The sequence below is a fragment of the Allobosea sp. GW823-FHT02B03 genome (assembly GCF_058797755.1).
The window spans coordinates 559554-1007889 of the sequence record NZ_JBXAJY010000001.1; the positions used below are offsets into that span (position 1 = coordinate 559554).

General features: G+C 67.8%; 428 protein-coding genes, 1 tRNA gene and 2 riboswitches (2 of these 431 only partly in view). Of the genes, 238 read left to right on the plus strand and 191 right to left on the minus strand.

From position 1 onward, the window contains the following. From AC1REK_RS02565 to coxB, 12 genes are all read right to left on the minus strand, one after another. Positions 1 to 430, minus strand: the start of a protein-coding gene (locus AC1REK_RS02565; protein WP_414644987.1) for an EAL domain-containing protein. Its footprint begins 2477 nt before the window's first position; the window shows 430 of its 2907 coding nt (coding positions 1–430); it begins with the start codon at positions 428 to 430; the stop codon falls past the left edge of the window. A 100-nt stretch (positions 431 to 530) separates the two neighbouring features. After that, positions 531 to 1121 (minus strand): GNAT family N-acetyltransferase, encoded by a 591-nt coding sequence (locus tag AC1REK_RS02570; RefSeq protein ID WP_316018658.1) that lies wholly within the window; start codon positions 1119 to 1121, stop codon positions 531 to 533. A 5-nt stretch (positions 1122 to 1126) separates the two neighbouring features. Then, a complete protein-coding gene (locus AC1REK_RS02575) occupies positions 1127 to 2473 on the minus strand; it encodes a M16 family metallopeptidase (RefSeq protein WP_492267291.1) in 1347 nt (448 codons plus the stop codon). After that, positions 2470 to 3885, minus strand: a complete 1416-nt coding sequence (gene thrC / locus AC1REK_RS02580; protein WP_492267290.1) for a threonine synthase — start codon at positions 3883 to 3885, stop codon at positions 2470 to 2472. Before thrC ends, AC1REK_RS02575 begins: the two co-directional genes overlap by 4 nt. A 102-nt stretch (positions 3886 to 3987) precedes the next feature. Then, a complete protein-coding gene (locus AC1REK_RS02585) occupies positions 3988 to 4749 on the minus strand; it encodes an SURF1 family protein (protein ID WP_492267668.1) in 762 nt (253 codons plus the stop codon). Between the two features lie 2 nt (positions 4750 to 4751). After that, the gene (locus AC1REK_RS02590; protein WP_316018655.1) at positions 4752 to 5126 is read right to left on the minus strand and encodes a DUF983 domain-containing protein; all 375 of its coding nucleotides are present in this window, start codon (positions 5124 to 5126) and stop codon (positions 4752 to 4754) included. Between the two features lie 72 nt (positions 5127 to 5198). Then, positions 5199 to 6056, minus strand: a complete 858-nt coding sequence (locus AC1REK_RS02595; protein WP_316018654.1) for a cytochrome c oxidase subunit 3 — start codon at positions 6054 to 6056, stop codon at positions 5199 to 5201. A 45-nt stretch (positions 6057 to 6101) separates the two neighbouring features. Beyond that, complete coding sequence (locus AC1REK_RS02600) at positions 6102 to 6683, minus strand: cytochrome c oxidase assembly protein (protein WP_492267289.1); 582 nt, start codon at positions 6681 to 6683, stop codon at positions 6102 to 6104. Positions 6684 to 6687: 4 nt separating this feature from the next. Beyond that, positions 6688 to 6879 (minus strand): cytochrome c oxidase system small membrane protein, encoded by a 192-nt coding sequence (locus AC1REK_RS02605; RefSeq protein ID WP_316018652.1) that lies wholly within the window; start codon positions 6877 to 6879, stop codon positions 6688 to 6690. Next, entirely contained in the window at positions 6879 to 7832 is a 954-nt protein-coding gene (locus AC1REK_RS02610; RefSeq protein WP_316018651.1) for a heme o synthase, read from the minus strand. The genes AC1REK_RS02605 and AC1REK_RS02610 overlap by 1 nt, the downstream gene beginning before the upstream one ends. Positions 7833 to 7983: 151 nt before the next feature. Continuing rightward, complete coding sequence (gene ctaD / locus AC1REK_RS02615) at positions 7984 to 9618, minus strand: cytochrome c oxidase subunit I (RefSeq protein WP_316018650.1); 1635 nt, start codon at positions 9616 to 9618, stop codon at positions 7984 to 7986. A gap of 53 nt (positions 9619 to 9671) precedes the next feature. Further along, the gene (gene coxB / locus AC1REK_RS02620; protein WP_316018668.1) at positions 9672 to 10502 is read right to left on the minus strand and encodes a cytochrome c oxidase subunit II; all 831 of its coding nucleotides are present in this window, start codon (positions 10500 to 10502) and stop codon (positions 9672 to 9674) included. A 424-nt stretch (positions 10503 to 10926) separates the two neighbouring features. Here coxB and AC1REK_RS02625 point away from each other — a divergent pair, with 424 nt between their 5' ends. From AC1REK_RS02625 to AC1REK_RS02655, 7 genes are all read left to right on the plus strand, one after another. Next, positions 10927 to 11436, plus strand: a complete 510-nt coding sequence (locus AC1REK_RS02625; RefSeq protein ID WP_316018649.1) for an invasion associated locus B family protein — start codon at positions 10927 to 10929, stop codon at positions 11434 to 11436. Beyond that, positions 11433 to 12041, plus strand: coding sequence for a hypothetical protein (locus AC1REK_RS02630; protein ID WP_316018648.1), 609 nt, complete (start codon positions 11433 to 11435; stop codon positions 12039 to 12041). The genes AC1REK_RS02625 and AC1REK_RS02630 overlap by 4 nt, the downstream gene beginning before the upstream one ends. Before the next feature lie 196 nt (positions 12042 to 12237). Then, a riboswitch (glycine riboswitch) is annotated at positions 12238 to 12337 on the plus strand. A gap of 4 nt (positions 12338 to 12341) precedes the next feature. Further along, positions 12342 to 12436: riboswitch (glycine riboswitch) on the plus strand. 57 nt (positions 12437 to 12493) lie between these two features. After that, positions 12494 to 13657, plus strand: coding sequence for a glycine cleavage system aminomethyltransferase GcvT (gene gcvT, locus AC1REK_RS02635; RefSeq protein ID WP_492267288.1), 1164 nt, complete (start codon positions 12494 to 12496; stop codon positions 13655 to 13657). A 29-nt stretch (positions 13658 to 13686) separates the two neighbouring features. Further along, entirely contained in the window at positions 13687 to 14061 is a 375-nt protein-coding gene (gene gcvH / locus AC1REK_RS02640) for a glycine cleavage system protein GcvH (RefSeq protein ID WP_327523253.1), read from the plus strand. Between the two features lie 156 nt (positions 14062 to 14217). Next, positions 14218 to 15558: an aminomethyl-transferring glycine dehydrogenase subunit GcvPA gene (gcvPA, locus tag AC1REK_RS02645; protein ID WP_492267287.1), complete on the plus strand. Its 1341-nt coding sequence runs from the start codon at positions 14218 to 14220 to the stop codon at positions 15556 to 15558. Continuing rightward, positions 15558 to 17132: an aminomethyl-transferring glycine dehydrogenase subunit GcvPB gene (gene gcvPB / locus AC1REK_RS02650; protein WP_492267286.1), complete on the plus strand. Its 1575-nt coding sequence runs from the start codon at positions 15558 to 15560 to the stop codon at positions 17130 to 17132. The genes gcvPA and gcvPB overlap by 1 nt, the downstream gene beginning before the upstream one ends. Before the next feature lie 135 nt (positions 17133 to 17267). Beyond that, complete coding sequence (locus AC1REK_RS02655) at positions 17268 to 18548, plus strand: L,D-transpeptidase family protein (RefSeq protein ID WP_492267285.1); 1281 nt, start codon at positions 17268 to 17270, stop codon at positions 18546 to 18548. A gap of 381 nt (positions 18549 to 18929) precedes the next feature. Here AC1REK_RS02655 and AC1REK_RS02660 read toward each other — a convergent pair whose 3' ends face one another. The 8 genes from AC1REK_RS02660 to AC1REK_RS02695 all read right to left on the minus strand — a co-directional run bounded on the left by AC1REK_RS02660 (position 18930) and on the right by AC1REK_RS02695 (position 26459). Beyond that, positions 18930 to 19406, minus strand: coding sequence for a F0F1 ATP synthase subunit B family protein (locus tag AC1REK_RS02660; protein WP_316018642.1), 477 nt, complete (start codon positions 19404 to 19406; stop codon positions 18930 to 18932). A 10-nt stretch (positions 19407 to 19416) separates the two neighbouring features. After that, positions 19417 to 20058, minus strand: coding sequence for a F0F1 ATP synthase subunit B family protein (locus AC1REK_RS02665; protein WP_327523249.1), 642 nt, complete (start codon positions 20056 to 20058; stop codon positions 19417 to 19419). A gap of 49 nt (positions 20059 to 20107) precedes the next feature. Continuing rightward, on the minus strand, positions 20108 to 20335 hold the full coding sequence (locus AC1REK_RS02670; protein ID WP_066468155.1) for a F0F1 ATP synthase subunit C: 228 nt from the start codon (positions 20333 to 20335) through the stop codon (positions 20108 to 20110). A 63-nt stretch (positions 20336 to 20398) separates the two neighbouring features. Then, positions 20399 to 21160 carry a F0F1 ATP synthase subunit A gene (locus AC1REK_RS02675; protein ID WP_066468157.1) on the minus strand — a complete coding sequence of 254 codons (762 nt, stop codon included), beginning with the start codon at positions 21158 to 21160 and terminating at the stop codon, positions 20399 to 20401. 40 nt (positions 21161 to 21200) lie between these two features. Beyond that, positions 21201 to 21551 carry an AtpZ/AtpI family protein gene (locus AC1REK_RS02680; RefSeq protein ID WP_066468160.1) on the minus strand — a complete coding sequence of 117 codons (351 nt, stop codon included), beginning with the start codon at positions 21549 to 21551 and terminating at the stop codon, positions 21201 to 21203. A 221-nt stretch (positions 21552 to 21772) separates the two neighbouring features. After that, on the minus strand, positions 21773 to 25228 hold the full coding sequence (locus tag AC1REK_RS02685) for a chromosome segregation SMC family protein (protein ID WP_492267284.1): 3456 nt from the start codon (positions 25226 to 25228) through the stop codon (positions 21773 to 21775). A 27-nt stretch (positions 25229 to 25255) separates the two neighbouring features. Further along, a complete protein-coding gene (locus AC1REK_RS02690) occupies positions 25256 to 25873 on the minus strand; it encodes a DsbA family protein (protein ID WP_316018639.1) in 618 nt (205 codons plus the stop codon). A gap of 88 nt (positions 25874 to 25961) precedes the next feature. Continuing rightward, positions 25962 to 26459 carry a DUF721 domain-containing protein gene (locus tag AC1REK_RS02695; protein WP_316018638.1) on the minus strand — a complete coding sequence of 166 codons (498 nt, stop codon included), beginning with the start codon at positions 26457 to 26459 and terminating at the stop codon, positions 25962 to 25964. 93 nt (positions 26460 to 26552) lie between these two features. On the opposite strand from AC1REK_RS02695, the gene AC1REK_RS02700 reads away from it, so the two are divergent. Next, complete coding sequence (locus tag AC1REK_RS02700) at positions 26553 to 27350, plus strand: class I SAM-dependent methyltransferase (protein WP_492267283.1); 798 nt, start codon at positions 26553 to 26555, stop codon at positions 27348 to 27350. Positions 27351 to 27590: 240 nt separating this feature from the next. After that, positions 27591 to 28691 carry a linear amide C-N hydrolase gene (locus tag AC1REK_RS02705; protein WP_492267282.1) on the plus strand — a complete coding sequence of 367 codons (1101 nt, stop codon included), beginning with the start codon at positions 27591 to 27593 and terminating at the stop codon, positions 28689 to 28691. Positions 28692 to 28796: 105 nt separating this feature from the next. Here the strand turns inward: AC1REK_RS02705 and AC1REK_RS02710 are convergent, their stop codons facing one another. Together AC1REK_RS02710 and AC1REK_RS02715 are read right to left on the minus strand one after the other, a co-directional pair. Then, positions 28797 to 29645 (minus strand): SphA family protein, encoded by an 849-nt coding sequence (locus tag AC1REK_RS02710; protein ID WP_492267281.1) that lies wholly within the window; start codon positions 29643 to 29645, stop codon positions 28797 to 28799. A gap of 290 nt (positions 29646 to 29935) precedes the next feature. Next, positions 29936 to 30736, minus strand: coding sequence for a class I SAM-dependent methyltransferase (locus AC1REK_RS02715; protein WP_492267280.1), 801 nt, complete (start codon positions 30734 to 30736; stop codon positions 29936 to 29938). Between the two features lie 210 nt (positions 30737 to 30946). On the opposite strand from AC1REK_RS02715, the gene mutY reads away from it, so the two are divergent. Continuing rightward, the gene (gene mutY, locus AC1REK_RS02720; RefSeq protein ID WP_492267279.1) at positions 30947 to 32014 is read left to right on the plus strand and encodes an A/G-specific adenine glycosylase; all 1068 of its coding nucleotides are present in this window, start codon (positions 30947 to 30949) and stop codon (positions 32012 to 32014) included. Between the two features lie 116 nt (positions 32015 to 32130). Beyond that, positions 32131 to 32385, plus strand: coding sequence for a GDCCVxC domain-containing (seleno)protein (locus AC1REK_RS02725; protein ID WP_492267278.1), 255 nt, complete (start codon positions 32131 to 32133; stop codon positions 32383 to 32385). 16 nt (positions 32386 to 32401) lie between these two features. Here the strand turns inward: AC1REK_RS02725 and AC1REK_RS02730 are convergent, their stop codons facing one another. The 3 genes from AC1REK_RS02730 to AC1REK_RS02740 all read right to left on the minus strand — a co-directional run bounded on the left by AC1REK_RS02730 (position 32402) and on the right by AC1REK_RS02740 (position 35807). Then, entirely contained in the window at positions 32402 to 33604 is a 1203-nt protein-coding gene (locus AC1REK_RS02730; protein WP_390893350.1) for a site-specific DNA-methyltransferase, read from the minus strand. A gap of 313 nt (positions 33605 to 33917) precedes the next feature. Then, positions 33918 to 34535 carry a ribonuclease HII gene (gene rnhB / locus AC1REK_RS02735; protein WP_492267277.1) on the minus strand — a complete coding sequence of 206 codons (618 nt, stop codon included), beginning with the start codon at positions 34533 to 34535 and terminating at the stop codon, positions 33918 to 33920. A gap of 81 nt (positions 34536 to 34616) precedes the next feature. Then, positions 34617 to 35807 carry a PA0069 family radical SAM protein gene (locus AC1REK_RS02740; protein ID WP_492267276.1) on the minus strand — a complete coding sequence of 397 codons (1191 nt, stop codon included), beginning with the start codon at positions 35805 to 35807 and terminating at the stop codon, positions 34617 to 34619. Positions 35808 to 35922: 115 nt separating this feature from the next. Between AC1REK_RS02740 and AC1REK_RS02745 the strand changes: the two genes are divergently transcribed. Then, complete coding sequence (locus AC1REK_RS02745) at positions 35923 to 36408, plus strand: hypothetical protein (protein ID WP_492267275.1); 486 nt, start codon at positions 35923 to 35925, stop codon at positions 36406 to 36408. Positions 36409 to 36430: 22 nt separating this feature from the next. On the opposite strand, the gene ypfJ is transcribed toward AC1REK_RS02745, so the two are convergent. The 4 genes from ypfJ to AC1REK_RS02765 form a co-directional block, all read right to left on the minus strand. Beyond that, positions 36431 to 37321 (minus strand): KPN_02809 family neutral zinc metallopeptidase, encoded by an 891-nt coding sequence (gene ypfJ / locus AC1REK_RS02750; protein WP_316018627.1) that lies wholly within the window; start codon positions 37319 to 37321, stop codon positions 36431 to 36433. A 107-nt stretch (positions 37322 to 37428) separates the two neighbouring features. Further along, the gene (gene cydB, locus AC1REK_RS02755) at positions 37429 to 38433 is read right to left on the minus strand and encodes a cytochrome d ubiquinol oxidase subunit II (protein ID WP_492267274.1); all 1005 of its coding nucleotides are present in this window, start codon (positions 38431 to 38433) and stop codon (positions 37429 to 37431) included. A gap of 11 nt (positions 38434 to 38444) precedes the next feature. Next, positions 38445 to 39875 carry a cytochrome ubiquinol oxidase subunit I gene (locus AC1REK_RS02760; RefSeq protein ID WP_492267273.1) on the minus strand — a complete coding sequence of 477 codons (1431 nt, stop codon included), beginning with the start codon at positions 39873 to 39875 and terminating at the stop codon, positions 38445 to 38447. 142 nt (positions 39876 to 40017) lie between these two features. After that, entirely contained in the window at positions 40018 to 40818 is an 801-nt protein-coding gene (locus AC1REK_RS02765; RefSeq protein WP_492267272.1) for a uracil-DNA glycosylase, read from the minus strand. Positions 40819 to 41153: 335 nt separating this feature from the next. Here AC1REK_RS02765 and AC1REK_RS02770 point away from each other — a divergent pair, with 335 nt between their 5' ends. From AC1REK_RS02770 to AC1REK_RS02780, 3 genes are all read left to right on the plus strand, one after another. Continuing rightward, positions 41154 to 42833, plus strand: a complete 1680-nt coding sequence (locus tag AC1REK_RS02770; protein ID WP_492267271.1) for an electron transfer flavoprotein-ubiquinone oxidoreductase — start codon at positions 41154 to 41156, stop codon at positions 42831 to 42833. 486 nt (positions 42834 to 43319) lie between these two features. Next, the gene (locus AC1REK_RS02775; protein WP_492267270.1) at positions 43320 to 45101 is read left to right on the plus strand and encodes a tetratricopeptide repeat protein; all 1782 of its coding nucleotides are present in this window, start codon (positions 43320 to 43322) and stop codon (positions 45099 to 45101) included. Positions 45102 to 45104: 3 nt separating this feature from the next. Then, positions 45105 to 45989 carry a 4-(cytidine 5'-diphospho)-2-C-methyl-D-erythritol kinase gene (locus tag AC1REK_RS02780; RefSeq protein ID WP_492267269.1) on the plus strand — a complete coding sequence of 295 codons (885 nt, stop codon included), beginning with the start codon at positions 45105 to 45107 and terminating at the stop codon, positions 45987 to 45989. 31 nt (positions 45990 to 46020) lie between these two features. Here the strand turns inward: AC1REK_RS02780 and AC1REK_RS02785 are convergent, their stop codons facing one another. Continuing rightward, on the minus strand, positions 46021 to 46632 hold the full coding sequence (locus tag AC1REK_RS02785; protein ID WP_492267268.1) for an NUDIX domain-containing protein: 612 nt from the start codon (positions 46630 to 46632) through the stop codon (positions 46021 to 46023). Next, positions 46629 to 47645: a polyprenyl synthetase family protein gene (locus tag AC1REK_RS02790; protein WP_316018619.1), complete on the minus strand. Its 1017-nt coding sequence runs from the start codon at positions 47643 to 47645 to the stop codon at positions 46629 to 46631. Before AC1REK_RS02790 ends, AC1REK_RS02785 begins: the two co-directional genes overlap by 4 nt. Positions 47646 to 47708: 63 nt before the next feature. Here AC1REK_RS02790 and AC1REK_RS02795 point away from each other — a divergent pair, with 63 nt between their 5' ends. Together AC1REK_RS02795 and AC1REK_RS02800 are read left to right on the plus strand one after the other, a co-directional pair. Beyond that, positions 47709 to 48056 (plus strand): putative signal transducing protein, encoded by a 348-nt coding sequence (locus AC1REK_RS02795; protein WP_492267267.1) that lies wholly within the window; start codon positions 47709 to 47711, stop codon positions 48054 to 48056. 6 nt (positions 48057 to 48062) lie between these two features. Next, entirely contained in the window at positions 48063 to 48833 is a 771-nt protein-coding gene (locus AC1REK_RS02800; protein WP_492267266.1) for a tRNA1(Val) (adenine(37)-N6)-methyltransferase, read from the plus strand. Here AC1REK_RS02800 and AC1REK_RS02805 read toward each other — a convergent pair whose 3' ends face one another. Together AC1REK_RS02805 and AC1REK_RS02810 are read right to left on the minus strand one after the other, a co-directional pair. Next, the gene (locus AC1REK_RS02805; RefSeq protein ID WP_492267265.1) at positions 48834 to 49106 is read right to left on the minus strand and encodes a hypothetical protein; all 273 of its coding nucleotides are present in this window, start codon (positions 49104 to 49106) and stop codon (positions 48834 to 48836) included. It abuts the gene before it with no gap. Between the two features lie 125 nt (positions 49107 to 49231). Beyond that, positions 49232 to 49522 carry a hypothetical protein gene (locus AC1REK_RS02810; protein ID WP_316018616.1) on the minus strand — a complete coding sequence of 97 codons (291 nt, stop codon included), beginning with the start codon at positions 49520 to 49522 and terminating at the stop codon, positions 49232 to 49234. A gap of 234 nt (positions 49523 to 49756) precedes the next feature. Here AC1REK_RS02810 and AC1REK_RS02815 point away from each other — a divergent pair, with 234 nt between their 5' ends. From AC1REK_RS02815 to AC1REK_RS02850, 8 genes are all read left to right on the plus strand, one after another. Then, complete coding sequence (locus AC1REK_RS02815) at positions 49757 to 50665, plus strand: glycine--tRNA ligase subunit alpha (protein WP_492267667.1); 909 nt, start codon at positions 49757 to 49759, stop codon at positions 50663 to 50665. Beyond that, the gene (gene glyS / locus AC1REK_RS02820) at positions 50665 to 52878 is read left to right on the plus strand and encodes a glycine--tRNA ligase subunit beta (protein ID WP_492267264.1); all 2214 of its coding nucleotides are present in this window, start codon (positions 50665 to 50667) and stop codon (positions 52876 to 52878) included. The genes AC1REK_RS02815 and glyS overlap by 1 nt, the downstream gene beginning before the upstream one ends. A 369-nt stretch (positions 52879 to 53247) precedes the next feature. Then, positions 53248 to 53409 carry a Thivi_2564 family membrane protein gene (locus tag AC1REK_RS02825; RefSeq protein ID WP_184231595.1) on the plus strand — a complete coding sequence of 54 codons (162 nt, stop codon included), beginning with the start codon at positions 53248 to 53250 and terminating at the stop codon, positions 53407 to 53409. A gap of 139 nt (positions 53410 to 53548) precedes the next feature. Continuing rightward, complete coding sequence (locus AC1REK_RS02830) at positions 53549 to 54811, plus strand: GTP cyclohydrolase II (RefSeq protein ID WP_492267263.1); 1263 nt, start codon at positions 53549 to 53551, stop codon at positions 54809 to 54811. Positions 54812 to 54816: 5 nt separating this feature from the next. Beyond that, entirely contained in the window at positions 54817 to 56034 is a 1218-nt protein-coding gene (locus AC1REK_RS02835) for a URC4/urg3 family protein (RefSeq protein ID WP_492267262.1), read from the plus strand. Positions 56035 to 56135: 101 nt separating this feature from the next. Continuing rightward, positions 56136 to 56777 (plus strand): uracil phosphoribosyltransferase, encoded by a 642-nt coding sequence (gene upp / locus AC1REK_RS02840; protein ID WP_316018612.1) that lies wholly within the window; start codon positions 56136 to 56138, stop codon positions 56775 to 56777. 65 nt (positions 56778 to 56842) lie between these two features. After that, complete coding sequence (locus AC1REK_RS02845) at positions 56843 to 57271, plus strand: Xre family toxin-antitoxin system antitoxin (protein WP_066468768.1); 429 nt, start codon at positions 56843 to 56845, stop codon at positions 57269 to 57271. Continuing rightward, on the plus strand, positions 57271 to 57717 hold the full coding sequence (locus tag AC1REK_RS02850) for an RES family NAD+ phosphorylase (protein WP_492267261.1): 447 nt from the start codon (positions 57271 to 57273) through the stop codon (positions 57715 to 57717). The genes AC1REK_RS02845 and AC1REK_RS02850 overlap by 1 nt, the downstream gene beginning before the upstream one ends. 113 nt (positions 57718 to 57830) lie before the next feature. Here AC1REK_RS02850 and AC1REK_RS02855 read toward each other — a convergent pair whose 3' ends face one another. From AC1REK_RS02855 to AC1REK_RS02900, 10 genes are all read right to left on the minus strand, one after another. Next, complete coding sequence (locus tag AC1REK_RS02855; protein ID WP_066468228.1) at positions 57831 to 58250, minus strand: DUF1236 domain-containing protein; 420 nt, start codon at positions 58248 to 58250, stop codon at positions 57831 to 57833. A gap of 101 nt (positions 58251 to 58351) precedes the next feature. Beyond that, a complete protein-coding gene (locus AC1REK_RS02860; protein ID WP_492267260.1) occupies positions 58352 to 58900 on the minus strand; it encodes an ureidoglycolate lyase in 549 nt (182 codons plus the stop codon). A gap of 103 nt (positions 58901 to 59003) precedes the next feature. Further along, entirely contained in the window at positions 59004 to 59972 is a 969-nt protein-coding gene (locus tag AC1REK_RS02865; RefSeq protein ID WP_492267259.1) for a tripartite tricarboxylate transporter substrate-binding protein, read from the minus strand. 65 nt (positions 59973 to 60037) lie between these two features. Then, positions 60038 to 61540, minus strand: a complete 1503-nt coding sequence (locus AC1REK_RS02870; RefSeq protein ID WP_492267258.1) for a tripartite tricarboxylate transporter permease — start codon at positions 61538 to 61540, stop codon at positions 60038 to 60040. A gap of 4 nt (positions 61541 to 61544) precedes the next feature. Then, the gene (locus tag AC1REK_RS02875; RefSeq protein ID WP_492267257.1) at positions 61545 to 62063 is read right to left on the minus strand and encodes a tripartite tricarboxylate transporter TctB family protein; all 519 of its coding nucleotides are present in this window, start codon (positions 62061 to 62063) and stop codon (positions 61545 to 61547) included. Further along, positions 62063 to 63052 (minus strand): LysR family transcriptional regulator, encoded by a 990-nt coding sequence (locus AC1REK_RS02880; RefSeq protein WP_316018605.1) that lies wholly within the window; start codon positions 63050 to 63052, stop codon positions 62063 to 62065. Before AC1REK_RS02880 ends, AC1REK_RS02875 begins: the two co-directional genes overlap by 1 nt. Positions 63053 to 63286: 234 nt before the next feature. After that, the gene (locus AC1REK_RS02885; protein WP_492267256.1) at positions 63287 to 64228 is read right to left on the minus strand and encodes a DMT family transporter; all 942 of its coding nucleotides are present in this window, start codon (positions 64226 to 64228) and stop codon (positions 63287 to 63289) included. Between the two features lie 86 nt (positions 64229 to 64314). Beyond that, complete coding sequence (locus tag AC1REK_RS02890; RefSeq protein WP_492267255.1) at positions 64315 to 64977, minus strand: glutathione S-transferase family protein; 663 nt, start codon at positions 64975 to 64977, stop codon at positions 64315 to 64317. Between the two features lie 132 nt (positions 64978 to 65109). Then, positions 65110 to 65601, minus strand: coding sequence for a hypothetical protein (locus AC1REK_RS02895; RefSeq protein WP_492267254.1), 492 nt, complete (start codon positions 65599 to 65601; stop codon positions 65110 to 65112). Between the two features lie 112 nt (positions 65602 to 65713). Continuing rightward, complete coding sequence (locus AC1REK_RS02900; protein WP_492267253.1) at positions 65714 to 66871, minus strand: acyl-CoA dehydrogenase family protein; 1158 nt, start codon at positions 66869 to 66871, stop codon at positions 65714 to 65716. Positions 66872 to 67213: 342 nt separating this feature from the next. Here AC1REK_RS02900 and mgtE point away from each other — a divergent pair, with 342 nt between their 5' ends. Then, a complete protein-coding gene (gene mgtE, locus AC1REK_RS02905; RefSeq protein WP_492267252.1) occupies positions 67214 to 68596 on the plus strand; it encodes a magnesium transporter in 1383 nt (460 codons plus the stop codon). Between the two features lie 56 nt (positions 68597 to 68652). After that, the gene (locus tag AC1REK_RS02910) at positions 68653 to 69150 is read left to right on the plus strand and encodes a GNAT family N-acetyltransferase (RefSeq protein WP_492267251.1); all 498 of its coding nucleotides are present in this window, start codon (positions 68653 to 68655) and stop codon (positions 69148 to 69150) included. A gap of 2 nt (positions 69151 to 69152) precedes the next feature. Here the strand turns inward: AC1REK_RS02910 and AC1REK_RS02915 are convergent, their stop codons facing one another. Continuing rightward, complete coding sequence (locus AC1REK_RS02915; RefSeq protein WP_492267250.1) at positions 69153 to 72230, minus strand: PAS domain-containing sensor histidine kinase; 3078 nt, start codon at positions 72228 to 72230, stop codon at positions 69153 to 69155. 253 nt (positions 72231 to 72483) lie between these two features. On the opposite strand from AC1REK_RS02915, the gene AC1REK_RS02920 reads away from it, so the two are divergent. From AC1REK_RS02920 to AC1REK_RS02945, 6 genes are all read left to right on the plus strand, one after another. Then, positions 72484 to 72879, plus strand: a complete 396-nt coding sequence (locus AC1REK_RS02920) for a phasin (RefSeq protein ID WP_316018597.1) — start codon at positions 72484 to 72486, stop codon at positions 72877 to 72879. Between the two features lie 375 nt (positions 72880 to 73254). Beyond that, positions 73255 to 73998 carry a hypothetical protein gene (locus tag AC1REK_RS02925; protein ID WP_492267249.1) on the plus strand — a complete coding sequence of 248 codons (744 nt, stop codon included), beginning with the start codon at positions 73255 to 73257 and terminating at the stop codon, positions 73996 to 73998. A gap of 157 nt (positions 73999 to 74155) precedes the next feature. Then, positions 74156 to 74232 (plus strand) — tRNA-His (locus tag AC1REK_RS02930). A 135-nt stretch (positions 74233 to 74367) separates the two neighbouring features. Beyond that, positions 74368 to 74772 (plus strand): RidA family protein, encoded by a 405-nt coding sequence (locus AC1REK_RS02935; protein ID WP_316018595.1) that lies wholly within the window; start codon positions 74368 to 74370, stop codon positions 74770 to 74772. Between the two features lie 140 nt (positions 74773 to 74912). Continuing rightward, positions 74913 to 75341 (plus strand): Hsp20 family protein, encoded by a 429-nt coding sequence (locus AC1REK_RS02940; RefSeq protein WP_066468263.1) that lies wholly within the window; start codon positions 74913 to 74915, stop codon positions 75339 to 75341. A 96-nt stretch (positions 75342 to 75437) separates the two neighbouring features. After that, positions 75438 to 75692, plus strand: a complete 255-nt coding sequence (locus AC1REK_RS02945; RefSeq protein ID WP_066468264.1) for a BQ00720 family protein — start codon at positions 75438 to 75440, stop codon at positions 75690 to 75692. Between the two features lie 54 nt (positions 75693 to 75746). On the opposite strand, the gene AC1REK_RS02950 is transcribed toward AC1REK_RS02945, so the two are convergent. After that, complete coding sequence (locus AC1REK_RS02950; protein ID WP_492267666.1) at positions 75747 to 76526, minus strand: alpha/beta hydrolase; 780 nt, start codon at positions 76524 to 76526, stop codon at positions 75747 to 75749. Between the two features lie 126 nt (positions 76527 to 76652). On the opposite strand from AC1REK_RS02950, the gene AC1REK_RS02955 reads away from it, so the two are divergent. The 3 genes from AC1REK_RS02955 to AC1REK_RS02965 all read left to right on the plus strand — a co-directional run bounded on the left by AC1REK_RS02955 (position 76653) and on the right by AC1REK_RS02965 (position 79430). After that, positions 76653 to 77876, plus strand: coding sequence for a glycosyltransferase family 4 protein (locus tag AC1REK_RS02955; protein WP_327524196.1), 1224 nt, complete (start codon positions 76653 to 76655; stop codon positions 77874 to 77876). 165 nt (positions 77877 to 78041) lie between these two features. Continuing rightward, a complete protein-coding gene (gene infC, locus AC1REK_RS02960) occupies positions 78042 to 78584 on the plus strand; it encodes a translation initiation factor IF-3 (RefSeq protein WP_316018664.1) in 543 nt (180 codons plus the stop codon). Between the two features lie 51 nt (positions 78585 to 78635). Then, on the plus strand, positions 78636 to 79430 hold the full coding sequence (locus tag AC1REK_RS02965) for an aldolase (RefSeq protein ID WP_492267248.1): 795 nt from the start codon (positions 78636 to 78638) through the stop codon (positions 79428 to 79430). A 7-nt stretch (positions 79431 to 79437) separates the two neighbouring features. Here AC1REK_RS02965 and AC1REK_RS02970 read toward each other — a convergent pair whose 3' ends face one another. From AC1REK_RS02970 to AC1REK_RS02990, 5 genes are all read right to left on the minus strand, one after another. Next, entirely contained in the window at positions 79438 to 80067 is a 630-nt protein-coding gene (locus AC1REK_RS02970; protein ID WP_492267247.1) for an aspartate/glutamate racemase family protein, read from the minus strand. Between the two features lie 136 nt (positions 80068 to 80203). Further along, entirely contained in the window at positions 80204 to 81247 is a 1044-nt protein-coding gene (locus AC1REK_RS02975) for an amino acid ABC transporter substrate-binding protein (RefSeq protein WP_492267246.1), read from the minus strand. Positions 81248 to 81300: 53 nt separating this feature from the next. Then, entirely contained in the window at positions 81301 to 82638 is a 1338-nt protein-coding gene (locus tag AC1REK_RS02980) for an aspartate aminotransferase family protein (RefSeq protein WP_492267245.1), read from the minus strand. Continuing rightward, complete coding sequence (locus AC1REK_RS02985) at positions 82635 to 83528, minus strand: MurR/RpiR family transcriptional regulator (protein ID WP_492267244.1); 894 nt, start codon at positions 83526 to 83528, stop codon at positions 82635 to 82637. Before AC1REK_RS02985 ends, AC1REK_RS02980 begins: the two co-directional genes overlap by 4 nt. A 90-nt stretch (positions 83529 to 83618) precedes the next feature. Further along, the gene (locus tag AC1REK_RS02990) at positions 83619 to 84212 is read right to left on the minus strand and encodes a TetR/AcrR family transcriptional regulator (protein WP_492267243.1); all 594 of its coding nucleotides are present in this window, start codon (positions 84210 to 84212) and stop codon (positions 83619 to 83621) included. Between the two features lie 116 nt (positions 84213 to 84328). Between AC1REK_RS02990 and AC1REK_RS02995 the strand changes: the two genes are divergently transcribed. From AC1REK_RS02995 to rplT, 3 genes are all read left to right on the plus strand, one after another. Continuing rightward, complete coding sequence (locus AC1REK_RS02995) at positions 84329 to 85537, plus strand: MFS transporter (protein WP_492267242.1); 1209 nt, start codon at positions 84329 to 84331, stop codon at positions 85535 to 85537. A gap of 160 nt (positions 85538 to 85697) precedes the next feature. Then, positions 85698 to 85898, plus strand: coding sequence for a 50S ribosomal protein L35 (gene rpmI / locus AC1REK_RS03000; protein WP_066468280.1), 201 nt, complete (start codon positions 85698 to 85700; stop codon positions 85896 to 85898). 28 nt (positions 85899 to 85926) lie between these two features. Beyond that, a complete protein-coding gene (gene rplT, locus AC1REK_RS03005) occupies positions 85927 to 86301 on the plus strand; it encodes a 50S ribosomal protein L20 (protein WP_066468282.1) in 375 nt (124 codons plus the stop codon). A 208-nt stretch (positions 86302 to 86509) separates the two neighbouring features. Here rplT and AC1REK_RS03010 read toward each other — a convergent pair whose 3' ends face one another. Beyond that, positions 86510 to 87271 carry an LOG family protein gene (locus tag AC1REK_RS03010; protein WP_492267241.1) on the minus strand — a complete coding sequence of 254 codons (762 nt, stop codon included), beginning with the start codon at positions 87269 to 87271 and terminating at the stop codon, positions 86510 to 86512. A gap of 300 nt (positions 87272 to 87571) precedes the next feature. On the opposite strand from AC1REK_RS03010, the gene pheS reads away from it, so the two are divergent. From pheS to AC1REK_RS03050, 8 genes are all read left to right on the plus strand, one after another. Continuing rightward, positions 87572 to 88654: a phenylalanine--tRNA ligase subunit alpha gene (gene pheS, locus AC1REK_RS03015; protein WP_492267240.1), complete on the plus strand. Its 1083-nt coding sequence runs from the start codon at positions 87572 to 87574 to the stop codon at positions 88652 to 88654. Positions 88655 to 88683: 29 nt separating this feature from the next. Next, positions 88684 to 89871 carry a glycosyltransferase gene (locus tag AC1REK_RS03020; RefSeq protein WP_492267239.1) on the plus strand — a complete coding sequence of 396 codons (1188 nt, stop codon included), beginning with the start codon at positions 88684 to 88686 and terminating at the stop codon, positions 89869 to 89871. Between the two features lie 8 nt (positions 89872 to 89879). Continuing rightward, positions 89880 to 90290 carry an ASCH domain-containing protein gene (locus AC1REK_RS03025; RefSeq protein WP_327524186.1) on the plus strand — a complete coding sequence of 137 codons (411 nt, stop codon included), beginning with the start codon at positions 89880 to 89882 and terminating at the stop codon, positions 90288 to 90290. After that, a complete protein-coding gene (gene pheT, locus AC1REK_RS03030) occupies positions 90287 to 92710 on the plus strand; it encodes a phenylalanine--tRNA ligase subunit beta (RefSeq protein ID WP_492267238.1) in 2424 nt (807 codons plus the stop codon). Before AC1REK_RS03025 ends, pheT begins: the two co-directional genes overlap by 4 nt. A gap of 213 nt (positions 92711 to 92923) precedes the next feature. Further along, the gene (locus AC1REK_RS03035) at positions 92924 to 93826 is read left to right on the plus strand and encodes an alpha/beta fold hydrolase (RefSeq protein WP_492267237.1); all 903 of its coding nucleotides are present in this window, start codon (positions 92924 to 92926) and stop codon (positions 93824 to 93826) included. Continuing rightward, on the plus strand, positions 93823 to 94902 hold the full coding sequence (locus AC1REK_RS03040; RefSeq protein ID WP_066468290.1) for a tartrate dehydrogenase: 1080 nt from the start codon (positions 93823 to 93825) through the stop codon (positions 94900 to 94902). The genes AC1REK_RS03035 and AC1REK_RS03040 overlap by 4 nt, the downstream gene beginning before the upstream one ends. 72 nt (positions 94903 to 94974) lie before the next feature. Next, positions 94975 to 95679, plus strand: coding sequence for a TerC family protein (locus AC1REK_RS03045; RefSeq protein WP_327524183.1), 705 nt, complete (start codon positions 94975 to 94977; stop codon positions 95677 to 95679). An 18-nt stretch (positions 95680 to 95697) separates the two neighbouring features. Then, complete coding sequence (locus AC1REK_RS03050) at positions 95698 to 96441, plus strand: TerC family protein (protein ID WP_327524182.1); 744 nt, start codon at positions 95698 to 95700, stop codon at positions 96439 to 96441. 7 nt (positions 96442 to 96448) lie between these two features. Here AC1REK_RS03050 and AC1REK_RS03055 read toward each other — a convergent pair whose 3' ends face one another. Beyond that, positions 96449 to 97135 (minus strand): 4'-phosphopantetheinyl transferase family protein, encoded by a 687-nt coding sequence (locus tag AC1REK_RS03055; protein WP_492267236.1) that lies wholly within the window; start codon positions 97133 to 97135, stop codon positions 96449 to 96451. Positions 97136 to 97191: 56 nt separating this feature from the next. Here AC1REK_RS03055 and AC1REK_RS03060 point away from each other — a divergent pair, with 56 nt between their 5' ends. The 4 genes from AC1REK_RS03060 to AC1REK_RS03075 all read left to right on the plus strand — a co-directional run bounded on the left by AC1REK_RS03060 (position 97192) and on the right by AC1REK_RS03075 (position 100268). Then, positions 97192 to 97923 carry an AzlC family ABC transporter permease gene (locus AC1REK_RS03060; RefSeq protein ID WP_327524180.1) on the plus strand — a complete coding sequence of 244 codons (732 nt, stop codon included), beginning with the start codon at positions 97192 to 97194 and terminating at the stop codon, positions 97921 to 97923. Next, complete coding sequence (locus tag AC1REK_RS03065) at positions 97910 to 98227, plus strand: AzlD family protein (RefSeq protein ID WP_316018578.1); 318 nt, start codon at positions 97910 to 97912, stop codon at positions 98225 to 98227. The genes AC1REK_RS03060 and AC1REK_RS03065 overlap by 14 nt, the downstream gene beginning before the upstream one ends. 182 nt (positions 98228 to 98409) lie before the next feature. Then, complete coding sequence (locus AC1REK_RS03070; RefSeq protein WP_492267235.1) at positions 98410 to 99270, plus strand: branched-chain amino acid aminotransferase; 861 nt, start codon at positions 98410 to 98412, stop codon at positions 99268 to 99270. A gap of 14 nt (positions 99271 to 99284) precedes the next feature. Continuing rightward, entirely contained in the window at positions 99285 to 100268 is a 984-nt protein-coding gene (locus tag AC1REK_RS03075) for an NAD(P)H-dependent flavin oxidoreductase (protein WP_492267234.1), read from the plus strand. A 6-nt stretch (positions 100269 to 100274) separates the two neighbouring features. On the opposite strand, the gene murJ is transcribed toward AC1REK_RS03075, so the two are convergent. Both murJ and AC1REK_RS03085 read right to left on the minus strand, forming a co-directional pair. Continuing rightward, positions 100275 to 101801: a murein biosynthesis integral membrane protein MurJ gene (murJ, locus tag AC1REK_RS03080; RefSeq protein ID WP_492267233.1), complete on the minus strand. Its 1527-nt coding sequence runs from the start codon at positions 101799 to 101801 to the stop codon at positions 100275 to 100277. Positions 101802 to 101912: 111 nt separating this feature from the next. Next, positions 101913 to 102947 (minus strand): glycosyltransferase family 2 protein, encoded by a 1035-nt coding sequence (locus AC1REK_RS03085; protein ID WP_327524177.1) that lies wholly within the window; start codon positions 102945 to 102947, stop codon positions 101913 to 101915. 122 nt (positions 102948 to 103069) lie between these two features. Here AC1REK_RS03085 and AC1REK_RS03090 point away from each other — a divergent pair, with 122 nt between their 5' ends. Together AC1REK_RS03090 and AC1REK_RS03095 are read left to right on the plus strand one after the other, a co-directional pair. Then, positions 103070 to 103900: a ChbG/HpnK family deacetylase gene (locus tag AC1REK_RS03090; protein WP_492267232.1), complete on the plus strand. Its 831-nt coding sequence runs from the start codon at positions 103070 to 103072 to the stop codon at positions 103898 to 103900. A gap of 144 nt (positions 103901 to 104044) precedes the next feature. Then, positions 104045 to 105742 carry a methyl-accepting chemotaxis protein gene (locus AC1REK_RS03095; protein WP_492267231.1) on the plus strand — a complete coding sequence of 566 codons (1698 nt, stop codon included), beginning with the start codon at positions 104045 to 104047 and terminating at the stop codon, positions 105740 to 105742. 171 nt (positions 105743 to 105913) lie between these two features. On the opposite strand, the gene AC1REK_RS03100 is transcribed toward AC1REK_RS03095, so the two are convergent. Beyond that, positions 105914 to 106513 (minus strand): superoxide dismutase, encoded by a 600-nt coding sequence (locus AC1REK_RS03100; protein WP_327524174.1) that lies wholly within the window; start codon positions 106511 to 106513, stop codon positions 105914 to 105916. Positions 106514 to 106817: 304 nt separating this feature from the next. Between AC1REK_RS03100 and AC1REK_RS03105 the strand changes: the two genes are divergently transcribed. Then, entirely contained in the window at positions 106818 to 108272 is a 1455-nt protein-coding gene (locus AC1REK_RS03105) for a hypothetical protein (protein ID WP_492267230.1), read from the plus strand. A gap of 88 nt (positions 108273 to 108360) precedes the next feature. Here AC1REK_RS03105 and AC1REK_RS03110 read toward each other — a convergent pair whose 3' ends face one another. Next, positions 108361 to 110502 (minus strand): S9 family peptidase, encoded by a 2142-nt coding sequence (locus AC1REK_RS03110; protein ID WP_492267229.1) that lies wholly within the window; start codon positions 110500 to 110502, stop codon positions 108361 to 108363. A gap of 419 nt (positions 110503 to 110921) precedes the next feature. Between AC1REK_RS03110 and AC1REK_RS03115 the strand changes: the two genes are divergently transcribed. The 3 genes from AC1REK_RS03115 to AC1REK_RS03125 all read left to right on the plus strand — a co-directional run bounded on the left by AC1REK_RS03115 (position 110922) and on the right by AC1REK_RS03125 (position 112709). After that, on the plus strand, positions 110922 to 111338 hold the full coding sequence (locus AC1REK_RS03115) for a Ros/MucR family transcriptional regulator (protein ID WP_316018568.1): 417 nt from the start codon (positions 110922 to 110924) through the stop codon (positions 111336 to 111338). A 226-nt stretch (positions 111339 to 111564) separates the two neighbouring features. Further along, the gene (locus AC1REK_RS03120) at positions 111565 to 111924 is read left to right on the plus strand and encodes a helix-turn-helix domain-containing protein (RefSeq protein WP_316018567.1); all 360 of its coding nucleotides are present in this window, start codon (positions 111565 to 111567) and stop codon (positions 111922 to 111924) included. Continuing rightward, on the plus strand, positions 111921 to 112709 hold the full coding sequence (locus tag AC1REK_RS03125; RefSeq protein ID WP_492267228.1) for a DUF6456 domain-containing protein: 789 nt from the start codon (positions 111921 to 111923) through the stop codon (positions 112707 to 112709). The genes AC1REK_RS03120 and AC1REK_RS03125 overlap by 4 nt, the downstream gene beginning before the upstream one ends. A 7-nt stretch (positions 112710 to 112716) precedes the next feature. On the opposite strand, the gene AC1REK_RS03130 is transcribed toward AC1REK_RS03125, so the two are convergent. Both AC1REK_RS03130 and AC1REK_RS03135 read right to left on the minus strand, forming a co-directional pair. Then, the gene (locus AC1REK_RS03130) at positions 112717 to 113142 is read right to left on the minus strand and encodes a SufE family protein (RefSeq protein WP_492267227.1); all 426 of its coding nucleotides are present in this window, start codon (positions 113140 to 113142) and stop codon (positions 112717 to 112719) included. Between the two features lie 84 nt (positions 113143 to 113226). Beyond that, on the minus strand, positions 113227 to 113514 hold the full coding sequence (locus tag AC1REK_RS03135; protein WP_327524169.1) for a hypothetical protein: 288 nt from the start codon (positions 113512 to 113514) through the stop codon (positions 113227 to 113229). A gap of 345 nt (positions 113515 to 113859) precedes the next feature. Between AC1REK_RS03135 and AC1REK_RS03140 the strand changes: the two genes are divergently transcribed. From AC1REK_RS03140 to AC1REK_RS03150, 3 genes are read left to right on the plus strand one after another with little or no spacing between them, the layout of a single operon-like run. After that, the gene (locus AC1REK_RS03140; RefSeq protein WP_492267226.1) at positions 113860 to 115665 is read left to right on the plus strand and encodes a PAS domain-containing sensor histidine kinase; all 1806 of its coding nucleotides are present in this window, start codon (positions 113860 to 113862) and stop codon (positions 115663 to 115665) included. A gap of 15 nt (positions 115666 to 115680) precedes the next feature. Next, positions 115681 to 116265: a hypothetical protein gene (locus AC1REK_RS03145; RefSeq protein ID WP_492267225.1), complete on the plus strand. Its 585-nt coding sequence runs from the start codon at positions 115681 to 115683 to the stop codon at positions 116263 to 116265. A gap of 34 nt (positions 116266 to 116299) precedes the next feature. Next, positions 116300 to 116632: a DUF1491 family protein gene (locus AC1REK_RS03150; RefSeq protein WP_492267224.1), complete on the plus strand. Its 333-nt coding sequence runs from the start codon at positions 116300 to 116302 to the stop codon at positions 116630 to 116632. Here the strand turns inward: AC1REK_RS03150 and AC1REK_RS03155 are convergent. After that, on the minus strand, positions 116629 to 117753 hold the full coding sequence (locus AC1REK_RS03155) for a DUF2336 domain-containing protein (RefSeq protein ID WP_492267223.1): 1125 nt from the start codon (positions 117751 to 117753) through the stop codon (positions 116629 to 116631). The genes AC1REK_RS03150 and AC1REK_RS03155 overlap by 4 nt on opposite strands. 254 nt (positions 117754 to 118007) lie before the next feature. On the opposite strand from AC1REK_RS03155, the gene AC1REK_RS03160 reads away from it, so the two are divergent. Together AC1REK_RS03160 and AC1REK_RS03165 are read left to right on the plus strand one after the other, a co-directional pair. Then, on the plus strand, positions 118008 to 118211 hold the full coding sequence (locus tag AC1REK_RS03160) for a hypothetical protein (RefSeq protein WP_492267222.1): 204 nt from the start codon (positions 118008 to 118010) through the stop codon (positions 118209 to 118211). After that, a complete protein-coding gene (locus AC1REK_RS03165; protein WP_492267221.1) occupies positions 118208 to 118969 on the plus strand; it encodes a hypothetical protein in 762 nt (253 codons plus the stop codon). Before AC1REK_RS03160 ends, AC1REK_RS03165 begins: the two co-directional genes overlap by 4 nt. Positions 118970 to 119091: 122 nt before the next feature. Here the strand turns inward: AC1REK_RS03165 and AC1REK_RS03170 are convergent, their stop codons facing one another. The 7 genes from AC1REK_RS03170 to AC1REK_RS03200 all read right to left on the minus strand — a co-directional run bounded on the left by AC1REK_RS03170 (position 119092) and on the right by AC1REK_RS03200 (position 126683). After that, complete coding sequence (locus AC1REK_RS03170; protein WP_492267220.1) at positions 119092 to 119739, minus strand: DUF1254 domain-containing protein; 648 nt, start codon at positions 119737 to 119739, stop codon at positions 119092 to 119094. After that, positions 119736 to 120311: a DUF1214 domain-containing protein gene (locus tag AC1REK_RS03175; RefSeq protein WP_327524162.1), complete on the minus strand. Its 576-nt coding sequence runs from the start codon at positions 120309 to 120311 to the stop codon at positions 119736 to 119738. The genes AC1REK_RS03170 and AC1REK_RS03175 overlap by 4 nt, the downstream gene beginning before the upstream one ends. A 99-nt stretch (positions 120312 to 120410) precedes the next feature. Further along, positions 120411 to 122633 carry a transglycosylase domain-containing protein gene (locus AC1REK_RS03180; protein WP_492267219.1) on the minus strand — a complete coding sequence of 741 codons (2223 nt, stop codon included), beginning with the start codon at positions 122631 to 122633 and terminating at the stop codon, positions 120411 to 120413. 208 nt (positions 122634 to 122841) lie between these two features. Next, a complete protein-coding gene (locus tag AC1REK_RS03185; protein WP_492267218.1) occupies positions 122842 to 123624 on the minus strand; it encodes a class I SAM-dependent methyltransferase in 783 nt (260 codons plus the stop codon). 46 nt (positions 123625 to 123670) lie between these two features. Next, the gene (locus AC1REK_RS03190; protein WP_492267665.1) at positions 123671 to 124459 is read right to left on the minus strand and encodes an ABC transporter ATP-binding protein; all 789 of its coding nucleotides are present in this window, start codon (positions 124457 to 124459) and stop codon (positions 123671 to 123673) included. Next, a complete protein-coding gene (locus AC1REK_RS03195; protein ID WP_390893263.1) occupies positions 124456 to 125526 on the minus strand; it encodes a FecCD family ABC transporter permease in 1071 nt (356 codons plus the stop codon). The genes AC1REK_RS03190 and AC1REK_RS03195 overlap by 4 nt, the downstream gene beginning before the upstream one ends. Positions 125527 to 125540: 14 nt before the next feature. Continuing rightward, the gene (locus AC1REK_RS03200) at positions 125541 to 126683 is read right to left on the minus strand and encodes an ABC transporter substrate-binding protein (RefSeq protein WP_492267217.1); all 1143 of its coding nucleotides are present in this window, start codon (positions 126681 to 126683) and stop codon (positions 125541 to 125543) included. Positions 126684 to 126877: 194 nt separating this feature from the next. Here AC1REK_RS03200 and AC1REK_RS03205 point away from each other — a divergent pair, with 194 nt between their 5' ends. The 7 genes from AC1REK_RS03205 to AC1REK_RS03235 all read left to right on the plus strand — a co-directional run bounded on the left by AC1REK_RS03205 (position 126878) and on the right by AC1REK_RS03235 (position 133950). Next, on the plus strand, positions 126878 to 127381 hold the full coding sequence (locus AC1REK_RS03205; protein WP_492267216.1) for a YcgN family cysteine cluster protein: 504 nt from the start codon (positions 126878 to 126880) through the stop codon (positions 127379 to 127381). A 298-nt stretch (positions 127382 to 127679) separates the two neighbouring features. Further along, on the plus strand, positions 127680 to 130364 hold the full coding sequence (gene ppdK, locus AC1REK_RS03210; protein WP_492267215.1) for a pyruvate, phosphate dikinase: 2685 nt from the start codon (positions 127680 to 127682) through the stop codon (positions 130362 to 130364). 101 nt (positions 130365 to 130465) lie between these two features. Further along, positions 130466 to 131167, plus strand: coding sequence for an HAD family hydrolase (locus AC1REK_RS03215; RefSeq protein WP_492267214.1), 702 nt, complete (start codon positions 130466 to 130468; stop codon positions 131165 to 131167). Between the two features lie 264 nt (positions 131168 to 131431). Further along, on the plus strand, positions 131432 to 131641 hold the full coding sequence (locus AC1REK_RS03220) for a cold-shock protein (RefSeq protein ID WP_110488019.1): 210 nt from the start codon (positions 131432 to 131434) through the stop codon (positions 131639 to 131641). Positions 131642 to 131843: 202 nt separating this feature from the next. After that, the gene (locus AC1REK_RS03225; RefSeq protein ID WP_492267213.1) at positions 131844 to 133322 is read left to right on the plus strand and encodes a DEAD/DEAH box helicase; all 1479 of its coding nucleotides are present in this window, start codon (positions 131844 to 131846) and stop codon (positions 133320 to 133322) included. An 81-nt stretch (positions 133323 to 133403) separates the two neighbouring features. Then, on the plus strand, positions 133404 to 133673 hold the full coding sequence (infA, locus tag AC1REK_RS03230) for a translation initiation factor IF-1 (protein WP_057187732.1): 270 nt from the start codon (positions 133404 to 133406) through the stop codon (positions 133671 to 133673). A gap of 7 nt (positions 133674 to 133680) precedes the next feature. Beyond that, positions 133681 to 133950: a hypothetical protein gene (locus AC1REK_RS03235; protein WP_066468362.1), complete on the plus strand. Its 270-nt coding sequence runs from the start codon at positions 133681 to 133683 to the stop codon at positions 133948 to 133950. Between the two features lie 248 nt (positions 133951 to 134198). Here the strand turns inward: AC1REK_RS03235 and AC1REK_RS03240 are convergent, their stop codons facing one another. Next, entirely contained in the window at positions 134199 to 134792 is a 594-nt protein-coding gene (locus AC1REK_RS03240; RefSeq protein WP_492267212.1) for a hypothetical protein, read from the minus strand. 827 nt (positions 134793 to 135619) lie between these two features. Between AC1REK_RS03240 and AC1REK_RS03245 the strand changes: the two genes are divergently transcribed. Next, entirely contained in the window at positions 135620 to 136150 is a 531-nt protein-coding gene (locus tag AC1REK_RS03245; RefSeq protein WP_492267211.1) for a hypothetical protein, read from the plus strand. A 97-nt stretch (positions 136151 to 136247) separates the two neighbouring features. Here the strand turns inward: AC1REK_RS03245 and AC1REK_RS03250 are convergent, their stop codons facing one another. Next, a complete protein-coding gene (locus tag AC1REK_RS03250; protein ID WP_492267210.1) occupies positions 136248 to 137546 on the minus strand; it encodes a cell wall hydrolase in 1299 nt (432 codons plus the stop codon). Positions 137547 to 137858: 312 nt separating this feature from the next. Between AC1REK_RS03250 and AC1REK_RS03255 the strand changes: the two genes are divergently transcribed. Further along, entirely contained in the window at positions 137859 to 139094 is a 1236-nt protein-coding gene (locus tag AC1REK_RS03255) for an MFS transporter (protein ID WP_291638918.1), read from the plus strand. A gap of 211 nt (positions 139095 to 139305) precedes the next feature. Continuing rightward, positions 139306 to 140292, plus strand: coding sequence for an acrylyl-CoA reductase (NADPH) (gene acuI / locus AC1REK_RS03260; RefSeq protein ID WP_492267209.1), 987 nt, complete (start codon positions 139306 to 139308; stop codon positions 140290 to 140292). A gap of 45 nt (positions 140293 to 140337) precedes the next feature. On the opposite strand, the gene AC1REK_RS03265 is transcribed toward acuI, so the two are convergent. The 5 genes from AC1REK_RS03265 to AC1REK_RS03285 form a co-directional block, all read right to left on the minus strand. Next, a complete protein-coding gene (locus tag AC1REK_RS03265) occupies positions 140338 to 141312 on the minus strand; it encodes a Bug family tripartite tricarboxylate transporter substrate binding protein (RefSeq protein ID WP_492267208.1) in 975 nt (324 codons plus the stop codon). A 53-nt stretch (positions 141313 to 141365) separates the two neighbouring features. Next, positions 141366 to 142760 (minus strand): hypothetical protein, encoded by a 1395-nt coding sequence (locus AC1REK_RS03270; RefSeq protein WP_492267207.1) that lies wholly within the window; start codon positions 142758 to 142760, stop codon positions 141366 to 141368. Further along, on the minus strand, positions 142757 to 143476 hold the full coding sequence (locus tag AC1REK_RS03275) for a GntR family transcriptional regulator (RefSeq protein ID WP_492267206.1): 720 nt from the start codon (positions 143474 to 143476) through the stop codon (positions 142757 to 142759). The genes AC1REK_RS03270 and AC1REK_RS03275 overlap by 4 nt, the downstream gene beginning before the upstream one ends. Before the next feature lie 193 nt (positions 143477 to 143669). Further along, complete coding sequence (locus tag AC1REK_RS03280; RefSeq protein ID WP_316017308.1) at positions 143670 to 144572, minus strand: LysR family transcriptional regulator; 903 nt, start codon at positions 144570 to 144572, stop codon at positions 143670 to 143672. A gap of 103 nt (positions 144573 to 144675) precedes the next feature. Next, on the minus strand, positions 144676 to 145656 hold the full coding sequence (locus AC1REK_RS03285) for an L-threonylcarbamoyladenylate synthase (protein ID WP_492267205.1): 981 nt from the start codon (positions 145654 to 145656) through the stop codon (positions 144676 to 144678). 167 nt (positions 145657 to 145823) lie between these two features. Between AC1REK_RS03285 and AC1REK_RS03290 the strand changes: the two genes are divergently transcribed. Next, positions 145824 to 147599: an acyl-CoA dehydrogenase family protein gene (locus AC1REK_RS03290; protein ID WP_492267204.1), complete on the plus strand. Its 1776-nt coding sequence runs from the start codon at positions 145824 to 145826 to the stop codon at positions 147597 to 147599. A 17-nt stretch (positions 147600 to 147616) separates the two neighbouring features. Here the strand turns inward: AC1REK_RS03290 and AC1REK_RS03295 are convergent, their stop codons facing one another. Then, entirely contained in the window at positions 147617 to 148414 is a 798-nt protein-coding gene (locus tag AC1REK_RS03295; RefSeq protein WP_492267203.1) for a class I SAM-dependent methyltransferase, read from the minus strand. Between the two features lie 254 nt (positions 148415 to 148668). Here AC1REK_RS03295 and AC1REK_RS03300 point away from each other — a divergent pair, with 254 nt between their 5' ends. Together AC1REK_RS03300 and AC1REK_RS03305 are read left to right on the plus strand one after the other, a co-directional pair. Further along, the gene (locus AC1REK_RS03300) at positions 148669 to 149514 is read left to right on the plus strand and encodes an SDR family NAD(P)-dependent oxidoreductase (RefSeq protein WP_492267202.1); all 846 of its coding nucleotides are present in this window, start codon (positions 148669 to 148671) and stop codon (positions 149512 to 149514) included. Between the two features lie 17 nt (positions 149515 to 149531). Then, entirely contained in the window at positions 149532 to 150392 is an 861-nt protein-coding gene (locus tag AC1REK_RS03305) for an SDR family oxidoreductase (RefSeq protein WP_492267201.1), read from the plus strand. Positions 150393 to 150404: 12 nt separating this feature from the next. Here AC1REK_RS03305 and AC1REK_RS03310 read toward each other — a convergent pair whose 3' ends face one another. Further along, the gene (locus AC1REK_RS03310; protein ID WP_492267200.1) at positions 150405 to 152906 is read right to left on the minus strand and encodes a methyl-accepting chemotaxis protein; all 2502 of its coding nucleotides are present in this window, start codon (positions 152904 to 152906) and stop codon (positions 150405 to 150407) included. A 211-nt stretch (positions 152907 to 153117) separates the two neighbouring features. On the opposite strand from AC1REK_RS03310, the gene AC1REK_RS03315 reads away from it, so the two are divergent. After that, positions 153118 to 154107 carry a magnesium transporter CorA family protein gene (locus tag AC1REK_RS03315; protein ID WP_327522390.1) on the plus strand — a complete coding sequence of 330 codons (990 nt, stop codon included), beginning with the start codon at positions 153118 to 153120 and terminating at the stop codon, positions 154105 to 154107. A 72-nt stretch (positions 154108 to 154179) separates the two neighbouring features. After that, positions 154180 to 155958 carry an SLC13 family permease gene (locus AC1REK_RS03320; protein ID WP_492267199.1) on the plus strand — a complete coding sequence of 593 codons (1779 nt, stop codon included), beginning with the start codon at positions 154180 to 154182 and terminating at the stop codon, positions 155956 to 155958. A 215-nt stretch (positions 155959 to 156173) separates the two neighbouring features. Here AC1REK_RS03320 and AC1REK_RS03325 read toward each other — a convergent pair whose 3' ends face one another. After that, entirely contained in the window at positions 156174 to 157268 is a 1095-nt protein-coding gene (locus AC1REK_RS03325) for a TRAP transporter substrate-binding protein (protein WP_492267198.1), read from the minus strand. Positions 157269 to 157445: 177 nt separating this feature from the next. Here AC1REK_RS03325 and AC1REK_RS03330 point away from each other — a divergent pair, with 177 nt between their 5' ends. Both AC1REK_RS03330 and AC1REK_RS03335 read left to right on the plus strand, forming a co-directional pair. Next, a complete protein-coding gene (locus tag AC1REK_RS03330) occupies positions 157446 to 157568 on the plus strand; it encodes a hypothetical protein (protein ID WP_492267197.1) in 123 nt (40 codons plus the stop codon). Then, entirely contained in the window at positions 157565 to 158932 is a 1368-nt protein-coding gene (locus AC1REK_RS03335; RefSeq protein ID WP_492267196.1) for a dicarboxylate/amino acid:cation symporter, read from the plus strand. Before AC1REK_RS03330 ends, AC1REK_RS03335 begins: the two co-directional genes overlap by 4 nt. Before the next feature lie 28 nt (positions 158933 to 158960). Here the strand turns inward: AC1REK_RS03335 and AC1REK_RS03340 are convergent, their stop codons facing one another. Both AC1REK_RS03340 and AC1REK_RS03345 read right to left on the minus strand, forming a co-directional pair. Beyond that, a complete protein-coding gene (locus AC1REK_RS03340) occupies positions 158961 to 159533 on the minus strand; it encodes an ASCH domain-containing protein (protein ID WP_492267195.1) in 573 nt (190 codons plus the stop codon). Positions 159534 to 159538: 5 nt separating this feature from the next. After that, positions 159539 to 160582 carry a cysteine synthase A gene (locus AC1REK_RS03345; protein WP_492267194.1) on the minus strand — a complete coding sequence of 348 codons (1044 nt, stop codon included), beginning with the start codon at positions 160580 to 160582 and terminating at the stop codon, positions 159539 to 159541. Positions 160583 to 160768: 186 nt separating this feature from the next. On the opposite strand from AC1REK_RS03345, the gene AC1REK_RS03350 reads away from it, so the two are divergent. Beyond that, on the plus strand, positions 160769 to 162025 hold the full coding sequence (locus AC1REK_RS03350) for a class I SAM-dependent RNA methyltransferase (RefSeq protein ID WP_492267193.1): 1257 nt from the start codon (positions 160769 to 160771) through the stop codon (positions 162023 to 162025). Between the two features lie 19 nt (positions 162026 to 162044). After that, positions 162045 to 163451 (plus strand): FAD-binding oxidoreductase, encoded by a 1407-nt coding sequence (locus tag AC1REK_RS03355; RefSeq protein ID WP_492267192.1) that lies wholly within the window; start codon positions 162045 to 162047, stop codon positions 163449 to 163451. 181 nt (positions 163452 to 163632) lie between these two features. Here AC1REK_RS03355 and AC1REK_RS03360 read toward each other — a convergent pair whose 3' ends face one another. The 3 genes from AC1REK_RS03360 to AC1REK_RS03370 form a co-directional block, all read right to left on the minus strand. Then, on the minus strand, positions 163633 to 164778 hold the full coding sequence (locus tag AC1REK_RS03360; RefSeq protein ID WP_492267191.1) for an AGE family epimerase/isomerase: 1146 nt from the start codon (positions 164776 to 164778) through the stop codon (positions 163633 to 163635). Between the two features lie 380 nt (positions 164779 to 165158). After that, entirely contained in the window at positions 165159 to 166766 is a 1608-nt protein-coding gene (locus AC1REK_RS03365; protein ID WP_492267190.1) for a gamma-glutamyltransferase family protein, read from the minus strand. Positions 166767 to 166829: 63 nt separating this feature from the next. Continuing rightward, entirely contained in the window at positions 166830 to 167591 is a 762-nt protein-coding gene (locus AC1REK_RS03370; RefSeq protein WP_492267189.1) for an SOS response-associated peptidase, read from the minus strand. A 155-nt stretch (positions 167592 to 167746) separates the two neighbouring features. Here AC1REK_RS03370 and AC1REK_RS03375 point away from each other — a divergent pair, with 155 nt between their 5' ends. Next, positions 167747 to 168181 (plus strand): hypothetical protein, encoded by a 435-nt coding sequence (locus AC1REK_RS03375; RefSeq protein ID WP_492267188.1) that lies wholly within the window; start codon positions 167747 to 167749, stop codon positions 168179 to 168181. Positions 168182 to 168184: 3 nt separating this feature from the next. On the opposite strand, the gene AC1REK_RS03380 is transcribed toward AC1REK_RS03375, so the two are convergent. Next, the gene (locus tag AC1REK_RS03380; RefSeq protein ID WP_492267187.1) at positions 168185 to 168937 is read right to left on the minus strand and encodes a TlyA family RNA methyltransferase; all 753 of its coding nucleotides are present in this window, start codon (positions 168935 to 168937) and stop codon (positions 168185 to 168187) included. Positions 168938 to 169037: 100 nt separating this feature from the next. Beyond that, complete coding sequence (gene dxs / locus AC1REK_RS03385; protein ID WP_492267186.1) at positions 169038 to 170948, minus strand: 1-deoxy-D-xylulose-5-phosphate synthase; 1911 nt, start codon at positions 170946 to 170948, stop codon at positions 169038 to 169040. Positions 170949 to 171124: 176 nt separating this feature from the next. On the opposite strand from dxs, the gene AC1REK_RS03390 reads away from it, so the two are divergent. Beyond that, a complete protein-coding gene (locus AC1REK_RS03390; protein ID WP_492273779.1) occupies positions 171125 to 172357 on the plus strand; it encodes an MFS transporter in 1233 nt (410 codons plus the stop codon). 17 nt (positions 172358 to 172374) lie between these two features. Here AC1REK_RS03390 and AC1REK_RS03395 read toward each other — a convergent pair whose 3' ends face one another. Together AC1REK_RS03395 and AC1REK_RS03400 are read right to left on the minus strand one after the other, a co-directional pair. Then, entirely contained in the window at positions 172375 to 173286 is a 912-nt protein-coding gene (locus AC1REK_RS03395) for a DMT family transporter (RefSeq protein WP_492267184.1), read from the minus strand. Positions 173287 to 173334: 48 nt separating this feature from the next. Beyond that, complete coding sequence (locus AC1REK_RS03400) at positions 173335 to 174255, minus strand: pirin family protein (RefSeq protein WP_492267183.1); 921 nt, start codon at positions 174253 to 174255, stop codon at positions 173335 to 173337. A gap of 163 nt (positions 174256 to 174418) precedes the next feature. Here AC1REK_RS03400 and AC1REK_RS03405 point away from each other — a divergent pair, with 163 nt between their 5' ends. Together AC1REK_RS03405 and AC1REK_RS03410 are read left to right on the plus strand one after the other, a co-directional pair. Further along, positions 174419 to 175087: a GntR family transcriptional regulator gene (locus AC1REK_RS03405; RefSeq protein ID WP_492267182.1), complete on the plus strand. Its 669-nt coding sequence runs from the start codon at positions 174419 to 174421 to the stop codon at positions 175085 to 175087. 88 nt (positions 175088 to 175175) lie between these two features. Next, entirely contained in the window at positions 175176 to 175763 is a 588-nt protein-coding gene (locus AC1REK_RS03410; RefSeq protein WP_066468425.1) for a biotin transporter BioY, read from the plus strand. 22 nt (positions 175764 to 175785) lie between these two features. Here the strand turns inward: AC1REK_RS03410 and AC1REK_RS03415 are convergent, their stop codons facing one another. Further along, positions 175786 to 176343, minus strand: coding sequence for an NAD(P)H-dependent oxidoreductase (locus tag AC1REK_RS03415; RefSeq protein WP_492267181.1), 558 nt, complete (start codon positions 176341 to 176343; stop codon positions 175786 to 175788). A gap of 85 nt (positions 176344 to 176428) precedes the next feature. Here AC1REK_RS03415 and AC1REK_RS03420 point away from each other — a divergent pair, with 85 nt between their 5' ends. Next, complete coding sequence (locus AC1REK_RS03420) at positions 176429 to 177340, plus strand: LysR family transcriptional regulator (protein WP_492267180.1); 912 nt, start codon at positions 176429 to 176431, stop codon at positions 177338 to 177340. A 9-nt stretch (positions 177341 to 177349) separates the two neighbouring features. Here the strand turns inward: AC1REK_RS03420 and AC1REK_RS03425 are convergent, their stop codons facing one another. The 3 genes from AC1REK_RS03425 to AC1REK_RS03435 form a co-directional block, all read right to left on the minus strand. Next, entirely contained in the window at positions 177350 to 177607 is a 258-nt protein-coding gene (locus tag AC1REK_RS03425; protein WP_066468437.1) for an exodeoxyribonuclease VII small subunit, read from the minus strand. A gap of 64 nt (positions 177608 to 177671) precedes the next feature. Then, on the minus strand, positions 177672 to 178136 hold the full coding sequence (locus AC1REK_RS03430; protein WP_291638888.1) for an Lrp/AsnC family transcriptional regulator: 465 nt from the start codon (positions 178134 to 178136) through the stop codon (positions 177672 to 177674). 173 nt (positions 178137 to 178309) lie between these two features. After that, on the minus strand, positions 178310 to 178822 hold the full coding sequence (locus tag AC1REK_RS03435) for a tyrosine phosphatase family protein (RefSeq protein ID WP_492267179.1): 513 nt from the start codon (positions 178820 to 178822) through the stop codon (positions 178310 to 178312). Positions 178823 to 178944: 122 nt separating this feature from the next. Here AC1REK_RS03435 and AC1REK_RS03440 point away from each other — a divergent pair, with 122 nt between their 5' ends. Next, the gene (locus tag AC1REK_RS03440; protein ID WP_492267178.1) at positions 178945 to 179505 is read left to right on the plus strand and encodes a thioesterase family protein; all 561 of its coding nucleotides are present in this window, start codon (positions 178945 to 178947) and stop codon (positions 179503 to 179505) included. A gap of 12 nt (positions 179506 to 179517) precedes the next feature. On the opposite strand, the gene AC1REK_RS03445 is transcribed toward AC1REK_RS03440, so the two are convergent. Further along, a complete protein-coding gene (locus tag AC1REK_RS03445; RefSeq protein ID WP_492267177.1) occupies positions 179518 to 183090 on the minus strand; it encodes a PAS domain-containing hybrid sensor histidine kinase/response regulator in 3573 nt (1190 codons plus the stop codon). 335 nt (positions 183091 to 183425) lie between these two features. Between AC1REK_RS03445 and mscL the strand changes: the two genes are divergently transcribed. The 3 genes from mscL to AC1REK_RS03460 all read left to right on the plus strand — a co-directional run bounded on the left by mscL (position 183426) and on the right by AC1REK_RS03460 (position 186433). After that, a complete protein-coding gene (gene mscL, locus AC1REK_RS03450; protein WP_291645199.1) occupies positions 183426 to 183845 on the plus strand; it encodes a large conductance mechanosensitive channel protein MscL in 420 nt (139 codons plus the stop codon). A 206-nt stretch (positions 183846 to 184051) separates the two neighbouring features. After that, positions 184052 to 185242: a pyridoxal phosphate-dependent aminotransferase gene (locus AC1REK_RS03455; protein WP_492267176.1), complete on the plus strand. Its 1191-nt coding sequence runs from the start codon at positions 184052 to 184054 to the stop codon at positions 185240 to 185242. A 99-nt stretch (positions 185243 to 185341) separates the two neighbouring features. Continuing rightward, the gene (locus tag AC1REK_RS03460; RefSeq protein WP_492267175.1) at positions 185342 to 186433 is read left to right on the plus strand and encodes an AbrB family transcriptional regulator; all 1092 of its coding nucleotides are present in this window, start codon (positions 185342 to 185344) and stop codon (positions 186431 to 186433) included. A 171-nt stretch (positions 186434 to 186604) separates the two neighbouring features. On the opposite strand, the gene AC1REK_RS03465 is transcribed toward AC1REK_RS03460, so the two are convergent. From AC1REK_RS03465 to AC1REK_RS03475, 3 genes are all read right to left on the minus strand, one after another. Next, positions 186605 to 187531 carry an SMP-30/gluconolactonase/LRE family protein gene (locus tag AC1REK_RS03465; protein WP_492267174.1) on the minus strand — a complete coding sequence of 309 codons (927 nt, stop codon included), beginning with the start codon at positions 187529 to 187531 and terminating at the stop codon, positions 186605 to 186607. 64 nt (positions 187532 to 187595) lie between these two features. Continuing rightward, positions 187596 to 188462, minus strand: coding sequence for a hypothetical protein (locus AC1REK_RS03470; protein WP_492267173.1), 867 nt, complete (start codon positions 188460 to 188462; stop codon positions 187596 to 187598). A 309-nt stretch (positions 188463 to 188771) separates the two neighbouring features. After that, entirely contained in the window at positions 188772 to 189677 is a 906-nt protein-coding gene (locus AC1REK_RS03475) for a LysR family transcriptional regulator (protein WP_492267172.1), read from the minus strand. Positions 189678 to 189900: 223 nt separating this feature from the next. Here AC1REK_RS03475 and AC1REK_RS03480 point away from each other — a divergent pair, with 223 nt between their 5' ends. The 7 genes from AC1REK_RS03480 to AC1REK_RS03510 all read left to right on the plus strand — a co-directional run bounded on the left by AC1REK_RS03480 (position 189901) and on the right by AC1REK_RS03510 (position 198796). Beyond that, complete coding sequence (locus tag AC1REK_RS03480) at positions 189901 to 191337, plus strand: FAD-binding oxidoreductase (RefSeq protein ID WP_492267171.1); 1437 nt, start codon at positions 189901 to 189903, stop codon at positions 191335 to 191337. After that, positions 191334 to 192521 (plus strand): glycolate oxidase subunit GlcE, encoded by a 1188-nt coding sequence (gene glcE, locus AC1REK_RS03485; RefSeq protein WP_492267170.1) that lies wholly within the window; start codon positions 191334 to 191336, stop codon positions 192519 to 192521. Before AC1REK_RS03480 ends, glcE begins: the two co-directional genes overlap by 4 nt. Positions 192522 to 192530: 9 nt before the next feature. Then, complete coding sequence (gene glcF, locus AC1REK_RS03490; protein ID WP_492267169.1) at positions 192531 to 193901, plus strand: glycolate oxidase subunit GlcF; 1371 nt, start codon at positions 192531 to 192533, stop codon at positions 193899 to 193901. Positions 193902 to 194141: 240 nt separating this feature from the next. Beyond that, entirely contained in the window at positions 194142 to 195710 is a 1569-nt protein-coding gene (hisS, locus tag AC1REK_RS03495; RefSeq protein ID WP_492267168.1) for a histidine--tRNA ligase, read from the plus strand. Between the two features lie 215 nt (positions 195711 to 195925). After that, positions 195926 to 197038: an ATP phosphoribosyltransferase regulatory subunit gene (locus AC1REK_RS03500; RefSeq protein WP_492267167.1), complete on the plus strand. Its 1113-nt coding sequence runs from the start codon at positions 195926 to 195928 to the stop codon at positions 197036 to 197038. 17 nt (positions 197039 to 197055) lie between these two features. After that, positions 197056 to 198030, plus strand: a complete 975-nt coding sequence (gene hisG / locus AC1REK_RS03505; protein WP_316017346.1) for an ATP phosphoribosyltransferase — start codon at positions 197056 to 197058, stop codon at positions 198028 to 198030. Positions 198031 to 198322: 292 nt separating this feature from the next. Then, entirely contained in the window at positions 198323 to 198796 is a 474-nt protein-coding gene (locus tag AC1REK_RS03510) for an META domain-containing protein (protein ID WP_316017347.1), read from the plus strand. A gap of 164 nt (positions 198797 to 198960) precedes the next feature. Here the strand turns inward: AC1REK_RS03510 and AC1REK_RS03515 are convergent, their stop codons facing one another. The 4 genes from AC1REK_RS03515 to groES form a co-directional block, all read right to left on the minus strand. Continuing rightward, positions 198961 to 201060, minus strand: a complete 2100-nt coding sequence (locus tag AC1REK_RS03515) for an ABC transporter ATP-binding protein/permease (protein WP_492267166.1) — start codon at positions 201058 to 201060, stop codon at positions 198961 to 198963. 222 nt (positions 201061 to 201282) lie between these two features. Next, the gene (locus AC1REK_RS03520; protein WP_316017349.1) at positions 201283 to 201669 is read right to left on the minus strand and encodes a DoxX family protein; all 387 of its coding nucleotides are present in this window, start codon (positions 201667 to 201669) and stop codon (positions 201283 to 201285) included. A 264-nt stretch (positions 201670 to 201933) separates the two neighbouring features. After that, complete coding sequence (gene groL / locus AC1REK_RS03525) at positions 201934 to 203571, minus strand: chaperonin GroEL (RefSeq protein ID WP_327522424.1); 1638 nt, start codon at positions 203569 to 203571, stop codon at positions 201934 to 201936. A 42-nt stretch (positions 203572 to 203613) separates the two neighbouring features. Then, positions 203614 to 203901, minus strand: a complete 288-nt coding sequence (groES, locus tag AC1REK_RS03530) for a co-chaperone GroES (RefSeq protein WP_066468473.1) — start codon at positions 203899 to 203901, stop codon at positions 203614 to 203616. Between the two features lie 313 nt (positions 203902 to 204214). On the opposite strand from groES, the gene AC1REK_RS03535 reads away from it, so the two are divergent. The 3 genes from AC1REK_RS03535 (at position 204215) to AC1REK_RS03545 (ending at position 205718) form a co-directional block, all read left to right on the plus strand. Then, positions 204215 to 204670, plus strand: coding sequence for a MarR family winged helix-turn-helix transcriptional regulator (locus tag AC1REK_RS03535; protein ID WP_492267165.1), 456 nt, complete (start codon positions 204215 to 204217; stop codon positions 204668 to 204670). 105 nt (positions 204671 to 204775) lie between these two features. Beyond that, on the plus strand, positions 204776 to 205261 hold the full coding sequence (locus AC1REK_RS03540) for a PaaI family thioesterase (RefSeq protein WP_492267164.1): 486 nt from the start codon (positions 204776 to 204778) through the stop codon (positions 205259 to 205261). Between the two features lie 37 nt (positions 205262 to 205298). Then, positions 205299 to 205718 (plus strand): DUF1801 domain-containing protein, encoded by a 420-nt coding sequence (locus AC1REK_RS03545; protein ID WP_492267163.1) that lies wholly within the window; start codon positions 205299 to 205301, stop codon positions 205716 to 205718. 5 nt (positions 205719 to 205723) lie between these two features. Here AC1REK_RS03545 and AC1REK_RS03550 read toward each other — a convergent pair whose 3' ends face one another. Further along, a complete protein-coding gene (locus AC1REK_RS03550; protein ID WP_492267162.1) occupies positions 205724 to 206533 on the minus strand; it encodes a helix-turn-helix domain-containing protein in 810 nt (269 codons plus the stop codon). An 84-nt stretch (positions 206534 to 206617) separates the two neighbouring features. On the opposite strand from AC1REK_RS03550, the gene AC1REK_RS03555 reads away from it, so the two are divergent. The 3 genes from AC1REK_RS03555 to AC1REK_RS03565 all read left to right on the plus strand — a co-directional run bounded on the left by AC1REK_RS03555 (position 206618) and on the right by AC1REK_RS03565 (position 210115). Further along, positions 206618 to 207118 carry a hypothetical protein gene (locus tag AC1REK_RS03555; protein WP_492267161.1) on the plus strand — a complete coding sequence of 167 codons (501 nt, stop codon included), beginning with the start codon at positions 206618 to 206620 and terminating at the stop codon, positions 207116 to 207118. A 21-nt stretch (positions 207119 to 207139) separates the two neighbouring features. Continuing rightward, positions 207140 to 207508, plus strand: a complete 369-nt coding sequence (locus AC1REK_RS03560) for a VOC family protein (protein WP_492267160.1) — start codon at positions 207140 to 207142, stop codon at positions 207506 to 207508. A 408-nt stretch (positions 207509 to 207916) separates the two neighbouring features. Beyond that, positions 207917 to 210115 (plus strand): methyl-accepting chemotaxis protein, encoded by a 2199-nt coding sequence (locus tag AC1REK_RS03565; protein WP_492267159.1) that lies wholly within the window; start codon positions 207917 to 207919, stop codon positions 210113 to 210115. Between the two features lie 44 nt (positions 210116 to 210159). Here AC1REK_RS03565 and AC1REK_RS03570 read toward each other — a convergent pair whose 3' ends face one another. The 4 genes from AC1REK_RS03570 to AC1REK_RS03585 form a co-directional block, all read right to left on the minus strand. After that, positions 210160 to 210543 (minus strand): DUF930 domain-containing protein, encoded by a 384-nt coding sequence (locus AC1REK_RS03570; protein ID WP_492267158.1) that lies wholly within the window; start codon positions 210541 to 210543, stop codon positions 210160 to 210162. Between the two features lie 453 nt (positions 210544 to 210996). Further along, the gene (locus tag AC1REK_RS03575; protein ID WP_492267157.1) at positions 210997 to 211839 is read right to left on the minus strand and encodes a DMT family transporter; all 843 of its coding nucleotides are present in this window, start codon (positions 211837 to 211839) and stop codon (positions 210997 to 210999) included. Further along, on the minus strand, positions 211836 to 212333 hold the full coding sequence (locus AC1REK_RS03580; RefSeq protein WP_492267156.1) for a GNAT family N-acetyltransferase: 498 nt from the start codon (positions 212331 to 212333) through the stop codon (positions 211836 to 211838). Before AC1REK_RS03580 ends, AC1REK_RS03575 begins: the two co-directional genes overlap by 4 nt. 66 nt (positions 212334 to 212399) lie before the next feature. Next, positions 212400 to 213164, minus strand: a complete 765-nt coding sequence (locus AC1REK_RS03585; protein ID WP_492267155.1) for a sulfite exporter TauE/SafE family protein — start codon at positions 213162 to 213164, stop codon at positions 212400 to 212402. A gap of 194 nt (positions 213165 to 213358) precedes the next feature. Here AC1REK_RS03585 and AC1REK_RS03590 point away from each other — a divergent pair, with 194 nt between their 5' ends. The 4 genes from AC1REK_RS03590 to AC1REK_RS03605 all read left to right on the plus strand — a co-directional run bounded on the left by AC1REK_RS03590 (position 213359) and on the right by AC1REK_RS03605 (position 217445). Further along, complete coding sequence (locus AC1REK_RS03590) at positions 213359 to 214813, plus strand: lipopolysaccharide biosynthesis protein (RefSeq protein ID WP_492267154.1); 1455 nt, start codon at positions 213359 to 213361, stop codon at positions 214811 to 214813. Between the two features lie 165 nt (positions 214814 to 214978). Further along, a complete protein-coding gene (locus AC1REK_RS03595; RefSeq protein WP_327522437.1) occupies positions 214979 to 215791 on the plus strand; it encodes a L,D-transpeptidase in 813 nt (270 codons plus the stop codon). Positions 215792 to 215892: 101 nt separating this feature from the next. Beyond that, the gene (locus AC1REK_RS03600) at positions 215893 to 216522 is read left to right on the plus strand and encodes a LysE family translocator (protein ID WP_492267153.1); all 630 of its coding nucleotides are present in this window, start codon (positions 215893 to 215895) and stop codon (positions 216520 to 216522) included. Between the two features lie 110 nt (positions 216523 to 216632). After that, positions 216633 to 217445 carry an LssY C-terminal domain-containing protein gene (locus AC1REK_RS03605; RefSeq protein WP_492267664.1) on the plus strand — a complete coding sequence of 271 codons (813 nt, stop codon included), beginning with the start codon at positions 216633 to 216635 and terminating at the stop codon, positions 217443 to 217445. A gap of 144 nt (positions 217446 to 217589) precedes the next feature. On the opposite strand, the gene AC1REK_RS03610 is transcribed toward AC1REK_RS03605, so the two are convergent. Beyond that, a complete protein-coding gene (locus tag AC1REK_RS03610; protein WP_492267152.1) occupies positions 217590 to 218282 on the minus strand; it encodes a DUF4336 domain-containing protein in 693 nt (230 codons plus the stop codon). 55 nt (positions 218283 to 218337) lie between these two features. Between AC1REK_RS03610 and AC1REK_RS03615 the strand changes: the two genes are divergently transcribed. Beyond that, positions 218338 to 218910: a TetR/AcrR family transcriptional regulator gene (locus AC1REK_RS03615; protein WP_492267151.1), complete on the plus strand. Its 573-nt coding sequence runs from the start codon at positions 218338 to 218340 to the stop codon at positions 218908 to 218910. A 190-nt stretch (positions 218911 to 219100) separates the two neighbouring features. On the opposite strand, the gene AC1REK_RS03620 is transcribed toward AC1REK_RS03615, so the two are convergent. The 4 genes from AC1REK_RS03620 to AC1REK_RS03635 all read right to left on the minus strand — a co-directional run bounded on the left by AC1REK_RS03620 (position 219101) and on the right by AC1REK_RS03635 (position 222744). Then, positions 219101 to 219868, minus strand: a complete 768-nt coding sequence (locus AC1REK_RS03620) for a DUF2076 domain-containing protein (RefSeq protein ID WP_492267150.1) — start codon at positions 219866 to 219868, stop codon at positions 219101 to 219103. Positions 219869 to 219966: 98 nt separating this feature from the next. Further along, entirely contained in the window at positions 219967 to 221271 is a 1305-nt protein-coding gene (locus AC1REK_RS03625) for a UDP-glucose dehydrogenase family protein (RefSeq protein ID WP_492267149.1), read from the minus strand. Positions 221272 to 221366: 95 nt separating this feature from the next. Then, positions 221367 to 222020: a HutD/Ves family protein gene (locus AC1REK_RS03630; protein ID WP_327522444.1), complete on the minus strand. Its 654-nt coding sequence runs from the start codon at positions 222018 to 222020 to the stop codon at positions 221367 to 221369. Further along, positions 221989 to 222744 (minus strand): L,D-transpeptidase, encoded by a 756-nt coding sequence (locus tag AC1REK_RS03635; protein WP_327522445.1) that lies wholly within the window; start codon positions 222742 to 222744, stop codon positions 221989 to 221991. Before AC1REK_RS03635 ends, AC1REK_RS03630 begins: the two co-directional genes overlap by 32 nt. Before the next feature lie 423 nt (positions 222745 to 223167). On the opposite strand from AC1REK_RS03635, the gene AC1REK_RS03640 reads away from it, so the two are divergent. Further along, positions 223168 to 225261 carry a methyl-accepting chemotaxis protein gene (locus AC1REK_RS03640; RefSeq protein ID WP_492267148.1) on the plus strand — a complete coding sequence of 698 codons (2094 nt, stop codon included), beginning with the start codon at positions 223168 to 223170 and terminating at the stop codon, positions 225259 to 225261. Between the two features lie 175 nt (positions 225262 to 225436). Here the strand turns inward: AC1REK_RS03640 and AC1REK_RS03645 are convergent, their stop codons facing one another. After that, a complete protein-coding gene (locus tag AC1REK_RS03645; RefSeq protein ID WP_492267147.1) occupies positions 225437 to 226849 on the minus strand; it encodes an MATE family efflux transporter in 1413 nt (470 codons plus the stop codon). 185 nt (positions 226850 to 227034) lie between these two features. Here AC1REK_RS03645 and AC1REK_RS03650 point away from each other — a divergent pair, with 185 nt between their 5' ends. The 8 genes from AC1REK_RS03650 (at position 227035) to AC1REK_RS03685 (ending at position 236843) form a co-directional block, all read left to right on the plus strand. After that, on the plus strand, positions 227035 to 228264 hold the full coding sequence (locus tag AC1REK_RS03650; RefSeq protein ID WP_492267146.1) for a M20 family metallo-hydrolase: 1230 nt from the start codon (positions 227035 to 227037) through the stop codon (positions 228262 to 228264). A 170-nt stretch (positions 228265 to 228434) separates the two neighbouring features. Beyond that, the gene (locus tag AC1REK_RS03655) at positions 228435 to 229847 is read left to right on the plus strand and encodes an amidase (RefSeq protein WP_492267145.1); all 1413 of its coding nucleotides are present in this window, start codon (positions 228435 to 228437) and stop codon (positions 229845 to 229847) included. 217 nt (positions 229848 to 230064) lie between these two features. Continuing rightward, entirely contained in the window at positions 230065 to 231663 is a 1599-nt protein-coding gene (locus AC1REK_RS03660; protein WP_327522450.1) for an ABC transporter substrate-binding protein, read from the plus strand. A gap of 123 nt (positions 231664 to 231786) precedes the next feature. Continuing rightward, the gene (locus AC1REK_RS03665; protein ID WP_316017375.1) at positions 231787 to 232728 is read left to right on the plus strand and encodes an ABC transporter permease; all 942 of its coding nucleotides are present in this window, start codon (positions 231787 to 231789) and stop codon (positions 232726 to 232728) included. Next, positions 232725 to 233642 carry an ABC transporter permease gene (locus AC1REK_RS03670; RefSeq protein WP_492267144.1) on the plus strand — a complete coding sequence of 306 codons (918 nt, stop codon included), beginning with the start codon at positions 232725 to 232727 and terminating at the stop codon, positions 233640 to 233642. Before AC1REK_RS03665 ends, AC1REK_RS03670 begins: the two co-directional genes overlap by 4 nt. A 2-nt stretch (positions 233643 to 233644) precedes the next feature. Next, a complete protein-coding gene (locus AC1REK_RS03675) occupies positions 233645 to 234634 on the plus strand; it encodes an ABC transporter ATP-binding protein (RefSeq protein WP_316017377.1) in 990 nt (329 codons plus the stop codon). Continuing rightward, a complete protein-coding gene (locus AC1REK_RS03680; protein WP_492267143.1) occupies positions 234631 to 235665 on the plus strand; it encodes an ABC transporter ATP-binding protein in 1035 nt (344 codons plus the stop codon). The genes AC1REK_RS03675 and AC1REK_RS03680 overlap by 4 nt, the downstream gene beginning before the upstream one ends. 32 nt (positions 235666 to 235697) lie before the next feature. Next, a complete protein-coding gene (locus tag AC1REK_RS03685; RefSeq protein WP_492267142.1) occupies positions 235698 to 236843 on the plus strand; it encodes a diaminopropionate ammonia-lyase in 1146 nt (381 codons plus the stop codon). 34 nt (positions 236844 to 236877) lie between these two features. Here the strand turns inward: AC1REK_RS03685 and AC1REK_RS03690 are convergent, their stop codons facing one another. Beyond that, positions 236878 to 237177, minus strand: a complete 300-nt coding sequence (locus AC1REK_RS03690; RefSeq protein ID WP_492267141.1) for an antibiotic biosynthesis monooxygenase — start codon at positions 237175 to 237177, stop codon at positions 236878 to 236880. Positions 237178 to 237350: 173 nt separating this feature from the next. Here AC1REK_RS03690 and AC1REK_RS03695 point away from each other — a divergent pair, with 173 nt between their 5' ends. From AC1REK_RS03695 to AC1REK_RS03715, 5 genes are all read left to right on the plus strand, one after another. Beyond that, positions 237351 to 238283: an N-carbamoyl-D-amino-acid hydrolase gene (locus AC1REK_RS03695; protein WP_492267140.1), complete on the plus strand. Its 933-nt coding sequence runs from the start codon at positions 237351 to 237353 to the stop codon at positions 238281 to 238283. Positions 238284 to 238455: 172 nt separating this feature from the next. Beyond that, on the plus strand, positions 238456 to 239622 hold the full coding sequence (locus tag AC1REK_RS03700; RefSeq protein WP_492267139.1) for an amidohydrolase/deacetylase family metallohydrolase: 1167 nt from the start codon (positions 238456 to 238458) through the stop codon (positions 239620 to 239622). A gap of 93 nt (positions 239623 to 239715) precedes the next feature. Then, positions 239716 to 240222: a GNAT family N-acetyltransferase gene (locus tag AC1REK_RS03705; RefSeq protein WP_492267138.1), complete on the plus strand. Its 507-nt coding sequence runs from the start codon at positions 239716 to 239718 to the stop codon at positions 240220 to 240222. A gap of 46 nt (positions 240223 to 240268) precedes the next feature. After that, complete coding sequence (locus AC1REK_RS03710; RefSeq protein ID WP_327523357.1) at positions 240269 to 240727, plus strand: RidA family protein; 459 nt, start codon at positions 240269 to 240271, stop codon at positions 240725 to 240727. After that, a complete protein-coding gene (locus AC1REK_RS03715) occupies positions 240724 to 241803 on the plus strand; it encodes an alanine racemase (protein WP_316017385.1) in 1080 nt (359 codons plus the stop codon). The genes AC1REK_RS03710 and AC1REK_RS03715 overlap by 4 nt, the downstream gene beginning before the upstream one ends. 181 nt (positions 241804 to 241984) lie before the next feature. Here AC1REK_RS03715 and AC1REK_RS03720 read toward each other — a convergent pair whose 3' ends face one another. After that, positions 241985 to 242650: a GntR family transcriptional regulator gene (locus tag AC1REK_RS03720; RefSeq protein WP_492267137.1), complete on the minus strand. Its 666-nt coding sequence runs from the start codon at positions 242648 to 242650 to the stop codon at positions 241985 to 241987. A gap of 88 nt (positions 242651 to 242738) precedes the next feature. Between AC1REK_RS03720 and AC1REK_RS03725 the strand changes: the two genes are divergently transcribed. The 4 genes from AC1REK_RS03725 to AC1REK_RS03740 all read left to right on the plus strand — a co-directional run bounded on the left by AC1REK_RS03725 (position 242739) and on the right by AC1REK_RS03740 (position 246681). Further along, positions 242739 to 243365 (plus strand): TRAP transporter small permease, encoded by a 627-nt coding sequence (locus AC1REK_RS03725; RefSeq protein WP_492267136.1) that lies wholly within the window; start codon positions 242739 to 242741, stop codon positions 243363 to 243365. Then, positions 243365 to 244633, plus strand: a complete 1269-nt coding sequence (locus AC1REK_RS03730) for a TRAP transporter large permease (protein ID WP_492267135.1) — start codon at positions 243365 to 243367, stop codon at positions 244631 to 244633. Before AC1REK_RS03725 ends, AC1REK_RS03730 begins: the two co-directional genes overlap by 1 nt. A gap of 33 nt (positions 244634 to 244666) precedes the next feature. Further along, complete coding sequence (locus tag AC1REK_RS03735; RefSeq protein WP_492267134.1) at positions 244667 to 245656, plus strand: TRAP transporter substrate-binding protein; 990 nt, start codon at positions 244667 to 244669, stop codon at positions 245654 to 245656. Positions 245657 to 245724: 68 nt separating this feature from the next. Further along, the gene (locus tag AC1REK_RS03740) at positions 245725 to 246681 is read left to right on the plus strand and encodes a dihydrodipicolinate synthase family protein (protein ID WP_327524554.1); all 957 of its coding nucleotides are present in this window, start codon (positions 245725 to 245727) and stop codon (positions 246679 to 246681) included. Between the two features lie 168 nt (positions 246682 to 246849). Here the strand turns inward: AC1REK_RS03740 and AC1REK_RS03745 are convergent, their stop codons facing one another. From AC1REK_RS03745 to AC1REK_RS03775, 7 genes are all read right to left on the minus strand, one after another. Continuing rightward, on the minus strand, positions 246850 to 247575 hold the full coding sequence (locus AC1REK_RS03745) for a DUF1028 domain-containing protein (protein ID WP_492267133.1): 726 nt from the start codon (positions 247573 to 247575) through the stop codon (positions 246850 to 246852). 13 nt (positions 247576 to 247588) lie between these two features. Beyond that, complete coding sequence (locus AC1REK_RS03750; RefSeq protein WP_492267663.1) at positions 247589 to 249397, minus strand: gamma-glutamyltransferase family protein; 1809 nt, start codon at positions 249395 to 249397, stop codon at positions 247589 to 247591. 17 nt (positions 249398 to 249414) lie between these two features. Then, the gene (locus AC1REK_RS03755) at positions 249415 to 250302 is read right to left on the minus strand and encodes an ABC transporter permease (RefSeq protein WP_492267132.1); all 888 of its coding nucleotides are present in this window, start codon (positions 250300 to 250302) and stop codon (positions 249415 to 249417) included. Next, complete coding sequence (locus AC1REK_RS03760; RefSeq protein WP_492267131.1) at positions 250302 to 251246, minus strand: ABC transporter permease; 945 nt, start codon at positions 251244 to 251246, stop codon at positions 250302 to 250304. Before AC1REK_RS03760 ends, AC1REK_RS03755 begins: the two co-directional genes overlap by 1 nt. A 184-nt stretch (positions 251247 to 251430) precedes the next feature. Then, positions 251431 to 252936, minus strand: a complete 1506-nt coding sequence (locus AC1REK_RS03765; RefSeq protein ID WP_492267130.1) for an ABC transporter substrate-binding protein — start codon at positions 252934 to 252936, stop codon at positions 251431 to 251433. 25 nt (positions 252937 to 252961) lie between these two features. Then, complete coding sequence (locus AC1REK_RS03770; protein WP_327524558.1) at positions 252962 to 254059, minus strand: ABC transporter ATP-binding protein; 1098 nt, start codon at positions 254057 to 254059, stop codon at positions 252962 to 252964. Continuing rightward, entirely contained in the window at positions 254056 to 255102 is a 1047-nt protein-coding gene (locus AC1REK_RS03775; RefSeq protein WP_327524559.1) for an ABC transporter ATP-binding protein, read from the minus strand. The genes AC1REK_RS03770 and AC1REK_RS03775 overlap by 4 nt, the downstream gene beginning before the upstream one ends. A gap of 293 nt (positions 255103 to 255395) precedes the next feature. Between AC1REK_RS03775 and otnK the strand changes: the two genes are divergently transcribed. The 3 genes from otnK (at position 255396) to AC1REK_RS03790 (ending at position 259616) form a co-directional block, all read left to right on the plus strand. Continuing rightward, entirely contained in the window at positions 255396 to 256661 is a 1266-nt protein-coding gene (gene otnK / locus AC1REK_RS03780; protein WP_327524560.1) for a 3-oxo-tetronate kinase, read from the plus strand. A 70-nt stretch (positions 256662 to 256731) separates the two neighbouring features. Next, on the plus strand, positions 256732 to 258066 hold the full coding sequence (locus AC1REK_RS03785) for a malonyl-CoA decarboxylase (RefSeq protein ID WP_414645036.1): 1335 nt from the start codon (positions 256732 to 256734) through the stop codon (positions 258064 to 258066). A 38-nt stretch (positions 258067 to 258104) separates the two neighbouring features. Next, positions 258105 to 259616: a malonate--CoA ligase gene (locus tag AC1REK_RS03790; protein WP_327524562.1), complete on the plus strand. Its 1512-nt coding sequence runs from the start codon at positions 258105 to 258107 to the stop codon at positions 259614 to 259616. 142 nt (positions 259617 to 259758) lie between these two features. Here the strand turns inward: AC1REK_RS03790 and AC1REK_RS03795 are convergent, their stop codons facing one another. Together AC1REK_RS03795 and AC1REK_RS03800 are read right to left on the minus strand one after the other, a co-directional pair. Next, on the minus strand, positions 259759 to 260529 hold the full coding sequence (locus tag AC1REK_RS03795; protein WP_492267129.1) for an MBL fold metallo-hydrolase: 771 nt from the start codon (positions 260527 to 260529) through the stop codon (positions 259759 to 259761). Positions 260530 to 260677: 148 nt separating this feature from the next. Further along, positions 260678 to 261232, minus strand: coding sequence for an NADPH-dependent FMN reductase (locus AC1REK_RS03800; RefSeq protein WP_316017403.1), 555 nt, complete (start codon positions 261230 to 261232; stop codon positions 260678 to 260680). Between the two features lie 75 nt (positions 261233 to 261307). Between AC1REK_RS03800 and soxR the strand changes: the two genes are divergently transcribed. Continuing rightward, positions 261308 to 261769: a redox-sensitive transcriptional activator SoxR gene (gene soxR, locus AC1REK_RS03805; RefSeq protein WP_492267128.1), complete on the plus strand. Its 462-nt coding sequence runs from the start codon at positions 261308 to 261310 to the stop codon at positions 261767 to 261769. A gap of 191 nt (positions 261770 to 261960) precedes the next feature. Here the strand turns inward: soxR and AC1REK_RS03810 are convergent, their stop codons facing one another. Further along, on the minus strand, positions 261961 to 262758 hold the full coding sequence (locus AC1REK_RS03810; RefSeq protein WP_492267127.1) for a creatininase family protein: 798 nt from the start codon (positions 262756 to 262758) through the stop codon (positions 261961 to 261963). Between the two features lie 287 nt (positions 262759 to 263045). Between AC1REK_RS03810 and AC1REK_RS03815 the strand changes: the two genes are divergently transcribed. The 3 genes from AC1REK_RS03815 (at position 263046) to AC1REK_RS03825 (ending at position 265925) form a co-directional block, all read left to right on the plus strand. Next, entirely contained in the window at positions 263046 to 264074 is a 1029-nt protein-coding gene (locus AC1REK_RS03815) for an ABC transporter substrate-binding protein (protein ID WP_316017406.1), read from the plus strand. Positions 264075 to 264234: 160 nt separating this feature from the next. Continuing rightward, complete coding sequence (locus tag AC1REK_RS03820) at positions 264235 to 265050, plus strand: ABC transporter ATP-binding protein (RefSeq protein WP_492267126.1); 816 nt, start codon at positions 264235 to 264237, stop codon at positions 265048 to 265050. Further along, positions 265047 to 265925, plus strand: coding sequence for an ABC transporter permease (locus tag AC1REK_RS03825; protein WP_492267125.1), 879 nt, complete (start codon positions 265047 to 265049; stop codon positions 265923 to 265925). The genes AC1REK_RS03820 and AC1REK_RS03825 overlap by 4 nt, the downstream gene beginning before the upstream one ends. A 69-nt stretch (positions 265926 to 265994) precedes the next feature. On the opposite strand, the gene AC1REK_RS03830 is transcribed toward AC1REK_RS03825, so the two are convergent. Next, the gene (locus AC1REK_RS03830) at positions 265995 to 266897 is read right to left on the minus strand and encodes a hypothetical protein (RefSeq protein WP_492267124.1); all 903 of its coding nucleotides are present in this window, start codon (positions 266895 to 266897) and stop codon (positions 265995 to 265997) included. 102 nt (positions 266898 to 266999) lie between these two features. On the opposite strand from AC1REK_RS03830, the gene AC1REK_RS03835 reads away from it, so the two are divergent. Genes AC1REK_RS03835 through AC1REK_RS03860 form a run of 6 tightly spaced genes read left to right on the plus strand, consistent with a single transcriptional unit; the run spans position 267000 to position 272451 of the window. Continuing rightward, entirely contained in the window at positions 267000 to 268187 is a 1188-nt protein-coding gene (locus AC1REK_RS03835) for an MFS transporter (RefSeq protein ID WP_492267123.1), read from the plus strand. A 32-nt stretch (positions 268188 to 268219) separates the two neighbouring features. Further along, positions 268220 to 269365 (plus strand): ABC transporter permease, encoded by a 1146-nt coding sequence (locus AC1REK_RS03840; protein WP_492267122.1) that lies wholly within the window; start codon positions 268220 to 268222, stop codon positions 269363 to 269365. Between the two features lie 35 nt (positions 269366 to 269400). Further along, positions 269401 to 270213: an ABC transporter ATP-binding protein gene (locus AC1REK_RS03845; RefSeq protein ID WP_316017420.1), complete on the plus strand. Its 813-nt coding sequence runs from the start codon at positions 269401 to 269403 to the stop codon at positions 270211 to 270213. Positions 270214 to 270222: 9 nt separating this feature from the next. After that, positions 270223 to 271356 (plus strand): MlaD family protein, encoded by a 1134-nt coding sequence (locus tag AC1REK_RS03850; protein WP_316017412.1) that lies wholly within the window; start codon positions 270223 to 270225, stop codon positions 271354 to 271356. 4 nt (positions 271357 to 271360) lie between these two features. Continuing rightward, positions 271361 to 271969 (plus strand): ABC-type transport auxiliary lipoprotein family protein, encoded by a 609-nt coding sequence (locus AC1REK_RS03855; RefSeq protein ID WP_316017413.1) that lies wholly within the window; start codon positions 271361 to 271363, stop codon positions 271967 to 271969. A gap of 5 nt (positions 271970 to 271974) precedes the next feature. Then, positions 271975 to 272451: a hypothetical protein gene (locus AC1REK_RS03860; RefSeq protein WP_492267121.1), complete on the plus strand. Its 477-nt coding sequence runs from the start codon at positions 271975 to 271977 to the stop codon at positions 272449 to 272451. A 123-nt stretch (positions 272452 to 272574) separates the two neighbouring features. Here AC1REK_RS03860 and AC1REK_RS03865 read toward each other — a convergent pair whose 3' ends face one another. Continuing rightward, a complete protein-coding gene (locus tag AC1REK_RS03865) occupies positions 272575 to 274050 on the minus strand; it encodes a protein adenylyltransferase SelO (protein WP_492267120.1) in 1476 nt (491 codons plus the stop codon). 133 nt (positions 274051 to 274183) lie between these two features. Next, complete coding sequence (locus tag AC1REK_RS03870) at positions 274184 to 280744, minus strand: apolipoprotein A-IV repeat region-like domain-containing protein (RefSeq protein ID WP_492267119.1); 6561 nt, start codon at positions 280742 to 280744, stop codon at positions 274184 to 274186. A 268-nt stretch (positions 280745 to 281012) separates the two neighbouring features. Between AC1REK_RS03870 and AC1REK_RS03875 the strand changes: the two genes are divergently transcribed. Beyond that, positions 281013 to 281351: an Hpt domain-containing protein gene (locus AC1REK_RS03875; RefSeq protein ID WP_327524577.1), complete on the plus strand. Its 339-nt coding sequence runs from the start codon at positions 281013 to 281015 to the stop codon at positions 281349 to 281351. Positions 281352 to 281523: 172 nt separating this feature from the next. Next, positions 281524 to 281844, plus strand: coding sequence for a 2Fe-2S iron-sulfur cluster-binding protein (locus AC1REK_RS03880; RefSeq protein WP_492267118.1), 321 nt, complete (start codon positions 281524 to 281526; stop codon positions 281842 to 281844). Between the two features lie 6 nt (positions 281845 to 281850). Here the strand turns inward: AC1REK_RS03880 and AC1REK_RS03885 are convergent, their stop codons facing one another. Beyond that, the gene (locus tag AC1REK_RS03885) at positions 281851 to 283086 is read right to left on the minus strand and encodes an MFS transporter (protein ID WP_327524578.1); all 1236 of its coding nucleotides are present in this window, start codon (positions 283084 to 283086) and stop codon (positions 281851 to 281853) included. A gap of 206 nt (positions 283087 to 283292) precedes the next feature. Here AC1REK_RS03885 and AC1REK_RS03890 point away from each other — a divergent pair, with 206 nt between their 5' ends. Beyond that, complete coding sequence (locus tag AC1REK_RS03890) at positions 283293 to 283715, plus strand: universal stress protein (RefSeq protein WP_316021237.1); 423 nt, start codon at positions 283293 to 283295, stop codon at positions 283713 to 283715. A 24-nt stretch (positions 283716 to 283739) separates the two neighbouring features. On the opposite strand, the gene AC1REK_RS03895 is transcribed toward AC1REK_RS03890, so the two are convergent. The 3 genes from AC1REK_RS03895 to AC1REK_RS03905 all read right to left on the minus strand — a co-directional run bounded on the left by AC1REK_RS03895 (position 283740) and on the right by AC1REK_RS03905 (position 286138). Next, positions 283740 to 284342, minus strand: coding sequence for a hypothetical protein (locus AC1REK_RS03895; RefSeq protein WP_492267117.1), 603 nt, complete (start codon positions 284340 to 284342; stop codon positions 283740 to 283742). Between the two features lie 84 nt (positions 284343 to 284426). Further along, a complete protein-coding gene (locus AC1REK_RS03900) occupies positions 284427 to 285602 on the minus strand; it encodes a vWA domain-containing protein (RefSeq protein WP_492267116.1) in 1176 nt (391 codons plus the stop codon). A 140-nt stretch (positions 285603 to 285742) separates the two neighbouring features. After that, complete coding sequence (locus AC1REK_RS03905; RefSeq protein WP_327524581.1) at positions 285743 to 286138, minus strand: HU family DNA-binding protein; 396 nt, start codon at positions 286136 to 286138, stop codon at positions 285743 to 285745. Positions 286139 to 286304: 166 nt separating this feature from the next. Here AC1REK_RS03905 and AC1REK_RS03910 point away from each other — a divergent pair, with 166 nt between their 5' ends. Next, positions 286305 to 287549, plus strand: a complete 1245-nt coding sequence (locus AC1REK_RS03910) for a flavin-dependent oxidoreductase (protein ID WP_492267115.1) — start codon at positions 286305 to 286307, stop codon at positions 287547 to 287549. A 1-nt stretch (position 287550) separates the two neighbouring features. Here AC1REK_RS03910 and AC1REK_RS03915 read toward each other — a convergent pair whose 3' ends face one another. The 17 genes from AC1REK_RS03915 to xdhA all read right to left on the minus strand — a co-directional run bounded on the left by AC1REK_RS03915 (position 287551) and on the right by xdhA (position 306185). After that, entirely contained in the window at positions 287551 to 288531 is a 981-nt protein-coding gene (locus AC1REK_RS03915) for a glycerophosphodiester phosphodiesterase family protein (RefSeq protein ID WP_492267114.1), read from the minus strand. A gap of 54 nt (positions 288532 to 288585) precedes the next feature. Further along, a complete protein-coding gene (locus AC1REK_RS03920) occupies positions 288586 to 288960 on the minus strand; it encodes a PilZ domain-containing protein (RefSeq protein WP_492267113.1) in 375 nt (124 codons plus the stop codon). A 108-nt stretch (positions 288961 to 289068) separates the two neighbouring features. Further along, on the minus strand, positions 289069 to 289527 hold the full coding sequence (locus AC1REK_RS03925; RefSeq protein WP_492267112.1) for a cupin domain-containing protein: 459 nt from the start codon (positions 289525 to 289527) through the stop codon (positions 289069 to 289071). Beyond that, positions 289527 to 290393, minus strand: coding sequence for an ethanolamine ammonia-lyase subunit EutC (eutC, locus tag AC1REK_RS03930; protein WP_492267111.1), 867 nt, complete (start codon positions 290391 to 290393; stop codon positions 289527 to 289529). Before eutC ends, AC1REK_RS03925 begins: the two co-directional genes overlap by 1 nt. Next, on the minus strand, positions 290390 to 291778 hold the full coding sequence (locus AC1REK_RS03935) for an ethanolamine ammonia-lyase subunit EutB (protein ID WP_492267110.1): 1389 nt from the start codon (positions 291776 to 291778) through the stop codon (positions 290390 to 290392). The genes eutC and AC1REK_RS03935 overlap by 4 nt, the downstream gene beginning before the upstream one ends. A gap of 68 nt (positions 291779 to 291846) precedes the next feature. Next, positions 291847 to 292545: an ABC transporter ATP-binding protein gene (locus AC1REK_RS03940; RefSeq protein ID WP_492267109.1), complete on the minus strand. Its 699-nt coding sequence runs from the start codon at positions 292543 to 292545 to the stop codon at positions 291847 to 291849. 3 nt (positions 292546 to 292548) lie between these two features. After that, complete coding sequence (locus tag AC1REK_RS03945) at positions 292549 to 293298, minus strand: ABC transporter ATP-binding protein (protein ID WP_492267108.1); 750 nt, start codon at positions 293296 to 293298, stop codon at positions 292549 to 292551. Beyond that, positions 293295 to 294290, minus strand: a complete 996-nt coding sequence (locus tag AC1REK_RS03950) for a branched-chain amino acid ABC transporter permease (RefSeq protein ID WP_492267107.1) — start codon at positions 294288 to 294290, stop codon at positions 293295 to 293297. Before AC1REK_RS03950 ends, AC1REK_RS03945 begins: the two co-directional genes overlap by 4 nt. Further along, entirely contained in the window at positions 294287 to 295213 is a 927-nt protein-coding gene (locus tag AC1REK_RS03955; RefSeq protein WP_327524589.1) for a branched-chain amino acid ABC transporter permease, read from the minus strand. Before AC1REK_RS03955 ends, AC1REK_RS03950 begins: the two co-directional genes overlap by 4 nt. Before the next feature lie 196 nt (positions 295214 to 295409). Then, the gene (locus tag AC1REK_RS03960; protein ID WP_492267106.1) at positions 295410 to 296579 is read right to left on the minus strand and encodes an ABC transporter substrate-binding protein; all 1170 of its coding nucleotides are present in this window, start codon (positions 296577 to 296579) and stop codon (positions 295410 to 295412) included. Between the two features lie 276 nt (positions 296580 to 296855). Continuing rightward, entirely contained in the window at positions 296856 to 297932 is a 1077-nt protein-coding gene (locus AC1REK_RS03965) for a BMP family ABC transporter substrate-binding protein (RefSeq protein WP_452119119.1), read from the minus strand. A 32-nt stretch (positions 297933 to 297964) separates the two neighbouring features. Continuing rightward, a complete protein-coding gene (locus AC1REK_RS03970; RefSeq protein WP_327522378.1) occupies positions 297965 to 298888 on the minus strand; it encodes an ABC transporter permease in 924 nt (307 codons plus the stop codon). Beyond that, positions 298885 to 299967: an ABC transporter permease gene (locus tag AC1REK_RS03975; protein ID WP_492267105.1), complete on the minus strand. Its 1083-nt coding sequence runs from the start codon at positions 299965 to 299967 to the stop codon at positions 298885 to 298887. Before AC1REK_RS03975 ends, AC1REK_RS03970 begins: the two co-directional genes overlap by 4 nt. Continuing rightward, on the minus strand, positions 299954 to 301513 hold the full coding sequence (locus AC1REK_RS03980; protein ID WP_492267104.1) for an ABC transporter ATP-binding protein: 1560 nt from the start codon (positions 301511 to 301513) through the stop codon (positions 299954 to 299956). Before AC1REK_RS03980 ends, AC1REK_RS03975 begins: the two co-directional genes overlap by 14 nt. Beyond that, positions 301497 to 302363 (minus strand): xanthine dehydrogenase accessory protein XdhC, encoded by an 867-nt coding sequence (xdhC, locus tag AC1REK_RS03985; RefSeq protein WP_492267103.1) that lies wholly within the window; start codon positions 302361 to 302363, stop codon positions 301497 to 301499. The genes AC1REK_RS03980 and xdhC overlap by 17 nt, the downstream gene beginning before the upstream one ends. Beyond that, on the minus strand, positions 302360 to 304687 hold the full coding sequence (gene xdhB / locus AC1REK_RS03990; protein WP_492267662.1) for a xanthine dehydrogenase molybdopterin binding subunit: 2328 nt from the start codon (positions 304685 to 304687) through the stop codon (positions 302360 to 302362). The genes xdhC and xdhB overlap by 4 nt, the downstream gene beginning before the upstream one ends. Positions 304688 to 304709: 22 nt before the next feature. Beyond that, the gene (xdhA, locus tag AC1REK_RS03995; protein ID WP_492267102.1) at positions 304710 to 306185 is read right to left on the minus strand and encodes a xanthine dehydrogenase small subunit; all 1476 of its coding nucleotides are present in this window, start codon (positions 306183 to 306185) and stop codon (positions 304710 to 304712) included. A 116-nt stretch (positions 306186 to 306301) separates the two neighbouring features. On the opposite strand from xdhA, the gene guaD reads away from it, so the two are divergent. Further along, positions 306302 to 307615: a guanine deaminase gene (gene guaD, locus AC1REK_RS04000; RefSeq protein WP_492267101.1), complete on the plus strand. Its 1314-nt coding sequence runs from the start codon at positions 306302 to 306304 to the stop codon at positions 307613 to 307615. Positions 307616 to 307669: 54 nt separating this feature from the next. On the opposite strand, the gene AC1REK_RS04005 is transcribed toward guaD, so the two are convergent. From AC1REK_RS04005 to AC1REK_RS04055, 11 genes are all read right to left on the minus strand, one after another. Continuing rightward, complete coding sequence (locus AC1REK_RS04005) at positions 307670 to 308527, minus strand: D-amino-acid transaminase (RefSeq protein ID WP_492267100.1); 858 nt, start codon at positions 308525 to 308527, stop codon at positions 307670 to 307672. Between the two features lie 129 nt (positions 308528 to 308656). Beyond that, a complete protein-coding gene (locus AC1REK_RS04010; protein ID WP_492267099.1) occupies positions 308657 to 310252 on the minus strand; it encodes an ABC transporter ATP-binding protein in 1596 nt (531 codons plus the stop codon). Position 310253: 1 nt separating this feature from the next. Next, positions 310254 to 311375, minus strand: coding sequence for an ABC transporter permease subunit (locus AC1REK_RS04015; RefSeq protein WP_492267098.1), 1122 nt, complete (start codon positions 311373 to 311375; stop codon positions 310254 to 310256). A 4-nt stretch (positions 311376 to 311379) separates the two neighbouring features. After that, the gene (locus tag AC1REK_RS04020; protein ID WP_492267097.1) at positions 311380 to 312300 is read right to left on the minus strand and encodes an ABC transporter permease subunit; all 921 of its coding nucleotides are present in this window, start codon (positions 312298 to 312300) and stop codon (positions 311380 to 311382) included. Between the two features lie 287 nt (positions 312301 to 312587). Further along, a complete protein-coding gene (locus AC1REK_RS04025) occupies positions 312588 to 314207 on the minus strand; it encodes a peptide ABC transporter substrate-binding protein (RefSeq protein ID WP_492267096.1) in 1620 nt (539 codons plus the stop codon). Between the two features lie 205 nt (positions 314208 to 314412). Further along, entirely contained in the window at positions 314413 to 316704 is a 2292-nt protein-coding gene (locus tag AC1REK_RS04030; RefSeq protein ID WP_492267095.1) for an NADP-dependent malic enzyme, read from the minus strand. A 131-nt stretch (positions 316705 to 316835) separates the two neighbouring features. Beyond that, positions 316836 to 317852: an ABC transporter ATP-binding protein gene (locus tag AC1REK_RS04035; protein ID WP_316020537.1), complete on the minus strand. Its 1017-nt coding sequence runs from the start codon at positions 317850 to 317852 to the stop codon at positions 316836 to 316838. Then, positions 317849 to 318832 (minus strand): ABC transporter ATP-binding protein, encoded by a 984-nt coding sequence (locus AC1REK_RS04040; RefSeq protein ID WP_492267094.1) that lies wholly within the window; start codon positions 318830 to 318832, stop codon positions 317849 to 317851. Before AC1REK_RS04040 ends, AC1REK_RS04035 begins: the two co-directional genes overlap by 4 nt. 2 nt (positions 318833 to 318834) lie before the next feature. Then, positions 318835 to 319761 (minus strand): ABC transporter permease, encoded by a 927-nt coding sequence (locus AC1REK_RS04045; RefSeq protein ID WP_316020535.1) that lies wholly within the window; start codon positions 319759 to 319761, stop codon positions 318835 to 318837. Next, entirely contained in the window at positions 319758 to 320735 is a 978-nt protein-coding gene (locus AC1REK_RS04050) for an ABC transporter permease (RefSeq protein ID WP_066468646.1), read from the minus strand. The genes AC1REK_RS04045 and AC1REK_RS04050 overlap by 4 nt, the downstream gene beginning before the upstream one ends. A gap of 146 nt (positions 320736 to 320881) precedes the next feature. Beyond that, entirely contained in the window at positions 320882 to 322483 is a 1602-nt protein-coding gene (locus tag AC1REK_RS04055) for an ABC transporter substrate-binding protein (RefSeq protein ID WP_492267093.1), read from the minus strand. A gap of 210 nt (positions 322484 to 322693) precedes the next feature. On the opposite strand from AC1REK_RS04055, the gene AC1REK_RS04060 reads away from it, so the two are divergent. Next, a complete protein-coding gene (locus tag AC1REK_RS04060) occupies positions 322694 to 323635 on the plus strand; it encodes a LysR substrate-binding domain-containing protein (protein WP_327522364.1) in 942 nt (313 codons plus the stop codon). Positions 323636 to 323653: 18 nt separating this feature from the next. Here the strand turns inward: AC1REK_RS04060 and AC1REK_RS04065 are convergent, their stop codons facing one another. Beyond that, a complete protein-coding gene (locus AC1REK_RS04065; RefSeq protein ID WP_066468653.1) occupies positions 323654 to 323890 on the minus strand; it encodes an Lrp/AsnC ligand binding domain-containing protein in 237 nt (78 codons plus the stop codon). 59 nt (positions 323891 to 323949) lie between these two features. Then, positions 323950 to 324774, minus strand: coding sequence for an alpha/beta hydrolase (locus AC1REK_RS04070; protein ID WP_492267092.1), 825 nt, complete (start codon positions 324772 to 324774; stop codon positions 323950 to 323952). Positions 324775 to 324892: 118 nt separating this feature from the next. Here AC1REK_RS04070 and AC1REK_RS04075 point away from each other — a divergent pair, with 118 nt between their 5' ends. Genes AC1REK_RS04075 through AC1REK_RS04085 form a run of 3 tightly spaced genes read left to right on the plus strand, consistent with a single transcriptional unit; the run spans position 324893 to position 328250 of the window. After that, positions 324893 to 325897 (plus strand): asparaginase, encoded by a 1005-nt coding sequence (locus AC1REK_RS04075; RefSeq protein WP_492267091.1) that lies wholly within the window; start codon positions 324893 to 324895, stop codon positions 325895 to 325897. Between the two features lie 59 nt (positions 325898 to 325956). Then, positions 325957 to 327633, plus strand: coding sequence for a SulP family inorganic anion transporter (locus tag AC1REK_RS04080; protein WP_492267090.1), 1677 nt, complete (start codon positions 325957 to 325959; stop codon positions 327631 to 327633). Then, on the plus strand, positions 327633 to 328250 hold the full coding sequence (locus AC1REK_RS04085; RefSeq protein ID WP_492267089.1) for a ParB-like protein: 618 nt from the start codon (positions 327633 to 327635) through the stop codon (positions 328248 to 328250). The genes AC1REK_RS04080 and AC1REK_RS04085 overlap by 1 nt, the downstream gene beginning before the upstream one ends. 9 nt (positions 328251 to 328259) lie before the next feature. On the opposite strand, the gene AC1REK_RS04090 is transcribed toward AC1REK_RS04085, so the two are convergent. Both AC1REK_RS04090 and meaB read right to left on the minus strand, forming a co-directional pair. Further along, positions 328260 to 329639 (minus strand): TIGR03808 family TAT-translocated repetitive protein, encoded by a 1380-nt coding sequence (locus AC1REK_RS04090; protein WP_492267088.1) that lies wholly within the window; start codon positions 329637 to 329639, stop codon positions 328260 to 328262. A 111-nt stretch (positions 329640 to 329750) separates the two neighbouring features. Then, a complete protein-coding gene (meaB, locus tag AC1REK_RS04095; RefSeq protein ID WP_492267087.1) occupies positions 329751 to 330725 on the minus strand; it encodes a methylmalonyl Co-A mutase-associated GTPase MeaB in 975 nt (324 codons plus the stop codon). Positions 330726 to 330850: 125 nt separating this feature from the next. On the opposite strand from meaB, the gene AC1REK_RS04100 reads away from it, so the two are divergent. Both AC1REK_RS04100 and AC1REK_RS04105 read left to right on the plus strand, forming a co-directional pair. Next, a complete protein-coding gene (locus AC1REK_RS04100; protein ID WP_492267086.1) occupies positions 330851 to 332002 on the plus strand; it encodes an alpha/beta hydrolase in 1152 nt (383 codons plus the stop codon). A gap of 94 nt (positions 332003 to 332096) precedes the next feature. Then, positions 332097 to 333101 carry an alpha/beta hydrolase gene (locus tag AC1REK_RS04105; protein ID WP_327524855.1) on the plus strand — a complete coding sequence of 335 codons (1005 nt, stop codon included), beginning with the start codon at positions 332097 to 332099 and terminating at the stop codon, positions 333099 to 333101. Between the two features lie 3 nt (positions 333102 to 333104). Here the strand turns inward: AC1REK_RS04105 and AC1REK_RS04110 are convergent, their stop codons facing one another. Further along, positions 333105 to 333575, minus strand: coding sequence for an Lrp/AsnC family transcriptional regulator (locus AC1REK_RS04110; protein ID WP_316020524.1), 471 nt, complete (start codon positions 333573 to 333575; stop codon positions 333105 to 333107). Between the two features lie 132 nt (positions 333576 to 333707). Here AC1REK_RS04110 and AC1REK_RS04115 point away from each other — a divergent pair, with 132 nt between their 5' ends. Then, positions 333708 to 334991: a cystathionine gamma-synthase family protein gene (locus tag AC1REK_RS04115; RefSeq protein WP_316020523.1), complete on the plus strand. Its 1284-nt coding sequence runs from the start codon at positions 333708 to 333710 to the stop codon at positions 334989 to 334991. Between the two features lie 171 nt (positions 334992 to 335162). After that, complete coding sequence (locus AC1REK_RS04120; protein ID WP_327524854.1) at positions 335163 to 335999, plus strand: lytic transglycosylase domain-containing protein; 837 nt, start codon at positions 335163 to 335165, stop codon at positions 335997 to 335999. A gap of 169 nt (positions 336000 to 336168) precedes the next feature. Here the strand turns inward: AC1REK_RS04120 and AC1REK_RS04125 are convergent, their stop codons facing one another. After that, positions 336169 to 336900, minus strand: a complete 732-nt coding sequence (locus AC1REK_RS04125) for a DUF3750 domain-containing protein (protein WP_492267085.1) — start codon at positions 336898 to 336900, stop codon at positions 336169 to 336171. Between the two features lie 148 nt (positions 336901 to 337048). Here AC1REK_RS04125 and AC1REK_RS04130 point away from each other — a divergent pair, with 148 nt between their 5' ends. The 5 genes from AC1REK_RS04130 (at position 337049) to AC1REK_RS04150 (ending at position 341382) form a co-directional block, all read left to right on the plus strand. After that, positions 337049 to 338155: a polyamine ABC transporter substrate-binding protein gene (locus tag AC1REK_RS04130; protein WP_316020548.1), complete on the plus strand. Its 1107-nt coding sequence runs from the start codon at positions 337049 to 337051 to the stop codon at positions 338153 to 338155. Continuing rightward, entirely contained in the window at positions 338152 to 339330 is a 1179-nt protein-coding gene (locus AC1REK_RS04135; protein ID WP_492267084.1) for an ABC transporter ATP-binding protein, read from the plus strand. The genes AC1REK_RS04130 and AC1REK_RS04135 overlap by 4 nt, the downstream gene beginning before the upstream one ends. Next, positions 339327 to 340226 (plus strand): ABC transporter permease, encoded by a 900-nt coding sequence (locus AC1REK_RS04140; protein WP_327524851.1) that lies wholly within the window; start codon positions 339327 to 339329, stop codon positions 340224 to 340226. Before AC1REK_RS04135 ends, AC1REK_RS04140 begins: the two co-directional genes overlap by 4 nt. Further along, a complete protein-coding gene (locus AC1REK_RS04145; RefSeq protein ID WP_492267083.1) occupies positions 340223 to 341017 on the plus strand; it encodes an ABC transporter permease in 795 nt (264 codons plus the stop codon). Before AC1REK_RS04140 ends, AC1REK_RS04145 begins: the two co-directional genes overlap by 4 nt. A gap of 101 nt (positions 341018 to 341118) precedes the next feature. Then, positions 341119 to 341382, plus strand: coding sequence for a hypothetical protein (locus tag AC1REK_RS04150; RefSeq protein WP_492267082.1), 264 nt, complete (start codon positions 341119 to 341121; stop codon positions 341380 to 341382). 44 nt (positions 341383 to 341426) lie between these two features. On the opposite strand, the gene scpA is transcribed toward AC1REK_RS04150, so the two are convergent. The 4 genes from scpA to AC1REK_RS04170 all read right to left on the minus strand — a co-directional run bounded on the left by scpA (position 341427) and on the right by AC1REK_RS04170 (position 346897). Beyond that, positions 341427 to 343592: a methylmalonyl-CoA mutase gene (gene scpA, locus AC1REK_RS04155; RefSeq protein ID WP_492267081.1), complete on the minus strand. Its 2166-nt coding sequence runs from the start codon at positions 343590 to 343592 to the stop codon at positions 341427 to 341429. After that, positions 343592 to 344416 (minus strand): bifunctional hydroxymethylpyrimidine kinase/phosphomethylpyrimidine kinase, encoded by an 825-nt coding sequence (thiD, locus tag AC1REK_RS04160; RefSeq protein ID WP_492267080.1) that lies wholly within the window; start codon positions 344414 to 344416, stop codon positions 343592 to 343594. The genes scpA and thiD overlap by 1 nt, the downstream gene beginning before the upstream one ends. Further along, positions 344413 to 346338 (minus strand): methylmalonyl-CoA mutase family protein, encoded by a 1926-nt coding sequence (locus AC1REK_RS04165; protein ID WP_492267079.1) that lies wholly within the window; start codon positions 346336 to 346338, stop codon positions 344413 to 344415. Before AC1REK_RS04165 ends, thiD begins: the two co-directional genes overlap by 4 nt. A gap of 172 nt (positions 346339 to 346510) precedes the next feature. Further along, positions 346511 to 346897, minus strand: coding sequence for a DUF2267 domain-containing protein (locus tag AC1REK_RS04170; RefSeq protein ID WP_316021560.1), 387 nt, complete (start codon positions 346895 to 346897; stop codon positions 346511 to 346513). 149 nt (positions 346898 to 347046) lie between these two features. Between AC1REK_RS04170 and AC1REK_RS04175 the strand changes: the two genes are divergently transcribed. The 10 genes from AC1REK_RS04175 (at position 347047) to AC1REK_RS04220 (ending at position 355862) form a co-directional block, all read left to right on the plus strand. Then, positions 347047 to 348582: a helicase HerA-like domain-containing protein gene (locus tag AC1REK_RS04175; RefSeq protein ID WP_066470763.1), complete on the plus strand. Its 1536-nt coding sequence runs from the start codon at positions 347047 to 347049 to the stop codon at positions 348580 to 348582. A gap of 127 nt (positions 348583 to 348709) precedes the next feature. Continuing rightward, positions 348710 to 350092 (plus strand): M20/M25/M40 family metallo-hydrolase, encoded by a 1383-nt coding sequence (locus AC1REK_RS04180; protein WP_492267078.1) that lies wholly within the window; start codon positions 348710 to 348712, stop codon positions 350090 to 350092. Then, entirely contained in the window at positions 350089 to 350670 is a 582-nt protein-coding gene (locus tag AC1REK_RS04185; protein WP_291634843.1) for an LOG family protein, read from the plus strand. Before AC1REK_RS04180 ends, AC1REK_RS04185 begins: the two co-directional genes overlap by 4 nt. Before the next feature lie 162 nt (positions 350671 to 350832). Beyond that, positions 350833 to 351231: a hypothetical protein gene (locus AC1REK_RS04190; RefSeq protein ID WP_492267077.1), complete on the plus strand. Its 399-nt coding sequence runs from the start codon at positions 350833 to 350835 to the stop codon at positions 351229 to 351231. Further along, complete coding sequence (locus tag AC1REK_RS04195) at positions 351212 to 352477, plus strand: DNA-packaging protein (RefSeq protein WP_492267661.1); 1266 nt, start codon at positions 351212 to 351214, stop codon at positions 352475 to 352477. Before AC1REK_RS04190 ends, AC1REK_RS04195 begins: the two co-directional genes overlap by 20 nt. Before the next feature lie 32 nt (positions 352478 to 352509). Next, a complete protein-coding gene (locus AC1REK_RS04200; protein WP_492267076.1) occupies positions 352510 to 353682 on the plus strand; it encodes a phage portal protein in 1173 nt (390 codons plus the stop codon). Then, positions 353679 to 353879, plus strand: a complete 201-nt coding sequence (locus AC1REK_RS04205) for a hypothetical protein (RefSeq protein WP_066470745.1) — start codon at positions 353679 to 353681, stop codon at positions 353877 to 353879. Before AC1REK_RS04200 ends, AC1REK_RS04205 begins: the two co-directional genes overlap by 4 nt. After that, positions 353876 to 354052 (plus strand): hypothetical protein, encoded by a 177-nt coding sequence (locus AC1REK_RS04210; RefSeq protein ID WP_492267075.1) that lies wholly within the window; start codon positions 353876 to 353878, stop codon positions 354050 to 354052. The genes AC1REK_RS04205 and AC1REK_RS04210 overlap by 4 nt, the downstream gene beginning before the upstream one ends. Then, a complete protein-coding gene (locus tag AC1REK_RS04215; RefSeq protein WP_492267074.1) occupies positions 354049 to 354570 on the plus strand; it encodes an HK97 family phage prohead protease in 522 nt (173 codons plus the stop codon). Before AC1REK_RS04210 ends, AC1REK_RS04215 begins: the two co-directional genes overlap by 4 nt. 50 nt (positions 354571 to 354620) lie before the next feature. Beyond that, entirely contained in the window at positions 354621 to 355862 is a 1242-nt protein-coding gene (locus AC1REK_RS04220) for a phage major capsid protein (RefSeq protein WP_492267073.1), read from the plus strand. Between the two features lie 24 nt (positions 355863 to 355886). Here the strand turns inward: AC1REK_RS04220 and AC1REK_RS04225 are convergent, their stop codons facing one another. Both AC1REK_RS04225 and AC1REK_RS04230 read right to left on the minus strand, forming a co-directional pair. Next, positions 355887 to 356762 carry a S1 family peptidase gene (locus AC1REK_RS04225; protein WP_492267072.1) on the minus strand — a complete coding sequence of 292 codons (876 nt, stop codon included), beginning with the start codon at positions 356760 to 356762 and terminating at the stop codon, positions 355887 to 355889. A gap of 109 nt (positions 356763 to 356871) precedes the next feature. Further along, a complete protein-coding gene (locus tag AC1REK_RS04230) occupies positions 356872 to 357651 on the minus strand; it encodes a S1 family peptidase (RefSeq protein ID WP_492273780.1) in 780 nt (259 codons plus the stop codon). A gap of 72 nt (positions 357652 to 357723) precedes the next feature. Between AC1REK_RS04230 and AC1REK_RS04235 the strand changes: the two genes are divergently transcribed. The 22 genes from AC1REK_RS04235 (at position 357724) to AC1REK_RS04340 (ending at position 380046) form a co-directional block, all read left to right on the plus strand. Then, positions 357724 to 358308: a head-tail connector protein gene (locus AC1REK_RS04235; RefSeq protein WP_492267070.1), complete on the plus strand. Its 585-nt coding sequence runs from the start codon at positions 357724 to 357726 to the stop codon at positions 358306 to 358308. 11 nt (positions 358309 to 358319) lie between these two features. Beyond that, entirely contained in the window at positions 358320 to 358661 is a 342-nt protein-coding gene (locus tag AC1REK_RS04240; protein ID WP_492267069.1) for a phage head closure protein, read from the plus strand. Further along, the gene (locus AC1REK_RS04245) at positions 358658 to 359068 is read left to right on the plus strand and encodes a DUF3168 domain-containing protein (RefSeq protein ID WP_492267068.1); all 411 of its coding nucleotides are present in this window, start codon (positions 358658 to 358660) and stop codon (positions 359066 to 359068) included. The genes AC1REK_RS04240 and AC1REK_RS04245 overlap by 4 nt, the downstream gene beginning before the upstream one ends. A gap of 22 nt (positions 359069 to 359090) precedes the next feature. After that, the gene (locus tag AC1REK_RS04250; RefSeq protein ID WP_492267067.1) at positions 359091 to 359501 is read left to right on the plus strand and encodes a phage major tail protein, TP901-1 family; all 411 of its coding nucleotides are present in this window, start codon (positions 359091 to 359093) and stop codon (positions 359499 to 359501) included. An 11-nt stretch (positions 359502 to 359512) separates the two neighbouring features. Further along, entirely contained in the window at positions 359513 to 359866 is a 354-nt protein-coding gene (locus AC1REK_RS04255) for a gene transfer agent family protein (protein WP_492267066.1), read from the plus strand. Beyond that, positions 359863 to 360090, plus strand: coding sequence for a phage tail assembly chaperone (locus AC1REK_RS04260; RefSeq protein ID WP_492267660.1), 228 nt, complete (start codon positions 359863 to 359865; stop codon positions 360088 to 360090). Before AC1REK_RS04255 ends, AC1REK_RS04260 begins: the two co-directional genes overlap by 4 nt. A gap of 25 nt (positions 360091 to 360115) precedes the next feature. Then, positions 360116 to 360703, plus strand: a complete 588-nt coding sequence (locus AC1REK_RS04265) for a phage tail tape measure protein (RefSeq protein ID WP_316021149.1) — start codon at positions 360116 to 360118, stop codon at positions 360701 to 360703. A 55-nt stretch (positions 360704 to 360758) separates the two neighbouring features. Further along, positions 360759 to 361400 (plus strand): phage distal tail protein, Rcc01695 family, encoded by a 642-nt coding sequence (locus AC1REK_RS04270; RefSeq protein ID WP_492267065.1) that lies wholly within the window; start codon positions 360759 to 360761, stop codon positions 361398 to 361400. 9 nt (positions 361401 to 361409) lie between these two features. After that, the gene (locus tag AC1REK_RS04275; RefSeq protein WP_492267064.1) at positions 361410 to 362300 is read left to right on the plus strand and encodes a phage/gene transfer agent baseplate hub protein; all 891 of its coding nucleotides are present in this window, start codon (positions 361410 to 361412) and stop codon (positions 362298 to 362300) included. Then, complete coding sequence (locus AC1REK_RS04280; protein WP_492267063.1) at positions 362297 to 362755, plus strand: NlpC/P60 family protein; 459 nt, start codon at positions 362297 to 362299, stop codon at positions 362753 to 362755. The genes AC1REK_RS04275 and AC1REK_RS04280 overlap by 4 nt, the downstream gene beginning before the upstream one ends. Then, a complete protein-coding gene (locus AC1REK_RS04285; RefSeq protein ID WP_492267062.1) occupies positions 362755 to 366684 on the plus strand; it encodes a baseplate multidomain protein megatron in 3930 nt (1309 codons plus the stop codon). The genes AC1REK_RS04280 and AC1REK_RS04285 overlap by 1 nt, the downstream gene beginning before the upstream one ends. A gap of 83 nt (positions 366685 to 366767) precedes the next feature. Next, positions 366768 to 367094 (plus strand): PepSY domain-containing protein, encoded by a 327-nt coding sequence (locus tag AC1REK_RS04290; protein WP_316021153.1) that lies wholly within the window; start codon positions 366768 to 366770, stop codon positions 367092 to 367094. A gap of 43 nt (positions 367095 to 367137) precedes the next feature. Further along, the gene (locus AC1REK_RS04295) at positions 367138 to 367803 is read left to right on the plus strand and encodes a response regulator transcription factor (RefSeq protein WP_316021154.1); all 666 of its coding nucleotides are present in this window, start codon (positions 367138 to 367140) and stop codon (positions 367801 to 367803) included. Between the two features lie 8 nt (positions 367804 to 367811). Continuing rightward, positions 367812 to 369188, plus strand: coding sequence for a sensor histidine kinase (locus AC1REK_RS04300; protein WP_327520602.1), 1377 nt, complete (start codon positions 367812 to 367814; stop codon positions 369186 to 369188). 78 nt (positions 369189 to 369266) lie between these two features. Next, the gene (gene ccmI, locus AC1REK_RS04305) at positions 369267 to 370379 is read left to right on the plus strand and encodes a c-type cytochrome biogenesis protein CcmI (RefSeq protein ID WP_492267061.1); all 1113 of its coding nucleotides are present in this window, start codon (positions 369267 to 369269) and stop codon (positions 370377 to 370379) included. Positions 370380 to 370420: 41 nt separating this feature from the next. Then, positions 370421 to 370903 (plus strand): cytochrome c maturation protein CcmE, encoded by a 483-nt coding sequence (ccmE, locus tag AC1REK_RS04310; RefSeq protein ID WP_327520641.1) that lies wholly within the window; start codon positions 370421 to 370423, stop codon positions 370901 to 370903. Between the two features lie 9 nt (positions 370904 to 370912). Continuing rightward, complete coding sequence (locus AC1REK_RS04315; protein WP_316021157.1) at positions 370913 to 372895, plus strand: heme lyase CcmF/NrfE family subunit; 1983 nt, start codon at positions 370913 to 370915, stop codon at positions 372893 to 372895. A 5-nt stretch (positions 372896 to 372900) separates the two neighbouring features. Further along, positions 372901 to 373359, plus strand: a complete 459-nt coding sequence (locus tag AC1REK_RS04320) for a cytochrome c-type biogenesis protein (protein WP_492267060.1) — start codon at positions 372901 to 372903, stop codon at positions 373357 to 373359. A gap of 130 nt (positions 373360 to 373489) precedes the next feature. Beyond that, positions 373490 to 374713: a trypsin-like peptidase domain-containing protein gene (locus AC1REK_RS04325; RefSeq protein WP_492267059.1), complete on the plus strand. Its 1224-nt coding sequence runs from the start codon at positions 373490 to 373492 to the stop codon at positions 374711 to 374713. A 190-nt stretch (positions 374714 to 374903) separates the two neighbouring features. Further along, the gene (locus tag AC1REK_RS04330) at positions 374904 to 375587 is read left to right on the plus strand and encodes a response regulator transcription factor (RefSeq protein WP_066470705.1); all 684 of its coding nucleotides are present in this window, start codon (positions 374904 to 374906) and stop codon (positions 375585 to 375587) included. Next, positions 375571 to 377070, plus strand: coding sequence for a HAMP domain-containing sensor histidine kinase (locus AC1REK_RS04335; protein ID WP_492267058.1), 1500 nt, complete (start codon positions 375571 to 375573; stop codon positions 377068 to 377070). The genes AC1REK_RS04330 and AC1REK_RS04335 overlap by 17 nt, the downstream gene beginning before the upstream one ends. Positions 377071 to 377097: 27 nt before the next feature. Beyond that, positions 377098 to 380046: a bifunctional [glutamine synthetase] adenylyltransferase/[glutamine synthetase]-adenylyl-L-tyrosine phosphorylase gene (locus tag AC1REK_RS04340; RefSeq protein ID WP_492267057.1), complete on the plus strand. Its 2949-nt coding sequence runs from the start codon at positions 377098 to 377100 to the stop codon at positions 380044 to 380046. A 34-nt stretch (positions 380047 to 380080) separates the two neighbouring features. On the opposite strand, the gene AC1REK_RS04345 is transcribed toward AC1REK_RS04340, so the two are convergent. From AC1REK_RS04345 to AC1REK_RS04355, 3 genes are all read right to left on the minus strand, one after another. Then, complete coding sequence (locus AC1REK_RS04345; protein WP_492267056.1) at positions 380081 to 382318, minus strand: PAS domain-containing sensor histidine kinase; 2238 nt, start codon at positions 382316 to 382318, stop codon at positions 380081 to 380083. 294 nt (positions 382319 to 382612) lie between these two features. Next, positions 382613 to 385255 carry an aminopeptidase N gene (pepN, locus tag AC1REK_RS04350; protein WP_492267055.1) on the minus strand — a complete coding sequence of 881 codons (2643 nt, stop codon included), beginning with the start codon at positions 385253 to 385255 and terminating at the stop codon, positions 382613 to 382615. A 78-nt stretch (positions 385256 to 385333) separates the two neighbouring features. Next, positions 385334 to 386779 carry a cation diffusion facilitator family transporter gene (locus tag AC1REK_RS04355; protein WP_316019543.1) on the minus strand — a complete coding sequence of 482 codons (1446 nt, stop codon included), beginning with the start codon at positions 386777 to 386779 and terminating at the stop codon, positions 385334 to 385336. Between the two features lie 79 nt (positions 386780 to 386858). Between AC1REK_RS04355 and AC1REK_RS04360 the strand changes: the two genes are divergently transcribed. From AC1REK_RS04360 to AC1REK_RS04420, 13 genes are all read left to right on the plus strand, one after another. Beyond that, a complete protein-coding gene (locus AC1REK_RS04360; protein ID WP_316019542.1) occupies positions 386859 to 387308 on the plus strand; it encodes a VOC family protein in 450 nt (149 codons plus the stop codon). A gap of 66 nt (positions 387309 to 387374) precedes the next feature. Next, entirely contained in the window at positions 387375 to 387620 is a 246-nt protein-coding gene (locus AC1REK_RS04365) for a type II toxin-antitoxin system VapB family antitoxin (RefSeq protein ID WP_327520610.1), read from the plus strand. After that, positions 387620 to 388030, plus strand: coding sequence for a type II toxin-antitoxin system VapC family toxin (locus AC1REK_RS04370; RefSeq protein WP_492267054.1), 411 nt, complete (start codon positions 387620 to 387622; stop codon positions 388028 to 388030). Before AC1REK_RS04365 ends, AC1REK_RS04370 begins: the two co-directional genes overlap by 1 nt. Positions 388031 to 388054: 24 nt before the next feature. Then, positions 388055 to 389098 carry an aldose epimerase family protein gene (locus AC1REK_RS04375; protein WP_492267053.1) on the plus strand — a complete coding sequence of 348 codons (1044 nt, stop codon included), beginning with the start codon at positions 388055 to 388057 and terminating at the stop codon, positions 389096 to 389098. 5 nt (positions 389099 to 389103) lie between these two features. Then, a complete protein-coding gene (locus tag AC1REK_RS04380; RefSeq protein ID WP_492267052.1) occupies positions 389104 to 389997 on the plus strand; it encodes a PfkB family carbohydrate kinase in 894 nt (297 codons plus the stop codon). 114 nt (positions 389998 to 390111) lie between these two features. Then, complete coding sequence (locus tag AC1REK_RS04385) at positions 390112 to 390960, plus strand: urease accessory protein UreD (protein ID WP_492267051.1); 849 nt, start codon at positions 390112 to 390114, stop codon at positions 390958 to 390960. An 11-nt stretch (positions 390961 to 390971) separates the two neighbouring features. Beyond that, positions 390972 to 391298 carry a hypothetical protein gene (locus AC1REK_RS04390; RefSeq protein WP_327520614.1) on the plus strand — a complete coding sequence of 109 codons (327 nt, stop codon included), beginning with the start codon at positions 390972 to 390974 and terminating at the stop codon, positions 391296 to 391298. After that, complete coding sequence (locus AC1REK_RS04395; protein WP_327520615.1) at positions 391295 to 391915, plus strand: urease subunit gamma; 621 nt, start codon at positions 391295 to 391297, stop codon at positions 391913 to 391915. Before AC1REK_RS04390 ends, AC1REK_RS04395 begins: the two co-directional genes overlap by 4 nt. Positions 391916 to 391944: 29 nt before the next feature. Then, complete coding sequence (locus tag AC1REK_RS04400) at positions 391945 to 392805, plus strand: DUF1003 domain-containing protein (RefSeq protein ID WP_492267050.1); 861 nt, start codon at positions 391945 to 391947, stop codon at positions 392803 to 392805. A 41-nt stretch (positions 392806 to 392846) separates the two neighbouring features. Further along, positions 392847 to 394583: an urease subunit alpha gene (gene ureC, locus AC1REK_RS04405; protein WP_492267049.1), complete on the plus strand. Its 1737-nt coding sequence runs from the start codon at positions 392847 to 392849 to the stop codon at positions 394581 to 394583. 72 nt (positions 394584 to 394655) lie between these two features. Next, positions 394656 to 394913: a hypothetical protein gene (locus AC1REK_RS04410; RefSeq protein WP_492267048.1), complete on the plus strand. Its 258-nt coding sequence runs from the start codon at positions 394656 to 394658 to the stop codon at positions 394911 to 394913. An 83-nt stretch (positions 394914 to 394996) separates the two neighbouring features. Beyond that, positions 394997 to 396025: an ABC transporter substrate-binding protein gene (locus AC1REK_RS04415; RefSeq protein ID WP_492267047.1), complete on the plus strand. Its 1029-nt coding sequence runs from the start codon at positions 394997 to 394999 to the stop codon at positions 396023 to 396025. Between the two features lie 55 nt (positions 396026 to 396080). Continuing rightward, positions 396081 to 397058 (plus strand): GSU2403 family nucleotidyltransferase fold protein, encoded by a 978-nt coding sequence (locus tag AC1REK_RS04420; RefSeq protein ID WP_327520620.1) that lies wholly within the window; start codon positions 396081 to 396083, stop codon positions 397056 to 397058. 20 nt (positions 397059 to 397078) lie between these two features. Here AC1REK_RS04420 and AC1REK_RS04425 read toward each other — a convergent pair whose 3' ends face one another. After that, positions 397079 to 398122: an amino acid ABC transporter substrate-binding protein gene (locus AC1REK_RS04425; RefSeq protein ID WP_327520621.1), complete on the minus strand. Its 1044-nt coding sequence runs from the start codon at positions 398120 to 398122 to the stop codon at positions 397079 to 397081. A 337-nt stretch (positions 398123 to 398459) separates the two neighbouring features. Here AC1REK_RS04425 and AC1REK_RS04430 point away from each other — a divergent pair, with 337 nt between their 5' ends. From AC1REK_RS04430 to AC1REK_RS04445, 4 genes are read left to right on the plus strand one after another with little or no spacing between them, the layout of a single operon-like run. Next, entirely contained in the window at positions 398460 to 399254 is a 795-nt protein-coding gene (locus AC1REK_RS04430) for an urease accessory protein UreE (RefSeq protein WP_327520622.1), read from the plus strand. 3 nt (positions 399255 to 399257) lie between these two features. Continuing rightward, positions 399258 to 399935 carry an urease accessory protein UreF gene (locus AC1REK_RS04435; RefSeq protein ID WP_327520623.1) on the plus strand — a complete coding sequence of 226 codons (678 nt, stop codon included), beginning with the start codon at positions 399258 to 399260 and terminating at the stop codon, positions 399933 to 399935. Next, positions 399932 to 400564, plus strand: coding sequence for an urease accessory protein UreG (gene ureG / locus AC1REK_RS04440; protein WP_492267046.1), 633 nt, complete (start codon positions 399932 to 399934; stop codon positions 400562 to 400564). Before AC1REK_RS04435 ends, ureG begins: the two co-directional genes overlap by 4 nt. Positions 400565 to 400604: 40 nt before the next feature. After that, complete coding sequence (locus tag AC1REK_RS04445; RefSeq protein WP_492267045.1) at positions 400605 to 401171, plus strand: HupE/UreJ family protein; 567 nt, start codon at positions 400605 to 400607, stop codon at positions 401169 to 401171. 18 nt (positions 401172 to 401189) lie between these two features. On the opposite strand, the gene phnE is transcribed toward AC1REK_RS04445, so the two are convergent. Genes phnE through AC1REK_RS04460 form a run of 3 tightly spaced genes read right to left on the minus strand, consistent with a single transcriptional unit; the run spans position 401190 to position 403689 of the window. Then, positions 401190 to 401996: a phosphonate ABC transporter, permease protein PhnE gene (gene phnE, locus AC1REK_RS04450; protein WP_492267044.1), complete on the minus strand. Its 807-nt coding sequence runs from the start codon at positions 401994 to 401996 to the stop codon at positions 401190 to 401192. Beyond that, positions 401993 to 402820 (minus strand): phosphonate ABC transporter ATP-binding protein, encoded by an 828-nt coding sequence (locus tag AC1REK_RS04455; RefSeq protein WP_492267659.1) that lies wholly within the window; start codon positions 402818 to 402820, stop codon positions 401993 to 401995. The genes phnE and AC1REK_RS04455 overlap by 4 nt, the downstream gene beginning before the upstream one ends. After that, positions 402820 to 403689, minus strand: coding sequence for a PhnD/SsuA/transferrin family substrate-binding protein (locus AC1REK_RS04460; protein WP_492267043.1), 870 nt, complete (start codon positions 403687 to 403689; stop codon positions 402820 to 402822). Before AC1REK_RS04460 ends, AC1REK_RS04455 begins: the two co-directional genes overlap by 1 nt. Positions 403690 to 403867: 178 nt before the next feature. Between AC1REK_RS04460 and AC1REK_RS04465 the strand changes: the two genes are divergently transcribed. Both AC1REK_RS04465 and AC1REK_RS04470 read left to right on the plus strand, forming a co-directional pair. Further along, positions 403868 to 405010: an alpha-D-ribose 1-methylphosphonate 5-triphosphate diphosphatase gene (locus AC1REK_RS04465; protein ID WP_492267042.1), complete on the plus strand. Its 1143-nt coding sequence runs from the start codon at positions 403868 to 403870 to the stop codon at positions 405008 to 405010. Positions 405011 to 405447: 437 nt separating this feature from the next. Next, the gene (locus AC1REK_RS04470; protein WP_492267041.1) at positions 405448 to 406824 is read left to right on the plus strand and encodes a DUF1254 domain-containing protein; all 1377 of its coding nucleotides are present in this window, start codon (positions 405448 to 405450) and stop codon (positions 406822 to 406824) included. A 48-nt stretch (positions 406825 to 406872) separates the two neighbouring features. On the opposite strand, the gene uxuA is transcribed toward AC1REK_RS04470, so the two are convergent. Together uxuA and AC1REK_RS04480 are read right to left on the minus strand one after the other, a co-directional pair. Further along, on the minus strand, positions 406873 to 408069 hold the full coding sequence (gene uxuA / locus AC1REK_RS04475) for a mannonate dehydratase (protein ID WP_492267040.1): 1197 nt from the start codon (positions 408067 to 408069) through the stop codon (positions 406873 to 406875). 55 nt (positions 408070 to 408124) lie between these two features. After that, entirely contained in the window at positions 408125 to 408820 is a 696-nt protein-coding gene (locus AC1REK_RS04480; RefSeq protein ID WP_316019522.1) for a GntR family transcriptional regulator, read from the minus strand. A gap of 166 nt (positions 408821 to 408986) precedes the next feature. Between AC1REK_RS04480 and AC1REK_RS04485 the strand changes: the two genes are divergently transcribed. From AC1REK_RS04485 to AC1REK_RS04520, 8 genes are all read left to right on the plus strand, one after another. Beyond that, positions 408987 to 410177 (plus strand): extracellular solute-binding protein, encoded by a 1191-nt coding sequence (locus tag AC1REK_RS04485; protein ID WP_316019521.1) that lies wholly within the window; start codon positions 408987 to 408989, stop codon positions 410175 to 410177. 102 nt (positions 410178 to 410279) lie between these two features. Next, on the plus strand, positions 410280 to 411353 hold the full coding sequence (locus tag AC1REK_RS04490) for an ABC transporter ATP-binding protein (RefSeq protein WP_316019520.1): 1074 nt from the start codon (positions 410280 to 410282) through the stop codon (positions 411351 to 411353). Next, positions 411350 to 412240 (plus strand): ABC transporter permease, encoded by an 891-nt coding sequence (locus tag AC1REK_RS04495; protein WP_316019519.1) that lies wholly within the window; start codon positions 411350 to 411352, stop codon positions 412238 to 412240. Before AC1REK_RS04490 ends, AC1REK_RS04495 begins: the two co-directional genes overlap by 4 nt. Positions 412241 to 412244: 4 nt before the next feature. Beyond that, positions 412245 to 413075 (plus strand): ABC transporter permease, encoded by an 831-nt coding sequence (locus AC1REK_RS04500; protein WP_316019518.1) that lies wholly within the window; start codon positions 412245 to 412247, stop codon positions 413073 to 413075. Between the two features lie 202 nt (positions 413076 to 413277). Continuing rightward, on the plus strand, positions 413278 to 414300 hold the full coding sequence (locus AC1REK_RS04505) for a DNA topoisomerase IB (RefSeq protein ID WP_492267039.1): 1023 nt from the start codon (positions 413278 to 413280) through the stop codon (positions 414298 to 414300). A gap of 105 nt (positions 414301 to 414405) precedes the next feature. Then, positions 414406 to 415551, plus strand: a complete 1146-nt coding sequence (locus tag AC1REK_RS04510) for an amidohydrolase (RefSeq protein WP_492267038.1) — start codon at positions 414406 to 414408, stop codon at positions 415549 to 415551. A gap of 186 nt (positions 415552 to 415737) precedes the next feature. Beyond that, positions 415738 to 416496, plus strand: coding sequence for a precorrin-6A synthase (deacetylating) (gene cobF / locus AC1REK_RS04515; protein ID WP_492267037.1), 759 nt, complete (start codon positions 415738 to 415740; stop codon positions 416494 to 416496). Between the two features lie 122 nt (positions 416497 to 416618). Then, positions 416619 to 417545: a helix-turn-helix domain-containing protein gene (locus AC1REK_RS04520; protein ID WP_492267036.1), complete on the plus strand. Its 927-nt coding sequence runs from the start codon at positions 416619 to 416621 to the stop codon at positions 417543 to 417545. On the opposite strand, the gene AC1REK_RS04525 is transcribed toward AC1REK_RS04520, so the two are convergent. Next, positions 417531 to 418172 (minus strand): TIGR00725 family protein, encoded by a 642-nt coding sequence (locus AC1REK_RS04525; RefSeq protein ID WP_492267035.1) that lies wholly within the window; start codon positions 418170 to 418172, stop codon positions 417531 to 417533. The two genes, AC1REK_RS04520 and AC1REK_RS04525, sit on opposite strands and share 15 nt — an antisense overlap. An 11-nt stretch (positions 418173 to 418183) precedes the next feature. Further along, positions 418184 to 418894, minus strand: a complete 711-nt coding sequence (locus AC1REK_RS04530; protein ID WP_291634963.1) for an orotate phosphoribosyltransferase — start codon at positions 418892 to 418894, stop codon at positions 418184 to 418186. A 437-nt stretch (positions 418895 to 419331) separates the two neighbouring features. Here AC1REK_RS04530 and AC1REK_RS04535 point away from each other — a divergent pair, with 437 nt between their 5' ends. The 10 genes from AC1REK_RS04535 to AC1REK_RS04580 all read left to right on the plus strand — a co-directional run bounded on the left by AC1REK_RS04535 (position 419332) and on the right by AC1REK_RS04580 (position 429111). Then, a complete protein-coding gene (locus tag AC1REK_RS04535; RefSeq protein WP_492267034.1) occupies positions 419332 to 420579 on the plus strand; it encodes an MFS transporter in 1248 nt (415 codons plus the stop codon). A 20-nt stretch (positions 420580 to 420599) separates the two neighbouring features. After that, positions 420600 to 421478, plus strand: a complete 879-nt coding sequence (locus AC1REK_RS04540) for a dihydroorotate dehydrogenase electron transfer subunit (protein WP_316019511.1) — start codon at positions 420600 to 420602, stop codon at positions 421476 to 421478. After that, positions 421475 to 422461, plus strand: a complete 987-nt coding sequence (locus tag AC1REK_RS04545; RefSeq protein WP_327521670.1) for a dihydroorotate dehydrogenase — start codon at positions 421475 to 421477, stop codon at positions 422459 to 422461. The genes AC1REK_RS04540 and AC1REK_RS04545 overlap by 4 nt, the downstream gene beginning before the upstream one ends. Further along, positions 422458 to 423753, plus strand: coding sequence for a Zn-dependent hydrolase (locus tag AC1REK_RS04550; protein ID WP_492267033.1), 1296 nt, complete (start codon positions 422458 to 422460; stop codon positions 423751 to 423753). Before AC1REK_RS04545 ends, AC1REK_RS04550 begins: the two co-directional genes overlap by 4 nt. Then, positions 423750 to 424844 (plus strand): dihydroorotase, encoded by a 1095-nt coding sequence (pyrC, locus tag AC1REK_RS04555; protein ID WP_492267032.1) that lies wholly within the window; start codon positions 423750 to 423752, stop codon positions 424842 to 424844. The genes AC1REK_RS04550 and pyrC overlap by 4 nt, the downstream gene beginning before the upstream one ends. Next, on the plus strand, positions 424841 to 425521 hold the full coding sequence (locus AC1REK_RS04560; protein ID WP_492267031.1) for an orotate phosphoribosyltransferase: 681 nt from the start codon (positions 424841 to 424843) through the stop codon (positions 425519 to 425521). Before pyrC ends, AC1REK_RS04560 begins: the two co-directional genes overlap by 4 nt. Positions 425522 to 425538: 17 nt before the next feature. Next, complete coding sequence (locus AC1REK_RS04565; RefSeq protein ID WP_492267030.1) at positions 425539 to 427086, plus strand: aspartate ammonia-lyase; 1548 nt, start codon at positions 425539 to 425541, stop codon at positions 427084 to 427086. A gap of 47 nt (positions 427087 to 427133) precedes the next feature. Continuing rightward, positions 427134 to 427439, plus strand: a complete 306-nt coding sequence (locus AC1REK_RS04570) for a hypothetical protein (protein ID WP_327521666.1) — start codon at positions 427134 to 427136, stop codon at positions 427437 to 427439. 197 nt (positions 427440 to 427636) lie between these two features. Continuing rightward, a complete protein-coding gene (gene dusA, locus AC1REK_RS04575) occupies positions 427637 to 428638 on the plus strand; it encodes a tRNA dihydrouridine(20/20a) synthase DusA (protein ID WP_492267029.1) in 1002 nt (333 codons plus the stop codon). A 14-nt stretch (positions 428639 to 428652) separates the two neighbouring features. After that, positions 428653 to 429111 carry a PaaI family thioesterase gene (locus AC1REK_RS04580; protein WP_492267028.1) on the plus strand — a complete coding sequence of 153 codons (459 nt, stop codon included), beginning with the start codon at positions 428653 to 428655 and terminating at the stop codon, positions 429109 to 429111. Positions 429112 to 429198: 87 nt separating this feature from the next. Here AC1REK_RS04580 and AC1REK_RS04585 read toward each other — a convergent pair whose 3' ends face one another. Further along, complete coding sequence (locus AC1REK_RS04585) at positions 429199 to 430842, minus strand: arylsulfatase (RefSeq protein WP_492267027.1); 1644 nt, start codon at positions 430840 to 430842, stop codon at positions 429199 to 429201. Between the two features lie 325 nt (positions 430843 to 431167). Here AC1REK_RS04585 and AC1REK_RS04590 point away from each other — a divergent pair, with 325 nt between their 5' ends. Next, positions 431168 to 432001 (plus strand): sulfite exporter TauE/SafE family protein, encoded by an 834-nt coding sequence (locus tag AC1REK_RS04590; protein ID WP_492267026.1) that lies wholly within the window; start codon positions 431168 to 431170, stop codon positions 431999 to 432001. A gap of 77 nt (positions 432002 to 432078) precedes the next feature. Beyond that, positions 432079 to 432483: a GNAT family N-acetyltransferase gene (locus AC1REK_RS04595; RefSeq protein WP_492267658.1), complete on the plus strand. Its 405-nt coding sequence runs from the start codon at positions 432079 to 432081 to the stop codon at positions 432481 to 432483. On the opposite strand, the gene AC1REK_RS04600 is transcribed toward AC1REK_RS04595, so the two are convergent. Both AC1REK_RS04600 and AC1REK_RS04605 read right to left on the minus strand, forming a co-directional pair. Next, positions 432440 to 432640, minus strand: coding sequence for a DUF1289 domain-containing protein (locus AC1REK_RS04600; protein ID WP_492267025.1), 201 nt, complete (start codon positions 432638 to 432640; stop codon positions 432440 to 432442). The genes AC1REK_RS04595 and AC1REK_RS04600 overlap by 44 nt on opposite strands. Next, positions 432637 to 433482: an adenosylcobinamide-GDP ribazoletransferase gene (locus AC1REK_RS04605; protein ID WP_492267024.1), complete on the minus strand. Its 846-nt coding sequence runs from the start codon at positions 433480 to 433482 to the stop codon at positions 432637 to 432639. The genes AC1REK_RS04600 and AC1REK_RS04605 overlap by 4 nt, the downstream gene beginning before the upstream one ends. A gap of 114 nt (positions 433483 to 433596) precedes the next feature. Here AC1REK_RS04605 and cobT point away from each other — a divergent pair, with 114 nt between their 5' ends. Next, positions 433597 to 434619: a nicotinate-nucleotide--dimethylbenzimidazole phosphoribosyltransferase gene (gene cobT, locus AC1REK_RS04610; protein WP_492267023.1), complete on the plus strand. Its 1023-nt coding sequence runs from the start codon at positions 433597 to 433599 to the stop codon at positions 434617 to 434619. A gap of 47 nt (positions 434620 to 434666) precedes the next feature. Here the strand turns inward: cobT and AC1REK_RS04615 are convergent, their stop codons facing one another. Next, a complete protein-coding gene (locus AC1REK_RS04615) occupies positions 434667 to 435371 on the minus strand; it encodes a glutathione S-transferase family protein (protein ID WP_492267022.1) in 705 nt (234 codons plus the stop codon). A 212-nt stretch (positions 435372 to 435583) separates the two neighbouring features. Here AC1REK_RS04615 and AC1REK_RS04620 point away from each other — a divergent pair, with 212 nt between their 5' ends. Continuing rightward, positions 435584 to 435931, plus strand: a complete 348-nt coding sequence (locus tag AC1REK_RS04620) for a winged helix-turn-helix transcriptional regulator (RefSeq protein ID WP_492267021.1) — start codon at positions 435584 to 435586, stop codon at positions 435929 to 435931. 21 nt (positions 435932 to 435952) lie between these two features. Here AC1REK_RS04620 and AC1REK_RS04625 read toward each other — a convergent pair whose 3' ends face one another. Further along, positions 435953 to 437473, minus strand: coding sequence for a sensor histidine kinase (locus tag AC1REK_RS04625; protein WP_327522621.1), 1521 nt, complete (start codon positions 437471 to 437473; stop codon positions 435953 to 435955). Here AC1REK_RS04625 and AC1REK_RS04630 point away from each other — a divergent pair. Together AC1REK_RS04630 and AC1REK_RS04635 are read left to right on the plus strand one after the other, a co-directional pair. Continuing rightward, positions 437444 to 438109, plus strand: a complete 666-nt coding sequence (locus AC1REK_RS04630) for a thermonuclease family protein (protein ID WP_492267020.1) — start codon at positions 437444 to 437446, stop codon at positions 438107 to 438109. The genes AC1REK_RS04625 and AC1REK_RS04630 overlap by 30 nt on opposite strands. Positions 438110 to 438299: 190 nt before the next feature. Then, complete coding sequence (locus AC1REK_RS04635) at positions 438300 to 439223, plus strand: AEC family transporter (protein WP_492267019.1); 924 nt, start codon at positions 438300 to 438302, stop codon at positions 439221 to 439223. Positions 439224 to 439229: 6 nt separating this feature from the next. On the opposite strand, the gene AC1REK_RS04640 is transcribed toward AC1REK_RS04635, so the two are convergent. Next, complete coding sequence (locus AC1REK_RS04640; RefSeq protein ID WP_316019493.1) at positions 439230 to 439379, minus strand: hypothetical protein; 150 nt, start codon at positions 439377 to 439379, stop codon at positions 439230 to 439232. 190 nt (positions 439380 to 439569) lie between these two features. Here AC1REK_RS04640 and AC1REK_RS04645 point away from each other — a divergent pair, with 190 nt between their 5' ends. The 5 genes from AC1REK_RS04645 to AC1REK_RS04665 are packed head-to-tail and all read left to right on the plus strand — an operon-like array spanning position 439570 to position 442184. Next, positions 439570 to 440181 (plus strand): glutathione S-transferase family protein, encoded by a 612-nt coding sequence (locus tag AC1REK_RS04645; protein WP_492267657.1) that lies wholly within the window; start codon positions 439570 to 439572, stop codon positions 440179 to 440181. 3 nt (positions 440182 to 440184) lie between these two features. After that, positions 440185 to 440649, plus strand: a complete 465-nt coding sequence (locus tag AC1REK_RS04650; RefSeq protein ID WP_316019492.1) for a hypothetical protein — start codon at positions 440185 to 440187, stop codon at positions 440647 to 440649. A 5-nt stretch (positions 440650 to 440654) separates the two neighbouring features. Further along, positions 440655 to 441116, plus strand: coding sequence for a hypothetical protein (locus AC1REK_RS04655; RefSeq protein ID WP_492267018.1), 462 nt, complete (start codon positions 440655 to 440657; stop codon positions 441114 to 441116). 50 nt (positions 441117 to 441166) lie between these two features. Then, a complete protein-coding gene (locus tag AC1REK_RS04660) occupies positions 441167 to 441532 on the plus strand; it encodes a VOC family protein (protein ID WP_492267017.1) in 366 nt (121 codons plus the stop codon). Between the two features lie 10 nt (positions 441533 to 441542). Further along, positions 441543 to 442184 (plus strand): uracil-DNA glycosylase family protein, encoded by a 642-nt coding sequence (locus AC1REK_RS04665; RefSeq protein WP_492267016.1) that lies wholly within the window; start codon positions 441543 to 441545, stop codon positions 442182 to 442184. Positions 442185 to 442331: 147 nt separating this feature from the next. Here AC1REK_RS04665 and AC1REK_RS04670 read toward each other — a convergent pair whose 3' ends face one another. Next, a complete protein-coding gene (locus AC1REK_RS04670; RefSeq protein ID WP_492267015.1) occupies positions 442332 to 443198 on the minus strand; it encodes an NAD(P)-dependent oxidoreductase in 867 nt (288 codons plus the stop codon). Positions 443199 to 443376: 178 nt separating this feature from the next. Between AC1REK_RS04670 and map the strand changes: the two genes are divergently transcribed. Next, entirely contained in the window at positions 443377 to 444129 is a 753-nt protein-coding gene (gene map, locus AC1REK_RS04675) for a type I methionyl aminopeptidase (RefSeq protein WP_492267014.1), read from the plus strand. A gap of 10 nt (positions 444130 to 444139) precedes the next feature. Here the strand turns inward: map and AC1REK_RS04680 are convergent, their stop codons facing one another. The 6 genes from AC1REK_RS04680 to AC1REK_RS04705 form a co-directional block, all read right to left on the minus strand. Next, positions 444140 to 444856 carry an ABC transporter permease gene (locus AC1REK_RS04680; protein WP_492267013.1) on the minus strand — a complete coding sequence of 239 codons (717 nt, stop codon included), beginning with the start codon at positions 444854 to 444856 and terminating at the stop codon, positions 444140 to 444142. Beyond that, a complete protein-coding gene (locus AC1REK_RS04685; RefSeq protein ID WP_492267012.1) occupies positions 444853 to 445563 on the minus strand; it encodes an ABC transporter permease in 711 nt (236 codons plus the stop codon). The genes AC1REK_RS04680 and AC1REK_RS04685 overlap by 4 nt, the downstream gene beginning before the upstream one ends. Before the next feature lie 71 nt (positions 445564 to 445634). Next, a complete protein-coding gene (locus tag AC1REK_RS04690; protein WP_492267011.1) occupies positions 445635 to 446408 on the minus strand; it encodes a transporter substrate-binding domain-containing protein in 774 nt (257 codons plus the stop codon). A gap of 409 nt (positions 446409 to 446817) precedes the next feature. After that, the gene (locus AC1REK_RS04695; protein ID WP_492267010.1) at positions 446818 to 447369 is read right to left on the minus strand and encodes a hypothetical protein; all 552 of its coding nucleotides are present in this window, start codon (positions 447367 to 447369) and stop codon (positions 446818 to 446820) included. 195 nt (positions 447370 to 447564) lie between these two features. Then, a complete protein-coding gene (locus AC1REK_RS04700) occupies positions 447565 to 448239 on the minus strand; it encodes a hypothetical protein (RefSeq protein WP_492267009.1) in 675 nt (224 codons plus the stop codon). A gap of 23 nt (positions 448240 to 448262) precedes the next feature. Then, positions 448263 to 448336: the end of a hypothetical protein gene (locus AC1REK_RS04705; RefSeq protein ID WP_492267008.1), read on the minus strand. It continues 163 nt past the right edge of the window; 74 of the gene's 237 nt are visible here — the last part of the coding sequence; its start codon lies beyond the right edge, outside the window — the gene reads right to left on this strand; the stop codon is at positions 448263 to 448265.

Below are 448336 nucleotides of genomic sequence, written 5' to 3' on the forward strand. Positions count from 1 at the left end.
GCGAATCCTCGCGTTCCGGCCGCAGGCCCTGGCTCGCGGTGATCGCCTCGATCCGGCGGTCGCCGAGATCGGGCCAGATCACGCCGGAGCCGATCAGCCGGTGGAACGGCGCGACCAGCAGCCGGTCGATCTGCTCGTCGGAATCATTGGTGAGCGCGAAGACGATCCAGTCCGGCCTTGCGCCGGATTCGCGGGCACGAACCGCGATGCGCCGGACGATGCCGTCCGGGCCCGGCGCGGTCGAGATCTGGATGACGTCGCCGTCGGATTTGTTGCGCTCGACCACGTCGGTGAGGTCGAGCACGGGCACGTCGACCGGGACGCGCTGCGCCTCGACTGCCAGCGCCGGGCGCAGCGCCGTGAGCAGGATCAGCACCAGGAGGCCAGATATGGCGATGCCGAGCCGGAGGAAACGGTGCGTCGATGACAAGGTGGGCTCGGTCTTTCGGGCGGGTCTGAACGTTTAAAATTTATCTGGTCAGTCGTATCGGCCGGGCGTGGCGAGGGCAAGGCAGCCCACGGCGTCTTCCTCAAGCCTTGCGGAGGTCGGCTGCGAGCATCCCGTAGAGCAGATGGTCGGCCCAGACGCCGTTGATCCGCAGATAGCCGCGCGCCTCGCCTTCCCGCTGGAAGCCGACACGCTCGAGCAGCCGGCGGGATGGCGTGTTCTGCGGCAGGCAGGCTGCCTCGACACGGTGCAGAGCGAGCTCGGAAAAGGCGAAGCCGAGCGCCCCGCGCACGGCTTCCGTCATATGGCCCTTGCCGGCATGACGCTCGCCCATCCAGTAGCCGAGCGTGCAGGCCTGGGCGACGCCGCGTCTGACCAGGCCCAGCGTCAGCCCGCCGAGCAGCGCCTCGGTGCGGGCATCGAGCACGAACAGGCAATAGGCTTCGTCGGTCGCGATCTCGCGGGCGGCGCGCTTCACCCGCAGCCGGAACGAGTTCCGCGTCAGGTCGTCCTCGCTCCAGACCGGCTCCCAAGGCGTCAGGAAGTCGCGGCTTTCCAGCCGCAGCGCCGCCCAGGCGGAATAGTCATTGGCCAGCGGCGGGCGCAATACGAGGTTCTTGGTCCGGATCAGCGGCCGCGTCGGCGGGTCGGTCGCGAAGCGGAACAGGGCCATGGCGGTCAGGCCGGGCGGGCGAGGGCGGCGCGCAGGGCGTCAGCCGGCGCAAGATCGTCGAGCGGGCCGACGGCCGCCACCGTGGCGTGGCCCTTGAGCAGGCTGCGGCCGGCGGCGCGGACATCGGCGAGGCTCACCGCATCGAGCCGCCGCGCCAGCTCCTCGCGCGGGATGGCGCGGCCGAAGACCAGCACCTGCCGCGCCATCTGCTCGAGCTTGCCGCCGGGGCTTTCGAGCGAGGCCAGCAGGCCGACTTTCATCTGCGCCCGGGCCCGCGCCATCTCGACCTCGCTGACATCGCGCACCGCCTGCCTGAGGCAGTCGAAGGCGACGTCGACGAGCTCGCCGACATCCTCCGGCGCGGTGCCGGCGCTGATGCCGAAGACGCCGCAATCGGAGAAGGGCCAGTGGAAGGCGTCGATCGCATAGGCGAGGCCGCGGCGCTCGCGCACCTCCTGGAAGAGGCGCGAGGACAGGCCGCCGCCGAGCACGGCCGAGAAGATCTGGAGCGGGTAATGCGCCCCGTCCTTGAACGGCTTGCCGGGGAAGCCGAGCACGACATGGACCTGCTCTTCGTCGCCGTCGATGCGCGCCTCACCGCCACGGTACACGGCGAGGTCGCGGCCCGGCGGAGGCTCGGCCGGGCGCGCCGGCAGCTTGGCCAGCGCCTTCTCGGCGAGCGCCACCAGTTCGGCGTGGTCGACCGCGCCGGCCGCGGCGAGCACCATGTTGCCGGCATGGTAGTGCCGCGAGAGATAGGCGCGGATCGCCTCGGGCGTGAAGCTGTTCACCGTCTGCGCCGTGCCGAGGATCGGCCGGCCGAGCGGCTGGTCGGGGAAGGCCGCCTGGAGGAAACGATCGTAGACCAGATCGTCCGGCGTATCCTGGACGGCGCCGATCTCCTGCAGGATGACGCCCTTCTCGCGCGCCAGCTCCTCCTCGGTCAGCGCCGGCTCGGTCAGGATGTCGGCGAGGATGTCGACCGCCAGCGCCAGGTCCTGGCCGAGCACGCGGGCGGTGTAGCAGGTGTACTCGACGGACGTCGCGGCATTGAGATCGCCGCCGACGCTCTCGATCTCCTCGGCGATCTGGCGGGCCGAGCGCCGCGCCGTGCCCTTGAACGCCATATGCTCGAGCAGATGGGCGAGCCCGTGCTCGTGGGGCAGCTCGTCGCGCGCGCCGGCACCGATCCAGATGCCGAGCGAGACCGTCGCGGCATGGGCCATGTGCTCGGAGACGATGCGCAGCCCCGACGGCAGCGTGGTCAGGCTGACCGCCGGGTCATGCGCGAGGGCTTCTTCCTCGCGCTTGGCTGGCTTCGGCTTACCGGTCCGGGCGTTGAGCGTCTTCATGCCGCCGCGCTCCGCACCGCTCGTGCGCGCTCGGAGATGAAGCGTTCGAGCTTGCTTTGGTCGTTGGGCAGCAGGCTGGAATGTTCCTTGCGCTCCATCAGATCGGCGAGATGGGCCGGGAGCGCCGGCCGCACGCCGCTCGCTGCCTCGACAGCGTCAGGGAACTTGGCCGGGTGCGCCGTGCCGAGCGCGACGACCGGCGTCGCAGGATCGGCTTTCAGCGCTGCGCGGGCGGCGCGCACACCGATCGCGCTGTGCGGATCGAGCAGGTAGCCGGCATCGCGCCAGATCGCGCCGATCTCGGCGGCGGTCGCGGCCTCGTCGATCGCGACGGCGTCGAAATCGGCCCTGATCCGCGCGAGCGGACCGGCGGCGATCTCGAAGCGACCGGACTGCTGCAGCGACTGCATCAGCCGGCGCACGGCTTCGCTGTCGCGCTCATGTGCTTCGAACAGAAGCCGTTCGAAATTCGAGGAGATCTGGATGTCCATCGAGGGCGAGCTCGTGGCGCTGACGCCGCGCATCTCGTAGACCCCGGTCTCGAGCGTCCGGGCCAGGATGTCGTTGCTGTTGGTGCCGATCGCCAGCCGCCCGATCGGCAGGCCCATCTGCTTGGCGATCCAGCCGGCGAGCACGTCGCCGAAATTGCCGGTCGGAACAGCAAAGGAAACCGGCCGGTGCGGGCTGCCGAGCGCACTCGCGGCAGTGAAGTAATACACCACCTGCGCCGCGATCCTTGCCCAGTTGATCGAGTTGACGCCGGAGAGGCGCAGCTCGTCGCGGAAGCGGTGATGGTTGAAGAGCGCCTTCACCAGGTTCTGGCAGTCGTCGAAGGTGCCTTCGACCGCGATGGCGTGGACGTTGGCGGCATCGACCGTGGTCATCTGCCGGCGCTGAACGTCCGAGACGCGGCCCTGCGGGTAGAGGATGAAGATGTCGACCCGCTCCAGGCCCTTGAAGGCGTCGATCGCGGCGCCTCCGGTGTCGCCCGAGGTCGCGCCGACGATGGTGGCGCGCTCGCCGCGTTGGGCGAGGACATGGTCCATCAGGCGCCCGAGCAACTGCATCGCCACGTCCTTGAAGGCGAGCGTCGGGCCATGGAAGAGCTCGAGCGAGAACAGGTTGTCGCCGAGCTGGACCAGCGGGCAGACGGCCGGGTGCCGGAAGCTGGCATAGGCCTCGCCGATCATCGTCTTCAGCGCGCTGCTCTCGATGTCGCCATCGGCGAGGGCACCGACGACCTGCTCCGCGACGCTCGCATAGGGTTTGCCGGCGAAGCCCGCGATCTCCGCCGCCGAGAAGCGCGGCAGGGCTTTCGGCAGGTAGAGGCCGCCATCGCGGGCAAGCCCGGCGAGAAGAGCATCGGCAAAGGAGAGCGAGGGCGCATCGCCCCGGGTCGAGATATGCAGCACGACGGTTCCGTTTCGAGGTTGTGCCTGATCCTATAGGCCCGTTGGCGGGGGAGGGCAAAAGCAAAGGCCGACGGGTGGAGGCTCGGGGCCCGCGCCACACGCCTAGCCGGCTTGCCGCCGCCTGCGATTCTGCCATGCGAAGACGGCGAACACACCTACCAGTGTCAGTGCCAGCCCGAACCAGGTCACGGCATATTGCAGGTGATTGTCGGGAATGCGGGCGATCAGCTCCTTGACGTCGACCCCGGCCGGCGGGGTCATGCCGTCGCCGCTGCGCTCGGCCTCGAGATAGAACGGCGCGCCCGGCAGCCCCAGCGAGGCGGCGATCGCGGCGGGGTCCCGGGTGTAGAACTCGCGCTGTCCCGGCAGGTCCGTAGGGGTGAAGCTGTTGCGAGCCTCCGGCGCGCGCAGGAAGCCCACGACGGTCGCGGGGCCGCTGGTCGGGGTGATGCCGGCATAGCGGCCTTCCGGAACGAAGCCGCGATTGACCAGGATGGTGCCGCCGTCTTCCAGGCGAAACCCCTGGAAGACCCAGCGGCCGAAGCCGGAAAGTTGGCGCGTGCCCGGCGGACCGGCGGCGATGGTCGTGCGCACCCCGGCAATGCCGTTGTCGAGATAGGTGCCCCTGGCTTCGACGCGCTGCAGGTCGAGCCGGCTCGGGTCGAGTTTCGGCCACTCGGCGGCTGGCGGCATGGCGGAGGGCGGCGCACCGGCCTGCGCCTGCAGCCGCGCGATGAAGGCGTGCTTCTCGCCCATGCGCTGGAGCTGCCAGCTGCCGAGCAGGCAGAGCACGCCGACACCGATGACGGTGAGCAGCGTAGGCAGGAGCAGCTTCTGGCGCGACGGGGAGGCGGTGGTGGGCATGCTCACTTCTTCATCCTGCCTTCCTGCGCGCGGTTCACATATTGCAGCGCGACCGCGATGCCCTTCATCGGCCGCAGCAGGCCAAGACAGGTGACGAGCGCCAGAGGCAGCCAGAGCGCAAGATGCAGCCAGATCGGCGGTTCGTAGGCGATCTCGACATAGAGCGCGAGGCCAAGCACGAAGAAGCCTGCGATCAGCATGATGAACACCGCCGGCCCGTCGGCGGAATCGGCAAAGGCGAAATCCAGGCCGCAGGCGGAGCAGCGCGGCCTGAGCTTCAGATAGCCGTCGAAGAGCTTGCCTTCGCCGCAACGTGGGCAGCGGCCGGCGAGGCCGGTCGAAAACGGCGAGGGGCCGGCAGGGTGCGGCTCTGTCATGCGCTTCTCCTCAAACGGAAGGGGCGGCCTCGCGGCCGCCCCTCGGGATCTGCGACCGCGACCGGTCTCGTATCAGTGGGCGGCCGGCGTACCGGAACCCCAGACATAGATCGCGGCGAACAGGAACAGCCAGACCACGTCGACGAAATGCCAGTACCAGGCAGCGAACTCGAAGCCGAGGTGCTGGTTCGGCTTGAAGTGGCCGAGATAGACCCGGTACAGGCAGATCGCCAGGAAGATCGTGCCGATGATGACGTGGAAACCGTGGAAGCCGGTCGCCATGTAGAAGGTCGCGCCGTAGATGTTGCCGGCGAAGGCGAAGGAGGCGTGCGCGTACTCGTAGCCCTGGACGATGGTGAACATGCCACCGAGGATCAGGGTCAGCCAGAGCGCCTGCTTCAGCCCGGCGCGATCGTTCTGGATCAGCGCATAGTGCGCCCAGGTGACCGTGGTGCCCGAGGTCAGCAGGATCAGCGTGTTGAGCAGCGGCAGGTGCCAGGGATCGAAGGTCTCGATGCCCTTCGGCGGCCAGTGACCGCCGGTGAACTCGGCGCGCGCGTACTGGATATGCTCGCCGGTGAACAGGCTGGCGTCGAAGAAGGCCCAGAACCAGGCGACGAAGAACATCACCTCGGAGGCGATGAACATCAGCATGCCGTAGCGGTGATGGATCTGCACGACGCGGGTGTGGTGGCCCTCATGCTCGGCCTCGCGCACGACGTCCATCCACCAGGCCAGCATGGTGTAGAGCACGCCCAGCAGGCCAGCACCGAAGACCAACGGGCCGAGCTGCATGCCGGCGACCGGCATGTGCTTCATCCACATCACGGCGCCGATCGCCATGATCGTCGCGCTCATCGAGCCGACAAGCGGCCACGGGCTCGGATCGACGAGGTGGTAGTCGTGGTTCTTGGTATGGGCCTCGGCCATCGTGGTCTCCGCGTCCGATAGAAGTGCAGCGCGCTGGCTTGCTGCTTATAGGCTTGATTTGGCGGCGTCACCCTTGCTTTCCGCGACCGGTTGCCCGGACTTCGACGGGAAGTAGGTGTACGACAGGGTGATCGACTTCAGGCTCGCGAGCTCGCGGTTCGCCTCGATTTCGGGGTCGATATAGAACACGACCGGCGCCTCGATGCTTTCGCCCGGCTGCAGCGTGTTCTCCGTGAAGCAGAAGCACTGGATCTTGACGAAATGCGCCGCCGCCTGGGACGGCTGGACGTTGTAGGTCGCGATCCCGGTTGCGGGTCGGGACGAGGTGTTGGTGATCTTGTAGAACACCGTCTGCGTCTCGCCGACACGCGCGGTGATTTCGGTCTGCTCGGCGTCGAAGCGCCAGCCCAGGGCAGGGGAGACATTGGCGTCGAAGCGCACCGCGATCGTCCGGTCGATGACGCGGTTCGCGCCGGCGGTGCCGACCATCGGCGTGCCGCCGAAGCCGGTCGCCTTGCAGAACATGTCGTAGAGCGGCACGGCGGCGAAGGAGAGCCCGGTCATGCCCAGCACGACGCCGCTGCAGATCAGCACGATGCGGCGGTTCTTGGCGGAAGCGTCTGTCATCGCATCACAGAGGACGGTTGAGGATCGCCGGGCCGGTCTTGGCCAGGGTCACCACGAAGAAGAACAGGACGAGGCCCGCGAGCACGAGCGCGAGCGCGATCGAGCGACGATTGCGCCTTGCCATGTCCTCCGGCGAGAAGGGCGCCGGCGGCTCGGGCTTCGAAGGCGCGGGCTGGTGTTGTGGCTTCTCGCTCATCACAGCACCTTGGGCAGGGCCCACATCAGGCCGAGTCCGTTCTCTGCCAGCAGAACGGCGAAGAGCAGGAAGAGGTAGAGGATCGAGAAGCCGAAGAGCTGATAGGCCGCCTTGTAGGCCGCGTCCCCTTCGGTGACCTTGAGGACGCGCAGCGAGAGCGCGATCATCATCAGCCCGGTCACGACCGAGACGATGAGGTAGATCGCGCCGCCGAAGCCCATCAGCGCCGGCAGCACCGCGACTGGAGCGAGCGCGAAGGTATAGGCGACGATCTGGCGCCGGGTGGCGGCAGGGCCGGCGACGTTGGGCAGCATCGGGATGCCGGCGCGGGCGTAGTCACCGGACTTGACCAGCGCCAGTGCCCAGAAATGCGGCGGCGTCCACAGGAAGATGATGGCGAAGAGAACGATCGAGGTGATGCCGAAATCGCCGGTCACCACGGCCTCGCCGATCATCGGCGGGAAGGCGCCGGCCGCACCGCCGATGACGATGTTCTGCGGCGTCGCCCGCTTCAGCCACATCGAATAGATGACGGCGTAGAAGAAGATGGTGAAGGCAAGCATCGCCGCCGAGAGCAGGTTGGCGACGAGGCCGAGTACCAGCACCGAGCCGACCGAGAGCGTGAGCCCGAAGGCGAGAGCCTCCGAAGGCAGGATGCGCCCGGCCGGGATCGGCCGGTTGGCGGTGCGCGTCATCACGGCGTCGATATCGGCATCCCACCACATGTTGAGGCAGCCCGACGCGCCGGCGCCGACCGAGATCGCGAGCAGGGCGGCAAAGCCGATGATCGGGTTCACCGAGCCGGGCGCTGCGACCATGCCGCCGAGCGCCGTCACGATGACGAGGAACATCACGCGCGGCTTCAGCAGCGCGAAATAGTCACCGGCCTCCCCGGTGGAGGTCGGAGCGGCGCCATCACGGTGCGGGGCGATCTGATCGAACGCAGCAGACATCGGTACTTGGTCTTCGTCTCGTCTCTAGGGGGGCCACAGCGGGCCGTGAACTTCAGAACTCTGGGGGCTGGGCGCCGCCCGCCTCCGGAAAGCCCCTTCAAGGCTCTCGGGAGAAGGGCGGCGGCGGGACTGGCCCGCCGCCGCTTTGTTCTTAGTGGTCCGAGCCTGCGATCCGCGGCAGCGTCTCGAACTGGTGGAAGGGCGGCGGCGAGGACAGGGTCCACTCCAGCGTCGTCGCGCCTTCGCCCCACGGATTGTCGCCGGCCAGTTCCTTCCTGGTGAAGGCGACGATCACGCCGTAGATCCAGACCAGCAGGCCGGCCGCGAAGATGTAGGAGCCGATCGACGACCAGAAGTGCCAGCCCGCGAAGGCGTCGGGATAGTCGACATAGTGCCGCGGCATGCCGGCGAGGCCGAGGAAGTGCTGGGGGAAGAACAGCAGGTTCGCACCGATGAAGGCGATCCAGAAGTGCAGGCGGCCGATCCAGTCCGGGATCACGTAGCCGCTCATCTTCGGGAACCAGTAGTAGAAGCCGGCGAAGATGCCGAACACCGCGCCCAGCGACAGCACGTAGTGGAAGTGCGCCACCACGTAGTAGGTCGCATGCAGCGAGCGATCGAGACCGGCATTGGCCAGCACGACGCCGGTGACGCCGCCGACGGTGAACAGGAAGATGAAGCCGATCGCCCAGATCATCGGCGCGGTGAAGCGCAGCGAACCGCCCCACATCGTCGCGATCCAGGAGAAGATCTTCACACCGGTCGGAACCGCGATGACCATCGTCGCGAAGACGAAGTAGCGCTGCGTGTTGAGCGAAAGGCCGACCGTGTACATGTGGTGGGCCCAGACGATGAAACCGACGACGCCGATCGCAACCATCGCATAGGCCATGCCGAGATAGCCGAAGATCGGCTTCCTCGAGAAGGTCGAGATGATGTGGCTGACGATGCCGAAGGCCGGCAGGATCATGATGTACACTTCGGGGTGGCCGAAGAACCAGAACAGATGCTGGTAGAGCACCGGGTCGCCGCCGCCGGCCGGATCATAGAAGGTCGTGCCGAAATTGCGGTCGGTGAGCAGCATGGTGATGGCGCCGGCGAGAACCGGCAGCGACAGCAGCAGCAGGAAGGCGGTGACCAGCACGCCCCAGGCGAACAGCGGCATCTTGTGCATGGTCATGCCGGGCGCGCGCATGTTCAGGATCGTGGTGATGAAGTTGATCGCGCCGAGAATCGAGGCCGCGCCGGCGAGGTGGAGCGCCAGGATCGCGAAGTCGACCGCCGGGCCGGGATGGCCGGCCGAGGAGAAGGGCGGGTAGACCGTCCAGCCCGTGCCCGCGCCTTTCGCGCCCGGGGCGCCTTCGGTGAACAGCGAGATCAGCAGCAGCACGAGGCCCGAGACCGTGAGCCAGAACGAGATGTTGTTCATCCGCGGGAAGGCCATGTCCGGCGCGCCGATCATCAGCGGCACGAACCAGTTGCCGAAGCCGCCGATGACCGCGGGCATGACCATGAAGAAGATCATGATCAGACCGTGGCCGGTGACGAAGACGTTGTAGCTCTGGCCGTTGGCGAAGATCTGAAGCCCCGGCTCCTGCAGCTCGATACGCATCATGATCGACAGGAAGCCGCCGATCAGGCCCGCGATGATCGAGAAGATCAGGTAGAGCGTGCCGATGTCCTTGTGATTGGTCGAGAGCAGCCAGCGCCGCCATCCGGTCGGATGGGCGTGTGCGTGGGCGTCGTCGTGCCCGTAACCCTGGGCGTGGGGAGCCGAGGTGGCCATGAGGTTCGTCTCCTCCTGCGAAATCGGTTCGCGTGAGTTCAAGTCAATCGGGTTCAGCGGGTCGCGTCGGCGACCTTGCCGGCGGCATCGGCCGCATTGGCGAATTTCTGCTTCGATTCCGCGAGCCAGGCGGCGTAGCGCTCGGCGCTGACGACCCGGAAGGCGATCGGCATATAGGCGTGGTTCTGCCCGCAGATGAACGAGCACTGGCCGTAGAAGATACCTTCGCGATCGGCCCGGAACCAGGTTTCGTTGAGGCGGCCCGGAATGGCGTCGATCTTCACGCCGAAGGCCGGAACCGTGAACTTGTGGATGACGTCGGCGGCGGTGACCTGCACGCGCACGATCTTGCCGACCGGAACCACTGCCTCGTTGTCGACGGCGAGCAGGCGCGGAGCCTCGGATTCGGCGATCTTCTTGGACTGGATCGCCTCGGCGCGCTGCTTCTCGTCGAGCATCAGCGAATCGAAGCCGAAGGCGCCGCCATCCTGCGGGTACTCATAGGACCAGTACCACTGCTTGCCGGTCACCTTCACGGTGATGTCGGCCTTCGGAACCTCGAGCTGCAGCTTGAGCAGGCGGAAGGAGGGAATCGCGACCACGACCAGGATCAGCACCGGGATAATGGTCCAGGCGACCTCGAGCAGGGCGTGGTGGGTGGTCTTGGCCGGCACCGGATTGCGGCGCTCGTTGAAGCGGTAGGCCACATAGATCAGCAGCCCGAGCACGAAGATGCAGATGACGAAGATCAGGACGTTGATCCAGTCGTGGAACCAGTGGATGAACGTCGCAACCTCGGTCGCGGCGGGCTGGAGATTAATCTGCCAGGGCTGCGGCATGCCGTTCTGGGCCGATGCGGCGGCCGGGAAGAACGCAATCAGCATCGCGGCGACGGCCGCGGCGGCGTCCCTGAGGGTCGAGGTCACAAATCGCATCGGTCCGACATAGCTCCTGTGATGCCGTGCCGGCCCCCGGTTCCGCCTGGGTCGGCTTGCACGCGTCCAGGCAGCCCTTGCGGGCCGCCCCTTGTTCTTCGGCATTGCGATAAATCAAAGATCACGCTTGCGCCAGTGGGGCAATGATAGGCTGGCGCAAGGGCCGTGCGGCATAAGTACGCGAGGCGCAGGGACGCAGGCACGCCCGTCATCGCTCAGATCCAGCTTTCGCAAGTGAGTCTCGGCCGCCGAAGGAATGCTTCGTCTTGACAGGAAAGGGACCACATGGTCCCAACGCACGTCGCGATTGAAGAGATCTCCCGGCCGCCGTCGCCGCTTGCGCCCGGCGCCCCGATAGAGAGGAATGACAGGGATGCGCCAACTTCTTGGCCTCGCCGCCGCAGCCCTGGCGGCTGCTGGCTGGCTTTGCGCCACGGCGCTGCCGGCGCAGGCGCAGGGCGCGGTGCGCGCTACGCATGGCGATTGGCAATTGCGTTGTGAGGTGCCCCCGGGCGCCAAGACCGAGCAATGCGCGCTGGTTCAGAACGTCGCGGCCGAGGACAGGCCGAATTTGACGCTCCTGGTGATCGTGCTCAAGACCGCCGATCAGAAGAGTCGGCTGCTGCGTGTCGTTGCGCCGCTCGGCGTGCTGCTGCCCTCGGGCCTCGGCCTCAAGATCGACAACAACGATATCGGCCGCGCCGGCTTCGTGCGCTGCCTGACCACCGGCTGCGTCGCCGAGGTGGTGATCGACGACACGCTGCTCGGCCAGCTCAAGGGCGGCAAGAGCGCAACATTCATTGTCTTCCAGACTCCCGAGGAAGGCGTCGGTATCCCGGTTTCGCTGAATGGATTCGGCCCGGGCGTGGAGGCCCTGCCGTGATTGATATGCTTACCGGCCGTAAGACCTGGCTCATTATGCCCGTGCTCGCCGTCGCGCTCGCAGGCTGCGGTTCGTCGAACTCCACCGGCGAGCCGAGCGCGATGCAAAAGTTCGGCAATATCCTGGCCTTCCAGTCGACGACCCCGCCGCCGGTCGACCAGCTTCCGAAGGATGCCGAGGACGAGCTGATCTGCCCGGCCGTCATCATCGCCGACGGGGGCGCCGCGATCCGGGCCCAGACCGGTCCCGACAGCGCGAGCCTGCGCCATCAGATCTCGATCCAGAATGTCGCTCGCGAGTGCAAGGCGACCGGGCCCGGTGGCGGCTTCACCCTCAAGGTCGGCGTCGAAGGGCGCGTGCTGGCGGGCCCGGCCGGCGGCTCGGGCAGCCACACCGCCACCCTGACGACGCAGGTGATCCGCAACGGCCAGGTCCTCGCCCGGCGCGCCTCGCGTGTCGGCGCGACGCTCTCTTCCGGCCAGTCCGGAGCCGATTTCACGCATGTCGAGGACAATATCGTCGTTCCGCCGGGTTCCGGCGAGACGGAGATCGTCGTATCGCTCGGCGTGGGCGGAGCCGATCCGGCCCGCCGCCGTCGCCGTTAGGCCGCCACGTGTCCGGCTGGACGCGAAAAAGCGGGCCATCGCTGTGATCGGCTATCGGGCCGGGACGTGAATTGGACGTCTCGGCCCGATGCTTTTGTGGGCGCGCCATGTGCCAAAGGTGATCGTGGACAGGCTTGCCTCCGAGCCGTGCCTCGATTGACTTAAGACCGCTCTCAGCTATTGCTGCTTCAGCCGCATCATCCCCGCGGGAGAGACCGGGATCGGACTTGTTCGACCCCGGCGCCGAAGGCGCAACCGCCCCGGAAACGCTCAGGCAAACGGACCGCGTGGGAATTGGCGCTCTGGAAAGCGGCGGGCCGTAAAGGCTCGCCCACCGACGGGGGTAACCTGCAGGCCTAGGCTCGCAGGGAAATCTCTCAGGTCCCGAGACAGAGGGGGCGCGCTCCGGACGATTCCGTTCGGGGCTCGCGCTCGATTCTGGAAGGGACGCCATGGCTGCCGAAGCCCAAGAGGCCGACGGAAACTCCGCAAACGCCGAGCCGCTGCTCAGGACCCCGCTTCATGCCCGCCATGTCGCGCTGGGTGCCCGCATGGTGCCGTTCGCGGGCTACGACATGCCGGTACAGTATCCGAGCGGCATCCTGACCGAGCACGTCTGGACCCGCGAGAATGCCGGTCTGTTCGACGTTTCGCATATGGGCCAGGCCTTCCTGATCGGGCCCGATCACGAGACCACGGCGCGCGCGCTCGAAGCGCTGGTCCCCGCCGACATCGTCAACCTCCAGCCCGGCAAGCAGCGCTATACCCAGCTCTTGAACGAGGAGGGCGGCATCCTCGACGACCTGATGGTGACGCGCTCAGCCGATCCCGACGAGGATGGCGCGCTGCTGCTCGTCGTCAACGCCGCCTGCAAGCTGACCGACTATCCCCATATCGAGGCGCGCCTGCCGGCCAATGTGAAGCTGATCCGGGCCGAGCATCGTGGCCTGATCGCGCTCCAGGGGCCGAAGGCCGAGGCGGCGCTGGCGGCGCTCAACCCCGAAGTCGCGGAAATGAGCTTCATGTCGGCGCGCACCCTCAAGCTCGGTGGCGTCAAGGCGAACATCACCCGCTCCGGCTATACCGGCGAGGATGGCTACGAGATCTCCGCGGCGGCCGACCGTATCGGCGAGCTCTGGGATGCGCTCCTGCTCGACGCCAGCGTCAAGCCGGTCGGTCTCGGCGCCCGCGATTCGCTGCGTCTCGAGGCGGGGCTTTGCCTCTACGGCCATGACATCGACACGGAGACCTCGCCGGTCGAGGCCGGGCTGAACTGGTCGATCCAGAAGCGTCGGCGCGAGGAAGGCGGTTTTCCGGGCGCGGCCCGCATCCAGCGCGAATTCGCCGAAGGCACGGCGCGGGTCCGCGTCGGCCTGTTGCCGGAAGGGCGGGCTCCCGCACGCGAGGGCGCCGAGATCGCGCTCGCCGACGGCACCATCGTCGGCAAGGTCACTTCGGGCGGCTTCGGCCCGACCCTGAACGGCCCCTGCGCCATGGGCTATGTCGCCAGGGAACATGCCGCTCCCGGCACCAAGCTCGACCTGATCGTGCGCGGCAAGCCGCTGCCGGCGACCGTCGCCGCAATGCCTTTCGTTCCCAACCATTACAAGCGCTGAGCTTCACACCAATTCGCCGGAGGAAAACCATGGCCGAGACCCGCTACACCAAGGACCACGAATATATCCGCGTCGAGGGCGACACCGGCACGGTCGGCATCTCCGACTTCGCCCAGGGCCAGCTCGGCGACGTCGTCTTCGTCGAGCTGCCGGCGATCGGCAAGTCGCTGGCGAAGGGCGCCGAGGCGGCGGTCGTCGAGAGCGTCAAGGCGGCGTCCGAGGTCTATGCTCCGGTGTCCGGCGAGATCGTCGCCGTCAACAGCGAGCTCGAAGCCGCTCCCGGCACGGTCAATGAGGACCCCGCCGGCAAGGGCTGGTTCGTCAAGATCAAGCTCAAGGACCCAGCTGAGCTCGAAGGCCTGCTGAGCGAGGCCGAGTACCAGGACTACGTCAAGACGCTCTGACCCTCACCGGGTCGTCCCGGACAAGCCGCGCAGCGGCGCAGTTCCGGGACCCATGCCTGAACGGTTCCGGCATGGGTCCCGGGTCTCCCTCCGGTCGCCCGGGACGACCATGCAGTTTTTGAACGGTCCTCGACCGTATCGGAGAACGGAACCTCCATGCGCTATTTGCCCCTGACCGATACCGACCGCGAGGACATGCTGGCGCGCATCGGCGTGCCCGATGTCGATGCGCTCTTCTCCGATGTGCCGAAAGGCAAGCTGCTCAAGGAGCCGCTCGATCTGCCGCGTGCCAAGGGCGAGCTCGAGGTCGAGCGCATCCTCGGCAGGATGTCGGCCAGGAACACGGCTGCCGGCGCAGTGCCGTTCTTCGTCGGGGCAGGGGCCTACAAGCACCATGTCCCAGCGACGGTCGACCATCTGATCCAGCGCTCGGAGTTCCTGACCAGCTACACGCCTTATCAGCCCGAGATCGCCCAGGGCACGCTGCAATACCTGTTCGAGTTCCAGACCCAGGTCGCGGCGCTGACCGGCATGGAGGTCGCCAACGCCTCGATGTATGACGGCTCGACCGGTACGGCAGAGGCGGTGCTGATGGCGCATCGCGTCACCAAGCGGCGCAAGGCGGTCCTCTCCGGCGGCCTGCATCCGCACTACACCCAGGTCGTCGAGACCCTCTCCGAGATGGCCAATGACGAGGTCGTGGCGCTGAAGCCCGACGTTCGCGCCACCGAGGACATTCTCGCCGCGATCGACGACAGCGTCTCCTGCGTCGTCGTCCAGTCGCCGGACGTCTTCGGCAATCTGCGCGATCTCAAGCCGATCGCCGAGAAGGCGCATGCCCATGGCGCGCTTCTGATCGCGGTCTTCACTGAGGTCGTATCGCTCGGTGCGGTCGTCCCGCCCGGTGCCCAGGACGCGGACATCGTCGTCGGCGAGGGCCAGTCGATCGGCAACGCCCTGAATTTCGGCGGTCCCTATGTCGGCCTCTTCGCCGCCAAGTCGAAATATGTCCGCCAGATGCCGGGCCGGCTCTGCGGCGAGACCGTCGACGCCGATGGCCGCCGCGGCTTCGTGCTGACGCTCTCGACCCGTGAGCAGCACATCCGCCGCGACAAGGCGACCTCGAACATCTGCACCAATTCCGGCCTCTGCGTGCTGGCCTTCACGATCCACATGACGCTGCTCGGCCAGGCCGGGTTGACCCGGCTCGCCGAGGTCAACCACGCCAATGCCGTGAAGCTCGCCGATGCGCTTGCGGGGGTGAAGGGCGTCGACGTGCTCAACGAGAGCTTCTTCAACGAGTTCACGCTGAAGCTCGCCAAGCCCGCTGCCGAGGTGGTCGAGGCGCTCGCCGCCAAGGGCATCCTGGCCGGCGTGCCGGCCTCGCGCCTGCTGCCGGGCGCCGGGCTCGACGATCTCCTGATCGTCGCCAATACCGAAGTGAACACGGATGAGGACCGGGCGGCCTTCGTGGCGGCGCTCGCGGAGGTGCTGTGATGTTGAACCGTCAGGGACGCCCGACTGCCGCCGGCGAGGCCGAGAGCCGCAGCCACGAGACTTTCACCGGCAACAAGGCCCTTCAGCAGATCGAGCCGCTGATCTTCGAGATCGGCCATCACGAGTCGACCGGCGTCGACATCGACAAGCCGGCGCCGTTCAAGAGCCGGCTCGGCAAGCATGCCCGCCAGGGTGAGATCGGTCTGCCCGGCCTCTCCGAGCCCGAGGCCATGCGCCATTATGTGCGCCTCAGCCAGAAGAACTACGGCATCGATACCGGGCTCTTCCCGCTCGGTTCCTGCACGATGAAGCACAATGCCCGCCTCAACGAGAAGGTGGCGCGCCTGCCGGGCTTCTCCGACGTGCATCCGCTCCAGCCGGTCTCGACCGTGCCCGGCGCGCTCGAACTGATGCTGGAGCTCGCCCGCTATCTGATGACGCTGACCGGCATGCCGGCGGTGGCGCTTTCGCCCAAGGCCGGCGCCCATGGCGAGGCCTGCGGCATGATGGCGATCAAGGCCGCGATCGAGGCCAAGGGCGAGGGCGCGACCCGCAATGTCGTGCTCGTGCCCGAGTCGGCGCACGGCACCAACCCGGCGACGGCGGCGCTGATCGGCTTCTCGGTCAAGGCCGTCCCGGCCCGTCCGGACGGCACCGTCGCGGTCGAGGACGTCAAGGCGCTGCTCGGCCCGGACGTCGCCGCGATCATGCTGACCAATCCCAACACCTGCGGCATCTTCGAGCCTGAGATCGTCGAGATCGCGGCGGCGCTGCACGAGGCTGGCGCCTATTTCTACTGCGACGGCGCCAACTTCAATGCGATCGTCGGCAAGGCCCGTCCGGGCGATCTCGGCGTCGATGCCATGCACATCAACCTGCACAAGACCTTCTCGACCCCTCATGGCGGCGGCGGGCCGGGCGCCGGCCCGGTCGTGCTGTCGGAGCGGCTGGCGCCTTACGCGCCGGTGCCGTTTATCCATGTCGAGGGCGATAGCCCGCGCCTGGTCGAGCACAAGTCGGACGCGCCGGAGGGCAACGACCCGTTCGGCCGGATGACCGCCTTCCACGGCCAGATGGGCATGTATGTCCGCGCGCTCGCCTATATGCTCAGCCATGGCGCCGACGGCATGAAGCAGGCCTCGGAAGACGCCGTGCTGAACGCCAACTACATTCGCGCCAGCCTGTCCGACCTGATGTCGCTGCCCTTCCCGGACCACCCCTCGATGCACGAGGTGCTGTTCGACGACGAATGGCTGAAGGGCACCGGCGTCTCGACGCTCGACTTCGCCAAGGCGATGATCGACGAGGGCTACCATCCGATGACGGTGTATTTCCCGCTCGTCGTCCATGGCGCCATGCTGATCGAGCCGACCGAGTCGGAGTCGAAGGCGGCGCTCGATCTCTTCGTCGCCACGCTGCGAGATCTCGCCATCGCGACCAAGGGCAACGACAAGAGCCGCTTCACCGCTGCTCCGCATCACGCGCCGATCCGCCGTCTCGACGAGACCAGGGCCGCCCGCCAGCCGGTGCTGAAATGGGAAAAGCCCGCGCCGGTCAAGCAAGCCGCGGAGTAGAATTTTTCAGGGGCGGGGCCGAAGCGCTCCCGCCTCTGCCCTTTCGTAACCTGTTTGCGCCTGCCTTAAGGCTTCCTTGACCATGTGCGAGGAATGCTTGGTTCCGTGCGTATTCTCGCACGCTGGGATCGGCTCATGCAGTGCGTTCGCCTTCGCCATTCTTTCGCCGCCGCCGTCGCCTTCGCGGCGATGCTGACGGCTTCGCGGGCCGAGGAGCCGGGCTATGGTCCGAAGACCTATGACCGCACGCTCGAGGCGCTGATCACCCATGAGGACATCGCCAATCGCGGCGGCTGGCCGAAAGTGCCGGCTGGCGCGACCGCGCTGAAGCCGGATTCGCAAGGGCCCGACGTCGCGCTGCTGAAGCAGCGCCTGATGTTGAGCGGCGACCTGCCGCCCGCCTCGTTGCCGGGCGACATCTATGACGAGGCGGTGGTCGCGGCGGTGAAGCGCTTCCAGAAGCGCCATGGCCTCTCGGAACTCGGCACCGTCGGCCGCCTGACCCTGAAGGCGTTGAACGTGCCGGTCGAGGTCCGCCTCAACCAGCTCACCGCGACACTGGAACGCCTCAAGGGCAACGGCTTCAACTTCACCGAGCGTTATGTCGTGGTGAACATCCCCGGTGCGAGCGCCGAGGCGGTCGAGGGCGGCATCGTCCAGCGCCGTCACCTCGCCATCGTCGGCCGGCCGGACCGGCCTTCGCCGGTGCTCCAGACCAGCATCACTTCGGTCAACCTGAACCCGTACTGGACGGTGCCGATGTCGATCGTGAAGGCCGACATCATCCCGCATATGCGCAAGGACCCGAGTTTCATCGCCAAGTCGAACATGAAGCTGCTCGGCGCCGAGAACCGCGAGATCGACCCGGCCAGCGTCAACTGGGCCAGCCTGACCAACCCTTACTTCTATGTCCGGCAGGAGCCCGGCCCGACCAACTCCCTCGGCCAGATGAAGATCGACATGCCGAATGGCGAGGCGGTCTACATGCACGACACGCCGAAGAAGACGCTGTTCCGCAACGATGTCCGCTTCAACTCCTCGGGCTGCGCCCGCATCGAGGGCGTGCGTGATCTCGCGAGCTGGCTGCTGGAAGGCACGGAGTGGAACCTGCCGGCGATCGAGGCGGAGATCGCCAAGGGCGAGCGCAAGAACATCGTGCTGAAGAAGCCGGTTCCGGTCGCCTGGGTCTACATGACCGGCTGGCAGGATGCTGCCGGGCTGGTGCAGTTCCGCGACGACATCTACGGGCTCGATACCCCACAGGGCATCGTCACCTCGACGATCCAGCCGCGCAAGCCGAAGCCCAAGCCCGCGGCCGTACCTGCTGCAGCGGCAAGGCCAGTCGCCCCACGGCCGGCGGTGACGCCGATCCCGGCGCCGCGGCCGATCGTTCCGACCGCCGTAGCGATCCAGTAGAGGCGGGGCAGGGGGCGTCCGGCGCGTGCGCGAAGGCTTCCGGGTCCAACGGATCGCACGCCGATCCAGCCGCCTCGTCATTCCGGCTTGAGCGAAGCGGAATGCCGGAAGCCATCCGCAAGGCGCCGCTGCTTTAGGAGGGATTCCGGAGCTGCGCCGCCTGGCGGCTTGTCCGGAATGTCAGCTCGTTCGGAACCAGATTCCGTTCCCAGCGCAGCAGCAAAAGGCAAAGTCAGTGTCCCGCTGAAGCTACGGCGCTTCGTGTGCTTGCCCGGCGGATGACGAGCGCGCTTGGTCGAGAATGCAGCTGTCCCAAACGCAAACGCCGCGGTCCTTGGACCGCGGCGTTCTCATTCGTTTCAGTCGCTTGCGCGTGGCGGCTCAGTTGAGCTTGGCCTTGACGTCCTTGAGGCCGGCGGCGACGAGATCGGCGCCCGCCTTGCCTGCGACCTGGCCGCGCAGGATTACCTCGGCAGCCTGGGTGGCGGCCTCGGCGGCAGCGGCGCGGACTTCCGCGGTCGCCTGGCTTTCGGCCTGGGCGATCTTGTCCTCGGCCGACTTGGTCCGCCGGGTCACGAACTCCGCCAGCTTCGCCTCGGCGTCCTTGGCGAGGCGCTCGGCCTCCTCCTTGGCGTTGGCGACGATGGTCTCGGCCTCGGCCTCGGCGGCCTTGCGCTTGGCCTCGTACTCGGCGAGCAGCTGCTCCGCCTCGTGACGCAGGCGGCGCGCCTCGGCCAGTTCCTTGGCGACCAGCTCGCCGCGGGCGTCGAGCCCGGCGAGGATCTTCTTGTGACCGCCGACATAGACGACGATCGCGATGAAGATGAAGAACGCGATGCCTACCCAGAAAGTATCCATCAGTTTCTCCTCAACGCGCCAGAGCGGTGTCGACGGCCTTCGCCGCCTCGGCCGCGCTCGGCGCCTTGCCGGTCAGCTTCTCGACGATCGCGGCCGCCGTTTCGGCTCCGAGATCGCGGACGCTTTCCATCGCCTTCGCCTTGGCGGCGCCGATCGACGCTTCCGCCTGGGCGGCCTTCGCCGAGAGCTCGGCTTCGACCGCCTTGCGGCGCTCGTCCGACTGCTTGGCGCTGGTCTCTCGGGCGGTCTGGGCGATGCCCTGCGCGCGGGACTGGGCCTGCGCCAGAGCCTGCTCATAGGCCTTCGCGCTGGCTTCCGCCTTCGCCTGGGCGCCGGCCGCTTCATCGAGATCGCGCGACAGTGCCGCGGCGCGGTCGGCGAGAATCCCGCCGATACGCGGCAGCGCCACCCTGGACATCAGCCAGTAGAGCGCACCGAAGGAGACGGCGAGCCAGAACAGCTGGCTGGGATAGGTCTTGCTGTCGAAGGGCGGGAAGGCGCCCTTGGCAGCGCCGGTATCGCTCGCCGCGAGCGCGACCTCCGGCAGGGCGAAAGCCGCAGCGACCAGCGCCGTTGCAGCAATCGTCCGGAGGAGGTTCGTGGCAATGCCGATATGCATCACGACGCCTTTCAGGCTGATCGGATTAGACACGCTCCCGCCGGACGCGAAGGCCCTGCGGGAGCGAATGAAGTCGTCGTCCTCAGACCACGAACAGCAGGATCAGGGCCACGACGAACGCGAAGATGCCCAGACCTTCGGCGAGCGCGGCGCCGATGAAGGCGCGGCCGAACTGGCCGTCAGCGGCCGACGGGTTGCGCAGGGCGCCCGACAGGAACTGACCGAAGATGTTGCCGACGCCGATGGCCGCGAGGCCCATGCCGAGACAGGCGATACCGGCGGCGAGGTACTTGGCGGCAGTGAAATCCATGGTCTTTCTCCGAGTGAACTTAGGGCGGTAGGGGGTGTTTAACTCTCGCGATACCTGCTGGCCTCAGTGGCCGGGGTGCAGGGCATCGTTGAGATAGACGCAGGTCAGGATCGTGAAGACGTAGGCCTGCAGGAAAGCGACGAGGAACTCGAATGCGGTGAGCGCGATCGCCAGCAGCATGGGCAGCGGGGCGAGCACGATGCCGACGCCGATCGTGCCGGTCATCATCACCACGAAGCCGCCGAACACCTTGAGCGCGACGTGGCCGGCCAGCATGTTGCCGAACAGACGAAGCGACAGCGAGATCGGGCGGGAAACGAAGGACACGGCCTCGATCAGGACCATGAAGGGCAGCAGCCAGCCCGGCGCACCCTTGGGCACGAACAGGCCGAAGAAATGGCTGCCATGCTTGACGATGCCATAGACCAGCACCACGCCGATCACCAGGAAGGCGAAGGCGGCGGTGACGATGATGTGGCTGGTGACGGTGAACGAGCCGGGGATCATGCCGAGCAGGTTCGCGGTCAGCACGAACATGAACAGCGAGAAGACGAAGGGGAAGAAGCGCATCCCTTCCTTGCCCATCACGCCCGTCAGCGTCGAGGCGACGAACTCGTAGGACATCTCGGCGAGCGACTGCAGCCGGCCGGGCACGGTGGCGCGCTGGCGCGAGCCGAACAGCGTGATCAGCGCGATGACGGCGACCGTCAGCACCATGAACAGCGCGGAATTGGTGAAGGAAAGGTCGAGTCCGAAGAGCTTCAGGCCGACGATCGGCTTGATCTCGAATTGGTGGATCGGATCGATACCGCCGCCGGCCGCCATTCTCTCAACCCTCTCAATGCGGCACTTGGCCGCGAAAAACTCAATCCTTGGGAGCGTTCTGCGCCCGTCCGGAGGTCGGCCGCGCTCCCAGTCGATAGACTGACCGGAAACCGGCGATGGTGCCGATTACCAGGAAGGCAATCAGCAGGAACGGCGAGGTTCCCAGCCACCGGTCGCCCAGATAGCCGATCAGGCCACCTGCGATGACGCCGCCAATGAGATCCGTCGCCGCGCGAAAGCCGGAGGACATCGCGCCCGCAAGCACCTTGTCCCTGTTCTCCGCTTCGACCTTGGCCTCTTCGGCCTTGCCGGTCTGCCGCAAGGCGGCGGAGAGCGATTCCAGTCTCGTGCGCAACTCCGGATCACCAGGTGTCTTGTCCGGTTCGGACATGCCGGGCCTCTTCGTTTGACCGTGAATTCGGCACGGTCACGCCAAAAACCTTCGCACACCCTTCCCGGCCCGATCACCGAGCCGTCGTCAGCACGGCCTCCTTTATTGGCCCCCCATACGGCTGTCAAGGCGGGGCTTTGGCATTCAACTAATTGAAGTAATTATATATTTTGCCGGGGTGCGGCATTTTTGCTGCATTGTGGCGCGGATTCTGCCCGAATTCAGACGGCCTCGCGGATGCGCTCGGCGGTATCGAGGTCGACCGAGACCATCTGGCTGACCCCGCGCTCGGCCATTGTGACACCGAACAAGCGGTCCATCCGCGCCATGGTGATCGGGTTGTGGGTGATCAGGATGAAGCGCGTCGCGGTGTTGCGTGCCATCTCGTCGAGCAGGTCGCAGTAGCGCTCGACATTGGCGTCGTCGAGCGGCGCGTCGACCTCGTCGAGCACGCAGATCGGCGAGGGATTGGTCAGGAACACCGCGAAGATCAGCGCTGTCGCGGTCAGCGCCTGCTCGCCGCCGGAGAGCAGGGTCATGACCTGCGGCTTCTTGCCCGGCGGCCGGGCGATGATCTCGAGCCCGGCCTCGAGCGGGTCTTCCGAATCGACCAGCGAGAGCTCGGCCATGCCGCCGCCGAACAGCACGCCGAAGAGATGCTGGAAATGGCCGTTGACGACCTCGAATGCGGCAAGGAGCCGCTCCCTGCCTTCGCGGTTCAGCGCCCCGATCGCCTGGCGCAGGCGCCTGATCGCCTCGGTCAGGTCGTCGCGTTCGCTCGCCAGGCCCGAGCGCTTGCCCTGGACTTCCGAAAGCTCGTCCTCGGCTCGCAGATTGACGGCTCCGAGGCGCTCGCGCTCGGCCTTGAGGCCCGAAAGCCGGCGCTCGACGCCTTCCGCCTCGGGCAGGGGGCCTCCGGGCGCGATTCCCGCCAGAGCGCGCAAGCCGGGAATGTCGGTATCGAGCCCTTCGACGATCTGGCGGGAGATGTCGGCGAGGCGCTGCCTTGCCGCTTCCAGCCGGGCCTCGGCGCTGGCCCGGCCTTCGCGGGCGCCTGCAAGACCTTCGAGCGCTGCGCGGGCCTGCCTGTCCGCTTCGGCGAGCGCCGATTCGCCGGCTGCGAGCTTGTCGGCTTCGGCCTTGCGTGCCTGTTCCGCCGATTCGATCTCGGCGAGGAGGCGCCGGCGCTCGACCAGGAAGGTGTCTGGTGCATCGAGCAGGGTCTGACGCTCGGCCGTCGCCGCAGCGATTCGGCGCCGGGTCTCGGCGGCGGTCTGTTCGCTGGCGCCGGCCCGTTCGCGCCAGGCGCGGATATCCTGAGCGATCGTCTCGCGCCGGCGGGCGCGCAGCTCCGTCTCGCGTGCCCGGGTCTGCACCAATGCCCGGGCTTCCGATGCGGCGGTGCGGCGCTCGGCGAGCTCGGCCCGGGCCGTCAGCAGCGCATTCTCCAGCTCCACGGCCGGTGCCAGCGCGGCAAGGTCCTTCGCTGCAGCTTCGGCCTGGGCGCCGACATCACCGATGCTCTGGCCGAGCCGGCCTATGGCTTCGGTCAGGGCCGAGCGGCGCGAAGCCGTCTCGCTCGCCTTGCGCTCGGCCGCGGCGGCGCGCTCGCGCGTCTGGTCGAGCCGGCGCCGGGCTTCGCGCACCGATTCGAGCGCCTTCGCCTCCTCCTGGCCGGCGCTGCGGGCCTGCTCCGTCGCCGCGCCGAGCCCGGCGCGGGCTTGCTCGACGGCTTCGCGGGCGCGCTGCACCTCGATTTCGAGATCGCCGAGCCGGTTCTTCTCGCTGAGCCGGCGGGCTGCGGGCGAAGGCGCTTCGGCTGCGCTGGTCAGCCCGTCCCAGCGCCAGACATCGCCTTCGCGCGATACCAGACGCTGGCCGGGCAGCAGCAGAGCGCGCAGGCGGGCCCCGTCGTTCGCGGTGGCGAGGCCGATCTGGCGCAGTCGGCGCAGCAGGGCGGCGGGACCGCGCACATGGCGGCTCAGGCTTTCGACCCCCTCGGGCAAGGCAGGGTCGGAATCGCCGGCGCCGGTATCGTCCCAATGCGCAGGTGCAGCCGGGTCGGCCGAGGCATCGAGGTCGTCGCCCAGGGCGGCGGCGAGGGCTGCCTCGTAGCCCTTGGCCACGGTGATCACGTCGAGGATCGCCGGCCATCTGCCGCCGCTTGCCGGCGCAAGCAGCTTCTGGAGCGTTCGGGCTTCTGTATCGAGCCTTTGCGCCGCACGGTCCGCGTCAGCCAGCGGCGTCCGCAGCCGCGCTTCCTCGTCGCGCGCCGCTGCCAATGCGGCCCGTGCCGCGGCGGCGGCGCGATCGGCAGCCCGCATCGCCGCCTCGCCGGCCGTGACCTCGCGGCGCAGCCCGTCCAGGGTCGCTGCCGTACCATCCTGATCGAGCGCCGCCTGGTCGCGCAGCAGTCGGTCGCGTTCGACGGCATGACGGGCCTCGCGCTCCCGGGCTTCGCGGATCGTCCGCTCGAGGGCGCCGCGCCGCGCCGTCAGTTCCGACAGGCGCTGCTGGACCGCCGCATGCTCGGCTTCGGCCGCGTTGAGCCGCATCTCGGCGGCAGCCAGCCCGGACTCCGCCGATGGACCGGCCGCCGCCGCTGCCTCCGCCTCGCGACGCAGGGCCTCGTCCTCTTCCGTCAGCCGCGCCAGCGACTGCGTGGCGTCCTTGCCGAGATTCTCCTGGCGGCCGAGATCGGCCTGCAATTCGGTCAGGCGCTTGCCGAGTTCCTCGCTGCGCTGCTTGGCGCGCCGGTTCTCGGCTTCGAGCTCGTCGAGCCCCCGCTTCAGCCGGACGAGGGCGGCGGCGGCCGCGGCCTCGTTCTCGCGCAGCTGCGGCAGGGCATGGGCGGCGATTGCCTGAAGGCGCGAGGCTTCGGCCTGGACGCCGGTGCGCGCGGCGGCCTCGCGGACCGCCGCCTCCAATGCACGCCCGGCGAGCGCGTCCTGCTCGCGCGCCTCGTCATGGGCGATCAGTGCCAGCACCGCCTCGGCGCGCCGGATGTCGGCGGCGAGGCTGCGATAGCGCGAGGCCTGTCGCGCCTGCCGCTGCAGCGCGTCGACCTGGCCGTCGATCGCGGCGAGTACGTCCTCCAGACGGGTGAGATTGTCCTCGGCGCCGCGCAGGCGCAGCTCCGCCTCGTGGCGGCGGCTGTGCAGGCCGGCGATGCCGGCGGCGTCCTCCAGGATGCGCCGGCGCGATTGCGGCTTGGCAGCGATGATCTCGCTGATCTGGCCCTGACGCACCAGCGCCGGCGAGCGCGCGCCGGTGGCGGCGTCGGCGAAGAGCAGCTGGACGTCGCGGGCCCGGACCTCCTTGCCGTTGACGCGGTAGGTCGAGCCTTCCTCGCGCTCGATCCGGCGCGTCACCTCCAGCACCTCGGCGTCGTTGAAGGCGGCCGGCGCCTTGCGGTCGCTATTGTCGAGGGTGAGGGCGACTTCGGCCATGTTCCGCGCCGGCCGCTCGGATGAGCCGGCGAAGATCACGTCGTCCATGCCCGAGCCGCGCATGTTCTTGAACGAGCTTTCGCCCATCACCCAGCGCAGGGCTTCGACAAGATTGGACTTGCCGCAGCCATTGGGCCCGACAATGCCGGTCAGCCCCGGCTCGATCAGGAATTCCGTGGGCTCGACGAAGGTCTTGAAGCCGGCGAGCTTGAGGCGCGTCAGATGCATCGGCGCGCCTCAGGCTTTGCCGCGAGATCAGCTGCCGAGCAGCGGCTCGATGATCTTCTCGAATTCGGCGATGCTGAGTGCACCGGAACGCTTCTGCCCGTTGATGAAGAAGGTCGGGGTCGAGTCGACGCCGGCCTTGGCGCCGCCCTCCTTAACCTGATTGACGGCCTCGTAGATGTCTTGCCGCTTCAGGCAGGCCTCGAAGGATTCCTGTGTGAAACCGGCCTGCTTCACCATCGTCGACAGCGCATCCACCGGCTTCTCGGTGAAGGCCCAGTTGCGCTGCTGCGCGAACAGCAGATCGGTCATCGGGTAGTATTTGTCGTTGCCGTTGCAGCGCGCCAGCATGAAGCCGGCAGTGGCCAGCGGATCGAGCGGGAACTCGCGCAGCAGGAAGCGGACCTTGCCGGTGTCGATGTACTTGGCCTTCAGCGCCGGCCAGGTGTCGCGGTGGAAGGTGGCACAGTGGCCGCAGGTCAGCGAGGCGTATTCGATGATCGAGACCTTGGCGTCGGGCTTGCCGAGCCAGACATCGCCGAGAGGGCTTGCGACACCGATGTCCTGCGCCTGCGCAGCATGGCCGGCCAGGAGGGGAGAAAGTGCCAAGGCGGCGGTGCCGAGCATCACTTGGCGGCGGCTGGTCATGGGTAATTCCTTGATGGCAATGACAGGGTGCGGACCATAATGGCCACGAGGATTGTGGCAAGACCGGTTCACGCCGCGGTTGCTCCGCTCACGAAGCCGTGTCGTCGCGGGCGTCCCGCCGGCGCTGTGCGATTCCCTGCCCCAGCCGCGCCAGCGCCTCGCGCAGGCCGTCATCCTCGACCTGGGCAACCTGGGCCGCGATCCGGGCGAGGGTGGCCGCGTCCGGCGGCGCCGGAGGCTGGGGGCGGGGCGGCGGGGCGACCGGGCCCTGCTTGAGCACGAGCTTGCCGACGGCGCGCCAGCCGAGATGGGTGTTGACCCGCTCTAGCACGAGCGGCCCGAGTTGCTGCATCTCGAGCGCGAAGGCGCCCTCGACGCGGACCACCAGCGTCGCCGGATCGGCCGTCTCGCCGGGCGCGTTGCGCCGACGCGGCCAGTCGATCTTCAGCGGCCGCGTTCGCTCGGCCAGGCGCTCGCCGACGATCTCCGGCCAGAAGGTCACGACCGAGCGCCCGGCGAAGCCCTGCGCCGCCAGCGCCGGGGCGAGGCAGTCATCGATCAGTTCGGCGAGAGGTTTTGCGGCCATCACCCATTTTGCGCGAGCAGCCGGGGGCATGGCAAGCTGATCCGGCGAGCGGTTATCGAGCCGAGCAAACGTTCAAGCATGGAGCAGGCCGGAATGGCTGTGTCGGCGCAGGAGAATGCCAGCCAGTATGGCGACAGCCGCAAGCTGACGGCGCGGGCGCGCCTCCACACGCAGTACATGGTCGCCGAGCAAAGCTGGTTTCCCTGGGTCGCCGGACACCTGCCGCTCGCGAGAGGCCAGCGCGTGCTCGATGTCGGCTGCGGGCCCGGCTGGTTCTGGGCTGCGGCTGCCGAGCAACTGCCGGAAGGGCTGGATCTCACGCTTGTGGATTTCTCGCCGGGCATGGTCGCGGAAGCGCAGGAGCGGTGCCGGACCGGTGCTTTCGCCGTGCTCCGCGCCGAGCAGGCCGACGCCATGGCGCTGCCTTTCGCCGACGACAGCTTCGACACGGTCGTCGCGATGCACATGCTCTATCATCTGCCTGACCCCGCCTGCGGGATCGCCGAGATGCATCGCGTGCTGAAGCCCGGCGGCCATCTCGCGGTGACCACGAACGGCGTCGGCAACATGCGCGGCTTCTATGCCCTTGCGACGACGCTCGGCTCATCCCCTGTCGACCCTTCGGCCCTCGCCTTCGGATATGACGGCGCCGAGCAGCTGATGTCCGCGCGGTTCGGCAATGTAACGATGGCGCAGCACCCGGCGCGGCTGCGGATCACCGATCCTGAGGATGTGTTTCTGGCGCTGACCTCCTATCCACCGGGCGACACCGCCGGCCTAGCCGAGCTCGCCAGTCTTCGTCACGCGATCGCGGAGGCGTTTCGGCGGGGTGGCGGCGTGCTCGAGGTCGAGAAGCAGACCGGACTTTTCCTCAGCCGCAAACCGGCCTGAGTGGCCGTGGCGTCTCCGCATCCGGAAGTCGGTCCGCGAACCGGCCTTTTTGGGTGCACTGCCTGAGGCGGACAGGTGAGCGCCGAGGGAGAGGCCGAGGGCCGGCTCGCGTCATTAAACGGTGATTTACCGACCCATCGCTTTTCGCGGCGCCTTCAAACGTCCGTGTCCCACGATTCACGGTTGTTGCAGATGTTGCCGCTAGGAAAGGGCCGTGCATCAAACACGGAGAAACATCGTATGCGCCTATGGGTTCGAGGCCTCGCCAAGCGGGCTACCGCGGTGGTCCTGGCAGGCTGGGCGGCTGGCGTCATGCCGGCTCAAGCCTGCACCAATATCCTGCTGATGGCGGCCGACGGAACGCCGGTCTACGGTCGAACCCTGGAATACGCGCTCGAAACCCAGTCCGACGTCGTCGTCGTGCCGCGCAACCATGAATTCGTCGGCACCCGTCCGAACAATGCGCCCGGCGCCAAATGGACCTCGCGCTACGCTTTCGTCGGCGTCATGAGCTTCGGCCAGCCCTTCGTCTCGGACGGCATGAACGAGAAGGGGCTCGCGGGCGGCGCGCTCTACTTCCCCGATTTCGCCAGCTACACCCCGCCGGCCAAGGCGGACCCGAACACCGCGCTGGCCCCATGGGAGTTCCTGAGCTGGGTCCTGTCGAATTTTGCGACCGTGGCCGAGGTCAAGGCCGCGCTCGACAAGGCGGTGATCGTCGATCTGCCGGCGCCGATGGTGAACTTCACGCTGCCCTTCCACTTCCCGATCCATGACGCGACCGGTGCCTCGATCGTCATCGAGCCGATCGACGGGAAGCTGAAGGTCTATGACAACCCGATGGGTGTCCTGACCAATTCCCCGCCCTTCGACTGGCACCTCAACAACATCCGCAACTATGTGAAGATGTCGCCGGTCGCTGCCGATCCGCTGAAGATCGGCGGAAAGACCTTCGAGCCGTTCGGCCAGGGTTCGGGCCTGCTCGGCATCCCCGGCGATCCGACGCCGCCCTCGCGCTTCATCCGCGCCCTCGGCTATGCCGCCTCGGCCAAGCAGCTGCCCGATGGCCCGCAGACCGTGCGCCTAGTCGAGCACATCATGAACAATTTCGACATCCCGATCGGCTTCATCAACTCGGCTGCGAAGGGTGGCGAGCTCGAATACACGCAGTGGACCTCGGTCGCCGACCTGCGCGCCAGGAAGTACTACATCAAGGGCTACCGGGATCAGGTCCTGCGGATGGTCGACCTCAACAGCTTCGACCTCGATGCCAAGGGGCTGCGCGTCGCGCCGTTCAAGATCAACCTGACGCCGCCGCCGCTGGAATTCGCCAAGCCCTGACCTGGCGTATGGGTTCCGGGTTCGCGGCCTTGCTCGCGGGCCCGGGGTAAGGCTGAAGCTCCGAACGGCCGCACTGGCAAACCCAGTGCGGCCGTTCGTCATTCGCTATTGCGATACCGACAGGGGGAGTGAGACGGTGAGCAATCCCACCGTTCCGCGCGCCCGGTTCTCGACGCTGAATTCCTGCAGCACCTTGATGCGGGTCGAGATCGGCGTCTTGCCGACCTGGAAATTGTAGGCGACCGTCCCGCCCAGGGCGGTCGTGCGCCCCTTATAGGGGCCGAGCTGCGCGCCGGCGCCGCTGTCGCCCGTGACCTGCTGGTAGTGATAGCCGATGAGACCGATCGACAGCGCGCTGGTCAGCGCCTTCGAGGCCGCCCATTCGACATGGAACTCGGTTCCCGTCCGGTAGTCGGTCGCGCGGTTGACGCCGTTGAAGGTCACGCCCACCGCCGTGGAGAGATCGATGCCCGTCTCGGGGTCGAACCAGGTCAGGGCGCCGGAGAGATCGCCCGCCCAGCGATGGAAGGCGAGGTTGGCGAGCTGTCCGTCGCGATAATCGCCGACCGGGACATTGACCAGCGCGGTCGTGCTCCAATGGAACTTGCCCGAATGCCATCCCATCGTGGCGGACAGGACGGGATCGCCGACGATGGTCGCCTTGTCGCGCAGCGAGCGCCCGATGATGGCGTTGGTGCGCGGCGAATCGAGCTCGACGCCGGCCGAGACCGCGACGCGCCCGACGGGCAGGACGGCGCCCACCGCGAAATTGCCGCCGAAAACCTCCCAGGGCGTCACCCAGGTCCCGTTCAGGAAGTCGGCCCGCGCCTGGCTGCGCACGTTCGCGATCACCCGGCCGCCCGCCGGAAGCGACTTCCGGGCATCGAGCTTGGCGTCGTAGGAATAGGTGTCGCTCTCGAAATAGAAGCCGGGCGGGGGGAGGTACCCCGCCATCGGTCCGCGGCCGCCGAGCAGATAGAAGCCGGTGCCGTTCTCCGCCGCGGATGCTGCTTCGGGTACTAACGCACCACACGCTGCAACGCCGAACGCGGCAAGAGCCCGCGCCGCCCACAAGCCGGGCGCTCGCCGCCGGGCCCCCCTTAGCCGAATCATCGCCACAGCCCCTCAACGCGACGTCGCCATTCCATCGGCGAATCGTTGATGTGACGCTAGTGGCTGGCACTCGGCGAAACCAGCGTTCGCCGTGCGCCGCGCACGTGTTTCCGCAGGGTCGGGTGGCTGCCTTATGGAGCGATGCCGCGGCAGGCCCAAGCGGTGGCTGCGAAGGAGCGCGGACCGTCCGGTCGTCCTGCTTCATAGGCGGTCCTGAGGGCTTCTCTCAGCCTGCCCTGGCGGGGCGGGTCGAGCCCAGCGACATACTGGCCGATTGGCCCCTCGCCGGCCGAGATCGGCTCCCAGTAATCGGCGAAATTCTCGTAATCCATCCGGATCGTCAGCGAGCTTTCCGTGACGTCGCGCAGGCCCTGGGCAACGAAGCTTCGGCGCATCTCGCCCGGCCCGGTCATCGGCTGGAAGCAGTAGCGGCTGCGCGGCGCTTGCGCGCCTTCATCGATCGCGGCAGCCGTATCCCAGAGCATGCGCATGCCCGACATGCCGCCGAGATGGTCCCAGACGGCAGCGGCGACCACGCCGCCGGGGCGTACGACCCGGCGCATCTCGGCCACCGCCTTGTCGGCCTCGGGCACGAAATGCAGCACCAGCAGCGAAAGCGCCCGGTCGAAACGTCCATCCTCGAACGGAATCGCAGTGGCGTCGCCCTGCCGGATCGTGATGCGCGGATCGGTATTGCGGCGCTGCGCCTCCTCCACGAAGACCGGCGAGAAATCGAACGCGGCGATCTCGCCGATCGCGGCCGCCTTCGGCAACGCGAAGGTCAGGCTGCCCGTCCCGCAGCCGACATCGAGGATACGCTCGCCATCGGCAACCCCGGCGAAGCGGATGAAAGGCTCTGCAAGCAAGCGGCTCCAGCGGCCCATGAGGCGCTCATAGCCGGCGGCACTGCGGACGTTGAAGCTCGAAGGCATCGCTCTGCTCCCTGCTCGCCCGGAAGCCCCGCACCGGTTCCTCGCCGCGGCATGAAGCCGTCGGCGGACATTTTCACGCCCTTCGGAACCGGAGCGGGAGATTTTCGTAGTTCAGGCGCCAGCGCAATTCGTCGCCGATGGAAATTCAGGCTGAGCCCGATCGGCGCGGACGCCCTTGCGGCCCGGACGGCGCGCGTTAAACGGGAAGGCATGGACGCCACCGTTCGCCAGCCTCGCGCCGCCGATCTCCTCGCCTGGTATGACCGGCATCGCCGCGTGCTGCCCTGGCGCGCCTTGCCGGGCGAGCAGGCCGATCCTTACCGGGTCTGGGCATCGGAGATCATGCTGCAGCAGACCACGATCACGGCGGTGAAGCCTTATTTCGAGCGCTTCATGACGCGCTTCCCGACCGTAGATGCGCTCGCGCAGGCGCCGTCGGAAAGCGTGATGCAGGCCTGGGCCGGGCTCGGCTACTATTCGCGTGCCCGCAATCTCCATGCCTGCGCCAAGGTTGTCGCCGGCCAGCATGGCGGCCGCTTTCCGGACACTGAGGAAGGTCTGCGCGAACTGCCCGGCATCGGCGCCTATACGGCCGGGGCCGTGGCCGCGATCGCCTTCGGCCGGCCGGCGGCGGCGGTCGACGGCAATGTCGAGCGGGTGATGACGCGGCTCTTCGCGATCGAGGAGGAGATGCCCGGCGCCAAGCCGCTGGTCCGCGAGCGCGTGCTGGCGCTGATGCCGTCCCGCCCCGGGGATTTCGCCCAGGCGCTGATGGATCTCGGCGCGACGATCTGCACGCCGCGTTCCCCAGCCTGCGGGCTCTGTCCCTGGCGCGAGCCTTGCCGGGCGCGCATCGCCGGCACGCAGGAGACCTACCCGCGCAAGGCGGCGAAGAAGACCGGCAAGACCCGCTTTGGCGCCGCCTTCGTCGCGATGCGGGAGGATGGGGCCGTGCTGGTGCGCACCCGCCCCGCCAAGGGCCTGCTCGGCGGCATGGTCGAGGTGCCGGGAGGCGAATGGAAGGCCGATTATCTCTTGGAAGACGCGCTGCGCGATGCGCCGCTGGTAGCGCAATGGCACCGGCTGATCGCGCCGGTGCGGCACGTCTTCACGCATTTCCCGCTGGAGCTGACGATCTTCGTCGCCGAACTTCCATTGGACGCGCAGGCGCCCGAGGGCATGCGCTTCACCCCCTTCGCGAGGCTAAGGGAGGAAGCCTTTCCGAGCGTCTTCCTCAAGGCGCTCGAGGCGGGACTGGAAGGGTTGCGGCAGCATTGATGGCGTGGCCGCCGGTGGCCTGTCCCGTCACCACATGCTCTAATCCCGGTGCCGGCATTGCTGCCGCGGGACGAAGCGCGCCATCTGGCTGGCCGCGCGAATTGCCGGAGGCCGCAATGACCGAAGCCGATAAGCCGATCGCACGGCCTGAGCTTCACAGCGATATCACCTGTCCGGAATGCGGGCACCGCAAGCGGGAGGCGATGCCGGAAGACGCCTGCCAGTTCTTCTATGAATGCGAGGGGTGCGGCGTCGTGCTGCGGCCGAAGCCGGGCGATTGCTGCGTGTTCTGCTCTTACGGGTCTGTGCCCTGTCCGCCGATCCAGCTCGACGGCCGACCATCCGGCGCAGGTGGTTGCTGCGCCGGATGATGAAGAGGCTAGTCCGTCAGGCGGCGGCCATCTGCGCCCGGATCTCGCCACGCAGGGAGTCGAGCAGCACCGGCGCGCCGTCGCGCTCGACATGCCAGAAGGTCCAGCCATTGCAGGCCGGCAGGCCCTGGGCCAGTGCTCCAACCTTGTGGATCGAGCCGACCACGGGATCGAGCAGCAGCGTGCCGTCGGCGCGGATCAGCGCCTCATGGCGTCGCTTCACGTCGAAGACCCGCTCGCCCGCCTTGACCAGCCCGGCCTCGACAAGGCTCAGGAAGGCCACGCGCGGCTCGGTGCGCTTGGAAGGGGCGGTGGCGAAGGCTGCCGGCGGCAGCGGCTCGACAGCGTCGATGCGGGCACGCGCCGCCCTCGCATAGGACTGCTCGCGCTCGATGCCGATGAAGCGCCGGCCGAGCGCCTTGGCGACGGCGCCGGTCGTGCCGGTTCCGAAGAACGGGTCGAGCACGACATCGCCGGGATTGCTGGCGGAGAGCATCACGCGGGCCAGCAGCGCCTCGGGCTTCTGCGTCGGGTGGACCTTGACGCCGGCCTCGTCCTTCAGGCGCTCGTCACCGGTGCACAGCGGCAGGTACCAGTCCGAGCGCATCTGCAGGTCGTCATTGCCGCCCTTCAGCGCCTCGTAATGGAAGGTGTACTTCGAACTCTCGCCGCGCGCCGCCCAGATCAGCGTCTCATGCGCATTGGTGAAGCGCCGGCCGCGGAAATTCGGCATCGGGTTGGCCTTGCGCCAGACGATGTCGTTCAGCATCCAGAAGCCGAGATCCTGCAGGATCGAGCCGACGCGGAAGATGTTGTGATAGGAGCCGATCACCCAGAGCGCGCCATCGGGCTTGAGCACCCGGCGGCAGGCGGAGAGCCAGGCCCGCGTGAACGCGTCGTATTCGGCGAAGGACGCGAACTTGTCCCAGTCGTCGTCAACGGCATCGACGAGGCTGTCGTCGGGCCGGCGCAGATCGCCGCCAAGCTGGAGATTATAGGGCGGGTCGGCGAAGACCATGTCGACGCTGGCCGGAGGCAGCGCTTCGATCGCGGCGATGCAGTCGCCGACGATGACCTGATCGAGCGGCAGTGCCGGGAAAAGGCCCGTTTTGGAGGGAAGGCTCTTGGCCTTCATCCGGGCCCCCAGTGCGGGCCGTCCGGTACGCGAGACTTGAATCCGGACGGCGGCACTGGCGGTCCCGGTACGCGAGATACTCATGACGCCCAGACCGTTACGCAACTTCAACGGTCATGATCTTGGGCCGGTCAGGGTAAAGACCGGGTTTCCGGCCTGAAAAAAATGCGTCCCATTCTGGGGCTGCAGATTTTGCCTAGCCTGTTGAATATGTTGATGAATCAGTAACGGAGGTTAAGGAAGGGTAAGCGTTCTGGGCCGCTGCGGGAAACGCCCGCTTAGGCTTGACATGCGCGTCCCCGGTCGAGGGACGGGCGTCCCGCTACCGGCCTTCACGCGCGCTTCTGGCCCTCGCCGCGTTCTGCTCCGGCCAGGCCGAGCGTCGGCCTCGTGGACGTCAGGCCGGCCGCGTCCAGGTGCCCTTCACCGGCGCGAAGGAATAGCGATGGGCCGGGCAGGGACCATGCTCCTTGAGCGCGGCGCGATGCTGGGCGGTGCCGTAGCCGGCATGGCCGGCGAAACCATAGGCGGGGTAGTGCTGGCCGAGCCGTGCCATCATCCTGTCGCGCGTGACCTTGGCGATGATCGAGGCCGCGGCGATCGACGAGATCAGCGCGTCGCCGCCGATGATCGCCTCGCAGGGGCAGGCCAGGCTCGGCGGGTCGTTGCCGTCGACGAGGACGAGCCCCGGTGCCAACGGCAGGGCCGCTACCGCGCGGCGCATCGCCAGCAGCGTCGCCTGACGGATGTTCAGCCGGTCGATCTCCAGCGCCGAGGCGCTGCCGATCCCGATGCCGAGCCCCTGCCGGAGGATGATGTCAAACAGCGTGTCGCGCCGCTGGGCGCTGAGCAGCTTCGAATCGGCGAGCCCGCCGGGAACCGCCTGCGGATCGAGGATGACTGCGGCCGCGACGACCGGGCCGGCGAGCGGGCCGCGGCCGACCTCGTCGACGCCGGCGACCAGCTGGCAACCCTGCGCGATGGCGCGCGCCTCATGGCTGAAATCGGCGAACATGACGGCAGGCTATGCCAGATCGCGGCGCCGCGGTCTGCCTTGACCATGCCGGCTTCCACAGTGCAGCGCCGGTAAGGCTCGTCAGAACAGGCTGAGCTGCGCCTTCTCCTTCTCGGGCTTGATGAAGAGGTCGCTGCGCAGGCGCAGCCGCGCCGTGTTGAAGCCGAGCCGCTCGGCGGCCATCTCGAAGCGCCGGCCGATCATCCAGGCATAGGGCCCCGAGCCGACCTGGCGCTGGCCCCAGGCCGCATCATAGTCCTTGCCGCCGCGCGTCGAGCGGATCAGCGAGACGACATGGCGCATCTTGTCGGGGTGGTGGGTGACGAGCCAGTCCTGCACCAGATCCTTCACTTCGAGCGGCAGGCGCAGCAGCACATAGCCGGCCTCGCGCGCGCCGGCCGCCTTGGCAGCGTCGAGGATGCGCTCGATCTCGTGCTCGTTCACCGCCGGGATGATCGGAGCGACCAGCACGGTGACCGGGATGCCGGCCTCCGAGAGCTTGCGGATCGTCTCGATGCGCTTGGCGGGAGAGGCGGCACGGGGCTCCATGCCGCGCGACAGCTTGGCGTCGAGCGTCGTCACCGAGAGTGCGACCTTGACCAGGCCCTTCTCGGCCATCGGCGCGAGGATATCGATGTCGCGCTGCACCAGCGCCGATTTGGTGACGATCCCGACCGGATGGTTGAACTTCGCCAGCACCTCCAGGATGCCGCGCATGATCCGCAGCTTCTTCTCGATCGGCTGGTAGGCGTCGGTATTGGTGCCGATCGCGATGGTGCGCGGCTGGTAGCTGGCGGCGGAGAGCTCTTTTTCGAGCAGCAGCGCCGCATCGGGCTTTGCCGTCAGCTTGGTCTCGAAATCGAGGCCGGGCGAGAGCCCGAGATAGGCATGGCTCGGCCGGGCGAAGCAGTAGACGCAGCCATGCTCGCAGCCGCGATAGGGATTGATCGAGCGGTCGAACGAAATATCCGGGGAGTCATTGCGGGTAATGATCGTCCGCGGTTTCTCGATTGAGATCTCGGTCTTGAAGGGCGGCAATTCGCCGAGCGAGCCCCAGCCATCATCCTCGTCGAAGCGCTGCTCGGCCTCGAAGCGCCCGCCCGGATTGATCGTCGCGCCGCGCCCGCGTCGCCGCTCCGGGTCGATGCGGTGCCCGGCAAGGGCGAGCGGGTCTACCGGCGCGATTCGGGCGGAGATCGAGGCCGGCTCGGCGTCGCGGCGCTTCAGCGCCTGCGTCGTCGGCGGCCTTGCGGAAGGTCGGGCTTGGCGCATCGGGGGGCTCCTCGCCGGAATCGCCGGTTTCACGATGTATGAATGTGAACATAACGGGAACAGATTGCAAGTGACAGGATTGCGACATGTTGCGCTGCGGCATAGCATCGGGACCATGCTCACAGCCGTCATTCGTGCCAATGGCCGCACCGAAGCGCTGGCCGCGACCCTGTCGGTGCTGATTCCGGCGGTGGCCGGCGGCACGATCGGCCATGCGGTGGTGATCGGCGCCGGGGAAGACAGCGAAACCGAGCGGCTCGCCGATGTGACCGGGGCGAGCTATGTCGCAGCGCGAAACGGCGCGAGCTGGGCGCTCGGCATCGAGCGCGCGCGGGGCGACTGGGTGCTGCTGCTCGAGGCCGGGGATCTGCCGGAGCCGCATTGGGCCGAGAGCGTCGAGCGGCATCTGATGACGGCCGCGACCACGCCCGCGCTTATGCCGCTGCGCGGCATCGCGGCGCTACGCGAATGGGGCGCGGTTTCGCTGCGTTCGCGCGGCGTCAGGGCCGGGCTGATCGCGCCGAAGAAGCAGCTCCTCTCCGGCCGCCTGCCGGCCTCGCCGCGTCGTCTTTCCGTGCGCCGCGAGCGGGCGCAGGGATAGGGCCTGCCGGGGGGCGGGCTCGTCAGAGCCGGTCGGTCTGGAAGGTGTTGCAGGCCTGCATCGAGCCCGAATTGAAGCCGGCGTTGAACCAGCGCATGCGCTGTGCCGACGAGCCGTGGGTGAAGGAATCAGGCACCACGGCGCCGCGCCCAGCCTGCTGCTGCAGCTTGTCGTCGCCGATCGCGGCGGCGGTGCGCATCGCCTCCTCGACGTCGCCGGGCTCGATACGGTCCATCGCCTTGATGTTGTAGGCCCAGACGCCGGCGAAGCAGTCGGCCTGCAATTCGACCCGCACCGAGAGCTGGTTCGATTCGCGCTCGGAAAGCCGCTCGCGCATCTGGTTCACCTTGGGCAGGATGCCGAGCAGGTTCTGGATGTGATGGCCGACCTCGTGGCCGATCACATAGGCATAGGCGAAGTCGCCGCCGCCGCCGAGCTTGCGCTGCATTTCCTGGAAGAAGGAGGTGTCGAGATAGACCCGCTGGTCGTTCGGGCAATAGAACGGCCCCATCGCCGACTGCGCGGTGCCGCAGCCCGAGCGTGTCACGCCGTCGAAGACGACGAGGCGCGGCGGCTGGTATTTCCGGTTGGCCTGCTGCGGCAGCACCTTGGACCAGATGTCCTCGTTCTGAGCCAGCACCGCCGAGATGAAACGGCCCATCTCGTCCTTCGGCGGGCCGGCCGACTGGCGCTGCTCCTGCGTCGGCGCGCTGCGCCCGCCGATGCCACCGATCATCTCGGCGCCGCCGATCAGGATTCGCGGGTCGATGCCGAGCGCCCAGCCGACCAGGCCGAGCACGACCATGGTGCCGATGCCGATCCCGCCGCGGCCGCCGGGGAGCCCGGCGAACTCACCGCCGCCGCCACGCCTGTCCTCGAGGTTTTCGGACTGGCGGTAATCTTCCCAACGCATCGCGACGCCCTTGCTTCAGCGCTGCCAATTTCCGCGAGGCGGCGCGGGAACTCAAGCCTTCATTCCGCGCCGGCCGGGTTCCGTGCCGGCCGATCTTTCGCAGAGGCTCAGTGATAGCCGCTATCGGCCTTCACCTTGCCGCGGAAGGTCCAGTAGACGAAGGCGGTGTAGAACAGGATCATCGGCAGGAGGAAGCTGACCCCGATCAGCACGAAGATGTGCGAGCTCGGTGCCGCCGCCGTATCCCAGATCGTCAGGTTGGGCGGCACCAGATAGGGATAGTTCGAGATCGCCAGCCCGAGGAAGCAGAGCACGAAGATCGCGATGGTGAAGGCGAATGGCGTGAACTCGTGGTTCCCGTGCAGTCGCTTCCAGACCATGTAGCCGAAGAAGGCGGTCAGCACCGGGAAGGGCCAGAGCAGCATGAGGTTCGACGGCGTGAACCAGCGCTCCGCGATCCGCGGATGGGCATAGGGGGTCCAGAGCGAAACCAGCACGGCAAAGGCGAGCAGGCCGATAAGCAGCACCTTGGCCTGGCGGCGGGCGCGGTCGGCGACCGGACCTTCGGTCTTGAAGACCAGCCAGGTCGCGCCGAGCAGGGCATAGCCGACGACGACGCCAGCGCCGCACATCAGCGTGAAAGGCGTCAGCCAGTCGAACGGGCCGCCGGCGAACTGCCTGTCGACCACCTTGATGCCCTGGATCAGCCCGCCGAGGATGACACCCTGGGCAAAGGCGGCGCTGGTCGAGCCGAGCCAGAAGGCGAGGTCCCAGATCCGGTGCTTCGGCTTCGCCACCCAGCGGAACTCGAAGGCGACGCCGCGGAAGATCAGCGACAGCAGCATCAGCGTCACCGGCAGATAGAGCGCCGGCATGATCACCGCATAGGCCAGCGGGAAGGCGACCCAGAGCCCTGCGCCGCCGAGCACCAGCCAGGTCTCGTTGCCGTCCCAGAACGGCGCGACGGAGTTCATCATCTGGTCGCGCTCGCTTTCGTCCCCGGTCGTCGGGAACAGGATCGCGATGCCGAGGTCGAAACCGTCGAGCACGACATAGAGCATGACGGCGGTGCCGATCAGCCCGGCCCAGATCACGGGGAGATACCATTCCATCTGGATTCTCCTCAGAGCGCCGGCTGGATCTTGTCGTCGCCGGGCTTGCCGTCGCCGAACAATTGGGAGGCGGGCCCCTGCGCCGCCTTCAGCGTCCGCTTCGAGGGCTGCTCGGGCGGGTCTTCCGGGCTGATCTCGTCCGGCCCCTTGTCGATCAGGCGGTTGATCAGGAGGATGCCTGCGGTGAACACCACGCAATAGACGAAGACGAACAGGGCCAGCGAGATCGCGACCTCGGCCGTGGTTATCGGCGAGACCGCATCCTTGGAGCGCAGGATGCCGGTCGCCACCCAGGGCTGGCGCCCGACCTCGGTGACGAACCAGCCGGCGAGAATGGCGACGAAGCCGGCGGGCCAGGTGTACTGGGCGATCCAGAGCCAGCGTCGTGATTCGAAGATCCGGCCGCGCCACCAGAACCAGGCGCCGACCCAGCCGAACAGGATCATCAGCGTGCCGAGCCCGACCATCAGCCGGAAGCCGAAGAATGGAATCAATACCGGCGGACGGTCCTCGACGGCGAAATCCTTCAGGCTCGGAAACAGCGCGTCCATGCTGCCATGGGTGAGCAGGCTGGCCACGCCCGGGATCGAGATCTCGAAGCGGTTCATTTCCGCCTTCTCGTCGGGCCAGGCGAAGAGCACGAGCGCGCCGGGCTTGGACGAGTCCCAGTGCGCTTCGATCGCGGCGAGCTTGGCCGGCTGGTAGATCGCGGTCTGCTTGCCGTGGAAGTCGCCGATCAGGGCCTGCAGCGGCGCGGTCAGCGCGATCATCAGGATCGCCATGCGCACCATCGTCTTGGCCGATTCCGTGCGGTGGCCGGCGAGCAGATGGCGCGCGCCGGTCGCCAGCACGACGAAGGCGGTGGTGAGATAGGCCGCCGTCATCATGTGGGCGTAGCGCAGCGGGAAGGTCGGACTGAAGACGATCTTCATCCAGTCGACGGGATAGACGATGCCGTCGCGGACTTCGTGGCCGACCGGGTACTGCATCCAGCTATTGGCCGAGAGAATCCAGAAGCCGGACAGCGCCGTGCCACCGGCGACGATCACAGCCGAGAGGAAGTGCAGCCAGGGCGGCACCCGCTTCCAGCCGAAGAGCAGCACGCCGAGGAAGGAGGCTTCCAGGAAGAAGGCGCTCAGCACCTCGTAGCCGATCAGCGGGCCGAGCACATTGCCGGTGACGGCGGAGAAACGGCTCCAGTTCGTGCCGAACTGATAGGAGAGCACGATGCCGGAAACCACGCCCATGGCGAAGGAGACGGCGAAGATCTTGGTCCAGAACCGGGCGAGAAGATGGAATTTCTGGTCGCCGGTCTTCAGCCACAGGCCGAGCAGCGTCGCGATATAGGCCGAAAGCCCGATCGTGAAGGCCGGGAAGACGATGTGGAAGGAGATCGTGAAGGCAAATTGAATGCGGGATAGCAGAAAGGCGTCGATTTCCATCGCGTCGCTCCGGTATTCCGGCCAGCTGCATCATGGCCGTGAGACCCTGCGGGCCACAGGTTCTACTCTGTAGTCTGATTAATCAAGGCGAGGCGCGAGGGCAGGGCCCGACGATGACGCAGCGGCGTGATGCCGCTCCTGCTCAAAGCGTCTCTATCGCCGCCTTCAGCGTGCGCAGGTCGCGCCAGGCCAGGCGCTTGTCGAGCGGGCTGCGCAACAGATAGGCCGGATGCAGGATCGGCAGGGCGGGAATCCGGCGCTTGCCGCTGTCATATTCGAGCCAGCGCCCGCGTGCTGCCATGATACTCTTGACGTCGAGCAGCGCCATCGACGACGGGCGGCCGACGCAGACCAGGATGTCGGGGTCGACGAGCTCGATCTGGCGCTGGATGAAAGGCAGGCAGATCGCGACCTCCTGCGGCGTCGGCGTGCGGTTGCCCGGAGGGCGCCAGGGCAGGAGATTGGCGATGTAGACCTGCTCGGCCCGCGTCAGCCCGATCGCGCCCAGCATCCGGTCGAGCAACTGCCCGGAGCGACCGACGAAGGGCAGGCCGGCGCGGTCCTCGTCGGCGCCCGGCGCCTCGCCGACCAGCATCACCCGCGCGGCCGGATTGCCGTCGGCGAAGACCAGGTTCTTCGCGGTCGCCTTCAGCGCGCAGCCCTCGAAGCCCGCCATCGCGGCCTTGAGCTCGTCGAGCGTTCTCGCTTCGCGCGCCAGAGCGCGCGCCGAGACCGCCGCTTCGTCCGGCGGCGCAAATTCGCCGGAGGAGGCGTGGCGCATTGGCGCGGCCTGCCCGGCAACGGGAACGAGAGCGGGGCGCGCGGGAGCAGCCGGCCGTGGGGCAGCGAAATGGTCGTGCGGCGTTTCGTCGAGCGCCTCGGTGACGCCCATCTCGGCATACCAGGCGATGAGCTCGGCGGGATGTGGCTCGACTGACGACATGATCGGCTCAGCTAGCACGGAAAGCACTGGCGATGCGACCCGTTCGGGAGCGTCGGGCTGTGCTCGTTTCAGCGCGGCGGTTCGCTCCGGGTGTGCCCCGCCCGGCATCGCCATTCCCGAGAGGTCTCGCTTGCGGAGATGGAGCGAGTTCCCCGTTGGCGGCACGTCGCTGCGCCGGGCAGATACACGGCTTTTCGCAGTTGCAAATTGACGCCCGCGCCCGGATAGAAGGGTTCCAATCTCGACATCCGCCCGTCTTGCACGGGCGGGCATGATAGTTCACATATAAACTATATTGCGGATCGAGGCAGAGCGGGCCGTTGGCGGAGGGCAGGATGACACTCGAGGAAGCGCAGAGCACCCCGCGCGAGAGCATGGACTACGACGTCGTCATCGTCGGAGCCGGCCCCGCAGGACTCGCCGCCGCGATCCGCCTGAAGCAGCTCGATGAGAACATCTCGGTCGTCGTGGTCGAGAAAGGGTCCGAGGTCGGTGCCCATATCCTCTCCGGCGCGGTGATCGATCCGATCGGCCTCGACAAGCTCCTTCCCGACTGGCGCGAGGACGAGGCCCGCCCGCTCCACACCCAGGTCAGCGAGGACGTGTTCTACTTCCTCGGTCCGGCCGGCGGCGCCCGCCTGCCGAACTTCGCCATGCCGAAGTTGATGGACAATCACGGCAACTTCGTCGGCTCGCTCGGCCTCGTCGCGCGCTATCTGGCGACCCGGGCCGAGGCGCTCGGCGTCGAGATTTATCCTGGCTTCGCAGCCGCTGAGCTGCTGTTCAACGCGGACGGCTCGGTCGCCGGCATCGCCACCGGCGACATGGGCATCGCCAAGGACGGCAGCGTCTCGGACCGTTTCACCCGCGGCATGGAACTGCGCGGCCACTACACGCTGCTGGGCGAGGGCGCCCGCGGCTCGCTCTCCAAGATCGCGATCAAGCGCTTTGCTTTGGACGAAGGCCGCGAGCCGCAGAAATACGGCATCGGCCTCAAGGAGATCTGGCAGGTCAAGCCGGAGAAGTTCAAGAAGGGGCTGGTGCAGCATTCCTTCGGCTGGCCGCTCGACATGTCGACCGGTGGCGGCTCGTTCCTCTACCATTTCGACGACAATCTGGTTTCGGTCGGCTTCGTCGTCCATCTCAACTATACGAACCCGACGCTCTCGCCCTTCGACGAGTTCCAGCGCTTCAAGACCCATCCGATGATCCGCGACGTCTTCGAGGGCGCAAAGCGCCTCTCCTACGGCTCGCGCGCGATCACCGAGGGCGGCTGGCAGTCGGTGCCGAAGCTGACCTTCCCGGGCGGGGCGCTGATCGGCTGCGCCGCCGGCTTCGTTAACGTGCCGCGCATCAAGGGCAGCCACAACGCCATCCTCTCCGGCATGCTGGCGGCCGAAAATCTCGTTCCGGCCCTGGCGGCTGGCCGTGCCCATGACGTGGTCGACGGCATCGAGGACAGCTGGCGCTCCTCCGAGATCGGCCGCGATCTCAAGCTGGTGCGCAACGTCAAGCCGCTCTGGTCGAAGCTCGGCACGCTCGGAGGCGTCGCTCTCGGCGGCATCGACATGTGGCTGAACCAGCTCTTCGGCTGGTCGCCCTTCGGTACCATGAAGCACGGCAAGCCCGACCATGCCACGCTCAAGCCGATCGGGGACGTCACGCCGATCGTCTACCCGAAGCCGGACGGCAAGATCTCCTTCGACAAGCTCTCCTCGGTCTTCCTCTCGGCGACGAATCACGAGGAGGACCAGCCGGCCCATCTGAAGCTCACCGACCCGAACGTGCCGGTGCTGCAGAACCTGCCGCTCTATGGCGAGCCGGCGCGGCTTTATTGTCCGGCCGGTGTCTACGAGGTCGTCTATGCCGATCCCGACAAGAAGACCGAGCCGCGCTTCGTGATCAACGCGCAGAACTGCGTGCACTGCAAGACCTGCGACATCAAGGATCCCGCCCAGAACATCACCTGGACGGTGCCGGAGGGCGCCGGAGGTCCAAATTACTCCAACATGTGAGGCCGCTTTTCAGAGCGGATGACGTTTCCGTCCGGCGAAATCTTGTGGTGTCGCCGGAGACAAGAAGAGCCGCGCCGGCTGGACCGGCGCGGCCCTGAAGCAGCGGCAGGCCGGCGAATCAGCCTTTGCGGATGACCGGAGCAGGCTGTTCGGGGGCTGGCGTCGCGCAACCGCCAGCGAAGCTGGCGAGAGCGAGGACGGCCGCAAGCGCAAGCGAGACCTTCTTCATTGGAAATGTCCCAGACGAATCGCCGCGAAAGGCCGCGACAGTTTGGAGGCTACGCCCGATTTCTTCATGAAATCTATCGGGAACGCCGACAGTCTCTCGCGATCGGCGTTTCACGACAGCGTGACGCATCTTCTGCAATGCAGCGGCAGGCTTGTCGGGTCGCCCGGAAACAGCCATGTTGCGCGCTTAACCGATCAGGTCACGGTCCAGTCCACGGACAGGCTCCCGGCGGCGGGCGAGGGGCGGACCGAGGGAGAATGGCGAACGTGACGTTTCAGAGCGACGGCCGCGGCCGTGGCGCCGTGTTGGCGCTGGCTTTCCTGGCTTTCCTGCAGACTGGCGCATCGATTCCGGCGCGGGCGGAGGCACGCCCGGTCGAGAAATTCGAGCCGGCGGAGAGTCTCGAGGGCAATTATCTCGCGGCCGTGGTCGCAGGTTCGGGGCGCGATCTCGGCGCCGCCTCGGTCTATCTGCGCGAGGCGATCAAGGACGATCCGCAGAACAGCGAATTGCTGGAGCGCGGCTTCGTCGCCTTCCTTGCCGACGGCGCGATGGGCGACACGTTCCGCGCCGCAGAGAAGCTCGTGCAGCGCGATGCCTCGAACGGCCTGGCGCAGCTTGCGCTCGGTGTGCGGGCGCTGAAGCAGAAATCCTATGCGACTGCGCGCAACCATCTTCAGCGCGGCGGGCGCGGCCGGTCGGCCGACATCACTGCTACGCTGCTGGCGGCCTGGGCCTATTCCGGCTCCGGAGACACCAAGCGCGCGCTCGAAACTCTGGAGCGGCTGCGCGGCGAAGCGAGCTTCGATCGCTTCCGCGACTATCACGCCGGCCTGATTCTCGACATCGCCGGCCGAAAGACCGATTCGACCCGCCGGCTGAAGGCCGCCTACGACGCCGAGAAGACCAACCTGCGTCTGGTTGATCTCTGGGCTCGGCATCAGGCACGTGCCGGTGACCGCGATGCGGCGCTGGCGACGCTCAACGAATTCGAGCAGCGCGTCCGCCCCAACCATCCGGTGGTGCGCGACGCGCTCGCCAAGGTCTCCGCGAAGGAGCCGCTGCCCCGCATCGTCGGCAACGCGCAGCAGGGCGCCGCCGAAGTGCTCTATGGCCTCGCCAGCGCCGGGATTCTTCAGGGCGACGAGGCCACGGCCCTGCTTTATCTGAGGCTCGCCGTCTATCTCGACCCGGGTCACGATCTCGCCGTGCTGACGCTGGGCGACATTCTCGAGCGCGCCAAGCAGACTGAGGACGCGGTCGAGGTCTATCGCCGCATGCCCGAGACTTCGGCGTTGCGTCCGGTTGCCGACATCCAGGTCGGGCTCGGCCTCGAGGCGCTCGGCAAGACCGACGAAGCCGTCAAGCAGCTGGAAGCGCTCATCGTTGCCCGCCCGGACGATATCGAGGCGATCTCGGCGCTCGGCAACATCTATCGCTCGCGCAAGCGCTTCGAGGAAGCGGCCGACACCTACAACAAGGCGATCGCCAAGCTCACCTCGCCCGGGCGCTCGAACTGGGATCTCTTCTATTCGCGCGGCATCGCCTATGAGCGTACGAAGCGGTGGCCGGAGGCCGAGGCGGACCTGCGCAAGGCGCTGGAGCTGATGCCCGAGGCGCTCGGCCGCGAGCGGGCACTGGTCCTCAACTATCTCGGCTATTCTCTGGTCGACCGGAATCTGAAGCTCGACGAGGCGCTCGGCATGCTCAGGCGCGCCGTCGATCTCAGGCCCCGCGATGGCTACATCATCGATTCGCTGGGTTGGGCGCACTACCGGCTCGGCCGCTATGACGAGGCCGTAACCGAACTGGAGCGGGCGATGGAGCTGCGTCCGTCCGACCCGGTGATCAACGACCATCTCGGCGATGTCTACTGGCGCACCGGCCGCCAGCTAGAGGCGAAGTTCCAGTGGAACCATGCCCGCGATCTCAATCCCGAGCCGGAGGATCTGGTCAAGATCCTGCGCAAGATCGAGAAGGGGCTCGACGAGGCTCCGCCCTCGGCGAACGCCGCCGAGCCGAAGAAGGATGGCGGCTGAGCCTTGCAGGCTCGTCTCACCACCCGCGCCCCGGCCAAGATCAATCTCAGCCTGCGCATCCTCGGCCGGCGTGCCGACGGCTATCACGAGCTCGACAGCCTCGTCGCCTTCGCCGGTGTCGGCGATCAGTTGACGCTGCTGCCGGGCGCGGAGAGCGGGATCGCGATCTCCGGCCCCTTTGCCGAGGGGCTCTCGGTTGCAGCCGACAATCTGGTGCTGAAGGCGGAAGTTGCCTTGCGCGATCAGGTGCCGGGGCTGCGTTCCGGCGGATTCCTGCTCGTCAAGCGCCTGCCCGTCGCATCCGGGATCGGCGGCGGCTCGGCCGATGCCGCTGCCGCGCTGCGCCTGCTCGCGCGGCTGAACGGCCTGCCGTCTGACGCTCCCGCGCTCTATGCCGCCGCCGCGCGCATCGGCGCCGACGTCCCGGTCTGTCTCGCAGCGAAGACGCGCATCATGCAGGGCATCGGCGAGCGGCTCGGGTCGCCGATGCGCCTGCCGCGCCTCTTCGCGCTGCTGGTCAACCCGGGCGTCGCGGTCGAGACCGCCGCGGTCTTCCGCAATCTCGGCCTGCAGCCGGGGGAGGCGGCGATCCAGCCGGCTCCGGCGACGGACGCCTCCTGGCAGGGCCACGCCTCCGCTCCCTCTGTGATCGAAGCGCTTGCAGCCACGAGAAACGACCTCGAAGCGCCGGCCCGTGGCGCCGCGCCAGTCATAGCGGATGTCCTGGAGCTGCTCGCCGAGCTGCCGGGCTGCCGGCTGGCGCGCATGTCGGGCTCGGGCGCGACCTGCTTTGCCCTGTTCGACGATTGCCGGGCGAGTACGGTAGCGGCCAGGACGCTCGCGCGTCGGCAGCCGGGCTGGTGGATCAAGCCGACCGTGCTGGGCTGACGACCCGCCCGCCTGGACCGCAGGGGGCGCCTTAAGCGCCGCTTGCGCCGAAGCCGGGCAGGAGCCCCTTCAGCATCATCAGTCCCAGCGCGGCGATGGTGATCGCGTCCCGGATGGCGCCGCTCTCGATCATCGCGGTGACTTCGGCGGGAGAGAAGCGGCGCGTCACCAGGCCCTGCTCCTCATGATCGAGCTGGCGCGGCGCGGCGCTGAGCTGGCGGGCGAGGAAAACATGGCAGCCCTGGTTCGAGTAGCCATAGCATTCGAACAGGTAACCGGCCTCGATCATCTCGCCGGCCTCGACGCCCGCTTCCTCGCGCAGCTCGCCGCGGGCGACGGTGACCGGCTCGGCATCCGGCCTGCTCTCCCAGGAGCCTTGCGGCAGCTCCCAGAAGCGGCCTCCCACCGGGTAGCGATACTGCTCGACGAGATGCAGGTCGCCATTCTCCTCGACGGCGACGATCGCGACGAAATCCGTCTTCTCGACGACGCCGTAGATTCCCGTGGAGCCATCCTGCCGGAGGACCTCGTCCTCCCGCACCCGCATCCAGCGATTCTCATAGACGACCCGCGAGGACAGCGCGGTGATCTCCGCCGGCTGCTCCTGCGCCTTCTCGGAGGGCTTTCCGGCGGCCTCGTTCAATGGGCGCGCGCCACGCAGAAGTCGACGGCGTCGTTGAGCGCCTGCTTCATCGGCGATTGCGGGTAAAGGCCGAGCGCGTCCTTCGCCATCTTGGCGTAGTGCCGGGCACGTTCGACGGTGTCCTCGATCGCCTTGTGCTTGCGCATCAGCGCCTGCGCCTGGGCGAAGTCGCCCTCGTTGATCTGGCCTTCCTGCAGGGTGCGGCGCCAGAAGGCCCGCTCCTCTTCGTCGCCTCGGCGGAAGGAGAGCACCACCGGCAGCGTGATCTTGCCCTCGCGGAAATCGTCGCCGGTGTTCTTGCCGAGCGCGCCGGAGGAACCACCATAGTCGAGCGCGTCGTCGATCAGCTGGAAGGCGATGCCGAGATTGAGCCCATAGCTGCGGCAGGCGGCGGCGCCGGCCTTGGGCGAACCGGCGATCACCGGCCCGACCTCGCAGGCGGCGGCGAAGAGCTCGGCGGTCTTGCCGCGGATCACGGCGAGGTACTCGTCTTCTGTCGTCTCGGTGTTCTTGGCGGCGGCAAGCTGCATCACCTCGCCCTCGGCGATCACCGCCGCGGCGGTCGAGAGGATATCGAGCGCCCGCAGCGAGCCGACTTCGACCATCATCTTGAAGGCCTGGCCGAGCAGGAAGTCGCCGACCAGCACGCTCGCCTCGTTGCCCCAGAGCATGCGGGCGGCGAGCTTGCCGCGGCGCATGTCGCTCTCGTCGACGACATCGTCATGCAGCAGCGTGGCGGTGTGCATGAATTCGACGGAGGCGGCGAGCTTGACGTGCCCCTCGCCCTCGTAGCCGCACAGCGCCGCCGTCGCCAGCGTCAGCATCGGCCGCAGGCGCTTGCCGCCCGAGGAGATCAGATGGTTGGCGACCTCCGGGATCATCGTCACCTGCGAACCCGTCCGCGACAGGATCATCGCATTGACGCGCTCCATGTCGGGGCGGGTCAGACCGACCAGAGCCTCGATCCCGGCCTTGCCGGCTTCCTTGTCCTCGAAGGCTACGACGACGCCCACGCTCAAACTCCGACTTTACCGGCGCGGCTGGCGCGCCCTGTCTTTGCTGCACTGCCCTTTGCCATGACCGTCGCATGCGTGGCCAGCCCCGGCAATCTCTGTCGCGCCGCACAATCTGGTGTGACGATGTCGCAGCGCGGCGATTTTGGGCTTGCGCGGCTTATCCGCCACGGGCTCCATGGCGCCATGCACGAACTGGTCCGCTCCAATGATCTCGTCCTGCTCGGCGCCATCGAGGCGTTGCTCGCCTCGGCCAATCTCGATTGCGTGATAGCCGACCAGCATATCAGCGCGCTGGAAGGCATGATCGGCGCCTTCCCGCGCCGGCTGCTGGTGCGCGAGGCCGACCGGAAGCGCGCCCGGGCCTTGCTGGTCGAGGCCGGCTTCGGCGGCGAATTGCGGCCCGAGTGATCCGCCATGACCGATGAGATCCTGCCGGGCCTCGGCGCTATCGGCGAGGACCGCCTGCTCGACGGCCGGCTGCGCCTGCTGCAACCGCGAAAGGGGCACCGCGCCGGTTCGGATGCGATCCTGCTCGCCGCCGCCCTGCCGGCTCTGGCGGAAGGACCGCTGGCCGATTTCGGCGCCGGCGTCGGCACCGCCGGCCTGGCCGCCGCCCTGCGTCAGGAGGCGCTTTCGGTCGTGCTGGTCGAGCGCGATCCGGAACTCGCGGCTCTCGCCGCACGCAACGCTGCCCTCAACGGACTTGATCAGCGCGTCCGCGTCGTCGTCGCTGCGATCGGCGAGCGCGGCGACGGCGCCTTGCAGGCCGGCCTGCCGGACGCTTCGGCAGCCTGGGTCGCGATGAATCCGCCATTTTTCGAGGCCGGTGCGGCCAAGGCCTCGCCGGTGCCGAATCGCCGCGCCGCCCATGTCGCCGACACGCCGCTGGCCCTCTGGCTGAAGGCGGCAAGGCGGGCGTTGCGGCCGCGCGGTGGGGTGACGATCATTCATCGCGCCGAGGCGCTGCCCGAGATCCTGGCGGCGCTGGCGACGGGCTTCGGCGAGGTCTCGATCCGGCCGGTGCAGGCGCTGGCCGAACGACCGGCGATCCGCGTGATCGTCTCCGCCCGGCTCGGCAGCAAAAAGCCGGCAGCGTTGCTGCCGGCTGTGGTTCTCAATGGTCCCGATGGCCGCTTCACTGCTGAGAGCGAAGCTCTCCATCGTGGCGAGGCGGGTCTCGCCTGATCAGCGGCAGACGCGTCTCTCGCGCACCACCCAGCCCCAGCCATCCCAGTAGCGGACCGGGCGATAGAAGCAGCGCGGGCCGTAATAGGGGCGGCCATAGCCATAGCCCGGCGGGCGGCCGTAGCCGTAATACGGACGGTCATAGCCGCCGCCCCAGCGTGGGCCGTCATAATAGCCGTCGCCGAAGGGCTGGGCCGCGGCCGGGGTCGAGGCGATCGCGGCGACGCCGAGCGTGGCGGCGGCCGAAAAGCCGAGAAGCAGCTTGCGAAGCATGTGATGCTCCTCCTTCGCGATGTTCACGGCGTTGTTCCGGGGCTCCGGGCGTCACCGTTGCGGCGAATCTGCGTCGGAGCGGCTGAACGGCAGCGGAGCGCGCCGTTCAGCCTGTCTTCATCCGGTTAGCGGCAGACCCGCACCGGGCGGATCACCCAGCGGTAGCCGTTCCAGACCCGCCGATCGCTGTAGAAGCAGCGCGGCCGGTAGACCGGGCGGCCGTAATAGGGCGGCCGCGGCCCGTAATGGGGCCGGCCGTAATGCCAGACCTGCTGCACGAGGCCGCCGGCCTCGCTGCTGACGGCGGGCGCGCTGCCGGCGCCGATCGGCGCAGCATTGGCCGGGGCGGCAATCAGCGCAGTCGAAAGAAGTGCACCGGCGCCCAGCAGGGCGGCGGCGATACGAGATGACAGCATTGCAAAACTCCTGCTTGCTGGGCGCTGGTCCGGCTCAAGCGCTCGCCCCGAGCACCGCGGACCGCGATGGCACGCACCCTATGCCAGCGATGATGAACGAGGTCCTTCGATCGAGGTTCACCCGCGGTTCATGCGGGAATGCTTGACCGGAAGCGTCGCCAGCCCCTAAGCACACCGCCTGTTTCCTGAAAATTTCGAAGGCTTGAGCCCTTGGCTGCGTCGCCCTCCGCTTCGATGAATCCGACCCGCTCCTTCCAGGGACTGCTGCTGACCTTGCAGCGCTTCTGGGCCGAACGCGGCTGCGTCATCCTCCAGCCCTACGACATGGAAGTCGGGGCCGGCACCTTCCATCCAGCGACGACCTTGCGCGCGCTGGGGCCCAAGCCGTGGAACGCGGCCTATGTCCAGCCCTCTCGCCGGCCGAAGGACGGTCGCTATGGCGAGAACCCCAACCGGCTGCAGCACTATTACCAGTTCCAGGTGATCCTGAAGCCGTCGCCGCCGAACCTGCAGCAGCTCTATCTCGACTCCCTGCAGGCCATCGGCGTCGATCTCGCCCTGCACGATGTCCGCTTCGTCGAGGACGACTGGGAGAGCCCGACGCTGGGCGCCTGGGGGCTCGGCTGGGAATGCTGGTGCGACGGCATGGAAGTCAGCCAGTTCACCTATTTCCAGCAGGTGGCGGGTGTCGAATGCGCGCCGGTCGCCGGCGAGCTGACCTATGGGCTCGAGCGCCTGGCGATGTATGTCCAGGGCGTCGAGAACGTCTACGATCTCAACTTCAACGGTCTCGAGGGCGAGGATCGCGTCAGCTATGGCGACGTCTTCCTCCAGGCCGAGCAGGAGTTCTCGCGGCATAATTTCGAACATGCCAACACCGAGATGCTCTTCCGCCACTTCGCCGACGCCGAGGCCGAGTGCAAGGCGCTGCTGGCCGCCGGCGAGGCCGATGGCGGCGTCAGGCACCAGCTCGCCCTGCCGGCCTATGACCAGTGCATCAAGGCGAGCCATATCTTCAACCTGCTCGATGCGCGCGGCGTGATCTCGGTCACCGAGCGCCAGAGCTACATCCTGCGCGTGCGTGAGCTCGCCAAGGCCTGCGGTCAGGCCTGGCTGAAGACCGTCGGCGGCGGAGCGAACTGATGCCCGATCTTCTGCTCGAACTCTTCTCCGAGGAAATCCCGGCGCGCATGCAGCGCAAGGCGGCCGAGGACCTGAAGAAGCTGGTCACCGATGCGCTGGTCGAGCGCGGCCTCGTCTATGAGGGCGCCAAGGCCTTCGCCACGCCGCGCCGGCTGGCGCTCACCGTCGCAGGCCTGCCGGTGCGCGGCCGCGATGTCCGCGAGGAGCGCAAGGGGCCGCGCGTCGGCGCGCCCGAGGCCGCCGTCCAGGGCTTCCTCAAGGCTGCCGGCCTCGCCTCGCTCGACCAGGCGACCATCGTCAGCGATCCCAAGAAGGGCGATTCCTACATCGCCGTGATCGAGAAGCCCGGCCAGGAAACGATTGCGGCCATCGCCGAGATCGTGCCGGCGGTGATCCGCGCCTTCCCCTGGCCGAAGTCGATGCGCTGGGGCAAGGCCTCGGCCGCCGGCGCCAGCCTGCGCTGGGTGCGCCCGCTGCACTCGATCCTCTGCACCTTCGGCGCCGAGACCGAGGATCCGGAAGTCGTCGCCTTCGAGGTCGACGGCATCACCTCCGGCAACACCACCTATGGCCACCGCTTCCATGCGCCGGGCCCGATCACGGTCCGCCGCTTCGACGACTATGTCGCGAGCCTGGAGCGGGCCAAGGTCGTGCTCGACGCCGACCGCCGCAAGGAGATCATCGCGACCGATGCTCGGAACCTCGCCTTCGCGGCCGGGCTGGAACTGGTCGAGGATGAGGGGCTGCTGGAGGAGGTCGCGGGGCTGGTCGAATGGCCGGTCGTGCTGATGGGCTCCTTCGAGGAGCGCTTCCTCGACATTCCCGGCGAGGCGATCCGCGCCACTATCCGCGCCAACCAGAAATGCTTCGTGCTGCGCGATCCCGCGACGGGCGAACTGGCGAACCGCTTCATCCCGGTCTCCAATCTCGTCGCCAGCGATGGCGGCCTGGCGATCACCGCCGGCAATGGCCGCGTGGTCCGCGCCCGCCTCTCGGACGCCGCCTATTTCTGGGCGACCGATCGCGGCCCGCTGCCCGACCTCGACACGCTGAAGGCGAGCGCCGAGAAGCTCGGGCTCGACCTGTCGAAGCCGCTCGACCAGCGCATGGCCAAGCTCGACAAGCTCGGCGTCGTCTTCCACGCCAAGCTCGGCACGCAAGGCGAGCGCGTCCAGCGCATCGCGGCGCTGGCGAAAGAGCTTGCCCCGATCGTCGGTGCCGATCCGGCCAAGGCCGAGCGTGCGGCGAAGCTCGCCAAGGCCGACCTGCCGACCGAGATGGTCGGCGAGTTCCCGGAATTGCAGGGGTTGATGGGCCGCAAATATGCGGAACTGCAGGGCGAGGATGCGTCGGTCGCCGCTGCGATCGAGGAACATTACAAGCCGCTCGGCCCCTCCGACCGCGTCCCCTCCGATCCGGTCTCGGTCGCCGTCGCACTCGCCGACAAGCTCGATACCCTCGTCGGCTTCTGGGCCATCGACGAAAAGCCGACCGGCAGTAAGGACCCCTATGCGCTGCGCCGCGCGGCGTTAGGCGTCAGCCGGATTTGTGACGAGCACAATCTCAATGGGCTTCAGCTGGAGTTGCTACTGACGTCATTGTTTGATCGTTGGTGGCCTAACGTCGATGCGCCTGTTGCAGCATTTGACCTGATTGGCTTCATCGTCGAGCGCATCAAAGTAATGTTGCGCGACAGAGGTATCGCTCACGACATCGTGGATGCCGTTGCAGGTCAGGGCATTCGTCGTGAAGCGATGATGCCCGGAATGGCAAACGTCCGGGTAATCTCGATTATCGTGAGAACTGCGGAGGCCCTCGGTCGCTTCCTCGAAACCGAGGACGGCAAGAGTCTGCTCGCCGGCTACAAGCGCGCCGCCAACATCCTCAAGGCCGAGGAGAAGAAGGACGGCGAGGGCGCCTTCGCCGGTGCCGCCGATCTCCAGCTCATCGCTGCTGCCGGGCTGATCGAGGAGAAGGCGCTCGCCGTCGCGCTCGCCCAGGCGACGCCGAAGGCGGAAGCCGCCATCGCCGCCGAGGACTATGAGGGCGCCATGGCGGCCCTCGCCGAGCTGCGCCCGGCGGTCGATGCCTTCTTCGACAAGGTCACGGTCAACGATCCCGACCCGGCCCTGCGCGCCAACCGCCTCAAGCTGCTGAACCAGCTTCGCGAAGCGACCCGCGCGGTCGCGGATTTCGGGCGGATCGCGGGGTAAGGCACGGGATGCACGACGCAGAACCCTCTCCTGCATCGAAGTCGGGTAACCCGACTTCGACACTTTAAGTGCTGATCTCGGGCAGGCCCGAGATCAGTGAGAGGGCAGGGTGAGGTGTAGGCCCTGCGACCAGCTCCGCGAGGCCTGACCGCGCGGTCAGGTTCAAGCTAAGGTTTCCAGTCCGAACACCTCACCCCTACCCCTCTCCTTCCAGGAGAGGGGATCCCGCGCCCAACCCCTCGGCCAGCGACCCTTCCGGAACTTTTTCCCAGGGCTCCACGTTCTCTTGCCCGAGTGCTATGCTTGCGAATGCCTCGCAGTCAGGGCCTCGGGGGGCCGGCTTTCGGCCGCGATAAGAGGATTTGAGCCATGGGTCTTTTGATTTCGCTTTTCATCACGATTCTGGTCATCGGTCTGGTGCTCTATCTCGTGCGGATGCTGCCGCTCGACGGCAACATCAAGAACATCCTCCAGATCATCGTCATCATCATCGGCATCATCTCGCTGCTGCGCTATCTCGCCGTGTTCTGAGACGCGCGAAATCGTCACTTTTGCGACCGCCGGCTGCGATTGACGCTGGCCGCGCGCTGATCCAGACTTTCTTCGGTCCAGAGGGCCCCGGACGCAGCGCGTCGCGGGGCCCTCATCCGTTCGAAGAGCGAACCCCGCGATGACGTCGCAGAATCGCACCACCCATATCCGGCTGACCTCCCATCCCGAGCCCGGCAGCGCCGCAGCCCGTTTCCCGATCCATTGGGGCGCAGCGACGCCAGAGGAGCGCGGCCCGGTCATCGCCTCGACCACCAACCCGGCCGACCGCAACGTCATCGGCGCTCATGGCGGCTCCTACTCGGTCTATCGGGCGCTCGCGATCTCGGCCCGCGCCATGAATCCGGCGCAGCGGCCCGACCTGACCAACACGCACCCGACCACCGAGATCCTGCCGCAGCCGCAATGGTTCGAGCCCGGCAGGATCGTTTCGCTCGATCCGATCGGCCATCGCGTCGCCCAGGATTTCGGCAAGTGGATCGGCGAGGGCGTCGACATCCGCCCGACCATCGCCGTCACCAAGGCGAGGCTCAACCTGCCGGAGATTCTCGCCGCCATGGCCGGCCACCGGCTCGCCGCCGACGGCCATATCCTGCACGGCTCCGGCGATATCAGCGTCACCAAGATCGCGGTTGACCCGGTCTGGCACCTGCCGGGCATCGCCGAACGCTTCGGCACCAGCGAGAACGAATTGCGCCGAACCCTGTTCGAGCAGACCGGCGGCATGTATCCCGAGCTCGTGACGCGGCCCGACCTCAAGGTCTTCCTGCCGCCGATCGGCTCGATCACCGCCTATGTCATCGGCGAGGTCGGGGCCATCTCCGACCCCCGGCGCAAGCTCGCCTGCCGGGTCCATGACGAGTGCAACGGCTCCGACGTTTTCGGCTCCGACATCTGCACCTGCCGGCCCTATCTCGTGCACGGCATCGAGGAGGCGGTGAAGGAAGCGCAGGGCGGCGGTGTCGGTTTGATCGTCTACAACCGCAAGGAGGGCAGGGCGCTCGGCGAGGTCACCAAATTCCTCGTCTACAATGCCCGCAAGCGTCAGGAGGGCGGCGATTCCGCCGCGACCTATTTCGAGCGCACGGAGTGCGTCGCCGGCGTGCAGGACGCTCGCTTCCAGCAATTGATGCCGGACGTGCTGCACTGGCTCGGCGTCAGGAAGATCGACCGGCTGATGTCGATGTCGAACATGAAGTACGACGCCATGGTCGAGAGCGGCATCGAGATCGGCGAGCGCGTCGCGATCCCGCCGGAACTGATCCCGCCCGATGCCTCGGTCGAGATCGAGGCCAAGAAGGCCGCGGGCTATTATTCGCCGGACGGCGCGCCCGGCGACAATGCGCTGAAATCCACGGTCGGCCGCGACCTCGAGAAGTTCTGAGTGCCATGCCCGATCGCGATCCCGAAGCCGTCCGCCAGCTGCTGAAGCCGGCCGTCATCCGCGAGCGTGCGCAGGAGATGCTGCAGCTCGGCTTGGATGGACGGCTCTCGCATTTCACCGTGCATCCCGAGCGGCTCGAAGCCTGCGCGGACTATGTGCTGGCGACGATCCGCCGGAACTATCCGACGCTCGAGATTCCTTTCCATGCGCGCTGGCGGCATTTTTTCGTCGCCGGCACCGATCGTTGGCGCGCCCTCGACGAGGCCGCCGGATTCGCCGATGCCGGTGCGCGCGGCCGTGCCGCCTATGATCTCGCCATCGTCAGCGTCCTCCTCGATGCTGGCGCCGGTCCCGCCTGGCGCTATCGCGACGCGCTGACCGGAGAGTTCATCGCCCGTTCGGAAGGGCTGGCTCTGGCCTCGCTCGACATGTTCGCCGCCGGCCTGTTCTCCGGCGATCCCGCCGACCCGCTGCGCGTCGACAGCGCTGCGCTGAAGAGGCTCGATGCGGCGGCGCTCGCCGAGGGTTTTCAGGCCGGCCCCGACAATCCGCTGCTCAGTGTCGAGGGCCGCGCCGCCCTGCTCAACCGGCTCGGTGAGGAGCTGGAGAAGCACGGTCTCGACCGGCCGGGCGGCCTGTTCGACCGGCTTTTCGCCGCGGCTGAGGGCGGCACGCTCCGCGCCAGCTATATCCTGTCGCAGGTGCTCGAGGTGCTCGGAGGCATCTGGCCCTCGCGCCTGAGCTATGCCGGCATCCCGCTCGGCGACAGCTGGAAGCATCCGCTGATCGCGCAGGGCAGCATCACCGCCGGCATCGTGCCGTTCCACAAGCTCTCGCAATGGCTGAGCTATTCGCTGATCGAGCCGCTGCAATGGGCCGGTGTCGACGTCGTCGGCATCGACGAGCTCACCGGCCTGCCGGAATACCGCAATGGCGGTCTGCTGCTCGACCTCGGCGTGATCGCGCTGAAGCACGAGGATGATCGTGCCGGCGCCCATGAGGTCGGCTCCGAGCTCGTCGTCGAATGGCGGGCGCTGACCGTCGCCTTGCTCGACCGGATCGGAGAGCTGGTGCGCGAGCGCCTCGGCCTAACGCGCGAGCAATTGCCGCTGGCAAAGGTGCTCGAAGGCGGTACATGGGCAGCCGGCCGCCGCATCGCAGCCGAGAAGCGCGAGGGCGGCGGGCCGCCCTTGACCATCGTCAGCGACGGCACGGTATTCTGAGTTCAGGGCCAGCGACATCATCGGCCCTCATCCTTCGGGCGCAGGGCTTTCGGCTGGCGCCTCAGGGTGAGCGTCGAGACGACAAATGAGGGGCTACTAGAATGGCAACGCATTCCGACGGCGTCACCGTCGTCGACCACCCGCTGGTGCGGCACAAGCTGACGCTGATGCGCGAGAAGGACCGCTCGACCAAGAGCTTCCGGCAGCTCCTCAACGAGATCGGCATGCTGCTCTGCTACGAGGTGACCCGCGACCTGCCGACCGAGATGATCGAGATCGAGACGCCATTGCAGAAATCGATGCAGCCGGTGATCTCGGGCAAGAAGCTGGTCTTCGCGCCGATCCTGCGGGCCGGCGTCGGCTTCCTCGACGGCATGCTCGAGCTCGTGCCGGCCGCCCGCGTCGCCCATATCGGCCTCTACCGCGATCCCGAGACGCTGCAGGCGGTCGAGTACTACTTCAAGGCGCCCTCCGACATTGCCGACCGCATGATCGTGGTGATGGACCCGATGCTGGCGACGGCGAACTCCGCGGTCGCCGCCGTCGACCGGTTGAAGGAGCGCGGGGCGCATGACCTGCGCTTCGTCTGCCTTCTCGCGGCGCCCGAGGGCATCGCCCGCATGCGCGACGCCCACCCCGATGTCCGGATCTGGACGGCCGCGATCGACGAGCGTCTCAATGATCACGGCTACATCGTACCCGGCCTCGGCGATGCCGGCGACCGCATGTTCGGGACGCGCTGAGCGCCTGTCCTTGTCGTTCTGGCGATATGCCCTTATCTTGTAGGCATATTGCCAAGGAGGCGACGGTGACGACGATCCGTGCAGTGGACGTGGTTGGCGGCCCAGAGGTGATCGGCGCTCCGCTCGACAGCGCGCGCGCGATCATCGCTGCGGTCCGGCGCGGCTTCCCGGTGGCGGCGGTGGAACACGTCATCGCCAGCGGCCGCATGACGCTGGCCGAGATCGACGAGGTCGTGCTGCCGCGCAAGACGCTCAGCCATCGCCGCAAGATCGGCACCCTAACCAGCGAGCAGTCCGACCGGCTGGTCCGGGCTGCCCGCGTCATCGCAGAAGCGGAAGAGACCTTCGGCTCGCAGGAGAAAGCCGGCAGGTGGCTGCGCCGGCCGACCGAGGCGCTCGGCGGTGAGAAGCCGATCGCGCTGCTCGACACCAGCGAGGGCGCGGCCGAGGTGGAGACGCTGCTCGGGCGGATCGCGCACGGCATCGCTGCCTGATGCGGGTCTGGCGCGTCTGCCGCGCCGCGTTCGCCGATCTCAGCGGGGAGGGGGCAAGGCTTTATGGCGGGCGCTGGAACTCGCCGGGGCGGCCGGTCGTCTACACTGCCGAGAATCCCGCCCTCGCCATCCTGGAAGTCAGGGTCCATCTCGATCTCGAGCCGGACCTGATCCCCGACGACTACGTCCTGGTCGAGATCGACCTCGCCGAGGCCGCTTGTGAGGAGATCACGGTATTGCCGGAGAACCCGAGACAGCTCGGCGACGCCTGGCTGGCGGACGGGTATACGCCGGTGCTGAAAGTGCCCTCCTTCGCCGCGCCGCGTAGCGCCAACTTTCTGATCAACCCTGCGCGTGTCAGCGGGCGTTCCGTCGCGGTGATCGGGCAACAGAAATTCAGCTTCGACCGCCGCCTCTGGTTGCCGCTGTCCGGTACGATCCTCTAAGCGCGACGCTCCTGTCATGCGAAAGGCCCGGCCATTTCTGGGCGGGCCCCCGCTGCCGGCTTTCACTCAGGCCGCGATGGCGCGAGCGGAGCCGGAGCGTTGAAACTGCTCGCTTATTCGATGACCTGGACGATGCGGCGGGTCTGCGGATCGACCAGGACGGTGCGGTTGTTCACGACCGTGTAGCGATAATCGGTCACGCCGTATTCGCGCGGGACTTCGTAATAGCGGACGCCCTCGCGCGGCAGCGTCGCGCCGACCACGACCGGCTCCGCATAGGTGTAGGACGGAACGCGCTGCTCGACGACATAGGTCTGGAAGCGCGGAGTGTTGTCGCCGATGATCGCACCGACGACGGCACCGCCGACACCGCCGACCACAGCGCCGACCGGGCCGCCGACCACGGCGCCGCCGACCGCGCCGGCCGTCGCGCCGCCAACCGCGCCACCCTGGGCGCCCTGCGGATTCTGCTGGGCAAAGGCCGTGGCCGGAACAATGGCGAGGGCCGCTACGAGAGCAAGCTTCTTGAACATTTCCGTTCTCCTTCTGAGGGAAACCTCGGCAGCAAGAACGGCAAAACACCCGGCAAGTTCCGCCGGTCCGGGTCACGAGCTGTGAACGTTCGTGAACGGCTTCAGGGATTGTCCTTGTCGATCAGCGGCTTCGTGGCGATCACGATCTCCGTCCCGGCTGCGGCGAAATCGAAGACCTGAGTCCGTTGCGGCGGCCTGCCGGCATTGGCGAAGAGTTCGTCGACGGTCGCTTCCTCGGAGAGGAACAGGAAGTCGGCATGCGGCCCGGCTTCCGGGTACGCATCGATCGCGTGCCAAGTGCCGCGGCTGAACATCACGCCCTCGCCGTCGAGGCGGAAGGCGCGCAGAGCCTCCGGCTCAGGCGGTGTCTCGGAAGGCTCTGCGACCACGATGATGGCCGGCGGCCCGCCGAGCGGCAGGCGCGCCTCGGTGACGTGGAGATGGCGCTCGATCACCGCCACGACGAAGGGCCGGGCATGGTAGCGCACGAGCTGCAGGCGCGGCCTGGTCTCGGCGGCGAAGGGCTGGACCCAGATGTCGTAGCCATCTCGACCGGCATCGCGCGGGCCGGAGGGAGCGAGAACGCGGCCATAGGGCGCGAAGGCCTCCGGCGTCAGCGGCGCTAAGGGGATACGGATCGTCCGGTTCATGCTGCATCCTCTATGGAGATCGCGGGCCCTGTCGGAGCCCGAAAGCAAACGGCGGGCCTTGCGGCCCGCCGTGACGATGCTGCGATGCTTCAGCGCCCGGAGTTTACTTCGGCGCGGCCGAGAGCACTGGCGAGAGCTTGTCGGCGTCGCGCTTGATCAGCGCGGCGAAACCGGCCGGCTTGCGCTCCTCGGCGGTCGGGATGACCGTGCCGAGGTCGAGCAGGCGCTTCTTGACGTTCTCGTCGTTCAGGGCCTTGTCGAGCGCGTCGACCAGCTTGTCGACGACCTCCTTCGGGGTGCCCTTCGGCGCGGTCAGGCCGTTCCAGGCCTCGATCTGGTACTCGGGCAGCCCGGCTTCCTTGGTGGTCGGGATGTTGGGCAGGGCCGGCGAGCGCTCAGCCGAGGCAATGGCGTAGGCCTTGATCGTGCCGGCCTTGACCTGCTCGGAGACGGAGACGATCTGGTCGCACATGAAGTCGATCTGCCCCGAGACCAGGTCGTTCAGCGCCGGGCCGGTACCGCGATAGGCGACCGAGTTGAGCTTCGGCACGCCGAGCTGGCCCTTGAGCAGGGTGCAGGTCGTCCACGAGACCGAGCCCACGCCGGCATGCGCCTCGTTGAGCTTGTCGGGGTTCGCCTTCACGAAGGTGACGAACTCCTTCAGGTCCTTCGGCGCGAGATCCTTCTTGGCGACGATCAGGATCGGCGTGCCGCCGGCGAGGCCGATCGGCTGCATGCCGTTGATCGGGTCGTATTTCAGCCCGGGATAGGTCGAGGGCGCCGCCGAGAAGGTGCCGAGATGGCCCATCGCGATGGTGTAGCCGTCCGGCGCCGCAGTCAGCGCGCGGGTGATGCCGGTGGTGCCGCCGGCGCCGGCGACGTTCTCGACCACGACCTGCTGGCCGAGCGTCTTCGACATGCTCTCGCCGACGATGCGGGCGATGATGTCGGTCGGTCCGCCGGCCGCGAAGGGCACGATCATGGTGATCGGACGCTCCGGGTATTTCGTCTGGGCCTGGGCCGGGGCGGCGAGCGCCAAAGCCGCGACGACGCCGAGGGCGAGCTTCTTCATGCGTATTCCTCCCATTGAACGGTTGTCGTGAGCGTTGCGAGGTTCAGGGCTGCGAGGCAACCCCGTCATTCGGTGAAGACCTCGTCGCGCTTCTTCGCCATCGAAGGCAGCAGCGCGATGACCAGGATCGCGACCGCGACCACCAGCAGGCCGGCCGAGATCGGCCGCTCGATGAAGGTCATGAACGAGCCGCGCGAGATGATCAGTGCCTGGCGCAGCTTCTCCTCCATCAGCTTGCCGAGCACGAAGCCGAGCAGCATCGGAGCCGGCTCGAAGCCGAGCTTGATCAGGAGATAGCCGAACAGGCCGAACAGCGCGGTGAAGGCGACGTCGACCGGCTGGTTGTTCACCGAGTAGATGCCGATCGAGCAGAAGATCAGGATCGCCGGGAACATCAGGCGGTAGGGCACCTGCAGCAGCTTCACCCAGACGCCGACCAGCGGCAGGTTGATGATCAGCAGCATGAGGTTGCCGATCCACATCGAGGCGATCATGCCCCAGAACAGCTCCGGGTTCTTGGTCATGACCTGCGGGCCGGGGATGATGCCGTGGATCGTCATCGCGCCGACCATCAGCGCCATCACTGCATTCGGCGGAATGCCGAGGGTGAGCAGCGGGATGAAGGCGGTCTGCGCGCCGGCGTTGTTGGCCGATTCCGGCCCGGCGACGCCCTCGATCGCGCCCTTGCCGAAGCGCGACGGATCCTTGGCGATCTTCTTCTCGAGCGTGTAGCTGGCGAACGGGCCGAGCACCGCGCCATTGCCGGGCAGGATGCCCAGAACGCCGCCGATGAAGGTGCCGCGCAGGCAGGGCGCGGCCGATTGCTTGATGTCTTCCCAGCTCGGCAGCAGCCGGCCGATCTTGGCCTTCACGACGTCGCGCGCCTCGGGATTCTCGAGGTTGCGCAGCACTTCGGCGAAGCCGAACACGCCCATCGCCAGCACGGCGAAGTCGATGCCGTCGGCCAGCGGCGGGAAGCCGAAGGTCATGCGCTCCTGGCCGGTCTCGAGGTCGGTGCCGACGGTCGAGAGCAAGAGGCCGAGCATGATCATGCAGAAGGCCTTGAGGATCGAACCGCGCGCCAGCACGACCGCGAAGCACAGGCCCATCACCATCAGCGAGAAGTATTCGGCCGGGCCGAACAGCAGGGCGAGCTTGGTCAGCGGGGCGCCGAGCGCCGCGATGATCAGCGTCGCGAAGCAGCCGGCGACGAAGGAGCCGATCGCCGCGGTACCGAGCGCGACGCCGGCGCGGCCCTGCTTGGCCATCTGGTGGCCGTCGAGCGTGGTGACGACCGCAGTCGCCTCGCCGGGGATGTTGACCAGGATAGCGGTGGTCGAGCCACCGTATTGCGCGCCGTAATAGATGCCGGCGAGCATGATCAGCGCGCCGACCGGGTCGAGCCCGAAAGTGATCGGCAAGAGCATAGCGATGGTGGCGACCGGGCCGACGCCCGGCAGCACGCCGATCAGCGTGCCGACAAGGCAGCCGACAAAGGCGAGGGCGATGTTCTGCAGGCCGAGCGCGACGGAGAAGCCGAGCCCGAGATTGGCGATCATGTCATGCATCGTGTCAGATCCCGAAGAGCCAGGGCGCCAGCGGGATCGGCAGGCTCAGCGCGTATTTGAAGAGGAGGGCACAGGCGATGGTCATCGCGATCGCGAAGATCGCCAGCTCCTTGAGCTTGACGTCCTCCGCAGCAAGGCCGGAGACGAAAACGACGAGCGGCCCGGAGACCAGCATGCCGAGGGCTGGCACCTTCAGCGGGCCGATCTCGAAGCCACGGATCGTCAGGCCGAACAGGCAGGCGGCGCCGAGCACGAACAGGACGCCGCGCCAGGACCAGCCGGCCAGCTTCTCGCCCTTGTAGCGCAGCGAGTTCACGCTCAGCAGCAGGCCGAGGGCCGCGCAGATCACGGCGAAGGATTTCGGCAGCATGCCCGGACCGAGCTGCCGCAAGGTGCCGGCTGCCAGATCGCGCGACAGGAACAAGGCGAGCCCGGCGAGGCCGATCATGAACAGTCCCGCCGCGAAATCCTGGGTCGATCGGATACGCAGCCCCTGCGCCGACTCGATCTTGTTCAAACTCATCAGTAACCTCCGGCTTGGGTCGCGACGGCGCGCATCGCGGGCTTTCGGGCGTGTACCGGCACAGTGAAGGGCAGGGTGATACGCTCGTCGATCAGCGTGACGCTCTCTCGCAGGATGGCGAGAAAATCGTCGCGCGCGGAAAGCTTCTGCTGCGGCCGCCAGGCGACACCGACGAGCGCGCCGGGCGGCGGCGGGTCGAGCAGTGCGCCGCGCAGGCGGCGCATGGTGACGCCGGGAAAACTCAACCGCGAAACCCAGTCCGGGGCCAGCGACATGCCGAGCCCGGCCGCCACCGCCGACATCATCGCCGGCTTTTCGGTTGCTTCGATGATGACGTTGGGAACGGCGCCGACGCTCTCGAAATAGGCCATGACGAGGTCGTAGGCGAAGGGACGGATTCGTTTCGACGGCACCACGAAGGGCTCGCCGACGAGGTCCTGCATGGTGAGATCGTCGCGCGCGGCCAGGGGGTGTGCGTCGTTCAGTACGACGATCGGGCGCTCGACCCGCAACACCTCGAAGGCGCAGTCGGTCGGCTTGCGCGGCGGGCGCAGCAGCGCCAGGTCGAGCTTGCCGGCTTCCAGCATCTGGACGAGCGGCGCGGTCATCGCCTCGACGAACTTGATCTCGATGCCGGGATGGCGGGCGCGGAAGGTCACCAGCGCCTCGGGCACGAAGCTGGAGGAGGCTGCGTCGATCGCCCCGACCCGCAGCACACGGCTCGAGGCCAGAGAAGCCTCCCGGACGGACCGCGAGGCACGCTCCATCCTGACCAGGATGCCCTTGGCTTCCTCGAGCATGATCAGGCCGGCGCGCGTGAGTGCGACCTGACGGGTCGTGCGCGTCAGCAGGCTGACGCCGAGTCCATCCTCCAGCGCGCTGATCTGGCGCGAGAGAGCGGGTGGCGCGAGGCCGAGCCGCTCGGCCGCACGGCCGAAATGAAGCTCCTCCGCCACCGCGATGAAGCATCGCAGTTGCCGCAGATCCATGGTTGTCGCGTCTCCCCTCTGGCGTATCGCTTTTTGTGATATCGTCCAGTGATTTCTGTTATGCCCCTTTAGCGTCAACCGCTTAATTTGCGACCCTAGAGCAATTCATAATTTATTGGCAACAAAGCTCATTGCCACGGCGGCGGCATCCACAGGGGGAAAGCCGCTCCCATGGCCGGGCGATGCTGTAATCGGTTGAATTTTGGGGATTTTTCCGCGCTTGACAGAAGCCGGTCAAGCGGTCGGGGCGCCCGCTCGTCTGGTGTTCCACAAGGTTGCGACCCGGCCGTCGATCAGTGCGAGTCCGACGAAGATCGCGGCCATGCCGGCGAAATGGCGCGGCAGAAGCTCCTCTCCGAGCAGGCCGGAGCCGAGCAGGATGGCGCTGACCGGGATCAGGAAGGTGACCAGCATGACGTTGCTCGGCCCGGCGGTGCGCATGATCCGGAAGAAGATGATGTAGGCCAGGGCCGTCGAAATCAGCGCCAGGCCCACCGCCGCGAGGACGGCCTGCTGCGAGGGGACCGGCAGCGTCCAGGGCGGGTGCAGGAAAAACACGATCGGAACGATCATGATGGTCGAGGCGGACAACTGGCCGGTGGCGGCGACGAGCGGCGGCAGGCCGCGGAAGCGCCGGCCGAACAGGCCTGAGAACGCGTAGGAGACCGCAGCAAGAACGCAGGCGAGCTGCGCCGCGAGATTGGAGCCGAGGCCGCCGAGCGCATCGGGCCCCATCAATATGCCGACGCCGATGAGGCCGGCGAGGACGCCGCCGAGCTTCAACCCGGTCGCCTTCTCATTGCCGAAGCAATGCATCACCAGCACGGCGAAGATTGGCGTCGTGGCGTTCAGGATCGAGGCGAGGCCGCTTGCGATCTGCTGCTGGCCCCAAAGGAACAGGCTGAACGGGATCAGGTTGTTGAGGACGCCCATGCCGAAGAAGGCGAGCCAGAGACTGCGTCCCACCGCCATGGATTGCCCGGTGATCCGGACCACCAGCAGCAGCGACAGCGCGGCAAGGCCGACGCGGACCTGAACCACCGCGAAGGGCGGCCATTCCGCCACGGTGAGCTTGTTGAAGAAGAACGAGCCGCCCCACAGGACGGATAGGACGACGAGCAGGAGCCACTCGGTCGGGCCCATGCGCAGCGCGGGAGCGGAGGTCGGCTGTGTCATGGTGCAATCTGTGTTCGCAGGGCGGGTCAGCCTGCGTCAGTAGGCGGCCGGGCTTTGCCCGGCCACCCGATTTCCGCAAGGCAGGCTCAGGCGGCTTCCGCCTCGCGCGCCGCCCACATCGCCTTGAAGGCCGGACGGGCATGGCAGGCCTCGAGCCAGGCCTTGACGTTCGGGGCGGCGTCGAAGAGCTGCGCCGCCGGTTTGGCGTAGCGGATGATCTCGGCGACGTTGATGTCACTGACGGTGAAGCGCCCGCCCATCACATAGCCGCCGCCTTCCGCCAGGGCCTTGTCGAGCACTGCAAAGGGGGCGGGCAGGGCGGCGAGCGCGGCGGCGACGATGGCCGGGTCGCGCTTCTCCGGCGGATAGGCCGCGAGGTGATAGGTCAGGTTGAGCGCATGCGTCTCGCATTCGGTCGCGGCCCACAGCGCCCACATTGCCGCGAGCCCTTCCTCCTGCACGTCCTTGGGCGCGACCGGCCCGCCATGCTTGCGGGCGAGGTAGAGGTTGATCGCCAGCGATTCGTGCAGGACGAAGCCGTCATCATCGATCGACGGGATGTGTCCGTTGGGGTTGACCTTCAGGAATTCGGGGCTGCGGGTATGGAGCGGCGCGCCGGGCGCGTCTGGATCGGCGAGGCGGTAGGCCTGAATCACCGGAACCTGCTTGAAAGAGATGCCAAGCTCGTTGGCGAGCCAGACATTGCGCGTCGCGCGCGAGCGGTGACAGCCATAGATGGTCAGGGTCATGGGCGGAATTCCGGCGGGCGGGAGGAACTCCGGATCGCAGGTAACCGGAGCGAGCCCGTTCAGGTAGCGGATCGGATCAGGCGATTGTCAAGATCGCTGCGCGCGTGCCGGCGCGGCCCGGGACGCCCTTGCTCACATGGTTCTCAGTTCACAGCGCGGATGGCTGATCGAGATCGAGCGCGCGACCGCCCTTTCGCCGTTGGAGATCCGCCGGTAGCGATACTCCGTTTCGCCCGGCTGCAGTGGGTACTGGACCTCGATCGAGCAGCGAGGGCCATCGATGGTCAGGTAAATGACCCGCGTGAAGTTGGTATAGGCCGTATAGTTCGCCAGTCTCTTTTCGCTGATCACCTTCCAGAGCTGCCTGGTGCCCGGTCTTCCCAGTGTGCTGGATCGGTTGCCGGAAGATGCGGCGCGCCCGCTGGCCCGGCTTTCCGCGACGCTGACCTGACCAGTCGATTTGATCGCGGCGCTGATCTCGACCTTCGTGTGGCTGAAGCCGCGCGAGGGCGCGATCCGCTCGTGCTGCTCGATGAACTCCACCTTGGCCAGCAGCTCGGACGGGTAGGCGCGGGAGACGGGCCCGAGGGAAAGGCACAATCCGAAAACCAGTGCCCTCGACACGATCGCCCCCTGACGTTGCCCTGTGATCGCCGTTGCAGCCCGTAGCCTTCTGCCGCTCCGCTCCCGCCCGAATTGTGATGTCCACCGCCGGCATTGTCGACGCAGACCTCGTTCAGCCGAGCTGACGCAGGGTCTCGCGGGCGATGATCAGCCGCTGGATCTCCGAAGTGCCCTCGTAGATGCGGGTGATCCGGGCGTCGCGGGCATAGCGCTCGACCGGGAAGTCGCGGCAATAGCCGGCGCCGCCATGGATCTGGATCGCGGCATCAGTGCAGCGATGCGCCGCCTCCGAGGCGAAGAGCTTGGCCATCGAGGCTTCCCTGGCGAAGGGCTCGCCGCGGTCCTTCTTCGCGGCGGCGTCGAGGATCAGCAGGCGCGAGGCGTGGAGGTCGAGCTCGCGATCGGCGATCAGCCATTGCAGACCTTGGAATTCGGTCAGCGCCTGACCAAACTGCTTGCGCTCGCGGGCATAGGATTTGGCAGCGTCCATCGCCGCGCGGGCGATGCCGAGCGAAACCGAGGCGACGCCGATGCGCCCGCCGGCGAGCTCGCCCACCGCGACGCGGAAACCGTCATTCTCCTTGCCCATCAGGGCCTCGGCGGGAATGCGCGTGCCCTCAAAGCGGATCGTGTTGGTCGCCGAGCCGGTCTGGCCCATCTTCTTCTCGGCCTTGCCGACGCTGACGCCCGGTGTATCGGCGGGGACGAGGAAGACCGAGATGCCCTTGCCCTTCGGCGCGTCCGGGTTGGTCACGCCCCAGACCACGAAGAGGCCGGCATACTCTCCGGATGTGATGAAGATCTTCTCGCCGTCGAGGACATAGGCGTCGCCGTCGCGGCGAGCGCGCAGCTTCATGCCGCCGGGGTCGGAGCCGGCGCCCGCCTCGGTCAGGCAGAAGGCGCCGGCCGGGTAGGTCCCGTCGGCGAGCTTGGGCAGATGCTCGGCCTGCTGCTGCGAGCTGCCGACGGCCTGGATCACCTCGCCGACCATGTTGGTCACCGAGGTCGTCACCGCCGTCGAGGCGCAGGCTGCGGCCAGCTCCTCCAGCGCCAGGGCGAAGGCGACGGTGCCCGCTTCCGAACCGCCGAAGCCGGCCTGGATGTTGAGGGCCATGAAGCCGTTCTCCGCGAGCAGCTTCAGGTTGGCGAGGAATTCGGCCCGGCCTTCGCCGCGGTCGAGCGTCTCGGCGAGCGGAGCCAGCCGGTCGGTGGCGAGCTTGCGGGCGCTGTCGCGGATCAGCTCTTCCTCTTCGGTGAAGGCAAATTGCATGCGGTTGCGCTCGCTGGACTGGACGGATGACGGGGAGCTTAGAGCGCGCCGTCGTTGGCGCCAACGCGAAGCTTTGCCCGGCGGGTTTTGCGCTGGCGGGCGCTCGCCCGAACCCTGAAGTTTCGACTTGACGGCGCGGATCGCGAGGCGCATGTGCCGCGCTGTTCGCCGGCTCGCGCCTTCCGCTCGTCCGGCGACCTCACAGGAACCTTTGAACCCCATGCCAAGCGACAGTCCCAGTCGACAGTCCTTGCCGTCGCCGGCCCGCCCGGGCGCCTGAACCCTAACCGGCAGGCTCGCCCGCGTTCGGCCGATCGACGGCCGAACGAAAGGAAGCGGGCCATGAACGCCGCTGTTACCGAAATCCTGCCCACCGTCGGCTTCGCCGCGTCGGCTCTCGCCGTCACGCTGAGCCGCGCCCATGTCGCCGACATCGTCGAAGCGCTGAACGAGCATCCGCCGGCCTATGCCGCCGATGTCCTGCTCGATCTGCCGAAGGCGCGCGCGGTCGACGTTCTCGACCAGCCAGAATTGCGCGAGCCGGGTGCGATCCTGAAGGCGCTGCCGCTCGAGCGCGCGGTCGCCTTCATCCAGGCGATGTCGTCGGACCGCGTCGCCGAGCTGTTCCGCAACGACCTCTCCGAGCCTGAGCGGCATCGCTATGTCGCGAAGCTCGACCACGAGACCAAGGCCGCTCTCGCCTCGCTGCTCGCCTATCCCGAGCACAGCGCCGGCGCGATCATGACCACCGAGTTCGTCAGCGTGCCGGCCGACTGGACGGTGGCGCGCACGCTCGACCATGTCCGCACCGTCGAACGCACCCGCGAGACGGTCTATGCGATCTATGTGCTCGATCCCGTCACCGGCGGCCTGCAGCAGGCGGTAGCCCTGCGCCGCCTGATCTCGGCCGAGCCGGGGGCGCTGGTGGGTTCCGCCGCCGGGCGGCGCGAACCGGTCAGCGTCTCGCCGCTGACCGATCGCGAGGAGGTGGCGCGGCTGATCGCCAAGTACAACCTGCTCGCCGTGCCGGTGGTCGACGATAACAGCCGCGTGCTTGGCATCGTCACGGTCGACGACGTCATCGACGCGATGATCGCCGAAACCACCGAGGACGTGCACAAGCTCGGCGGCATGGAAGCGCTCGGCGTGCCCTACCGCGAGATCGGCTTCTTCAGCATGATCCAGAAGCGCGCCGGCTGGCTCAGCGTGCTCCTGCTCGGCGAGATGCTGACGGCCTCGGTGCTGCAGCACTATGAGGGCGCGCTCGAGAAGGCGATCGTGCTGACCCTGTTCATCCCGTTGATCATGAGCTCGGGCGGCAATTCCGGCTCGCAGGCGACTTCGCTGATCATTCGGGCGCTGGCATTGCGCGAACTCGTGCCGGGCGACTGGTGGCGCGTTGCACTCCGGGAGCTGCCGACCGGGATCACGCTCGGCGCCATCCTCGGGGCGATCGGCGTCGTCCGCGTCGTGGTCTGGCAGAAGCTCGGCTTCTACGACTATGGCGAGCACTGGCTGCTGGTTGCGGCGACGGTTGGCGCGGCCTTGCTTGGCATCGTCACCTTCGGCTCGCTGACCGGCTCGATGCTACCCTTCATCATGACGCGGCTCGGCTTCGATCCGGCCAGCGCCTCGGCGCCCTTCGTCGCGACCCTGGTCGATGTCTCCGGGCTGGCGATCTATTTCAGCATCGCCTCGCTGATCCTGACCGGGACGCTGCTTTAGCGGAACGAGCCGCGCCCGCCTTGCAGCGCGGGCGCGGTTCTTGCTTGAAGGCCTCCATGGATATCCTGACCGAGCGGCTCTCGCTTCGCCCCACCAAAGCCTCCGACGTGCCGGCGCTCTTCAGCTTTCTCGGCGACGCGCAGGCGATGCGGCACACCGCGCATTTCACCACATTGCGCGCCTGCCGCCGCCACGTCGCCGGGCATGAGTGGCAGCGTCGCCGGCTCGGCTGCGCGCCCTGGACGGTCCGAAACCGGAGCGACGGGGCGATCATTGGCTGGGGAGGGCTGTTCGAGGACCCGTTCGATCCGGGCTGGGGTGTCGAGCTCGGCTACTGGTTGGCGCCCTCGGCCTGGGGCACGGGCTATGCGAGCGAACTCGCGGTGGCGAGCGTCGCCGAGGCGCGCGACCGGTTGCGGCTGCCGGAGCTGCGGGCCTTCGCCCGCCCGGAGAATGTCGGCTCGTGCCGGGTTCTCGAGAAGGCCGGTTTCGCGATCGAGCGCTACGTGCCCGAACTGGAACGCAATCTCTACCGGCACGCGCTTGCGCGCTGACCTCAGCCGGCCAGCACCCGCTGCGGCGGGAAGGTCACCTCGACCAGCGTGCCTTCCTTCTTGACGCTGGTGATGGTCAGCGCGGCGCGGTTGGCCTCGACCAGCGCCTTGGTCAGCGGCAGGCCGAGGCCCGTGCCACCGGCCTTGCGCGTCGTCGGCACCCGGCGGAAGGGCTCGAGCGCCAGCGCGATCTCGTCGTCATCCATGCCGATGCCGGTATCGCGCACCCGCAGGATCGCCTCGCCCTGGTCGCCGAGCGCGGTCGAGACGATGACCTGGCCGCCGGCATCGGTGAACTTCACCGCATTGGAGAGCAGGTTGAGCACGATCTGGCGCAGCGAGCGCTCGTCGGCGACGACGGGCGGCAGCTTCGGCGCCAGCCCCGAGCGCAGCACGACGCGCCCGCGCTGCGCCTCCGGCTGCAGCAGGTTCACCGCCGACAAGGCGATCTCGTTGAGGTTCACGCCGACGAAGTCGAGGTCGAGCTTGCCGGCCTCGATCTTGGCGAGATCGAGCAGGTCGTTGACCAGGCTGATGACATAGCCGCCCGACTGGTGGATGTCGCGCAGGTACTCCTTGTAGCGCTCGTTTTCGATCGGCCCGAAGCGCTCCTCGGCCATCACCTCGGCGAAGCCGATGATCGCGTTGAGCGGCGTGCGGATTTCGTGGCTGATCTTGGCGAGCACGTCCGATTTCTGGGCGCTGGCCTTCTCGGCCGCCTTGCGCGCCTCGACCAGCTCGCCCTCGGTCTTCTTCCAGGCGGTGATGTCGCGCAGCACCGCGCAGAACTTGCTGTCCGGCCCCTCTGCGATCCGTCCCATCGTCATGAACAGCGGGATGCGTCCGCCCTGGCGGACCCGCCCGACGACTTCGCGTCCGTCGTTCATCAGCGAAGCGACGCCGCCGCCGATCAGGCCATCGAGATAGTCGAGCGCCGGCGAATGGCTTTCCGGCGCGAAGAGCAGGGTGAAGAGCTCGCCCGCGACCTCGCGCTGGTCGTAGCCGAACAGCGCCTCGGCGCTCTTGTTGAGCGAGAGGATGCGGCCGCGGCCGTCGACGGTGACGACGCCGTCGGTGGCCGTGTCGAGCACGGCGCTCAGCTCGGCGACGCGCGATTCGTTGGCGGAGCCTTCGAGCTTCAGCGACGCGACGCGCGCGGCGACCTCTTCCTCCTCGGCCTCGAATTCGGCGGCGAGCTCGTGCTGCTCCGCTTCCTCCTCGGTCAGCAGCTTGAGGTCACCCCCCGGCACGCTGTTGCGGAAGGCCATCAGCGTCGCAGGCTCGCCCTGCCAGCCGATGCTGGAGAGCCTGCCGTCGACGCTGACCAGCCCGCCCTTGCGGTCGACCAGGATCATCGCGCCGCCGGCGCTGCGGGCGGCGCCCTTGATCAGCCGGCTGACGCCGCCGGCCGCTGTCAGGTCGTCGAGATCTGCATAATCGAGCAGGTCGAGCAGGGTGCGGTTGGCGTAGAGCGCGGTCTCGTCGCGATTGACCAGCACCGCGATCGGCAAACGGTCGAGGATCTCGGCATGGGCGTTGGCGATGCGTGGCCGGCCTTCGACCACGGTGGCGGCTGGTTGTGCGTCGGTCGGGGAGGCGACCTGCGCCTCCGCCTTGCTCTCGTCGCCTACTTTCAATGGCGCCGCGGCGGGCAGGCGCAACCCGGTCTCCACGTCGTCGTCACCGGCGATTCTCGCTCCGAGCGCCTTGGCGATCTCGCGGAAGGCGCTGCGCTCGGCCGAGGACAGCAGCGTCTTCGACGGTTCGAGCACCGGCCGCACGCCGGCAAGCTGCCCGTTGCGCAGCGGCACGACATTGCCGGGGGAGGGCGGCGCGTCGGCTGCATCGGTCTTGGCGGCCGCAGCCTCGGAGGCTGCAGGTTCGGAAATCTCGTCGCTCGCAGCGGCCGGGGCCGGTGGCTGGGCGTCCTGCTGGGTTTCGTCGCTCACCGGCTCTTCGTCGGCCTCGCCCGACGGCTCGTTTGCGGTCGAGGCCTCGGTTCCAGCTCCGGCAGCCTGCTCGGGTTCGCTGGCCTCGGATGCCGCGTTCACGGACGTTGCGACAGGCTCGGTCACTTCGGCGACGGCCGCCTCGGCGGCGCCTTCGTCGGCATCCGCGATCGCCTGTTCGGTGGTCGGGACCGCGAGATTGGCTTCAGATGCCGACTGCTGCGCCTCGTCTTCACCGGTGGAAGCGGCGTTCACAGGCGCAGCCTCGGCGATCGGTGTCGCCGGTTCGACGATGGCTTCAGGCTCGGGGAAGGGCTCGTTCTCGCTTTGCCGGACGAGGCCGAAACCGCGGAAACCGGCCGGCGCCCGCTCCTTGTCGAACAGTGGGAAGCCGGAAAGCTCGACGCGTGCGCCTTCGCCCGGCGCGACGCGCCACATCACGGCGCGGCCGCTCCAGGTGTTCGACGTCGCAAGACGTTCGGCAAGGTCGCCGTCGAGGTCGAGGATCTCGCAGCCGAGCAATTGGCTCCAGGTGCGACCGGGCAGGGCCGCCGCCGTTTCCGCGCCGGCGAGCTCGGCGAATTCCGGCGAGGCGCTGGTGAACCGGCCCTCGGCATCGCTTGCCCACAGAAATCGGAGATTGGCCCGGCGCCCTGGCGCGGCAGGCGCCGGCGCTTCGGCGGCGGCGCTCTCGGTCGAGATCTCCGCCTGTGCCGACGTTGGAACCATGTTCGCGGTCGGAGGGGCTTCCGCGGGGACGCTGACGCCGATTCGGCGCAATTCCGCGCCGGTGATGCCGAGTGCCAGCGCCCTCCCGGCTGGATTTTCGATGAGCTTGCAGGCGCAGGTCACCAGCCCGGAGAGGCCCGTGCCGAGGCGCAAACGCTCGAGCCGAACCGTGTCGGCGGTGGCGAGGCCGCTGCCGAGCAGGCGCAGCCGCTCTTGCACCGCAGCCGGCAAACTGGCAGGTCCACGTGAGAGCAGCGCCCTGCCTGCCGGATTGGCGTGCAAAAGCTTCTGGCCGTCGAGCGACCAGACCAGCAATGCCCCTTCGGCCGCAAACGGCGCCAAAGCACCGTCAAGCGCCAATGCGCTGCCCAGGGTTGTCCAATCCTGTTCGGATCCGCTCATTCCGTCCCGTTCTTCCGGCGACTCTGCAATCCGGCGTGATTATGCCTAACAAAACTTTAATAGCGACCAAATCCTTGTGAAGCCATGCGGGAACAGGCGCTCTCCCCTGACGTTTCCAAACAGCGTTAATGTGGCTGAGAGGGCAGGCGCGCAGCGCGTTGTCATCGCATCGCAATAATGATATTGCAGTGCACAATAAAGCCTGGCGGAACACGCGGCAGGCCTCCGGTCACAACCATCAGGAGGATCGATCATGGACGGCAAGACCCCTTACGAGGTTCCTACCGAGATGCGCGAATTCGCCGAGAAGAGCGTCGACCAGGCGCGCAAGGCTTTTGACGGTTTCATCGGTGCCGCTCACAAGGCTGTCGACAGCGCTCATGGCTCGGCCGAGTCGGCTCGCGTCAGTGCGCAGGACGCGACCCGCAAGGCGATCGGCTATGCCGAGGCCAATGTCGCGGCCGCCTTCGATCTCGCCCAGAAGCTGGTGCGTTCGCGCGACGTCAACGAGGTGCTGCAGCACCAGTCCGAGTTCCTGAAGTCGCAGATGGCTTCGTTCCAGACGCAGCTCAAGGAGCTGGGCTCGGCGGTTCAGGAAGCCGCTGCCAAGACGGCCGAGACCGCGGCCAAGGCGACCAAGACCAAGTAAGCAGGTCAGTTGACGCCGGCCTGCTGCCAGGGCGGAGCGGACTTTCAAGAGTCGTGGCCGGTACCGAGCCGGCCACGCGCTTGCAGGAGCGCCCGGCCCGAAACATGAAGGAGAACGGTGATGGCGAAACAGACTACGCCCGGCAAAGCTCCGATCAGCCTTGCTCCGGTCAAGGCGATGAGCGAATCGCAGCCCACCCCGAGCGCCGTGGCGGCGCCGGTTGTCCCATCGGCCCCCGCGCCGGCCGCTTCGGCTCCCGCCAAGGTCGAGCCGACCCCTGTCGTTCCCAAGCTTGCTGAGAAGCCTGCGGTAGCGGCTGCTCCGGCCAAGCCGGCCCCTGCCACGCCAGCAAGTCCCGCGCCTGCAAATCCCGCGGTGGCGAAGCCTGCCTACGTCACGCCGGCCGCCATGGTTGCAAAGCCGGCCGCTGCCAATCCCGTCGCCGCCGCTGTCGCCGAAGTCGTTGCTGCAAAGGCGGCGCCGCTGAAGCCGCCTGCGCCCGCTGCCGTTCCGGCCGCGAAGATCGCGGACGAAGGCGCCGCCAAGGCCACCGCCGAGCCGGCTGGCAAGGCCGTCGCGAAGGCGCCGCGGGCCAAGGCCCCGCCTGCCCGAAAGATCGCAGCGAGCGGTGTTGCCAAGGTCGCGGCGCCACACGCCAAGGTCGAGGCGCCGAAGCCGGCCAAGGCCGCGCCGTCCAAATCCGCTGCCGCGACGGCTGTCGCGGCCAAGGCTCCGCCTGCCAAGCCCGCGCCTGCCAAGGCGGCAGCGCCGGTTGCCGTCGCGGCGAAGGCGGTCGAGCTGGGAGCTGTCGTCCGTCCGGTCCCGACGACGAAGCCGTTCATTGCCGCGATCGAAGCGGTCAGCGAGCCGGTTTCGCCGTGGCTGAGCCAGACGCTGGCGCTGACCCGTGCCTTCGGCGCGATCCAGGCCAAGGTGCTCGATCATGCCTGCGCCGAGCTGAAGGCGACACTGGGCGAGATCGAGACTCTGGCCCGCACCCAGAGCGCGGCCGATGCTGTCGCGCTGCAGGCGAAGGCGTTCCGCCGCGGCTACGAATCGCTGTCGAGCCATCTCAGCGACCTCGCCGCGACCGCCCGCAAGGAGCTGCCGCGCCCCTGATCGGCAGGCCGGTGCGAGTTCTGTGCACCGGCCGCAATTTCTCCGTTGCATTCGGCGCAGCGCGGCACTAGGTTCCGCGCCGTCGCTGGATCGGCAACGAACCGGCGCCCGCCGGCCATGCCGGCAGGGATATGCATCGCGGATTTCGCGAAGCTGTGCAGCCATAGCTCAGTTGGTTAGAGCGCTAGATTGTGGATCTAGAGGTCCCCCGTTCAAGCCGGGGTGGCTGTACCATTCCCTCCACCAGACCCGACATCGTTCGATTGCAGCGCGCCGCTCCGGCGGCCTAGTCTGCCGCGCAGGCCCGTGCCGCGCCAACCCGCTCCCGGTGGGCCGATGCTGCACATCGAATCCGTCAGGACCTGCGCCATGCCGATGAAGATCGACCGCCTCAACCCCGCCTCGCTTGCGCCGCCGGGGCGCTACTGTCATGTCGCCGTCGTCAGCGCCGGCAGGCAGGTCCACATCTCCGGACAGATCGCGCTCGACGCGATGGGCCAGGTGGTCGGCGAGGGCGATCTTGCCGCCCAGGCCGAACAGGTCTTCGCCAATCTCGCCGCGGGGCTCGCCGCCGCCGGCGCCGACTTCTCGAAGGTCTTCAAGACGGTGAGCTATGTCGTCGACCTGACGCCGGAAAAGGCGGCGGCGATCCACAGGGTGCGGGTGAAGTATCTCGGCGAGGGGCCTTATCCCGCCAGCACCATGGTCGGCGTCACCGCACTGGTCGATCCGCGCCTGCTGGTCGAGATCGAGCTGATAGCGGCACTCGACTGAGCCTGGAACGCTTGCGGGCTTGAAGCCGGAACCGGCGCTCGCCATATCGTGAGCACGCAGTGGGGTTCGCCCGCTGCCGGCAGGGTGCTGCGCCAGCGGGCCCTGCGATCTTGAAGAGGCGCCTTTCAAAGGGCTTCGCAATGACGCGTCCGCCTAGCCTGTCGCATCCTTTCCTGCTCGGCTTCGATGATATCGAGCGGGCGCTCGACCGGGTCGCCAAAGGCGCCGGGGAAGGCTACCCGCCCTATAACATCGAGCGCATGCCGCGCACGGATAACGAGCCCGACAAGCTTCGGATCACGCTCGCGGTGGCGGGTTTCTCGCGCGAACAGCTCGAGATCACCCTGGAAGAGAACCAGCTCACCATCCGCGGTCGCCAGATCGACGACAAGACGCGCCAGTTCCTGCATCGCGGTATCGCCGCGCGGCAGTTCCAGCGGTCCTTCCTGCTCGCCGATGGCATGCAGGTCCTAGGCGCCGATCTTTCGAACGGGTTGCTGGCGATTGATCTCGCCCGTCCGGAACCGGAACGGCTCGTCCGGCGTATCGATATCATGAGCCGCGACTGAAGGAGGTCGGTTCGGGGAAAGGCATGCGGTTTGCCTTCCGTTCATGATCATGAGTCCACAATCAAACCGCCTCGCACTGCTCTGAAGGAGGGCGCGATGACTGAGACCAGAAACACCCCCCTGACCACGGCGGAATTCGCCGCGCTCGGCGCCGGACAGGTCGCCTATCTCAAGCCGATGACCTCGGACGAGCTGGCGCGGATCTTCCCGCAGGCACCGCATATCGAACCGGGTCTGCAGCTCTTCGCGCTGCTCTCGGCCGATGGCGCGCCGATCCTGGTGACCGATTCGCGCGAGGCCGCGACGGCCAATGCCTGGGAACACGACCTGAAGATGGTCAGCCTGCACTAGGCGCCCGCGCCGCTCGGCCTTTCCGGCCGGGCGGGAAGGGCGCCGGGCAGGGCCTCAGTCGGCTGCGGGAGCGATTCCCTCGACGGCCGCGATGAGGCGCTCGATGTCTTCCGGCGTCGACAGGCGGTGGTCGCCGTCCTTGATCAGGGTCAGCACCACCGGATCGTGCGGCAGATGCTCGACCAGCTTGAGCGCCTGGCCATAGGGCACGTCGGGATCCTTCATTCCCTGCAGGATGTGGACGGGGCAGCCGGTCTCGATCGGCTGTCCGAACATGAGATGCTTGCGCCCGTCCTCGATCAGTGCCCGCGTGATCGGGGTTGGCTCGGGCGAGTATTCCGAGGGACGAAGCCAGACGCCGTCTTCGAGGATGGTCCGGCGAATCGCCTCGGGCATCTGCGCCCACATCAGCTCCTCGGAGAAATCGACCGCCGGTGCGATCAGCACCAGCCCGGCCGGCATCCGCGCAGCGCCCTGCTTGCGCAGCCGGCGCGCGACGAGCAGGGCGAGCCAGCCGCCCATCGAGGAACCGACGAGCACGGCCGGCCCCTCGACCTTCTCTTCCAGCACGGCGAGCGCGTCGCCCAGCCAGTCGGACAAGGTCCACTGCGCGAAGTCGCCGCCTGATTCGCCGTGGCCGGCATAGTCGAAGCGGACGAAGCGCCGGCCCTTGGCCCGCGCCCAGGCCGCTAGCGCCTCGGCCTTGGTCGCCCGCATGTCGGAACGGAAGCCGCCGAGCCAGACCACGGCGGGGCCGCGGCCGGGCTCGTCCAGTACGGCGATCTCGCGGCGCCGCTCACCCTCGCCGACGCTCAGAAATTGCGGTTGAGGCATATTCACCCTATTTCTCCTGTGACGAACCGCGGGAATCTGCACCGGGCCGCTGTGCTTCGCGCAAGCGCTATGCCCATCATGGCGCAGATAGCAAACCCGCCGTCTGCAAGAAGGCCCTTTCGAACGGTGACCACCACCCTGCGCTCCGGAGCGCCACTCTCGCTGCCATCGACCGAGACCCACCCGCTGAGTGGGCGCACAGTGCTGCAGATCATCCCCGATCTGGAGGCCGGCGGCGCCGAGCGCACTGCCGTGGATATCGCGGAGGGGCTGACGGAGGCCGGCGCCCGCGCGCTGGTCGCGACCGAGGGTGGCCGGCTCGTCGCCGAGTTGCAGGCCAAGGGCGGCATCTGGCTGCCGTTCCCGGCGGCGTCCAAGAACCCGCTCGCCATGGCGATGAACGTACGCAAGCTGGCGCGACTCTGCCGGCAGGAGCACGTCGATCTCGTCCATGCCCGCTCGCGCGCCCCGGCCTGGGTCGCGCTGGCGGCGACGCGGGCGCTGAAACTGCCCTTCGTCACCACCTATCACGGCTCCTACAACAGCCGCTCCGTGGTGAAGAACCACTATAATTCGGTGATGGCGCGCGGCGACGTCGTCATCGCCAACTCCGCCTACACCGCCGACCTCATCCTGGCGCGGCACAGCTTTGCCCGCGATCGAATCCGCATCGTCAACCGCGGCACGGATTTCTCGGCCTTCGCGCCGGCGGCCGTCGGGCCCGAGCGGGTCAGCGCCTTGCGCCGCGCCTGGGGCGTCGAGCCGCATCAGCGCATCGTGCTGCTGCCGGGCCGGCTGACCGGCTGGAAGGGCCAGAAGGTCCTGATCGAGGCGGCGCGCCTGATGCGCGATGCCGGCGACGAGGACACCGCTTTCATCCTCGCCGGCGACCCGCAAGGGCGCGACGGCTATGTCCGCGAGCTCGACGAGCAGATCGCCAAGGCTGGGCTCGAAAAGCGCGTGCGCCGGGTCGGGCATTGCAGCGACATGCCTGCCGCGATGCTCGCAGCGGCGATCGTCGCCGTGCCTTCGACCGAGCCGGAAGCCTTCGGCCGCGTCGCCGTCGAGGCGCAGGCCATGGGCGTGCCTGTGGTCGTCTCAGATCTCGGAGCCGTGCCGGAGACGGTGCTCGCGCCGCCGCAGGTCGCCCCTTCCGAGCGCACCGGCTGGCGTATCCCGCCGGGCGACGCTCCTGCACTGGCGGCGGCGCTGCAGGAGGCGCTGGCCCTGCGTCCTTCCGCCAGGGACGCGCTGGCGCGGCGGGCGCGCCTGCATGTCGAACGGCATTTCTCGCTGGCCGCGATGGTCAACGATACGCTGGATGTCTACTGCGCCCTGCTCGGGCGTTGAACCGGTGGACGGATGAGCAGGGTTCGCGGGCAAAAGGCGCCCCGCGAGCCGGCGATCTTCCGTTTTCGCCCGTCATTTGACTTTGCCGTCCATTGACAACGCTACGCGTTGTGCAATGTGTCTCACCAACGGCGCGTAGCGCGCCAATCACAGGAGAATACAGCCATTCGTCGTCCTTTCCGTGCCGCACCCACCCCGACCAAGGACGGGCCCCGCTCGAACCGCGACATCCGCGGCGTTCGCGATGTTCAGCTCATCGACGATTTGGGCGTCAACCGCGGCGTCGTCTCGTTCTTCGAAGCGCTGAAGATCGCCGAGGACGCCGGTCTCGATCTGGTCGAGATCGCCCCGAACTCCGAGCCGCCCGTCTGCAAGATTCTCGATTATGGCCGCTTCCGCTTCCTTGAGCAGAAGAAGGCTTCGGAGGCGCGCAAGAAGCAGCGCACCATCGAGATCAAGGAAATCAAGCTGCGCCCCGGCATCGACAAGCACGACTACGACGTCAAGATGAAGGCCATGCACGGCTTCTTCGAGGAAGGCGACAAGGTCAAGGTGACCCTGCGCTTCCGCGGCCGCGAGATGGCTCACCAGGATCTCGGCGTGAAGGTGCTCGAGCGCGTCAAGGCCGATCTGGTCGATATCGCCAAGGTCGAGAGCGACTGGCAGCTTGAAGGCCGCCAGATGGTGATGGTGCTGGCGCCGAAATAGGCTGCCGCTCCGTCATGCGAATCCAGACAGGCCCGGCCCGCGTGCCGGGCCTTGTCATGTCTGGGGTCGCGATGCTTCGCTCCGGGTTCCCGAGCCAGCGCGAGGCCTTCCGCCATGACGACGCCGACAGTGACCGAGCAGCGCCGCGATCTTGCCGCCGCCTTGCGCCTCGCCGCCAGATTCGAGCTCAACGAGGGCATCTGCAATCATTTCTCGGTGGCGCTTCCTGACGGTCCCGATGGTCGCCCGCGCTATCTGATCAACCCCTATGGCGTGCACTGGTCGGAGCTGCGCCCGTCCGACCTGCTGCTGATCGATGAGCACGGTCAGGTGCTGGAAGGGGAGGGCGAGGTCGAGGCGACCGCCCGCAACATCCATGTCGCCGCCCACAAGGCCAATCCGCGCCATGTCGCCGTGCTGCATGTCCACATGCCCTATGCCACGGCGCTGACCATGGTCGAGGGCGGCCGGCTGGAGATGGCGCACCAGACTGCCTGCCGCTTCCATGGCCGCACCCTCTACCAGGACCATTTCGGCGGACTCGCGCTCGATGAAGGCGAGGGCGAGGCGATCGTCGCGGCCAATCGCGAGCAGGGCCATGCCGACATCACCTTCCTCGCCCATCACGGTGTCACCATCGGCGGGCCGTCGGTCGCGGTCGCCTTCGATGACCTCTATTTCCTCGAGCGTGCCTGCCGCCAGCAGGTGCTGGCGATGTCGACCGGCCGGCCCCTCAAGCTGATCCCGAATGGGGAGATCGAGGCGACGGCGCGCGAATGGCGCCAGGTCCTCGTCTACCAGGCGACGAAGCATTTCGAGGCGCTGCGCCGGATGGAAGGGCTCTGAGCAGCGCTCAGGCCAGCAGCCGCCTCAGCTTCCTGACTGCGCTGTCCGGTGTGGTCAGCACCTGCTTGCCGGTCGCTGCCGCGACGGCCGGCGCCGCTCGCGCCAGGCTGAACTGGGCGAGGGCGATCAGGTCGCAGTCGGCGAGATCGCCGGCCGCCTCCGCCGCCAGCCGGTCGTGTGTATCGCCGTCGCCGCGGTCGAGGGCCGCGAGCGCGCCCTCGGCCAGCTTCGGCATGACGGTGAGTGCCGCCGGGAATTCAGGCGGCATCGACTGAAGTGTCGGCGCGAAGCTGGCGAGGAGGCCGACCCGGCCGCCGATCCCTTCTGCCTCCTCGATCATCGCCTCGTTCGGCTTCAGCACCGGCATCGGCGCGAATTCGCGCTGAACCGCCTCGATGCAGGGGCCGAAGGCCGAGCAGGTGAAGAGGATGCCGTCGGCGCCCGTCGCCTTCGCATAGCGCGCGAGGCTCAGGAACCGCCCGGTCATCGTCTCGGTGATCTCGCCGTCGCGGGCGAGGTCGGCCGATAGGCTGTCATCGAGCAGGTTCATCAGCCTGGCTTCGGGCCACAGACGCGCAAACGCCGCCTCGATCGGAGGCGGCGAATGGCGCAGCGCATGGATCAGCGCGATCCTCATTGGGTGGTCCTCATGCCAACGACCAGTGACGCTGACGCGTCAGGCCGTTGCTCCAATCTGGATGTCTCAAATGCAGCCAAAGGCTTGAGACATCCAGATGCGGAATCCCGGGAGCCATTAGCAATGGCTCTCGGGATTATCGGATCGGGTGCGGGTACTGCAGCCCGCCCTTCGAGGCGAGGTCGTTCAGCCCGCGCTTCAGCTGAAGCTTCGAGCCCATGCCGACATTGCGCTCGAAGCTCTCGCCGTAATTGCCGACATGCTTGATGATCCGGTAGGCCCAGTCATTGCTGAGGCCGAGCCCCTCGCCGAACTTGCCCTCGACGCCCAGCAGGCGCTTGATCTCGGGATTGGTCGATTTCAGCATCTCGTCGACATTGGCCCTGGTCACGCCGAGTTCCTCGGCGTTGAGCATGGCGTAGTGCGTCCACTTCACCAGATTGAACCAGCTTTCATCGCCGCGCTTCACCGCCGGGCCGAGCGGCTCGCGCGAGATCAGCGTCGGCAGGATCATGAAGTCGTCCGGCTTGGCGAATTTCAGCCGTTCGGCGGCAAGCCCAGAGGAATCGGTGGTGAAGGCGTCGCAGCGCCCGGCCTCCAGCGCCTTTACCCCTTCCTCGTTGGTGGCGAAGCCGATGATCTCGTATTTCAGGTTGTTGGCCCGGAAGAAGTCGGCGAGGTTCAGTTCGGTCGTCGTGCCTTGCGTCACGCAGATCGAGGCGCCGCTCAGCCCCTTCGCCTCGCTGACCCCGAGCGATTTGCGCACCATGAAGCCCTGGCCGTCGAAATAGTTGATGATCGGCCAGGACATGCCGGCCGAGGTGTCGCGCGACATGGTGTAGGTGGCGTTGCGGGCGAGCATGTCGACTTCGCCGTTCTGCACCACGAGGAAGCGCATCTGCGGCGTCGTCGGGATGAACTTGATCTTGTTGGGGTCGTTGAAGATCGCCGACGAGACGGCGCGGCAAAGATCGATGTCGAGCCCGGCCCAGCGACCGTCCGGCCCCTGCAGCCCGAAGCCGGGCAGGGCGATGTGGTTGCCGCAGATCAGCTCGCCACGCGCCTTGACCCGGTCGAGCGTTCCCGATTGCGCCGCTGCGGGCGTGGCGAGCGCCAGCGCCGCGAGGCCGATCGCGGCGAGGCTCGCCTGTTTCAGTCGTTTCACGGTCAGTTGTTTCATGGCAGTTCCCCTTGGTTGAGGCAGGCTCTTTGGCGGCCCGCATGGTGGTCTTCTCAGATCGGCTGCACGGTCCCCAGAGCTGCATCGACCGCATCGCCCAGGCGCTCGACGATGGCGCCGACGGTGGCGGCGTCGACGATGAAGGGCGGCGCGAGCAGGACATGGTCGCCCGCCGTGCCGTCGGCGGTGCCGCCCATCGGATAGACCATCAGGCCGCGCGCCATGGCCGCTTCCTTGACCCGGGCGTTCAGCTTGAGCGCCGGGTCGAACGGCGTCTTGCTCGCGCGGTCGGCAACGATTTCGACGCCCCAGAAATGGCCGCGCCCGCGGATGTCGCCGACATGGTGGTGGTTGCCGAAGCGCTCGCGCAGGCGTTGTTCCAGCCTGGCGCCCTGGCGCCGGACATTGGCGAGGAGGTCGTCGCGCTCGATCACCTTTTGCACCGCGAGCGCGGTCGCGCAGGCGAGCGGATGGCCGACATAGGTCTGGCTGTGCGGGAAGAGGCCCGAGCCCCGCCGGACCGCTTCCGCGATCCGCTTCGAGACCAGCATGGCGCCGATCGGCGCATAGCCGCCGCCCAGCCCCTTGGCGATCGCCATCAGGTCCGGGGCCACGCCCTCCTGCTCGCAGGCATGCAGCGTGCCGGTGCGGCCCATGCCGCACATCACCTCGTCGAGAATCAGGAGAACGCCATAACGGTCGCAGATTTCGCGAACACGCTTGAAGTAGCCCGGCGCCGCGGTGGCCGCGCCCAGCGTCGCGCCGACGACCGTCTCGGCGACGAAGGCGCAGACCGTCTCGGGCCCGAGCTCCAGGATCTTCGCTTCGAGTTCGTCGGCGACGCGCAGCCCGTATTGCTCGGCTGTTTCGTCGGGGCGTCGACCGCGATAGTCGAAGCAGGGCGAGATGTGGTGCCCGGTCATCAGCATCTCGGCGAAGGCGGCGCGGTCCTTCATCCGGCCGCCGACCGCGAGCGCGCCCAGCGTGATTCCATGATAGCTCTGCCGCCGCGAGATGAAGTTGACGCGCTTCAGCTCGCCCGTCTCGACGAAGTAGTGCCGGGCCATCTTCAGGCAGGCCTCGATCGCTTCCGAGCCCGAGCTGCAGAAATAGACCGAGTCCATGCCGGCCGGCGCCCGCGCGATCAGATGATCGGCGAGTTCCTCGGCGACGTCGCTGGTGAAGAAGCTGGTATGGGCATAGGCGAGCTTGTCGATCTGGGCATGCATCGCGGCGAGCACGTCGGGATGGCCATGACCGATGCAGGAGACCGCGGCGCCGCCCGAGGCGTCGATATGCTCGCGGCCGTCGCGGTCACGCAGCATGACGCCGACGCCCCTTTCGGCGACGGGATAGGTCTTGCCAAGGACACGATGCAGGACATGGCTCATTTGCGGCCTCGCTTGGCGGCTCTGGGTTGGTGGAAGGTGCCGGTGTCGTGAAGCTCCGCCTCGTGGCGGGCGATGGCGGCGAGCGCGGCCGCGCCCTTGCGCGCCGTCATCAGCGCCGCCAGGCATTCGACCGCGGCAAAGGCCGGCGTCATCGTGTGGAAGAAGGACGGGGTCTCGGTGCGCACCAGGACCGTCGCGTCGGCGAGCGCGGCGAGCGGCGAGAGCGGGCTGTCGGTCAGCGCGATGAGCCTTGCCCCCTTCGCCTTGGCAAGGTCTGCGGCCTGCAGGGTCAGGCGCGTATAGGGCGAGACCGAGACGGCGAAGAACGCGTCGCCGGGGCCGATCCGACGCAGAGCGTCGATGCCGCGCCCGCCTGCGCCGTCTGCCAGAACCGAGCCGGCGCCGATCAGGTCGCGGATATAGTCGAGCATGTAGGCGGCCGGGAAGGCCGAGCGCAGCCCGAAGCAGAACACGGTCTGCGCCTCGGCCAGAAGGATGGCGGCGCGTTCGAGCTGGGCCTGCGCTTCCGGCTCTCGCAGGGCCCTGAGATGTTCGGCGAGCGCGGCGAACATGTCCTGCGCGATCGCGCCGGCCCCTTCGTCGCCATGGCGCTGCATCAATTCGCCGGCGCGGCCGGCGAAGCCCTCCGGGCGCTGCCGCAGGGCGGCGGCATGGATCGCCCGCAATTCGTCATAGCCGGAAAGGCCGAAGCGCTGGGCGAGGCGGGTCAGGGTCGCGGGCGAAAGGCTTGCGCGTTTCGCCTGCTCGCGCGTCGTTAGCAGCGCCACATCGGCAGGATGATCGAGCACCCAGCGTGCCGCCGCCTGCAATTGCTGCGGCAATTGCTCGAAACCTGCGGAGAGGGCGGCGGTCAGATGCGGCTGGTCCACACTGCGACGCTAGCAGGCCGGGCATTGATATGAAACATCTAATTCAGGAGCTCGAAACAAGCGCGTTTGTTTCGTCTCCTGCGAATGATCTCAATGCCGGACGAGGAGCCCGGCGAGCAGGGCGTCGAAGGCGGCGATGGAATTCTGGGATGCCGCGCGGCCATCGGGGGCGTGGGCGATCCATTGCGCCGCATGGAGTGTCGCGCCGGCGATCAGCCGGGCGGCAGCTTCAGGGTCGATGGCCAGGATGACGCCGGCGTCGCGCAGCTTGCCGAGGCTGTCGGTCATCGAGGTGATGCAGGCGCTCTGCGTCGGCCAGGTCCACGGGTCGCCGAGCACGGCCGGCCCGTCCCGCAGCACGATGCGCTGGATTTCGGGCTCAAGCGCCATCTCGATATAGGCGGCGCATTCGTCGCGGAAGCCGGTCCACGGGTCGGCCGCGCGTGCCGAGACGGCGTTCAGCCGTTCGTTCATCTCCGCGTCGATCTCGGCGATGACTGCGGCGAGCAGCCCCTTCTTGTCGCCGAAATGATGATAGAGCGCGCCGCGCGTCAGCCCGGCCGATGCCGTCAGCTCGTCCATCGCGGTCTCGGCATAGCCGAGCGTGCCGAAGGCGTGGCGGGCCGCCGCAATCAGCTTCGCGCGCGTCTCGGCGATCATCTGCTGGCGTGGCCTGCGGCTCATCCAAATCCTCTTTGCATACGCCCTGTATGTTAATTGACATACGGGGCGTATGCAATTAGGCGTTCACATACACGCCGTATGTGGACGTGCGACGTTTCCCCGGAGTTTTACTGCCAATGGCCAATCCCTATCGCGAGATCTTCCGCGCGCCCGGCGCTGTTGGCTTCTCCGCGGCCGGCTTCGTTGCCCGTCTGCCCCTCTCGATGGTGACGATCGGCATCGTCACCATGCTCTCGCAGGCGCGCGGCGAGTACTGGCTGGCCGGCAGCGTGGCTGCGACCTTCGCGCTCGCCAATGCGCTGATCGCGCCGCAGATATCGCGCCTTGTCGACCGCCACGGCCAGAGCCGCGTGTTGGTGCCTGCCACGCTGGCGACGCTCGTCGCGCTCGCGGGACTGATGCTGGCGACGCGCTTCGAGGCGCCGAACTGGGTTCTCTTCCTGTTCGCCGCGCTCTCCGGCCTGGAGCCGAGCATGGCGGCGATGGTGCGCGCGCGCTGGACCGAGATCTATCGCGGCACGCGGCATCTGCGCACCGCCTTCGCCTTCGAATCGGTGGTCGACGAAATGGTCTTCATGATCGGGCCGGTGCTGGCGATCGGCCTCAGCGTCGCCTGGTTCCCCGAGGCGGGGCCGCTTGCCGCCACCATCCTGCTCGCCATCGGCATGACCCTGTTCGTGCTCCAGCGCGGCAGCGAGCCTCCGGTCCATCAGCAGGCGGCGAGCGCCGAGGGCTCGGCGATCCGCTTCGGCGCCGTACGTCTCATCGCCCTGGTGATGGTCGCCATCGGCGCGATCTTCGGCACCTCGGAGGTGACGACGGTCGCCTTCGCCGAGGCGCAGGGACAGAAGGCGGCCGCCAGCCTGGTGCTGGCCTCCTATGCCGCCGGTTCGCTGATCGCCGGCTTGATCTTCGGCGCCCTGCATCTGCGCCTGTCGCTGGCGCGGCAGTTCGTCCTCGCGATCGGTCTTTCCGCGGCGACGACATTGCCGCTGCTCGCGGTCGGCTCGCTCTGGTCGCTGGCCGCGGTGCTTTTCGTCGCGGGGGCCTCGATCTCTCCGACCGTCATCGTCGCCATGGCCTTGGTCGAGCGCCATGTGCCCCCTTACAAGCTGACGGAGGGGATCACCTGGGTGATGACCGGCCTCGGCGTCGGCCTCGCGTTGGGTTCGGCGGCCTCGGGCTGGCTGATCGACAATTACGGTGCGGCGAGCGGCTTCTACGTCTCGGTCGTCGGTGGCTTCACGGCGCTCGCCATCCTGCTGCTCGGTCTACGCAGGCTGTCCGGCACGGCTTCCGAGCGGGCACGCCCGGCACTCGTCTGAGCGGGCAGGGCGGCCGCGCTTGCAAGGGCAGGGCTTTTCTGTCATATGCCCGGCCTTCGATCGCCCGGCTGATAAGGGCTGCCGTGGCGATCGTTATTTGCTTCCCGAAGCAAAATTCAAGCGGCGCAGTTCGCGCGCTCGCGACCTATGAGGAGCTGAAATGCCCAAGATGAAGACCAAAGCGGCCGCTAAAAAGCGGTTCAAGATCACCGGAACCGGCAAGGTGCTCGCAGCCCAGGCCGGCAAGCGTCACGGGATGATCAAGCGGACCAACAAGCAGATCCGCAACCAGCGTGGCACGACGACCCTGTTCGAGGGCGATGCTGCCAACGTGAAGAAGTTCTTCCTCCCCAACGGCTGACGCCTGACAACCTTTCCGGAGATCAAACATGGCTCGCGTGAAACGGGGCGTTACGTCCCACGCCAAGCACAAGAAGACACTGAAGGCCGCCAAGGGCTTCTATGGCCGCCGCAAGAATACGATCCGCGCCGCCAAGGCGGCCGTCGATCGGTCGATGCAGTATGCCTATCGTGACCGCAAGAACCGGAAGCGCTCGTTCCGCGCGCTCTGGATCCAGCGCCTGAACGCTGCGGTGCGCGAGCACGGCCTGACCTATTCGGCCTTCATCAACGGTCTCACCAAGTCGGGCCTCGAGCTCGACCGCAAGACCCTGTCGGCCCTCGCGATCGACGATGCTGCTGCCTTCGCTGCGGTGGTCGAGACGGTCAAGGGCGCGCTCGGCGCCGAGGCCAAGGCCGCCTGAGCGGTCTGACCTGACGAATTGCGAAAGGCCGGCGGCGACGCCGGCCTTTTTCTTTTTTGCTGCACCGGGAAAAAGCGGGTCGTCCCGGACAAGCCGCGCAGCGGCGCCGATCCGGGACCCATGCCGGAGCATGGTTCGGAAAAGCTCAAGCATGGATCCCGGGTCTCCCTGCGGTCGCCCGGGACGAGGTCGGCGGTCGAACGCCGGCTTACGTCTGCACGCTGTCGGCTGCAGCCGGGATCCAGTCGTCGCCGGCGCCTTCGACGATCCTTGCATAGGCCTCCTCAGGCGAGTCGGCGTAGCAGAACAGTTCGAGGTCCTCCTTGCGGATCAGCCCGGCCTCGGCCAGCCGCTCGAGATTGAGCAGGCCCTTCCAGAAGCTGCTGTCGTAGAGAATGACCGGGACGGGCGACATCTTGCCGGTCTGGGTCAGCGTCAGGATCTCGAACAGTTCGTCGAGCGTGCCGAAGCCGCCGGGAAAGGCGACCAGAGCCGAGGCCCGCATGGCGAGATGCATTTTGCGCATCGCGAAATAGTGGAAGCGGAAGGTCAGGTCCGGCGTCGAGAAGGCGTTCGGCTCCTGTTCGTGCGGCAAGGTGATGTTGAAGCCGATCGAGACCGCTCCGGCCTCGCCGGCGCCGCGATTCGCCGCCTCCATGATGCCGGGCCCGCCGCCCGTGGCGATGACGTGGTGCCGGCCGCTTCCCTTGGCATCGAGCGCGCCGCCGCGCTCGGAGGCGAGCCGTGCGAAGGCCCTTGCCGCCTCGTACCAGGGCTCGCCTTCGCGCACCCGGGCCGAGCCGAAGACCACGATGGTGGAGACGATGCCGCGTGCCCTGAGATTGTCCTCGGCCTTCTGGTATTCGAGCATGAAGCGCGCGCCGCGGGTGGAGTCGCCCAGGATGAAGTCCTGGTCGAGCGCGGCGAGGCGATAGGAAGGCGAGTTCTTCTGGGCGTGGTTCTCGGTCATGTCGGCATCTCCGTGCTTGCTCCCTGCATAGCCGGGCAGGGGAGCGACTGTCGCCCCTGCCGCCCGCATGCGGGGGGCGAGTGCTACGGTCTTGTCATGAACGATCGGCAGGCGAGGTCGAATGTGTGAAAACGCCGCGATCGGCACGCTTTGCCAGCGCAATTCGGGCTGGCATCCGCATGGCCGAAGCCATAGAAGATGCCTCGCCGGGACGCGCTCCGGCTTTTTGAAGTGGTGCGAATTCCCGGCGGCCGGTCGGTTCCGGCCCGGCGGAGGACGCGCTAACGGACCAGATCAGGCATGAACGAGATCGATACCCTTCGCGATTCCCTTGTCGGTGAGATCGCCGCGGCGCAGGACGAGGCGACGCTCGAGCAGTTGCGCATCGCCGCGCTCGGCAAGTCCGGCTCGGTTTCCGCCCTGCTGAAGACGCTCGGCGCGATGACGCCGGACGAGCGCAAGGAGAAAGGCCCCCTGATCAACGGCCTGCGCGACGGCGTCCAGCAGGCGCTCGCCGCCCGCAAGGAGGCGCTGGGCGAGGCGGCGCTGGAAGCGCGGCTCGCCGCCGAGCGGCTCGACATCTCCCTGCCCGTCCGCGAGGGGCCGGAAGCGCGCGGGCGCATCCACCCGATCAGCCAGGTCATCGACGAGATCACCGCGATCTTCGGCGATATGGGCTTTGCCGTCGCCGAGGGGCCGGATGTCGAGACCGACGATCTCAACTTCACCAAACTGAATTTCCCGGTCGGTCATCCCGCCCGCGAGATGCACGACACCTTCTTCTTCGCGCCCGACGCCAATGGCGAGCGCAAGCTCCTGCGCACCCATACCTCGCCGGTCCAGGTCCGCACCATGCTGGCCCAGGAGCCGCCGATCCGCGTGATCTGCCCGGGCCGGACCTACCGCATGGATTCCGACCAGACCCATACGCCGATGTTCCATCAGGTCGAGGGTCTCGTCATCGACAAGAAGACCCATTTCGGCCACATGAAATGGGTGCTGGAGGAGTTCTGCAAGTCGTTCTTCGAGGTCGAGAGCGTCAAGATGCGCTTCCGCCCCTCCTTCTTCCCGTTCACCGAGCCGTCGGCTGAGGTCGACATCCAGTGCTCGCGCAAGGGAGGCGAGATCCGCTTCGGCGAGGGCGACGACTGGCTCGAGATTCTCGGCTGCGGCATGGTCCACCCGAACGTGCTCAGGAATTGCGGGCTGGACCCTGATGTCTATCAGGGCTTCGCCTGGGGCATGGGCATCGACCGCATCGCCATGCTGAAATACGGCATGACGGATCTGCGGCCCTTCTTCGAGGCCGATGTCCGCTGGCTCTCGCATTACGGCTTCCGCCCGCTCGACCTGCCGACGCTGACCGGCGGCCTGTCGTCGTGACCAGGGCGGGCTAGGAGAGGAAAGGGCGGATGAGCGCGGCACATTGGGCCGGCCTGATCGCGGCACTGCTGGTGGCGGCCAATCTCCTGTGCCTGGCCATCGCCTTCGTGCGCCTGCGTCGCAAGCCGGTCGAATCCAGCCTGCTGCGCCAGCGCCCGCCGGTGACGATCGTGCGGCCGGTCTGCGGCCTGGAGAGCTTCAGCCGGGAGACCCTGACCTCCGGTCTCGTCCTCGACTATCCCGACTATGAGACGATCTTCTGCGTCGCCGACGGGCAGGACCCGATCGTGCCGCTGGTCGAGGAGCTGATCGCCAGCCATGGGCCGGAGCGCGTGCGCCTGATCGTCGGCGATGTCGCGGTCAGCGCCAACCCCAAGCTCAACAACTGCGTCAAGGGCTGGGAAGCGGCGCGGCACGACTGGGTCGTCCTCGCCGATTCCAACGTGCTGATGCCGAAGGACTACATCCAGCGGATGATGGCGGCCTGGCGCGACGATAGCGGGCTCGTCTGCTCGACGCCGGCCGGCTCGCGTCCGCTCTGCTTCGGCGCCGAGGTGGAGTGCGCCTTCCTCAATACCTTCCAGGCGCGCTGGCAATATGCCGGCGAGGCGCTCGGCTTCGGCTTTGCCCAGGGCAAGTCGATGCTCTGGAACAAGCCCTTCCTCGATGCCCGCGGCGGCATCGCGGCGCTCGCTGCCGAGATCGCCGAGGATGCGGCGGCGACAAAGCTGGTGCGCGCCGCCGGCAAGCATGTCCATCTCGTCGACCAGCCCTTCGAGCAGCCGCTCGGCCGCCGGCATCTGCGCCATGTCGTGCAGCGGCAGTTCCGCTGGGCGCGCCTGCGCCGCGTCACCTTCCTGCCCTTCTTCGCGCCGGAGATTCTGGTCGGCCCGCTCGTGCCGGCGGTGCTCGCCGCCTTCGCCGCCCCGGCCTATGGCCTTGCGAGCTGGCAGGCCCCGCTGCTGGTGCTGGCGATCTGGTATGGCGCCGAGATGGCGCTGGCGAAGGGCGTCGGCTGGTTCGTCAACTGGCGCACGCCTTTGGCCTATCTCACCCGCGATCTCGTCTTCCCCGGCATCTGGGCCTATGCCTTCCTTGCCGGCGAGGTCAGCTGGCGCGGCAACGCCATGAAGATCAGGACGGATGGCGACGACCGGCTGAACGACAATGCGCCGGAACTGTCGTCCGTGGCCGCACGGCGGGACGGGGCGGCGTGACCTTGGACATGCAAACCATCCCCGAACGCTATCGCGACTGCCCGAGCTTCTCCTTCGGCGATAGTCCCGAGCTCGCGACGGAGCTGGCGGCACTGGTGGTCAGCGGCCGCAAGACCGCGACGGTGAACACGCTGGACGCACCCGACTGCCCGAAGCTTGGCGAGCTCTGGATCGTGCTCGACGGCGAGAAGCGTCCGGTCTGCGTGATCGAGACGCTCGAACTCACGCCCCGGCGCTTCGACGAGGTCGATGCGCAATTCGCCTTCGAGGAGGGCGAGGGCGACCGCAGCCTCTCCTTCTGGCGCGAGGCCCATGAAGCTTATTTCCGGCGCCTCGGCGTCTTCAGCCCCGACATGCCCCTGCTTTGCGAGCGCTTCCGTCTGGTGGAAGCCTTCGCTCCGATGGACGTAACCACATGAAATTCACGCTCTCCTGGCTCAAAGACCATCTCGAGACCTCGGAAACCCTCGACACCATCTCCGAGACGCTGACCCGCGTCGGGCTCGAGGTCGAGGCGGTCGAGGACAAGGCCAAGGCGCTTTCCGCCTTCACCATCGCCTATGTCATCGAGGCCAAGCAGCATCCGAACGCCGACCGCCTGCGCGTCTGCATGGTCGATACCGGTTCGGGCGAGCCGGTGCAGGTCGTCTGCGGCGCGCCCAATGCCCGCACCGGCATGAAGAGCGTGTTCTCGCCGCCCGGCACCTATATCCCCGGCAAGGACATCACCCTCGGCAAGGGCGTGATCCGCGGCGTCGAGTCGAACGGCATGCTCTGCTCGGCCGCCGAGCTGCAGCTCTCCGAGGATCATGACGGCATCATCGACCTGCCGCAGGATGCGCCGGTCGGCCAGCCCTATGCCGCCTATGCCGGCTTCGACGATGCGATGATCGAGATCGCGGTGACGCCGAACCGGGCCGACGCGCTCGGTGTGTCCGGCGTCGCCCGCGACCTTGCCGCCGCCGGTCTCGGTACGCTGAAGACACCTTCGATCGCGCCGGTGCGCGGCAGCTTCCCGTGCCCGGTCGACGTCAAGCTCGACTTCGCCCCGGAAGACAAGAAGCTCTGCCCGGCCTTCGCCCTGCGCCTCGTCCGCGGTGTCAAGAACGGCCCGTCGCCGGAATGGCTGCAGGCGCGCCTGCGCGCCATCGGCCTTCGGCCGATCAACGCGCTGGTCGATATCACCAATTTCATGACCTATGACCGCAGCCGGCCGCTGCACGTCTTCGACGCCGCCAAGGTCCATGGCGACCTGACGGTGCGCCGCGCCAGGGCCGGCGAGCAGATCCTGGCCCTCGACGGCAAGACCTATACGCTGACCGACGAGCAGGTCGTGATCGCCGATGCGGAGGGCGTCGAGTCGCTCGCCGGCATCATGGGCGGTGAGGCTTCCGGCTGCGACGAGAACACTGTCGACGTTCTGGTCGAGAGCGCGCTCTGGGACCCGCTCAACATCGCCCGCTCGGGCCGTGCGCTGGGCATCACCTCCGATGCGCGCTATCGCTTCGAGCGCGGCGTCGATCCGGACTTCACCCGTCCCGGCCTCGATCTCGCGACGCAGATGATCATCGAGCTCTGCGGCGGCGAGGCCTCCGAGATGGTTTTTGCCGGCGAGCTGCCCGAGAGCGCTGGCGCCATCGATTTCCCTTGGTCGGAGGTCAAGCGCCTGACCGGTCTCGATCTGCCGCAGGTTGAGATGAAATTGGCTTTGACCTCGCTCGGCTTCCATGTCTCGGGCGCCGGCGAACGGGTCAAGGTCGCTGCTCCCTCCTGGCGCGCCGATGTCGAGGGCAAGGCCGATCTCGTCGAGGAGATCCTGCGCATCGCCGGGCTCGACCGGGTCGAGCCGGCGCCGCTGCCACGGATCAAGGGCGAGGTCGTCAAGCCGGTGCTGACCGTGCTGCAGAAGCGCACGCGCCAGTCGAAGCGCCTGCTCGCCAGCCGCGGTCTGGTCGAGGCCGTGACCTGGTCGTTCATCTCGCATGAGGCGGCCAAGCTGTTCGGCGGCGGCTCGCGCAAGCTTGTCCTCGCCAATCCGATCGCCGCCGATCTTTCCGACATGCGGCCTTCGCTGCTGCCGGGTCTGATCCGCGCAGGCCAGGCCAATGCCGATCGCGGCTTCGGCGATGTCGCGCTGTTCGAGGTCGGCCAGGTCTTCCAGAGCGATGAGCCCGAAGGCCAGCTGATCGCCGCGGCCGGTCTGCGCCGCGGCACGGCACGGCTGGAAGGAGCCGGCCGTCATTGGGACGGCGCGGCGAAGCCGGTCGATGCCTTCGATGCCAAGGCCGACGTCATGGCGCTGCTCGCCGGGCTCGGCGTGCCCGTCGGCGGCCTGCAGATCGTTGCGGGCGGCCCGTCCTGGGCACATCCCGGGCGGTCCGGCACGCTGCAGTTCGGCCCCAAGGGCGTGATCGGCGCCTTCGGCGAGCTGCATCCGCGCGTGCTCAAGGCGCTCGACGTCAAGGGCCCGCTGGTCGCCTTCGAGATCCATCTCGACGCGCTGCCGCTGCCGAAATTCAAGCCGACCAAGGTCAAGCCGAAGCTGGCGCTCTCCGATTTCCAGCCGCTGACCCGCGATTTCGCCTTCATCGTCGACAAGACGGTGGCAGCCGGCGACATGGCGAAGACCGCCCAGAACGCCGACCGCAACCTGATCGCCGAGACCAGCGTCTTCGACATCTATGAGGGCGCCGGCGTCGAGCCCGGCAAGAAGTCGGTCGCGCTGGCGGTGACGCTGCAGCCGGTCGAGAAGACCCTGACCGAGGCCGAGATCGAGGCGGTGGCCGCCAAGATCGTTGCCGAGATGGCCAAGCGCTACAAGGCGGCGCTGCGCGGGTAACAAGTCGAGCCGGTCGTCCCGGACGGAAGAGGCGCCTTCGGGCGCCTTTTTTGTTGCAAGGAATCGAGGCCCGCGGCCCACCTCACTTTGTGAGCTGTTTCCGGCCAGGTGCCGCCGGGTCATCGTTATTGATCATAATTATGAAATAATCGGCGCACGAAATCGTTTGAAAATCCGGCTATCGGCTCAGATTGTTGCAATCTGCGAGGCTGGATGTCCGTCACCGAGCTCCCCGTCGAAGACAATCTCTTCCCCGGTTTCCGGCTGCTCGACGTCGCGACCTCCGGCGCGCGCATCCGCGTGCGTGTGGGCGGGGAGGGGCCGCCCCTGCTTTTGCTCCATGGCTATCCGCAGACGCACATCATGTGGCGGCGTATCGCCCCGGCGCTGGCGCAGCGCTTCACGCTCGTCTGCCCGGACCTGCGCGGCTACGGCGATTCCGGGAAGCCGCCGACCTCCGCCGATCATTCCCCCTATTCGAAGCGCGCCATGGCGCAGGACATGGCCGAGCTCATGAGCGCGCTCGGGCATCAACGCTTCTTCGTCGGTTCGCATGATCGCGGCGCCCGCGTCGGGCACCGGCTGGCGCTCGACCATGCCGAGCGCGTGCTGAAGCTCGCGACCCTCGACATCGCGCCGACGCGGGAGATGTATCGCGACACCAGCGACGCTTTCGCCCGTGCCTATTGGCACTGGTTCTTCCTGATCCAGCCGGCGCCGATGCCCGAAAACATGATCGGCGCCGATCCCGAGTTCTACTGGACGAGCCGCCGCGCCTCGGACATGCGGCTGTTCGAGCCCGCGGCGCTTGCCGAGTATCTCCGCTGCTTCCGCGATCCCGCGATGATCCATGCCAGCTGTGAGGATTACCGCGCGGCGGCGACGATCGATATCGCCCATGACGACGCCGACGGCGGCAGGAAGCTCGACTGTCCCATGCTGGCGCTCTGGGGCGATCGCGGAGCCGTCGGCAAGTGCTTCGACGTGCTCGCGCTCTGGCGTGAGCGGGCTGTGGATGTGCGTGGGAAGGCATTGCCCGGCGGGCACTATCTGGCCGAAGAGATTCCTGATCTCGTCGCCGCAGAATTTGCCGCGTTTTTTGGAGAAGTCGCATGAGCCGGACCAATCGCGTCTACCGCATCGCCGTCATCGCCGGTGACGGCATCGGCAAGGAGGTGATGCCCGAGGGGCTGCGCGTGCTCGAAGCGGCCTCGAAGAAGTACGGTTTCGAGCTGCGGCTCGACGAGTTCGACTTCTCCTCCTGCGACTACTACGCCAAGCACGGCAAGATGCTGCCGGACGACTGGAAGGAAAAGATCGGCGGCCATGACGCGATCTATTTCGGCGCCGTCGGCATGCCCGCCCAGGTGCCGGACCATGTCTCGCTTTGGGGCTCGCTGCTGCTCTTCCGCCGCGAGTTCGACCAGTACGTCAATCTGCGCCCCGTGCGCCTGATGCCGGGCGTGCCCGGCCCGCTCGCCAATCGCAAGCCCGGCGATATCGACTTCTTCGTCGTCCGCGAGAACACCGAGGGCGAATACTCCTCGGTCGGCGGGCGCATGTTCGCCGGCACCGAGCGCGAGATCGTCATGCAGGAGACGGTGATGAGCCGTGTCGGCGTCGACCGCGTGCTGAAATACGCCTTCGAACTGGCCCAGCGTCGGCCGCGCAAGAAGCTGACCTCGGCGACCAAGTCGAACGGCATCTCGATCACCATGCCGTACTGGGACGAGCGGGTGAAGGAGATGGCGAAGAACTATCCGGGCGTCGCCGTCGAGCAGTACCATATTGACATCCTGACCGCGCATTTCGTGCTGAACCCGGACCGTTTCGACGTCGTCGTCGCCTCCAACCTGTTCGGCGACATCCTCTCGGATCTCGGCCCGGCCTGCACCGGCACGATCGGCATCGCCCCCTCCGGCAACATCAACCCGACCGGCGATCATCCCTCGCTGTTCGAGCCGGTCCATGGCTCGGCTCCGGACATCTATGGCCAGGGCATCGCCAATCCCGTCGGCATGATCTGGTCGGGCGCGATGATGCTCGACCATCTCGGCGAGACCGAAGCCGCCAAGGGGATCGAGGCCGCGATCGAACGTGCTCTCGGCGACGAGCGCACCCGCACCCGCGACCTCGGCGGCAAGCTCGGCACCGAGGCTGCCGGCAAGGCGATCGAGCAGGCGCTGGGTTGACGACACGGCCGGCGCACGGCCACAAACTCCGGCCGGCGCCGGATAAGACGTAAGACTTAGGGAGGCGACAAAGTGCCCGATCTGACGTTTTCGCTGCTTGAACCGGCGCTCTGGGGCAAGCTCTTCGAGATCATCGCGCTCAATATCGTGTTGTCGGGAGACAATGCGGTGGTGATCGCGCTCGCCTGCCGGGCGCTCGCGCCCGAACAGCGTGCCAAGGGCATCGCGCTCGGCGCGGGCGTCGCGGTTCTGCTCCGCGTCGTCTTCACGGTGCTGATCGCCTCCCTCCTGAACATGCCGTTCCTGCATATCATCGGCGCGGCCCTGCTCGTCTGGATCGCGGTCAAGCTCGTCATCGAAGACGGCGAGAGCGACGAGAACGCGGTCGCCGCCAGCAGCAAGCTCTGGAAGGCGGTGCAGACCGTCGCCATCGCCGACATCGTGATGAGCCTCGACAACGTGCTCGCCATTGCGGCGGTGGCCAAGGACTCGATCCCGCTGCTGATCGGCGGGCTGATCATCTCGATCCCGCTGATCGTGCTCGGCGCCTCGCTGATCACAAATCTCCTCTCGCGTTTCCCGATCCTGGTCTGGGCCGGGGCCGGCCTTCTCGGCTGGGTCGCGGGCGAGATGTTCGAATCCGACCCCTGGCTGATCGGCAAGCTCGGCGACACGCTGGCCCATCAGCTCGAATACCCCGCAGCCATCCTTGGGGCCCTGCTCGTGCTCGGCCTCGGCTATTTCCTCAAGCAACGCCGGCCAGATCCGGCCCTCTGAACAGGGACTGACCGACCTATGGATTTCGCATCTTCCGCATTCTGGACTTCACTGCTCCAGATCATCTGGATCGACCTGCTGCTTTCCGGCGACAATGCGGTCGTGATCGCGCTCGCGGTCCGCTCGCTGCCGGAGAAGCAGCGCAAGGTCGGCATCTGGCTCGGCGCCGGCGCTGCCGTCGGCCTGCGCATCATCTTCGCGGTGATCGTCAGCTACCTGCTCAACGTCCCCTTCCTGAAGGTGGTGGGCGCGCTCCTGCTGTTCTGGATCGCGATCAAGCTCGCCAAGGGCGAGGAGGAGGCGCATGGCGAGGTCGCGGCCAGTGACAATCTCTGGAAGGCGGTGCGTACCATCGCCATCGCCGACGCGGTGATGAGCCTCGACAACGTGCTGGCGATCGCCGCTGCGGCGCGCGGCCATTTCGAGCTCTTCGTCTTCGGCCTGCTGCTCACCATTCCGCTGATCATCTTCGGCGCCCGCATGCTCTCGAGCATTCTGGAGCGCTTCCCGATCCTGATCTGGCTCGGCGCCGCGCTGCTCGGCTGGATCGCCGGCGAGATGCTGCTCTCCGACATCGCCGTGCTGCAGTGGCTGCAGACCGCCATTCCGAGCTGGGTGGCGAGCGTGCCGGTCACCGACACCAACCCGGTTGGTCTGGCTCCGGCGAAGGTGCCGTTCTACTCGGCGGCGGTCATCGGCGCGGCTTTCGTCGTCGGCGTCGCCTACATGCTGAAGAAGAAGCCGGTGAACCAGCCCGGCTGAGCCTCGCTCACGCGAGCTGAATGAACGCGGCGGCCATGGTTCCATGGCCGCCGTTTTTTATGGTGCGGCCGACGCCCTCGGCCTGCGCGCCGGGCCTTTCAGGATCTTGGACCGAAAAGCCGTCAAGTCCTGCAAGCCTGACCTCGAAGCTGTCCGGCGCGCGCCGGAAGCCGGTGCCGAGCGCCTTCACATAGGCTTCCTTGGCGCTCCACAATTGCGCGAAGGCCAGCGGCCGGGCCGGCGGCGGCAGCGCAAGAAGCGCTGCCTGCTCGGCGGGATGCAGCGCCGCGAGCGGCGGCTGCGAGGCCAAGTCGACCTGCTCGACATCGACGCCGACCGGGCCATGAGCCAGGGCCAGCGCCACCAGTCCCACGCGCGTTGCCAGCGAGAGATGCAAGCCGCTGCCAAACGGCGCAGCGATCAGCGGCCGCCCGCCGGGCTCGTGCTCGACCCTCACGGCGTCCGGCTCAAGGTTGAACTGTGCGGCGAGAACGATGCGCGCTAGCCCGCGCCGCAGCGCCGAGCGCTCCGTCAGGGTGGCCGGACGGTGGTCGGTCGCAACGAGCCAGACCGCCGGCAGCGCCGCGGCGCGTTGGTCGGGGGAGGAGAGCCAGAGCATGCGCAGTTCTAGACGCGATCCGCCGGCCTGTCGTGACGGGAGGGTGGTTTGCGACCCGCCTTGCGCTGCATTCATGCGCCGGCCGCGTCGCCACCATTGACGCCGGCCCGCCGACCCGCTTCGAAAAGCCCATGTCCCATCCGGAAACTCCTTCCGCATCCGCCGCCCAGGCGCAGCTGACTCTCGCCGGCATGGCGCTCGGCCTGCGCCGGGTTTCCGTGCTGCTGCCCGGCATCGTCGTCTTTGCGGTCGCCTTCGGTGCCGCGGCCTCGGCCAAGGGGCTGAGCCTGTTGGAAGCGCTGCTGATGAGCGCGCTGGTCTATGCCGGCGTCGCCCAGCTCGTCGCCATGGAGCTGTGGCGTCCCGAATGGACCTGGGGAGCGATCGCCGGGCTGGCCTTCGTCACCGCGACGGTCAATGCCCGCTCGATCCTGCAGGGAGCCTCGCTGCAACCCTGGTTCGCGCGCTATCCGCGGTTGGTCAACGCCTTCCAGCTCTTCGTCTTCACCGACGCCAACTGGCTGATCGGCACGCGCTACCGGGCCGAGGGCGGCAATGATCTCGGCGTCGTCCTGGGTGCCGGCCTCTGCCTGTGGATCGTCTGGCTCCTCGCCACCATCCCCGGCTTCCTGCTCGGCTCGCTCGTCGCCGATCCCCGCCAATACGGTATCGACCTCGTCATGCCGATCTTCTTCGCGGCGATGATCGTGCCGCTCTGGCGCGGCCGCCGGGCGGCGCTGCCCTGGGTGATCGCAGGCGTGGTCGCCCTCGTCGTCGCCAAGCTGGTCGACGGCTATGCCTTCATCATCATCGGCGCGCTTTCGGGCGCCCTTGCCGGGGCCTTTCTCGATGACGCTGCCTGATCCCGGCGCCTGGGGGCCCTATCTCGCCATCCTCGCGATGGCGCTGGCGACCTATCTCTGCCGCATCTCCGGCGTGGTGCTGATGGGCTTCGTGCCGCTGACGCCGCGTGTGCGGCGCGGGCTCGCTGCGCTGCCGGGCTCGATCGTCTTCGCCACCGTGCTGCCGCTGATCGAGCGCCTCGGACTGGCCGCGGGCCTGGCGCTGGTCGCCGCGATCTGCAGCATGGTCCTGCGGCGCAGCGAATTGCTGGCGCTGCTCGTCGGCATGGCCACGGTCTCGCTGGCGCGCGCCTTCGGCCTCTGAGCGGCAGCTACGGGCGGGATGCCGAGCAGGCTGCGCGGATTTGCACCTCACATCGTGACCCATCACCGGTTACGATCGGAGCCATCACATCATTCGTTCGTCGCGTCCGGGACCGCGTGTTGACGCCACGGGGGCAGGGGCAGACGGTGCGGGTCAACAAGACTGACAGATCGGAGCGCCTTATGGCCTGGTATTCGCAAACCTGGAGCTGGTTCGAAGGGGAGTGGCACGAAGGCAACCCCGGCATCATGGGACCGCGCTCCCATGCGAGCTGGCTGTCCTCGACCGTCTTCGACGGCGCCCGCCATTTCGACGGCGTTACCCCCGACATGGACAAGCATGCCGCGCGCGTGAACCGCTCCGCCGACGCGCTCGGTCTGAAGGCGACCGTCTCGGCCGAGGAGATCATCGCGCGCACCGCCGAGGGCGTGAAGAAGTTCGCTCCGGGCACCGCGATCTACGTCAAGCCAATGTACTGGGCCGACGCCGACGGCCTCTCGACCATCATGGCCGATCCGGACTCGACCAAGTTCTGCCTGTGCCTGTTCGAGGCGGCGATGGGCGATCCCGGCAAGGGCTTCTCGGTGACCAAGGGCGCCTATCGCCGCCCGACCATGGAGACCATGCCGACCGATTCCAAGGCCGGCTGCCTCTACCCCAACAATGCCCGCATCCTGCGCGAGGCCAAGGGCCGCGGCTTCGACAATGCGCTGGTGCTCGACATGCTCGGCAACGTCGCCGAGACCGGCACCTCCAACATCTTCCTCACCAAGGACGGCGTGGTGAAGACGCCGGTTCCGAACGGCACCTTCCTCAATGGCATCACCCGCCAGCGCGTCATCTCGCTGCTGCGCGGCGCCGGCGTGCCGGTCGAGGAGACCAGCCTGAGCTATGCCGATTTCGAGCAGGCCGACGAGATCTTCTCCTCGGGCAACTACTCGAAGGTGATGCCGATCTACCGGATCGACGACCGTCAGGTTCAGCCCGGCCCGATGTTCCGCAAGGCGCGCGAACTCTACATGGACTTCGCCCACTCCAAGTAACCGGGGTTCCTCGCATGGCCCGTCTCGCCACCCGCCTGACCGAGCGCTTCGGCATCGAGCATCCGATCCTCTCGGCGCCGATGGCACTCGCTGCCGGCGGGGCGCTGGCGGCGGCGGTGACGCGGGCCGGCGGGCTCGGCCTGATAGGCGGCGGCTATGGCGATGGCGACTGGCTGAGGACGCAGTATGAGGCGGCCGGCAACACGCGCACCGGCTGCGGCTTCATCACCTGGTCGCTGGCGAAGCAACCGCATCTGCTCGGCGAGGTGCTCGCCCATCGCCCGGCGGCGCTGATGCTCTCCTTCGGCGATCCCGCGCCCTTCGCGGGCGAGATCGCCGCGGCCGGCATTCCGCTGATCTGCCAGTGCCAGAGCATCGGGCATGTCAGGGTGGCGCTGGCGGCCGGCGCCTCGGTCATCGTCGCGCAGGGTGCCGAGGCCGGCGGCCATGGCCATGCCCGCGCGACGCTGCCCTTCGTTCCCGAGGTCGCCGACCTCCTCGCCCGCGAGAGCCCGGACACTTTGCTGCTGGCCGCCGGCGGCATCGCCGATGGCCGGGGCCTCGCTGCGGCGCTGATGCTGGGCGCCGATGGCGTGCTCGTCGGTACCCGCTTCTGGGCGAGCCGTGAGGCGCTCGTCCACCAGAACCACCAGGCCGCGGCCATCGCCGCGACCGGTGATCAGACCGTGCGCTCCTCGCTGCCCGACATCGCTCGCCGGCTCGATTGGCCAAAACCCTTCGACATCCGCGTCGGCGACAATGCCTTCATTGCCAAATGGCGCGGCCGCGACGCCGAATTGCTGGCGGCGGCCGAAATCGAGGGACCGGCCTATCGCGAGGCCTTCATGGCCGGCGATCCTGATAGGGCCGCCGCGATCTATGGCGAGGCGGCCGGGCTGATTACGGATGTGCCGCCGGCCGCCGAGATCGTCGCGCGCGTGGTCGCGGAAGCGGCCGAGCAGTTGCGCCGCGGCGCCGGCATCGTTGCCGAAGGCTGAGCAGCGTCAGCGCAGCAGCCGCAGCAACCCCGTTAGCTTCAGCCCACCTAGCGCGAGGACGGCGTAGAGCGCCGCCGCAAGCAGGCTGAGTACGCCGAGCGCCAGCAGCTTCGGCTCGAAGGCGAAACCGGCAAGCGCCGTCTGGAGGGGCTGCGCCAGCAGGCGCGCGGCAATGCCGGCACAGGCGGCGGCAACCGCAACGATCAGGATCAGGCCCGGAAGCTTGCGATCGGGCCGGGTCCAGTCGCGCCGCAAAGCGAGCACGAACAGCGCTCCGACATTGATCCAGGCGCCGGCAGCGGTTGCGAGCGCGAGGCCGGGCGCGCCGAGATCGCGCCAGAGCAACAACTTCAGCGCGACATTGGCGGCGATCGCGGCGAGCGAGACGATCATCGGCGTCGTCGTGTCGCCGCGCGCCTGGAAGCTCGAGACCTGCGAACGGATCAGCACGATCGCCGGCAGGCCGATCGCATAGGCGAAGAGCACGGCGCCCGACGCCTGGCTCGCGGCTGCGTCGAAGCGGCCGCGCTCGAACAGGGCGGCGACGATCAGCTCGGGGATTGCGATGAAGGCGGCGGCGAAAGGCGCTGCGGCGAAGATCGTCAGCGCGATCGCCCGATTCTGCGCCTTGTCGGCCTTGGCCTCGTCGCCGGCGGCGATGGCACGGCTCATCGTCGGCAGCAGCACCGTGCCGACGCCGATGGCGATGACGCCGATCGGCAGCTGGTAGAGCCGCTCGGCATAGTAGAGCGCGGCATAGGCGCCGGCCGGCAGCAGCGAGGCGATAATCGTGTCGGCGAAGATCGCGATCTGGACGCCGGCCGAGCCGATCACAGCCGGTCCGAGCGCCTTGAGGAAGCGCTTGACCTCGCTATCGAGCCGCGGCCGCGTCAGTGCCGCCGAAACGCCTTCCCGCCGGGCGGCGAGCCAGAGCAGCAGCCATTCCAGCACGCCGGCGGCGGCGACACCCCAGGCTGCTGCATGCGCCGCGCTCGGGAACAGGAAGGCGACGGCGAGCGCGCCGATCAGGCTGACATTGAGCAGGATCGGCGCTGCGGCGGCTGCGGCGAAGCGGTCGACCGCGTTGAGATTGGCCGAGAGCAGCGTCACCAGCGTGATGAACAGGAGATAGGGAAACGTGATCCGGGTCAGCGCCACCGCGAGGTCGAAGCGCTGGGGATCGCCGACGAAACCGGGCGCGAGCAGGCGCACCAGCTCCGGCATGAAGGGCAGAGCGAGCCCCAGGATCAGCAGCTGGACGATCAGGTTCAGCGTGAAAACACGGTCCGAAAAATGCTGCGCCGCCGCCGCGCCCGACTTCTCGCGGATGCGGGCGAAGGCCGGGATATAGGCCTGGTTGAAGGCGCCTTCGCCGAAGATGGCGCGGAAATGATTGGGCAGGCGCAGCGCCACCGAGAACGCGTCCATCAGCGGCCCGGCGCCGAGAACGGCGGCGAGCACGATGTCGCGGGCGAAGCCGGAGACGCGCGAGAGCAGCGTGAAGCCGCTGACCGAAAGGATTTTTTTCAGCATCGAATGGCGGCTCGTCTCTCCCGCCTCGTCATCTCGGCGCTCCCGCTGACATGACGTCGACGATCATGCGGCAAGCGATGCCGTCGCCGGCGGCGATTGTCCAGTCCGGGACTAGCGGATCAGCGGCGGCAGGGCGTCGCCGCGCGGATGGACGCTGTCGAGCTTCTCGAAGCCAATGCGCTCGCCGACGAGATAGAGCGGCCGGCGTTTCACCTCGGCGAAGATGCGCCCGACATATTCGCCGATCAGGCCCAGCGAGATCAGCTGGATGCCCGAGAAGAACATGATCGAGACGATCAGCGACGGGAAGCCGGGCAGGTCGGTGCCGAAGAGCAGGGTGCGCACCGCGAAGAACAGCGCCGTCCCGGCGGCGATGATGGCGATGAGCACGCCGAGCCAGGTCGCGATCTTCAGCGGCACGGTCGAGAACGAGGACAATCCGTCGAAGGCGAAGCTGAACAGCTTGCGGAAGCGGAACTTGGTCTGGCCATGGGCGCGCTCGGCGACCTCGAACGGCACGCCGGTGGCCGGGAAGCCGACCCAGGCATAGAGGCCCTTGGAGAAGCGGGCCCGCTCGGGCAGCGCCCGCAGCGCCTCGACCACCCTGCGGTCGAGCAGGCGGAAATCGCCGGCACCCTCCGGCAGCTCGGTCTCGCCGAAGCTGGCGAACAGCCTGTAGAAGGCCTTGGCGAAGCCGCGCTTCAGCCGGCCTTCGCCCTCGCGGTCGGTGCGCTGGCCATAGACGTTGAGGAAGCCCTCGCGCCATTTCGCCAGGAAGACGGGAATGGTCTCCGGCGGATGCTGCAGGTCGGCATCCATGATCACCACGGCGTCGCCGCTGGCATGGTCGAGCCCCGCGGCGATCGCGATCTCCTTGCCGAAATTCCGGCTGAAGGAGATGGCATTGATGCGCGGATCGGCTTCGTGCAGCAGGCGCAGCACCGAAAGCGTGCCGTCCCGGCTGCCATCGTCGACGCAGACGATCTCCCAGGAGGCGACGCAGCCATCGAGCACGCTCTTGAGGCGCTCGACCAGCAGCGGCAGGTTGTCGGCTTCGTCATGGACGGGAACGACGACGGAAAGCTCAGGCCGCCGTGGCTGGGCGGCGGGATTGGCCGAGGCGGCGAGGGGCTGCGTGGCAGACAAGGCTTTGACGACCTCAGCGCGTGGGATAGGGGTGGCGTCGTGATGGTGCGGACCGGGACGCGCACCGGCTCCGCCGGCGGCTACTTACATCACGCTCGATGAACGAGGGACAACAGACCGTCATGACCCGCGGTTTCGTGCTCTGCGCCGATGATTTCGCCATGACGGTGGGCGTTAGCCGTTCGATCCTCGAGCTGCTCGCGCAGGGCAGACTCTCCGCCACCGGCGCGATGACGAACCGGCCGCATTGGCGCCCGCTCGCGGGAGAGCTCGCGGCCTTCTCCGGCAAAGCCGATCTCGGCCTGCATTTCAACCTGACCAGCGGTGCGCCGCTCGCGGCCATGCCGATCCTCGCTCCGGGCGGGAGCCTGCCGAAACTGGGCGGTCTGTCGCGGCTGGCGCTGGGCTCGGCGGCGGCGCGTCGCGAGATCGCCGCCGAACTTGCCCGCCAGCTCGACGCTTTCGAGGACGCGCTCGGGCGCGCGCCCGACTTCGTCGACGGCCACCAGCACGTCCATGTGCTGCCCGGCGTTCGTCGCGCCGTGCTCGACGCCATCGCGGCCCGCTATCCGCGGGGCTCGGTCTATCTGCGCGATCCCGCGGATTCGGTTACGGCGATCCGAGCTCGCGGCGTCGCCGTCGGCAAGGCGCTGGTCATCGCCGGTCTCGCCTCCGGGCTGCGCCCGGCCGCGGCGCGGCGCGGAATCCCGCTCAATCATGGCTTCTCCGGTGTGTCGCCTTTCGATCCAACGCGCGATTTCGCCGCCGATCTGCCGCGCTTCCTGAAGCGGCCGGGGCCGGCCCATCTGGTGATGTGCCATCCCGGTTTCATCGACGACGAATTGCGCGCGCTCGACCCGGTCATCGGATCCCGGCCGGTCGAGCATGCCGCGCTCCTGGCCTTCGTCCCGCCGCCCGGCCTGCGCCTCGCCCGCTTTCGCGAACTCGGCTGAGATCGGCATTGTTGCACGCAATAATTGTAAAATCCCGACAAGGCGTCGCAATCGAAAATTTACCCTGTTCTGTCATCTTTCCCGCCAGCGGTCTGGCTGCGCCAGCACGGCCGCGTCGGCTGCGCCCGCAAGGAAAAGAGCAAGATGAGCTGGTTCAAGCTGCGGGCGGAGAAACCGCAGGCCACGCCACCCGCAGGGGACCCATCCGAGGAAGCTTCGGGCTCGCTCAGCAGACAGATCGCCGGTGCCGCGGTCGCGATCGTCGCGATAGCCATTGTCATCGTGGTCATCGCCGTCACACGCTACAATGACGGCAAGACGCGCAGCGATCTCGAGCAGAAGATGAATTCGCTGACCGCGATGGTGGTCAACGCCGCGCCGGCCCTGATCCTCTCCCGGGACACCACGACGCTCAGCTACATCCTGGAATCGCTGAAGCGAGACCCCGACTTCGCTGCGGGCATCGTCGCCGACGACGTGGTGGCGCTCGCCACCGCCGGCCGGGACGAGGATGCGCGGCTCTCGCTGACGCCGAACAACCTCGCCAGGGCGTTGGGGCGCGAGCCATGGGATGCGCTCGGCGCGCACAGCCCGCTCCAGCTCGAGGACAAGATCTACCTCACCAAGCTCCTCGTCGTGCGGGTCGGTGGTCACCAGAAGCAGATCGGCTATGTCGCGCTGCGTTTCGACAAGAGCCGCCTCGTCGCTCGCGCGGCCCGCGAGCAGCTCGTGACGATCGCGCTCGGGCTGGGCCTTCTTCTCGTCCTTGGTCCGCTGCTCTGGTTCTCGCTGTCGCGCACCATGAAGCCGCTGAAGAGCATGACGCAGGCGATCGTCAGCATCTCCGACGGCAAGCTCGACACGCCGATCGACGCGACCGGACGCCGTGACGAGATCGGCGCGATCGCCCGCGCCCTCGGCGTCCTCAAGCTGCGCCTCGGAGAGCGCGCCACGCTGCAGGAGCAGCAGTTCGTGACCGAGACCGAGCGCCGCCAGCGCCAGCAGCATGTCGACGAGGCGATCGCGATGTTTCGCGGCGAGGTCGGCATCGCGCTCGAAGCGTTCAAGAGCAACGCCGACCGGATGGGTGAGGCCTCGGGCGGGCTTGCGCAGGTTGCAGCCGAGTCCTCCGAGCGCGCCGCCCGCGCCGCGCAGACCTCGCAGGGCGCTTCCGCCAATGTCGAGAGTGCCGCCCAGGCCGCCGAGGAAATGGGGGCGGCGATCCGCGAGGTCGAGTCGCAGGTTCGCCGCGTCCGTACCGAGATCGTCGAGGCGGCCTCTGCCTCGCGCGATACGGCCGGGTCGGTGCATGCGCTGGATGAGACCGCCCGCGCCATCGGCGAAGTCGTCAACCTGATCCGCGACATTGCCGCCCAGACCAATCTGCTCGCGCTCAATGCCACTATCGAGGCCGCCCGGGCCGGAGAGGCGGGGCGCGGCTTCGCCGTCGTCGCCGCCGAGGTGAAGAGCCTCGCTTCCCAGACCGCCGATGCAACCGACCGCATAGTCGCCCAGGTCAGCGCTATCCAGGGCGCGACGGGGGAGGTCGTCGGCGCGATCCAGAACATCGCCAGCCGCATGGGCGCCATCGAGAGCTTCGCCAACGCGGTCGCGACCACGGTCGAGCAGCAGGCGATCGCCACCGGGGAGATCGCCAGCGGCGTCGCCATGGCGAGCACTTCCGCCCTGTCGGTTTCGAGCGACCTTTGCGTGCTGGCTGACAGCGTCGAGGAAACCGGCCGTTCGGCGGAGCAGGTTCGCCACGCCGCCGGCGAGGTCTCGGCCCAGGCGATGCGGCTCGATTCGACTGTTGACCAGTTCCTCAAGCGCGTTGCCGTCTAGAGCGTCCCGAGCTTCTCTGAAGCGCGGGACGCTCTAGCTCTTTGTTTTATCGCATTGTCTTCACGCGAACCGGTATCCACTTCGCTCGAAAATGCTCTAAAGGCCGGCCGCTTCGGAAACGAAAACGGGGCCCGCGAGGGCCCCGTTCCGTTTTGATCGCTTCTGGCCGGATCAGGCCTTGGCGCCGTCATAGAGCTCGGCGACGTACTCCCAGTTCACCAGGCTCTCGAGGAAGGCCTTGAGATAGTCGGGCCGGCGGTTGCGGTAGTCGATGTAGTAGGAGTGCTCCCAGACGTCGACGCCGAGGATCGGGGTCGCGCCATGGACGAGCGGGCTCTCGCCGTTCGGGGTCTTGCTGACGGCGAGCTTGCCGCCCTTGACCTCGAGCCAGGCCCAGCCCGAACCGAACTGGCCGACGCCGGCGGCGACGAAGTCTTCCTTAAACTTGTCGACCGAGCCGAACGAATCGACGATCGCCTTCTCGAGCGCGCCCGGCAGCTTGCCGCCGCCATTCGGCTTCATCCACTTCCAGAAATGCAGGTGGTTGTAGTGCTGGCCGGCATTGTTGAAGACAGCCGGGTTCTTGCCGTACGAGGTCTTGACGATCTCCTCGAGCGACTTGCCCTCGAACTCGGTGCCCTTGATCGCATTGTTGCCGTTGTTGACATAGGCAAGGTGATGCTTGTCGTGGTGGTACTCCAGCGTCTCCTTCGACATGAAGGGCTGCAGCGCATCATGGGCATAGGGAAGATCGGGCAGGGTAAAGGACATAGGGCCTCTCCTTGGGGCTGTCGAAATCGCGACGTGAGAATGGCTGCAATGATGTATCGCTAGAGCCGTCAGGCCCGGCGGAACGTCCGCCATTCCCCCGTTAGTTAAGCCGCGAAGGCGGCAGCGGCAACCGGCAAGCGGAGAGATCGTGGCAGCGCGGGTGCGGCTTGACTTGGGCTTTGCGGTGCGCAGCTCCGCTCGCTTGGTTGGCAATAACCGGCTGTATCGATAGTTTAACCATGAGGCGGCAAGCTGTCGCAGGACTCTGCCGTCTCGAAGGAGCGAGCGTTTGGTCAAGTTGTTCGTGGTTCTCGGGCTCGCCCTGTTGGTTGGCGGCGCCTATGCCATCTTCGATGGCTGGCCCTATCGGGTCTTGGAGCGGGGGTTCACCGAGGTCATCCTCGGCGCGCTTTCATTCGCGGCCGGTCTGCTCATGCTGTCCGCGGCGGCGATCCTCGCCGAAATCCGCAGGCTGAAGGCGCTGGTCGCCGGCGCAATGACGGCGGTCGCGCTCGGCGGCGGACGCTCCGGCGAGCCGGCTCTTGTTCCTGTCTCCGCGCCCGTCCTTCCGCGCGACGAGCCTCCGGCTGCGACGCCGGGCCTCGGGACTGCGGCCGTTGCCACCGGCGCCGGAGCCATCGCGCTCGGTGGAGCGCTCGCTGGTCTGTCGAAGCCCGAAAAGTCCGAAAAGTCCGATAAGTCCGCCGATGACGGCGAGGATGCAGTGGAGGTTGCCGAGCCGGCTGGCCCCACGCTGTCACGGGACGAGGAAAAAGCCGCGCCGGCCGTCGCAGTGGCCGAGCCTGAGCCTGAGCCTAGCGCAGGGCACGACGACTGGCTGCTGCCGCCTGCTTCATGGCGGGACCCCCAGCCGCAGGGCGAGGACGACGCTACCGAGAAGGTCGAGCCCGACTTCTTCGAGGCTGCGCTGCTGCCGACGCCGCCCGTGGAGCCAGAGTCCGCACAGCGCGAGACGCTGGTGGAACATGGCTCCGAGGCTGACGCAGAGCCCGAACCCGAATCCGAGCCCGTCTCGGAGGACCAGGCGGAGCTGGCGTTCGAGCCGTCTTCCGAAGTGCCGGAAGACGAGGTGAACCCGGGCGACACGGCAAAGGAGTCCGCGCGCGAACCGGGTCCGATGTGGTGGCCGCAGGTCGACCGGGCCGCCGACGAGCCCAAGCAGGAGAAGGCCGGGCATGATTTCGACGACTTCAGCGCGCTGCGCGAGCAGCTGAACGACGCGCTCGCGACGCCCGGGAGGGTCCCCGAGGTCGAGCCGCCAAAGCGCTCGCTCGATGCGGTCAGCAGCTGGATGGCGCCGCGCGCCTGGCCGCCGGTGACCCAGCCGCGCAGCAGCGACGTGCTGGATGCCCTCGAAGAGCCGGCCGCCGCCGCTGCGGGCGAGGTTCCTCCGCTCGTCGAAGATCTACCCGACGTGACGCTCGAGCCGGCGCCGTCCGCCGAGGACGAGCCGGCCATCGCGGCCGAGCCGGAAGCGCAAGAGGACGCTGCCGAAGCAGAAGCGCAGGAGCCCGCGCCTGCGGAAGCCGAGGCGCCCGCCCGCGCTGCCGACAAGCCTTCCGCTTCCAATGAAGGCGTCGTCGGCGCCTACCAGGTCGGCGAGACGCATTTCACCATCTACGCCGATGGCTCGATCCAGGCGCGTACGCCCGACGGCGATTATGTCTTCGGCTCGATGGACGAGCTCAAGACCTATCTCGCCAGCGAGAAGAGCCGGCTCGAATCCGGGCCCCGCTGAGCGTCGGGCCCGGCGACACTGCCGCTGGGCGATTGGCCGGCCTCAGCGCCTGCGTGGCCCGGGGAGGGCACGTCAGGCAGGCGTCGGGCTATGCCTGCCGCTGCCAGCCGCCATTCGCCGCCGTGATCGCGAAGGCGTAGGCGAGCGCCGTTTCCTTCAGCGAGTCGAAGCGGCCTGCCGAGCCGGCGTGCCCGGCCTCCATATTGGTATGCAGCAGCACCGGCCCGCCGCCGGTCATGGTCGCGCGCAGGCGCGCCACCCATTTCGCCGGCTCCCAATAGGTGACGCGCGGATCGGTCAGCCCGCCCATGGCGAGGATCGGGGGATAGGCCTGGGCCCGCACATTGTCATAGGGCGAATAGGCCTTGATCCAGTGGAACGCCGCCTCGTCGCGGATCGGGTCGCCCCATTCAGGCCATTCCATCGGCGTCAGCGGCAGGCTCTCGTCGAGGATGGTGTTGAGCACGTCGACGAAGGGCACTTCGGCAATGATGCCGGATAACAGATCGGGCGCGAGATTGGCGACGGCGCCCATCAGCATGCCGCCGGCGCTGCCGCCCTGCGCCACGATGTGCCCGCGCGAGGTATAGCCCTCCGCCGCCAGCATCTCGCCGGCCGCGATGAAGTCGGTGAAGCTGTTCGGCTTGTTCTCGCGCTTGCCGTCGAGATACCAGCGCCAGCCTTTGTCGGTGCCGCCGCGGATATGGGCGATGGCATAGACGAAGCCGCGATCGACGAGGCTCAAGGGGCGGGTTCGGAACGAAGCCGACATCGCCGAGCCATAGGAGCCGTAGCCATAGAGCAGGCAGGGCGCCGAGCCGTCGAGCACGAGGCCGCGCTTGTGCAGCAACGAGACCGGCACCTTGGCGCCGTCCTTCGCGGTGGCGAAGATCCGACGCACGACATAGGCGTCCGGATCATGGCCGGAGGGCACTTCCTGTCGCTTGAGCAAGGTGCGTGTGCCCGAGCTCATGTCGAAATCGAAGGTCTCGGCCGGGCGCGCCATCGAGGCATAGATGAAGCGGATCTTGTCGGTGTCGAATTCGTATCCGGCATCCATGCCGAGGCCATAGGCTTCCTCGGGGAAGGCGATCGTGCTCTCGGCCCCGCTGGCGAGGTCCCGGATCACCAGGCGCGGCAGGCCGTCCTCGCGCTCCAGGCGCAGCAGGCGGCCGCGCAGGCACAGGTGATTGAGGATCAGCCGGCCGGGCTTGTGCGGCACGAGATCGACCCAGCGCTCCGGCGAGGGATCGTCGAGCGGCGCCCGCGCGATCTTGAAGTCCTCGGCACCGTCGGCATTGGTCAGGATCAGCAGCTCTTCGCCATGGTGCTCGATCGCATATTGCCGCCCGGTCTGGCGCGCGGCGACGAGCCGAGGCTGGCCGTCCACCGCCGCAAGGTCGACGATGCGGACCTCGGAGGTTTCGTGGTCGCTGCTCGAGATCAGCAGGTAGCGATGCGACTGCGTCTCGTCGATGTCGACGAACAGGCCCGGATCGGTTTCCTCGTAGAGCAGCTCGTCGTCGCCTTGGGATGTGCCGAGCCGATGGCGCAGCACACGCGTCGGCCGGTGATCGGCATCGAGCGCGACATAGACGAAGGCGCTGGCATCTTGCGTCCAGATCACCTCGCCGCTGGTGTCGCGGATCTCGTCGGGCAGGTCCTTCCCGCTCGCAAGGTCGCGCACGCGGATCAGGTAGAGTTCGGAGCCGGCCTCGTCGGCGCTCCAGGCGAGCAGATGATGGTCGGGGCTGTGCGTGGCATCGCCGAGGTCGAAGAACTCCTTGCCTTCGGCGAGGCTGTCGGCGTCGAGCATGATCTGCTCGCGGCCGGGCTTGCCGGCGCTATTCCCTGTAGCTTTGCCCTTGCCCTGGCGCGGCTTGCGGCAGATCAACGGATGCTCGCCGCCGCGCCGGTAGCGCTGATAGTAGAGGAACGGACCGTCGGGCTGCGGCAATTCGCTGTCGTCTTCCTTGATCCGCCCGCGCATTTCCTTGACGAGTTCACGCTGCAGCGCCTTGGTCGGCTTCATCAGCCGCTCGCACCAGGCGTTCTCCGCCTCGATATAGGCGCGAATGTCGGCAGGCAGGACCGCCGGGTCGCGCAGCACGTCGCGCCAGTTCTCCGCCTTCAGCCAGGCATAGTCGTCGGTGAGGGGGACGCCGTGCACTGTCCGATGCTGCGGGCGCGCTTCGGCGCGGGGCGGGGTAGCAGTGGCTTTTCCAGGCATGGTCCGTCTCGAAGCGCGGCGTTGCGGTCATTCGCCGCGTCGTTGCTCGATATCGGGACGTTGCGGCAGGTCCCGGACTCGTAGAGCCGCGCAAAAGGGCTGGCAAGACAACCATTCCGCGTGGCCATTCGCGCCATTGCACATTCTGGTCGAGCCGCTGCACATTCTGGTTACCATGCCGATTGCAAGAAGCGCCAATACTGGGCATGAATAAACGTATTCGAAATGATCACTGCCACTTGCGATGTCATCTTTGTTGGATTAGACGATTGCACGACTGATCCGTTTTGCACGATTCTATGTCCGGCAGAATTCGACCTGCTGCCGGTGCAGGTTCCGGCAGGCGTTCGCGCCACGTAAACAGAGCGGGCACAGTCACCGATACGCCCGGTTCAAAAAAACAACGGAGCAACGCCGCCATGGCTGATCACGACGGTTCGGACTTTATCGAGCTTACAGCAGATATCGTTTCCGCCTACGTCTCGAACAATTCGGTTCCAGCCTCGGAATTGCCGGCGCTGATCAACGACGTCCATGCGGCTCTGAGCCGCGTCGTTGGCGGTGCAGCCCCAGTCGTCCCGGCCGAAGCGCCGAAGCCCGCGATCGCGGTCAAGAAGTCGATTACGGCCGACTTCCTGATCTGCCTGGAGGACGGCAAGAAGTTCAAGTCGCTGAAGCGGCATCTGCGTACGCAGTACAACATGTCCCCCGAGCAGTACCGCGAGAAGTGGGGTCTGCCGCCCGACTATCCGATGGTCGCGCCGAACTATGCCGAGGCGCGCTCGCAGCTCGCCAAGAAGATGGGCCTCGGCCAGCAGCGCCGCAAGCGCCGCTGAGGGAGCCTGCCGCGAGCCATCGCGCAGAAGCGGATTCCGTCAAGGGATTCATGTCGAGCCGCCGGCTGTGCCGGCGGCTTTGTCGTTTGGAGCGCCCCTGCCAGGATATGGCAGGAGGATATCCCCGGCCTTGCTGGCGCCCTTGAAAATCCGGAAATAGGAATATAGTCCTGTGTTCGTTGTCCCCGATCGCGCCAGACGATCGCAATGTGGAAGTGAACATATCATGAACATTGAATTCGCCAATGGGCCCGATCCCTTGTCCCGCAGCGCCGGGGCGAGGCTCGCCGAGGCGGCCGTCTGTGCGGCGCTCTGCCTGCCGCCGGCCGCGCTGCGGCAAGGCCGGCGCGGCGTGAGCCGCGTCGCCTTCGGCCGGCAGATCGCGATGTACCTCACCCATGTCAGCTTCGGGCTGAACTTCAGCCAGGTCGGTCTCACCTTCGGTCGCGACCGGACGACCGTGCGCCATGCCTGTGCGCTGGTCGAAGATCGGCGCAGCGAGCCCGGTTTCGAGCTCGCGCTCGTGGCACTGGAGGCTGCGCTGGCGCTGAGACATCGGTCGCTGGCGCCGGAGGCGGGCCGATGAGCGCGGGCGCTGTCGCCGAGGCGGCTCCGGAGCGCCTGCTGCAACACCTTCGGCAGGCTGGGGCGTTCGCTGCGGAATCTCCCTTCGGCTGCGGCCGCATCGCGCTCTATCGGACCGTGGGCGCGGCGACCCTCGGAGCCGGGTACGCGCCGCCCGAACAGGCGGCGGCACTGGTCGAGGCTGGTCTCGCCGTCTGGCTTGGTAGCGGCAAGGCACGCCGCCTGCAGCTTGCCGAAACCCGCCCCGTCGCCATGACCGATGTGATGATCGAGGGCGAAGTGCGGAAAGTCGCCCTGAACGAGCGCGAAAGCCCGCTGCTCTGGCTGCACCGTCGGCCTGGCAGGGACGGCAGGCCGCAGATCTCGGCCGCGGAATTCGCCGCCGGCGAGCGCTTCCGGGCCGACCTCACGCTGGCGCAGATGCTGCCGCGCGTGACCGTGAACTGGGATGCCGGGCTGGCTGCGGGAACTCATGCCTCGTCGCATGGCCCGGCCAGCGCCTCGGATGCCAGCCTGGCGGCGCGCCAGCGTATTCGACAGGCCTGCAAGCGCCTCGGCCCCGAGCTGTCCGGGCTCGCGATCGACGTCTGCGGCTTCCTCAAGGGGCTGGACGAGGTCGAGCGCGAGCGAGGTTGGCCTTCGCGCTCGGGCAAGGTCGTGCTGCGCCTGGCTCTGGCGGCCTTGGCCGAACACTACGGCCTGGCGCGCAAGGTCGGCCGCCATCCCGTCGCGCACTACGCCTGGCAGGCCGTGGATGCCCGTCCGGTGTTTCCTTCGCCGGGCTGAAGCTTGGTCAGGCGAGGGCGGCGCGGGCGTCGCTCTTGATCCGCTCGATCATCGAGCGCACCCCGTTCGAGCGCTGTGGCGTGAGATGGGCGGCAAGGCCCAGTCGCTCATAGATGCCGAAGGCGTCGGTTGCCAGGATTTCGGCGGCGCTGCGACCGGAGTGGATCGCCAGCGCCAGCGCTACCAGGCCGCGCACGATATGGGCATCGCTGTCGCCGCGGAAATGCAGCAGGGTCGCCTCGCCGGGTCCACCCTCACGCGTCGTCTCGAGCCAGACCTGGCTCGCGCAGCCACGGACCTTGTTGGCGTCGCTATAGGCTTCCTGCGGCAGCGGCGCGAGCGTGCGTCCGAGCTCGATCAGGTAGCGGTAGCGATCGTCCCATTCGTCCAGGACCTCGAAATTGGCAATGATCTCGTCGAGGTTTTCGCTCATCGGCCGTCGCTCACCTTGCAGGCCGCCGGCGGGGGAGGCGGTCTGGCCGGCTGTCTTCGGCGCGCGGCCCTTCGAGGTCAAGCGTCAGCGCTGCGACGTTTGCGCCTCGCCATTGCGGCTCGTCGCGGCGGCCGCCGCCAGCGCCAGCACCCGGGCGCGTGTCTCGGGCTCAAGCCCGGCCAGCACCTCGGCCGCCTCGCGCAGGCTGGTCGCGCCTTGCAGCACCGCCTTGGGGTCGATCTGCGCCAGCACGGAGATGGCGGCCTTCGCATCGAAAGGCGCAGCCTCCGGCTCGCTCTTCGTGCCATGCACCGGCGAGTACATGGCGATCGCCCCGATCAGGGCCATGCTTCGCAATAGATAGGCCATCATCGTCCCCGTCGCTAGCGCGGGGCGTCCCGGCCCCGACGTTGCGACCTTAGAACACGGGTCGAAACATCGGGTGTGCCGGACGGTCGCAATTTGAATCAAAGACCGTGTTTGCTCTTCAGTTTCCATTCACCTTGCTGGCAACAAGCGAAACCTCGGAGAATTTTGGCTGATGAGAGCTAGGTGATTGAAAATAAAAGATATAAATCTCGCTTCCCTTACGCCCGTCGCCGCTAGGTGGGCTTTCGCCTTAAGTCCCGCTTAAATGCGGGCCGCGAGGATCGCTCCCAACAAGGCCCGGCTTTTCGTCGCCGGCCGGCAGAGGTTGAGCGTTTGCGGTTCTCCAGCATGATGACGGCGGTCAGGGCGCAGGTCGCGGCGATGGTTCATCCATCGGCGCTGCCGAATTCGCTCGAACGCATGCGGCATGAGCGCTTCATGCTGACCCGCCTGGCGATCGGCGCCGGCGGGCTCAGCCTGGTGCCGGCCTATATCGCCTGGCGCGGCCGCCTCGATTCGTTCGAGACCCTGGTGCTGGTGGCTGTCGGGCTGCCGCTGCTGGCGGTTTTCGTGCTGTCGCGCACCGGCCGTCTCGACGCCGCACATTGCATTTCCGCGGCGGCGCTGACGCTTCTCATCGTGGCGCTTGCCTGCATGACCGGTGGCGCGACCTCGCCACTGCTGCTTTGGCTCGCCGCTGTCCCGGCGCAGGCGATGTTCTTGGGCTCGCGGCCCTATGTTGCGCGTGCCAGTGCCCTCGCCGCGATCGGGCTCGGCAGCGTCGTCGCGCTCCAGGGCTGGGGTGTTGTGGGCGAGCCCACGCCCTGGATTGTCGCGGCGATGCCGCTCTTTGCCGCCGTCGCGATCCTGCACGCGCTGCTGATCGCCGCGGCCTTTCTGCGCCGGCGCGATGACGAGGTGCGCGAGCACCGCGCCTCGGATGCCCGCGCCCGCCTGATGCTGGAGCATGTCGGCGACCTCGTGACGTGGCACGATCTGGGCGGCGCCGTCGTCTTCGCCAATGAGGCGGCGCGTGCCCTGACCGGCTCCGAGCCGCCGCAACTCCACGGCAAGGGCCTGTTCGAGCGCGTCCACATCGCCGATCGCCCGCTCTTCCTCAAGGCGCTCAGTGATGCCGCCCATGGACCGGGGCGGGCCAGTGCCTGCTTCCGCGTGCTGTTCATCGCCAATCGTCCCGGCGAGCCCGCGGGCGTGCCGACCGTGCGCTGGCTCGAGCTCAATGCCCGGCGGATCGATCAGGCGGGTGCGCGCTTCGGTGCGGCCGTGGTCTGCGTCACCCGCGATGTCACCGACCGCCGCGTCCATGACGAGGAGCGCGAGCGGCACCATGCCGAGGCCGTCAGGGCGAGCGACGTCAAGGGCCAGTTCCTCGCGACCGTCAGCCATGAGCTGCGCACGCCGCTGAACGCCATCATCGGCTTTTCGGAGATGCTCAGCGGAGACCTCGCCAGCGGCCTCGACGCCGAGCGCCGCAAGGAATACGCGACGATCATCCATGATTCCGGGCACCATCTGCTCGACGTCGTCAACACGCTGCTCGACGTCTCCAAGATCGAGAGCGGGGCGATGACCATCGAGCAGGCGCCGCTCGATGTCGCCAAGCTCGCCGAGGATTGCTGCTCCCTGGTCGCGCTCAAGGCCCAGTCCGGCCAGGTCACGCTGGAGCGCGTGCTCGGTCCCGACCTGCCGCCGCTGCTCGGCGATCGACGCGCCCTCAAGCAGGTGATGCTCAACCTGCTCTCGAATGCGGTGAAATTCACCCGCCCCGGTGGCCGCGTGACCCTCGCCGTCGTGCGCGATGGCGGCATGATCGACCTCTCGATCTCCGATACCGGCATCGGTATCGCCGCAGCGGATTTGCCGCGGCTGGGTGATCCCTTCTTCCAGGCCAAGTCCTCCTATGATCGTGCCTATGACGGCACCGGTCTCGGACTCTCCGTCGTGCGCGGGCTCGTCGGCCTGCATGGCGGCACCCTCAGCATCGAGAGTGCGCCCGGCGTCGGCACCCGCGTCGCCGTTCGCCTGCCGCTGGCCGGCATCGCCGCCGCCTGCGAGCCGGTCCGCATCGCCACCCATGCCCGCGCCCCGCGCCGCGGTCTTGAAACCAAGCAGCCCTTTCGCCTGACCGCCTGATCGAGAGCCGAGAAGATGTCCGCAACGCTCGCCGCCCGCGCCCGCAACGATGCGACGCTGTCCATGCCGCCGCGCCGCGCCAGCGGCGGCAAGCGCCAGGCTTCCATGTCGAGCCGGCTGATGCGCTGGCTGGGCCGCAAGCCCGGCAGGGCCGCCATCATCTTGCTGTTCACTGCGGTCGCTGCGGCGATCACGCTCAACGCGCTGCTCTTCCAGAAGGTACGCCACCCCGCGCCGATTCTGTCGGCGCCCTCGGCCAGCCCTCCGCCGGCCCGCGCGACCGAACGCCGTGCCGACATGCCCGCCGCTCAACCGCAGTCGCAGCCGGCAGCGCCGCAGGGGATTCCGACGCAGCAGGACTTCCTGCCGCCGGTTCGCCCCGGCAGCCTGCCGCAGGCTCAGCGCGAGGCGGCTCCGCGTCCGCCGGCCGCCGTGGCGCCAGCACCTGCGCCTGCGTCGCGGTCGGCCCAGCCGGCTCCGGCCGCGCGCCCGGCACCGTCGCGCGACCCGATCGCCGATCTGATCAACGGCGCCGATCTGCGCCCGCCGGCGGATATCCGCGGCTCGGCGACGGCGCGCGCCAGCGCCGCGCCGCGCTGAGAACCGAATCAGGACGCGGCACGGAGCAGAACCGTTGGCACGCCTGACCAGCGATTTCTGGGTGTCGGCCTATCTCAGGCAAGCGGCGCTTGATGGCCTCGTCGCGGTGCTGCGCCGTCGCGGCGCCAGCGAGGCCGGAGCGATCTTCGTCAAGCTCGACCGGCTCGACGGTACCGCCGTGCTCTATGGCCCGGCGCCGCAGGCGCTCGCCGATGACGATGGCGGGCGCCGCTTCCAGCGCCTGCTCGAGGCCGACCCGCTCACCGTGGAAGACCGCGTCGCCCGCGAGGTCCGCTTCGACGGCGACCTCTGGCTCGTCGAGATCGAGAACCGGGCCGGCGATCCCAGGCTGCAACTGGTCGACTAGCCCGTCTTGCCGCCGAGGCGGCGCAGCACTTCCTGCACGTTGCTCCGCGCTGCCGGCCGTTCCGCGCCGGCCCTGACAGGGGTTCCGCTCGGGTCCATCGCCGGCTGCAGGTTCGGGCGGAAGCCGGCATTTTCCGAGAGCCGTCCGATCTGCAAGGCGAGCCGCCGTGCCGTCGCGGGCGTGAGCAGGCGCATCAGGTCCGCCAGGGCGAAGATGCGCTGGACCGACAGGGCAGTGTCGTCGCCGAGGCCGATCAGGAAGCGTGTCGCCTCTTCCGGGCTGGCGCCGCAGCCGACGAGGGTCAGGGCCGCAAGCTGGCGCGAGTGATCCTCGGCAATCGCGCGCGCGAACTCTGCGCCGGCGCCGAAGATGTCGGCCAGGGCTTCGAAGGCGCCTTGCCGGTCGACCAGCGCGGTCGCGACGAGGCCCTGGAACTGCTCGGCGCTGATCGACGGACGGCGCGGCGAGGGGGCGAGGGCCTCATGCGCGGTCGCGGCCTCGATCATCGCCAGCCGCTTGTCGAGGCTGGCCTGGAGGAAGAGCGGCGAGAGCTCTGCGACCGGCAGATCATCGCGCGCGAGGAGGTGCAGGCCGAGCGCCGGCAGTGCAGCCGCCCGCGCCAGCAATACGTCGAGCGCCGCGCGCGGCAGCACCGAGGCCGCATTGCCGGCAAGCACCAGGGCGATGGCGGAATCCGGGTGGCCGGCGAGCAGCGTGCTCGCCGCTGCCGTGAGCCCGGCGCGCCCCGCCAATGCGAGCTGCGCGGCAGGATCTCCCTCGACGGCGATGTCCTCGATCTCGGCAGGCGAGAGCGGCATGCCGCGTCTGATCAGCGCCGCCAGCACCTCGCCGCCGCGTGCCTGTAAGGCGGCCAGGATCTCCGGTGGCGTGTGGCGCCAGCCGGCGAGCTTGCGGGCCAGCACGAGCGCGGTCGGTTCGTCGACGATCGGAATCAGCGTCGCCGCCATTTCGCGGAAGGCCTCCATGTCTTCCGCCGGCGGGTTGGCGGTCGAGAGCAGGAGATCGGCCTTCACCCGCAACGCGACCTGCCGCAGATCCAACCCGCCATCGCTGGCGAGGCGGGCGAGCTGCGCGAGATCGGCGGCGATTCGGGAAGGCATTGGCGGGCTCGCGGAGAAAATAATTCGATTCCCGCAAAATTATCCCCGATGCGTTAGCACTGCGTTAACCATGACAGGGCCTGATGTCTGAGAGGATGGCGTGCCGACGTCGCGCAGATTGCCTGACCCGGAGCGCCTGAGGACAGGCTGCGTGCGGCGGGAGCCGGTTTGGCATGAATCCCGCTTCGTGCTTCCAGGTGAGAGACGGACGAAGTTTGCGATTTTCCCGCAGGCGCCAACAAGGGAGGCGCATCATGGCCGACGTCATTCCTTTCGCGCCGCGCAGGCGCTTCGCCAGATCCGCAGCCGCCGCGGCCGACGCAGCGCCGGCGCAGATCCTGTTCTTCACCGGGGTTCGCTATGAACGCCAGCCCGAGCCTCCTGCGGCCAAGCGGCAGCGCCGGCCGCGGCCGGCCGGGGGCGCGAGCCGTGACGCCCGCCGCAGGCGGCCGGGGTGAAGCTCCTCGCCCTCCCGGCGATCCTGTCCAGCCTTCTTCTCGCCGCTTGCACGACCGGCGATCTCGGCCGACCCCGCCCCAGCATCTTCAGCGATCAGTTCGCGCCCGCCATGGGCGAGTGGTCGGCGCGCATGCGCGGCGAGGCTTCATCCTGGTTCCATCTGACCGATGACGAGCAGCAGATGCGGGCCCGCGCCTGGCGGCTGGTGATGCCGGCGCATGAGCTCAGCACCTTCGAAAGCCAGCTCTCGGCGCTCGCCCATGCCCGTATCCTCCCGGCAGAGGCGCAGTCGAGCGCCGTCTCGGATTATCAGCGGGCGCTGACCTCCGGCTCCTTCGCCTCGCAGGCCTCGCGCTATAACCGCCTCGCCGAGGATGCCAACGCCGATCGCGCGCTGCTCGGGCCGTTCCGCGCCAATGCGATCCGGGTCGTCAACGCGGACCGCGCACGGCTGCGTACCCTCGAGGCTTCGCCTCGCGTCCCGGTGGAAAGCCGCGACCCCGCGCAGGCGCGCGTGATGGAGAACGAGGGGCTGATCCTCTGGGTCTGCGAGCGCCTGCGCTTTCGCGTGTCCAGCTATCGCTACGCCCTCGACAATCTCGTGGTCGAGATGCCCTCGCGCGAGGCCGTCAGGGCAGAGCGCGCGATCATGGGCCTGGAGGCCGAACTCGAACAGGTGTGCAAGCTGCCGCTGATCGGCGTGTTCCGCGGCGAGGGCGTGCCAAGGGCCGACCGCCCGGTCAGCTACAAGGGCTAGAGCCGGATCCGATCAGATTGGATCAATCTGATCGGTGAATCCGTCCCGCACTTTGAGATAGAGCCCGTTTTCGAGCGAAGTGGCCACCGGTTCGCCTGAAGAAAATGCGATAACGCAACAGACTAGTCAGCGCTGGTGCAGGCGACGCTCGTCGCGAGGGCTTCGGCCTCGCCGCGATCAACGGCACGGCGCAGCATGACGCGGGCGACGATCAGCCCCTGCGGCGCGGGGACGACGACACGCAGCTCGCGCGAGGTTTCGCCTTCCTCGTCCTGGGCTAGGTGTTCGTCGAGTTGCTCCTGCGTCATCACCACGAATTCGAGCACGCCGCGGATCGCCGCCCGGTCGGTGATCGCATAGGCGACGCCGCCGCCGCGGCGATGCAGCGTCAGGCCGAGCGGCAGCGCCCCCGTCTGGGCCGAGACGCGCACGGGGCCTGTGCTTAGATCGAAGCCGCAGACGGCGCTGACGCTGTTCGGGTCGGGCTCGGCCAAGCCAGGCAGCCCTGCCGGTGCCGGCGTCACCAGCTCGGCATGGCCCTCGTCGCCCAGTGCGGCGTAGACGGAGGCGGCATCGCGTTCGGCCAGCACCGGGATCAGCAGCACCGCGAGAATGTGGACGATGCCGGCGAGGACCAGCCCCATCATGGTCAGTAGGACGAGGCGACGCAAACCTCGGCCAAGCAGGCGCGGCCAGCCGGCGGCCGATGCCCTGGCCGGCTTCGCGGCAGGGGCGCCATGCAGATCCCGCGGATCGTCTAGCGCGCTCATCGGCAATCCACCCGGCTGATCCGGGGCAGGGCTTCCGGTCGCAGTTCGCCGGCATGGCTGGAGATCGGCGTGTCGTAGAGCCGCAACCTGAACTGAAAGCGCCCGGAAGGCGGCAGCGGCAGCCAGTTGCCAGCCTCGGGTGTCGCGGCGGCGATGATCCTCAGCCCGCCGCGCTCGTCGCGAACCAGCTCGGCATCGCTGAAGCTCTCGCGGGCGACCGCGAGCTGGAGCGGGCGGCGCGCCGGGTCGGCGACGGCAAGCGACCAGCCGCGGGCAGGGGGGGTGAGCCCCGTGACGCTATAGCGGCAGCGGCCGTCGAGCGGCTGCCCGGCATCGTCGCGCTCGGCGATGAGCTGCAGCCCTTCGCCGGCGCCGAGCGGCAGGTGGACGCCGCGCGCCAGATAGGCCCGCATATAGGGATCGGTGTCGCGCGCACCGCTCTTCGGCCAGGTGGTCCAGGCGCCGATCTGCGCCCGGCCGACAATGGGCCGCTCGGCCACGGCGTAATGTGCCGAAGCCAGCCCCAGCCCGGCGCCGAGAGCGATCACATAGGCGAGTTCGAGGACGCGCATGATGCGGAGGGCAGCTCCCTTCGACGGGTTGGGGCGACGCGCCGAGTCTAGAGCGCCGGCTGGCGTGGAAGAAGCGCAATCTGCCGAGGCCGGCACGGCTCAGCGGAAGCGCGTCAGGCTCGGCCCGGCCGGCAATTCGCCGATGCCGGCCTGGACCGAGGTCCGGGCCGCCCGCGGCGCCTCGACCGCCTTGAACATCGCCCCGACCGACGACAGCACCTCGAAGGATTTGCGCGGCATGTGCCCGGCATTGGCGCCGGCGCTCGGCTGCGCCGGGCCGCTGTTCTTCGCCACGGTCGCCTTGTCTGCCGCCGGCGGCGCGACGCCCGGGATCGGCTTGATCTCGATGCCCTGATGGGCGAACGCCATGATCTCCTTCCAGACCATCGCCGGCAGCGAGCCACCGGTCATGTTGTTGGTCTCGGAGGAATCGTCGTTGCCGAACCAGACGGCGCCGACGAGATTGCCGGTGTAGCCGACATACCAGGCATCCTTGTAGCCATTGGTCGTCCCGGTCTTGCCGGCGCTGATCACGCCGTCGAGCGCCGCGCGCCGGCCGGTACCGGCCGTCGGCACGGTCGAGAGCATCTGGTTCATCTCCATCGCCACCTGTGCGCTCAGCACCTGGGCCGGGGGCGGCTCGTCGCGGTCGTGGCGGTAGATCTCGTCGCCGAGCGAGTTGCGGATCTCGAAGGCGGCATAGGGCTTGGCCCGCTTGCCGCCATTGGCGAAGACCGAGAACGCGGCCGCCTGGTCGATCACGGTGACCTCGGCGGCGCCGATCGGCAGCGAGACCGTGTCGGTCAGCGGCGTCGTCAAGCCCATGGCGCGGGCAGTCTCGACGATCTTGTTGCGGCCGATGCGCGCCGCGCGCGCCTCATGCGTCTCGCCGGTCGCCCGGCCGATCGCGATCGACATCTGCACCGGGATGGTGTTGATCGACTTGGCGAGCGCGACCGTCAGCGGCATCGAGCCGGAATAGGAACGCCCGTAATTGTTAGGGCACCAGTTGCCGATGCAGACCGGCCGGTCGGTGACGATCGTGGTCGGCTTGTAGAGACCGGCGCTCATCGCCGCGGCGTAGACATAGGGTTTGAACGACGAACCGGGCTGGCGCAGGCTCGAGGTCGCGCGATTGAACTGGCTGGCGCCGTAGTCGCGCCCGCCGACGATGGCCCGCACGGCGCCGTCCGGGTCCATGATCACCGTGGCGGCCTGCCGGGCCCGGTAGGCCTGGCCGTGCTGGCGCAGGATGCTCTCCACCGCCTCGTCGGCGCGCTTCTGGATCGCTGGATCGTGCGGGGTCTTTACGGTCAGCACGCGCTCGGGGCCGATCTTGCCGTCCTCGGCGAGCTTGCGCACCTCGTCGAAGGCCCAGTCGAGATAGTAGTCGGGGCTGGCGTCACGGCGCCGGTCGATCGGCTTGGCCGGGTTGCGCCGGGCGGAATCGATCTGCCCGGCCGTCATGAAGCCGGCATCGACCATCGCGCCGAGCACGTCGTTGGCGCGGGCGCGCGCCGCCGGCAAATTGACATGGGGGGCGAATTTGGTCGGCGCCTTGAACAGGCCGGCGAGCATGGCGGCCTCGGCGACCGTGACGTCCTTGGCCGATTTGCCGAAATAGTACTCCGCCGCGGCCGCGACGCCGAAGGTTCCGCCGCCCATATAGGCGCGGTCGAGATAGAGCTTCAGGATCTCGTTCTTGGTCAGCCGGTATTCGAGCCAGATCGAGAGGAAGGCTTCCTTGATCTTGCGGTCGAGCGAGCGCTCATTGCTGAGGAAGAGGTTCTTGGCGAGCTGCTGGGTGATCGACGAGCCGCCCTGCACCACGCCTGAAGCGCGCGCGTTGACGGTGAGCGCCCGGAAGGTGCCGAAGATGTCGATGCCGAAATGGTCGTAGAAGCGCCGGTCCTCGGTGGCGAGCACTGCCTTGATCAGATGGTCCGGCAGTTCTTCCAGCTTCAGCGAGTCGTCGTGCCTTGCGCCGCGATGGCCGATCTCAGAGCCGTAGCGGTCAAGGAAAGTGACTGCGAAGACCTGGTTTTTCAGCGCATCCTCACGGCCCTCGCGAAAGGCCGGTATCGCGAGCAGGAGCATGACGATCGAGCCGGCGATGCCGACATTCAGCCCCTCGCTGACGAGTTCGGTGGCGAGGCGCTTCGGCCCGCTGACGGAGAGGCGGTCGGTGGCGCTGCGGATGCGCTCGTAGAGCTCGCCCGCGCGCCGGCCGGCGGCATAGAGCGAGTCGTCGAGCCATGAGTCTGCGGCCAGCGCCGAGCGCTTCAGGCGGGTCGTCCAGCGCGCCTTCCTGAACTCGATCACGGACCGGGCCACCTTCAGAATGCCGCAGGTCAGGCCCGCGGCGTCCCTGGACCAGGTGCAGATGCCCGGCCCAGCTTACCGAGATAAGCCTTGCCGGCCCCTGACGGAAGAGGCTTGCGCGGCCTGTGGTCACCAGCAGGTTTCAGGCCAGCGCGCGCGTCTCGTTTCGGTACAGAATTGACCCGCCTATCGTGCCATTTCTGGCGCTTCAGGCCTTCGTTGCCACCAGCGCGAAACGGGTCGAGGAAACCAGCCGCAAGGCGTCGTGCAGGGCGGCGCTGCGCTGCTGCGCCCGCACCACCTGCCGGTAGTCGGCTGGCTCGATCCGGGCGAAGCCGGCCTCGCGCAGCATGGCGCCGAGGCGCTCATAGCTCAGCCCGTCGCGGAAGAAGAAGCGCCGGGTGATCGAGTCGAAGGCCTCCCAGTCGGTCGTATGGGCGGCGCCGCCGCTGCGCTCGCGCAGCCAGGTCGCGCTGCGGTTGATCAGGTTCTGGAGCCAGGAGCGGTTGATCCAGTCGCCGTCGATCACCAGGAGCTTGCCGCCGGGGCGCAGCACCCTGAACCATTCGGCGAAGGCGGCTTCAGGATCGGTCAGGGTCCAGACCAGATGCCGCGTCACCAGCGCGTCATAGCTCTCGTCGTCGTCGAGCAGGCGTTCGGCGTCGCCTGCCAGGATCCTTGCCTTTTCGCCATGCTTGGCGCGGGCTCGGGCGAGCATGTCCTCGGAGAAGTCGATCGCCGTCACCTTGTGGCCGAGCGAGAGCAGGCTCCGGGTGATCTCGCCGGTGCCGCAGGCGAGGTCGAGCACTTCGAGAGGGGCGGAGCCGAAGGCCTGGCGCAGCAGGCGCTGGAAGGCGGCGAGCTCGGCATCCGACTTGATCGCATGGCCGACCTGCTGGTCGAAGGTCTGAGCGCGGCTCGACCAGTAGGCGCGGATCTCTTCCTTCAGCGAGTAGTTGGCGCCGGGGCTGGAAGCGTTGGTGTCTGGCATCGGCTTGCGTCGCTTCGAAAGGTTGGCGGACGTGAAAGCATGGACCTCAGAGGGCGGCAAGCTCCGGCCTTGCCCGCTGGCTCGGCTTGCGGGCCGAGCCCTGGACCACGACGAAGGGCGCTTCGCCGTCGCCGGTCTCGACCCGGGCGACGACACCATAGACCTCTTCGAGCAGCGCCGGGGTGATGATTTCGCGCGGCGGGCCGAGCGCGACGAGGCGGCCCTTCGCCAGCACCATCACCTTGTCGGCGATGCGCAGGGCCTGGTTGAGGTCGTGGATCGCGATCAGCACGCAGATCTTCTTCTCGCGGGCGAGGCGGGCGACGAGGCTCAGGACCTCGAACTGGCGGTGCAGGTCGAGCGCGCTGGTCGGCTCGTCGAGCAGCATGATCTCCGGCCGGCGCACCAGCGTCTGGGCGATCGAGACGAGCTGGCGCTGGCCGCCGGAGAGCTCGCCGAGCCCCCGGAAGGCGAGCTCGGCGATATCGAGATCGTGAAGCGCCTGGTCGATCGCGGCGAGCTCCTCGTCGCCGACGCCCCAGGAACCGCCCTGCTTGCGGGCGAGCAGGATCGATTCGTAGACGGTCAGCACCGCGTTCACCGCGGTGTCCTGCGGCAGGTAGCACGGCGCCTTGCCGGCGCTGCTGACGATCTCGACCGTGCCGGCGCCCGACGCCATGCCGGCGATGCGGCGGAACAGGCTCGATTTGCCGGCGGCATTGGGCCCGATCACCGCGACGACCTCGCCGCCGAGCAGGTCGGGCGTGCTGATGCCGGTGAGGATCTGGCGCTTGCCATAGGCGACGCCGACTTCGCTGAGGGCGAGCCGCTTCACCATGAGCGCCTCCGGCTGGTCAGGATCAGGCTGAAGAAGAACGGCACGCCGACCAGGGCGGTGACGACGCTGATCGGGAAGATCAGCCCGGGGATCAGCGACTTGCTGACCACCGAGGAGGCCGAGAGCAGGGCGGCCCCGGCCAGCGCCGAGGCCGGCAGGAAGAAGCGCTGGTCCTCGCCGATCAGCATCCGCGCAATATGCGGGCCGACGAGGCCGATGAAGCCGATCGTGCCGACGAAGGCGACCGGCACCGAGGCGAGCAGCGCGACGAGCAGCATCGTCTCCAGCCGCAGCCGCTTGACGTCGATGCCGAAGCTCGCCGCCTTCTCGTCGCCGAGGCGCAGCGTGGTCAGCGCCCAGGCGCGGCGGGCGAAGAGCGGCAGGCAGAACAGCAGAACGGCGGAGGTGATTGCGAGCTTGTGCCAGCTCGCCTTGGTCAGCGAGCCCATCATCCAGAACACGACGGCACCCAGCGCCTGCTCGGAGGCGAAGAACTGCAGCAGCGCCAGCAGGGCGTTGAAGGTGAAGACGAGCGCGATGCCGAGCAGCACCACCGTCTCGGTGGTGACGTCGCGGCGCTGGCTGAGCATGTGGATCAGCAGCGAGGCGCCCATCGCCATGATGAAGGCGTTGAGCGGTACGACATAATCGATGGCGAAGGGCACGATCGCGACGCCGAAGACGAGCGCCAGCGCCGCCCCGAAGCTCGCGGCCCCGGAGATGCCGAGCGTGAACGGACTCGCCAGCGGGTTGTTGAGTACGGTCTGCATCTGCGCGCCGGCGATGGCGAGCGCTGCACCGGTGACCACCGCCATCAGCGCGACCGGCAACCGGATGTCCCAGATCACCACCCGCACAGCGGCCGGCGCGGTCGCCGGCGAGAGCAGGGCGTCGACGACCTGGCCCATGCTGTAGCGGGCTGGCCCCAGCATCAGGTCGACGAGGAAGCAGAGCAGCAGGACGGCGGCGAAACCGGCGAGCATCAGCTTGCGGCGAAAGGCGAGCGCCCGATAGGCGTCGCGCCCTTCCGCTGCCGCCGGCTGGGTCGCGGCCTTCTCCATCAGGGCCGGCGTCAGGCTCACTTGGCGGCCTCGAGCGAGACCCAGAGGCCGGGCTCGTAGGGCAGGGGCAGGAAGCGCTCGTGCAGCACCTTCATGGTGGCGTCGGGGTCGACGTCCTTGAACAGCTCCGGGTGAAGCCATTTGGCGATCTGCTGGATCGCCACGAACTGGTAGGGGCTGTTGTAGAACTGGTGCCAGATGCCGTGGACGCGGCCGTTCTTCACCGCCGCGGTCTGCGCGAAGGCCGGGCGCTTCATCAGATTGGCGAGCTTGCGGCGCGCTTCGGTCATGTCGGCGCCGGCGCCGAGGCCGACCCAGTTGCCGCCCGGGACGTAGCCGTCCCAGCTGCTGCCGGTGACGATCACGATGTCGGGATTGTCGGCGACGATGCGTTCCGGGTTGATCGTGCCGAAGGTGCCGGGGATCAGCGGCGTCGCCAGGTTACGGCCGCCGGCGAACTCGACCATCTTGCCGAAATTCTCGTTGCCGAAGGACATGCAGCAATCGTCGGAGTAGCCGCCGGCGCGCTCGACCATGACGAGCGGGCGCTTGAGATCGCCCGCCTTGGCGAGCCGGTCGGTGACCAGTGCGATCTGCTCGGCGCGGTACTTGATGAAGTCCTCGGCGACCTGCTCCTTGCCGAACAGCTTGCCGATCAGGCGCATCGACGGCTCGGTGTGCTCGAAGGGCTTCTCGCGGAAGTCGACATAGACCACGGGGATCCCGACGGAGGCGAGCTTCTCGACCAGCTTGGCCTCGTCGCTGGCGACCTTGGCCTCGATGTTCATGAACAGCACGTCGGGCTTCAGGGCGATCGCCTGCTCGACGTCGAAGGCGCCTTCCTTCATGCCGCCGAAGGTCGGCAGCTTGGCGATCTGCGGGTAGCGCGCGAGATAGGCCTTGTAGTTTTCGGGGTCGGCCTTGCCGAGATCGTCGCGCCAGCCGACGACGCGCTTGAACGGGTCGTCCTTGTCGAGCGCGGCGACGAAATACATCTGCCGGCCCTCGCCGAGGATGATCTTGCGCACCGGCGCCTCGACCTCGACCTTGCGGCCGATGATGTCGGTGACCGTGATCTTCTCGGCGGCGGCGGGCAGTATGGCGGCAGCCAGGACGCCGGCAGCGGCGAATGCGCGCAGGAAGGCCCGTTTCGTCAGCATCGGAGAGCTCTTGCAGGAGGAAAGCTAGGGCTCAAATAGAAGGGCAATAGTATTCGGTCAATTATCATAGATTTTAATCATTCTAAATAAAGATTAGAATCGATCAAATCTGTTGATCTCGGGAGGTCCGATGCGGGGCGCCGCGCCGGCGTTCGCGAGCTTTCCTCGGAGCCCGCGACGGGGCATAAGCGGGCATGGCCGCAGACCCGATCGAGAGCCCGCCCTTCTGGCGGTCGAAATCCCTCGAGGAGATGACCGAGGCGGAGTGGGAATCGCTCTGCGACGGTTGCGGACGCTGCTGCCTGGTCAAGCTCGAGGACGAGGATACCGGCCGCATCCTGGCGACGGATATCGGCTGCCGCCTGTTCGACGCCGGAAGCTGTCGCTGCCGCGACTACGAGAACCGCTCGCAGACCGTGCCGGATTGCGTGACGCTGACGCCGGAGGCGGTGCGAACGCTGTCCTGGCTGCCGCCGACCTGCGCCTATCGCCTGATCGGGGAGGGCAAGGATCTGCCCTGGTGGCATCCGCTGGTCTCGGGCGATCCGCAGACCGTGGTCGAAGCCGGGGTCTCGGTGCGCGGCAAGGTCCACGCCAATGAGGACGAGGTCGGCGAGGACGAGATCGTCGAGCGTCTCGTCAACTGGCCGCTGCGCTGGCCCGCGGCGGCGCGCGCCAGGAAAGCCGGCCGGGGTTGAGCCTGGGAGCCTCGATGGAGGGGCGCGGGGCCTTTGTCCCGGCGAGCGACCGGCAGGATCGCATCGCAAAGGACACTGCGGTGCGCTCCGGCGTTTTCCGGGCATGCTTTGCGGTGCTGCAGGCTGCCCCGGCGCAGCGAAAGGTGCGCAGGCGCTCTGCCGCACTCATTGATTGTTCATCCGCTTTTGGGCATGACCACCCCGCGCGTGGGCGCTGCACAGGCAGGCTCCGCGGACTCGAAACCATGCGGGCGCGCCGACGTTGATCGCGGCGACAAACTCGGAAGAGGCTGGGCTTATGGCAGGCGAGAAGTGGGTCTACACCTTCGGCGACGGCAAGGCCGAGGGAGAGGCAGGGATGAAGAACCTGCTCGGCGGCAAGGGGGCAAACCTCGCCGAGATGAGCAATCTGGCCCTGCCGGTGCCGCCCGGCTTTACCATCACCACTGAAGTCTGCACCTGGTACTACGACAACGGCAAGACTTTCCCGGCCGAGCTGGACGGCCAGGTCAAGGCTGCGCTCGCCGACATGGGCAAGCTCACCGGCAAGACCTTCGGCGATCCTGCCAATCCGCTGCTCGTCTCGGTCCGCTCGGGTGCGCGCGCCTCGATGCCGGGCATGATGGACACGGTCCTCAATCTCGGCCTGAACGACGTCACGGTCGAGGCGGTGGCGCAGGCCTCGGGCGATGCCCGTTTCGCCTGGGACAGCTATCGCCGCTTCATCACCATGTATTCGAACGTCGTGCTCGACGTCGATCACGGCCATTTCGAGGAAGCGCTCGAGGACTACAAGGAGCGCAAGGGCTACCAGCTCGACACCGAGCTCTCGGCCGATGACTGGAAGAGCCTGGTCGGCAAGTACAAGGCGATCGTTCAGAAGGAGCTTGGCAGCGCGTTCCCGCAGGAGCCCGAGCAGCAGCTCTGGGGCGCCGTCGGCGCCGTGTTCTCCTCCTGGATGAACAACCGCGCCATCAAATATCGCGAGCTCAACGACATTCCGGCGGCCTGGGGCACGGCGGTCAACGTCCAGTCGATGGTCTTCGGCAATATGGGCGAGACCTCGGCGACCGGCGTCGCCTTCACCCGCAACCCTTCGACCGGCGAGAACGAGCTTTACGGCGAGTTCCTGATCAACGCCCAGGGCGAGGACGTCGTCGCCGGCATCCGCACGCCGCAGGACATCACCGAGGCCGCCAAGATCGCCGCGGGCTCCGACAAGCCTTCGATGGAGAAGGCGATGCCGGAGGCCTATGCCGAGCTTTGCCGCATCTATGGCATCCTCGAAAAGCACTATCGCGACATGCAGGACATGGAATTCACCATCCAGGAGGGCAAGCTCTGGATGCTGCAGACCCGCTCCGGCAAGCGCACCGCCAAGGCGGCGCTGCGCATCGCGGTCGATCTCGCCCGCGAGGGCCTGATCACCGAGAAGGAGGCTGTCGGCCGCATCGAGCCCGGCGCGCTCGACCAGCTCCTGCACCCGACCATCGACGCCAACGCCGAGCGCCGCGTGCTGACCACCGGCCTGCCAGCCTCGCCCGGCGCCGCCGCCGGCGAGATCGTCTTCACCTCCGAGGCCGCCGAGGCGGCGAAGAAGGCCGGGCGCAAATGCATCCTCGTGCGGGTCGAGACCTCGCCTGAGGACATCCACGGCATGCACGCTGCCGAGGGCATCCTGACCACGCGCGGCGGCATGACCTCGCATGCGGCGGTCGTGGCGCGCGGCATGGGCAAGCCCTGCGTCTCCGGCGCCGGCCAGATCCGCGTCGACTACGCCAAGGCGACGATGAGCGTCGGCCCGACCACGCTGAAGTCCGGCGACTTTGTCACCATCGACGGCTCGACCGGCCAGGTCCTGCTCGGCGAGGTCAAGATGCAGCAGCCGGAGTTCTCCGAGGAGTTCAAGACGCTGATGGGCTGGGCCGACAACGTCCGGCGCCTGAAGGTCCGCGCCAATGCCGAGACCCCGCGCGACGCCAGGACCGCCCGCGAGTTCGGCGCCGAGGGCATCGGCCTTTGCCGCACCGAGCACATGTTCTTCGATGCCGGCAGGATCCTCGCCATGCGCGAGATGATCCTGTCCGAGGAGGAGGCAGGCCGGCGCACGGCGCTCGCCAAGCTCCTGCCGATGCAGCGCCAGGACTTCGTCGAACTCTTCACCATCATGCACGGCCTGCCGGTGACGATCCGCCTGCTCGACCCGCCGCTGCACGAGTTCCTGCCGCATAGCGACGAGGAAATCGCCGAGGTCGCGGCCGCGATGGGTACGACCATCGACAAGCTCAAGCGCCGGGCCGCCGAGCTGCACGAGTTCAACCCGATGCTCGGCTTCCGTGGCGTCCGCCTCGCCGTGGCCTATCCCGAGATCGCCGAGATGCAGGCGCGCGCCATCTTCGAGGCCGCGGTGATCGCGGCGCGGGAGACGGGCAAGCCGGTGATCCCGGAGGTGATGGTGCCGCTGGTGATCGGCTCGCCGGAGTTCGATCTGGTCAAGGCCGGCATCGACGCGATGGCGGCCGCGGTGCGCACCGAGACCGGGGCGAGCCTGACCTATCAGGTCGGCACCATGATCGAGCTGCCGCGTGCTGCGCTGCGCGCCGAGGAAATCGCAAGGACCGCCGAGTTCTTCTCCTTCGGCACCAATGACCTCACGCAGACGGCGCTCGGCATCAGCCGTGACGATGCCTCGTCCTTCCTCGGCTCCTATACGGCGAGGGGCCTGCTGACGAGCGATCCCTTCGTGACGATCGATCAGGAAGGTGTCGGTGAGCTGGTCAGGATCGCGGTCGAGCGCGGCCGCAAGTCGCGTCCCGACATCAAGCTCGGCATCTGCGGCGAGCATGGCGGCGACCCGGCCTCGATCGGCTTCTGCGAGAGCGTCGGCCTCGACTATGTCTCCTGCTCGCCCTTCCGCGTGCCGATCGCACGCCTCGCTGCCGCGCAGGCGGCGCTGGGGGCGATCAAGGCCAAGGACGCCTGACACGCTCCTCGTCATTGCGAGGAGCACAGCAGCGAAGCAATCTAGGGCTCGTCGAGCGCGCCGCCGGATTGCTTCGTTTTCCTCGCGATGACGGAAACGCTATGCCCGTGAAACTCACAACCATCGGCTTCGATGCCGACGACACGCTCTGGCAGAACGAGCAGTTCTTCCGGCTGACCGAGGACCGCTTCGTCGCGCTGCTCGGCGAGCACGGCGCGGCGGCCGAGATCTCCGGCCGGCTGCTCGAGGCCGAGAAACGCAATCTCGGTTTCTACGGCTTCGGCATCAAGGGCTTCACGCTCTCGATGATCGAGACGGCGATCGACGTCACGCGCGGCCAGGTCTCGTCCGCCGTGATCGGCGAGATCCTTGCCGCCGGCCGCGAGATGGCGGCCCATCCGGTCGAGACCTTGCCGCATGCCGCCGAGACCTTGGCGGCGCTCGCCGGCGATTACCGTCTTGTGCTGATCACCAAGGGCGATCTGTTCGACCAGGAGCGCAAGCTGGCCCAGTCCGGTCTCGGCGACTTCTTCGACGCGGTCGAGATCGTCAGCGACAAGACGGTCGCGACCTATCAGCGGCTGTTCGCCCGCCACGGAACCGGTCCCGAGCGGGCGCTGATGGTCGGCAACTCGCTGAAGTCCGACATCGTTCCGGCGCTCGCCGCCGGTGCCTGGGCGGCGCATGTCCCGCATGAGTTGACCTGGGTGCTGGAGCATGCCGAGGAGCCGGCGGGCGAGCTGCGCTTTCGCAAGCTCGCCGATCTCGGAGGACTCGTGGGCCTCGTCCGGGAAATCGGCTGACCCCCGCATCCGGCCCCGCCAAGCGGCGGGAAGGGGCGGATTGGCCCGGAATCGGGCCTCGCTGGACCATTCTTGCAAATCGTGCTACCTCGCCCCACGTAAGACGAGATGCGGCCGGGTTCTGGCCAATCCTCCGCGCGGGTCATCCGGTCGGCGGGCACGATTCAGATCCACCACACATCGCTACAAGTCCGTGATGAGGCGTCCGCGCGCCGAGTGACGGGTCGCAACGGTACGCGGATCTGAAACGTAAGGAATTATGCCATGAACAAGGGCACCGTGAAGTGGTTCAACGCCACCAAGGGCTACGGCTTCATCACCCCTGAGAACGGCGGCCAGGACATCTTCGTCCACATCTCCGCCGTCGAGCGCGCCGGCCTGCGCGAGCTGCGCGAAGGTCAGGTCGTCTCCTACGAGCTGATCGCCGATCGCAAGACCGGCAAGTCCTCGGCCGGCAACCTCGCCGTCGCCTGAGTGACCGATATCGCGGGCGGGTCCTTGGGGCCCGCCTGCTCCCCCTAGGCGGGCAAGGGCCCGCACGACACGATATCCTCCGGCGCAGTGGCTAGCGGTTCGCCGGGCGGAAAGAGCTTCATACGTAGACCGAGTATTGCAGGACGCGGCGCTTCCGTTCTCCACGTGCGCCCCTTGCTCACCGGTCCAGGAAAGACCTGTTTTGACAAAATTCACCGACCTCGGCCTCGCCGAGCCGCTTCTCAAGGCGCTCGCGGCCGAAGGTTATGAGACGCCTACGCCGATCCAGGCGCAGGCGATCCCTGCGATTCGCGACGGCCGTGACCTGCTCGGCGCCGCCCAGACCGGTACCGGCAAGACGGCTGCGTTCTCGCTGCCGATGCTGCACCGGCTGCTCGGCCAGCCGCGGCGCATGCAGCCGCGCTCGGTGCGCGCGCTGATCCTGTCCCCGACGCGCGAGCTTTCGGCCCAGATCGAGGCCAATATCCGCGGCTACGCCCAGTTCACCTCGCTGAAGTCGACGGTGATCTTCGGCGGCGTGCCGGTCGGCAAGCAGATCCGCGCGCTCGGCCAGCATGTCGACATCCTCGTCGCCACGCCCGGCCGCCTGCTCGACCTCGTCGACCAGCGCGCCGTCTCGCTGCGCGAGATCGAGTTCCTCGTCCTCGACGAGGCCGACCAGATGCTCGACCTCGGCTTCATCCATGCGCTGCGCAAGATCGCGACGCTGATCCCGAAGCAGCGCCAGACCCTGCTGTTCTCGGCGACCATGCCGAAGGCGATCCGCGAGATCGCCCAGGCCTATCTGACCGACCCGGTCGAGGTCGCGGTCGCCCCGGTCGCGACCACCGCCGAGAAGATCGAGCAGCGCGTCATCTTCACGGAAGCCGGCCAGAAGCCGGCTCTGCTGGCGAAGACCCTGAGCGTTCCCGAGATGGAGCGCGCCATCGTCTTCACCCGCACCAAGCACGGTGCCGACAAGGTTGTGCGCCAGCTCGAGCAGTCCGGCATCAAGTCGGCCGCGATCCACGGCAACAAGAGCCAGGGCCAGCGCGAGCGGGCGCTCGGCGCCTTCCGCGACGGCGAGTTGCGCATCCTGGTCGCGACCGACATCGCGGCGCGCGGCATCGACGTCGACGGCATCAGCCATGTCGTCAATTTCGACTTGCCGAACGTGCCCGAGACCTATGTCCACCGCATCGGCCGCACAGCGCGCGCCGGCGCCTCGGGCCTCGCCATCGCCTTCTGCACGCCGGAAGAGCGCGGCGATCTCGCGGCGATCGAGAAGCTGACCAAGGTTGCGCTCACTCCGATCGGCGAAGTGCCGTATTGGGACGGACGCACCCCGAAGAAGCCGCCGCAGAACCAGGGCCGTGGCGGCCGTGGCCAGCACGGCGGCGGTGGCCGGGGCGATGGGCAGCGCCAGCATCAGGGCCAGCGCCAGGGCGCCAAGGCCGGCAATGGCGGCGGGCACAACGGCGGCGGCCGCAATGGTGGCGGCCAGCGCAGCGATGCGCCGCGCCCGAACCAGCCGCGTGGCGAGCGTCCGGCCCAGCGCAATGATGCGCCGGTTGCACGAAAAGAAGCGGCTTCGGCCAATGAAGGGCTTGGCGGCGTCGCGTTCTTGCAGCAAAGAACGGAGCAACGACGCACCAATGGCGCAAGGCGGCGCGCGAACTGACGCGCTGAGTGCCCGACGGGTCGGATCGCGGCAGGCTGCCGCTCCGACCCTTGCGCCGAAGAGAAGACGAAGGATCAGGGAATGGCGAAGGAAGAACTTCTCGAATTCGACGGCACCGTGGTCGAGGTGCTCCCGGACGGAAACTACCGGGTCAAGCTCGACAACGACCACGTCATCCTGGCCTATGCGGCCGGCAAGATGAAGAAGAACCGCATCCGCACCATCGCCGGCGACCGCGTGGTCGTCGAGATGTCGCCCTACGACCTCGACCGGGGTCGCATCAACTTCCGCCAGAAGACCGCGAGCCCCGGCCCGATGCCGCCGCGGCCGCAGAACTTCCGCCGGCGCTGAGCCGCCGATGCGCTTCACCAAGCCCGAGCAGTTCTTCATCGCTGCAGGCGTCGGGCTTGGCGCCGCGGCGTCGCTCGCCGCCAATACCGGCTGGATCGCGAAGGGGGGCACGTTCCCGCCCTTCGTCTATGTGCTGCTGGGTCTCGGTCTGGTCGAGGTCGCGGTCAGCCTCTTGATGCGCCAGCCGCCGGGCTCGCTCTTCACCTTTCCGGCCCGGATCCTCGCCTTCGCCCTCGGCGTCGGCGTGCTGATCCTGCTGACCGGCGGGCTCGCCTGAGCGCCGCCGCCCTCGGCGAAATTCCAACCGTCATTCTGGACAAGCGGCATAGCCGCGCAGCTCCGGGATCCATCGTAGGGGCGCTGGAGCTCAGTGATGGATTCCGGCGCTCTGCTTCGCTGCGGCCGGAATGACGCGGGGAGGGGCTGGGCCCCAGCGGCCGTAGCCACAAAAAAGCCCCGGCCGAAGCCGGGGCGTGAGTGGCATTTTCCGTGATGAATAGGACTACGTAGAAAGTTCGGTGAAACTCAGTAGCGGGCCCGCGCCCATTGCTGGGAGCCGGGGCTGACCAGGACCTGGCGCTGGCGCGTCGCGTATTCGGCCGGGATCGTCTCGTGCACCACCTGCGTGGCGCGGACCATGACGCGGCGGCTGCGCTGGCCATAGACCGCTGGTACCACGTCGTATTCAACCGAGGCCGGAGAGACCTCGACGGTGCGCTGCTGGTAGCCGTACTGCGCGGGGACATCGACCCAGCAGCCGGTGGTCTGGCCATAGGCGTCTCGGCTGACTTCCCAGCGGCGCGTCGCCGACGCGATCAGCACCTTCTCGGAGACTGTCTGGTACTGGGCCGGAATCCGCCGCGCGATGCGGCGCTCCGGCTGGACCATCACCTTCTCGACGACGGTGTCGTATTCGGCCGGGATGACGCGGGAAAAGGTCCGCTCGGGGCGGGTGACATAGCTTTCCTCGACCGTGCCGTAGACCGGCGGCGTCGTCACCAGCTTGTAGCAGGACGAGCCGTAGCAGCCGCCGCCGGCCGCGGCCGGAGCAGCGAAGCCGAGCGCCCCGGCGAGGACGGTAGCGGCAATGCCGCCAAGCGAGAGAACCCTGGATGCCATGTCTGACCTCTGCCCCGTTGCGCGGCACTGCGGCCGTGTTGTTGGGGCAAGAAAAGCCGGACCGAACTGATGAACGCAAGGTAAACGCTAAAACAAGGTAAAATTAACCATGGCGGCGGCGGCCGGAAGGTTCAGCTCCGTTGCAATGGTCTTGCCGGAATTGCAGTCATTCGATCGGTTCGGGAAACCGATCATCAGTACTGGCGCACGGGGCGGTGCCGGAAAACCCCCAAGCCGGAAACGCCGCGAAAGCAGAGATGGAGAGGGAGCGGCACTCCCTCCCACAGGACCGCCCCCTCTCCGCAGGCATCTGGCCTGCGCTCGCCCCGGCTCTCGAGTGCCGTGTGCCGCCCGGCCCATTCCGAAAGGCCGAAGACGAACGGCAGGTTCGTACAGGGCGCGAGGCGTCGGTGGCGTTACGCCAGGATTAAGTCGGCGTTACCTTGGGGGAGGGGCGGGCGAAATTGCGCGGCAGTAGGCGTCGGCCGCGGCGGGATAGGCTACTCCCTCCATCCACCGGATTCGATGGCGGAGCAATGTTATGGCCGTGCAGTGTTTGGCGGGGACGAGGTAGCTCGGTAGCTGAACGCCGCTTTACAGGGCCTTCAAGGCCACTTCATCTTGTCGTTGAACGACGTGCTCGAACCGCGCCAGCTGTTCGCCTAGCCACGGATCGAGGCTATCGAGCTGAGGTTTCAGGTGGGACGCGGCCGCGGACCGAATGGACGCCGGAGTGGTGATCAGTGTTTGGCGGTTAAGGGGGAGCGATGGCAGATCGATCCAAATGGAAGCTTAGCGTGTGTCCTGCCCCCGACTCGGATCCCGAGTTGATCTATACGAACGTTGGCAAAGCGCTCACTTCTTGGGAGCGGCTCGACACGACGTTGCTGATGACCTTTGGGTTCATCATTGGATCACAGCATTTCGCAGCTCTGCGCGCTCTGGGGCGGGTTGAGAGTCCAGCCGCTCGGTTGACGGTCCTTCTGGAGGCATTTCGATCCGCAGATTCCACGATCCAGAAGAAGCTGCCGGCATTCGAAGAGACGATAAAGCAGGTCGACCAGCTAACCGAGGCTCGGAACGCCATTGCACATGGCCAAGTATCTCAGGTGCGGCTGAAAGATGGGCCTATCGGATACTATTTAACGCCCGGCGCGATCACGACGCGCAAGGTCAGTCGCCCCTCGGAGCAAGGCGTCGAGAAAATGCTGGCTGCGCAAACGGAAGCCGAAGCCATTAGTGTGATCTATTCGTACGCTATGACTGCGAGTAGAATCGCCGAGTATGGCATGGAGTTTGAGAGGCTTTGGGAAGTAGCCAAGGGGTGGCAAGTGCCAGGGTACAGCTTCCCCGGATAGCTCCTTCCTCCCGCGAGAGAAGTGCGCTTGAGGAGTGGATAAGGCCTGACCGTGAATTCTCCGCTTGCTGCCATCTGATCGCTTGCGAAGCAGGCCCTTAGGTCTGCCCCGGCCTGAGCTTGTAGAAGACGTGCCGGCCGATCGTGTCCATCTTCTTCAGCTTGCGCGCCCAATACGGCCGGACATAGTCGGCATGGTAATGGGTCGAGGCGCCGACATCGGCGAGATAGGTCGTGCCGTCATAGACCTCACGGGCGATGCGGGTCGCGTCGCGCCAGGGGCCGGGCTCGGTGATGCGCAGCGACTTGCCCTCGCAGGCGAAGGTGAACTGGCAGGCGAGGTGGCGATTGCGGTTCTGGTAGACCGTGCCGCAGACCGTGTCGGGATAGAGCCCGCTCTTGACCCGGTTGAGCACCACCTGCGCCACCGCGGCGCGGCCCTGCTCGCTTTCGGAGCGGGCCTCGAAATAGATCGCCTCGGCGAGGCAGCGCTGTTCCTTCGCCATGTTCTCGGGCGCGATCAGGCTGGTGTAGATTTGCTTGCCTTCGTTCGCGCCTTCTCCCGGCAGGCGCCCGCGGCCGGGCGTCGCCTTGGCGATGCGGCTCTCCGGCGCGGCTCCCGGCCCGGTGGAGACGGGTGGCGGCGTCGCCGAGGCGAGCCTTGAGTCCGGGGTCGTCGACGGGGTGGATGAGGATTGCGCCAAGGGGCCGGCGACCGAAGGCGTCGAGCCGTCGATGCTCTCGGGCCGCAACCCGGCATCGCGCGGCGAGGAGCTGGCCTTCGGGATAGCGACCGGCGAGGCGTCCGACAGGGCGGGGTCGGTCACGCCCTCGTCATGGGCCGGCGGTTCGAAGCCGATCTGCGGCCCGTCATAGCCTTCGAGTGCTTCGAGCGAGAAGCCGCCCGAGATCAGGCCGGGCGTCTCGCCGAAGACGATGTGCTCGAGCTCGCCGGGCGGACCGTTGCGCGTCAGCGTCGGCCGCAGGCCGATGATCGGGTCGCCCTTGGCGCTGCGATCGACCTGCGGAAAGGAGCCGGCTGCCCGTTTCATATCCTCGCGCGGCAGACGCGGATCGGAGACGAATACGTTTTCGGGAATGTCGAAGGAAAGCCGGGCCGGCTGGATCACCCGTTCGAAGGCACGCTCCGGCATGCGGAAGGCGCTCACGGCCACGAGCATCGACGGTCCTTCCGCAAGATCGGAATGCGGGTTCGGCGCGGCGCGCGCGATCAGCGAGGATGGCGAGGCGTAGGAATCGTGGTTCTGGCCGGCCGAGGCGGTGAAGGAGACCAGCAGCCCAGCCGACAGCGCCCAGGGTGCGACCGTCGCCAGCGCCCATTTCAGGCGGGCACTGCGGCTTCGCTTCGATCGCCGGCGCGGACGCAACTGACTCAAGGTGCTCAACCCGAGAGGAATGGAACGGCATGCGCGACCTGCGATGATGCAAATTCGCGACATCTCGATAATCGAACGTCAGGGTTGAGGGTCGGTTAATGGCCCGCGCCTGAAGGCGGTCGAGCAACGCAGCGCGGCGCCCGTCGAAGACCGGGAAGCCTGGCGCGCAAACCGCCGAAATCCCGCCTCTGGCGGCAAAAGCAACGAATTTCCATGCATCGCCGTGATGCGCGATGTAACGGAAACGCGTTGGAGTCGGCGAGCTGCCGGCGCTAACGTGCAGACACACGTCCCCATTCTCCGGAGCCTTGCATGAATTCCGCCGCCAAGCGCAGCCATGCGCCGGAGATCATCGTCGTCGCCGGCTGCCTGATCGCCCTGATCAGCTTCGGGCCGCGCGCCAGCGCCGGCCTCTTCCAGATCCCGATGACGCTGCAATTCGGCTGGGGCCGCGACACCTTCGGCCTGGCGCTCGCGATCCAGAACCTGCTCTGGGGTCTGGGCGCCCCCTTCGCCGGCGCGATCGCCGACCGTTTCGGTCTCGTCCGGGTGCTCTGCGTCGGCGCGCTGCTCTATGCCGCCGGCCTCGTCATGATGGCCTATGCCTCGACGCCGCTGGAGCTGCATTTCGGCGCCGGCGTGCTGATCGGCTTCGGGCTTTCGGCCTGCTCGTTCAACCTGATCCTCGCCGCCTTCGGCAAGCTCCTGCCGGAGAGCTGGCGCCCGCTCGCCTTCGGCGCCGGCACCGCTGCCGGCTCCTTCGGCCAGTTCCTGTTCCCGCCGATCGGCAACATCCTGATCGAGACGCTCGGCTGGCAGCAGGCGCTTGTCGTCTTCGCCTTCACCCTGCTGCCTGTCATTCCGCTGGCGACCATGCTCGCCATGCGCAAGACCGGGGCGGCCGTCGGGCAGGCAGCCGCCGCCAACCTGCCGAACCAGACCATCCGGCAGGCGCTGGGCGAGGCCTTCAAGCATCGCTCCTATGTGCTGCTGGTGCTCGGCTTCTTCACCTGCGGCTTCCAGCTCGCCTTCATCACCGTGCACATGCCGGCCTATCTCAAGGATGCCGGCCTGCCGGCCTGGGTCGGCGGCTGGACGCTCGCCGCCATCGGCCTCGCCAATGCCGCAGGTTCGCTCGGCTCGGGCTGGCTCTCCTCGCGCATGCCCAAGCGCCATTTGCTCGCCTGGATCTATTTCGGCCGGGCGGTGGCGATCGCGGCCTTCATCCTGATCCCTGCGAGCCCGGCGACGGCGATCATCTTCGGCATCACCATCGGCCTGTTCTGGCTCTCGACGGTGCCGCCGACCTCGTCGCTGGTGATGCTGATGTTCGGCACCAAGTACATGGCGATGCTCTACGGCTTCGCCTTCTTCTCGCATCAGGTCGGCGGTTTCCTCGGGGTGCTGCTCGGCGGCATCCTCTATGAGCGCTTCGGCTCTTACGACATCGTCTGGTGGCTCTCGGTCGCGCTCGGCGTTGCCTCGGCTCTGATCAACCTGCCGATCGTCGAGAAGCCGGTGGCGCGCCCGCAGGCCCAGCCGGCCTGATCGAATGCGCACGGGCGCGCCGCTTGCAGGCGGCGGCCCGGCGGGGTCAACTCAGCCGGCTGATCTGCACCATGCTCAGCCCTCATCCTGAGGAGCGGACGTTGGTCCGCGTCTCGAAGGATGCTCCAGAGCGTGCTGGAGCATCCTTCGAGACGCCGCTACGCGGCTCCTCAGGATGAGGGCTGAACCAGAAGCTTCCGGAGTGAATTCCATGACCACCTTCAAGGCCCTGATCGCCAGCAAGGGCGAAGCCGGCACCAACCTCGCCTTCGGCGATTTCGCCGAGGCCGACCTGATGGAAGGCGACGTCACCGTCCGCGTCACCCATTCCACCGTCAACTACAAGGACGGGCTCGCGCTCACCGGCCGCGCCCCCGTGGTGCGGCGCTGGCCGATGATCCCCGGCATCGACTTCGCCGGCCGGGTCGAAGCCTCCGATAACCCCGCCTTTAAGCCGGGCGATCTCGTCATCCTCAATGGCTGGGGAACGGGCGAGACGCATCTCGGCGCCTATGCCCAGAAGAGCCGGGTCAAGGCCGACTGGCTGGTGCCGCTGCCCGAGGGCATGAATCCGGCCGAGGCGATGGCGATCGGCACCGCCGGCTACACCGCCATGCTCTGCGTGCTGGCGCTCGAAAAGCACGGGCTGAAGCCGTCCGACGGGCCGGTTGTCGTCACCGGCGCGGCCGGCGGCGTCGGCTCGGTTGCGATCGCGCTGCTGGCCAAGGCCGGCTGGCACGTCGTCGCCTCGACCGGCCGGGCCGAGGAGGCCGATTATCTCAAGGGCCTCGGCGCCGCCGAGATCATCGACCGCAACGAGCTCTCCGGGCCGGGCCGCCCGCTCGGCAAGGAGCGCTGGATCGCCGGCGTCGACGCCGTCGGCTCGCATACCCTCGCCAACCTGCTCTCGATGACGAAGTATGGCGGCGCCGTCGCCGCCTGCGGCCTCGCCCAGGGCATGGACCTGCCGGCTTCGGTCGCGCCTTTCATCCTGCGCAATGTCGCGCTGCTCGGCGTCGACTCGGTGATGTGCCCGAAGCCGCGCCGGCTCGAGGCCTGGGCCCGCCTTGCCAGCGATCTCGACCGCGACAAGCTCGCGGCGATGACGACGACGATCCCGCTCGAGGACGTCGTCGAGACCGGCCGCGCCATTTTGGACGGTAAGGTGCGCGGCCGCGTCGTGGTCGAGGTCGGCTGAGCCCTTGGCTAGCGGCGGCGGGGTGTCCCGCCACCGGCTGCGCTCTCAATCCAGCTTGATGTTGGCCTTCTCGATCACCGGCGCCCATTTCTTCAGTTCGCCGTCGAGGAAGGCCTTGAACTCCTGCGGCGTCATGCCGAGCGCGATGATCTTCGCCGCGGCGAGCTTCTCGCGCACCTCCGGCGTCGCGAGGATCTCCCGCACGTCACGCGAGATCTTCTCGACGATCGCCGGCGGCGTCTTGGCCGGGGCGGCGAGGCCGTGCCAGGCGGTGACGTCGAAGCCGGGCAGGAATTCGCTCAGCGCCGGCAGGTCGGGCGCGAATTCGGCGCGCTTCGGGATCGAGATGGCGAGCGCCCTGAGCTTGCCGGCCTCGACATAGGGCCAGGCGACGGCGGCGCCGTCGAGCGCGACCTCGATCTGCCCCGAGAGCAGATCGACCATCATCGGCCCGGAGCCGCGATAGGGGACATGGGCGAGCTTGGTGCCGGTCTCCTGCTGGAACAGCTCCATGCCGACATGCAGCGAGGTGCCGATGCCCGACGAGCCGAAATTGAACTTGTTCGGATTCTGCTTCAGCAGCGCGATGAACTCCGGCACGGTCTTGGCCGGCACCTTCTCCGGGTTCACCACCAGCACGTTCGGCGTGATCGCGAGCTGCGAGATCGGCGCGAAATCGCGTTCGGGATCGAAGGGCAGCCGCTCCTTGTAAAGCGCCTTGTTGAGGCCGTGGCTGCTCGCATTGATCAGGCCGATCGTGTAGCCGTCAGGCGTCGCGCGGGCGAGCGCCGCGACGCCGATATTGCTGCCGCCACCCCCCATGTTTTCGATGACGACGCCCTGGCCCCAGCGCGCCTGCAGCCGCTCGGCGACGAGCCTTGCGATCATGTCCGAGGCGCCGCCGGCTGCGAAGGGCACGATCATCCGCACCGGCCGCGTCGGATAGGTTTCCTGTGCGGCGACGGCAAGCGTCGAGGCGAGGACGAGCGCGGCGGCCAGCCCTGATTTGAACGACCACATGGTTTTCTCCCTCCCTTGACGTGGCCCCTCGTCTCGGGGGCGCTGGATCGGTGCTAGCTTCCGGCCCGCCAGATGGCGCCGAGCCGGGCGATCTTCTCGTCCGACAGGTAGCCGTAGCGGTTGATGTGCAGGTGGCGGCACGGGCTTTCGAGCACGGCGCGGAAGCGGCGCTCGACATCGTCGGGCGGTCCGTAGCCGTGGACGATGGTCGAGAAGCGGGACTGGCGCAGCTCTGCGGCGGCGGTTGCGACGCTCCGGCGCAGGCCGGCATCGTCGGCCGGATGCGCCTCCTCGGGTTCGGGATAGCGCAATGCCTCGTGCGTCGGCGCGTTGCCATTGAGGTCGAACCAGCGATGGACGCTTGCGAAGACGCGGTCGGGGTCGGCGCCGGTGAGCTGCGCCAGCCGTTCGACATAGCTGCGTTCGATCATCGGCCAGTGCATCGTGTAGTGCTTGACCGCGACCTCGTCGGCGACGCCGTCGAGGCCGACGAAGTCGAAGCCGGAAAGCCGGTTCAGCGGCGGCGGGAAGGCCTGCATCACGACCCCGACGCGCCCGCCCGAGACCTCCCGGACGATCGCAGTCAGCTCCCTGACATAGTCGCCGACGATCGCGGCACGATAGGCGATGAGGTCTGCGGCCCAGGTGCCGCCAGCGAGAAGCGCGCCGAGGTCGACGGCGTCCGGAGCGGCGGCGAAGCGCGCTGAGAGTTCGCGTAGTCCCTCGATTGCCCGTGCGCGGACCGCCTCGACATCATGGCCGAGTTCCTGGCCGCGCTTCACCGCGGCGGGACAAAAATCGAAGAGCAGGCTGTCGAGCGCATAGGGCGGATATTCCGGCCAGTCGAAGCGCAGCGCGTCGCAGTTTGGGTAGTTCGCCAAGAGGTCGGTGACGAGGGCGCGCATGTAGCGGCGCAGCCCCTGGCTGGCGAGGCTGAGATTGGCGTCGACGCGGCCGGGGACCGGCCGGCCGAAGATCGTCAGCGGCTGCTCCTCGGCGCTGTCGTCGTCGCGGCACTGCACGCGCAGGCCGGGCGGGGCGGCGGCCATGAGCTGGAGTTGCACTTCCATGCCGGCGCGCGTTGCCCCGGCGAGCAGGCTGGCGACGGTACCGCCCTGGCGATCGGTCAGCTCATCCGGCAGTGGCGGCGGGTAGGGGCTGTCGCGATAGAGCGCCGGATTCGGCCGGAAGCTCGTCGCGGTTTTCATCCACAGTGCCTTGTCGCCCCACAGCGGGCGATCGAGCGTGCGGCCAAGGCCTGCGCCGGCGTCGGCCGGCGGCTCGCGCACGCCTGTTCCTTCCGGGCAGCGTTCCGCCACCGAGGGCGTGGTGCAGAGCACGGTGCAGCCCAGGCGCTCGACGATGTTCTCCAGAACGGCGTCGACGCCCTCTGACTGGGCGAAATCGGGCATGATGGTGATGCCCAGCGATGGCTGCTCGGTTGTCATTCGGCTCGGATGTACGGGTGCTTGCGGTCGGCGATGCGGCTGAGGAAGCGGCCATGCGCGTCGATATGCGCCGCCATCGCTGAGCGGGCGGCTTCCGGCGTACCGGCTTCGATGCCGGCGAGGACGAGGCGGTGCTGCTCCAGCGCATCGCCGAGCGCGCCGCGTTCCGCGATCCTGAGATGGTGGACGCGCTGGAGATGGGTTCGTGCCCGGCTGACGCTCTGCCACATCTGGCTGAGCTTCTGCGTGACGAACAGGGCGTGGTGAAACGCCTCGTCGCAAGCATAGGCCCGTGCTGCGTCACCGGCCGCCACCGCCTGCGCATGCCGGGCGAGGATCTCGGACATCTCGCGCAGCAGCTCGGGGTCGGCCTTCGCCGCGGCCCGCGCCGCCGCCTCGCCCTCGAGCAGGCGGCGGATGGTGATCGCCTCGGCAATGGCCTGCGGGTCGATCAGCGAAACGAAGGTGCCGAGATTGGGGAAGACGTCGAGCAACTGCTCTTCACTGAGCCGGGCGAACGCCTCCCGTACCGGGGTGCGGCTGATCGAGCAGGCTTCGGCGACGTCTCCCTCGGAAAGGGCGGTGCCGGGCGCGATGGCGAGCGAGACGATCGCCTCGCGCAGCCCGCGATAGACCTGCTCGGGCGCCCGCAGCGTGCGGTCGATCGCGAAGGCCGGCAATTGCGGGGCGCGCGTGGCGCGTGAAGGTCTGGGCATCTCGCATTCCTGAATACTGGAATACCGGTATACAGGTTTTGATCGCGTGGCAATGCGTGAAGTGGAGGGCTGTTGCCGCTAGTCTGCCTGGGAGGCAGCTCGCGGACACCTGCTTGCTGGGAAGGGATGTGCTGGCCGCGATGGCGCGCGTCGACGCGCATGTCCTTGTAGGTGCGCCGGTAAGACGCCTGCGTCAGGCCGTGCCTTCCAGCAGCGCGCGGCGCTTTGCGAGTTCGCTGCCGCAGAAATCCATGAAGGCCCGGACCCGTGGTGCATGGCGGATGTCGGGATGGGTCAGGATCCATAGCCCGGTGGTGAATTCGGGGCGCGGCGGCAGCAGCCGCACCAGCCCGGGCCGCTGGTCGGCGATGAAGCAGGGCAGGGGGCCGATGCCGATGCCTTGCTCGACCGCTTCGGTCAGCCCGAGGACGGCGGAGGAGCGCAGCGCGATGCGTTCCGGCTCGACATGGTCGCGGACGTAGCGGGCCGCCTTCACATAGCCGAGATGGTCTCCGAGCGTGACCCAGACGCGCCGGAACAGGGCACTAGGGTCGGCCTGCTCGGCCGCGGTGGCGGGTGCGTCGGCGCGGGCGTAGACGGCCCAGTTCAGATCGGCGAGCCGGCGCCCGATCAGCGTCTCGCCGGGCGAGTCGCTGGCTCGGATCGCGACGTCGGCGTCGCGGCGCGACAGGTTGAGGGTCTGGCTGGCGATAACGACGTCGAGCCGAATCAGCGGATGGGCGGCGCGGAACGCCGCGAAGATCGGCAACAGCATGTGCAGATAGAGCGTGTCTGTCGTCGTCACCCGGACTTCGCCGGAAGGGGCAAGGTCACGCCCGGCGAGGCGCCGGCCGAAGGCGGTGACGTCGTCGTCGATGCGCGAGGCCAGCGCCGCCATCTCCTCGCCGGCCGAGGTCGGGACATAGCCGGTCTTGCGGCGCTCGAAGAGCGCGTGGCCGAGCTGATCCTCGATCTGGCCGAGGCGCCGGAACACGGTCGAATGGTTGACTTCGAGGGCGACCGCAGCCCCGGTCAGCCCGCCGGCATCGGCTATCGCCTTGATCAGGCGGAAATCGTCCCAGGCTAGCTTCGGCATCGTGGTCGGGGGTCCCCGGAACGGTCCGGGCAGCATCGCGAAATCTTGCGCGATTGCAAGCTGGGCTCGGCGAGGCTGGCGGATCGCGCGCGCCGCTGTCGGGTCAGCGCGGAGCGGCGGCCCGGCCGAGACGGTTGTTGATGGCTTCGCCGAGCCCCTGCATCGGAACGGGGGCGACGGCGATCGTGGTCGCGCCGGCTTCGTCGAGCTGGCGCAGGGCGGCGAAGAGATTGGCGGCCGCTTCGCTCAGGTCGCCCTTTGGGCTGAGATTGAGCGAGAGTGGCGGCAGGGCGTGGCCTTCCGGTTCCGGCCCGAAGCCGAGCCAGGCCTCACCCGGCAGCGGCGCTGACGCGTCCAGCCTGACGGCGGCGTCCGGCGCATAATGCGAGGCCAGCAGACCGGGTGAGATCGGCGCGGCGCCCTGCGCCGCATCGGCAATGACGAGTTCCCGCCCGATCGCCGCTTCCAATGCCGCGCGCGGCACGCCGCCGGGGCGCAGCAGCTTCGGTGCGCCGCCGAGGCAGGCGACGATGCTCGATTCCAGGCCGATCTCGGTCGGGCCGGCTTCGAGCACGGCGTCGATGCGACCATCGAGGTCGACCAGCACGTGGTCCGGCAGGGTCGGGCTCACCCGCCCGGAGCGGTTGGCCGAAGGGGCGGCAATCGGCCGGCCGGCTGCGGCAAGGACCGCATGCGCGACCGGGTGCGAAGGCACCCTGAGCGCCACCGAGCCGAGCCCGGCGCGGGCGAGGTCACTGACTGTGCAGTCCGGGGAAACCGGCACGATCAGGGTCAGCGGCCCCGGCCAGAACGCTTTTGCCAGCGCGAGTGCCGAGGCGTCGAACAGGCCCTCGCGCCTCGCTGCTGCGGTATCGGGCAGGTGCGAGATCAGCGGGTTGAAGCTCGGCCGCTCCTTGGCCCCATAGATCGACGCGACGGCGCGGCCGTCGGTCGCGTCGGCGGCGAGGCCGTAGACCGTCTCGGTCGGCAGGGCGACCAGCTTGCCGGCGCGAAGCAGCCGTGCCGCCTCGGCGATACCGGCCACGTCGGCCTGAAGGCGCTGCGTCTGGCGGAGTTCGGTCACGATCGCTCTTGAATGTTTATATGTGAACTATAACAATGCCGGATCGTCTGCGCAGGGACGCACCGGCTTGCGCGTTGGCGGAGGGCATAGTTCGCCGCTAACATCGCCGTCAAACGCAACGCTGCAAAAATCGCCCCGCGGAGTCGGTCGGCGTGGAGGAGAGGCTCATGTCGTATCGTGCTCCGGTCGAGGATATCCTGGCCACCATGCGCCATGTCGCCGGGCTTGACGCCCTGCTGGCCGATGGCCTCGCGCCCGAGCTGGAGGACGGTCTCACCGAGGCAGTGCTCGAGGAAGCCGCGAAATTCGCCGGCGATGTCCTCGCGCCGTTGAATGTGGTCGGCGACAAGCACGGCTCGACCCTGAAGGACGGTGTCGTCACCACCCCGCCAGGCTGGAAGGAAGCCTACCATGCCTGGGCCCAGGGCGGCTGGAACGCTTTGCCGGGGCCGGAGGCCTATGGCGGCCAGGGCCTGCCGACGCTGGTGCAGTCCGCCTGCACCGAAATGTGGAATTCGGCCGCCTTCGCCTTCGCGCTCGGCCCGTTGCTCACTGTCGGCGCGATCGAGGCGGTGCATGCCCATGGCTCCGAGCATCTCAAGGAGACCTATCTCGCCAAGCTCGTCTCCGGCGAGTGGATGGGCACGATGAACCTGACCGAGCCGCAGGCCGGTTCGGATCTCAACGCCTTGCGCTGCAAGGCGGAGCGCGTCGGTGACGGCACCTATCGCATCACCGGCCAGAAGATCTTCATCACCTATGGCGAGCACGAGATGACGGACAACATCGTCCACCTCGTCCTCGCCCGCCTGCCGGACGCACCGGCCGGGACGCGCGGCATCTCGCTCTTCCTCGTGCCGAAATACCTGGTCAATGCCGATGGCTCGCTCGGCGAGCGCAATGATGTCCGTTGCACCGGTGTCGAGCACAAGCTCGGCATCCACGCCTCGCCGACCTGCGCGATGAGCTACGGCGACAATGGCGGCGCGATCGGCTGGCTGATCGGCGAGGAGAACCGTGGCCTCGCCTGCATGTTCACGATGATGAACAATGCCCGCCTCAACGTCGCCGTGCAGGGCGTCGCCATCGCCGAGCGCGCCTATCAGCAGGCGCTCGCCTTCGCCCATGAGCGCAAGCAGGGCACGGCGCTCGATGCGCCCAAGGGTGCGCCGATGAGCCCGATCATCGTCCATCCCGATATCCGCCGCATGCTGATGGAGATGCGCGCCAAGACGCAGGCGGCGCGCACGCTTTCGCTGCTGCTGGCCGCGACGCTCGACCGTTCGCATCGCGAGGCCGACGAAGCCAAGCGCAAGGCTGCTGCCGAGCGCGCCGCGATCATCACACCGGTCGCCAAGGCCTACGCCACCAATATCGGCGTCGAGGTCGCCTCGACCGGCGTCCAGATCCATGGCGGCATGGGGTATGTCGAGGAGACCGGCGCCGCCCAGCATCTGCGCGATGCCCGGATCGCCACGATCTACGAAGGCACCAACGGCATCCAGGCGATCGACCTCGTGCTGCGCAAGCTGCCCCTTTCCAATGGCGAGGCGGTCAAGGCGCTGATCGGCGAGATGCGCGGCGTGGTCGAGCAGGTGCGCGAGGCCAACACGCCGGGCTTCGGCCACACGGCGGCGCGGCTCGGGGCCGCCGTCGACTCGCTCGAGCGTGCGACGCAGTGGATGCTCCAGACGATGGGCAACGACCAGGCGAGCGCGCTCGCCGGCGCGACGCCTTATCTCAAGCTCTTCGCGCTGGCCCAGGGCGGCACCGGCCTCGCCAGGAAGGCGCTCGGGCTGCGCGGCGAGGAGACCGGTGCGGCTGCACTGGCGACGGCCCGCTTCTTCGCAGAGCACAACGTCGCCGAGGCGCCGGGGCTGGAGCTCGCGGTGACCGAGGGCGCCGGGGCGGTGGCGGATTCGGCGGCGGTCTTCGCGGCGTGACGCAGGCGCGCGCCCCGCTAGATGGCCGGGGCCGCCTTGCGGACGCGCATGTGCAGGAACAGCGGCGCGACGAGCGTGTCGTCGAGATAGGGCAGGGCGCGCGCCGTCTCGGCATCGACCGAGGGCTCGTGCATCATCTCGATGGCAAGGCCCGTCGCGACAATCACGTTCACCCAGTCGCTCAGCGTGCGGTGGAAGCGCGGCACCCTGAACGGCTCGACGCTGGCCTTCTCGTGCTCGGGCGTGGCGCCGAAGCGCCAGCTCTCGATCTCGCCGTCGGTGGGCCGGAAATAGTCGCGGACCTCGATGGCGAGGACCTTGCGGTTCTCGTCGCGCACGACCTTGCGGTGCGGGGTCGCGAAGCAGGGATGCAGGATCGAGAACTGCAGGAAGCCGCCGGGCTTCAGCACACGCATCGTCTCGGCCAGAACCTTGTCCTGATGCGGCATATCCATCAGCGACATGAAGGCGGTGGCGAAGTCGAAGCTGCCATCAGCGAAGGGCAGGGCCATGCCGTCGGCGAGCCGGTAAGTTATGCCGATAGGTGCCTCGGCCTCCGCCTCCTGCGCGTGGCGAATGAAGGTCGGCGCGATGTCGATCCCGGTCATGCGGGCGCCGGCCTCAGCCAGCTTGCGCGTGTTCGAGCCCTCGCCGCAGCCGACGTCGAGCCCGTCGAGGCCGGCGATATCGGGCAGGTTGGCGAAGAAGGCCGGGGTGTTCTGGGCGTCCCGGTAAAGGTCGTAGCCGGCCCGCGCATGGCGGGTCCAGGTTTCGGCATTGGCCTCCCAGCAGGCGGCAACTTCGCTCGCGTCCATGGCTCACCTCGTCGTTCGGGGGAGGGGGCTTCTAGAGGATTTCGGTTTGGCGCGAAACCACGCGGTCATTTCGGAGCGCCACGCAGTGGCGCCCGTCATGCTCGCCCTCGTGGCGAGCATCCACGTCTTGAACACCGCATGCGACAAGTGAAGGCGTGGATGGTCGAGACAAGCCCGACCATGACGGAATGGCCGGTGCTCATGGCTTCCGAGCATAAGCCTGCGGTCTGCTCCGAAGTGATGGAGCAGGTGCGGTGACCGCGGCTCCCCTTGCGAGCAAGATCTGCCTCGTCGCTGGCGCCTCGCGCGGGCTCGGGCGCGGCATTGCCAGAGCACTCGGACAGGCCGGCGCCACGGTGATCTGCACCGGGCGCTCCAGCGAGGCAGGGCCGCGGACCGACCAGCGGCTAGAGACCTTCGAGGACACGGCCCGCGAGGTCGAGGCGGCAGGCGGCAAGGGCCAGCCCTATCGCTGCGACCACACCAATGAGCGCGAGGTCGACCAGCTCGTCGCCTGGTGCTTGCGCCGCTTCGGCCGGCTCGACTGCGTCGTCGACGCGGTCTGGGGCGGCAACGAGGGCTATGATGGCGAGCGCTATCCCGACGGTTCGGCCTTCGGCACGCCGTTCTGGCGCCGCCCGGTCGCCAGGCTCGGCGAGAGCTTCGAGAGCGGTGTCTATGCGCAATTGCTGCTCGCTCGCGCCGTGGCTCCGGCGATGGCGCAGATGCGCCAGGGGCTGATCGTCACGGTGAGCTTCGACACCGCTGGCGACTATCTCGGCGATGTCTTCTACGATCTCGGCAAGACCGCGATGAACCGGCTGAGCTTCGCCATGGCGCAGGAGCTCAAGCCATTCGGCATCACCGCGCTCGGGCTGTCGCCCGGCCATGTGCTCACCGAGCGCGTCCGCGATGCCGGACTTGCCGAGCAGGCGACCGAGACGCCGCTCTATGCCGGTCGCGCGGTTGTCGCGCTGGCTGCCGATCCTGATGTCATGCGCCATGCCGGGCAGATGCTGCACGTCGCTGATCTCGCACGCCTTTACGGCTTCACCGATGCGGACGGCAGGCAGCCGGAACGCTTCACTCTGCAATCATAAGGCTGGAGGAAACCACCATGTCGCTCAAGGGCAAGACGCTTTTCATCACCGGCGGATCGCGCGGCATCGGCCTCGCCATCGCGCTACGGGCGGCGCGCGACGGCGCCAACGTCACCATCGCCGCCAAGACGGCCGAGCCGCATCCCAAGCTCGAAGGCACGATCTATACGGCGGCTGCCGAAATCGAGGCGGCCGGCGGCAAATGCCTGCCCCTGATGGTCGATATCCGCGAGGAGGAGGCGGTGGTCGCGGCGATCGCGAAGACGGCCGAGACCTTCGGTGGCATCGACATCCTCGTGAACAATGCCAGCGCGATCTCGCTGACCAATACGCAGATGACCGAGATGAAGCGCTTCGATCTGATGCACCAGATCAATACGCGCGGCACCTTCATGGTCTCGAAATACGCGATCCCGCATCTGGCGAAGGCTGAGAACCCGCACATCCTGATGCTGTCGCCGCCGCTCGACATGAGCATGCGCTGGTTCGCTCCGCATCTCGCCTACAGCATGGCGAAATACGGCATGAGCCTGTGCGTTCTCGGGCTTGCCGGCGAGCTCGCGCCAAAGGGCATTGCCGTCAACGCGCTCTGGCCGCGCACCACGGTCGCGACCGCGGCGGTCAAGAATCTGCTCGGCGGCGACAAGATGGTGCAGGCGAGCCGTACCCCCGACATGCTGGGCGAGGCCGCCTGGATGGTCTTCAACAAGCCCGCGCGCGAATTCTCCGGCAACTTCCTGATCGACGACAGCTTCATGGCCGGCGAGGGCGTGACAGATTTCACGCCCTACCGCGTCGATCCGTCGGTGCCGCTGATGCCGGATTTCTTCGTCCCGGCCGACAGCAAGCCGCCGCAGGGCGTGAAGGGCGGGATCTGAACCCAGCCGGGCTCAGAACTCTTCCCACTCGAGGTCCCGCGCTCCGCCGTTGGCGACCTTGCGGGCGGGCATCGGCGCGCGCTGCTCCGCGGAAGGCTGGGTGCGCCGAGCCGGTGCGCGCGGGGCGGAGCGGGTTTCGGACATGGCCGCGGCTGCGAGGTTGCGCAGGCGCTCGGGCTCGCTGCTCGCCCTGACATCCCCGCCGCTGATGCGGAAGGCCGCGACGAGCTGGTCGAGGCTGTGGATCTGGTCGGCGAGCGAGGCGGCGGAGGCGGCGCTCTCTTCGGCCAGCGCTGCGTTCGCTTGAGTCATCTCGTCCATATGCGCGACGGTCTGGCTCATCTCCTCGATGCCGTTGGCCTGCTCGCCCGCAGCCGCCGAGATCTCGACGACCGTCGTGGCGACCTGCCGCGAGGCCGAGACGATCTTGTCCAGCGCCGCCCCGGCCGACCGGACCAGCCTCACCCCTTCCTCGATCTCCGTGGTGGAGGACTGGATCAGGGTCGTGATGTCCTTCGAGGCCTCGCCCGAGCGCTGGGCCAGCGTACGGACCTCGGAGGCGACGACGGCAAAGCCCTTGCCGGCATCGCCAGCGCGGGCGGCTTCCACCGCGGCGTTCAGCGCCAGGAGATTGGTCTGGAAGGCGATGCCGTCGATCACAGAGGTGATGTCGGTGATCTTGCGGGAGGCGGCCTCGATCCGCTCCATGGCCGCGACGGCGTCCTGCACGATCATGCCGCCCTGCTGGGCGACGTCCATGGCCTCGTCGGAGGCCGACGCTGCGACCTTCGAGGAGCCGGCGCTCGCCTTGACGGAGGCCGCGAGCTCCTCGGTCGTCGCCGCAGTCTCCTCCAGCGAGGCAGCCTGTTCCTCGGTGCGCTTGGCGAGATCGTCGGCGCCCGCCTTGATCTCACGCGCCGAGGCCGAGACCTGGGACGTCGTCGCCTGGATGCCGCCGATCGTGTCCGAGAGCCGTGCGACCGTTTCGTTGACCGAGTGCTTCAGCTCGGCGAAGCGGCCCTGATAGCTGGTCGCGATCCTGCGGGTTAGGTCGCCCTGCGAAACCGATGCCAGAATGTCGGCGAACTCGGTGGTCGCGCCGTCGACCACGGCGTTGATCTGGTTGATCCCGTCGACCAGCTGCTGCATCTGCGCGTCGGCGCTCTCCAGGCGCAGGCGCGCGCTGAAATCGCCCGCTGCCGCCGCTGCGACGACGGTGCCGACATCGTTGACCACGGCGATCATGGATTCCGTCCGTGCAGCCCGTTCGGCTGCGGCGGCGCGCTCCTGGGCCTCTAGGGCCTGGACGCGCAAGCCGTTCTCCTTGAACACCCGGACCGCGGCAGCCATGCCCCCGATCTCGTCATTGCGGCCGCTGTCGATGATCTCGGCCGAGAAGTCGCCCTGTGCCAGCCGCTTCATCGCGGCGGTCAATGATGTGATCGGACGCGTGACCCGGCTCTGCACCAGCCAGAGTCCGAAGAGCGCGAGCGCGAGCGCCGCCAGCAGGACCAGCCCGTACATGAGGAGCGAGCGCATCGCGGCGTCCGCCTTCGCATCGGCGGCGTCCGACAGGACGTCGATGGCGCGGCTCGCCACGGCGCCGACGGTCTCGGAGGCCGCGACGATCTGGTCGCGCCATTGATCGGGATTGATCGACGGCTTGCGCCCGCCCGTAACATCGGCGACCAGACCGGCCCGGACCGCCTTGAAGGGGCCGCCGAAATAGGTCTCCTCGGCCGTCGCCAACGCATCCTTCAGGGGCTGGGGAGCGGTCGCCTGGCCGATGAGCTGCTTCACCGCCCCCCAGGCGAACTGCAGGCGCGCGTCGTTGACGACGAGGGCATTGCTCTCCTTGGCGTCCAGCGGCCGGCCCTGGGCGATGGCGTCGTTGAGGAGGATCGTCGAGGATCCGCTGAGCGAGCGCGCGGCCCAGGCCATCGAGCGGATCGAAGTGAGGTTGGCGAAGCCGGCGTCGAGCGCGAGGATGCGTTCCTCGAGCGTCGTCGACGCGGCCTCGAGCGCCGCCAGGAACTTGCCGGTCTGGGCCATGCTGGCTCCGACCAGTTCCTTCTCCCGTGCTTCCAGCGGCAACTTCCAGTTGGCGTCGATCCGGGCCCTCAACGGCTTGAGCGCGGCGACATGGCTATCGATCTCGCGCGATACGTTCGTCGCGACGTCATAGCCGTTCTTCCGGACGATCGCCTGCGCCGTGGCGATGGCATCGTCGAGCCGCTTGCGCCGCGTCAGCACGTCCTCGATCATCCCGCCATTCTTGTCGGTCGGCATCGTCATCGCGCTCGAGCCGTTGCCGCGCTCGAAGCGCAGATTCTGGAGCGCTGTGAAATAGGCCGTGTTCAGGTCGGCGAGCGCAGAGACCTCGACGGCCGTGTTGTGCCGCGTCCAGGCTTGCCAGAGCGACTGAGTCGCGAGCGTTACGATTGCCGCACTGGCCAGACCGAGGACGGTCAGGAGCATGGTCTTGATGCTGAGGTTTCGTGCGGCGCTGAGCATGGAGAACTCGTGAGGGGCGGTTGATCTCAGCGGTTTCCCATTTCGCGATTTATTTTATGCTAAACGCGCAGCCGCGCCCGGCGCCCGTCCGGGCAGAATTGCGGCTTGGGATTCCCCCGGGAACGCGTCATCGGTTTGACACCGTCGGAGGTTTGGAGTTGGTGCCGCCAAGGTCGGCGCTCCGGCGCCCGCGTTTCCGGAAAGACCGCCCATGCTGCTGATCCATGGAATCTGCCTGACGCGGGGCGACCGTCTCGTCCACCAGACCCTGGGACCCGACGAGCCGATTCCCGCCGGGGCGATCTGGATCGATCTGCACAACCCGACATCGCCCGAGGACGCCAAGGTCGAGCAGCATCTCGGCATCTCGATCCCGACGCGGGAGGAGATGCACGATCTCGAGCCGTCCGAGATCATCTATGCCGAGAGCGGCGCGCACTACATGACCATGCGGGTGATCTGCCAGTCCGAGACCAATGTCCCGCGGCTCGCCGACGTTACCTTCATCCTGACCGAGCAGGCGCTGGTCACGGTGCGTTATGACCAGCCGGGCGCGTTCAACATCTTCCTCAACCGCGTCGGCAAGCCGGGCGGCTGCAGTCTCGAACCCGCCGGGGTCATCGAAGGGCTGATCGACGCCATCACCGACCGGGCGGCCGAGGTGTTGCGCGGCGTCGGCGACCGCATCGACATGCGCTCGCGCCAGATCTTCGACGGCAACAGCGCCAATGTCGAGCAGGGGCGGGCCTATCAGGCGGTGGTGCGCCGCATCGGCCAATACGAGCACATCATCTCGAATGTCCGCGAGAGCATGGTCTCGGTCGAGCGCGTGCTGCTCTACCTCTCGGCCAACTTCAAGCGCACCAAGAAGGCGGTGAGCGGCTTCACCCCGGAATGGCGCTCTGCGATCCGCGACGTCCAGGCGATCGAGGAACACGCGACCTTCTTGTCGAACAAGCTGCAGTTCATGCTGAACGCGACACTCGGCCTGGTCAGCATCGAGCAGAACAAGATCATCAAGCTGTTCTCGGTCGTCGCGGTGGTCTTCATGCCGCCGACGCTCGTCGCCTCGATCTACGGCATGAATTTCGAGAAGATGCCGGAGTTGAAATGGGATTTCGGCTATCCGATGTCGCTCGGGATCATGGTCGTCGCAGCGATTCTGCCCTATTTCTTCTTCCGCTGGAAAAAGTGGCTTTGAGCCCCTGACCCTCCGGGGCGGGTTCGCTTTTCGGCTTCGCATCCACCGCCCGCGCCCGCTAAGAAGGCGCGGATGACCCTGCCGCAGATTCTCTCCTGCTCGCTCGTCGCCGCGATGATGGCCGCCTTCGTCTGGGGCAAGCTGCGCTATGACATCGTCGCGCTGCTGGCGCTGCTCGCGGGCGTCGTGCTGGGCGTCGTCCAGCCGAAGGACGCCTTCAAGGGCTTTTCCGACGACATCGTCATCATCGTCGCCAGCGCGCTGATCGTCAGCGCCGCGGTGGCACGCTCCGGGCTGGTCGAGAGCGCGATCTCGCGCATTGCCCCCGCCTTGCGCACGACCCAGACCCAGGTCATGGCGCTGGTCTTCACGGTCGCGGTGATGTCCGCGATCATCAAGAACATCGGCGCGCTCGCGATGATGCTGCCGATCGCCTATCAGCTCGCGCGCAAGGACGGGAAATCGCCCTCGGTCTTCCTGATGCCGATGGCCTTTGCCTCGCTGCTCGGCGGCATCGTCACCCTGGTCGGCACCTCGCCCAACGTCATCGTCTCGCGGGTGCGCGAGGAGCTCGGCGGCGAGCCCTTCGCGATGTTCGACTTCACGCCGGTGGGCATCGGCGTCGCCTTCTTCGGCTGCCTCTTCCTCGGCTTCGGCTATCGACTACTGCCGAAGGACCGGCAGGGCTCGGCCTCGCTCGACCAGGCACTCGACATCAAGGATTACGTCACAGAGGCGAGAATTCCCGCCAGCGCGCCGCTTTCCGGCCGGACGATCGCCGATCTGCGCAAGCCCGCCAACGGCGAGGTCGAGGTCGTGGCGATCCTGCGCGGCGGCAAGCGCCGGCAGGCGCCGCTCCCCGATGCCAGCTTGAAGGCAGGCGACATCGTGCTGCTGCGCGGCGAAGCCAAGGCGCTGGAGCGCGTCGTCGCCGAAGGCAAGCTCGAGCTCGTCGGCCAGAACCGTCCGACCGAGACCGAAGGCTCGCTCGATCCCGCCCGCACCGGCGAAGCCGTGGTGACGCAAGGCTCGCTGCTGGCGGGTGCGACCGCGGCCGAGCTCGACCTCCACGCCCGCTTCCAGGTCAACCTGCTCGGCATCAGCCGCGCCGGCGAGCGCTTCACCGAGCGGCTGCGCGATATCCGGCTCGCCGATGGCGACGTGGTGCTGCTGCAGGGCGATGAAAAACTCCTGCCGGAGCGGCTGCGCGAACTCGGCCTGCTGCCGCTGGCGGCACGCAGCCTGTCGCTAGGCAGCGCCCGCAGGCGCCTGATCACCGGCGCGATCGTCGCCGGCACGGTCGCGGTGGTGGCGCTCGGTCTGGTGCCGGTCGCGATCGCCTTCTTCTCGGCCGCGGTCCTGCTGCTGGCGCTGCGGGCGCTCTCGCTGCGCGATGCCTATGCTTCGGTCGAGGCGCCGATCCTCGTCATGCTCGCGGCGCTGATCCCGGTCAGCGACAGCCTGCGCACCACCGGCACCAGCGATCTTCTGGCCGGCTGGCTGGCACAGGCAGGCGCGGGGCTCCCGGGTTGGGGCGCGGTTGGGCTGATCCTGGTCGCGGCCATGGCGGTGACGCCATTCCTCAACAATGCCGCGACGGTTCTGGTCATGGCGCCGATCGGCGCCGGCTTCGCCAAGACGCTCGGCTACAATCCCGACGCCTTCCTGATGGCGGTGGCGATCGGCGCGGCCTGCGATTTCCTCACCCCGATCGGCCATCAGTGCAACACGCTGGTGATGGGCCCGGGCGGCTACCGTTTCGGCGACTATGCCAGGCTCGGCGCGCCGCTCTCGCTGCTGGTCATCCTGCTGACCGTGCCGCTGATCCTCTGGGTCTGGCCGCTGCGCTGAGCGCCGCTTCGAGATTGCCCGGCCTCATCCTGAGGAGCAGCCAAAGGCTGCGTCTCGAAGGAGGCTTCGGGAGGCGCGGGAACCGACTCGAGCATCCTTCGAGACGCTGCTGCGCAGCTCCTCAGGATGAGGGCTCGAATTCTCGAACAGGCGGGAAGCGTTCAGGGCTGGAACGTCGACAAAAAAAGGGGAGCGCCAGGCTCCCCCTTCAGGCCTTACCGGGCGCGCCGGATCAGGTTGGCGATGTTGATGTCGTAGGGTAGCTCGCTGACCTGCCACCACAGCGAGGTGGCATCGCGGTAGGCCATCACCTCACCGAGGATCTTCTTGAACGTCGGGTTTGACGCGTTGATCTCGTCATAGGTCTGCTGGGTCGCCTTGAAGCTGGCTTCCATGATCGCCGGCGAGAACGGGCGCAGGATCGCGCCCGCGGCGACCACGCGCTTCAGCGCGATCGGGTTCTCATGGTCGTACTTGGCCTGCATCCACTGGTTGGTGGCGGCGCAGGCATCGCTGAGCACGGCCTTGTAGCGGGCCGGCAGCTCATCCCATTTCGCGCGGTTGATCATCATCGAGATCACCGTGCCCTGGTCCCACCAGCCGGGGTAGTAATAGTACTTCGCCACACGGTAGAGGCCGAGCTTCTCGTCGTCATAAGGGCCGGTCCACTCGGCCGCATCGATGGTGCCGCGCTCCAGCGAGGAGTAGAGGTCGCCGCCGCCGATCTGCTGCGGCACGACGCCGAGCTTGAGCAGGACATTGCCGGCGAGCCCGCCGACGCGGAACTTGATGCCCTTCAGGTCCTCGACCGTGTTGATCTCCTTGCGGAACCAGCCGCCCATCTGCACGCCGGTGTTGCCGGCCGGCAGCGCGTAGAGATTATGCTTGGCGTAGAACTCGTTGAGCACGTCGTTGCCGCCGCCGACCGTCAGCCAGGCATTGGTCTGGCGGGCATTGGGGCCGAATGGGACGCAGGTGCCGAAAGCGAAGGTAGGATCGATGCCGATGCCGTAATAGCTGCAGGTATGGCAGCATTCGACGGTGTTCTTGGACGTCGCGTCGATCACCGCCGCGCCGCCGGGGACGATCTCGCCGGCCGCGAAGGGCTGGATCTGGAACTGCCCGTCCGTGGCCTCGCTGACCCGGCGGGCCAGCTCGACCGAGCCGCCATAGAGCGTGTCGAGGGACTTCGGGAAGGCCGAGACCAGCCGCCAGCGGACCGAAGGCGCCGATTGCGCGATAGCGGGGCTCGCGATCGGGGCGGCGACCGCCGCAGTCGCGCCAGCTGCGAGGAATTGGCGTCTCTTCATCGATGTTCTCTCCAGGCGTTGACCGCAGCTTTTGTCCGGCATGCCGGTGCGGTTCATTGAAAGCGCCGGCTGGTTAGCAGCGCTGTCCTGCGGGCGGCAGGCCCGGCGGCGCACGCCTGCCCCGCGTTCTCCTGCCGGTGAAGGGATGAAACTCGCCCGGAATCGAGATAGCGCAGAATGATCCTGTCGCCGGCTGCGCGCAAAACAGAAATCTGCTCCTTCGCCTTATCTGCTGCGGCGCATTATATCCTGGCGTATAAATGGAGCCGCACGGCGGCGATTGACGAGTTCCTGCCATGACAACGATGACGTCCCCAGCCGGCGTGAAGAGCGCCGGCACAAAGCCGTTCTATTCCAGCTTCGGCTTCCAGGTTGTGGCGGCCATGGTGGTCGGGCTCTTGCTCGGCTGGGTCGCGCGCAATATCGGGCCCGACGCTGCCGGCCAGCCGAACGGGCTGACGGTCGCGCTCCAGACCACCGGCTCGATCTTCGTGCAGCTGCTGCAGGCGCTGGTACCGCCGCTGATCTTCACGGCGATCGTCGCCTCGATCAGCAATCTCAGGCAGCTTTCCAACGCGGCCGCTCTGGTCTGGCAGACGCTGCTCTGGTTCGCCGTCACCGCCTTCATCGCGGTGCTGATCGGCATCGCGCTCGGCCTGATCATCCAGCCCGGCCTTAATTCGGGGGTCGCCGCGGCTAGCGCCAAGGCGCCCGCGACGGTCGGCTCCTGGCTCGATTTCCTGAAGGGGCTCGTGCCCGCCAACATGCTCGGCCTGCAGGCGACGACCCGCGTCGACGGCGGCGCGGCGACGACGCGCCTCGGCTTCAACGTGCTGCAATTGCTGGTGATCTCGATCGTTGTCGGCGTCGCGGCGCTGAAGGTCGGCGAGCGCGCCAACAGCTTCCTGTCCTTCAACGAGTCGCTGCTGGCCATCGTCCGCAAGATCCTGTGGTGGGTGATCCGGCTGACGCCGATCGGCACGGTCGGCCTGCTCGGCAATGCCGTCGCGCAATATGGCTGGCAGACCCTGCAGCAGCTCTCCTGGTACGCCTTCGCGATCTATCTCGGCCTCGCCATCGTGCTGCTGATCGTCTATCCCGTCCTGCTCCTGCTGCACGGTCTCTCGCCGATGCGCTTCTTTGCGGGTGCATGGCCGGCGATCCAGCTCGCCTTCGTCTCGCGCTCCTCGGTCGGCACCTTGCCGGTGACCGAGACCGTGACCGAGAAGAGCCTCGGCGTGCCCCGGGAATACGCCGCCTTCGCCGTGCCGCTTGGCGCGACCACCAAGATGGATGGCTGCGCCGCGATCTACCCGGCGATCTCGGCGATCTTCGTCGCGCAGTTCTACGGGCTGCCGCTCGGCCTGCAGGAATACGTGCTGATCGTCTTCGTCTCGGTGATCGGCTCGGCGGCGACCGCGGGCCTGACCGGCGCGACGGTGATGTTGACGCTGACGCTCTCGACGCTCGGCCTGCCGCTCGCTGGTGTCGGGCTGCTGCTCGCGATCGACCCGATCCTCGACATGGGCCGTACCGCGGTGAACGTCGCCGGCCAGGCGCTGGTGCCGACCATCGTCGCCAAGCGTCAGGGCATGCTCGATCAGGCGCAGTACGACCGCGCCGGCGACATCGACGCGATCGAGGCCGAGGCGCAGACCGCCTGAGGCGGTGCTGCACCGGCTGGGTGACATCTCAGCGCGGCGGGAGCTTCGAAAGCAGCGCCTCGCCGCGCGGCGACAGCCGGTAACCCACTTCGAGGCTCTCGGTCAGCCCGAGCGTCTTGAGCTTGCGGACGTCCTGCTTGAAGGCGAGCGTCTCGCGGCCGATGAGGGCGGCGAGTTCCGGCGCGCGGCGGCCGGGATGGGCGGCGATCAGGGCGAGCGTGGCGACAGTCCAGGCGCGGCGGGCATCGAGCCGGCCAAGGCGTGCTGCGAGCACGCCGACCTCTTCATCACCGAGCTCGGAGGCTTCGCGCAGGGCAAGCCGCGGATCGGGACCCGCAAGGTGCAGGCGGATGCGGTAGAGATCACCCTCGCGGCCGGCGAGGCTCGCCAGCGCGGCATCGCGTGAGGCGAAGCCGGCGGCTTTCGCCTCCGCATCGTCGATCTCGGCTTCCGAGATCGGCTCGACCGCCTCGATCGCCAGAACCCCGGCAGCCGTCGTCAGGCTGCCACCGCTGCGGACGCTCAGCCTGCGCCAGCGCCGCAGCACCCGGGTGATGCTGCCCTCGGCGATGCCTGCGAGCGTCCGCCGGTCGAGCAGCATGAGGCTTAGGCCAACACCTTGGCCATCACGTCCTTCAGCCCGCCATTGCGTTCGAGCCAGCCCGGCACCGGCAGGTTCTTCGAGCGCAGGAATTCCGGATTGAACAGCTTCGACTGATAGCGCGTGCCGTAATCGCAGAGGATGGTCACGATGGTGTGGCCGGGGCCGAGCTCCTTCGCCAGCCGGATCGCGCCGGCGACGTTGATGCCCGAGGAGCCGCCGAGGCAGAGGCCCTCTTCCTCCAGCAGCTGGAAGCAGAGCGGGATCGCCTCCTCGTCCGGGATCTGGAAGGCGACGTCGATCGGCGCGTTCTCGATGTTCTTGGTGATCCGGCCCTGGCCGATGCCTTCGGTGATCGAGGAGCCTTCGGCCTTCAGCTCGCCGATCTTGTAGTAGGAATAGAGCGCCGCGCCCATCGGGTCGGCGAGGCCGATCCGGACCTTCGGGTTGAACCCCTTCAGCGCCATGGCGACGCCGGCGAGCGTGCCGCCCGTGCCGACCGCGCAGATGAAGCCGTCGACCTTGCCGTCGGTCTGTTGCCAGATCTCGGGCCCGGTCGTCTCGATATGGCCCTGCCGGTTGGCGACATTGTCGAACTGGTTGGCCCAGATCGCGCCATTGGGGTCGGTCTTGGCCAGTTCCTCGGCGAGGCGGCCGGAGACCTTCACATAATTGTTCGGATTGACGTAGCCGACGGCCGGGACCTCGACGAGCGTCGCGCCGGCAAGCCGCAGCATGTCCTTCTTTTCCTGGCTCTGCGTCTCCGGGATGACGATCACCGAGCGATAGCCGAGCGCATTGCCGACCAGAGCGAGCCCGATGCCGGTATTGCCGGCCGTGCCCTCGACGATGACGCCGCCGGGCCGGAGGGCACCGCGCTTCTCGGCATCGCGGATGATCGCGAGCGCGGCACGGTCCTTGACCGACTGGCCGGGATTCATGAACTCGGCCTTGCCGAGAATCTCGCAGCCGGTTTCCTGCGAGGCGCGCTTCAGCCGGATCAAGGGGGTGTTGCCGATCGCCTCGACGACGCCGTTGCGGATAGTCATGACCACTTCCTCTTTGGCCTGCCACCGGTCCGATCCCGGCCGGGCGCAGCAGGTCGCCAACATAATCGGTTCGCCTGCCAGTTCACGGGATAGTTCTTCCAAATCTCAGCGAAAAAAGATGATGATTTCCCTCCCGGCGCAGGAACTGATAGGCCACGCCTCTTCCTCAACCCTGCCCGGATGCGCATGTCTGCTCTTGCCATGAATGAAACCCTGACGATCGCGCGGCTTGGCCAGCGCGGCGACGGCGTGGCCGAGACGGCGGACGGCCAGGTCTTCGTGCCCTTCGCGCTGCCGGGCGAGGGCGTCCGCGCCGTGCGGGACGGCGAGCGGGCGCAAGTCGTCGAGATCCTGACGCCGTCCGCCTCGCGCATCGCGGCGATCTGCCCGCTCTTCACCCGCTGCGGCGGCTGCGTCGCCCAGCATATGGGGGAGGGACTCTATGCCGAATGGAAGCGCCAGCAGGTCGTGACGGCGCTCGGGCGGGTCGGCACGGGCGTAACCGTGGAGCCGCCGCGCGATGCCCATGGTACCGGGCGCCGGCGCGTCACCTTCCATGCCCGTCGTGAGGAGGGCGGCATGCGCATCGGCTTCATGGCGGCACGCAGCCATGATCTGATCGCCGTTGACGCCTGCCCGGTGCTGGCGCCCGGCTTGGCACGGGCGCCAACCGTTGCTCAGCTCCTCGCCAATCGTCTCGGCGGCTCGAACAAGCCGCTCGATCTGCAGATCACCGCTTCCGAAGCCGGGCTCGACGTCGATATCCGCGGCCATGGCCCGGCCGGCAATGCGCTGCGTCGGACGCTGACCGAGGCCGCCGAACGGCTCGATCTGGCACGGCTCTCCATGCATGGCGACATCGTCGTCGAGCGGCGCGCGCCCTTCCATGTCATGGGCAAGGCCGCGGTCACGCCCGGCCCCGGCGGCTTCCTCCAGGCAACGGCGCGCGGCGAGGAGATCCTGGCCGAACTCGTGCTCGCGGCGCTGCCCAAGGCGAAGCGTGTCGCCGATCTCTTCGCCGGATGTGGGCCGTTCAGCTTCCGCCTCGCCGAGCGTTGCCACGTCACCGCCTTCGAGAGCGACAAGACGGCGGTGCAGGCTCTGCAGCGCGCCGCCAGCCGGGCACAGGGGCTGAAGCCGATCGCCGCCGAAACCCGCGACCTCTTCCGCCGGCCGCTGCTCGAGCATGAACTCGCCGCCTTCGACGCCGTCGTGCTCGATCCGCCCCGCGCCGGCGCGGAGGCGCAGGTCAGGCGGCTTGCGGGATCGAAAGTGCCTGTGGTCGCCTATGTCTCCTGCGATGTCGGCAGCTTCGCGCGCGACGCGGCGCTTTTGGTCGCAGGCGGCTATGCGCTGGAACGCGTGACGCCGGTCGACCAGTTCCGTTATTCCGCTCACATCGAACTCGTCGGCGTCTTCCGCAAGGCTGCCGGCCGCAAGTGATCACGTCTCCGGAGGCAGGATGAGCGCGTCCGTTACCGAAGCTCTGGCCGGCATCGTCGGCGCGAAGAATGTCATCACCGACGCCGATGCGATGGTGCCCTACCTCAAGGAGCCGCGCGGCCTGTTCAAGGGCAAGGCGCAGGCGGTGGTGCGGCCGGGCTCGGTCGCCGAGGTTTCTGCCCTGATGAAATGGGCGAGCGAGACCGGCGCGACGATCGTCCCGCAAGGCGGCAACACCGGCATGGTCGGTGGCCAGGTCCCGGTCGCGGAAGGCCGCGAGATCATCCTGTCGCTGCAGCGGCTCGACAAGGTGCGCGCGGTCGATGCCGCCGGCGACACCATGACCGTCGAGGCCGGCGTCATCCTGCAGAAGGCGCAGGAGGCGGCCGAGGCTGCCGGGCGGCTCTTCCCGCTTTCGCTCGCCTCGGAAGGCTCCTGCACGGTCGGCGGCAATCTCTCGGCCAATGCCGGCGGCACGGCGGTGATCGCCTATGGCAATGCTCGCGAACTCTGCCTCGGGCTCGAGGTCGTGCTGCCCGATGGCCGTGTCTGGAACGGCCTGCGCCAGCTGCGCAAGGACAACACCGGCTACGATCTGAAGAACCTCTTCATCGGCTCGGAAGGCACGCTCGGCATCATCACCGCCGCGGTGCTGAAGCTCTTCCCGCTGCCGGCGGCGCGCGCCACCGCCTTCCTCGCCGTTCCCGATCCTGAGGCGGCTTTGGCGCTCCTGAACAAGGCCAAGGCCAGCGCCGGCGGCACGCTCACCACCTTCGAGCTGATGCCGCGCATCGGGCTCGACTTCGTCGTACGCCATGCCGATGGAGCCCGCGATCCGCTTTCGGAGCCCTCGCCCTGGTATGTGCTGATGGAGGTCTCCGCCCAGGCCGAGACCGGCCTCTCCGAAGCGGTCGAGAACTTCCTTGGCGAGGCGATGGAGGAGGGGCTGGTCACCGATGCGGTGCTCGCCGGCTCGCTCGGCCAGCGCGCCGATCTCTGGAAGCTGCGCGAGATGCTCTCAGAGGTGCAGACTCATGAGGGCGGCTCGATCAAGCACGACGTCTCGGTGCCGCTGCACGCGGCCCCGGAATTCCTGAGGCGCGCCATCGCCAGGGTCGAGGAGCTGGTGCCAGGCTGCCGGCCGGTGCCCTTCGGCCATCTCGGCGACGGCAACATCCATTTCAACGTCAGCCAGCCGGTCGGCGCCGACAAGGCCGCCTATCTCGCCGGCTGGGACGCGATGAACGCCGCTGTCCACGCCATCGTCACCGAACTCAAGGGCTCGATCTCGGCCGAGCACGGCATCGGCCGGCTGAAACGCGCCTTGCTGCCGGGCGTCAAGGACCCGGTCGAGCTCGACCTGATGCGCACGGTCAAGGCGGCGCTCGACCCCAACGGCGTGCTCAACCCCGGCGCGGTGCTGTAGCGCCACCGGGCAAGCCGAGAGGCGCCGCAGGCAGGGGGATCTCCCCATCACCCTGCATCGTCATCCGGGCTGGAGCGAAGCGTAACGCCGGGAGCCATCGAAGAGCGCGACGCCCTTCGATGGATTCCGGGTCTGGGCCGCTTCGTGGCTTGCCCGGAATGACGGTGTCGGCCGCCGAAAGTTACGCAGCCGCGCCGCCCTCGCGGACCCGGCAGATCTCGGCCAGCGCCAGCACCAGATGATAGAGCACCCGGACCGGGACCCGGTCGGCGATCGGCCGCCCGCCGGCGTCGATCTGGTTGACCCATAGTCCACTCTCGCGGTCGACGAAGTGCGAGAACATCAGGTCGAGATGCCGATCGAGCCGGGCTGCGGCGTCCGCGTCGCCTTCGAATTCGATCCGCGCGACAAGAGCTTTCAGATATTCGGTCTGCGGCCAGAGCAGCGCCGCGCCGTTCAAGACGGCGCCCGCCGGATCGACCTCGTTCACGACGAGGCGCGAGGCGTTGGTCGACGCATCGACCTGGTGCTGCCCGAAGGCATGGAGGCTGCGGGCCGTTTCGCGAGCCTCTGCCGAGCCGGTCAGTCGTTCGTGATGGTAGAGCAGCCAGGTCCATTCGAAATGATGGCCGGGCTCCCGGATCAGCCCGCGCGGGCCGGGAAAGGCCGCCCAGTCCTCGTCGAAGAACTCCCCGAGCGTGCCGCTTTCGTCCAGCATGCTCTCTTGCATCAGGCGTACGAGCATGTCTGCCGTCTCCAGCCAGCGCGGATCGGGCGAAACCGCACCTAGCGCGTGGCAGGCTTCGAGCAGGTGCATATGCGGGTTCTGGCGCCGGGGCTGCGTGCCGAGCGTATCCTCCCTGAAGCCGCCGGCCGGGTGCGCCAGCTGCTGCTCCAGGAAATCCATGACCTCGCCGGCCAGCGCCAGCGCGCTCTGGTCACCGCTCGCCTTCGCGAACCAGCCGCAGGCGAAGAGGACGAAGGCGAGGTCGTAGAAATCGGACCTGCCGTCGACGACCTTTTCGTCCACAGTGCAGGAATGGACGAAGCGCCCGTCTGGCTGCCGTAAGGCGCCAGTCAGGAAGGCGATGCCGTGCCGCGCCGCCGCCAGCGCGCCGGGCACGCCGAGCAGATGGGCGTGGCTGAAGACATAGGTCAGGCGCGCCGTGACCAGCGTCGTACGCAGCTCGCCGAGCTCGGGCGTCCCGTCTGGCTGGAGATACTCGACGAAGCCCGGCCGTGCCGGGTCGTAGGCGCGCGCGATCCAGCCCGGCAGTAGGCTCTCGGTCAGCCAGGAGAAAAGATCGTTTCGCGCGGAGGCCGACATGCTTTCAGTCCTCGAAGACATCGCCGTGATGGCGTGCGGTCATGACCGCTGCTCTGCCATCGCGGCGTCGGCGAAGCCAGAGGGAAGACGCGTGGCTGGTTGCCAATCAGTTGTGGGCGAGCTTCGACATCCGCTCTGATGGCCGGCAGGCGGGATTCACGCCCTTTAGCGGCCGCTCGCACCGGCGCGAGTTCCAACATTCCGGGCGTGAAACGCACCAAAGTGTTGGAACCCGGTGGCGCCTAGGCTCCACCAACTGATCCCGGACCCGGCCCGGTCATCCCGGACAAGCGGCGAAGCCGCGCAGATCCGGGATCCGTCGTAGGGAGCAGGAGTTCTACGATGGATCCCGGGCGAAACGTCAGATCGACTCCGCCCGCTCAGGGCGTCGCGACATAGCCGTCGCGACGTGGATCGCAGGCGCCGGTCAGCTTGCCGTTCGCCGGGTCGCGCGCGACCGCCTGCATGCCGCCGACCCGCATCGTCCAGCCGACATCGAACGGGACGATTTCGTGGCCCCGCTGCCGCAGGGCGGCGATGGTCCCGGCGGGGATGCGGTCCTCGACCTCGATGGCGCGGCCGTCCCAGAGGCGCGCGCGCGGCGCCTCGATCGCCTCCTGCAGCGGCAGGCCGAAATCGACATGCTGCACCATGGCCTGCGCCTGCGTCTGCAGGATACCGTAGCTGCCGGGCGTGCCCAGCGCCAGCACCGGCTCGCCATTCCGGGTCGACAGGCTCGGCGACATGCACATCGGCAGTTCCGAGCCTGGCTGCGAGCGGTTCGGGCTGCCGGGCTGGACATCGGCCCAGTACAGGAAATTGTTGAGGCAGAGCCCCGTGCCCGGCACGACCACGCCGCTGCCGAACGGGCTGCCGATGCTCTGCGTCACGCAGATCAGATTGCCCTCGCGGTCGGCGATCGAGAAGGAGGTGGTGTGCGCCGGGTCTTCGCCGGCGGGCGCCTCCGCCATCCATTGCTCGGTCGGGCCGGTGATCGGCTCACCGTCGCGCACGCGGTCGCGTAGTTTCTCGACCGAGGCGTCGGACATAAGCTCGGCGAGCTTCTCCGGCTTCGGATTGTTGTGCGCGATGCGCAGCCCGGCGGCGAGACGGATGGCGCGGTAGACGATGTCGAGATGCTCGGCGCCGTTGCGCTCCAGCCCGGCGAGGTCGAAGCCGTCGAGGATGCGCAGGGTCAGGAGGAACTGGAAGCCTTCGCAGGCCGGCGGCGGCACATGCACGAGCCGGTCGCGATAGGCGGCGGCGATCGGCTCGCGCCAGCGCGGTGCGACCTTGGCGAGATCGGCCATGGTCAGCGTGCCGCCCTTGGCCTTGAGATGCGCGATCACGGTCTCGCCGAGCGCGCCGCGATAGAAATGTTCCGGCCCCTTGGCCGCGATCTCGGAGAGCGTCCGGGCGAGATCGGGCTGGCGCAGGATCTGGCCGAGTTCGACCGTATCGCCGCCATCGGGCAGGTAGTTCTTCGCCCAGTCGCCGTGAAGCTCCGGGCGCTCGCGCAGGAGCGGCGCCTGCTCGTTGAACTCCGCGACGCCGAACTCGGCGATCGGAAACCCGTCGGCGGCGAGCGCGATAGCCGGAGCGAAGATCTCCGCCAGCGACAGGCGACCATAGGTCCGGTTCAGCTCGCACCAGCCTGCGAGATTGCCCGGCGGGGCGACGGCGAGGGCGCCGCGCTCGATGTCCGAACGCTGGCTGAAGCGCTCGAGCGGGAAGCTCTCGGGAACGGGCGGCACGAAGTCGAGCACGCGCACCCGCTTCTCGGCTGCGACCCACATCGTCGCCGACCCCATCCCGCCGAGGCTCGACATGAACGGCTCGACCACGTTGAGCGCCGCCGCGACCGCGCCGACCGCGTCGAAGGCATTGCCGCCCTGGCTGAGGATACGGGCTCCGGCCTGCGCCGCCAGCGGGTGGGCGGCGGCGACCATGCCGTGCAGGGAACTCATCGTCGGGCGGCGGCCATGCATCTTCGGCGTTCCTCCAGTCGGTCCTGTCGTTGGCCGAGAGTAAGCGCGCCGTCGCCCCCTGCGCTAGAACAGGCTGCCCTGCGCGTCGTCCTTGCCGCCCCGCCGCGAACGCATGGCGGGCTTCTGCTCGGGCGGCTTCGGCGCCGACGCGGGATCGAAGGGCTGCTGCAATTCCGGCCCGTCATTGGCGACCTTGTTCACGGCATCGCCAAGCCGGATCATCTCCAGGAAGTCGTCGGGGGGAGGGCGCAATAGCGGCCGAAGCTCCGCCGGCTCCGAGGCGGGGTCGAGCCAGGCATCATAGGCTTCCGGGGCCAGGATCACCGGGGAGCGGTGGTGGATCGCCGCCATCTGCCCGTTGGCGGGGCCGGTCACCATCGCGACCGTGTCGATCTCCGAGCCGTCGGCGCTATGCCAGGTCTCCCACAGCGCCGCGAAGGCGAAGAAGCCACGATCCGGCCGGCGGAAGAGATAAGGCCGGTTCTCCTGCCGGCGGCCCTCGCCGAGGCGGTGCCATTCGTAGAACCCGTCGGCCGGCATCAGGCAGCGCCGTCGGGCGAGGGCGGCGCGGAAGGAAGGCTTCTCGGCCGCGCTCTCGCTGCGGATGTTGATGACCAGCGGGAAGTCCTTGGGATCCTTGACCCAGCCGGGAATGAAGCCCCAGCGCATCAGGATGAACTGGCGCGTGCCCTGTTCGAGCCTGACCACCGGCACCGGCTGCGTCGGCGCGATGTTGTAGCGCGGCGGAAAGTTCGGCTGCTCGCGATAGGCGAAGGCCTGGCGCATCGCTTCCGGCGGCAAGGTTACGGCGTAGCGGCCACACATGTCCTGTTCAGTCGACGTTCCGATTGGTCCGATCAATACTTTATTTGGGTTTGGCCACGCATATTCCCAGCGATTTCGAGGCCGCCCGGATGCCTGCTCCCGCAAGATCAGATGCGCCGAACGTGGCGGCCGGCTCTGGAGCTGCACCCTCGCCGATGCGCCTGTCGACGGACTATCTGAACCGCCACAGCGAGGCGCTGATGCTGCTCGAGATGGTGCCGATGGACCGTGCGATCCTGGTCGAGCTGCGGGCCTGGCGGGCGGTCAGCTATTCCGAGCATTTCGAAGCCTCGTCGCTGCGCTGCGCGGCGGAAGCGCGCGAGGCCTATCGGCAGCTCGGCGCGCGCGAGGTCGCCGGCTTCGATGAGCTCTGCGCTGCCATGGACCGTCTCGTCCTCACCGCGACCGCGTTGCTCGACGAGATGCCGGACAGCGAAGACCCGGCGTTGATCGTCGATGTCGCCTGCCTGTCCCTGCGCCGGCTGATTGCGCGGGCCGCGGCCTTCATCAATGCCAACGGCCAGGGCGACGCCGCCAATATCGACCGCGGCGTCGTGCAGGCGGAGGTCGATGCGCTGATCGCGGGCTGAGGCTCAGCGCGCCCCGCCGATCAGGAATTCGCGGTTGCCGTCGCCGCCTTCGATCGGAGACGGGATCGGACCCGAGACCCGGAAACCGAGTTCGGCGGTGAGTTCGGCGATCTCGGCGCAGATCGCTCCCTGCAAGGCCTCGTCACGCAGCACGCCCTTCTTCAGCGCCGAGCGCTTCGTCTCGAACTGCGGCTTCACCAGTGCGACAAGCTGCGCTTTGGGCGCCAGCAGCTTCGCCACGGCCGGCAGCACCAGCTTCAGCGAGATGAAGCTGACATCGATGACGGCGAGCGCCGGCGGCTCGCCGAGCAGTGCGGGGTCCAGCGTGCGGATATCCTGGCTCTCCAGGCTGGTCAGCCTGGCATGGCCGTGCAGGCTCTCATGCAGCTGCGATCGGCCGACATCGACGGCATGGACATGAGCTGCGCCGCGCCGGAGCAGGACGTCGCTGAAGCCGCCGGTCGAGGCGCCGACATCGAGGCAGGCGAGTCCGGCCGGATCGAAGCCGAAGGTGTCGAGTGCCGCCGCGAGCTTCACCCCGCCGCGCGAAACGTAAGGGTGAGGCGCCTGTGCCGCGATCTCGGCGGTATCGGGAACGGTCTCCGACGCCTTGCGCAGAACGACGCCGTCGGCGCTGACGAGCCCGGCTGCAATGGCGGCCTGGGCCCGTGCCCGACTTTCGAACAGGCCGCGCTCGACCAGCAAAAGGTCGGCCCTAGAGCGGGGTGCGGAAAAGTGGGAACCGGTTTTTCGCATCAGCCCCGCTCTAAACGTTTGGAATCGATATTATCGCACCCGGCGGTTCCGCCGGGTGCGATAATATCATGCCCGGCGCGGCAGGCCGGCGGTCATCGCTTCAGGCGCGCTTTACGGCGCTGGCCGGGCCGAGCGCCGCTTCGACCGCCCGCACGATACCGGCGGCGTCGAGGCTGGCATCGGCATACATCTTCTCGGGCTTGTCATGGTCCTGGAAGCTGTCCGGCAGCGTCAGGCTGCGGATCTTCAGGCCGCCGTCGAGCAGGCCCTTCTGCGCCAGCAATTGCAGGACATGGCTGCCGAAGCCGCCGACCGAGCCTTCCTCGACCGTGATCAGCACCTCGTGCTCCCTGGCGAGGCGCGCGATCAGCGCCTCGTCGAGCGGCTTGGCGAAGCGGGCATCGGCGACCGTCGTCGAGAGGCCGCGCTGGCCGAGCAGTTCGGCGGCCGAAAGGCATTCGGCGAGCCGCGTGCCGAGCGAGAGCAGGGCGACGCGCGTGCCTTCCCGGACGATCCGGCCCTTGCCGATCTCCAGCGGCACGCCGTGCTGCGGCAGCTCGACGCCGACGCCCTCGCCGCGCGGATAGCGGAAGGCGATCGGCCCGGCATCATAGGCGGCCGCCGTCGCGACCATATGGGTCAGCTCGGCCTCGTCCGCCGCCGCCATCACCACCATGCCGGGCAGGCAGGCGAGATAGGCGATGTCGAAGGAGCCGGCGTGGGTCGCGCCATCGGCGCCGACCAGCCCGGCCCGGTCGAGCGCGAAGCGCACCGGCAGGTTCTGGATCGCGACGTCGTGGACGATCTGGTCGTAGGCGCGCTGCATGAAGGTCGAGTAGATCGCGCAGAACGGCTTGAAGCCCTCGCTGGCGAGGCCGGCGGCGAAAGTCACCGCATGCTGCTCGGCGATGCCGACATCGAAGGTCCGGCCCGGAAATTCCTTGCCGAAGGCGTCGAGCCCGGTGCCGGACGGCATGGCGGCGGTCACCGCGACGATCTTCTCGTCCTCGCGCGCCGCCTTGATCAGCGCCTGGGCGAAGATGTTGGTGTAGCTCGGCGCATTGGCCGGCGCCTTGGCCTGCTGCCCGGTGACGGGGTCGAACTTGACGACGCCGTGGTACTTGTCGGCGCTGGCCTCGGCCGGGGCATAGCCCTTGCCCTTCTGGGTCACGACATGGACCAGGATCGGCCCGCTCTCGGCGTCGCGGACATTGCGCAGCACCGGCAGCAGATGGTCGAGATTATGCCCGTCGATCGGCCCGACATAATAGAAGCCGAGCTCCTCGAAGAGCGTGCCGCCGGTCCAGAAGCCGCGGGCATATTCCTCGGTGCGCTTCGCCTTCTCGTGGAAGAAGCGCGGCAGCTTCTCGGCGAGATATTTCGCGACCTCGCGCAGCGAACGATAGGTCCGGCCGGAGACCAGCCGCGCCAGATAGGCCGACATCGCGCCGACCGGCGGGGCGATCGACATGTCGTTGTCGTTGAGGATGACGATCAGCCGCGAGCCGAGCGCGCCGGCATTGTTCATCGCCTCATAGGCCATGCCCGCCGACATCGCGCCGTCGCCGATCACGGCAATGACGTTGCTGGTGCCGCCTGCGAGATCGCGCCCGACGGCCATGCCGAGTCCGGCCGAGATCGAGGTCGAGGAATGGGCCGCGCCGAACGGGTCGTACTCGCTCTCGCTGCGCTTGGTGAAGCCCGAGAGGCCGCCGGGCTGGCGCAGGGTGCGGATGCCGTCGCGGCGCCCGGTCAGGATCTTGTGCGGATAGGCCTGGTGGCCGACATCCCAGATCACGCGGTCGCGCGGCGTGTCGAAGACATGGTGCAGCGCGACCGTCAGCTCGACCACGCCGAGCCCGGCGCCGAGATGGCCGCCGGTCACCGAGACGGCGTCGATCGTCTCGGCCCTGAGCTCGTCGGCGAGCTGGCGCAGTTGCGCATCGTCGAGCCGGCGCAGCGCCTGCGGATCGGGAACCTGGTCGAGAAGGGGCGTCTTGGGACGGGTCAAGGGCTGGCCGTTGCTGGCTTGATCGTCATTCCCGAATAGTCGCTCGGGGCGGCGCTGGCAAACCTCTGATGGTCGCAGGCCGGGCAGAAAACGGGTGGGAGCGCGCGCTGGCGCATGGGAAATCCGCATCCGCACCCTGCGCATGCGGAACGCGCGCCATGAACCCGGCTATACCGATGTCCCAGAACGCCCCGATGACGTCGCCGCTCTTTCTCGTCCTGCTGCTGACCGGCGTCGCGGCGCAGTTCGCCGACAAGCTGGCGCTCGATACGATCACCCTGGCAGCGACCGAAGCCGGGGCGAGCGCGCGTTTCGTCGGCTTGCTCGTCGCCGCGCAGTCCGCCGCCTGGCTCCTCGTTTCCCTGCCGGCGGGCGTGCTCGCCGACCGGGTCGCGCCGCGCAGCCTGATCCTGCTCGGCGGTCTGCTGATGGCGGCCGGCTCGGCAGTCGGCGCGGCTCTGCTCGCCGCCGGAATGATCGGCCCGGCGCTCGCCTTCTCGACCTTCGTCGCGGCGGCGGGGCCGGTCGTGATCGCGCTCTCGGTCTTCGTGCTGATGCCGCGCGCGGTCTCGCTCGCCTTGCTGCCGCGTGCGAACAGCCGGCTCGAGCTCGGCCGGGCGAGTTTCAACCTGATCGCACCGCTGATCGCAGGCTGGGCCGTGGCGCGTGGCGCCGGCTGGTACGGGCTCGCGGCCTGCTCGGTGGCGGGGCTTGTCGTCATCGCCGCCGCGCTGCGCCTGCCGGCCGAAGCGGCGCCGGCCCAGCCCCGGCAGAAGCTGCATCGCGCCATTGCCGAGGGCGGTGCCTTCGTCGCGCGCCACCCTTACCTTCGGCCGATCGCGCTCTGCGCCATTGGCTGGAATCTCGCCTTCTTTGCCTTCATGGCGCTGCTCGCGCCCTATGCGCTGCGCGTGCTGATGCTCGATCCGAAGGCTGTCGGCCTCGCTTCCTCGGTCTACGGCGCCGGGGCAGTTGCGGCGGCGCTCTCCGGCGCCTGGCTGATCGCGCGCCTGCCGACCGGGACGCTGCTCGTTTTCGGCCCGGCCGTCTCGCTGCTCGGCGCGCTCGCCGTGGCACTCGCCCCGCCAGGGCTCGGCTGGCCGGCGCTGGCGCTCGCTTTCTTCCTCTTCGGCTTCGGCCCGATCCTCTGGTTCATCACCCAGACGACCTTGCGCCAGGCCGTGACGCCGCAGCCTCTGCTCGGGCGCGTCAGCGCGACCATCACCACGGCGATGTACGGCATGCGCCCGCTCGGCGCGCTCGCCGGCGGGCTGGCGGGAGAGCGCTTCGGGCTGGAGGCAACGATCTGGCTGCCGGTCGTCCTGTTCGGCCTTTCGACGCTCGCGATCCTCGCCTCGCAGATGCCGCGGCTGAAGGCGATGCCGGTGGGCGAATTGAGCCCGGGCTGACGCGCACGCGGCGCGTCTCAGCGCGCTTGCTGGCGCGGAACTCGGGCGGCGAGCAGGACGCCGCCGACGATCAGCGCGATCGAGATTCCCTCGGCCATGTCGGGAATCTCGCCGAGAAAGACGATCGCGAGCAGCGAGGCGGCGACCGGGACGAGCGCGATCATCGCCGCACCGGCGGAGGCGCCGAGCAGTGCCACGCCGCGATTGAAGCTGATCAGCGCGACGGTACTCATCAGCACGCCCTGATAGAAACTCTGGATCGCGATCTCGGCCACCGGCGCCTGCCCGAGATGGCTGAGGCCGAGCCCGATATAGACGGGCACGAAGATCACCGCCGACCAGAAGCAGATCAGCGCGGCCGACTGGATCGGCGTCAGGCCGCTGCGGCGCAGGATCAGCGTGTAGCTCGCCCACATGACGGCCGCGAGGACGAGCAGCCCGAGTCCGAACAGGCTCGGCGACCCCTGCGCGCTGCCGGCGGTCAGAACGAGGCCGCAAAGCCCGGCGGCGATCGCACCATAGCCGGTGAGCCTGATCCTGCCCGGCTGCTCGCGCAGCAGGAGCCAGCCGAGCAGGCCGGCGAAGACCGGCATCAGCGTCGGCGTCACCGCGGCGGCGCGGCCGGCCGTGGTCATCTGCACGCCGAAGGCGACGAGGATCGCGAAGGGCGCGCCCCAAAGCGCCGCGAAGACGAAGCCGTTGCGCCAGGCGTGGGGTGGCAATCGTCGCAGCAGCACGGGCGCGAGCAGGATCGCGCCGATGCCGTAGCGCAACGCCGTCAGGTCCCAGACATTGAGGGTGCGGGTGACGCTGAAGCGCGTGACCACGAACCAGCCGGCGAAGATCGCAACCGCCAGCCCCGCCCAGAGAAAGCCGCGCAGCCGCGGTGAGCCTGATTCGGGTCTGGGCAGGTCCCGGTGCGACGGCATGGTGGCTTTCGAGAGGATCGGTGCGGCGGCTGGTTCGTGAAGCCGACCTCAACCCTCCGGCAGCGGGATGAACTCCTCGGAATCGCCGGGCACGGTGTCGAAGCGGCCAGTCTTCCATTCCGCCTTGGCCTGGTCGATCCGCTCCTTCGAGGAGGAGACGAAGTTCCACCAGATATGGCGCGGCCCGTCCATCGGCTCGCCGCCGATCAGCATCAGCCGGCTCTGGTCGACGGCGAGGATCGAGATCCGGTCGCCTGGCTTGAAGATCAGCAGCTGGCCGGCGCCGAACTCGTCGCCGGCGATGTCGATCTTGCCGGAGACGATGTAGACGGCGCGCTCGTCGTAATCGGGATCGAGCGGCAGGATCGCGCCCGGCGCCAGCACCGCTTCGGCATAGAGCGTCTCCCAGGGGAATTTCACCGGCGAGGTCCGGCCATAGGCCGAGCCCATGATCAGGCTGATGCGCTTGCCCTCGCCGACGATGCGCGGCAGCTCGGGCGCGGCGTGGTGGATGAAGTCCGGCGCGATCTCCTCATGCGTCTTCGGCAGGGCGAGCCAGGTCTGGATGCCGTAGAGCTTCGGCGCCTTCAGCCGCTCTTCCGGGGCGGTGCGCTCCGAATGCACGATGCCGCGCCCCGCCGTCATCAGGTTCACTGCGCCCGGCCGGATCGGCAGTGCCGTGCCGAGCGAGTCGCGGTGCATGATCTCGCCGTCGAACAGATAGGTCACGGTCGAGAGGCCGATATGCGGGTGCGGGCGGACATCGATGCCCTCGCCGAGCAGGAACTCGGCCGGGCCCATCTGGTCGAAGAAGATGAAGGGGCCGACCATCTTGCGGCCGATCGAGGGCAGGGCCCGCCTGACCGAGAAGCCCCCGAGATCATGGGCGCGCGGCACGATCACCTGTTCGAGCGCCTCGCAGGAGCGGGTATCGCCTGGGACCGGGTCATGGTCTGGAAGCTGGGACATTGCTGGCTCCTCGCATGCGGCGCTGGGAAGAGTCTGCGCGTGCCCGCCCCATTGGGCAAGCCGCCCGGCGCATGGCGGCAATTCGGCTCGACGCGGCCGGTCGGAGAAATTATCTATAAAACGACCCGCGGATGACGATGCCCAAGGACCAAGCCCGAGCACGATGCCCAAGGAAAAATCTGAGACCCTCGCGATCCGGATCAGCCGAACTTTGGCCGAGCGGATCATCGCCGGTCAGCTCGAGCCGGGCTCGCGCCTGCGTCAGGACCATGTCGCCGCCGAATTCGGCGCCAGCCATGTGCCGGTTCGCGAGGCCTTCCAGCGCCTGGAGGCGCAAGGGCTGGCAGTGAGCGAGCCGCGCCGCGGCGTGCGTGTCGCCGCCTTCGACCTCCACGAGGTCCGCGAAGTCGCGGAGATGCGCGCTGCGCTCGAGGTTCTGGCGCTGCGCCATGCCGCGCCGCATCTGACGCGCGCGATCCTCGACGAGGCCGAGGAAGCGACGCGCGCCGGCGACCATTCGCCCGACGTGCGTACCTGGGAAGAGGCGAATCGCCGGTTTCACCGCCTGATCCTGACACCCTGCGCCATGCCGCGGCTGCTGGCTTCGATCGATGATCTGCACGCCGCCAGCGCCCGCTTTCTGTTCTCCGCCTGGCGCTCGGAATGGGAAAGCCGCACCGACCATGACCACCGCGCGATTCTCGCCGCCTTGCGGGCAGGGCGGGTCGACGAGGCCGAGGCGGTGCTGGCGCGACATGTCCAGTGGATCGGTCGAAAGCCCGTCCGCACTGCCTCGGGGGCGACACGGGAAGCCTTCGCCATCGTCGGCTGAAGCTCTGGGCTTGCAATTCGCAGTCGCAGCATCGATCATAGATCGGTCTTACGAATTATCTATAATTCGATTTCGCACGGAGAGACTGATGAACGACCTGACCCAGACCGCGCCGCGGCCCGGCTTTGCCCCGCTCGATCTCGGCGCCCGTCCGCTGACGGTCCAGATTGCCGCCGTCCTGCTCGGCACCCTCATCCTCGCGATCTCCTCGCAGATCAGCGTGCCGATGGTTCCGGTGCCGGTGACCATGCAGACCCTGGCGGTGACGCTGATCGGCGCGCTCTATGGCTGGCGCCTCGGCGCGATCACCATCACCGCCTGGCTGTTTGAGGCGGCGCTCGGCCTGCCGGTCCTCGCCAACGGCAATGGCAGCCTGCTCTCCTTCGTCGGTCCGACGGCCGGCTATCTCTTCGCCTTCCCGATCGTCGGCGCGCTGGTCGGCTGGCTGGTCGAGCGTGGCTGGAATGGCGCCCGGCCGGGCCTCGCCTTCGTTGCCATGCTCGTCGGCAACGGCCTCTGCCTCGTGCTCGGCGCGCTGTGGCTCTCGACCCTGATCGGCGTCGAGAAGGCGATCATCGCCGGCGTCGTGCCGTTCCTGATCGGCGGCGTGCTGAAGTCGGCGCTCGGCGCCGCGATCCTCGTCGCCTTCGACCGCGGCCGGAAGCGCGCTGCGTGACATCGAAATCGCAGCCGCCGCGTCAGGCGGCGGCTGCAACTCGCCTGTTGCTCGCCAGCCGGTTGAGCCGCGCAGCATAATGCGCGCCGAGCGCGTCGAGCGCTTCCTCATCTGCCTTGCGGGCGCCGTAGACCAGAAACGGTTCCTGCCAGGCGAGGCCGCAGCGATGGGCCATGGCCTCCAGCGGCCGCAGCAATTCGCCCAGCGGAAACAGATTGGCACCGCCTGGCACGTAGGCCTCCGGCACATTGCCGGCCGTCGCCGCAACCAGCAGCGGCTTGCCCGCGAGCCGCCGACCCTCGCTCTCATAGGCGATGTAGAACATCCGGGTCAGCACCGCGTCCTGCCAGGCCTTCAGCAGGGCCGGCGTCGAATACCATTGCACCGGGAACTGCAGGACGATCCGATCGGCGGCAATGAGGCGCACGACCTCGGCATCGCTGTCGATCTTTCCGTCCGGATAGAGCGCCTGCATGTCGACGATCTCCGCCTCTTGCGAGGCGGCGGCTTCGGCGAGGGCGCGATTGGCGCGCGAGCTCTCATAGCTCGGATGGAATAGCAGGATCAGGGTCTTGGTCATGGTGGCCTCCTTTGCGACAGGCAAAGGATGGCGTGGGTCATGAAATCACTCCAATGGATGATTGATATATCATATTATTGTTTTCATGAATTTACGGTCGGTCGATCTCAACCTGCTGGTCATCCTCGATGCCTTGCTCGACGAGGCCCATGTGACGCGCGCCGCGGAGCGCGTTGGCCTGTCGCAGCCGGCCGCATCGAGCGCGCTGGAGCGCTGCCGTCATCTCTTCGGCGATCCGCTGCTGCTGCGCGGCAGGGGGCGCATGCGGCTGACGCCGAAGGCACGCGCGCTGCAGGCTCCGGTCAAGGATCTGTTGGCCCAGATGGCCGTGCTGCTCGATCCGCCCCAGCCGGATCTCGCGACGCTGCGCCAGACTGTCCGGCTCGTAACGGCTGAGCTGCCGCCCGAACTTCTGGCCGGCGGCCTTTATGCCCGGCTCGCGACCTCGGCGTCCGGGATCACGCTCGCAATCATGCCCTGGCACGGCGCCGCTGCGGCGCTCACTGGGCTCGCGCAGGGCGAGGCCGATCTCGCCGTCTCGGTCTTTCCCGCGGTCGAGACCGGCTTCGTGCGCCGGGAGCTGCTGCGGGAGCGCTATGTCGTCGCGATGCGCAGGAATCACCCGGCGGCCGAAGGCTTCGACCTCGACCGCTGGCTCGCCTTTCCGCACGTGCTGGTTTCCGGGCGCGGCGAAACCTATGGCGCGCTCGACGAGGCGCTCGCGCTCGAGGGCCGCAAGCGCCATGTCGGCCTCGTCGTGCCGAGCTTCCTCAGCGTGCCGCCGCTACTGCTGGGCTCGGACCTGATCGCCCTGCTGCCGAGCCGGGTCCTGCCGGCGGAGGGGCGCGAACGCTTCGCCCTGCGCGAGCCGCCGGTTTCGGTGCCGGGCTTTCCGTTGCACATCGCCTGGCACCGGCGCAGCGAGCGCGATCCCGGCGTGCGGCATGTCGCCGGGTTGATCGAGGCGTTGCTGGCGGAAGAGCCGGCGCCGGCGTGAAGGCGGCGCCTATTTCTCGACGTCGAGAGGGGTCGTGCCGGTCGGCTTGCCGTCGGCGCCGAGGGTGATCTTCTCGATGCGTGCCTCGGCGTGCTTCAGCAGCGCGTCGCAGCGGGCCTTCAGCGCCTCGCCGCGGGTGTAGATGTCGATCGATTCCTCCAGCGCGACGTCGCCACGCTCCAGCCGGGCGACGATCGCCTCGAGCTGCTTCAGCGCCTCCTCGAAGGGCAGGGTGGCGATATCGGCGTTGGGCTTGGCTTCGGTCACGGGGCGAATCCTGTTGGGCGCCCGTTATCGGCTCTGCAGGCTGCCCCCGCAACCCCGCAAGGGCTCAGACCGGCAGCGCCGAGCTCTTCTTGATGGTGCGCAGCGTCAGCGTCGACTGCACCCGCGTCACGCCCGGAAGCTGGGTGATGATGTCGGTGTGGATGCGCTCGAAATCGGCGGAATCGCGATAGATCACCCGCATCAGATAGTCGTGCGCGCCGGCGAGCAGATGGCATTCCAGGATTTCGGGCAGCCCCTGCACAGCCTGCTCGAAACCCTCCAGCGAGGCGCGGCCCTGCTGGTCGAGCGTCACGAAGACGAAGGCGGTGCCGGGGAAGCCGGCGATCTTCTCGTCGAGCAGCATGGCGTAGCTGCGGATCAGCCCGCTCTCCTCGAGCTGCCGGACCCGGCGCAGGCAGGCGGAGGGTGAGAGGTGCACCTTCTCGGCGAGGTCGGAATTTGTGATGCGCCCGTCGTTCTGCAGGATGCGCAGGATCGTCCTGTCACGGGAATCGAGTTCGATCGACATGGCTGCGCAGCATCCTCGGGCGGTGGCGCTTATCTCTGCGCCTGCTTTGGAGGCGGGATGTTTCTGCGAAAAAAAAGGCTCTGGCAAGCAGTTCCTTGCGTGCACTGCGCCATTTCCTGCGCAGTGCAGCGAATCGCCTCGGCTGGCCGCATGATTCTGCGCGGCCCGTTCGTTCAGTCGAGGTCGAAGCGAAAGGGCTTGCCCTCGAAGGCGTCGGCGCCGCGGCCGATCCGCTCGATCGCCGCGCGCATGCGCCCGCTGCGCCCGAGGATCTCGTCAGCGAGGGCCACCAGTCGGGCATTGGGAGTCGCCGACGGGGAGAGGGCGCGCAGGCGCTCTGCGATCTCACCCTCGTCCCGCTCAGGCCGAAGCGCGCAGACCGCGATATAGGCGCCGGCCGTCGAGCGGCTGATCCCCGCCCAGCAATGCACGACGATCGGGTTCTGCCGGTCCCAGTCGCGGACGAAGCCGAGCAGGCGTTCGACATGCTCGCTGGCCGGAATGACGTGTCCGTCCATTTCGGCGGTGATGTCGGACATGGCGAGCATCAGATGCCGGTCGGCGGCGATCCCGGGCGGCGTCTCGACCACCGTCGCTGCGTTGATCAGGGTGACGACATGGCTCGCGCCGACCGCCGCGACGGTCTCGTTCAGCTTCGACAGGGAGGAGACGTGGAGTGTCGGCATGAGCGGGCTTCCGGGGGGCTGACGGCAGCGAATCTGTGGTGCCTGTCGATGACGAGCTTATGGCGCGGCGCCGGTTTCCGGCTACAAGCGCGAGAACTTCATCCACGCCGAAGGTTGCCGGCATGAATCTCTGGTTGCGCCTGCTCTGGCTGCTGCTCTCCCGGCCGTTCCAGCCACGGCTGAAGCCGCCTTTCGAAGCCTCGATCCTGCCGTTCCGGGTCTGGTTCCACGATCTCGATACCAGCCTGCACATGAACAATGCGCGCTATTGGGGGCTGATGGATCTCGGCCGGACCGACCTGATGCTGCGCAGCGGCCTCTGGCGCGCCATCCTGCGCCATGGCTGGGTGCCGGTGGTCAATTGCGGCACGATCCGCTTTCGCCGCGAACTCAGGCTGTTTCGTCCCATTCGCCTGGAAACCCGCATGCTGTGCTGGGCCGAGGGCTGGGTGGTGATGCAGCATCGCATTCTCGCCGACGGTCGCGACGGCAGCGAGATCGTCGCGGCGGTGGCGCTGGTGCGCGCCGCGCTCTACGACCGGAAGGGCAAGGCATTCGTACCGGTCGCCCGCCTGCTCGCCGAGCTCGGCGTCGAGGCGGAAAGCCCGCTGCCGAGCCCCGAGGTCGAGGCTTTCCTGCGCGCCGAGGATGCGATGCGCCGGGCCGGGGCCACCGCCGGCTGATCCGGCTGGCGACTACTCCGCCGCCAGCCGCGTCGCCCGCCACTGCGCCAGCAGGGCCCGCAAGGCGCCGGGCTTCAGCGGCTTGTTGAGCACGTGCACGTCGAGCGCCGCGGCGGCCTCGCGCATTTCCGGTGAGCGGTCGGCGGTCAGCAGGATCGCCGGCAGGGTCGTGCCGGCACGCTGGCGCAGGCTCGATATCGCCGAGAGGCCGTCGCCATCGTCGAGATGGTAATCGGCGATCACCACATCCGGGGTCAGCCCGGCCGCGACCTGCCCGAGCGCCTCGTTGAGACCGCCCGCCGTCGCAACGGTGCAGCCCCAGCCGCCGAGCAGAAGGCGCATGCCGTCGAGGATCGATGGCTCGTTGTCGATCGCCAGGATCTTCAGCCCCGATAGCTGCCCGCTCGAGGGCCGGCGCGCCGGCGCCGGCACCACGGCCGCCGGCATCTGCGCCGCCGTCGGCACGAGCAGCGAGAAACGCGTGCCGCGGCCCGGCGTCGACGACAGGCTCAACTTGTGATCCAGCGTGCGCGCAATGCGCTCGACGATGGAGAGGCCGAGCCCGAGGCCACGCGCCACCTTGGCGCCCGGATCGAGGCGCAGGAACTCGCGGAAGACGATCTTCTGCTTGCTGGCATGGATGCCGAGGCCGGTGTCGAGAACCTGGATCGCGACATGCTCGCCGCGACGTCGGCAGCCGACCAGCACCTTGCCGCTCGGCGTGTACTTGATCGCGTTCGAGACGAGATTCTGCAGCAGGCGCCGCAGCAGGCGCCGATCCGAGCGCACGGTCGCCGAGGTCGGCGAGAACACGAGTGCCAGCCCCTTTTCCTGCGCGCTCGGCTCGAATTCGCGCTGCAGCTGGCGCATCAGCTCGTCGAGGCGGAAGGTCGAGATCTCCGGCTTGAGCGCGCCGCCGTCGAGCCGCGAGATCTCGAGCAGCGCGGTCAGGATCTCCTCGACCGCGTCGAGCGAGGCGTCGATGTTCTCGGCGAGGTCGGGCCGATTTGCCGCCCGGTCGCGCTCGACCAGCGCCGAAGCGTAAAGCCGGGCGGCGTTCAGCGGCTGCAAAATATCGTGGCTGGCAGCGGCGAGGAAGCGGGTCTTCGAAGCGTTGGCGTCTTCCGCCTCGGCCTTGGCGCGCTGCAGTTCGGTGTTGACGCGCTGAATCTCCTCGGTGCGCTCCGCGACGCGGCGCTCCAGCGTCTCGTTGGTCCGCTCCAGCTCTTCCTCGGCCACGACCGAGTCGGTGATGTCGGTATAGGTGGTGACGAGGCCGCCATCCGGCAGCGGGTTGGAGCGGATCTCGATCACGGTCTTGGACGGGTAGAGCCGCAGCCGGACCGGCTCGCGGTCGTTGACCAGGCTTTCCAGCCGCGCCGCCATCAGCTCGTCCTGCGGGCCGTCGCCATAGGCGCCGCGCGCCGCGTTGTAGCGCACAACTTCGTCGAGCCCGGTGCCGAAGCGCACCAGCGAGGGCGGCAGGTCGTAGAGCTGGATGAAGGCCTTGTTCCAGGCGAGCAGCCGCAGGTCGCGGTCGAGCACGGTGATGCCCTGGCCGGCATGGTCGAGGCCATTCTGAAGGATGTCGCGATTGTATTGCAGCGCCGCCGAGGCGTCGTCGAGCAGCTTGAAGGCGGCCTCGGTCGAGAGGTTGCGCCGGCGCAGCAGCAACGAGAGCACGAGGCGCGAGGAGGCCGCGCCAATCGCCGAGGAGAGCAGGTGCTCGCCGAAGCGCAGCATGTGGATGTCGGCCTCGCGCGCGCCGTTGAGCTCCTCGCCGCGTGACTGGGCGAAACCCTCGAAGGCGCGTTGCGTGCGTTCCAGCCCGAGATAGCGGCCGATCGTCGATTGCAGCTCGGCCGCGGTGACGCTGGAACGCCAGAGCGAGAACGACTGCGCCATGGTGGCGCGGTCGGAATCGATGAAGGCGTTGGCCTGGAGACGCTCCATCGCGCTCGCCGGCCGCGCCAGCGAGAAGCCGACATAGCAGGCGAGGTTGATGCCGAGGCTCCAGAGCACGCCATGCGGCAGGCTGGGCAGCGAGATGCCGAATAGGGCCTCCGGCCGCAGCGCAGCGATGCCGAGCGGGCCGTGCTGGACGATCTCGCTCCAGAAGCCTCCGGGCTGGGCGAGACTCGGCATCAGCAATGTGTAGAGCCAGGTGAGCAGCCCGGCCCCGAGCCCCATCGCCGCGCCGAGCGCGGTGCCGCGCCGCCAGAGCAGGCCGCCGAAGAAGGCCGGCGCGATCTGCGCGGTCGCGGCGAAGGAAAGCAGGCCGATCGAGACCAGTGCCGCTTCGCCGGAGGCGCGGTAATAGGCGTAGCCGAGCAGGATCACCGCAACGATCGCGCCGCGGCGGATATGGACGACCTGTGAGCCGAGGTCGCCGCCGGTCGAGCCGTTCGCGCTTCTTCCGCGCGCCCACGCCGCCGTGGCGCGGTCGGGGGCCGGCGCGACGCCGCGGCCGCGCAGCAGCAGCGGCATGACGATATGGTTCGAGATCATGATCGCCAGCGCGACCGAGACGACGATCACCATCGCTGTCGCCGCCGAGAGCCCGCCGATGAAGACGAGCAGGGCGACGAGGCTGGCGCGCTCCTGCAATGGCAGCAGGAGCACCGTCATGTCGCGGTCGATGCCCGAGCCGGTCAGCATCACCTCGCCGGCCGCCGCGAGCGGAAGAACGAAGAGATTGATCAGGATGAGGTAGAGCGGGAACATCCAGGCCGCGCGGCGCACGTCGCGCACGTCGCGGTTCTCGACGATCGCCATGTGGAACTGCCGCGCCAGCAGCAGCGCGGCGAAGGCCGACAGCACGGTCAGCGTCAGGAAGGTCGGCCAGTTCGAGGTCCGCTGCCAGATCGGTGGCGCATCGCCGGCGGCGCGGGTCGCTTGCGCCAGAAGGTCGGCGCCGCCGTCGAACAGGCCGTAAACCACGAACAGGCCGAGCGCCAGGAAGGCGACGAGCTTGATCAGGGACTCGACTGCGATCGCCAGGACGAGCCCGTCCTGGTGCTCGGTCGCGTCGATATGGCGGGTGCCGAAGGCGCAGGCGAAGCCGGCGAGGACGAGCGCGACCAGGAAGGCGAGATCGCCCAGCACCGGCAGATCCGCCAGCGGCGCCGGTCCACCGGTCGCGGCAAGGAAGACCGAGAGCGAGTTCGCCACGGCTTTAAGCTGCAACGAGATGTAGGGCAGGGCGCCGATCACCGCGACGATGCAGACCATCGCCGCGACGCGCTCGCTCTTGCCGTAGCGTGCGCCCACAAAGTCGGCGATCGAGGTGATGTTCTGCGATTTCGCGATCGTTACGATGCGCGCGACGAAGCGGTGGCCGAGGCCGATGACGAGGATAGGCCCGACATAGATGCCGAGGAAGTCGAACCCGTTGCGATGCGCGAAGCCGACCGAGCCGTAGAAGGTCCAGGAGGTGCAGTAGACCCCGAGCGCCAGCGCATAGATCGTCGTGCGCGCCCGCCCGCTCATCAGGCGCCGGCCCGAGGTGTCGGCGAGATGGGCGATCGCGAACAGCGCGCAGAGATAGGCGAGCGCCGTCAGCACGACAGACCAGGCCGGAATCATCGGGCCTCCCTCGCAGCCACTGTTCTTCGGTCTAGCCTATCGCCGCAGGGCGCCGGCCGCCATCAGCCATTAGACCGGCGCGGACGCCGGCATTCTGTCCGCGGTCGTGGCGCCGCCGCTGGCGCGCCCGATGGGCGTGCCGCAGTGCTCGTCGTCGCCTGATCTTTGCAAACTGGCTGAACAAGGCCCCGAAAACTGCCTTCACCGTGGGAATGGCCGAGGAAAACGCCTGAATGGCTGTTTCCTCGGCTGGCGCGGCTGGTCTAGCGTGCGTGCGGGGGCGGCATTGCGCAGCGCGGTGCCGAAAACTGGCCAAGCATTCGGAAAGGCGCTCCATGTTAAATGAATTCAAGGAATTCGCGCTGAAGGGCAATGTCGTCGATCTCGCCATCGGCGTGATCATCGGTGCCGCTTTCGGCAGGATCGTCGAATCGCTCGTCGGCGACATCATCATGCCGCTGATCGGCGCGATCGGCAGCGTCGACTTCTCCAACTACTTCTTTGGGCTGAACAGCGGCGTCACGTCGCCGGTTCTCGCCGATGCCAAGAAGCAGGGCGCCGTCCTCGCCTATGGCAATTTTCTCACCGTCGCGGTCAACTTCGTGATCATCGCCTTCGTGCTGTTCCTCGTCGTCAAGGGCATCAATACCCTCCGGCGCAAGCAGGCGGCCAAGCCGGCCGAGCCGGTGGCGCCGCCGCAGGACATCGCCCTGCTCAGCGAGATCCGCGACCTGCTGAAGCAGAAGCAGGCCTGACGCCGCCATCGTCATTGCGAGCGTAAGCGAAGCAATCCAGGGGCGGCAGTGCTCCACGTCAACCTGGATTGCTTCGTCGCTTTGCTCCTCGCAATGACGGGACCGCGAACCATCACTGCGAGCGATCGGGTCGATCTCGCGATTTCATGCCGCCGCGCCCGGCGATGGGCTAGATTGGCCGGCATGTTTCCCGCGAAGGATCGACCATGAACATGCATGCCCCGGCCGGCACCAGCCTGATTGCCGACCTGCGACCCGAGGCCCGCAGCGCGCCCGAAAGCGGGATCGTCGAGGTCGTCAACCACGGCAGGCTGAAGCCCGGCCTGATCCCGCTCTGGGTCGGCGAGGGCGATCTGCCGACGCCGGAATTCATCGTCCGCGCCGCCAACAAGTCGCTGGCCGACGGCGAGACCTTCTACACCTGGCAGCGCGGCATCCCGGAGCTGCGCGAGGCGCTCGCCCGCTACCATACCGCGCTCTGTGGCCGGCCCTTCGCAGCCGATCGCTTCTTCGTCACCGGCTCGGGCATGCAGTCAGTCCAGATCGCGGTACGGATGATCGCAGGCGCCGGCGACGAGATCGTCATCCCGACGCCGGCCTGGCCGAACGTCGCCGCCGCGCTCGGCGTCGCCGGTGCCGCCACCGTCTGCGTCGCGATGGACTTCCACGAGGGCCGCTTCACGCTCGACCTCGGCAAGCTCGAGGCGGCGATCACGCCGCGCACGCGCGCTCTCGTCATCAACTCGCCGGCCAACCCGACCGGCTGGACCGCGACCCGCGAAGAGCTCGCCGCGATCCTGGCGATCGCCCGCAAGCACGGCATCTGGATCATCGCCGACGAGATCTATGCGCGCTTCGTATATGACGGCTCGGCCCGCGCCGCTTCCTTCCATGACGTCATGGAGCAGGAGGACCGCATCCTCTTCGTCCAGACCTTCTCGAAGAACTGGGCGATGACCGGCTGGCGCATCGGCTGGATCGAGGCCCCGCCGGCGCTGGGCCAGATCATCGAGAACCTGATCCAGTACTCGACCTCGGGCTCGCCGGTCTTCGTCCAGCGCGCGGCCATCGCGGCGCTCGACGAGGGCGAGCCCTTCGTCGCCGAGCAGATCGCCCGGGCGCGGGAAGGCCGCCGCATCATCGCCGAGGGGCTGAAGGCGACCAACCGCGTCTCGCTGCAGGCGCCGGACGGGGCGTTCTACCAGTTCTTCGCCGTCGATGGCCGCACCGATTCGCGGGCCCTCGCCATCGAGCTGGTCGACACCGCCAATGTCGGCCTGGCGCCGGGCGCCGCCTTCGGGCCCGGTGGCGAGACCGGCCTGCGCCTCTGCTTCGCGCGCAAGGCGTCCGATCTCACCGAGGCCGTCGAACGGCTGCAGAAGGCGCTCTCGGCCTGAGCGCGAATGCATGGCAGATGCGCCATGCGGGCGTTTGACCAAAGCGGCCGTGCCCTTCATTGAAGCCGCCATGCGCCCTCCCGGCGCATGGCCTGAGGCATGCCCGTTCCGAACTTCCTGCCCTATCACTTGCGCACACTGTCGCGCGAAGCTGCCCTGATCGCCTGCGCCGCGGTCGGCGGCGGGCTTTTCGCCCTGCTCGACATTCCCGCTGCCTGGCTTTCGGGCTCGATGCTGCTGGTCTCGATCCTCGGCGTGATCCGGCCGCTGCCGGATCTGCGCAAGCCCTGGTTCGATTCGACCATGGTGATGTCGGGTGCGCTGATCGGCTCCTCCGCCACGCCCGAGGCGCTGGCGGCGACGGCGCGCTATCCCGGCTCGCTCTTCATCCTGCTCGTCGCGCTGGCGGCGATCATGCTGGCCACGGGGGCCTATCTGCGCTTCGTCGCGCGCTGGTCCTGGATCGATTCCCTGCTCGCCGCCGCCCCCGGAGCGCTCTCGGCGGTGATCTCGGTGGCGCAGGACAAGGGCGCCAATATCGGCCGGATCGCCGCGATCCAGCTCTTCCGCATCCTCGTGCTGGTCGCCGTGCTGCCCAGCATCATGAAGCTGAGCGGTGGCGGTGGCGGCGCGGTCGGCGCCCCGCCGCCTTTGCCGGTGATCAGCCTTCCCGACATGGTGCTGGTGCTCGGCTGTGCCCTCGCGACCGGCCTGATCTTCGACCGGCTGCGCGTCACGGCGCCCTATATCCTCGGCGCGACGCTGGCGAGCGCGGTGCTGCACGGCGCCGGTATCGTCCACGGCACGCTACCGCCGGAGATCGCCACGGCGGTGATGGTGATGCTCGGCGCCGCCATGGGCGGGCGCGTCTCCAATCTCAAGCGCAACGAGATCGCGGCGCTCTTCCCGCTGGCGATCGGCGGCTTCGTGGTCTCGATGCTCGTCGCCTTCGCCTTCGCCTGGCCGGCGGCCTGGCTCGCCAGCGTGCCCTATGCCAGCGCCATGGCCGCCTTCGCGCCGGGCGGGCTCGAGGCGATGGCGATGCTCGCCTTCGCCATGGGGCTCGATCCGCTCTATGTCGGAGCGCACCATCTCGCGCGCTTCATGCTGCTCGGGCTTTCGATGCCTTTCGTCGTCGGCTGGATCAAGCCCGAGAAGCCGCCGCCGGACAAGCGCCCGCCGGACAATTGAGCCTGAGGCGGCGCCACTCGCGAGCAGCAGTTTTCACAGCCCTCATCCTGAGGAGCAGCCGCAGGCTGCGTCTCGAAGGATGCGCGGGAGGCTCCGAGAGCGCTGGATCATCCTTCGAGACGCGGGCTTCACCCACTTCTCAGGATGAGGGCTGCGGGAGAGCGGCCGGCGTTACGCGGCTCCGTTGGTGTGGGTCATCAGCGAATAGAGCGAGGTCGTGCCGCAGATGAACAGCCGGTTCCGCTTCGGCCCGCCGAAGCAGAGATTGGCGACGATCTCGGGCACCAGCACCTTGCCGATCAGCGTGCCGTCCTGGTGGAAGACGTGGATGCCGTCGGCGGCGCTGGTCCAGAGCCGGCCGGTCACGTCGAAGCGGAAGCCGTCGAACAGCCCGGCCGTGCTCTTGGCGAAGACGGAGGAGGCGCCGAGCGTCGTGCCGTCTCCGGTCACCGCGAATTTGCGGATATGGCGCGGCCCGTTCTCCGGGTCGTGGCTGGCGCCGGTGTCGGCGATGTAGAGTTCGCTCTCGTCGGGCGAGAAGGCGAGGCCGTTCGGCTTGGCGAAATCGTCGGCGACGATGCTGAGCGCGCCGGAATGCGGGTCGATGCGGTAGACATTGCAGCGCCCGATCTCGCTCTCGGCCTTGTCGCCCTCATAGTCGCTGAGGATGCCGTAGTCGGGGTCGGTGAACCAGATCGAGCCGTCCGATTTGACCACGACGTCATTGGGCGAGTTCAGCCGCTTGCCCTCGAAATGGCTGGCGAGGACGGTGATCGAGCCGTCATGCTCGGTGCGCGTCACCTGCCGCCCGCCATGCTCGCAGGTGACGAGCCGGCCCTGCCGGTCGACGGTGTTGCCGTTCGAATTGCGGGCGGGCTGGCGGAAGACGCCGACATGGCCGGAGAGCGCGTCATAGCGCATCATCCGGTCGTTCGGGATGTCGGACCAGACCACCGTGTTGTGCGCCGGGAACCAGGCCGGCCCCTCGGTCCAGCGCGCGCCCGTCCACAGCCGCTCCATCCGGGCCGAGGCGGGTACGATCCGGTTGAAGCGCAGGTCGTAGACCTCGACGCTGAAGCCTTCGATGAAGCCGAACATGTCTTGTCTCCGGTAGGCAATGCGAGTGATCAGGCGGCTCCGCCCGGGCGGGCCGTCGTGGTACTCATCGGCGCCTGCCGCAGGCGGCGAGGAATTTGGGGATGGCAGCGCCGGCGCCGCGGATGTCGACGGGCTGACTGCCGCCGGGCGTCCTGATCACGAAGCGGCTCTGGCGCGCGATCTCCGACAGCACGTCCCGCAGCGGCTCCAGCTCGATGGTTGCCTCGATCTGCATCGCCGAATCCATGTCGTTATAGATGGCCTTGCCGGTGACCGCGACGACGTGCTCGCCGGCGGTGATCCTGAAGGTCTGCCGCGAGCCGCGCCGATACTTGCCCTGCGGATCGTCAGCCAGGATCGTCGTGCGGCCAGAGCCTTGCGCGCAGTCCAGCATCAGCGTCGTGAAATGATTGCCATCGGCGATGCCGAGCTTGGCCTTGCGGCCATAGGTGGAGAAGTCCCAGACCCCTTCGTCGTCGCCGGCCGGTTTCGACGAGGCTTGCCGTTGAGGCGCCGGCTGCGGTGCCGGTGGTGGCGGGGCGGGCCGTTGCGGCGCTGCGGAGGCCGCTGCCGGTCCGTCCGGCGCCCGCAGCACGCTGTCGTCGCCGTCCTCCATCTTCACGCCAGTTTCGCCAGCCGATCTGGCGGCCGGTTGATCGTTCGGTACGGGCACTGGACCCCGCGCGGGAGCGGCAGCCGGGGCAGCTCTCGGCGCCGGGTCGTCGAGCAGCGTCGCCGACGCGAGGTCGATCATCCTTCCGCCTGCTCCGCACGCGACGGAGGTGATCTTGAGGCGCGCGCCCTTGCGGAGCAGGTCGTTGAGTGCCGCCTGGACGCGTGCATAGGCGGCGCGGTCCCTGATTTCGTAGGCCGCCGGCAGATTGATGTAGCCGTCGCCATAGGGGGGCTCGTTGAAGGTGAAGCCGCGCATCTCGCCCTTCTCGAACTTGCGGTCGACGACCCGGCCCGTCGCGCTCCCGCGGACGCAGCCATCCGAGGTCGGCAGGCCGACGATCGCAACGGTTCGCCCGGTCTGGTCCCTGTCGATCCTGATCTGGGCGTTCGCCGATGTTGTCGTTGCTGCGAGCAGTAGAAATCCCAGGGCGGCGGTGGCGAGGCGCTGGCAAACAAGATCAGTCATCGACGGATATCCGACGCGGCAGGAGAAGAGGACCGGCGGTTATAGGGCCGATCTGCGCGCTGATCATGCAGGGCGCCTTCGGTCCGGCGCAAGCGGCTTCTACAGTTCCAGCCCTTCATCCCAATACGGCGTCGCGCCGTAGAGTTCCGCGAGGAAATCCACGAAGGCCCTGACCTTCTGTTCCATATGCCTGCGGCTCGGATAGACCGCATAGACTGCGACCCGCTTGCCGACCGAATAGGCCGGCAGCAATCGCGTCAGAGCGCCCGACTTCAGCTCCGGCCCGACGTCCCAGGTCGAGCGCAGGGCGATGCCAACGCCGGCGAGCAGCGCCTCGCGCACGACCTCGCTGGAGTTTGTGCGCAGCTGCCCGGTGACGCGCACCGTGACCGGCCCCTCCGGCCCGTCGAGCCGCCACTGATCGGCGTTGTGGGCGATGAGGGTGTGCTTCTGCAGCTCCTCGATCGTTGCCGGGCTGCCATGGACGGCAAGATAGGTCGGCGTCGCACAGAGGATTCTGTGGTTAGGCGCCAGCCGCTTCGCCACCAGGCTGGAATCCTCGAGATCGGCGATCCGCACCGCGACGTCGAAGCCTTCGCCGATGATGTCGACGAAGGCGTCGGTCAGGATCAGGTCGACATTGACCATCGGATTGGCGTCGAGGAAGGGCTTGAGATGCGGGGCGATGTGCAGCCGGCCGAACGATGTCGGCGCCGAGACGCGCAGCGTGCCGCGCGCCTGGCCGACGCCGCTCGCCACCCAGGCCTCCGCCTCCTCGATCGAGCCGAGGATCGCGACGACCCGCTCGTAGAAGCCCTGGCCGGCCTCGGTCAGCGAGAGCTGCCGCGTGGTTCTCTGCAGCAGGCGCACGCCGAGGCGCTCTTCCAGCCGGCGGATCCGCTTCGAGATCACGGCCGGCGAGAGGTTCAGCTCGCGCCCGGCCGCCGACATGCTCTTGGCGGTGACGACGCGGGCGAAGACGTCGAGGTCGCCGAACCGATCCACGCAGCCTCCATTTTTTCCGTTTCGGAAATAATCATGCACGTTACTCTCGCTGCAACAACCCGAGAATTGTTCTAGTGTTGTCAGGTTGGCTCAGCCCTCATCCTGAGGAGCGCTCCGGCGGAGCGCGTCTCGAAGGATGTTCCAGAGTGCGCTGGAGCATCCTTCGAGACGCCGCCTTGCGGCTCCTCAGGATGAGGGCTGGGTGGACGAAGGAGAAACGACCATGAGCGCCATCGCATTTCCGGAGCCCCGGGCCGAGATTCTCGCCCGCCGCGAGCAGATTCTCGCGGGGCTCGCCCGGCTCGTCGCGCCCGAGGCCCTGATCGCCAGCGAGGATGAGCGTCGGCCCTACGAGACCGATGCGCTGACTGCCTATCGCCGCATGCCGCTCGCCGTCGTCCTGCCCTCGACCACCCAGGAGGTCGCCGCCGTGCTGCGCTATTGCGGCGAGCAGGGCGTGCCGGTCGTGCCGCGCGGCGCCGGAACCTCGCTCGCCGGCGGCGCCATCCCGCAGGAGGATGCGGTGGTCATCGGCATCTCGAAGATGAACCGCATCCTCGAGATCGACTACGCCAACCGCGTCGCCAAGGTGCAGGCCGGCGTCACCAATCTCGCCGTCACCGGTGCGGTCTCGGCCGACGGCTTCTTCTATGCGCCCGACCCGTCCTCGCAGCTCGCCTGCTCGATCGGCGGCAATATCGGCATGAACTCCGGCGGGGCGCATTGCCTGAAGTACGGAGTCACCACGAACAATGTGCTCGGCGTCACCTTGGTGATGCTCGATGGGAGCATCGTGGAGATCGGCGGCGCCCATCTCGATGCGCCGGGGCTCGACCTGCTCGGCCTGATCGTCGGCTCGGAGGGGCAGCTCGGCATCGTCACTGAGGCGACGGTGCGCATCCTGCGCTCGGCCGAGGGCGCGCGCCCGGTGCTGTTCGGCTTCCCGAGCAGCGAGGAGGCGGGAGCGGCGGTCGCCGCCATCATCGGCGCCGGCATCATCCCGGTCGCGATGGAATTCATGGACAAGCCGGCGATCGAGATTTGCGAGGCCTTCGCCAAGGCCGGCTACCCGATGGATGTCGAGGCGCTGCTGATCATCGAGGTTGAGGGCTCGGATGCCGAGATGGACGCCCAGCTCGCCCGCATCGTCGCCATCGCCAGGGAGCACGGCGTCAAGACGGTCAAGGAGAGCAAGTCGGCGATGGAGACGGCGGCGATCTGGAAGGGCCGCAAATCGGCCTTCGGTGCGACCGGGCGGATCGCCGACTATATCTGCATGGACGGCACCATTCCGACCGGGCAGCTGCCCTTCGTGCTGCGCCGCATGGACGAGATCATCAAGGGCTATGGCCTGCGCGTCGCCAATGTCTTCCATGCCGGCGACGGCAATCTCCACCCGCTGATCCTCTACAACTGCAACGACCCGGTCGAGGCGCAGAAGGCCGAGGATGCCGGCAACGACATCCTCAAGCTCTGCGTCGAGGTCGGCGGCTGCCTGACCGGCGAGCATGGCGTCGGCATCGAGAAACGCGACCTGATGACCGTCCAGTTCAACGAGGCGGACCTGCATCAGCAGCAGCGGGTGAGGGCGGTGTTCGACCCGCGCTGGCTGCTCAACCCGGCCAAGGTCTTCCCGCTCGAAGGTCGGATCGCTGCGTGATGCTGCACACTCCTACCACCGAGGCACAGGCCTGCGCCGTCGTCGCCTCGATTATCGAGGCGCGCATCCCGCTCGCCATTCGCGGCGGCGGCACGCGTTCCGGCCTCGGACGGCCGGACAATGCCGTCAGCACGCTCTCCAGCGCCGGCCTCACCGGCATCACCCTCTATGAGCCCGCCGAGATGGTGATCGGCGCCAGAGCCGGCACGCCGCTGAAGCTGATCGAGCAGACGCTGGCAAGCCGAGGCCAGATGCTGCCCTTCGAGCCGATGGACCATCGCGCCCTGCTGGGTAGCGAGGGCGAGCCGACCATCGGCGCGATCGCTGCCGGCAACATCTCGGGCCCTCGACGGATCAATGCCGGCGCCGCCCGCGACTCGCTGATCGGCGTCAAGCTGATCAACGGCCGCGGCGAGCTGGTGAAGTCGGGCGGACGGGTGATGAAGAACGTCACCGGGCTCGATCTGGTGAAGCTCGTCGCCGGCAGCTTCGGCACGCTCGGCTTCCTGACCGAGGTGACCTTCCGCGTCCTGCCGCGGCCGGAACGCGTCGTCACGCTGATCTGGGAGGGCCTTTCAGACGAGGCGGCGGTGGCGCTGCTTTCCGGTGCGCTCGGCTCGCCCTTCGAGCCCATGGCCGCGGCGCATCTGCCGGCCGGGATCGGCGGCGAGGATGCCCGTACCCTGCTCAGGCTGGAGAATTTCTCCGCCTCGATCAGCTATCGTGCCGCCGAACTCGCGCGTCTGCTCAAGGCCTATGGCCGGCCCGAGCTGATCGAAGGCCGCGGCGCGGAGGCGCTCTGGCGCGAGGTCCGCGATTCCGCCTTTTTCGCCGGTAGCGACGAGGCGATCTGGCGGCTGTCGCTTGCGCCGACCAACGGCCCGAAGGCGACGGCCGCGATCGCGCGTGCCATCCCGCAGGCACGCTGGTTCTACGATTGGGGCGGCGGGCTCGTCTGGCTCGCCGTCCCGGCGGCTGGCGATGCCGGTGCCGCCGCGATCCGCGCCGCGACGAAGCCGCTGGGTGGTCATGCGACGTTGGTGCGCGCGCCCGATGCGGTGCGGGCCGTCGTGCCGGTCTTCGAACCGCTCGCCGAACCGCTGATGCGGGTGACGGCGGGTATCAAGAAGAGCTTCGACCCGGAGGGCGTGTTCGAGCCCGGCCGGATGTATGCCGGCATCTGAGAAGCGACAATGCAGACCAATTTCAGCCCCGAGCATCTCGCTTCCGATCCGCGCCTGCCGGCTTCGGAGAAGATCCTGCGCACCTGCGTGCATTGCGGCTTCTGTACCGCGACCTGCCCGACCTATCTCCTGCTCGGCGACGAGCTCGACTCGCCGCGCGGGCGCATCTACCAGATCAAGGACATGCTCGAGAACGAGCGGCCGGCGACGGCGGAAGTGGTCAAGCATATCGACCGCTGCCTCTCCTGCCTGTCCTGCATGACGACCTGTCCCTCGGGCGTGCACTACATGCACCTCGTCGACCATGCCCGCGCCCATATCGAGGAGACCTACGAGCGCCCCTGGCATGATCGGGCGCTCAGGCGCCTGCTGGCGGCGGTCCTGCCCTATCCCGGCCGCTTCCGCCTCGCCATGCTGGCGGCCAGGCTCGGCAAGCCCTTCGCCGGAGCGCTCGGCGCGTTGCCGCATCTCGGAGCCTCGCTGAAGGCGATGCTGGCGCTGGCGCCCTGGAGCCTGCCGAACCGCTCGGCGATGGAGGGGCCGCAGAATTTCCCGGCCAGTGGAGAGCGCAAGCGGCGCGTCGCCATCCTGTCCGGCTGCGCCCAGCCGGTGCTCGATCCGGGCATCAACGAGGCGACGATCCGCCTGCTGACCCGCCACGGCGTCGAGGTCGTGCTGCCCAAGGGCGAGGGCTGCTGCGGCGCGCTCGTTCATCATATGGGCCGCGAGCATGACGCGCTCACCTTCGCCCGCGCCAATATCGACGCCTGGATGGCCGAGATCGAGGGCGAGGGGCTCGACGCCATCCTGATCACGGCCTCGGGCTGCGGCACGACGATCAAGGATTACGGCTTCATGTTCCGCAACGAGCCCGCCTATGCCGAGAAGGCGGCGAAGGTTTCGGCGCTGGCCAAGGACGTCACCGAATTCGTCGAGACGCTGGAGATCGCGCCGGTGCGCGGCTTCGATCTCACCGTCGCGTATCACTCCGCCTGCTCGATGCAGCACGGCCAGCAGCTCAAGGATGGGCCGAAGCGGCTGCTGTCGCGCGCCGGCTTCAGGGTGAAGGAAGTGCCGGAGGGCCACATCTGTTGCGGCTCGGCCGGCGTCTACAACATCCTCCAGCCGGAGATCGCCGGGCAATTGCGCGAGCGCAAGATCGGCAATATCGGCCGCACCCGGCCCGACCTCGTCGCCACCGGAAATATCGGCTGCATGACCCAGCTCGCCAAGGGCTTTGCCGATAACGGCGCGACGACGCCGGTGGTCCACACCGCCGAACTGCTCGACTGGGCGACGGGCGGGCCGGTCCCGGCTAAGCTGGCGGAGGCGGGGATCGGGGAGGCTCCGGCGGCGGGGGCTCTGGTCGCGGCGGAATGAGGGTACCCTTTCCCGTCATTCCGGGGCCTGCCGCAGGCAGGAGCCCGGAACCCACGACCGGGTGAGACGCTTCGAGCCCGGCTCGACGAAAGGCGTGCCCAGTCGTGGGTTCCGGGTTCGCTGCTGCGCAGCGCCCCGGAATGACAGCCCTGACGTGATGGCCGCGAAGGCTTGCCCCCCGCGCGCTCACGGTCTAACCCACGGGCGAATTTTCCAGTTTCGAGAAGTGACGCAGGACCGATGTCGAAGACCGACAAGCTGAAAGCCCGCCAGCCGCGCGGTTTCGTCGACCGCGGCCCGGCCGATGTCGCCGCGACCGAGCGTATGCTGTCCGTCATCCGAGAGAGCTTTTCGCTCTATGGCTTCGACCCGGTCGAGACGCCCTTCGTCGAGTACACCGACGCGCTCGGCAAGTTCCTGCCGGATCAGGACCGGCCGAACGAGGGCGTCTTCTCCTTCCAGGACGATGACGAGCAATGGCTCTCGCTGCGCTATGATCTGACCGCGCCGCTCGCGCGCTATGTCGCCGAGAATTTCGACGCGCTGCCAAAACCCTATCGCAGCTATCGCGCCGGCTATGTCTTCCGCAACGAGAAGCCGGGGCCCGGGCGCTTCCGCCAGTTCATGCAGTTCGACGCCGATATCGTCGGCTCAGGCACGGTCGCGGCCGATGCCGAGATCTGCATGCTCGCCGCCGACACGATGGAGCGGCTCGGCATCAAGCGCGGCGACTATGTCGTCAAGGTCAACAACCGCAAGGTGCTCGACGGGGTGATGGATGCCGCCGGCATCGACCAGGCCGCGCGCCTCGCGGTGCTGCGCGCCATCGACAAGGCCGACAAGTTCCCGCTGGTCGAAGTCGGCAAGCTGCTTGGCGAGGGCCGCAAGGACGAGAGCGGCGACTTCACCAAGGGCGCCGGGCTGACGAGCGCGCAAACCGACACGATCCTGCGTTATCTTGAGCTGGGCCAGAAGCTCGCCGAGCTCGGCAAGTCCACCGCCGCCGACAGCGCCCGGGCTGGCGAATTGTCAGCCGAGGCGGTCAGGGAGCTCGGCAAGCTCGTCGAAACCGCCGAGAACGGCCGCGCCGGCATCGCGGAACTGGAGCAGATCCGCGAACTCGTTACGGCTGCGGGCTATCTCGGCCGGATCATCATCGACCCCTCTGTCGTGCGCGGCCTCGAATACTATACCGGCCCGGTCTACGAGGTGGAGCTGACCTTCCCGGTGACCAATGAGGACGGTCAGGTCGTGCGCTTCGGCTCGGTCGCGGGCGGCGGGCGCTATGACGGTCTCGTCGGTCGCTTCCGGCCCGAGCCGGTGCCGGCGACCGGCTTTTCGATCGGCGTCTCCCGGCTCTTTTCGGCGCTGAAGGCGGTGAAGTCGCCGATCGTCGACCAGAAGAACGAGCTGCCGCTGGTCGTCGTCACCGCGATGGACAACAAGTCGCCGGAGTTCATGCCGGCCTATCAGGCTTTCGTCTCGCAGCTCAGGCAGGCGACGGATGCGGACGGCAAGCCGCTGCTGCGGGCCGATCTCTATCTCGGCGCCTCCGGTTTCAACGCCCAGATGAAATATGCCGACCGGCGCGGCGCCGTCTGCGCGGTGATCCAGGGCTCCTCCGAGCGCGAGGCGGGCACGGTGGTGATCAAGGACCTGATCCTCGGTGCCGAGCTCGCCGCCGCCGGCCGCGAGGTCAAGGATTCCGCCGAGCACAAGGCCAGACAGGCGGAAGCGCAGTTTTCCGTGCCGGCGGCCGAGCTGGTCGAAGGGGTGAGGAAGGTGCTCCTCCGTCATGCCCGGGCTTGACTCGAGCGCGCGCTGTTTCGTCATGGTCGGGCTTGTTCCGACCATCCACGCCTTCCTTGATCGAGGACGGTGTTCAAGACGTGGACGCTCGCCGCAAGAGCGAGCATGACGGTGACGGGTAGCGGGCGAAGGGATTCCCGCTAACCCAATTCCCTAAAAACCGTCGAAAATCAGAGCGGCCCCTGCTAGGACGGCGCCGCAACAGGACCAATGCCGTGACCGCGACCCGTGCCAGCATCGACACCGTGATCGCGCTGTTCGAGCGCGAGGGCTATGCCCGCGCCGAACCCGCGATCCTGCAGCCTGCCGAGCCCTTCCTCGACCTCTCCGGCGAGGATATCCGCCGCCGCATCTTCCTGACGCAGGATCTCGACGGTCGCGAATGGTGCCTGCGGCCGGAATACACGATCCCCGTCGCGCTCGCCCATATCTCCGCCCGTTCCACCGAGCCGGCCTCCTACGCCTATGCCGGCCCGGTCTTCCGGATGCGCGCCAACGAGCCCGGCGAGTTCGCCCAGGCCGGTATCGAATCCTTCGGCCGCGAGGATGTCGCCGCCGCCGATGCCGAGATCATGGCGCTCGCCGTCGAGGCCGTCGCGGCGCTTGGCCTTGCCCAGCCGCGCCTGCTGATGGGCGATGTCGCCCTGCTCGCCGCCCTGCTTGATGGGCTCGGCGTGCCGCAGGCCGCCCGCCGCCGCTTGATGCGCGCAGTCGCGCAAGGCAAGGGCGCCGACGCCGTCTCCGCGCTCGATGCCCCGGCTGCCGCGACCGAGGCGACCCATGCCGGTCTGCTCAAGGCGCTGGAAGGGCAGGACCCCAAGGCCGCCCGTGCCTTCGTCGAGGACGTGCTTTCGATCGCCGGCATCTCGACGGTCGGCGGCCGCTCTGCCGGCGACATTGCCGAGCGCTTCCTGGCGCGTGCCGCCGAGCGCGACAATCCGGTCAGCGACGAGGCGAGGGCGCTGCTCGGCCGCGCGCTGGCGATCAGCGGCGATCCAGACAGCGCCTCGGCAGCCTGGCGCAAGCTGGCTGGCGAGGCCGGGCTCGATCTCGCCGCGGCGCTCGACGTCTTTGACGAACGCACCGGCTTCCTGGCCGCCCGCGGCGTCAATGTCGGCAATATCGGCTTCTCCGCCGCCTTTGCCCGCAATCTCGACTACTACACCGGCTTCATCTTCGAACTGCATGATCCCGCCAAGCCTGAGCTGAAGCCGATCGCCGGTGGCGGCCGCTATGACGGCGTGCTGCAGCGCCTGGGTGCGCCCGGCCCGGTTGCTGCGGTCGGCGCCTCGGTCTGGCTCGACCGGCTGGCGGGAGCGACGACATGAGCGGGGCGGAGAACAGCATGAACGACGCTCCGCTTGTCCTGGCCGTGCCGTCCAAGGGCCGGCTGCAGGAGAACGCTACCGCCTTCTTCGGCCGGGCAGGACTCTCCTTCGTCCAGGCGCGCGGCTCGCGCGAATATCGCGCCGCCATCGCCGGGCTGGAAGGGGCGGAGGTCGCGTTCCTCTCGGCTTCCGAAATCGTGGCGCAGCTCGCCTCGGGCGCCGTCCATCTCGGCATCACCGGCGAGGACCTCGTCCGTGAGCAGGTTTCCGACGCTGATGCGGCGATCGAACTGCTGACGCCGCTCGGCTTCGGCAACGCCAATGTCGTCGTCGCGGTGCCGCAGGCCTGGATCGACGTCCGCACCATGGCCGATCTCGACGACGTCGCCGCAACCATGCGTGCCCGCACCGGCAACAAGCTTCGCGTCGCCACCAAATACGTCAACCTGACGCGGCGCTTCTTCGCCAGCCACGGCCTCGCCGATTACCGCATCGTCGAGAGCCTCGGCGCGACCGAGGGCGCGCCGGCCGCCGGCACGGCCGAGATCGTCGTCGACATCACGACCACCGGCTCGACGCTGGTCGCCAACGCGCTGAAGGTCCTCGACGACGGTGTTATGCTGGCCTCGGAGGCCAATCTCGTTGCCTCCGTCCGGGCGCCCTGGGGCGAGCGGGCCCGCAACGCCGCTGCCGCCATTCTCGGCCGGATCGCGGCCGAGGAGGAGGCGCGCTCGCTACGCGAGGTCCGCGCCGTGCTGCACGCCGTCTCTCCGCAGCGTCTCGCCGAGATCGCCCAGCGCCTTGGCGCCCGCCTGCCTTTCGGCGCCGGGGGCGAGGATGGCGTCGTGACCCTGCATTGCCCTAAGAAGGCGGTGTTTCCGCTGGTCGAGGAGCTGACCCGGGCCGGCGCCGACGACATCACCGTGCGCGCGCTCGACTATGTCTTCCGCCGCACCAACCCGCTGATCGAGCGGCTCCAGGCGCGGATCTGACAGGCGAAAGAGGCCGCCCCCATTGGGAGGCGGCCTCCGTCCGCGCGGCCTTTGGGGGGAACGGACGCGCGCCTGCGCCGGAATCCCGACGCATTCTCGGGGTACGCGCCTTGGACCAAGCCGGATGCGGAGGCGTCGCCGATTTGCCGCGGATGAGCTTTTTGCTGCGGTTGATTGCGCCGTGAGGGTGATCGAGACTTGCGTTTCGCCTCCCTCTCGGTGCAGTGGTGACAATTGGAATTAACCTTTGCCCGTCGCGCTATTTCCAATCCGGGGTCTGGACCAGTTGAGCATGCAGTCGCGCCTCGGCCTTGCGGCCGCCATCGCCTTTTCCCTGTTGCCGGCCCTCGCGGGTGACGTCTTGGCACAGGGTCGCCAGCGGCCCTCGCAGATTCCGCAGGAAGGACAGGCAGCGCCACCGCCCAAGCAGGAAAAGAACTTCCCGCTCGATGCGTCCTGGACGGCGATCCAGTTCAACGGCAAGCCGATCAATGACCGGCGCATCACGCTGAAGGTCGACTCCAATCTGCGCGGCACCGGCTTTGCGGGCTGCAACACCTATTCGGCCTCGGCCTATCCCCTGCGTCAGCAGGGCTTTGCCGTCGGCCCCGTCGCTGTGACCAAGCGCGCCTGCGACAAGGCGGTGATGGATTTCGAGCGCACCTTCCTGCTGGCGCTGCGCGGCTCCAGACAGTGGGATCTGGTCGAGGGGCGGCTGGTTCTCAAGACTGCCTCCGGCGAGATCCGCTTCGATCGCGGTATCTGACGAAGTCCGTCATTCCGGGTGCGGCTTTTCGGCCTGCCTTTGGACGACGCTTCTGTTCCGCCTGAGATCAGCAGTTTCCAGATCGCCGTGCCTCTTCCCGGAGGCACGGCGATTTCTTGTCGAAGTATCGGGTTCTGCCGAAAGATGGCCCGCCGGTCAGGGCGTTACGCCGCCGGCTCCATCGCCCTGACGCGCGGGCTGTGGGTCCCGTCCGGGTTTCGCTCCATCGCGATCAGCTCCTCATGCATCTCGCGCAAAGTCGAGCGATGGCCGATCGAGACCACGCTGGTCTGCGGCAACTCACGCCGGATCATCGCGTAGATCTCACCCTCGAGCTTCTCGTCGAGCGAGGCGGTGGCCTCGTCGAGGAAGAGCCAGTCCGGCTTGGCGAGCAGAGCGCGGGCCACGGCGAGGCGCTGCTGCTCACCACCCGAGAGGCGCTGGCCCCAGAGATCGACCTCGTCGAGCCGTTCGGCGAGATGGCCGAGCTTCACCTTGTCCATGGCGGCGCGGAGCTCAGCATCGGGGAAGGCGTCGGGCTCGGCCGGGTAGGCGATGGCGGCGCGGAGCGTTCCCTGCGGCAGATAGGGCCGCTGCGGCAGGAGCAGCATACGCGTGTCGGCCGGCGTCTCGACCTGCCCCTTGCCGAACGGCCAGATGCCCGACATCGCGCGGAACAGCGTCGACTTTCCCGAGCCTGAAGGACCGATCACCAGCGTCGCGCGCCCGGCCGGCAGGGTCAGCTCCGGCACCGTCACGATCGGCGTGCCATTCGGCAGGTTCAGGGTCAGGTCCTTGACCTTGGCATCGGGGCCAGGCTGCTCGTCCATCTCGATATTGGCGCCGGGAGCCCCGGCCGCTTGCGCCTCGGCCTGCGCGATCGCGGTCTCGAAGGTGGTGAGGCGGTTGATCGAGGCAAGGTAGGAGGCGATCGACTGGTAGCTGTTGATGAAGAAGGACATCGCCGTCTCGACCCGGCCGAAGGCCGACGAGACCTGGGTTAGGACGCCGAAGGCGATGGCACCGGCAAAGTAGTAGGGCGCCAGCAGCAGGAAGGGGATGACGACGTTGGCCTGGTTGTAGGACAGGGTGAAGGTCGTCAGCTTCAGCCGGCGCCATAGCAGGTTGTAGAAGTTGGTGACGATGCCGCCGAAGGTCTCGCCGAGATGGCGCCGCTCGGCGGTCTCGCCACGCATCAGCGCGATCTGCTCGGAGTATTCGCGCAGGCGGGCGAGCGAGAAGCGGAAGTTCGCCTCGCGCCGCTCCTGCTCGAATTCGAGCCCGATCAGCGGCTTGCCGATCAGATGCGTGATCCAGGTCGCGATCGCTGCATAGATCAGCGTTGCCCAGAAGATGAAGCCGGGGATGACGATATCGGTGCCGGGCACCGTGATCGCGACCGGGATAGACCACAGGATGATGGAAAAGGAGACCAGCGTGGAGACCTGCGTGATCAGCGTCAGCGAGAAGGCGTAGGTCTGGTTGAGGAAGGAGCGCGTGTCCTCCGAGATACGCTGGTCCGGGTTGTCGGCGGTGCCGGCAAGCGAGATCCGGTAATGATTGCTGTTCTGCAGCCAACGCTTGTTGTATTCGGCGGCCATCCATTCGCGCCAGCGGATCAGCAGCACCGAATTGGCTACGGTCTCGATCAGCACGCTGATCACCGAGATCGCTGCCCAGACGCCGAAGACGTTGATGAGCTGGTCCCAGAAGACCGGCGCGTTCTTCTCCTGCAGGGCGTTGTAGAAGTCGCGATAAAAGAAGTTGATGCGCAGCGAGATGCCGACCTGCGCCTGGTTGAGCACGATCAGGAAGACGACGGCGGCCACGGCGAAGTGGCCGAGCTTCATCGGATAGCGGCCGAGCGGCCCGAGATTCATGCTGCTCGGATCCTGCGCCAGGAAATAGGGCGAGGCGAGATCGGCGATGCGCCGCACCACCGGCACGAACGAGATCACATAGATCAGGATGCCAAAGACGGCGACGGTGGTGCCGAGACTGGTTGGCGGGGCGGCGGCCGCCCAGGCCTGCGGCCACCAGCCGACCTGGGCGAGAACGGCACCTAGCCCGAAGATCACGTATTCGGTGCCGAAGATCCCCGAGAAGATCTTGAGGAAGTAGCTGATCCCGGCCGAGCGCCAGGTCGCGACGGTTAGCAGTACGCCGACCACGCCCATTCCGAGCATGCCGGTACTGCCGCTTTGCTGCCCGACGACGAGCGCGATCAGGGCCAGCGCGGCGACAGCGAAACTCAACAGGCGCATGAAACGGTCCTTGTCGGGAAACGGCGCGGCGACGCACCTGGTTGGAAGCATGTTGTAGAGCAGCCGTGCCGACAAAAAAGGCCCGACTCAAGGCCGGGCCGGTATTTTTCCGAGATCGTGATGCGGCGCATGCGCGGCCGGGCGTCCGGCGACGCTCTCGGTAAGAGCTGCCGCTAGGTTTCTTGCATCTGCATGGCCGCTGGAGTGGCCCGGTGCCTCGCCTCAGTCCTTGTCGACCGAATAGGCGCCGGCCCCGGCCGCGAAGAGCAGGAGGAAGCCGCCGGCAATGCCGAGGTTCTTCATGAACAGCAGCTGCTGCATCGGTGCCGCCCAGTTCATATGGAAGAGCACCGACGCAGCGATGGTGAAACCGAACAGGGCAAGCGCTGCGAGCCGGGTCTTGTAGCCGAAGACGATCATCAGCCCGCCGATCAGCTCGACGATGATGACGAGCGGCAGCAGGATGCCAGGGACGCCGGCCGAGGCCATGTATTGTTGCGTGCCGGCGTATCCGGAAATCTTGGACCAGCCGCCCAGGACGAACATCAGGGCGAGGAGGATGCGGCCGACGAGCTTGGCGGCGTCTGAAAGTGCTGGGTTGTTCAGCATTGGCTTGGCCTCGGCAAGGATCGGGGCGCGGCAGGATGCCGCACCTGGGTCGATCTAAGGCCTACAACCAAAGTCGATGCAAGCCTGCGCGCCTTTGCAGCTGTGCAAAGCGGGACGAGGCCATCGACGAAAAAAGGCCCGGCTTGCGCCGGGCCTTCATCATTATCGAGCTTGAGGGCTCGGACTTCCTCAGAAGTCCATGCCGCCACCGAAACCGGGCTTGCCCGGTTTCGGCACTTCAGGCTTTCGGGCGTCTGGACTTCCTCAGAAGTCCATGCCGCCCATGCCGCCGCCGCCCATCGGGGGCATCGGGGCGTCCTTCTTCGGCAGCTCGGCAATCATCGCCTCGGTGGTGATCAGCAGGCCGGCGATCGAAGCCGCGTCCTGGATCGCCGTGCGCACGACCTTGGTCGGGTCGATGATGCCGGCCTTGACCATGTCGCCGAACTCGCCGGTCTGGGCGTTGTAGCCGTAGGCGTAGTCCTTCGACTCCAGCAGCTTGCCGACCACGACCGCGCCGTCATCGCCGGCGTTGTCGACGATCTGCTTGGCCGGAGCGGTGATCGCCTTGCGGACGATCTCGACACCGGTCTTCTGGTCGTCGTTGGCGGTCTTGATCGACTTGACCGAGGAGAGGGCGCGCAGCAGGGCGACGCCGCCGCCCGGCAGGATGCCTTCTTCCACCGCAGCGCGGGTGGCGTTCAGGGCATCGTCGACGCGGTCCTTCTTCTCCTTGACCTCGACCTCGGTCGCGCCGCCGACGCGGATGACCGCGACGCCGCCGGCGAGCTTGGCCAGACGCTCCTGGAGCTTCTCACGGTCGTAGTCCGAGGAGGTCTCCTCGATCTGGGCCTTGATCTGGGCGACGCGGCCTTCGATGTCCTTCTTCTTGCCGGCGCCGTCGATGATCGTGGTGTTCTCCTTCTCGATGCGCACCTTCTTGGCGCGGCCGAGCATGTTGAGCGTCACGGTCTCGAGCTTGATGCCGAGGTCTTCCGAGATCATCTGGCCGGCGGTCAGGATCGAGATGTCCTCGAGCATGGCCTTGCGGCGATCACCGAAGCCCGGAGCCTTGACGGCCGCGACCTTCAGGCCGCCACGGAGCTTGTTGACGACGAGCGTGGCCAGGGCCTCGCCCTCGACGTCCTCGGCGATGATCAGGAGCGGCTTGCCGGTCTGAACGACGGCCTCGAGGATCGGCAGCATCGCCTGGAGCGACGACAGCTTCTTCTCGAAGACGAGGATGTAGGGGTCCTCGAGCTCGGCGACCATCTTCTCGGCATTGGTGATGAAGTAGGGCGAGAGATAGCCACGGTCGAACTGCATGCCCTCGACGACGTCGAGCTCGGTCTCGGCGGTCTTGGCTTCCTCGACGGTGATGACACCCTCGTTGCCGACCTTCTGCATGGCGGTCGAGATCATCTTGCCGACCGACTCGTCGCCGTTCGCCGAGATCGTGCCGACCTGCGCGACTTCCGCGTTCGAGGTGACCTTCTTCGAGTTCTTCTTCAGGTCCGAAACGATCGCCTCGACGGCGAGGTCGATGCCGCGCTTCAGGTCCATCGGGTTCATGCCGGCGGCAACCGCCTTGGTGCCCTCGCGGACGATGGCGGCGGCCAGAACGGTCGCGGTGGTGGTGCCGTCACCGGCGGCGTCGTTCTGCTTCGAGGCCACTTCGCGCACCATCTGGGCGCCCATGTTCTCGAACTTGTCGGAAAGCTCGACTTCCTTGGCGACGGTGACGCCGTCCTTGGTGATGCGCGGGGCGCCGAACGACTTCTCGATCACGACGTTGCGGCCCTTCGGGCCGAGCGTCACCTTGACGGCGTTGGCGAGGATTTCGACGCCGCGCAGCATGCGGTCGCGGGCATCGGTGGAGAACTTGACGTCTTTGGCAGCCATTTGACTACTCCGGATTGAGGATTTGAAGGGTCGTCAGGCTGATCAGCCGATGACGCCCATAATGTCGGATTCCTTCATGATCAGGAGATCCTGGCCGTCGATCTTGACCTCGGTGCCGCTCCACTTGCCGAAGAGGACGCGATCGCCCTTCTTGACATCGAGCGCAACCAGCTTGCCGGCGTCGTCGCGGGCGCCGGGGCCCACGGACACGACCTCGCCCTCCTGGGGCTTTTCCTTGGCGGTGTCGGGGATGATGATGCCGCCCTTGGTCTTCTCTTCGCTATCAAGGCGACGGACCACAACGCGGTCATGCAGCGGACGGAACTTCATGGTTCTGTCTTCCTCTCGGTCAAATTCTGGGCGGGCTCTGGCGCTAGGCTGGCCCGTTATGGGTGCCTGTTAGCAGTCTCCTAACGTGAGTGCTAACGGGCAGGGCGGAGATAGGGGCGCCCCTTTCCCGAGTCAAGGAAGCCTCCGCGCAAAAGGTGAATGCGTGACTCATCCCTGCCGGCCCGTGCGCTCGTGCCGCATGCCGGAGCGGCAGGCCGGGCATAGAAAACGTGATCGTTTCTAGGAGTTTAGAGCGGTCGTCTCCACGAAAATCGGGTTCCCACTTTTCTCAGCAATGCACTATCCTGCCGCGATGACCACGCCCACGCCCGACCCGCGCCTCGACGAGATCGCCCGCTCCTGTGTCGTCCTGCATGTGCGGATGACGGCGCGTGCCGTGACCCGGGCCTATGACGAGGCGATGCGGCCGAGCGGGCTCAAGATCACCCAGTTCGTGCTGCTCTCGGCGCTCTCGACCGGGGCCTGGCGCTCGGTCACGGAGCTGGCCGACCGCTTCGCCCTGGAGCGCACGTCCTTGACCCGGAACCTGCAATTGCTGGCGGCCGAGCAATTGATCGAGCCCGTCGACTGCAAGGGCAGGGCGCTGGTCTATGCGGTCACCGACAAGGGCCGCGCTGCCATCGAAGCGGCGATCCCCTATTGGCGCGAGGCGCAGGACCGGATCGAAGGCGGGCTCGGCCGCGAACGCTGGGGCGAGACCCGCGATGCCTTGAAGGCGGTCCGGCGCGCCGCCCGAGAGACGACCTGAGCGACAAAGACCGGCTGGAGGCCGCGCGCGCTCGCAGCAGCGCTTGACCGCGCCGCGCCTTCCTTTTTATCGTGTATCTACACGAAATGGATCGAGGCCTTGCCCATGTCCCGCAGCGTCGGTGTCGTCAGCCGTGATGTCCTGCTCGCGGAGGACGGTGCTTCCTTCCTGCGCGGCATTCTCGAAGGCCGTCATCCGGGCCCGCCCTTCGCCGATGCGATGGATTTCGATCTCGCCGAGGTCGAGGAGGGCAGGGTGGTCTTCGTCGGCAAGCCGTCGCCGCGCTTCTTCAACCCGCTGGGGACCATCCATGGCGGCTGGACCGCGACGATCCTCGACTCCGCCATGGCCTGCGCTGCCCATTCGACGCTGAAGATCGGCGAGGGCTACACCACGCTGGAGATGAAGCTCAACTATGTCCGCCCGGTGATGCCGGAGAGCGGCGAGGTCCGCTGCGAGGGCCGGCTGATCCACCGCGGCGGCACGATCGCGACCACCGAGGGGCGCCTGCTCGATGTGCAGGGCAAGCTGTTGGCGCATGGGACCGAGACCTGCATGATCTTCGGTGCGAGGGCAGGTGCGGGACGCTGATTGGAGCGCAGCGCCGGCTGGTGGGCGGGAGCGGCTGGTGAGATTTGCGCCATTCACCAACGCGGCCGTCGCGGCGAAATTCCGGTCGCTGCCGGAACCCCTTCGGCTGCCGATGCTGCGTTTGCGCCAGGCGATCCTCGACGTCGCCGCCGCGAACTCCGAGATCGGCCCGTTGACCGAGACGTTGAAATGGGGCGAGCCGGCCTGGCTGCCCGAGCGGCCGAGGACAGGGACCACCGTACGAGCCGACGCGCTGAAGGGCTCGTCGACGCATTACGCGCTCTATGTCCATTGCCAGACCAGTCTGATCGAGACGTTCAGGCGCCACTATCCCGAGCAGTTCGGCTATGACGGCAACCGGGCGCTGATCTTCTCTGTCGGGAGCGAGCCGTCGGCCGAGCCGCTGGCGCACTGCATCGCGCTCGCTTTGACCTATCACCGCTGGGCGAAGCGCTGACGCCCTCAGGCGCTGCGATACTCACGCGGGCTCGCGCCCATCACCCGCCTGAAGCGCCGGTTGAAGGTCGAGAGATCGCCGAAGCCGCAATCGAAGGCAATGCCGGCGACCGGCTGGTCGGTTCGGCGCAGCAGTAACGCCGCCCGGTGCAGGCGGGTGCGCAACACATATTGATGTGGCGTCATCCCGACGAGAGTCCGGAAGGTACGCAGGAAGTGATAGGGGCTCATCGCCGCCTGACCCGCCAGCGTGTCGAGCGAGAGCGGCTCCTCGCAATGCGCCTCGATATGGCGCAGCGCGCGCGTGACCCGGCGCTGGTCGCGCGCGCTCGGCATCTCGACCCCGCGCCTCTCGTCTGACAGCAGGCTCGCCACCGCTCCGGCGAGGCGCAGCGCGATTTCCTCCAGCCCCTCGGGTTCTCCGGCTGCGATCTCCGCCGCCGCGACCAGGCCGGCGAGCGCCGGCAGGGGCGGCAGATGAGCCCGCGCGAAACCTGCCTTCCGAACGCCGGGCACGGCCGCGGCGATGGCTTCGAGCCAGGCGGGTTCGAACTGGAAGGAGAGGCAGCGATCGCCGGCCGCGTGCTCATGGCCGCATTCGAAGCAGGCGCCGCGGTTGCCGAGCAGGAGCGAGCCCGGCGCCAGCACGGCGCTGCCCTGCGTCGAGCGATAGCGGAACGAGCCGCTGCGGACGATGGCGATGCAGCATTGCGCATGCTGCTCTTCATAGATGGCATCGGCGGGACCGGCCGTGCAGACGATGTCGCGCACATGCCAGCCGGGACCGCCGGCCAGGAACTGCGAGAACGTGGTCATGCGGAGAGTTTAGCAGTTTTTCCCAAGCGCCGCGCCTGCTGCCGGGTTCAGTCTGCATCAATCTGACCGATGCGGAGCCGGATCATGACAGCAGCCGCCCGAGGCCTTGGTGCCTCTCTTCTCGCCGACGGGCCTGCTCCCGAACTTGCCGAGCGCATGGGGCTCTATGCCTGGCTCATCGGCGACTGGACGATGGACGCCGTGATCCATGCCGACGATGGCACGCGGCATCGGGGGGAGGGCAGCATCAGCTTCGGCTGGGTGCTCGGCGGGCGCGCCGTCCAGGACGTCTGGGTGCTGCCCGGCTTCTTCCACGGCACGACGCTGCGCATCTACGACCCCAGCCTCGACGCCTGGCACATCCTCTGGAGCGATCCGCTCAAGCAGTACTACACGCGCCAGCTCGGCCGGGCGGAGGGCCGGGACATCGTCCAGAACGGCCGGCTCGACGACGGCACTGCGATCCGCTGGCGCTTCACGGAGATCGCCGGCGACAGCTTCCGCTGGCGCGGCGAGCTTTCACATGACGATGGCGCGAACTGGCGCCTCCAGGCCGATTTCCGGGCAAGGCGGCTCGGCACCTGACCAAGGCGAAGGAGAACCCGCATGTTCGACCACATCTCGATCGGCGTCCGCGATCTCGCGCGCTCCCGGCGCTTCTATGACGCGACGCTGGGCGCCCTCGGCTATGACTGCCTGAGCGTTGACGACAGCTCGCTCGGCTATGGCAAAGGCGCTGTCGGCCTCTGGATCGGGGCCGCTGCTGCGCCCGTGCCGCCCGACCCCGGCTCCAATCTGCATTTCTGCTTCACGGCGCCGACACGCGCCAGCGTCGATGCTTTCCATGCGGCGGCGTTGGCTGCGGGTGGCTCGGACAATGGCGCGCCCGGCCTGCGCGAGGCGTATGGTCCGAGCTATTATGCCGCATTCGTCGTCGATCCCGACGGCTACCGGCTGGAAGCCTTTTGCGGATAGGCGCGGCAGGCGCGACTGCGATGATCGGGGGGAGCGGAGTGATCCGGCGCCGCTGATCGACTGTTACGTGATGTGCAGACGCCCGTTCAACAGATAGTCGGGCGATGTCGGAACGCTGATGATCTGACATGACTCTGCGTCTTGTGTGGATATAGACGGGCTGCTTGTGTCGATGAATCTGTTTCGTTTTGGAAGTAAATGATCGAGTTATTGGATGTTTAAAGAATTTTAAATCTTGCTTTATTTGAGTAAATTTAGCTGGCTATCGCAATTTTAGCTTCGCAGAACGGAAGTGAATACATCGATTCGGAGCAAGTTTTATCTACCATTAACTGCGGATGGCGCATTCTTGGGCAGTGTGTATCGCGCGCCGCTCAAGATCCAATGCGCGCCGGAGTAAAGACGTCAATGTTCCTCAACCGATCGCTCAGGACAATTTTCGTCGGGCTGGCAGGGGTTTATGCCCTGCTTCTCGTCGCCATCGGTGCCACCTGGTATGGCGAGCAGCGTGCGGCGAAAGCCGTTGCCGAAGCTTATCGGCAGGAACATGCCTCCTATCTCCTGGCCGACGAGTTTCGCCAGAGCTCGGACGAGCTGACGCGCCTCGCGCGCACCTTCGCCATCACCGGCGACCGGCGCTACGAGGCGCAGTATCTCGAAGTTGCTGCCATGCGCGCCGGCGAGAAGGCGCGCCCGGTCGCCCCGCATCGCATCTACTGGGATCTCGTGCTCGACAACAGCCAGCGTCCGCGTGGTCCCGGCGAGACCAAGGCACTGCTGACCGCGATGAAGGAGGCGGGCTTCACCGCCGCCGAGTTCGCCAAGCTCGATCAGGCCCAGGAGCGATCGGACGGTCTCGTCGCGCTCGAAACGCGGGCGATGCATGCCGTGAAAGGCCTGTTCGAGGGAACCGACGGCAAGTTCACGGTCCAGGGCGAGCCTGACTTCAAATTCGCCCGCGATCTCTTGCACTCGGCCGATTATCACCGCTTCAAGGCCGAGATCATGAAGCCGGTCGACGAGTTCTTCCAGCTCGTCGAAGCCCGTACGCGGCGCTCGATCGAGGATTCAAACGCCCAGATGGGCAGGCTCGAACTGATCCTCAACGCTCTCCTCGGCGCGCTCGTGCTGCTGCTGATCGGCTCCGCCGTTTTGATCGTCAGGCGCGTCACCCAGCCGCTCGCGGCCGTGAAGACCAGCATCGACGGGCTCTCGGCCGGCATTCTGGAAACGCCGATCCCGGCAGCGAAGCATGACGACGAGGTCGGAGCCGTCAGTTCCGCCCTGCTGGTCTTCCGCGACAAGCTCGTCCAGATCCGCGAGCTCGAGCGTCAGGAGCGCGCCGAGGCGCAGAAGCGGCAGGCCCGCGCCGAGGCGATGTCCCGCGTCGTCGCCGATGTCGGCGAGGTCGTGACCGCCGCCGCGGCCGGCGACTTCTCGGCCCGTCTCCAGGTCGAGGACGCCGACGAGCAGATCCAGAAGCTCGTCGCCGGCATCAACGAGATCAACGCCGTCGTCGATTCCGCCACCACCGAATTCGCCGCCGTCCTGCATCAGGTCGCCGGCGGGGACCTGACGCAAGGCGTCGAAACAGGCTACCGCGGCCGTTTCGCCGACCTCAAGACCGCGATCAACGACACGGTGCGTCGCCTCTCCGAGACGGTGAGCACGATCCAGGCGACGTCCTCCGATGTCGGCCTCGCTGCGCGCGAGATCCATATGGGCGCCGACGACCTGTCGAAGCGCACGGAGGAACAGGCTTCGTCGCTCGAGGAAACCGCGGCGACGACCGAGGAACTGGCGGCTTCGGTGAAGGCGTCCGCCGAAGCCTCGCGCCAGGCTGCCGCCACGGCCGAGGAGGCCATGCGGGAGGCCGAGAGCGGCGGCCTGATCGCCGAGCAGGCGGTCGAGGCCATGGCCCGGATCGAAACGGCGTCGAAGAAGATCTCCGACATCACGCGCGTGATCGACGATATCGCCTTCCAGACCAACCTCCTGGCCCTGAACGCGGCCGTCGAGGCGGCGCGCGCCGGCGATGCCGGCAGGGGCTTTGCCGTCGTCGCCTCCGAGGTCCGGACCCTGGCGCAGCGCTCCGGCGAGGCGGCCAAGGACATCTCCGAGCTGATCTCCTCGTCGAACGCCCAGGTCAGCGATGGCGTCAGGCTGGTTCGCCAGGCCGGCGAGGCGCTGACCCACATCCTGGAAGCCTCGAAAAACGTTGCCGTCACCATCTCCGAGATCTCGACGGCGTCCGGCGAGCAGGCCAGCGGCATCGAGGAGATGAGCCAGGCGGTGGCGCATCTCGACGGCATGACTCAGCAGAACGCGGCATTGTCCGAACAGAGCGCAGCTTCCGCGAACTCGCTCTCGAACCGCATCGGCCAGCTCAACGATCTGGTTGCGGCTTTCCGCACCAACCGCGATCCGGTGGCTGGGGGCAGGGCGATGGCCGGGGCGGCAACGCCCGCGCCGGGCGTGCAGAGCTTGCGGGAACTCGCTGCGGCCGCAGCGGCCTACGATAATAAGCCAACCGCTGCGAGGGCCACGCCGGCACCGCGGAAGATCGCAGTGGGGGCACACAGCGTCGCCGGTTTCGAGGAGTTCTGAGAGACCGAACCGGGCACCGGCGCGTCGCGACGACTTGCCGGTGCTCAATGCTCGGGCGGCAGCTCATGCGCCGCCCAGGCGGCTCGCGGCACGGGGTCGCCGACCTGGAACCGGAAGCCTGCGACCTTGGTGCCGCCGGCTGCAAGTTCGCAGCGATAGCTGAGATTGTACCATTGCCTGCGGCTGCGGAAGGCGGCGCCTCCCGCCTGCAGAGCGTTCCCTGCCAATCTTGCTTGGCCCATGGCATAGGCGACGACCCGGTCGGGCTCGAAATCGGCCTTCCAGGCGTGGATCTGGCTCATCGCCTCGAGATTGCAGAGCTGCTCGATGCGCTCGCTGCCCTCGAGCTGGGCAAGTGCCAGCCGGGCCTGCCGGCTGCGCGGATTGGCCAGGACACCTTCCGAGAGCAGTTTCTGTGCCGTGATCATGGCGGGTGGCTCCGGCGCGGGAGGCGGCATGGTCTCGGGCTGGACGGCTGGCGTTGGCGCGGTAGGGGCGGGCGGTTCATTGGCAGGCGATGCGAATGATGGGGGTGGCGCTGCGACAGCCGGGGTCGGTTGCGCCGCCTCGGCTGCTGGCGGTTCGATCTCGTCCGGGGCGACGAGCTCGACCGCGATGCTCTCCTCCGGTGGCGAGGGCAGGGTATCGAAGTGGGTAAGTGTCAGAAGAGCCGCGAGCAGAGCGAAGTGGAAGCAGAGCGATGCGGCGATGCTGCCGAATCCGGTTGCGGTTCGCTGGCGGTCGGCGCTCCGCATGCCTCAGCGCCAGGTCGCGGCAGAGGTGTTGTCCGCAGGGGCGAAGGGGATCGTTCTCACTGGCGGCGCCCGGATTGCTTCGCTCGGCGCAGAAGGCCCAGCAAGCCGGCGATTTTGCGGCCGCGTCTAGCGCCGGCTGACGGCGAGGGCGCCGGCGACGATCAGCAGCGCTCCGGCATAGGTCGTGAGCGGCGGCACCTCGGCGAAGACAAGCCAGCCAAGCAGGCTCGCCCAGATCAGGGCCGTGTACTCGATCGGCGCCAGCCGCGACGCGGGCGCCCGGGCGAAGGCCGAGGTCAGGAAGAGATGGCCGCCGACGCCGAGCGCGCCGGCGAGAAGATAGGTCGCGAGATCCCGGCCGGTCATCGGCACGAAGTAGAGCCAGGCCGGTATGGCGAGGCAGAGCGCCGGGCCGGCGTTCTGGAACAGCACGATGATCGCCGGATGCTCCTTCAGCGCGATCCTGCGCAGCAGGATCAGGTTGAACGCGTAGGAGACCGCCGAGAACAGCGCGGCGGCGACGCCGAGCTCGGCGCCTGTGACGCCGCCCTGCAGCCGCGGCCAGACCATCACCAGCATGCCGGCGAGGCCGAAGCCCAGCGCTTGCAGGATGCGCCCGTCGAGCCGTTCCTTGAGGATCAGAGCGCCGAGCAGCGCGACGAAGACCGGGGCCAGGAAGGACAGCGTCAGCGCCTCCGCCAGAGGCAGCGTCGAGACCGAATAGAAGAAGCTGCCGGCGGTCATGACGACGACGGGGATACGCACGCTGTTGCCGATCACGCTCGCTCGCGTCGGCATCGCCGGGCGCAGGAACGCGACGACGGCGAGCGCACACACGCCGCCCATCGCGAAGCGCATGAACAGCGCCACGATGAAGGGGTGCTGCTGCATCTGCGCCTTGATCACCACATCCATCAGCGTCAGCAGGGCGATGCCGAGGATGGCGCGCAGCGCAGTGCCGTGGCTCATGGCTGGGCGTCGGTGAGCGGCTTGCGGAAATGGTATTCCCAGGTCGCCGAGATGTCGGCGAGGTAGCGCTCGCCCGGCCAGCGCCGGAAGCCGAGCTTCTCGTAGAAGCGATGGCCGCGGGCAAAGCGCGTATCCGACCACAGCATCATCTCGGCGCAGCCACGGTCCCGGGCAAAGGCGAGCGTGCGTGCGAACAGCGCCTGCGCCAGCCCGGCTCCGCGAAACTGCGGGTCGACATAGACCTTGGTGAGTTCGACGGCGTCCTGCTCCGGGACCGGCGCGACGCCGATCGAGCCGACGATGCGACCGCCGTCGCCCTCCGCAACCCAGAGCCGCCCGCCCTTGCGGGCGAAATGGCTGGCGGGCTGGCGCAGTTCCGGGAACTCGGACCAGTCGAAGAGACAGCCGGGATATTCGGAAAAGCTCGCGGCGACGAGCGCCGCTAGCGGTTCGGAATCGGCGTCGGTGGCGTCGCGAAGCGGCGGAAGGCTCATGGCTCTAGCGCTTAGGGCCAATCGCGTCGGCTGCAAAGATGGCGCTCCCGCTCGCCGGCCATGCTCCTATCGCAGCAGCGCGAGGGCGGCGTCGGCGGTCAGCTTCAGCGCCGCGGCGGCGAGCAGCAGATAGCAGGCGAAGAACAGCCGCTTCTGGTCGAGCCGGTCGTGCAGCCAGCGTCCGAGCCAGACGCCGAGCGGGGCTGCCGGCGCGAGGGCGAGCGCGCCCCAGAGCAGGCTCGGCTGCTTCAGAGCCAGCGAAAGGTATGGCGGCAGCTTGAGCAGGTTGCCGAGCATGAAGATCGCGATGGTGGTGCCGACGAAGCTGGTCTTCGAGAGGCCGCGCGCCAGCAGGTACATCGCCACCGGCGGTCCCCCTGCATGGGCGACGAAGGTGGTGAAGCCCGAGGCTGCTCCGGCGAACAGGGCCAGCACCGGCGAAACCGGCAAGGTTCCCGGCGGTGCGAGGCGCCCGCGCACAAACCAATGCGCGGTGAAGCTCAGCGTGGTCAGGCCGATGATCAGGGTGACGATCCGGGCGTCGACCATCAGGAAGATCGCGTAGCCGATGCCTATGCCGGTGACGAGGCCGGGCATCAGCCAGGCAAGGTCGGGTTTCGACCAGGTCGCGAAACCGAAGGCGCGGATCGCGAACAGATCCATCCCCGCAACCAGCAGCGCGACGATGATCGCGCCCTGCAGCGGCTCGACGACCAGCGCGAGCAGCGGCACGCCGAGAATGGCGAGGCCGCCGCCGAAGGCGCCCTTGCCGATGGCGATCAGCAGCGTTGTCGCCCAGCCGACGAGGTAGAACAGCGGATCGGTCGGCATCAGGCCTCGTCATCCTCACGACGGCCGGCGCGGCCCGCGGATATGGCTTCGGCTTGGAAAGCGCGCCAAATCAATGCTTTGAGCCTTTCCCAGCCGCAAAAGTGGTTTCCACTTTGACGGAACATGCTCTAGGCGGGAAGGGTGCGCCGCTGCGCATCCGACGGTGAGTCGGCTCAGCCCTTCGCGATGGCGTCATGACCGTCCTTCTGCCCTTCGTGATCAATTCCGGGCTGAACTTCGCTCTCGGCCTGCTGATCGCCTATTTTCTCGGGCCGGCCGAGTTCGGGCGCTACGCCATCGGCGCGGCGCTGATCGTGCTGCTCAACACCGCGCTGCTCGACTGGATTCGGCTGTCGGCCGTCCGCTTCTATTCGCTGAAGACGCGCGAGACGCAGCCCGAAATCCGCGCGACGCTCGATGTGCTGGCGGCCGGCATGACCATCGCGCTGTCCGGCCTGCTGGTCGCGGCCTTCGTCGTCGGGATCGACTTCAAGCTGCCGGCGATGCTGGTTGCGGCCTCTGTCGCGGGTGGTATCTGCGCCGGCCTGTTCGACTATCACGGCGCGATCGCGCGCGCCCGCTTCCTCGACGCCGCCTATGCAAGGCTGATCATCGTCAAGAACGTGCTGGCGCTGCTGCTGATGGTCGGCGGCGCCTGGTGGATGCGCGACGCCACCGTCGTGATGTTCGGCGGCGTGATCAGCGTCATGGCGGCGCTGCTGGCGGTGCGCCGGCAACTCGCCGACCGGCCACTTGCCTGGTCGGCGGCGCGTCGCGACCTCGCCTGGAGCTTCGCCGTCTACGCGGTTCCGCTGGTCGGGGCGAACGCAATCTACTCGCTGATCCCGCTGATCAATCGCACGCTGCTCGCCGACGCCCATGGCTTTGCCGAGGCCGGCTATTTCTCGCTCGCCGCCGATATGGGCCTGCGCCTGTTCGGCACGTTGGGCGCGACGCTCGAGATCGTCCTGCTGCGCGAAATCCTGCGGCTCGACGAGACCAAGGGAAGGCGGGCGGCGCAGAAGCGCATCGCCGCCAATCTCGTCATCGTGCTGATGGTGGCTCTACCGGTCGCGCTCGGGCTCTTCCTGGTCCTTCCGGCCTTCGAAAAGCTGCTCGTCCCCGCAAATTTCCACGGCCATTTCTCGGCCTATATGGTGCAGCTGCTGCCGGGCTTCCTGGCTCTGACCATATTCGTCGCCGGGCTCTACCCGGTCTTCCTGCTCGGCAAGCGCACCAGCATGGCGACGCTCGCTGCTGCCTTCGGACTGGCCGTGAACCTCGTCTTCGTCTTCGGCGCCGAGGCGCTGCTCGGGCCGGAGCGCTTCGCGATCGGACAGGCCATGGGCCTCGTCGTCGTGCTCTTCATCACCGGCTGGGCGGCATTGCGGGCGCTGCCGGTCTGGCCATCCGGCCGTGACATCGTGCTGACCCTCGTCGCGCTCGCGGCGATGGCCGCCTGCGTCTGGCCGCTCTCCGGCCGCTTCTCGCCAGCGCTCGAACTCCTCCTTCAGGGTGCGCTCGGTGTACTCGTCTATGGCGGTCTGGTGCTGGCCTTCGACATCGCCCGCTGCCGCACGCTCCTTAAGCTCTGGCTGGTCACGCGCAAGATGCGCCGCGCGGCGGCGGGAGCTCGCATCGAGGGCTGAGCCGCAGCAAGATTTGATTCACCGCATTCCCTTGGCGATCGCTAAGGTTAATATGCGGAATTGCGCGCATTTACCGGCGTTTCGGCCGTTCAGAGTCAACGATTCACCTTTCGTTGCAAGGCCTTGCCCAGGCTTCTCGACACTTCATGTCGAGAGAGTTGCGTCATGCGTCCGATCCGTTTCGTTTCCCTCGCCTTGCTCGGAGGGTTGGTCCACAGCGCCGGCCAGGCCCAGGCACAGACCTATTGGCGTCCGGCCGATCCGGCAGCTGCTGCGGCCCGGGGCGGCGGCAATTACGGCGGCGGCTTCATCGAGATGATGATGACCGGGCGCGACCCGACCGAGTACGGCCGGGGCGGGGCGGTCTACAACCGGCCGGCCCGCGGTGCCTATGGCCAGCAGCCGGCGCGCCGGCTTTCCGACTACGAGCCGGCCGTCCCCGTTTATGGCGATCCGCTCGAGCCGCGCCAGGAGCGCCGCAGCGCCGCCCTCGGCCAGCCGCTGCCGGCCGAGCGGCCGATCGAGCGCGTCGTTGATCCGCGCTTCCAGAAGCAGGAAGTCGCCTATGACGGCCCGCACAAGCCCGGCACCATCATCATCGACACACCGCGCCGGTTCCTCTTCCTGGTCCAGCCCGGCGGGCGGGCCCTGCGCTACGGCATCGGTGTCGGCCGTCCCGGCTTCTCCTGGGCCGGCATGAAGACGGTGAGCCGCAAGGCTGAATGGCCGAGCTGGACGCCGCCGGCCGAGATGCTGAAGCGCCGCCCCGATTTGCCGCGCTTCATGAATGGCGGGCCGGATAATCCAATGGGCGCGCGCGCGCTCTATCTCGGCTCCTCGCTCTACCGCATCCACGGCACCAACGAGCCGAACACCATCGGCCAGGCCGTCTCCTCGGGCTGCATCCGTATGACCAATGACGACGTGGTCGATCTCTACGGACGGGTCCGCGTCGGCGCCAAAGTGTTGGTGATCTGAGGCTGGTGTCTCTTGAAAGCCGCGTCTGCTGACTGCGGGCGCGGCGGAGCCGAGTTTCGTCGGGCAAAGCCGATAACGTGGCGAGTGCGCGAGGTGCCAGCATGAGCATGCATGCCTACCTGCTCTTCGTCGCCGCCTCCGTCGTTCTCGTCCTCGTGCCCGGGCCCGACATGGCCTACATGCTGACCAGGGCCGTGGCGCAAGGCCGGCGCGCCGGCAGCATGGCGGCCTTGGGTATCAATGTCGGCGCCTATGTGCATCTGGCGGCGGCTATCGCCGGGATTTCGGCCTTGCTGCTGGCCTCGGCAACGGCCTTTGCCATCCTGAAATGGGCGGGAGCTGCCTATCTCTGTTATCTCGGCGTCCGCGCGCTGATGAGCCGCGGAGCGTTGACCGACCTGACGAGCAGCGAGGTCCACGGGCGAAGCCTGAGAGCGATATTCTGGCAGGGCTTCTGGAGCGATGTGCTCAATCCGAAGGTGGCGATCTTCTATGTCGCGCTGCTTCCTCAGTTCATCGACCCGCAAGCCGGGAACCCCACCCTGCAACTCGTCCTGCTCGGCGTGACCGGCAACATGATCGCGATCGGCATCAACCTGATGCTCGTCGCCGGCGCCGCAAGGCTGACGGGCAAGCTGCGTCGCAACAGGCGCATCGCACTCTGGCTTCAGCGCGCGATGGGCGTGCTCTTCATCGCGCTGGGAGCGCGGCTCGCTGCGCAGAAGGCGTAGGGGTAATCACCAGGAGACAATAGACGGCGCGCTTTGCCGGGGATTAGCCTGAACCGCAGCGAGCTCTCTCGGCAGTAGGGCCGCAGAAGGCGGTGACTGCCATCGGGGCGATGTCGGCAATGGGACGGATCGTGAGCAGGCGACGCTGGTGGCTCGTTCTGGCAGCTTCGCTGGCCGGCTACCTGCTGCTCGCCTACCTGCTGCTGCCGCTGCTGTGGCGCCACTATGAGCGAGAGCCCGGCCTCGCCGCCTTGCCCATGGTGACGCGTACCGCGAGCGGCATTCCGGGCGACGCGCTCAATGTCGGCTTCGTCGGCAGCAAGGGCGACGCTTTGCGCGCCATGCATGCGGCGGGCTGGTACCCGGCCGACCCGATCACGCTACGCACGAGCCTGGAGATCGTCGGCAGCGTGGTGCTCGACCGGCCCTATCGCGATGCGCCCGTAAGCCCGCTCTACTATCAGGGGAAAAAGGAAGAGCTCGCCTTCGAGAAGCCCGCGGGCACCAGCGCGGACCGGCGGCACCATGTGCGCTTCTGGATGGTCCTCGAGAAGGGGAACGATGGCCGGCCGGTCTGGCTCGGCTCGATTACCTTCGACCGGGGCGTCGGCTTCAGCCACGATACCGGTCAGGTGACGCACCACATTGCCCCCGACATCGACGCCGAGCGTGACCTGCTGATGCAGGATCTCGAAAAGGCCGGCATGGTCCAGAGCTTCTTCCAGATTTCCGGGGTGGGCCCGACCCTGTTCGGCCGCAATGGCGAGGGCGATCCCTACTACACCGACGGCGAGATCCACCTCGCCACCCTGGTGGTCGACGGCGTGAGGCGAACCGAGCCGCCCACGACCATCCCCGCGCCGCCGCTGATCGCGCTGAAAGACCAGATCTGGCACGGCGTCAGCGGTGCATTCGGAAACTGAGCGCGGCCTTCCGGTCGAAGGATGCAAGGTCGTGTTTCGACCATTGCGGTCATCGCGAGTTCGATCGCTCAAGCAGAATGCGGACAGTGAGCAGCAAATGGAGTGTGCAAGTTAGGAAACTCGCGGCCAGAAGTCGGGCCTCTTCTACTCGGCCAACCAGTGAAACGCCCGGCGCAGGAACGCTTGCCCGTCATTGGAGATCAGCGGGCCGTGGGCAATGACCACCTTGTCCGTGGGCCATGTCAGAACTCGCTGGAGAGACTGGCGCGCGGCACGGCGGTCCGTGAAGGCGATCCTGAATTTTCGTGGCACCGCCGGCTCCTCGGCCACCATCAGGTCCAGCCGGGCAACGAGGGCCCGCCAGCCCCTGAACCATCCGCGCGGAAACTGCTGGATGAGATCGGTAAAGATCGCAGTTCTGCTCTCCCGGTGAAAGAAGACAATCTCTGTGGTGATCCGATTGCCCCACATGATCGCGTGGTCGATCTCCCCTACCCATTCCGCAACCGGGCCATCACCAAACACAGTGTCGAACCTGATATCCTTGCGTTTCTCTGGCAGGCTCGGCGGCGCGTAAACCTTGGCGTCCGGATATGCCGGCTGCCAATCCCCAAGGAATGTGTGATGCAGGGAATTGGGCGCAACCAGGTATCGCACCGCCCCCATCGCCCCGACCTCGGCCTGAAGATCGTCGGAGAGCGCGGTTGGCGACCAGAGAACCAGATCGCCATTGGTCAGCCGGATGACCGCCATTCGCGTTGGATAGTGAAATCCGGCCGCCGCCTTTACCGCCGGCCCCTCCGCAATCCAGATGTTCGGACCGAACGCCTTCAACACGGGGGCCTCTCCAATCAATATTTACAGCAGTATAAATTTATACCAGTGTGTAAATATGGCAACCCCAAAGCGAACCGAGCGATCCCGGCTCCTCATCCTTGATGCGGCCGACGCGGCGTTTCGTGAGATGGGGTTTGCTGCGACCTCCGTTGAGGCAATCGCAAACCGTGCTGGCCTGACCCGGAAAACGGTCTACAACCTGTTCGCCTCAAAAGACGAAATCGCCTCGCAGCTCATAGCCCGCGTGGAAGCAAATGACCTGCCCTACCGCGATCGCATGAAGGCGGGAGAAGACGTGCTTCATTTGCTGGAAGGCGTCTTCCTCGACAGCGCGTATTGGTGCCTGGCGAATCCGTCGCTTGCAAAGCTGGCTCTCGCCCCTGCCGAAAGGCCAGCCCTTGAGCCACCCCCCGACCGGCCGTCATTCCAGCGGCTTGTCAGGGACATTCTAGTGCTCGGCCAGAGGCAGAGGGTCATTCGCAGGGATGATGACCCCAATTTCATGGCGCTCATCCTGCTTGGCATCTACGGGCAAGCGATGCTTTCAGTCCTTGCCGGACGGCGCTTCACCGAGGACGAGATCAGACGCCTCATCCGTATCGTTGTTGAAGGCATCGGCGAGCGTTAATCGCAGTAGGCCGCGTTGTCGCGCCGCGACATCGAATGGCCGCCTTTCGCGCTGTCAGCCCTAAAGTTGTCCGCCCGGAAACCGCCATCCCGGACATTCGCCGCATCAGGTGCCCGGATGCGTCCGCCCAAAAGGAAAGACCCGCCCGTTGCCGGGCGGGTCTCTCATTCAATCAGGGCGAAGCGGCCGTTCAGGCCCACTCGTCGTCGCCGAAGCCGCTCGAGCCGTCATCATAGCCTTCGTTGCTGGCGTTCTGGTAGCTCGGCTCCTGGTAGCTGTGACCGGGATCCTCGTAGGACTGGTTCGACGCCGGCTGGGCATTCTCGGCCGTGGCGGTCTCGTTCTGCTGCGTCGCGTTGGCTTCGGCCGGCTTCGCTTCCGAGGCTGCGGGCTTGCCGCCGCCGAAGGCGTTCATCAGCATGTTGCCGGCGACCATGCCGCCGGCGACGCCGGCCGCCGTCGTCAGCGCGCTCGCCATGAAGCCGCCGCGCGCCGGCTGCTGAGCCTGCTGGCTCTGCCAGGGGCCGGGAGCGGGCGCAGCCGCCATGCCCTGCTGGCCCGGCTGGGCGCCCCAGGGCGGCGAGGCCGGCAACGGGGAAGCAGGCTGCGGCGCAGCGCGCTGCGGGAAGGACGGCACGGAGCCGCTGCGGGCCGGCTGGCTCGCGCCGCCGCCGAAAATCCCGGACAGGAAGCCGCCCGACTGGGCCGGCGCGGGGGCTGCGGCCGGCTGGCGGCGCAGGTCCTCGACCTCGGCCTGAAGCTGCTGGGCCTGGGCCTGCAGGTTGGCGAGGGCCTGTTCCTGGACATAGATCGACTGGGCCATCGCATAGACGGCATAGGGCTGCTCGCGCAGGCGTTCGGCGATGAAGTTCTCAGCCTCGGGGTCGCGGGGCTGATTGGCCGCCTGACGCAGGCGGTCGAAAATCCCGGCGATCACGTCGCGTTCCTGCGGCGTCATCGTCATCTCCTCTCATGTTGGGCAGGACGGTCGCCCTGCCATGCGAGAGGTGGTGGAGGCCTATGACGTTATCAAGGCGACCCCGGGGAATTTTCGGCTCAGGCGTTGCCGATATTGACGTAGTCGAAGCCGCGCTCGCGCATCTCGCTGGAGCGGTAGATATTGCGCAGATCGACCACCACAGGCCGCCGCAACGCCGCCTTGACGCGTTCGAGATCGAGCGCCCGGAAGGCGTTCCATTCGGTGACGATCACCAGCGCGTCGGCGCCTTCCAGGCAGGAATAGGCGTCCGGCGCGTACTCGATCTCGGGCAGGAGCGGGCGGGCGCTGTCCATGCTTTCCGGGTCGAAGGCGACGACCTGAGCGCCGGCATCGATAAGCGCCGTGATGATGGCGAGCGAAGGGGCCTCGCGCATGTCGTCGGTGTTCGGCTTGAAGGCGAGCCCGAGCACCGCGATGCGCTTGCCGCGCACCGAGCCGCCGCAGGCGGCGACGACCTTGCGGGCCATGGCGCGCTTGCGCTGATCGTTGACCGCGACCACGGTCTCGACGATCCGCAGCGGGCTTTCCATGTCCTGCGCCGTCTTGATCAGCGCCAGCGTGTCCTTCGGGAAGCAGGAGCCGCCATAGCCGGGGCCGGCATGCAGGAACTTCGAGCCGATGCGGTTGTCGAGGCCGATGCCGCGCGCGACTTCCTGGACATTGGCGCCGACGCGCTCGCACAGATCCGCCATCTCGTTGATGAAGGTGATCTTGGTCGCGAGGAAGGCGTTGCCGGCGTACTTGATCAGCTCCGAGGTCCGCCGCGCGGTGAACAGCAGCGGCGCCGCGTTGAGATAGAGCGGCCGGTACAGCTCTTCCATCACCTTGCGGGCGCGCTCGTCCTCGGTGCCGATCACGATGCGGTCGGGGCGCTTGAAATCGGCGATCGCGGCGCCTTCGCGCAGGAACTCCGGGTTCGAGACCACGGCGAAATCGGCATCCGGGCGGGCCTCGCGCATGATCCGCTCGACCTCGTCGCCGGTGCCGACCGGCACCGTCGACTTGGTGACGACGACGGTAAAACCTTCGATCGCGGCGACGACGTCGCGCGCCGCCTGATGGACGTAAGACAGATCCGCATGGCCGTCGCCGCGGCGCGAGGGCGTGCCGACCGCGATGAAGACGGCGTCTGCCTCGCGCACGGAGGCCGGCAGTTCAGTCGTGAAGGAGAGCCGACCGGCACGGACATTGCTCGCCACGAGATCGTCGAGGCCCGGCTCGAAGATCGGAATCTCGCCGCGATTGAGCGCCGCGATCTTTCCTGCGTCCAGGTCGACGCAGATCACCTCATGGCCGAAATCGGCGAAGCATGCTCCCGAAACCAGGCCGACATAGCCCGAACCGATCATCGTCACGCGCATGCGGCGCACACTCACCCTGTTGACCGGCAGGCCCGCCGGCTGGCGCAGCCCCTATAACAAAACCGCGGCCAGGCAAAACCAGAAGCGCGCCGGACTCAGGCGGCAGGCGCTTCGGCGGCGATCGGATAGATCGAGGCGATCAATCCGCGCCCGGCCTCGCCGCGCAGTTTCAGCGGGCGCGCGGCGTCGATTCGCAGCGCCTGGTCGTGCGCGAGCGGAGTCGGAGAGCCTTCGACCTCGAAGGCGAGCGGACCGTCGGCGGCGTAGACGATATGCGTGCCGGGCTGGAGGAAAAGCGCCGACCCCTCCTGCAGCACCGCAATCGCGATCCTGGCAAGGTTCCTGTCGGCGATCAGGTTGACGACCTCGACCGGCCCGTTCTCGAGGCGGCTGACGATGTTGAGGCCGCCATCATAACCCATCGGGCGGAACGGCTCGCGCAGGTCGATCTCGCCTTCCGGCGTGTCGAGCACGAGCCCGCGACCACTGACGACCACCTGCTGGCGATCGTGGCCGGTGAGGTCGGAGAAGGGAGCCGGCGTCACGATCGCCGTGCGACCGAGCCGCCAGACCAAACCGCTCCAGGAACCGGCAACGGCGTCGCCGCGATAGAGCGCGGCGATGTCGATCGTGACGCCGCCGCCGTTCTTCCAGGGCGCGCGTCCGTAGTCGGCCGGGTCGAGCCGCGTCAGCGCAAGGCCGTCGGGCGGCGAGCGATCAGATGAAGTCGTCGTCGGGTGCGGGTGCATCCGTCTCCAGGAGCGGTTCGTTCGATGGGTTGCGGTTCAGCACCACCACCGTCGTGCCGGTCGGCACCCGGCTGTGCAGGTCGATGATGTCCTGATTGAACAGACGGATGCAACCGGAAGAAACGGCCTTGCCGATCGACCACGGCTCGCTGGTGCCGTGGATGCGGTAGAGCGTGTCCTGGCTGCCCTGATAGAGATAGAGCGCGCGTGCGCCGAGCGGGTTCTCGAGCCCGGCGGCCATGCCGCCCGCCCAGCGAGCGTTCCTTTCGGGCTCGCGCTTGATCATCGCAGCCGTCGGGGTCCAGCGCGGCCATGCCGCCTTGCGCCCGACCGTTGCGCGGCCGCGCCAGGACATGCCCTGCTTGCCGACGCCGATGCCGTAGCGGATGGCCCGGCCGTTTTCGCGCACGAGGTAGAGATAGCGGGCCGAGGTATCGACGACGATCGTGCCGGGCGCCTCGTTGGTGCGATAGGCGACTTCCTGGCGCAGGAACCGCGTCTCGACCTCGGAGATGTCGGTCGCGGGCAGCGGGAAGGTCTCGTCCGGCTTCTCATCGTACATCGACAGGAAGGCGGCGTTCTGATGGATCGGCGCCCGCACTTCATAGGGCTGCTGCGAGGTGCTGATGCAGCCGGTCAGCGCGACCGGCGCGAATGCGGAGGCGAGGGTGACGAACCGGCGGCGGGAAAGCAGGTCGGAGGCGGCGGGCTGGCGGGAGGGCATGAACTCGGCTCTTGGAAGATACGGCTGGCGGCGAAACATTCGAATTGCCGGCTGGTTCCAATGAACTGCGGCCGGCGGACGTCTTTCACTTCACGGCTTGGCATGGCGCTCGGGTGAAGACGAGATGGCGAAATCAAGGCGGCCGCAATGCGTGTCTTCGCTGCAACAGTCGCTCATGCGCCTGGTGCATGACGGAGCAGGAGGCTGTCGCCATTGCCAAGGCCAGTTTGGCAAACGGAAGCGTATTGCGAGGAAGATGGGCCGATCAGGTCCAATTTGCCCAAGATGTGAGCAATTTTAAGCTGAATTTAAGTGTTGCCGGCAATGTTTTGCTTTGCCGTTTGGGCGTTCGGCGCAGTGGGCGTCCAAAAAATGCAGTTGTTTCTCGGGCGCGGCGAGCTCGGGCTGGGGACGTAAGACGCGATGAAATCGATCCGCTTCAAGATTCTGGCCATGCTCGGCATCATAGCCTTGGGCTCGGTGCTTTCGGCTGGCCTCAGCCTGTATGCGCTGTCGCGCTCCCAGGACCTCAATGCCCGTTCCGACGTGCAGGGTGAGATCACCTTGCTGACCGAGCGAATCAACACGAATGTCTTTGCCGTGGTGATGGATTCCCGCGGCATCTACATGTCGAAGACTGCCAAGGAGGCCGAGCCCTTCGCCAAGACGAAGGAGGCGCGCTTTCCGGTGATGCGCAAGCTCGCCGCCGACCTCGTCGCCCGCGTGCCCGCTTCCGAAAAGGAAGGCGCCCTGAAGGTCCAGAAGTCGGTCGACGAGTTCATCGCCTTCCGCGCCGAGACGATCAGGCTCGGTCGCGAGGTCTCGACCGCCGCTGCCGACGAGCAGGGGAACAACGACCTCAACCGCGCCAACCGGCGGGCCCTGAACGACAATCTCGTCGCCTTCGCCAAGCGCAACGAAGCTGTCGGCGAGGCGCTGGCTGAGGAGGCCGCGAGCTTCACCCGGCAGGTCCAGTGGATCTTGCCCGTGGTGCTGTTCTCGACGCTGCTGGCCTCGTTCGCGGCCGCCATGCTCTTCGCCCAGCGCTCGATCACCCGGCCGTTGCTCGATCTTGGCGGGGCGATGGACCGCGTCACTGCCGGCGACACGCAGATCGAGGTTCCCCATACCAAGCGCGGCGACGAGATCGGCGCCATGGCGCGTGCGCTCGCCGTTCTGCGCCAGAGCACCGAGCAGGTCGCGCTGCTGCAGGCGCAGGAGAGGGCGGCCGCGGAAGAACGCCTGGCCCGGGCCGAATCGATGGCGCTCGTGGTCTCGGACGTCGGCACGGTGGTTGCCGCCGCGGCGGCCGGCGATTTCTCGGCGCGGCTTGCGCTCGATGACGCCGATGCGGAGATGGCCAAGCTCGTCGCCGGTATCAACGAGATCAACCGTGTCGTCGACGCGGCCACCACCGAGTTCGCCGAGGCCCTGCAGGCGATCGCCGCCGGCGACCTGACGCACCGGGTCGACAGCGCCTATCGCGGCCGCTTCGCCGACCTCAAGGACGCGATCAACCAGACCGGCGAGAAGCTCTCGCTGACGCTGCGGACGATCCAGGCGACCGCTGGCGATGTCGGGCTCTCGGCCCGCGAGATCGCGACCGGAGCGGACGACCTCTCGAAGCGCACTGAGGAGCAGGCCTCTTCGCTGGAGGAGAGCGCGGCGACGACCGAAGAGCTCGCGGCCTCGGTGAAGGCCTCGGCGCAGGCGTCCCAGCAGGGCGTCGTCCTGGCCGGCGAAGCCATGCAGGTCGCCCAGGCCGGCGGCGGCATCGTCACCGAAGCGGTCTCGGCGATGGCGCGCATCGAGGAAGCCTCGAAGAAGATATCGGACATCATCCGGGTGATCGACGACATCGCCTTCCAGACCAATCTGCTGGCGCTCAACGCGGCGGTGGAAGCGGCACGCGCCGGCGACGCCGGCAAGGGCTTCGCGGTGGTGGCGAGCGAGGTCCGTACGCTGGCGCAGCGTTCGGGCGAGGCGGCCAAGGACATTTCCGGGCTGATCTCCTCGTCGAATGCCGAGGTCGAGGCCGGCGTGAAGCTGGTGCGTCAGGCCGGCGACGCGCTGACCAGCATCGTCGAGGCCTCGCGCAAGGTCCAGACCACGGTTTCGGAGGTCGCGGCCGCTTCGGCGGAGCAGGCCAACGGCATCGAGGAAATGAGCCAGACCGTGGCGCATATGGACGAGATGACCCAGCAGAACGCCGCATTGGCCGAGCAGAGCGCCGCCTCGGCGGGCTCGCTCTCGGGCAAGATCGGCGAGCTCAACGCGCTGGTCGCGAGCTTCCGTACCGGCGGGTCGGCCTCGGTCACGCCGTTTGCTACGCCTCAGGCCCGCCCCGCGGCTGCTTCCGCGAGCGAGACCGACAGCGAGCCGCAGCGCCTGCGTCAGCTCGCCGAGGCCGCCTTCGCCCAGCAGAAGGCGACGCCGCGTCGCGAGCCGCGTCCTGTCGCGCCGATGCGCAAGGTCGCGAACTCCCGTCAGGGCGATGCCGGCTGGGAAGAGTTCTGAGGCACTTGAGGGTCGGTTCCTGATCGAGCCGGCCCGCGCCTCACGCCAAAACCGATCGAGGGCCGCTCCCGCCGGGAGCGGCCCTTTTTGCTGTCCGGTATCACGTGCTGTTCGGCTGGCCGCGATCGAGCCCAACCAAGGGCGGTGCGGCTACGGAGGCGTGCTCGCCGAAGGGTCAGGCGGCGTCGGTGGTCGCGGGCGCCCCGATCAATCCCAGCCGCTCGCGGGCGAACCATCGCGTCAGCATCAGCACGGCGACGATCGCAAGGCCGGTCGCGAGCCCGATCCAGATGCCGACGCCGGCGAGCGGCGTCCAGAAGCCGAGTGCCGCCGAGAGCGGCAGGCCGATGCCCCAATAGCCGAGGCCGGCGAACAGCATCGGCACGCGCGTGTCGCGCAGTCCGCGCAGGATCGAGACGCCGACCACCTGGATGCCGTCGACGATCTGGAAGATCGCCGCATAGAACAGGAACAGCATGGCGAGTTGCGCCACCTCGGCCGCGCGCGGCTTGCTCGTGTCTAGGAACGGCACGACGAGCCAGTGCGGGATCAGGAGCATCAGGAGCGCGGTGAAGCACATGAAGGCGGTTGCGAGCACGAGCGCCGTCGCGCCGGCCCGGGCGATACCATCCCTGTCTCCGGCGCCGAAAGCATGCCCGACCCTGACCGTTCCGGCCTGGCCGATGCCCATCGGCACCATGAAGCAGAGCGAGGCGATCTGGATCGCGATCGCATGGGCGGCGAGCGAGGTCGGCCCGAGCAGGCCCATCAGGAAGGCGGCGCCGTTGAAGATCCAGACCTCGAAGCCGACCGTGACGCCGATTGGCAGGCCCATCCGCCAGAACGCGCGGTAGCGGCTCCAGTCCGGCCGCCAGAAGCGCCCGAACAGGCGGTAGCGCCGGAAGCGCCGGTCGAGCGAGACCACCATGGCGAGACCGGCGAACATCAGGGTCGAGGCCAGCGCCGTCGCCATTCCTGAGCCGGGCAGGCCGAGCGCCGGGAAGCCGAGCCGCCCGAACATCAGAACCCAGTTGGCGAAGGCATTGAAGCAGACCGCGAACAGCACGGTCACGAAAACCCAGAACGGCCGCTGCAGTGCCGCCAGGAAGCCGCGCAGGACGAGATAGAGATAGAAGGGCAGGAGGCCCCATTGCAGCGTGTGCAGATAGGAGGCGGCCGCCTTCGCCAACGCGGGGTTCTGGCCCATCGCGGTGAGGATCGTCTCGGCCTGCCAGAGGCAGAGCCACATCGGCCCGGCCATGGTCGCGGCCACCCAGAAGCCCTGGCGAACGGTGCGGCGCACGTCGCGCACCGAATGCCGGTTCCGCCCGAGCTCGATAGCGACCATCGGCGCGACGGCCGCCATCACGCCGATCCCGAAGATGAGGAAGGCCATGTAGAGGTTGGAGGCGAGCGCGCCGGCTGCCAGCGAGTCGGGGCCGAGATGGCCCATCATGATGACGTCGGTCGCGGTCATCGCCGTCTGCGCGACATTGGTCAGCACCATCGGCCAGCTCAACGCCAGCATGGCCTTGACCTCGGTGAGCCAGGGGCTCGCCGGCCGCATCGGAAGCGCGATCTGTGACATGGCTGCCTTCTATATGGGCAATCGACCAGTTTACAGCCCCTGCGATGCCGGGGCCGGCCGCGCCCTGCGCTTGGCGCGTGCTCGTTCCGCGCCGCGTCGCCGATTCAGCCTCTTGCGCGCGCGGCTCGCTTCCTGCCTGCTGCATGTCCGAACCGATGCCATGCCTGCCACGGAGCGCCGACGAGATGAGCACCAACCTGCGGATCGATGGAAAGCGGCTGGTGTCGCGGCTGGCGGAACTCTCGCGGATTGGCGCGACGCCGGAAGGCGGCTGCCGCCGTCTCGCGCTGAGCGATGAGGACAAGCAGGGGCGTGACTGGCTGGTCGGCCAGATGCAGGCGCTCGGCCTGACGGTGAAGATTGACGCCATCGGCAATATCGTCGGCATCCTCAAGGGCCAGGAGGACGGGCCGGCCGTGGTGATGGGCTCGCATATCGACACGGTCGGCACCGGCGGGCGCTTCGACGGCGCGCTCGGCGTGATCGCCGGCGTCGAGGTCTTGGCGGCCCTGCGCGATGCCGGCCTCCAGCCGAAGCGCGACATGGCGGTGATCGCCTTCACCAACGAGGAAGGCGCACGCTTCCACCCCGACATGCTCGGCTCCTATGTCTGGGCCGGCGGCATGAGCGTCGCTGCCGCCCATGCCGAGAAGGACGCCGATGGCGCCGTGCTCGGTACCGAGCTGGCGCGCATCGGCTATCACGGCCCCGAGCAGCCGGGCTTCCTGCCGGCGCATGCCTATCTCGAACTGCATATCGAGCAGGGCCCGATCCTTGAAAGCGAGGGCGGCGGGCTCGGCGCCGTCACCGGCATCCAGGGCATCTGCTGGCTCGAGCTGACCCTGAAAGGCAGGCCGAGCCATGCTGGCACCACGCCGATGCGCTACCGCAAGGATCCAGGACTCGCCGCCGCCAGGATCAACATCTTCGCCAATGAGCTGACCCGCACCATCCCCGGCCAGCTCGCCAATTCCGGCGTGATCCGCGTCCAGCCCGGCAACGTCAACGTCGTGCCCGAGACGGTGGTGATGACGCTCGATCTGCGCAACCCGCTGGACGCGCCCCTGGCCGAAGCCGAGGCAGCCGTGCGGAGGTTCTGCGCCGAATTGTCGGCGCGCGACGACATCGCGATCAGCTTCCGCGACCTCGCCCGCTTCCCGGCGACGCCCTTTGCCGAGGAGCTGATCGCCAGTGTCGAGGCGAGCGCTGCAGAGTTCGGCCTGCCGATCCGCCGGATGATCTCCGGCGCCGGCCATGACGCGCAGATGATGTCGCGGCTGTGCCCGACCGCGATGGTCTTCATCCCCTCGATCGGCGGGCTCTCGCACAATCCGGCCGAACTCAGCACCGACGAGGACATGGTCGCCGGCGCCAATGTCCTGCTCAGCGCCGCCTGGCGCGCCGCCAACGCCTGATATTCAGAGTGTTCACGACTCCTCTCCGTCATCCCGGACGCAGCGAAGCGAAGCTCCGGGATCCATCGTAGGGCGCGGAGCCTTATGATGGATCCCGGGTCTGCGCGGCCGAAGCCGCTTGCCCGGGATGACGGTGGGGTTCCGAACTGATCATCCGAACGGGAGCCGCCATGACCGCCATCGCCTCGCTTTCCGCCGCCGAGCTCGGCCCGCTCTACGCCTCCCGCGAACTTTCGCCCGTCGAGGTCGCCAGGGATGCGCTCGCGCGCATCGAGCGCTTCGAGCCGCAGGTCAACGCCTTCGTCGTGCGCGACGACAAGGTTCCGCTCGCCATGGCCGAAGCCGCGCAGGCACGCTGGCTGAAGGGCGAGGCACTCGGGCCGCTCGACGGCGTGCCGGTGACGATCAAGGACAATCTCGGCGTCGCCGGCTGGCCGATGCGGCGCGGCTCGGCGGTGGCCTCTGACGCGCCCTTCGCCGCCGATTCGCCTGCCGTCGCCCGCCTGCGCGAAGCCGGCTGCGTCTTCCTCGGCAAGACCAGCATGCCGGAGTATGGCTGGAAGGGCGTCGGCGATTCGCCGCTCTCGGGCATCACCCGCAACCCCTGGGACATCGCGACCGGTCCGGGTGGCTCGTCCTCGGGCGCGGCCGTGGCGGCTGCGCTCAATCTCGGCTGCATTCATCTCGGCACTGACGGTGCCGGTTCGGTGCGCATCCCTGCCGCCTTCACCGGCGTCTTCGGCCTCAAGCCGAGCTATGGCCGCGTCCCGGCCTGGCCGATCTCGGTCATGGGATTCCTAGCCCATCTCGGCCCGCTGACGCGCACGGTGCGCGATGCCGCGCTGGCGATGAACGCGATCGGCCGACCGGACGAGCGCGACATGACTGCGATGACGGATACGCCGTCCGATTTCACCGATGGCCTCGAGGCGGGCGTGCGCGGGCTGCGCATCGCCTGGTCGCCCAGGCTCGGGGTCGACGTGCCTGTTGATCCGGAGATCGCTGCGCTCACGCACAGCGCAGCCCTGGCCTTCCGCGAGCTCGGCGCCAGCGTCGAGGAGGTCGATCCGGGCTTCGACGATCCGATCAATACGCTGATGACGCTCTGGTCGGCTGGCGCAGCGCTCGCCTTGCGCAGCGCCGGACCAGAGGCACGCGCGCAGATGGATCCCGGCCTCGTTGCGGTTGCGGAAGCCGGCGAGCGCATCGATGGCGCGACCTATGTCGACGTGCTGCTCAACAGCCGCAACGCGCTGGCGCTGCACATGGCGCAATTTCATGCACGCTTCGACCTGCTGCTGACCCCGACCCTGCCGCTGCCCGCCTTCTCTGTCGGCCGCAACACGCCGGCCGATGGCGCCTATGGCGAGGACTGGACCCGCTGGACCCCGTTCACCTACCCGTTCAACATCACCCAGGCCCCGGCGGCTTCGGTGCCCTGCGGTCTGACCAGCGCCGGGTTGCCTGCCGGTTTGCAGATCGTAGGATCTTACGGAAGCGATTCGCTGGTGTTGCAGGCGGCCGCGGCTCTCGAGGCCTTGCGACCCTTCCCGCGTGTCGATGCGCCGATTGAAACGATTTAGGTAGAGCTTGCGCAATTTTTTGCCGGATAGCCTCCGGCTTGCGCATTATTCGGCGATGTCGGCTCCATGAGGCGCCGATATCTGCGTTCTGGCACGAACCCTGCAAGCTCTTTTGCCGTCGCGGACGGTTCGCGGAGCGTGTTGTCAGAGCGGATTTTTCCGCCCACACTCGCCCCAAGGTCGCCCGCAAGAGGTGGCCGTTTCAGGGGAGAGATTGATGGACCGCAGAAGTTTTCTGAAGTCTGCCGCAGGGACGGGCGTGCTTGCCGCTTCCGGGGGGCTCGCAATGCCGGCCCTCTCTCAGGGCGCCGCCGCCAAGACCCTGCGCTTCGTGCCGCAAGCCAACCTCGCGAATTTCGATCCGATCTGGGGAACCCAATACGTCGTCCGCAACGCTGCCGCGCTGGTCTGGGACACGCTCTACGGCATCGATTCCAAGTTCCAGCCGCAGCGCCAGATGGTCGAGAGCGAGGAGGTCTCCGCCGACGGCCTGACCTGGACCTTCAAGCTCCGCCCCGGCCTCAAATTCCATGATGGCACTCCGGTCCTCGCCAAGGACGTGGTGCAGAGCCTGAAGCGCTGGCAGGCCCGCGATCCGATGGGCCTGATGATCCGGGCGATCGAGAACGAGCTCACCGCCGTCGACGACCGGACCTGGAAATGGGTGCTGAAGCAGCCCTATCCGAAGATGCTGCTGGCGCTCGCCAAGAACAACGCGCCGTGCTCCTTCATCATGCCGGAGCGCATCGCCAAGACCGATCCGTTCACGCAGATCACCGAATATGTCGGCTCCGGCCCGATGAAGTTCGCCCGCGGCGAATGGGTGCCGGGCGCCAAGGCGGTGTTCGAGAAGTTCGCCGACTACGTGCCGCGCTCCGAGCCGGCAGACTGGCTCGCCGGCGGCAAGAAGATGCTGGTCGACCGCATCGAATGGGTGATCATGCCCGACGCGGCGACCGCCGCCGCCGCGCTGCAGAACGGCGAGGTCGACTGGTGGGAGACGCCGCTCTCCGACCTCGTGCCCGTGCTCAAGAGCAACGCCAACATCAACGTCGATATCGGCGACCCGCTCGGCAATATCGGCGCCTTCCGCATGAACCACCTGCACCCGCCCTTCAACAATCCGAAGGTGCGTCAGGCGGTGCTGACGGCGATGAACCAGGAAGACTACATGCGCTCGATCGTCGGCGACGACGACAAGCTCTGGAAGCCGCTGCCCGGCTTCTTCACCCCCGGCACGCCGCTCTACACCGAAGAGGGTGGCGACATGCTGAAGATGAAGAACGTCGAGGCCGCCAAGAAGCTTTTGGCCGAGGCCGGTTACAAGGGCGAGCCGGTGATCTGCGTGGTCGCGCAGGACATGTCGGCCACCAAGTCGATGGGCGACGTCACGGCCGAGCTCCTGAAGAGCATCGGCATGAAGGTCGAGTTCGTCGCCACCGACTGGGGCACGGTCGGGGCGCGCCGCGCCCAGAAGACCCCGCCGGGGCAGGGCGGCTGGAGCATGTTCCACACCTGGCATGCCGGGGCGGACTGCCTGAACCCGTCCTCCTACACCGCTATCCGCGCCAATGGCGACAAGGCCTGGTTCGGCTGGCCGGACGTGCCGGCGGTCGAGACCGAGGTCACCAACTGGTTCAACGCCAAGGACATGGCTGAGGAAAAGGCTGCGATGGCCCGCCTCAACAAGGCCGCCGTCGAGAACGTCGTCTACGCGCCGACCGGATTCTATCTGGGCTACCAGGCCTGGCGGAAGAACGTCACCGGCGTGGTCAGCGGCCCGCTGCCGTTCTTCTGGAACGTCGCCAAGGCCTGACCGGAGCAAGGCCGGCGCCCGGGCGGCTGCCCCGGCGTCGGCTTCCAAGCACGTCCGCCGGACGGTTTCGGATTGTTCCAGTCCGAAATCGCCCGGCGCCCGCCCTCCAGTGACAGGCTGAGGATGCTCGCTTTTATCGTCAGACGCATCATCACGACGATACCCGTCATGGCCTTCGTGGCGTTGTTCGTCTTCTCGCTTCTCTACATTGCTCCCGGCGACCCGGCCGCCGTGATCGCCGGAGACCAGGCCTCGCCTGCCGATGTCGAGCGCATCCGCGCCAGCCTGGGCCTCGATCGGCCCTATCTCGTCCGCTTCGGCGAATGGTTCTTCCGGGTCCTCCAGGGCGATCTCGGAACCTCGATCTTCACCTCGCTCCCCGTCACCCAACTGATCGCCCAGCGCATCGAGCCGACGCTCTCGCTGATGGTTCTGACGCTGATCCTGGCGGTCTCGATCGCCGTGCCGCTCGGCGTCGTCGCTGCCTGGAAGGCCGGCACCTGGGTCGATCGGGCCGTGGTCGGTTTCGCGGTGCTCGGCTTCTCCGTGCCGGTCTTCGTGATCGGCTATCTGCTCGCCTACACCTTCGCGCTGAAGCTCGACTGGGTGCCGGTGCAGGGTTACACCCCGATCGCGCAGGGGCTCTGGCCCTGGTTCAAGAACCTGATCCTGCCCGCGATCACGCTCGGCACCGTCTACATCGCCCTGATCGCCCGCATCACCCGCGCCACCATGCTCGACGTGCTGCAGCAGGACTATATCCGCACCGCCCGCTCCAAGGGCGTGGCTCAGAACAGCATCCTCTTCCTGCACGCGCTGAAGAATGCGGCGGTGCCGATCATCACCATCATCGGCATCGGCGTCGCGCTGCTGATCGGCGGCGCGGTGGTGACCGAGAGCGTCTTCGCCATTCCCGGCCTCGGGCGCCTGACGCTCGATGCGATCCTGCGCCGCGACTACCCTGTCATCCAGGGTGTCGTGCTGATCTTCTCCTTCGTCTACGTGCTGGTGAACCTGGCCATCGACCTGATCTACACGCTCGTCGATCCGAGGATACGCTATTGACCGTGCAGCAACCCGCCCCGGTTCCGGGCGACCTCGCGGTCGCTCCCGAACTGCCCGACGTGCTGAAGGCCAGGAAGCCGCTCACTGGCTTCACCGGCTTCCTGCGCAAGAACCCCTCGATCGCGATCGGCGGCTTCCTGCTGCTGATCATGTTCTTCATCGCCCTGTTCGCACCCTGGCTCGGCACCGTCGACCCGACCGCGATCTCGACGGCGCGGCGCACCCGCGTGCCCTCCGAGCTCTACTGGTTCGGCACCGACATGCTCGGCCGCGACATCTATTCGCGCGTCATGTACGGCGCCCGGGTCTCGCTGCTGGTCGGCTTCAGCGTCGCGATCCTGGCCTCGGTCGCGGGGCTGGTCATCGGCCTGTTCTCCGGCTTCGTGCGCTGGGCCGACGGCATCATCATGCGGGTCATCGACGGCATGATGTCGATCCCGCCGATCCTGCTCGCCATCGCGCTGATGGCGCTGACCCGCGGCTCGGTGCAGAACGTCATCATCGCGATCACCATCGCCGAGATCCCGCGCGTCGCGCGCCTGGTCCGCGGCGTCGTGCTCTCGCTGCGCGAGCAGCCCTATGTCGATGCTGCGATCGCCGCCGGCACGCGCACGCCGATGATCGTCTTCCGCCACATCCTGCCCAATACGCTGGCGCCGATGAGCGTGCAGGCGACCTATATCTGCGCCAGCGCGATGATCGTCGAGGCGATCCTGTCCTTCATCGGGGCGGGCGTGCCGCCGGCTACCCCGTCCTGGGGCAACATCATGGCGGAGGGCCGTGCGCTCTGGCAGGTCCGCCCGCACATCATCCTCTTCCCCGCCATCTTCCTCTCGCTGACCGTCCTGGCCGTGAACATGCTCGGCGACGGCCTGCGCGACGCGCTCGACCCGCGCATGGCGAAAAGGCTCTGACCATGGCCCTGCTCGAGATCGACAAGCTCCAGACCCATTTCCGCACGCCCGACGGCATCAACCGTGCCGTCGACGGGGTCTCCTTCTCCATCGAGGCGGGGCAGACGCTCGCCGTGGTCGGCGAGTCCGGCTGCGGCAAGTCGGTCACCGCCATGTCCATCCTGCGGCTGATCCCGGAGCCGCCCGGCAAGATGGCCGGCGCCATCCGCTTCCAGGGACGCAACCTCTTGGAATGCTCGGACGCCGAGATGCGGCAGATCCGCGGCAACGAGATCTCGATGATCTTCCAGGAGCCGATGACCAGCCTCAACCCGGTGCTGACCGTCGGCCGCCAGATCGGCGAGACGCTCAGGCTGCACCAGAACATGTCGAAGGCGCAGGCGACCGAGCGCGCCGTCGAGATGCTGCAGCTCGTCGGCATTCCCGAGCCTCGCCGGCGCGTCGCGGAGTATCCGCATCAGCTCTCCGGCGGCATGCGCCAGCGCGTGATGATCGCGATCGCGCTCGCCTGCTCGCCCAAGCTCCTGATCGCCGACGAGCCGACGACGGCGCTGGATGTCACCATCCAGGCCCAGATCCTCGACCTGATGCGCGATCTCAAGGCCCGCGTCGGCGCCGCGATCATGCTGATCACCCATGACCTCGGCGTCGTCGCCGAGGTCGCCGACCAGGTCGTGGTGATGTATGCCGGCCGCAAGGTCGAGGAAGCGCCGGTCGGCGAGCTCTTCGCCAATCCGCGCCATCCCTATACGCAAGGCCTGCTCGGCGCCGTGCCGAAGCTCGGCTCATCGCTCTCCGGGCATACCGAACGCCTCTCCGAAATCCCCGGTCTGGTGCCGAGCCTGAAGAAGCGGATCGACGGCTGCGTCTTCGCCGGCCGCTGCCCGAAGGCGACCGATCTCTGCCGCCAGGTCGCGCCCGGTCTCGAACTCAAGGCGGCCGGTCATATCGCCGCCTGCCATTATGCGCCGAAGGACGCGGTCGCGGCATGAGCACGACGCAGCCCATCCTCCAGGTCAACGACCTGAAGAAGCACTATCCGATCCGCGGCGGGTTGCTTTCCGGCATCACCGCCAATGTCTACGCCGTCGACGGCGTCTCCTTCGAGATTGCCAAGGGCGAGACGCTGTCGCTGGTCGGTGAATCCGGCTGCGGCAAGTCGACCGTCGGCAAGGCGATCCTGCGCCTGTTCGATATTACCTCCGGCGAGGTGGTGCTCGACGGGCAACGCATCGACCAGCTCTCCACGGGCAAGCTCCGGCCGCTGCGCCAGCGGGTCCAGGTCGTGTTCCAGGACCCGTTCTCCAGCCTCAACCCGCGCATGCGCGTCCGTGACATCCTGGCCGAGCCGATCACCAATTTCGGCATCGTCCAGGGCAAGGACGCGGTCACCGAGCGCACCATGGCGCTGATGGACAAGGTCGGCCTGCCGCGGGACGCGGTGAATCGCTGGCCGCACGAATTCTCCGGCGGCCAGCGCCAGCGCATCGGCATCGCCCGGGCGCTCGCGGCCGAGCCGGAGCTGATCATCTGCGACGAGGCCGTCTCGGCGCTCGACGTCTCGGTCAAGGCGCAGATCGTCAACCTGCTCTGCGACCTGCAGAAGGAGCTCGGCCTGGCCCTGCTCTTCATCAGCCACGACCTCGCCATCGTCGAACACATGACCCACCGCGTTGCGGTGATGTATCTCGGCAAGATCGTCGAGATGGGTACCAAGCAGCAGATATTCGGCGCGCCGCGCCATCCCTATACAGTTGCGCTGCTCTCGGCGGTGCCGGTGCCCGATCCGAAGGTCAGGCGCGAGCGCATCCTGCTCAAGGGCGACGTGCCGAGCCCGATCAACCCGCCCAAGGGCTGCCGCTTCAACACGCGCTGCCCTTACGTCTTCGACCGCTGCCGTTCGGAGGAGCCGGAGTTGCGGCCGATGGCGCAGGGCCATGTCGCGGCCTGCCATCTGCACGACCTGCCGGCCGCGGATAACCCGCTCCTGAAGCAGGCCGCGCCTGCGCTCGCCGACGCTTGACCGAGAGGCCGCGCGAGGCCGACGATCCACCCATGCCAGACGCCAGCTCAGACCTCTCCGGTCCCGATTTCCTCCTCAATCCGCGGCTCGACCGGAAGGCGCCCTATGGCGAGGATCTGCGTGCCATCCTCTCCCTGGAGAAGGGCCGTGCCGCCCATAAGGCGATCTCGGCCTGGGACGGCTATGCGCCGACGCCGCTGCGCGATCTTCCGGCCATTGCCGATGCGCTCGATCTCGGCCAGGTGCTCTACAAGGACGAGGGCGAGCGCTTCGGCCTGCGGAGCTTCAAGGCGCTCGGCGGCGCCTATGCCGTCGACCGGCTGCTGGCGGCGCGTGGCCCTGAGGGGCTGACGGTCGCGTGCGCGACCGACGGCAATCACGGCCGCTCGGTCGCCTGGGGCGCAAGGCGCGCCGGCGTCAAGGCGGTGATCTACGTCCACGAGAATGTCAGCGAGGGCAGGGCGGAGGCGATCCGTTCCTATGGCGCCACCGTCGTCCGCGAGGGCCGCAATTACGACGACAGCGTCCGCGCCTGCGCGCAGGCGGCGAAGGCCAATGGCTGGCAGATCGTCTCCGACACCTCATGGCCGGGCTATGAGCAGGTGCCGAAGGACGTGATGCAGGGCTACTCCGTCCTCTCCAACGAGGTCGAGGCACAGGGCGCCCGCCCGACCCATGTCTTCGTCCAGGGCGGCGTCGGCGGCATCGCGGCGGCGGTGCTGTCCGATAGCTGGGAGCGCCATGGCGCCGCGCGGCCGGTCTTCGTAGTGGTCGAGCCGGAGAATGCCGCCTGCTTGCTTGAGTCGGCCAGGGCCGGGGCAGTCACCGCGGTTGGCGGCGATCTCGAGACGATCATGGCCGGGCTTGCCTGCGGCGAGCCCTCGAACCTGGCCTGGCGCATCCTCCAGCCCGGCGCGGACGCTTTCATGACGGTGCGCGACGCGGCCGCAGCCGATGCGATGCGCCAGCTTGCGACGCTCGGCGTGGTCGGCGGCGAATCCGGCGTCGCGGGGCTCGCCGGCCTGATCAAGGCGGCGCGCGATCCCGCTCTGCGCAACGCGCTTCAGCTCGACGCCTCGTCTCGCGTGCTTTGCTATGGCACCGAGGGCGCGACCGATCCGGAGGTCTATCGTGCCATTGTCGGCCGCTCCGCCGAGGAGGTCAGCCGTGCTGCCTGAGGGCGGAGCGGTGGCGCGCGGTCCTGCCCCGCGATCAACGGAGCAGGTCGACGACGCTCTCGCCGGAAGCGGCATCGGTGACACCGCGCCCGTCGCCCAGATCCTCCAGCGTATCTCGGAAGCTGTCGAGCGTGGCGATCATCTCCGGCCGCGCCGATTTCAGTGCCTCCGCGTCGCGCCAGCGGCCGATCAGGCAATAGGCGCGCTCGCCGGTGCGGATCATGTGCCCTTCGGCGAGGCCCGGCCAGGCCGCCTTGCCGTCGCGATGGGCTGCGAGAAATTCCTCCTCGCGGCCCGGCTTGATGCGGAACCGCACGACATTGAACGTGGTCATCGCAATGTCCCCGGCGTCGCGAGCGTCCGGGAACCGCGAGGCGACCATTCGCGGCGGTACCGGCGAGCGACAAGGCGATGCTACGCCCGCCTCCATGGCCCCGCAATCGGCGCAGAAGCGGCGCCGGAGCAGCCCTCTGTCATCTTCGAAGTAGCCCTGAGGAGGGGCTGGGCATGAGCCGTATCCTGACCGTTGCCGCCGCCCAGCTCGGGCCGATCCACCGCGATGAGAGCCGGGCCTCGGCCGTCGCCCGTATGATCGCACTGATGCGCCAGGCCAAGGCCAATGGCTGCGACCTTGTCGTCTTCCCTGAGGCGGCGCTGACCGCCTTTTTCCCGCATTGGTGGATGGAGGACGAGGCCGAGATCGACTCTTATTTCGAGAGTGCCATGCCCTCGAACGAGACCGCGCCTCTCTTCGCCGAAGCTGCGAAGCTCGGCATCGGCTTTCATCTCGGCTATCCCGAACTGGCTTTCGAAGATGGGCGCAAGCGCCGCTTCAACACCGCGATCCTGGTCGATAAATCAGGCGCGATTGTCGGCAAGTACCGCAAGATCCATCTGCCTGGCCATCCCGAGCACCGGCCGGGCGCGGTCTTCCAGAATCTCGAGAAGCGCTATTTCGAGACCGGTAATCTCGGCTGGCCGGTCTGGGAGACCATGGGCGGGCGCATCGGTATGATGATCTGCAATGACCGGCGCTGGCCCGAGAGCTACCGCGTCATGGGCCTGCAGGACGTCGAGATGATCGTGCTCGGCTACAACACGCCCAAGCACAACCCGCCGGCGCCCGACCATGACCGGCTCGGCAATTTCCACAACCAACTCGTCATGCAGGCCGGCGCCTACCAGAACGCGACCTGGGTCGTCGGCGTTGCCAAGGCCGGCCTCGAAGCTGGCGTCGACCAGATCGGCGGCTCCTGCATCATCGCGCCGACCGGCGAGGTGGTGGCGCAGGCGGTGACCGAGGGCGACGAGCTCGTCATCGCCCGCTGCGATCTCGATCTCGGCAAGAGCTACAAGAACTCGACCTTCAATTTCGCGAAGCATCGCGAGCCGCAGACCTACGGCATGATCGTCGAGCGCAAGGGCGCGGTGGTCGCGTGAGACCTCCAGGCGCGCAAGGCGCTCCCGCAGGCGCTCCTGCCCCGGCGCAGCACGCTGTTCAGAACCTGCCCCTTCGCTGTGAAAAGCCCTTTACGATTGTCCAGAAGGGTGCGACGGCCCGCTTCGTGCGAGAGCGAAGCGTCCGCCCGCCCGGTTTCCCCATGGAGCTGTCATGACCCACGATCTCATTCTTAAGGGCGGCCGGGTCATCGACCCCTCGCAGAAGCATGACGGCGTCCTCGACGTCGCCTTCACCGACGGCAAGGTTTCCGGCTTCGGCAAGGACCTAAAGGGCGCCAAGGAGATCCGCGACGTCTCCGGCTACATCGTCACGCCCGGGCTGATCGACCTGCACACCCATGTCTACTGGGGCGGTACCTCGCTCGGCATCGACGCCGACGAGTTCTGCCGGGTTTCCGGCGTCACCACCTCGGTCGACACGGGCTCGGCCGGGCCGGGCAACTGGCCGGGTTTCCGCAAGCACGTCATCGAGAAGAGCCAGGCCCGCATCCTCGCCTATCTCCATGTCTCGCATGCCGGCATCTACGGCTTCGACCACCGCGTCATGGTCGGCGAGAGCGGCGACCTTCGGATGATGAACCCGATCGACTGCGTCGAGGTCGCCGACAAGAACCGCGACCTGATCGTCGGCATCAAGGTCCGCGTCGGCCTGCATGCCTCGGGTACTTCGGGTACCGTGCCGCTCAACATCGCGCTGCAGGTCGCCAACGAGGTCGGCATGCCGCTGATGTGCCATATCGACCATCCGCCGCCGTCCTATGAGGAAGTCATCGGCATGCTGCGGCCGGGCGACGTGCTGACCCACGCCTTCCGCCCGTTCCCGAACGCGCCCTCGACGGCACAGGGCACGGTGAAGCCAGAGGTGCTCGCCGCCCGCAAGCGCGGCGTCATCTTCGACATCGGCCACGGCAAGGGCTCGTTCTCCTTCAAGACCACGCGCGCCATGCTCGCCAACGGCTTCGAGCCCGACGTGATCTCCTCGGACGTGCACAAGCTCTGCATCGATGGCCCGGCTTATGACCAGGTCACCACCATGTCGAAATTCCTCTGCATGGGCATGAGCCTGAACAACGTCATCGCCGCCTCGACGCTGAACGCCGGCATGGCGCTGAAGCGGCCTGAATACGGTTCGCTCAAGGTCGGCTCGCTCGGCGATGCGACGATCCTGACGATCAAGGAAGGCAAGTTCGATTATGTCGACGTCGTCGGCGAGCACCTGATCGGCGACAGGAAGATCGTTTCGGAAGGCGTCGTGCTCAAGGGCGCCTGGTGGCACCCCAAGCGCAGCAACAAGTTCAGGAAGGTAGCGGCGGCGTAGCCGCAAGCCGAGCGTTCCTGCTACACCCGGCACGACTTCCCGGACGCGGCGCTGAGCGGTGCCTCCGGGGATCGTTCCGGGTAGAAGAAGACGATGACTGCGACTGCTCTCCTTTGGCGCCCCATGGCGCCAGCCGACCTGCCGGGCGTGATGAGCGTCGCGGCGAAAGTCCATCCGGGCTTTCCCGAGGACGCGGCGGTCTTCGCCGAACGGCTGATGCTGTCGCCGGCCGGATGCCTGTCGCTTGCCGGTGCCGATGGCGACCTCGCCGGCTATGTCGTCAGCCATCCCTGGCCCTTGTTGCAGGCGCCGGCGCTGAACAGCCTGCTCGGCGCGATCCCGCCGGATGCCGACGCCTATTACATCCATGATCTCGCTCTGCTGCCGCGTGCGCAGGGCAGCGGCGCGGCGTCGCGCGTGGTCGCGCTGCTGGAAGAGGAGGCGCGCAAGGCCGCGCTGCGCCGGATGGCGCTGATCGCCGTCAACCGCTCGGCCGGCTTCTGGCAGCGTCATGGCTTTCGCCTGACGCATGACGCCTCGCTTGATCGCAAGCTGGCGAGCTATGACGATGACGCCCGCTACATGACTCGCGAACTTTGATGGCCGGTGCCGAGACGGCGCCGGAACCTGCCTGGAGGAAATGCAAATGAGTGCCGATCAGAAGCTCAAGGATCTCGGATTGAGCCTGCCGGAAGTGCCGAGTCCGGTCGCGACCTATGTCAGCTTCAAGCGGGTCGGCGACATGGTCTATCTCTCGGGGCAGGGGCCGAAGCGCGCCGACGGGACCTATCCGACCGGCAAGGTCGGCGCCGACGTCTCGATCGAGGAAGCCTATGAGCATGCCAAGCAGACCGGCCTCGGCCTGCTCGCGGCGATGAAGAAGGCGGCCGGCTCGCTCGACAAGGTCGAGGTCGTCAAGTTGCTCGGCATGGTCAACGCAGCGCCCGATTTCTCGGATCATCCCAAGGTCATCAACGGCTGCTCGGACCTGTTCGTCGCCGTGCTCGGGGACAATGGCCGCCATGCCCGTTCCGCCGTCGGCATGGGTTCGCTGCCGAACCGCATGACCGTCGAGATCGAAGTGATCATCAAGGTGCTGCCATGACGACTGCGCTCGCTGAGGAAATCGCCCGCGTCTACGGCACGCCCGCCGTCGTCATCGACCTCGACAAGGTCGAGGCAAACATCGCCAGGCTGCAGGCGGCCTGCGACGCTGCCGGCGTCGCCAACCGCCCGCATATCAAGACGCATAAATCGCCCGAGCTGGCGCGGCTCCAGGTCGCGGCCGGCGCGCGCGGCATCACCTGCCAGAAGCTCGGCGAAGCCGAAGTGATGGCCGATGGCGGCATCGACGACATCCTGATCAGCTACAACATCCTCGGCGAGGAAAAGCTTGGCCGCCTCGGCGCGCTCCAGCGCCGCGTGCGCATGATCGTCGCCGCCGACAATCCCGTCACCATCGCCGGCCTGCCCAAGGCCGCCGAGATCGCCGGCCGCGATCTCGAGGTCGTGGTCGAATGCGACACCGGCCGCAAGCGCGCCGGCGTCGAGACGCCGCGCGAGGCTGTCGAGCTCGCCAGGCAGATCGCCGCGTCCAAGGGCCTGACCTTCGCCGGCTTCCTGATGTATCCGCCGGAAGACGGCTGGCCGGCGACGCAGGATTTCCTCGACACCGCCAATGCCGGGCTCCGCGACGCAGGCCTTGAAGCCGGCATCGTCTCGACCGGCGGCTCGCCCAACATCCCAAATATCGGCAAGCTCAAGGGCTCGACCGAGCATCGCTCGGGCACCTCAATCTTCAACGACCGCATGCAGATCGCGGCCGGGGTGGCGGGGCTGGAGGATTGCGCGCTGACCGTCTACGCGACCGTCGTCAGCCGGGCGGGGCCGGAGCGTGGCATCCTCGATTCCGGCTCGAAGACGCTGACCAGCGACAAGGGCAATCTCGACGGCCACGGTTACATTCTCGAATACCCGCTTGCCCGGATCGCGCAGTTCGCCGAGGAGCACGGCTTCCTCGACCTTTCCGGCAGCAATGAGCGGCCCAATGTCGGCGAGATTGTGCGCGTGGTGCCGAACCATGTCTGCGTCGTCGTCAACATGGTCGACCGTCTGGTGACGGTGCGCGGCGACAAGCTGATCGGCGAACTGCCGGTCGCCGCCCGCGGCAAGCTGACCTAAAGATAGAGGCGCGGGGAACCCTCTCCTGTAAGGAGAGGGCAGGGTGAGGTGTAGGCCGTCGGACCAGTTCCGTGAACCCTCACCGCGCGGTTGAGTTCAATCTCGCGATTTCTCTTACGAACACCTCACCCCTGCCCCTCTCCTTACAGGAGAGGGGTTCACCAGCGGATGTGTCTTCCGTCTACCCCTTCCCGCCGGCCTCTAGGAATTCCACCAGATCGCGCCGGACGAGCTCGATATGGTCGACCAGCAGGCGCTCGGCCTCGCCGAGCTCCCCGCCGCGGCAGAGCTGGATCAGCTCGTTGTGCTCGGCCTGCGCCCGCTCGATCGACGAGCCGCGCTGGAGCTGCAGCCGCGTATAGCGGTCGCTCGTCTGAAGCAGCCCCGAGACGATCGAAAGCGTCCGTGGCTGTGTCGCGCGGGCATAGAGCGCCATGTGGAAATCCGCGTTGAGCAGGCCCCAGCGGCTGATGTCTCCTGCCGACATTGCCGCTTCGAAGGCGGCCTCCATGCCCGCCACCGCCTCGAAATCAGCCGCTGTCATCGCCGGTATCGAACTCGCCAATAGCCGCGGCTCGAGCAGTTTGCGCAGCTCGAAGACGTCATTGATCTCGTCCAGCGAAAGCCCTGAGACGATCGCGCCCTTGTGCGGCACGATCTTCACGAAACCTTCCGCCTCGAGCTGGAACAGCGCCTCGCGCACCGGGATGCGGCTGACCGCATAGGCTTGCGCCAGCGCGTCCTGCCGCAATTGCGAGCCGGCCGGATAGGTGCCGTCGAGGATGGCTTGGCGGAGCTGGTCGACGATCGCCGAGGACAGCGTCCGGTGCTTCAGAGTGGTTGACATGGCCGGGACATCCTAGCGGGCCGTGTGGCGAAAAGCCATTGACATGTAGATTTTATACAATCTACAAATCTCGCAAGGGGACACAAAAATGACCAACCAGGCGATGGCGGCGAAAAGCCGTGCGATGGCTGTTCCGGAGGTGGTGGTCGCGCTCTCGGGGCGCTGGCTGCGGCTCGAGCACAAGGCAATCCAGGGGCTGATGTTCCTGCTCTCGGCCCTGATCCTGCTCAACGTCGTGACACGCTATGCCGGGCATCCGATCTATTGGATCGACGAATCGGCCGTCTACAGCGTCGTCTGGCTGACCTTCATCGGCGCCTCGGCCATGACCCGCATGCGGCTCGATTTCGCGGTGACCATGCTGACCGAACGCTTCTCCGATCGCGGCGCCGCGATCTTCCGGGTGGTCGCGACGCTCGGCGTGCTGCTGTTCGGCATCGGGCTTCTGGTGATGTGCTGGCTCTGGCTCGATCCGATCGGCATCGCCCAGGCGGGCTTCGATGCCAGGGAATACGCAGGCCAGTCCTTCAACTTCATCTACACCGAGCGGACCCAGACCCTGAACTGGCCGACCTGGGTGATCTACCTGATCATGCCGCTCTTCGCGCTCTCGATGAGCCTGCATGCGCTCGCCAATCTCTTCGAGGATCTCGGCCTCGTCGCGAAGCAGGCACTGCCCGGCTTCGCCGCCAATGCAGACGGGGTGGTGAACTGATGGCACTCACGATCGGAGCCTTCTTCGGGATCATGCTGGCGGGCGTGCCGATCGCGCTCTGCCTCTGCCTCGGCGCGCTGATCTTCATCGCCGCCACCGGCAGCATGCAGCTCCTGCCGAACTACCCGCTGCAGATGTTCGGCGGCGTCGACAGCTACGGGCTGATCGCGATCCCGCTCTTCATCCTGATCGGCGAGATCATGAATGGCGGCGGCATCACCCGCCGCATTGTCGACCTCGCAATGGCCTTCGTCGGCTCGCTCAAGGGCGGGCTGGCCTATGTCAACATCCTCGCCAACATGTTCGTCGCCTCGATCCTGGGATCCGCGACCGCTCAGGTCGCAATCATGGCGCAGGTCATGGTCCCCGAGATGGAGCGCAAGGGCTACGACAAGGATTTCGCCGCCGGCCTCACCGCCTATGGCGGCATGCTCGGCCCGATCATCCCGCCCTCGGTGATGTTCGTCGTCTACGCCGTTCTGGCGCAGGTCTCGGTGAGCGACATGCTGATGTCCGGCATCGTGCCGGGCGTGCTGCTGACCGTCCTGTTCTTCCTGATCATCGCCGGCATGGGCTTCGTCTACAACTACCCGGCTGGCGACAAGCTGACCCTGCGCGAGCGCACGAAGATCGTGCTGAACTCCGCCCCGACCTTGCTGATCCCGATCGTCATCGTCGGCTCGATCCTCGGTGGCTTCGCCAATGCGACGGAGGCGGCGGCGGTCGGCTCGGTCGCGGCATTGCTGATCGGCCGCCACTGGACCAGGCAACTCAGCTTCGACCAGTTGCCGCAGATGATGCTGCGCGCCGGCGTCTATTCCGCGATCGTGCTCTTCCTCGTCGCTGCCGCCGCGGTGTTCTCCTGGGTGCTGGTTTACGGCAAGGTCCCGCAGAGCGTCGCCGCCTCGATCCAGGCGATCGCCAAGGATCCGGTGACCTTCATGCTGCTGGTCAACGTCATCCTGCTGGTCATCGGCACGGTGATCGACGGCATCCCCGGCCTGATCATGACGGTGCCGATCCTCCTGCCGATCGCGACCGAGGTCTACGCCATCGACCCCCGCCATTTCGGCGTGGTCGTGGTGATCAACCTCGTGCTCGGCCTGCTCTCGCCGCCGGTCGGCCTCTGCTTCTTCGTCGCCGCCGCGGTGACGGGGGCCAAGCCCGGCAAGATGTTCCTGGTGACGCTGCCCTTCTTCATCATCTCCTGCGTCCTCCTGGTTCTGCTCTCGATCTACCCATGGCTCTCGCTGGCCCTGGTGAAGTGAGTTCGTCCATCAACCAATAAGGGGAGTTCCGTCATGACCATCTCGCGCCGTCACCTGATCGCCGCCGCCGCCGTCCTGCCGCTCGCCAAGCCGGCTCTGCTGCGCGCCCAGAGCAAGGAACTGCGCCTCGGCATCCTCACCCCGAACGGTCACCCCTGGAACCGCGCGGCGGTGAAGGTCGGCGAGGTGCTCAAGGCCGAGACCAATGGCCGGCTGAACCTCACGGTCTTCCACTCCGGTCAGCTCGGCAACGAGGCGGCGATGCTGCAGCAGATGCAGTCCGGTGCGCTCGACATGGGCTGGATCATGGCGGCCGAGCTCGGCTCGCGCGTCCCGGCGATCGGTGCGATCACTGCGCCCTACATCGTCGACTCCACCGCCAAGATCGCCAAGCTCGTCCGTCATCCGGTCGCTATGAAGCTCTTCGACGTGCTGCCGCGCGAGACCGGCTGCGTCGGCCTCGCCTGGGGCATCACCGGCATGCGCGCCGTCTTCGCCGCCAAGGAGATCGATGGCGTCGCCGGCATCAAGGGCATGAAGCTGCGCATCAATCCGACGCCGGTTTATCGCGACTTCTACCAGTTGCTCGGCGCCGCCCCGACCCCGATCCCGACCCCGCAGGTCTTCGACGCCATGACCAACGGCCAGGTCGACGGGCTCGAGGCCGATCTCGAATTCTCCTGGAACCAGCGCTTCGACAAGGTCTCTAAGACCATCCTCCAGATGAACGCCATCTTCATGCCGGTGATCGCGCTCGCCTCCGGCCGCGTCTGGCAGGGCATGCCGGCCGCCGACCGCGAGCTGATCACCAAGACCATCAAGGCGGCGCTCGACCAGCAGATCGATGAACTCGCCGTCAACGAGCCCAAGCTCGTCGAGCAGTTCAAGGCGGCGGGTGCCAACTTCAAGCTGGCCAACCCCAAGGATGCGGAGGCCGTTGTCGCGGAGTTCGACAAGATCTGGCTGCCCAAGGCGCCGGTGCTGGCCGAGCTGCGCAAGGCCGGCCAGTCGATCACGGCCTGATCCCACGCTATCATCGCGGCCGCCGCCATGCCGGCGGCCGTCTGCCCCTCCCAAGCGGACTTCTTGTCATGACCCAGAATATCTTCAGCGGGACGATCCCCGCCTTGATGACCCCCTGCACCCCGTCGCGCGACGTCGACTATGACGAGCTCGTCCGCACCGGCCGCCACCTGATCGGCGCCGGCATGTCGGCCGTGGTCTATTGCGGCTCGATGGGCGACTGGCCGCTGCTCACGGACGAGCAGCGCATGGAAGGCGTGCGACGCCTGGTCGAGGCCGGCATCCCGCTGATCGTCGGCACCGGCGCGCAGAACCCGAAGCGCGCCGCCGCGCTCGCTGCCCATGCCAAGCAGGTCGGTGCCCAAGGGCTGATGATCATCCCGCGCGTGCTCTCGCGCGGCTCCTCGGTCCCGGCCCAGCGCGCCCATTTCGAGGCGGTGCTGGAAGCGGCCGTCGACCTGCCTTCGGTGATCTACAACAGCCCGCATTACGGCTACGAAACCCGCGCCGACCTGTTCTTCGCGCTGCGCGAGCGCTATCCGCACCTGCTCGGCTTCAAGGAGTTCGGCGGCGGCGAGGCGCTCTCCTATGCGGCCGAGCACATCACCAGCAAGGACCGCGCCCTGACCCTGATGGTCGGCGTCGACACGCAGGTGACGCACGGCTTCATCCGCTGCGGCGCGACCGGCTCGATCACCGGCATCGGCAACGCCCTGCCGAAGGAAGTGCTTCACCTCGTCGCCCTCAGCGAGAAGGCTGCGGCGGGCGATCCGGAGGCCGAGCGCCGGGCGCTCGAACTGGAGCGCGCCCTCTACGTGCTCTCGAAGTTCGACGAGGGCGTCGACCTCGTGCTGTTCTACAAGCACCTGATGGTGCTCGAAGGCCACGCGGCCTATGCGCTGCACTTCAACGAGAGCGACGCGCTCTCGCTGGCCCAGCGCAATTTCGTCGAGGCCGAATGGCGCCGCTTCAAGAGCTGGTACGCCAACTGGGCCGGCGAGGGCAGGGCTGCGAAGGCGGCTTGAGGCCGGCGCTTTCCTTCTCCCCCTGCGGGAGAAGGTGGCCCGCAGGGCCGGATGAGGGGTCGCTCGGCCCTGGAAGGTTTCGAAGCGCGACGCCGGGCTCACGATCAGCGTCGCGCGACCCCTCACCCCAGCCCTCTCCCGCAAGGGGAGAGGGAGCAGGCCGCGCCGTCACTCCGGGTGACGCTCGTTCCAGGCGGCGGCATATTCCGAACACAGCCGATCGAGCTCGGTCCGGTCGGTCACGCCAGCCGGCCGCGTCCGCGAGGGTGAGGCCTTCTGGAACGGCACATAGCGCTGATGCGCGACACGCCAGATCCGTCTGAGTTCGGCGAGCGGATCGGCATGGTCGTCGACGCGGATGTCGAAGCTCGGCACCGGGTCGTCGGCCCAGATCCGGATGGCACAGGATTGCCGGCCACGCTTGTCGCCGCCGGCCTTCTCGCCGGCTTCGAGCGCCACCAGCAGGCGCTCGTCGAAGTCGAGCCCTGAATTCTGCACATAGGCCTTGAGCGTCTCCTGGACGACCTCCGGCCCGGCCAGCATGTTGCCGGCCACCGAGACCTGCGGCCCGTCGACGGCGCCGCACCAGTCGATGCAGGCGTTGCCGGTATAGGCGGCGGTCTTGCCGTTGCGGTCGATCAGGTGGATCTGGCGGTGGGCGCGGCCCTCATCGGCGGCGGTGAGGCTAGCGATGATCTCGACCGCCGAGCGCCCTTCCTGCAGCAGCCGCAAGCCGTCGACGCCGTACAGCGGATTGACGAAGGCCTGTGTCGCGATCGCGCCGACGCGCCCGCAGCCATAGGGCACGCGCGACCCTACGGCGAAGGCACAGGTCGAGACGGCGACGCCATAGGCGCCGGTCGCGGCGTCGCGGGCGACGATTGACCATGTCATGGATGCAGAACTCCTACCGACCGGCTGCGTAGGCTTGCATCAGACGCGGGGTCGCGGCCGCGCGCAAGAGACCATTGGCGCTGCGTTCGGCCGCAGTCAGCCGCCCCACCGTCCAGGCCGGAGCCCTTTCCACCGTATGGCCGCGCCGGACGAGCTCGGCCAGCGCGGCCTCGCCGAGGCTCTCCTCGACGGTGATCTGCCCCGGGCGTGCCTCGCGCGGATAGAAGCTCGATGGGAAATGCTGGGTGTGGAAAAGCGGCAGGTCGATCGCTTCCTGCAGATTGAGGCCGTGGTGGACCCGGCGCAGGAACATGCCGAGCTGCCATTGCTCCTGCTGGTCGCCGCCCGGTGTGCCGAAGGCGAGGCGCGGCTCGCCGTTCTCGAAGGCGAGACTCGGCGTCAGCGTGGTGCGCGGCCGCTTGCCCGGCGCCAGTGAGGAGGGCAGCCCCTCCTGGAGATAGAAGGACTGCGCCCGCGAGTTCAGCGGGAAGCCGAGTTCGGGAATGACGGGCGAGGATTGCAGCCAGCCGCCCGACGGCGTCGCTGCGATCATGTTGCCCCAGCGATCGATCACGTCGATATGGACGGTGTCGCCGCGGCGCGAGGCGGCGACCATAGAGGCCAGGGTCGGCTCGCCGACGGTCGCGCTGGCGGCGCCACCGTTCTGCCCGGCGATGCGCAGGCTGCCGAGCATCTGCTCGACCTGGCGCTCATAGCCGGCGATCATGCCCGGCCGCAGCTCATGCGAGGCCTGCTCGCCGATCAGCGCGCGGCGCCCAGCGGCATAGTCGTCCGAGAGCAGCGTCGCCAGCGGCACTTTCACGAAATCGGGGTCGCCGTAATAGGCCTCGCGGTCGGCGAAGGCGAGCTTCATCGCCTCGACAACATGGTGGACATAATCCGGGCTCGCCGGGCCCATGCCGGCGAGGTCGATGCCCTCCAGGATCTTGAGCGTCTGCAGGAACACCGGGCCCTGGCCCCAGGGCCCGGTCTTGAAGACCTCCCAGCCATGATAAGTCGCGCTCGCCGGCGCCTCGTAGCGCGGCTGCCAGCGCGCCATATCGTCGGCGGTGAGCAGCCCCTTATGGCGCCGGCCGGAGGAATCGAGAACGGCCTCGCCGCGGCAGAAGGCATCCATCGCCTCGGCGACGAAGCCCTTGTACCAGGCGTCATGGGCGGCCTGGATCTGCTCCTGCCGGTCGCTGCCGGCGGCTTCCGCCTCGGCGAGGATGCGCTTGTAGGTCTCGGCCGCCGCCGGATTGCGGAAGAGCTCGCGGCCTTCGGGCACATTGCCGCCCGGCAGGTAGACCGCGCCCGATGTTGGCCAGTCGCCGCCGAACAGCTCGGTCAGCCCGGCGATGGTGTCTGAGACGCGCGGCAGCATCGGGTGGCCGTTCTCGAAATAGCCGATCGCCGGCTCCAGCACCTCGCGCAGCTTCAGCCGGCCATGGTCGCGCAGCAGCGCCATCCAGCCGCCGAAGGCGCCGGGCACCACGGTGGCGAGCAGCCCGTCGCCCGGGATCATGTCGAGCCCGAGCGCCTTGTAGGCCTGGATCGTCGCCGCCTGCGGCGCCGTCCCCTGCGCACACAGCACCTCGACCTTCTTCGTTTCGGCCGAATAGAACACCGCCGGCATGTCGCCGCCGGGGCCTACGAGATGCGGCTCGACCACCTGCAAGACGAAGGCGGCGGCGGCGCAGGCGTCGAAGGCGTTGCCGCCCTTCTCCAGCATCGCCATGCCCGAGGCGGTGGCGAGCCAGTGCGTCGAGGTGACGACACCGAACGTGCCGAGGATTTCGGGGCGGGTGGTGAACATGGGCATATCCTTGGAGAGGCTGGTCACGTTTCCTTCGGATCGAGCGCGTCGCGCAGCCCGTCGCCGAGGAGGTTGAAGCCGAGCACGGCGAGGAAGATCGCGGCGCCGGGGGCGACCGACATCCACGGCGCCTGCTCCATGAAGTTCTTGGCGACGTTGAGCATCTGCCCCCAGGATGGGGAAGGCGGCTGCTGGCCGAGGCCGAGGAAGGAGAGGGCGGCTTCGAGGATGATCGCCTGCGCCATGAACAGCGTCGACTGCACCACGATCGGCGGCAGCGTGTTCGGCGCGACGTGGCGGAACAGGATGACGGAATCGCGCACGCCGACGGCGCGGGCGCCCTCGACGAAATCCTCGGTCTTGACGCTGATCACCTGGCCGCGGACCAGCCGGATGAAGATCGGCACCGCAGACAGGCCGATCGCGATCATCGCATTGGTCAGCGACGGGCCGAGCACTGCGGCGAAGGCGATGGCGAGGATCAGGAAGGGGCAGGCGAGCAGCGCCTCGGTAATGCGCGAGATCACCGCATCGACCCAGCCGCCATACCAGCCGGCCGCGAGCCCGACCGGAACGCCGACGCCAAGCGCGATCAGCACCGAGACAATGCCGGCGAGCAGCGAGGCCTGCGCGCCGAAGAACAGGCGCGAAACCTGGTCGCGACCGAGCTCGTCCGTACCGAACCAGTGCAGCGCCGAGGGCGGCTTGCGGATGGCGAGGAAGTTCGACTTCAGGGGGTCGGCGAGCGGCAGCAACGGCGCGAGCAGCGCCATCAGCACGAAGACGAGCACGATGGTGCCGCCGATCAGCGCGGCCCGGTTGCGCCGGAGCTTGCGCCAGGCGCGGCGCAGCGGCGTTTCGGCACCCGCGGGGCGGCCGGCGGCGCCGGCAGGAAGCGCAGCGTCCGCCATCAGGCCGTCCTCAGGCGCGGATTGACCAGGACATAGAGCACGTCGGCGACGAGGTTCATGAAGATGAAGCCGATGGCGGTGCACAGCACCACGCCCTGGACGACGCCGTAATCGCGGTTGAAGACCGCATCGACGATCAGCTTGCCGAAGCCGGGAATGGTGAAGATCTGCTCGGTGAGCACGGCGCCGGCCAGCAATTCGCCGAACAGCAGGGTCGAGAGCGTGATGATCGGCACCAGCGCGTTGGCGAGCGCGTGCTTGTTGACCACCTTGCGCTCGTCGAGCCCCTTGGCGCGGGCGGTGCGGATATAGTCGGAGCGCAGCACTTCCAGCATCGCCGAGCGGGTATGACGCATGATGAAGGCGGCGAGCCCGCCGCCGAGCACGAAGGCCGGCATGATCAGCCGCTCTATCGCCCCCCAGGGATTGCTGAAGATCGATTCGTAGCCCGAGGGCGGCAGCAGCTTGAGCTCGACCGAGAACAGCAGGATCAGCATGATGCCGAGCCAGAAATTCGGGATCGACAGGCCCGAAAGCGCCAGGGCGCTGGTCGAGTAATCGACAAAGGTGCCCTTGCGCCGCGCCGCGAGGATGCCGGCGGGAATGCCGATGCCGATCGCGATGATGATCGACGCGGTGGCAAGCTGGATCGTCACCGGCAGCTTCTGCAGGATCAGGTTCAGCACCGGCTCGCCGGTGCGCAGCGAACGGCCGAAATCACCCTGCACGACCTGCCCGAGCCAGGCGAAGAACTGGATGACGATCGGATCGTCCATCCGATAGATCTCGCGCAGCCGCGCGATCACCTCCGGGTCGCGCTCCTCGCCAGCAATGACCAGGAACGGATCGCCCGGCAGCGCCCTTTGCAGGGCGAAGACGAAGAGCGACACCAGGAACAGCGTCGGGATCGCGATCAGGACGCGCCGGCCGATCAGGGCGAGCATGGCGCGCTTCCGGATTCGCCGTCATCCCGGCCGCAGCCCTCGGGACCGACCTTCGGTCGGCCCAAGGACAAGCTCCGCGGAGCGCCGAGATCGATTATCGAGCACGACGCCCTTCGATGGAACCCGGAGCGACCTTCGGTCGTCCGGGATGACGGCGCAATTGGTGCTGGCAGGAGCAAGGCCGTTACGACCGCTTCAGTCCGGCGAGACGGATCATCCCGTCGGGATTGATCACGAAGCCCTCGATGTTCGAGCGCAGGGCGAAGAACACCGTCTGGTTGTAGAGATAGACGATCGGCAGTTCGTCGGTGAGGATCTTCTGCGCCGCGTCGTAGCGCTTCTTGCGCTCGGCCACGTCGTAGATGGTCCGGGCCTCGTCGAGCAGCTTGTCGACCTCGGCGTTGGAGTAACGCCCATCGTTCTGGTTGCCCTTGGTGGTGACGAACTGGTGGATGTTGCCGTCCGGGTCGATGCGACCGGACCAGCCGATCCGGCTCATCTGGAACTTGCCCTGCTGCTGGTCGCGCAGCTGGCTGGCGAACTCGGTCGAGCGGATCTGGATGTCGATGCCGGCCTCCTGCGCCATCGCCTGGATGACCTGGCCGAGCTGCGCGTCGACGGGGTTGTTGGTGACGAAGAGCTCGACTGAGACCTTGCTGTGGCCGGCTTCCTTGAGCAGGGCCTTGGCCTTGGCGACGTCGCGCTCGGGCACCGGCAGCTTGGCGTCGACGAAGGTGCTGGTCGGCGGGAAGGGCTGGATGATCGGCGCATAGAGCCCCTCGAACACCACCTGGCTCAGCACTTTCCGGTCGATCGAGAGCGAGAGCGCCTGACGGACGCGCTTGTCCTTGCCCATCGGCTGGTTGGCGGCGTCGGTATGGTTGGTGTTGATGGTGATGCCCTGGTAGCCGAGATTGGGCATGCTCGCGACCTTGAGCGCCTTGTCGCCCTGCGCCGATTTCACGTCGGTCGGCGCGAGGCGCTCCAGCATGTCGAGCTCGCCGGCGCGCAGGTTCGCGAGCCTGACCGTGGTGTCGGGGATGGCGCGGTAGATCACCCGGTCGAAATGGTAGTTCGCCGCTTCCCAGTGCCCCTTGAACTTGTCGAGCACGATCCGGTCGTTCTGGACGCGCTCGACGAACTGGTAGGGGCCGGAGCAGACTGGCTTGGCGCCGATATCGGCGCCGAGGCTCTTGGGCGAAAGCATCATGCCGGCGCGGTCGGTGAGCTGGGCGAGCAGCGTCGCGTCCGGCCGCTTCAGCTTCATCGCGATCGTGGTCGGATCGACCACGCTGATGCTCTCGATCGAGGCGAGCTCGGATTTGCGCAGCGAGTCGGGCAGCGTCATCGCCCGTTCGAGATTGGCCTTGGCGGCGGCGGCGTCGAAGGCCTCGCCATCATGGAACTTGGCGTCGCTGCGCAGCTTCATCGTCAGCGTCAGGCCGTCGTCGGAGAACGACCATTCGGTAGCGAGCCGCGGGACGATCTTCAGCTCGGGCGTGATGTCGAGCAGCTTGTCGCACAGGCCCTTGAAGACGATGCGGCCGACGAAGGTGCGCGCCTTGTGCGGGTCGAGCACATCCGGGTCTTCCTGCAGGCCGATGCGCAGGGTCGAGGGCGACTGGGCCAGCGCCGGCAGGGCGGAAAGGCCGATAAGGGCGGCGGAAGCGAGCAATGCGAAGCGTTTCATCGTAACGTCCCCTCTTGTTGTCGTTCTATTGCGGTGGTGCCGCGCCTCCTGCGGCCTGCGCAGCGGCGAACAGCGCGATGCGGCGGCGGCGGTTCTGGCTTTCCGGCGGTAGCGCCAGGCCAGTGGGCTGACCGGCAGCGATCTCCTCGGCGAAATGGCAGGCGACGGCATGGCCGGAGGCGCTGTCCCGCAGCGACGGATGCTCTTGCCGGCAGCGCTCGCGGGCATGCGGGCAGCGCGGATGGAAACGGCAGCCTGGCGGCGGATCGGTCGGGCTCGGCAGGTCGCCTTCCGTGATCGGCTCGGCGCTGCGGGCGCGCGGGTCCGGCACCGGGATCGCCGCCATCAGCATGCGCGTGTAGGGGTGGAGCGGCCGCGAGAACAGCGTGGCCGCCTCCGCCAGCTCGACGATCTCGCCGAGATACATCACCGCGACCCGGTCGCTGGTGTGGCGGATCACGGCGAGGTCGTGCGCGACCAGGATGATGGTCAGCCCGAACTCGGCCTTGAGGTCCTCGAGCAGGTTGATCACCTGGGCGCGGATCGAGACGTCGAGCGCCGAGACCGGCTCGTCGCCGATCAGCAGGCTCGGGCCGCAGGCGAGCGCCCGGGCGATGCCGATGCGCTGGCGCTGGCCGCCGGAGAATTCATGCGGATAGCGGTTGGCATGGTCGGGCAGCAGGCCGACCTTGGCGAGCAGTTCGGCGACGCGCGCCGCCTTCTCCTTGCCGTTGGCGATGCCATGGACGGACAGCGGCTCGCCGATCAGCTCGCCGACGCTCATGCGCGGGTTGAGCGAGGCATAAGGGTCCTGGAAGATCATCTGCATGCGCCGCCTGAGCCGGCGCATCTCCTCGGCGGGAAGGGCGGTGATGTCCCGGCCCTCGAACCGGATCGTGCCCGCGGTCGGCTCGATCAATCGCAGCAGCAGGCGCGACAGGGTCGACTTGCCGCAGCCGGATTCGCCGACGATGGCGAAGGTCTCGCCGCGCCGGACCTGGAAGGAGACGTTCTCGACCGCCCGGACCAGCGGCGCCCTGGCGAAAAGCGAAGGCTTCTTCGCCTTGAAATGGCGGGTGAGGCCGCGGGCCTCGACCATCGTCTCCGCGCCCCTGTCGCTCATGCCGCCACCATGGCGAGGTCCTCGACCGGTGCCCGGAAGCAGGCAGCCCTGTGCCCCCCGCCGAATTCCCGCAGCGGCGGGCGGCTCTCGGTGCATTCGGGCGCGACGAAGGGGCAGCGCGAGGCGAAGCGGCAGCTCTGGGGCCAGCGCGCCGGCGGCGGCACCGCACCGGGAATGGCCGCGAGCTTGCCCTGGCGCGGCCCGAGCGAGGGCAGGGAGCCCATCAGCCCGAGCGTATAGGGATGCTGCGGATCCTCGAAGATCCGCTCGACCGGGCCCTGCTCGACGATGCGGCCGGCATACATCACCGCGACCTCGTCGGCGACTTCGGCGACGACGCCGAGATCATGCGTCACCAGGATCATCGCCGTGCCGGCCTCCTCCTGGAGGTCGCGGATCAGCTTCAGGATCTGTGCCTGGATGGTGACGTCGAGCGCCGTCGTCGGCTCGTCCGCGATCAGCAGCTTCGGGCTGTTGGCGAGGGCCATGGCGATCATGGCGCGCTGGCGCATGCCGCCCGACATCTGGTGCGGGTAGGCGTTCATCCGCGCCTCCGGCGCCGGAATTCGGACCTTGCGCAGCATCTCGATCGCGCGTCGGCGGGCTTCCTCGGGCCCCACCTGATGATGGCAGAGCACGGCCTCGGCAAGCTGGTCGCCAATGGTGAAAGCCGGGTTCAGCGACGTCATGGGCTCCTGGAAGATCATCGCCATCCGGTTGCCGCGCAGCTGCATCAGCCGTTCCGCCGGGGCGCCGAGGATCGCCTCGCCCTCCAGCGCAACGGAGCCGGAGGTGATGCGTGCCGGAGGGGAGGCGAGCAGGCCCATGATCGCCAGCGAGACCAGGCTCTTGCCGCAGCCGGACTCGCCGACGAGGCAGAGCGTGCGTCCGGCTTCCACCGAAAAGCTCAAGCCGTCGACCAGCGAAAGCCCTTCCGGCAGCCCATCGAAGCGGATCGACAGATCCTCGACGGCAAGCACCGGGGCTCCGGCCGGGGCCGGCCGGCCTGTTGTTTCCTGTTCGGCCTTGTTCCGGTCAGCCATGCGAGTTGGTCCCACGCGGAACCAGCGTGGCGCATTCCACGGTCCGCGTCGATAGCATCGCCGCTAACAGCACAGCTCTGACCCCTCGCGCTTTTTTCAAGCTTGCATGCATCCTGCCCCGCCGGCGGCGGCGGACGCAAGTAAGTGGCCATTCCACGGTGTTGCCGTGGCATGCATGGCTGAGGCGCGGTCAGGTCTGTCGCATCGCGGGGGAACTCTGTTATTCAGGCGCGCGTCCGGCGATCCTCCGGACGAGCCGACGACCTGAAGAGCCGACGAGGAAGCGCAAGACCATGCTGCTGGGTGTGATCGCCGACGACATGACCGGGGCGACCGATGTCGCGCTGATGCTGAACCGCGCCGGCATGCGCACCCTTCAGGTCATCGGCGCACCGGCAAAAGGGGCGAAACTTCCCGAGGCGGATGCCGTCGTCGTCGCCCTGAAGTCGCGCACCAATCCGGTCGCCGAGGCCGTCGCCGATTCGCTCGCCGCCTGCGAGGCCCTGCTCGCCGCCGGCGCCCGCCAGATCCTGTTCAAGTATTGCTCGACCTTCGATTCGACCGCGCAGGGCAATATCGGCCCGGTGGCGGACGCGTTGATGCAGCGCCTCGGCGCCAGCCAGGCGATCGTCTGCCCGGCCTTTCCGGCCAATGGCCGCTCGATCTTCCAGGGCTACCTCTTCGTCGGCGCCGTGCCGCTGCATGAAAGCTCGATGAAGGACCATCCGCTGACGCCGATGCGCGATTCCAACCTGATGCGCCTGATGGGCGCGCAGACGCAGCATCCGGTCGGCCTCGTCGCCTATTCGGCCGTCTCGCAGGGGGCGAGCGCGGTGCGCAAGCGCCTGGCCGAGCTCGCGGCCGACGGCGTCCGCTATGTCGTCACCGACGCGCTCGACAACGGCCATCTGATGGTGCTCGGCGAGGCGATCTCCGACCATGTCCTGCTCACCGGTGGCTCCGGCATCGCGATGGGCCTGCCCGAGAACTTCCGCAAGGCGGGGCTGCTGCCCTGGCGCGAGACCGCGACGCATCTCTCCGCATCGGCCGGGCGCGCCGGCATCATCTCCGGCAGCTGCTCGACCGCGACGCGCGGCCAGATCGCTGCGGCCCGCGCTGCCGGCATTCCCGCGTTGAAGGTCGATCCGCTCGCCCTGGCCGACGGCTCGCAGAAGGCGGCGGATCTCGCCGCCTGGGCGCTCGCCCAGCCGGCCGACAAGCCCTTCCTGGTCTATTCGAGCGACGATCCGGCCGAGGTCGCCTCCGTCCAGGACAAGCTCGGCCGCGAGAAGGCCGGCGAGACCGTCGAGCACGCTTTCGAGGAGACGGCGCGTCTTTTGATCGCGGGCGGTGTTTCCCGCCTGCTCGTTGCAGGCGGTGAGACCTCGGGCGCGGTGGTGCAGGGGCTCGATGTGCGCACCCTGGAAATCGGGCCGGAGATCGATCCGGGCGTGCCCTGGACCCGCGTCGTCGACGGTCCCGAGCTGGTGGTCGCGCTGAAATCGGGCAATTTCGGCGCGCCCGACTTCTTCCTCAAGGCCTGGGACCTGCTGCGCTGAGGCAGGGCGGCGCGCGTTTGCACTGCGGGAAACTCGTATAGGATACGGGTAGATCGGAGCGGGGGCAGGCATGGACATGGCGTTTCTCGGTGATCTCCTGACGAGCGTCGCTGATCGCGGACGGGCGCTGATCAATTTCGAGCGCTTTGCGTCCGGCCGTCGCGAACCGCTGGCCAAGCTCTGCGAGCATCTGCTCTCGGGGCGCGGCGAGGCCTCGGGCATGGCGCTGGCGCAGGCGGTGCTGGAGGAATGGGAGCGGCTCGACGCAGCCGCCCGGCTTACCTTCTTCCAGATGCTTCAGGACCGCTTCGGGCCCGACCATGATCGACTCGAAGCCGCGATCGCGCGCTATCGCGAGACGCCCGACGCGAGCGCGGTGTCGGAGCTGCACCTCGCCTCCGAGCCGCGCCGGCAGGAACTCTTCCGCCGGCTCAACCTGGCGCCCGGCGGCACCCATGTGCTGGTCCGGATGCGCGAGAGCCTGCTCCAGATGCTGGAGACTGAGCCGGGGCTGTCGGTGGTCGATGCCGACTTCCGGCATCTCTTCGCCTCCTGGTTCAATCGCGGCTTCCTGGTGCTGCGCCGGATCGACTGGCACACCCCGGCCAATGTGCTCGAGAAGATCATCCGCTACGAGGCGGTCCACGCCATCGAGGACTGGGATGATCTGCGCCGCCGGCTCGAGCCGGCGGACCGGCGCTGCTTCGCCTTCTTCCACCCGCAGCTCGTCGACGAGCCGCTGATCTTCGTCGAGGTCGCGCTGACCGGCGAGATCCCGCGGCGTATCGACGATCTGCTCAGCGAGCAGCGCGAGGTCCTGCCGGCCTCGGCTGCGACCACGGCGGTGTTCTACTCGATCTCGAACTGCCAGGAGGGCTTGCGCGGCATCTCCTTCGGCAATTTCCTGATCAAGCAGGTGGCCGAGGACCTGAAGCGCGAATTGCCGGGGCTCGACGTCTTCGTGACCCTCTCGCCCGTGCCCGGCTTCGCGCGCTGGCTCGGCAAGGAGCTCAGCGAGCCAGCGGCGCTCGGCCTCGGCAACGAGGAGGCTGCGGTGCTGATGGCCAAGCCCGCCGAGGTCGCGGCGCTCGACGATGCCGGCCGCGCAAGGCGCGACAAGCTCCTCGGCCAGATGATGGCGCAGTACATGCTGCGGGCGCGCACAAGCTCGGGCCGGGTGATCGACCCGGTCGCGCGCTTCCATCTCGGCAATGGCGCGAGGCTGGAGCGCATCAATGTCGGCGGCAACTTGGCGGAGCGCGGCCTGCGCGAGTCGCATGGGGTGATGGTCAACTACCGCTATGACCTTGCCGATATCGAGGCCAATCACGAGGCTTTCGCCAGCCGCAGCACGGTCGTCGCCTCGTCCGCCGTGAAGAAGCTCCTGCGCCCGGCCGGCGCCTGAACATCACGAACTGACATTGCCTGAAAGGACCCGCACTCATGGGTAACCACCTCTTCGATCTCGTCCGGGCCCGGATTCCGGCGCCGGAAGCACGTTTCGCGCTGATCGATGACGGCCGGGTCTTCAGCTATGCCGATATGGTCGCGGCTTCCGGCCGTTACGCCAGTGCGCTGGTCGCGCTCGGCGTCAAGCCGGGCGATCGCGTCGCGGTCCAGGTCGAGAAGAGCATCGAGGCGCTGATGCTCTATCTCGGCACGGTCCGTGCCGGCGCCGTCTTCCTGCCGCTCAACACCGCCTACACCCCGGCCGAGATCGAGTATTTCCTCGGTGATGCCGAGCCGGCCGTCTTCGTCTGCGATCCCGCCAAGGCGCAGGCGCTGAAGCCCTATGCAGACAAGGCCGGCGCGAAGCTGGAGACGCTCGGCGTCGGCACCGGCAGCCTGCTCGACAAGGCCGCCGCCGCATCCGCCGACTTCGCCGATGTCGCGCGCGGCGCCGACGATCTCGCCGCGATCCTCTACACCTCGGGCACGACCGGCCGCTCCAAGGGAGCGATGCTCAGCCACGACAATCTCTCGTCCAACGCGCTGGCGCTGGTCGACTACTGGCGCTTCGGCAAGGACGACGTGCTGCTGCACGCACTGCCGATCTTCCACACGCACGGCCTGTTCGTCGCCACCAACACGGTGCTGTTCTCCGGTGCCTCGATGATCCTGCTGCCGAAGTTCGACCCGGAGCAGATCTTCAAGTACCTGCCGCAGGCGACCTGCATGATGGGCGTGCCGACCTTCTATGTCCGCCTGCTTCAGGACAAGCGCCTCGGCAAGGACACAACGGCCCATATGCGCCTGTTCGTTTCCGGCTCGGCGCCGCTGCTGGCCGAGACCCATCGCGAATGGCGCGAGCGCACCGGCCACGCCATCCTCGAGCGCTACGGCATGACCGAGACCAATATGAGCACCTCGAACCCCTATGCGGGCGATCGGGTTGCCGGCACGGTCGGCTTTCCGCTGCCGGGGGTCTCGGCGCGCGTCGTCGATCCCGAGACGGGCAAGGAGCTCGCCCGCGACGAGATCGGCATGATCGAGGTCAAGGGCCCGAACGTCTTCAAGGGCTATTGGCGCAACCCCGAGAAGACCAAGGCCGAATTCCGCGAGGACGGCTTCTTCATCACCGGTGACCTCGGCAAGATCGACCCGGCCGGCTACGTCCATATCGTCGGGCGCGGCAAGGACCTGATCATCACCGGCGGCTACAACGTCTATCCGAAGGAAGTCGAGACCGAGATCGACGAGATGCCGGGCGTGATTGAAAGCGCCGTGATCGGCTGCCCGCACCCGGATTTCGGCGAGGGCGTCACCGCGGTTGTCGTGGTGAAGTCCGGTGCCGACATCACCGCGGCCTCGATCTCGAAGGCGCTCGACCAGCGCCTCGCCAAGTTCAAGCTGCCGAAGGAGGTCTTCATCGTGCCGGAGCTGCCGCGCAACACCATGGGCAAGGTCCAGAAAAACCTGCTGCGCGACACCTACAAGGATATCTACGCCAAATAGGCGAGGACGGGGAAAGCCCGGATTCAAGCCTGGTCATCCCGGGCGGACGAAGTCCGACCCGGGATCCATGCCGGAACGGTTCAGGCATGGATCCCGGATCGGCGCCGCTGGCGCGGCTCGTCCGGGATGACGAAGAATCTGTTCAGGCGCCCGCGGGCGCCGGGCACCTGATCTCGATCGTCTCGCCATCGGCCGGGATCCGCAGCCGATCCTCGCCGATTCCGTGCGCCTGCGCCGCCTGCCGCAACGCCGCGCGGCTGACGGTGGCGTGGTCGAGCGCCTCCATATGGGTCGCGATCACGACGGCGGCAGGGTGCGTCTCGCAGAGTTCCAGCGTCTGTTCCGCGTCCATCACGATCAGCGTGTCGTCCCATTTCGCGCCGCAGGAATGGGAGACGATCACCTCGGGCGCCGTCGCCGCGACTGCGTCGCGCAGAGGCGGGTAGAGCACGCTGTCGCCGCACCAGTAGAGCGTCGGTTCGCCCGGTGCTTCGAAGGTCAGCCCCATCACCTTTCCCATCTTCTCGACCACGGCGCCCGTGCCGTGCTGGGCCGGCTGGCGCGTGATCACGATCGGGCCGAGGCGCAGGAAATGCTCGAGCGGGGTCACGTTGGTGAAGCCAGCGGCCCGGATCGTCTCCTCGTCGCCTGGCTGGCAAAGCACCGGCAGCTCCTTCGGAATCCGCTCCTTCGCGACCGCGTCGAAATGGTCGGCATGCAGATGCGAGACGATGACATGGTCGACGCCGGCAAGGATGCTCTCGATCGGCTCCGGGAGGTCGACCATCGGATTCTGCGAGCGGCCGGTGAAGGAAGGCCGGCTGTGCTTGGCGCCTAGATCGGGGTCGATCAGCAGCGTCCGGCCGGCATAGGTGAGCTTGAGCAAGGCGTTGCGCAGGAGCTGGATCTGCATGGCGGTTCCTAGGCAGGTGGATCGGTCCCTGCCGATCCTTCCGCCAAAGCCGCGTCGCGACCAGTTCCGATTTGTGAAGGAAACTGCATCGCGGCGTTAGGCCCGCTTCGGATTTCTGCAGACTCAGGGTAGGGCAGCTGGCTGCCGTTCAGGCTGCGAATTGCCCGTAAGGCACGCTGTTGCGGGCGCTGCGCAGGGCGCTCGCCCACCAGTGCAGTTGTCCGAGCATCGTCGCCATCGCCCGCTCGGCCCGTTCCGCATCGGCGAGCCGGCCGGTCTCGTCGAACTGGTTCCAGGCATTGGCGAAGCAGACGCCGTCGCGGATCGTCGCAGCGTGCTGCTCGGCGAGGACGAGGCGCAGTTGCTCGACCGCGCGAAGGCCCGCCGAGACCCCGCCATAGGAGACGAAGGCGACCGGCTTGCCGCGCCATTCCGGGCCGGTGTCGTCGATCATCGCCTTCAGCGGTGCCGGGAAGCTGCGATTGTATTCGGGGGTCACCACGATGAAGGCGTCGGCACGGCCGAGCCGGGTCTTGACCTCCGCGAGGTCGTGCACGGCGGGATCGATCGCTTCGGCCGAGAACGGGCCTTCGCCCTCGACCTGGGCCAGCGTCCAGCCGGCGACCTTGTCGCAAAGGCGGCCTTCGCGTGAGCTGCCGTAGATCACGGCAAGGTGGATGGCGGGCGTGAGCCGGCGATGCATGGAAGGCGCTCCTTGGGCTGGCGAACCAGCGGAGCACTTCGTATAAGACCTCAACCAAGGTTGAGGTCAAGTGTCATGGCCGCAAAGGCAAGCAAGGTTTTTGGCGAGGATCTGAGCGTCGGCGAGGTGGCGCGCCGCAGCGGCCTTGCCGTCTCCGCCCTGCATTTCTACGAGGCGGAGGGGCTGATCCGCAGCCGCCGCAGCGCCGGCAACCAGCGCCGCTATGCGCGTGAGGTGCTGCGCCGGGTCGCGATCATCAAGGTCGCCCAGCGGACCGGCATTCCGCTGAAGACGATCCGCGAGGCCTTCCAGACCCTGCCGGCCGAGCGCACCCCGACGGCCGAGGACTGGAGCCGGCTTTCCGCGGCATGGAAGGTCGAGCTGGAGCGGCGCATCAAGCGCCTGACCAATCTGCGCGACCATCTCACCGACTGCATCGGCTGCGGCTGCCTCTCGGTGAAGAGCTGCCCGCTCCACAATCCCTGGGACGAGCTCGGACAGCAGGGGCCGGGGCCACGATTGCTCGATCCGGATTAAGGCTGCGGCCGTCTCTGAGGCGCGGCGTCTCCACCGTCATGGTCGGGCCCGTCCCGACCATCCACGTCTTCCTTGGCGAAGTCCGGTGTTCAAGACGTGGATGCTCGCCACAAGGGCGAGCATGACGCGCTGGGTCGATGTCGCGTGTGGGTGGACGCTTCGCTAAGCCAGCCTCCCGTGAAGGCGGGATTTCACCCCGCCTTGTGGAGCTTTTCCAGCGGGAACTTCGCGACATCGGCGAGCAGCTCGACGAAGCCCTTGGCCTGGAAGGCGGCCGTCGCCTCGCCCTTCGCCGCGGTGGCGAGGCTGGCATCGCCGACGGCGCCGGACGGGTTCACGTCCTGCGCCATCCAGGCGAAGGGGTGGGCCCCCGTCGGCCGCAGCCACTTGTATTCGTCGGCCATCGCGACCGTCAGCGGCTCGAAGCGGCCGGCCTTGCTCATGTCGACGAGGTCCGGCCGGAAATGCAGCATCAGGGCGGTCTCGACGTCGCCGCCATGGATGCCGTGGAGCGCGTCCATGGGCTCGAACACGCCCGGCGGCAGGCCGAAATTGCTCCAGGAGGTCGAGACCGCGAGCATGCCGTGGCTGACGCGCAATTCGCGGGCGACGACCTTCATCGGGTCGACATTGCCGCCATGCGAGGTGACGAGGACGAGCTTGCGCAGCCCGGCGCGCTTCACGCTCTCGCCGATCTCGATCCAACTGCGGATCGCGCTTTCCCAGGAGAGGGTGAGCGTGCCCGGCGAATGCAGGTGCTCGTTCGACTTGCAGATCGCCAGCGTCGGCAGCACCAGCACGTCGAGCCCGGCCGGAACCTGCGGCATGGCCAGCGCCAGCATCGCATTCATCACGGTGGTGTCGACCGAGACGGGGAGGTGCGGGCCGTGCTGCTCGATCGCCGCCAGCGGCAGCACGGCGATGGTGGAGTCGGGCGAGAGCCCCTGGAAATCGGTGGTCTTCAGATCGCCCCAGAAGCGCGCGCTCATCTCGTCTGGTCCTTGCTAGGCCGGTGTCAGGTCCCGTCGCTGTCTTCTACATCGCAAACCCCGCGCGGGAACCCGCCTTCGCGCACGCCGGGGAGGCAAGGCACGCGGCTTAGCTGTGGATCGCGCCGGTTCAGGCGGCGTCATGCATGGACAAGCTCTGCCGGAGCCGCTGTCTGGCGCTTGTGTGCCGGCCGGGCTGGAGGCATTCTCCGCCGGTCGCCGCCCAGCGCTCGTGCGTCGCCCGCCGCGAGCCGCCACCCTGGTCAGTTGCGGAAGGGATTTCAGACATGACGATGAAGTATCGCCTGGATCGGCGCGCCGCGCTCGGTCTGATCGGTGGTTCGGCCGCTTCGGTGCTGATCCCGGTTCCCGGTGCGCGCGTCAACGCGCAGACGCTGGACAAGGTCAGCTACCAGACCAACTGGCGCGCCCAGGGTGAGCATGGCGGCTTCTATCTCGCCGCCGCCAACGGCATCTACAAGAAGTACGGGCTCGACGTCGACATCCGCCCGGGCGGCCCGCAGCAGAACCCGACCCAGCTCCTGCTCGGGGGGCGCGTCGATATGATCATGGGCAATTCGCTGGAAGCGCTGCATTTCGCGCAGGAGGGCATTCCCTTCCTCTGCATCGCCTCGATCTTCCAGAAGGACCCGCAGGTCCTGATCTCGCATCCTGGCCAGGGCAATGATTCGCTCGCCGCCCTGAAGGACAAGCCGATCCTGATCGGCGCACAGGGCAGGGTGGCCTTCTGGCCCTTCCTGAAGCTGAAGTTCGGCTACCGCGACGAACAGGTCCGGCCCTACACCTTCAACATGGCGCCCTTCCTTGCGGACAAGAAGCTCTCGCAGCAGGGCTTCCTTTCCTCCGAGCCCTTCGCCATCCGCAAGGCTGGCGTCGAGCCGGTGGTGCATCTCCTCGCCGATGCCGGCTTCGAGAACTACAACACCACCATTACCATCTCGAAGAAGATGGTCGACGAGAAGAAGGACCTGGTTCAGCGCTTCGTCACCGCCTCGCTGGAAGGCTGGGCCGAGTACATGAAGGGCGGGCCGGGCATCGCCGCGGCCAATGCCCGGATCCTGAAGGACAACCCGGACATCGACCAGGAAAAGCTCGACTACGCCCTCAAGGCGATGAGCGATAACGGCATCGTGCTGTCCGGCGACGCGCTCACCCTCGGCATCGGCGCGATGACCGATGCGCGCTGGGAGCGCTTCTACAACAGCATGACCCAGGCCGGGGTCCTCCCGGCCGGCGTCGACTTCCGCAAGGCCTACAGCCTGGAATTCGTCAACAAGGGCGTCGGCAAGGCCTGATCGCCATAGCCTCCGGGCTCCACCGCTGCGACGGTCGCAGGCCGGAGCGGGGGAAGCTTCTGGGGATGACAGCCCGGCATGACCGCAGCGCGCTTTGCGTCGCGGCTCATCCGGGTTATTGCCATTCCAAACAAGCCCTTACCGATTGGACTATCAGGCTTTGGACACGGCCTATCTGAGCACATCCCCGGCGACAGCGACGAGTGGCGCGAGCCCGCTGGTCAGCGTCCGCCGGGTCTCGAAGCAGTTCGCCAACGGCACGCTCGCCGTGCGCGATGTCGATCTCGACCTCGGTGCCGGCGAGTTCATCAGCCTGCTTGGCCCGTCGGGCTGCGGCAAGTCGACCCTGCTGCGCATGATCGCCGGCCTCGCCAGCCCGAGCACGGGCACGATCGAATGGAACAGTGCCGCCTCTGACGGCACGGCAGGGGCGCGGCCCGATCTCGGCTTCGTCTTCCAGGATCCGACCCTGATGCCTTGGGCCAACGCCCTGAGCAACGTCATGCTACCGCTGACGCTGAAGCATGTGTCGAAGCGCGAGGCGGCCGAGCGCGCCGCCGAGATGCTGGCTCTGGTCGGCCTGAAAGGCTTCGAGAACTCCTATCCGCGCGAATTGTCCGGCGGCATGAAAATGCGCGTCTCGATCGCCCGTGCGCTGGTGATGCGGCCGAAGATCCTGCTGATGGACGAGCCCTTTGCCGCGCTCGACGAGATCACCCGCCACCGCCTCAATGACGACCTGCTCCAGCTCTGGTGGAAGGAGCGCTTCACCGCGGTGTTCGTCACCCATTCGGTGTTCGAGTCGGTCTATCTCTCGCAGCGCATCGTCGTGATGGCGGCACGCCCCGGCCGCGTCATGGCCGATTTTGCGGTCGACGCGCCCTATCCGCGCGACGATCTGTTCCGTACCTCGGCCGACTATGCCAGCCTCTGCCGGCTGGCTTCCGGCCGGCTCAAGGAGGCGATCGGCTCATGAGCGCCCCTGCCACCGCCACCTCCGCCCATGACGGCACCGATGCCGAGGCCCGCCCGGTCGTGGACCGGGAACCGCATCTGCTCGGTTTGCCAGTCAGCGCCTGGCCTCGCTTGCTGGCGCCGCTCTGCATCGGCGCCCTCGCGCTCGGGCTCTGGGAATTCCTCGTCCGCTGGAACGAGGTTCCGTCCTATGTCCTGCCCGGTCCGCTGCTGATCGGGCAGACGCTGATCGCCGACTGGGCGTCTCTTTCGGCCTCGCTCTGGGTCACGCTGCGCATCACCTTCATGGCGCTGGCAGCGGCGGTGTTCTTCGGCGTCACGCTCGCCGTGTTGTTCACCCAGTCGAAATGGCTGGAGATGGCGCTCTTGCCCTATGCGGTGATCCTGCAGGTGACGCCGATCGTCGCGATCGCGCCGCTGATCATCATCTGGGCCGGCGATATCGACCTGTCCCTGCTGATCTGCGCCTGGATCGTCGCCTTCTTCCCGATCCTCTCGAACACCATCCTCGGGCTGAACTCGGCCGACCATAACCTGGTCGACTATTTCAAGCTGCACGGCGCGACGCGCTGGCAGACGCTGCGCTATCTCAAGCTGCCGGCGGCCCTGCCGTATTTTCTTGCCGGGCTGAAGATTTCGGGCGGGCTGGCGCTGATTGGTGCGGTCGTCGCCGAATTCGTCGCCGGTACCGGCGGCAGCGCGTCGGGGCTCGCCTATCGCATCCTCGAATCCGGCTACCAGCTCAAGATCCCGCGCGTCTTCGCGGCGCTGATCATGATCTCGCTGACCGGGGTCGCGATCTTCCTGGTGACGAGCTGGATCTCGCACCTCCTGCTGCGGCGCTGGCACGAGAGCGCGCTGAAGCGCGAGAGCTGAGCGGCCGCGGCCGCGCCTCCGAGCGCCACTTTCCTTTCGATCGGGGTGTGGCGATCGACCGGCCGCCGCTCAGGCGAAGAACCGGAGCCGTTCCTCGGTGGGCAGTGAATCGATCGCCCGCAGGTCCGCCTCGGAGTAGCTGATTTCGAGCCGGGCCGAGCTGGCTGCCGGCCTGGCGGGCACGGCCTCGGCCGGAGAGCCGATATCGCTGAAGACGATGTCCTCGTCGACGATCGGACGACCCGCGAAGCGCCGCAGCCCCGGCACCTTGCCGGACAATGTTCCGTCCTGCGCCAGCGGAGCCCGCCTGTGGGTGCCGATCTCGACGATGTCGATATCGCCGGGATCGGTCAGCGAGGGCCGCGTCAGCGGCTGAACCCGTGGTTCGGATGGCGGATCGGCCTGCGCCGGCGCGGGGGACGGCTCCAGGGCAAAGCTCGCGCCGTCGACGACGGCGCGCAGGCTCGAATCGAGCATGGCGACGGTGTCGGCCATTTTCTCGATCTGGTCGGCAGAAGCTTCGACGGTCGCGGTAGCGCTGTAGATCTCGGTCGCGCGGCGGTCGAGCCGGTCGCAGATATCCGGGGCGGCGCCGCTTTCGCGCAGCGTCCAGGCCGCTTCCTGAATGCCCTCGGCGGCAGCGATGATGTTGGACGCGGCTTCGTGAATCCGGCCCGACAGCCGCGTCGACGACAGGTTGCCGACGCCGGCACGATCGAGATCCTCGCGCAGTTCGGCGATCGCCCGCGCTGCCTCGGGAAAGCCGACGCCGGCATCGAAGGCCGGCTTCGGTGCTGCGAAAAGACCTTCGAGCCTTGCGATGGCCGAAAGCACCTGTTCGGTGTCGGCTTGCCGGTTGCGCTTGGCATATTCGGCGAGGAACCAGCGGCCACGCCCGGTTTCCATCACCGCATCGGCGATGGCGGCGTAGTCCATCTCGCTCAGCGGGGTCAGCGAACGCGCGTCGCTCATGGCAAGGCTGCTCTCCACGGGCTGGTCAAATCGCGTCTGGCCGATCGAAGATGCCCATCCGGCAATCTGCTGGTGATTCTTTAAGAAATCGCTGCCAAGGGCATGTCCTCCTCCTCATCATCCGGGTCGGGCCCCAGCCGCTGGCTTGCCGCGCGCCTGTCGCTGATGCACGGGCTGAATTTCGTCGGCATCGGCTTCTATCTGCCGTTCTTTCCGATCTGGCTCGGTTCGAAGGGGCTGAGCGACGTCGATATCGGGTATGTTCTGGCGACTCCGATCCTGGTTCGCGTGCTGGCGGCGTCCTGGATCACCGGTCTCGCCGATCGGCATATCCCGCCGGTGCTGCTGCTGGCCTTGCTGAACGCTTGCGCGGCCGCGGCCTATTTCGGCCTCTCCAGGCTCGATACGCTCGTCCCGATCGCGCTCGTGACCACGCTCGCGGCGGTCGCACTCTCGGGAGTCGTGCCGCTCGCCGACATCCTGACGACGACGCAGGTTCGCGCCGGCCGCTTGCGCGACTATGGCAGGGTCCGGCTCTGGGGCTCGGTCACCTTCGTGCTCGGCAACATCGCCGGTGGCTACCTCGTCGCGCGCCACGGCGCCTGGCCGATCCCGCTGGTGCTGGCCGGCTGCAGTCTGATGGCGGCGCTCGCAGCCTTGCAGGCGCCGCCGCCTCCGGCCACAGCGGTGGCGGCAGGCGGACAGGGCGCGGCGGCGCGGGGCTTCTCGCCCACTTTCTGGCTGGCGGTGACGGCCGCGGCCTGCGTCAACGCCACCCATGCCGCCCTTTATGCCTTCGGCTCGCTGCACTGGCGCAGCCTCGGCTTCAGCGACGAAAGGATCGGCTTTCTCTGGGCCATCGCCGTCGTCGCCGAGATCGGCGTCTTCCTGTTCGTCGGCAGTATCGCCGCGCGCGGCGCCGGTGGCCTGCGCTGGATCATCGTCGCCGCTCTGGCGGCTGCGCTGCGCTTCGGCGCCATGGCGTTCGATCCCGGCTTTTCCGCTACCGTCGGGCTTCAGCTGCTGCACGGTGTCAGCTTCGCCTGCGCTCATCTCGGCGCGCTCGCCGCGGTCTCGGCCCTGGCCCCGGAGACACGCCGGGCTGCGGCGCAGGGCCGGCTGGTGGCGGTGGGCGCGCTCGCAATGGGCTCGCTGACGGTGCTCTCCGGCTATCTCTACCGGCTGCTCGGCCCCGGTGTCTTCCTTGCCATGGTTCCGGTCGCGCTGATTGGTGCCGGGCTGGCGACGCTTGCCATTGCAAGGTTGCGCAGCGATACAGGCCGGGGGTGACAGATTCGATCGCAAAGGGCGCGCAAACCCTCATGGCTGTCGTCGACGACGCTGAACCGCTGGCGATCTATCGCGATGATGACGGCGTATTGGCGGTTGCCCTGGCCGGCAGCTGGAGCGCCGATCGCGCGCCGCGTCTCGAAGAGCTGATCGCTGAAATGGCGGCGCGCGTCGCCGCCGTCCGGCAGGCGCGGCTCGACCTTTCGGCCATCGGGCGCCTCGACACGCTCGGCGCCTATCTCCTCGCCCGCCTCAAGGAGGACGGCGAGGCAGCAGGCGCCGGGGTCGAGCTGGCGAGCCGCCGCCCCGAGCACGGCGTGCTGCTGCGCGAGGTCAATCTGCGCGCCACCGAGTACGAGCCGCCGGCGCGACCGACCGGCCTTGTCACCGTGCTCGTCAACATCGGCAAGGCGGTCACCAATTTCGGTCGCGACCTGGTCGGTGGTGCGGTCTTCCTTGGCGAGGTGATGATCGCCTGCGTCGGAGCGCTGTTCGGGCCGCGCAAGTTCCGGGGGCCGTCCCTGATCAACCAGATCGAGCTGATCGCCTTCAGCGGCGCGCCGATCATCATCCTGATCTCGTTCCTGGTCGGCTGCATCGTCGCGCAGCAGGGCATCTTCCAGCTGCAGCAGTTCGGCGCCGCGGTCTTCGTCGTCAACCTGACCGGCATCCTGATCCTGCGCGAGCTCGCCGTGCTCCTGACCTCGATCATGGTCGCCGGCCGCTCTGGCTCAGCCTTCACCGCCGAGATCGGCTCGATGAAGATGCGCGAGGAGATCGACGCGCTGCGGGTCATGGGCCTGGAGCCGATCGAGGTCCTGGTCGTGCCGCGCATCCTCGCCCTGATGATCTCGCTGCCGATCCTGACCTTCATCTCGGCGATGTCGGGGCTGGTCGGGGCCGGGCTCGTCGCCTGGCTCTATGGCGGCATCGGCCTCGACACTTTCCTCGCCCGGCTGAAATCCGTGATCACCTGGCAGCATTTCGCGGTCGGCCTCATCAAGGCCCCGTTCATGGCGTTCGTGATCGGCCTGATCGCCTCGATCGAGGGCCTCGCGGTCAAGGGCTCCGCCGAATCGCTCGGGCGTCAGGTCACGGCCTCGGTGGTGAAGGCGATCTTCATGGTCATCGTCGTCGACGGGCTTTTCGCCATGTTCTTCGCCTCGATCCGGTTCTGAGAGGGCAGGCAGCCGCGATGCAGGGCGATCTGGCAATGTCGGCGACCCCGGCGAAGGATGCTTCTCCCGGTGAGGCCGATGCCGTCATCCGCGTGCGCAACCTCAAGGTCGCGTTCGGCGAGAAGGTCATCATGGACGGGCTCGACCTCGACGTGATGCGCGGCGAGATTCTCGGCTTCGTCGGTGGCTCCGGCCAGGGCAAGTCGGTGCTGACCCGCACCATCCTCGGCCTGGTGCGCAAGCAGCGCGGAACGATCGAGGTCTTCGGCGAGGATGTCGACAAGCTCGACCAGCGGGCGCACCGGACGCTCGAGCGGCGCTTCGGCGTGATGTTCCAGCATGGCGCCTTGTTCTCGGCGCTCAGCGTCAAGCAGAACATCCAGTTGCCGATGCGCGAATATCTGAAGCTCTCGCCGCGCCTGCTTGATGAGCTTGCCATGCTCAAGATCGAGATGGTCGGCCTGCCGCCGGACGCCGCAGACAAGGCGCCTTCGGAGCTCTCGGGCGGCATGATCAAGCGCGCGGCGCTCGCCCGTGCGCTCGCCCTCGATCCCGAGATCGTCTTCCTAGACGAGCCGACATCCGGGCTCGACCCGATCGGCGCGGCGGATTTCGACGAACTGATCATGACGCTGAAGCAGACTTTGGGACTGACCGTGTTCATGGTAACGCATGATTTGGACAGTCTCTTCGTTGCGTGCGACAGAATAGCCGCCCTGGCGGACAAGCGTGTCATCGCGGTTGGTTCGCTCGCTGACATGCTGGCCTCCGACCATCCCTGGCTGAAAGCCTATTTCGGTGGCGAGCGGGCCCGCGCCCGATTGCCGAAAGACAATCTGAGGACCTGACGGAGCATCATGGAGTCTCGCGCCAACTATGCTCTGGTCGGTTTGTTCACGCTCGCGGTGATCGCGGCGATGTTCGGGTTCGTCTATTGGTTCGGTAGCGGCGGCACCGGCCGCAAGCAGGACGTCCGGGTGATCTTCACCGGCTCGGTGACCGGGCTGGCACGAGGCTCGAGCGTGCTCTTCAACGGCCTGCGCGTCGGCGAGGTCAAGCAGATCGGCCTCCAGCCCGACGATCCGAGCCGCATCTACGGGGTGATCGAGGTCGAGAACACGACGCCGCTCCGAAAGGACACGCGGGCGCGCATCGAAGCGCAAGGGCTGGCAGGTGTGGTGGCTCTGCAGCTGATCGGCGGCGAGCCGAATGCGCCGATGCTCGAGGTGAAACCCGACGAGAAGCTGCCGACGATCTACGCCGAGCGCTCGGAGTTCCAGGACATCATCGAATCCGTGCGCAACGTCGCGCAGAAGGCCGACGAAGTGCTCGGCAGCCTCGACGGGCTGATCAAGGAGAACGCCGGCTCGATCACCGCGACCGTCCGCAATGTCGAGAAGTTCTCGGCGGCGCTCGGCAACAACGCCGACGGCATCGACAAGCTGATGGCGAGCTTCGGGCAGATCGCCGAGACGATCTCGCCGCTGACCCAGAAGCTCGGTGTGCTCAGCGAGGAGCTGACGGAAGTCGTCCGCTCGGTCGACGACCAGAAGATCTCCAACATCATCAACAATATCGACAAGTTCACCGCGGCGCTCGGCGGCTCCAGCAACGATGTCTCGAAGGTGGTCAGCGACGTCGCCTCGATCACCGAGAAGCTCAATCGCGCCGCCGATCAAGTCGAGGGCGTCCTCAAGGCGGCGCAGTCCTTCCTCAATGCCGAGGACGGGCAGGGCGCTCTCGCCGAGGTCGGCAATGCCGCGAAGTCGATTCGGGTCCTCGCCGACAATCTCGACAAGCGCACGGCCGAGATCACCACCGGGATCAACCGCTTCACCGGCCCCGGCCTGCGCGATCTGGAAACGCTGGCATCCGACGGCAAGCGGACTCTCTCCGAAGTGAACCGAACTTTGCGCAGCTTCGAGCGTAATCCCCAGCAGTTCATCTTCGGCGGTCGCCCGCCGCTTCCCCAATATGGTGGATCGCGCTAGTTCGATGCTGATGCCCAGCCCGCTTTCGTCGCTCTCCGCTCGCGCGCGTGCCGCCTCCGGCGCGATCGCGGTCGCCCTGCTGCTGGCCGGCTGCGGCGGCGGCCCGACGCCGACGACCTTCGACCTCTCGGCACCGCGTGACTTCGGCCGCGTCGGCGGCTCGCAGGCCGCCCTCGTCGTTGCCGAGCCGACCACGGTGCAGGCGCTCGATTCCGACCGGCTCATCGTCAAGGATTCGGCCGGCGCGCTCTCCTTCCTTGGCAGCGCGCAATGGGCCGACCGCGTGCCGCGGCTGGTCCAGACCCGCCTGATCCAGACCTTCGAGAATGGCAGCCGGATCGCCTCGGTCAGCCGGCCGGGCGAGCGCATGGTGCCCGACGTCCAGCTTAACACGGACATCCGCAGCTTCAATATCGAGGCCGCCAGCGGTCAGGCCGTGGTCGAGATCACCGCCAAGCTGGTCGGTGACCGCACCGGCAAGATCCAGCGCGCCAAGCTGTTCTCGGCGCGCGTTCCGGCCGGTGCCGTCGATGGCGCCGCAGCGGCGCATGCCCTCGACAAGGCGCTGTCGCAGGTGCTGATCGATATCGTGCGCTGGGCCGGGCGCGGCTGAGGCCGATGTCCGGGGCGGCGCATATCGCCTTGCCCGGAGCCCTGCACGACACGCTCGTCGCCGCCGCCGGTATCATGGCTGTCGCGCGGGAGCCGTGGTGGATCATCGCCAGCGCCGCCATTGCCTTGCATGGCGGGCGCGTCGGCGACGTCGCGGACGTCGATGTCCTGACCAGCGCCGCGGATGCCAGGCGCATCGCGAGCCATCTCGGTCTCGAACTCCGCGCTCCCGCGCCGCATCCCCGGTTTCGCTCCGAGGTCTATCTGGCCTGGGGTGGTGCTCCGCTTCCCGTCGAGTTCATGGCGGGTTTCGCAGTCCGCTCCGGAGATGCCTGGCGCGCGGTTGTTCCGGCGACGCGGCAGGCCGTCCAGATCGGCGGCGTTGAACTCTATGTTCCCGAACGCGGCGAGCTCCGCGCTATCGTCGAGAGCTTCGGGCGTCCCAAGGACCTGCTGCGCGCCAGCCTCCTGCCGCGAGACTGAGCCGCCTCCGGCGCGTCGCGAAGCAGGAACGTCTCCGAGCGAGGCGGGTGCCTGTTCGCGTGAAGAACGTGCAGTGAAACAAGGGGATGGAGCGCTTCCGCGCTTAGGGGGCGCGGCGCTGCTCTAGGTGCCGCAGAAGGTCGCCAGCACGCGCTCATGGGCGGCCGGCGGCAAGGCATAGCTCTCGCGCCCCGGCTGCTCCTCATAGGGCTTTGCCAGCACGGACAGCAATTCCTCGAAAGGTGCGAGGTCGTCCCGTTCCTCGGCGGCCTGGATCACCGCCTCGATACGGTGATTGCGCGGGATGAAGAGCGGATTGGCGGCGCGCATCGCCGCCCGCCGCGCCTCCGCCGAGAGCGTGTCCTTCTCCAGCCGCTGGCGCCAGCGGCTTTCCCAGCCATCGAATTCGGCGGGGTTCGCGAACAGGTGACGGCAAGCTTCGCCATCGGCAAGAGGCGTCGCGTCCTGGCTCAGACGCCGGAAGGTCAGCGTGAAGTCGGCCTTCCCGCGCTGCATCGTTTCCAGCAGCTTGCTGATCAGCTCGATGTCCTCGGGCTCTTCCGTGGCGAGGCCGAGCTTGCGGCGGAAGCCGGCGACGAGCCCGCTCTGGAACAGGGGCTCGAAGCGGTCGAGCGCCGCCTGCGCGATCGGGATCGCCTGATCGACATCCTTGGCCAGCAGGGGCAGCAGCGCCTCGGCGAGGCGGGTCAGGTTCCAGCGCGCGATCGCCGACTGGTTGCCATAGGCGTAGCGGCCATGCTCGTCGATCGAGCTGAACACCGTGCCCGCATCATAGCTGTCCATGAAGGCGCACGGTCCGTAATCGATGGTCTCTCCGGCGATCGACATGTTGTCGGTGTTCATGACGCCGTGAATGAAGCCGATCAGCAGCCATTGCCCGACAAGGGCGGCCTGTGCCGCGATGACGGCCTCGAGCAGGCAGAGATAGGGCGCATCGCTGCCGGCGCAATCCGGATAATGCCGGGCAATCGCGTGGTCCGCGAGCACGCGCAACCCTTCGACATCGCCGCGCGCCGCGAAGAACTGGAAGGTGCCGATCCTGATATGGCTGGCGGCCACGCGCGTCAGGATGGCGCCGGGCAGCATCCGCTCCCGCCTGACCCAGTCCCCCGTCCGCACGGCGGCGAGCGCCCGCGTCGTCGGGATGCCGAGCGCCGCCATCGCCTCGCCGACGATGTATTCGCGCAGAACCGGCCCGAGCGCGGCCCGGCCGTCTCCCCGGCGCGAGAACGGGGTCGGGCCCGCGCCTTTGAGCTGGATGTCGCGACGGCGGCGCGCGCGGTCGACCACCTCGCCGAGCAGGATGGCGCGGCCGTCGCCGAGCTGCGGGTTGAAGCCGCCGAACTGGTGTCCGGCATAGGCGGTGGCGATCGGCATCGCGCCCTCGACGAGGCTGTTGCCGGCCAGCGTCGCAACGCCCTGTGGGCTGCTGAGCCAGGCCGGATCGAGGCCGAGCTCTGTCGCCAGCGCCTCGTTGAGCTTGACGAGGCGCGGCGCGCTGACGGCTGTCGGCTCGACCGATGCGAAGAAGCGCGGGGGGAGCCGCGCGTAGGAGTTGTCGAAAGCGATCCTGCTCATTGCTCGTAGATAGGCCGGACCACCGGCTTCGCAAAGGGACGGCGCCCGCGCGCTGCCTGCGCGAGCCGCTGGCAAGGAAAAGGCCGCCCTGACGGGCGGCCCTCGATCTTGTTGGTCCGGAAGGAGAGGGCGCTTATTCGAAGCGCCCGCTGGCATGGGCCAGCATGGTGTAGACCTTGCCGGTCTCCGAGGTCAGGTAGGTCTTGGCGACCATCGAGTCGCGGTCATCCTTGGCCGCCTCGCCGAGCAGGCGCTCGAACTCCTCGATATAGCGGTCGACAGTCTCCTTGAACTCGGCGTCGCGGCGGTATTTGCGCCGGATCTCGTCGAAGGTCTGCTGGCCCTGCAGTGTGTAGAGGCGGCGCGTGAAGACGTTGCGCTCGCCGCGCTTGTAGCGATCCCAGAGCTCGACGGCCGCGTCATGGTCGATCATCCGGGCGATGTCGACCGAGAGCGAGTCGAGCTTCTCGATGCTGTGGGCAGTCGGCTTCGAGGTTTCCGGCGCACGCTCGTCGCGCGAGGCCCGGTTGAGCAGGTCGGAGAGCCAGCCGGACTTGGCCGGAGCCGCCTCCGGCTGCCGGCGGGCCGCTTCCGCCCGCGCCGCGTCCTGACGGGCCGGCTCGGCCGCCGGGGCTCGTGCCGGCTCCTGCCGCGCCGGCTCCGGCGTCGGGTCGATCGAGGCGCGCAGCGGCTCCATCAGCGCCGGCATGCGCGGGCTCTGAACCGCGACCGGGGCAGGGGCCGCGGCGCTTGCCTGGAAGCCGGCCGAGCGGCGGCTACCATTCTCCGCCGCCGGGCGCGCGACATCGCTGCTGCGGCCCGAGCGGGTGACGATCTCGGTGAGCTCGTTGAGCGCCTTGATCTGGTCGGCGACGACACGGCGCATGGCCGCGGTCGATTCCTGCGTCTCGCGCGGCAGGTCGAGCACGCCGCGCTTCAGCTCGGAACGCGTCGCCTCCAGCTCCTGCTGGATCTCGGCCGACATGGTGCGCATGTCCTCCGCCGCGCTCTGGAAGCGCTCGGTGACCTTGGCGATCTCGGCGCCGACCTCGCTGACCACCTGCTCATAGGAGGAGCGCAGAGCCTGCGTGATCCGCTCGCGCTCGCGGCCGCTGGCGGCGCGGATCGTGTCGAACTGCGCGGCGATCGCGTTGGTCGTGGCCTCGGCGGACTCGCTGAGCACGCCGCCGATCTCGCGGGTGCGGCCTTCCGCGGCGCTGAGCGAAGCGTCCAGCGTCGACGAGAAGGAGCGGGTGATCTGCTCGATATCGTCGGTGCGGGTGGCGATCAGCCCGTGCAGATGCTCGAGCGCCTCCTTGCGGTCCGCGAGCGCATTGCCGACGCGGGCCTCGACCTGCTCGAGCCGCGCCGCGACCGAGTTCAGCGCCGCGGCATTGGTCTGCGTCGCCTCGGTCATCGAGGAGCCCTGCTCGTCGATCCGGGAGATCAGGGCCGTGGTCTCGCGCAGCGTGCCTTCCGAGAAGCTCTTCAGCGCCTCGATCTGGCTCGCCACCTGCATCGAGGCGCGGCCGGTTTCCTCGACCACGGTCGAGAGCACGTTCTGCAACTCCTCGACACGGCCCGACAGGCTGCCTTCGATCGCGACCAGGTTCTTGTTCGCCCCGGTGACGATCTGCTGCATCAGCTTGTTCGCCTCGCCGAGGCGACCGAGCATGCCGCCGAGTTCGCCGCGCAGCTGCTCATTGGTCTGAAGCAGGGCCTCGACCGACTGGCTGGTGCCGGTTTCGAGCGTCTCGCGCAGCTGGCTCGACGCCGTCTCGAGCGCGCCGGTGATGTCGGCGCCACGCTCGCGCAGCCCCTCGATGATCGAGGTGCCGCGGCTGGCGAGGCTCCGCACCACCGCTTCGCCGACATTCGCGACCTCGCCGGCGATCGCCTCGCCCTTCTGGCCGAGCGCTTCGATCATGCCGCCGCCGGTCTGGTCGAACAGCGCACGCAGTTCCGCAGTACGGGAGCCGAGCGCGGTCGCGAGCTCGCCGGACTTCATTTCTAGCGTCTGCGCGATCTGGGCACCGCGCTGGTCGAGCGTGGCGATCACGCCGCCACCCTTTTCGTCGAAGAGGGCGCGCAGTTCCTCGGTGCTGGCACCGAGCACGGCGGCGATCTCGTCCGACTTGCTCTGCAGGGTGTGGGCGATCATCGCGCCACGCTGACCGAGGGCGCTGACGGCGCTTCCGCCCTTCTCATCGAACAGGGCCAGCAGCTGCTCGTTGCTGGCGCCGAGCGCGGCGGCGATCTCGTCCGACTTGCTCTGCAGGGTCTGGGCGATCATCGCGCCACGCTGGCCGAGGGCGCTGATCACGCCATTGCCCTTCTCGTCGAACAGGACCCGCAGCTGCTCGCTGCTGGCGCCGAGCGCGGCAGCGATCTCGTCCGACTTGCTCTGCAAGGTGAGGGCGATCTGCGAGCCATGCTGGCCGAGCGCGTTGATCATGCCGCTGCCCTTGTCATCGAACAGGGCGCGCAGCTCCTCGGCGCGGGCGCCGAGCGTGAGCGAGATGGCCTCGGAGGTGCCCTGGAGCCGCTCGGCGATCTCGGTGCCGCGCGAGTCCAGCGTGCCGGAGACGCTGTCGAGCCGGTCGACGACGCGCTCCTCGAAGCGCGCGACGCTCTGGTCGAGCGTGTCGGCGATCTGCAGGGCCCGCCCGCCGAGCGTCGCATTGATGCTGTCGGCCTTGTCGGCGAGCGTGCGCGTCAGCGCCTCGCTCTTCGAGGTCACGACCTCGCCGATCTCGTCGGCCTTGGCCGCCAGCGCGCGGGTGACCTCGCGGCCGCCCTCGGCCATGACGCGCGCGATGTCGACGGTGCGCTCGACCAGCGCCTCGTTGAGAGCCGTGGCGCGCGAGCCGAGATTGCCGTCGATGCGGTCGATGAGCCCGTCGAGCGAGGTCGCGATCTCTGCGCTCTTGGCGCTGGACCGCTCCTCGAAGATGCGGATCTGGTTCTCCATCGCCGCGGCCGCTTCCTGCGTCCGCGTGCTCATGATCTCGGCCGCATGCTGCGAGCGCTCACCGATGCGTTCCGCCAGGGCCTGGCCTTCCTCGCCGAGCAGCTTCTCGACCTGGCCGAGGCGCAGCGTCACCGAGTCAGTGAAGGAGCGGGCATCGTTGGCGATCTTCGAGGCGAGCGTGCCGCCGCGGGTGACGACGATCTCCTCGAGCGCGCCGAGGCGGGCGCCGATCGAGGCCTCGATCTCGCGGCCCTGGACGTCGAAGAGGCGGGTGAAGGCGTCGTGGCGCCCGGCCAGCAACTCGTTGAGCGCCTGCGAGCGCACATCGACCGAGCGCATTAGCGACTCGGCGTTCGCGGCCAGGGCCTCGTTGACACGTCCGCCCTGTTGGGTCAGCGCGATCACCACGTCCTTGCCGGTCGCGGCAAGCAGGCTGCTCGCCTGGTCGGCCTGGGTGGTGAAGGTCTCGCGCAGCGCGATCGTCGCGTCGCTGACGCGGTCGGCGACATGGCGGCCATCGACGTTGATCGTCTCGGCGAGCTTGCGCGCGGCATCGCCGAGGCGCTCGGCCAGATGCTCGCTCTGCTCGCCGAGCAGGCCATGGACCTCGCGGCCGGTGGCGGTCAGGTCGGCGAGCAGCTTCTCGCGCTGCGAGCCGATCAGCCCGTGGACTTCCTGCCCGGTCGCCGAGAGGCCGGCGATGATGCTCTCGCGCTGGGTGCCGAGCGCGCCGGCGACCTCGTCGCCGGTCTGCGCCAGGCGCGCGATGAAGGCGGCCTGCTGGTCGTCGAACACGGCGCGAGCGCTGTCGCTAGCGGCATTGATGCGGGCTGCGATCGCCTCGCCCTGGTCGCCGAGGCGATCATGCAGGGACTGGCCGGCACTCGCGAGCTGGCTGATCAGCGCGCCGCTGCGCTCGGCGAGCAGGCCGTGCACCGAGCGGCCGACATCGGCGACGCGGGTGACGAGGGCCTGACTCTGGCCGGTCAGCAGCTCCTGCATGTCCTGGCCGGTGGCGATGACGCGGCCGCTCAGGGCCTCGCTCTCCGTGATCAGGAGGTTGCGCACGCCCGAGCCGGCCTCTGCCAGCTGCAGGATGAGGTTCTCGCGCTGCTCGCCGATCGCAGCCTGCACGTCGGCGCCGACCTCGGAGAGGCGCGCCACCAGGCTTTCGCCGCGCTCGCCGAGCGCGCTCTGGACCTCGCGGCCGACATCCGACAGGCGCGACACCAGTCCGCCGCCGCGCTCGTCGATCGCGGTCTCGACCTCGCGGGTGACGTCGGCGAGGCGGGTGACCAGGCCGTCGCCACGGGCGCCGATGGCGTTCTCGATGTCACGGGTGACGTCGGCGAGACGGGAGACGAGGCCGTCGCCGCGGGCGCCGATGGAGTTCTCGACGTCGCGGGTGACCTCGGCGAGGCGGGCGACCAGGCCTTCGCCACGCGCCCCGAGGGCGTTCTCGACCTCGCGCGAGGCGTCGGCGAGGCGGGCGACCAGCCCGTCGCCGCGGGCACCGATCGTGTCCTCGACCTCGCGGGCGACATTGGCGAGGCTGCTGACCAGCCCACCACCGCGCTGATCGATCGCCGCTTCGACGTCGCGGGTGACTTCGGCGAGGCGTGCGACGAGACCGTCGCCGCGGGCGCCGATCGTGTCCTCGACCTCGCGGGTGACATTGGCGAGGCTGCTGACCAGCCCGCCGCCGCGCTGATCGATCGCGGCCTCGACGTCGCGGGTGACTTCGGCGAGGCGGGCGACGAGACCGTCGCCACGGGCGCCGATCGCCTCCTCGACTTCGCGGGTGACGTTGGCGAGACGCGCGACGAGGCCGTCGCCACGCTCCCCGAGGGCTTCCTGCATGCCCTTGCCGACTTCGGACAGGCGCTCGATCAGCGTGTCGCCCTGGCTGCCGATGGCGCCGCGGACGTCATGGCCGATATCGGAGAGGCGGGTGACGAGGCTGCCGGCCTCTTCCGAGAACAGGCTGTGCACGGTGGCGCCGACTGCCGAAATGCGCGCGGTCAGCTCCTCGCCGCGTTCGCCGATCAGCGTGTTGAGACCCTTTCCGGCTTCGTCGAAGCGCAGGATGATCGAGTCGCTCTGCTCGCGCAGCAGGCCATCGACGGTCTGCACCGTCTCCGTGAGTCGCTCGACCAGCGTCTCGCCCTGTTTGCCGAGCAGGCTGTGGACGGTGTCGCCGGCCTCCTGGATGCGGGAGGCGACGAGCTCGTTCTGCTTGCTGAGGAGCACATGCACGCCGCGGCCGACCTCGGCCAGGCGGGTGGTGACGCTCTCGCCTTCGTCGGAGATGGTGGTGCGCAGCGTCTCGCCGGTCTCGGCGAGGCGTGCGCTGAGGTTGCTGCTCTGCTCGTCGATCAGCCCGACCAGGGTGCGGCCGCTCTGCTCGAAGCGCTCGGCCACGGTGGTGCCGCGCTGGGAGATCTCCTGCGCCAGCGTCTCGCCGGTGGTGCGCAGCGTCTCGTTGACCGTCTCGGCCCGGTTGGCGAGCGTCTCGGCGACCTGCGCGCCGGTTTCGCTGATCGCGCGGGTGACGTCGCGGGCGCCGGCGGTGAGGCCCTCGGTCAGCACCGCGCCGGTGCGCTCGAGCGAGCTCGCGATCTCCTGGACCCGGCTGTCGATCAGCCCGGTGACGCTGTGGCTGGCGCCGGTCAGGCGCTCGCCGACTTCGCTTGAGGTGACCTGCAGGCGCTCGACCAGCTCGTTGCCGCGGCCGCTGATCTCGTCGACCATGCGCTCGCCGGCACGGCCGAGCGCGAGGGTGATCTGGTCGCCCTTGTCGCTCAGGGTCACGGTGACGCGTTCGCCCGCCTGCGCGACCGCCTCGGCGATCGAGCGGCTGGCGGTTTCGAGATCCTTGCTGATGTTCTCATGGGCGCCGCTGATGGCGAACTTGACCCGCTCGGCATTGCCGACGACGGATTCGCGCTGGGTCACCAGCTCGTCGATGAGCGAGCGCAGCCGGATTTCGTTGTCGGCATAGGCGCGCTCCAGCGTCGCGATCTCGCCGCGCACGATGGTCTCGAGCTCGCCGGCCCGCGCCACGGCGCGTTCGATGCCGTCGCCCATGGCGGCGACCTCGCGGCGGATGGTCTGGCTGAGCGAGAGCACGGAATCGGTGGCGACGATCTCGGGCTCGGCGAGGCGCAGCGCGACCTCGGTCATCGCCCGCGAGACAAGGCGCATCTCCTGGGTGCGGCGATAGAGTGCCGCCAGGACGAAGAAGAACACGACGGGCGCACCGGCGCCGAGCGTGAGCAGGGCCCATTGTCCCGGGCCGAAGGCGGCGATGCCGGGCGGCAGGCCCTCGGCGAAGGAGCCGTAGCGGCTGACGAGCGTGAAGCCGACGCCGCCGAGCCAGGCGAGGGCGGCGAGGGCGGCGAACCAGTAGGGCTTGCCGGAGGGGCGGACGGAAAAGGCCTGGACCAGCGAGCTGGAGTCGCGGCGATCGTCATTGGCGACGCGGCTGGTGTCGGGAGCGATAGCGGGGCGCGGCGGCGGCGCGGGCTCGCCGGCCTCGGACTTGAGCGGCGCGGCCTCGACCCGCGGCAGTTCGACCTTGAGGTCGCCGCCGGCAGCGGAGGGCAGCTTCAGCTCCGGGCTGTCGGCGGTGTCGTCGCCCTTGGGCTGGTCCAGCCTCAGCGCTTCCTCGATCGCCGACATGGCGGCCTCGGTCGGATCCTGGAGCTTGTTCTGCCGGGTCATGAATGCCGCCTCGCTACGCTACTGGCGATGAGCGTGTCGTCACACGCCGCACGACGAAAACCGGCCGCCTCAAGCCGATATCCCGCAAGCGACACGACGCCCATCGTTTACTGTCTCGAAGCGTAGTTGAGGCAAGCACTGAATGAAACCAGTTTCCCTCGCCGATTCACAAACGTCGTTAACGCCTCATTCACCATGATGGCGCTTCCTAAGGGGTCACGAGACCGCGCCCGGCACGCGGTCTCGGACCTGAAAGTCGAGTACCACAATGAGCAAGACAGCCATCGACCTTGAGCATCTCGCCCGCCAGACGGGCGGCGATATCGCGCTGGAGCGCGAACTGCTCGTCCTCTTCTCCCAGCAATGCGCCCGCCACCTGCGCACCATCCACGGCAGCGCCGACGATAATGCCAGGCGCGACGCCGCCCACACCCTGAAGGGGGCAGCCCGTGCGATCGGCGCCTGGCAGGTAGCCGATGCGGCCGATCTGATCGAGCAGCAGCTGGCCGCGCCGGGTTCGCATCCGCAGGAGGCGAGCATGGACGCGCTGACGCTGGCGGCGGCGGAGGCCCGTGCGGCGATTGCGCGCTTCGACTGCGCAGCCTGAAATCGCCGTTTCGCGCGCTTTCGAAATCCTCTAGAGACGATCTGGTCCGGGGCCTACCGCGGACACCAATCCCTCTCGCGGGCGACTGGCGTGGCACGGCTCCTAGGCCGGGCCCGGAGCCGCCCGGACATGCAAGCCGCGAAGCCGCCAGGACGGCGCGCCGGAGTTCGACATGCCGAAGATCACGTTCATCGATGCCCAGGGGACGAGCCGCACGGTCGAGGGCGAGACCGGCTCGACGGTGATGGAGGTCGCGGTCCGCAACGGCGTGCCCGGCATCGAGGCGGAATGCGGCGGCGCCTGCGCCTGCGCCACCTGCCATGTCTATGTCGACGATGCCTGGCTCGAAGCGACCGGCCAGGCCGAGCCCATGGAGGAGGACATGCTCGACTTCGCCTTCGACGTCCGCCCGGGCTCGCGCCTGTCCTGCCAGATCCGCGTCCGCGACGAGTTCGACGGCTTGATCGTCCGTACGCCCGCCCGGCAGGGCTGAGGACGCCTACTCTGCCGCTGCGGGGGCAGGGACAGACAGCGTCGTCTCGTGGCCGGCGACCGGATGGCGTGGCACGAGCAGCGAAAGCCCGAGCGAGGCGGTCGCGACGCCGGCGCCGATATAGAACACCAGTGCCGGATCGCGCAGCCAGATCAGCCCGAAGGTGATCGGCAGGAACACGGCCGCGATGTGGTTGATCGTGAAGGCGACCGCCGAGGTCGGGGCGATGTCGGCGGGGTCTGCGATCTTCTGGAAATAGGTCCGCTGGGCAAGGACGAGCGTGAAGCAGACGCCGTCGATGACGAAGAAGGCGCCCGCGAACAGGGCGCCCCAGTTGCCGAAGACGCCGTGGCTCGCCAGCGCGTAGCCGATGAAGACCACGATCAGCGAGATGTTTTCGAGCTGGATGGTGGCGCGTTCGCCGATCCGTCCGACCAAGGCGCCCAGCAGCGGGCCGGCGAACATGTTGATGCCGTAGGTCGCCAGCAGCAGCGTCGCCGTCGCCGCGACGTCGTAGCCGAAGCGCTCGACCAGCAGGAAGCCGCCGAAGGCCATGAAAATCTGGCGTCGCGCCCCCGACGCGAAGGTCAGTGCGTAATAGAGCCAGTAGCGCTTGCGCAGCACGAAGCCCTTGTTCTGCGGTACCGCGCCCTGGAAACGCGGGAACAGCGCGATCGCGACGACGGTCAGCGCAATGGTGACGAGACCGGCGCCGAGGAAGACGGTGGCATAGCTCGGCTGCAGGGTCCGCCAGATCAACGCGATCGAGCCGAAGGCCAGCAATTGCGCGACCGCCGAGGCGCCGGCGATCCGGCCGAGCAGGCGCGGCGCCTCCGATTTGGGCAGCAGCTGCAATTGCAGGGATTGCTGGGCCGTTTCGTAATAGTGGAAGCCGATCGACATGATCGTCGTCGTCAGCAGCAGCCCGCCGAGGCTCGGATAGAAGCCGGTGAGCGCGACGCCGAGGCCCAGCGTCAGCAGGCTGAGATAGGCCAGCACCTGCTCGCGCATGATCCAGAACAGGATAATCGCGGTGAAGGCCAGGAAACCGGGAATTTCGCGCACCGATTGCAGGATGCCGATATCCTGCCCGGTGAATCCTGCCGCCTCCTTGGCGAAATTGTTCAGCAGCGCGCTCCAGCTCGCGTAGCCGAACCAGTTGACGAAGGCGAGCACCATCAGGAAGCTGGTCGGAGAGGCGATGAGCCCGGTCAGCCGGCGAGGGGGGGAGGCTTCGGACATCGACACATCCGGACAGGAGAAAGCCGCGTCGGGGCGACCGAGCCCGCGATGGGGCGGCCTCCGCCGGACTGTTAAACCCATGCGGTTCCGCGTCAAATTCCGCGGCATCATGACGACCATGCGTGCGCCCGGTTGATCGAGCGCAACGACCGGGAACGCGCCCGGCGCCAGAATTCAGTCCAGTCGAGCACAGCGAGGAGAATGCGATGTACAAATCGATTCTGGTTCCGGTCGATCTCGCCGAAGCGGATTTGGCGGCCCCCGCAATCGCGGCGGCGGAATCCTTCGCGACAGCCTCGGACGGTACGGTGCGCTTGGTCTATGTCCGCTCGCTGGTGCCGATCACCTACATGGAGTTCGTCCCGGCCGATTTCGACGCTGGTCAGCAGAACGAGGCCGAGCAGCAGCTCGCCGAGATCGCGGCCAAGGTGAAGCTGCCGAGCGACCGCGTTTCAGCCAAGGTGCTGGTCGGCTCGGTCCATGGCGAAGTGCTGGCGGAGGCCGATGCCAGCGGCGCCGATCTGATCGTGATCGGCTCGCACGAGCCCGGCATGCTCGCCTATGTCATCGGCTCGAACGCCTCGACCATCGTCAGGCGAGCCAAGTGCTCGGTGCTGGTGGTGCGGTAGGGGCGTCGCCTGAAGCCGGCCGGCTCAGCCCGGTCGGCTCTGCCCTCCGGGCACGAGCTCGTCCGGCACCTCGCCGCATGACAATTCGCATGGGCGATTGAGCCTCACCATCGGCCAGACCTGCCAGAACGAGGCTGCGCCGAGGATGATGCCAAGCCAGCCGGCTGTGGTCGCGCCCTGCTGGAAGGCGCGCAGGGTGAACCAGGTCAGCATCACCAGCGAAAGCCCGCCGACCACCGTCAATGCCAGCCAGAGCGGGAAAGGCTTGCCGCCGACGAAGCGAGCCTTCGGGTTCGCCCGCGCGATCGCGGCCGACAGCGCCGTGACGAAGGCGTGGTAGCGCGCATCGTCGCGGTCGATATCGGTCAGCGAACGCCAGGACAGATTGCCGAAGGTGATGCGCTTGCCGTCGGTGAGCTGCAACTGCGTGCGATAGCTCTTCGCGGTGACATTGCTCGGTGCATAGAGGAAGCGCACCTGCTCGACTGCCGAGAGCCGGACGCGGTCGACCTTGCGCGTGCTGTCGATCTCGAGCGTGTCGCCATCGAGCCGATAGGCGATCTCGAAGCCGATCGGCTTGGGGCGCTGGCGCCAGGAGGGTTTGGGGGCGTCGTCTTCGGCTTGCATGGCGCGAAGCTCTAGCCGCCATTGGCTGTGGGGGTAAAGCAGAGCTTTTCGAATTGCGCTGCGGTTCTGTCCGATTCGCTTCGGCTACCGCGTCAGCGCCTTCATCGCGCCGTCGAGCCCGTCCAGCGTCAGCGGGAACATCCGTCCGCCCATCAGCCCGCCGATCTGGCGGATCGACTGGGTGTAGCTCCACAGATGCTGCTGCACCGGATTGAGCCAGACCGATTTCTGGAAACGCTCGGTCAGCCGCCGCATCCAGACCTCGCCCGGCTCTTCGTTCCAGTGCTCGACCGAGCCGCCCGGCATCGCGATCTCGTAGGGGCTCATCGAGGCGTCGCCGACGAAGACCAGCCGATAATCGGGCGGATAGGTGCGCAGGATGTCGAAGGTCGGGATCACCTGGTCGTGCCGGCGCCGGTTCTCACGCCACACCCGCTCGTAAGGGCAGTTGTGGAAGTAGAAATGCTCGAAATGCTTGAACTCGGCCCGTGCTGCCGAAAACAGCTCCTCGGCGAGCTCGATATGCCAGTCCATCGAGCCACCGACATCGAGGAAGAGCAGAACCTTCACGGCATTGTGCCGCTCGGGCCGGAGCTTGACGTCGAGATAGCCGTGCTTGGCTGTCTCGGAAATCGTCTCGTCGAGATCGAGTTCCTCGGCGGCGCCGGTGCGGGCGAATTTGCGCAGGCGGCGCAGCGCGATCCGCAGGTTGCGGACACCGAGCTCGCGGGTGTCGTCGAAATCCTTGAACTCGCGCTTGTCCCAGACCTTCACCGCCCGGAAGTTACGGTTCTTGTCCTGGCCGATGCGCACGCCCTCGGGATTGTAGCCATAGGCGCCATAGGGGGAGGTGCCGGCGGTGCCGATCCACTTGGAGCCGCCCTGATGGCGGCCCTTCTGCTCGGCGAGGCGCTGCTTCAGCGTTTCGAGCAACTTGTCCCAGCCGAGAGCCTCGAGCTGGGCCTTCTCCTCCTCGGTCAGGAATTTCTCGGCGAGCTTGCGCAGCCATTCCTCGGGAATGCCGGCCTGCTCGAAGGCCTCGCCCAGCGTCTCCATGCCCTTGAACACCTGGGCGAAGACCCGGTCGAACCGGTCGAGATGGCGCTCGTCCTTGACGAGGCAGGTGCGGGCGAGATGGTAAAACTCGTCGACGCGATGCTCGGCGAGGTCGGCCTCGACCCCCTCGAGCAAGGCAAGGTACTCCCGCAGCGTGACGGGCACCTTGGCGGCGCGCAGATCGGTGAAGAGGCGTAGGAACATCGCGCTACTGTGGGCAGCGCGGCGGCGCGGTCAAGGCCGAGCCGATTGTGGTCGTGGCATTCAGTGTGCCTCAGGCGGCTCATGGCGAAAGGACGCGTCGCGCCTTTCGCCATGAGCCAGCCATCGGCTAGCACATGGTCTCAGGCGACGGCGTCGGCCAGATCCTTGGTGACCTTGAACTTCACGACGGTCTTGGCGGGAACCTTGATCGTCGCGCCGGTCGACGGGTTGCGGGCCTCGCGGGCCTCGCGCTTGGCCGCTGCCAGCTTGCCGATGCCGCCGAGGGTGACGTCGCCACCGGACTTCAGGGTCTTGGCGACGACGCCGGCGAGCGAGCCCAGGATGGCCGAGACGTCGGCTTTGGTCTTGCCGGTCTCGTCGGCGATGGCGGCGATCAGTTCGTTCTTGGTCATACAACCCTCCTGGAAGAGCAATGATGAGAGTAGCCTCGCTCCGGCGCCGCTTTTGAAGGCCGGAGCGTCGCGGCGAATCGGTGCGCTGTCGCGCGCGAACCCACCGTGTTGCATGGCTGCCATCCAAAAACGACAGCATTGGGCCTAGATACGCACAGAATACGGCATCGTTCCGCGGAAAAATGCGCTTTTCCGGTCCTGCCCGAGTGCGAGGGACGAGGAGGAAGGGCGATTGACAAGCTTCGCGCTGATATTTCAAGTTTGAAATAATAATGGGGAACGAGCGCGCATGAAGGTCATCATCGTAGGCGGCGGCATTGGCGGCCTCAGCTTGGCGCTCATGCTGCACGCACGTGGCATCGCGGCGACGGTCTACGAGCAGTCCACCGAGATCCGGGAGGTCGGCGTCGGCATCAATACGCTGCCGCACGCCATTCGCGAGCTTGCAGAGCTCGCTCTGCTGCCGGCGCTCGACGCCGTGGCGATCCGCACCCGCGAGCTGGTCTACATGAATCGCTTCGGCCAGGCGGTCTGGCGCGAGCTGCGTGGCCTGCATGCCGGCGCGCCGGTCCCGCAATTCTCGATCCATCGCGGCCGGCTCCAGGGCGTGATCAGGGACGCGGTGGTCGAGCGGCTTGGACCCGATGCACTCCGCTGCGGCCGTCGCCTGCAGGGCTTCTCGCAGGACGAGGGCGGCGTCACCGCGCATTTCACGGATTCCCGCCGCGGCGAGGGCGGGGAGACGGCGCGGGCGGATCTGATGATCGCGGCCGACGGTATCCATTCGACCGTGCGGGCCCATTACTTTCCAGATCAGGGCGCGCCACGCTGGAACGGCGTGCAGATGTGGCGCGGCGCCTGCGATTGGCCCGCCTTCCTCGACGGCGAGAGCATGATCATCGCCGGCGGCATGGCCGGCAAGCTCGTGCTCTATCCGATAGCGGAGGGGAGCAAGCCGGGAACGCGACTGACGAACTGGGTGGTCAACATCCGCACCGGCGACCCGGCCAAGCCGCCGCCGAAGGAGGCCTGGTCGAAGCCCGGCCGGCTCGAGGACGTCCTGCCCTTCGCCCGCCGCTTCACGATACCGGGGGTCGACATCCTCGCTCTGATCCAGGCGACGCCGGGCTTCTGGGACTATCCGATGTGCGACCGCGATCCGCTGCCGCGCTGGACCCATGGCCGCGTCACCCTGCTCGGCGATGCCGCCCATCCGATGTACCCGGTCGGCTCGAACGGCGCCTCGCAGGCGATCCTCGATGCACGCTGCCTTGCCGACCAACTGGTCCGGGCCGAGCATCCGCGCCAGGCGCTCGCCGCCTATGAGGCGCAGCGCCTGCCGGCGACCGCCGAGATCGTCGCGATGAACCGGGCCGGTGGTCCGGAGCGCGTCATCGATGCCGTCGAGGAACTGGCACCGAACGGCTTCGACGATGTCGAGCGCGTACTGTCCTACGCCAAGCGCGAGATGATCGTGAAGACCTATGCCGGCAAGGCCGGCTTCGCCAAGGAGCAGCTCGCGCGGCGGTCCTGATCTACGGCGTAGCAGCCTTCACGAGCGGGGCGATCCGGTCGATCCGGTTCGTCCAGATCCCCGGGAGCGGCCGGCCGAGCCGGGCGAGATCCTCGGCCCGGTCGATGCCGGTCGAGACTTCGCCACCGACCAGCGGGCCGGCGACGATGACCTCGCTGCCGACCGCGCGCATGCGTGCCGTGAAGCGCTCCGGCCAGCCCCAGAGCCATTTGGTGTAGTTCGAGGGGATGAGGAGCAGTTGCTTCGCGCACTCGTCCGGCGTGATGCCGGCCCAGCCCATGGCGAGATAGCGGATGAGGCAGCGCTTCTCGGCCTGCGCTGACATGCTGACGAGCGAGGGCAGGGCTTCGCGCAAGGCGGCGACCGGCGGCTCGCCGCCATAGACCATCAGCCGGGCGAGCCGTTCCGGGGGAAGCTGCGAAAGCCGCTGCGCGAGGCTGCGCCCTTCCTGCGCGTCGCGGCTCTTGACGTTGATCAGCAGACGCTGGTTCGGCAACCGGTCGAGCACCTCGTCGAGCGAGGGCATCAGTCCGATGCCCTGGCCACGAAAGGGAAAGCTCTTGCCGCCATCGGCGGTGTAACCGTGGCCGATGTCGAGCGCTTTCAGCTCGGCCATCGTCTTGTCGCGCGTCGTGCCTGCGCCATTGGTGCGGCACTCCAACGTCCAGTCGTGAAACACCGCGAACTGCCCGTCCCGAGTCGGGTGGACATCGATCTCGACGATGTCGGCACCCGCGGCGAAGGCCGCCTCCATCGAGGCGATGGTGTTCTCGATGTAGCGATGCTCGGGCGGATCGATCCGCGTCGCGGTGCAGGTCGCGGCGTCGATACCTTCCGCCGAATAGGTCTGGGCGAGGCCGCGATGGGCGAGCAGTACCGGCCGCTCGGTCAGCTTCGGCACCAGCAAGGAGCTGTTCTGGAAGGCGGCGAGCCCGGCAATCAGACCGAGTGCCAAAAGCACGTATAGCGCGAATCGTTTCATTGCTTCCTCCTTCGCGCGATGTCGGGGAGGAAGCAGGCGGAATTTCGGCTGGATTCAGCCGGCTTCGGTCAGTTGGGCGATCCGCGCCTTCAGCACGGCATTCTCCTGCTCGAGCAGCTTCAGCCGGCGCAGAAGATCGAGCTGGACAGGCTCGCCGTCTTGCCTGGCGGGCCTGGTGAATTCGACGCCCTGGTGCGCGCCGTCTCGCCAGCGCGCCCGTGCCATCCGGCTCTCGCGCTTCAGCGGGAAATAGAGCTCGAACATTTCGGGCGTGGCGACCGCGTCGGAGAGGACGAGCAGCGCTCCTTGCTCGGACAGGTTCCTGACCGTGCAGTCCAGCGTCGACTGGCGCTGGTTGAAGATGATCTGGGCACCGATCAAGGTGCGGTTGCGGACGTGCTGGCGGCGTTCGGTGGTAGGAACAGGCATCGGCCGGGCCTTCCTGTGGGAGGCCCGCACCATGCACCAAAACCTGCTTTCGGCGTGGTTTACCTATGGTTAACCCTAACGCCGGCCATGCGAGTTCGCGCTTCCGGCTCAGCCGGCATCCGGGGGAGGCGGCAGGAAGTCGATCTCGTAGCGCGCCGCGAGCGCCACCACTTCCGCCGGGTTCTGTTCCTTCATCGAGTGGATCGCCCAGAACAGATCGTAGAGGCGGCCGGTCGGCGCGACCCAGAACAGGCACTTCACCGGCGTGTTGCTCTTGTTGAACAGCCCGTGCGGGACATTGCGCGGCAGGCGGATCAGGTCGCCCGGCAGCGCATGCGATTCCTGGCCGTCGAGCACGAGATCGAGCCGGCCCTCCAGCATGTAGATGAACTCGTCCTGGGTCGGGTGGATGTGCGGCGGCACGAAGGTGCCGGGCGGGAAGATGGCGTGCCAGGAGAAGCTGTCTTCGCTCAGGGTCTTGGGCACATAGGTCTGGCCCAGAATGTTCCAGGTGATCGCGTCGATGCCCTCATTGGCGCGGGTCACGCCGGCGGTCAGCGGCTTCATCATAGGTCTCCTTCTCCAGTGAATGCGTCGGAAGTGCGTTGCGGTTCCGGGCTCGCGACCGCGCCGGAAAGCGAAGGGTCGCCTGAGATCGCTCGCTTGCCGGCAACGCTCGTCGCGAGAGCGAGATCGCTCTCGTCCTTGAGGCCGATTCCGGTCAGCGAACGGCGAAAAGCCTCGGCGATCAGCCAGGAGAGTTTGAAGGCCGCATGCTCATAGGCGAGGCCCCCCGGGCGGATGTTGGAGATGCAGTTGCGGTTGGCGTCGGTCAGGCCCGGTTGCGGCGCGAAGGTCAGATAGGCGCCGAGCGAATCCGGCGAGGACAGGCCGGGGCGTTCGCCGATCAGCATCGCCACCGCACGCGCGCCGAGCGCCGCGCCAATCTCGTCGCCGAGAGCAACCCGCGCCTCGCGCCCGACGACGAGCGGGGCGAGCCGCAAGCCCTGCCGCGCCAGCAACGGCAACAGCGCCGCGACGAACGGGACGACATTCTGGTGAATCGCGGTCGAGGAGAGACCATCGGCCGCGACGATCGCCAGGTCGAAGTCGCCGTGCTTTGCCGTCAGTGCTTGGCAGCTTCCGGGCGAGAGCCTTCGCCCGAGATCGGGCCGACGCAGATACTCCTCGCGTGAGCCCGCCGCACTCTCGACCTGAATCACTTCCGGGCCGAGCGCAGCAAGCCGGCCGACCACGTCGTCGGCGTGAAATGGCGCATGCACTGCGTCGCGGGCCTGGGCATGGGCCATGCCGAAGCGGAGCACCTCCCGTGTCGGCAGGGAGGCGCCGGAACGGCCGAGCGCGACACGCGCCGGGGTGAGCGTCGCCAGATCGGCGAACTGCCGCGCTCCGGGATTCTGCCTCTCGCTCATGCTGCCCTGCCGGGCACCGCTGCCAGAAGGGCCTGCACGCCTTGTCCCGCGCTCAGGCGACCGGCTGCATCGGTGATGTTCATGCGCTGCAGCCAGGCCTCGAATTCGGGCGCGCGCTTCAGGCCGAGAACCTCGCGGATATAGAGTTGGTCGTGGAAGGAGGTGGACTGGTAGTTCAGCATCACATCGTCGGCGCCGGGCACGCCCATGATGAAATTGATGCCGGCCGTGCCCAGCAGGGTCAGCAGCGTGTCCATGTCGTCCTGATCGGCCTCGGCATGATTGGTGTAGCAGATGTCGCAGCCCATCGGCACGCCGAGCAGCTTGCCGCAGAAATGGTCTTCCAGCCCCGCCCGGATGATCTGCTTGCCGTCATAGAGATATTCCGGCCCGATGAAGCCGACGACGGTGTTGACCAATAGCGGCTCGTAAGCCCGGCAGACCGCATAGGCGCGCGCTTCCAGCGTCTGCTGGTCGACGCCGTGATGGGCGTTGGCCGAAAGCGCCGCGCCCTGGCCGGTTTCGAAATACATGACGTTGTCGCCGACCGTGCCACGCTTCTGCGAGCGGCCCGCCGCCATCCCTTCCTGCAGAAGAGAGAGATCGATGCCGAAGGAGGCATTGGCAGCCTGCGTACCCGCGACGGACTGGAAGACGAGGTCGACCGGTGCCCCTTGCCCGATCAAGGCGATCGAACTGGTGACGTGGGTCAGCACGCAGCCTTGTGTCGGTATCTCGAAGCGCGCGATCAGTTCGTCGAGCAGGCGCAGCAGCTCTCCGATGCAGCCCAGGCTGTCGGAGGCCGGGTTGATGCCGATGACCGCATCGCCGCAGCCATAGCTCAGCCCGTCTATGGTCGAGGCGAGGATGCCGGCGGCATCGTCTGTCGGGTGGTTGGGCTGGAGGCGCACTGCGAGCCGGCCCGGCAGGCCGAGCGTGTTGCGGAAACGTGTGACGACCCGGCATTTGCGCGCGACCAGGATCAGGTCCTGGTTGCGCATCAGCTTCGACACCGCCGCCGCCATCTCCGGCGTGATGCCCGGGGCGAGCCGCGCCAGCACCTCCGTCGTCGCGATATCGGAGCAGAGCCAGTCGCGGAACTCGCCGACCGTGAGCGCGGCGACCGGTGCGAAGGCGGCCGCGTCATGCGTGTCGAGGATGAGGCGCGTGACCTCGTCCTCTTCGTAGGGGATCAGCGCTTCATGCAGGAAGGTCCGCAGCGGCAAATCCGCGAGCGCGATCCGGGCCGCCATCATCTCCTGCATGTTGCCGGCGGCGAGCCCCGCCAGCTGGTCGCCCGAGCGCAGCGGCGTCGCCTTCCCCATCAGCTCGCGGAGGTCGGCGAAGACATGGCGCGTTCCGCCGACTGCGACGCGATACCCCATTTGCCTGTCTCCCTCCCCAGCTCACGCCAGAGCATGGCCCGGTCATCGAGTTAGAGGCGGATCCGTCTCTACAGATTCAGGAAGCGGTCCTTGACCGCGCCGTCGCTGCGCAACTCCTCGCTCGTGCCGCGCCAGACGACGCGGCCCTTTTCCAGCACGATATGCCGATCGGCGATCTTCGCCAGCGCATCGACATTCTTGTCGATCACCAGGATCGACTCGCCCTCGGCCTTCAGCGCCGCAAGGCAGGCCCAGATTTCCTGGCGGATGATCGGTGCGAGCCCCTCGGTCGCCTCGTCGAGGATGACGAGCTTGGGATTGGTCATCAGCGCCCGGCCGATCGCGAGCATCTGCTGTTCGCCGCCGGAAAGCTGGTTGCCGCGGTTGGCGCGGCGTTCCCTGAGCCGGGGCAGGAAAGCGTAGATCCGCTCCAGCGTCCAGCGCGGCCGGCCGAAGCGGCTGGCTGCCGTCGCGATCAGATTCTCCTCGACCGAGAGCGTCGGGAAAATCTGGCGGCCTTCGGGTACAAGGCCGATGCCGGCCTGCGCAAGGCGGAAGGGTGGGCTGCCGGTGAGGTCGACCCCGCCGAAGCTGACCCGCCCCGCCTTCGGGCGGAGCAGCCCCATGATCGAGCGGATCGTCGTGGTCTTGCCCATGCCGTTGCGGCCAAGCAGGGTCACGACCTCGCCGGCACCGACCGAAAGGTCGACGCCGAACAGGATCTGCGCCTCGCCATAGCCGGCATCGAGGTTCTCGACCGTCAGCACGGCTCAGCCCTCCTCGCCGAGATAGGCTTCGCGCACCCCGGCATCGGCCCTGACCGAGACCGGATCGCCTGAGGCGATGACCCGCCCATAGACCAGCACGCTGACCTTGTCTGCGAGCGCAAAGACCGCCGCCATGTCGTGCTCGACGAGCAGCATGGCGTAGCGGCCCTTCAGGCTGGACAAAAGCTCGATCAGCCGCTCGCCTTCCTCGCGGCCGACGCCGGCCAAGGGTTCGTCGAGCAGGATCGCCGCCGGCTCCAGGGCGAGCGCCATGGCGAGCTCGAGCGCCCGCTTCTCGCCATGCGAGAGCCGGCCGGCGGGAACGTCTGCCCGGTCGGCGAGGCCCACGGCTTCGAGCGCGGCCAGGGCAGGGCGGTTCAGCGCCGCATCGTTCGCCGCGTTGCGGAAGAGGGAGAGCGGGTGCGCCGCCTTGGCCTGCACGCCGAGCGCAACGTTCTCCAGCACCGAAAGCGAGGCGATGGTCGAGGTGATCTGGAAGGTGCGGGCGAGGCCGCGCCGCGCCCGCTTCTCCGGCGTCAGCGCCGTGATGTCCTCGCCGCGAAAGCGGATCGCGCCGCTGTCGGGCTTGAGCATGCCGGAGATCTGGTGGACGAGCGTGGTCTTGCCGGCGCCGTTGGGGCCGATCAACGCGTGCAGTTCGCCGGGGGCGAGGCTCAGGCTGACATCGTCGGTCACCTTGAGGGCACCGAAGGATTTGCGCAAGGAATCGAGGGCGAGGACCGGTTCAGTCATGCGTCGCGGCCACCGCCGGCCCGGCGCAGCATGCCGACGATGCCGCCACGGGTAAACAGCACGAAGAGCACGATCAGCGGCCCGAAGATCACGCGCCAATGCTCGGTCAGATGCGAGAGGGCGTCCTCTGCGATGAGATAGGCGATGGCGCCGATGATCGCGCCATGCAGCGAGCCGACGCCGCCGAGGACGGTCATGAAGATCAGCTCGCCCGAGCGCTGCCAGGACATGAACGCCGGGCTGACGAAATCGGTGTGGTTGGCGAGGAAGAAGCCGGCGATTCCGGCGATCATGCCGCTGATCACATAGGCGACGAGGCGTATGCGAGTGACGTCGAAGCCGGTGACCGAAACCCGCACCGGATTCTCGCGTGAAGCACGCAGGATGCGCCCGAACCGCGAGGCGACGAGGATGCGGACCAGCACATAGCAGCCGGCCAGCGCCGCGAGCACGCAGTAGAAGAAGCCCGTGCGGGTCGAGAAGAGGTCGAGGCCGGCGATCGTGCTCTTCTCGTAGAGCGTCAGCCCGTCATCGCCGCCATAGGCGGAGAGTGCCTGCGCCAGGAAATAGACCATCTGGCCGAAGGCGAGGGTGATCATGATGAAGGTGACGCCGCGGGTGCGCAGGCAGATCGCGCCGGTGACCGCTGCGAACAGTGCGCAGATGCCGAGCAGCACCGGCAGGATCACCAGCGCCTCGGCCTGTCCCTCGGTGATCATGATGCCGGTGACATAGGCGCCGATCCCGAGAAAGGCAGCGTGGCCGAACGAAACGAGTCCGCCGACGCCGAGGATGAGGTCGAGCGAGAGCGCCGCGATCGCGAAGATCATCGCCCGTGTCAGCAAGGCGAGCCAGCCGGCCGGCATGCCGAGGCTGACGGCGAGCGGCGCCAGCGCCAGCAGGCAAAAGAGCAGGACCGGGAGCAGCAGCCGGCCGCGCTTCCGCGGAGCCGGGGCGGCGATCGTCTCGGCCAGCGCCGGAGCCGCGCTCATGTGCGGCCCCGCGATGGCAGGAGCCCCTCAGGTCGCAGGAACAGCACCACCGCCATCAGGAGGTAGATCAGCATCGAGGAGAGGGCGGCGCCGGTAGCCCGGGCCGAGGGCGCGCTCATGAACAGGCGCAGCAGGTCGTTCATGAAGGAGCGGCCGAGCGTATCGACGAGGCCGACGATCAGTGCCGCGACGAAGGCGCCGCGGATCGAGCCGATGCCGCCGATGACGATGACGACGAAGGCCAGGATCAGCACGGTGTCGCCCATGCCGGGCTCGACCGAGAGGATCGGCGCGGCCATCGCCCCGGCGAAACCGGCCAGCATGGTTCCGAAGGCGAAGACGATCATGAACAGCTTGCGGATGTCGACGCCGAGCGCCGAGACCATCGGCGCATTCGAGGCGCCGGCGCGCAGCAGCATGCCGGTGCGGGTGCGGTCGACGACGAACCAGAGCAAGAGGCCGACCGCGAGGCCCGCCCCGATCAGGGCGAAGCGGTAGGTCGGGTAGAGGATGCCGTCGATCAGCGCGACATTGCCGGAGAGGAATTCGGGTACCGGCACGGAGAGCGGCGCTGCGCCCCAGATGATCTTGACGCCCTGGTTGAGCAGCAGGATCAGCCCGAAGGTCGCCAGCACCTGATCGAGATGGTCTCGTTCGTAGAGATGCCGGAAGACGAGGAACTCGAGCGCGAGCCCGAAGACCAGCGCCGCCGCGAGCGCCAGCACCAGCCCGAGCACGAAGGAGCCGGTCAGCGAGACGAACGTCACCGCAAGATAGGCGCCGAGCATGTACTGCACGCCATGCGCCAGGTTGATGAAGTCCATCACGCCGAAGACCAGCGTCAGCCCGGCCGCCACCAGGAACAGCAGAATGCCGAACTGCAGCCCGTTCAGGATCTGGACAAGGAGGAGGCCGGTGGTCATCGTTCGTTCGCGATCGGCTGTCGGAAAAGGCGCGGGGAACCCTCTCCTGTAAGGAGAGGGCAGGGTGAGGTGTGGGTCGCCGGACCAGCGCCGCGAGCGTTGACCGCGCGGTCAGGTTCAGGCCAACGATGTTGCTACGAACACCTCACCCCTACCCCTCTCCTTTCAGGAGAGGGGTTCCCGAGGTTCAGCCGCCCTATTTCAGCGCGCAATCCTTCGCGTGCGGATCGGCATAGTCCGAGAACACCTTCTGGGCGATCTCGGTCTGGAACTTGCCGTCCGGTCGCTTGGCGACCTTGACCAGATAGAAGTCCTGGATCGGGTAGCCATTGGTGTTGAACTTGAAATTGCCGCGCAGAGAGGTGAAGTCGGCCTTCTTGAGCGCGGCGCGCAGCTTGTCCTTGTCGCCGGTGCCGCCGGCCGCCTTCACGGCGGAGTCGATCAGCTGCGCGGCGTCGAAAGCCTGTTGGGCGTAGGAGCCGGGCACGATCTTGTAGGCCGCCTCATAGGCCGTAACGAACTTCTTCGTCTGCGGATTGTCCATGTTCGGCGCCCAGGTCATGCCGCCGAACATGCCGACGGCGGCGTCCTGCTGCGCCGGCAGGGTCGACTCGTCGACCGTGAAGGCCGAGAGGAACGGCACCTTGCCGGTGAGGCCGGCCTGCGACCACTGCTTGACGAAGTTGACGCCGAGGCCGCCGGGCAGGAAGGCGAAGACCACGTCCGGCTTGGCCGAGGCGATCTTGGCGAGCTCGGCCGAGAAGTCGAGCGAGGTCAGCGGGACATAGACCTCGTCGATGACCTCGCCCTTGAAGTAGCGCTTGAAGCCGGCCAGCGAGTCCTTACCCGCCTGATAGTTCGGCGCGATGATGTAGGCCTTCTTGTAGTTCTGGTCCTGCGCGTACTTGCCGAGCACCTCGTGGACCTGGTCGTTCTGGTACGAGGTCACGAAGAAGTTCTGGTGGCAGGCCTTGCCGGCCATGGTCGAGGGACCGGCATTCGGGCTGATCAGGATGGCGCCGGAATCCAGGACCGGCTTGGCGATCGCGCCGAGGATGTTCGAGAACACCGGGCCGACCACGAAGTCGACCTTGCCGCCTTCCACGAAGCTGCGGACCTTGCTGACCGCGACATCGGGCTTCAGCTCGTCGTCGATGATGGTGATCTGCACCGGCACGCCGCCGAGCTTGCCGCCGTTCTGGTCGACCGCGAGCTGGAAGCCGTCGCGAACCTGCTGGCCGAGCGCCGCCGCAGGCCCGGTCAGCACGCTGACCACGCCGATCTTCAAGGGTTCCTGCGCCTGGGCGCTCGAAAGCCCGAGCGCGAGCATGCCGGCGCTGAGCGACAATGCGAACTTGAGATTCATGTCTGATGTCCTCCCGGGACGTGCCAGATACGGCCGCCGGCGGGGTTCCCCATCCCCGTCCAGGCGGCGTCGGCAGTCATATTGTTTCAAGCTTAAAATATCTGCAAGGGGGTTCCGGCGGGTAATTTTCGTTCGTGGCGGGAGAGCGTCATTCTCGGGCGGAGCGGAGCGCAGGCCCGGGAATCTCGCAATGAGCAGGCGCTGTGCGGCGCCTGCTCCGGCAGAAGATGCTCGGGGCGCGCCCGAGCATGACGCCTCCATGAGCGGGCGAGCGCCTTAGGCCTGCACGCCGTCGACGTACCAGTCCATCTTCGACAGCATCTCGTCGCTGGCGGTCTCGCCGGCCTTCAGGCGCAGCGTGCCCTTCTGGTCCTTGAGCTCGCCGGTGAAGGGGTGGAGCGTGCCGGCGATGATGCCCTTCTGGACCTCGTCGGCCGCGGCCCGGGCCGCCGGCGTCATCGCCGCGTTGTAGGGCGCCATCTTGACCATGCCTTCCTTGAGGCCGTGCCAGACGTCGCCGGTCTTCCAGGTCCCGTCCATGACCTCCTTGACGCGCTTGATGTAGTAGCCCGACCAGTCGTCGACGATCGCGGTGAGGTGCGCCTTCGGCGCGAAGGCGCTCATGTCGGAAGCCTGGCCGAAGGCGAAGACGCCGCGCTGTTCGGCTGCCTGCAGCGGAGCGGCGGAATCGGTGTGCTGGGTGATCATGTCGGCGCCCTGGTCGATCAGCGCCTTGGCGGCGTCGGCTTCCTTGGCCGGGTCGTACCAGGTCGAGGCCCAGATCACCTTGGTCTTGAAGTTCGGATTCACCTTCCTGGCGGCGAGGTGGAAGGCGTTGATGCCCATCACCACTTCCGGGATCGGGAAGGAGGCGACATAGCCGGCCTGGCCTGACTTCGACATGTGCCCAGCAATGGTGCCGAGGACCGCGCGGCCCTCGTAGAAGCGGGCATTGTAGGTCGCGACGTTCTCGGCGCGCATATAGCCGGTGGCGTGCTCGAACTTGATCTTCGGGAACTGCTTGGCGACCTGGATGGTCGGGTTCATGAAGCCGAACGAGGTGGCGAAGATGATCTGGTTGCCGGCCTGGGCGAGCTGGCGGATGGCGCGCGCCGCGTCCGGCCCCTCGGCCACGTTCTCGATGAAGCTGGTCTTGATCTTGGCGCCGTACTCCTTTTCGAGCGCCAGTCGGCCCTGGTCATGGGTCCAGGTGTAGCCGTGGTCGCCGATCGGGCCGACATAGACGAAGCCGACGCCGAGCGGCGCCTGCGCCTGGGCTCCGCCGATGAGCGGCAGCGCCGAGGTCGCGGCGGCGCCGGCCAGAAGCGTCCTGCGGGTGATGATGGTCGACATTGTCTGCTCCCCGTTGTCGGATGCGGCGTCGCTCATGACGCCGGAAAAGGCTTGCCAAGGCAGGCGGGCGCGTTCCGCCCGCCGGTTCTTTGTCCTAGCGACATCATCGTCAGAACCACAATGGTCGCAAGGTAGGGTGTCATCGCCAGCACCTCCGGTGCGACCCAGCTGATGCCGGCGGCCTTGGCCTGCAGCTCGAAGGTCGCAACGGCGCCGAAAAGATAGGCGCCGAGCAGAAGCCGCCCCGGTTTCCAGGCGGCGAAGACAACGAGAGCGAGCGCGATCCAGCCCCGGCCGGCGGTCAGCCGGTCGGCCCACATCGGCGTCAGCGCCAGCGAGAAATAGGCGCCGCCGAGCCCAGCGAGCGCACCGCCGAAGCCGGTTGCGGCGGTACGGATGGCGAGCACGCGATAGCCGATCGCATGGGCGGACTCGGCGTTCTCGCCGACGGCGCGCAGGATCAGCCCGGCACGCGTGCGCCGCAGGAACAGGCTGACGGCGAGAACCAGCAGCAGCGAGAGATAGACCAGGGCATCATGGCCGAAGACCAGGCGCAGCCAGGGATGGTTGGCGTAGTCGGCGGGGAAGAGCGGTCCGAGCCGCTGGATGGTGCGGCCGACGAAGCCGGCGCCGAACAACGAGGAGACTCCGATGCCGAAGATCGTCAGCGCCAGCCCGGTCGCGACCTGATTGGAGCCGAGCCCGAGCGTCAGGAGCGCGAAGATCATCGCGGCGAGGAAGCCGGCGATCGCCGCAGCGACGAGGCCGAGCGTGACGCTGCCACTGCTGTAGGCGACCGCGAAGCCGGTCACTGCCCCGCAGAGCATCATGCCCTCGACGCCGAGATTGAGCACGCCGGCCTTCTCGGTGACGAGCTCGCCGAGGCCGGCCAGCAGGATCGGCGTCGCCGCCGCCGCGAGGGTCATGAAGATCGAGACGAGGATGACCGCGGTCATGGCGCGACCTTCGCGTGGCCGCGCCGGAAGGCGAGCCGCCAGCGGACCAGCACGTCGGTGGCGAGCAGGAAGAACAATAGCATCGCCTGGAACATGCCGGTCGCCGCCTGCGGCAGCCTCACCGTGCTCTGCGCGATCTCGCCGCCGACATAGGTCACCGCCAGCACGAGGCCGCCGAAGACGATGCCGATCGGCGAGAGCCGTCCGAGAAAGGCGACGATGATCGCGGTGAAGCCGTAGCCGACCGGGAATTGCGGGGTGAGCTGGCCGAACGGCCCCGCTGCCTCGAACAGCCCGGCCAGGCCCGCAAGCCCGCCGCTGGCGAGCAGGGCGGCCCAGGTGACGCGGCCGGCGTCGAAACCACCATGCCGCGCGGCCGCCGGGGCGCGCCCGACTACCCGGATGGCGAAGCCGGAGACCGTCTTGCCCATCACGAACCAGGCGGCGAGCGCCAGCAGCAGTGCGACGGGAATGCCGAGATGGACCAGCGAGCCCTCCGCCATGGCAGGCAGGACCTGATCGGCGCTGAACATCTTGGTCTGCGGGAAATTGAAGCCGTCGGGATCCTTCCACGGCCCGCGCACGAGATAGTAGAGGAACTGCACCGCGACATAGGTCAGCATCAGGCTGGTCAGGATCTCGCTGACCTGCAGGCGGACCTTGAGGAAGGCGGGGATCGCGGCCCAGGCGGCGCCGCCGAGAACGCCGGCCAGCGCCATGGCGGGCAGGATCCACCAGCCGGTCATGTCATGCGTGAGCAAGGCGACGCCGGTGCCGGCGATGGCGCCCATCACGTATTGCCCCTCGGCGCCGATGTTCCAGACATTGGCCCGGAAGCCGATGGCGAGGCCGAGCGCGATCATCACCAGCGGCGCGGCCTTGACCCCGAGATCGGCCCAGCGCTGCGGCTCGATCAGCGGCGTGACGAAGATCGCCTGCACCGCGTGAAAGCCGTCATAGCCGATCGCGCTGAAGACCAGCATGCCGGTCAGCATGGTCAGGGCGATGGCGATCAGCGGGCTCAGATAGAGCATCGCCCGGCTCGGTTCGCTGCGGCGGCGCCATTCAAGCATGGGCATGGTCCGCTGCTACCGCCTCGCCATGGACGCCGCCCATCAGCAGGCCGATTTCCTCCAGCTTCAGCCCGGCGACCGGCCGTGCCTCCGAGAGCCGGCCCTCATTGATCACACAGAGGCGGTCGGCGAGCTCGAGCAGCTCGTCGAGGTCCTGCGAGATCACCACGATCGCCGAGCCCCTGGCGGCAAGGTCGACCAGCGCCTGCCGGATCGCGGCGGCGGCGCCGGCATCGACGCCCCAGGTCGGCTGCTCGACGATGAGGACCTCGGGCTTCTGGCCGATTTCGCGGCCCATGATGAACTTCTGCAGATTGCCGCCGGAGAGCGCGCCGGCGAAGGCTGCAGGGCCGGTGGTGCGCACGTCGAAGCGCTGGATCACCTCGCGCGTATAGGCATCGACCGGACCTTGCCGGATCAGGCCCGAAGGCGCCAGCGGCAAGCGGTGGCGGGCGGTCAGCACGACATTGTCGGCGAGCGAGAAGTCCGGCACGGCGGCATGGCCATTGCGCTCCTCGGGCACGCAGGCGAGCCCGGCGGCGCGGCGCCGGCCGGGATCGGCATGGCCGAGCGGCTGGCCGTCGAGCCTGACCGCATCGTTCGAGGCGGCGCGGCGCTCGCCCGAAAGGGCCAGCAGCAGCTCGGCCTGGCCGTTTCCGGCTACGCCGGCGATGCCGAGGATCTCGCCGGCATGGGCGGTGAAGCCGATATTCTTCAGCCGGGTGCCGAAGGGCGGCTCGCCCGGCATGTCGAGCCCGCTGACGACGAGGCGGGCGCGGCGCGCCTCGCCGGCCGCGGCGGGGCGCTCGATGCTCTTGAGCTCGGAGCCGATCATCAGCTCGGCCATGCGCCGCGTCGTCTCGGCGCGGGGGTCGCAGGTCGCGACGACCCGGCCAGCCCGCAGGATGGTCGCGGCCTCGCACAGGGCTTTGATCTCGTGCAGCTTGTGGCTGATGTAGAGGATCGAGCAGCCCTGCGCCGCGATCTGGCGCAAGGTGTCGAACAGGCGCTCGACCTCCTGCGGCGTCAGCACCGAGGTCGGCTCGTCCATAATCAGCAGCTTCGGCTTCTGCAGCAGGCAGCGCACGATCTCGATGCGCTGGCGTTCGCCGACCGAGAGCGTGTGCACCTCGCGGTTCGGGTCGAGCGGCAGGGAATAGCTGTCGAGGATCGCCTTGATCCGCCGTTTCAGCTCTTCCGCCGGGACCTTCTCGTCGAGCCCCAGCGCGATGTTCTCCAGCACGGTCATGCCGTCGAACAGCGAGAAGTGCTGGAACACCATGCCGATGCCGAGTTTGCGGGCGGCCTTGGGCGAGGGGATCTCGACGGGGTGGCCGTCCCAGCGGATCTCGCCCTCGTCGGCGCGCTGCACGCCGTAGATGATCTTGACCAGGGTCGACTTGCCGGCGCCGTTCTCGCCGAGCAGCGCATGGATTTCGCCCGGCCGGACGCCGAAGCTGATGTCCTGATTGGCCTTCACGCCCGGAAAGCTCTTCGAGACATGGGCGAGCGCCAGACGTAAGGGGGCCGTCTCGTCAGGCGGCAGCGTCATGGGCGGCTCGGCCTTTCTCTGGCGCGGTGGCGTCCTTCCCCGCGAAGGCCGCCTTCTCGCCAAGCAACCAACGTACCAGCTCGGCCGCCGTCAAGGCCGCGATCACCTCCGGACGCTTGTCATGCACATCCGATCCACCGATTGGGCAGGTCAGACGCGTCAGGGCCGCGCTTCCGGGGTGCCGGCGCCGGAAGCTCGCCTCGAAGCGGGCGCGTTTCGTCGCCGAGCCGATCATGCCGACATAGGCCGCGTCGCCGCGCAGAAGCGCCGCCTCGGCCAGCCGGTAGTCGAGCGCGTGGCTGTGGGTCAGGACGATGAAGGCAGCGCCTGAGGGCGCCGTGGCGAGCGCCTGCTCGGGATCGTCGAGATGGAGGCAGGAAATGGCCTCGGGCAGGTCTGCGAACTGGCCGGGTCGGTCGTCGACCAACGTCACGGCGAGCGGCAGCAGGGACAGGCAGCGGGTGAGGGCCTTGCCGGTATGCCCGGCGCCGAAGATCAGCACCTGCGGCCGTCCGGCAACCGCCTTCGTTTCATCATCGCGCAGGGCGGCGAGGTCGGCAGGGTTGGCACGCGCCAGCGAGACCTCGACGCGCCCGCCGCAGCACTGGCCCATTTGGGGGCCGAGCGGCAGGTCGGCCCGGCGCTGATCCTCGCCGGTCCCCAACATTTGGCGGGCTAGATCGAGGCAGTGGAATTCGAGCTGTCCACCGCCGATCGTGCCGGCGCTGTCATGGTGCGAGACGAGCATCGTCGCGCCGGCCTCGCGCGGTGTCGAACCCTGCACGCGTTCGATGCGGACGACGATCGCGCCTTCGTCGAGATGCCGCTCAAGAAAATCAGAGAGCGTCATGACGCGCCCTCCATGGCGGCGGCCTGCGCCCGGACCCGCTCGACCGCATCAAGCACGCGCTCGGGCGTCGCCGGTGCGTCGAGCTGCGGGCAGAAGCGATGGTCGCCGACGCTGGCGACCGCATCGGAAAGCGCGTGCAGCACGCTGATCGCCAGCATCAGCGGCGGCTCGCCGACCGCCTTCGAGCGATGGATCGTGTGCTCGCGATTGGGCGCGTTCTCCAGCAAGGCGACGTTGAAGATGCGCGGCCGGTCGGAGGCGACCGGGATCTTGTAGGTCGAGGGTGCGTGGGTCCTGAGGCGCCCCTTCTCATCCCAGACCAGCTCCTCGGTGGTCAGCCAGCCCATGCCCTGGACGAAGCCGCCCTCGATCTGGCCCTTGTCGATCGCCGGGTTCAGCGAGTTGCCGCAATCATGCAGGATGTCGACGCGCTCGACCTTGTACTCGCCGGTCAGCGTGTCGATCGCGACCTCGGAGGCCGCTGCGCCATAGGCGAAATAGTAGAAGGGATGGCCGCGCCCGGCCTTGCGGTCCCAATGGATCTTCGGGGTGGCGTAGAAGCCCGTAGCCGAGAGCTGGACGCGGGCCATGTAGGCCGCCTTGACCAGCTCGACGAAGGCGATCTCGCGCGCCCCGATCCGAACCCGTCCGGGCAGGAAGGCGATTGCCTCTGGCGCCTCCTGCCAGCGCTCCGCGGCGAAAGCCACGAGCCGCTGCTTGATCGTCTCGCAGGCGTCGAGCGCGGCCATGCCGTTGAGGTCGGAGCCGGAGGAGGCGGCGGTCGCCGAGGTGTTCGGCACCTTGCCGGTCGTCGTCGCGGTGATCCTGATCCGGTCGAGGCCGATCCCGAAGGCCTGGGCCACGACCTGCGCCACCTTCTGGTAGAGCCCCTGGCCCATTTCGGTGCCGCCATGATTCAGCGCGACCGAGCCGTCGGTGTAGACATGCACCAGCGCGCCGGCTTGATTGTACCAGGTCGCGGTGAAGGAGATGCCGAATTTCACGGGCGTCAGCGCGATGCCGCGCTTGATCACCGGGCTTTCTCGGTTGAAGGCGCGGATCGCCTGTTGCCGCTCGCGGTAATGGCAGTCGCGCTCGAGCTCGTCGATCACCTCGCCGGCGATCATGTCCTCGACCTGCTGGTGATAGGGCGTCGTCAGCCGGCCCTCGCCGCCATAGAGATTGCGCCGTCTCACCTCCAGCGGGTCGAGCCCGGTAGCGTAGGCGACCTCCTCGATGAAGCGCTCGGCCCCGACCATGCCCTGCGGTCCGCCGAAGCCACGAAAGGCGGTGTTCGAGACGGTGTGCGTGCGCAGCGGTTCGGAGCGCGCGCGCACCGCCGGATAGAAATAGCAATTGTCCATGTGGAACAGGGCGCGGTCGGTGACCGGGCCGGAAAGGTCGGCGTTCCAGCCGCAGCGGGCGGCATAGATCGCATCGACCGCATGGATGCGCCCGTCATCGTCGAAGCCGATCTCGTAGTCGACGACGAAGTCATGGCGCTTGCCGGTGATCACCATGTCGTCGTCGCGATCGGGCCTGAGCTTCACCGGCCGCCCGAGTTTGCGGGCGCCGAGCGCCGCGACGCAGGCGAAGAGATTGGCCTGCGTCTCCTTGCCGCCGAAGCCGCCGCCCATGCGCCGGACCTCGATCGTCACCGCATGGGCGCCGATGCCGAGCACGGAGGCGACCATGTGCTGGACCTCGCTCGGATGCTGGGTCGAGGAGTGCACAAGCATGTCGCCATCCTCGCCGGGAATGGCGAGGGCGATCTGGCTTTCGAGATAGAAATGGTCCTGCCCGCCTATCGCCATCGCGCCCTTGAGCCGGCGCGGGCTCGCCGCGAGACCGGCCGCGACATCGCCGCGCTCGAGCTTCAGCGGCTCGGTGACGAGCTCGCCGCCTGCGGCGCGCGCCGCCGCGACGTCGAGCAGGGGCGCAGCTTCCTCGTATTCCGCCTTCGCCAGCACCGCCGCCTGGCGAGCCTGCTCGCGCGTCTCGGCGATGACCGCAAAGAGCGGCTGGCCATGATGCAGGATCGCCTCGGTCGCGAAGACTGGCTCGTCATGCTTGTGCGTCGAGGAGATGTCGTTCTCGCCCGGGATGTCGGCGGCGGTCAGGACCGCAAGCACGCCCGGCGCGGCCTCGACCGCGGACAGGTCGAGCGACAGAAAACGGCCATGGGCGATGCTGGAGAGGCCAAGGCACGCATGGGCGGCGCCGGCCGACTCCAGGATGTCGTCGACATAGACGGCCTCGCCGGCGACATGCTTGGCAGCGGAGTCGTGCTTCAGCGGCGAGCCGACGATCGGCCGCGTCTCCATGGCGTCGAGCCGTTTGCGTGCGTCAGCCATGGGCGGCCTCCGCCAGCAGGCCGGCGACCCGGGTCGCCGCTTCGGGAGCGGTCGTTTCGATCAGGAACCGCCGCAGCAGATTGCCCGCGACTTTCAGCCGGTAGGCCGCCGAGGCGCGCATGTCGGTGAGTGGCGTGAAATCACCTGCGAGCGCGGTGATGGCGGCGGCGACGGCGGCTTCGTCCCAGTACCGGCCGAGCAGGGCCGCCTCCGCCGCCTTCGCCCGTTTGGGTATGCCGGCCATACCGCCGAAGGCGAGGCGGGCCTCGGCGATGCGACCGTCGGCGTCGCGGCGCAGGAAGAAGGCGCCGCACAGGGCCGAAATGTCCTCGTCGAAGCGCTTCGAGATCTTCGAGACATGGAAAAGCGCATCGGCCGGCAGCTTCGGCAGCAGCACGGCTTCGACGAACTCGCCCTCGCGACGGTCCTGCTTGCGGTAGTCGAGGAAGAAGGCTTCGAGCGGGATCTCGCGGCGTTCGCTGCTCCGGCGCAGCACCAGCGTGGCGCCCAAGGCGATCAGCGCCGGTGGCAAATCGCCGATCGGCGAGCCATTGGCGATGTTGCCGCCGATCGTGCCGGCATTGCGGACCTGCTCGCCGCCGAAACGGCGCATCATCTCGTCGAGCTGGGGAGAGATGGTTGCGAGCGCCTTGCGCACGGCGACATGGTTCGCCATTGCGCCGAAGCGTAGCCGGTCGCCCTCGTCCGCTATGGCGCGCAGCTCCTCGATCCGGCCGAGATGGATCACGGGATCGAGCCGGCGCATGCCCTTGGTCACCCAGAGCCCGACATCGGTCGCGCCGGCGACCAGCGTCGCCTGGGGGTGGGAGGCGACGAGTTCGGCGAGGGCTTCCGTGGTTGCCGGCGCGAAATAGCGCCGCTCGCCATCACCGATCGCCACGGTTTGCATGTCCCGCAGTTCGGCGAGGCGGCTGGCGATCTCGCCTTGCGCTTGGGCGAAGCGGTCCCGCGAGCGATCCGCGGCAGCTGCGCGCAGTCCGGCTGCGATGATCGGCTCATAGCCGGTGCAGCGGCACAGGTTCCCTGCGAGCGCATCCTCGATGCGCGCGACCGAAGGCGCCGTCTCGTTCAACCAGAGCGCGAACAGCGACATTACGATGCCTGGCGTGCAGAAGCCGCATTGCGAGCCATGGCAGTCGACCATCGCCTGCTGCACGGGATGGAGCGCACCGTCCGCGCCCTTCAGATGCTCCACGGTGAGGAGCTGGCAGCCGTCCAGCGTCGGCAGGAAGCGGATGCAGGCATTGATCGCCTCGTAGCGCAGCTCTCCGCCATCGAGCTGGCCGATGACGACGGTGCAGGCGCCGCAATCGCCTTCGGCACAGCCCTCCTTGCTGCCGGTGCGGCGCCGGTCGAGCCGGAGCCAGTCCAGCACCGTCCGGGTCGGATCGCAGCCTGCGATCTCGACCAGCTCGTCGCCGAGCAGGAAGCGGACGGTCTCACGCATGGCAGCTCCATCGAGAGCAAATCGCGAACATGCCCTGAGATTAGGCATGTTCGTCGCTTGGCCGGAAGCTTTGATTTGGTGCAGATAAGATAGGTATCGGCGCCGGAGTATGCAGGTTGAGCAGGCAGGATGCGGTCCGCGCCCTAAGGGGCCGGCTTCTCTGGTTCGTCGGCGATCCCCATGGCGCCGGCACCGCCGCGCATCGCTATGTCGAGGACGGGCTGCTGGTCGTCGAGGGCGGGCTGATCCGGGCGGCCGGGGAGGCGCGGGCGCTGCTGCCGACGCTGCCGGTTGGCGCCGAGATCATCGACCATCGCCCGCATCTGATCATGCCGGGCTTCATCGACGCCCATATCCACATGCCGCAGACGCAGGTGATCGCCTCCTATGGCGCGCAACTGATGGAGTGGCTGAACAAGTACACCTTCGTCGAGGAGCAGAAGCTGGCGCAGCAGGGCCATGCCGAAAAGCTCTCGCGCTTCCTGCTCGACGAACTCCTGTCGAGCGGCACCACGACCGCGGCGGTCTATTGCTCCGTGCATGAAAAATCGGCGGAGGCCTTCTTCGCCGAATCGCATCGCCGCAACACAAGGATGATCGCCGGCAAGGTGATGATGGACCGCAACGCACCGGCGGCACTGACCGACACGGCCGAAAGCGGCTATGCCGAGAGCAAGGCGCTGATCGGCCGCTGGCATGGCAAGGGCAGGCAGCTCTACGCGATCACGCCGCGCTTCGCCGTGACCTCCTCGCCCGAGCAGATGGCGGCCTCGCAGCGCCTCGTCGCGGAGCATCCCGACTGCTTCGTCCAGACCCATATCAACGAGAATCGGGCGGAAATCGCCTTCGCGCGGGAGCTCTATCCCGACGCTGCCGACTATGCCGGCATCTACGAGGATTACGGGCTGCTGGGCCATAAGAGCCTGCTCGGGCATTGCATCCACATGACCAAGCGCGAATGGCGCGCCTTTGCTCAAGCTGGTGCGGTCGCGGTCTTCTGCCCGACCTCGAACCTCTTCCTCGGTTCCGGGCTGTTCGACTGGGAGCGGGCCAGGCGCGAGGGCGTCAAGGTCGCGCTCGCCACCGATATCGGCGGCGGCACCTCCTATTCGATGCTGCGGACCATGGCCGAGGCCTACAAGATCCTGCAATTGCAGGGGCAGTCGCTCTCGGCGTTCGAGGCCCTGCACGCGATCACGCTCGGCAACGCCGTGGCGCTCGGCCTCGACGAGCTGATCGGTTCGTTCGAGCCCGGCCGCGAAGCGGATATCGTGGTGCTCGATCCCGCCGCGACAAGGGTGATGGCGCACCGGCTGGAGACGGCGCGCGATCTTTCGGAGGAACTCTTCGTGCTGGTCACGCTCGGCGACGAGCGCAACGTGGTCGCGACCTATGTGATGGGCGAGCGTGCCTCATGTTCAACGAATTGAAAGATCGTTGAACATGGAGAGGCTGGCGGCGCTATAGGCGCCGCCGCAGGCCGCTCAGCCGAGCACGCCGCCCTTCCTGGCGTAGTCGAGGTAGATTTCGCGCAGGCGGAGCGTCGCCGGGCCGGGCGCGCCATTGTGGATGCTGTGGCCGTCGATGGTGGTGACCGGCATCACCAGGCTGGTCGCGGAGGTGATGAAGGCCTCCTCGGCGTCGATCGCCTCGGCGAGCGTGAATTCACGCTCCTCGAAGGTGAAGCCGCTTTCTGCGAGGAAGGCGAGCACCGCCTTGCGGGTGATGCCGGGCAGCACCTTGTTGGAGAGCGGACGCGAGATCAGCGTCTTGCCCTTGACGATCCAGGCGGTCGAGGAGGCGCCTTCGGTGACGACGCCGTCCTCGATCAGCCAGGCTTCCTGCGCGTCGTTCTCAGCGGCGAACTGCTTGGCCAGCACCGGCCCGAGCAGGTTGACGCTCTTGATGTCGCGGCGCGCCCAGCGCAGATCCGGCGTGCTGACCACCTTGATCCCGGTCTTGACCTGCGGCGTGTCGGCGAATTTACGTGCCTGGGTGAAGAGGACCAGGGACGGCTTGATGTCCTTGGGGAAGGCGAAGTCGCGATCGGCGGCGCCGCGCGAGACCTGCAGATAGATCGAGCCCTCGTCGAGCTTGTTACGGGCGATCAGCTCCTGATGGATGGCGATCAGCTCGTCACGGCTCCAGGCCAGCTTCAGGCCGATCTCGTTGCAGGAGCGCTCCAGGCGGATGAGGTGCGCATCGCAATCGACGAGCTTGCCGCCGAGCACCGCCGAGACCTCATAGATGCCGTCGCCGAAGATGAAGCCGCGGTCGAAGATCGAGATCGTGGCGTCTTCCTCGGGAAGATAGGCGCCATTGACGTAGACGGTGCGGCTCATCGCTCGGGTCTCTTGCTGGGTGGACAAAGGCGCACCTTTCCTATCCGAGCGGAGCACGCGATGCGAGAGGGCAGGCCGTGTTGCCGCTCAGCGCCCGGCGCAGGACGCGGTCCTTACGGGACTTGTGTTTCAGCACTTGAGCGCCGCCGCGATCAGGCGCTGCGTGTAGGCCTGCTGCGGCGCCTCGAAGATTGCCTCGGTCGGCCCGCGCTCGACCACCCTGCCGTCCTTCATCACCATGATCTCGTCGGACATCGCCCGGACCACGGCGAGGTCGTGGCTGATGAAGAGATAGGACAGGCCGTGCCGCGCCTGCAGCTGCTTGAGCAGGGCGACGATGCTGGCCTGGACTGTGCGGTCGAGCGCCGAGGTCGGCTCGTCGAGCACGACCAGCGCCGGGCACAGGATCATGGCGCGGGCGATTGCGATGCGCTGGCGCTGGCCGCCGGAGAATTCGTGCGGATAGCGGTTGCGCAGGGCAGGGTCGAGCGCGACTTCGGCGAGCGCTTCGGCGGCGCGCCGCTCCCGCTCGCTGCGCGACAGGCCGGGTTCATGGACCAGCAAACCCTCGGTGACGATCTCGCCGACCGTCAGCCTTGGCGAGAGCGAGCCGAAAGGGTCCTGGAACACCGCCTGCAGGCTGCGGCGGAGCGGGCGCATCGCAGCCCGGTCGAGCCCGGTCAGCGCCCGGTCTTCGAAGCGCACCAGCCCGCCCGCCGGCATCAGCTGGAGGATTGCCCGGCCGAGCGTTGACTTGCCCGAGCCGGATTCGCCGACGATGCCGATGGTCTGGCCGCGCCGCAGCATCAGATCGACGCCGTCGACGGCGTGCAGCACGGCCCTTTCACGCCGGAGGAAGCCGCGGCTGAGGTCGAAGCTGACCCTCAGGTCGCGGGCTTCGAGCAGGATGGGCGCACCGGCGGGAGGTGGGGCCTTGTGGCCATGCGGCTCGGCCGCGAGCAGGGCGCAGGTATAGGGGTGCGCCGGCTTTTCGAATATCGCCGAAGTCGCGCCGCTCTCGACGACCTCGCCCGCCTTCATCACATAGACGCGCTCGGCATATCTCCTGACGAGGCCGAGGTCATGGCTGATCAGGATCACCGCCATGCCGAGGCGCTGTCTGAGCTCGGCGATCAGCGCCAGGATCTCGGCCTCGATGGTGACGTCGAGCGCGGTGGTCGGCTCGTCGGCGATCAGAATGTCGGGATTATTGGCGAGCGCCATGGCGATCATCACGCGCTGGCGCTGTCCGCCGGAGAGCTCATGCGGATAGGAATCGAGGCGCCGCTCCGGATGCGGGATCCGTACCAGCTTCAGCAGTTCGAGCGCCCGCGCCCGCGCCGCCTTGCGCGACAGGCCCTGATGCCGGCGCAGCGGCGCGGCCATCTGCGCCCCGATCCGGAACAGCGGATCGAGCGAGGTCATCGGCTCCTGGAAGATCATGGCGAGCTTGCTGCCGCGATAGGCGTTGAGCCTTGCCGGGGAGAGGCCGAGCAGCTCGGCGCCGCGGTAGCGGATCGAGCCGGAAGCCTCGCCATTGCTCGCGAGCAGCCCCATCGCCGCCATCACGCTCTGGCTCTTGCCGGAACCGGATTCGCCGACGATGGCGACGAACTCGCCGGGGGCGACGTCGAGGTCGATGCCGCGCACCGCCTCGCACGGCCCGTCATTGGTGCGGAAACGGACCTTGAGGTCGCGGATGGCGAGGACGGGTTCGCTCGCCATTTCAGCGATCCCGCGGGTCGAGCGCATCGCGCAGGCCGTCGCCGAGGAAGTTCAGCGCGAACAGGGTGGTCACCAGGAAAGCGGCGGGGAAGGCGAGCATCCAGGGCGTCGCCTGGATCGCCCGCGCGCCGTCCGAGATCAGCACGCCCCAGCTCGTCATCGGCTCCTGCACGCCGAGGCCGAGGAAGGAGAGGAAGCTCTCGAGCAGGATCACCTTCGGCACCAGCAGGGTGACGTAGACGATCACCGGGCCGAGCGTGTTCGGGATGACATGGCGCTTCAGAATGCCGCCGGTCGAGACGCCGAGCGCCTCGGCCGCCAGCACATATTCCTGGCGCTTGATCGAGAGCGTCTGGCCCCGGACGATCCGGGCCATGTCGAGCCATTCGATTGCGCCGACGGCGAGGAACATCAGGATGAAGTTCCGGCCGAAGAACACGACCAGCAGGATCACGAAGAAGATGAAGGGCAGCGAATAGAGCACGTCGACGATACGCATCATCACCATGTCGATGCGCCCGCCGAGATAGCCGGCGGTGGCGCCGTAGGCGACGCCGATCACCAGCGCGACGCCGGTGGCGAGCAGGCCGATGGCGAGCGAGACTCGGCCGGCGACCAGGGTCCGGGTCAGGAGATCGCGGCCATTGGCGTCGGTGCCGAACAGGAAATGCTGGCGCTTGATGGGGACGGCGAGCGCGAGCCGGCGGCCCTCCTGCTCGCTGGCCGTGATCCGCGGCGTGCCGAACTGGTCGGAGCGGTCGAAATAGACCAGCAGGCGCTGGTCGATCGGCCTTTGCGCGGTCAGGACCAGTCGGACCTCGGCGGCGTCCACGACGACCTCGCTCGGCGTCGCCCTTATGCGCGAGGCGATGCGCTGTATCGCGGCCGGCAGCGCCTCGGCCTTGGGATAGGCTGAAAGACTGGCGGGCACGCGGACATAGTCCTGATAGACCCGGTCATAAGGGTGGCGGGTGAACCAGGGCCCGAAGATGCAGGCCAGCGTCATCAGGACCAGTACGACGAGGCTCGCGACCGCGGCGCGGTTGCGCAGCAGGCGGATGCGGGCGTCCTGCCAGAGCGAGCGGCCGGCGGGCGGGGCGGGAAGGGGCACGACCGCGCTCATCGGCTCAATCCAGCCTGACGCGCGGGTCGAGCAGCGCATAGAGGATGTCGACGACGAGATTGAAGACCAGGACGAAGATGGCTACGACGACCACCGTGCCCATCACCAGCGTGTAGTCGCGGTTGAGCGCGCCCTCGACGAAGTAGCGCCCGATGCCGGGAATGCCGAAGATCGTCTCGACCACCACCGAACCGGTGAGCAGGCTCGCCGCCGCCGGCCCGAGATACGAAATGACCGGCAGGGCGGCCCCGCGCCCGGCATGCAGGGCGATCGTCGCGCCCGAAAGCCCCTGTGCCCGCAGGGTCCGGATATGATTGGCACGCAGCGTCTCGATCATCGCAGCCCGCGTCATCCTGGCGATCACGGCGATCTGCGGCAGGGCGAGCGTCACGATCGGCAGGATGGTGTTGCGGAAGGCGCCGCCATTCCAGCCCCCCACCGGGAGCCAGGCCAGGCTCAGCCCGAAGACGATCTGTAGGACCGGCGCAACGACGAAGTTCGGGATGGTGATACCGGCGGTGGCCAACCCCATCACCGCATGGTCGGCCCCGCCATTCTGGCGGAAGGCGGCGAGCGCGCCGAGCGGGCCGCCGATGGCGAGCGCGAGCAGCAGCGCGCAGGCGCCGAGCCGCATCGAGACCGGCAACCCTTGCGCGAACAGTTCGGCGATCGAGAAATCGCGGAAATAGAAGGAGGGGCCGAAATCGCCGCGCAACAGGGCGCCTAGATAGGTCAGGTACTGGGCGTGAAGCGGCTGGTCGAGCTGGTAGATCCGCCGCAGATTCTCCATCACCTTGGCCTCGAGCGGCTGTTCGAGATCGAACGGCCCACCCGGCGCGAGGCGCATCAGGAAGAACGAGAGCGTCACGATCACGAACAGGGTCGGGATCGCGGTGGCGAAGCGGCGCAGAATGTAGGTGAGCATCAGATTGCGCCGGGATGCCCGCCATTCTTCCCTTCTCTCCTTGCGGGAGAAGGTGGCCCGAAGGGCCGGATGAGGGGGCGCTCAGGTCTACCCGTCATGCTCGCCCTTGTGGCAAGCACCCACGTCTCGAACACCGCACTCGTCACTGGAAGACGTGGATGGTCGGGACAAGCCCGACCATGACGATGAAGCGTCGTCCGACCCCTCACCCCGACCCTCTCCCGCAGGGCGAGAGGGGGAAGGTCGCGCCTGTCCGGTCGGTCAAGCCCGGCCATGACGTGCTTCGGTCACGGCTTCAGGCTCATGAACCGCGTCGGCAGCGCGCCGCGCAGATTCTGCTGGAAGCCGACCAGCTTTGGCGAGACCAGGTTCTTCGAGGAATAGTACATCAGCGGGATCCACGGCATGTCGGCCGCGAGAATGCTGTCGGCCTCGCGCAGGATCGCGGCGCGCTTGGCGAGATCGAGTTCGTCGGCGCCCTGCTGCAGCAGCGCGTCGAATTTCGGGTTGGCGTATTTGCCGGAATTGAAGCCCTTATTGTCGCTGAGGAACAGGAACAGGAAGTTCTGGGGATCGGAATAGTCGCCGATCCAGCCATAGCGGGCGATGTCGAAATCGCCGCCGTCGCGCAGCAAGGCGAAATGGGTCTTGCCGTCGGTGTTGATGAAGCTCGTCTCGACGCCGAGCACCTTCCACTGCTCGGCGATGGCGATCATCGTGCGGCGGTTGTTGTCGGTGGTGTTGTAGCGCAGCTGCACCCGCAGCGGCATGCCGGGGCCGTAGCCGGCGGCGGCGAGCAGGCGCTTCGCCTCTTCCTCGCGGTCGAGCGGCGAGACACCCTTGAAATCGGCCTCCGCGCGCTCGCCATAGTTCCCGATACTCGGCGGGATCACGCCATAGGCCGGCAGCATGGTGCCGCCCCAGATCTCCTCGGCGATGAACTCGCGGTCGATCACCAGCGACAGCGCCCGGCGCACGCGCAGATCGTCGAAGGGCTTCTTGGCGGTGTTCACGATGAGGAAGTAGGTGCCGAGATAGGGCGCGACCTTGACCTGATTGCCGAGCTTCTCGCGCAATTGCTGGATCTGGTCGGCCGGGATGTCGGTCGTCATGTGCAATTCGCCGGCCTGGAAACGGCGCGCGGCGGCGGCGAGATCGGAGGCGGGATAGTACAGGATCGTGTCGATCTGCACGTTCGCCGCATCGTGGAAGTTCCTGTTCTTCTCCATCTTGATGTGGGAGTTCGGCACGAACTCCTTCAGCGTGTAGGCGCCGTTGGAGATCCAGTTCTCCGGCTTGACGAAATCCTTGCCGAACTTCTCGACGGAGGCCGGATGCACCGGCAGGCCGGTCTGGTGCGTCAGCAATTCCAGGAAATAGGGCGTCGGCCGTTCCAGCTTGATTTCCAGCGTCGTGTCGTCCGGCGCCTTGACGCCGAGCTCGTCGATGCCCGCGCCTTCGCCCGATTTGTTGATCTTCTCGGCGTTGAGGATGGGGTAGAGGATGTTGGCGTATTTCGCGCCGGTCGCGGGATTGATGATCCGCTTCAGCGAGTAGACGAAATCGCCCGCCTTGACCGGGTCGCCGTTCGACCATCTGGCGTTGGCGCGGAGCTTGAACGTGTAGCTCTTGCCGTCCTCGCTCATCGTCCAGCTTTCGGCGACGCCGGGCACGACCTCGCCGTTGATGTGGTGGATGACCAGCCCCTCGGAGAGGTCGCGCAGCAGGTGCGCCTCGGCCACCGTCGAGGTCTTGTGGGCGTCGAGCGTCTCGGGGTCGCCGTCATTGCCGCGATGGAAGACGACCTGGGCCAGGGCGGCGTTGCCGAGCCCCAAGGCGAGGCCGGCCGCAAGGGCGAGAGGCCGCAGACGGCGCAGGAACTGCGACTCAGCCTTGAAGCTTTTCATGAGCTCTCTCCGAAGCTTAGCCGGACGGGCCCCTTTCCCGCTCGTGCGGGAAGTATGGGCCGATCCTGAGGCCGGAGCCAAGGAGGAAAACGGGGACTTCAACCGATCTCCGACCGCGGGCAGGCGGGGAGCCCGGACGCGTCCGCGGGTCGCCGTGGTCGGGGGAGACCGGGCGGGATACCCGCCCGGTCCATGAATGGGGGCTTCAGCCCTTCTGCGTGCGTCCCTGCGCCTCGACGACGGCGACGGCCGTCATGTTGACGACGCCGCGCGCCGTCACCGAGCCGGTCAGGATATGCACGGGCTTCGCCGCGCCGATCAGGATCGGCCCGACCGGCAATGCGTCCGCCAGCACCTTGGCGAACTGATAGGCGATGTTGGCCGAGTCCAGATTCGGGAAGACCAGCACGTTGGCGACGCCCTTCAGACGCGAGGAGGGCAGGACACGGTCGCGGATCGCCGCCACCAGCGCCGAGTCGGCTTCCATCTCGCCGTCGCATTCGAGATCCGGCGCGCGCTCGCGGATCAGCCCCAGCGCCTTGCGCATCTTCAGCGAGGACGGGGTGTCGGCCGCGCCGAAGTCGGAATGCGAGAGCAGGGCGATCTTCGGTTCGATGCCGAAGCGCTCGACATGGCCGGCCGCGAGCACGGTCATGTCGGCGATCTCCTCGGCCGTCGGATCGTGCTTCACATGCGTGTCGGTGAGGAAGAAGGCGCCCTTGCTGGTGATGATCAAGGTCATCGCCGCGATGTCGCTGACGCCGGGCTCGAGCCCGATGATGTCGCGGATATGGCGCAGCCGCGACAGGAAGCGGCCTTCGAGGCCGGTGATCATCGCATCGGCCTCGCCGCGCACGACGGCGAGCGCCGCGATCACCGTATTGTTGGTGCGCACCAGCGAGCGGGCGGCTTCCGGGGTGATGCCGCGCCTGCCGGCAATGTCGAGATAGGTCTGGACATAGTCGCGATAGCGCGGATCGTCTTCCGGATTGATCAGCTCGAAGTCGGCGCCGGGGCGGATCGTCAGGCCGAAGCGCGCGATGCGGGCCTCGACCACGCTCGGGCGGCCGATCAGGATCGGCGTAGCCAGCCCTTCCTCCAGCGCCACCTGCGCCGCGCGCAGCACGCGCTCATCCTCGCCCTCGGCATAGACCACCCGCTTCGGGTCGGCCTTGGCCTTGGCGAAGAGCGGCTTCATCAGGAAGCCGGAGCGGAAGACGAAGCGCGACAGGTCCTCGCGATAGGCCTCGACGTCGATCAACGGCTTCTTGGCGACGCCGGTGATCATCGCCGCCTCGGCGACGGCCGGGGCGATGCGCAGGATCAGGCGCGGATCGAACGGGTTCGGGATCAGCGAGGTCGCGCCGAAGGTCTGCGCCTCGCCGCCATAGGCCCGCGCGGCGATGTCGGAGGTGGCCTCGCGGGCGAGCGCGGCGATGGCACGCACCGCGGCGAGCTTCATCGCCTCGTTGATCGTCGTCGCCTGCACGTCGAGCGCACCGCGGAATATGTAGGGGAAGCAGAGGACGTTGTTGACCTGGTTCGGATAGTCCGAGCGGCCGGTGCAGATCATCGCGTCCGGCCGGGCGGCCAGCGCGTCCTCCGGCGTGATCTCCGGATTGGGGTTGGCGAGCGCCAGGATCAAGGGCTTCGGCCCCATGCGCTTGGCCATCTCCGGCTTGAGCACGCCGGCGGCCGAGAGCCCGAGGAAGACGTCGGCATCGCCGATCACGTCGGAGAGCGTGCGGGCGTCGGTCTCCTGCGCGTAGACCTCCTTCCAGCGGTCCATCAGGGTGTTGCGACCCTTGTGGACCACGCCTTCGAGGTCGGTGACCCAGATGTTCTTGCGCTGCGCGCCGAGCGAGACCAGCAGGTTGAGGCAGGCGAGTGCGGCCGCGCCGGCGCCGGAGACGACGATCTTGACGTCGGCGATCTTCTTGCCGGCGAGGTCGAGCCCGTTGAGGACGGCGGCGCCTACGATGATCGCCGTGCCGTGCTGGTCGTCATGGAAGACCGGGATGTTCATCCGGGCCTTGAGCTGCTCCTCGATCTCGAAGCACTCCGGGCCCTTGATGTCTTCCAGGTTGATGCCGCCGAAGGTCGGCTCCAGCGCGGCGACGACCTCGACGAACTTCTCCAGATTGCGCTGGTCGACCTCGATGTCGAAGCAGTCGATGCCGGCGAACTTCTTGAACAGGACGGCCTTGCCTTCCATCACCGGCTTGGAGGCCAGCGGGCCGATATCGCCGAGGCCGAGCACGGCGGTGCCGTCGGTGACGACCGCGACGAGATTCTGGCGCGAGGTCAGCTCGGCGGCCTGGCTGGGATCGTCGACGATCGCCTCGCAGGCCGCGGCGACGCCGGGCGAATAGGCGAGAGCTAGGTCGCGCTGGTTGCCGAGCGGCTTGGTCGCCTGGATCTCGAGCTTTCCGGCCCGCGGCTGGCGATGATAGACGAGGGCGCCAGCGCGAAGGTCGGCCGACAGGGTGCTCTTCATGATTCCGATTCCCCAGGCGTACGCCCGGCGCAACCGGCGCCGGGCTGCTCGGAGGTCGCCCGTAAGACGCCCCGCGTCAAGCTTCGAACCAGCAATAATCCTTGTTCAAAACGTCCGCGCCGGAGCAGGCTCTAGGCGGCCAGCGCTCCGACCCCGCCGTCATGGAGATGGCAAGCCGCGACATGGCCGGGCGCGATCTGCTTCAGCACCGGCCGTTCCGCCTTGCAGCGTGGCCCGGCCATCGGGCAGCGCGGGTGGAAATGGCAGCCCGGGGGCGGGTGCAGCGGCGAGGGAATCTCGCCCTTCAGCGGTGCGAAGCGCTTCTTGCGTGCCGTGATCGAGGGCACGTTGGCGAGCAGGGCCTGGGCGTAAGGGTGCTGCGGGCCCTTGAACAATTCGCTCGCCGGTGCCGCCTCGACGACCCGTCCGAGATACATGATCACCACCCGGTCGGAGAGGTGCCGGACCACGCTGAGATCGTGGCTGATGAACAGATAAGTCAGGTTAAGTTCGTCGCGCAGCTTCATGAAAAGATTCAGGACCTGGGCCTGAATCGATACATCAAGTGCGGCCACGCTTTCGTCGCAGACCAGGAATTGCGGCTTCACCGCGAGAGCCCGGGCGATGCCGATACGCGCCCGCTGCCCACCCGAGAACTGGTGCGGATAGCGCCGGCGATAGCTCGGGTCGAGCCCGACGCGCTCCAGCATCTCGACGACGTAGGCGTCCTGCTGAGCCTTCTCGACGAGGCCGTGCACGACCGGAGCCTCGCCGACGATGTCGGTGACCCGCAGGCGCGGGTTCAGCGAGGACATCGGGTCCTGGAAGATCATCTGGATCGCCAGCGTGGCGGCGCGGCGCTGCTGCGCATCCATCTCGTCGGTGAACTGGCCGCGCCAGGAAACCCGGCCCGCGCTCGGCGGGTGGATGCCGGCGACGACGCGCCCGAGCGTCGACTTGCCGCAGCCGGATTCGCCGACCAGCCCGACGACCTCGCCCTGGGTCACCGAGAGGTCGACCCCGTCGACCGCGTGGACCACCTGCTCGGTGTAGCCGGCGCCCATCCAGTTGGCGAATTTCGAGGCGGCGTCGAGCGGCTTGGTGAAGCGCTTGGAGACGCCGTCGAGGGTCAGGATCGGCGCACTCATGCCGCGACTCCGGCCAGGTTCAGCGGGTGATGGCAGCGCACGCCGCGCTCGCCCGGAAAGGCGGTGACCGCAGGCGCCTGCGCGAGGCAGTCCGCCTGGGCGTAATCGCAGCGTGGGGCGAAGGCGCAGCCCTGCGGCAGCTTGGCCAGCGACGGCGTCGAGCCGCGGATCTGGCGCAAGGGGGCGCCGGGCTCACCCTCGGCCGGCAGCGAGCCGAGGAGGCCGCTGGTGTAGGGATGGAGGGGGGTGTCGAGGACCGGGTCGACCGCGCCGGTCTCGACGATGCGCCCGGCATACATCACCGCGATCCGGTCGGCGAGGCCGGCGACGACGCCGAGATCATGGGTGATCCAGACCAGCGCGGTGCCGGTCTCGGCGCAGAGCGACTGCATCTCGGCCAGGATCTGGCTCTGGATGGTGACGTCGAGCGCCGTGGTCGGCTCGTCGCAGATGATCAGCGGCGGGCGATGCAGCAGGGCGATCGCGATGGCGACGCGCTGGCGCATGCCGCCGGAAAACTGGTGCGGATAGGCGTTGAGCCGCTCCTCGGGAGAGGGGATGCCGACCTTGGCGAGGGCGTCGCGCGCGCGCTCCCGCGCCGCCTTGTGCGAGACCTTGTCATGGGCGGTGACGGCCTCGATCATCTGCGTGTCGACGCGCAGGACCGGGTTCAGCGTCATCATCGGGTCCTGGAAGATCATCGCGACCTCACGGCCGCGGACCTTGCGGAATCCCTCTTCGTCGAGCCCGACCAGCTCCTTGCCGTTGAGCTTGATCGAGCCTTCGACGATCTTTCCGGGCGGATCGATCAGCCCCATCACCGAGAAGCCGGTGACCGACTTGCCCGAGCCGGACTCGCCGACGAGGCCGAGCACCTCGCCGCGATCGACGTGGAAGGACACGCCGTCGACCGATTTCACCGTGCCGGCACGGGTGAAGAAATGGGTCTTCAGGCCGGCGACTTCGAGAACGGGCGCCATGCTCACTTCTCCAGCCGCGGGTTGAGCACGTCGCGCAGGCGGTCGCCGACCAGGTTGATCGAGACGATCGTCAGAAGCAGCGCGATGCCGGGGAAGACCGAGATCCAGTACTTGCCCGAGAGCATGTACTGGAAGCCGTTGGCGATCAGCACGCCGAGCGAGGGTTCGGTCTGGGGCAGGCCGACGCCGAGGAAGGAGAGCGTGGCTTCGAGCGAGATCGCATGCGCCGTCTGCACGGTGACGATGACGATCACCGGTGCCAGGCAGTTCGGCAGGATGTGGCGGAAGACGGTGCGGGCATGGGAGAGGCCGAGCGACTGGGCGGCCTCGACATATTCCTTGCGCCGCTCGACCAGGGCCGAGCCGCGCACGGTGCGGGCGTAATAGGCCCATTGCACCATCACCAGCGCGATGATGATCTTGTCGACGCCCTTGCCGAGCCCCGCGACCAGGATCAGCGCGACCAGGACCGAAGGCAGCGAGAGCTGCAGGTCGACGATGCGCATGATGATGTTCTCGGTGCGCCCGCCGGAATAGGCGGCGATCAGGCCGATCGCCATGCCGACGCCGGCGGCAAGGATGCCCGAGAACGCGCCGACCATCAGCGAGATGCGCAGGCCGTAGAGAATGCCGGAGAGCAGGTCGCGCCCGACGCCGTCGGAGCCGAGCCACATGGTGAAGCCCTCGCCGGCGACGTCGCCGGGCGGCAGGCGCGAATCCATCACGTCGACGCTGGCGAGGTCGTAAGGGTTCTGCGGCGCGATCAGCGGTGCAGCCAGTGCGAGCAGAACGATGAGGACGAACAGGCCGAGGCCGAAGGTGGCGAGCCTGTCCTCGAAGAAGGAGCGGGCGAAGCGCCGGAACGGCGTCTCCTCCTTCGCTTCGACCGGCGGGGCGGCAGCGGCGGTGGGCAGGGTGGCCTCGCTCATGAGGTGGCCTCCGTCAGGCGCACGCGTGGATCGAGCGCGGAATAGATCAGGTCGACCAGGAGGTTGATCGTGACGAACAGCACCACGACAACCATGACATAGGCGACGATCACCGGCCGATCGAGGCGGGTGATCGCCTCGAGCAGCAGGCGGCCCATGCCCGGCCAGGCGAAGATCGTCTCGGTCACCACCGAGAAGGCGACCAGCGAGCCGAATTCGAGCCCGAGCACGGTGACGATCGGGATCATGATGTTCTTCAAGATGTGGACGCCGATGATCCGGCTCTGCGACAGGCCCTTGGCCCGCGCGAACTTGACATAGTCCATCAGCGCCGCCTCGCGGGCACCGGCCCGGGCGAGGCGGATCACCAGCGAGATCTTGAGCAGAGCGAGGTTGAGCGCGGGCAGGGCGACATGCTGCCAGCCCTTGAGCGAGAGCAGCGAGGTATCGATGCCGAGGATCGAGACGGTCGGCCCCCGCCCCGTGGCGGGCAACCAGCCGAGGCTGACGGCGAAGGTCAGGATCAGCATCAGCCCGACCCAGAAGGTCGGCAGAGAGAAGCCGAGGATCGAGATCGCCATGATCAGCCGGGAGATGCGGCTCTCCGGCTTCAGCCCGGCATAGAGGCCGAGCGGCAGGCCGATCAGGATGGCCATGAAGAGAGCGACGAAAGCGAGCTCCAGCGTCGCCGGCATGCGGTGCAGGATCAGCTTGATCGCCGACTCGCCATGCACGAAGGACCGGCCCAGATCGCCCTGCACGGCGTTCTTCAGGAAGATCAGGAACTGTTCCCAGATCGGCCGGTCGAGACCGAGCGCGCGCGCCGTTTCGGCGATCTGCTGCTGGTCCATCTCGGGCGAGATCAGCATGTAGATGGGATCGCCGACGACGTTGACGCCGAAAAAGACGATCACGAGCATCGCCGCGATGACGAATAGCGCTTGCGCCAGGCGGCGCAGGACGAATGCCAGCATGGTCCGGGACCTTCCGGAGCGGGATGCGAAACGCCAACCGACCGGTGATCCGGCCGGATGGCGCCCTCGCATTCCAACAAGAAAAAAGTGTCGCGCCGTCCGGACCGGGCTTCAAGCGGGTCCGGACGGGCGTCGGTGTGTCCGGCTTATTCCTTACGAATGCCGGTGGCGAGGGTGTACTCGTCGGTCCGGGCCTGGACCTTGACGCCCTTGCGCGAAGCCCAGGTGTTGAGCTGGTAGTGGGTCGGGATCAGGCCGACATCGTTCATGCCGATCTCCATCGCCTCGGCCAGGGCGAGGTCGCGCTTGGCGTCGTCGACCGTGCGCAGCGCCTCTTCCAGCTTGGCGTCGAAGGCCTTGTTGGAGTAGCGGCCGCGATTGGTGGCGCCCATACCCTTGGCCGGATCGAAGGTGGCGAGGAGCGCCTTGAGCGAGTCGGAGGATTCACCCGTGCCCGCGCCCCAGCCGACGAGGATGAAGGAGAATTCCGGCACGTTGCCCTGGCCGCCCTGCGAGGCGCGGGTGAAGAAGTTCGCCGAAGGCAGCGTCTCGACCTCGGTCTCGATGCCGAGGCGCGAGAACATCTGCGCCACCGCTTCGATGATCTTGGTGTCGTTGAGGTAGCGGTTGGTCGGCCCGTGCAGCTTCATCTTGAAGCCGTTCGGATAGCCGGCCTCGGCGAGCAGCTTCTTGGCGCCGTTGAGATCATAGGCGACGGGCTTCAGCTTCTTGGAGGTGCCGAAGAAACCGTCGGGCAGGAGCTGGCCGGCGGGGATCGCCTCCTTCTCCATAATGCGGTCGACGATGGCCGGCCGGTTGATCGCCATCGACAGCGCCTGGCGGACCTTGAGGTTCTGCAGCGGGTTCTTGATCTCCGAACCGTCCTTGCCCTTGATGAAGGGCGAGACCTCGCGGAAGTGATCCATGTGGAAGTAGATCACCCGGTTCGAGACCGTGCTGGCGACGCTGAGCTTGGCGTCGCCCTTGAGGCGCGCGACGTCGGAGGTCGGCACGTTGTCGATCACGTCGACATCGCCCGCGAGCAGGGCCGCGACGCGGGTCGGGGCCGAGGTGATCATCTTGAAGGTCACCTTCGACCAGGGCTCCTTGCCGCCCCAGTAGTTCTCGTTCGGCGTCAGCACGACGCGGTCGCCCGCGACATATTCGGCCTGCTTGTAGGCGCCTGTGCCGCCGGCGGCGCATTTGCCAAGGTTGAAGTCCTCGGTGGTCGTGTCCTTGCACTTCGCCGAGATGATGCCGAAGGTCGAGAGGTCGGTCGGCACCAGCGGCGCCGGCGTCGCGGTCTTCACGCGAACGGTGTAGTCGTCGACCTTGCTGAACTCTTTGCCGCGCACATAGGCGGAGAAGCTCGACGGGCTTTTCGGCACGTTCGGCGCGCGCTGCATGGTCGCGATCACGTCGTCCGCCGTGAACGGCGAGCCGTCATGGAACTTGACGTTCTTGCGGAGCTTGAATTCCCAGGTGGTGTCGTCGATCGCCTTCCAGCTCTCGGCCAGCAGCGGCTTCAGCGTCTGCTTCTCGTCCTGCCCGACCAGCGGCTCGTAAACGTGCCGTGCCAGCATGTTGTTGGGCGAGACGTTGTGATAGTGCGGGTCCATCGCGCTGAGCTCGGCCGAGATGCCGACGCGCAGTTCCTGAGCCGAGGCCGCACCAGCGGCGACCATCACGGGTGCCGCGAGAAGCGCGGCCTTCAGGCCCTTCAGCCCGATCTTGCTGATCTTTTCCATTCTGCCCTCCCGACGGCCTGAGCCACCATCTTGAACAACTGAACCATGACTGGCGAGTCGCCGGTTGCCCGGACCTTCCCCTCCCTCGCCTTGGCGCGAACCCTAGAGCCGTTTTCTATGCTTGTAAATTATAGCCATTGGTAGACTGTATAATGTCCGCGCATATTCGAATGCGGCTTGGGGATAAACGCAGAATCGAGGGCGGTTCCGATGGAAAAGCGGGTGGCCGGCAAGGCGGGGGCAAGGCAGGCGCCCAGCCTGCGCGAACTCGAGATCCTGCAGGCGATGATCGCGACCCGGAAAACCGTGGCCGCGGCGCAGATGCTCGGCATCTCGCAGCCGGCCGTGTCGCGGGCGCTCGCAACCCTCGAGGCACATGTCGGCCGGCCGCTCTTCCTGCGCGAGGGTGGGCGGCTCGTGCCCACCGGCGACGCCTTCGCCCTCGAGGCGGAGGCGCAACCGGTCTTCGATGCACTGCAGCGCCTAGCGGGGTGGCCCGGGCAGACGGCGATGGCGAGCGTTCTGCGCATCGCCGCTGCGACGACGCTGGCGCAGTTCGTGCTGCCGCCGGTTTTGGCGCACTTCCGTATTCAGGAGCCGGATGTCGTCGCCAATGTCGAGATCGGCACCAGCACATCCGTGATCGCGCTGGTTGCCGACCGCGCCGCCGATATCGGGCTGGTCGACGTGCCCGTGCCGCATATCGGCGTTCGCAACGAGGTTTTCCGCGAGGCCGTGGCGCATGTGGTGATGCCGGAGGACCATCCGCTCGCCGCCCACGCAGTGATCGCGCCGCGAGACCTCGCCGACGAGCCGCTGATCGCCGCGGCGCGGCGCTTTCCGGTTCGCTTCGAGGCTGACCGCGCCTTCGCCGATGCCGGCGTCGCGCCCCGGCTGGTCGCCGAAGGGGCGACGGCGACCTTCATGGCGGAGCTGGTGCGCCAGCGCGTCGGGCTCGCGCTGCTCAACCCTTTCCCGCTGACGCTCGGCGGCATGCAGGGGCTGGCGGCGCGGCGTTTTGCGCCGCGGATCGTCTATCGCACTTCGCTGCTCTTCCCCGCGACCGGCCCGGTCGTCCCGGCGGCGCGCCGCTTCGCCGACCTTCTGCGTGCTTGGCAGCCCGAGGACGGGCTGACCACGCCGATCAGGTGAGGGGAGCGGGCAGGGGGCTCAGAACGCCTTGAAGGTGATGATGGTGTGGGTGTCGGCGATCTCGGGGATCGACTGCACCTTCTCGGCGACGAAATGGCCGATATCGACATCGGCGGCGACATGGAACTTGGCGAGGATGTCGTAATTGCCGGCGGTCGAGTAGATCTCCGAGGCGATCTCGCGGTCGGCGAGTTCGCTCGCGACCTCATAGGTCTTGCCGAGCTTGCACTTGATCTCGACGAAGAAGGTCTGCATCGCGCGCTCCGGAACCCTGTGCCTTGAACCGCTTCTGGATAGAGGCTTGCGCCGGAAGATCAAGCGCCGGCGAGGGCGGCGATGCGCCGGGTCATCGCACTGTCCGGATCGGGCAGCGGCGCCAGCACGGTGAAGTGATTGGCGCCCTCGATCTCCTCATAGCGCGTCCGGACGCCGCCGAGGCCCCAGACATCGGTGATCCGCCGGCTCTGCTTGAGATATTCCTCGCTCTCCGCGCCGCCGACCACGGCGTCCATGATCAGTCCTGAAGGGGCCGGCCAGAACAGCGGGCTTTCGAGCTCGGCTCCCGCCATCGTCAGGCCGAGCGCCTTGTTGATGCTGGTCTCGGTCAGCGGCTTCAGGTTGTAGAGCCCGGAAATGCCATAGGCCGCGTGGACCAGATGGTCCGGCAGTTCGGGGTCGACATTCTTCCAGTCGGTCGCGAGCAGGCAGGCGGAAAGCTGGCCGCCGGCCGAATGTCCGGCCGCCACCACCGGCAGATTGAAGCGCCGCCAGATCGCCGCCGCAGCCTGCTGCATCTCCCAGACGATATGGCCGACCTCGACCTGCGGGCAAAGATCGTAGCCGGCGACGGCGACCGGCACGCCGAGCCGGTTCAGGCCTCGTGCCATATGCGAGAAATAGCTGGGGTCGAGCGCCTGCCAATAGCCGCCATGGATGAACAGCACGATCGCCCGGCTGTTGACCGTCTCCGGCTTGAACAGGTCGTAATACTGCCGCGGGCTCTCGCCATAGCTGACGCCGAGCTCCGAGACGGCTTCGCTGCGATAGGCGGCGGCATCCGCCGCCCAGCCGGCGATCAGCGCGGGATGCTCGGGCACGCGGGCGCGGTTGTTGTACTGCGTCTCGTAATCCTGGGACATGGCGTTCCGGCTGATGGGAGATCCCTGCCGTGGCAGGCGTTCGCCACTCTGCGTCATGGTCTTTGACAGGTCGAGCGACAAACGCGACAAACCCGGCACAGTTCCGCCGGAGGCGCCCATGGACAACCCCGTTCTCGCCGAAGTGACGCGTGGCGGCGTCGTCGAATCGCGCCATCGCGGTGCAGCGATCGTCATGGATGCCGACGGGGCCGTGGTGCTCGCGCTCGGGGATGTCGAGCGGCCGGTCTTCCCGCGCTCGGCGGTCAAGGCGCTGCAGGCGCTGCCGCTGCTCGAAAGCGGCGCGGCGGACCGCTACGGGCTGACGCCGGCCGAGATCGCACTCGCCGTCGCCTCGCATTCCGGCGAGGAGGCGCATGCGCATGCGGCGCTCGGCATGCTGCGCAAGGCGGGCCGCGAGGCCGGCTGCCTCGAATGCGGCGCGCATTGGCCGATGGGCGAGGCAGCGGCGCGCGCCCTCGCAAAAGCCGGCCGGGAGCCGACCGCACTCAACAACAACTGCTCGGGCAAGCACGCCGGCTTCGTCTGCCTCTCCTGCGGCCTCGACGAGGACCCGACCGGCTATGTGAAGCCCGGCCATGCCGTGCAGAGGGCGGTGAGGGAGGCACTGGAGGAGACGACCGGCACCGCCCACACCAGCGAACTTTCCGGCACCGATGGCTGCTCGATCCCGACCTATGCCGTGCCTCTGAAGGCAATGGCGCTCGGCTTCGCCCGCTTCGGCACCGGCCATGGCTTCGGTCCGCAGCGCGCCGACGCGGCGCGGCGCATCCGCGAAGCGGTGGCAGCCAATCCCTTCATGGTCGCCGGCACCGGCCGCTTCGACACCCGCTTCATGGAAAGGTTCGGGGCGCGCGCCTTCATCAAGACCGGCGCCGAGGGCGTCTATTGCGGCGCGCTGCCGGAACTGGGCTACGGCATCGCGCTGAAATGCGACGATGGCGCCGGCCGGGCCGCTGAGGTCGCGATGGCGGCGCTGATCGAGCGCCTGCTGCCGCTGGACGAGGACGGCAAGGCCGCCTTCGCCGGCTTCCGCGAAAGCGTGCTGAAGAACTGGAACGACATCGAGGTGGGCAGGATCCGGGCGGCGGCAAACCTCGCCTGAGGCGCTTGACGGCCGCAGCGGGCCGCGCGCAGGCTCGGTCGCCCCGCCGGGTCCGTCCCATGCCGCAAGATCTCGACAAAGCCGATCGTTCCACTGTCGCCACCGGCGCGGGGCCGCTCGGCCGCGACCTGCTCGCCGGCCTGACGCTGGCGGCGATCACCATTCCCGAGCAGATGGCGACGGCGCAGCTCGGAGGCTTCGCGCCGCAGCTCGGCTTCTTCGCCTTCGTCGCGGCGACGCTGGGCTTCGCGGCCTTCGGCGCCAGCCGCGTGCTGACGGCCGGCGCCGATTCGACGATCACGCCCATCTTCGTCAGCGGCCTGGCGGCGCTTGCCGCGAGCGGCGCCATTCCGCCGGGTGCTGCCGCGCTCCTGGCGCTGCTCGTCGGCATCGCCTTGCTGATCGCCGGCGGTCTCAGGCTCGGCTGGATCGCCGACCTGCTTTCGGTGCCGGTTCTGACCGGCTTCCTTGCCGGCATCGCGGTTCATATCGCGGTCTCGCAGCTCCCCGGGCTGCTCGGCATTCCCGGCGGTGGGCACCACATCGCCGGGCAGGTCCAGGCGATCTGGAGCCGGATCGGCGATGCCAACCCTTTTGCGCTCGCGATCGGCCTGTTCACCCTGGCGACGATGAATCTGTGCGAGCGCCTGGCGCCCCGCCTACCCGGCGCGCTGATCGCATTGGCGGCCGCCACCGCCGCCGTCGCGCTGTTCGGACTGGCGGCACGGGGCGTCGCGGTTCTCGGCGTCTTGCCCTCGGGATGGCCGGCGCTGATCTGGCCGCGCTTCGACTGGGCCGATTTGCGCGGCCTGGTGCCGCTCGCTCTTTTGCTTGCGCTGGTCGTGATGATGCAGACGGCGACGGTAAGCAGGTCCTTCCCTGACGGCGAAGGCGCCGAACCGCGGATCGATCGCGATTTCGTCGGCCTCGGCGCGGGCAATCTCCTCTCCGGCCTCGCCGGTGCCTTTCCGGTCAATGCCAGCCCGCCGCGGACGGCCGTGGTCGTCGAAAGCGGCGGCGCTTCGCAGCGCGCCGCGCTGCTGGCCGCCGCCATCGTGCTGGCGTTGGCGGTTGCCGGCGGCTCGCTGCTGGCGCAGGTGCCGGTCGCGGCCCTGGCCGGGGTGCTGCTCTTCATCGCCCAGCGCATCTTCCGCCTCCGGCAGATCCGCGCCATCGCGCGGCAGTCGCCGGCGGAGTTCGCACTCATCGCGCTCACAGCCGTGGCGATCATCTGGCTGCCGATCGAGACCGGCGTCGCGATCGGCATCGCGCTCTCGCTGCTGCACGGCGTCTGGATGACCACGCGCAGCCGGCCGCTCGAGCTCGGGCGCCTGCCCGGGACGACGATCTGGTGGCCGCCCGGGGACGGCTATGCGACGCAGAACGAGGCTGGCGTGCTGGTCGCAGCCTTCCAGGCGCCCTTGCTCTTCGCCAATGCCGAGAGCTTCAGGCACGGCATGATGGAGCTGATCGCGCAGCGGCGGCCGGCGCTGTTCGTGCTCGAGGCCGGCGGGATCGCGGCGGTCGACTACACGGCGGCGCAGGCGCTGCTCTCCCTGATACGGGACTGCCGGGAAGGCGGAACCGCCGTCGCCATTGCGCGCGTCGAGTCGGTGCGCGCGCTCGAGGCACTTCGCCGCTTCGGCGTCATCGCCGAAATCGGGGAGGACCACCTGTTCCACAGTGTCGAGGAGGCGCTTCGGACCCTCGACCAGCACAGCGGCGGGAGGAGCTGATGAAGTTCGAGATCGAGCCGCAACTGATCGCGACGGCGATCGCGGATCTGCGCCCGACCCAGTTAACCGTCGGCATGCGCGAGGTCGAGGCCAAGCGCAAACGCTGGCGCGAGGAGAGCGCCGGCAGGAACGCGCTGTTCCTGGGCGGGCACGCTGTCCCAGTCGTCCTGGGCCCCAAGAACCGGCCCTATCTGGTCGACCACCATCATCTGGCGCTCGCCCTGCACCTCGAAGGGGAGCGGCATGTCCTGACGACGCAGCTCGCCGATCTGAGCCGGCTCGACAAGCAGGCGTTCTGGACCTTCCTCGACAATCGCGGCTGGATGCACCCATTCGACGCCGATGGGCTGCGACGCGGCTACGGCCATATTCCGCGCAGCATTTCCGATCTGGTCGACGATCCCTATCGCTCGCTCGCCGGGGCGCTGCGGCTCGCCGGCGGCTACGCCAAGACCGAGATGCCCTTCGCCGAATTTCTCTGGGCCGATCACCTGCGCCGGCGAATCAAGCGCGCGACGGTGGAGGACGCCTTCGGGAAGGCGCTGAAGCGGGCGCTGGTCGAAGCCAGGAAGAGCGATGCCGAGCACCTGCCCGGCTGGTGCGGAGCAGAGGCCTAGCCAAACGCCTCAGCCCACCGCGTTGCTCTCCACCCTGACGCCGGCGGCGCGCCGGTCCTCGGCCTTGGTCAGGTCGCCGGTGACGGCCTTGCCGTATTCGGTGCCGACGACGGCACCGAGCTTCGCCTCGCTGATCACATTGTTGGCGATCAGGGCGTTTCGCTCCTTCGGCACCAGCGAGACCGAGATGCCGATCCCGGTCTTGCGCACCATGTTGCCGGTGGCGACGAGGTTGCGCATCCCCCAGGACCAGCCGAGCGAGATGCCGACCTCGCTGGCGTTCTCGATGACGTTGCCGGTGACGCTGGCCTCGGCCTCGACATGTACGCCCATGCCGCCGATCAGCTCCTTGCCCTTCGGCGCCAGGCCTTTCTGGGCGTTGCGGACGATGTTGTTGGCGAAGACGCTTAGCCTGCCGCCATGGTCGAGATTGGTGATGTTGGCGCCCTGGGCGCAGTCCTCGACCAGGTTGCCCGCGATGATCGCGCCCTCGAAGGCGAACTCCGAATAGAGCGCGACCTCGCCGCAACGCCGGCCCTGATTGCCGAGCATCTGCACGCCGGAGCCGGAATTGTTGCGGATGAAGGTCAGCGCGCAATCGCGCAGCGTATTGCCTTCGATGATCACGCCGCCGGCCCGGTAGAGGCTGATGCCGTTGCCGTTCGGGCCGTCGCCACCGGCATCGTTGCGGATGCGGTTGACCCGGTTGCCGCGCACCAGGCTTTGCTCGTCGCCCGCCTGGCTGCGCCAGATCTGGATGCCGTTGTTGCCGCAATCCTCGACCGTGTTGGCCTCGATCGAAAGTCCGCGCGAATCCAGCGAGAACAGAGCGGAATCGCGCATGCTGCGGAAGCGGTTGCGTTCGATGCGCCCGGCGGTGCGATTGAGCGTCAGCCCGACCGAGCCGGCATTGGTGAACTCGCAATCGGCGAGGGCGAATTCGAGCACCTCGTCCACCGCCATCAACCCGTTGCGCTGGCCGACGCGGATATCGAGGCCGTCGAGGCCGACGCCGGCGAGCGCCGCCCGCTTGATCCGGCGCGCGACGAGCAGCGGGGCAGCCTGAGCCGCGATGAACTGGGTCGCGCCCGGTGCGCCGACCAGCCGCGCGCCCTCCGGCAGCACGACATTGGCGATGCGGTAGCGGCCGGGCGCGACGAGCAGCGGCGCATCGCGCTTGACCGCTTCGACGAGCGCGTTCTGCAGGGCGCGGGACTGATCGTCGGTCGAGCCCGGGCGCAGTCCGTATTGCGACGCCTCCAGGCCGAGCGAGCCGAGCGGCGTGGGGGAGGCGGCGCGCGGCGCCGACTGCGCCAAAGCGGGAGCGGCCGCGCCCGCGACTGTGCCAAACAGGGCCGTTCGCAGCAGATTTCGGCGCGAAACCGTCATGAAACCCTCCATCGGAGCGGAGGGTTTCAAGCGGCATGCCGTTCCAGCCGCGCTGCCGTCTCGCGTCCGGCTGTCCGAGGCTGGCGAGCAGGTCCGTGCTGGATGCTGCCTTTACAGGCCGAGCGCCCGGGCGATCTCATCCGCGGCGAGTGTCGGCGTCGTTTCTCCGCTCGCCACGGCGGCTTCGAGCTTCGGCGTGCGGGCCTTCAGCGCCGGATCGTGCCGCAGCCTGGCCTGGAGCCGGTCCTGAACCATCGCCCACATCCATTTGACGTCCTGCTGGCGGCGCTTCTCGACGATCAGCCCCTTGGCCTCGAAGCGGGCACGGTGGTCCTCGATCTTCGCCCAGAGCGCGTCGAGCCCGTCGCCGGTCAGCCCGGAAATGGTCACGACCGGCGTCGACCAGAGCGCCGAGGCCGGTGCCAGGATGTGCAGCGCCGCCTTGTACTGGGCGGCAGCGGCACGCGCCGCGGTTGCGCCCGCACCGTCCGCCTTGTTGACCGCGATCATGTCGGCGAGCTCGATGATGCCCTTCTTGATGCCCTGCAATTCGTCGCCGGCATTGGGCAGCATCAGCACCAGGAAGAAATCGGTGAGGTCGGCGACAGCCGTCTCCGACTGGCCGACGCCGACGGTCTCGACCAGCACCACGTCGAAGCCCGCCGCTTCGCAGAGCAGCATGGTCTCGCGCGTCTTGGCGGCGACGCCCCCTAACGTGCCGGAGGAGGGGGACGGGCGGATATAGGCGTTGGGATCGACCGCGAGCCGCGCCATCCGCGTCTTGTCGCCGAGAATCGAGCCGCCGGTGCGGGTCGAGGACGGGTCGACGGCCAGCACAGCGACCTTGTGGCCGAGCCCGGTCAGATAGGAGCCGAGCGCGTCGATCGTCGTCGACTTGCCGACACCGGGGACGCCGGTGATGCCGACGCGGATGGCCTTGCCGGAATGCGGCAGGAGCCTTTGCAGCAGGGCCTGCGCCAACTCGCGATGGTCGGCGCGGCGGCTCTCCGCCAGCGTGATGGCCCGCGCCAGCGCGGCGCGCTCGCCCGCCAGAATCGCATTGCCGAGCGCGTCCAGGTCGATCATCCCCTGCTGGTAGCAAGAGCATGGCCGCGGCGGAAGGGCGCGATTGTCGGAGGCCTGTGTCCTGGCGGCACTTGCTCCGCGGGCACGGCGATGGGACGAGTCGTCGGTTGTTGGAGTGCCGCCTGTTGTCCCGGTTTCGGTTGATCGTGCTGGCCTTGCTAGCCCCGCTCGCGCTCGGCGCCTGCGGCACCACGCCGCGTACCCTGGTCCTCGCCGACACGGCGCAGGGGGACACCGTCGCCAGCTTCCCGATCTTCGTCGCGACCACGCGGGCGCCGGCCGAAAAGCCGAGCTATTTCACCGGCGAGCGGGCCGCGACGCTGTCCTTCGCGCGGCTCGACATGACGGTGCCGCGGGCTCACAAGCCCGGTGAGCTCGAACTTCCCGCCGTCGGCGCGAAGGCCGATCCCTCGCTGCATTTCGCGGTCAGCAAGGTGACTGCGCTGGAGCGTGACCCGATCACTGCGCAGGTTCGCGCCGAGCTCGCCAAGCGCAAGCCGGTCGACCGCGACGTGCTCGTCTTCGTCCATGGCTACAACACCAATTTCGCCGACGCCTCCTATCGCTTCGCCCAAATCGTCCACGATGCCGGCTTCAAGGGCGTGGCGGTGCTGTTCACCTGGCCCTCGCGCGGCGAGCTGCTGCAATACCCCTATGATCGCGAGAGTGCCTTCTATTCGCGCGACTTCCTCGAGGCGGCCCTGCGGGGCATCTCGCGCGATCTCGGGGCGAGCCGGGTCGACATCCTCGCCCATTCCATGGGCACGCTGGTAACTCTCGAAGCCCTCCGGCAGGCCGCGATCCGGGGCGACGGCAATTTCGGCGGGAAGCTGCGCAATGTCATGCTGGCGGCCCCCGACATCGATCTCGACGTGTTCAAGACGCAGATCGACGAGATCAAGCGCGACGTCACCGTCTTTGTCTCCGCCGACGACCGTGCGCTCGCCTTCTCGCGGCGCTTCGCCGGCGACAAGACCCGGCTGGGCGCGATCTCGGCCAAGGACACCGAGATCGTCGCCGATCTCGAAAAACGTGGCGCCCATATCATCGATCTCTCGGAGATCTCGACCAGCGACCAGCTCAACCACGGCAAGTTCGCGGCCTCGCCCAAGGTCGTGCAATTGATCGGCCGCCGCCTCCAGGCCGACAAGGGAATCGCCGTCGCCGGACCGGGCTTCGGCGACCGGCTGGGCGACATTGCCGGCGGAGTGGTCGGGACTTTCGGATCGACCGTCGAGCTCGTGGTCACGGCGCCCTCCGCCATCGCCGGCCGCTGACCGGCCCCCGCCGCGCCGCATTCTGGCCGCGTTGATTTGGCTTTAAGGCCAGCCGGCTCAAAAGGCCCCGCGCTCCCCAGCTCCGGAATTGTCCATGTCCGCCTCGCGGCCTGCCCTGTCTCGTCGTTCCTTCGCCGCCCTTGCCCTGCTCGGGCCTGCGCTTGCCTCCTGCGTCCAGAGCGAAGCCATGGTTTCGCCGTTCACCGGCCCGGCCGATGCATCGACCTTCGGCAAGGAGCCGCAACTGCTCGTCGCCACGACGCGCAAGCCGACCGGCGATCGGCCGCCCTATTTCGGCTCGGAACGCGGCAGCGGGCTGGTCTTCGCCGAGGCGCGGTTGTCGGCGCCGGGTCGCGGCGTCGCGGCGCAGGTCAGCTCCGTCGTCAGCGGCGACTGGGCGGTGCTCGGTGTCCAGCGGCGCAATTCGGGCGATGCGGCGCGCGCCTTCGCGGAAGCCGCCAATGGCCGCGACGTGCTGCTCTACGTGCACGGCTACAACGAAACCTTCGAATCATCCGCCCGCAGCGCCGGCCAGCTCTCGCACAGCCTCGCCTTCGATGGCCGCACCGCGCTCTTCACCTGGCCGTCCGGCGGCGGCCTGCTCGCCTACGCCTATGACCGCGAGAGCGCGCTCTGGTCGCGCGACGGCTTCGTCCAGGCGCTGAAGGCGCTGGTCGACAACCCGATCGCCGGCCGCGTCCATATCGTCGCGCATTCGATGGGGACCTTTCTGGCGCTGGAAGGCCTGCGCGAGCTGCGCGACCTGCCGGGCTTCTCGGAACGGATCGGCTCCGTCGTCTTCGCTTCGCCCGATATCGACATCGACGCCTTCGAGCAGACCGTCTCGAAGCTCGGACCGATCGCCCGGCGCATGACCGTGATCATCGACCCCGGCGACAGGGCGCTCGCCGTCTCCTCGCGCATCGCCGGCGGTGTCGCCCGCGCTGGCGCGGCCGATCGGGAGCGGCTCGACCGCCTCGGCGTGCGGGTCGCCGACACGGCCGGCCGCGGCTGGAGCATGCTCCGCCACGATCTCTTCCTCTCCGACAGCGAGGTCACGCAGGTGGTCAGGCGCGCCATCGACCGCGCCGGCTCGTAAGCGTCAGAGCGGCGGCAGGCCGACCCGCTTCTTGATCGTCGCCAGCGCGAAGTTCGACTCGACCGACTGGATGCATTTCAGCCGCGTCACCTTCAGTTTCAGGAAGCGCTCATAGCCCTCGATGCCGTCGGTCAGCACGCGCAGCAGATAGTCCTGCGAGCCGGTCATCAGGTAGCATTCGGCGACTTCCGGCCAGCTTTCGACCGCCTTCTCGAACTCGGCGATGTGCTCCTGGGTCTGCTGGCTGAGGCGGACCGAGACGAAGACGCTGAAGGGCAGGCCATAGGCCTTGGGGTCGACGATTGCCGAATAGCCCTTGATCACGCCGCTCTCTTCCAGCCGCTTCAGCCGGCGCAGGCAGGGCGTCGGCGACAGCCCGACCCTCTGCGACAGATCGTGATTGGTGATGCGGCCGTCCTCCTGCAGCAGGGCGAGCATGCGGCGGTCGGTGCTGTCGAGCATGATCTGCTCCATGTGGAAGGATGATGAGCGGAATCGTGCTCAACTGATCCTTAGAATGCCGATGATCGTTCATGCAATGGCGCCCGGATCGTCATAGGCTGACGCCACGAAAGCGGTGCGGTGCACCGGCAACGGAGGCGGATCATGAGCCAGGACGACTACCACAAGGACCGGATCGCCAATCGAAAGCTCCACCCCGAGACCCTGATGATGGGCTTCGGCTATTCGCCGGCCATGTCCGAGGGCTCGCTCAAGCCGCCGGTCTTCCTGACCTCGACCTTCGTTTTCGAGAACGCCCAGCAGGGCAAGGACTTCTTCGACCTGACCGCCGGCCGCCGCCAGCTCAAGCCGGGCGAGAAATCGGGCCTGGTCTATTCGCGGTTCAACCATCCCAACATGGAGATCCTCGAGGATCGCCTGGCGATCTGGGACGAGGCCGAGAAATGCGCGGTCTTCGCCAGCGGCATGGCGGCGATCGCGACCACCTGCTTCGCCTTCCTGCGGCCGGGCGACACGATCATCCACAGCCGCCCGCTCTATGGCGGCACGGAGACGCTGCTGAAGAACCAGATGGGAGCCTTCGGCGTCACGCCTTTCGGCTTCACCGACGGCGTCGATGTGACCCAGATGCGTGCTGTCGCCAAGGCCGCTGCGGCCAAGGGGCGGGTGGCGATGATCCTGGTCGAGACGCCGGCCAACCCGACCAACGGTCTGGTCGATCTCTCGGCTTGCAAGGCCATCGCTGACGAGCTGGAGAAATCACAGGGTCATCGCCCGCCGGTCGTGGTCGACAACACCATGCTCGGACCGATCTTCCAGAAGCCGTTGAAGCATGGCGCCGACCTCTCGCTGCTCTCGCTGACCAAGTATGTCGGCGGCCACAGCGATCTCGTCGGCGGCTCGATCAGCGGCTCGGAAGCGCTGGTGCGGCAGGTCAAGGCCTGGCGCGGCTCGCTCGGCACGCAGCTCGACCCGAACTCCTGCTGGATGCTGATGCGCTCGCTGGAGACCCTCGACATCCGCATGCACCGGGCCAATGAGAACGGCCGCAAGGTCGCGGAGTACCTGCTGAACCATCCCAAGATCGCCAAGGTGCACTATCTCGGCAATCTCAAGGAGGGCGATCCGCGCAAGGCCGTGTTCGACCGGCAGTGCAGCCAGCCCGGCTCGACCTTCGCCTTCGACGTGAAAGGGGGCGAGAAGGAGGCCTTCGCGGTTCTCGACAATCTCCAGATCATGAAGCTCGCGGTCAGCCTCGGCGGCACCGAGACGCTGGTCTCGCATCCCGCTGCGATGACGCATTCCGGCGTCGCCCGCGAAATGCGCGAGGAGATCGGCCTCACCGATGCGCTGATCCGGATCTCGGTCGGCATCGAGAATATCGAGGACCTGATCTCCGATCTCGCCCAGGCGCTGGAAGCTGCGTGACGAACTGCCTGGAAACACAGCCCTCATCCTGAGGAGCAAGCTTCGCTTGCGTCTCGAAGGATGCTCCAGAAGGTTCCGCAGCCTCTTGGAGCATCCTTCGAGACACCATTCCTTACGGAATGGCTCCTCAGGATGAGGGCCATGAGAATCGCCAGGCGGATTCTGACAAGGGTGAGCGGTTGCGCTGTGGTCGCGGCGGCATTCGCCGTGGCGCTGTCCTGCGGCCCGGCGCTCGCCGAACCCCAGCAGGAGAGTGTGGCGCAGACCATCTGCCGCCTGATCGAGGGGGCGGCGAAGCAGCACGAGCTGCCCGTCGCCTTCTTCACCCGGCTGATCTGGCGCGAAAGCAGCTTCCGGCCGCATGTCACGAGCCCGGCCGGCGCGCAGGGCATCGCCCAGTTCATGCCGGGGACTGCGAACGAGCGCGGCCTTGCCGACCCTTTCGACCCGGAGGCGGCGATCCCGCATTCGGCCGCCTTCCTGTCGGCGCTGAAGGCGCAGTTCGGCAATCTCGGCCTCGCCGCTGCCGCCTATAATGGCGGCCCCAACCGGCTCGCCCGCTGGGTCGCCCGTGGCGGCACGCTGCCCTACGAGACGCAGGCCTATGTCCGCTTCATCACCGGCCGTTCGGTCGAGGAATGGCGCCTCGGCCCCGGTGAAGCGCCTCCGCCGGCGACCACGCAGGAAACAGACTGCCTGACGGCGGTCGCCTCGATCCGGACCACGGCGCCAGCCGTCCTCGTCGAGGGCGCCTATGGCCCGTTCGGCGTGCAGCTCTCCGGCAATCCTTCGAAGGCCCGCGCCATCGCCTCCTATCAACGCGTCGTCGCCCGTTTCGCTTCTCTGCTCGCCGGCAAACCGACCATGGTGCTGGGCTCGGCGGTGCCGGGGCGGGGCAGGGCGCGCTACTACCGCGTCAGGCTGCCGGCCCAGAGCCTGCGCGAGGCCACCGTGACCTGCAACCGCCTGCGGCAGGCGGGCGGCGCCTGCCTGGTGCTGCGGAACTAATTTGCTACGTGGGTTTGAAGGCTGTGTCGTTCCGGCCGAAGCCGCATAGCGGCGCGGAGCCGGGACCCATGCCTGAACCTTCCTCGGCAAAGTTCCGGCATGGGTCCCGGGCCTCCCTGCGGTCGCCCGGGACGACCCGCATTCAGATCGCGAGACCTTCGGGGGGCCTCTAGAATGCCACCCGGCCCCAGCCCGGCAGCTTCAGCGCCGGCTGGCGCAGGTCGAGGCCGGCGACGAGGCCGAGCAGGTTGATCTCGATGCCCTCGACCCAGCCGAGCGAGATGCCGGCGAGCCCGTAGAGCGAGGCCTGTATCCCGGTGCGGCTCGGCGTCAGGCCGGCGTAGAGGCCGCTTTCGCGCCAGTCCTTGCCGATCGCGGTCGGCGGCAGGGCGTGGCCGAGCTCCGGAACCTCCGCCAGCACGTGCTGGACGAAGCTGTTCGAGTTCGGTCCCGGCCAGGCGGCGTAGGTGCCGTATTCGCTGTAGCTGTAGCTCTTCACGGCTTCACGGATGCGCGGGATCAGCGCTGCCGCGGCCTCGCCCTTCACCTCGGCGACGAGCTCAGGGGCATTGCCGAACCAGCGCCCATCGGCCTCGCGATGGTTGACGCGCACGGGATTTCCCCAGCCAACCACGTCGAAGCGGGTATAGGCCTGCGCGCCGGCCTCCTTCACCACCACCCAGGAGTGATGCGCGAAGACGCCGCGCCAGCGGCCGACCCGCGCCGCGAAGACGTGCACCGTCGCCTCGGGCTCGATCGCGGCGGCCGGCAGGAGGGCGGCGCTCGACCAGTCGGCCCGGCGCCACTCGGCGGCCAGGGGCTGCCAGGACCACCAGGCCGCATGGCTGGCGAGCGGCAGCAGGAAAAGCACGGAAAAGAGGAGGAGAAAACGTCGTGTCATGCGCCGGTAGAAAATAGGGCCGAGCCTGCGCCTCGCAAGCTGTGGTCTCCGCGCCAAGATCACGAAATCGAGGTTGAGCGTTTCAGACAAGCTGATAGCTTGCCGGCGCTACCACAGCATGTCCGTGAGGAGGGGCAGATTGAGTGAATTGACGTCGGTTCTAAAACGCTTCGCGACCGGTGCGGCCCTCGGGCTCGCCCTTCTCGCGGGAACCCCGGCCCAGGCGCAGGACAAGGAACTGCGCATCTACAACTGGTCCGACTACGTCAATCCGGAGGTGCTCGACGCCTTCAAGAAAGAGACCGGCATCACGGTCGTCTACGACACCTTCGACCAGATGGAGACGGTCGAGACCAAGCTTCTGGCCGGCAAGACCGGCTATGATCTCGTCGTCGTCACGGCCTCCTTCCTGCCGCGGCACATTCCGCTGGGCCTCTACACGCCGGTCGACACCGCCAAAGTGCCGAATCTTAAGAATGCCTGGCCGGAAATCCAGCAGCGGCTCTCGAAATACGACCCCGGCAACAAGTTCGCCGTGAACTACATGTGGGGCACGACCGGGATCGGCTACAACGTCGCCAAGATCAAGGAACGGCTCGGCCCCGATGCGGTGATCGATTCCTGGAGCATCCTGTTCGACGCCGAGAAGCTGAAGAAGCTCTCCAATTGCGGCGTGCACGTGCTCGACGCGGTCGAGGAGATGTTCCCGGCGGCGCTGCGCTATCTCGGGCTCGATCCCGACTCCAAGAAGGAGGCCGACCTCAACAAGGCCGGCGAATTGCTGCGCAAGATGCGCCCGCATATCCAGAAGTTCCACTCCTCCGAGTACATCAACGCGCTCGCCAATGGCGATATCTGCCTGGCCGTCGGCTATTCCGGCGACATCCTGCAGGCCAAGAAGCGCGCCGAGGAAGCCAAGAACAAGGTCGAGATCGCCTATGCGATCCCGAAGGAAGGCGCGCTGATGTGGTTCGATTCCTTCGTCATCCCGAAGGACGCGGCCAATCAGGAGGCGGCGCTGAAGTTCATCGACTTCGTCAACCGGCCGGAAATGGCGGCGAAGAACTCGGACTTCATCCAGTACGCCAACGGCAACATCGCCTCGAAGCCGCTGCTCTCGGCGGCGGTGCGCGATAATCCCGGCATCTACCCGCCGGATGCCGTGATGGCGCGCCTCTACACGATCACCCCTTACGACCAGAAGACGCAGCGGGTGGTCAACCGCCTCTGGACCCGCGTCAAGAGCGGGCGGTGAACGCGCCATCCGGCGCCGCGACGCGGCGCGCCTCGCCAGGCAGCGTCCGTCGCGACTTCCAGCCCTGGAACGACCCGGCGGCGAAGCCGCTGGTCGAGTTCCGCAATGTCACCAAGCGCTTCGGCAAGGTGACCGCGGTCGATGCGCTTTCGCTTTCGATCCATGCACGCGAATTCTTCGCGCTGCTCGGGCCGTCGGGCTGCGGCAAGACCACGCTGATGCGCATGCTCGCCGGCTTCGAGCAGCCGGACGAGGGCGAGATTCTGCTCGACGGCGTCGACATCACCACCGTGCCGCCCCATCAGCGGCCGGTGAACATGATGTTTCAGTCCTATGCGCTGTTCCCGCATCTCTCGGTCGGCGACAACATCGCCTACGGGCTGAAGCGCGAAGGGCTGCCGAAGGCGCAGCTGCGCGAGCGGGTGGACGCGATGCTGAAGCGCGTCCGGCTGAACGGTTTCGAGGGCAGGCGGCCGGACCAGCTGTCGGGCGGCCAGCGCCAGCGCGTCGCGTTGGCTCGTGCCCTCGTCAAGCAGCCCAAGCTGCTTCTGCTCGACGAGCCCTTGGGCGCGCTCGACAAGAAGCTGCGCGAGGCGACGCAATACGAGCTGATGGACCTCCAGGCCGATCTCGGCCTGACCTTCATGGTGGTGACGCACGACCAGGACGAAGCCATGACCATGGCCGACCGCATGGCCGTGATGGATCATGGCCGGCTGCTCCAGATTGCGCCGCCCGATTTGATCTACGAGGCGCCGGCCAATCGTTTCGTCGCCGAGTTCGTCGGCGACATCAACCTGATCGAGGGCAGGGTGACTGCGGTTGAAGGGGATCTCGTCACGCTCGCGAACGAGCATGCCGGCACGATCGAGCTCGACGAGGATGCGCCCTCCTGCAAGCCGGGCGATGCGCTCGCCGTTGGCCTGCGGCCCGAGAAGATCGCGCTCAGCCATGAGGAGCCGCCGCAGGCGGTGAACAAGGTCGCCGGCGAGATCTGGGATATCGGCTATCTCGGCGACATGACCATGATCCAGGTGATGGTCGGCGGCGACGAGGGCAAATTGCTCAAGGTCTCGCTGACCAACCGCACCCGGCGCATCGAGCGCCCCTTCGCCTGGGAAGACAGGGTCTGGCTGTCCTGGGATGTCGAAGCCGGAATGGTGCTGGCATCGTGAGCGGCCCGGTTCCCCGAGCGGCCGGCGGGCGCGGGCTGCTCGTCGCCGCGATTCCCTATCTCTGGTTGCTCGCCTTCTTCCTGGCGCCCTTCCTCATCGTGCTGCGGATCGCGCTCTCGGACGCTGCGACCGATCAGCCGCCCTATGCGCCGCATTTTCTTGGCTTCGACGCACTTGGCGAATTCTTCGCCGGCCTCGATTTCGAGAATTTCCGCCTGCTCGGCGAGGACGCGCTCTATTGGCAGAGCTATCTCTCCTCGCTGCGCATCGCCGGCCTGACCACGCTGATCGCCCTCGCGCTCGGCTATCCCCTGGCCTATGCGATGGCGATGGCGCCGAAGCGCTGGCAGGGCATCCTGCTGCTGCTCGTCATCCTGCCGTTCTGGACCTCCTTCCTGATCCGCGTCTACGCCTGGATCGGCATATTGCGGCCGGAGGGGCTGCTCGACATGGCGCTGGGCTGGCTCGGGCTGACAGCTGCGCCGCTGCGCCTGCTCAACACCGACACCGCGGTGCTGATCGGCATGGTCTATTCCTACCTGCCCTTCATGGTGCTGCCGCTCTACACCACCTTGCAGAAGCTCGACGGCACGCTGGTCGAGGCGGCCGCCGATCTCGGCGCGACGCCACTCACCATTTTCCGCACGGTTACCCTGCCGCTCTCGCTGCCGGGCATCCTCGCCGGCTCGGCGCTGGTCTTCATCCCGGCGATAGGCGAGTTCGTCATCCCCGATCTGCTCGGCGGGCCCGATACGCTGATGGTCGGCAAGGTGCTCTGGAGCGAGTTTTTCTCCAACCGCGACTGGCCGCTGGCCTCGGCGGTGGCGATCGTGCTGCTGATCGTGCTGGTGCTGCCGCTCGTGCTGCTGCAGCGCGCGGGGAGGGCGGCGCGATGAGGCGCTTCGGCAGCTTCCACCTCGCCGCGCTCGTCCTCGGCTTCGCCTTCCTGTACCTGCCGATCGTCGCGCTGATCGCCTATTCGTTCAACGCCTCGCGGCTGGTCACGGTCTGGGGCGGCTTCTCGACGCATTGGTATGCCGCGCTGTTCAACAACCAGCCGCTGCTCGATGCCGCCTGGCTGACGATCCGCGTCGCGCTGGTCTCGGCGACCCTGGCGGCCGGGCTCGGCACGCTCGCGGCGCTGGCACTGACGCGCTATCGCAGCTTTGCCGGCCGCACCCTGTTCTCGGGCATGGTGCTGGCGCCGCTTGTCATGCCGGAGGTGATCACCGGCCTGTCGCTGCTGCTGCTCTTCGTCGCCGGCGATGTCGAGCGCGGCTACTGGACCGTAGTCGTCGCCCACGCGACCTTCAGCCTCGGCTTCGCCTGCATCGTGGTGCAGGCGCGGCTCGCCGGCTTCGACCGGTCGCTGGAGGAGGCGGCGCGCGATCTCGGGGCGACGCCGGTGACGACCTTCTTCACCGTAACGCTGCCCTTGATCTGGCCGGCGGTCCTCGCCGCCTGGATGCTCGCCTTCACGCTCTCGCTCGACGATCTCGTGATCGCGAGCTTCACCAGTGGCCCGGGCGCGACGACGCTGCCGATGCGGCTCTATTCGGCGATCCGCCTCGGCGTCTCGCCCGAGATCAATGCCGCCTGCACGATCATGATCGGCGCGGTCGCGGTGGCGGTGATCGCTGCCTCGCTGCTGCTCAAGCGCGAGGCGCTCGCCGGAGAGAAGGGTTAAACGGCGGGTGAACGCCGGCCTCAAGGCCGGTTCAGGGCGAGGCTGCGAAGGTCATGGCCAGAGCGGGAGAGGTCTCCCGCCATGGCACAGGACTTTTCGACATGCCCCGCAAATTCGTCGTCGCCGGTTTCGCCTCGCTGGCGCTGGCCGGCGCGACGCTCGCCCTGTCGAGCCTCGTCGGAGGCGGCGTGGCCCAGGCCTATGACCGGTACGAGCGGCAATATGAGCGGCGCGAGCCGGGCTGGCGCCCGTCGCCGCCCGCCTTTCACGGCTATTGGGGCTATCGCCGCTGGAAGCGCTGGAACGACGAGCGACGCGACGATGCCTTTTATGGCCGACCCTATCAGGGACGCGATTGGCGCTAGCGACGAAAGCCGGCGCGGCGTGGAACCCGCGCTGGCTCTCCCCCTCACTCTGCGGCTGATTTCTGGGCGTATCCGAGTTTCTGGTTGAGTTCTTCGAGGAGCTTTTCGGCGGCGTCGGCGATGACGGTTCCGGGCGGGAAGATCGCGCTGGCGCCGGCCTCACGCAGGGTCTCGAAGTCCTGCGGCGGGATCACCCCGCCGACCACGATCATGATGTCGGGGCGCCCGGCCTTGGCGAGCGCCGCCTTCAGCTCCGGCACCAGGGTCAGGTGGCCGGCGGCGAGCGAGGAGACGCCGATGATGTGGACGTCGTTCTCGACGCCCTGGCGCGCCGCCTCGTCCGGGGTGGCGAAGAGCGGGCCGATATCGACGTCGAAGCCGAGATCGGCGAAGGCCGAGGCGATCACCTTCTGGCCGCGATCATGCCCGTCCTGGCCCATCTTGGCGACGAGGATGCGCGGCCGGCGCCCATCCGCCTCCTCGAAGGCCTCGGTCATCGCCTGCACCCGTGCGATCGCAGGGTTCATCGTGCCGACCTCCCGCTTGTAGACCCCCGAGATCGCCTTGATCTCCGCCCTGTGGCGCCCGAAGACCTTCTCCAGCGCCATCGAGATCTCACCGACCGTCGCCTTGGCCCGCGCCGCCTTGACGGCGAGGTCGAGGAGGTTGGCCTCGCCCGCAGCACCCTCGGTCAGCGCCGCCAGCGCCGCCTGCACCTGCGCCTCGTTGCGCTCGGCCCTGAGCCGCCGCAGCTTGTCGAGCTGCTGGGCCCGGACCGCGGCATTGTCAACCTTGAGCACCTCGATCGCCGCCTCGTTGTCGGGCTTGAAGCAGTTGACCCCGATGATCGCCTGCTGGCCGCCATCGATCCGCGCCTGCGTCTTGGCGGCGGCCTCCTCGATCCGCAGCTTCGGGATGCCGGCCTCGATCGCCTTGGCCATGCCGCCGAGCGCCTCGACTTCCTGGATGTGGGCCCAGGCTTTTGCCGCAAGCTCGGCGGTCAATCGCTCGACATAATAGGAGCCGCCCCAGGGGTCGATGATCCGGGTCGTGCCGCTCTCCTGCTGCAGCAGGATCTGGGTGTTGCGGGCGATGCGGGCGGAGAAGTCGGTTGGCAGCGCCAGCGCCTCGTCGAGGGCGTTGGTGTGCAGCGACTGGGTGTGCCCCTGCGTCGCCGCCATCGCCTCGATCATGGTGCGCGGCACGTTGTTGAACACGTCCTGCGCCGTCAGCGACCAGCCCGAGGTCTGGCAATGGGTGCGCAAGGGGAGCGACTTCTCGTTCTGCGCGCCAAAGTCCTTGACGAGCTTCGCCCAGATCAGCCTTGCGGCCCTGAGCTTGGCGACCTCCATGAAGAAGTTCATCCCGATCGCCCAGAAGAAGGAGAGGCGCGGCGCGAAGACGTCGACCCCGAGGCCGGCGCGCTGGCCGGCGCGGATATACTCGACGCCGTCGGCGAGGGTGTAGCCGAGCTCGAGGTCCTGCGTCGCCCCGGCCTCCTGCATGTGGTAGCCGGAGATCGAGATCGAGTTGAACTTCGGCATGTTGGCCGAGGTGTAGGCGAAGATGTCGCCGATGATCCGCATCGAGGGGCCGGGCGGATAGATATAGGTGTTGCGGACCATGAACTCCTTGAGGATGTCGTTCTGGATGGTCCCCGAGAGCTTGGCCGCCGGCACGCCCTGTTCTTCGGCCGCGACGATGTAGAGCGCCAGAACCGGCAGCACCGCGCCGTTCATCGTCATCGACACGCTCATCTCGCCGAGCGGGATGCCGGAGAACAGCGTGCGCATATCGTAGATCGAATCGATCGCGACGCCGGCCATGCCGACATCGCCGCCGACGCGCGGATGGTCGCTGTCATAGCCGCGATGGGTGGCAAGATCGAAGGCGACCGAGAGCCCCTTCTGCCCGGCGGCGAGGTTCCTCCGGTAGAAGGCGTTCGAATCCTCGGCGGTCGAGAAGCCGGCATATTGCCGGATCGTCCAGGGCTGGTTGACATACATCGTCGGATAGGGCCCGCGCAGATAGGGCGGCAGGCCCGGCAGGCTGTCGACGAAGGCAAGCCCCGCGCGGTCGGCTTCCGTATAGACCGGCTTCACCGCAATCCCCTCCGGCGTCTGCCAGAGGTCGCCGGAGACCGGCACAGCGGTGGTCCTGGATGCCGTATCAGCAAAGCCAAGCGTCGAAAAATCCGGGATCAAGCTCATCAATCCCTCCCGTCGGTCCTGTCCCACCAATGGTGGAAATGATGCACCGGTCCGTGGCCATGGCCAACCCGGACCTCGTCGGAGGCAGCGATCGCCGCCGAGATGTAGCGCTTCGCCAGCGTCACGGCTTCCGTCAGCTCGATGCCATGGGCGAGGCCGGACGCGATCGCCGAGGAGAGCGTGCAGCCGGTGCCATGGGTGTTCAGGGTCTCGATGCGCGGCGCGACAAAGCGCTGGCGCTGACCGCCCTTCGAAACCAGGACATCGACGCTGTCTTGCCCCGAGGCATGGCCACCCTTGATCAGGACATTGGCGGCGCCGAGCGAGGCGATCGCGCTGCCCTGTTCAGCGGCAGCTTCCTCGGTCTCGGCCATGGCGGTGCCGAGCAAGGCGGCTGCCTCCGGCAGGTTCGGGGTTACCAGGGTGGCGAGCGGCAGGAGACGACGCTTCAGCGCCTCGATCGCATCCTCCTGCAGCAGACGCCCGCCGGAAGCCGCGATCATCACCGGATCGAGCACGATGTTGCGGGCGCCATGGCGCTCCAGCCCGTCAGCGACGGCCTCGATCAGTTCCGCGGTCGCGAGCATGCCGATTTTGACCGCGGCGACGTCGAGATCCTCGAAGACGGCATCGATCTGGGCCGCGACGAAATCGGCCGGAACCGGGTGGATCGCCCGCACGGCCTGCGTATTCTGCGCGGTGAGCGCGACGATGACGCTGGCGCCATAGACCTGATGCGCCGCAAAGGTCTTGAGATCGGCCTGGATTCCGGCCCCGCCGCTCGAATCCGAGCCAGCGATGGTGAGCGCGATCGGCATGGTCATTCCTTGTCCGCGTCTGCGGTGGATGTGGTGATCGCGAGCGCATCCTGCAGGGTCGCGACCGCGTCAGTGCCGGCGAAGACGAAGTTCTCGACGCCGGCTTCGCGCAGCGGCGGCTCCAGCTCACCGGGGCGTCCAGCCAGCCAGACGGCCGCTCCAGCGCTCTTGAGGCGCGCCGCGACGGCAGCCGCCTCGGCGGCGTAAATCTCATCCGAGCCGCAGAGGCAGGCGAGCTTCGCTCCGGAGGCCTCGAAGGCTGCGACGAGCGCCTCGATATCGGTCTTGCCAGCTTTGGCGAAGCCGTCGCCGGAAGGGGCGGCGATGCCGCCGGCCTCGAACAGGTTGCGGGCGAACCCGGCACGGGCGGTGAAGGCGGCGATGCCGCCCAGCGTCGCCAGGAACACGGTCGGTCGCGCGCCCGCGGCGGCTTCGATATCGGCCAGCGCCCGCAGCGCCTCATAGGGCTCGGCGAGGCGCAGGCTCGGCAGAGGCTCGACCCGGACCGCAGCATCGCCGTCCGGCGCGGCCTGGCGGATATCCGGCGGGGGCGCCAGCACCTCGACCGCTCCTTCGGCAAGGTTCGGGAACTCGCTCGTTCCCGTGATCGGTTCGCGGCGGGTTGCTGTCGCCTTGGCCCGGTTTGCCCGCTCGCGTGCCAGCCCGGCCTGGACATGGCCGTTGATGAGGGCGCCGACGATCCCTGAGACACCGTCGCCGCTTTCGGCCTCCAGATCCTGGAACTTGCGCCAACCCTGCTCGCAGAGCGCCAGCGTCAGCGCTTCGAACCCGCCGGCGCCGGCCGCCGGATCGGCGACGCGCCAGAGATTGGCTTCTTCGAGCAGGATCAATTGGGTGTTGCGCGCCACCCGCCTCGCGAAGCCATCGGGCAGGCCGAGCGCCGCGGTGAAGGGCTGGATGCCGATCGAATCGGCGCCGCCAACCCCCGCGGAAAAGCCGGCGACCGTGCCGCGCAGCAGGTTGACGTGCGGATCGCGCCTGGTCAGCGAGCGCCACGCCGTCTCGGCGTGGATGAAAACAGGCTTGGGATCGAGGCCGCAGGCTTGCTGGACGCGGTCCCAGAGCAGGCGCGCGGCGCGCAGCTTGGCGACGGTCAGGAATTCGTCGGTGTCAGCGACGAGCGTGAAGGAGATCGCGCCGCGCGCTTCGGTGAGCGGCATGCCCTGCGCCTCGAGCAGGCGCAGATAGGTCACGGCGGTGGCGAGCACGGCGCCGAGTTCCTGCGCCTCGCTCGCGCCCGCCTCGTGCCAGGGGCGGCCATCGGCGGTGAGGAAGGGGCCGCGGAAGCCGCGCGCCTTCAGCGCCGCGATCGTCTCGGCGAGGCGCTGCCCAAGCTCCGGCAGCAAAACCGAAAGCGTGCCGGAGCTGGCGAGTGCGCCGACCGGGTCCATGCCGAAATCGATCTCGACCGCATCGCCGGCAAGACCGCGACTCTCGACGAGATCGGCCAGGAGCAGCGCATTGCGACGGCCACCCGGAGCCGGATCGAGCCGCAGCCGGACGAGGTCGAACATCACGCCGGAAAGCGCGGCGTCGAGATCCGCGACGGTCTTCGCCGCGAGCCCGAAGCCGCGAGCCGCGGCGGCGCCTGCAAAGGAGAGGCTGAGGCAGTCGGCGCCACCTTCCAGCTCCGCCAGGGCCAACCGGTTGGCCTCGGCCGGTTCCGGGTGATCGACCCGCGCCGCCACGCGCCAGCGCCCCTGCTGCGGGCGGAGCGGCCGGGCCGCGCTGCCGGTCGCTGCCGGATAAAGCGGTTCGATGCGGATGCCGTCGGCGGTTCGCCCGACCAGTTTCTTCTCGAAATCGGCGCCTTTCAGCACTTTCTCGACGGCGCCGCGCCATTGCTCGCTGGTGGGCGTCGCGAAAGCCCCCATGAAGGGCAGGTCGGCGGGCGAGGTCGAGGTCATCGGCGCGAACTCCTGACGGTCGATGGTGCGACCGTGAAGCTCTCATCGCCAAGCGACGCCGTGAAGGCAAGTGCCGGGCCGTGTCCCGGCCTTTCTTGGCGCGCCGGGCCGGAACAGCAAAACGCCGCCCGAGGGGGCGGCGCTGCAGGAGATGCAAGAGCTCGAATGCGGCTCAGACGAACTGGCCGAGCCCGGGGATCGCGCCGACGATCGCGCCCATCGCGTCCTCGCCCGCCTTCTCGCGGCCGACCGCGAACATCTCCTTCGAGACGCTCTGGATCTGGCCCATGGAGAGGCCAGCGCCCATCAGCTGGCCGCCGAGGGCCATGACGCCGCCGCCACCGCCCATCAGGCCGCCGATCGCGCCCATCAGACCGCCCTTGGCGCCGCCTTCGGCCTCGGCGAGGTCCTGGGCACCCGGCAGGGCCGCGAAGAGCTGACCGATCTCGGCCGCGGGACCTTCCTTCTGCAGGAAGGCGAGGATGATGCCGATGGCCTTCTTCGCCAGCGACTCGTCCAGGCCGGATGCGGCCATGATGCGGGAGATCAGTTCTTCCATCGTGCGTTCCTCTCGTAGCGAGCCTATGGCGCTCCAAAGATAGTTTACACATAAACTATCCCAAGCGGAAGCGATCTTCATGCTTCCGCCCAACTTCTCGTTTCGCTACATCCGTTGCACGACCTTAAGGCAACGGAGCAGGCGCGACCATGGCGGATGACGGCACGATCCTGATCGGCAAGAGCGTGAAGCCGGAGGTGCTGCTGCTCAAGCTCGCCAACCGGCATGGACTTGTCACTGGCGCGACGGGCACCGGCAAGACGGTGACGCTGCAGGTCCTGGCCGAAGGCTTCGCCAATCATGGCGTCCCGGTCTTCGCCGCCGATATCAAGGGCGACCTTTCCGGCGTCGCGGCGCCCGGCGATTCGAAGCCGCCCTTCGTCAAGCGGGCCGAGGAGCTCGGGCTGAAATACCAGCCCGACCAGTTCACCACCGTGTTCTGGGACGTCTTCGGCGAGCAAGGCCATCCGGTGCGCGCCACCATCTCCGAGATGGGGCCGCTTCTGCTCTCCCGCCTGCTCGACCTCAACGACACCCAGGAGGGCGTGCTCAACATCGCCTTCCGCATCGCCGACGAGCAGAAGCTCCTGCTCCTCGACCTCAAGGATCTGCGCGCCGTCCTCGCCTTCATCGCCGAGAACGCCTCGGAGCTGACGACGAAATACGGCAATGTCTCGACCCAGTCGGTTGGGGCGATCCAGCGCCAGCTTCTGGTGCTCGAGAACCAGAAGGGCGAGAAATTCTTCGGCGAGCCGGGGCTCGAGATCAGCGATCTGATGAAGACCGACCGCGACGGGCGCGGCGTCATCAACATGCTCGCGGCCGACAAGCTGATGGCCAATCCCCGGCTCTACGCGACCTTCCTGCTCTGGCTGCTCTCCGAACTGTTCGAGCAGCTGCCGGAGGTCGGCGATCTCGACAAGCCGAAGCTCGTCTTCTTCTTCGACGAGGCGCATCTCTTGTTCAACGGCGCGCCGAAGGCGCTTCTGACCGCGGTCGAGCAGGTGGTGCGCCTGATCCGCTCCAAGGGTGTCGGCGTCTATTTCGTCACCCAGAACCCGCTCGACATTCCCGACACTGTGCTCGCCCAGCTCGGCAACCGCGTCCAGCATGCGCTGCGCGCCTTCACCCCGCGCGACCAGAAGGCGGTGCGCGCGGCGGCCGAGACCTTCCGTCAGAACCCCAAGTTCAAGACGGAAGAGGCGATCACCCAGCTCGCCGTCGGCGAGGCGCTGACCTCGACGCTGGAAGGCAAGGGCACGCCGACCATGGTCGAGCGGACGCTGATCGCCCCGCCCATGGCGCAGGTCGGGCCGATCACCCCGCAGCAGCGCGCCCAGTGCATGCGCGACTCCGGATTCGCCGGCAAATACGACACGATGGTCGATCGCGAGTCGGCCTATGAGGAGCTGATGAAGCGCAAGGGGATGAACGCCGACGGCTCGGCCGTCGAGGCGTCGACCTCGGGCGGTGGCATCCTCGACACGATCGGCGACTGGTTCGGAGGCCAGACGGAGCGCCCGAAGACCGGCCCCGGCAGCCGTGGCGGGCGCCTGCCGCCGAGCATGGCCGAAAAGGTGATCACCTCCGCGGCGCGCTCGGCCGCGACGACGATCGGCCGGCAGGTCGGCAACGCCATCCTGCGCGGTGTGCTCGGCTCGATGATGGGCGGCGGCAAGCGCTGAGCCGGTTTCGCGCCACGGCGCTCCGCCCTCCGGGCGGGGCGGTGTTTCCTGTCATGCCTTGGCGGCACTGGCGCATGGCGCTGGGCTGGTCATGATGGCGCCACCGGAATCAGCCCCAGTGAGCGCCATGTCCAAGCTGCCCGCCATTCTCTCCCGTCTCGACGCCGACCTCGACGCTTCGCTGGCCCGGCTCTCCTCCTGGCTCGAAATCCCCTCGATCGGGACCGATCCGGCCTTCAATCCGCAGACGCGCCAGGCGGCCGAATGGCTCCGCCGCGATCTGGAAGGCCTCGGCTTCAAGGCCGAGCTGCGCGAGACGGGCGGTCACCCGGTCGTGCTCGCGCATCGCCCGAAGCCCGGCGCGCCGCATGCGCTGTTTTATGGTCATTACGACGTCCAGCCGGTCGATCCGCTCGAGCTTTGGGACAACGACCCGTTCAAGCCGGCCGTGAAGGAGATCGAACCGGGGCGGAAGGCGATCCTCGCGCGCGGCGCCTGCGACGACAAGGGGCAGGTGATGACCTTCATCGAGGCGATCCGCGCGACGCTCGCCGAGACCGGCGACCTGCCGATCGGCCTCACCATCCTGGTCGAGGGCGAGGAGGAGTCGGGCTCGGTCAACCTGCCGGGCTTCATCAAGGCCAATGCAGCCGAGCTCAAGGCCGATTTCGCACTGGTCTGCGACACCGGCATGTGGGACCGCGACACGCCGCTGATCACCTCGACCCTGCGCGGCATGGTCTATCAGGAGGTGCGCCTGACCGCGGCCGATCGCGACCTGCATTCCGGCCTGTTCGGTGGCGCGGCCGCGAACCCGATCCATGTGCTGACCAAGATCGTCGCCGAAATCCATGACGAGACCGGACGGATCACCATCCCCGGCTTCTATGACGGCGTGCACGAGCCGACCAATGCGCAGAAGGCCGAATGGGCCGATCTTGGCCTGACCGAGAAGGAGTTCCTCGGCCAGGTCGGGCTGAAGCGCTCGATCGGCGAGAAGGGCCGCCTGCTGATCGAACAGATCCAGTCGCGCCCGACCTGCGACGTCAACGGCATCTGGGGCGGCTATACCGGCGAGGGCTCGAAGACCGTCATTCCGGCCAAGGCCTCGGCCAAGGTCTCCTTCCGCCTCGTCGGCGACCAGGATCCGGCCAAGATCGAGGCCGCCTTCCACCAGTTCGTGCGCGAGCGCCTGCCGGAGGATGTGACGGCCGAGTTCATCAGCCATTCCGGCTCGCCGGCGCTGGCCGTGCCGGTCGATTCGCCCGTGCTGCAGAAGGCGCGCAAGGCGCTTGCCGAGGAATGGGGCGGCCGCGTCGTCTCGATCGGCAGCGGCGGCTCGATCCCGGTCGGCGGCGATTTCAAGCGCACGCTCGGGCTCGACACGCTCTTCGTCGGCTTCGGGCTCGACGACGACCGCGTCCATTCGCCGAACGAGAAATACGACCTCTCTTCCTTCCACAAGGGCCAGCGTTCCTGGGCCCGCATCCTGCAGGCCCTGGCCTCATGAAATCAGTCTGCGTCTTCTGTGGATCGAGCCCCGGCAACGATCCCGTCCATGCCGAGGGAGCGCGCGCCATGGGCGCCGAGATCGCCCGGCGCGGCCTCACCCTCGTCTATGGCGGCGGCGCGGTCGGCCTGATGGGCATCGTCGCCGATGCGGCGCTGGCCGCCGGCGGCGAGGTCCATGGCGTGATCCCGCGTGCGCTGCGCGAAAAGGAGGTCGGCCATAACGGGCTGACCCGGCTCGAGGTCGTCGAGACCATGCATATCCGCAAGGCCCGCATGGCCGAACTTTCGGACGGTTTCGTCGCCATGTCCGGTGGCATCGGCACTTTCGAGGAGATCTTCGAGATCTGGACCTGGGGCCAGCTCGGCATCCACGGCAAGCCGCTCGGCTTCTTCAACATCGCCGGCTTCTACGACCCGCTCGCGGCCTTTCTCGACAACACGGCGAGCGCCGGCTTCCTGCGCCAGGCCCATCGCGACATGGCGATGACCGAGAGCGAGCCTGCGGCCTTGCTCGACAAGATGGCGGCCTACAAGCCGCTGGCCCAGATCAAATGGGTCGAGAAGGAAGAGACCTGAGCCGCTATCTCGGGTGACATAGGAATAGGAATTTAGTCCTTGACATCGTGACGCTGATCGGGTAGAGATCAGGAACGCTCACGAACTGTGCCTGAGACGAACGAAGCCGCCGCGCTCCCCAGCCGGCGGCTTTTGCATGTCCGGGCCGAGCCGAGGTTTCCGATGACCGACGAGAATGATGAGAGCGCCCCCGCTCGGCCGGCGGCAAAACGCAAGCCTGCGCCGCGCGGCCGCAAGGCCGTGATCGGCAAGCTCTGGAAGGCGGCGCAGACACAGCTCGAAGCGCATGAGGCGCATCTGGCCGAGCTGCCGGCCGGTACGGCTGCAAGCGAGACCGACGCCAAGACGCTCGCGACGTTGGCTCGCACGGTGCGCGAGTTGGTGGCGCTGGATTCTGCCGCTGCGGGGGAGGGAGGAAAGTCCGAGGATGACCCCAGCCCCGCCGAAGGATTGCGCCGGGTCGAAGAGCTTCGCAGCGAGCTTGGACGCCGTCTTGCGGCGCTTGCCACCGAGGAAGCGGGCGCGGCTGGTGCGCCGCCTCATGGAGACGGCCTCACCTGAAGAACAGCAGATCATCCTGACGACTTGGGCCACTTGGGCACGCGCGGATCAGTTTCCCGCGCCGTGGGATGATTGGTTCAGCTGGCTGGTCCTCGGTGGCCGCGGTGCCGGTAAGACCCGGACTGGCGCCGAATGGGTGCGCGGGGCGGCGTTGGGGCGTTGGCCATTCGCTACCGAGCCTGTCGGCCGCATCGCCCTGGTCGGCGAGACGCAAGCACAGGTCCGCGACGTGATGATCGAGGGCGTCTCCGGCCTGCTGGCGATCCATCATCGCTGGGAGAAGCCGGTCTGGTCGCCGTCGCGCCGGCGGCTCGAATGGGGCAATGGCGCGATCGCGCAGGTCTTCACCGCCGAAGACCCGGAAGGCCTGCGCGGGCCGCAATTCGGCGCCGCCTGGTCCGACGAGCTGGCGAAATGGCCGAACCTTCAGGAGACCTGGGACATGCTGCAGCTCGGCTTGCGACTGGGCGACCGGCCACGGCAGGTCGTGACGACGACGCCGCGCCCGCTGCCGCTGATCAGGCGCCTGCTCGATGATCCCAGAGTCGCCGTCAGCCGGGCAGCGACCAGCGCCAACCGCTTCAACCTGGCACAGAGCTTCCTCGACAACGTGCAGAAGGCCTATGGCGGCACCCGCCTCGGCCGGCAGGAGCTGGAGGGCGAGATCGTCGAGGAAAGCGCCGACGCGCTCTGGAGCCGGGCGCTGATCGAAGAGGTTCGCGAGCGCGAGGCACCGGCTCTGGCGCGGATCGTCGTCGCGGTCGACCCGCCGGCCTCCTCCTCGAAGCGCGCCGATAGCTGCGGGCTCGTCGCCGCCGGGGTCGATCGCGACGGCATCGGCCATGTGCTGGCCGACGCGACGCTTGCCGGTGCCAGGCCGCATGAATGGGCAGCAGCTGCCGTCGCGCTCTATCGTCGGCTGGAGGCCGATGCGCTGGTCGTCGAGGTCAACCAGGGCGGCGAGATGGCGGAGAGCGTCATCCGCGAGGTCGATCCTGGCGTGCCGGTGACGCCGGTCAGGGCCTCGCGCGGAAAGTTCCTGCGGGCCGAGCCAGTGGCGGCGCTCTATGCGCAGCGGCGCGTGCGTCATGCCGGGGCGTTCCCGGCGCTGGAAGACGAGATGTGCGACTTCGGCCCGACCGGGCTGAGCTCCGGCCGCTCGCCCGACCGGCTCGACGCGCTGGTCTGGGCGCTGACCCATCTGATGCTCGGGCCGAAGGGTCGGCCGCGGGTGAGGGGGCTTTAACGCCCGACCGTCGCAACAACAGCGAGAAATCCATGCTCAATTTCCTTCGCAGCCTGCGCGGCTTCGCCGCGCCGGAACAGAAGCGCTCGCGCATCGGGCCGTTGATCGCCCTACACGAGGCCGGGCGGCCGGTCTGGACGCCGCGCGACTATGGCGCGCTCTCGCGGGAGGGCTATCAGCGCAACCCGGTGGTGCATCGCTGCGTCAGGCTGATCGCCGAGGCGGCGGCCCAGACTCCGCTGGTCGCCAAGGTCGGCGGGCGCGAGCAGACCGAACACCCAGCGCTGGCGCTGATCGAGCGGCCCAATCCGCGCCAGGGCGGCATCGCCTTCCGCGAGACGCTCTATGGCCATCTCGCCGTCGCCGGCAATGCCTATGTCGAGGCCGTCAGCATCGGCCGCGAGCCGCGCGAACTCCATGCGCTCAGGCCCGACCGGATGCGGGTGGTCCCCGGTCGCGATGGCTGGGCCGAGGCCTATGACTACAGCGTCGGAGCGCGGACCATCCGCTTCCGCCAGGACGAGGGCAGCGTGCCGCCGATCCTGCACCTTACGCAGTTCCACCCGGTCGACGACCATTACGGGCTGTCGCCGATCGAGGCGGCAGCCTGTTCGCTCGACGTCCACAATGCCGCCGGCAGCTGGCACAAGGCGCTGCTCGACAATGCGGCGCGGCCCTCGGGCGCACTGGTCTATGACGGGCCGGAAGGTGGCACGCTGACCGAGGCGCAGTTCGAGCGGCTGAAGAGCGAACTCGAAGAGGGCTTCCAGGGCGCGCGCAATGCCGGCCGGCCTCTGCTGCTGGAAGGCGGGCTCGACTGGAAGCCGCTGTCCTTGTCGCCTGCGGAGCTCGATTTCGTCGCCGCCAAGGGCGTCGCGGCGCGCGAGATTGCACTCGCCTTCGGCGTGCCGCCGTTGCTGCTCGGACTGCCCGGCGACAACACGCATGCGAACTTCGCCGAGGCCAACCGGGCCTTCTGGCGCCAGACCCTGATCCCGCTGGTCAGGCGTACGGCGCAGTCGCTGGCGCAATGGCTCGGCCCGGCCTTCGGCGACGACCTTTCGCTCGAGCCCGATCTCGACGCGATCGAGGCGCTCGCGGAGGAGCGGGAGTCGCTCTGGCGGCGGGTTTCGGCCGCCGAATTCCTCAGCACCGACGAGAAGCGCGAGGCGGTCGGCTATGGCCGCCGGGAGGAGGCGTCATGAACCTCATCGAACAGGCGGCCGGCGGCATCGTCGCGCGCGGCGACCTCGGCCATCTCGCTCTGCTGCTCTGGGCCTTCTGCGCATCCGCGCTCGCGCTTTTCGTCCTGCGCGAGCTCGTCGCCGCAAACCGGCGCTTCGACGATTTCGTCCGCGAGTTCGCCCGCTTCAATGCCCGCTACGAGGGAGACGAGACATGAGCAAGACCGGCGCGAAATCGCCGTCCCGGGCAGCGCCTGCCATCAGCCGGCCGGCGGCGGGGACGCGTGCGCCACGTGGCGACGGTCCGCCGCGCGAGGTTTTCGGGCGCTTCTTCGAGACGCTGGGGCGCCTCGACGGCGGCGCTCGCTCCGGCAAGGAGGGCACGCGATGACGTTCGCTCAACGAGGGGCTCCCATTGCCAGGGAGGCGAAGTTTCTGGCGCGGCCGCTGACGCGGATCGAGCCCGACGGCGCCTTCGAGGGCTATGCCAGCCTGTTCCGCATCGCCGATCTCGGCAAGGACGTGGTCGAGCCCGGCGCATTCCGCGAGAGCCTGGCGCGCCGCGGGCCCGGCGGCGTCAAGCTACTCTGGCAGCACGATCCGACGGAGCCGATCGGGCGCTGGATCGAGCTGCGCGAGGATTCGCGCGGCCTCCACGTCCGTGGCCGGCTTTCGCTCGCTGTCGCCAGGGCACGCGAGATTCACGCCCTGATGCGCGACGGCGCGATCGACGGGCTCTCGATCGGCTTCCGTTCCGAGCGGGCCCGCACCGATCCGCGCACCGGCCTGCGCCGGCTGGAGAAGGTCGATCTCTGGGAAATCTCGCTCGTCACCTTCCCGATGCTGCCGCAGGCCCGTGTCGCGGTGGTGAAGACGGCGCGCCCGCTTTCACCCGCTTTCCTGTCCTGAACCCGCAACCACCCGCTCATTTCCGAGGGCCAACCATGCGAGGAGAACCCATGACCGTGTCGAACCAGGCTCCCGAGACCAAGGCGACGGGCGACATCGCGCTCGCCTATGACGATTTGCGCTACACGCTGGAGGCCTACCGCGCCGCCAATGATGAGCGCCTGGCCGAACTCGAAACCCGCATGGGCGGCGACGTCCTGACCAGCGAAAAGCTGGTGCGGCTCGACGGCGCGCTCGACGAGACGCGCCGCCGGCTCGACCGGCTCGCGCTCGATGCCAGGCGCCCGGCGCTCGGTGCGGGCGAGGAACGCGACCCGGCCGTGGCCGAGCACAAGGCGGCCTTCGCCTCCTATGTCCGCCATGGCGAGGCGGCCGGGCTGAAGCAGCTCGAGGGCAAGGCGTTGTCCGCCGGGTCGGGACCCGACGGCGGCTATCTCGCGCCCTCGACCGTCGAGAGCGAGATCCTGCGCCGCCTGTCCGCGGTCTCGCCGATCCGTTCGCTGGCAACGGTGCGCACCATTTCCTCTGGCACTTACAAGAAGGCGTTCTCGACCACCGGTCCAGCCTCGGGCTGGGTCGCCGAGAGCGCCAACCGGCCGCAGACCGGCACGCCTGCTCTGGCCGAGCTCTCCTTCCCGGCGATGGAACTCTACGCCATGCCGGCGGCGACGCAGACCCTGCTCGACGACGCGATCGTCGATATCGACCAGTGGATCGCCGAGGAGGTCGAGAGCGCCTTCGCCGAGCAGGAGGGCGCGGCCTTCGTCAATGGCGATGGCGTCGACAAGCCCAAGGGATTCCTCGCCTATCCGACGGTCGCCGATGCCAGCTGGAGCTGGGGTAATATCGGGACGCTGAAAACCGGCGTCGCCGGCGCCTTCGCCGCCTCGAACCCGGCGGACATCCTGGTCGATCTCGTCTATGCGCTGAAGGCCGGCTACCGCCAGAACGCCAGCTTCCTGATGAGCCGCAAGACGCAGGCCGCGGTGCGCAAGTTCAAGGACTCGACCGGCCAGTATCTCTGGCAGCCGCCGGCCGCGGCAGGCGCGCAGGCCACCCTGCTCGGCTTCGCGGTCGTTGAGGCCGAGGACATGCCGAACATCGCGACGGATTCAGTCTCGATCGCCTTCGGTGATTTCCGGCGTGGCTATCTCGTCGTCGACCGGGCCGGGGTGCGCATTCTGCGCGATCCCTATTCCGCCAAGCCGCACGTGCTGTTCTACACGACCAAGCGGGTCGGCGGCGGCGTCCAGGACTTCGCCGCGATCAAGGGGCTGAAGTTCTCCGCCTGAGGTGCGAGGCTGCGGAACCTTGGTTCAGCGGCCGAACCACCAGCTGTAGCTGGCGCTCGGGCTCGCGTCGCCGCGAGCCTGCTGCGACCCGTCGCCGAAGTTGAGCAGGCGGGCGCTGGCTTCGCTGATCCAGGCGCGGTGTTCGCTGATCGGGGTGATCGCGGTGAATCCGCCGCAGATCAGCCGGACGCGCGAGCTGAGCGGCCCGCTCGACCAGGAGACGATGCCGACGAGATCGCGCGAGCCCGGCGGGCCGCGCAACACCGGGCCACCGGAATCGCCGCGGCAGGCGCCGGCGCCGGGGATCTCGCCGCGGTTCTCGGTGTCGACCGCGACCTTGACGGTATTGGCGGTGGTGTAGTTGCCGGCGTTGACCAGCGTCGCCTCGCGCAGGGTTCGGGCGGTGCGCTTGTTGTTCTCCGAGGCCAGGCCGAAGCCGGCCATGGTCACCGTTTCGCCCTGCCAGAGGCCGCCGCCGAGCGTCAGCGGCTCGATATCGGCCGGAAGCGGGGTGGCGACGCGAATCAAGGCGAGGTCGGCACCCGGCTGGGTGCGCGGCGTCGTCCCGGGCACGAAGGTCGGGTGCGGCAGCACGGCGGCGACCGCGTGCGTGCGGCTGCGGAAACGGCGGTCCAGGCTGATGACGCGAACCGAGCCGCCGGTCATCAGGCAATGTGCCGCGGTTAGGATCAGCTCGGTCGAGATCACGGCGCCGGAGCAGAGCTCGCCGCGGCTGGTCTCTATCCGCAGGGTCGAGGCTCGCACGCCATCGGCCGAGCGCGACTTCACGCCGCCCACCACCGCTTCGGCCGGGGCGGCCTGCAGCGCTGCCGTGAGCAGCACGAGGGCCGCCGTCAGCGGGCGGCCGAAAAGGTTTGCGGTCGATGTCGTTGCGGCCATGACGTTACTTTATGGTTTGCTGCGGCGCCGTCCAGTGCCCGTTCGTCGCGCCGGCCTCCAGCGGAGCCGGGGGTAAGCGAAATCCTGCTCCGGTCAATTGCATTGCGTCCTAGCGTTTCGCTGTCCAGTCGACGCTTTCGCCCCAACCCGACAGGGTCCGGTCGATCCAGCCGCGCTGCGGAGCGACCAGAACGCCCTGGCTGAGCAGGCCGCATTGCTTGCCCGTGGGACCGGTCGACCAGCTGGTGACGGCGACGATGCCGCCCTCGCTATCGAGGATCGGGCCGCCGGAGTCGCCCTGGCAGGCGCCGGCTGCCGGCCGCTTGCCGCCGCCGGCGGGGTCGGCGGCCCAGATCAGGATCCGGCCCGGGCCATAGGGCTCGACGGTCGCGAGCGCGGCGGAGCGATAGATGCCGGTGGTCTTCGCCTCGCCCTCGCGCGAGACGCCGTAGCCGGCGAGTGTGATCGCGGTCCCAGCGCGGGGCAGCGGTCCGTCGACCAGCGAGGCCGCTGAGAAGCGGGCCGGGAGCGGGGCTGCGAGGCGCACCAGGGCGAGGTCGATCGAGCGCTGCCTGGCCGCGACGGCCTTCGCGTTGAATTCCGGATGCAGCGTGATCGCCGCCGGTTCGATCAGGACGGGCTCGCCGCCCTCTCGCCAATGGATGCGCAGATCGGTGCGCCCATCGGCGCAATGCGCGGCGGTCAGGATGGCGCGCCGCGAGAGCACGATACCGGTGCAGACGCCGCCGCGCGCGTTGAGGACCATCAGGGTGGAGCCCGCTTCCGGCCCGCCATCGCGTCCGCCGACGACCGCTGACGCCGGCAGCGTGAGCAGCGCCGACGCCGCAGCCGCCAGTCCGGCAAACCATTTCGCTGTGCCGCCGCGCATGGCGCCCTCCTGTTGGGAGGGCGCTGGATAGCGCATCGGCCGCTCCGTTCAAACCCCGGAAAGGGAGAGGGCATGATCTCGGTCACCATGACGCCGCTCGCCATCGCGCCGCCGGCGATCGAGCCGGTCTCGCTGGCGGAGGCCAAGGATTTCCTGCGGCTCCTGGCGTCCGACGAGGACGAGCTGCTCGGGACGCTGATCACAGCCGCCCGCCTGATGGTCGAGGCAGCCTCCGGCCGGATGTTGATCGACCAGAGCTGGCGCCTCGTCCTCGACCGCTGGCCGACCGGCGGGGAGCTGCGCCTGCCGCTTTCGCCGGTCGGTCGCATCATCGCAGCGCGGGTCTATGACGCTGCGGGCGGCGCGCAAGTCGTGCCCCAGGCCTCGCTTGCCCTGGTCGAGGGCACGGACCCGCCTGTCATCACTGTCTCCGGGACCGTGCCGGTGCCGGGCCGTGACCGGGCGGCGATCGAGATCGACGTCGTCGCCGGCTTCGGGACGACGCGCGATCTGGTGCCCGCGCCTCTGCGCCAGGCGGTGCTGCGGCTGGCCTGCCGCTGGTTCGAGCATCGCGGCGACGTTGTCAGCCGCGACGCTACGCATCTGCCGGCCGAGATTGCGGCGCTGCTCGCGCCCTATCGCCGCCTGAAGCTGTGACGGAGTCGGCGATGAGCGAAAGGTCGATGCGAAGCCCGGTCGGCATGATGCGCCGCCGCCTGCTGCTCGAGCACCCGGTCGGCACGCCCGACGGGATAGGCGGCGAGACACGAGGCTATGCCCTCATCGCAGCGGTCTGGGCCCAGGTCGAATGGCTGTCCGGCGAGGAGCGCTGGCGCGCTGGACGCCCGGAACAGGCGCTCAGCCATCGCATCAGCCTGCGCTGGCGGGTGGGAGTCGATGCCGGCCAGCGCCTGCGGGATGCCACTCAGGTCTTCGAGATCCGCACCGTCGCCGACCCTGATGGCGGACGGCGGCGCCTTGTCTGCCTGGCCGAGGAGGTTCGTCCATGAGCGGAGCGGTTCTTACCCTGCGCCGGGCCGTTCAGGCGCATCTGGCCGCCGATGCAGGCCTGACCGCCCTGATCGGTGCCGGCCGCCTCCATGAGGAGCCGCCGCGCGCCGCGAAGGGCGTCTATCTCGTCCATGGCGAGGTCGAGGCCGACGACTGGTCGACCGGCAGCGATTCCGGCTGCGAGCAGCGCTTCGGCCTGGTCGTCTGGGCCGGCGAAAGCGCGTCCGCACGTCAGGCTCTGGAGGCGGCCGCCGCTGTCGTCGCCAGTCTGAACAGCGCGCCGCTCGGGCTCGACGGGCACCGCCTGATCAACCTGACCTGGCTGTCGTCGCGGCTCGCCCGCGATGCCAGGAGCCAGCTTCCGACTGTGACGCTGCGCTTCCGCGCCGTCACCGAAACCCTTTGAGAACACTGGAAAGGAACAGCCGATGCCGGCCCAGAAAGGCAAGGACCTGCTGCTCAAGGCGGCTGATGCAGGCGGTAGCTTCGTCACCGTCGCCGGGCTGCGCGCCCGGCAGATCGCCTTCAATGCCGAGGCGGTCGACGTCACTCATGCCGAGTCGGCCGGGCGCTGGCGTGAATTGCTGGCGGGGGCCGGCATGCGCCGGGCAAGCATCAGCGGCGCCGGCATCTTCAAGGACGAGGCCTCGGATGCGCTGGTCCGGCAGATCTTCTTCGACGGCACGATCCGCGACTGGCAGGTGATCGTGCCGGATTTCGGCGTGATCACCGGGCCGTTCCAGATCTCGACGCTGGAATATCGCGGCGACCATGCCGCCGAGGTCACTTTCGAGCTGTCGCTGGAATCGGCTGGTCAGCTCGTCTTCACGCTCGCCTGAGGAGGCTCGGCATGGTCAATCGCTACCGGGGCGAGGTCGCCCTGATGGTCGAGGGCAGGGCGCTGCCCATGCGGCTGACGCTGGGTGCGCTCGCCGAGCTGGAGAGCGCATTCTCGGTCGACAGTCTTCCGGCCCTGGGCGAGCGCTTCGCCACTGGCAAGCTGTCGTCCCGCGACGTCATCCGCATCCTCGGGGCTGGCCTGCGCGGAGGCGGCGGCGCTCTCTCCGAGGACGCGGTGGCGGCGCTCGCCTTCGACGGCGGGCTGAACGGTGCCATAGCTGCTGCGATCGGCCTGCTCGACGCGACGTTCGCGCCGGCGGGCGAAGGTGAGCCGGCGCGCCCTCCGTCGCCGCCGGTGCCATAGGCGCGCCGGCGGCGGCTCCCTTCCCGTGGCGCGAGGTCATGGTTTTCGGGCTCGGCCATCTGCGTTGGCCGCCGGACGTGTTCTGGACCGCCAGCCCGCGCGAGATCATCGCCGCCAGCGAAGCCTTTCGCGCCGCCCCGGCCGGTGAAGCGCCGGCGCGCGGCATTCTCGATGCCCTGATGCGCGACCATCCCGACGATTCCGGCGAGGCGGCTGAGGCCTGACCCGCCGCTCAGAAAAGGCGAAGCCATGTCGGATGAAGAAACCTCGTCCTTCGATACGTCCGGGCTCAAGGCCATGACCAGCCTGACGCAAGGTCTGACCAAGGCCTCCGAGGCCTTCGGCAAATCGATCAGCGGCGCCTTCGTAAAGGGCGTTGTCGAGGGGCGGCGCTTTGAGGATGTGCTGCGCAGTGTCGGTAGGACGCTCAGCGACTCTCTGCTGAAATCGGCGCTCAAGCCGCTGCAAAGCGGACTCTCGGGCCTGCTCGGCTCCGGGCTGAAGAGCCTGGGCGGCCTTTTCTCCGGTGGGGTCGGCGGCGCGGCGGCGCCTTCCGTCTCGGTCTTCGCCGATGGCGGCGTCGTCGCGGCTCCGTCCTACTTCGCCATGGGGCGCGGCCTCGGGTTGATGGGCGAGCGCGGCGCGGAGGCGATCCTGCCGCTCTCGCGCGGCCCCGACGGCAAGCTCGGCGTCCGCGCCGGCGGCGGGGAAGGCCGCCGGCCGGTCAACATCACCGTTCAGGTCTCGACGCCCGATGCCGAGAGCTTCCGCCGCTCGGAGGCGCAGGTCTCGGCCGCGATCGCGCGGGCCGTGGCGCGCGGCAACCGCGCGCTCTGAGGCCAGCGCCGGCCTGGTCCCGGCGCACCAATTCCAAGCTGAAAGGAGGGCTGGCATGAGCGGCTTCCACGAAGTGCGCTTTCCGATCGAGATCGCGCGCGGGGCCCGCGGCGGCCCCGAGCGGCTGACCCAGGTGGTGACGCTGGCTTCCGGTCGCGAGATCCGCAACAGCCGCTGGGCGCATTCGCGCCGGCGCTACGATGCCGGGTTCGGGATCCGCACGCTCGATGCGCTGGCGAGCATCGTCGCCTTCTTCGAGGAGCGGCGCGGGCGGCTCTATGGTTTCCGCTGGCGCGACCGGCTCGACTGGAAGAGCTGCGCGCCCTCGGCGCAGCCGGCCGCGGGCGACCAGCAGATCGGCATCGGCGACGGGATGACCCGCGTCTTCCAGCTCGGCAAGCTCTATGGCGGCCTGCATGCGCCGTACGTCAGGCGGATCACTAAATCGGTGCCTGGCTCGGTGCTCGTCGCGGTGAACGGCGTTGTGCAGGCGCAACCCAGCATCGTCAGCTGCGATCATTCGACGGGCTTGCTGACCTTCGCTGTCGGCCATGCCCCGGCCGCGGGCGCGCTCGTCAGCGCGGGCTTTGCCTTCGACGTGCCGGTGCGCTTCGACCTCGACATGATCGAGGTCGACCTCTCGGCCTTCGAGGCCGGTGACATCCCGAAGATTCCGATCGTCGAAATCGCCGACTGAGGCCTTTCCATGCGCAATCTCCCTTCCGCGCTCGCCGCGCATGTTGCCGGCGAGGCGACGACGCTTTGCCGGTGCTGGAGCCTGACCCGGCGCGACGGCGCCGTGCTCGGCTTCACCGATCACGATCGCGATCTCGCCTTCGACGGCATCCTCTTCCAGGCCCGCTCCGGGCTGGAGGCGGCAGAGGCGACCGCCGAGCTCGGCTTTGCGACCGGCGGCGGCGAGGTGCTCGGCGCCTTCGCCGCCAGCGGGCTCAGCGAGGCTGAGCTGTCGCGCGGGCTCTACGACGATGCGCGGGTCTCGCTCTGGCTGGTGAACTGGGCCGACCCTGGCCAGCGGGCTCTGCTGGAGACCGGCTTCGTCGGCGAGATCAAGCGCAGCGACAGCACTTTCAGCGCCGAGGTCCGGGGGCTGGGCAAGGCCTTCGACGAGGAGAAGGGCGGGCTCTACATCGCTTCCTGCGCCGCCGATCTCGGCGATGCCCGCTGTGGTGTCTCCGTCGCTATCGCGGAGGGCGTCGTGGAGGCGACGGATGGGCGCCTTGCGATCACCACAGCTGGCCTGGCGGGCTACAGCGACGGTTACTTCAGCGGGGGGCGGCTGGTCTTCACGGCAGGCGCCAATGTCGGCTTCGCCAGCGAGGTCAAGGCGCATCGCGCCGCCGACGGCGCCGCGAGCTTCCAACTCTGGCAGGCGTCGCCGGCCCCGATCCTTTCCGGCGATGCCTTCACCGTGACTGCCGGCTGCGACAAGAGCTTCGCCACCTGCCGGTCGAAATTCGGCAATGGAATCAACTTTCGCGGCTTCCCGCATCTGCCGGGGAACGACTTTATCGTCGGCGGCGTCCGCCCCTCCGATCCCGGCGCCGGGCCGTTCGACGGCGGGAGCCTGTTCCGATGAGCGCTGCCACGGAGCCGGGCGTGGCCACGCGTATCCGTGTCGTCGCAGCGGCGCGTTCCTGGCTGGGGACGCCCTACCACCATCAGGCCTCGCTGCGCGGTGTCGGCTGCGACTGCCTCGGCCTCGTGCGCGGCGTCTGGCGCGAGCTTTACGGGAGCGAGCCGGAGGCCGTGCCGCCCTATGACCAGCACTGGGCGCAGCATGCAGCCGGCGAGACCCTGGCGCTCGCCGCGATGCGCCATCTCAGGGCCGGCGCGCCGGCCGAAGCTCAGCCGGGCGATGTGCTGCTCTTCCGCTGGCGCGACCATCTGCCGGCGGCGCATTGCGCGATCCTGAGCGAGCCCGGGTCGATCGTTCACGCTCATGACGGTGCGGCGGTCGGCGAGGTCGCCTTCACGGGCTGGTGGCGCCGCCATTGCAGCCATGCCTTCTCGTTTCCGGAGCTGGTTCGCTGATGGCCACGCTTGTTCTCCAGGTCGCCGGCTCGGTGCTGGGCGGCATGCTCGGTGGTCCCGTCGGTGCGGTGATCGGCCGAGCGCTCGGCGCCGCTGCCGGCGCCGGGCTCGATCAATCCCTGCTCGGCGGCGGCGGAGGAACCCGTATCGTCGAAGGGCCGCGCCTGACCGAGATCGAAGGCTTGGCCTCGACCGAGGGAGCCCCGATCCCGCGCGTCTATGGCCGTGCACGGATCGGCGGACAGCTGATCTGGGCGACGCGCTTCGAGGAGGAGGTGACCACCACAGTCACCCGCAGCAAACGCGGCGGCAAGGGTGGGCAGAAGGCCCAGAAGACCTACGAAACGACCTATTCCTACTATGCCAATCTCGCCATCGGCCTGTGCGAGGGGCCGATCGCCTTCGTGCGCCGGATCTGGGCCGATGGCCGCGAGATCGATTTCAATGCCGTGACGCTGCGCGTCCATCGCGGCTTTCCCGATCAGCAGCCCGATCCGTTGATCGCGGCCAAGGAGGCTGGCGAGGCTCCCGGCTATCGCGGCACGGCCTATGTCGTGTTCGAGCGCTTTCCCCTGGCCGATTACGGCAACCGCGTGCCGCAGTTCTCCTTCGAGGTGGTGCGCGCAGTGCCGGGCCTCGGCAACATGATCCGCGCCGTGACGCTGATCCCCGGTGCGAGCGAGTTCATCTACCAGCCGACCCTGGTGAACCAGGAGCCGGAGGCCGGCGTCACGATCGCCGAGAACCGCCACCAATGGCACAGCGCCTCCGATGTCGACGGGGCGATCACCCACCTGCTGGCGCTCTGCCCGCAGTTGCGGCGGATATCGCTGGTCGTGAGCTGGTTCGGCGACGATCTGCGCGCCGGCTCCTGCACGGTCGCGCCGCGCGTCGAGATCGCGCAGAAGACGATCACGGGCGCGGAATGGTCCGTTGCCGGGCTCGTCCGTTTCCAGGCGCGCCTGGTCAGTCAGTCGGACGGAAAGCCGGCCTATGGCGGCACCCCCTCCGACGACAGCGTGATCGCGCTGATCCGCAAGCTGCGCGACGTCTACGGGCTCGAGGTCGTGCTCTACCCCTTCGTGATGATGGATATCCCGGCCGACAACGCTCTGCCGGATCCCCATAGCGGCAATGCCTCGCAGCCACCCTATCCCTGGCGCGGCCGGATGAGCTGCTCGCCGGCGCCCGGCCGGCCGGACACTCCCGATGCGAGCCCGGCCGCGGCCGCGCAGATCGCGAGCTTCCTCGGCTCGGCCCGAGCGAGCGATTTTTCGCTCTTCGGCGATCGAGTTCTCTGCGCGGTGCCCGAGGACTGGGGCTTTCGCCGCGCCGTGCTGCACGCAGCTATGTTGGCCAAGGCTGCGGGCGGGGTCTCGGGGTTCATCATCGGCTCCGAACTGGTTGGGCTGACTCGCGTGCGCAGCGCACCGGGCCTCTATCCGATGGTCGACGGCCTCGTCGCACTGGCCGCCGAGGTGCGCGCGCTGCTGCCCGCGCCGACCAAGCTGACCTATGCTGCGGACTGGACGGAATACGGCGCCCATGTCCGCGATGGTGGGCAGGAGGTGCGCTTTCCGCTCGATCCGCTCTGGGCTTCGCCGGATATCGACGCGATCGGCATCGACTACTATGCGCCGCTGACCGATTGGCGCGATACGCCGGGTCATGCCGACATCTCATTGGCGCGCGGGCCTGCCGATGTCGATCATCTGCGCGCCCGCCTGATCTCTGGCGAGGCTTACGACTGGTATTATGCCTCGCCGGCCGACCGGCAGTCACAGAACCGCCTGCCGATCAGCGACGGTGCCTTCGGCAAGCCCTGGATCTTCCGGCCGAAGGACCTGCCGGGCTGGTGGTCCAATTTTCACGTCGAGCGCTTGAATGGCTCCGAAGTCGGCGCCACTCCCTGGCTTCCCGGTTCGAAGCCGATCTGGCTGACCGAGATCGGCCTGCCGGCGGTCGACAAGGGCGGCAACTCGCCGAACGTCTTTCCCGATCCGAAATCGGTCGACGGCGGCTATCCGCATTTCTCGACCCGTGCCCGTGACGACCTCGTGCAGGCGCGCGGCCTCGAGGCGATCCTCTCCGGCTTCGATCCGGCGCTGCCGGGCTTCGACCCCAGGGCCAACCCGATATTCGAGCCCGCCGGACGGCGCATGGTCGATCCCGCGAACGTCTATGTCTGGACCTGGGATGCACGGCCGTTCCCGGCCTTCCCGGATCTGCAATCGGTCTGGGCCGACGGTCCCAATTACGACACCGGCCACTGGATCAACGGCCGGCTCGAAGGGGCGACGCTCGACCGGCTGGTGCGGGCGATCCTCGCCGATTACGGCCTGCCGGCGCCCGACGAGATCGCGGTCGACGGCTTTCTCGACGGCTATGTCCTCGACCGTCCGCTCTCGGCGCGAGCGGCCCTCGAGCAGCTCGCGCAGGCCTTCGGATTCGACGTCGCGATGTCCGCAGGCAGGCTGTCCTTTCGCGGCCGTGCCGCTGCTGTCGCCCGCGAGCTTTCGTCCGACGACCTCGTTCTCGACCGCGACGGCCAGCCATTCTCGCTGCGTCGGGCCGAGGAAAGCGAGCTGCCGCGCGAGCTGCGCCTCGCCCATATCGACGGCGACGACGACTATCGTCGGGCTGCCGCGCGTTCGCGCCGGTTGGCCGGCGCCGCAAGGCGCGAAAGCGCGATCGAGACCGCCATCGTCACCCGACGGGCCGAGGGCCAGCGCCTGGCCGAGCAGCGCCTGCAGGAGATCTGGGCGGCCCGCGAGACGCTGGAACTCGAGCTTTCGCCGCGCCGGGTAGACCTCGAACCCGGCGATGTCGTCTCGTTGGAGGTCGCCGGACGCCCACGCCTGTTCCGGCTGACGCGCATCAGCGATGGCATCACCCGCAAGGCAAGCGCCCGGGCGGTCGAGCCGGCGATTTATCGCGGCGCGGCACCTGGCCAGCCGGGCTCGCGGCCGGTCAAGGTCGCGCCGCGGGTGGCCGGGCGCCCCGACGCGCTGGTGCTCGACCTGCCGATCGCGCGCGGCTCGCCAACGGTGCTGCAGCACCTCGCTGCGTTCGCCGAGCCTTGGCCGGGCGGGCTCGCGATCTGGCGCGCAGCGGAAGGCATGCCCTTCACCTTGCACGGCTTCGTCGCTGCGCCCTCGATCATGGGCGAGACGCTGACGCCGTTGCAGCCCGGGCCGCTCTGGCGGACGGATCGGCATGCCAGCGTCGATGTCAGGTTGCGCGGCGGCTCGCTCAGCTCCGTCTCCGTCGAAGAGGCGCTCGCCGGGGCCAATGCGCTCGCCTTGGTCGACGCTGCCGGCCATGTCGAGATCGTCACGGCCGCCCGCGCCGAGCTGATCGGGTCGCGGGTTTTCCGGCTGTCGCAGATGGTTCGTGGCCTGGGCGGTTCCGAGCAAGCTGCGGCACGAGTTCTGCCAGCCGGAGCACGCCTCGTCGTCCTCGACGGCGCGGCAGAAGTGCTGAGCGCGACGCTCGACGAACTCGGGCGCCGATGGCGCTATCGCATCGGCCCCGCCAATGCCGATGTCGCGGGACCTGCGATGCGCGAGCTCGTCGCGACTGTGGGGACTGCCGCGCTGCGCCCGCTTGCCCCCGTGCATCCTCGGGGACGCCGTGTGCCGGACGGCGTGCTGCTGCGCTGGATCAGGCGCACCAGGGTTGACGGCGATTCATGGGAGGCAGCCGAAGTCCCGCTCGGCGAGGAGATCGAACGCTATCGGGTGACCATCTACCGGGCGGGCCTGGCCAAGCGGGTCATCGAGCGTGCGGTGCCGGATCTGCTCTACCCCTCAGCAAGCGAGATCGAGGATTTTGGCGCCGCGCAGCCGAGCCTCGATATCGGGCTCGATCAGATCAGCCTCGTCGCCGGCGCCGGGCCGCCCTGGCGTGGACACGTCACGATTCGCTGAGCTAGGCTTGCCCGGCCGCAAGCGCTGCGGACAACTGCCGCAAGGGGGTGTTCATGGCGCATTCACGCGGGCAGGACTAGCGCATGCTGATGACGCTGCTCGATCCGACCACCGCAACCTTCGCCATGCTGACGCTTGTGGCCTCACCGGTGATCCCGGCCGACACGTCGCAGCCGATCGCCTGTCTTTCGGCGAGCGAGACGCGCGATGCGGTCTCCGACGGCAAGGTGATGCAGCCGGCGGCCGCGTCGCGGCATGCGCGCGAGGCCGCCCCCGGGGAGGTCGTCCGGATCCGTCTCTGCCGGCTCGGCGACGACTATGTCTATGTCGTCACCACCTTGAAGCGCGACGGGCGCGTCGCTCGCGTGACCCTCGACGGGCATTCGGGCAAGGTGGCGGACATCCGCTAGTTCCGCTATTTCCCCCTGACATTTGCAATGGAGTGATCCCGCCGTGCGACTGCTCGTCGTCGAGGACGACAAGGACCTCAACCGCCAGATCGTCAACGCACTCGAGAATGCCGGCTACGCGGTCGACAAGGCCTTCGACGGCGAGGAAGGGCTCTATCTCGGCGAGACCGAGCCCTATGACGCCGTGATTCTCGATCTCGGCCTGCCCAAGGTCGATGGTGTCGCCGTGCTGCAGGGCTGGCGCCGGGCCGAGAAGACCATGCCGGTGCTGATCCTGACCGCGCGCGACCGCTGGAGCGACAAGGTGGCCGGTTTCGACGCCGGCGCCGACGACTATGTCGTCAAGCCGTTCCACATCGAGGAACTCCTTGCCCGGGTGCGTGCCTTGCTGCGCCGGGCCGCCGGCCATGCCACCTCCGAGCTGATCTGCGGCCCCGTCCGCCTCGACACGCGCGCCAGCCGCGTCGTCGTCGACGGCAATCCCGTGAAATTGACCTCGCACGAATATCGGCTGCTCGCCTATCTGATGCACCATCAGGGCCGCGTGGTCTCGCGCACCGAACTGGTCGAGCATCTCTACGACCAGGATTTCGACCGCGATTCCAACACGATCGAGGTCTTCGTCGGCCGCTTGCGCAAGAAGCTCGGCGTCGAGATCATCGAAACCGTGCGCGGCCTGGGCTACATCGCTGCCGCAGCCAAGGCCTGACGCGAACCATGCCCGCCTCGCAACAGCGTTTCTCGCTCGGGGCGCGGCTCTTCATCTCGGCTGCCGTCTGCTGCGCGCTGGTCCTGATTCTGGCGGGCTTCGGCCTGACCACCTTCTATCGGCGCTCGGCCGAGCGCGGCTTCGACGAGCGCCTCAGCGTCTACATCAAGGAACTCGTCGCCGATCTCGCCGCTCCGCCCGAGGCGGAGCGCCAGGCGATCGGCGATCTCGGCGAACCGCGCTTCGACCTGCCGCTCTCCGGCTGGTACTGGCAGATCATCCGGCTCGACGGCGAGCGCCCGAACGTCCGAACCTCGCGCTCGCTGGTCGGCGGCCAATTGCCGAAGCTGCTCGACCAGCCGATCCGGCCGAATGCCCGCGGGCTGCGCGAAAGCTACATCTCCGGCCCGGACGATCGCGAGCTGCGCATCATCGAGCGCGAGATCGATGTTGGCGAGGATGGCCGCTTCACGGTCGGTGTCGCGGCGCCCGCCGACGAGATCGATGGCGACATCCGCGATTTCCGCTTCGCACTGACCCTGACCTTCCTGGCGCTCGGCCTGGCGCTCGTCGCCTCGACGATCATCCAGGTCCGCTTCGGATTGCGACCGCTGGTCCGGCTCGGCACGGCCGTCGGCAAGGTGCGCACCGGCGAGAGTGCGCGGATCGGCGGGCGCTATCCGCCCGACCTCGACCCGCTGGCAGGCGAACTCAACCAGTTGATCGACGCCAACCGCGAGATCCTGGAGCGGGCGCGCACCCAGGTCGGCAATCTCGCCCACGCCCTGAAGACGCCGCTCAGCGTCATGCAGAACGAGGCGGAGGCCGGGCAGGGGCCGCTATCCCAGACCGTTCGCCACCAGACCGCGATCATGCGCGACCAGGTCCAGTACTACCTCGACCGCGCCCGGGCGGCGGCGCTCTCCGGCGCGCTTGGCGGCGTGACCGAGATCGCACCTTCGCTCGATGCGCTGATCCGCACTTTCCAGAAGATAGCGCAGGGCCGGGCGATAACCGGCAGCCACGATGTTTCTGCCGCCGCGCGTTTCCGTGGCGAGAAGCAGGACCTCGAGGAAATGCTCGGCAATCTGCTCGACAATGCCTTCAAATGGGCGCGCAGCGAGGTTCGGGTCAGCCTGGACACCGGCCGGGATCTGCCAGAGGGCCGGCTTGCCCTGCTGATCGACGATGACGGCCCGGGCCTGCCCGAGGAGGCGATGGCGGATGTGATCAAGCGCGGCCGCCGCCTCGACGAGACCACACCGGGGTCCGGGCTCGGGCTTTCCATCGTCGTCGATCTCGCCAAGCTTTATGGCGGCGGGCTTACGCTGGAGCACTCGCCGCTCGGCGGCCTGCGGGCCCGGCTCGTTCTGCCGGCTGTTTGATGCTGCGCATTGTCCGCGTGACCCTTTGTCGCCATCTTCGGGCATGAAGCGGGGCCCGCAATTGGTTATGTACGCCTGATGCTGATCTGGATCATCTTTGCGGTCATGACGGGGGCGGCGGTCCTGTCGGTTCTGTGGCCGCTCGGCCGGCGCCAGCCGCCGATCTTCGCCGATACGGCGGGAGCGAAATCGCTTTACCGCTCCCAGGTCGCCGAGATCGATCGCGATCTTGGACGCCGCTTGATCGGCAGTGCCGAGGCGGAGGCCGCTAAGGCCGAGGCCGCACGCCGGCTGCTGCGCGCGGCGGCCGTCGAGACCGCTCCGGCAGGAGACAGCGAGCCGTCCCTGCGCCGGCGCCGTGCCGCTTCGGCGATCGCGCTCTCCTGCGTGCCGTTGCTGGCGCTCCTTGTCTACGGTGCCTATGGCTCGCCGAGCGTTCCGGACCAGCCCCTGGCGGCGCGCCTGAAGGCCAGCCCCGCCGGACAGGATTTCGCGATCGCGCTGGCGCGCATCGAGAGCCATCTCGCCGCCAACCCGACCGACGGCAAGGGCTGGTCGGTGCTCGCGCCCGTTTATCTCCGGCAGGGCCGCTTCGAGGACGCCGCCAAGGCTTTTGCTTCCGCGATCCGCCATGACGGGCCGACCGCCGAGCGCCATGCCGGCCAGGGCGAGGCCTTGATCCTCGCTGCCGGCGGCGTGGTCACCTCCGGTGCGCGCGAGAGCCTCGCCGAGGCGGTCAAGCTCGACCCCGCCAATGCCCGCGCCCGTTTCTTCCTGGCGATCGGCCAGGAGCAGGACGGCAACATTCCGGGCGCCGTCGCCTCGCTCAAGGCGCTGCTCGCGGAAGCTCCGGCGGACGCGCCCTGGGCGGGGGCTGTTAAGGCTCGCCTCGACTCCCTGCAAGGCCCTTCCGACCCGGCCGCGGCGGCTGCGATCGCCAACCTGCCGGCGCAGGACCAGGCCGCCGCGGTCCGCGGTATGGTCGACAGCCTTGCCGCCCGGCTCGGCGAAGGCGGCGGCACCCTGGCGGAATGGTCCCGCCTGATCCGCTCGCAGTCTGTCCTCGGCGAGAAGCCGGCGGCACTCAAATCGCTGGCGACCGCGCGCGAGCGGCTGGCGACGGACGCCGACGCCCTGGCCGCGCTCGGCGCGCTCGCAGGCGAACTCGGTTTGCAGGAGGCGGCCCGATGACGGCGCAGACCGGCTTTTCTCCCGCTCCGGCACGCAAGGGCATGACGCGCAAGCAGCGCAGGATGACGATGATCGCCTCCGCCGGCGCGGTGCTCGCGCTCTCTGCGGGCCTCGTCGCCTACGCGCTGCGCGACAGCATCGTCTTCTTCTACGGCCCGACCGAAATCGTCGAGAAGGGGCTGACTCCGGGCACGCGCCTGCGTCTCGGCGGACTGGTCGGGGAGGGCTCGGTCGTCCGTTCGCCCGGACAGAAGGTCAGCTTCACCATCACCGACGCCAAGACCACGGTGACGGTCAACTATACCGGCCTGCTGCCTGATCTTTTCCGCGAGGGGCAGGGCGTCGTCACCGAAGGCGTGCTGGAAGCGCCCGGTCGCTTCCGCGCCGATTCCGTGCTCGCCAAGCACGACGAGAACTATATGCCCCGCGAGGTCGCGGACGCTTTGAAGAAGCAGGGTCATTGGCAGCCGGGTGACGCGAAGGCGGGGGCGGACGCCGCCACGCCAGCGGCACCGGCGAAGTAGGGCGGGACGATGATCGTCGAGATTGGTCACTTCGCGCTGGCGCTGGCACTGGGCGTCGCCGTCATCCAGACGGTGGTGCCGCTCTGGGGCGTCGCCCGTCAGGACCCCGTCCTGGCCTCGGTCGGCCCCGCCGCCGCCATCGCCTGCTTTCTGCTCGTCTCGGTCGCCTTCGGCAGCCTGGTCTTCTCCTATTTCGTCTCGGATTTCTCGGTCGAGAACGTCGCCTCGAACTCGCATTCGACCCAGCCGCTGATCTACAAGCTGACCTCGACCTGGGGGAACCATGAGGGCTCGATGCTGCTCTGGGTCCTCATCCTCGTGCTGTTCGGCGCGATGGTCGCGCTGTCGCGGCGTTCGCTTCCGGCGCGGCTGCGGGCGGGCGCGCTGGCCGCGCAAGGCTCGATCACGGTCGCCTTCCTCGCCTTCACGCTGCTGACCTCCAACCCGTTCCGCCGTCTCGTTCCGGCGCCGGCAGAGGGGCAGGACCTCAACCCGCTGCTCCAGGATCTCGGTCTCGCGATCCATCCGCCGCTGCTCTATGTCGGCTATGTCGGCTTCTCGATCTCCTATGCCTTCGCCGTCGCGGCGCTGATCGACGGGCGCATCGACGCGGTCTGGGCGCGCGCGGTCCGTCCCTGGACGCTCCTGGCCTGGACCTTCCTGACGCTCGGCATCTCCATGGGCTCCTACTGGGCCTATTACGAGCTCGGCTGGGGCGGCTGGTGGTTCTGGGATCCGGTCGAGAACGCCTCGCTGATGCCCTGGATCGCCGGCACGGCGCTGATCCACTCGACCGTGGTGATGGAGAAGCGCGACGCGCTCAAGGTCTGGACGATCCTGCTGGCGATCCTGACCTTTTCGCTCTCGCTGCTCGGCACCTTCATCGTCCGTTCCGGCGTGCTGACCTCGGTGCACTCCTTCGCCACTGATCCGCAGCGCGGCCTGTTCATCCTTGCTATTCTGATCATCTTCGTCGGCGGCTCGCTGGCGCTGTTCGCCTGGCGCGCGCCGCTGCTGCGACAGGGCGGCCTGTTCGCGCCGGTCTCGCGGGAGAGCGCGCTCGTCGTCAACAATCTCTTCCTCGCCACCGCCTGCGCCACGGTCTTCGTCGGAACGCTCTATCCGCTGGCGCTGGAAATGATCACCGGCGACAAGATCTCGGTCGGCCCGCCCTTTTTCAACGCCACCTTCCTGCCGGTGGTCGTGCCCTTGCTGCTGCTGCTTCCGATCGGCCAGTCGCTGGCCTGGAAGCGTGGCGACCTGCTCGGCGCCGCGCAGCGTGCCCAGTTCGCCTTCGGCTTCGCCGTATTGGTGACGATCGCGCTGCTTGCCGTGACGCGCGGTGGCCCTGTGCTCGCTCCGCTCGGCATCGGGCTCGGCGTCTTCTTGGTCGTGAGCGCGTTCTGGGACCTTGGCGAACGCGTCGTCTCTCGCGCCAGCGGCGCTGCCGCGATCTGGTCGCGCGCCCGCGGACTGCCGCGTTCGATCTGGGGAACGGCCTTCGCTCATGCCGGCGTCGGCGTCACCGTGATCGGTATCGCCGCGACCGCCTGGAGCACCGAGGGCATCGGCATTCTGAAGCCGGGCCAGAGCCTCACCAGTGGCCGCTACACCTTCACGCTGGAATCGATCGCGCCGCGCACCGGGCCGAACTTCACCGAGGAGGTCGCACGCTTCAAAATCCGTACCGGCGAGCGCGAGATGAAGCCGGTCGAGTCGATGAAGCGGATGTATACGGCGCGCGCCATGCCGACGACCGAGGCGGGCATCCGCAGCGACGGGTTCAGCCAAGCCTATGTCAGCCTCGGCGAACGGGAGGCCGACGGCAGCATCGCCGTCAGGGCCTATGACAAGCCGCTGGTCCTGCTGATCTGGATCGGCACGCTGATCATGGCCTTCGGCGGCGCGCTCTCGCTTACCGATCGGCGCTTCCGCGTGGCCGCGCCGCGCCGGGCCGCGCCGACCTCCGCCCTGCCGCAGCCTGCGGAGTGAGGCAGATGCGCCTGGCTCCTCTCCTGATCTGCCTCGGGCTGGCCTTCGCCGGGCCCGCCCTGGCCGTCCAGCCCAGCGAGATCCTGCCGAATGCCGCTCTGGAGCAGCGCGCGCGAGAGATCTCCTCGGGCCTGCGCTGCCTCGTCTGCCAGAACCAGTCGATCGACGATTCCGATGCGCCGCTCGCCAAGGATCTGCGCATCCTCGTGCGCGAGCGCCTCGTTGCCGGCGACAGCGACCGCGCGGTCGTCGATTTCGTTGTTGCACGTTATGGCGACTTCGTGCTGCTGCGCCCGCCGATGGATGCACGCACGATCGCGCTCTGGGCGGCACCTTTCACGATCCTGGCCGCCGGCCTGCTCTTCCTCTGGCGCCGCCGCCGGATGAATGCCGCGCCCGCCGCTGCGACCCCGGCGCTGACTGCCGACGAACAGCGCCGCCTCGACGAACTGACGCGCGACTAGGCCTGCCGGCGCGCAGCCCGCAACCTTACGAAATCGTCATGCTCGGGCGAAATCGGGGTAAGGCGCCGGCCATCATGGTGTTCGGGACGAAGCAGGAAGGACCCTGCGATCCGCCCCCGAGGTTTGCACCATGAATTCCAACGAGAACAACACCCAGAACATCTTCCGCCAGCCGGCTCCCGCCCGCTCGATCCTGAAGCGCGGCGCGTTGATCGCCGGCGCCGCGACCCTGAGCATCGGCCTGATGGCTGGCTTTGCCGACAACCTGCTGACCAGCCATGGCAGCGCCAACGCCCAGCCGATCCAGCTCTCCGGCGTGCAGATGCAGCTGCCGTCCTTCGCCGATGTCGCCGAGAAGGTGAAGCCGGCCGTCGTGTCGGTCCGCGTCAACTCGCGTCTCGCCAGCACCGGCGAGGATGGTGAGAACGGCCCGAACGCCCTGCCGCCCGGCCATCCGCTGGAGCGCTTCTTCCGCCAGTTCGACGAGCAGCAGAACCCGCGCTCTAGCCGGCCGGCGCCTGAGCGTCGCGCGATGTCTCAGGGCTCGGGCTTCTTCGTCAGCCAGGACGGCTATGTCGTCACCAACAACCACGTCGTCGAGAAGGCGTCCCAGGTCGAGCTCGTCACCGACGAGGGCAAGACCCTGACCGCCAAGGTCGTCGGCACTGATCCGCGCACCGATCTCGCCCTGCTCAAGGTCAACGAGTCCGGCAACTATCCCTTCGTCCAGTTGGCCGGCGCCAAGCCGCGCATCGGCGAGTGGGTGATGGCGGTCGGCAATCCGTTCGGTCTCGGCGGCACGGTCACGGCCGGCATCGTCTCGGCCCAGGGCCGCGACATCGGCTCGGGTCCCTATGACGACTTCCTGCAGATCGATGCGGCTGTGAACCGCGGCAATTCCGGCGGCCCGACCTTCAACCTCAAGGGTGAGGTCGTCGGCGTCAACACCGCGATCTTCTCGCCGTCCGGCGGCAATGTCGGCATCGCCTTCGCCATCCCGGCGGCGACCGTCAACAGCGTCGTCGAATCGCTGAAGAAGGACGGCACGGTGGCGCGCGGCTTCATCGGCGTGCAGATCCAGCCGGTTACCGCCGAGGTTGCCGATGCGATCGGCCTGAAGGATGCCAAGGGCGCCCTCGTCGCTTCGGCGCAGGTCGATGGCCCGGCCGCCAAGGCCGGCCTGAAGCGCGGCGACACGATCCTGGCCGTCAATGGCGAGAAGGTCGCCGACGCCCGCGATCTCTCCCGCAAGATCGCCACCTTCGCGCCGGGCAGCAAGACCAAGCTGACCGTCTGGCGTGACGGCAAGGAGCGTGAGTTCTCCTTCGAGATCGGCCGCCAGCCGGCGGCCTGATCCGGGCCTAACCAAGTCGGGCGTGTTCCAGCGCGTCAGCGTAACTTCTAAAGCTGGAACACGCTCCGGGCGGATGGTTTTCCCCGGCTGTCACGTCGCCCCCATGCCGGGAAATCCCACCGCTTCGGCGGCAGGTCGGATCGTCACATCCGGCCTGCCGCTTTTCCGTTTGCTGAGGTAACCTGCCGCCATGCGACTCCTGATCGTCGAAGACGACGCCGAAGCGGCGGCCTATCTGGTCAAGGCTTTCCGTGAAGCCGGCCATGTTCCCGACCATGCCGCCGATGGGCTGGAGGGCTATGCCCTCGCCCAGGGCGGCGGCTACGACGTGCTGGTCGTCGACCGCATGCTACCGCGCATGGACGGGCTTTCGCTGATCCGCTCGCTGCGCGAGCAGGACGATGCGACGCCGGCTCTGATCCTCTCGGCGCTCGCCCAGGTCGACGACCGGGTCAAGGGCCTGCGCGCCGGCGGCGACGACTACCTGCCCAAGCCTTATGCCTTCTCCGAGTTGCTCGCCCGCGTCGAGGTGCTGGCCCGCCGCCGCGGCGCGCCGGCCTCGGAGCCGACGACCTACCGCGTCGGCGATCTCGTGCTCGACCGTCTCGCCCATCGCGTCACCCGCGCCGGCGAGGAGATCGTGCTGCAGCCGCGCGAGTTCCGCCTGCTCGAATATCTCATGAAGCATGCCGGGCAGGTCGTGACCCGCACCATGCTGCTGGAGAACGTCTGGGATTATCACTTCGATCCCCAGACCAATGTCATCGACGTCCATGTCTCCCGGCTGCGCGCCAAGATCGACAAGGGCTTCGAGCATGCGATGATCCACACCATCCGCGGCGCGGGATACATGGTCCGTGACACAGCTCGCTGATTCGGCGCCGGCTGGCGGCCAGCGCTTTCTGCCGAATCTGTTCCGCACCACCGCCTTCAAGCTGACGGCGGTGTATCTCGTCGTTTTCGCGCTCTTTGCCGCCTTCGTGCTCGGCTATGTCGCCTGGAACGCCAAGACCCTGCTCGACGACCAGATCCGCTCGACCATCGATGCGGAGATCCAGGGGCTGGCCGAGCAGCAGCGCCTCGGCGGCATCAGGCGGCTGGTCCAGGTCATCGAGCGGCGCTCGCGCGGGCCGGGTGCCTCGCTCTATCTCGTGGTGACGCCGACCGGCGAGCGGATTGCCGGCAATATCGAGGCGCTGCAGCCGGGTACGCTCGACCGGCCGGGCGAGCGCGAGATTCAGTATGCCCGCTCCTCGGAAGCACTCGACCAGGTCAACCACGCGCTGGTGCGCGTCTTCATGCTGCCGGCCGGATTCCGTCTGCTCGTTGGGCGCGATGTCGAGGAGCGCGAGCGACTGCGCGTCATCATCAAGCGCGCGGCGGCCTGGTCGCTGGTGCTGGTCGTCGTGCTCGGCTGCTTCGGCGGCTGGTTCGTGGCAAGGCGCGTGCTCAAGCGCATTGACGGCATGACCGACAGCGCCCGCTCGATCATGGCCGGCGATCTCAAGGGGCGGCTCTCCATCTCCGGCACTGGCGACGAACTCGACCGGCTGGCGCTCAACCTCAACGCCATGCTCGACCGGATCGGCGAGCTGATGAGCGGCATGCAGCAGGTCTCCGACAATATCGCCCATGACTTGAAGACGCCGCTGACGCGCCTGCGGAACCGGGCCGAGGAGGCGCTGCGCACCGCAGAGACGCCGGAACAGCTGCGCGCTGCGCTCGATGGCTCGATCGACGAGGCCGACGGGTTGATCCGGGTCTTCAACGCACTCCTGATGATCGCCCGTCTCGAGACCCGGCAGATCAGCGACAGCATGGCGCCGCTCGATCTTGCCGAGATCGTCGACGGGCTTGGCGAACTCTACGAGCCGCTGGCCGAGGAGGCCGGACTGTCGCTCTCGGTCGCGGTCGAGCCGGGCCTCTCGTTGACCGGCAATCGCGAGCTGATCGGTCAGGCGCTCGCGAACCTGATCGACAACGCCCTCAAATATGGCAGGCCGGAAGGCGACGCTCCGACGAATGTCGAGGTCACCGCGCGGCGCGTCGGCGAGATGGTCGAGCTCGGCGTCGCCGATCATGGTGCGGGCATTCCAGAAGCGGATCGCGCCCGGGTGCTGGAGCGCTTCGTCAGGCTCGACAAGAGCCGTACCAAGCCGGGCTTCGGCCTCGGCCTCGCGTTGGCCTCAGCAGTGGCGCGCTTGCATGGCGGCGTGGTGCAACTCGCCGACAACGCGCCGGGGCTGCGCGTGGTGATGTCGCTGCCGTTGGCGCCGCCCGCTGTGGAAAGCCCGGCCGTGGAAGAGCCTGCGGGCTCGACTTCCCAGCCAAAGCCGGCAGGGTTCCAGTCGGCCTGAATCGGGCCGTTGCCGGGGAGAGGGCCCATGGGCGAGCCGCTATGCGAGCGCTTGAAGGCGGCGCCGGTCCTGCCGGCGCGGGCCAGCGCCGAGGCGCTGGTCGCGAGCGAATTGCTGGAGCGGCTCTATGACGCCGAGGCGGGGACGGCGCTCTCGCAGCATCTTGCGGCGCATCCCGCCTCGCGGGAGCTGGTCGCCGGCATCCTCGCCCATTCGCCCTTCCTCACCCAGATCATGCGACGCGACCCTGCCGGGCTGCTCGCATCACTGACCGGCGATCCGGCCGAGCGTCGCGACGGCCTTCTGCGCGAGATCGCTACGGCTTCCGGACCGGAGACCGCGACCGTCGATCTGATGCGCGAGCTGCGCCGTTTCCGGCAGGCGATGGCGCTGCTCGTCGCGCTCGCCGATATCGGCGGCGCCTGGACGGTCGAGGAAGTCACGCAGGCCTTGAGCGCGACAGCGGATATGGCTGTGCGGCTGGCGAGTGAGCACGCCTTGCGCCAGGCGGCCGACCTCGGCCGGATCACCCTGCCGGATGCAAGCGAACCCGGCACTGGTTCGGGCCTCGTCGTGCTCGCCCTCGGCAAGCACGGCGCCGGCGAGCTTAACTATTCCTCCGACATCGACATCGTCGTCTTCTTCGATCCGGAGATGGCGGAGTCGGCCGGCGTCGCCGAGCCCTCAAGCTTCTTCGTCAAGCTCACCCAGCAGATCGCCCGCATCATCCAGGAGCGCACGCCGGACGGCTATGTCTTCCGCGTCGACCTGCGCCTGAGGCCCGACCCCGGCTCGACCCATGTCGCGGTCGCCCTCCCGACGGCCTATTCCTATTACGAAACGGTCGGCCAGAACTGGGAACGCGCGGCGATGATCAAGGCGCGCCCGGTCGCCGGCGACATCGAGCTCGGCGGCCGCTTCATCGCCGATCTCGCCCCCTTCATCTGGCGCAAATATTTCGACTTTGCGGCCATCGCCGACATCCATGCGATGAAGCGGCAGATCCAGTCGGTGAAGGGCTTCGAGACGCTCAGCCTGCCTGGCCATAACGTCAAGCTCGGGCGCGGCGGCATCCGCGAGATCGAGTTCTTCGTCCAGACGCAGCAGCTGGTCTTCGGCGGCCGCAGGCCGGCGCTGCGGGGGCCGCGTACCCTCGATATGCTGGGCGAGCTTACCAAGGAGAACTGGATCAGTCCGCAGGCGCGCGACGAGCTGACGGATTCCTATTGCTGGCTGCGGACCATCGAGCACCGGCTGCAGATGCGCAATGACGAGCAGACCCAGACCCTGCCGGCCGATGCCAAGGACCTCGAAGCCTTCGCCCGCTTCTGCGGCTATCCTTCGACCGCGGCCTTCGACAAGGCGCTGACCGCGCATGCAAGGCGCGTCGAGAGCCATTACGCGCTCTTGTTCGAGGATGCGCCGAGCCTCGCCAGCGAGGCCGGGGCGCTATCCTTCACCGGCACCGAGGACGATCCCGAGACGCTCGAAACCCTGCGCAAGCTCGGCTTCCGCCAGCCCTCCCTCGCGGCCGAGACGGTCCGCGGCTGGCATTTCGGCCGCCGGCCCGCGGTCACCAGCGCCCGCGCCCGCGAGGTCCTGACCGAGCTCACCCCCGCCTTGCTGGTCGCGCTCGGCCGGACCACCGATCCCGATGGCGCGCTCGCCCATCTCGACAACGCCTTCGTGCGCATGCCGGCGGCGGTCGAGCTTCTGACCTTGCTACGCTCGCGCGAGGCGCTGCTCGGCATCTTCGCCGAGATCCTCGGCAGCGCGCCGCGCCTCGCCAAGGTCGCGGCGCTTTACCCGCATGTGCTCGACGCCGTGATCGATCCGGCCTTCGGCGCGCCGAGCCATCGCCGCGAAACGGTGGCCGAGCGGGTGCGGGCGGTGGTCGGCACGCCGCCCAGCGTCGAGGAAGGGCTCGACCGGATGCGCGACGCCGCGCGCCAGGAGAACTTCCTGGTCGGTGCCCGCCTGCTCTCCGGGGTGATCACAGCCGAGCAGGCCGGACATGGCTATGCGGCGGTTGCCGAAGCCTGCCTGCGGACCGCCTTCGAGGACACGCGTGCCGCCTTCGTCGCCGAGCATGGCGTAATCCCCGGAGCGGAGGCCGTCGTGGTCGGGCTCGGCCGGCTCGGGGCAGGGGAGCTGACGCCGTCCTCCGACCTCGACCTGATGCTGCTCTATGATCGGCCGGAGCATGCCGAGCCGAGCGATGGCGCCCGGCCGCTCGACCCCGTCACCTGGCATGTCCGCTTCAGCCAGCGTCTGGTCGCGGCCCTGACCGTGCCGACGCGCCGCGGCACGCTCTACCAGGTCGATCTGCGCCTGCGCCCCTCCGGCAACAAGAGCCCGGCGGCGACCCAGTTCGAGGGCTTCATCGCCTATCATCAGGGCGAGGCCGAGATCTGGGAGGAGATGGCGCTGACCCGCGCCCGTGTCGTGGCTGGCGATCCGGCGCTGGCGGGGCGGGCCGAAAGCGCGATCCGCGATATCCTGCTGCGCCGGCGCGATCCGGCCAAGGTCGCCGCGGCGGTCGCCGAGATGCGTACGCTGATCGCCAAGGAGAAGGGCGAGGCCGACCCCTGGGATCTGAAGCTCGCCGCCGGCGGCCTGACCGATCTCGACTTCCTCGCCCAGTTCCTCGTCCTCGCCCATGCCCATAAGCACCCTGAGCTGCTGGCTCAGACCACGGCGGGGGTGTTCCAGGCGGCGAAGGGCACCGGCCTGATCGGCGAGGAGGATGCGCTCCGGCTCGCTGGCGCCGCGCGGCTGTTCGGCGACGTCCAGCTCTGGCAGCGCTTCACGGTGGAGGAGCGCTTCGATCCCAAGGCCGTGCCGGAGCGGGTGCTGCGCCGCATCGCGACGGCCGTCGGCCTGCCGGATGCCAAGGTGCTGAAGGCGGAGCTGGACGAAACGCGCGGGCGGGTACGGACGCTGTTCCGCCAGGTGCTTGGCGCGGCCAAGGGCTAGGAGAGCAGAGTCGGCGGTGTGCCGGCCCGTCGCGTCAGGCCGCGACGAGGTCCAGTTCCGGGCGGATTTCGTGCTTCAGCGGCAGGTGCACCATCACGATGGTGCCGGAGCCCATGACCGAGCGGATGCGCAGGCCGCCGCCATGCAGTTCGGCCAGCGAGCGGGCGATGGCCAGGCCCAGTCCCGAGCCCTTGTAGCTGCGTGCCAGCTCGCCCTCGACCTGCTCGAAGGGGCGGCCGATCCGGCCGATCTTCTCAGGCGGGATGCCGATCCCGGAATCCTCGACATAGATGTTGAGCGCGCCCGGCGCCGGCCGCACGCGGACTGCGATGTTGCCGCCCTCGGGCGTGAATTTCACGGCATTGTCGAGCAGGTTGGAGAGAATCTGGAACAGCGCATGCGAGTCAGCTTCGAGGCGCAGGTCGTTCGCGACCTCGCAGGAGAAGGAGAGCTGCTTGCGGGCGATCGCTTCCTGATGGGTGCGCGCAGCCTCGGCGATGACCGGGTCGAGCGCCACTTCGGCCTTCTCCAGCGTGACCTTGCCGGCCTCGATCTTGGCCATGTTCAGGATGTCGTTGATCACGGCGAGCAGGTAGCCGCCGCTGGAGCGGATGTCGCGGACATACTCGTCATAGCGCTCGGAGCCGAGGTCGCCGAACAGGCGTGCTTCCATGATCTCGGAGAAGCCGATGATCGCGTTGAGCGGCGTGCGCAACTCATGGCTCATATTGGCGAGGAATTCGGATTTGGCCCGGTTGGCGCTCTCCGCCGAAGCCTTCTGTTCGAGATAGAGCTCGGCGAGTTCGGCGAGTTGCTGAGCCTGGGCTTCCAGCTTCTGGCGCGAGGCCTTGAGGTCGGTCACCGAGGTCAGCAGCTGGTGCTCGGAACGGGTCAGGCGCTCCTCCTGCTGCTTCAGCGTGGTGATGTCGGTGCCGACCGAGACCGAGCCGCCATCCTTGGTGCGGCGGCCATTGATCTGGAGCCAGCGGCCGTCGGAGAGCTTGGCTTCGTAGGAATGGCTACCGGGCTCGGCGCGAGAGCTGCGAACCGGCTCACGGTCGACGCTCGGCTGAGCGCTGCAGTTCATGATCGCGTCATAGCTCGCCCCGGTGCGGACCAGTTCCGGCGGCAACTGGTGGAGCTGCTGGTACTTGGCGTTGCAGAGCACGAGCTTGCGGTCGGCGTCCCAGAGCACGAAGGCTTCCGAGATCGCCTCGACGGCGTCGCGCAGGCGCGCGTCGGCGGTCGCGGTTCGGGCGGCCATGCGATGCTGCTCGGAGATGTCGACCACGATGCCGACGAGATGGCGGGCGCCAGTGCGGCGGTCGATCACCAGCTCGGCGCGGGCCTTCAGCCAGATCCATTGGCCGCTGGCGTCCCGTACGCGGAATTCCTGGTCGAGATGGGTGGCCTCGTCGCGGCTGATCGCGTCGGCCAGCGCATAGAGGTCGGCATCCTCTGGGTGGATGAAGGCGTTGACCTCGCCGAAGGACATGAACTCGCCCTTCCGGTTGTAGCCGAGCATGGCGTACATGGAATCCGACCAGTAGATGCGCCCCTTCGCCAGATCCCAGTCCCACAGGCCGCAATGGCCGCGGCTGAGCGCGGTGTCGATGCGCTCGCGCACGCAATCGCAGTCGTCGTCGGCGGCGCGGGCGCGCTTCGACTGCAGGATGAAGGCGAGCGTGATGCCGGCGAGGACGATGCCCGCCGAGGCGAACAGCACCAGGATCGAGCGGCTGCGCTCGTCCCAGAGCGAGAGGGCGCGCTCCACCGGCTGGAGCACGGCGACCTGGCCGAAGGGGGCGGCGAGGTTGCGCACGGTCGCGAAGGCTTCGAGGCCGCCGGGCAGCATGATCTTCATCACGCCCGCACGTTCGGCGAACACGGTCAGCGCCTGGGCGGGGCCGAGCAGCTCGATCAGGCTGCGGCTGGCGCCGCCGAGCATCGGCTCGCTGGCGACCAGTACGCCGGACGCGTCGCTGACATGGACGATACGGCCGCGACCGGCGATGTGCTTGGTGCTCAGCGCCGCGAGAACCGCGCGCAGATCCTTTTCGTTGCGCGAGGCAAGATCGAGCTCTCGCGCCAGCAGCGTGGCAAGAATATCGAGGTCGTTTGCTGTGTCGGCGAGGGTATCGTCGCGCAGGGCGCTGGTCTGGACATAGGCGCCGAGCGCCATGATCACGACGAAGCAGGCGACGAGGGCTGGAATGACCTTGCGGAAAGCAGGTTCCAGCTTTTCGAAGCGCTGGTAAAGCGGGTGCGTCAACGTTCTTGCAACACCAAGAATTGAGCCCGCGCGCACGTGTGCGCAAGCCGCGTTTGCACGCGTCATGCCCGTCCCCCTTCGGAAGCGATGTACCGTCAGTAAGATCGGGAGACGTGCCGCATCCCCGAATCAGTTTCAGTTGAATCCGGAGGCGGCCTTTTGTCTAGCTTTGAGTTGAGTAGTACACTCACTTTACGCGCTATGGTTGCTTAAAATTGTCGATGAATCCTGTGCGCGTAATGATCCGTTAACCTTTGTGGCAAGCGGCCTCGCAGCCGCCTGCCGGAAGTCGCGTCAGGCCAGCGAGCGAGCCGCGATATCGGCGACGTCGCGCGACAATCCGGGCGTCGCCGCGACCATGGCGAGTGCACTGCGCGCCTTCTCGCGGCGGCCGTCCTCGAGCATGCGCCAGGTCTTGAACGAGCTCAGCAGCCGCGATGCGACCTGCGGATTGGACCGGTCGAGCTCGATCACGATTCCGGCAATGAAGCCGTAGCCGGCGCCGTCGGCGCGGTTGAACTGGGTCAGATTGGCTGCGAGGCCGCCGATCAGCGCCCGCACGCGGTTGGGGTTGCCAAGCGAGAAGGTCGGGCTCGCCATCAGCGCCTTGACCCGGTCTAGCGTGCCCGCCTCGGGGATCAGCGCCTGCGCCATCAGCCATTTGTCGAGGACGAGCGGCTCGCCGGCATAGAGTTCAGAGAAGCGGGCGATCAGCGCCTCGCGCGCCTCACCCGGGATCAGCGTCATGGCGGCGAGCGCAGCGAGCCTGTCGGTCAGGTTGTCCGCCTCGGCGAACTGCGCCTGTGCCAACTTGCTGGCCTCCCCTGGGGTGGCGAGGGCCAGCAGGCCGAGTGCTTCGTTGCGCAGTGCCCGCCGGCCGGCCGGGCCGGCGGCCGGCGAATAGGGGCCGGCCTCGCGCAAGCTGGAATGCAGCTCAGCGAGCGGCTGCGCGAGCGCGATGCCGATGCCGCGCGAGAGTTTGCGGTGCGCGGCGAAGACGGCGTCGGGATCGACGTTGCGGCCGATCTCGCGCGCGATGTCGGCCGGTCCCGGCAGGCGCAGCACCTGTGCGGCAAAGGCGGGGTCGGCAGTGGCGGGGCCGGCGAGAAAAGCCTTCAGCGCTTGCGCCAGCTCGCCAGCCTTGTCGTCGAGTTCAGAGAGGTCGCCGCCCGCGCCGGCGCGCACCAGCGCCCGCGTCGCCACGGTCTGGAACGCCTGCCAGCGATTGAAGGAATCGCTGTCGGCGCTGAACAGGCGCAGCAGCTCGGCGTCGCCGAGGTCGAGTTCGAGCCGCACCGGCGCGGAGAAGCCGCGCAGCAGCGAGGGGGCCGGCGCTTCGCTGAGCCCGGTGAAGGTCACGCTCAGCGAGGGCTCGTCGAGCACGACGACGCCGCCGGCCTTCAGCGCCGGCGAGAGGCTGTTGAGCGGCAGGTCGCCATCCTTGCCGACGAGGCCGAGCGCCACGGGGATGACGACAGGCGCCTTCTCCGTCTGGCCGGGGGTCGGCGGCGTCGACTGGGCGAGGTCGAGCGTGAAGCTCTTCGCTTCGGCGTCATAGCGGCCGCTCGCCACCACGGTCGGCGTTCCGGCCTGCTCGTACCATCTGGCGAAATGGTCGAGGTCCTGGCCCGAGGTCTCGACGAAGCAGTCGAGGAACTCTTCGATCGTCGCCGCCGTGCCGTCGCAGCGCTCGAAATAGAGGTCCATGCCGCGTGCGAAGGCGTCGTCGCCGATCAGCACCTTGAGCATGCGGATCACTTCCGCGCCCTTCTCGTAGACCGTCGGCGTGTAGAAGTTGTTGATCTCCTTATAGGCGCGCGGCCTGACCGGATGGGCGAGGGGGCCCGCATCCTCGGAGAACTGGGTAGAGCGCAGGGTGCGCACATCGGCGATGCGCTTCACCGGCCGCGAGCGCTCGTCGGAGGAGAATTCCTGGTCGCGGAAGACCGTGAGACCCTCTTTCAGGCAGAGCTGGAACCAGTCGCGGCAGGTGATGCGGTTGCCGGTCCAGTTGTGGAAATACTCGTGGGCGATGATCGCCTCGATCGAGATGTAGTCCCCGTCGCTCGCCGTCTGCGGGTCGGCCAGCACGTATTTGTCGTTGAAGATGTTGAGGCCCTTGTTCTCCATCGCGCCCATGTTGAAGTCGGAGACGGCGACGACGTTGAACACGTCGAGATCGTAGTTGCGGCCGAAGACGCGCTCGTCCCAGCGCATGCAGCGCACCAGCGAGTCGAGCGCCCAGCCGGCGCGCCCGGCCTTGCCCGGTTCGACATAGACCGCAAGCTCGACCTTGCGGCCGTCGGCGGTGACATAGGGCTGGCGGACATGGTCGAGCCGGCCGCCGACGATCGCGAAGAGATAGGCGGGCTTGGGGTGCGGGTCATGCCAGACGGCGAAATGGCGCTCGCCGCCGGGAAGCTCGGCCGCGGCAACCAGATTGCCGTTCGCCAGCAGCACCGGCGCCTCGGCCTTCTGCGCCTCGAGCCTGACCGTGTAGACGCTCATCACGTCCGGCCGGTCGAGGAAATAGGTGATCCGGCGGAAGCCGTCGGCCTCGCACTGCGTGCAGTAGACGCCGCTGGAGCGGTAGAGCCCCATCAGCTTGGTGTTGGCGGCAGGGTTGAGCTCGGTCTCGATCCTGAGCGAGAAAGCCCGCTCGGGCGGGGAAGGCAGCGTCAGCGACCGCGGCGTCGCAGTGTAGAGAGCGGGGTCTAGCGGCACGTCGTCCAGCGCGATCGAGCCGAGCGTCAGCTCGTCGCCATCGAGCACCAGCGGCGCGCCGGTGCGGCCCTGCGGGTTCGGCCTGAGCTGAAGCAGGGAGCGCACCCGCGTGCGGCCGGCATCGAGCACGATGTCGAGGTCGACGGTATCGATCAACCAGTCGGACGGGCGGTAATCCTCGAGGCGGATCATCGGGGTATCTTCGGCGCGCATGGCTCGTCCGATCATTGGAAGGCTGGTTGCTTGTCTTACAGGCTGGGCAGCCGATCCGAAAACCGGCCCGCGCCCAGCTTAGTGGTGTCCCGTACTGGCGACCGGCTCGGCATGGCTGACCAGCCGGCAGACATCCGGGCGTGCCTGCCTGACCGCCCGTTCGATCGCGTCGACGGCGTGGTGCACGGCGGCAACGTCGAGTCCGCCCTCGGCTCGGCAGTGATAGTTGACGACGAGGCCGTTGCGGGTCTCGCGCACCCGCACCGAGTGGATGTCGCGGATCGGCCCGCCGGACTCGGCGGCGCGCGCCGCCTCCTGCGCGATCGCCTTGCCGATCGCCTCGACGGTCTCCCAGGCGGCGTTGTGCCCGCTCGGCTGGCTGGTCTCCATCGGCTCGATATGGGTCTCGACCTCGGTCTCGCCGCCGAACTCGGCCCGGATCGCGCTTTCCAGCCGGGTCGCGATGTCATGCGCCTCGGACAGCGGCAGGCCGGCATCGACTTCCATGTCCAGCGAGACGGAGAGGCGCCCCCCGATCGTATGGACGCTGACATGGTGCACCGGCACCTTCATCTTCAGCGCGATCAGCAGGACGCGCTCCAGCGCCGTTTCGTCGTCGACCTGTACCGGATTGGCCGTGACGGTGATTTCGGCATTCGGCTCGGCGGCTGCAAGCGCCGCCAGCAGCTCGGTCTTGATCGCGGTGACGCGGTCGAGCGGCAGCGTGCGCGAGACCAGGATGCCGATCTCGCCCTGGACCTGCCCGCCGGCCGGGCGCAGCTTCAGCCATTCGACGGCGACGATGCCCGGCACCTCTCCGGCAGCCTGCCGCAGCCGCTCCGAGAGCCCCTTGGGCGCGGCGTCGATCAGCGTGTCGATGGTGCGCCGCCCGAGCCGGAAGGCGGTGAGGATCATGTAGAGAGCAAGGCCGAGCGCCGTCGCGCTGTCGGCCATCGGCACGCCCATCCGGGACAGTACGAGGCCGGCGAGCACCAGCGCCGTGCCGACGAAATCGGTGGCGAAATGCGTCGCCTCGGCGGCGAGCGCTTCGCTGCGGGTGTCGCGCGCAACGGTGGTCAGGGCTCGCCAGCGCGTCGCGTCGACCATCAGCGAGAACAGGAGCACGCCGACGACGAGCGCCGTGACCTCGACCGGCGGCTCGGTGCCGGCGCGCAGGCGGTTGATCGCCTCCCAGAGGATCGCGCCCGAGAGCCCGAACAGGATCGCGGTCTCGAGCAGCGCTGCCAGCGCCTCGACCTTGCCATGGCCGTAATGGTGCTCGTCATCGGCCGGCTTGTCGGCGGCGCGCACCGCGAACCAGGTGAACAGCGTCGAGCCGATATCGATCAGCCCCTGCAGCGCGTCTGTCAGAAGCGCGAGCGAGCCCGAGACCAGCGCCGCCGCGAATTTCGCCAGCGTCAGCAGCACGCTGGCGGCGACCGAGAGCGCCGCCGCCCGCTGCTTGATCCGCGACACCTCGGCCGAGGCGGCCGCCGTCGGCATGCGATCCTGCGTGTCGGTCATGGTAAGTCCGCGCGAGCCCTCTTGGCGAATGGCGGGTTTGGCCCGATCTATCGGCCAGATCAACCCTGGGAGAAGAACCGTGAGATATCTCCACACCATGGTGCGCGTCACCGACCTCGATGCCGCACTCGATTTCTACGTGACCAAGTTCGGCCTCGTCGAAACCCGCCGCATGGAGAGCGAGAAGGGGCGTTTCACGCTGGTCTTCCTGGCTGCGCCGGAGGATGCGGCGACGGTCAAGGAGCAGGGCAGCCGCGGCCGCCCGACCCTGGAGCTGACCTATAACTGGGATCCGGAGGTCTACACCGGCGGGCGCAATTTCGGGCACCTCGCCTATGAGGTCGACGACATCTATGCGACCTGCGACAAGCTGATGAAGGCCGGCATCACCATCAACCGGCCGCCGCGGGACGGCAACATGGCCTTCATCCGCTCGCCCGACAACATCTCGATCGAACTGCTGCAGAAGGGCGAGCCCAAGCCGCCGGCCGAGCCGTGGCTGAGCATGCCGAACACCGGAGTCTGGTGAGCGAGCACGCCTGATTGTGGGCTGATATGCTCCCTGATATCATCCAATGATATCAGGGAGGCTCGTATGGGCATACTGGTGCGCGACGAGAAGATTGATCGGCAGGTGCGGGAACTGGCGAGGCTGTCCGGCACCAGCTTACAAGGGGCTATCGGGCTTGCCGTCGAGAATGAGCTCCGGCGGCGTGAAGAGCGTCGCGTGCGGGTCGAGGAAGCGACGCGCAAGGCTCAGGAGATGCTGGCTGGGCACCCCAACGTCGACGACGGCTTGACGCATAAGGAGTTCTTCGATCGCGAATACGGCGACGCGTGATGTTCCTCGATGCGTCCGTGATTCTCGCCAATCTGCTGGAAGAGCCTGAAGCGGTCGCGTTCAGAGCGTCGCTGGCGGACGGGGACGGGCATGCAACCTCTGCCATAGCCATGTTCGAGGCGTCGACGCGGCTTGCCGTGGTCAAGCGCTTGACCATCGACCGAGCTTACGAGGTCGTCTGTGCCTTCATCGATGGTGCCGGGGTGACGGTTATGTCGATCGGCCCGGAAGTGGGAGGCGCAGCCCATGCCTGCGCCGCCCGCTATCATCACCTCTCGGGCCATCCCGCTCGCCTCAACATGGGCGATTGCTTCGCCTATGCGGCCGCGCAAGTCTCCGGTCTGCCGCTCGCCTACAAGGGCAACGATTTCGTCCACACGGATATCTACGGCGTCCGCTTCGGAGCCTGATAGTCCCAGCGGAGCTTTCCGATCTTGACCAAGACCTTCTTCGGCCATCTCGACGACGGAACGCCGATCCACGAGGCGGTTCTGCATTCGCCCGGCGGCGCCGAGGCCAGGGTGATGGAATGGGGCGCCGTGCTGCGCGATCTCGTCGTGCCGCTGCCGGATGGAAGCCGTCAGCGCGTCGTGCTCGGCTTCCCCAACTTCGCGGACTATCCCGCGCATTCGCCGCATATGGGCGCGATCGCCGGGCGTTTCGCCAATCGCATCGGCCATGGCCGCTTCATGCTCGACGGCGTCTCCCATCGCACGCCGCTGAACCAGGGCGGCAAGCATTCGCTGCACGGCGGCGGCCAGGGCTTCGGCAAGCGGCCCTGGACGATGATCCAGCACGACGAGGCGAGCGTGACGCTGGCGCTGGTCTCGGCCGATGGCGATGCAGGCTATCCCGGCACGCTGCGGGTCTGGTGCCGCTATGCGCTGGTCGATGGCGCGACCTTGCGCCTCGAACTTTCGGCCACCACCGATGCGCCGACCATCGTCAATCTCGCCCATCATTCCTATTTCCGGCTCGATGACGGGCCGGACATCCTCGACCATGAGCTTGAGGTCCGCGCCAATCTGACGACGCCCGTTGATGCCGACCTGATCCCCGATGGCTCGCTGGCCGATGTCGCCGGCACGCCTTTCGATTTCCGGAAGACCCGGGCGGTCCGTTTTGCCAACCCGGACGGCAGCCGCTTCTGGTACGACCACAACTTCATCCTGCGCCGCGACCGGCGCGAACAGGCGGCCGGCGGGCTCGAACTCGCCCATGCCGCAACGCTGCGCTCCCGCCGTTCAGGGCTCACCATGGAGGTCTGGACCACCGAGCCGGCGCTGCAGGTCTATGACGGCGCCAAGCTCGCCACCCCGGTGCCGGGGCTGGACGGTGTTGCCTACGGCCCCAATGCCGGGATAGCGCTTGAGCCGCAGCATGTGCCGGATTCGCCGAACCTGCCGCATTTCCCGTCAACGGTGCTGCGGCCGGGCGAGGTCTATCGCCAGCTCAGTGAATTCAGGTTCGGAGTCTGAGCTTCATGGCCGGCGTCTTCTGTCTTGGTATCGCGACGCTGGACTATGTCTACAGCGTCTCGCATGTCCCGAGCCCCGGCGAGAAGGATCGCGCCCGCGATCTCGTCGTCACCGGCGGCGGCTGCGCCGGCAGCGGCTCTGTCGCGGTTTCGCGTTCGGGCGGCAAGGCCTGGCTTGCGACCCGGCTCGGCGACGACCTGACCGGCGACGCGATCCTGGCAGACCTGCACGCCGAGGGCGTCGATACCTCCTATTCGCACCGCTTCGCCGGGTTGCGCTCGCCGGTTTCCTCGATCCTGATCGATGCCCAGGGCGAGCGCATGGTGGTGTCCTATACCGATCCCGCGACGCCGATCGAGCCGGACTGGCTGCCAGCCGCGCTGCCAGCGGGTGCGGACGCGGTGCTGGTCGATACGCGCTGGGGCGAGGGGTCTCTCGCGGCGCTGAAGCTGGCGCGGGCGGCGGGTGTGCCCGGTGTGATCGACGGCGACCGCCAGCCGACCCATCCCGAAATGGTCACCACCGCCAGCCATGTCGCCTATAGCGAGAAGGCGCTGACCGAGGTCTGCGGCGAGGGCGACCCGCGCGAGGCGCTCGCCGGGCTGGCGCAGGGCGCCTCTAACTGGCTCGCCGTCACGCTCGGCCATCGCGGCGTGTTGTTCATGGAAAATGGCGTCATCGCCCATCTGCCGGCCTTCCCGATCGAGGCGGTCGACACGCTCGGCGCGGGCGATGTCTGGCATGGCGCCTTCGCGCTTGCGCTCGCCGAAGGGCAGAGCGAGCGGGCGGCGGTGCGCTTCGCCTCGGCGGTCGCGGCGATCAAGTGCAGCCGCTTCGGTGGCCGCTCCGGCACGCCGAACCGCGAGGAGGTCGAGCGCTTCCTGGCCGCGCATCCCTGATTGCCTGCAGGCTGGGCGGCGCTGCCCGTAATTTGGGCAGAGCCCGGCGGGCTGGCCCTTGCCGGCGAATTCCGGGCACGAAAGACTGCGGCCGTCCGCCAGAGCCGGCCTGCCATGTATGCTCCCGCGCTGCCCTTGCCCGTCGATCCGCTGCTGCCGGCCTATGTCCGGGCCAGCGGCGGCGTCCGCCTGCGCTTTGGCGCGGTCGGCGCGCGCACCATGCGGCTCGAGGTCGCCGAGAGCGGCGGCTATCGCGCCCGTTTCCCGACCAGCCATGACGGCTGTTGTGAGGCCGTGCTGATCAACACCGCCGGCGGCATGGCCGGCGGCGACCGCGCCCGGACGCAGATCGCGCTCGACCCCGGGGCGCAGGCCGTCGTCACCACCCAGGCGGCCGAGAAGATCTATCGCAGCCAGGGCTCCGATACCCATGTCGATACAGAGATCGCCGTCGCGCCGGGGGCCGAGCTCGCCTGGCTGCCGCAGGAGACCATCCTGTTTTCGGGCGCGCAACTGGCACGCAGCCTGAGCGTCGATCTCGCCGCGGATTCGCGCTTCATTGCCTGCGAAACGCTCTATTTCGGCCGTGCCGCCATGGGCGAGACGCTCCTGCATGGCTCGGTGCGGGACCGCTGGCGTATCAGGCGGGAGGGCCGGCTGGTCTTTGCCGAGAATCTGCGTCTCGAAGGCGCGATCGAGGAGACCTTGCGCCGCAAGGCGGTCGGGCAGGGCGCGCGCGCCGTCTCGACGGTGCTCGCGACGGAACCCGGACGGCTGGACGAGATCAGGGCATTCCTGGCCGAGGAAACCGTCTTCTCAGAGGTCGAGGCGGCGGCCGGCGCGCATGAAGGCTTCCTCCTGATCCGTCTCCTCGGCGGCGATGCTCAGGCCCTGCGTCGCGCCCTCGTCATGCTGCTCGGGCATCTGACCCGGCGTGCGCTGCCGCGCACCTGGTCAATCTGAGGAGTTGCAGCATGCTGCCGATCCAGGGTCTGAAATGCGTCTATGATACCGGCTCCCGCGGCTGGGCGATCGAGCTCGCGCTGAAGGCGGAAGACGAGGTTCTATCCCGCCGCTTCGACGTCGACGGTCCCGAGGATGCCGAGATGCTGATCGAGGCTTTCGAGGAATCGACCTCTAGCAGCTTCGATCCGGAGAGCGGCGAGATCGTCTTCGCCTATGAATACGCCTCGCTCGACGAGGTGGACGAGGACGAGCTGGAAGACGACGCCGAGGAGTCCGAGGACGAGGACTCCGAGGACGACGAAGACGAGGAAGAGGCAGAGAAGGCCAACGCATGAATCTGACGCCGCGCGAGAAGGACAAGCTGCTCATCGCCATGGCTGCCATCGTGGCGAGGCGCAGGCTCGAGCGCGGCGTCAAGCTGAACCATCCCGAAGCCGTCGCGCTGATCACCGACTTCGTCGTCGAGGGCGCGCGCGACGGCAGATCCGTCGCCGAGCTGATGGAGGCCGGCGCGCATGTCCTCAGCGCCGATCAGGTCATGGACGGCATTGCCGAGATGCTGCACGACGTCCAGGTCGAGGCGACCTTTCCCGACGGCACCAAGCTCGTCACCGTGCACGAGCCGATCCGCGGTTCCGCCGGCCGCCTGAAGCCGGGCGAGGTCACCACCCTGCCGGGGGATCTCATCCTCAACGAGGGCCGCGAGAGCCTGACGCTGAGCGTCGCGAACACCGGCGACCGGCCGATCCAGGTCGGCTCGCATTATCACTTCTTCGAGGCCAATCCGGCGCTCGCCTTCGAGCGTGAGCGGGCGCGGGGCTTTCGGCTCGACATTCCCGCCGGCACGGCGGTGCGCTTCGAACCCGGCCAGACCCGCGAGGTCAGGCTGGTCGCGCTCGCCGGCAAGCGCGAGGTCTATGGCTTCCGCCAGGAGGTGATGGGTAAGCTGTAGCTGCGCAAAGCGAATGGCGGAGCCGGCCGATGACCGAAGCAGCAGGCGTGCAGCCCTCCCATCTTCCTGCGAACGGCAAAAAGAAATACGGCATCTGCGCGATCTCCGGCGCCGAGACGCCGCGCAAGAACCTGGTCTCCCTGGAGACGCTGCGCCCCTCGCTGACCGAGCGCATCCTCGCCGACTTTCCGCAACTGACCGAGCACAGCCTGATCAGCAAGGCCGAACTCGCGCGCTATCGCACCCGCTATGTTGAGGAGATCCTGCGCGAGGAGCACGGCGAATACTCCGATCTCGACCGCGAGGTCGTCGAGAGCATCGCGCGCCAGGATACGATCGCAAGCGACACCGACGACGAGTTCAACGAGAAGCGCAGCTTCGGCGAGCGGCTCTCGGACGGGCTCGCCAGTTTCGGCGGCTCCTGGGCCTTCCTGATCAGCTTCGCCGTCGTTCTGGTGGTCTGGATGCTGATCAATATCGCAGAGGGGCCGGGCGCCTTCGACGCCTATCCCTTCATCCTGCTCAATCTCGTCCTGTCCTGCCTCGCCGCGATCCAGGCCCCGATCATCATGATGAGCCAGAAGCGTCAGGAGCAGAAGGACCGCGCCCGCTCCTCCAACGACTATCAGGTCAATCTCAAGGCCGAACTCGAGATCCGGCACCTGCACGAGAAGATCGACCATCTGATCACCCGGCAATGGCAGCGCCTGGCCGAGATCCAGCAGGTCCAGCTCGAGATGATGCAGGAGACGCAGCGCGACCAGGCCCGCAAGCTCGCCAAGGCCGCGGCAGGCAAGCGCAAGGGCCCCCGCAAGCCCAGGAACAGTGAACCAAAGACCGGCGAGACCGGGAATGGCGAGCCGCCCGGGCCGGGGACGGCTTCGGCCTGAGAATTGCCAGAGACATCGCAGGACCAGATCGGGAACCGACCATGCCCTTCGCCTTTCCGCGCAATGCCTATGCCGCCATGTTCGGCCCGACCACCGGCGACACGGTCCGGCTCGGCGATACCGAGCTCGTGATCAGGGTCGAAAAGGACTTCACCACCTATGGCGAGGAGGTGAAGTTCGGTGGCGGCAAGGTCATCCGCGACGGCATGGGCCAGAGCCAGGTGCGCAATGCCGACGGGGCTGTCGATACCGTCATCACCAATGCGCTGATCCTCGACCACTGGGGGATTGTGAAGGCCGATATCGGCATCCGGGCCGGCCGCATCTGCGCCATCGGCAAGGCCGGCAATCCCGACATCCAGGACGGTTTCGGCAATTTTGCCCCGGAGGAGACGATTATCGTCGGGCCCGGCACCGAGGTGATCGCCGGCGAGGGCAAGATCGTTACCGCCGGCGGCTTCGACAGCCATATCCACTATATCTGCCCGCAGCAGATCGAGGATGCGCTGATGAGCGGGCTGACCACGATGCTGGGGGGCGGCACCGGACCGGCCCATGGCACGCTGGCGACGACCTGCACGCCCGGCCCCTGGCATCTCGGCCAGATGATCCGCGCCGCCGACGCCTTCCCGATGAACCTCGCCTTCGCCGGCAAGGGCAATGCCGCCGTGCCGGGCGCCCTGATCGAGATGGTCGAGGCCGGCGCCTGCGCCCTCAAGCTGCATGAGGACTGGGGCACGACCCCGGGCGCGATCGACAACTGCCTTTCGGTCGCCGACGAATACGACGTCCAGGTGATGATCCACTCCGACACGCTGAACGAGTCGGGCTTCGTCGAGGACACGATCAAGGCCTTCAAGGGACGCACCATCCACGCCTTCCACACGGAGGGCGCGGGCGGCGGCCATGCGCCGGACATCATGAAGGTCGCGGGGCTGCCCAATGTCCTGCCTTCGTCGACCAATCCGACGCGGCCCTTCACCGTCAACACGCTCGACGAGCATCTCGACATGCTGATGGTCTGCCATCACCTGTCGCCCTCGATCCCCGAGGACCTCGCCTTCGCCGAGAGCCGCATCCGCAAGGAGACGATCGCCGCCGAGGACATCCTGCACGATCTCGGCGCGCTCTCGATGATGTCCTCGGATTCGCAGGCCATGGGCCGCATCGGCGAGGTCGTGACCCGCACCTGGCAGACCGCCCACAAGATGAAGGTCCAGCGCGGGCCGCTGCCGGAGGATGCCGGCACCGGAGCCGACAATTTCCGCGCCAAGCGCTATGTCGCGAAATACACGATCAACCCGGCGATTTCGCACGGTATCTCGCGCCATATCGGCTCGGTCGAGATCGGCAAGCTCGCCGACCTGGTGGTCTGGTCGCCGGCCTTCTTCGGCGCCAAGCCCGACCTCGTGCTGAAGGGGGGCATGATCGCCGCTGCGCCGATGGGTGACCCCAACGCCTCGATCCCGACGCCGCAGCCGGTGCATTACCGGCCGATGTTCGGCGCCTTCGGCAAGGCCGTCAGCACGACCTCGCTGGTCTTCGTCTCGCAGGCGGCGATGGCGAACGGGCTCAGGGGCCGGCTCGGCACGGACAAGGAGATGGTCGCCGTCGAGAACACCCGCGGCGGCATCTCCAAGAAGAGCATGATCCATAACGATGCCACGCCCGATATCCGGATCGACCCGGAGACCTATGCCGTGGTGGCGGATGGCGAATTGCTGGTCTGCGAGCCCGCCAAGGAGCTGCCGCTGGCCCAGCGCTACTTCCTGTTCTGAGCTTGCGCCTCCGCGCGGAACCTCATCGCCGGCCTGCACGTTTGCCTCCCGTCGCAACAATGGGAGGTTGCCATGGCCAAATCCAAACCCGCGGGTCCGAAGGGCCAGCAGCCCGAGGCGCTCGCCACCTTCGCCGCCAGTGCCCGCAATGACGGGAGCAAGCCCAAGGAAATCGGCCTGGAGGCGACGAAGGCGACAGCGCCTCTGAAGACGTCGCCGGCGCTGAAGCAGGATGCCGCCACCAAGGTTCTGCGCGAAGGCGTGCTCGGCAGGAAGCAGGGTGCAGACGCGGCGATCGACAAGCTTCCCGATCGCACGCGGCGGCGCTGACCGGGGCGCGAGCCGGCGCGGTTGACAGGGCTGGGCTCTTGGCCTTCATCTCGCCGGCTAAGAAAATTGCCCTGGAGGAAACCTTGCCAAGTCTTCGTCACGCCCTGGCCACGGCCACGCTGGCCGTCGCCGCCTATGCCGGCCCCGCCGCCGCGCAGGGCCAGGTCACCGTCTATTGCTCGATCCTCGAGGAACAATGCCGCGAGGGGGCCTCGATCTTCGAGAAGGCGACCGGCATCAAGGTCCAGATGGTCCGCAAGTCGACCGGCGAGGTCTATGCCCAGGTCAAGGCCGAGGCCTCCAATCCGCGTGGTGACGTCTGGTGGGGCGGGCCGGGCGAGCCGCATCTGCAGGCGGCCGAGGAAGGGCTGCTCGACGAATACAAGTCGCCGAAGCTCGCCGAACTGCATGACTGGGCGCAGCGCCATGCCGAGCAGTCGAAGTTCCGCACCTCCGGCATCTATCTCGGCGCGCTCGGCATCGGCTACAATCTGGAGACCCTGAAGAGCAAGAAGCTGCCCGAGCCGAAATGCTGGGCCGACCTCACCGATCCGAAGTTCAAGGACGAGGTCCAGGTCGCCGATCCCAGCTCCTCGGGCACCGCCTATGTCTTCCTCGCGACGACTGTCCAGCGCCTCGGCGAGGAGAAGGGCTTCGAGTTCCTCAAGACGCTGCACAAGAACATCAGCCAGTACACCAAGTCCGGCATCGCCCCGGTCAAGGCGACGGCGCTCGGCGAGACCGCGGTCGGCATCGCCTTCATGCACGACATGCTGACGCAGAAGCTGCAGGGCGCGCCGATCGGCATCGTCGCCCCCTGCGAGGGCACCGGCTACGAGACCGGCTCGGTCTCGGTGATCAAGGGCGGCAAGAACCCGGAAGCGGCGCGCAAATTCGTCGACTTCACGCTCTCGCCGGAGGCGCAGGACATCAACGCCAAGCTCAAGATCAACTCGATCCCCTCCAACAAGAACGCCAAGCTCTCGCCGGATGCGCCGAAGTTCGAGGAGATCAAGCTGATCGACTACGACACCCCGCGCTGGGGCAGCCCGGCCGAGCGTTCGCGCCTGCTGAAGAAGTTCGACGACGAGGTGAAGGCGCTGCCGCGCTGAGGCCTGAGGAAGGCGATTAGTAGCACGAACCATAATTCGTGCTACTAAATTGGATATGCAGCGCATCCCGCTCAATATCCAGACGCTCTATGCCGATCTGCAGCAGCAGGTCGCTATGGCCTCGCAGGACGAGGCGACGGTGGTGGCGACGACCGTCGCAGGCATCCGCTATCTGCGGCTCCAGCGCTGGGTCGGAGCCAGCCGCACGGTCGAGCACCTCGGCCGTGCCGACGATCCCGAAGTACTGGCCCGCGCCGACACAGCCCGGGCCGAGATGGCGCGGCGACAGGAGAGGCGGCGCCTCGTCTCTGCGCTTCGGCGCCTCATTCCCGGCCCGACCAATGCGCTCGGGCGCGTCGCCGATGCGGTTGCGCACGCCGGACTGTTCCGACGCGGGGCAGTGCTGGTGGGCACTGCGGCCTATCAGTGCTACCCGCCCTTGCTCGGCATGGTCCTGCCGTCGGCGACGGTCATGACGCAGGATCTCGATCTCGCCACCGCCGATCTCGCGCTCGATGCCGAGATCGCGGGCGACAGCATGCTGGCGATCCTTCAGCGGGCGGAGGCGAGCTTCATGGCGCTGCCGGGGCTCGACCCGAAGGCCCCACCCTCGCGCTTCCGCGACGGGCAGGACTTCGTCGTCGACCTGCTGACTCCGCAGCGCCGCCGCAGTGACCGCGATCCGATGCCGTTGAAGGGACTCGCCGCCGGGGCGACGCCGCTCCAGCACCTCGACTGGCTGATCGAGGATCCGGTCCCGGCCGTTGCGCTGCACGGCGCGGGCGTTGCTGTGGTCCTGCCTCGGCCGGCACGCTTTGCCGTGCACAAGCTGATACTTGCGCAGAAGCGAGGCGCTCACGAGCCCGCCAAGGCCCGCAAGGACCTGGCGCAGGCCGCTGCCTTGGTGGAGGCGCTGCGTCTCAATGCCCCCTTCGATCTCGACGACGCCATCGAGGACGCGAGGAGCCGGGGGCGCGATGGCTGGGCCAAGCCGCTGGACCGCTCGCTTTCGGCGATCGGCGCGACGGCCTGACACCCTGCCGTTCGCGGTGCCTACCGCACCGGCGGCGCGTATTGCAGGCCGCCCTGGGTCCAGAGCTTGTTCATGCCGCGCGGCAGGTTGAGAGGTGACTTGGCGCCGAGATGCCGGTCGAAGCTCTCGCCGTAATTGCCGACCGCCTTGACGATGCGGACCACCCAGTCGTTGGTCAGTCCGAGGCTCTCGCCGAACTTGCCCTCGGCGCCGAGCAGGCGGCGGATCTCGGGATTGGTCGACTTGACCATCTCGTCGACATTGGCCTGGGTCACGCCATATTCCTCGGCGTTCATCAGCGCGTAGACAGTCCAGCGGACGATATCGAACCAGGCATCGTCGCCCTGGCGCACCCAGGGGCCGAGCGGCTCCTTCGAGATCATCTCGGGCAGGAGGTCGTGGTCGGCCGGGACCTTGAGCTTCATCCGGTTGGCGGCGAGCTGCGAGAGATCGGTGGTGTAGGCGTCGCAGCGGCCGGCCTCATAGGCCTGGATCGTCTCGTCCAGCCCGGCGAAGGCGATGACCTCGTACTTCATGTTGTGGGTGCGGAAATAGTCGGCGAGGTTGAGCTCGGTCGTGGTGCCCTGGGCGACGCAGACCGAAGCGCCGTTCAGCGCTTTGACCTCCTTCACGCCGGTGCTCTTGCGCACCAGGAAGCCCTGACCGTCGAAGTAATTGATCGAGGTGAAGTTGAGCCCGAAGCCGGCGTCGCGGCCGAGCGTCCAGGTCGTGGTGCGCGAGAGCACGTCGATCTCGCCGCTCTGCAGGGCCGTCAGCCGGTCCTTCGAGGCCAGCGAGATGTACTTGGCCTTCTCCTGGTCGTTGAAGATCGCCGCCGCCAGCGCCCGGCAGATGTCGACGTCGAAGCCGCGCCATTGCCCCTGCGCGTCCGGCAGCGAGAAGCCGGCGACACCGTGGCTCGCGCCGCAGATCAGGTTGCCGCGCTGCTTGATGCGCTCCAGCGTGGTCTGTGCCGCTGCGGCCCCCGCCATGGCAGCGCTCAGCCCGATGCCGGCGAGCACGCCCGCGAGCCCCCGCAAGATGGGCGATGAAATCCTGGTCATGTCGGCTTCCCCTCTGATTGTTATCCTTGCCGATCGAAAGACCAGGCAGGCGTGGTGACCGGTCGATCTAACAGGATCGCGACGGCGGTTGCCATGGTCTTTATGCGGCTAACTGGTTGCGGCTGCTCGTTTCAATATAAGCTATTGGGATAACAGCGCTTTGTTGCGCGTTCCCTCGGAATCTCGAGCGCAGGTCGTCCGGGGAAGGGCCATGGCGTGCCCGCTGCACCACGGCCGGGCCGGCCCGGGGCTTGCGTCAACGTCGCTCCGGTGATCGAAGTGGTGGAACCGCGATCGGTCGATCGCCTCTGATCCAACACGCCACGGGTTTAGTCACATGCAGCGCGCCACTTCCGTCGTCCGCAAGGCCGCGGTCAAGCAGGACCGGGTCGTCGAGACCCTGACCCTCGACCATGAAGACCGCAACCGCCGCCGCGTCGCGCTGAAGGGCGATGGCGGAAGCGACATCCTGCTCGATCTCGACAAGCCGACGGCGCTGAACGACGGCGACGCCGTCAAGCTGGAGGACGGCTCGCTCGTCCTGATCAAGGCTGCCGCCCAAAAGCTGATCGAGATCAAGGCCGAGAACCCGCTGCGTCTGATGCGCGTCGCCTGGCATATCGGCAACCGCCACACCCCGGCGGAGATCACCGCCGACGCCATCTATATCGAGCACGATCATGTTCTGGCCGAGATGGTCCGCGGCCAGGGCTGCGCGATGAGCGATGTCGAGCGGCCGTTCCAGCCCGAGCGCGGCGCCTACGATCACGACCATGCCAATTGTGGCCATGACCATGGCCATCACCATCATGGGCACGAGCACCACGACCACGAGCACGGCCATTCGCACGGGCATGAGCATGCCCATGGCTCCGACTGCGGTTGCGGCCACGACCATCATCACGATCATCACCATCACGATCATGATCACGGCCATTCCCATGCCGGCCATGGCGAGGCCCATGCCCATGCCCACAGCCATCGCGAGCACGAGCACAAGCACGAGCACGCCCACGACGCCTCCTGCGGTTGCGGCCACGACCACCATCATGACGACCACGGCCACAAGCATGACCATGGCCATCACCATGGTGCCGAGCACGGCCATAAGGGCCACAAGCACGACCACTGAGCCATGACCGGGGTTCAGCTGCCCCTGATGATCTGGCTGTCGCCGTCCTTCCCGGTCGGCGGCTTCGCCTATTCGCATGGCCTGGAATGGGCGTTCGAGGTCGGGGACCTCACGGAGGCGCAGGGGCTTGAGGACTGGCTCGGCGCCCTGGTCGAGCATGGCTCGCTGCGCAATGACCTCATCCTCTTCGCCGCCGCCTGGCGCGCCAGCGGCGATGGCGATGGCAAGGGGCTGGGCGAGGTGGCCGAGCTCGCGCTCGCACTCGCCAATTCGACCGAGCGGCGGCTGGAGACGGTGACCCAGGGCAATGCCTTCATCGCCGCTATTGCCGCCTCCTGGCCCTGTGCCTCGGTCGATGCGCTGAAGGCCGCCTGGCCGGGCGATGTCGCCTATCCAGTCGCGGTCGCCGTTGCGGCCAGCGGCCATGGCCTGCCGCTGCTGCCTTCGCTCGAGGCCTTCTCGCTCGCCTTCGTCGCCAACCTGGTCTCGGCCGCCGTCCGGCTCGGGATTGTCGGCCAGACCGACGGGCAGCGCGTCACAGCCGGACTGGCTCCGCTCTTGCGTAGCGCCGCGGCGAGGGCGGAGGCCGCCGCGCTGGACGCGCTCGGCAACTGCGCCTTCCGCTCGGACCTCGCATCCCTGCGTCACGAAACCCAGTATTCGAGGCTGTTCCGCTCATGAGCGCTTCCCCCCATGGCCCTTTGCGGGTCGGCATCGGCGGCCCGGTCGGCTCCGGCAAGACGGCGCTGATGGAGGCTCTCTGCAAGCGCATGCGCGACCGCTACGAGATCGCCGCCATCACCAACGATATCTACACCAAGGAGGATGCGCGCATCCTCACCGTCTCCGGGGCGCTGCCCGAGGAGCGGATCATGGGCGTCGAGACCGGCGGCTGCCCGCATACCGCGATCCGCGAGGACTGCTCGATCAACCTCGCCGCGGTCGCCGAGATGCGCGGAAAATTCCCTGCGCTCGACCTGATCCTCATCGAATCCGGCGGCGACAACCTCGCCGCCACCTTCTCGCCCGAGCTCGCCGACCTGACGATCTATGTCATCGACGTCGCCGCCGGCGAGAAGATCCCGCGCAAGGGCGGACCGGGCATCACCCGCTCCGACCTTCTCGTCATCAACAAGACCGACCTCGCCCCGCATGTCGGCGCGGATCTTGCAGTGATGGATCGCGATTCGCGGACCATGCGCGGCAAGCGGCCTTTCGCCTTCACCAATACGCGGGCGGGGGACGGCGTCGAGCAGGTGGTCGATTTCATCGAGACCGCCGGAGGGCTCAAGGCCACGGCGCGAGGCTGAGGGATTTGAGACGATGGCACGCAGGACGATGGCGAGAGGCATGGCCGTGGCATTGACGCTTCTGCTGACGGGTGTTGCGGCCCCGGCGCTGGCTCATACCGGCGTCGGCTCCGTCGAGGGGCTGGCGCAGGGGCTGCTGCACCCGCTGACCGGGCTCGATCACGTCCTGGCCATGGTCGCGGTCGGCCTCTGGGCCGGGCTCGTCGGCGGCAAAGCGCGCATCGCCTATCCCGTCGCCTTCGTGGCGACGATGGCGCTGGCCGGCGCCTGGGCCATGGCCGGCGGCGAACTGCCCGGCGCCGAAATCGGCATCGCGGTCTCGATCGTCATCCTCGGGCTCGCCATCGCGCTCAAGGCCTCGCCGCCGCTGGCGGCGGGCGCGCTCGCCTGCGGCATCTTCGCGATCTTCCACGGCTTCGCACATGGGGCGGAGCTGCCTGAGAACGCCAGCGGCTTCGCCTATGCCGTCGGCTTCATCATCGCCACGGCCGCGCTGCACGGCGCCGGCCTCGTCCTCGCAGTCCGACTCGCGCAGCATGCTCCTGTCCTGGCGCGTGTCGCGGGCGGCGGGCTGGTCCTTGCCGGCGTCGCCATTCTGGCCGGCTGAAGGCCGGCAGCCAGTCCCTCAGATGATCCGGCGCCGGAGATAGCCACCGATCTGCTCGACCGCGACGACCAGCGCGAAGATCGCGAGGATGATGGTCAGCGCCGTGTCGTAGTCGAACAGGTCGAAGGCGACCTTGAGCTCGACGCCGATGCCGCCGGCGCCGACCAGCCCGAGCACGACCGAGGCACGCGTCGCCTTCTCGACGCAGAACAGCGAGGTCGCGATGAAGGACGGCATCGCGTTCGGCACCACCGCCGAGAAGATCAGTCCGGTCCGGTTCGCGCCGATGGTCGAGAGCGCCTCGCGCGGGCCCTTGTCGGTCTCTTCCATCGCCTCGGCGAAGAAGCGCCCGGCATAGCCGATCGTGTCGACCATCAGCGCCAGCACGCCGGCAGCTGGGCCGAGGCCCACCGCGATCACGAAGAACAGCGCCCAGATCAGGTCCGGCACGGTGCGGAACAGGGCGATCAGCCCGCGCGTCAGTACACGGATGATGGGGTGCGGCGACAGGCCTTCCGCCGCGAGCACGGCGAGCGGAAAGCTCAGGATCAATCCGAGCACGCAGCCCGAGACCGCCATCTGAAAGGTCGTCGCCAGCGAGGCGAGGATGCTGTCGAGCCGGGCGAGGTCGGGCGGGAACATCCGCGAGAGGATGTTGCCCATATAGGGCAGGCCGCGCACGAGCTTCTCGGCCGAGAGCTCGGAGCCGCTGAACGACCAGACCAGCAGTGCCAGCGCCAGGAACCAGCCCATGAAGGCGGCGGCGCTCGGCCGCGCGAAGCGGTCGCCGGCATGGAGGCCGTGCGGAGTGGATTGCAGGCTCATGCGAACACCGGAACAGGTTGCGCCGCCGGCTCCGCTTCGGCCGGCTCCTCGAAGAAGGCGGCGAGCTCCGCCTCGTTGCAGTGCAGGGCGCGCCGGTCCAGCGCGATCCCGCCATTGCCGAGGCCTACGATGCGATCGGCGAAGCGCAGCGCGTGCGCCATGTGGTGCGAGACGAAGACGAGGGTGAGCCCCTTGTCCCGGGTCAGCCGGAACAGCAACTCCATCACCTCGCGCCCGGCGCGCGGATCGAGGCTGGCATCGGGCTCGTCGGCGAGCACGATCTGCGGCCGCTGCATCAGCATGCGGGCGATCGCGACGCGCTGCGACTGGCCGCCGGAAAGCGAATCCGCGCGCTGCATCGCCTTGTCGGCGAGGCCTACGGCGGCGAGGCAGGCCATCGCCTCGTCGCGGATCTCGGCCGGGGCCAGGGCCTGCGTCCAGGTACGCGGGCCGGAGCGGCGCGACTGCACGCCATGCACGACATTGCTCAGCGCGCTCAGCCGCGAAACCAGGTTGTGCTTCTGGAAGACGACGCCGACCCGGGCCCGGAAGCGCTTCAGCGCCGCGCCGCGCAGGCTGCCGACCGTCTCGCCCAGCACCGAGATCGTGCCGGCATCCGCCTCGGCGAGCCGCACGATCATGCGCAGCAGGGTCGACTTGCCGGTGCCGTTGGCGCCGATCAGCGCCAGGGCCTCACCCTGCGGGATGGCGAGGTCGAGCCCGCCGATGATCCGGCGCGTGCCAAAACTCTTGGCGAGGCCGGAGATGGCGACGACGGGCGCTGCTGCGTCCGCCGTCGGCAATGTCTGCGCGCTCTGCGGCATCACTCGATGAACTTGTTGAACTCGGTGATGCCGATGGTCTGGTAGATCGAGCGGACATAGTCGTAGTCGCTGTCCTTGATCTCCGGCAGGAAGACGCCGCCGACGAACTTCTTGTTGTCGTCGGTCTCGGAGACGACGGCCTTCATCAGCTCCTGGCCATTGTCGAGGAAGGTCTTGCGGACCTTGGCGAGCACCTCCGGCTTAACCTTCGGGCTGGCGATCATCACGTCGTTCGGCAGGTCGCGGCCGCGGGCGACGACCGCGAAGCCGGTCTTCGGGTCGGATTTGCGGATGCTGTTGAGGTGGCCGAGGTTCAGGCCGATGGCGGCGATGTCGCCGCGCTTCATCGCTTCGGCGGCGACATTGCGCTTCACGAAGATCGGCTTGTAGTCGACATTGTACTTCAGGCCGAAATCGGCGAGCGCCTGGGCCGGGCCGAGATGCTGCGAGGTCGAGCCGATCTCGCCGAAGGAGATGGTCTTGCCCTTGAGATCGGCGACCGTCTTGATTGGGCCGTTCGCGAGCACGGCGACCTGCGAGAAATAGTCGGGACGCTGCCAGCCGACGACGGGCACCGCGCCGGTGCGCGCCTTGAAGACCACGTATTCGGCCGGGCCGGTCAGCACGAAATCGATCTGGTCGGCCGCCATGGCCTCGACCGCCGCGGTGCGGCCGGAGACCGCGAAGAACTGCATCTTCAGCCCGGAGAGCTTCTCGAAGGCGGCCTTGAACGGCCCGAACTCGCGCTGCAGCGATTCCAGCCCGTCGACATCGGTCACGGCGAAACGGATCGTCTCCTGCGCCTGCGCGGCCGGAGACACGAAGGCGGCAGCGGCCGCGATGAATGCATAAGCCAGCTTCTTCAGCATGGGCGTCCTCCCTCGGGGTTCGAAGGCGGCGCTAAACAGCCCATGCGACGCTGGGGTGACGGTGGCGCGACGGCTGGATGACGCCCGTGCCGTCATGCCGCTGTCATCTGCCGGTCGCATGCGCCTTCGCCCGAAGCGGCGCGAGTGATCCGGGCGCCGGTGACAAGGAGCGGATGCGGTGGCGCTACAGATCTCAGGCGGCCGGGTACTGGCCGGAGCCTTCGAAACGGCCGATCTCGCCGTGCGCGACGGCATGATCGCCGTTGCCGATGCGCCGCTGCCGGACAATGTCCTGCGCCTCGATGCCACCGGCCTGCTCGTCCTGCCCGGCCTCGTCGACTGTCATGGCGATGCCTTCGAGCGTCACATCATGCCGCGCCCGGGCGTTTCCTTCGACATCGAGCTCGCCTTGCGCGACGCCGACCGGGCCCTGCTCGCCAGCGGCATCACCACCGCCTTCCATGGCGTCACCTGGTCCTGGGAACCGGGCCTGCGCGGGGCCGAGAATGCGCGGCGCCTGGTCGAGGCGATCGAGCGCCTGGGACCCGAGCTAGGCGCCGATACGCGCTTCCATTTACGCCACGAGACCTACAACCTCGATGCCGAGCCGGAGATCCTCGCCTGGCTGGCCGCCGGCCGGGTCGGGGTTCTCGCCTTCAACGACCATATGGAGGGCACGCTGAAATCACGCAGCCGGCCGGACAAGGTCGGCAAGATGGTCGAGCGCACCGGCCTCTCGCATGAGGATTTCATGCTGCTGGTCGAGAACGTCCATAGTCGCCGCGACGAGGTGTCCGGCTCGATCGAGCGGCTGGCAGCGGCTGCCCGTGGCGCCGGGGTGCCGACCTTCTCGCATGACGACATGACCCCGGAGATGCGCCGCTGGTACCGCGGGCTCGGCGTCGACGTGGCCGAATTCCCGATCGACGAGGAGACGACGCGCGAAGCCGCCGCCCATGGCGAGCCGATCGTCTTCGGCGCGCCCAATGTCGTGCGCGGCGGCTCGCATACCGGCTGCCCGGCCGCCGAGGAGATGGTGCGCCAGGGATTCTGCACCATCCTCGCCTCCGACTACTATTATCCCGCGCTGCCGCTCGCGCCCTTCATCCTCGCCGAGCGTGGCGCGGCGAGCTTCGAAGCTGCCTGGAAGCTGGTCTCGCAGGGGCCGGCCGAGGCGCTCGGCCTCACAGACCGCGGTGTCATCGCGCCCGGCAAGCGGGCCGATCTCGTGCTGATCGCGCCCGAACCGCAGCCCCGCATTGTCGCGACCATCGCCGGCGGGCGGCTGGTCCATCTGGCTGATCAGCGTCTTCTGGCCTGACCGCGCGGCTCAGGCGACGCTGCTCTTGCAATCAGCCGGGCAGTGTCGGCCACCGTGCTTGCCGGCGGGACCACTCTACAAGATCGCGTGAGGTCTGCGACCTGCGGAAGGAGGCCGGCGATCGCCGCTGAGCTGGCTTGCTTGCGAGAAACCTGCGCATCGCCTGTTGTGGCCGGGTCCAGAGCGTCCATGGCCGGTATGGCGCAAGGTCATGACGTAGATGTCGTCCTTTGCTCGTTCAGGATAATCGCAATTGTCGAAGTGTCTGTCCATGTTAGGGTCGCTGTGCTGCGCGAGAATTGGTGCCGAAAATTAAACTTGTTGCCATTCTCGCGAGTATGTCGAGCGTAGCGAAACGGCAATTGGGGAGTTGCGGCATGAACAGAAGTGTTGTTGCGGTTGTTCTGGGTCTCCTTTTGTGTCCTGCGCCGGCTGAGATGGCGTCCGCCCAGGGCGCGCCGACCGCGTTGACCGAGGCGGAGGCTCAGGCCATCGGCGTCGACGCCTATATCTACTTCTATCCGCTGGTCACGATGGACATCACGCGGAGACAATCCACCAACATCGAGGCCGGGAAGGAGTTCGGCAAAGGCCCGATGAACATGTTCGTCAATATTCCGTCGTTTCCGTCGGCGGACATGAAGCTGGTGGTGCGGGTCAACTTCGACACGCTCTATTCCGTCGCCTGGCTCGATCTCACCAAGGAGCCGCAGGTCGTCTCCGCGCCGGACACCGGCGGGCGCTTCTATCTCCTGCCGATGCTGGACATGTGGTCGGATGTGTTCGCGTCGCCGGGATGGCGCACCACCGGGACGCAGGCCGGCAATTTCCTCGTCACGCCGCCCGGCTGGACCGGAACGGTGCCGGCCGACATGTCGCGGATCAGCGCGCCGACGCCATATACTTGGGTCATCGGGCGGACGAAGACGGACGGCCCCTCGGACTATGAGGCGGTCCACAAGATCCAGGCCGGCTACAAGGTCACGGCGCTGTCGGATTGGGGCAAGGCGCCGAAACCGGTCGAGGCGAGGATCGATCCGAGCGTCGACATGAAGACCCCTCCGAAGACCCAGGCCGACAGCATGCCGGCGGACAAGTACTTCGCCTACGCCGCCGAGCTGCTGAAGCTGCACCCGCCGCATCTCACCGACCAGCCGATCGTCGCGCAAATGAAGCGCATCGGCATCGTGCCGGGCCAGAGCTTCGATTTCGCGGCGCTCCCGGCCGCGGTGAAGAAGGGCCTCGAAGGCGCGCCGGAAGCCGGGCAGCGGCTGATGCTCTGGAAGCTCCCGACGCTCGCCCGCGTCACCAATAACTGGTCGATGAATACCGACACGATGGGCGTCTACGGCAACTTCTACCTCAAGCGCGCCATTGTCGCGCAGCAGGGCCTCGGCGCGAACCTGCCCGAGGACGCGATCTACCCGCTCAACCTCGCGGACGAGTCCGGCAGGCCGCTCGACGGCGCCAACAAATACATGCTGCACTTCGAGAAGGGCGCTGCCCCGCCGGTCAATGCCTTCTGGTCGATCACGCTCTACGACCCGCAAGGCTTCCAGGTCGGCAACGTCTTGAACCGCTTCGCGGTGAGCAGCTGGATGCCGTTCAAATACAATGCCGACGGCTCGCTGGACCTCTATTTCCAGAACGAGAGCCCCGGCAAGGACAAGGAGGCCAACTGGCTTCCGGCCCCGAAGGACGGCTTCAACCTGACGATGCGGCTCTACGGGCCGAAGTCGGAAGCGCTCACCGGCAAATGGAACCCGCCGCCGGTCACCCGCGTGCAGGCGCTTCCCCAGGTTGTGGGACAGTAACCGGCGAGGAGGTTGCCGGCGCTGACCCGCGCCGGCAGCCGCGGGTTATCAGGCGGCGTAGCCCTTCACGCTCGAAAGCGCCGTCATCACGCCGCGCAATTCGGCAAGGCCGCGCAGCCGCCCGACCGCCGGATAGCCCGGAAACGAGCCCTTGCCGGCGTCGTCGAGCAACTCGTGGCCATGGTCGGGCCGCATCGGGATGCGCCAGTGCTTCCAGCCTGCGGCCTTCCGGCGAGTCTGCTCGCTCATCAGCGCGTCGACCAGCGCCACCATGTCGGTGTCGCCGCCGAGATGCTCAGCCTCCATGAAGGAGCCGTCCGGGTCCTTGGCGACATTACGCAGATGCGCGAACCAGATCTTGTCGGCGAAGCGCCTGGCGATCGCCGGCACGTCGTTCTTCGGATTGGCGCCGAGCGAGCCGGAGCATAGGGTGAGCCCGTTCGAGGGCGAGTCCACCGCGCCGAGGATGAAGGCGATGTCCTCCTCGTCCGAGCAGATCCGCGGCAGGCCGAAGAGCGGGCGCGGCGGGTCGTCCGGATGGATGCACATCCGGATGCCGACCTCTTCCGCCGTCGGGATCACCGCCTCGAGGAAGCGCTTGAGATTGGCGCGCAGGCGCTCATGGCTCATGCCGCGATAGCGCTCCAGCATGCGCTTCAGTCCCGGCACGTCATAGCGATCATAGGCGCCGGGCAGCCCGGCCATGATGTTGGCGAGCAGGCGGGTCCGGTCGGCTTCCGAGGAGCGCTCGAACCAGGCCTTGGCCTTGTCCATCACCTCGGCCGGATGGCCCTGGTCGGCGCCCGGACGCTGCAGCATGAAATGGTCGACGACGACATATTCGTGCAGGTTGAAGCGCAACGCCGTTCCGCCGCCGGGCAGGGGCTCGGCGAGCTCGGTCCGGGTCCAGTCCAGCACCGGCATGAAGTTGTAGCAGATCACTTCGATGCCGCAGGCGGCGAGGTTGCGCATCGACTGGCGGTAGTTGACGAAGACCGGCTCGAGATCGCCTTCGCCGATCTTGACGCTTTCATGGATCGGCAGGCTCTCGACGACCGCCCAGCGCAGGCCGAGGCTCTTGTCGGCCTCGATGATCGCCTTGCGCTTCTCGATCTCCTCGACGCTCCAGACCACGCCGTAGGGGATCTGGTGCAGGGCGTTGACGATGCCGCGCGCTCCTGCCTGCCGCGCCTGGGCCAGCGTCACCACATCGTCCGGGCCGAACCAGCGCCAGGTCTGTTCCATTGTCGGGTGTCCTCTTGCAGGCTTCGTCTTGTTGCAGGCTTGGCTTTGCCGACGCTCAGGCGGGCTTGTTCAGGCCGCCGGTGGCGGCGAAGGCGTCGACCTGGTTGCGGGCGATGGTCTCGATCGCGTCGAACACGGTGCGCAGATGCGCCCGCATCGTCTTCTCGGCAGCGGCTTCATCGCCGGCACTGACCGCGGCGGCGATCTCACGATGCTCGGAGAGGATCATGTCGGACCATCCGCCGGTCTCGAGAGACAGGCAGCGCACTCTGTCGAGTTGGGCCTTGACGCCCTCGATCAGTCCCCAGACGGAAGGATGGCCGGAGAGCCGCGACAGCTCGGCATGGAAGGCCTCGTCGCTGCGGAAGAAGCCGGCGCGGTCTCCCGCCGCCAGCGCTTGCTCCTGCTGGCGGATCAGTTTTGCGAGGCTCGCCTTGCCTTCCGCGTCGATGCGCTGGGCGGCGAGGGCGACGGTGCGGCACTCCAGCGTCTCGCGCACGAACTGGCTGTCATAGACGGCGGCGAGGTCGATCGGCGCGACGAAGGTGCCGACCTGCGGCACGACTTGCAGAAAGCCTTCCTCGACCAGACGCTTGAAGGATTCGCGCACGGGCGTGCGGCTGACGCCGAACTGCAGCGCCATGCGTGCCTCGGAAATCGCTTCCCCAGGGCGCAGCACTGCGTTCAGGATGTCGCTCCGCAAGGCGCGATAGATCTGGTCAGTGGTCTGCCGTGCCGCTGCGATGCCCATTGCCAAGCTCTTGTTCACTAGTATACTAGGATACCGGTCGAGGCAGGGAGGCGTCAACTCCGAATGCCTTGCGTGCGATAAGAGTCGAGCAGGGGCCGGCACAAGATGGCCGGTGCCGGTTTCGGTGCAAGCAAAGAAGCGGCAAAGCCGCCGCGAGGAGGGAAAAATGGTCCAGGACAGCATCAACAGGCGCACGTTCCTTGGCGGCGTTGCCGGCGTCGCCGGGCTGGCGCAGGCGCCGGCCGCTTTCGCCCAGGCGCTCAAGCTGCCGTCGTCGCCGCTCGCGATCAGCATCATCGACGTCGGTGGCGCGCTCGCTCTGGTGCAGGCGCCGCTGGAGAACTATTCCAAGGCGAACCCCAAGCTCGTTTCGCGGATGACCTTCACCAAGGCGCCGGCTCCCGAGCTGCCGGCCAAGCTGAAGGCCCAGCAGGCGGCCGGCCGCGTCGACATCGATTTCGTCATCGGTGGTCTCGACGTGCTCTCGGCCGGCATCGACCAGAAGCTCTGGGTCGAATTGCTGCCGCGCTTCGCAGCCGAGTTGCCCAAGCCCGATGACATCTACCTCAAGCCCGCGCTCGCGATGCACAATCTCGGCTCCGGGCAGGGCATGGCGATGGTCTATTACCCGTCAGGCCCGCTGCTCGAATACATGCCCGACAAGGTCAAGACTCCGCCGACCACCGCGCAGGAGCTGCTCGACTGGACGAAGCAGAACAAGAACCGCTTCCTCTATGCCCGCCCGGCCAATTCCGGCCCGGGCCGCACCTTCATCATGGGCCTGCCCTACATCCTCGGCGACAGCGATCCCAAGGATCCGGCCAAGGGCTGGGACAAGACCTGGGCCTATCTCAAGGCGCTGGGCGAGAACATCGAGTACTATCCGGGCGGCACCGGCGCGACGATGAAGGAGCTCGGCGACGGCACGCGCGACATCATCGTCTCGACCACCGGCTGGGACATCAATCCGCGCGTCCTCGGCGTCGTGCCGAAGGAAGCCAAGATCCAGACGCTGAAGGGCTTCCACTGGGTCACCGACGCCCAGTACATGATGATCCCCAAGGGCGTCTCCGACGAGAAGCTCGCCGTGCTGCTCGACCTGATCCGCCACATGCTGACGCCGCAGCAGCAGGCCTACACCTATGACGAGGGCTATTTCTATCCGGGCCCGGCGGTGAAGGACGTGCCGCTCTCGATGGCGCCGGAATCGAGCCAGAAGGCGATCCAGGAATATGGCCGCCCGGAATACGAGAAGCTGATCGCCGAGAATCCGATGGAAACCCCGCTCGACCCCGACAAGATGGTCGTCGCCTTCCGCATGTGGGACGAGCAGGTCGGCGGCGCCAAGCGCAAGTAAGCCGGCCCATCCGCTGCCCGACAGGCCGGTCCTTGACCGGCCTGTCGCCTTGCTGTCGCCTGTCTCCGGACGCCCGCCGTCCGTCCGAACCAGATGGTCCTCATGACGATACATGCTGCGAACTTCCGCGAACTCAGGCTCGACCGGCTCTGCCGCGATTTCGGCAGCCACAACGCCGTCAAGGACGTCTCGCTGACCATCAGGCAGGGCGAGTTCATCGCGCTGCTCGGCCCCTCGGGCTGCGGCAAGTCGACGACGCTGAACCTGATCGCCGGCCTCCTGCCTGCGACCGGCGGCGGCATCTGGCTCGACGAGAAGCGCATCGACCCGCTGCGTCCTGAAGAGCGCGGCTTCGGCATGGTCTTCCAGAGCTACGCGCTCTTCCCGCATATGAGCGTGCGCAAGAACATCGGCTTCGGCCTGAAGATGCGCGGCATGCCAAAGGCCGAGAGCGAGAGCCGCGTCGCCGAGGCTGTGGCGCTGGTTCGGCTCCAGGGCCAGGAGGACAAGCTCCCCGGCCAGCTTTCCGGCGGCCAGCAGCAGCGCGTCGCCATCGCCCGCGCCATCGCCGTGCAGCCGCCGCTCGTGCTGATGGACGAGCCGCTCTCCAATCTCGACGCCAAGCTGCGTCTCGAGATGCGGGCCGAGATCCGGCGCATCCATAACGCTCTCGGCGCCACCACGATCTATGTCACGCACGACCAGGAGGAGGCGCTCTCGCTCGCCGACCGCATCGTGGTGATGCGCGACGGCGAGATCCGCCAGGTCGGCGGGCCAGAGGACCTGTTCTCGCGGCCCGACCATCTCGACGTCGCCGAGTTCATGGGCTTCCGCAACAAGGTCTCCGGCAAGGTCGCGAGCGTGGCGAACGATCTTGCGACCGTGACCGTCGGGAATGTCGGCGTTACCGGCCGCGTCCGCACCAAGGCGGCGCCTGGTGAGGTCGCCCATCTCTCGATCCGCCCCGAGGACCTGCATCCTGTGCCGGAGGGCGGGGCAGGGCTCGAGGCGAAGGTCGTCTCGACCGAGTTCCATGGCCGCGAATTCGTCGGCTTCGCCCGCATGGCCGACGATACGCCGCTGACCTTCCTGGCTGATCGCCGCATCGCGCCGGGCACCGATATCCGCCTGGCCGCCGATAAGGAGCGGGTGCTGGTCTTCGGGGGCGCCGCATGAGCCCGGCATCCACCGATATCCCGCTTTCGCAGCGCCTCGCCGCGCGCGGCCTCGACGGCCTGACCCTGCTGGTCCTGCCGGCGGTGATTTTCCTGCTGGCGCTGTTCATCTACCCGTTCCTTTACGGGCTGTTCCTCTCCTTCACGCCCAAGGCCGGCGGCGCCTTGGCGAACTACCAGCGCTTCTTCTCCGATTCCTTCCTTTACGGGACGATCGCGACCACGCTCTGGCTCGCTCTGCCGGTGACGATCGTGACGCTGCTGCTGGCGATCCCGATCGCCTTCCGCGTCCGGCTGATGAAGAACCAGCGGCTTCTCACCACCATCCTGGTGATCCCGATCACGCTCGGCACCGTGCTGGTCGCCCAGGGGCTCCTGAACTATCTCGGCCCGCAGGGCTGGTTCAACCGCACGCTGATGACGATCGGCCTGATTTCATCGCCGGTGAAGCTGCTGCACAATTACTGGGGCGTGATGCTCTCGCTGGTGATCACCGGCTTTCCCTTCACCTTCCTCCTGACCCTGTCTTATCTGACTGGCGTCGACCCGGCGCTGGAGCAGGCGGGCGCGACCCTCGGTGCCGGGCCCTGGCAGCGCTTCAAGCACATCCTCTTCCCGCTGCTGCTGCCTGGGCTCGCCATCACCTTCTGTCTTTCGTTCGTGCAGGCGTTCTCGGTCTTTCCCTCGGCGGTCCTGCTCGGAGCGCCGGCCGGGCCGACACGCGTGATCTCGATCGCGGCCTATCAGGCGGCCTTCGAGGAGTACGACTATTCGATGGCCTCGGCCGTCGCGATGATCATGGGCGTGGTCCAGCTCGCCATCGTCGTCGCGGTGCTGGGCCTGCGCGGGATGCTCTATCGCGGCCCGGCTGGCGGCGGGAAGGGCTGATCCGATGGTCAAGGATACACGTCTCTCGACCAAGCTCTGGGCCGCGGCCAACTGGACGCTGATCGGCTTCTTCATCGTCAACCTGTTCGCGATGATCGCGACGGTGATCACCAGCTCGTTCTCGACGCGCTGGCTGCGTTCCTGGCTGCCCGATGGCTGGACGACCCGCTGGTACGGCGCCGCCTGGGCCGAGTTCCAGCTCGGCGACGTGCTGACGGTCACCTTCCAGATCGTCTTCCTCGTCGTCTTCCTCTCGGGGCTGATCGGCGTGCCCGCCGCCTATGCGCTGGCGCGGCGCGACTTCCCCGGCAAGAAGCTCGTCATGCTGCTCTTCCTGCTGCCGCTGCTGGTGCCGCCGATCACCTTCGGCATCCCGCTGGCGACGGTGCTCTACCGGACCGGGCTCGCAGGCTCGATGTCGGGCGTCGTGCTCGCCAATCTCGTGCCGACGGTGCCTTTCGTCATCCTGGTGATGATCCCGTTCATCGAGCAGATCGACACCAAGATCGAGGCGGCGGCGCGGGTCTTCGGCGCCAACACCTTCAAGCTCTTCATCCACGTCCTGCTGCCGCTGCTGATGCCCGGCATCCTCGCCGCGCTCCTGCTCGTTCTGGTCCGGACGATCGCGATGTTCGAGCTGACCTTCCTCACGGCGGGGCCGACCAGCCAGACGCTGGTGGTGGCGCTCTATTACGCGGTTTTCGCCGCCGGCGTGCGCGCCGTACAGTCGATCGACGCCATGGCGGTGATCTACATGGCGACGACGCTGATCTGGCTCGTCATCGCGCTGCGCTTCGTCAATCCGACGCAGATCGTGGCGCGGGCCAAGCGGTGATGGGCTTGCGCCAGGGACATGTGTCGTCCCGGGCGTAGCGAAGCGAAGGCCCGGGATCCATGCCGGAACGGTCCAGGCATGGGTCCCGGATCGGCGCGGCTTCGCCGCTGGTCCGGGACGACTTCGCAGGATTGACCGGGGATCCGGAACATCCTGCCGCCTGCCGCATTCCTCCGCAGCCGTTCGAGCTGCGGAGGGTGCCATGGCCGCAAGGCGCAAGACAGGCGAGGCCAGTGCTTCGGGCCGGCTTCGCCGGACCACGCCCGAGGATCTCTCGATCACCCGCATCCGCGTAGGCCGCAATTTTGGCTATCGCGATGCCGAAGGCGGCAAGGTCACCGACGAGGCGACGCTCGCCCGCATTCGCGCACTGGCGATCCCGCCGGCCTATCGCGACGTCCAGATCGCCAGCGATCCGCGCGGCCATCTCCAGGCCGTCGGACGCGACGAGGCCGGGCGCATCCAGCATCGCTATCATCCCGATTGGGAAAAGGTACGCGAGCGCCGCAAGCTGAAGCGGCTGGCGCAACTGGTCGAGGCCTTGCCCCGGCTGCGGGAGCGGATCGCCGCTGACTTGAAGGGAAGGGAACTTTCGCGCGCCAAGGCGCTGGCCTGCGCCGCCGCGATCATCGATCGCTGCCATATCCGCGTCGGCAACGAGGTCTATGCCCGCAGCAATGGCAGCCATGGCGCCTCGACTCTGCTCAAGCGCCATATCGCCGTCACCGGCAGTCATGTCGCGCTCTCCTTCCGCGGCAAGGGCGGCAAGGACATCGCCTGCGCTCGCGAAGACGCGCCGCTCGCCCGCGCCCTGACGCGCCTTGCCACGCTGCCGGGCCGGCGGCTCTTCCAGTATCGCGACGAGAACGGCACGGTCGCATTGATCAGCGCCGCCGAGATCAACGCCTATCTGCGCGAGGCCGCCGGCCTGCCGGTGTCGAGCAAGGATCTGCGCATGCTCGCCGCCAATGCCGCCGCCGCCGAGCTCCTGCTCGCGACCGACATCGACACCAGCGAGCGCGGCCGCAAGCGGCAGCTCGCCGACATCATGCGCGCCATCTCGGAGCGGCTGGTCAATACACCGGCGGTGGTTCGCAAGAGCTATGTCCACGCGATCGTGGTCAGCTCCTATGCCAGCGGCAAGCTGCAGCGGATCTACCGCCGGGCGAGGGCGCGCGGCGGCTGCTCGCGCATTGAACGGGCGCTGGGATTGCTGGCGGCATGACTTGACCGCAGCGCATGGCCGCCGCCCGACAAATCCGGCTGCCGGCACTTGCGATGCGGCGCGCAGTGGTGAAGCTCGGACAAAATCATCCGAGGAAGCGCCAGCATGTTTCTCACCAATTCCGACATGGTCGAGCTGATCGAGCTCCGGCATGCGCTGCACCGCGCGCCCGAGCTCTCCGGCGAGGAGCGCGAGACGGCGCAGGCCATCGTCGGCTTCCTCGCCCCGAGCGCCCCCGACCGGGTCGTCACCGGGATCGGCGGCCATGGCGTCGCCGCGATCTATGAGGGCAGCGAGCCGGGGCCGACCGTGCTGGTCCGGGCCGAGCTCGACGCGCTCCCGATCGAGGATTTGTCCGGCGTCACGCACGCCTCGCAGGTGCCGGGCAAGGGCCATCTCTGCGGCCATGACGGCCACATGACCATCCTTGCCGCGCTCTCACGCGGGCTCGGGCGCCAGAGGCCGCAGCGGGGCAGGGCGATCCTGATGTTCCAGCCGGCCGAGGAGACCGGTGCGGGCGCCGCCGCCGTCATCGCGGACCCGAAGTTCGAGGAGATCGCGCCGGACTTCTCCTTCTCACTGCACAACAAGCCGGGCATGCCGCTCGGCGCCATCCGCCTGTCCGAGGGCGCCGCGAACTGCGCCTCGCGCGGCCTCAAGATCGTGCTGAGCGGCCGCACCTCGCACGCGGCGACGCCGGAACACGCGATCTCGCCGATGAAGGCGCTCGCCCGTCTGTTGCCGGAGCTGACGGCGCTCGGTCCGGGCGGGGCTCTCGATGCGAATTACCGCCTCGTCACGGTCACCCATGCCAGCATGGGCGAGCAGGCCTTCGGCATCACGCCCGGCCGGGCCGAGATCTGGGCGACGCTGCGGACCCTGAACGATTCGCTGATGGGCGCGCTCTGCAGCGAAGCGGAAGCGCTGGCGCGCGAGGCGGCCGAAGCCGGCGGGCTATCGGTCACCATGGATTATTTCGACATCTTCCATCACTGCGAGAACCATCCCGAGGCGGTGGCGCATCTGCGCCGGGCGCTCGACGATGAGGGCATCGCCCATGGCGAGACGCCGCCGCAGCGCGGCTCGGAGGATTTCGGCCTGTTCGGCCGCTCCTCGAAATCGGCGATGTTCCTGCTCGGCTCCGGCGAGGATACGCCGCCCCTGCACAATCCGGACTATGATTTCCCCGATGCGCTGATCGCCCCCGGCGCCCGCGTCTTCATGCGCACGATCCGCAATCTCCTGGGGTAGGCAAAGCCTCTCCCGTCATTCCGGCCGCAGCGCAGCGGAGCGCCGGAATCCATCCCAGAGCGCACGCGCGCTTCGATGGATTCCGGAGCTGCGCCGCTCGCGCGGCTTGTCCGGAATGACGGCGCCTTCTGTGCGGACCGGAAGACCGTGCTATGGCCGGATCGAGTCGCAGGCATGAGGGACCCCATGCGCAGGATCAGGATCATCGGCATCGGCGCCGGCAACCCGGAGCATCTGACGCTCCAGGCGGTCAGGGCGCTGAACGAGGTCGATGTCTTCTTCGTGCCCGACAAGGGGGAGGAGAAGGCCGCCTTGCGCGAACTGCGCGAGGAGATCTGCCGGCGCTATATCGAGAAGCCTGCCTATCGCATGGTGCCGCTGCGCGTGCCGCAGCGTGCTCCTGCCGGCTCCGACTATCGCGGCAGCGTCGATGACTGGCATGCGGCGCTGGCCGAATCCTATGAGCGTCTCCTTGCCGAGGAACTTGGCGAGGGCGAGGTCGGCGGCCTGCTCGTCTGGGGCGATCCGGCGCTCTATGACAGCACGCTGCGGATCATCGAGGCGGTGCGTGCCCGCGGCTTCGCCCTCGACTACGACGTCATTCCCGGAATCAGCAGCGTCCAGGCCCTGGCAGCGGCGCACCGGCTGGTGCTGAACCGCATCGGCGAGCCGGTGCTGATCACCACCGGCCGCAAACTGGCCGAGAGCGGCATGCCGGGCGATCAGGGCAGCGTCGTCGTCATGCTCGATGGCGAGCAGGCCTTTGCGAAGATCCCGCCGGAGGAGCTCGACATTTACTGGGGCGCCTATCTTGGCGCGGAGGAGGAGATCCTCGCTTCCGGCCCGCTTTCGGAGGTCGCCGGGGAGATCGTCGAGCGCCGCGCCGAGGCCCGCGCTGCCCATGGCTGGATCATGGATACCTATCTCCTGCGCCGGAAGGGCTGAGGCAAAGACGAGATGCGGCCGGCGAAGCGGCCTGCTGCGTCAGTCGCGCGGCTTCGCAACCGCTGCGAACTGGGCTAGCTTGTCTAAAATCTGAGATTCTAGGCGACGACAGGGCCGACCCGATGGCTATCCGCTTCGACGAGATCGGCCACCGGCTGAAGGCCTACCGGCTCGGGCGCGGCCTGATGGCCGAGGAGGTCGCCGAGCGGCTCGGCATTTCGCGCGCCGCGGTCTACCGCATCGAGGGCGGCGGCGTCGTCAAGATCGAGACGCTCGAGCGGCTGGCGGGCGTGCTCGAGACCACGGTCGCCTCGTTGCTCGGGGCGGGGGTCGAATACTATGCCAGCCCCGTCGCCTATTTCGAGCGCATGCGGCAGATCGAGGAAGAGGCCGACCAGGTCGTCGCCCATTTCCCGCCGCTCTCCTATCTGCTGACCTCTGGCGACTACGCCTCCTATCTCCGGCGGACGCTGGTCGAGGCCCTGCCGCCGCATGTCGAAGATCGCGACAAGGCCGAGGGCGAGATCGACGCGGTCATCGCCATCCTCGACGAGCGCCGCAAGGCCCGCGAGCGCCGTCGGCTCAGCGTCGTCAACTTCGTCAATGTGCTGGAGATCGAGCGCTGGCTGAAGCTCGGCATCGTCGGCCGCTTCAACCTTCCCGAGGACGAGCTCGCCCGGCGGCGTCTCGCGGCGCGGGCCGAGGTCGAGCATCTGCTGGCGCTGATCGAAAGCGAGCCGATGGGCATCCAGATCGGCCTGATCGAGGAAACCCTGCCGAACATGACCTTCCAGCTCTTCCGGACCGCCGAGAAGACGCTGCTGGGCCTGAGCCCGTTCCGGCTCGGCGGAGAATTGCCGAACCTCCGTTCCGGCATCGCCATGCTCACGGCGGACGAGCAGCCGGTGCGGCTCTACGAGGCGCTGGCCGATGATCTCTGGCGCCGGGCCCGCAAGGGCAGCGAGGCCGGGGCGCTGCTGCGCGCGGCGCTGGCACGCTCCGGCGCGACGGCCGAACGCGCGCCGAAATCGGCTTCAGCCCGCGGCTGATTCCGGCAGGCGCAGCACCGCGCCGGCGACCTGTTCGAGGGCTTCGTCAGGGTTCGCGCAGCGTGCCGCGCCGTCCACCGCCGGGGCGCCTTCCAGAAGGAAGACCGGCCGCCCGAACTGCAGCGCAAAGGCGATCTCCGACAACGTGCCATAGCCGCCGCCGATCGCGATCAGACTGTGCGCGGCGCGCGCGATCAGGGCGTTGCGGGCGACGCCGATCCCGGTCGCGAGCGGTACGGTGACATAGGGATTGGCGGCTTCCGGCTCTGTGTCGGGGAGGAGGCCGATCGAGAGGCCGCCGCCGTTGGCGACGCCGCGGCAAACGGCTTCCATCACGCCGGCGCGGCCGCCGCACAGCACCGTCAGCCCGTGCCGGGCGAGCAGGAGGCCGGTCTGTTCGGCCGCCTGCTCTTGTTCCTGCGTGGGTGTCCGCGTGCCGATCACCGCGACTGGCGTGCGCAGTGGCCGGCCGCTCGCATGCTGGAGCCAATGCAGCGCCTCGATCGGCGTGACCGGCTCGCCCTCTGCGGACGCCGTGTCCGGCTGCCATTGCCGCGTCGCCGGGTCGAAGCCGTTGCCGCGGTCGTCGTTGAGGCGGCCATGCGCCCGATCGAGAATGAGGCGCATGGCGTGGTGGCTCAGCCCTGCTTGGCCTGGTTGAAGTCCGAGATACCGCCATGCGCGGCCGACCACTTGGCCGGCTCGTTGAGGAAGCTCTCGACCTCGTCCAGCACCTTCGGCTCGAAATGGCCGCTCGCCTTGGCGACCTTGAGCACGTCCCACCAGGTGGTGAGATAGTGCAGGCCGACGCCGATTTCCTTCATCATCTCGCGGCCCTGCGGGAAGATGTCGTAGTAGAACAGCACGAAGCAGTGATCGACCTTGGCGCCGGCGTCGCGCAGCGCCTTGCAGAAGTTGACCTTGCTGCCGCCATCGGTGGCGAGGTCCTCGACCAGCAGCGTGCGGGCGCCCTCGACCACCTCGCCTTCGATCTGCGCATTGCGGCCGAAGCCCTTGGGCTTCTTGCGCACATACTGCATCGGCAGCGCCAGCCGGTCCGAGATCCAGGCAGCGAAGGGGATGCCGGCCGTCTCGCCACCGGCGACGATGTCGATCGATTCGTAGCCGATGTCGCGCACGATCGTCGTCGCGGCGAAGTCGATCAGAGAGGAACGCAGCCGCGGGAAGGAGATGATCTTGCGGCAGTCGATATAGACCGGGCTCGCCCAGCCCGAGGTGAAGATGAAGGGCTTGTCCTTGTAGAAGTGGACGGCCTTGATCTCGAGCAGCATCTTGGCCGCCTCGAGGGCGATCGTGTCCCTGTCGACCGGCATGTAGAGATTGGGCATGGTCTTCTTCTCCAGGGGCTGAGCGCCATCGTTCGCCGGCTGCGGCGTTCGGGCGGGGCAATGTCGGGTTCGCAAACGGCCCCTTCTCAGCGCGATGACGGTCGAGGTCAATCCCTGAATCGCGCCACGACCCGCCGATGCTTGTGGAAAGCCCGCCGCTTTCCGAAAGTGTCGCAAAATTGAGATTTAGGATTGCAAATGAGATAATGCCGTGACAATCATGCCGGCGTGCGGCGCGGAGGGGCTATGTCTCGCGCAGCGGTGAGCTTCTCGCGGCAGGCCCTAGCGGTCGGTCGTCAAGTGACGCAGAAGCGTCCGGAGAAGATGGGTGCACGCCCAAACTCCAAAGGGACGGCAGGCAGAGGCACGCACGGGGCGTGCCCTGATGCATTTGCGTTCCTGTGCACGTCATCAGAAGCCAGACAGGGGACTCCGCCGTGAGTGACAACCAGGCCGCAACCGCCGGCTCAATCGCCCATTCCGCACCGACAGAGGTCGACAGCAAGGCCAGGAAGGCTCTCTGGGGCTCGGCCATCGGCTACGCCATGGACGGCTTCGACTTGCTGATCCTCGGCTTCATGCTGCGGGCGATCTCGGCCGATCTCAATCTGACCCAGGCGCAGGGCGCTTCGCTCGTCACCGCGACGCTGGTCGGCGCCGTGATCGGCGGCATCGGCTTCGGCATGCTCTCGGACCGGCTCGGCCGCGTGCGCGTGCTGACCTGGACCATCGTCCTCTTCGCGGTCTTCACCGGCATGTGCGCCCTCGCGCAGGGCTATTGGGACCTCCTGATCTACCGCACCATCGCCGGCCTCGGCCTCGGCGGCGAGTTCGGCATCGGTATGGCGCTCGTCGCCGAAGCCTGGCCGGCCTCGAAGCGCGCCCGCGCCTCCTCTTATGTCGGTCTCGGCTGGCAGGTTGGCGTGCTCGCCGCCGCGATCGCGACGCCGCTGCTGCTTCCCACGATCGGCTGGCGCGGCATGTTCGCCATCGGCGTGCTGCCGGCGATCGCTGCCTATTTCATCCGCCATTCGCTGCATGAGCCGGACGTCTTCGTCGCCCGCACCAAGGACAAGCCGAAGGAGTCCGCGCTGCGCGCTCTCGTCAAGGACTGGGACACGACCAAGCTCAGCCTCGGCATGGTCATCCTCTGCTCGGTCCAGAACTTCGGCTATTACGGCGTGATGATCTGGTTGCCGAACTATCTGGCGACCCGCTTCGGCTTCGCCCTGACCCAGTCGGCCGTCTGGACCTCGGTCACCATCGCCGGCATGGCGCTCGGCATCTTCGCCTTCGGCCATATCGCCGACCGGATCGGCAGGCGCCCCGCCTTCTTCGGCTACATGCTCGGCGCAGCCGTGATGGTCGTGGTCTATTCGCGGTTGACCGACCCGATCCACCTCCTGATCGGCGGCGCGGTGATGGGCTTCTTCGTCAACGGCATGCTCGGCGGCTATGGCGCGCTGATCAGTGAGCTCTTCCCGACCACGGCCCGCGCCACCGCCCAGAACGTGCTGTTCAACATCGGTCGCGGTGTTGGTGGCTTCGGCCCCGTCGTGGTGGGCGCGATCGCCGCCGCCTACAGCTTCGAGGTCGCGATCGGCCTTCTGGCGACGCTTTATGTGCTCGACATGATCGCCATGTGGCTGCTGATCCCCGAGCGCCGCGGCGCCGAGCTCTCCTGAGCCGCTGAAAGGAGCGAGCCATGTCGATGCAACCGCTTCATCAAGGCTCGCTCGCCGCCACGACAGGCGGCGCGGGAGCCGTGGGTTCCTGCGCCTCCTGGAAGGCCAGCGTGGTCGCGGAACTCGCCGAGGTCGTCTCGCATGAGGCGGTCAACGGCGAATACCGGCACCTCGTCGTCCGCTGCAGCGCCGAAGCTGCGGCGGCCGAGCCCGGCCAGTTCTTCCAATTGCTCTGCCCCCAGCCGGTCGGCGAGCAGCCCTTCCTGCGCAGGCCGATGAGCCTCTACGGGGCGGATCCGGAGAAGCGCCAGGTCGAGTTTCTCTACAAGGTGACGGGCGCCGGTACCCGCGGCCTCGATACGCTGCGGGTCGGCGACCGGCTCGACATCATGGGGCCGCTCGGCACCGGTTTCACGCTCGATCCCTCCTGGCGCAGCATCGTCGCCGTCGGCCGCGGCGCCGGGCTTGCGACGCTCGCCCCGCTGGCGAAGGCGGCCAAGGCCAACGGCACCCGCGTCACCGCGGTGTTCAGCGCCCGCCGGCCGGACCTGCTCGTCTCGGTTGACCTCTTCCACAGCCACGGCGCCGACGTCGTCGCCGTCACTGATTCCGAATCGACCAGCGGCCCGGCCAATGTCGAGCGCATCCTGCGCCGGCTGATCGCCGACGGCGCCTGCGATGCCTTTTTCACCTGCGGCTCCAGCCGGCTGATGCGCGTCCAGCAACGGCTGGCGCAGGAATTCGGCCTGCCCGGCCAGGTCGCGATGGAGCAGCAGATGGCCTGCGGAATCGGCCTCTGCTACTGCTGCGTGCGCGACTTCAACGTCAATGGCGAGATCGTCCACCGGCGCGTCTGCTGGGACGGGCCGGTCTTCGACCTGATGGAAGCGCTGCCATGAACCCGGTGATGAACGCAGCCGCCCATGCGGCGCCGGATGTCGACCTCTCCGTCAGCATTGGCGGGCTGAAGCTGCGCAATCCGGTCATGCCGGCCTCCGGCACCTTCGCCGAGGGGCTGGAGAAGGTGATGGATTTCAACCGGCTCGGTGCCTTCGTCACCAAGACGATCACCCGCGAACTGCGCGCCGGCAACCCGCTGCCGCGCGTCGTCGAGCGGCCGGGCAGCCTGATCAACGCGATCGGCATCCCCTCCAAGGGCGTGCGCTATTTCGTCGAGGAGACGATGCCGCATTACGCGGCCTATGACACGCCACTGGTGGTGAGCATCTCGGCGCCGACCGCCGAGGGCTTTGCCAGCCTCGCTGCCGAGCTCTCGATCCCCGGCATCGCCGCGATCGAGGCCAACATCTCCTGTCCGAACATCGAGGAGGACGGCAAGGCCTTCGCCATGCGCGCCGAATCCACCGAGAAGGTGACGCGGCAATTGCGCGAGGCGACCGACCTGCCGCTCTGGGTCAAGCTGACGCCCAATACCGGCGATGTGCCGGAAGTGGCGCGCGCCGCCGAAGCCGCCGGCGCCGATGCGGTCGTGGTCGCCAACACGATCCTGTCGATGGCGATCGACCTCAAGACCTTCAAGCCCTGCCTCGGCAACATCATGGGCGGCCTCTCCGGCCCGGCGATCAAGCCGATCGTGCTGCGCCAGGTCTTCCAATGCGCCAAGGCGGTGAAGATCCCGGTGATCGGCTGCGGCGGCATCTCCACCGCCGAGGACGCCGTCGAATACATGCTCGCCGGCGCCAGCGCCGTGCAGGTCGGCACCGCGACCTTCCTGCAGCCGGCGGCGATGACCACGATCATCGACGGACTCAGGAGCTTCTGCCTGCATCGCGAGATTCCGCGCGTCACCGACCTGATCCGCGGCGTCGTCATCGAGGAGGCCGACGAGTCCGAACTCGCCTGGCTGGATCCCGTATCGTGACCGCGCACCCTGCCGATCTGCGCAACGTCTTCAGCGGCGACGAGGGCGACCGCGCCTTGTCGGAAGCCCTGTTCGACTGTTTGTGCGAGGCGACTGGCGACGGCGTCGGCATCACCCGCGAAGCCTATAGCGAGCGCGAATCCCTGGCGCTCGACATCGTCGAGGCGAAGGTGCGGGAGCTCGGTCTCGCGACCGAGCGCGACGCCGGCGCCAATCTGGTGATAACGCTCGAAGGCGCCGAGCCGGAGCTGCCCTTCCTGGCCTGCGGCTCGCATCTCGATTCTGTGCCGCAGGGCGGCAATTTCGATGGTGCCGCCGGCGTCATCGCCGGCCTCGCCATCATCGCCCGCTTCAAGGAAGAAGGCTTCGTGCCGCGCCGGACCATCAAGGTCTATGCGCTGCGCGGCGAGGAGAGCGCCCGCTTCGGTAAGGCCTATATGGGCTCGAGCGCACTGTTCGGGAAACTCACCGCTGCCGACCTTGCGGTGCGCGACCATGCGACCGGCCGGACCCTGGCGCAGTGCATGGCCGATATCGGCGTCGACATGGCCCGCGTCGAGAAGGGCGAGCCCTTGCTCAACCCCGCGACGGTCGCGGCCTGGATCGAACTCCATATCGAGCAGGGGCCGGTGCTGGTCGCCCGCGATCTGCCGGTCGGCATCGTCACTGGCATTCGTGGTAATGTCCGCCATCGCAATGTCGAATGCATCGGCGAAGCCGGCCATTCCGGCGCGGTGCCGCGCTGGCTGCGGCGCGATGCGGTCTTCGCCACGGCCGAGCTGATCACCCATCTCGACCGGCATTGGCGCACCCTGCTGGAGCGCGGCCGCGACGTGGTGGTGACGGCCGGCGTACTCGGCACCGACCCGCAGGAGCATGCCATCGCCCGCATCCCCGGCAAGGTCAGCTTCTCCTTCGAGGTGCGCAGCCAGAACCGCGAGACGTTGGAGGCCTTCTACGACCTATTCCTCTCGGAATGCCGGCTGGTCGGCGAGGAGAGGGGGGTCGAATTCAGCTTCGACCGCCGCCTCGAATCGGCCCCGGCGGTGATGGATTCGGGCTGGATCGCGCGGCTGAAGGCGGCGGCGCGCGGGCTCGGCCTTCCCGACGAGGAGATTCCGAGCGGCGCCGGCCATGATGCGGCGGTCTTCGCCAATGCCGGCATCCCGAGCGCCATGATCTTCGTGCGTAACGAGCACGGATCGCATAATCCCAGGGAAGCGATGGCGATCGATGATTTCCTAGCCGGTATCGCGGTGATGCGGGCGGCCATCCGGGAGGCGGTACAATGAGCGTTTCGCAACTCTTCGATGCTGCGCCGGCTGCGGAAGCCGAGGCGCCGCTCTCGCTCACCATCCGCCGGCCCGACGACTGGCACGTCCATCTGCGCGACGGTGCGATGCTCAAGGCCGTGTTGCCCTTCACCGCCGCCCAGTTCGCCCGCGGCATCATCATGCCGAACCTCGTGCCGCCGGTAACGGCCATCGCCGCGGCTGCCGCCTATCGCGAGCGCATCCTCGCCGCCCGGCCGGAAGGCTGCGACTTCACCCCGCTGATGACCTGCTACCTCACCGACACGACCGTGCCGGACGAGATCGAACGCGGTTATCGCGAGGGCGTCTGGGCCGCGGCCAAGCTCTATCCCGCCGGCGCCACCACCAACGCCCATCACGGCGTCACGAATATTCCCAAGCTCGCGCCGGTGCTGGAGCGCATGGAGAAGATCGGCATGCCGGTCCTCGTCCATGGCGAGGCGACCGACCCGGCCGTCGACATCTTCGACCGTGAAGCTGTCTTCATGGAGCAGGAGATGCTGCCCCTGCTGAAGCGCCATCCGGGGCTCAAGGTCGTGATCGAGCATGTCACCACTGCCGAGACTGTCGCGATCGTCCGCGCCCATGCCGGGCGCGCCGCCGGCACGATCACCCCGCATCACCTGATCATCAACCGCACCTCGCTCTTCCAGGGCGGTCTGCGCCCGCATCTCTACTGCCTGCCGGTCGCCAAGCGCGAGAGCCATCGTCTCGCCCTCTGCGAGGCCGTCACGTCTGGTGATTCCTGTTTCTTCATCGGCACCGACACCGCCCCGCATCTGCGCGGCGCCAAGCAGGCCGAGTGCTGCTCGGCCGGCGTCTTCGGCGGCGCGACCGCGCTGCAGACCTATGTCCAGGTCTTCGACGAGGCCGGCGCGCTCGACCGTTTCGAAGCCTTCGCCTCGGAGAATGGCGCGCGCTTCTACGGCCTGCCGCTGAACGAGGGCACGATCACCCTGGAGCGCAAGCCGAGCCGGGCGCTTGCCGCCGTCGAGGTCGAGGACAGCGAGGTCGTGATCTTCCGCGGCGCCGAGAACCTGCCCTGGTCGATCGGCGAGGTCCGCCCGTGAGCGCCGGCGAGATCGGCGAGGCGGTCGCCCGGCTGCTGTTCCGGGCGGGCGCCATCCATGTCAGCCGCCAGCAGCCCTATGTGCTCGCGGCCGGCTGGGCGAGCCCGGTCTATGTCGACGTTCGCCTGCTGCTCGGCGACCCGCAATTGCGCCGCGCCGTCACCGATCTCGCCGTCCGCTATGCCGAGGCGGCCTTTCCCGCCGGCAGCTTCGATGCCGTCGCCGGCGCCGAGACCGCCGGCATCCCCTTCGCTTCCTGGTTCGCCGACCGCACCGGGCTGAAGCTGCGCTATGTTCGTAAGCGCCCGCTCGGCGTCGGCCGTAACGCCCAGGTCGAGGGCGGGCCGGTCGACGGGCTGCGCGTGCTCCTTGTCGACGATCTGACCACCGATGGCGGCAGCAAGCTCGGTTTCGCCCGCGGCCTGCGCTCGGCAGGTGCCAGCGTCGAGCACGTCCTGACGATCTTCTACCACGATGTCTTTCCGGGCGCCGGCGAGCGCCTGCAGGAGGCGGGGCTTTCCCTGCATCCGCTCGCCACCTGGGCCGATGTCCTGCGTGCCGATGCCGGCCAGGAACTCGCCGCCGAGGATCGCGCCGAGATCGAGCGCTTCCTCGCCGACCCCGTCGCCTGGTCGACGCGCCATGGCGGCCGCGTCAGCCTTTCGCCGCGCGTCTGATCCGGAAGGAGCCTGCGATGAAGCCCAAATCCCGCGAGGATTCCACCAAGGCCGATCTCGCAGCAGCAACGCCGATCACCGCACCGCCGCAGGCCGACAGCGTCCAGCTCGCGACGACGCAGACCATCGCGCTGGCCGAAGTCAGGACGCGGCGCGAGCATGACCTGCTCGGCGATGCCGATGTGCCGGCCGACGCCTATTGGGGCGTGCATACGCTGCGTGCCGTCGGCAATTTCCCGATCACCGGCGTGCCGGTCGGGCATTTCCCGGAATTCGTGCGGGCATTGGCCCTGGTCAAGCAGGCGGCGGCGCGCGCCAATCGCCGCCTCGGCAATCTTCCTGCCGCGAAGGCCGAGGCGATCGAGCGGGCCTGCGACCTGATCGCGGTCGAAGGCCGCTTCCACGACCAGTTCGTCGTCGATGCCGTGCAGGGCGGGGCCGGCACCTCGACCAACATGAACGCCAACGAGGTCATCGCCAACGTCGCGCTCGAATTGATGGGCCGGCAGAAGGGCGACTACGCCGCGCTCCATCCCAATGACGACGTCAACATGGCGCAGTCGACCAATGACGCCTATCCGACGGCGCTGCGCCTCGCCGTGATCTTCGCCACCGAGCCGATGATCGCGGCGCTCGACGAGCTCGCCTTCGCCTTCAAGGCCAAGGCGGTCGAATTCGCTGATGTGCTGAAGATCGGCCGCACCCAGCTCCAGGACGCCGTGCCGATGACGCTCGGCCAGGAGTTCGACGCCTTCTTCGCCACGATCAAGGAGGATGTCTCGCGGCTGCGCGAGGCGGCGGCCCTGTTCCGCGAGGTCAATCTCGGCGCGACCGCGATCGGCACCGGCATCACCGCCGATGCCCGCTATGCCTCCCTCGCCATCGAGGAGCTGGCCCGCGCCGCCCGCCAGCCCATGGTGCCGGCGACGAACCTGATCGAGGCAACCTCGGATATGGGCGCCTTCGTGCTGTTCTCCGGCGTGCTCAAGCGCGTCGCCGTCAAGCTCTCGAAGATCTGCAACGATCTGCGCCTGCTCTCCAGCGGCCCGCGCGCCGGCTTCAGCGAGATCCGGCTGCCGGCGGTCCAGGCCGGTTCCTCGATCATGCCGGGCAAGGTCAACCCGGTGATCCCGGAAGTGGTCAACCAGGTCGCCTATCTCGTCATCGGCCACGATCTCACCGTGACGCTCTGCGCCGAGGGCGGCCAGCTCCAACTCAACGCCTTCGAGCCGACCATCGGCTATTGCCTGCTCTCCTCGCTACGCCATCTCACCGCGGCGGTGACGACGCTGACGACGCGCTGTGTCACCGGCATCGAGGCCGATCGCGAGCGCTGCCTGGCGCTGGTCGAGGACTCGATCGGTCTCGTCACGGCGCTCGGACCGCGCCTTGGCTACGAGGCGTCGTCGCGGGTGGCGCGCCGCGCCCTCGCCGAGAAGCGCAAGGTTGCCGAGATCGTGCTCGAGGAAGGCCTGCTCAGCCGGGCCGAGCTCGACGAGCTCCTGAAGATCGAGGCGATGACGGCCCCGTCACGCCCGAAGCCCGCCGGAAAGGCGCGGGCCTGAACGATCGGCCGCCGCAAGGTCGGACGGCCGCCTACCCGGAGAGGATGATGAACGAGCTGTTGAACTGGCTGCTCCAGCAGAAGGGCAGCATGAATACCTATCTCGAATTCCAGGGCCGTGCCCTCGAATTGCGCGCCGCCGAGCCCGAGCATGCCGCGCTGCTGCGCCTGCTCGCCGATCTCGCCGGCCGCTTCGCCGAAGCCTATGACCGCCGCCCGCTGCCGCTCGACGTCGCGGAGGGGGCGTTGCAGCAGCTCACCGGGCTGATCGAGCAGGCGCTCGCTCCGGGCGCTGCCGACCCGGCGCATCGGCTTGAACTGCTCAACCGGATCGGCGCCGCCGAACTCGCCTGAGGCGGCGGCTCTCGCGGCTCGCCCTTGGCGGCGATGCCAATCATGCAACCCGGCCCTGGCCGGGTTGTTTGCTGTCCGGGCTCATCAAAAGCCGGATTTTGGGTTAGTAGAGCCGCTGAAGCTTAGAGGCCGGCTTAGGGATGGCTGGCAGGGAACCTTGCGCGCTCTGTGCGCATATGCCGGTTTCAAGGTAAAATATGACGCAATATCAGTACATTAGGTTTTCCGTGGCGCCGATGATGGACTGGACCGACCGGTATTGCCGGGTGGTCCATCGCCTGATGTCGCGTCGCGCCCTTCTGTACACGGAGATGGTGACGGCGCAGGCCGTGATCCGCGGCGACCGGCAGCGGCTGATCGGCTTCGACGCGGTCGAGCATCCGGTCGCGCTGCAGCTCGGCGGCAATGATCCCATCCTGCTGGCCGAGGCGGCAAAGATCGGCGCCGATTTCGGCTATGACGAGATCAACCTGAATTGCGGCTGCCCCTCCGATCGCGTCCAGGGCGGGGCCTTCGGCGCCTGCCTGATGCGCGAGCCCGACTTGGTCGGCGACTGCGTCGCAGCGATGAAGGCGGCCGTCTCGATCCCGGTAACCGTGAAGTGCCGCATCGGCGTCGACGATCAGGATCCGGAAGTCGCGCTCGACGCCCTGACTGCGACGGTCCGGGCCGCGGGCGTCGATGCGCTAATCGTGCACGCCCGCAAGGCCTGGCTGCAGGGACTTTCGCCCAAGGAGAACCGCGAGATCCCGCCGCTCGACTATGAGCGGGCCTATCGTCTCAAGGCGGCCAATCCCGACCTGCCGGTCTCGCTCAATGGCGGCATCCGCGCCCCCTCCGAATGGCTGCCGCATCTCGACCATGTCGACGGCGTCATGCTCGGCCGCGAGGCCTATCAGAACCCGGAAGTGCTGCTTTCCGTCGACCCGCTGCTGTTCGGCGAGGCGGCGCCGGTCGCCGACGCCTTCGAGATGCTGGAGGTGCTGGAGCCCTTCATCGCCGCACATCTCGAGCGGGGCGGGCGCCTGCACGCCTTCACCCGCCATCTCGTCGGGCTCTTTCCCGGCCGGCGTGGCTCGCGCCTGTTCCGGCGCCATCTCGCCGAGCATTGCGTCGCCGCCGGTGCCGGCCTGGCCGATCTGCGCGCCGCCATCGCCCGCGTCGAGCGCGAGGCACCCTCCGCGATTGCCGCCGAATGAACGAGGCCTTGCCGATGACGGGTGAACCCGCCACCGTCGATCCCGCGCTGGTCGCCAGGATCGAAACGAGCTTCGCCAAGCAGGCTTTCATGACGACGCTCGGCGCCCGGCTGGTCCGCGTCGCGCCGGGCGACGTCGAGATCGCCTTGCCGGTTTCAGGCCATCTTTGCCAGCAGCACGGCTTCGTCCATGCCGGCGCGGTCTCGACCATCGCCGACAGCGCCGCCGGCTATGCCGCCTTGACCGCGATGCCGGCCGGAGCCGGCATCCTCACGGCCGAGTTCAAGATCAACCTGCTGGCGCCCGCCACCGGCGAGGAACTGCGGGCGCTCGGCAAGGTGGTGAAGGCCGGTCGCACGCTGACGCTCGCCACCGCCGAGGTCTTCGCGGTCTCGGGCGGGGCGCGCAAGCTCTGCGCGATGATGACGGCGACCTGCATGACGATCGCCGGCCGCGAGGGTGTCGCCGACTAGCGGCTTTCGATCCGCCGGATCGTCACTCCGGAGCTGCGCCTCTTGCGGCCTGTCCGGAATGACGGTGCCGGCGGGTTTAAGCCTGCTCTAGCGTGGCCTCAACCGTTCCAGCTCGCCCAGCCGCTTCATTGCAGCCTGCTGCTGAAGCAGGCCGTAATTGATGCCGGACGCGTTCAGCGAACTGCCGGTCTGGAAAGGATACTCGGCGAAGTCCGAGAAGAACTCCTTCACCTTGGCCTGGATCGGCACGAGCAGCCACATCTGCTGGGCGAAGAACTTCATGGCTTCGCCGCCTTCCTTGGTGCCGCGCTCATAGGGATCCATCCGTAGGTTGGTGATGTTGGCCCAGGATGGGACCTCGCGCGTCGCTGTTGCGATGTTTCCCTCGCTGGCGACGGCGAAGCTGACCTTCCAATCGTTCCATCGGATGGCGTTCAAATTGCCACCCTGATCGAAGTAGAAGACGGTGTCCCGCGGAGGCTCCTTCGTCTCGCCCTTGAGGAAGGGCATGAAATTGTAGCCGTCGAGATGAACCTTGAAGCTCTTCGACCCCGCTTGGAATCCGGTCTTCATCTTCTCCTTGACATCTCCAAGCCCGGCGGCAGCGCAGAAGGTCGGGAACCAGTCGATCAGTGCGATCGGCTCGTTGACCTCCGTCGCGGGCTTCACCACGCCCGGCCAGCGCACCATCATCGGGATGCGGAAACCGCCTTCCCAGGTCGTGCCCTTCTCGCCCCGGAACGGTGTCATGGCGCCGTCTGGCCAGAGCGCGATCTCCGCGCCGTTGTCCGTGGTGTAGAGCACGATGGTGTTGTCGGTAATGCCGAGATCGTCGAGCTGCTTGAGCAACTGCCCGACATGGCCGTCATGCTCGACCATGCCGTCGGCATGGATGCCCTTGCCGGTTTTACCCAACGATTCCGCCTTCAGATGGGTGAAGACGTGCATACGCGTCGAGTTGAACCAGCAGAAGAACGGCTTGTTCGCCTTGGCCTGACGGTCGATGAAATCCTTGGCGCCGGCCAGGAATTCCTCGTCGATCGTCGGCATGCGCTTGGTGTTGAGCGGGCCGGTATCCTCGATCTTGCCGTCCGCCGAGGTCTTGAGCACGCCGCGCGGGCCGAACTGCCTGCGGAAATTCGGGTCCTTCGGATAGAAGTAGCCTTCCGGCTCCTCCTCGGCATTGAGATGGTATAGATTGCCGAAGAACTCGTCGAAGCCGTGCCGCGTCGGGAGATGCTCGTCCCGGTCGCCGAGATGGTTCTTGCCGAACTGGCCGGTGGCGTAGCCGGCGGTCTTCAGGGCATCGGCGATCGTCGGCATCCAATCCTGGATGCCATGCGGATCGCCCGGCATGCCGATGGTGAGCAGGCCGGTACGGAAAGGTTCCTGCCCGAGGATGAAGGAGGCGCGGCCGGCGGTGCAGCTCTGCTGGCCATAGGCGTCGGTGAAGATCGCGCCTTCCTTGGCGATGCGATCGATATTGGGCGTGCGGTAGCCCATCATCCCCATTGTATAGGCGCTGATCTGGGGAACGCCGATATCGTCGCCGAAGATCACGAGGATGTTCGGCTTGCGCCCGGCGGCCGGGGCTGTCGGCTGCTGCGCCTGGGCCGGCTTGACGTCCGCCGAGAGATAGGATGCCGCCGCAGCCAGGGCGGTTCCGCCCAGAAGGATGCTGCGCCTGTCGAGAGATGGGTTCGTGCCGGAGACGTCCTGCTTCGGGGGCATGGAGAAACCTCGCGCATTGATCGGAACCGTGAGCGGAGGCCCTGTCTCGCCATAGCTTCTGACGCTCGCGCTCGGGATCAAGAGACTGAAAGCACGCGGCGGCAGCCGGCAAGTTCGTAACAGTTACGCACTTGCCGAGGAGCGCGACCTCTCTTCGCCGCGTCTCGCTCGGCCCGGATGCCGTCGAGCCGGCGAGCCGACGGCGCAGTTCTTGCTCCGCCGGCCCATGGCTGTGTCTGCGCGCATGGCGGCCCTGCCGCACCAACCTTGCCCTTTCCCGGCGAATCCCTAAGAGCAGCCCCACCTTCCCATATTCGGAAACATTATGATTGCCGGTATTCCCATCAACGACCTGATTTTTCTCGCCGTCTCGCTGATCGCCGCGGGGGCTGTCACCGGCCTGCTCGCCGGCCTTTTCGGCGTCGGTGGTGGGGCGGTCATCGTGCCGGTGCTCTACGAGGTCTTCCGGGTCATCGGCGTGCCTGAGGAGGTGCGGATGCCCCTCGTCGTCGGAACCTCGCTCGCCGTCATCATCCCGACCTCGATCCGCTCCTTCAACGCGCACCGGGCCAAGGGTCTGGTCGATACCTCTGTCATCAGGATCTGGGCGCTGCCCGTGGTGCTCGGCGTCGGTCTCGGCAGCCTGGTTGCGCGCTATGCTTCGCCGGACGTGTTCAAGGCGGTCTTCGTCGTGGTCGCCTTCGCCAGCGCCATGCGCCTGCTCTTCGCCTCCGACCGCTGGAAGCTCGGCGACGATATGCCCGGGCCCTTCCTGATGCGGGTCTACGGCTTGGTCATCGGCGTGCTTTCGGCGCTGATGGGTATCGGCGGCGGCCAGCTCTCCAGCCTGTTCATGACCTTCTACGGCCGCCCGATCCATCAGGCGGTCGCGACCTCGTCCGGCCTCGGCGTGCTGATCTCGATCCCCGGTGCGCTCGGCTACATCTATGCCGGCTGGCCGAAGATGGACCTGCTGCCGCCGCTCTCGCTCGGATACGTCTCGCTGATTGGCTTCCTGCTCTTCATCCCGACCTCGATCTGGACGGCCCCTATCGGCGCACGCCAGGCGCATCGTCTGTCGAAGCGCAAGCTCGAAGTCGCCTTCGGCATCTTCCTCCTCCTGGTCTGCGCCCGCTTCTTCTGGTCGCTGGTCTTCTGATCGGAGGGAGAGCCGTGCTTTCCATCCGTGCAGGCACCGAAGCCGATCATCCGGCACTCGCCCGGCTGATGGCCGAGATGCAGGCGCATTATCGCGTGCCCTGTCCGTCGGATGTCGAGATCCGGGCGGGGCTTGCCGGCCGCCCGGCCGGAGCCGAGCTCCTGGTCGCGGAAGACGGCGAGGCTCTCGTCGGTTTCGCCGCCTTCGCTGCGATCTATCCCGGTCCCGGCCTGCGGGCCGGCTTCTTCCTGAAGGAGCTCTACGTTGCGGAGACCGCGCGGGGTCTCGGGGCAGGGCGGCGCCTGATGGCCGAGCTGGCGCGCCTCGCCTTGGCGCGAGGCTTTGGCCGCGTCGACTGGACGGCGGCACGCGACGATGTCCGCCTGCTGCGCTTCTATGAAAGCCTCGGCGCATCGCCGCAGCCGGAGAAGGTCTTCTTTAGGTTGAGCGGCGAGGAGCTGCGTCGTCTCGCAGAGAGCTGAGCCGCTCTTCCAGCGTCGCCATGATCGAAAGCCGCTCGGTCTCGCTGAGGCGCGACCATTGCGCGATCTCCTGGAGCGTGCGCCCGCAGCCCTCGCAGAGCTTGCTCGCCGGGTCGATCACGCAGATGCGGACACAGGGGCTCGATGCGGCGCTCATTGCCCGCTCCAGCCGAGAACGAGCGCGATGCCGAGATAGATCGCGATCTCGGATAGCTGCTGGCAGGCTCCGGCGATGTCGCCGGTCTGTCCGCCGATCAGCCGCTTGGCGGTGCGCATCAGCCAGCCGCTCGCCAGGGCCGAGAGACCGATGCCGAGTAAGAGCCCCCAGAGCGGCAGGGCGCCGGCGAGCCCAAGCAGCAATCCGATGCCGGCCGAGAGACCGTAGGCGAAGGGCAGCACAGCGCGCTGCGGCGTGCCGACCGCGGCGGAGGCACCGTCTGTTCGCGCCGGCGGCAGCGTTGCGACCACGCGAATGCCCTCGATGCGCGACCAGGCGGCTGCCCCGAGAATGGCGGCTGCGGCGGCGAGGGCCCCGGCGCCATCGAGGATCGCAGCCAGCGCGGCGACGCGCAGCAGCAGTCCGAGCCCGATCGCCAGCGTGCCATAGCTGCCGATCCGGCTGTCCTTCATGATCTCGAGCCTGCGCTCGGGCGTCCAGCCACCGAACAACCCGTCGGCGCTGTCGGCCAGCCCGTCCTCATGGAACGCGCCGGTGGTGAAGACCAGCACGGCGACGCCGAGGGATGCGACGACGAGGTCGTCGAGCCCGGCGAGGCCGGTCACGAGGACGATGAGCGCGGCGGGCAGCGCGATCAGCAGGGCAGCGAAGGGCAAAGCGCGCGGCAGCAGCCGGAAATCGGGCGTCGTATGCGCCTTCTCGCCCGGCATCTCCGGCACCGGGAGGCGCGAGTAGAAACGGATGCAGGCGGCCGTCGCGGCGAGCCAGCCCGGCCAGGCCGGTGGCGCGGCAGGCGCATTCTCGCTTTCGGCTTCGGCCATTCCGCGTCGTTATCCCAGATTGTCTTCGCTCGCCTCAGCCTATAGCAGCAGCGGCAAGCGGGCGGCGATGGCTCAGCCGCCGGATTCCAAAAGTTTGCGAAAAGACGAGACGCGATGTCTTCCTCCGGCCTGCCTTTCGACGATATCCGCCAGCTCATCGCCGGCATGCCCGGCCCCGACATGGCCGCCGCCAACACCGTGCGCGCCCGCGACAAGGATCTGACCAAGCCGGCCGGCAGTCTCGGCCGGCTCGAGGAGATCGCCGAATGGCTCGCCGCCTGGCAGGGCAAGGCGCCGCCGCGCGTGGATCGGCCGCTCGTCTGCGTCTTCGCTGGCAACCATGGCGTCGTCGCCCAGGGCGTCTCGGCCTATCCGCAGTCGGTGACGCGCCAGATGCTGGAGAACTTCGCTGCCGGTGGCGCCGCGATCAACCAGATCTGCGCCGCTTATGATCTCGGCTTCAAGGTCTTCGATCTCGCGCTCGACCTGCCGACCGGCGATTTCACGCAAGGGGACGCGCTCGACGAGCGCGCCTGCGTGGCCACCATGGCCTTCGGCATGGAAGCCCTCGCCGGCGGCGCCGACCTTCTGGCCCTCGGCGAGATGGGCATCGGCAACACGACCTCGGCCGCTGCGATCTTCGCGGCGCTCTATGGCGGCAGCGCTGCCGATTGGTGCGGCCGCGGCACCGGCGTCGACGATGACGGGCTGCAGCGCAAGGTTGCGGCCGTCGAGGCCGGGCTGAAGCTGCACGCCGCCCATCTCGGCGATCCCCTGGAAGTGCTGCGCCGCTTCGGTGGGCGCGAGATCGCGGCGATCTGCGGCGCCATCCTCGCCGCTCGCCTGCAGCGCATCCCGGTGATCCTCGACGGCTATGTCGTCACCGCCGCCGCCGCGATCCTGCACGCGCTCGATCCCTCCGCGCTTGACCATTGCCTCGCCGGGCATCTCTCGGCCGAGGGCGCCCATGCGCAGGCGCTGGTCCGGATCGGCAAGCAGCCGCTGCTGGCGCTCGACATGCGCCTGGGCGAGGGGACGGGCGCTGCGCTCGCTGCCGGCCTCGTCAAGGCCGCCGCCGGCGTCCATTCCGGCATGGCGACCTTCGCGCAGGCGCAGGTCTCGCAGAAGAGCGAGTAACGCGAAAAGAGCGTGCCGGGCGTCCGGCTCGGCACGTCTTTCACCTCTCAGGCGCCGTAGCGCGCGATCACCTCGGCCAGCGGCACATGGCCCTTGAAGGCGCCGCTGCCGGAAGGCGTTTCGCCGTTTTCCAGCGCGGCGGCAAAGACCACCGCCGGATCGGTCTCGACCCGCTGGCGCAGAGCCTGCAGCTTCGGCCAGCGCGAGAGCTCTGCCACCTCGTGATATTCGAGCCAGCGCGCCACGCCGGCGAGCAGCCCGTCCGCTAGGCTGCGCTTGCCGCCGACGAGCCAAGGGCTGTCGTCCAGCATCTCTTCCAGCCTGTCATGGCGCTCGATCACCCGCTCGCGCCCGAAGCGACGAAGCGCGGCTTCGAAGTCCGGGTCGGGCTCGGGCAGTTCCAGCGCGACCCAGAGCGGCGTGAAGGCGCCGGTGAAGCCGGTGTTGAGGAAGCCCATCAGCTGGTGCATCCGGTCGGCCTCGGGCGAGAGCGGATCGAAGCTGATGCGTCGCTCGTTGTCGCGCGCCTCGAGATAGGCGGCGATCGCCATCGTCTCGGTGAGCGGGCGGCCCTTATCGGTGATCAGCACCGGGGTTTCGACGCGCTGGTTGATCCGCTTGTAGGGCGGCTCGCGCATCTCGCCGAGCATGTCGACGCGGCAGAGTTTGTAGGGCTGGCCAAGCCATTCCAGAGCCGCGACCAGGCCCATCGAGGTGCCGGCCGGGTAGCCATAAACGAGTATCGGTTCCATCTTGCGTTTTCAATGAAGGACGGGAAACGCTGCGCAGCGGGCTGGAACCTAGTCAGCCGTCGCCCCATGTAAATTACGCACTTTTCTGTAACCACAGCATCGGACCGAAAAAGTGGGATGCACTTTTCGGACAACTCGGATGCGACAACGAAGAGTCAGATCGCCCTGTCCGCGTGCGAACGGACGCGCAGCGATCTAACCGGGAACGGAGCATGAAGGACGTTGTCTCGGACTGCGCGATCGAAAGCGTCATGCGGGTGCTGAGCGGCCGCTGGCCGACCTTGCTGCTCTACTATCTGAAGGACGGCACCAAGCGCTTCGGCGAGCTCCGGCGCGACAATCCGACGGTTTCGCATCGCATGCTGGCGCTGGAGCTGCGCAAGCTGGAGGCGGCCGGCATCGTCCAGCGCATCGACCATGAAGGCTATCCGCGCCGGGTCGACTACCAGCTGACGCCGGCAGGGCTTCGCCTCGTGCCGTTGATCGATGCGCTCGGCGACTGGTGGGAAGAGGTCGAGCAGGGCGGCCGCGGTGCCGAGCTCCTGCCCAGGGTGGCCTGAGGCGTCCGCTCCGCCCGGACGCTATGCGGCCGAGCGCTCGCCTGGCTCCGGCAGCGCGGGCAGCGTATCCATCACGCGTTCTGCCGGCAGCGTGATCGTTACTTCCGTGCCTGCGCGCGGCTTCGATTTCAGGGTGAAGCCGCCATTGTGCAGGTCGATCAGCCCCTTGACGATCGGCAGGCCGAGCCCCGAGCCCTGTTCGGCCGTCTTGATCGCCAGCGAGCCGCGTCCGAAGCTCTGCAGAACCACCGGTATCTCGTCCTCGGGAATCCCCGGGCCGGTATCGGTCACCGTCACATATTGCCCGCCGGTCGCGGTCCAGCCGACCTTCACCGAGATGTCGCCACCCTGCGGTGTGAACTTGATGGCATTGGAGAGGATGTTGAGTACGACCTGACGGATGGCGCGTTCATCCGCCCAGATTTTCGGCAGTTCGGGTTCCACCGCCTCGCGGATGCTCTGGCTCTTGGCCTTGGCGCGCAGATTCAGCATGTGAACGCAGTCGTCGACGATCCCAGCGAGGCTGAGCGCTTCCTCGTTGAGCTCGTATTTGCCGGCCTCGATCCGCGACAGGTCGAGGATCTCGTTGATCAGGTTGAGCAGATGCTGGCCTGAGCCATGGATGTCGCCGGAATATTCCTTGTACGCGCCGTTGGCGTGCTCGCCGAAGACCTCGTTCTTCATCACCTCCGAGAAACCGAGGATCGCGTTGAGCGGGGTTCGCAGCTCATGGCTCATCGTCGCCAGGAAGCGGGATTTGGCGAGGTTGGCCTCCTCGGCTTTGCGCCGCGCCTCGTCTGAGTTGGCTTTCGCCGTGCCGAGCTCGGCGATCAGCGCGTCCTTCTCCGCCCTGAACTCGATGGTCGCGACCGAGGTCGAGTAGAGCCGGTTGGAGAGGAAGATGAAGAAGAGCTGGGCGCAAGCCGCCATCATCAGCATGGTCACGCTGTCGATGTCGGAACGGCCGGAGAAGAACAGCACCAGCGCGCCGGTGATGGGCACCAGCCCGGCATAGACCGCCATCGGCATGGTCGCGCAGAGCATCACGGTGATCGCGCTGACGATCAGCAGCGTCGTCGTCAGGAAGAAGCGCGCGCCCGGTGCCTCGACCCCGATGAACAGGATCGGCAGAAGCGCCCAGGAGATGCCGTGCAGCATCTCCGCGAGCGGCATCGTCTTGCGCCAGAAACTGATCCGCGCCTCCGCCGATGGCTCGGCCAGGAAGCGCCGGCACAGCACGAACATCAGGACGCACGAGATTGCCACGAAGGCGAACCAGCCCGAAACCTTGTAGAGCGGCACCCAGGCGCCGGCCGCTGCGCCGACGAGCAATGCGAGCACGAGCGTGCCCGCCGTCCCGTTCAGCCGGTACTGGGCGAACAGCCGGACGAGCTCGTAGTCGAAGGCACGGTCGAGGCCGGTCGTCGAGGTCAGCCGCTCGCGGGCCGATCGCACCTCGCGGCTGATCAGCTTTCGGCGCGCCAGCGCCGACGGGTCGGGTCCGCGACCACGTTGGACCTGTTCGGCGGTGAGTTCCGGCATACCCGAGAAAAGCGGCTCCTGCCCGGTCGCGCACCTTGCGCTCCGGCTCGCCATGATGAGCAGGAAATCGTTAAGCTTGTGCTGATGGCTCGCTTCGGATTCAGGACGAATGGTTACGGCCCGTTTGGCTGGCGGCGTGTCGGCCGCGCGGTCGATCTCGTCGTGGCGCTTGGTTTCATTGGGCTTTTGGCGGTCGCGGGCGCGGTCCTGCAATATCGGCTGGGCCCCGCCAGGAACCTCGCCGGCGCTGCCGAGGCGATCGATGGCGATTCGATCAGGCTCGCTGGCGAGGAGCTGCGGCTGGAGGGGATCGACGCGCCCGAATACCGTCAGACCTGCCGCGACAAGGGCGGACGCGATGTCGCCTGCGGCCGCCAGGCCCGTCGCGCGCTCGCAGGCATGCTGGCGCTCGGCAATGTCAGCTGCACGATCTCGCGGCCGGATCGCTATGGCCGGGGTCTCGCGCGCTGTCGCCAGGGCGAGGCGGATATCAACGCCGCCATGGTCCGCAATGGCCAGGCATTGGCTTATGGCGACTATCGGGCCGAGGAGGAGGAGGCGAAGGCCGCGGGACGCGGTCTCTGGGCGCTGAACTTCCAGCGGCCCTCGGAATGGCGGCAAAGCCACCCGCGCTAGGCTGGGGTGAAGAACGAAAAACCGGCTGATGCCGGCGGTTGGCTCGAGGTTCGGGCGGGCAGCCGGCGCTGGAGGCGTGTGAGGGCATGCGACAGGTGCATGACGGCGGGCTGTCGCGGGGAATTTCGTCGCAGCCGCCTCCGCTCTAAAGGAAATCCTTCCCTCCCTGGAGGCCAGCCGGAGCAGGCCGATGATCGGCGCCATTCTTCTCGCGCTCGCGCCGATCGCCCTCTTGATCGCGCTCGGCCATCTCATGCATCGCCGGCGATTCCTGCCGGACAGCTTCTGGCCGCAGGCCGAGCGCCTCTGCTACTACGTGCTGCTGCCGGCGTTGTTCATCCACGCGCTCGCAATGGCGGATCTGCGCGGCGTTCCGGTCGCCAGCCTCGCCATGACGCTGATGGTGCCGATCATCGTGGTCTCCGGGCTGCTGGTGCTGGCCAAGCGCTGGCTCGGCTATAGCGACGCTGCCTTCACCTCGGTCTTCCAGGGCGGCATCCGCTTCAATAACTATGTCGGGCTCAGCGCCGCGGTAAGCCTGCTCGGCGCGCCGGCCTTGTCGATGGCCGCCGTCGCCAATGCCGCGATCGTGCCGACCGTCAATCTGCTCTGCGTGCTGGTCTTCGCACGCTGGGGCGTCGCCCAGCCGACCCTGCGCGGCGTATTGCGCGGCCTCGCGCTCAACCCGCTGCTGATGTCCTGCCTGATAGGCATCCTGCTGCAGGCCAGCGGCCTCGGTCTGCCGCCCGGTATCGACGGCTTCATGAAGGCGCTCGGCCAGGCGTCGCTGCCGCTCGGCCTGCTTTGCGTGGGAGCGGCGCTGGATTGGGGCGCGCTCGGGCGGGGCTTGCGCCCCGCGCTCGCCGCCTCCTTCGCCAAGTTCGTGCTGATGCCGCTCGTGACGTTCCTCATGCTCAAGGCCGTCGGGCTCGGCGGCCAGGCGGCATTCATTGCCATCCTCTTTCACGCGCTGCCGACGGCCTCGTCGTCCTATGTCATGGCGCGCCAGCTCGGGGGCGACGCCCCGCTCATGGCCGGCATCTGCGCCTTGCAGACGGTGCTGGCGGCCCTGACTGTGCCGATCGCGCTCCTGCTGCTCGCGCCAGCTCTCTAGGGACGGCTATCGCGGCTCGCGCGGGTCGTCGAGGCTGGGGCCTTCGATCCGCGCCGCGCCCGCCCGCCTGGAGCGCGACCAGAAGCTCGCCAGCACCAGGCCGACGGGGATCGCGAGGATCACGATCCAGACGACGAAACTCCAGCTCCGTTCCATGCGGGCGCTCCTTTCGTCCTTTCAACCGGATCTGCAGCCTGCGGTTCCGCGCCGCCGCGTCCTGTCGGCTCCGATTGCCGAGGCCATGCTCGCGCCCTCTTGTCGGGCTTTGTCTTGACAGGGCCGATTTGCCGCCATGAATGCGGCAGTCAGGAATGCGGCTGAGACGAGAGCGGGGGTGAAGGTGGCGATGAGGCTCTATGACGGTGGGCGGGCGCCCAATCCCCGACGGGTTCGGATTTTCTTTGCCGAGAAGGGGGTGCCGCTGCCGGAGCTGGTGCCGGTCGACATCGCCAAGAAGGAGCATCGGACGCCGGAGTTCACCCGCATCAACCCATCGCAACGCCTGCCGATTCTGGTGCTGGAAGATGGCACGGCGCTGGCCGAGACCATGGCGATCTGCCGCTATGTCGAAGGGATGCACCCGACGCCCGCGTTGTTCGGCGACGGCCCGAAGGATGTGGCGCTGATCGAGATGTGGAACCGGAGGATCGAGCTCGGCCTGTTCTCGAGCGTCGCCGCCGTCTTCCGCCACAGCCATCCCTCGATGGCCGAGCTCGAGGATCAGGTGCCGGAATGGGCCGAGGCGAACCGGGAAATGATCGACGACCATCTGATGCTGCTGGATCTGCAGCTCGCTGGAAACCGCTTCGTCTGCGGCGATGAGCTGAGCGTCGCCGACATCACGGCCGGCATCGCGATCGATTTCATGAAGCCGTCGCGCATCCCGCTGCCTGAGGATTTCGCCAATGTCCGGCGCTGGCACGGCGAACTCTCCGCCCGCCCGAGCTGGAAGGCCTGAGGGGTGCGCGGGATCGCCATCCTGCTCGCGCTGCTGCTCGCCCTGCCGGCACTGGCGACCGAAAGGCTGACGGGAGAGCAGATCAAGCAGGCCTTCACCGGCAACACGGTCAGCGGCCGCTACACGGGCGGAGGCTTCTTCACGGAGTACCACGATCCCGATGGCCGGGCGCTGGGCCATAATGGCTGGCACGAGAACCGCGACGCCTGCTGGATCATCAAGGATGATGCGGTCTGCTACTACTATGGCCCGCCGAGCGATCGCACGATCCACTGCTTCACCGTCGAGATGAACGAGCGGCTCTATGTGCTGCGCAACCTCGATAATGGCCGGATCAACGCCATCGCGACCGTCGAGCTCGCCAACCCGCGCAAGCACAATGATGGCGGCCAGCCTTGGTATTGCGACGGTTTGATCTCGCGCGCGCCGGACGTGCCGATGTCGCGCCGCCTGATGGCTGCGCGGTGACCCGAATGGCGCGCAGCCGCGCCGCTGCGCTGGTCGCGCTGGCCTCGTTGGCCATGCCCGCTTCCGCCGCAGAACGCCTGTCCGGTGAGGCGATCCGCCAGCTCTTCGAGGGCAACACGGTCAGCGGCCGCTACAATAATGGCCGCCCGTTCAGCGAATTCCACCACAAGGACGGCCGGGCCACCGGCCATAACCGGCACGTCCTCAACCGCGACGCCTGCTGGACCACCACGCAAGAGGCGGTCTGCTATTATTACGGCCCGCACGAGACGCGCCGGACCTATTGCTTCACCGTCGAGCGCAGCGGCGAACTCTATGTGCTGCGGACCCAGCGCGAAGGCCGCATCAACGGCGTCGCCACCATCGAGCCGGGCGATCCGCAGCGCCATACCGAGAAGGCCCCGGCCTGGAACTGTGACGGGCTGATCTCGCAGCGCCCTGGCCGGGAGCAACTCGCCGGGCGGTGAGCAGCTCGAGCCTCAGACGGTGGTCCGACATCTGATCCTATGGTGCACGCATGAACTTGATCGCCCATGTTGAAATACCAGCCGCCGATCTTGAGAGGGCGATGCGCTTCTATTCGGCTGTCTTCGGGGTGGCGTTCGGAGAGATCGTCACGATCCACGGCAACAGAATGGCCTACTTCCCGTTCGAGCAAGGCAAGGATGGCGCGAGCGGCGCGCTCGCCGAAGGGGAGATCTATGTGCCGACCATCAATGGTGCGGTCATCTATCTGAGCGTCGGCGACATCGACGATGTTCTGGCCAGGGCCGGCGAGCAGGGGAGCGAGCTGTTGTTTCCGAAGACGCCGATCGGGGCGGGGGCCTTCGTCGCCGAAATCGCCGACAGCGAAGGCAATCGTATCGCGATTCAAACCGCATGATCGGAAGAACGTGCCCGATTCTCCCTATGATCCGGCCCAGTCTCTCGACGTCGTCCTCGCCGAACTGCGCGCCTGCCGGCTCTGTCGCGATGCGCCGCTCTACCCGCCGCGATTGCCGCATGAGCCGCGGCCGGTCATCCAGGCGGCGGCGAGCGCAAGGCTGCTGATCGCCAGCCAGGCGCCGGGGACCCGTGTCCATGCCAGCGGAAGGCCCTTTACCGATCGCTCGGGCGACCGGTTGCGCGACTGGCTCGGGCTCGACAAGGAGCGCTTCTACGATGCCGCGCGGGTCGCGATCGTGCCGATGGGCTTCTGCTTTCCGGGCGCGGACGGCAAGGGCGGCGACCTGCCGCCGCGCCGCGAATGCGCGCCGACCTGGCAGGATCGCGTGCTCGCCCATCTGCCCGATATCGAGCTGATCCTGGTGATCGGCCGCTATGCGCAGGCCTGGCATCTCGGCCCGAAGGCTGCGGCCGACCTGACCGCGACCGTGGCCGATTGGCGCAGCATCTTCGCTGGTGAGCGCCGGCCGCGCATCCTGCCGCTGCCGCATCCTTCCTGGCGCAATAATGGCTGGCTCAGGAAGAACCCCTGGTTCGAGGCCGAGCTGCTGCCGGTCCTGCGCGCCGAGGTGGCGCGGTTGGCGGGGTAGCCTGATGTCACGATGAACCGTCATTCCGGCCGCAGCGAAGCGGAGCGCCGGAATCCATCATAAGGCGAAGAACTCTATGATGGATTCCGGAGCTGCGCCGCTTCGCGACTTGTCCGGAATGACGATGCGGGAAGCGCCGGGGCGCCCTTACTTCTCCAGGCGCTTCAGCAGGCTCGAGGTGTCCCAGCGACCGCCACCGAGCTTCTGGACGTCGCCATAGAACTGATCGACCAGCGCGGTGACCGGCAGCGTCGCCTCGTTGCGGCGGGCCTCGTCGAGCACGATGCCGAGATCCTTGCGCATCCAGTCGACCGCGAAGCCGAAATCGAACTTGCCGGCGTTCATCGTCTTGCCGCGGTTCTCCATCTGCCAGGAGCCGGCGGCGCCCTTCGAGATCACCTCGAGCATCGCCTCGACATCGAGTCCGGCGCGCTTGGCGAAGTGGACGCCTTCCGACAGGCCCTGGACGAGGCCGGCGATGCAGATCTGGTTGACCATCTTGGTGAGCTGGCCGGAACCGGCCGGGCCCATCAGCTTGCACATGCGGGCGAAGCTCGCGATCACCGGCTCGACCCGGGCATAGGTCGCCTCGTCGCCGCCGCACATCACGGTCAGCACGCCGTTCTCGGCGCCAGCCTGTCCGCCCGAGACCGGCGCATCGATGAAGCCGAAGCCGGCGGCGCTCGCTGCGGCATCAAGCTCCCGCGCCACATTGGCCGAGGCGGTGGTGTGGTCGACGAAGACCGTGCCCTTGCCCATGGCAGCAAAGGCGCCGTCTTCACCGGTCGTTACCGAGCGCAGATCGTCGTCGTTGCCGACGCAGCAGAAGACGATCTCCTGGCCCTTGGCGGCGTCCGCCGGGGTCGGCGCCGAGGCACCGCCATGCTGCGCGACCCAGGCCTGCGCCTTGGCGGGGGAACGGTTATAGACCGTGACCTCGTGGCCCTTGGCCTTGAGATGGCCGGCCATGGGGTAGCCCATCACGCCGAGACCGAGGAAAGCGACTTTGGCCATGGGACTGCTCCATTCCGGTTCGTAAGGTTCCGAATCGCGTGTAGCGCGCGGGGGCGGAGGAGGGAAGGTGCATGGCGCCACGCCGGCCTGGCCCTAAATGCACGCCTGCGCTCACGACATCCGGAGCGGCGGCGCCAATGTCTTGCCCGGCCTCCGGAAATCCGGCAGGAAACCGGCCATGACGATCAACAATGACGACGAGCTTCAGGCGTTGCGCGAGATCGGCCGCATCGTCGCCGAAGCGCTTGCGGCCATGGGCAAGGCGCTCGAGCCGGGCATGACGACGGCCGAGCTCGATGCGATCGGCCGCGGCATCCTCGAGCGCGAGGGCGCGCGCTCGGCGCCGGAGACTGTCTACGGCTTCCCGGGCGCCACCTGCATCAGCGTCAACGAGGAGGTCGCGCACGGGATCCCCGGCGAGCGCCGGATCGCCGCCGGCGACCTCGTCAACATCGACGTCTCCGCCGAGAAGGGCGGCTATTTTTCCGATACCGGCGCTTCCTTTACGGTGCCGCCGGTCGACCGCAGGATCGAGCGGCTGTGCCGCGACGGCAAGCGGGCGCTCTGGGCAGGGCTTGGCCAGGTCGGCGCCGGCAAACCGCTCGCCGGCATCGGCCAGGCCGTCGGCCGCTTCGCGCAGAAGAACGGCTATTCGCTGGTCCGCAATCTCGCCAGCCACGGCATCGGCCGCTCGCTCCATGAGGAGCCGAAGGAAATCGCCACCTGGCCCGAGCGTTCCGAGCGCCGCGTCATGCAGAAGGGGCTGGTCTTTACGGTCGAGCCGTTCCTGTCGCTGGGTGCGGACTGGGCCGAGCATGAGGGTGACGACCGCTGGACCCTCTATTCCGAGCCGCGCGCCCCGACCGTTCAGTTCGAGCACACCGTAGTCGCGACCACGAACGGCCCACTGATCCTGACCCTGCCGGCGTGAGCGTCAGCCCTCACCGCATCGCCAGATGCTTGGTCAGCCTGAGCTCCAGCCGGTCCCAGACCCGGCGGATCAGCTCGGTCAGCGCGAGATAGATCAAGGCTGCATAGAGGTAGATCGACAGATCGAAGGAGCGCGCGAAGGCAAGCCGCGTCGCGCCCATCAGGTCGAACAGCGTCACCAGCGAGGCGATCGCGCTCGCCTTGATCATCACGATCAGCTCGTTGCCGAGCGGGCGCAGCGCCAGGATCATCGCCTGTGGCAGGATGACGTGGCGCAGGCTCGACCAGCGGTGCAGGCCGAGCGCCAGCGCGCCCTCGAACTGGCCGCGCGGGATCGACTGGATCGCGCCGCGCAGGATCTCGGCCTGGTAGGCGGCGGTGTTGATCGTGAAGGTGAAGACCGCGCAGTAGAACGGCTCGCGGAAGAACCACCAGAGCCCGACATCCTGCCAGAACAGGCGAAACTGGCCGAAGCCGTAATAGACCAGGAAGAGCTGGCAGAGCAGCGGCGTGCCGCGGAAGAAGGTGGTGTAGCCGTTGATCGCGACCTGCGCCCAGCGCGGGCCGTACAGCCGGGCGACCGCCAGCCCGATGGCCAGTGCGAAGCCGACGGCGACGGAGATCACCACGAGCTGCAGGGTGATCCAGAGGCCGCTGAACATGCGGCAGCCATAGTTCTGGAAGACCTCGGAGCCGACGAGATAGCCGGGATATTCGCACCAGCTCATCGCGTCGTCCCGCCGAAGGCGGCGTAGCCGCGGTTGGTGCGCCGTTCCATCCTGCCGATGCCCCAGGCGGAAATCAGCGAGAAGCCGAAATAGATCAGCATCGCCGCGCCGAAGAACAGGAAGGGCTCCTTGGTCACGACATTGGCCCGCGTCGTGATGAACATGATGTCGGGCAGCGTGATCACCGAGACCAGCGAGGTCTCCTTCAGCAGCACCATCCAGTTATTGCCGAGCCCGGGCAGGGCGACGCGGATGAGCTGCGGGAAGACGACGAGCCGGAAGGCCTGCGGCTTGGAGAGGCCGAGCGCGGCGGCGGCCTCGCGCTGGCCCTTCTGGATCGAGTTCAGCGCGCCGACCCAGACCTCGCTGGAAAAGGCGGCGAGCACCATGCCGAGCGCCACCATGCCGGCGACGAAGGGCGGGATCGAGAAGCCCGACCAGATCTTCTGCACCAGGATCTGGATGCCGAAATAGATGATGTAGAGCGTCAGCAGCTCTGGCACGCCGCGGAACACCGTGGTGTAGACCGTCGCGAAGGCGCGCAGGATTACGCTCTCGGAGCGCTTGCAGAGCGCGACGATCAGGCCGAGCGCCAATCCGAAGGGCAGGGTGGCGAGGGCGATCGAGATGGTGATGGCGGCGCCCTGGAGCAGGGCCCATCCCCAGCCGCCGGGGCCGAAGCCGAGCAGCGCGAATTTGTCGAGCATGGGAGAGCCGGCGCGCGAGGAACTGGATCCCGCCGGCCTGGCGCGGCCGGCGGGCAGGCGTCAGCCAAGGGTCAGTCGAACTTGAACCACTTGTCTTCGATCTTCTTCTGCGAGCCGTCGGCGATCGTCTCGGCGATCGCCTTGTCGAACATCGCCTTCAGAGCGGTGTCGGCCTTGCGAACCGCGCCGGCGACGCCGGCGCCGTGGATCGCATCATCGCGCTTCACCTCGGCGATGCGCTTGCAGCAATCCTTGCCCTGGCCCTTGAGGAAATCGGCCAGCGCCAGCGCGTCGGCGACGATGTAGTCGAGGCGGCCGTTCAGCAGGTCGAGATTGGCCTCTTCCTGGGTCGGATAGAGCCGCGCGGTCGAGTCCTTGTAGAACTTCTCGAGGAAGTTCGCGTGGATCGTCGAGCCCTGCGCGCCGATCGCCTTGCCCTTCAGGGCGGCGGGGGAGATGTCGGTCGAGGTCGTGGCCTTCGGGCCGACCATCCAGATCGGGGTCTTGCTGTAGGGCGAGGTGAAGTCGACCTGCTTCTTGCGCTCTTCGGTAGCGTTCATGCCGGCGATGATGATGTCGTACTTGTTGGCCTGCAGCGCCGGGATGATGCCGTCCCAGTCCTGCACGACCCAGGTGCACTTCACCTTCATCTTCTCGCAGAGCAGGTTGCCGTAATCGATCTCGAAGCCCTCGAGCTCCTTCTTGGCATTGAGGTTGTTGTAGGGCGGATAGGCGCCTTCCGTGCCGATCCTGACCTCTTTCCATTCCTTGGCCTGCGCCAGGGCACCGGTGGCGCCGATGGCAGTTAGTGCCGCGGCGGCGATGAAGCGAACGAAACCTTTCATGGTGCCTCCCCTTGAGGTTTGCCGAGCCGGGCGTTTCGAGTTCCCGTTTCGGCTTGTGCGCGCAGATTGTGCGATCACAGGCCTAGCCCGCAAGGGGCGCCTTGCAGCTTTTCTGAGCGATCCGGCGCAAGAAAAATGCACCGCAAGGCGTTGCCATGACTTGGTTATTTGAGAATTTTTTAGCTCCGAGCCCCCGTCCGATTTTGCGACGAAAGCGCAATTCGTCAGCGGCTCACGGCTCTTCGGCGGAGCAAACCCGTTGCTGTGGCGCTTCGGTCGCGCCTCTCCGCGCATCAGAGGCCCCGATGCGTTGTGCCGGAAGGGGGCAAGTTTGGGACACGTCCCCTCGCGCCGGCGGTCGGCGCAACCGATTCCATCACGAGGCGAAAATGCTCGTGGGCGGCTTCTCTCATGTCTGTCGCAGAACTTCGCATTGTGAGGAACGAATGACGGGATCGACCCAGCGGGTTTCCACCTTGCGCTGGTTCGACCAGCCTCGGAACTCCGCGAGGCCTTCCTTGAGGCGCCATTCGAAGCTGACCGAGCACGTTGATCTTCCGTCCGTGCTGACGCGAACGATCCAGGAATGCGTTGGATAGGCTACGATCCGGATCAGCGTGCGATCGTCGATGACCCGCCAGACGGCAGGGAAACGGCCCACCGCATATTCGTCGCCGAAGGCCAGTGTCTTCGTCCGGTTCGGGCTCCACCTCTTGTTCAATGGCGAGGCGTCGTTGGTGACGCGCTCCTCGACGCCGCGGCCGCCGATCAGGGCGAAATTGACTTCGAAGTAGGTCCGGAAGGTCCGCTGCAGGGGCGAGACCTCCTTGCCGGACCAGTGCAGGGTGACCCTGAAGCGCGGTTCACTCGCAAGTGCCATATCCGGCACCGGGGCGCAGAGCATCCAGATGGCCGCCAGCAGCGCTGCGACTGACCTGCTCAGACGAGGCATGGCCCGCATCCCGCGACTTCGCTTCCCGGAGCGCCGGGCCGGAGTGGTTTCCGCGCGCAATCGAGGGCCTTGGCGACGGTCTCCAGCAGGCAGTGAACGCCGCCGCCGCGTCGGCCGTCAAGCAGCACCCGCGCTTGCAGCCGGGACCTGTCGCCTTGGCGACGTCCCGGCTGCAGTGGGCGATCCCTCGCCTGTCGATGTCGCTCAGAGCAGGCCAGCGCCGTTTTCGGCGAGCCAGGTGTCGTGCAGCCATTTTTCCGTCTTGCGGTGGCCGGGGAACGTGACCCAGACGATATCTCGCTCGAATACCATGACCTTTCGGTCGGCTCCGACGATGACCCACATCCAGCGCCCATCGGCCCTGTTGCGCATCTTCACCTTCATCCCGGTGAGCGTGAGGTTCTCGGTCTTCCCGCCGCGCGAGACGCGGAGTGGTTCGTCATGCGGCTCGATCCAGCTGACCTCGAGCACCGGCAGCAGATCCGGCGCTGCCAGCTTCAGGAAGTCCATGGCGATGGCCCGCGTCTCATCGCGCGAAGGCAGTCGGCCGCCGACCAGGTCGAGGTCCATGCGGGCAAAACCCTTCAGGCGGCCGTCTGCGGCGATCACCGTGCTGAAATGCTCGCCGCCGAGGGCGGCGTTGCGGCCATCGGTTCGCTGATGGCGGACCAGCTCGGCCGGTTCGTCGTCGACCGCGACCCGGCGCCGGGCCGCCTCGGCATAGCCGGCCGGCATGAAGGCGCCGACTGTCGTCGCGACGGGCTGGGCGGCAAGCGTTGTCATTGTCACGGGAGTTCCTGTCTTCGGGGGCGTCAGGGCACGCGCGCCGCCGGCCGCGGCAACTGACTGGCTGGCAAGAAGCGCGAGCGCGCCGACCAACGGGATTGCGAGGCGGGCGGCGATCATGAGCGCACCCCATTCCCGCAAGCGGCGACGCGGCGCGCCAGGGGCATCACCAGATAGACCATGCCGAGCA

Coding starts and splice junctions, on each gene's coding strand:
- AC1REK_RS04085 (WP_492267089.1), top strand. CDS start 327,633: ATGAAGTTCGAGATCGAGCCGCAACTGATCGCGACGGCGATCGCGGAT.
- AC1REK_RS03720 (WP_492267137.1), bottom strand. CDS start 242,650: ATGTCAACCACTCTGAAGCACCGGACGCTGTCCTCGGCGATCGTCGAC.
- AC1REK_RS03620 (WP_492267150.1), bottom strand. CDS start 219,868: ATGACGCCGCAGGAACGCGACGTGATCGCCGGGATTTTCGACCGCCTG.
- scpA (WP_492267081.1), bottom strand. CDS start 343,592: ATGAGCTTGATCCCGGATTTTTCGACGCTTGGCTTTGCTGATACGGCA.
- AC1REK_RS04540 (WP_316019511.1), top strand. CDS start 420,600: ATGTCGATGCAACCGCTTCATCAAGGCTCGCTCGCCGCCACGACAGGC.
- AC1REK_RS03120 (WP_316018567.1), top strand. CDS start 111,565: ATGAACATTGAATTCGCCAATGGGCCCGATCCCTTGTCCCGCAGCGCC.
- AC1REK_RS03515 (WP_492267166.1), bottom strand. CDS start 201,060: ATGCGCCTGTTGAGTTTCGCTGTCGCCGCGCTGGCCCTGATCGCGCTC.
- AC1REK_RS04255 (WP_492267066.1), top strand. CDS start 359,513: ATGGTCAATCGCTACCGGGGCGAGGTCGCCCTGATGGTCGAGGGCAGG.
- AC1REK_RS03665 (WP_316017375.1), top strand. CDS start 231,787: ATGCTCGCTTTTATCGTCAGACGCATCATCACGACGATACCCGTCATG.
- AC1REK_RS03650 (WP_492267146.1), top strand. CDS start 227,035: ATGAGCACCAACCTGCGGATCGATGGAAAGCGGCTGGTGTCGCGGCTG.
- AC1REK_RS04205 (WP_066470745.1), top strand. CDS start 353,679: ATGAACCTCATCGAACAGGCGGCCGGCGGCATCGTCGCGCGCGGCGAC.
- mscL (WP_291645199.1), top strand. CDS start 183,426: ATGTTAAATGAATTCAAGGAATTCGCGCTGAAGGGCAATGTCGTCGAT.
- AC1REK_RS02945 (WP_066468264.1), top strand. CDS start 75,438: ATGACTGAGACCAGAAACACCCCCCTGACCACGGCGGAATTCGCCGCG.
- AC1REK_RS02860 (WP_492267260.1), bottom strand. CDS start 58,900: ATGAACCGGACGATCCGTATCCCCTTAGCGCCGCTGACGCCGGAGGCC.
- AC1REK_RS03405 (WP_492267182.1), top strand. CDS start 174,419: ATGCCCAAGGAAAAATCTGAGACCCTCGCGATCCGGATCAGCCGAACT.
- AC1REK_RS02675 (WP_066468157.1), bottom strand. CDS start 21,160: ATGGCGGCCGGCGGCGGTATCGATCCGATCCACCAATTCGAGATCAAG.
- AC1REK_RS03905 (WP_327524581.1), bottom strand. CDS start 286,138: ATGGCAGCCATGCAACACGGTGGGTTCGCGCGCGACAGCGCACCGATT.
- AC1REK_RS03865 (WP_492267120.1), bottom strand. CDS start 274,050: ATGAGCAGGATCGCTTTCGACAACTCCTACGCGCGGCTCCCCCCGCGC.
- gcvPA (WP_492267287.1), top strand. CDS start 14,218: ATGCGCTATTTGCCCCTGACCGATACCGACCGCGAGGACATGCTGGCG.
- AC1REK_RS03635 (WP_327522445.1), bottom strand. CDS start 222,744: ATGCCCTCCCGCCAGCCCGCCGCCTCCGACCTGCTTTCCCGCCGCCGG.
- AC1REK_RS03890 (WP_316021237.1), top strand. CDS start 283,293: ATGTACAAATCGATTCTGGTTCCGGTCGATCTCGCCGAAGCGGATTTG.
- AC1REK_RS04530 (WP_291634963.1), bottom strand. CDS start 418,894: ATGCCCAATCTCTACATGCCGGTCGACAGGGACACGATCGCCCTCGAG.
- cobT (WP_492267023.1), top strand. CDS start 433,597: ATGTCTTCCTCCGGCCTGCCTTTCGACGATATCCGCCAGCTCATCGCC.
- AC1REK_RS04175 (WP_066470763.1), top strand. CDS start 347,047: ATGGCGGATGACGGCACGATCCTGATCGGCAAGAGCGTGAAGCCGGAG.
- AC1REK_RS03355 (WP_492267192.1), top strand. CDS start 162,045: ATGAGCGCGTCCGTTACCGAAGCTCTGGCCGGCATCGTCGGCGCGAAG.
- AC1REK_RS02710 (WP_492267281.1), bottom strand. CDS start 29,645: ATGGCGGGGTACCTCCCCCCGCCCGGCTTCTATTTCGAGAGCGACACC.
- AC1REK_RS03840 (WP_492267122.1), top strand. CDS start 268,220: ATGGCTGTCGTCGACGACGCTGAACCGCTGGCGATCTATCGCGATGAT.
- AC1REK_RS04400 (WP_492267050.1), top strand. CDS start 391,945: ATGACCGAAGCAGCAGGCGTGCAGCCCTCCCATCTTCCTGCGAACGGC.
- AC1REK_RS03915 (WP_492267114.1), bottom strand. CDS start 288,531: ATGAAACGATTCGCGCTATACGTGCTTTTGGCACTCGGTCTGATTGCC.
- AC1REK_RS04235 (WP_492267070.1), top strand. CDS start 357,724: ATGATCTCGGTCACCATGACGCCGCTCGCCATCGCGCCGCCGGCGATC.
- ypfJ (WP_316018627.1), bottom strand. CDS start 37,321: ATGCGTTGGGAAGATTACCGCCAGTCCGAAAACCTCGAGGACAGGCGT.
- AC1REK_RS04325 (WP_492267059.1), top strand. CDS start 373,490: ATGAATTCCAACGAGAACAACACCCAGAACATCTTCCGCCAGCCGGCT.
- AC1REK_RS04565 (WP_492267030.1), top strand. CDS start 425,539: ATGAAGCCCAAATCCCGCGAGGATTCCACCAAGGCCGATCTCGCAGCA.
- AC1REK_RS04680 (WP_492267013.1), bottom strand. CDS start 444,856: ATGAGCTGGTGCGAATATCCCGGCTATCTCGTCGGCTCCGAGGTCTTC.
- AC1REK_RS02610 (WP_316018651.1), bottom strand. CDS start 7,832: ATGTCTGCTGCGTTCGATCAGATCGCCCCGCACCGTGATGGCGCCGCT.
- AC1REK_RS03855 (WP_316017413.1), top strand. CDS start 271,361: ATGCTGATGCCCAGCCCGCTTTCGTCGCTCTCCGCTCGCGCGCGTGCC.
- AC1REK_RS04425 (WP_327520621.1), bottom strand. CDS start 398,122: ATGACCAGGATTTCATCGCCCATCTTGCGGGGGCTCGCGGGCGTGCTC.
- AC1REK_RS04225 (WP_492267072.1), bottom strand. CDS start 356,762: ATGGCCGCAACGACATCGACCGCAAACCTTTTCGGCCGCCCGCTGACG.
- AC1REK_RS02765 (WP_492267272.1), bottom strand. CDS start 40,818: ATGTCGTCAGTCGAGCCACATCCCGCCGAGCTCATCGCCTGGTATGCC.
- AC1REK_RS04250 (WP_492267067.1), top strand. CDS start 359,091: ATGCCGGCCCAGAAAGGCAAGGACCTGCTGCTCAAGGCGGCTGATGCA.
- AC1REK_RS04490 (WP_316019520.1), top strand. CDS start 410,280: ATGACGATACATGCTGCGAACTTCCGCGAACTCAGGCTCGACCGGCTC.
- AC1REK_RS04275 (WP_492267064.1), top strand. CDS start 361,410: ATGCGCAATCTCCCTTCCGCGCTCGCCGCGCATGTTGCCGGCGAGGCG.
- glyS (WP_492267264.1), top strand. CDS start 50,665: ATGCCCGATCTTCTGCTCGAACTCTTCTCCGAGGAAATCCCGGCGCGC.
- ureC (WP_492267049.1), top strand. CDS start 392,847: ATGCCCTTCGCCTTTCCGCGCAATGCCTATGCCGCCATGTTCGGCCCG.
- AC1REK_RS03870 (WP_492267119.1), bottom strand. CDS start 280,744: ATGACCCGGCAGAACAAGCTCCAGGATCCGACCGAGGCCGCCATGTCG.
- AC1REK_RS03375 (WP_492267188.1), top strand. CDS start 167,747: ATGCGCCTGTCGACGGACTATCTGAACCGCCACAGCGAGGCGCTGATG.
- AC1REK_RS04230 (WP_492273780.1), bottom strand. CDS start 357,651: ATGCGCGGCGGCACAGCGAAATGGTTTGCCGGACTGGCGGCTGCGGCG.
- xdhB (WP_492267662.1), bottom strand. CDS start 304,687: ATGGAGACGCGGCCGATCGTCGGCTCGCCGCTGAAGCACGACTCCGCT.
- rpmI (WP_066468280.1), top strand. CDS start 85,698: ATGCCCAAGATGAAGACCAAAGCGGCCGCTAAAAAGCGGTTCAAGATC.
- ccmE (WP_327520641.1), top strand. CDS start 370,421: ATGACGCGCAAGCAGCGCAGGATGACGATGATCGCCTCCGCCGGCGCG.
- AC1REK_RS04030 (WP_492267095.1), bottom strand. CDS start 316,704: ATGAAGAGCACCCTGTCGGCCGACCTTCGCGCTGGCGCCCTCGTCTAT.
- AC1REK_RS03135 (WP_327524169.1), bottom strand. CDS start 113,514: ATGATGGCCTATCTATTGCGAAGCATGGCCCTGATCGGGGCGATCGCC.
- AC1REK_RS02980 (WP_492267245.1), bottom strand. CDS start 82,638: ATGAGCCATGTCCTGCATCGTGTCCTTGGCAAGACCTATCCCGTCGCC.
- AC1REK_RS04290 (WP_316021153.1), top strand. CDS start 366,768: ATGCTGATGACGCTGCTCGATCCGACCACCGCAACCTTCGCCATGCTG.
- AC1REK_RS04075 (WP_492267091.1), top strand. CDS start 324,893: ATGGACAACCCCGTTCTCGCCGAAGTGACGCGTGGCGGCGTCGTCGAA.
- AC1REK_RS03185 (WP_492267218.1), bottom strand. CDS start 123,624: ATGCCAGACACCAACGCTTCCAGCCCCGGCGCCAACTACTCGCTGAAG.
- AC1REK_RS04495 (WP_316019519.1), top strand. CDS start 411,350: ATGAGCCCGGCATCCACCGATATCCCGCTTTCGCAGCGCCTCGCCGCG.
- AC1REK_RS03675 (WP_316017377.1), top strand. CDS start 233,645: ATGGCCCTGCTCGAGATCGACAAGCTCCAGACCCATTTCCGCACGCCC.
- AC1REK_RS02570 (WP_316018658.1), bottom strand. CDS start 1,121: ATGGCCCTGTTCCGCTTCGCGACCGACCCGCCGACGCGGCCGCTGATC.
- AC1REK_RS04625 (WP_327522621.1), bottom strand. CDS start 437,473: ATGCCGGAACTCACCGCCGAACAGGTCCAACGTGGTCGCGGACCCGAC.
- AC1REK_RS04265 (WP_316021149.1), top strand. CDS start 360,116: ATGTCGGATGAAGAAACCTCGTCCTTCGATACGTCCGGGCTCAAGGCC.
- AC1REK_RS04020 (WP_492267097.1), bottom strand. CDS start 312,300: ATGCTCACCTACATTCTGCGCCGCTTCGCCACCGCGATCCCGACCCTG.
- otnK (WP_327524560.1), top strand. CDS start 255,396: ATGCTGCTGGGTGTGATCGCCGACGACATGACCGGGGCGACCGATGTC.
- AC1REK_RS04055 (WP_492267093.1), bottom strand. CDS start 322,483: ATGGAAAAGATCAGCAAGATCGGGCTGAAGGGCCTGAAGGCCGCGCTT.
- AC1REK_RS03265 (WP_492267208.1), bottom strand. CDS start 141,312: ATGTGGTCGTTCAAATCAGGGCTGGCCGCCGCGCTCGTCCTCGCCTCG.
- AC1REK_RS02900 (WP_492267253.1), bottom strand. CDS start 66,871: ATGCAATTTGCCTTCACCGAAGAGGAAGAGCTGATCCGCGACAGCGCC.
- uxuA (WP_492267040.1), bottom strand. CDS start 408,069: ATGGAACAGACCTGGCGCTGGTTCGGCCCGGACGATGTGGTGACGCTG.
- AC1REK_RS03845 (WP_316017420.1), top strand. CDS start 269,401: ATGTCGGCGACCCCGGCGAAGGATGCTTCTCCCGGTGAGGCCGATGCC.
- AC1REK_RS03345 (WP_492267194.1), bottom strand. CDS start 160,582: ATGACTATCCGCAACGGCGTCGTCGAGGCGATCGGCAACACCCCCTTG.
- rnhB (WP_492267277.1), bottom strand. CDS start 34,535: ATGTTCGCCGATTTCAGCCATGAGGCGCGCGCCATCGCGCAGGGTTGC.
- AC1REK_RS03410 (WP_066468425.1), top strand. CDS start 175,176: ATGAACGACCTGACCCAGACCGCGCCGCGGCCCGGCTTTGCCCCGCTC.
- AC1REK_RS03920 (WP_492267113.1), bottom strand. CDS start 288,960: ATGCCTGTTCCTACCACCGAACGCCGCCAGCACGTCCGCAACCGCACC.
- AC1REK_RS03775 (WP_327524559.1), bottom strand. CDS start 255,102: ATGGCTGACCGGAACAAGGCCGAACAGGAAACAACAGGCCGGCCGGCC.
- AC1REK_RS03645 (WP_492267147.1), bottom strand. CDS start 226,849: ATGTCACAGATCGCGCTTCCGATGCGGCCGGCGAGCCCCTGGCTCACC.
- AC1REK_RS03235 (WP_066468362.1), top strand. CDS start 133,681: ATGCGCTTCACCAAGCCCGAGCAGTTCTTCATCGCTGCAGGCGTCGGG.
- AC1REK_RS04600 (WP_492267025.1), bottom strand. CDS start 432,640: ATGAGCGCCGCATCGAGCCCCTGTGTCCGCATCTGCGTGATCGACCCG.
- AC1REK_RS03295 (WP_492267203.1), bottom strand. CDS start 148,414: ATGGACGCGAGCGAAGTTGCCGCCTGCTGGGAGGCCAATGCCGAAACC.
- AC1REK_RS02590 (WP_316018655.1), bottom strand. CDS start 5,126: ATGACAGAGCCGCACCCTGCCGGCCCCTCGCCGTTTTCGACCGGCCTC.
- AC1REK_RS04340 (WP_492267057.1), top strand. CDS start 377,098: ATGGGCGAGCCGCTATGCGAGCGCTTGAAGGCGGCGCCGGTCCTGCCG.
- AC1REK_RS03705 (WP_492267138.1), top strand. CDS start 239,716: ATGACTGCGACTGCTCTCCTTTGGCGCCCCATGGCGCCAGCCGACCTG.
- cydB (WP_492267274.1), bottom strand. CDS start 38,433: ATGGAATGGTATCTCCCCGTGATCTGGGCCGGGCTGATCGGCACCGCC.
- AC1REK_RS02760 (WP_492267273.1), bottom strand. CDS start 39,875: ATGGAAATCGACGCCTTTCTGCTATCCCGCATTCAATTTGCCTTCACG.
- AC1REK_RS03215 (WP_492267214.1), top strand. CDS start 130,466: ATGCCCGTGAAACTCACAACCATCGGCTTCGATGCCGACGACACGCTC.
- AC1REK_RS04025 (WP_492267096.1), bottom strand. CDS start 314,207: ATGAAAAGCTTCAAGGCTGAGTCGCAGTTCCTGCGCCGTCTGCGGCCT.
- AC1REK_RS03555 (WP_492267161.1), top strand. CDS start 206,618: ATGACAGCAGCCGCCCGAGGCCTTGGTGCCTCTCTTCTCGCCGACGGG.
- gcvPB (WP_492267286.1), top strand. CDS start 15,558: ATGTTGAACCGTCAGGGACGCCCGACTGCCGCCGGCGAGGCCGAGAGC.
- AC1REK_RS03100 (WP_327524174.1), bottom strand. CDS start 106,513: ATGTCCTTTACCCTGCCCGATCTTCCCTATGCCCATGATGCGCTGCAG.
- coxB (WP_316018668.1), bottom strand. CDS start 10,502: ATGCTGATTGCGTTCTTCCCGGCCGCCGCATCGGCCCAGAACGGCATG.
- pepN (WP_492267055.1), bottom strand. CDS start 385,255: ATGCGCGCCGAAGATACCCCGATGATCCGCCTCGAGGATTACCGCCCG.
- AC1REK_RS03655 (WP_492267145.1), top strand. CDS start 228,435: ATGACCGCCATCGCCTCGCTTTCCGCCGCCGAGCTCGGCCCGCTCTAC.
- AC1REK_RS02600 (WP_492267289.1), bottom strand. CDS start 6,683: ATGACAGACGCTTCCGCCAAGAACCGCCGCATCGTGCTGATCTGCAGC.
- murJ (WP_492267233.1), bottom strand. CDS start 101,801: ATGCTGAAAAAAATCCTTTCGGTCAGCGGCTTCACGCTGCTCTCGCGC.
- AC1REK_RS04220 (WP_492267073.1), top strand. CDS start 354,621: ATGACCGTGTCGAACCAGGCTCCCGAGACCAAGGCGACGGGCGACATC.
- AC1REK_RS04330 (WP_066470705.1), top strand. CDS start 374,904: ATGCGACTCCTGATCGTCGAAGACGACGCCGAAGCGGCGGCCTATCTG.
- AC1REK_RS04115 (WP_316020523.1), top strand. CDS start 333,708: ATGAGCCAGGACGACTACCACAAGGACCGGATCGCCAATCGAAAGCTC.
- AC1REK_RS02990 (WP_492267243.1), bottom strand. CDS start 84,212: ATGAGCCGCAGGCCACGCCAGCAGATGATCGCCGAGACGCGCGCGAAG.
- xdhA (WP_492267102.1), bottom strand. CDS start 306,185: ATGCGTGAGACCGTCCGCTTCCTGCTCGGCGACGAGCTGGTCGAGATC.
- AC1REK_RS04050 (WP_066468646.1), bottom strand. CDS start 320,735: ATGCTGGCATTCGTCCTGCGCCGCCTGGCGCAAGCGCTATTCGTCATC.
- AC1REK_RS04635 (WP_492267019.1), top strand. CDS start 438,300: ATGATCGGCGCCATTCTTCTCGCGCTCGCGCCGATCGCCCTCTTGATC.
- AC1REK_RS03310 (WP_492267200.1), bottom strand. CDS start 152,906: ATGCTCAGCGCCGCACGAAACCTCAGCATCAAGACCATGCTCCTGACC.
- AC1REK_RS04185 (WP_291634843.1), top strand. CDS start 350,089: ATGAAATCAGTCTGCGTCTTCTGTGGATCGAGCCCCGGCAACGATCCC.
- AC1REK_RS02855 (WP_066468228.1), bottom strand. CDS start 58,250: ATGTTCAAGAAGCTTGCTCTCGTAGCGGCCCTCGCCATTGTTCCGGCC.
- AC1REK_RS04200 (WP_492267076.1), top strand. CDS start 352,510: ATGCTCAATTTCCTTCGCAGCCTGCGCGGCTTCGCCGCGCCGGAACAG.
- AC1REK_RS03380 (WP_492267187.1), bottom strand. CDS start 168,937: ATGCGAAAAACCGGTTCCCACTTTTCCGCACCCCGCTCTAGGGCCGAC.
- ctaD (WP_316018650.1), bottom strand. CDS start 9,618: ATGGCCACCTCGGCTCCCCACGCCCAGGGTTACGGGCACGACGACGCC.
- hisS (WP_492267168.1), top strand. CDS start 194,142: ATGTCGAAGACCGACAAGCTGAAAGCCCGCCAGCCGCGCGGTTTCGTC.
- AC1REK_RS04165 (WP_492267079.1), bottom strand. CDS start 346,338: ATGACCTCGACCTCGCCCGCCGACCTGCCCTTCATGGGGGCTTTCGCG.
- AC1REK_RS04410 (WP_492267048.1), top strand. CDS start 394,656: ATGGCCAAATCCAAACCCGCGGGTCCGAAGGGCCAGCAGCCCGAGGCG.
- ureG (WP_492267046.1), top strand. CDS start 399,932: ATGAGCGCTTCCCCCCATGGCCCTTTGCGGGTCGGCATCGGCGGCCCG.
- AC1REK_RS02800 (WP_492267266.1), top strand. CDS start 48,063: ATGACCGATGAGATCCTGCCGGGCCTCGGCGCTATCGGCGAGGACCGC.
- AC1REK_RS03630 (WP_327522444.1), bottom strand. CDS start 222,020: ATGCACCCGCACCCGACGACGACTTCATCTGATCGCTCGCCGCCCGAC.
- AC1REK_RS03955 (WP_327524589.1), bottom strand. CDS start 295,213: ATGACCACCGGCCTCCTCCTTGTCCAGATCCTGAACGGGCTGCAGTTC.
- AC1REK_RS03570 (WP_492267158.1), bottom strand. CDS start 210,543: ATGATCACGGCACAGAAACTGCTCTCGGAAGGTGTCCTGGCCAATCCG.
- AC1REK_RS03760 (WP_492267131.1), bottom strand. CDS start 251,246: ATGCTCGCCCTGATCGGCCGGCGCGTCCTGATCGCGATCCCGACGCTG.
- AC1REK_RS04045 (WP_316020535.1), bottom strand. CDS start 319,761: ATGAGCGAGGCCACCCTGCCCACCGCCGCTGCCGCCCCGCCGGTCGAA.
- AC1REK_RS03885 (WP_327524578.1), bottom strand. CDS start 283,086: ATGTCCGAAGCCTCCCCCCCTCGCCGGCTGACCGGGCTCATCGCCTCT.
- AC1REK_RS04010 (WP_492267099.1), bottom strand. CDS start 310,252: ATGGCGAGCGAACCCGTCCTCGCCATCCGCGACCTCAAGGTCCGTTTC.
- AC1REK_RS04505 (WP_492267039.1), top strand. CDS start 413,278: ATGGCCGCAAGGCGCAAGACAGGCGAGGCCAGTGCTTCGGGCCGGCTT.
- AC1REK_RS02825 (WP_184231595.1), top strand. CDS start 53,248: ATGGGTCTTTTGATTTCGCTTTTCATCACGATTCTGGTCATCGGTCTG.
- AC1REK_RS03070 (WP_492267235.1), top strand. CDS start 98,410: ATGGCCTGGTATTCGCAAACCTGGAGCTGGTTCGAAGGGGAGTGGCAC.
- infA (WP_057187732.1), top strand. CDS start 133,404: ATGGCGAAGGAAGAACTTCTCGAATTCGACGGCACCGTGGTCGAGGTG.
- AC1REK_RS03730 (WP_492267135.1), top strand. CDS start 243,365: ATGGCACTCACGATCGGAGCCTTCTTCGGGATCATGCTGGCGGGCGTG.
- AC1REK_RS04580 (WP_492267028.1), top strand. CDS start 428,653: ATGACGGGTGAACCCGCCACCGTCGATCCCGCGCTGGTCGCCAGGATC.
- AC1REK_RS03255 (WP_291638918.1), top strand. CDS start 137,859: ATGAATTCCGCCGCCAAGCGCAGCCATGCGCCGGAGATCATCGTCGTC.
- AC1REK_RS04660 (WP_492267017.1), top strand. CDS start 441,167: ATGAACTTGATCGCCCATGTTGAAATACCAGCCGCCGATCTTGAGAGG.
- AC1REK_RS02605 (WP_316018652.1), bottom strand. CDS start 6,879: ATGAGCGAGAAGCCACAACACCAGCCCGCGCCTTCGAAGCCCGAGCCG.
- AC1REK_RS03725 (WP_492267136.1), top strand. CDS start 242,739: ATGACCAACCAGGCGATGGCGGCGAAAAGCCGTGCGATGGCTGTTCCG.
- map (WP_492267014.1), top strand. CDS start 443,377: ATGACGATCAACAATGACGACGAGCTTCAGGCGTTGCGCGAGATCGGC.
- AC1REK_RS04125 (WP_492267085.1), bottom strand. CDS start 336,900: ATGACACGACGTTTTCTCCTCCTCTTTTCCGTGCTTTTCCTGCTGCCG.
- AC1REK_RS03175 (WP_327524162.1), bottom strand. CDS start 120,311: ATGCGCGTCCTCGAACTCGCCTATGTGATCGCTCTCGGCGCCGGGCTG.
- AC1REK_RS03560 (WP_492267160.1), top strand. CDS start 207,140: ATGTTCGACCACATCTCGATCGGCGTCCGCGATCTCGCGCGCTCCCGG.
- AC1REK_RS02810 (WP_316018616.1), bottom strand. CDS start 49,522: ATGCTGTCATCTCGTATCGCCGCCGCCCTGCTGGGCGCCGGTGCACTT.
- gcvT (WP_492267288.1), top strand. CDS start 12,494: ATGGCTGCCGAAGCCCAAGAGGCCGACGGAAACTCCGCAAACGCCGAG.
- AC1REK_RS03540 (WP_492267164.1), top strand. CDS start 204,776: ATGTCCCGCAGCGTCGGTGTCGTCAGCCGTGATGTCCTGCTCGCGGAG.
- AC1REK_RS04640 (WP_316019493.1), bottom strand. CDS start 439,379: ATGGAACGGAGCTGGAGTTTCGTCGTCTGGATCGTGATCCTCGCGATC.
- soxR (WP_492267128.1), top strand. CDS start 261,308: ATGGCCGCAAAGGCAAGCAAGGTTTTTGGCGAGGATCTGAGCGTCGGC.
- AC1REK_RS03860 (WP_492267121.1), top strand. CDS start 271,975: ATGTCCGGGGCGGCGCATATCGCCTTGCCCGGAGCCCTGCACGACACG.
- AC1REK_RS03830 (WP_492267124.1), bottom strand. CDS start 266,897: ATGAGCGACGCGCGTTCGCTGACCCCGCTGAGCGAGATGGACTACGCC.
- AC1REK_RS02970 (WP_492267247.1), bottom strand. CDS start 80,067: ATGAGGATCGCGCTGATCCATGCGCTGCGCCATTCGCCGCCTCCGATC.
- AC1REK_RS03350 (WP_492267193.1), top strand. CDS start 160,769: ATGTCTGCTCTTGCCATGAATGAAACCCTGACGATCGCGCGGCTTGGC.
- AC1REK_RS03305 (WP_492267201.1), top strand. CDS start 149,532: ATGTCGCTCAAGGGCAAGACGCTTTTCATCACCGGCGGATCGCGCGGC.
- AC1REK_RS03980 (WP_492267104.1), bottom strand. CDS start 301,513: ATGACGCTGCCGCCTGACGAGACGGCCCCCTTACGTCTGGCGCTCGCC.
- AC1REK_RS04590 (WP_492267026.1), top strand. CDS start 431,168: ATGATTGCCGGTATTCCCATCAACGACCTGATTTTTCTCGCCGTCTCG.
- AC1REK_RS04430 (WP_327520622.1), top strand. CDS start 398,460: ATGCAGCGCGCCACTTCCGTCGTCCGCAAGGCCGCGGTCAAGCAGGAC.
- AC1REK_RS02835 (WP_492267262.1), top strand. CDS start 54,817: ATGCCCGATCGCGATCCCGAAGCCGTCCGCCAGCTGCTGAAGCCGGCC.
- AC1REK_RS04460 (WP_492267043.1), bottom strand. CDS start 403,689: ATGCTGAAGAAGCTGGCTTATGCATTCATCGCGGCCGCTGCCGCCTTC.
- AC1REK_RS03595 (WP_327522437.1), top strand. CDS start 214,979: ATGCGTCCGATCCGTTTCGTTTCCCTCGCCTTGCTCGGAGGGTTGGTC.
- AC1REK_RS03695 (WP_492267140.1), top strand. CDS start 237,351: ATGAGCCGTATCCTGACCGTTGCCGCCGCCCAGCTCGGGCCGATCCAC.
- AC1REK_RS02660 (WP_316018642.1), bottom strand. CDS start 19,406: ATGGATACTTTCTGGGTAGGCATCGCGTTCTTCATCTTCATCGCGATC.
- mutY (WP_492267279.1), top strand. CDS start 30,947: ATGGACGCCACCGTTCGCCAGCCTCGCGCCGCCGATCTCCTCGCCTGG.
- AC1REK_RS02725 (WP_492267278.1), top strand. CDS start 32,131: ATGACCGAAGCCGATAAGCCGATCGCACGGCCTGAGCTTCACAGCGAT.
- AC1REK_RS03785 (WP_414645036.1), top strand. CDS start 256,732: ATGGACATGGCGTTTCTCGGTGATCTCCTGACGAGCGTCGCTGATCGC.
- AC1REK_RS03370 (WP_492267189.1), bottom strand. CDS start 167,591: ATGTGTGGCCGCTACGCCGTAACCTTGCCGCCGGAAGCGATGCGCCAG.
- AC1REK_RS02830 (WP_492267263.1), top strand. CDS start 53,549: ATGACGTCGCAGAATCGCACCACCCATATCCGGCTGACCTCCCATCCC.
- AC1REK_RS04585 (WP_492267027.1), bottom strand. CDS start 430,842: ATGCCCCCGAAGCAGGACGTCTCCGGCACGAACCCATCTCTCGACAGG.
- groES (WP_066468473.1), bottom strand. CDS start 203,901: ATGAAGTTCCGTCCGCTGCATGACCGCGTTGTGGTCCGTCGCCTTGAT.
- AC1REK_RS02575 (WP_492267291.1), bottom strand. CDS start 2,473: ATGAAGACGCTCAACGCCCGGACCGGTAAGCCGAAGCCAGCCAAGCGC.
- AC1REK_RS03330 (WP_492267197.1), top strand. CDS start 157,446: ATGATCCTGTCGCCGGCTGCGCGCAAAACAGAAATCTGCTCCTTCGCC.
- dusA (WP_492267029.1), top strand. CDS start 427,637: ATGACGCAATATCAGTACATTAGGTTTTCCGTGGCGCCGATGATGGAC.
- AC1REK_RS02805 (WP_492267265.1), bottom strand. CDS start 49,106: ATGCTTCGCAAGCTGCTTCTCGGCTTTTCGGCCGCCGCCACGCTCGGC.
- AC1REK_RS02875 (WP_492267257.1), bottom strand. CDS start 62,063: ATGAGTTTGAACAAGATCGAGTCGGCGCAGGGGCTGCGTATCCGATCG.
- AC1REK_RS03340 (WP_492267195.1), bottom strand. CDS start 159,533: ATGCTGCTCGACCGGCGGACGCTCGCAGGCATCGCCGAGGGCAGCATC.
- AC1REK_RS02670 (WP_066468155.1), bottom strand. CDS start 20,335: ATGGATTTCACTGCCGCCAAGTACCTCGCCGCCGGTATCGCCTGTCTC.
- mgtE (WP_492267252.1), top strand. CDS start 67,214: ATGAACGCCGCTGTTACCGAAATCCTGCCCACCGTCGGCTTCGCCGCG.
- AC1REK_RS03925 (WP_492267112.1), bottom strand. CDS start 289,527: ATGAAGCCGCTGACCGCCGGCGTGACCCGCGCCAATGAGGGCATCGAC.
- AC1REK_RS04545 (WP_327521670.1), top strand. CDS start 421,475: ATGAACCCGGTGATGAACGCAGCCGCCCATGCGGCGCCGGATGTCGAC.
- AC1REK_RS04245 (WP_492267068.1), top strand. CDS start 358,658: ATGAGCGGAGCGGTTCTTACCCTGCGCCGGGCCGTTCAGGCGCATCTG.
- AC1REK_RS03275 (WP_492267206.1), bottom strand. CDS start 143,476: ATGCCCAGACCTTCACGCGCCACGCGCGCCCCGCAATTGCCGGCCTTC.
- AC1REK_RS03895 (WP_492267117.1), bottom strand. CDS start 284,342: ATGCAAGCCGAAGACGACGCCCCCAAACCCTCCTGGCGCCAGCGCCCC.
- AC1REK_RS03155 (WP_492267223.1), bottom strand. CDS start 117,753: ATGCCTTCCCGAATCGCCGCCGATCTCGCGCAGCTCGCCCGCCTCGCC.
- AC1REK_RS03390 (WP_492273779.1), top strand. CDS start 171,125: ATGTCCCAGAACGCCCCGATGACGTCGCCGCTCTTTCTCGTCCTGCTG.
- cobF (WP_492267037.1), top strand. CDS start 415,738: ATGCGCAGGATCAGGATCATCGGCATCGGCGCCGGCAACCCGGAGCAT.
- AC1REK_RS04395 (WP_327520615.1), top strand. CDS start 391,295: ATGAATCTGACGCCGCGCGAGAAGGACAAGCTGCTCATCGCCATGGCT.
- AC1REK_RS03395 (WP_492267184.1), bottom strand. CDS start 173,286: ATGCCGTCGCACCGGGACCTGCCCAGACCCGAATCAGGCTCACCGCGG.
- AC1REK_RS04320 (WP_492267060.1), top strand. CDS start 372,901: ATGCGCCTGGCTCCTCTCCTGATCTGCCTCGGGCTGGCCTTCGCCGGG.
- glcF (WP_492267169.1), top strand. CDS start 192,531: ATGCAGACCAATTTCAGCCCCGAGCATCTCGCTTCCGATCCGCGCCTG.
- AC1REK_RS02745 (WP_492267275.1), top strand. CDS start 35,923: ATGCTCACAGCCGTCATTCGTGCCAATGGCCGCACCGAAGCGCTGGCC.
- AC1REK_RS03880 (WP_492267118.1), top strand. CDS start 281,524: ATGCCGAAGATCACGTTCATCGATGCCCAGGGGACGAGCCGCACGGTC.
- AC1REK_RS02920 (WP_316018597.1), top strand. CDS start 72,484: ATGGACGGCAAGACCCCTTACGAGGTTCCTACCGAGATGCGCGAATTC.
- AC1REK_RS02625 (WP_316018649.1), top strand. CDS start 10,927: ATGCGCCAACTTCTTGGCCTCGCCGCCGCAGCCCTGGCGGCTGCTGGC.
- AC1REK_RS04180 (WP_492267078.1), top strand. CDS start 348,710: ATGTCCAAGCTGCCCGCCATTCTCTCCCGTCTCGACGCCGACCTCGAC.
- AC1REK_RS02935 (WP_316018595.1), top strand. CDS start 74,368: ATGCCGATGAAGATCGACCGCCTCAACCCCGCCTCGCTTGCGCCGCCG.
- AC1REK_RS02695 (WP_316018638.1), bottom strand. CDS start 26,459: ATGGCCGCAAAACCTCTCGCCGAACTGATCGATGACTGCCTCGCCCCG.
- AC1REK_RS03580 (WP_492267156.1), bottom strand. CDS start 212,333: ATGAGCCTTCCGCCGCTTCGCGACGCCACCGACGCCGATTCCGAACCG.
- AC1REK_RS03550 (WP_492267162.1), bottom strand. CDS start 206,533: ATGACCACGTTCTCGCAGTTCCTGGCCGGCGGTCCCGGCTGGCATGTG.
- AC1REK_RS03065 (WP_316018578.1), top strand. CDS start 97,910: ATGACGCTGCCTGATCCCGGCGCCTGGGGGCCCTATCTCGCCATCCTC.
- AC1REK_RS04420 (WP_327520620.1), top strand. CDS start 396,081: ATGCAGCGCATCCCGCTCAATATCCAGACGCTCTATGCCGATCTGCAG.
- AC1REK_RS02795 (WP_492267267.1), top strand. CDS start 47,709: ATGACCGTCGCATGCGTGGCCAGCCCCGGCAATCTCTGTCGCGCCGCA.
- AC1REK_RS03010 (WP_492267241.1), bottom strand. CDS start 87,271: ATGACCGAGAACCACGCCCAGAAGAACTCGCCTTCCTATCGCCTCGCC.
- AC1REK_RS03090 (WP_492267232.1), top strand. CDS start 103,070: ATGACCCGCGGTTTCGTGCTCTGCGCCGATGATTTCGCCATGACGGTG.
- AC1REK_RS03520 (WP_316017349.1), bottom strand. CDS start 201,669: ATGCTGAACAACCCAGCACTTTCAGACGCCGCCAAGCTCGTCGGCCGC.
- AC1REK_RS03420 (WP_492267180.1), top strand. CDS start 176,429: ATGAATTTACGGTCGGTCGATCTCAACCTGCTGGTCATCCTCGATGCC.
- AC1REK_RS03740 (WP_327524554.1), top strand. CDS start 245,725: ATGACCCAGAATATCTTCAGCGGGACGATCCCCGCCTTGATGACCCCC.
- AC1REK_RS03315 (WP_327522390.1), top strand. CDS start 153,118: ATGCTGCTGATCCATGGAATCTGCCTGACGCGGGGCGACCGTCTCGTC.
- hisG (WP_316017346.1), top strand. CDS start 197,056: ATGAACGACGCTCCGCTTGTCCTGGCCGTGCCGTCCAAGGGCCGGCTG.
- AC1REK_RS03970 (WP_327522378.1), bottom strand. CDS start 298,888: ATGACCGCGGTCATCCTCGTCTCGATCTTCATGACCCTCGCGGCGGCG.
- ppdK (WP_492267215.1), top strand. CDS start 127,680: ATGGCAGGCGAGAAGTGGGTCTACACCTTCGGCGACGGCAAGGCCGAG.
- AC1REK_RS03460 (WP_492267175.1), top strand. CDS start 185,342: ATGCCCGTTCCGAACTTCCTGCCCTATCACTTGCGCACACTGTCGCGC.
- AC1REK_RS03290 (WP_492267204.1), top strand. CDS start 145,824: ATGTCGTATCGTGCTCCGGTCGAGGATATCCTGGCCACCATGCGCCAT.
- AC1REK_RS03835 (WP_492267123.1), top strand. CDS start 267,000: ATGTCCTCCTCCTCATCATCCGGGTCGGGCCCCAGCCGCTGGCTTGCC.
- AC1REK_RS04070 (WP_492267092.1), bottom strand. CDS start 324,774: ATGTCCCAGGATTACGAGACGCAGTACAACAACCGCGCCCGCGTGCCC.
- AC1REK_RS04695 (WP_492267010.1), bottom strand. CDS start 447,369: ATGCGGGCCATGCCTCGTCTGAGCAGGTCAGTCGCAGCGCTGCTGGCG.
- AC1REK_RS04685 (WP_492267012.1), bottom strand. CDS start 445,563: ATGCTCGACAAATTCGCGCTGCTCGGCTTCGGCCCCGGCGGCTGGGGA.
- AC1REK_RS02585 (WP_492267668.1), bottom strand. CDS start 4,749: ATGCCCACCACCGCCTCCCCGTCGCGCCAGAAGCTGCTCCTGCCTACG.
- AC1REK_RS04485 (WP_316019521.1), top strand. CDS start 408,987: ATGGTCCAGGACAGCATCAACAGGCGCACGTTCCTTGGCGGCGTTGCC.
- AC1REK_RS03910 (WP_492267115.1), top strand. CDS start 286,305: ATGAAGGTCATCATCGTAGGCGGCGGCATTGGCGGCCTCAGCTTGGCG.
- AC1REK_RS03140 (WP_492267226.1), top strand. CDS start 113,860: ATGATGACGGCGGTCAGGGCGCAGGTCGCGGCGATGGTTCATCCATCG.
- AC1REK_RS02865 (WP_492267259.1), bottom strand. CDS start 59,972: ATGAAGAAGCTCGCCCTCGGCGTCGTCGCGGCTTTGGCGCTCGCCGCC.
- eutC (WP_492267111.1), bottom strand. CDS start 290,393: ATGAGCGAGAGGCAGAATCCCGGAGCGCGGCAGTTCGCCGATCTGGCG.
- AC1REK_RS03270 (WP_492267207.1), bottom strand. CDS start 142,760: ATGACAACCGAGCAGCCATCGCTGGGCATCACCATCATGCCCGATTTC.
- AC1REK_RS04015 (WP_492267098.1), bottom strand. CDS start 311,375: ATGAGCGCGGTCGTGCCCCTTCCCGCCCCGCCCGCCGGCCGCTCGCTC.
- AC1REK_RS03790 (WP_327524562.1), top strand. CDS start 258,105: ATGGGTAACCACCTCTTCGATCTCGTCCGGGCCCGGATTCCGGCGCCG.
- AC1REK_RS04385 (WP_492267051.1), top strand. CDS start 390,112: ATGTATGCTCCCGCGCTGCCCTTGCCCGTCGATCCGCTGCTGCCGGCC.
- AC1REK_RS03060 (WP_327524180.1), top strand. CDS start 97,192: ATGTCCCATCCGGAAACTCCTTCCGCATCCGCCGCCCAGGCGCAGCTG.
- AC1REK_RS03715 (WP_316017385.1), top strand. CDS start 240,724: ATGACGACTGCGCTCGCTGAGGAAATCGCCCGCGTCTACGGCACGCCC.
- AC1REK_RS03075 (WP_492267234.1), top strand. CDS start 99,285: ATGGCCCGTCTCGCCACCCGCCTGACCGAGCGCTTCGGCATCGAGCAT.
- AC1REK_RS03430 (WP_291638888.1), bottom strand. CDS start 178,136: ATGTCGATCGAACTCGATTCCCGTGACAGGACGATCCTGCGCATCCTG.
- AC1REK_RS04380 (WP_492267052.1), top strand. CDS start 389,104: ATGGCCGGCGTCTTCTGTCTTGGTATCGCGACGCTGGACTATGTCTAC.
- AC1REK_RS02740 (WP_492267276.1), bottom strand. CDS start 35,807: ATGCGCCAAGCCCGACCTTCCGCAAGGCCGCCGACGACGCAGGCGCTG.
- AC1REK_RS03115 (WP_316018568.1), top strand. CDS start 110,922: ATGGCTGATCACGACGGTTCGGACTTTATCGAGCTTACAGCAGATATC.
- AC1REK_RS02705 (WP_492267282.1), top strand. CDS start 27,591: ATGCGCCTATGGGTTCGAGGCCTCGCCAAGCGGGCTACCGCGGTGGTC.
- AC1REK_RS03145 (WP_492267225.1), top strand. CDS start 115,681: ATGTCCGCAACGCTCGCCGCCCGCGCCCGCAACGATGCGACGCTGTCC.
- AC1REK_RS03435 (WP_492267179.1), bottom strand. CDS start 178,822: ATGCCGACACTCCACGTCTCCTCCCTGTCGAAGCTGAACGAGACCGTC.
- AC1REK_RS03765 (WP_492267130.1), bottom strand. CDS start 252,936: ATGAAACGCTTCGCATTGCTCGCTTCCGCCGCCCTTATCGGCCTTTCC.
- AC1REK_RS04390 (WP_327520614.1), top strand. CDS start 390,972: ATGCTGCCGATCCAGGGTCTGAAATGCGTCTATGATACCGGCTCCCGC.
- AC1REK_RS04455 (WP_492267659.1), bottom strand. CDS start 402,820: ATGCCGCAGAGCGCGCAGACATTGCCGACGGCGGACGCAGCAGCGCCC.
- AC1REK_RS02655 (WP_492267285.1), top strand. CDS start 17,268: ATGCAGTGCGTTCGCCTTCGCCATTCTTTCGCCGCCGCCGTCGCCTTC.
- AC1REK_RS04105 (WP_327524855.1), top strand. CDS start 332,097: ATGTCCGCCTCGCGGCCTGCCCTGTCTCGTCGTTCCTTCGCCGCCCTT.
- AC1REK_RS03875 (WP_327524577.1), top strand. CDS start 281,013: ATGAGCAAGACAGCCATCGACCTTGAGCATCTCGCCCGCCAGACGGGC.
- AC1REK_RS02680 (WP_066468160.1), bottom strand. CDS start 21,551: ATGTCCGAACCGGACAAGACACCTGGTGATCCGGAGTTGCGCACGAGA.
- AC1REK_RS03465 (WP_492267174.1), bottom strand. CDS start 187,531: ATGTTCGGCTTCATCGAAGGCTTCAGCGTCGAGGTCTACGACCTGCGC.
- AC1REK_RS03900 (WP_492267116.1), bottom strand. CDS start 285,602: ATGTTCCTACGCCTCTTCACCGATCTGCGCGCCGCCAAGGTGCCCGTC.
- AC1REK_RS04615 (WP_492267022.1), bottom strand. CDS start 435,371: ATGGAACCGATACTCGTTTATGGCTACCCGGCCGGCACCTCGATGGGC.
- AC1REK_RS03710 (WP_327523357.1), top strand. CDS start 240,269: ATGAGTGCCGATCAGAAGCTCAAGGATCTCGGATTGAGCCTGCCGGAA.
- AC1REK_RS03690 (WP_492267141.1), bottom strand. CDS start 237,177: ATGACCACGTTCAATGTCGTGCGGTTCCGCATCAAGCCGGGCCGCGAG.
- AC1REK_RS04150 (WP_492267082.1), top strand. CDS start 341,119: ATGCCCCGCAAATTCGTCGTCGCCGGTTTCGCCTCGCTGGCGCTGGCC.
- AC1REK_RS03590 (WP_492267154.1), top strand. CDS start 213,359: ATGACCGTCCTTCTGCCCTTCGTGATCAATTCCGGGCTGAACTTCGCT.
- AC1REK_RS03810 (WP_492267127.1), bottom strand. CDS start 262,758: ATGAGCGCGCGCTTCTGGGGCGATCTGAAGACCACCGATTTCCAGGGG.
- AC1REK_RS03685 (WP_492267142.1), top strand. CDS start 235,698: ATGCCAGACGCCAGCTCAGACCTCTCCGGTCCCGATTTCCTCCTCAAT.
- AC1REK_RS03325 (WP_492267198.1), bottom strand. CDS start 157,268: ATGAAGAGACGCCAATTCCTCGCAGCTGGCGCGACTGCGGCGGTCGCC.
- AC1REK_RS02950 (WP_492267666.1), bottom strand. CDS start 76,526: ATGCCTCAACCGCAATTTCTGAGCGTCGGCGAGGGTGAGCGGCGCCGC.
- AC1REK_RS03600 (WP_492267153.1), top strand. CDS start 215,893: ATGAGCATGCATGCCTACCTGCTCTTCGTCGCCGCCTCCGTCGTTCTC.
- AC1REK_RS03035 (WP_492267237.1), top strand. CDS start 92,924: ATGTCCGTCACCGAGCTCCCCGTCGAAGACAATCTCTTCCCCGGTTTC.
- AC1REK_RS03535 (WP_492267165.1), top strand. CDS start 204,215: ATGACCACGCCCACGCCCGACCCGCGCCTCGACGAGATCGCCCGCTCC.
- AC1REK_RS04480 (WP_316019522.1), bottom strand. CDS start 408,820: ATGGGCATCGCAGCGGCACGGCAGACCACTGACCAGATCTATCGCGCC.
- AC1REK_RS04285 (WP_492267062.1), top strand. CDS start 362,755: ATGGCCACGCTTGTTCTCCAGGTCGCCGGCTCGGTGCTGGGCGGCATG.
- AC1REK_RS04365 (WP_327520610.1), top strand. CDS start 387,375: ATGGGCATACTGGTGCGCGACGAGAAGATTGATCGGCAGGTGCGGGAA.
- AC1REK_RS02815 (WP_492267667.1), top strand. CDS start 49,757: ATGAATCCGACCCGCTCCTTCCAGGGACTGCTGCTGACCTTGCAGCGC.
- AC1REK_RS04500 (WP_316019518.1), top strand. CDS start 412,245: ATGGTCAAGGATACACGTCTCTCGACCAAGCTCTGGGCCGCGGCCAAC.
- AC1REK_RS03200 (WP_492267217.1), bottom strand. CDS start 126,683: ATGCTGACGAAACGGGCCTTCCTGCGCGCATTCGCCGCTGCCGGCGTC.
- AC1REK_RS03660 (WP_327522450.1), top strand. CDS start 230,065: ATGGACCGCAGAAGTTTTCTGAAGTCTGCCGCAGGGACGGGCGTGCTT.
- AC1REK_RS03680 (WP_492267143.1), top strand. CDS start 234,631: ATGAGCACGACGCAGCCCATCCTCCAGGTCAACGACCTGAAGAAGCAC.
- gcvH (WP_327523253.1), top strand. CDS start 13,687: ATGGCCGAGACCCGCTACACCAAGGACCACGAATATATCCGCGTCGAG.
- AC1REK_RS04595 (WP_492267658.1), top strand. CDS start 432,079: ATGCAGGCGCATTATCGCGTGCCCTGTCCGTCGGATGTCGAGATCCGG.
- AC1REK_RS03335 (WP_492267196.1), top strand. CDS start 157,565: ATGACAACGATGACGTCCCCAGCCGGCGTGAAGAGCGCCGGCACAAAG.
- AC1REK_RS02690 (WP_316018639.1), bottom strand. CDS start 25,873: ATGACCAGCCGCCGCCAAGTGATGCTCGGCACCGCCGCCTTGGCACTT.
- AC1REK_RS03280 (WP_316017308.1), bottom strand. CDS start 144,572: ATGCCGAAGCTAGCCTGGGACGATTTCCGCCTGATCAAGGCGATAGCC.
- AC1REK_RS04190 (WP_492267077.1), top strand. CDS start 350,833: ATGACCGACGAGAATGATGAGAGCGCCCCCGCTCGGCCGGCGGCAAAA.
- AC1REK_RS02850 (WP_492267261.1), top strand. CDS start 57,271: ATGCGGGTCTGGCGCGTCTGCCGCGCCGCGTTCGCCGATCTCAGCGGG.
- AC1REK_RS04645 (WP_492267657.1), top strand. CDS start 439,570: ATGAGGCTCTATGACGGTGGGCGGGCGCCCAATCCCCGACGGGTTCGG.
- AC1REK_RS04520 (WP_492267036.1), top strand. CDS start 416,619: ATGGCTATCCGCTTCGACGAGATCGGCCACCGGCTGAAGGCCTACCGG.
- pheS (WP_492267240.1), top strand. CDS start 87,572: ATGAACGAGATCGATACCCTTCGCGATTCCCTTGTCGGTGAGATCGCC.
- AC1REK_RS03585 (WP_492267155.1), bottom strand. CDS start 213,164: ATGCCGACCGATCCGCTGTTCTACCTCGTCGGCTGGGCGACAACGCTG.
- AC1REK_RS04060 (WP_327522364.1), top strand. CDS start 322,694: ATGGAAAAGCGGGTGGCCGGCAAGGCGGGGGCAAGGCAGGCGCCCAGC.
- AC1REK_RS04300 (WP_327520602.1), top strand. CDS start 367,812: ATGCCCGCCTCGCAACAGCGTTTCTCGCTCGGGGCGCGGCTCTTCATC.
- AC1REK_RS04370 (WP_492267054.1), top strand. CDS start 387,620: ATGTTCCTCGATGCGTCCGTGATTCTCGCCAATCTGCTGGAAGAGCCT.
- AC1REK_RS04655 (WP_492267018.1), top strand. CDS start 440,655: ATGGCGCGCAGCCGCGCCGCTGCGCTGGTCGCGCTGGCCTCGTTGGCC.
- AC1REK_RS02910 (WP_492267251.1), top strand. CDS start 68,653: ATGGATATCCTGACCGAGCGGCTCTCGCTTCGCCCCACCAAAGCCTCC.
- AC1REK_RS02770 (WP_492267271.1), top strand. CDS start 41,154: ATGACACTCGAGGAAGCGCAGAGCACCCCGCGCGAGAGCATGGACTAC.
- AC1REK_RS03020 (WP_492267239.1), top strand. CDS start 88,684: ATGAGCGCGGCACATTGGGCCGGCCTGATCGCGGCACTGCTGGTGGCG.
- AC1REK_RS03755 (WP_492267132.1), bottom strand. CDS start 250,302: ATGGCGGACGCTGCGCTTCCTGCCGGCGCCGCCGGCCGCCCCGCGGGT.
- phnE (WP_492267044.1), bottom strand. CDS start 401,996: ATGAGCCTGCAATCCACTCCGCACGGCCTCCATGCCGGCGACCGCTTC.
- AC1REK_RS03480 (WP_492267171.1), top strand. CDS start 189,901: ATGAGCGCCATCGCATTTCCGGAGCCCCGGGCCGAGATTCTCGCCCGC.
- AC1REK_RS04110 (WP_316020524.1), bottom strand. CDS start 333,575: ATGGAGCAGATCATGCTCGACAGCACCGACCGCCGCATGCTCGCCCTG.
- AC1REK_RS03770 (WP_327524558.1), bottom strand. CDS start 254,059: ATGAGCGACAGGGGCGCGGAGACGATGGTCGAGGCCCGCGGCCTCACC.
- AC1REK_RS04005 (WP_492267100.1), bottom strand. CDS start 308,527: ATGAGCCGCACCGTCTACGTCAATGGCGCCTATCTTCCCGAGGAAGAC.
- AC1REK_RS03575 (WP_492267157.1), bottom strand. CDS start 211,839: ATGAGCCACGGCACTGCGCTGCGCGCCATCCTCGGCATCGCCCTGCTG.
- AC1REK_RS03965 (WP_452119119.1), bottom strand. CDS start 297,932: ATGTCGACCATCATCACCCGCAGGACGCTTCTGGCCGGCGCCGCCGCG.
- AC1REK_RS03240 (WP_492267212.1), bottom strand. CDS start 134,792: ATGGCATCCAGGGTTCTCTCGCTTGGCGGCATTGCCGCTACCGTCCTC.
- AC1REK_RS03365 (WP_492267190.1), bottom strand. CDS start 166,766: ATGCATGGCCGCCGCCCGACGATGAGTTCCCTGCACGGCATGGTCGCC.
- AC1REK_RS02880 (WP_316018605.1), bottom strand. CDS start 63,052: ATGGATCTGCGGCAACTGCGATGCTTCATCGCGGTGGCGGAGGAGCTT.
- AC1REK_RS03950 (WP_492267107.1), bottom strand. CDS start 294,290: ATGAGCGCGGCTCCGGCGCTGGCCGAGACGATCGCCGCCCCGGCTCCG.
- AC1REK_RS03095 (WP_492267231.1), top strand. CDS start 104,045: ATGAGCTGGTTCAAGCTGCGGGCGGAGAAACCGCAGGCCACGCCACCC.
- AC1REK_RS03700 (WP_492267139.1), top strand. CDS start 238,456: ATGACCCACGATCTCATTCTTAAGGGCGGCCGGGTCATCGACCCCTCG.
- AC1REK_RS03935 (WP_492267110.1), bottom strand. CDS start 291,778: ATGGGGTATCGCGTCGCAGTCGGCGGAACGCGCCATGTCTTCGCCGAC.
- AC1REK_RS04435 (WP_327520623.1), top strand. CDS start 399,258: ATGACCGGGGTTCAGCTGCCCCTGATGATCTGGCTGTCGCCGTCCTTC.
- AC1REK_RS02775 (WP_492267270.1), top strand. CDS start 43,320: ATGGCGAACGTGACGTTTCAGAGCGACGGCCGCGGCCGTGGCGCCGTG.
- AC1REK_RS02885 (WP_492267256.1), bottom strand. CDS start 64,228: ATGACACAGCCGACCTCCGCTCCCGCGCTGCGCATGGGCCCGACCGAG.
- AC1REK_RS03220 (WP_110488019.1), top strand. CDS start 131,432: ATGAACAAGGGCACCGTGAAGTGGTTCAACGCCACCAAGGGCTACGGC.
- AC1REK_RS02715 (WP_492267280.1), bottom strand. CDS start 30,736: ATGCCTTCGAGCTTCAACGTCCGCAGTGCCGCCGGCTATGAGCGCCTC.
- AC1REK_RS04690 (WP_492267011.1), bottom strand. CDS start 446,408: ATGAAAGGTTTCGTTCGCTTCATCGCCGCCGCGGCACTAACTGCCATC.
- AC1REK_RS03640 (WP_492267148.1), top strand. CDS start 223,168: ATGAAATCGATCCGCTTCAAGATTCTGGCCATGCTCGGCATCATAGCC.
- AC1REK_RS03565 (WP_492267159.1), top strand. CDS start 207,917: ATGTTCCTCAACCGATCGCTCAGGACAATTTTCGTCGGGCTGGCAGGG.
- AC1REK_RS04035 (WP_316020537.1), bottom strand. CDS start 317,852: ATGAGTGCGCCGATCCTGACCCTCGACGGCGTCTCCAAGCGCTTCACC.
- AC1REK_RS04525 (WP_492267035.1), bottom strand. CDS start 418,172: ATGCGCCTCATTCTCGATCGGGCGCATGGCCGCCTCAACGACGACCGC.
- xdhC (WP_492267103.1), bottom strand. CDS start 302,363: ATGACGCTCTCTGATTTTCTTGAGCGGCATCTCGACGAAGGCGCGATC.
- AC1REK_RS02595 (WP_316018654.1), bottom strand. CDS start 6,056: ATGGCCGAGGCCCATACCAAGAACCACGACTACCACCTCGTCGATCCG.
- AC1REK_RS02975 (WP_492267246.1), bottom strand. CDS start 81,247: ATGAAACAACTGACCGTGAAACGACTGAAACAGGCGAGCCTCGCCGCG.
- AC1REK_RS04065 (WP_066468653.1), bottom strand. CDS start 323,890: ATGCAGACCTTCTTCGTCGAGATCAAGTGCAAGCTCGGCAAGACCTAT.
- AC1REK_RS03945 (WP_492267108.1), bottom strand. CDS start 293,298: ATGACTGAACCGGTCCTCGCCCTCGATTCCTTGCGCAAATCCTTCGGT.
- groL (WP_327522424.1), bottom strand. CDS start 203,571: ATGGCTGCCAAAGACGTCAAGTTCTCCACCGATGCCCGCGACCGCATG.
- AC1REK_RS02940 (WP_066468263.1), top strand. CDS start 74,913: ATGACGCGTCCGCCTAGCCTGTCGCATCCTTTCCTGCTCGGCTTCGAT.
- AC1REK_RS03455 (WP_492267176.1), top strand. CDS start 184,052: ATGAACATGCATGCCCCGGCCGGCACCAGCCTGATTGCCGACCTGCGA.
- AC1REK_RS03735 (WP_492267134.1), top strand. CDS start 244,667: ATGACCATCTCGCGCCGTCACCTGATCGCCGCCGCCGCCGTCCTGCCG.
- AC1REK_RS04145 (WP_492267083.1), top strand. CDS start 340,223: ATGAGGCGCTTCGGCAGCTTCCACCTCGCCGCGCTCGTCCTCGGCTTC.
- AC1REK_RS03360 (WP_492267191.1), bottom strand. CDS start 164,778: ATGTCGGCCTCCGCGCGAAACGATCTTTTCTCCTGGCTGACCGAGAGC.
- AC1REK_RS04090 (WP_492267088.1), bottom strand. CDS start 329,639: ATGACGGTTTCGCGCCGAAATCTGCTGCGAACGGCCCTGTTTGGCACA.
- AC1REK_RS03055 (WP_492267236.1), bottom strand. CDS start 97,135: ATGAATGCAGCGCAAGGCGGGTCGCAAACCACCCTCCCGTCACGACAG.
- AC1REK_RS03040 (WP_066468290.1), top strand. CDS start 93,823: ATGAGCCGGACCAATCGCGTCTACCGCATCGCCGTCATCGCCGGTGAC.
- AC1REK_RS03510 (WP_316017347.1), top strand. CDS start 198,323: ATGCAGTCGCGCCTCGGCCTTGCGGCCGCCATCGCCTTTTCCCTGTTG.
- AC1REK_RS04215 (WP_492267074.1), top strand. CDS start 354,049: ATGACGTTCGCTCAACGAGGGGCTCCCATTGCCAGGGAGGCGAAGTTT.
- AC1REK_RS03050 (WP_327524182.1), top strand. CDS start 95,698: ATGGATTTCGCATCTTCCGCATTCTGGACTTCACTGCTCCAGATCATC.
- AC1REK_RS03750 (WP_492267663.1), bottom strand. CDS start 249,397: ATGCCCATGTTCACCACCCGCCCCGAAATCCTCGGCACGTTCGGTGTC.
- AC1REK_RS03850 (WP_316017412.1), top strand. CDS start 270,223: ATGGAGTCTCGCGCCAACTATGCTCTGGTCGGTTTGTTCACGCTCGCG.
- AC1REK_RS03130 (WP_492267227.1), bottom strand. CDS start 113,142: ATGAGCGAAAACCTCGACGAGATCATTGCCAATTTCGAGGTCCTGGAC.
- AC1REK_RS04315 (WP_316021157.1), top strand. CDS start 370,913: ATGATCGTCGAGATTGGTCACTTCGCGCTGGCGCTGGCACTGGGCGTC.
- AC1REK_RS03440 (WP_492267178.1), top strand. CDS start 178,945: ATGAATCTCTGGTTGCGCCTGCTCTGGCTGCTGCTCTCCCGGCCGTTC.
- AC1REK_RS04270 (WP_492267065.1), top strand. CDS start 360,759: ATGAGCGGCTTCCACGAAGTGCGCTTTCCGATCGAGATCGCGCGCGGG.
- AC1REK_RS03125 (WP_492267228.1), top strand. CDS start 111,921: ATGAGCGCGGGCGCTGTCGCCGAGGCGGCTCCGGAGCGCCTGCTGCAA.
- pheT (WP_492267238.1), top strand. CDS start 90,287: ATGAAATTCACGCTCTCCTGGCTCAAAGACCATCTCGAGACCTCGGAA.
- AC1REK_RS03170 (WP_492267220.1), bottom strand. CDS start 119,739: ATGAGCGCGCTAGACGATCCGCGGGATCTGCATGGCGCCCCTGCCGCG.
- AC1REK_RS02730 (WP_390893350.1), bottom strand. CDS start 33,604: ATGAGTATCTCGCGTACCGGGACCGCCAGTGCCGCCGTCCGGATTCAA.
- AC1REK_RS04240 (WP_492267069.1), top strand. CDS start 358,320: ATGAGCGAAAGGTCGATGCGAAGCCCGGTCGGCATGATGCGCCGCCGC.
- AC1REK_RS04170 (WP_316021560.1), bottom strand. CDS start 346,897: ATGGAAGAACTGATCTCCCGCATCATGGCCGCATCCGGCCTGGACGAG.
- meaB (WP_492267087.1), bottom strand. CDS start 330,725: ATGATCGACCTGGACGCGCTCGGCAATGCGATTCTGGCGGGCGAGCGC.
- AC1REK_RS03815 (WP_316017406.1), top strand. CDS start 263,046: ATGACGATGAAGTATCGCCTGGATCGGCGCGCCGCGCTCGGTCTGATC.
- acuI (WP_492267209.1), top strand. CDS start 139,306: ATGACCACCTTCAAGGCCCTGATCGCCAGCAAGGGCGAAGCCGGCACC.
- AC1REK_RS02915 (WP_492267250.1), bottom strand. CDS start 72,230: ATGAGCGGATCCGAACAGGATTGGACAACCCTGGGCAGCGCATTGGCG.
- AC1REK_RS03110 (WP_492267229.1), bottom strand. CDS start 110,502: ATGCCTGGAAAAGCCACTGCTACCCCGCCCCGCGCCGAAGCGCGCCCG.
- AC1REK_RS04210 (WP_492267075.1), top strand. CDS start 353,876: ATGAGCAAGACCGGCGCGAAATCGCCGTCCCGGGCAGCGCCTGCCATC.
- AC1REK_RS02890 (WP_492267255.1), bottom strand. CDS start 64,977: ATGACCCTGACCATCTATGGCTGTCACCGCTCGCGCGCGACGCGCAAT.
- AC1REK_RS03795 (WP_492267129.1), bottom strand. CDS start 260,529: ATGCAGATCCAGCTCCTGCGCAACGCCTTGCTCAAGCTCACCTATGCC.
- AC1REK_RS03745 (WP_492267133.1), bottom strand. CDS start 247,575: ATGACATGGTCAATCGTCGCCCGCGACGCCGCGACCGGCGCCTATGGC.
- AC1REK_RS03160 (WP_492267222.1), top strand. CDS start 118,008: ATGGCCGACGTCATTCCTTTCGCGCCGCGCAGGCGCTTCGCCAGATCC.
- AC1REK_RS03445 (WP_492267177.1), bottom strand. CDS start 183,090: ATGATTCCGGCCTGGTCTGTCGTGCTGACGGCGCTCGCCTATCTCTGC.
- ccmI (WP_492267061.1), top strand. CDS start 369,267: ATGCTGATCTGGATCATCTTTGCGGTCATGACGGGGGCGGCGGTCCTG.
- AC1REK_RS02870 (WP_492267258.1), bottom strand. CDS start 61,540: ATGCATGACATGATCGCCAATCTCGGGCTCGGCTTCTCCGTCGCGCTC.
- AC1REK_RS04280 (WP_492267063.1), top strand. CDS start 362,297: ATGAGCGCTGCCACGGAGCCGGGCGTGGCCACGCGTATCCGTGTCGTC.
- AC1REK_RS03800 (WP_316017403.1), bottom strand. CDS start 261,232: ATGCATCGCCGGCTCACGCCCGCCATCCACCTTGCCGTGATCTACGGC.
- AC1REK_RS03960 (WP_492267106.1), bottom strand. CDS start 296,579: ATGAATCTCAAGTTCGCATTGTCGCTCAGCGCCGGCATGCTCGCGCTC.
- pyrC (WP_492267032.1), top strand. CDS start 423,750: ATGAGCGTTTCGCAACTCTTCGATGCTGCGCCGGCTGCGGAAGCCGAG.
- AC1REK_RS03025 (WP_327524186.1), top strand. CDS start 89,880: ATGCAAACCATCCCCGAACGCTATCGCGACTGCCCGAGCTTCTCCTTC.
- AC1REK_RS03625 (WP_492267149.1), bottom strand. CDS start 221,271: ATGCGCGTGACGATGATCGGTTCGGGCTATGTCGGCCTGGTTTCGGGA.
- AC1REK_RS04510 (WP_492267038.1), top strand. CDS start 414,406: ATGTTTCTCACCAATTCCGACATGGTCGAGCTGATCGAGCTCCGGCAT.
- AC1REK_RS04570 (WP_327521666.1), top strand. CDS start 427,134: ATGAACGAGCTGTTGAACTGGCTGCTCCAGCAGAAGGGCAGCATGAAT.
- AC1REK_RS03400 (WP_492267183.1), bottom strand. CDS start 174,255: ATGTCCCAGCTTCCAGACCATGACCCGGTCCCAGGCGATACCCGCTCC.
- AC1REK_RS03615 (WP_492267151.1), top strand. CDS start 218,338: ATGGCAACCCCAAAGCGAACCGAGCGATCCCGGCTCCTCATCCTTGAT.
- AC1REK_RS03975 (WP_492267105.1), bottom strand. CDS start 299,967: ATGCCCATGCTTGAATGGCGCCGCCGCAGCGAACCGAGCCGGGCGATG.
- AC1REK_RS04195 (WP_492267661.1), top strand. CDS start 351,212: ATGGAGACGGCCTCACCTGAAGAACAGCAGATCATCCTGACGACTTGG.
- AC1REK_RS03605 (WP_492267664.1), top strand. CDS start 216,633: ATGTCGGCAATGGGACGGATCGTGAGCAGGCGACGCTGGTGGCTCGTT.
- AC1REK_RS03470 (WP_492267173.1), bottom strand. CDS start 188,462: ATGCGCGGCTTCACCTTCAACGAGCCCCCCTATGGCGACGGCTACATC.
- AC1REK_RS04670 (WP_492267015.1), bottom strand. CDS start 443,198: ATGGCCAAAGTCGCTTTCCTCGGTCTCGGCGTGATGGGCTACCCCATG.
- AC1REK_RS04470 (WP_492267041.1), top strand. CDS start 405,448: ATGGCGTCCGCCCAGGGCGCGCCGACCGCGTTGACCGAGGCGGAGGCT.
- AC1REK_RS04040 (WP_492267094.1), bottom strand. CDS start 318,832: ATGGCGCCCGTTCTCGAAGTCGCCGGCCTGAAGACCCATTTCTTCACC.
- AC1REK_RS02700 (WP_492267283.1), top strand. CDS start 26,553: ATGGCTGTGTCGGCGCAGGAGAATGCCAGCCAGTATGGCGACAGCCGC.
- AC1REK_RS03825 (WP_492267125.1), top strand. CDS start 265,047: ATGAGCGCCCCTGCCACCGCCACCTCCGCCCATGACGGCACCGATGCC.
- upp (WP_316018612.1), top strand. CDS start 56,136: ATGGCAACGCATTCCGACGGCGTCACCGTCGTCGACCACCCGCTGGTG.
- rplT (WP_066468282.1), top strand. CDS start 85,927: ATGGCTCGCGTGAAACGGGGCGTTACGTCCCACGCCAAGCACAAGAAG.
- AC1REK_RS04620 (WP_492267021.1), top strand. CDS start 435,584: ATGAAGGACGTTGTCTCGGACTGCGCGATCGAAAGCGTCATGCGGGTG.
- AC1REK_RS02685 (WP_492267284.1), bottom strand. CDS start 25,228: ATGCATCTGACGCGCCTCAAGCTCGCCGGCTTCAAGACCTTCGTCGAG.
- AC1REK_RS04080 (WP_492267090.1), top strand. CDS start 325,957: ATGCCGCAAGATCTCGACAAAGCCGATCGTTCCACTGTCGCCACCGGC.
- AC1REK_RS03205 (WP_492267216.1), top strand. CDS start 126,878: ATGGCCGCAGACCCGATCGAGAGCCCGCCCTTCTGGCGGTCGAAATCC.
- thiD (WP_492267080.1), bottom strand. CDS start 344,416: ATGACCATGCCGATCGCGCTCACCATCGCTGGCTCGGATTCGAGCGGC.
- AC1REK_RS04605 (WP_492267024.1), bottom strand. CDS start 433,482: ATGGCCGAAGCCGAAAGCGAGAATGCGCCTGCCGCGCCACCGGCCTGG.
- AC1REK_RS02995 (WP_492267242.1), top strand. CDS start 84,329: ATGGCCAATCCCTATCGCGAGATCTTCCGCGCGCCCGGCGCTGTTGGC.
- AC1REK_RS04445 (WP_492267045.1), top strand. CDS start 400,605: ATGGCCGTGGCATTGACGCTTCTGCTGACGGGTGTTGCGGCCCCGGCG.
- AC1REK_RS03415 (WP_492267181.1), bottom strand. CDS start 176,343: ATGACCAAGACCCTGATCCTGCTATTCCATCCGAGCTATGAGAGCTCG.
- AC1REK_RS04355 (WP_316019543.1), bottom strand. CDS start 386,779: ATGACCGACACGCAGGATCGCATGCCGACGGCGGCCGCCTCGGCCGAG.
- AC1REK_RS03320 (WP_492267199.1), top strand. CDS start 154,180: ATGACCCTGCCGCAGATTCTCTCCTGCTCGCTCGTCGCCGCGATGATG.